Source organism: Serratia sp. MYb239 (assembly GCF_002966855.1).
Classification (GTDB): Bacteria; Pseudomonadota; Gammaproteobacteria; order Enterobacterales; family Enterobacteriaceae; genus Serratia_B; species Serratia_B rhizosphaerae.
In genome coordinates, this window is the sequence record NZ_CP023268.1 from 4,295,460 (window position 1) to 4,756,832 (window position 461,373).

Annotated in this window: 430 protein-coding genes, 3 tRNA genes, 4 rRNA genes, 1 other RNA gene, 6 pseudogenes and 2 riboswitches (2 of these 446 running past the window's edge); of the genes and pseudogenes, 178 read left to right on the plus strand and 266 right to left on the minus strand. The window is 58.1% G+C overall.

The window, feature by feature from the left end; translation table 11 throughout:
* From CLM71_RS20530 to CLM71_RS20545, 4 genes are all read left to right on the plus strand, one after another.
* Positions 1–433: the 3' portion of an NADPH-dependent oxidoreductase gene (locus tag CLM71_RS20530; RefSeq protein WP_105232647.1), read on the plus strand. It extends 308 nt beyond the left edge of the window; only the last 433 of its 741 coding nucleotides appear in the window; its start codon lies beyond the left edge, outside the window; its stop codon occupies positions 431–433.
* Positions 434–436: 3 nt separating this feature from the next.
* Positions 437–1,600, plus strand: a complete 1,164-nt coding sequence (gene yqhD, locus CLM71_RS20535) for an alcohol dehydrogenase (protein WP_105232648.1) — start codon at positions 437–439, stop codon at positions 1,598–1,600.
* A gap of 397 nt (positions 1,601–1,997) precedes the next feature.
* Positions 1,998–2,819 carry a 2,5-didehydrogluconate reductase DkgA gene (dkgA, locus tag CLM71_RS20540; RefSeq protein WP_105232649.1) on the plus strand — a complete coding sequence of 274 codons (822 nt, stop codon included), beginning with the start codon at positions 1,998–2,000 and terminating at the stop codon, positions 2,817–2,819.
* 143 nt (positions 2,820–2,962) lie between these two features.
* Positions 2,963–3,565: a transglycosylase SLT domain-containing protein gene (locus CLM71_RS20545; protein ID WP_105232650.1), complete on the plus strand. Its 603-nt coding sequence runs from the start codon at positions 2,963–2,965 to the stop codon at positions 3,563–3,565.
* Between the two features lie 64 nt (positions 3,566–3,629).
* Here the strand turns inward: CLM71_RS20545 and CLM71_RS20550 are convergent, their stop codons facing one another.
* On the minus strand, positions 3,630–5,807 hold the full coding sequence (locus CLM71_RS20550) for a YgiQ family radical SAM protein (RefSeq protein WP_105232651.1): 2,178 nt from the start codon (positions 5,805–5,807) through the stop codon (positions 3,630–3,632).
* Between the two features lie 92 nt (positions 5,808–5,899).
* Complete coding sequence (locus CLM71_RS20555; RefSeq protein WP_105232652.1) at positions 5,900–6,637, minus strand: GntR family transcriptional regulator; 738 nt, start codon at positions 6,635–6,637, stop codon at positions 5,900–5,902.
* 210 nt (positions 6,638–6,847) lie between these two features.
* Here CLM71_RS20555 and CLM71_RS20560 point away from each other — a divergent pair, with 210 nt between their 5' ends.
* From CLM71_RS20560 to CLM71_RS20570, 3 genes are read left to right on the plus strand one after another with little or no spacing between them, the layout of a single operon-like run.
* The gene (locus CLM71_RS20560; protein ID WP_105232653.1) at positions 6,848–7,864 is read left to right on the plus strand and encodes an ADP-ribosylglycohydrolase family protein; all 1,017 of its coding nucleotides are present in this window, start codon (positions 6,848–6,850) and stop codon (positions 7,862–7,864) included.
* Between the two features lie 9 nt (positions 7,865–7,873).
* The gene (locus tag CLM71_RS20565; RefSeq protein ID WP_105232654.1) at positions 7,874–9,271 is read left to right on the plus strand and encodes a cytosine permease; all 1,398 of its coding nucleotides are present in this window, start codon (positions 7,874–7,876) and stop codon (positions 9,269–9,271) included.
* Positions 9,272–10,204, plus strand: coding sequence for a PfkB family carbohydrate kinase (locus CLM71_RS20570; protein WP_105232655.1), 933 nt, complete (start codon positions 9,272–9,274; stop codon positions 10,202–10,204). It abuts the gene before it with no gap.
* A 654-nt stretch (positions 10,205–10,858) separates the two neighbouring features.
* On the opposite strand, the gene ftsP is transcribed toward CLM71_RS20570, so the two are convergent.
* From ftsP to parC, 3 genes are all read right to left on the minus strand, one after another.
* Positions 10,859–12,274: a cell division protein FtsP gene (ftsP, locus tag CLM71_RS20575; protein ID WP_105232656.1), complete on the minus strand. Its 1,416-nt coding sequence runs from the start codon at positions 12,272–12,274 to the stop codon at positions 10,859–10,861.
* Positions 12,275–12,407: 133 nt separating this feature from the next.
* Positions 12,408–13,142, minus strand: coding sequence for a 1-acylglycerol-3-phosphate O-acyltransferase (locus tag CLM71_RS20580; protein WP_105232657.1), 735 nt, complete (start codon positions 13,140–13,142; stop codon positions 12,408–12,410).
* A 238-nt stretch (positions 13,143–13,380) separates the two neighbouring features.
* Positions 13,381–15,654: a DNA topoisomerase IV subunit A gene (gene parC / locus CLM71_RS20585; protein ID WP_105232658.1), complete on the minus strand. Its 2,274-nt coding sequence runs from the start codon at positions 15,652–15,654 to the stop codon at positions 13,381–13,383.
* Between the two features lie 349 nt (positions 15,655–16,003).
* Between parC and CLM71_RS20590 the strand changes: the two genes are divergently transcribed.
* Both CLM71_RS20590 and CLM71_RS20595 read left to right on the plus strand, forming a co-directional pair.
* Positions 16,004–16,585 carry an NAD(P)H-dependent oxidoreductase gene (locus tag CLM71_RS20590; protein WP_105232659.1) on the plus strand — a complete coding sequence of 194 codons (582 nt, stop codon included), beginning with the start codon at positions 16,004–16,006 and terminating at the stop codon, positions 16,583–16,585.
* Positions 16,586–16,618: 33 nt separating this feature from the next.
* The gene (locus CLM71_RS20595) at positions 16,619–16,927 is read left to right on the plus strand and encodes a putative quinol monooxygenase (protein ID WP_105232660.1); all 309 of its coding nucleotides are present in this window, start codon (positions 16,619–16,621) and stop codon (positions 16,925–16,927) included.
* 59 nt (positions 16,928–16,986) lie between these two features.
* Here CLM71_RS20595 and CLM71_RS20600 read toward each other — a convergent pair whose 3' ends face one another.
* From CLM71_RS20600 to nudF, 7 genes are all read right to left on the minus strand, one after another.
* Positions 16,987–17,280 (minus strand): contact-dependent growth inhibition system immunity protein, encoded by a 294-nt coding sequence (locus CLM71_RS20600; protein ID WP_105232661.1) that lies wholly within the window; start codon positions 17,278–17,280, stop codon positions 16,987–16,989.
* A gap of 9 nt (positions 17,281–17,289) precedes the next feature.
* Positions 17,290–18,123, minus strand: a complete 834-nt coding sequence (locus CLM71_RS20605; RefSeq protein WP_105232662.1) for an RNase A-like domain-containing protein — start codon at positions 18,121–18,123, stop codon at positions 17,290–17,292.
* A gap of 520 nt (positions 18,124–18,643) precedes the next feature.
* On the minus strand, positions 18,644–20,539 hold the full coding sequence (parE, locus tag CLM71_RS20610; RefSeq protein ID WP_105232663.1) for a DNA topoisomerase IV subunit B: 1,896 nt from the start codon (positions 20,537–20,539) through the stop codon (positions 18,644–18,646).
* Between the two features lie 109 nt (positions 20,540–20,648).
* On the minus strand, positions 20,649–21,230 hold the full coding sequence (yqiA, locus tag CLM71_RS20615; RefSeq protein ID WP_105232664.1) for an esterase YqiA: 582 nt from the start codon (positions 21,228–21,230) through the stop codon (positions 20,649–20,651).
* The gene (cpdA, locus tag CLM71_RS20620) at positions 21,230–22,057 is read right to left on the minus strand and encodes a 3',5'-cyclic-AMP phosphodiesterase (RefSeq protein ID WP_105232665.1); all 828 of its coding nucleotides are present in this window, start codon (positions 22,055–22,057) and stop codon (positions 21,230–21,232) included. Before cpdA ends, yqiA begins: the two co-directional genes overlap by 1 nt.
* Positions 22,058–22,127: 70 nt before the next feature.
* A complete protein-coding gene (locus tag CLM71_RS20625; RefSeq protein ID WP_054306281.1) occupies positions 22,128–22,553 on the minus strand; it encodes a DUF1249 family protein in 426 nt (141 codons plus the stop codon).
* A complete protein-coding gene (nudF, locus tag CLM71_RS20630; protein WP_105232666.1) occupies positions 22,550–23,185 on the minus strand; it encodes an ADP-ribose diphosphatase in 636 nt (211 codons plus the stop codon). Before nudF ends, CLM71_RS20625 begins: the two co-directional genes overlap by 4 nt.
* 288 nt (positions 23,186–23,473) lie before the next feature.
* Between nudF and tolC the strand changes: the two genes are divergently transcribed.
* Entirely contained in the window at positions 23,474–24,997 is a 1,524-nt protein-coding gene (tolC, locus tag CLM71_RS20635; RefSeq protein ID WP_105232667.1) for an outer membrane channel protein TolC, read from the plus strand.
* Between the two features lie 60 nt (positions 24,998–25,057).
* Here the strand turns inward: tolC and dhaM are convergent, their stop codons facing one another.
* From dhaM to dhaK, 3 genes are read right to left on the minus strand one after another with little or no spacing between them, the layout of a single operon-like run.
* Complete coding sequence (gene dhaM, locus CLM71_RS20640) at positions 25,058–26,488, minus strand: dihydroxyacetone kinase phosphoryl donor subunit DhaM (protein ID WP_105232668.1); 1,431 nt, start codon at positions 26,486–26,488, stop codon at positions 25,058–25,060.
* Between the two features lie 12 nt (positions 26,489–26,500).
* Positions 26,501–27,130, minus strand: coding sequence for a dihydroxyacetone kinase subunit DhaL (gene dhaL / locus CLM71_RS20645; RefSeq protein ID WP_105232669.1), 630 nt, complete (start codon positions 27,128–27,130; stop codon positions 26,501–26,503).
* Positions 27,131–27,139: 9 nt separating this feature from the next.
* Positions 27,140–28,210: a dihydroxyacetone kinase subunit DhaK gene (gene dhaK / locus CLM71_RS20650; RefSeq protein WP_105232670.1), complete on the minus strand. Its 1,071-nt coding sequence runs from the start codon at positions 28,208–28,210 to the stop codon at positions 27,140–27,142.
* Between the two features lie 272 nt (positions 28,211–28,482).
* On the opposite strand from dhaK, the gene CLM71_RS20655 reads away from it, so the two are divergent.
* Together CLM71_RS20655 and CLM71_RS20660 are read left to right on the plus strand one after the other, a co-directional pair.
* Complete coding sequence (locus tag CLM71_RS20655; protein ID WP_105232671.1) at positions 28,483–29,145, plus strand: DUF1190 family protein; 663 nt, start codon at positions 28,483–28,485, stop codon at positions 29,143–29,145.
* Positions 29,146–29,148: 3 nt separating this feature from the next.
* Entirely contained in the window at positions 29,149–30,309 is a 1,161-nt protein-coding gene (locus CLM71_RS20660; protein ID WP_105232672.1) for a glutathionylspermidine synthase family protein, read from the plus strand.
* 68 nt (positions 30,310–30,377) lie between these two features.
* On the opposite strand, the gene ygiD is transcribed toward CLM71_RS20660, so the two are convergent.
* Positions 30,378–31,160, minus strand: coding sequence for a 4,5-DOPA dioxygenase extradiol (gene ygiD, locus CLM71_RS20665; RefSeq protein WP_105233527.1), 783 nt, complete (start codon positions 31,158–31,160; stop codon positions 30,378–30,380).
* A gap of 215 nt (positions 31,161–31,375) precedes the next feature.
* Between ygiD and zupT the strand changes: the two genes are divergently transcribed.
* Positions 31,376–32,143: a zinc transporter ZupT gene (gene zupT / locus CLM71_RS20670; protein ID WP_105232673.1), complete on the plus strand. Its 768-nt coding sequence runs from the start codon at positions 31,376–31,378 to the stop codon at positions 32,141–32,143.
* 66 nt (positions 32,144–32,209) lie between these two features.
* On the opposite strand, the gene ribB is transcribed toward zupT, so the two are convergent.
* Positions 32,210–32,863 carry a 3,4-dihydroxy-2-butanone-4-phosphate synthase gene (ribB, locus tag CLM71_RS20675; RefSeq protein ID WP_105232674.1) on the minus strand — a complete coding sequence of 218 codons (654 nt, stop codon included), beginning with the start codon at positions 32,861–32,863 and terminating at the stop codon, positions 32,210–32,212.
* Positions 32,864–32,971: 108 nt separating this feature from the next.
* Positions 32,972–33,131: riboswitch (FMN riboswitch) on the minus strand.
* A 150-nt stretch (positions 33,132–33,281) separates the two neighbouring features.
* Between ribB and ubiK the strand changes: the two genes are divergently transcribed.
* Complete coding sequence (gene ubiK, locus CLM71_RS20680) at positions 33,282–33,551, plus strand: ubiquinone biosynthesis accessory factor UbiK (protein WP_105232675.1); 270 nt, start codon at positions 33,282–33,284, stop codon at positions 33,549–33,551.
* 67 nt (positions 33,552–33,618) lie between these two features.
* Here ubiK and yjeH read toward each other — a convergent pair whose 3' ends face one another.
* The 4 genes from yjeH to CLM71_RS20700 form a co-directional block, all read right to left on the minus strand.
* Positions 33,619–34,869 carry an L-methionine/branched-chain amino acid transporter gene (gene yjeH, locus CLM71_RS20685; protein WP_105233529.1) on the minus strand — a complete coding sequence of 417 codons (1,251 nt, stop codon included), beginning with the start codon at positions 34,867–34,869 and terminating at the stop codon, positions 33,619–33,621.
* A gap of 66 nt (positions 34,870–34,935) precedes the next feature.
* Positions 34,936–36,366, minus strand: coding sequence for a bifunctional D-glycero-beta-D-manno-heptose-7-phosphate kinase/D-glycero-beta-D-manno-heptose 1-phosphate adenylyltransferase HldE (gene hldE, locus CLM71_RS20690; RefSeq protein WP_105232676.1), 1,431 nt, complete (start codon positions 36,364–36,366; stop codon positions 34,936–34,938).
* A gap of 79 nt (positions 36,367–36,445) precedes the next feature.
* Positions 36,446–39,289 (minus strand): bifunctional [glutamate--ammonia ligase]-adenylyl-L-tyrosine phosphorylase/[glutamate--ammonia-ligase] adenylyltransferase, encoded by a 2,844-nt coding sequence (glnE, locus tag CLM71_RS20695; protein ID WP_105232677.1) that lies wholly within the window; start codon positions 39,287–39,289, stop codon positions 36,446–36,448.
* 45 nt (positions 39,290–39,334) lie between these two features.
* Complete coding sequence (locus CLM71_RS20700) at positions 39,335–40,642, minus strand: inorganic triphosphatase (protein WP_105232678.1); 1,308 nt, start codon at positions 40,640–40,642, stop codon at positions 39,335–39,337.
* 279 nt (positions 40,643–40,921) lie between these two features.
* On the opposite strand from CLM71_RS20700, the gene CLM71_RS20705 reads away from it, so the two are divergent.
* Complete coding sequence (locus tag CLM71_RS20705) at positions 40,922–41,542, plus strand: TIGR04211 family SH3 domain-containing protein (protein WP_105233531.1); 621 nt, start codon at positions 40,922–40,924, stop codon at positions 41,540–41,542.
* Positions 41,543–41,653: 111 nt separating this feature from the next.
* Positions 41,654–42,886, plus strand: coding sequence for a multifunctional CCA addition/repair protein (locus CLM71_RS20710; RefSeq protein ID WP_105232679.1), 1,233 nt, complete (start codon positions 41,654–41,656; stop codon positions 42,884–42,886).
* Between the two features lie 58 nt (positions 42,887–42,944).
* Here CLM71_RS20710 and bacA read toward each other — a convergent pair whose 3' ends face one another.
* Positions 42,945–43,769: an undecaprenyl-diphosphate phosphatase gene (gene bacA, locus CLM71_RS20715; protein WP_105232680.1), complete on the minus strand. Its 825-nt coding sequence runs from the start codon at positions 43,767–43,769 to the stop codon at positions 42,945–42,947.
* A gap of 129 nt (positions 43,770–43,898) precedes the next feature.
* Positions 43,899–44,258, minus strand: coding sequence for a bifunctional dihydroneopterin aldolase/7,8-dihydroneopterin epimerase (gene folB / locus CLM71_RS20720; RefSeq protein ID WP_105232681.1), 360 nt, complete (start codon positions 44,256–44,258; stop codon positions 43,899–43,901).
* A 107-nt stretch (positions 44,259–44,365) separates the two neighbouring features.
* Here folB and plsY point away from each other — a divergent pair, with 107 nt between their 5' ends.
* Positions 44,366–45,010, plus strand: coding sequence for a glycerol-3-phosphate 1-O-acyltransferase PlsY (plsY, locus tag CLM71_RS20725; protein WP_145961088.1), 645 nt, complete (start codon positions 44,366–44,368; stop codon positions 45,008–45,010).
* A gap of 110 nt (positions 45,011–45,120) precedes the next feature.
* Here plsY and tsaD read toward each other — a convergent pair whose 3' ends face one another.
* A complete protein-coding gene (tsaD, locus tag CLM71_RS20730; RefSeq protein ID WP_105232683.1) occupies positions 45,121–46,134 on the minus strand; it encodes a tRNA (adenosine(37)-N6)-threonylcarbamoyltransferase complex transferase subunit TsaD in 1,014 nt (337 codons plus the stop codon).
* 336 nt (positions 46,135–46,470) lie between these two features.
* On the opposite strand from tsaD, the gene rpsU reads away from it, so the two are divergent.
* The 3 genes from rpsU to rpoD all read left to right on the plus strand — a co-directional run bounded on the left by rpsU (position 46,471) and on the right by rpoD (position 50,567).
* Positions 46,471–46,686 carry a 30S ribosomal protein S21 gene (gene rpsU / locus CLM71_RS20735; protein ID WP_001144069.1) on the plus strand — a complete coding sequence of 72 codons (216 nt, stop codon included), beginning with the start codon at positions 46,471–46,473 and terminating at the stop codon, positions 46,684–46,686.
* 133 nt (positions 46,687–46,819) lie between these two features.
* The gene (gene dnaG, locus CLM71_RS20740; protein ID WP_105232684.1) at positions 46,820–48,571 is read left to right on the plus strand and encodes a DNA primase; all 1,752 of its coding nucleotides are present in this window, start codon (positions 46,820–46,822) and stop codon (positions 48,569–48,571) included.
* 157 nt (positions 48,572–48,728) lie between these two features.
* The gene (gene rpoD / locus CLM71_RS20745; protein ID WP_105232685.1) at positions 48,729–50,567 is read left to right on the plus strand and encodes an RNA polymerase sigma factor RpoD; all 1,839 of its coding nucleotides are present in this window, start codon (positions 48,729–48,731) and stop codon (positions 50,565–50,567) included.
* 44 nt (positions 50,568–50,611) lie between these two features.
* Here rpoD and mug read toward each other — a convergent pair whose 3' ends face one another.
* Positions 50,612–51,070, minus strand: a complete 459-nt coding sequence (mug, locus tag CLM71_RS20750) for a G/U mismatch-specific DNA glycosylase (RefSeq protein ID WP_234008598.1) — start codon at positions 51,068–51,070, stop codon at positions 50,612–50,614.
* A 1-nt stretch (position 51,071) separates the two neighbouring features.
* A protein-coding gene (locus tag CLM71_RS20755) for an IS3 family transposase (protein ID WP_105232687.1) occupies positions 51,072–52,183 on the minus strand; the annotation gives its coding sequence in 2 pieces (ribosomal slippage) (positions 51,072–51,922 and positions 51,922–52,183; 1,113 coding nt in all).
* Positions 52,184–52,463: 280 nt separating this feature from the next.
* On the opposite strand from CLM71_RS20755, the gene CLM71_RS20760 reads away from it, so the two are divergent.
* Positions 52,464–52,539 (plus strand) — tRNA-Ile (locus CLM71_RS20760).
* Positions 52,540–52,746: 207 nt separating this feature from the next.
* Here the strand turns inward: CLM71_RS20760 and CLM71_RS20765 are convergent.
* The 12 genes and pseudogenes from CLM71_RS20765 to CLM71_RS20820 form a co-directional block, all read right to left on the minus strand.
* Positions 52,747–53,112: pseudogene (locus CLM71_RS20765) on the minus strand (RHS repeat-associated core domain-containing protein); the annotation flags it as partial.
* A gap of 114 nt (positions 53,113–53,226) precedes the next feature.
* Complete coding sequence (locus tag CLM71_RS20770; protein WP_105232688.1) at positions 53,227–53,463, minus strand: hypothetical protein; 237 nt, start codon at positions 53,461–53,463, stop codon at positions 53,227–53,229.
* Positions 53,464–53,701: 238 nt separating this feature from the next.
* On the minus strand, positions 53,702–54,013 hold the full coding sequence (locus CLM71_RS24495; RefSeq protein ID WP_370446963.1) for an RHS repeat-associated core domain-containing protein: 312 nt from the start codon (positions 54,011–54,013) through the stop codon (positions 53,702–53,704).
* A 235-nt stretch (positions 54,014–54,248) separates the two neighbouring features.
* Positions 54,249–54,653 carry a hypothetical protein gene (locus tag CLM71_RS20785; RefSeq protein ID WP_105232689.1) on the minus strand — a complete coding sequence of 135 codons (405 nt, stop codon included), beginning with the start codon at positions 54,651–54,653 and terminating at the stop codon, positions 54,249–54,251.
* 356 nt (positions 54,654–55,009) lie between these two features.
* Positions 55,010–55,143, minus strand: a pseudogene (locus CLM71_RS24500) (RHS repeat-associated core domain-containing protein); the annotation flags it as partial.
* A gap of 102 nt (positions 55,144–55,245) precedes the next feature.
* Positions 55,246–55,437, minus strand: a pseudogene (locus tag CLM71_RS24505) (RHS repeat domain-containing protein); the annotation flags it as partial.
* A 108-nt stretch (positions 55,438–55,545) separates the two neighbouring features.
* Positions 55,546–56,031: a hypothetical protein gene (locus tag CLM71_RS20800; RefSeq protein ID WP_105232692.1), complete on the minus strand. Its 486-nt coding sequence runs from the start codon at positions 56,029–56,031 to the stop codon at positions 55,546–55,548.
* 309 nt (positions 56,032–56,340) lie between these two features.
* The gene (locus tag CLM71_RS20805) at positions 56,341–56,796 is read right to left on the minus strand and encodes a hypothetical protein (RefSeq protein ID WP_105232693.1); all 456 of its coding nucleotides are present in this window, start codon (positions 56,794–56,796) and stop codon (positions 56,341–56,343) included.
* Positions 56,797–56,799: 3 nt separating this feature from the next.
* Positions 56,800–60,948, minus strand: a complete 4,149-nt coding sequence (locus CLM71_RS20810) for an RHS repeat-associated core domain-containing protein (RefSeq protein ID WP_234008600.1) — start codon at positions 60,946–60,948, stop codon at positions 56,800–56,802.
* Positions 60,949–60,974: 26 nt separating this feature from the next.
* A complete protein-coding gene (locus CLM71_RS24385) occupies positions 60,975–61,100 on the minus strand; it encodes a hypothetical protein (protein WP_255414259.1) in 126 nt (41 codons plus the stop codon).
* Entirely contained in the window at positions 61,097–62,677 is a 1,581-nt protein-coding gene (locus tag CLM71_RS20815) for a hypothetical protein (protein ID WP_105232694.1), read from the minus strand. Before CLM71_RS20815 ends, CLM71_RS24385 begins: the two co-directional genes overlap by 4 nt.
* A gap of 10 nt (positions 62,678–62,687) precedes the next feature.
* A complete protein-coding gene (locus CLM71_RS20820) occupies positions 62,688–64,907 on the minus strand; it encodes a type VI secretion system Vgr family protein (RefSeq protein ID WP_105232695.1) in 2,220 nt (739 codons plus the stop codon).
* A 249-nt stretch (positions 64,908–65,156) separates the two neighbouring features.
* Here CLM71_RS20820 and yfcF point away from each other — a divergent pair, with 249 nt between their 5' ends.
* Positions 65,157–65,789 carry a glutathione transferase gene (gene yfcF, locus CLM71_RS20825; protein ID WP_105232696.1) on the plus strand — a complete coding sequence of 211 codons (633 nt, stop codon included), beginning with the start codon at positions 65,157–65,159 and terminating at the stop codon, positions 65,787–65,789.
* Between the two features lie 67 nt (positions 65,790–65,856).
* Here the strand turns inward: yfcF and CLM71_RS20830 are convergent, their stop codons facing one another.
* From CLM71_RS20830 to CLM71_RS20840, 3 genes are read right to left on the minus strand one after another with little or no spacing between them, the layout of a single operon-like run.
* Positions 65,857–67,101, minus strand: coding sequence for an amino acid permease (locus CLM71_RS20830; protein WP_105232697.1), 1,245 nt, complete (start codon positions 67,099–67,101; stop codon positions 65,857–65,859).
* A gap of 58 nt (positions 67,102–67,159) precedes the next feature.
* The gene (locus CLM71_RS20835; protein ID WP_105232698.1) at positions 67,160–68,614 is read right to left on the minus strand and encodes an NAD-dependent succinate-semialdehyde dehydrogenase; all 1,455 of its coding nucleotides are present in this window, start codon (positions 68,612–68,614) and stop codon (positions 67,160–67,162) included.
* 13 nt (positions 68,615–68,627) lie between these two features.
* A complete protein-coding gene (locus tag CLM71_RS20840) occupies positions 68,628–69,893 on the minus strand; it encodes a 4-aminobutyrate--2-oxoglutarate transaminase (protein ID WP_105232699.1) in 1,266 nt (421 codons plus the stop codon).
* Between the two features lie 120 nt (positions 69,894–70,013).
* Here CLM71_RS20840 and CLM71_RS20845 point away from each other — a divergent pair, with 120 nt between their 5' ends.
* Together CLM71_RS20845 and CLM71_RS20850 are read left to right on the plus strand one after the other, a co-directional pair.
* Positions 70,014–71,489: a PLP-dependent aminotransferase family protein gene (locus tag CLM71_RS20845; RefSeq protein WP_105232700.1), complete on the plus strand. Its 1,476-nt coding sequence runs from the start codon at positions 70,014–70,016 to the stop codon at positions 71,487–71,489.
* 255 nt (positions 71,490–71,744) lie between these two features.
* Entirely contained in the window at positions 71,745–73,766 is a 2,022-nt protein-coding gene (locus CLM71_RS20850) for an FAD-dependent oxidoreductase (protein ID WP_105232701.1), read from the plus strand.
* Between the two features lie 37 nt (positions 73,767–73,803).
* On the opposite strand, the gene rlmG is transcribed toward CLM71_RS20850, so the two are convergent.
* Positions 73,804–74,943: a 23S rRNA (guanine(1835)-N(2))-methyltransferase RlmG gene (rlmG, locus tag CLM71_RS20855; RefSeq protein WP_105232702.1), complete on the minus strand. Its 1,140-nt coding sequence runs from the start codon at positions 74,941–74,943 to the stop codon at positions 73,804–73,806.
* 149 nt (positions 74,944–75,092) lie between these two features.
* Between rlmG and CLM71_RS20860 the strand changes: the two genes are divergently transcribed.
* From CLM71_RS20860 to sstT, 5 genes are all read left to right on the plus strand, one after another.
* Complete coding sequence (locus CLM71_RS20860; protein ID WP_105232703.1) at positions 75,093–75,605, plus strand: M48 family metallopeptidase; 513 nt, start codon at positions 75,093–75,095, stop codon at positions 75,603–75,605.
* Between the two features lie 84 nt (positions 75,606–75,689).
* Positions 75,690–76,676, plus strand: a complete 987-nt coding sequence (locus tag CLM71_RS20865; protein WP_105232704.1) for a Gfo/Idh/MocA family protein — start codon at positions 75,690–75,692, stop codon at positions 76,674–76,676.
* Entirely contained in the window at positions 76,673–77,404 is a 732-nt protein-coding gene (locus CLM71_RS20870; RefSeq protein ID WP_105232705.1) for a glutamine amidotransferase, read from the plus strand. The genes CLM71_RS20865 and CLM71_RS20870 overlap by 4 nt, the downstream gene beginning before the upstream one ends.
* Before the next feature lie 251 nt (positions 77,405–77,655).
* The gene (locus CLM71_RS20875; protein ID WP_105232706.1) at positions 77,656–78,630 is read left to right on the plus strand and encodes a TerC family protein; all 975 of its coding nucleotides are present in this window, start codon (positions 77,656–77,658) and stop codon (positions 78,628–78,630) included.
* Positions 78,631–78,910: 280 nt separating this feature from the next.
* Positions 78,911–80,146, plus strand: coding sequence for a serine/threonine transporter SstT (gene sstT / locus CLM71_RS20880; RefSeq protein ID WP_105232707.1), 1,236 nt, complete (start codon positions 78,911–78,913; stop codon positions 80,144–80,146).
* On the opposite strand, the gene CLM71_RS20885 is transcribed toward sstT, so the two are convergent.
* From CLM71_RS20885 to uxaC, 3 genes are all read right to left on the minus strand, one after another.
* A complete protein-coding gene (locus tag CLM71_RS20885; protein WP_105232708.1) occupies positions 80,143–80,718 on the minus strand; it encodes a YgjV family protein in 576 nt (191 codons plus the stop codon). The genes sstT and CLM71_RS20885 overlap by 4 nt on opposite strands.
* 70 nt (positions 80,719–80,788) lie before the next feature.
* Complete coding sequence (locus CLM71_RS20890; RefSeq protein ID WP_105232709.1) at positions 80,789–82,282, minus strand: UxaA family hydrolase; 1,494 nt, start codon at positions 82,280–82,282, stop codon at positions 80,789–80,791.
* Between the two features lie 20 nt (positions 82,283–82,302).
* Positions 82,303–83,715, minus strand: coding sequence for a glucuronate isomerase (gene uxaC, locus CLM71_RS20895; protein ID WP_105232710.1), 1,413 nt, complete (start codon positions 83,713–83,715; stop codon positions 82,303–82,305).
* Positions 83,716–84,093: 378 nt separating this feature from the next.
* Between uxaC and CLM71_RS20900 the strand changes: the two genes are divergently transcribed.
* The 11 genes from CLM71_RS20900 to CLM71_RS20950 all read left to right on the plus strand — a co-directional run bounded on the left by CLM71_RS20900 (position 84,094) and on the right by CLM71_RS20950 (position 91,493).
* Positions 84,094–85,392: an MFS transporter gene (locus tag CLM71_RS20900; RefSeq protein ID WP_105232711.1), complete on the plus strand. Its 1,299-nt coding sequence runs from the start codon at positions 84,094–84,096 to the stop codon at positions 85,390–85,392.
* 121 nt (positions 85,393–85,513) lie between these two features.
* Positions 85,514–86,290, plus strand: a complete 777-nt coding sequence (gene exuR, locus CLM71_RS20905) for a transcriptional regulator ExuR (RefSeq protein WP_105232712.1) — start codon at positions 85,514–85,516, stop codon at positions 86,288–86,290.
* Positions 86,291–86,480: 190 nt separating this feature from the next.
* Positions 86,481–86,924, plus strand: coding sequence for a hypothetical protein (locus tag CLM71_RS20910; protein ID WP_105232713.1), 444 nt, complete (start codon positions 86,481–86,483; stop codon positions 86,922–86,924).
* A gap of 114 nt (positions 86,925–87,038) precedes the next feature.
* The gene (locus CLM71_RS20915; RefSeq protein ID WP_105232714.1) at positions 87,039–87,716 is read left to right on the plus strand and encodes a DedA family protein; all 678 of its coding nucleotides are present in this window, start codon (positions 87,039–87,041) and stop codon (positions 87,714–87,716) included.
* Positions 87,713–88,090: an EnvZ/OmpR regulon moderator MzrA gene (gene mzrA / locus CLM71_RS20920; protein WP_105232715.1), complete on the plus strand. Its 378-nt coding sequence runs from the start codon at positions 87,713–87,715 to the stop codon at positions 88,088–88,090. Before CLM71_RS20915 ends, mzrA begins: the two co-directional genes overlap by 4 nt.
* 171 nt (positions 88,091–88,261) lie before the next feature.
* Positions 88,262–88,633 (plus strand): DUF1090 domain-containing protein, encoded by a 372-nt coding sequence (locus CLM71_RS20925; protein WP_105232716.1) that lies wholly within the window; start codon positions 88,262–88,264, stop codon positions 88,631–88,633.
* Between the two features lie 150 nt (positions 88,634–88,783).
* The gene (locus tag CLM71_RS20930) at positions 88,784–89,089 is read left to right on the plus strand and encodes a YqjD family protein (protein ID WP_105232717.1); all 306 of its coding nucleotides are present in this window, start codon (positions 88,784–88,786) and stop codon (positions 89,087–89,089) included.
* Positions 89,090–89,091: 2 nt separating this feature from the next.
* Positions 89,092–89,493 (plus strand): phage holin family protein, encoded by a 402-nt coding sequence (locus CLM71_RS20935; protein ID WP_105232718.1) that lies wholly within the window; start codon positions 89,092–89,094, stop codon positions 89,491–89,493.
* Positions 89,490–89,774 (plus strand): YqjK-like family protein, encoded by a 285-nt coding sequence (locus tag CLM71_RS20940; protein WP_105232719.1) that lies wholly within the window; start codon positions 89,490–89,492, stop codon positions 89,772–89,774. The genes CLM71_RS20935 and CLM71_RS20940 overlap by 4 nt, the downstream gene beginning before the upstream one ends.
* 271 nt (positions 89,775–90,045) lie before the next feature.
* On the plus strand, positions 90,046–90,441 hold the full coding sequence (locus CLM71_RS20945; protein WP_105232720.1) for a DoxX family protein: 396 nt from the start codon (positions 90,046–90,048) through the stop codon (positions 90,439–90,441).
* A gap of 65 nt (positions 90,442–90,506) precedes the next feature.
* Positions 90,507–91,493: a glutathione S-transferase family protein gene (locus tag CLM71_RS20950; RefSeq protein WP_105232721.1), complete on the plus strand. Its 987-nt coding sequence runs from the start codon at positions 90,507–90,509 to the stop codon at positions 91,491–91,493.
* Between the two features lie 32 nt (positions 91,494–91,525).
* Here the strand turns inward: CLM71_RS20950 and CLM71_RS20955 are convergent, their stop codons facing one another.
* The gene (locus CLM71_RS20955) at positions 91,526–92,422 is read right to left on the minus strand and encodes a LysR family transcriptional regulator (protein ID WP_105232722.1); all 897 of its coding nucleotides are present in this window, start codon (positions 92,420–92,422) and stop codon (positions 91,526–91,528) included.
* A 232-nt stretch (positions 92,423–92,654) separates the two neighbouring features.
* Here CLM71_RS20955 and CLM71_RS20965 point away from each other — a divergent pair, with 232 nt between their 5' ends.
* Complete coding sequence (locus tag CLM71_RS20965; RefSeq protein ID WP_105232724.1) at positions 92,655–93,356, plus strand: pirin family protein; 702 nt, start codon at positions 92,655–92,657, stop codon at positions 93,354–93,356.
* Positions 93,357–93,390: 34 nt separating this feature from the next.
* On the opposite strand, the gene CLM71_RS20970 is transcribed toward CLM71_RS20965, so the two are convergent.
* Entirely contained in the window at positions 93,391–93,954 is a 564-nt protein-coding gene (locus CLM71_RS20970; protein WP_105232725.1) for a TetR/AcrR family transcriptional regulator, read from the minus strand.
* A gap of 104 nt (positions 93,955–94,058) precedes the next feature.
* Here CLM71_RS20970 and CLM71_RS20975 point away from each other — a divergent pair, with 104 nt between their 5' ends.
* The 8 genes from CLM71_RS20975 (at position 94,059) to narI (ending at position 104,148) form a co-directional block, all read left to right on the plus strand.
* Positions 94,059–94,526 carry a nuclear transport factor 2 family protein gene (locus tag CLM71_RS20975; RefSeq protein ID WP_105232726.1) on the plus strand — a complete coding sequence of 156 codons (468 nt, stop codon included), beginning with the start codon at positions 94,059–94,061 and terminating at the stop codon, positions 94,524–94,526.
* 111 nt (positions 94,527–94,637) lie between these two features.
* Positions 94,638–95,174 carry a dihydrofolate reductase family protein gene (locus CLM71_RS20980; RefSeq protein WP_105232727.1) on the plus strand — a complete coding sequence of 179 codons (537 nt, stop codon included), beginning with the start codon at positions 94,638–94,640 and terminating at the stop codon, positions 95,172–95,174.
* Positions 95,175–95,215: 41 nt separating this feature from the next.
* Positions 95,216–95,740, plus strand: a complete 525-nt coding sequence (locus tag CLM71_RS20985; RefSeq protein ID WP_199776390.1) for a TetR/AcrR family transcriptional regulator — start codon at positions 95,216–95,218, stop codon at positions 95,738–95,740.
* Between the two features lie 283 nt (positions 95,741–96,023).
* The gene (gene narU, locus CLM71_RS20990; protein WP_105232729.1) at positions 96,024–97,412 is read left to right on the plus strand and encodes a nitrate/nitrite transporter NarU; all 1,389 of its coding nucleotides are present in this window, start codon (positions 96,024–96,026) and stop codon (positions 97,410–97,412) included.
* 82 nt (positions 97,413–97,494) lie between these two features.
* Positions 97,495–101,235, plus strand: a complete 3,741-nt coding sequence (locus CLM71_RS20995) for a nitrate reductase subunit alpha (RefSeq protein ID WP_105232730.1) — start codon at positions 97,495–97,497, stop codon at positions 101,233–101,235.
* Positions 101,232–102,776, plus strand: a complete 1,545-nt coding sequence (narH, locus tag CLM71_RS21000; protein ID WP_105232731.1) for a nitrate reductase subunit beta — start codon at positions 101,232–101,234, stop codon at positions 102,774–102,776. Before CLM71_RS20995 ends, narH begins: the two co-directional genes overlap by 4 nt.
* A complete protein-coding gene (gene narW, locus CLM71_RS21005) occupies positions 102,776–103,471 on the plus strand; it encodes a nitrate reductase molybdenum cofactor assembly chaperone (RefSeq protein WP_105232732.1) in 696 nt (231 codons plus the stop codon). The genes narH and narW overlap by 1 nt, the downstream gene beginning before the upstream one ends.
* Entirely contained in the window at positions 103,468–104,148 is a 681-nt protein-coding gene (gene narI / locus CLM71_RS21010; protein WP_105232733.1) for a respiratory nitrate reductase subunit gamma, read from the plus strand. Before narW ends, narI begins: the two co-directional genes overlap by 4 nt.
* A 62-nt stretch (positions 104,149–104,210) precedes the next feature.
* Here the strand turns inward: narI and rnpB are convergent.
* An RNA gene (rnpB, locus tag CLM71_RS21015) (RNase P RNA component class A) lies at positions 104,211–104,588 on the minus strand.
* A gap of 120 nt (positions 104,589–104,708) precedes the next feature.
* The gene (rsmI, locus tag CLM71_RS21020) at positions 104,709–105,572 is read right to left on the minus strand and encodes a 16S rRNA (cytidine(1402)-2'-O)-methyltransferase (protein WP_105232734.1); all 864 of its coding nucleotides are present in this window, start codon (positions 105,570–105,572) and stop codon (positions 104,709–104,711) included.
* A 62-nt stretch (positions 105,573–105,634) separates the two neighbouring features.
* Here rsmI and CLM71_RS21025 point away from each other — a divergent pair, with 62 nt between their 5' ends.
* From CLM71_RS21025 to dolP, 4 genes are all read left to right on the plus strand, one after another.
* Positions 105,635–107,686: a penicillin-binding protein activator gene (locus tag CLM71_RS21025; protein ID WP_105232735.1), complete on the plus strand. Its 2,052-nt coding sequence runs from the start codon at positions 105,635–105,637 to the stop codon at positions 107,684–107,686.
* Positions 107,683–108,036, plus strand: a complete 354-nt coding sequence (locus tag CLM71_RS21030; protein WP_197952332.1) for a YraN family protein — start codon at positions 107,683–107,685, stop codon at positions 108,034–108,036. Before CLM71_RS21025 ends, CLM71_RS21030 begins: the two co-directional genes overlap by 4 nt.
* 72 nt (positions 108,037–108,108) lie before the next feature.
* Positions 108,109–108,699 (plus strand): DnaA initiator-associating protein DiaA, encoded by a 591-nt coding sequence (gene diaA / locus CLM71_RS21035; RefSeq protein ID WP_015961975.1) that lies wholly within the window; start codon positions 108,109–108,111, stop codon positions 108,697–108,699.
* A gap of 13 nt (positions 108,700–108,712) precedes the next feature.
* Entirely contained in the window at positions 108,713–109,288 is a 576-nt protein-coding gene (gene dolP, locus CLM71_RS21040; RefSeq protein ID WP_105232737.1) for a division/outer membrane stress-associated lipid-binding lipoprotein, read from the plus strand.
* 45 nt (positions 109,289–109,333) lie between these two features.
* Here the strand turns inward: dolP and mtgA are convergent, their stop codons facing one another.
* From mtgA to CLM71_RS21065, 4 genes are all read right to left on the minus strand, one after another.
* The gene (gene mtgA / locus CLM71_RS21045) at positions 109,334–110,068 is read right to left on the minus strand and encodes a monofunctional biosynthetic peptidoglycan transglycosylase (RefSeq protein ID WP_105232738.1); all 735 of its coding nucleotides are present in this window, start codon (positions 110,066–110,068) and stop codon (positions 109,334–109,336) included.
* Positions 110,065–110,718 (minus strand): isoprenoid biosynthesis glyoxalase ElbB, encoded by a 654-nt coding sequence (gene elbB, locus CLM71_RS21050; RefSeq protein WP_105232739.1) that lies wholly within the window; start codon positions 110,716–110,718, stop codon positions 110,065–110,067. The genes mtgA and elbB overlap by 4 nt, the downstream gene beginning before the upstream one ends.
* A gap of 258 nt (positions 110,719–110,976) precedes the next feature.
* Positions 110,977–113,316 carry an aerobic respiration two-component sensor histidine kinase ArcB gene (arcB, locus tag CLM71_RS21060; RefSeq protein ID WP_105232740.1) on the minus strand — a complete coding sequence of 780 codons (2,340 nt, stop codon included), beginning with the start codon at positions 113,314–113,316 and terminating at the stop codon, positions 110,977–110,979.
* A gap of 99 nt (positions 113,317–113,415) precedes the next feature.
* Entirely contained in the window at positions 113,416–114,342 is a 927-nt protein-coding gene (locus CLM71_RS21065) for a TIGR01212 family radical SAM protein (RefSeq protein ID WP_105232741.1), read from the minus strand.
* A 717-nt stretch (positions 114,343–115,059) separates the two neighbouring features.
* Between CLM71_RS21065 and gltB the strand changes: the two genes are divergently transcribed.
* Together gltB and CLM71_RS21075 are read left to right on the plus strand one after the other, a co-directional pair.
* The gene (gltB, locus tag CLM71_RS21070) at positions 115,060–119,520 is read left to right on the plus strand and encodes a glutamate synthase large subunit (RefSeq protein WP_105232742.1); all 4,461 of its coding nucleotides are present in this window, start codon (positions 115,060–115,062) and stop codon (positions 119,518–119,520) included.
* 13 nt (positions 119,521–119,533) lie between these two features.
* On the plus strand, positions 119,534–120,952 hold the full coding sequence (locus tag CLM71_RS21075) for a glutamate synthase small subunit (protein WP_105232743.1): 1,419 nt from the start codon (positions 119,534–119,536) through the stop codon (positions 120,950–120,952).
* A gap of 173 nt (positions 120,953–121,125) precedes the next feature.
* Here the strand turns inward: CLM71_RS21075 and sspB are convergent, their stop codons facing one another.
* From sspB to zapE, 5 genes are all read right to left on the minus strand, one after another.
* Positions 121,126–121,620: a ClpXP protease specificity-enhancing factor gene (sspB, locus tag CLM71_RS21080; protein WP_105232744.1), complete on the minus strand. Its 495-nt coding sequence runs from the start codon at positions 121,618–121,620 to the stop codon at positions 121,126–121,128.
* A 2-nt stretch (positions 121,621–121,622) separates the two neighbouring features.
* Entirely contained in the window at positions 121,623–122,264 is a 642-nt protein-coding gene (gene sspA / locus CLM71_RS21085; RefSeq protein ID WP_054307417.1) for a stringent starvation protein SspA, read from the minus strand.
* Between the two features lie 386 nt (positions 122,265–122,650).
* Positions 122,651–123,043, minus strand: coding sequence for a 30S ribosomal protein S9 (rpsI, locus tag CLM71_RS21090; RefSeq protein ID WP_004937080.1), 393 nt, complete (start codon positions 123,041–123,043; stop codon positions 122,651–122,653).
* Between the two features lie 15 nt (positions 123,044–123,058).
* Complete coding sequence (rplM, locus tag CLM71_RS21095; RefSeq protein ID WP_015961989.1) at positions 123,059–123,487, minus strand: 50S ribosomal protein L13; 429 nt, start codon at positions 123,485–123,487, stop codon at positions 123,059–123,061.
* A gap of 266 nt (positions 123,488–123,753) precedes the next feature.
* Positions 123,754–124,884: a cell division protein ZapE gene (zapE, locus tag CLM71_RS21100; RefSeq protein ID WP_105232745.1), complete on the minus strand. Its 1,131-nt coding sequence runs from the start codon at positions 124,882–124,884 to the stop codon at positions 123,754–123,756.
* A gap of 265 nt (positions 124,885–125,149) precedes the next feature.
* Here zapE and zapG point away from each other — a divergent pair, with 265 nt between their 5' ends.
* The 4 genes from zapG (at position 125,150) to CLM71_RS21120 (ending at position 128,880) form a co-directional block, all read left to right on the plus strand.
* The gene (gene zapG / locus CLM71_RS21105) at positions 125,150–125,548 is read left to right on the plus strand and encodes a Z-ring associated protein ZapG (protein WP_015961991.1); all 399 of its coding nucleotides are present in this window, start codon (positions 125,150–125,152) and stop codon (positions 125,546–125,548) included.
* A 190-nt stretch (positions 125,549–125,738) separates the two neighbouring features.
* Positions 125,739–127,106, plus strand: coding sequence for a serine endoprotease DegQ (gene degQ / locus CLM71_RS21110; protein WP_105232746.1), 1,368 nt, complete (start codon positions 125,739–125,741; stop codon positions 127,104–127,106).
* 89 nt (positions 127,107–127,195) lie between these two features.
* Positions 127,196–128,254: an outer membrane-stress sensor serine endopeptidase DegS gene (gene degS, locus CLM71_RS21115; RefSeq protein WP_105232747.1), complete on the plus strand. Its 1,059-nt coding sequence runs from the start codon at positions 127,196–127,198 to the stop codon at positions 128,252–128,254.
* A 353-nt stretch (positions 128,255–128,607) separates the two neighbouring features.
* Positions 128,608–128,880: a bacteriocin gene (locus CLM71_RS21120; protein WP_105232748.1), complete on the plus strand. Its 273-nt coding sequence runs from the start codon at positions 128,608–128,610 to the stop codon at positions 128,878–128,880.
* 110 nt (positions 128,881–128,990) lie between these two features.
* On the opposite strand, the gene murA is transcribed toward CLM71_RS21120, so the two are convergent.
* The 7 genes from murA to mlaF form a co-directional block, all read right to left on the minus strand.
* Positions 128,991–130,250 (minus strand): UDP-N-acetylglucosamine 1-carboxyvinyltransferase, encoded by a 1,260-nt coding sequence (gene murA, locus CLM71_RS21125; protein ID WP_105232749.1) that lies wholly within the window; start codon positions 130,248–130,250, stop codon positions 128,991–128,993.
* A 145-nt stretch (positions 130,251–130,395) separates the two neighbouring features.
* Entirely contained in the window at positions 130,396–130,650 is a 255-nt protein-coding gene (ibaG, locus tag CLM71_RS21130; protein WP_015961996.1) for a BolA family iron metabolism protein IbaG, read from the minus strand.
* Positions 130,651–130,788: 138 nt separating this feature from the next.
* Complete coding sequence (mlaB, locus tag CLM71_RS21135) at positions 130,789–131,091, minus strand: lipid asymmetry maintenance protein MlaB (protein ID WP_105232750.1); 303 nt, start codon at positions 131,089–131,091, stop codon at positions 130,789–130,791.
* Positions 131,091–131,720, minus strand: coding sequence for a phospholipid-binding protein MlaC (mlaC, locus tag CLM71_RS21140; RefSeq protein WP_105232751.1), 630 nt, complete (start codon positions 131,718–131,720; stop codon positions 131,091–131,093). The genes mlaB and mlaC overlap by 1 nt, the downstream gene beginning before the upstream one ends.
* Before the next feature lie 14 nt (positions 131,721–131,734).
* Positions 131,735–132,262: an outer membrane lipid asymmetry maintenance protein MlaD gene (mlaD, locus tag CLM71_RS21145; protein WP_105232752.1), complete on the minus strand. Its 528-nt coding sequence runs from the start codon at positions 132,260–132,262 to the stop codon at positions 131,735–131,737.
* 4 nt (positions 132,263–132,266) lie between these two features.
* Positions 132,267–133,049, minus strand: a complete 783-nt coding sequence (gene mlaE / locus CLM71_RS21150) for a lipid asymmetry maintenance ABC transporter permease subunit MlaE (protein WP_105232753.1) — start codon at positions 133,047–133,049, stop codon at positions 132,267–132,269.
* Between the two features lie 16 nt (positions 133,050–133,065).
* Positions 133,066–133,869, minus strand: a complete 804-nt coding sequence (gene mlaF / locus CLM71_RS21155) for a phospholipid ABC transporter ATP-binding protein MlaF (protein ID WP_105232754.1) — start codon at positions 133,867–133,869, stop codon at positions 133,066–133,068.
* 376 nt (positions 133,870–134,245) lie between these two features.
* Between mlaF and CLM71_RS21165 the strand changes: the two genes are divergently transcribed.
* From CLM71_RS21165 to npr, 11 genes are all read left to right on the plus strand, one after another.
* The gene (locus CLM71_RS21165; protein WP_105232756.1) at positions 134,246–135,223 is read left to right on the plus strand and encodes a calcium/sodium antiporter; all 978 of its coding nucleotides are present in this window, start codon (positions 134,246–134,248) and stop codon (positions 135,221–135,223) included.
* 16 nt (positions 135,224–135,239) lie between these two features.
* Positions 135,240–136,226, plus strand: a complete 987-nt coding sequence (gene kdsD / locus CLM71_RS21170) for an arabinose-5-phosphate isomerase KdsD (protein WP_105232757.1) — start codon at positions 135,240–135,242, stop codon at positions 136,224–136,226.
* Positions 136,227–136,287: 61 nt separating this feature from the next.
* Entirely contained in the window at positions 136,288–136,842 is a 555-nt protein-coding gene (kdsC, locus tag CLM71_RS21175) for a 3-deoxy-manno-octulosonate-8-phosphatase KdsC (RefSeq protein WP_054307545.1), read from the plus strand.
* Positions 136,839–137,417: an LPS export ABC transporter periplasmic protein LptC gene (gene lptC, locus CLM71_RS21180; RefSeq protein ID WP_105232758.1), complete on the plus strand. Its 579-nt coding sequence runs from the start codon at positions 136,839–136,841 to the stop codon at positions 137,415–137,417. The genes kdsC and lptC overlap by 4 nt, the downstream gene beginning before the upstream one ends.
* Positions 137,386–137,922, plus strand: a complete 537-nt coding sequence (lptA, locus tag CLM71_RS21185; protein ID WP_105232759.1) for a lipopolysaccharide ABC transporter substrate-binding protein LptA — start codon at positions 137,386–137,388, stop codon at positions 137,920–137,922. Before lptC ends, lptA begins: the two co-directional genes overlap by 32 nt.
* Before the next feature lie 6 nt (positions 137,923–137,928).
* A complete protein-coding gene (lptB, locus tag CLM71_RS21190; protein WP_105232760.1) occupies positions 137,929–138,654 on the plus strand; it encodes an LPS export ABC transporter ATP-binding protein in 726 nt (241 codons plus the stop codon).
* Positions 138,655–138,705: 51 nt separating this feature from the next.
* Positions 138,706–140,139 carry an RNA polymerase factor sigma-54 gene (gene rpoN, locus CLM71_RS21195; RefSeq protein WP_105232761.1) on the plus strand — a complete coding sequence of 478 codons (1,434 nt, stop codon included), beginning with the start codon at positions 138,706–138,708 and terminating at the stop codon, positions 140,137–140,139.
* A 23-nt stretch (positions 140,140–140,162) separates the two neighbouring features.
* Positions 140,163–140,450 (plus strand): ribosome hibernation promoting factor, encoded by a 288-nt coding sequence (hpf, locus tag CLM71_RS21200; RefSeq protein ID WP_015962009.1) that lies wholly within the window; start codon positions 140,163–140,165, stop codon positions 140,448–140,450.
* Between the two features lie 216 nt (positions 140,451–140,666).
* Entirely contained in the window at positions 140,667–141,128 is a 462-nt protein-coding gene (gene ptsN / locus CLM71_RS21205; RefSeq protein WP_105232762.1) for a PTS IIA-like nitrogen regulatory protein PtsN, read from the plus strand.
* A 127-nt stretch (positions 141,129–141,255) separates the two neighbouring features.
* The gene (gene rapZ / locus CLM71_RS21210) at positions 141,256–142,110 is read left to right on the plus strand and encodes an RNase adapter RapZ (RefSeq protein WP_015962011.1); all 855 of its coding nucleotides are present in this window, start codon (positions 141,256–141,258) and stop codon (positions 142,108–142,110) included.
* On the plus strand, positions 142,107–142,379 hold the full coding sequence (gene npr, locus CLM71_RS21215) for a PTS phosphocarrier protein NPr (RefSeq protein WP_015962012.1): 273 nt from the start codon (positions 142,107–142,109) through the stop codon (positions 142,377–142,379). Before rapZ ends, npr begins: the two co-directional genes overlap by 4 nt.
* A gap of 32 nt (positions 142,380–142,411) precedes the next feature.
* Here the strand turns inward: npr and CLM71_RS21220 are convergent, their stop codons facing one another.
* The 12 genes from CLM71_RS21220 to CLM71_RS21275 form a co-directional block, all read right to left on the minus strand.
* The gene (locus CLM71_RS21220) at positions 142,412–142,852 is read right to left on the minus strand and encodes a hypothetical protein (protein WP_105232763.1); all 441 of its coding nucleotides are present in this window, start codon (positions 142,850–142,852) and stop codon (positions 142,412–142,414) included.
* A 16-nt stretch (positions 142,853–142,868) separates the two neighbouring features.
* A complete protein-coding gene (locus tag CLM71_RS21225; protein ID WP_105232764.1) occupies positions 142,869–143,906 on the minus strand; it encodes a hypothetical protein in 1,038 nt (345 codons plus the stop codon).
* A 108-nt stretch (positions 143,907–144,014) separates the two neighbouring features.
* On the minus strand, positions 144,015–145,931 hold the full coding sequence (locus tag CLM71_RS21230) for a transcription antiterminator (RefSeq protein ID WP_105232765.1): 1,917 nt from the start codon (positions 145,929–145,931) through the stop codon (positions 144,015–144,017).
* 63 nt (positions 145,932–145,994) lie between these two features.
* Complete coding sequence (locus tag CLM71_RS21235) at positions 145,995–147,218, minus strand: lactonase family protein (protein ID WP_105232766.1); 1,224 nt, start codon at positions 147,216–147,218, stop codon at positions 145,995–145,997.
* An 89-nt stretch (positions 147,219–147,307) separates the two neighbouring features.
* Positions 147,308–148,048 carry a KDGP aldolase family protein gene (locus tag CLM71_RS21240; protein WP_105232767.1) on the minus strand — a complete coding sequence of 247 codons (741 nt, stop codon included), beginning with the start codon at positions 148,046–148,048 and terminating at the stop codon, positions 147,308–147,310.
* On the minus strand, positions 148,045–149,160 hold the full coding sequence (locus CLM71_RS21245; protein ID WP_105232768.1) for a DgaE family pyridoxal phosphate-dependent ammonia lyase: 1,116 nt from the start codon (positions 149,158–149,160) through the stop codon (positions 148,045–148,047). Before CLM71_RS21245 ends, CLM71_RS21240 begins: the two co-directional genes overlap by 4 nt.
* Positions 149,144–150,283 (minus strand): amidohydrolase/deacetylase family metallohydrolase, encoded by a 1,140-nt coding sequence (locus CLM71_RS21250; RefSeq protein WP_105232769.1) that lies wholly within the window; start codon positions 150,281–150,283, stop codon positions 149,144–149,146. The genes CLM71_RS21245 and CLM71_RS21250 overlap by 17 nt, the downstream gene beginning before the upstream one ends.
* Positions 150,284–150,380: 97 nt before the next feature.
* Positions 150,381–151,034 carry a DUF4310 family protein gene (locus CLM71_RS21255; protein WP_172606327.1) on the minus strand — a complete coding sequence of 218 codons (654 nt, stop codon included), beginning with the start codon at positions 151,032–151,034 and terminating at the stop codon, positions 150,381–150,383.
* An 11-nt stretch (positions 151,035–151,045) separates the two neighbouring features.
* On the minus strand, positions 151,046–151,822 hold the full coding sequence (locus tag CLM71_RS21260) for a DUF4311 domain-containing protein (protein ID WP_105232771.1): 777 nt from the start codon (positions 151,820–151,822) through the stop codon (positions 151,046–151,048).
* An 88-nt stretch (positions 151,823–151,910) separates the two neighbouring features.
* A complete protein-coding gene (locus tag CLM71_RS21265) occupies positions 151,911–152,207 on the minus strand; it encodes a DUF4312 family protein (RefSeq protein ID WP_105232772.1) in 297 nt (98 codons plus the stop codon).
* Positions 152,207–152,572 carry an SFCGS family glycine-rich protein gene (locus tag CLM71_RS21270; RefSeq protein ID WP_105232773.1) on the minus strand — a complete coding sequence of 122 codons (366 nt, stop codon included), beginning with the start codon at positions 152,570–152,572 and terminating at the stop codon, positions 152,207–152,209. Before CLM71_RS21270 ends, CLM71_RS21265 begins: the two co-directional genes overlap by 1 nt.
* Positions 152,573–152,608: 36 nt before the next feature.
* A complete protein-coding gene (locus CLM71_RS21275; RefSeq protein ID WP_105232774.1) occupies positions 152,609–152,953 on the minus strand; it encodes a PRD domain-containing protein in 345 nt (114 codons plus the stop codon).
* Positions 152,954–153,406: 453 nt separating this feature from the next.
* On the opposite strand from CLM71_RS21275, the gene rnk reads away from it, so the two are divergent.
* Positions 153,407–153,817, plus strand: coding sequence for a nucleoside diphosphate kinase regulator (gene rnk / locus CLM71_RS21280; protein WP_105232775.1), 411 nt, complete (start codon positions 153,407–153,409; stop codon positions 153,815–153,817).
* 35 nt (positions 153,818–153,852) lie between these two features.
* Here the strand turns inward: rnk and CLM71_RS21285 are convergent, their stop codons facing one another.
* Positions 153,853–154,635: a sulfite exporter TauE/SafE family protein gene (locus CLM71_RS21285; protein ID WP_105232776.1), complete on the minus strand. Its 783-nt coding sequence runs from the start codon at positions 154,633–154,635 to the stop codon at positions 153,853–153,855.
* A gap of 114 nt (positions 154,636–154,749) precedes the next feature.
* On the opposite strand from CLM71_RS21285, the gene CLM71_RS21290 reads away from it, so the two are divergent.
* The gene (locus tag CLM71_RS21290) at positions 154,750–155,535 is read left to right on the plus strand and encodes a helix-turn-helix domain-containing protein (RefSeq protein ID WP_105232777.1); all 786 of its coding nucleotides are present in this window, start codon (positions 154,750–154,752) and stop codon (positions 155,533–155,535) included.
* Between the two features lie 27 nt (positions 155,536–155,562).
* On the opposite strand, the gene cybC is transcribed toward CLM71_RS21290, so the two are convergent.
* Together cybC and pmbA are read right to left on the minus strand one after the other, a co-directional pair.
* Positions 155,563–155,949: a cytochrome b562 gene (cybC, locus tag CLM71_RS21295; protein ID WP_105232778.1), complete on the minus strand. Its 387-nt coding sequence runs from the start codon at positions 155,947–155,949 to the stop codon at positions 155,563–155,565.
* 143 nt (positions 155,950–156,092) lie between these two features.
* The gene (pmbA, locus tag CLM71_RS21300) at positions 156,093–157,433 is read right to left on the minus strand and encodes a metalloprotease PmbA (RefSeq protein ID WP_105232779.1); all 1,341 of its coding nucleotides are present in this window, start codon (positions 157,431–157,433) and stop codon (positions 156,093–156,095) included.
* 177 nt (positions 157,434–157,610) lie between these two features.
* Here pmbA and yjgA point away from each other — a divergent pair, with 177 nt between their 5' ends.
* Positions 157,611–158,159 (plus strand): ribosome biogenesis factor YjgA, encoded by a 549-nt coding sequence (gene yjgA / locus CLM71_RS21305; protein WP_105232780.1) that lies wholly within the window; start codon positions 157,611–157,613, stop codon positions 158,157–158,159.
* A gap of 41 nt (positions 158,160–158,200) precedes the next feature.
* Here the strand turns inward: yjgA and CLM71_RS21310 are convergent, their stop codons facing one another.
* From CLM71_RS21310 to aaeX, 5 genes are all read right to left on the minus strand, one after another.
* On the minus strand, positions 158,201–158,503 hold the full coding sequence (locus CLM71_RS21310) for a barstar family protein (protein WP_105232781.1): 303 nt from the start codon (positions 158,501–158,503) through the stop codon (positions 158,201–158,203).
* A 5-nt stretch (positions 158,504–158,508) separates the two neighbouring features.
* Entirely contained in the window at positions 158,509–158,967 is a 459-nt protein-coding gene (locus CLM71_RS21315; protein ID WP_105232782.1) for a ribonuclease domain-containing protein, read from the minus strand.
* A 317-nt stretch (positions 158,968–159,284) separates the two neighbouring features.
* Entirely contained in the window at positions 159,285–161,252 is a 1,968-nt protein-coding gene (gene aaeB / locus CLM71_RS21320; protein WP_105232783.1) for a p-hydroxybenzoic acid efflux pump subunit AaeB, read from the minus strand.
* Complete coding sequence (aaeA, locus tag CLM71_RS21325; RefSeq protein ID WP_105232784.1) at positions 161,252–162,187, minus strand: p-hydroxybenzoic acid efflux pump subunit AaeA; 936 nt, start codon at positions 162,185–162,187, stop codon at positions 161,252–161,254. Before aaeA ends, aaeB begins: the two co-directional genes overlap by 1 nt.
* A gap of 7 nt (positions 162,188–162,194) precedes the next feature.
* The gene (gene aaeX / locus CLM71_RS21330; RefSeq protein ID WP_004958078.1) at positions 162,195–162,398 is read right to left on the minus strand and encodes a p-hydroxybenzoic acid efflux pump operon protein AaeX; all 204 of its coding nucleotides are present in this window, start codon (positions 162,396–162,398) and stop codon (positions 162,195–162,197) included.
* A 331-nt stretch (positions 162,399–162,729) separates the two neighbouring features.
* On the opposite strand from aaeX, the gene aaeR reads away from it, so the two are divergent.
* A complete protein-coding gene (gene aaeR, locus CLM71_RS21335; protein WP_105232785.1) occupies positions 162,730–163,641 on the plus strand; it encodes an HTH-type transcriptional activator AaeR in 912 nt (303 codons plus the stop codon).
* An 83-nt stretch (positions 163,642–163,724) separates the two neighbouring features.
* Here the strand turns inward: aaeR and tldD are convergent, their stop codons facing one another.
* The 9 genes from tldD to csrD all read right to left on the minus strand — a co-directional run bounded on the left by tldD (position 163,725) and on the right by csrD (position 176,926).
* Complete coding sequence (tldD, locus tag CLM71_RS21340) at positions 163,725–165,170, minus strand: metalloprotease TldD (protein ID WP_105232786.1); 1,446 nt, start codon at positions 165,168–165,170, stop codon at positions 163,725–163,727.
* Positions 165,171–165,177: 7 nt separating this feature from the next.
* Entirely contained in the window at positions 165,178–166,038 is an 861-nt protein-coding gene (gene nit1 / locus CLM71_RS21345; RefSeq protein WP_105232787.1) for a deaminated glutathione amidase, read from the minus strand.
* Complete coding sequence (yhdP, locus tag CLM71_RS21350; RefSeq protein ID WP_105232788.1) at positions 166,035–169,847, minus strand: AsmA2 domain-containing protein YhdP; 3,813 nt, start codon at positions 169,845–169,847, stop codon at positions 166,035–166,037. The genes nit1 and yhdP overlap by 4 nt, the downstream gene beginning before the upstream one ends.
* Positions 169,848–169,923: 76 nt before the next feature.
* Positions 169,924–171,393: a ribonuclease G gene (gene rng, locus CLM71_RS21355; protein ID WP_105232789.1), complete on the minus strand. Its 1,470-nt coding sequence runs from the start codon at positions 171,391–171,393 to the stop codon at positions 169,924–169,926.
* A 41-nt stretch (positions 171,394–171,434) separates the two neighbouring features.
* Positions 171,435–172,019, minus strand: coding sequence for a nucleoside triphosphate pyrophosphatase (locus CLM71_RS21360; protein WP_105232790.1), 585 nt, complete (start codon positions 172,017–172,019; stop codon positions 171,435–171,437).
* Positions 172,020–172,040: 21 nt separating this feature from the next.
* Positions 172,041–172,529 carry a rod shape-determining protein MreD gene (gene mreD, locus CLM71_RS21365; protein WP_105232791.1) on the minus strand — a complete coding sequence of 163 codons (489 nt, stop codon included), beginning with the start codon at positions 172,527–172,529 and terminating at the stop codon, positions 172,041–172,043.
* Entirely contained in the window at positions 172,529–173,542 is a 1,014-nt protein-coding gene (gene mreC, locus CLM71_RS21370) for a rod shape-determining protein MreC (RefSeq protein WP_105232792.1), read from the minus strand. The genes mreD and mreC overlap by 1 nt, the downstream gene beginning before the upstream one ends.
* An 83-nt stretch (positions 173,543–173,625) precedes the next feature.
* Positions 173,626–174,669 (minus strand): rod shape-determining protein MreB, encoded by a 1,044-nt coding sequence (gene mreB, locus CLM71_RS21375; protein WP_003855260.1) that lies wholly within the window; start codon positions 174,667–174,669, stop codon positions 173,626–173,628.
* Positions 174,670–174,991: 322 nt separating this feature from the next.
* Positions 174,992–176,926 carry an RNase E specificity factor CsrD gene (gene csrD / locus CLM71_RS21380; protein ID WP_105232793.1) on the minus strand — a complete coding sequence of 645 codons (1,935 nt, stop codon included), beginning with the start codon at positions 176,924–176,926 and terminating at the stop codon, positions 174,992–174,994.
* A gap of 362 nt (positions 176,927–177,288) precedes the next feature.
* On the opposite strand from csrD, the gene CLM71_RS21385 reads away from it, so the two are divergent.
* The 13 genes from CLM71_RS21385 (at position 177,289) to CLM71_RS21450 (ending at position 189,464) form a co-directional block, all read left to right on the plus strand.
* Positions 177,289–178,266, plus strand: a complete 978-nt coding sequence (locus tag CLM71_RS21385; RefSeq protein ID WP_105232794.1) for an MDR family oxidoreductase — start codon at positions 177,289–177,291, stop codon at positions 178,264–178,266.
* 127 nt (positions 178,267–178,393) lie between these two features.
* Positions 178,394–179,395 carry a protein-methionine-sulfoxide reductase catalytic subunit MsrP gene (gene msrP, locus CLM71_RS21390; RefSeq protein ID WP_105232795.1) on the plus strand — a complete coding sequence of 334 codons (1,002 nt, stop codon included), beginning with the start codon at positions 178,394–178,396 and terminating at the stop codon, positions 179,393–179,395.
* On the plus strand, positions 179,396–179,995 hold the full coding sequence (gene msrQ, locus CLM71_RS21395; RefSeq protein WP_105232796.1) for a protein-methionine-sulfoxide reductase heme-binding subunit MsrQ: 600 nt from the start codon (positions 179,396–179,398) through the stop codon (positions 179,993–179,995).
* A 233-nt stretch (positions 179,996–180,228) separates the two neighbouring features.
* Positions 180,229–180,681, plus strand: coding sequence for a type II 3-dehydroquinate dehydratase (aroQ, locus tag CLM71_RS21400; protein WP_105233533.1), 453 nt, complete (start codon positions 180,229–180,231; stop codon positions 180,679–180,681).
* A gap of 32 nt (positions 180,682–180,713) precedes the next feature.
* Complete coding sequence (gene accB / locus CLM71_RS21405; protein WP_015962048.1) at positions 180,714–181,178, plus strand: acetyl-CoA carboxylase biotin carboxyl carrier protein; 465 nt, start codon at positions 180,714–180,716, stop codon at positions 181,176–181,178.
* Positions 181,179–181,189: 11 nt separating this feature from the next.
* The gene (accC, locus tag CLM71_RS21410) at positions 181,190–182,533 is read left to right on the plus strand and encodes an acetyl-CoA carboxylase biotin carboxylase subunit (protein ID WP_105232797.1); all 1,344 of its coding nucleotides are present in this window, start codon (positions 181,190–181,192) and stop codon (positions 182,531–182,533) included.
* Positions 182,534–182,732: 199 nt separating this feature from the next.
* Positions 182,733–182,975 carry a YhdT family protein gene (locus CLM71_RS21415; protein ID WP_105232798.1) on the plus strand — a complete coding sequence of 81 codons (243 nt, stop codon included), beginning with the start codon at positions 182,733–182,735 and terminating at the stop codon, positions 182,973–182,975.
* Entirely contained in the window at positions 182,965–184,410 is a 1,446-nt protein-coding gene (gene panF, locus CLM71_RS21420; RefSeq protein ID WP_105232799.1) for a sodium/pantothenate symporter, read from the plus strand. Before CLM71_RS21415 ends, panF begins: the two co-directional genes overlap by 11 nt.
* Positions 184,411–184,421: 11 nt before the next feature.
* Positions 184,422–185,303: a 50S ribosomal protein L11 methyltransferase gene (gene prmA / locus CLM71_RS21425; RefSeq protein ID WP_105232800.1), complete on the plus strand. Its 882-nt coding sequence runs from the start codon at positions 184,422–184,424 to the stop codon at positions 185,301–185,303.
* 503 nt (positions 185,304–185,806) lie between these two features.
* On the plus strand, positions 185,807–186,772 hold the full coding sequence (dusB, locus tag CLM71_RS21430) for a tRNA dihydrouridine synthase DusB (RefSeq protein WP_099050014.1): 966 nt from the start codon (positions 185,807–185,809) through the stop codon (positions 186,770–186,772).
* 19 nt (positions 186,773–186,791) lie between these two features.
* Positions 186,792–187,088, plus strand: coding sequence for a DNA-binding transcriptional regulator Fis (gene fis / locus CLM71_RS21435; RefSeq protein ID WP_000462905.1), 297 nt, complete (start codon positions 186,792–186,794; stop codon positions 187,086–187,088).
* A 645-nt stretch (positions 187,089–187,733) separates the two neighbouring features.
* Complete coding sequence (gene lpxP, locus CLM71_RS21445; RefSeq protein WP_105232801.1) at positions 187,734–188,654, plus strand: kdo(2)-lipid IV(A) palmitoleoyltransferase; 921 nt, start codon at positions 187,734–187,736, stop codon at positions 188,652–188,654.
* Positions 188,655–188,771: 117 nt separating this feature from the next.
* On the plus strand, positions 188,772–189,464 hold the full coding sequence (locus CLM71_RS21450) for a CTP synthase (protein WP_105232802.1): 693 nt from the start codon (positions 188,772–188,774) through the stop codon (positions 189,462–189,464).
* 41 nt (positions 189,465–189,505) lie between these two features.
* Here the strand turns inward: CLM71_RS21450 and CLM71_RS21455 are convergent, their stop codons facing one another.
* Positions 189,506–190,195, minus strand: a complete 690-nt coding sequence (locus CLM71_RS21455; protein WP_105232803.1) for an LrgB family protein — start codon at positions 190,193–190,195, stop codon at positions 189,506–189,508.
* Entirely contained in the window at positions 190,188–190,607 is a 420-nt protein-coding gene (locus CLM71_RS21460; protein WP_105232804.1) for a CidA/LrgA family protein, read from the minus strand. The genes CLM71_RS21455 and CLM71_RS21460 overlap by 8 nt, the downstream gene beginning before the upstream one ends.
* A gap of 138 nt (positions 190,608–190,745) precedes the next feature.
* Between CLM71_RS21460 and CLM71_RS21465 the strand changes: the two genes are divergently transcribed.
* Positions 190,746–191,633 carry a LysR family transcriptional regulator gene (locus CLM71_RS21465; protein ID WP_105232805.1) on the plus strand — a complete coding sequence of 296 codons (888 nt, stop codon included), beginning with the start codon at positions 190,746–190,748 and terminating at the stop codon, positions 191,631–191,633.
* Between the two features lie 208 nt (positions 191,634–191,841).
* Here CLM71_RS21465 and CLM71_RS21470 read toward each other — a convergent pair whose 3' ends face one another.
* The 5 genes from CLM71_RS21470 to CLM71_RS21490 all read right to left on the minus strand — a co-directional run bounded on the left by CLM71_RS21470 (position 191,842) and on the right by CLM71_RS21490 (position 196,919).
* The gene (locus CLM71_RS21470; RefSeq protein WP_015962058.1) at positions 191,842–193,491 is read right to left on the minus strand and encodes a Na+/H+ antiporter; all 1,650 of its coding nucleotides are present in this window, start codon (positions 193,489–193,491) and stop codon (positions 191,842–191,844) included.
* 174 nt (positions 193,492–193,665) lie between these two features.
* Positions 193,666–195,027 (minus strand): NCS2 family permease, encoded by a 1,362-nt coding sequence (locus CLM71_RS21475; protein ID WP_105232806.1) that lies wholly within the window; start codon positions 195,025–195,027, stop codon positions 193,666–193,668.
* A 332-nt stretch (positions 195,028–195,359) separates the two neighbouring features.
* A complete protein-coding gene (locus CLM71_RS21480; RefSeq protein WP_105232807.1) occupies positions 195,360–195,764 on the minus strand; it encodes a VOC family protein in 405 nt (134 codons plus the stop codon).
* A 46-nt stretch (positions 195,765–195,810) separates the two neighbouring features.
* The gene (locus CLM71_RS21485) at positions 195,811–196,479 is read right to left on the minus strand and encodes a glutathione S-transferase family protein (RefSeq protein WP_105232808.1); all 669 of its coding nucleotides are present in this window, start codon (positions 196,477–196,479) and stop codon (positions 195,811–195,813) included.
* Positions 196,476–196,919: a lipocalin-like domain-containing protein gene (locus CLM71_RS21490; protein WP_105232809.1), complete on the minus strand. Its 444-nt coding sequence runs from the start codon at positions 196,917–196,919 to the stop codon at positions 196,476–196,478. Before CLM71_RS21490 ends, CLM71_RS21485 begins: the two co-directional genes overlap by 4 nt.
* Positions 196,920–197,121: 202 nt before the next feature.
* Here CLM71_RS21490 and CLM71_RS21495 point away from each other — a divergent pair, with 202 nt between their 5' ends.
* From CLM71_RS21495 to CLM71_RS21505, 3 genes are all read left to right on the plus strand, one after another.
* Positions 197,122–197,382 (plus strand): YdgH/BhsA/McbA-like domain containing protein, encoded by a 261-nt coding sequence (locus CLM71_RS21495; protein WP_105232810.1) that lies wholly within the window; start codon positions 197,122–197,124, stop codon positions 197,380–197,382.
* Positions 197,383–198,106: 724 nt separating this feature from the next.
* Positions 198,107–199,210 carry a hypothetical protein gene (locus CLM71_RS21500; protein ID WP_105232811.1) on the plus strand — a complete coding sequence of 368 codons (1,104 nt, stop codon included), beginning with the start codon at positions 198,107–198,109 and terminating at the stop codon, positions 199,208–199,210.
* Between the two features lie 71 nt (positions 199,211–199,281).
* On the plus strand, positions 199,282–200,652 hold the full coding sequence (locus tag CLM71_RS21505) for an MFS transporter (RefSeq protein WP_158684852.1): 1,371 nt from the start codon (positions 199,282–199,284) through the stop codon (positions 200,650–200,652).
* Between the two features lie 223 nt (positions 200,653–200,875).
* Here the strand turns inward: CLM71_RS21505 and CLM71_RS21510 are convergent, their stop codons facing one another.
* Both CLM71_RS21510 and CLM71_RS21515 read right to left on the minus strand, forming a co-directional pair.
* Entirely contained in the window at positions 200,876–201,502 is a 627-nt protein-coding gene (locus tag CLM71_RS21510) for a TetR/AcrR family transcriptional regulator (RefSeq protein WP_105232813.1), read from the minus strand.
* Positions 201,499–201,894 carry a DoxX family protein gene (locus CLM71_RS21515; RefSeq protein ID WP_105232814.1) on the minus strand — a complete coding sequence of 132 codons (396 nt, stop codon included), beginning with the start codon at positions 201,892–201,894 and terminating at the stop codon, positions 201,499–201,501. Before CLM71_RS21515 ends, CLM71_RS21510 begins: the two co-directional genes overlap by 4 nt.
* A gap of 608 nt (positions 201,895–202,502) precedes the next feature.
* Here CLM71_RS21515 and CLM71_RS24345 point away from each other — a divergent pair.
* Together CLM71_RS24345 and CLM71_RS21525 are read left to right on the plus strand one after the other, a co-directional pair.
* On the plus strand, positions 202,503–203,654 hold the full coding sequence (locus CLM71_RS24345; protein WP_105232815.1) for an HNH endonuclease signature motif containing protein: 1,152 nt from the start codon (positions 202,503–202,505) through the stop codon (positions 203,652–203,654).
* Positions 203,655–203,663: 9 nt separating this feature from the next.
* Complete coding sequence (locus CLM71_RS21525) at positions 203,664–204,128, plus strand: YrhA family protein (protein ID WP_105232816.1); 465 nt, start codon at positions 203,664–203,666, stop codon at positions 204,126–204,128.
* Positions 204,129–204,182: 54 nt separating this feature from the next.
* Here CLM71_RS21525 and CLM71_RS21530 read toward each other — a convergent pair.
* Both CLM71_RS21530 and ssb1 read right to left on the minus strand, forming a co-directional pair.
* Positions 204,183–204,485 (minus strand): annotated as a pseudogene (locus CLM71_RS21530) (Presumed portal vertex protein); the annotation flags it as partial.
* Positions 204,486–204,657: 172 nt separating this feature from the next.
* Complete coding sequence (gene ssb1 / locus CLM71_RS21535) at positions 204,658–205,197, minus strand: single-stranded DNA-binding protein SSB1 (protein WP_015962066.1); 540 nt, start codon at positions 205,195–205,197, stop codon at positions 204,658–204,660.
* 268 nt (positions 205,198–205,465) lie between these two features.
* Between ssb1 and uvrA the strand changes: the two genes are divergently transcribed.
* A complete protein-coding gene (gene uvrA / locus CLM71_RS21540) occupies positions 205,466–208,294 on the plus strand; it encodes an excinuclease ABC subunit UvrA (protein ID WP_105232817.1) in 2,829 nt (942 codons plus the stop codon).
* A 218-nt stretch (positions 208,295–208,512) separates the two neighbouring features.
* Positions 208,513–209,565 carry an NAD(P)-dependent alcohol dehydrogenase gene (locus tag CLM71_RS21545; RefSeq protein ID WP_105232818.1) on the plus strand — a complete coding sequence of 351 codons (1,053 nt, stop codon included), beginning with the start codon at positions 208,513–208,515 and terminating at the stop codon, positions 209,563–209,565.
* Between the two features lie 34 nt (positions 209,566–209,599).
* Here the strand turns inward: CLM71_RS21545 and maa are convergent, their stop codons facing one another.
* From maa to CLM71_RS21565, 4 genes are all read right to left on the minus strand, one after another.
* Positions 209,600–210,157: a maltose O-acetyltransferase gene (gene maa / locus CLM71_RS21550; RefSeq protein ID WP_105232819.1), complete on the minus strand. Its 558-nt coding sequence runs from the start codon at positions 210,155–210,157 to the stop codon at positions 209,600–209,602.
* A gap of 147 nt (positions 210,158–210,304) precedes the next feature.
* Positions 210,305–210,658: an MmcQ/YjbR family DNA-binding protein gene (locus CLM71_RS21555; protein WP_015962070.1), complete on the minus strand. Its 354-nt coding sequence runs from the start codon at positions 210,656–210,658 to the stop codon at positions 210,305–210,307.
* 153 nt (positions 210,659–210,811) lie between these two features.
* Positions 210,812–211,831 (minus strand): LacI family DNA-binding transcriptional regulator, encoded by a 1,020-nt coding sequence (locus CLM71_RS21560; RefSeq protein ID WP_105232820.1) that lies wholly within the window; start codon positions 211,829–211,831, stop codon positions 210,812–210,814.
* Between the two features lie 21 nt (positions 211,832–211,852).
* Positions 211,853–212,905: a Gfo/Idh/MocA family protein gene (locus CLM71_RS21565; RefSeq protein ID WP_105232821.1), complete on the minus strand. Its 1,053-nt coding sequence runs from the start codon at positions 212,903–212,905 to the stop codon at positions 211,853–211,855.
* Between the two features lie 290 nt (positions 212,906–213,195).
* On the opposite strand from CLM71_RS21565, the gene CLM71_RS21570 reads away from it, so the two are divergent.
* From CLM71_RS21570 to CLM71_RS21580, 3 genes are read left to right on the plus strand one after another with little or no spacing between them, the layout of a single operon-like run.
* Positions 213,196–213,912, plus strand: a complete 717-nt coding sequence (locus CLM71_RS21570) for a gluconate 2-dehydrogenase subunit 3 family protein (RefSeq protein ID WP_105232822.1) — start codon at positions 213,196–213,198, stop codon at positions 213,910–213,912.
* A 40-nt stretch (positions 213,913–213,952) separates the two neighbouring features.
* The gene (locus CLM71_RS21575; RefSeq protein WP_105232823.1) at positions 213,953–215,725 is read left to right on the plus strand and encodes a GMC family oxidoreductase; all 1,773 of its coding nucleotides are present in this window, start codon (positions 213,953–213,955) and stop codon (positions 215,723–215,725) included.
* Between the two features lies 1 nt (position 215,726).
* Positions 215,727–217,049, plus strand: a complete 1,323-nt coding sequence (locus CLM71_RS21580) for a c-type cytochrome (RefSeq protein WP_105232824.1) — start codon at positions 215,727–215,729, stop codon at positions 217,047–217,049.
* A 57-nt stretch (positions 217,050–217,106) separates the two neighbouring features.
* Here the strand turns inward: CLM71_RS21580 and CLM71_RS21585 are convergent, their stop codons facing one another.
* Both CLM71_RS21585 and CLM71_RS21590 read right to left on the minus strand, forming a co-directional pair.
* Entirely contained in the window at positions 217,107–218,300 is a 1,194-nt protein-coding gene (locus CLM71_RS21585; protein WP_105232825.1) for an amino acid aminotransferase, read from the minus strand.
* A 173-nt stretch (positions 218,301–218,473) separates the two neighbouring features.
* On the minus strand, positions 218,474–218,941 hold the full coding sequence (locus CLM71_RS21590) for an Lrp/AsnC family transcriptional regulator (protein ID WP_015962077.1): 468 nt from the start codon (positions 218,939–218,941) through the stop codon (positions 218,474–218,476).
* 215 nt (positions 218,942–219,156) lie between these two features.
* Here CLM71_RS21590 and CLM71_RS21595 point away from each other — a divergent pair, with 215 nt between their 5' ends.
* Positions 219,157–219,924 carry a transporter substrate-binding domain-containing protein gene (locus CLM71_RS21595; protein ID WP_105233535.1) on the plus strand — a complete coding sequence of 256 codons (768 nt, stop codon included), beginning with the start codon at positions 219,157–219,159 and terminating at the stop codon, positions 219,922–219,924.
* 31 nt (positions 219,925–219,955) lie between these two features.
* Here the strand turns inward: CLM71_RS21595 and CLM71_RS21600 are convergent, their stop codons facing one another.
* Both CLM71_RS21600 and CLM71_RS21605 read right to left on the minus strand, forming a co-directional pair.
* Entirely contained in the window at positions 219,956–221,572 is a 1,617-nt protein-coding gene (locus CLM71_RS21600; RefSeq protein ID WP_105232826.1) for an FGGY-family carbohydrate kinase, read from the minus strand.
* Positions 221,573–221,600: 28 nt separating this feature from the next.
* Positions 221,601–222,350 (minus strand): SDR family oxidoreductase, encoded by a 750-nt coding sequence (locus CLM71_RS21605; protein WP_172606245.1) that lies wholly within the window; start codon positions 222,348–222,350, stop codon positions 221,601–221,603.
* Positions 222,351–222,596: 246 nt separating this feature from the next.
* Here CLM71_RS21605 and CLM71_RS21610 point away from each other — a divergent pair, with 246 nt between their 5' ends.
* Positions 222,597–223,601 (plus strand): substrate-binding domain-containing protein, encoded by a 1,005-nt coding sequence (locus CLM71_RS21610; protein ID WP_105232828.1) that lies wholly within the window; start codon positions 222,597–222,599, stop codon positions 223,599–223,601.
* 44 nt (positions 223,602–223,645) lie between these two features.
* Here CLM71_RS21610 and alr read toward each other — a convergent pair whose 3' ends face one another.
* Together alr and dnaB are read right to left on the minus strand one after the other, a co-directional pair.
* A complete protein-coding gene (alr, locus tag CLM71_RS21615) occupies positions 223,646–224,725 on the minus strand; it encodes an alanine racemase (RefSeq protein WP_105232829.1) in 1,080 nt (359 codons plus the stop codon).
* 24 nt (positions 224,726–224,749) lie between these two features.
* Positions 224,750–226,165 carry a replicative DNA helicase gene (gene dnaB, locus CLM71_RS21620; protein ID WP_105232830.1) on the minus strand — a complete coding sequence of 472 codons (1,416 nt, stop codon included), beginning with the start codon at positions 226,163–226,165 and terminating at the stop codon, positions 224,750–224,752.
* Positions 226,166–226,402: 237 nt separating this feature from the next.
* Here dnaB and CLM71_RS21625 point away from each other — a divergent pair, with 237 nt between their 5' ends.
* Positions 226,403–227,389 carry a quinone oxidoreductase gene (locus tag CLM71_RS21625; RefSeq protein ID WP_105232831.1) on the plus strand — a complete coding sequence of 329 codons (987 nt, stop codon included), beginning with the start codon at positions 226,403–226,405 and terminating at the stop codon, positions 227,387–227,389.
* Positions 227,390–227,689: 300 nt separating this feature from the next.
* On the opposite strand, the gene pspG is transcribed toward CLM71_RS21625, so the two are convergent.
* Together pspG and dusA are read right to left on the minus strand one after the other, a co-directional pair.
* A complete protein-coding gene (gene pspG / locus CLM71_RS21630) occupies positions 227,690–227,908 on the minus strand; it encodes an envelope stress response protein PspG (RefSeq protein WP_105232832.1) in 219 nt (72 codons plus the stop codon).
* A 162-nt stretch (positions 227,909–228,070) separates the two neighbouring features.
* The gene (dusA, locus tag CLM71_RS21635; protein WP_232251698.1) at positions 228,071–229,024 is read right to left on the minus strand and encodes a tRNA dihydrouridine(20/20a) synthase DusA; all 954 of its coding nucleotides are present in this window, start codon (positions 229,022–229,024) and stop codon (positions 228,071–228,073) included.
* Positions 229,025–229,326: 302 nt separating this feature from the next.
* Here dusA and zur point away from each other — a divergent pair, with 302 nt between their 5' ends.
* Positions 229,327–229,836 carry a zinc uptake transcriptional repressor Zur gene (zur, locus tag CLM71_RS21640; RefSeq protein WP_105232834.1) on the plus strand — a complete coding sequence of 170 codons (510 nt, stop codon included), beginning with the start codon at positions 229,327–229,329 and terminating at the stop codon, positions 229,834–229,836.
* 28 nt (positions 229,837–229,864) lie between these two features.
* Here the strand turns inward: zur and dinF are convergent, their stop codons facing one another.
* From dinF to CLM71_RS21655, 3 genes are all read right to left on the minus strand, one after another.
* The gene (gene dinF / locus CLM71_RS21645; RefSeq protein ID WP_105232835.1) at positions 229,865–231,211 is read right to left on the minus strand and encodes an MATE family efflux transporter DinF; all 1,347 of its coding nucleotides are present in this window, start codon (positions 231,209–231,211) and stop codon (positions 229,865–229,867) included.
* A 93-nt stretch (positions 231,212–231,304) separates the two neighbouring features.
* A complete protein-coding gene (lexA, locus tag CLM71_RS21650; RefSeq protein WP_105232836.1) occupies positions 231,305–231,913 on the minus strand; it encodes a transcriptional repressor LexA in 609 nt (202 codons plus the stop codon).
* A gap of 108 nt (positions 231,914–232,021) precedes the next feature.
* Positions 232,022–232,390, minus strand: coding sequence for a diacylglycerol kinase (locus CLM71_RS21655; protein WP_105232837.1), 369 nt, complete (start codon positions 232,388–232,390; stop codon positions 232,022–232,024).
* A gap of 128 nt (positions 232,391–232,518) precedes the next feature.
* On the opposite strand from CLM71_RS21655, the gene plsB reads away from it, so the two are divergent.
* Complete coding sequence (gene plsB, locus CLM71_RS21660) at positions 232,519–234,981, plus strand: glycerol-3-phosphate 1-O-acyltransferase PlsB (protein WP_105232838.1); 2,463 nt, start codon at positions 232,519–232,521, stop codon at positions 234,979–234,981.
* Between the two features lie 74 nt (positions 234,982–235,055).
* On the opposite strand, the gene ubiA is transcribed toward plsB, so the two are convergent.
* The 5 genes from ubiA to malK form a co-directional block, all read right to left on the minus strand.
* Positions 235,056–235,922: a 4-hydroxybenzoate octaprenyltransferase gene (ubiA, locus tag CLM71_RS21665; protein ID WP_105232839.1), complete on the minus strand. Its 867-nt coding sequence runs from the start codon at positions 235,920–235,922 to the stop codon at positions 235,056–235,058.
* Positions 235,923–235,936: 14 nt separating this feature from the next.
* Complete coding sequence (ubiC, locus tag CLM71_RS21670; RefSeq protein ID WP_105232840.1) at positions 235,937–236,461, minus strand: chorismate lyase; 525 nt, start codon at positions 236,459–236,461, stop codon at positions 235,937–235,939.
* 206 nt (positions 236,462–236,667) lie between these two features.
* A complete protein-coding gene (gene malM, locus CLM71_RS21675) occupies positions 236,668–237,561 on the minus strand; it encodes a maltose operon protein MalM (RefSeq protein WP_105232841.1) in 894 nt (297 codons plus the stop codon).
* Positions 237,562–237,660: 99 nt separating this feature from the next.
* On the minus strand, positions 237,661–238,953 hold the full coding sequence (locus CLM71_RS21680; RefSeq protein ID WP_105232842.1) for a maltoporin: 1,293 nt from the start codon (positions 238,951–238,953) through the stop codon (positions 237,661–237,663).
* 82 nt (positions 238,954–239,035) lie between these two features.
* Complete coding sequence (gene malK / locus CLM71_RS21685; protein ID WP_105232843.1) at positions 239,036–240,145, minus strand: maltose/maltodextrin ABC transporter ATP-binding protein MalK; 1,110 nt, start codon at positions 240,143–240,145, stop codon at positions 239,036–239,038.
* Between the two features lie 406 nt (positions 240,146–240,551).
* Here malK and malE point away from each other — a divergent pair, with 406 nt between their 5' ends.
* The 3 genes from malE to malG all read left to right on the plus strand — a co-directional run bounded on the left by malE (position 240,552) and on the right by malG (position 244,295).
* Complete coding sequence (malE, locus tag CLM71_RS21690) at positions 240,552–241,748, plus strand: maltose/maltodextrin ABC transporter substrate-binding protein MalE (RefSeq protein WP_105232844.1); 1,197 nt, start codon at positions 240,552–240,554, stop codon at positions 241,746–241,748.
* A gap of 64 nt (positions 241,749–241,812) precedes the next feature.
* Entirely contained in the window at positions 241,813–243,393 is a 1,581-nt protein-coding gene (gene malF / locus CLM71_RS21695) for a maltose ABC transporter permease MalF (RefSeq protein ID WP_105232845.1), read from the plus strand.
* A gap of 11 nt (positions 243,394–243,404) precedes the next feature.
* Entirely contained in the window at positions 243,405–244,295 is an 891-nt protein-coding gene (malG, locus tag CLM71_RS21700; protein ID WP_105232846.1) for a maltose ABC transporter permease MalG, read from the plus strand.
* A gap of 75 nt (positions 244,296–244,370) precedes the next feature.
* Here malG and psiE read toward each other — a convergent pair whose 3' ends face one another.
* Complete coding sequence (gene psiE, locus CLM71_RS21705) at positions 244,371–244,778, minus strand: phosphate-starvation-inducible protein PsiE (protein ID WP_105232847.1); 408 nt, start codon at positions 244,776–244,778, stop codon at positions 244,371–244,373.
* A 225-nt stretch (positions 244,779–245,003) separates the two neighbouring features.
* On the opposite strand from psiE, the gene CLM71_RS21710 reads away from it, so the two are divergent.
* The gene (locus tag CLM71_RS21710; protein WP_105232848.1) at positions 245,004–246,440 is read left to right on the plus strand and encodes a capsule assembly Wzi family protein; all 1,437 of its coding nucleotides are present in this window, start codon (positions 245,004–245,006) and stop codon (positions 246,438–246,440) included.
* Positions 246,441–246,584: 144 nt separating this feature from the next.
* Positions 246,585–247,598, plus strand: a complete 1,014-nt coding sequence (adhP, locus tag CLM71_RS21715; RefSeq protein ID WP_105232849.1) for an alcohol dehydrogenase AdhP — start codon at positions 246,585–246,587, stop codon at positions 247,596–247,598.
* A 73-nt stretch (positions 247,599–247,671) separates the two neighbouring features.
* Here the strand turns inward: adhP and pgi are convergent, their stop codons facing one another.
* Positions 247,672–249,318: a glucose-6-phosphate isomerase gene (gene pgi / locus CLM71_RS21720; protein WP_105232850.1), complete on the minus strand. Its 1,647-nt coding sequence runs from the start codon at positions 249,316–249,318 to the stop codon at positions 247,672–247,674.
* A gap of 227 nt (positions 249,319–249,545) precedes the next feature.
* Here pgi and CLM71_RS21725 point away from each other — a divergent pair, with 227 nt between their 5' ends.
* The 3 genes from CLM71_RS21725 to panS all read left to right on the plus strand — a co-directional run bounded on the left by CLM71_RS21725 (position 249,546) and on the right by panS (position 254,175).
* Complete coding sequence (locus tag CLM71_RS21725; RefSeq protein ID WP_105232851.1) at positions 249,546–251,354, plus strand: sodium:proton antiporter; 1,809 nt, start codon at positions 249,546–249,548, stop codon at positions 251,352–251,354.
* 51 nt (positions 251,355–251,405) lie between these two features.
* Positions 251,406–251,601: riboswitch (Lysine riboswitch) on the plus strand.
* A gap of 108 nt (positions 251,602–251,709) precedes the next feature.
* On the plus strand, positions 251,710–253,077 hold the full coding sequence (gene lysC, locus CLM71_RS21730) for a lysine-sensitive aspartokinase 3 (RefSeq protein WP_105232852.1): 1,368 nt from the start codon (positions 251,710–251,712) through the stop codon (positions 253,075–253,077).
* Between the two features lie 174 nt (positions 253,078–253,251).
* On the plus strand, positions 253,252–254,175 hold the full coding sequence (gene panS / locus CLM71_RS21740) for a ketopantoate/pantoate/pantothenate transporter PanS (RefSeq protein WP_105232853.1): 924 nt from the start codon (positions 253,252–253,254) through the stop codon (positions 254,173–254,175).
* Positions 254,176–254,243: 68 nt separating this feature from the next.
* Here panS and CLM71_RS21745 read toward each other — a convergent pair whose 3' ends face one another.
* Positions 254,244–255,893 (minus strand): Na/Pi cotransporter family protein, encoded by a 1,650-nt coding sequence (locus tag CLM71_RS21745; protein WP_105232854.1) that lies wholly within the window; start codon positions 255,891–255,893, stop codon positions 254,244–254,246.
* A gap of 300 nt (positions 255,894–256,193) precedes the next feature.
* On the opposite strand from CLM71_RS21745, the gene CLM71_RS21750 reads away from it, so the two are divergent.
* Positions 256,194–256,940, plus strand: coding sequence for an SDR family oxidoreductase (locus CLM71_RS21750; RefSeq protein WP_105232855.1), 747 nt, complete (start codon positions 256,194–256,196; stop codon positions 256,938–256,940).
* Between the two features lie 10 nt (positions 256,941–256,950).
* On the opposite strand, the gene metH is transcribed toward CLM71_RS21750, so the two are convergent.
* A complete protein-coding gene (gene metH, locus CLM71_RS21755; RefSeq protein ID WP_105232856.1) occupies positions 256,951–260,631 on the minus strand; it encodes a methionine synthase in 3,681 nt (1,226 codons plus the stop codon).
* A 254-nt stretch (positions 260,632–260,885) separates the two neighbouring features.
* On the opposite strand from metH, the gene iclR reads away from it, so the two are divergent.
* The 5 genes from iclR (at position 260,886) to CLM71_RS21780 (ending at position 266,505) form a co-directional block, all read left to right on the plus strand.
* Positions 260,886–261,716, plus strand: coding sequence for a glyoxylate bypass operon transcriptional repressor IclR (iclR, locus tag CLM71_RS21760; RefSeq protein WP_105232857.1), 831 nt, complete (start codon positions 260,886–260,888; stop codon positions 261,714–261,716).
* A 261-nt stretch (positions 261,717–261,977) separates the two neighbouring features.
* The gene (gene gntK, locus CLM71_RS21765) at positions 261,978–262,517 is read left to right on the plus strand and encodes a gluconokinase (RefSeq protein WP_105232858.1); all 540 of its coding nucleotides are present in this window, start codon (positions 261,978–261,980) and stop codon (positions 262,515–262,517) included.
* A complete protein-coding gene (gene gntU, locus CLM71_RS21770; protein WP_105232859.1) occupies positions 262,514–263,851 on the plus strand; it encodes a gluconate transporter in 1,338 nt (445 codons plus the stop codon). The genes gntK (CLM71_RS21765) and gntU (CLM71_RS21770) overlap by 4 nt, the downstream gene beginning before the upstream one ends.
* Before the next feature lie 120 nt (positions 263,852–263,971).
* Positions 263,972–265,786 carry a phosphogluconate dehydratase gene (gene edd, locus CLM71_RS21775; RefSeq protein ID WP_105232860.1) on the plus strand — a complete coding sequence of 605 codons (1,815 nt, stop codon included), beginning with the start codon at positions 263,972–263,974 and terminating at the stop codon, positions 265,784–265,786.
* A 77-nt stretch (positions 265,787–265,863) separates the two neighbouring features.
* Positions 265,864–266,505 (plus strand): bifunctional 4-hydroxy-2-oxoglutarate aldolase/2-dehydro-3-deoxy-phosphogluconate aldolase, encoded by a 642-nt coding sequence (locus tag CLM71_RS21780; RefSeq protein ID WP_105232861.1) that lies wholly within the window; start codon positions 265,864–265,866, stop codon positions 266,503–266,505.
* A 27-nt stretch (positions 266,506–266,532) separates the two neighbouring features.
* On the opposite strand, the gene aceK is transcribed toward CLM71_RS21780, so the two are convergent.
* From aceK to CLM71_RS21835, 11 genes are all read right to left on the minus strand, one after another.
* Positions 266,533–268,278, minus strand: a complete 1,746-nt coding sequence (gene aceK, locus CLM71_RS21785; RefSeq protein WP_105232862.1) for a bifunctional isocitrate dehydrogenase kinase/phosphatase — start codon at positions 268,276–268,278, stop codon at positions 266,533–266,535.
* Between the two features lie 69 nt (positions 268,279–268,347).
* Positions 268,348–269,655 carry an isocitrate lyase gene (gene aceA / locus CLM71_RS21790; RefSeq protein ID WP_105232863.1) on the minus strand — a complete coding sequence of 436 codons (1,308 nt, stop codon included), beginning with the start codon at positions 269,653–269,655 and terminating at the stop codon, positions 268,348–268,350.
* Between the two features lie 35 nt (positions 269,656–269,690).
* Positions 269,691–271,289, minus strand: a complete 1,599-nt coding sequence (gene aceB, locus CLM71_RS21795; protein WP_105232864.1) for a malate synthase A — start codon at positions 271,287–271,289, stop codon at positions 269,691–269,693.
* Between the two features lie 386 nt (positions 271,290–271,675).
* Positions 271,676–272,605 (minus strand): homoserine O-succinyltransferase, encoded by a 930-nt coding sequence (metA, locus tag CLM71_RS21800; protein WP_105232865.1) that lies wholly within the window; start codon positions 272,603–272,605, stop codon positions 271,676–271,678.
* Positions 272,606–272,739: 134 nt separating this feature from the next.
* Positions 272,740–273,408, minus strand: coding sequence for a hypothetical protein (locus tag CLM71_RS21805; protein WP_145961085.1), 669 nt, complete (start codon positions 273,406–273,408; stop codon positions 272,740–272,742).
* A gap of 157 nt (positions 273,409–273,565) precedes the next feature.
* Positions 273,566–273,681, minus strand: a 5S ribosomal RNA gene (rrf, locus tag CLM71_RS21810).
* Between the two features lie 44 nt (positions 273,682–273,725).
* Positions 273,726–273,801 (minus strand) — tRNA-Thr (locus CLM71_RS21815).
* 13 nt (positions 273,802–273,814) lie between these two features.
* Positions 273,815–273,930: ribosomal RNA gene (rrf, locus tag CLM71_RS21820) — 5S ribosomal RNA — on the minus strand.
* A gap of 106 nt (positions 273,931–274,036) precedes the next feature.
* A 23S ribosomal RNA gene (locus tag CLM71_RS21825) occupies positions 274,037–276,944 on the minus strand.
* A gap of 221 nt (positions 276,945–277,165) precedes the next feature.
* Positions 277,166–277,241: transfer RNA gene (locus CLM71_RS21830), tRNA-Glu, on the minus strand.
* Between the two features lie 173 nt (positions 277,242–277,414).
* Positions 277,415–278,956 (minus strand): 16S ribosomal RNA (locus tag CLM71_RS21835).
* Together the 16S, 23S and 5S rRNA genes with 2 tRNA genes alongside form the textbook arrangement of a ribosomal RNA operon.
* Before the next feature lie 503 nt (positions 278,957–279,459).
* Between CLM71_RS21835 and CLM71_RS21840 the strand changes: the two genes are divergently transcribed.
* Positions 279,460–280,002, plus strand: coding sequence for a gamma carbonic anhydrase family protein (locus tag CLM71_RS21840; protein WP_105232867.1), 543 nt, complete (start codon positions 279,460–279,462; stop codon positions 280,000–280,002).
* A gap of 36 nt (positions 280,003–280,038) precedes the next feature.
* Here CLM71_RS21840 and aroE read toward each other — a convergent pair whose 3' ends face one another.
* The 5 genes from aroE to dprA form a co-directional block, all read right to left on the minus strand.
* Entirely contained in the window at positions 280,039–280,857 is an 819-nt protein-coding gene (gene aroE, locus CLM71_RS21845) for a shikimate dehydrogenase (RefSeq protein ID WP_105232868.1), read from the minus strand.
* Between the two features lie 9 nt (positions 280,858–280,866).
* Positions 280,867–281,424: an L-threonylcarbamoyladenylate synthase type 1 TsaC gene (gene tsaC / locus CLM71_RS21850; protein ID WP_105232869.1), complete on the minus strand. Its 558-nt coding sequence runs from the start codon at positions 281,422–281,424 to the stop codon at positions 280,867–280,869.
* Between the two features lie 7 nt (positions 281,425–281,431).
* Complete coding sequence (locus CLM71_RS21855; RefSeq protein WP_105232870.1) at positions 281,432–281,977, minus strand: type I DNA topoisomerase; 546 nt, start codon at positions 281,975–281,977, stop codon at positions 281,432–281,434.
* A 141-nt stretch (positions 281,978–282,118) separates the two neighbouring features.
* The gene (smg, locus tag CLM71_RS21860; protein WP_015962123.1) at positions 282,119–282,592 is read right to left on the minus strand and encodes a DUF494 family protein Smg; all 474 of its coding nucleotides are present in this window, start codon (positions 282,590–282,592) and stop codon (positions 282,119–282,121) included.
* Positions 282,564–283,685, minus strand: coding sequence for a DNA-protecting protein DprA (gene dprA, locus CLM71_RS21865; RefSeq protein WP_105232871.1), 1,122 nt, complete (start codon positions 283,683–283,685; stop codon positions 282,564–282,566). Before dprA ends, smg begins: the two co-directional genes overlap by 29 nt.
* A 133-nt stretch (positions 283,686–283,818) precedes the next feature.
* Here dprA and def point away from each other — a divergent pair, with 133 nt between their 5' ends.
* The 5 genes from def to mscL all read left to right on the plus strand — a co-directional run bounded on the left by def (position 283,819) and on the right by mscL (position 288,605).
* Positions 283,819–284,337, plus strand: a complete 519-nt coding sequence (def, locus tag CLM71_RS21870) for a peptide deformylase (RefSeq protein ID WP_105232872.1) — start codon at positions 283,819–283,821, stop codon at positions 284,335–284,337.
* Positions 284,338–284,354: 17 nt separating this feature from the next.
* Positions 284,355–285,299 carry a methionyl-tRNA formyltransferase gene (gene fmt / locus CLM71_RS21875; RefSeq protein WP_105232873.1) on the plus strand — a complete coding sequence of 315 codons (945 nt, stop codon included), beginning with the start codon at positions 284,355–284,357 and terminating at the stop codon, positions 285,297–285,299.
* A 72-nt stretch (positions 285,300–285,371) separates the two neighbouring features.
* Positions 285,372–286,643 (plus strand): 16S rRNA (cytosine(967)-C(5))-methyltransferase RsmB, encoded by a 1,272-nt coding sequence (gene rsmB / locus CLM71_RS21880; RefSeq protein WP_105232874.1) that lies wholly within the window; start codon positions 285,372–285,374, stop codon positions 286,641–286,643.
* A gap of 54 nt (positions 286,644–286,697) precedes the next feature.
* Positions 286,698–288,074 carry a Trk system potassium transporter TrkA gene (gene trkA, locus CLM71_RS21885; RefSeq protein WP_105232875.1) on the plus strand — a complete coding sequence of 459 codons (1,377 nt, stop codon included), beginning with the start codon at positions 286,698–286,700 and terminating at the stop codon, positions 288,072–288,074.
* Positions 288,075–288,191: 117 nt separating this feature from the next.
* Positions 288,192–288,605, plus strand: a complete 414-nt coding sequence (gene mscL, locus CLM71_RS21890) for a large-conductance mechanosensitive channel protein MscL (protein WP_105232876.1) — start codon at positions 288,192–288,194, stop codon at positions 288,603–288,605.
* Between the two features lie 54 nt (positions 288,606–288,659).
* On the opposite strand, the gene CLM71_RS21895 is transcribed toward mscL, so the two are convergent.
* The 42 genes from CLM71_RS21895 to fkpA form a co-directional block, all read right to left on the minus strand.
* On the minus strand, positions 288,660–288,866 hold the full coding sequence (locus CLM71_RS21895) for an alternative ribosome-rescue factor A (protein ID WP_105232877.1): 207 nt from the start codon (positions 288,864–288,866) through the stop codon (positions 288,660–288,662).
* A 74-nt stretch (positions 288,867–288,940) separates the two neighbouring features.
* Entirely contained in the window at positions 288,941–289,381 is a 441-nt protein-coding gene (gene zntR, locus CLM71_RS21900; protein WP_105232878.1) for a Zn(2+)-responsive transcriptional regulator, read from the minus strand.
* Positions 289,381–289,755 (minus strand): DUF1992 domain-containing protein, encoded by a 375-nt coding sequence (locus CLM71_RS21905; protein WP_105232879.1) that lies wholly within the window; start codon positions 289,753–289,755, stop codon positions 289,381–289,383. The genes zntR and CLM71_RS21905 overlap by 1 nt, the downstream gene beginning before the upstream one ends.
* Before the next feature lie 145 nt (positions 289,756–289,900).
* Positions 289,901–290,290, minus strand: coding sequence for a 50S ribosomal protein L17 (rplQ, locus tag CLM71_RS21910; RefSeq protein WP_015962133.1), 390 nt, complete (start codon positions 290,288–290,290; stop codon positions 289,901–289,903).
* Between the two features lie 40 nt (positions 290,291–290,330).
* Positions 290,331–291,320: a DNA-directed RNA polymerase subunit alpha gene (rpoA, locus tag CLM71_RS21915; RefSeq protein ID WP_002919219.1), complete on the minus strand. Its 990-nt coding sequence runs from the start codon at positions 291,318–291,320 to the stop codon at positions 290,331–290,333.
* Between the two features lie 25 nt (positions 291,321–291,345).
* A complete protein-coding gene (gene rpsD, locus CLM71_RS21920; RefSeq protein WP_015962134.1) occupies positions 291,346–291,966 on the minus strand; it encodes a 30S ribosomal protein S4 in 621 nt (206 codons plus the stop codon).
* A 30-nt stretch (positions 291,967–291,996) separates the two neighbouring features.
* Positions 291,997–292,386 carry a 30S ribosomal protein S11 gene (gene rpsK / locus CLM71_RS21925; RefSeq protein ID WP_004929731.1) on the minus strand — a complete coding sequence of 130 codons (390 nt, stop codon included), beginning with the start codon at positions 292,384–292,386 and terminating at the stop codon, positions 291,997–291,999.
* Positions 292,387–292,402: 16 nt separating this feature from the next.
* On the minus strand, positions 292,403–292,759 hold the full coding sequence (rpsM, locus tag CLM71_RS21930; protein ID WP_105232880.1) for a 30S ribosomal protein S13: 357 nt from the start codon (positions 292,757–292,759) through the stop codon (positions 292,403–292,405).
* A gap of 146 nt (positions 292,760–292,905) precedes the next feature.
* Positions 292,906–293,022 (minus strand): 50S ribosomal protein L36, encoded by a 117-nt coding sequence (gene rpmJ, locus CLM71_RS21935; protein ID WP_002227352.1) that lies wholly within the window; start codon positions 293,020–293,022, stop codon positions 292,906–292,908.
* Positions 293,023–293,056: 34 nt separating this feature from the next.
* Positions 293,057–294,388, minus strand: a complete 1,332-nt coding sequence (gene secY / locus CLM71_RS21940; protein WP_015962137.1) for a preprotein translocase subunit SecY — start codon at positions 294,386–294,388, stop codon at positions 293,057–293,059.
* Between the two features lie 8 nt (positions 294,389–294,396).
* The gene (gene rplO, locus CLM71_RS21945; protein ID WP_015962138.1) at positions 294,397–294,831 is read right to left on the minus strand and encodes a 50S ribosomal protein L15; all 435 of its coding nucleotides are present in this window, start codon (positions 294,829–294,831) and stop codon (positions 294,397–294,399) included.
* Between the two features lie 3 nt (positions 294,832–294,834).
* Positions 294,835–295,014, minus strand: coding sequence for a 50S ribosomal protein L30 (rpmD, locus tag CLM71_RS21950; protein WP_105232881.1), 180 nt, complete (start codon positions 295,012–295,014; stop codon positions 294,835–294,837).
* Between the two features lie 6 nt (positions 295,015–295,020).
* Positions 295,021–295,521 (minus strand): 30S ribosomal protein S5, encoded by a 501-nt coding sequence (rpsE, locus tag CLM71_RS21955; RefSeq protein WP_015962139.1) that lies wholly within the window; start codon positions 295,519–295,521, stop codon positions 295,021–295,023.
* A 14-nt stretch (positions 295,522–295,535) separates the two neighbouring features.
* Positions 295,536–295,889, minus strand: a complete 354-nt coding sequence (rplR, locus tag CLM71_RS21960; RefSeq protein ID WP_095846806.1) for a 50S ribosomal protein L18 — start codon at positions 295,887–295,889, stop codon at positions 295,536–295,538.
* Positions 295,890–295,898: 9 nt separating this feature from the next.
* Positions 295,899–296,432 (minus strand): 50S ribosomal protein L6, encoded by a 534-nt coding sequence (gene rplF / locus CLM71_RS21965; protein WP_105232882.1) that lies wholly within the window; start codon positions 296,430–296,432, stop codon positions 295,899–295,901.
* Between the two features lie 14 nt (positions 296,433–296,446).
* A complete protein-coding gene (gene rpsH / locus CLM71_RS21970) occupies positions 296,447–296,839 on the minus strand; it encodes a 30S ribosomal protein S8 (RefSeq protein WP_004929753.1) in 393 nt (130 codons plus the stop codon).
* Positions 296,840–296,872: 33 nt separating this feature from the next.
* A complete protein-coding gene (rpsN, locus tag CLM71_RS21975) occupies positions 296,873–297,178 on the minus strand; it encodes a 30S ribosomal protein S14 (protein ID WP_004956173.1) in 306 nt (101 codons plus the stop codon).
* A 14-nt stretch (positions 297,179–297,192) separates the two neighbouring features.
* Positions 297,193–297,732: a 50S ribosomal protein L5 gene (rplE, locus tag CLM71_RS21980; RefSeq protein ID WP_105232883.1), complete on the minus strand. Its 540-nt coding sequence runs from the start codon at positions 297,730–297,732 to the stop codon at positions 297,193–297,195.
* A gap of 14 nt (positions 297,733–297,746) precedes the next feature.
* Complete coding sequence (gene rplX, locus CLM71_RS21985; RefSeq protein WP_015962142.1) at positions 297,747–298,061, minus strand: 50S ribosomal protein L24; 315 nt, start codon at positions 298,059–298,061, stop codon at positions 297,747–297,749.
* Positions 298,062–298,071: 10 nt separating this feature from the next.
* Positions 298,072–298,443 (minus strand): 50S ribosomal protein L14, encoded by a 372-nt coding sequence (gene rplN / locus CLM71_RS21990; protein WP_000613954.1) that lies wholly within the window; start codon positions 298,441–298,443, stop codon positions 298,072–298,074.
* A gap of 170 nt (positions 298,444–298,613) precedes the next feature.
* Positions 298,614–298,868: a 30S ribosomal protein S17 gene (gene rpsQ, locus CLM71_RS21995; RefSeq protein WP_015962143.1), complete on the minus strand. Its 255-nt coding sequence runs from the start codon at positions 298,866–298,868 to the stop codon at positions 298,614–298,616.
* Entirely contained in the window at positions 298,868–299,059 is a 192-nt protein-coding gene (rpmC, locus tag CLM71_RS22000) for a 50S ribosomal protein L29 (RefSeq protein ID WP_015962144.1), read from the minus strand. Before rpmC ends, rpsQ begins: the two co-directional genes overlap by 1 nt.
* Complete coding sequence (gene rplP, locus CLM71_RS22005; protein WP_002438716.1) at positions 299,059–299,469, minus strand: 50S ribosomal protein L16; 411 nt, start codon at positions 299,467–299,469, stop codon at positions 299,059–299,061. The genes rpmC and rplP overlap by 1 nt, the downstream gene beginning before the upstream one ends.
* Positions 299,470–299,481: 12 nt before the next feature.
* Positions 299,482–300,180 (minus strand): 30S ribosomal protein S3, encoded by a 699-nt coding sequence (gene rpsC, locus CLM71_RS22010; protein ID WP_004956187.1) that lies wholly within the window; start codon positions 300,178–300,180, stop codon positions 299,482–299,484.
* Between the two features lie 17 nt (positions 300,181–300,197).
* Entirely contained in the window at positions 300,198–300,530 is a 333-nt protein-coding gene (gene rplV / locus CLM71_RS22015; protein WP_002223844.1) for a 50S ribosomal protein L22, read from the minus strand.
* Between the two features lie 14 nt (positions 300,531–300,544).
* Positions 300,545–300,823 (minus strand): 30S ribosomal protein S19, encoded by a 279-nt coding sequence (gene rpsS, locus CLM71_RS22020; RefSeq protein WP_004929772.1) that lies wholly within the window; start codon positions 300,821–300,823, stop codon positions 300,545–300,547.
* A 14-nt stretch (positions 300,824–300,837) separates the two neighbouring features.
* Positions 300,838–301,662 (minus strand): 50S ribosomal protein L2, encoded by an 825-nt coding sequence (gene rplB, locus CLM71_RS22025; protein ID WP_015962147.1) that lies wholly within the window; start codon positions 301,660–301,662, stop codon positions 300,838–300,840.
* A gap of 18 nt (positions 301,663–301,680) precedes the next feature.
* Positions 301,681–301,983, minus strand: coding sequence for a 50S ribosomal protein L23 (gene rplW / locus CLM71_RS22030; RefSeq protein WP_015962148.1), 303 nt, complete (start codon positions 301,981–301,983; stop codon positions 301,681–301,683).
* Entirely contained in the window at positions 301,980–302,585 is a 606-nt protein-coding gene (rplD, locus tag CLM71_RS22035; protein ID WP_004956192.1) for a 50S ribosomal protein L4, read from the minus strand. Before rplD ends, rplW begins: the two co-directional genes overlap by 4 nt.
* 10 nt (positions 302,586–302,595) lie before the next feature.
* Positions 302,596–303,225 (minus strand): 50S ribosomal protein L3, encoded by a 630-nt coding sequence (gene rplC / locus CLM71_RS22040; RefSeq protein ID WP_015962149.1) that lies wholly within the window; start codon positions 303,223–303,225, stop codon positions 302,596–302,598.
* Positions 303,226–303,257: 32 nt separating this feature from the next.
* On the minus strand, positions 303,258–303,569 hold the full coding sequence (gene rpsJ, locus CLM71_RS22045; RefSeq protein ID WP_001181005.1) for a 30S ribosomal protein S10: 312 nt from the start codon (positions 303,567–303,569) through the stop codon (positions 303,258–303,260).
* A gap of 355 nt (positions 303,570–303,924) precedes the next feature.
* Positions 303,925–304,404, minus strand: coding sequence for a bacterioferritin (gene bfr, locus CLM71_RS22050; protein ID WP_105232884.1), 480 nt, complete (start codon positions 304,402–304,404; stop codon positions 303,925–303,927).
* Positions 304,405–304,478: 74 nt separating this feature from the next.
* Positions 304,479–304,673 (minus strand): bacterioferritin-associated ferredoxin, encoded by a 195-nt coding sequence (gene bfd / locus CLM71_RS22055; RefSeq protein WP_015962151.1) that lies wholly within the window; start codon positions 304,671–304,673, stop codon positions 304,479–304,481.
* Positions 304,674–304,804: 131 nt separating this feature from the next.
* On the minus strand, positions 304,805–305,989 hold the full coding sequence (gene tuf / locus CLM71_RS22060) for an elongation factor Tu (protein WP_105229426.1): 1,185 nt from the start codon (positions 305,987–305,989) through the stop codon (positions 304,805–304,807).
* Positions 305,990–306,060: 71 nt separating this feature from the next.
* Positions 306,061–308,175 carry an elongation factor G gene (gene fusA, locus CLM71_RS22065; protein WP_105232885.1) on the minus strand — a complete coding sequence of 705 codons (2,115 nt, stop codon included), beginning with the start codon at positions 308,173–308,175 and terminating at the stop codon, positions 306,061–306,063.
* Between the two features lie 97 nt (positions 308,176–308,272).
* Positions 308,273–308,743 (minus strand): 30S ribosomal protein S7, encoded by a 471-nt coding sequence (gene rpsG, locus CLM71_RS22070; RefSeq protein WP_004956203.1) that lies wholly within the window; start codon positions 308,741–308,743, stop codon positions 308,273–308,275.
* A 96-nt stretch (positions 308,744–308,839) separates the two neighbouring features.
* Positions 308,840–309,214: a 30S ribosomal protein S12 gene (gene rpsL, locus CLM71_RS22075; protein ID WP_004930426.1), complete on the minus strand. Its 375-nt coding sequence runs from the start codon at positions 309,212–309,214 to the stop codon at positions 308,840–308,842.
* Positions 309,215–309,357: 143 nt separating this feature from the next.
* A complete protein-coding gene (tusB, locus tag CLM71_RS22080) occupies positions 309,358–309,642 on the minus strand; it encodes a sulfurtransferase complex subunit TusB (protein WP_105232886.1) in 285 nt (94 codons plus the stop codon).
* Between the two features lie 10 nt (positions 309,643–309,652).
* The gene (gene tusC / locus CLM71_RS22085; protein WP_172606321.1) at positions 309,653–310,018 is read right to left on the minus strand and encodes a sulfurtransferase complex subunit TusC; all 366 of its coding nucleotides are present in this window, start codon (positions 310,016–310,018) and stop codon (positions 309,653–309,655) included.
* A 3-nt stretch (positions 310,019–310,021) separates the two neighbouring features.
* Entirely contained in the window at positions 310,022–310,411 is a 390-nt protein-coding gene (gene tusD, locus CLM71_RS22090) for a sulfurtransferase complex subunit TusD (RefSeq protein ID WP_105232888.1), read from the minus strand.
* Complete coding sequence (locus tag CLM71_RS22095) at positions 310,411–311,133, minus strand: transcriptional regulator (protein ID WP_172606322.1); 723 nt, start codon at positions 311,131–311,133, stop codon at positions 310,411–310,413. The genes tusD and CLM71_RS22095 overlap by 1 nt, the downstream gene beginning before the upstream one ends.
* Positions 311,134–311,446: 313 nt before the next feature.
* Positions 311,447–312,268, minus strand: coding sequence for an FKBP-type peptidyl-prolyl cis-trans isomerase (gene fkpA, locus CLM71_RS22100; protein ID WP_015962157.1), 822 nt, complete (start codon positions 312,266–312,268; stop codon positions 311,447–311,449).
* A 326-nt stretch (positions 312,269–312,594) separates the two neighbouring features.
* Between fkpA and CLM71_RS22105 the strand changes: the two genes are divergently transcribed.
* Entirely contained in the window at positions 312,595–312,822 is a 228-nt protein-coding gene (locus CLM71_RS22105; RefSeq protein WP_015962158.1) for a SlyX family protein, read from the plus strand.
* Positions 312,823–312,886: 64 nt separating this feature from the next.
* Here CLM71_RS22105 and slyD read toward each other — a convergent pair whose 3' ends face one another.
* The 4 genes from slyD to kefG form a co-directional block, all read right to left on the minus strand.
* Positions 312,887–313,465 carry a peptidylprolyl isomerase gene (gene slyD, locus CLM71_RS22110; protein ID WP_105232889.1) on the minus strand — a complete coding sequence of 193 codons (579 nt, stop codon included), beginning with the start codon at positions 313,463–313,465 and terminating at the stop codon, positions 312,887–312,889.
* A gap of 125 nt (positions 313,466–313,590) precedes the next feature.
* A complete protein-coding gene (locus CLM71_RS22115; RefSeq protein ID WP_105232890.1) occupies positions 313,591–313,794 on the minus strand; it encodes a YheV family putative zinc ribbon protein in 204 nt (67 codons plus the stop codon).
* A gap of 15 nt (positions 313,795–313,809) precedes the next feature.
* A complete protein-coding gene (kefB, locus tag CLM71_RS22120) occupies positions 313,810–315,615 on the minus strand; it encodes a glutathione-regulated potassium-efflux system protein KefB (RefSeq protein WP_105232891.1) in 1,806 nt (601 codons plus the stop codon).
* A gap of 2 nt (positions 315,616–315,617) precedes the next feature.
* Positions 315,618–316,169, minus strand: coding sequence for a glutathione-regulated potassium-efflux system ancillary protein KefG (gene kefG, locus CLM71_RS22125; RefSeq protein ID WP_105232892.1), 552 nt, complete (start codon positions 316,167–316,169; stop codon positions 315,618–315,620).
* Positions 316,170–316,353: 184 nt separating this feature from the next.
* Here kefG and CLM71_RS22130 point away from each other — a divergent pair, with 184 nt between their 5' ends.
* Complete coding sequence (locus CLM71_RS22130; RefSeq protein ID WP_105232893.1) at positions 316,354–318,273, plus strand: ABC transporter ATP-binding protein; 1,920 nt, start codon at positions 316,354–316,356, stop codon at positions 318,271–318,273.
* 34 nt (positions 318,274–318,307) lie between these two features.
* On the opposite strand, the gene CLM71_RS22135 is transcribed toward CLM71_RS22130, so the two are convergent.
* A complete protein-coding gene (locus CLM71_RS22135) occupies positions 318,308–319,804 on the minus strand; it encodes a nicotinate phosphoribosyltransferase (RefSeq protein ID WP_105232894.1) in 1,497 nt (498 codons plus the stop codon).
* Positions 319,805–319,814: 10 nt separating this feature from the next.
* A complete protein-coding gene (gene prs, locus CLM71_RS22140; RefSeq protein ID WP_105232895.1) occupies positions 319,815–320,675 on the minus strand; it encodes a ribose-phosphate diphosphokinase in 861 nt (286 codons plus the stop codon).
* 206 nt (positions 320,676–320,881) lie between these two features.
* Here prs and CLM71_RS22145 point away from each other — a divergent pair, with 206 nt between their 5' ends.
* On the plus strand, positions 320,882–321,601 hold the full coding sequence (locus CLM71_RS22145; RefSeq protein ID WP_105232896.1) for an NUDIX domain-containing protein: 720 nt from the start codon (positions 320,882–320,884) through the stop codon (positions 321,599–321,601).
* Positions 321,602–321,604: 3 nt separating this feature from the next.
* Here CLM71_RS22145 and tauD read toward each other — a convergent pair whose 3' ends face one another.
* From tauD to CLM71_RS22175, 6 genes are all read right to left on the minus strand, one after another.
* Positions 321,605–322,453, minus strand: a complete 849-nt coding sequence (gene tauD, locus CLM71_RS22150; protein ID WP_105232897.1) for a taurine dioxygenase — start codon at positions 322,451–322,453, stop codon at positions 321,605–321,607.
* Positions 322,450–323,280, minus strand: a complete 831-nt coding sequence (gene tauC / locus CLM71_RS22155) for a taurine ABC transporter permease TauC (RefSeq protein WP_105232898.1) — start codon at positions 323,278–323,280, stop codon at positions 322,450–322,452. Before tauC ends, tauD begins: the two co-directional genes overlap by 4 nt.
* The gene (gene tauB, locus CLM71_RS22160; protein WP_105232899.1) at positions 323,277–324,044 is read right to left on the minus strand and encodes a taurine ABC transporter ATP-binding subunit; all 768 of its coding nucleotides are present in this window, start codon (positions 324,042–324,044) and stop codon (positions 323,277–323,279) included. Before tauB ends, tauC begins: the two co-directional genes overlap by 4 nt.
* Positions 324,045–324,053: 9 nt before the next feature.
* A complete protein-coding gene (tauA, locus tag CLM71_RS22165; RefSeq protein WP_105232900.1) occupies positions 324,054–325,049 on the minus strand; it encodes a taurine ABC transporter substrate-binding protein in 996 nt (331 codons plus the stop codon).
* Positions 325,050–325,165: 116 nt separating this feature from the next.
* Complete coding sequence (locus CLM71_RS22170) at positions 325,166–325,948, minus strand: PhzF family phenazine biosynthesis protein (RefSeq protein WP_105232901.1); 783 nt, start codon at positions 325,946–325,948, stop codon at positions 325,166–325,168.
* Positions 325,949–325,958: 10 nt separating this feature from the next.
* On the minus strand, positions 325,959–326,561 hold the full coding sequence (locus CLM71_RS22175) for a LysE family translocator (protein WP_105232902.1): 603 nt from the start codon (positions 326,559–326,561) through the stop codon (positions 325,959–325,961).
* 119 nt (positions 326,562–326,680) lie between these two features.
* Here CLM71_RS22175 and CLM71_RS22180 point away from each other — a divergent pair, with 119 nt between their 5' ends.
* From CLM71_RS22180 to CLM71_RS24390, 4 genes are all read left to right on the plus strand, one after another.
* Positions 326,681–327,655: a hydrolase gene (locus CLM71_RS22180; RefSeq protein WP_105232903.1), complete on the plus strand. Its 975-nt coding sequence runs from the start codon at positions 326,681–326,683 to the stop codon at positions 327,653–327,655.
* 1 nt (position 327,656) lies between these two features.
* Positions 327,657–327,890 carry a YheU family protein gene (locus tag CLM71_RS22185; RefSeq protein ID WP_105232904.1) on the plus strand — a complete coding sequence of 78 codons (234 nt, stop codon included), beginning with the start codon at positions 327,657–327,659 and terminating at the stop codon, positions 327,888–327,890.
* A 152-nt stretch (positions 327,891–328,042) separates the two neighbouring features.
* A complete protein-coding gene (locus CLM71_RS22190; RefSeq protein ID WP_105232905.1) occupies positions 328,043–328,912 on the plus strand; it encodes a phosphoribulokinase in 870 nt (289 codons plus the stop codon).
* Between the two features lie 154 nt (positions 328,913–329,066).
* Positions 329,067–329,201 (plus strand): hypothetical protein, encoded by a 135-nt coding sequence (locus CLM71_RS24390; protein ID WP_255414261.1) that lies wholly within the window; start codon positions 329,067–329,069, stop codon positions 329,199–329,201.
* Positions 329,202–329,203: 2 nt separating this feature from the next.
* Here the strand turns inward: CLM71_RS24390 and CLM71_RS22200 are convergent, their stop codons facing one another.
* A complete protein-coding gene (locus CLM71_RS22200; protein ID WP_105232906.1) occupies positions 329,204–329,611 on the minus strand; it encodes an OsmC family protein in 408 nt (135 codons plus the stop codon).
* A 377-nt stretch (positions 329,612–329,988) separates the two neighbouring features.
* On the opposite strand from CLM71_RS22200, the gene crp reads away from it, so the two are divergent.
* From crp to CLM71_RS22215, 3 genes are all read left to right on the plus strand, one after another.
* Positions 329,989–330,621 (plus strand): cAMP-activated global transcriptional regulator CRP, encoded by a 633-nt coding sequence (gene crp, locus CLM71_RS22205; protein ID WP_004090925.1) that lies wholly within the window; start codon positions 329,989–329,991, stop codon positions 330,619–330,621.
* Positions 330,622–330,800: 179 nt separating this feature from the next.
* Positions 330,801–331,289 (plus strand): type IV secretion protein Rhs, encoded by a 489-nt coding sequence (locus CLM71_RS22210; protein ID WP_234008601.1) that lies wholly within the window; start codon positions 330,801–330,803, stop codon positions 331,287–331,289.
* Positions 331,290–331,360: 71 nt separating this feature from the next.
* Positions 331,361–331,768: a putative T6SS immunity periplasmic lipoprotein gene (locus CLM71_RS22215; RefSeq protein ID WP_105232907.1), complete on the plus strand. Its 408-nt coding sequence runs from the start codon at positions 331,361–331,363 to the stop codon at positions 331,766–331,768.
* Between the two features lie 108 nt (positions 331,769–331,876).
* Here the strand turns inward: CLM71_RS22215 and CLM71_RS22220 are convergent, their stop codons facing one another.
* The 6 genes from CLM71_RS22220 to ppiA form a co-directional block, all read right to left on the minus strand.
* Positions 331,877–333,097: an aspartate aminotransferase family protein gene (locus CLM71_RS22220; RefSeq protein WP_105232908.1), complete on the minus strand. Its 1,221-nt coding sequence runs from the start codon at positions 333,095–333,097 to the stop codon at positions 331,877–331,879.
* A 132-nt stretch (positions 333,098–333,229) separates the two neighbouring features.
* Complete coding sequence (locus CLM71_RS22225) at positions 333,230–333,805, minus strand: aminodeoxychorismate synthase component II (protein ID WP_105232909.1); 576 nt, start codon at positions 333,803–333,805, stop codon at positions 333,230–333,232.
* 132 nt (positions 333,806–333,937) lie between these two features.
* A complete protein-coding gene (locus tag CLM71_RS22230; protein WP_105232910.1) occupies positions 333,938–335,467 on the minus strand; it encodes a helicase HerA-like domain-containing protein in 1,530 nt (509 codons plus the stop codon).
* 86 nt (positions 335,468–335,553) lie between these two features.
* Entirely contained in the window at positions 335,554–336,279 is a 726-nt protein-coding gene (gene btsR, locus CLM71_RS22235) for a two-component system response regulator BtsR (protein WP_105232911.1), read from the minus strand.
* Complete coding sequence (locus CLM71_RS22240; protein WP_105232912.1) at positions 336,279–337,964, minus strand: sensor histidine kinase; 1,686 nt, start codon at positions 337,962–337,964, stop codon at positions 336,279–336,281. The genes btsR and CLM71_RS22240 overlap by 1 nt, the downstream gene beginning before the upstream one ends.
* Positions 337,965–338,126: 162 nt before the next feature.
* A complete protein-coding gene (gene ppiA, locus CLM71_RS22245) occupies positions 338,127–338,696 on the minus strand; it encodes a peptidylprolyl isomerase A (protein WP_105232913.1) in 570 nt (189 codons plus the stop codon).
* 424 nt (positions 338,697–339,120) lie between these two features.
* On the opposite strand from ppiA, the gene CLM71_RS22250 reads away from it, so the two are divergent.
* From CLM71_RS22250 to tsgA, 6 genes are all read left to right on the plus strand, one after another.
* Positions 339,121–339,426, plus strand: coding sequence for a PTS sugar transporter subunit IIB (locus CLM71_RS22250; RefSeq protein WP_105232914.1), 306 nt, complete (start codon positions 339,121–339,123; stop codon positions 339,424–339,426).
* Between the two features lie 16 nt (positions 339,427–339,442).
* Positions 339,443–340,765 carry a PTS sugar transporter subunit IIC gene (locus tag CLM71_RS22255; RefSeq protein WP_105232915.1) on the plus strand — a complete coding sequence of 441 codons (1,323 nt, stop codon included), beginning with the start codon at positions 339,443–339,445 and terminating at the stop codon, positions 340,763–340,765.
* A gap of 50 nt (positions 340,766–340,815) precedes the next feature.
* Positions 340,816–341,118: a PTS lactose/cellobiose transporter subunit IIA gene (locus tag CLM71_RS22260; RefSeq protein WP_105233540.1), complete on the plus strand. Its 303-nt coding sequence runs from the start codon at positions 340,816–340,818 to the stop codon at positions 341,116–341,118.
* Complete coding sequence (locus CLM71_RS22265) at positions 341,115–342,425, plus strand: 6-phospho-beta-glucosidase (protein ID WP_105232916.1); 1,311 nt, start codon at positions 341,115–341,117, stop codon at positions 342,423–342,425. The genes CLM71_RS22260 and CLM71_RS22265 overlap by 4 nt, the downstream gene beginning before the upstream one ends.
* A 38-nt stretch (positions 342,426–342,463) precedes the next feature.
* Positions 342,464–343,450: a LacI family DNA-binding transcriptional regulator gene (locus tag CLM71_RS22270; protein ID WP_105233542.1), complete on the plus strand. Its 987-nt coding sequence runs from the start codon at positions 342,464–342,466 to the stop codon at positions 343,448–343,450.
* 175 nt (positions 343,451–343,625) lie between these two features.
* Positions 343,626–344,810, plus strand: a complete 1,185-nt coding sequence (gene tsgA, locus CLM71_RS22275) for an MFS transporter TsgA (protein WP_105232917.1) — start codon at positions 343,626–343,628, stop codon at positions 344,808–344,810.
* A gap of 68 nt (positions 344,811–344,878) precedes the next feature.
* On the opposite strand, the gene CLM71_RS22280 is transcribed toward tsgA, so the two are convergent.
* Positions 344,879–346,147: a cytosine deaminase gene (locus tag CLM71_RS22280; RefSeq protein WP_370447011.1), complete on the minus strand. Its 1,269-nt coding sequence runs from the start codon at positions 346,145–346,147 to the stop codon at positions 344,879–344,881.
* A gap of 302 nt (positions 346,148–346,449) precedes the next feature.
* On the opposite strand from CLM71_RS22280, the gene nirB reads away from it, so the two are divergent.
* From nirB to cysG, 4 genes are read left to right on the plus strand one after another with little or no spacing between them, the layout of a single operon-like run.
* Positions 346,450–348,999 (plus strand): nitrite reductase large subunit NirB, encoded by a 2,550-nt coding sequence (gene nirB, locus CLM71_RS22285; protein ID WP_105232919.1) that lies wholly within the window; start codon positions 346,450–346,452, stop codon positions 348,997–348,999.
* Complete coding sequence (gene nirD / locus CLM71_RS22290) at positions 348,996–349,325, plus strand: nitrite reductase small subunit NirD (RefSeq protein WP_105232920.1); 330 nt, start codon at positions 348,996–348,998, stop codon at positions 349,323–349,325. Before nirB ends, nirD begins: the two co-directional genes overlap by 4 nt.
* Before the next feature lie 28 nt (positions 349,326–349,353).
* A complete protein-coding gene (nirC, locus tag CLM71_RS22295) occupies positions 349,354–350,154 on the plus strand; it encodes a nitrite transporter NirC (RefSeq protein ID WP_105232921.1) in 801 nt (266 codons plus the stop codon).
* 60 nt (positions 350,155–350,214) lie between these two features.
* Positions 350,215–351,642: a siroheme synthase CysG gene (gene cysG / locus CLM71_RS22300; RefSeq protein WP_105232922.1), complete on the plus strand. Its 1,428-nt coding sequence runs from the start codon at positions 350,215–350,217 to the stop codon at positions 351,640–351,642.
* 65 nt (positions 351,643–351,707) lie between these two features.
* Here cysG and trpS read toward each other — a convergent pair whose 3' ends face one another.
* The 12 genes from trpS to pilM all read right to left on the minus strand — a co-directional run bounded on the left by trpS (position 351,708) and on the right by pilM (position 361,802).
* Positions 351,708–352,712 (minus strand): tryptophan--tRNA ligase, encoded by a 1,005-nt coding sequence (gene trpS / locus CLM71_RS22305; protein WP_105232923.1) that lies wholly within the window; start codon positions 352,710–352,712, stop codon positions 351,708–351,710.
* A gap of 2 nt (positions 352,713–352,714) precedes the next feature.
* Positions 352,715–353,413 carry a phosphoglycolate phosphatase gene (locus CLM71_RS22310; protein ID WP_105232924.1) on the minus strand — a complete coding sequence of 233 codons (699 nt, stop codon included), beginning with the start codon at positions 353,411–353,413 and terminating at the stop codon, positions 352,715–352,717.
* Entirely contained in the window at positions 353,406–354,083 is a 678-nt protein-coding gene (gene rpe, locus CLM71_RS22315; RefSeq protein WP_105232925.1) for a ribulose-phosphate 3-epimerase, read from the minus strand. The genes CLM71_RS22310 and rpe overlap by 8 nt, the downstream gene beginning before the upstream one ends.
* 57 nt (positions 354,084–354,140) lie before the next feature.
* A complete protein-coding gene (dam, locus tag CLM71_RS22320) occupies positions 354,141–354,953 on the minus strand; it encodes an adenine-specific DNA-methyltransferase (RefSeq protein ID WP_015962195.1) in 813 nt (270 codons plus the stop codon).
* A 175-nt stretch (positions 354,954–355,128) separates the two neighbouring features.
* Complete coding sequence (locus CLM71_RS22325; RefSeq protein ID WP_105232926.1) at positions 355,129–356,127, minus strand: SPOR domain-containing protein; 999 nt, start codon at positions 356,125–356,127, stop codon at positions 355,129–355,131.
* 253 nt (positions 356,128–356,380) lie between these two features.
* A complete protein-coding gene (gene aroB / locus CLM71_RS22330; protein ID WP_105232927.1) occupies positions 356,381–357,469 on the minus strand; it encodes a 3-dehydroquinate synthase in 1,089 nt (362 codons plus the stop codon).
* Between the two features lie 56 nt (positions 357,470–357,525).
* Positions 357,526–358,047, minus strand: a complete 522-nt coding sequence (gene aroK / locus CLM71_RS22335; protein WP_015962198.1) for a shikimate kinase AroK — start codon at positions 358,045–358,047, stop codon at positions 357,526–357,528.
* 349 nt (positions 358,048–358,396) lie between these two features.
* Positions 358,397–359,608, minus strand: a complete 1,212-nt coding sequence (hofQ, locus tag CLM71_RS22340) for a DNA uptake porin HofQ (RefSeq protein ID WP_105232928.1) — start codon at positions 359,606–359,608, stop codon at positions 358,397–358,399.
* A complete protein-coding gene (locus CLM71_RS22345; protein ID WP_105232929.1) occupies positions 359,605–359,970 on the minus strand; it encodes a HofP DNA utilization family protein in 366 nt (121 codons plus the stop codon). Before CLM71_RS22345 ends, hofQ begins: the two co-directional genes overlap by 4 nt.
* The gene (locus CLM71_RS22350; RefSeq protein ID WP_158684853.1) at positions 359,955–360,380 is read right to left on the minus strand and encodes a hypothetical protein; all 426 of its coding nucleotides are present in this window, start codon (positions 360,378–360,380) and stop codon (positions 359,955–359,957) included. Before CLM71_RS22350 ends, CLM71_RS22345 begins: the two co-directional genes overlap by 16 nt.
* A gap of 49 nt (positions 360,381–360,429) precedes the next feature.
* On the minus strand, positions 360,430–360,966 hold the full coding sequence (locus CLM71_RS22355) for a PilN domain-containing protein (RefSeq protein WP_105232931.1): 537 nt from the start codon (positions 360,964–360,966) through the stop codon (positions 360,430–360,432).
* Positions 360,966–361,802, minus strand: coding sequence for a type IV pilus biogenesis protein PilM (pilM, locus tag CLM71_RS22360; protein WP_105232932.1), 837 nt, complete (start codon positions 361,800–361,802; stop codon positions 360,966–360,968). Before pilM ends, CLM71_RS22355 begins: the two co-directional genes overlap by 1 nt.
* A gap of 122 nt (positions 361,803–361,924) precedes the next feature.
* Between pilM and mrcA the strand changes: the two genes are divergently transcribed.
* Positions 361,925–364,486: a peptidoglycan glycosyltransferase/peptidoglycan DD-transpeptidase MrcA gene (gene mrcA, locus CLM71_RS22365; RefSeq protein WP_105232933.1), complete on the plus strand. Its 2,562-nt coding sequence runs from the start codon at positions 361,925–361,927 to the stop codon at positions 364,484–364,486.
* A gap of 75 nt (positions 364,487–364,561) precedes the next feature.
* Here the strand turns inward: mrcA and nudE are convergent, their stop codons facing one another.
* Positions 364,562–365,116 carry an ADP compounds hydrolase NudE gene (gene nudE, locus CLM71_RS22370; protein ID WP_105232934.1) on the minus strand — a complete coding sequence of 185 codons (555 nt, stop codon included), beginning with the start codon at positions 365,114–365,116 and terminating at the stop codon, positions 364,562–364,564.
* A gap of 434 nt (positions 365,117–365,550) precedes the next feature.
* Here nudE and CLM71_RS22375 point away from each other — a divergent pair, with 434 nt between their 5' ends.
* The 7 genes from CLM71_RS22375 (at position 365,551) to CLM71_RS22405 (ending at position 372,507) form a co-directional block, all read left to right on the plus strand.
* Entirely contained in the window at positions 365,551–367,686 is a 2,136-nt protein-coding gene (locus CLM71_RS22375) for an intracellular growth attenuator family protein (RefSeq protein ID WP_105232935.1), read from the plus strand.
* A gap of 152 nt (positions 367,687–367,838) precedes the next feature.
* Positions 367,839–368,519, plus strand: coding sequence for a GMP/IMP nucleotidase (gene yrfG / locus CLM71_RS22380; RefSeq protein WP_105232936.1), 681 nt, complete (start codon positions 367,839–367,841; stop codon positions 368,517–368,519).
* Positions 368,516–368,923, plus strand: a complete 408-nt coding sequence (hslR, locus tag CLM71_RS22385; RefSeq protein WP_105232937.1) for a ribosome-associated heat shock protein Hsp15 — start codon at positions 368,516–368,518, stop codon at positions 368,921–368,923. The genes yrfG and hslR overlap by 4 nt, the downstream gene beginning before the upstream one ends.
* Positions 368,924–368,948: 25 nt before the next feature.
* On the plus strand, positions 368,949–369,830 hold the full coding sequence (gene hslO, locus CLM71_RS22390) for an Hsp33 family molecular chaperone HslO (protein ID WP_105232938.1): 882 nt from the start codon (positions 368,949–368,951) through the stop codon (positions 369,828–369,830).
* Between the two features lie 197 nt (positions 369,831–370,027).
* Positions 370,028–371,647 (plus strand): phosphoenolpyruvate carboxykinase (ATP), encoded by a 1,620-nt coding sequence (gene pckA, locus CLM71_RS22395; RefSeq protein WP_105232939.1) that lies wholly within the window; start codon positions 370,028–370,030, stop codon positions 371,645–371,647.
* Between the two features lie 123 nt (positions 371,648–371,770).
* A complete protein-coding gene (locus CLM71_RS22400; protein WP_105232940.1) occupies positions 371,771–372,031 on the plus strand; it encodes a plasmid stabilization protein in 261 nt (86 codons plus the stop codon).
* Entirely contained in the window at positions 372,028–372,507 is a 480-nt protein-coding gene (locus CLM71_RS22405; RefSeq protein WP_105232941.1) for a type II toxin-antitoxin system VapC family toxin, read from the plus strand. Before CLM71_RS22400 ends, CLM71_RS22405 begins: the two co-directional genes overlap by 4 nt.
* 32 nt (positions 372,508–372,539) lie before the next feature.
* On the opposite strand, the gene envZ is transcribed toward CLM71_RS22405, so the two are convergent.
* The gene (gene envZ / locus CLM71_RS22410; RefSeq protein WP_105232942.1) at positions 372,540–373,913 is read right to left on the minus strand and encodes a two-component system sensor histidine kinase EnvZ; all 1,374 of its coding nucleotides are present in this window, start codon (positions 373,911–373,913) and stop codon (positions 372,540–372,542) included.
* Positions 373,910–374,629, minus strand: coding sequence for a two-component system response regulator OmpR (gene ompR / locus CLM71_RS22415; RefSeq protein WP_004709363.1), 720 nt, complete (start codon positions 374,627–374,629; stop codon positions 373,910–373,912). The genes envZ and ompR overlap by 4 nt, the downstream gene beginning before the upstream one ends.
* Before the next feature lie 267 nt (positions 374,630–374,896).
* Here ompR and greB point away from each other — a divergent pair, with 267 nt between their 5' ends.
* From greB to CLM71_RS22440, 5 genes are all read left to right on the plus strand, one after another.
* A complete protein-coding gene (greB, locus tag CLM71_RS22420; RefSeq protein ID WP_105232943.1) occupies positions 374,897–375,370 on the plus strand; it encodes a transcription elongation factor GreB in 474 nt (157 codons plus the stop codon).
* 155 nt (positions 375,371–375,525) lie between these two features.
* Positions 375,526–377,856, plus strand: a complete 2,331-nt coding sequence (locus CLM71_RS22425) for a Tex family protein (protein WP_105232944.1) — start codon at positions 375,526–375,528, stop codon at positions 377,854–377,856.
* Between the two features lie 592 nt (positions 377,857–378,448).
* Positions 378,449–378,673 carry a ferrous iron transporter A gene (gene feoA / locus CLM71_RS22430; RefSeq protein ID WP_105232945.1) on the plus strand — a complete coding sequence of 75 codons (225 nt, stop codon included), beginning with the start codon at positions 378,449–378,451 and terminating at the stop codon, positions 378,671–378,673.
* A 44-nt stretch (positions 378,674–378,717) separates the two neighbouring features.
* A complete protein-coding gene (gene feoB / locus CLM71_RS22435) occupies positions 378,718–381,039 on the plus strand; it encodes a Fe(2+) transporter permease subunit FeoB (RefSeq protein WP_105233545.1) in 2,322 nt (773 codons plus the stop codon).
* Positions 381,039–381,278, plus strand: a complete 240-nt coding sequence (locus CLM71_RS22440) for a FeoC-like transcriptional regulator (protein WP_105232946.1) — start codon at positions 381,039–381,041, stop codon at positions 381,276–381,278. The genes feoB and CLM71_RS22440 overlap by 1 nt, the downstream gene beginning before the upstream one ends.
* A gap of 38 nt (positions 381,279–381,316) precedes the next feature.
* Here CLM71_RS22440 and CLM71_RS22445 read toward each other — a convergent pair whose 3' ends face one another.
* Together CLM71_RS22445 and bioH are read right to left on the minus strand one after the other, a co-directional pair.
* Positions 381,317–381,601: a YdgH/BhsA/McbA-like domain containing protein gene (locus tag CLM71_RS22445; RefSeq protein ID WP_015962219.1), complete on the minus strand. Its 285-nt coding sequence runs from the start codon at positions 381,599–381,601 to the stop codon at positions 381,317–381,319.
* A 256-nt stretch (positions 381,602–381,857) separates the two neighbouring features.
* Positions 381,858–382,634, minus strand: a complete 777-nt coding sequence (gene bioH, locus CLM71_RS22455; RefSeq protein WP_105232948.1) for a pimeloyl-ACP methyl ester esterase BioH — start codon at positions 382,632–382,634, stop codon at positions 381,858–381,860.
* A 38-nt stretch (positions 382,635–382,672) separates the two neighbouring features.
* On the opposite strand from bioH, the gene gntX reads away from it, so the two are divergent.
* Both gntX and nfuA read left to right on the plus strand, forming a co-directional pair.
* A complete protein-coding gene (gene gntX, locus CLM71_RS22460; RefSeq protein WP_105232949.1) occupies positions 382,673–383,356 on the plus strand; it encodes a DNA utilization protein GntX in 684 nt (227 codons plus the stop codon).
* 58 nt (positions 383,357–383,414) lie between these two features.
* Positions 383,415–383,990 (plus strand): Fe-S biogenesis protein NfuA, encoded by a 576-nt coding sequence (gene nfuA / locus CLM71_RS22465; protein ID WP_015962222.1) that lies wholly within the window; start codon positions 383,415–383,417, stop codon positions 383,988–383,990.
* A gap of 49 nt (positions 383,991–384,039) precedes the next feature.
* On the opposite strand, the gene malQ is transcribed toward nfuA, so the two are convergent.
* Positions 384,040–386,127, minus strand: a complete 2,088-nt coding sequence (malQ, locus tag CLM71_RS22470; protein ID WP_105232950.1) for a 4-alpha-glucanotransferase — start codon at positions 386,125–386,127, stop codon at positions 384,040–384,042.
* Positions 386,128–386,136: 9 nt separating this feature from the next.
* Complete coding sequence (gene malP / locus CLM71_RS22475) at positions 386,137–388,542, minus strand: maltodextrin phosphorylase (protein ID WP_105232951.1); 2,406 nt, start codon at positions 388,540–388,542, stop codon at positions 386,137–386,139.
* Positions 388,543–388,928: 386 nt separating this feature from the next.
* Between malP and malT the strand changes: the two genes are divergently transcribed.
* The 5 genes from malT to glpD all read left to right on the plus strand — a co-directional run bounded on the left by malT (position 388,929) and on the right by glpD (position 395,676).
* Positions 388,929–391,643 (plus strand): HTH-type transcriptional regulator MalT, encoded by a 2,715-nt coding sequence (gene malT, locus CLM71_RS22480; protein WP_105232952.1) that lies wholly within the window; start codon positions 388,929–388,931, stop codon positions 391,641–391,643.
* 82 nt (positions 391,644–391,725) lie between these two features.
* On the plus strand, positions 391,726–392,055 hold the full coding sequence (glpE, locus tag CLM71_RS22485) for a thiosulfate sulfurtransferase GlpE (RefSeq protein WP_105232953.1): 330 nt from the start codon (positions 391,726–391,728) through the stop codon (positions 392,053–392,055).
* A 152-nt stretch (positions 392,056–392,207) separates the two neighbouring features.
* Positions 392,208–393,044 (plus strand): rhomboid family intramembrane serine protease GlpG, encoded by an 837-nt coding sequence (gene glpG / locus CLM71_RS22490; RefSeq protein ID WP_105232954.1) that lies wholly within the window; start codon positions 392,208–392,210, stop codon positions 393,042–393,044.
* 97 nt (positions 393,045–393,141) lie between these two features.
* Positions 393,142–393,900: a DeoR/GlpR family transcriptional regulator gene (locus CLM71_RS22495; RefSeq protein ID WP_015962228.1), complete on the plus strand. Its 759-nt coding sequence runs from the start codon at positions 393,142–393,144 to the stop codon at positions 393,898–393,900.
* Positions 393,901–394,167: 267 nt separating this feature from the next.
* Positions 394,168–395,676: a glycerol-3-phosphate dehydrogenase gene (glpD, locus tag CLM71_RS22500; protein ID WP_105232955.1), complete on the plus strand. Its 1,509-nt coding sequence runs from the start codon at positions 394,168–394,170 to the stop codon at positions 395,674–395,676.
* 72 nt (positions 395,677–395,748) lie between these two features.
* Here glpD and CLM71_RS22505 read toward each other — a convergent pair whose 3' ends face one another.
* The 10 genes and pseudogenes from CLM71_RS22505 to CLM71_RS22550 form a co-directional block, all read right to left on the minus strand.
* Positions 395,749–396,186, minus strand: a complete 438-nt coding sequence (locus tag CLM71_RS22505) for a DUF943 family protein (protein WP_232251594.1) — start codon at positions 396,184–396,186, stop codon at positions 395,749–395,751.
* 69 nt (positions 396,187–396,255) lie between these two features.
* Positions 396,256–396,687, minus strand: coding sequence for a DUF943 family protein (locus tag CLM71_RS22510; protein ID WP_105233547.1), 432 nt, complete (start codon positions 396,685–396,687; stop codon positions 396,256–396,258).
* Between the two features lie 85 nt (positions 396,688–396,772).
* Positions 396,773–397,200 (minus strand): annotated as a pseudogene (locus CLM71_RS22515) (DUF943 family protein).
* Positions 397,201–397,273: 73 nt separating this feature from the next.
* Positions 397,274–397,738 (minus strand): DUF943 family protein, encoded by a 465-nt coding sequence (locus CLM71_RS22520; RefSeq protein WP_199776420.1) that lies wholly within the window; start codon positions 397,736–397,738, stop codon positions 397,274–397,276.
* Complete coding sequence (locus tag CLM71_RS22525; RefSeq protein WP_105232958.1) at positions 397,722–398,570, minus strand: YPO3983 family protein; 849 nt, start codon at positions 398,568–398,570, stop codon at positions 397,722–397,724. The genes CLM71_RS22520 and CLM71_RS22525 overlap by 17 nt, the downstream gene beginning before the upstream one ends.
* Positions 398,571–398,789: 219 nt before the next feature.
* Positions 398,790–399,896 carry an aspartate-semialdehyde dehydrogenase gene (gene asd / locus CLM71_RS22530; protein WP_105232959.1) on the minus strand — a complete coding sequence of 369 codons (1,107 nt, stop codon included), beginning with the start codon at positions 399,894–399,896 and terminating at the stop codon, positions 398,790–398,792.
* 215 nt (positions 399,897–400,111) lie between these two features.
* Complete coding sequence (gntU, locus tag CLM71_RS22535) at positions 400,112–401,449, minus strand: gluconate transporter (protein ID WP_105232960.1); 1,338 nt, start codon at positions 401,447–401,449, stop codon at positions 400,112–400,114.
* Positions 401,450–401,456: 7 nt separating this feature from the next.
* Positions 401,457–401,987 carry a gluconokinase gene (gene gntK / locus CLM71_RS22540; protein ID WP_105232961.1) on the minus strand — a complete coding sequence of 177 codons (531 nt, stop codon included), beginning with the start codon at positions 401,985–401,987 and terminating at the stop codon, positions 401,457–401,459.
* Positions 401,988–402,232: 245 nt separating this feature from the next.
* On the minus strand, positions 402,233–403,228 hold the full coding sequence (gene gntR, locus CLM71_RS22545) for a gluconate operon transcriptional repressor GntR (protein WP_105232962.1): 996 nt from the start codon (positions 403,226–403,228) through the stop codon (positions 402,233–402,235).
* A gap of 120 nt (positions 403,229–403,348) precedes the next feature.
* The gene (locus CLM71_RS22550) at positions 403,349–404,044 is read right to left on the minus strand and encodes a pirin family protein (RefSeq protein ID WP_105232963.1); all 696 of its coding nucleotides are present in this window, start codon (positions 404,042–404,044) and stop codon (positions 403,349–403,351) included.
* 383 nt (positions 404,045–404,427) lie between these two features.
* Between CLM71_RS22550 and CLM71_RS22555 the strand changes: the two genes are divergently transcribed.
* A complete protein-coding gene (locus CLM71_RS22555; protein ID WP_105232964.1) occupies positions 404,428–404,925 on the plus strand; it encodes a GNAT family N-acetyltransferase in 498 nt (165 codons plus the stop codon).
* Positions 404,926–404,983: 58 nt separating this feature from the next.
* Here the strand turns inward: CLM71_RS22555 and iolE are convergent, their stop codons facing one another.
* From iolE to iolD, 4 genes are all read right to left on the minus strand, one after another.
* Positions 404,984–405,880, minus strand: coding sequence for a myo-inosose-2 dehydratase (gene iolE, locus CLM71_RS22560; protein WP_105232965.1), 897 nt, complete (start codon positions 405,878–405,880; stop codon positions 404,984–404,986).
* A gap of 106 nt (positions 405,881–405,986) precedes the next feature.
* Positions 405,987–406,871 (minus strand): sugar phosphate isomerase/epimerase family protein, encoded by an 885-nt coding sequence (locus tag CLM71_RS22565; protein WP_105232966.1) that lies wholly within the window; start codon positions 406,869–406,871, stop codon positions 405,987–405,989.
* A gap of 131 nt (positions 406,872–407,002) precedes the next feature.
* Positions 407,003–408,016 (minus strand): Gfo/Idh/MocA family protein, encoded by a 1,014-nt coding sequence (locus tag CLM71_RS22570; RefSeq protein ID WP_105232967.1) that lies wholly within the window; start codon positions 408,014–408,016, stop codon positions 407,003–407,005.
* 44 nt (positions 408,017–408,060) lie between these two features.
* Entirely contained in the window at positions 408,061–409,995 is a 1,935-nt protein-coding gene (gene iolD, locus CLM71_RS22575; RefSeq protein WP_105232968.1) for a 3D-(3,5/4)-trihydroxycyclohexane-1,2-dione acylhydrolase (decyclizing), read from the minus strand.
* 568 nt (positions 409,996–410,563) lie between these two features.
* On the opposite strand from iolD, the gene iolC reads away from it, so the two are divergent.
* Both iolC and CLM71_RS22585 read left to right on the plus strand, forming a co-directional pair.
* A complete protein-coding gene (iolC, locus tag CLM71_RS22580) occupies positions 410,564–412,504 on the plus strand; it encodes a 5-dehydro-2-deoxygluconokinase (RefSeq protein ID WP_105232969.1) in 1,941 nt (646 codons plus the stop codon).
* Positions 412,505–412,704: 200 nt separating this feature from the next.
* Entirely contained in the window at positions 412,705–413,541 is an 837-nt protein-coding gene (locus CLM71_RS22585; RefSeq protein WP_105232970.1) for a MurR/RpiR family transcriptional regulator, read from the plus strand.
* 66 nt (positions 413,542–413,607) lie between these two features.
* On the opposite strand, the gene iolB is transcribed toward CLM71_RS22585, so the two are convergent.
* Positions 413,608–414,426: a 5-deoxy-glucuronate isomerase gene (gene iolB / locus CLM71_RS22590; protein WP_105232971.1), complete on the minus strand. Its 819-nt coding sequence runs from the start codon at positions 414,424–414,426 to the stop codon at positions 413,608–413,610.
* A 120-nt stretch (positions 414,427–414,546) separates the two neighbouring features.
* Positions 414,547–416,052, minus strand: coding sequence for a CoA-acylating methylmalonate-semialdehyde dehydrogenase (locus tag CLM71_RS22595; RefSeq protein WP_105232972.1), 1,506 nt, complete (start codon positions 416,050–416,052; stop codon positions 414,547–414,549).
* A gap of 528 nt (positions 416,053–416,580) precedes the next feature.
* Between CLM71_RS22595 and CLM71_RS22600 the strand changes: the two genes are divergently transcribed.
* Together CLM71_RS22600 and CLM71_RS22605 are read left to right on the plus strand one after the other, a co-directional pair.
* Positions 416,581–418,023 carry a sugar porter family MFS transporter gene (locus CLM71_RS22600; protein WP_105232973.1) on the plus strand — a complete coding sequence of 481 codons (1,443 nt, stop codon included), beginning with the start codon at positions 416,581–416,583 and terminating at the stop codon, positions 418,021–418,023.
* Positions 418,024–418,048: 25 nt separating this feature from the next.
* A complete protein-coding gene (locus tag CLM71_RS22605) occupies positions 418,049–418,888 on the plus strand; it encodes a TIM barrel protein (RefSeq protein ID WP_105232974.1) in 840 nt (279 codons plus the stop codon).
* Positions 418,889–418,929: 41 nt separating this feature from the next.
* Here CLM71_RS22605 and fetB read toward each other — a convergent pair whose 3' ends face one another.
* The 3 genes from fetB to CLM71_RS22620 form a co-directional block, all read right to left on the minus strand.
* Entirely contained in the window at positions 418,930–419,703 is a 774-nt protein-coding gene (fetB, locus tag CLM71_RS22610) for an iron export ABC transporter permease subunit FetB (RefSeq protein ID WP_015962249.1), read from the minus strand.
* A complete protein-coding gene (fetA, locus tag CLM71_RS22615) occupies positions 419,690–420,361 on the minus strand; it encodes an iron ABC transporter ATP-binding protein FetA (protein ID WP_105232975.1) in 672 nt (223 codons plus the stop codon). Before fetA ends, fetB begins: the two co-directional genes overlap by 14 nt.
* Before the next feature lie 173 nt (positions 420,362–420,534).
* A complete protein-coding gene (locus CLM71_RS22620) occupies positions 420,535–420,924 on the minus strand; it encodes a RidA family protein (protein ID WP_105232976.1) in 390 nt (129 codons plus the stop codon).
* A 137-nt stretch (positions 420,925–421,061) separates the two neighbouring features.
* Here CLM71_RS22620 and CLM71_RS22625 point away from each other — a divergent pair, with 137 nt between their 5' ends.
* Positions 421,062–421,994, plus strand: coding sequence for a LysR family transcriptional regulator (locus tag CLM71_RS22625; protein WP_105232977.1), 933 nt, complete (start codon positions 421,062–421,064; stop codon positions 421,992–421,994).
* A gap of 64 nt (positions 421,995–422,058) precedes the next feature.
* Here the strand turns inward: CLM71_RS22625 and CLM71_RS22630 are convergent, their stop codons facing one another.
* From CLM71_RS22630 to CLM71_RS22700, 15 genes are all read right to left on the minus strand, one after another.
* Complete coding sequence (locus tag CLM71_RS22630) at positions 422,059–422,787, minus strand: DUF1295 domain-containing protein (RefSeq protein ID WP_105232978.1); 729 nt, start codon at positions 422,785–422,787, stop codon at positions 422,059–422,061.
* A 23-nt stretch (positions 422,788–422,810) separates the two neighbouring features.
* Positions 422,811–423,878, minus strand: a complete 1,068-nt coding sequence (locus CLM71_RS22635) for a prodigiosin biosynthesis protein PigM (protein ID WP_105232979.1) — start codon at positions 423,876–423,878, stop codon at positions 422,811–422,813.
* Positions 423,868–424,506, minus strand: a complete 639-nt coding sequence (locus CLM71_RS22640) for a 4'-phosphopantetheinyl transferase superfamily protein (protein WP_105232980.1) — start codon at positions 424,504–424,506, stop codon at positions 423,868–423,870. Before CLM71_RS22640 ends, CLM71_RS22635 begins: the two co-directional genes overlap by 11 nt.
* A complete protein-coding gene (locus CLM71_RS22645; RefSeq protein WP_105232981.1) occupies positions 424,490–424,804 on the minus strand; it encodes a RedY in 315 nt (104 codons plus the stop codon). The genes CLM71_RS22640 and CLM71_RS22645 overlap by 17 nt, the downstream gene beginning before the upstream one ends.
* 9 nt (positions 424,805–424,813) lie before the next feature.
* Entirely contained in the window at positions 424,814–427,123 is a 2,310-nt protein-coding gene (locus CLM71_RS22650) for a polyketide synthase (RefSeq protein ID WP_105232982.1), read from the minus strand.
* On the minus strand, positions 427,123–428,595 hold the full coding sequence (locus CLM71_RS22655) for a D-alanine--poly(phosphoribitol) ligase (RefSeq protein WP_105232983.1): 1,473 nt from the start codon (positions 428,593–428,595) through the stop codon (positions 427,123–427,125). Before CLM71_RS22655 ends, CLM71_RS22650 begins: the two co-directional genes overlap by 1 nt.
* Positions 428,596–428,598: 3 nt before the next feature.
* Entirely contained in the window at positions 428,599–430,569 is a 1,971-nt protein-coding gene (locus CLM71_RS22660) for an aminotransferase class I/II-fold pyridoxal phosphate-dependent enzyme (protein WP_105232984.1), read from the minus strand.
* A complete protein-coding gene (locus CLM71_RS22665; RefSeq protein WP_105232985.1) occupies positions 430,566–430,829 on the minus strand; it encodes an acyl carrier protein in 264 nt (87 codons plus the stop codon). The genes CLM71_RS22660 and CLM71_RS22665 overlap by 4 nt, the downstream gene beginning before the upstream one ends.
* Before the next feature lie 12 nt (positions 430,830–430,841).
* Positions 430,842–431,870 (minus strand): methyltransferase, encoded by a 1,029-nt coding sequence (locus CLM71_RS22670; RefSeq protein WP_105232986.1) that lies wholly within the window; start codon positions 431,868–431,870, stop codon positions 430,842–430,844.
* Between the two features lie 11 nt (positions 431,871–431,881).
* Positions 431,882–434,440, minus strand: coding sequence for an aminotransferase class III-fold pyridoxal phosphate-dependent enzyme (locus CLM71_RS22675; RefSeq protein WP_105232987.1), 2,559 nt, complete (start codon positions 434,438–434,440; stop codon positions 431,882–431,884).
* Positions 434,437–437,037: a biosynthesis protein PigD gene (locus tag CLM71_RS22680; RefSeq protein ID WP_105232988.1), complete on the minus strand. Its 2,601-nt coding sequence runs from the start codon at positions 437,035–437,037 to the stop codon at positions 434,437–434,439. Before CLM71_RS22680 ends, CLM71_RS22675 begins: the two co-directional genes overlap by 4 nt.
* Before the next feature lie 172 nt (positions 437,038–437,209).
* A complete protein-coding gene (locus CLM71_RS22685; RefSeq protein ID WP_105232989.1) occupies positions 437,210–439,885 on the minus strand; it encodes a PEP/pyruvate-binding domain-containing protein in 2,676 nt (891 codons plus the stop codon).
* Positions 439,882–441,903: an FAD-dependent oxidoreductase gene (locus CLM71_RS22690; RefSeq protein WP_105232990.1), complete on the minus strand. Its 2,022-nt coding sequence runs from the start codon at positions 441,901–441,903 to the stop codon at positions 439,882–439,884. Before CLM71_RS22690 ends, CLM71_RS22685 begins: the two co-directional genes overlap by 4 nt.
* A complete protein-coding gene (locus tag CLM71_RS22695) occupies positions 441,900–443,060 on the minus strand; it encodes an acyl-CoA dehydrogenase family protein (RefSeq protein WP_105232991.1) in 1,161 nt (386 codons plus the stop codon). The genes CLM71_RS22690 and CLM71_RS22695 overlap by 4 nt, the downstream gene beginning before the upstream one ends.
* 668 nt (positions 443,061–443,728) lie before the next feature.
* Positions 443,729–444,925, minus strand: coding sequence for an NAD(P)/FAD-dependent oxidoreductase (locus tag CLM71_RS22700; RefSeq protein WP_105232992.1), 1,197 nt, complete (start codon positions 444,923–444,925; stop codon positions 443,729–443,731).
* A gap of 301 nt (positions 444,926–445,226) precedes the next feature.
* On the opposite strand from CLM71_RS22700, the gene pitA reads away from it, so the two are divergent.
* Positions 445,227–446,729, plus strand: a complete 1,503-nt coding sequence (gene pitA / locus CLM71_RS22705; protein WP_105232993.1) for an inorganic phosphate transporter PitA — start codon at positions 445,227–445,229, stop codon at positions 446,727–446,729.
* 52 nt (positions 446,730–446,781) lie between these two features.
* Here pitA and uspB read toward each other — a convergent pair whose 3' ends face one another.
* Entirely contained in the window at positions 446,782–447,117 is a 336-nt protein-coding gene (uspB, locus tag CLM71_RS22710; protein ID WP_105232994.1) for a universal stress protein UspB, read from the minus strand.
* A gap of 583 nt (positions 447,118–447,700) precedes the next feature.
* Between uspB and uspA the strand changes: the two genes are divergently transcribed.
* Positions 447,701–448,144, plus strand: coding sequence for a universal stress protein UspA (gene uspA, locus CLM71_RS22715; protein ID WP_015962256.1), 444 nt, complete (start codon positions 447,701–447,703; stop codon positions 448,142–448,144).
* 180 nt (positions 448,145–448,324) lie between these two features.
* Complete coding sequence (gdhA, locus tag CLM71_RS22720; protein ID WP_105232995.1) at positions 448,325–449,668, plus strand: NADP-specific glutamate dehydrogenase; 1,344 nt, start codon at positions 448,325–448,327, stop codon at positions 449,666–449,668.
* Between the two features lie 55 nt (positions 449,669–449,723).
* On the opposite strand, the gene CLM71_RS22725 is transcribed toward gdhA, so the two are convergent.
* The 3 genes from CLM71_RS22725 to prlC all read right to left on the minus strand — a co-directional run bounded on the left by CLM71_RS22725 (position 449,724) and on the right by prlC (position 454,575).
* Entirely contained in the window at positions 449,724–451,622 is a 1,899-nt protein-coding gene (locus CLM71_RS22725) for a bifunctional UDP-sugar hydrolase/5'-nucleotidase (protein ID WP_105232996.1), read from the minus strand.
* Positions 451,623–451,777: 155 nt separating this feature from the next.
* The gene (gene rsmJ, locus CLM71_RS22730; RefSeq protein ID WP_105232997.1) at positions 451,778–452,524 is read right to left on the minus strand and encodes a 16S rRNA (guanine(1516)-N(2))-methyltransferase RsmJ; all 747 of its coding nucleotides are present in this window, start codon (positions 452,522–452,524) and stop codon (positions 451,778–451,780) included.
* 8 nt (positions 452,525–452,532) lie between these two features.
* Entirely contained in the window at positions 452,533–454,575 is a 2,043-nt protein-coding gene (gene prlC / locus CLM71_RS22735) for an oligopeptidase A (RefSeq protein WP_105232998.1), read from the minus strand.
* Between the two features lie 540 nt (positions 454,576–455,115).
* On the opposite strand from prlC, the pseudogene CLM71_RS24510 reads away from it, so the two are divergent.
* Together CLM71_RS24510 and CLM71_RS22750 are read left to right on the plus strand one after the other, a co-directional pair.
* Positions 455,116–455,620 (plus strand): annotated as a pseudogene (locus tag CLM71_RS24510) (DUF4225 domain-containing protein).
* Positions 455,620–455,901 (plus strand): hypothetical protein, encoded by a 282-nt coding sequence (locus tag CLM71_RS22750; protein ID WP_105233001.1) that lies wholly within the window; start codon positions 455,620–455,622, stop codon positions 455,899–455,901. Before CLM71_RS24510 ends, CLM71_RS22750 begins: the two are co-directional and overlap by 1 nt.
* A 73-nt stretch (positions 455,902–455,974) precedes the next feature.
* On the opposite strand, the gene CLM71_RS22755 is transcribed toward CLM71_RS22750, so the two are convergent.
* Positions 455,975–456,394, minus strand: coding sequence for an ASCH domain-containing protein (locus CLM71_RS22755; RefSeq protein ID WP_105233002.1), 420 nt, complete (start codon positions 456,392–456,394; stop codon positions 455,975–455,977).
* A 126-nt stretch (positions 456,395–456,520) separates the two neighbouring features.
* Here CLM71_RS22755 and CLM71_RS22760 point away from each other — a divergent pair, with 126 nt between their 5' ends.
* Together CLM71_RS22760 and gorA are read left to right on the plus strand one after the other, a co-directional pair.
* A complete protein-coding gene (locus CLM71_RS22760) occupies positions 456,521–457,363 on the plus strand; it encodes a 23S rRNA (adenine(2030)-N(6))-methyltransferase RlmJ (RefSeq protein WP_105233003.1) in 843 nt (280 codons plus the stop codon).
* 132 nt (positions 457,364–457,495) lie between these two features.
* Positions 457,496–458,848: a glutathione-disulfide reductase gene (gorA, locus tag CLM71_RS22765; RefSeq protein WP_105233004.1), complete on the plus strand. Its 1,353-nt coding sequence runs from the start codon at positions 457,496–457,498 to the stop codon at positions 458,846–458,848.
* A gap of 11 nt (positions 458,849–458,859) precedes the next feature.
* On the opposite strand, the gene CLM71_RS24055 is transcribed toward gorA, so the two are convergent.
* A complete protein-coding gene (locus CLM71_RS24055) occupies positions 458,860–459,009 on the minus strand; it encodes a hypothetical protein (RefSeq protein WP_158684855.1) in 150 nt (49 codons plus the stop codon).
* Between the two features lie 260 nt (positions 459,010–459,269).
* Between CLM71_RS24055 and CLM71_RS22770 the strand changes: the two genes are divergently transcribed.
* Both CLM71_RS22770 and CLM71_RS22775 read left to right on the plus strand, forming a co-directional pair.
* Positions 459,270–459,764 (plus strand): molybdopterin-dependent oxidoreductase, encoded by a 495-nt coding sequence (locus CLM71_RS22770; RefSeq protein WP_105233005.1) that lies wholly within the window; start codon positions 459,270–459,272, stop codon positions 459,762–459,764.
* Positions 459,761–461,373: the 5' portion of an ATP-binding protein gene (locus tag CLM71_RS22775; RefSeq protein WP_105233006.1), read on the plus strand. It continues 172 nt past the right edge of the window; only the first 1,613 of its 1,785 coding nucleotides appear in the window; it begins with the start codon at positions 459,761–459,763; its stop codon lies off the right edge, out of view. The genes CLM71_RS22770 and CLM71_RS22775 overlap by 4 nt, the downstream gene beginning before the upstream one ends.

A 461,373-nucleotide genomic window follows, 5' to 3' on the forward strand; every position in this document is an offset into this window, starting at 1 on the left:
TGAGAGCCTGATCTCCGGCAGCACCGACGTCGGCATCGCGCTGGGCGCGCTGATGACCGCCGCCCGCTCGCACGGGCTGGGCATCGTGCCGATCGGCGGCATCCGCCGCGACCCTCAGGCGCTGATTGAACTGCTGCAGCTGCCGGAGCTGACCTTCCCGGTCGCCGGGCTGGTGATCGGCCATGTCGATCAGGGCACACAGCAGAAACCGCGCCTGCCGATCGACAGTTTCCGCCATGAAGAACGCTATCAGCGCGAAAATCTGCCGGACGCCATCAAGGCCTATAACCAGACGCTGAGCGACTACTGGCAGCAGACCGGTCGCGCGGACGGCGACGACTGGAGCCGCAACACCGCCAGCTATTACCAGCATATCTATTTCCCGAATGTGCTTCCCGCCATTCAGCAACAAGGCTTTAAACTGGACAAATAAACCATGCAAAACTTTATTCTCCACACCCCAACCAAAATTCTGTTCGGTAAAGATCAAATTGCCGAGCTGGGCCAGCAAATCCCGGCCGACGCCCGTATTCTGATTACCTACGGCGGCGGCAGCGTGAAGAAAAACGGCGTCCTGGATCAGGTGCACGCCGCGCTGCAGGGGCGCAGCGTCACCGAGTTCGGCGGTATTGAGCCGAACCCGACCTTTGAAACGCTGATGAAAGCGGTCGAGGTCGTGCGTGCCGAGAAGATTGATTATCTGCTGGCGGTCGGCGGCGGTTCCGTAGTGGACGGCACCAAATTTATCGCCGCTGCGGCGGACTACAGCGCCTCGTCTGACGCCTGGCACATCATGCAGACCGTCGGCAGCGAAATTACCCGCGCGGTGCCGATGGGCTGCGTGCTGACCCTGCCGGCCACCGGTTCGGAATCCAACAGCGGCGCGGTGATTACCCGTAAAAGCAGCGGCGACAAACAGCACTTCTTCTCGCCGCTGGTACAGCCGCAGTTTGCCGTGCTGGACCCGCAGGTCACCTACTCGCTGCCGCCGCGGCAGATCGCCAACGGCGTGGTTGACGCCTTTGTCCACACGCTGGAGCAGTATCTGACCTACCCGGTTGACGGCAAAGTGCAGGACCGCTTCGCCGAAGGCCTGCTGCTGACGCTGCTGGAAGACGGCCCACGCGCGCTGGCGGAACCGGAAAACTATGCGGTGCGCGCCAACGTGATGTGGAGCGCCACCATGGCGCTGAACGGCCTGATCGGCGCCGGCGTGCCGCAGGACTGGGCGACCCACATGCTCGGCCACGAGCTGACGGCGATGCACGGCCTGGATCACGCACAGACGCTGGCGATCGTCTTGCCGTCGCTGCTGCGGGAGAAAAAGGCGCAAAAACGCGACAAACTGCTGCAGTACGCCGAGCGCGTCTGGGGTCTGCGCGACGGCGATGACGACCAGCGCATCGAAGCCGCCATTGCCGCCACCGCCGAGTTCTTCGAAAAAATGGGCGTGCCGACCCGCATGGCCGACTACCAGCTCGACGGCAGCAGCATTCCCGCGCTGTTGGAAAAGCTGCGCGAACACGGCATGACCGCGCTGGGCGAGCATCAGGACATCACGCTTGACGTCAGCGAACGCATCTATCAGGCAGCGCGTTAATCGCACCCCGTCGATTTCCTGCTAGGCTTATAGGCCGGGCCGATCAATTTGCTGCGCCGTTGTCGTATGCCGTTGGCCGCCCGGTCTCACAATAACGTATTGCCTGCGCCCGGACATCCCGGGCGCTTTTCCCCGCGCCGACGGCGCCTCCGTCAGTCCCATTTTCGCCATTTGGCTTATTTACCGGAGGAGACGTATGACAACAGGTTCCGCAGGATCGCCGACGCACCGCTAACCCTCGGCCATTCTGAGAATTGCCAACGACCCCCGACGTATTGCCGTTGCGGCCAGGCCCGCACGCCGTTTACGCGCTGCAACTTCAACCGTGCAGGGTCTAAAATTAAAGCAAGCTTTCCGACGTAATGAACGTCGGCAATCAGGTCAAAAGGAGATACGCATGACAACGCAACCCATCATCAAACTCCACGATGGTAATCTGATGCCGCAGTTGGGTCTCGGCGTTTGGCAGGCGAGCATTGAAGAGACAGCCAACGCCGTGACGAAAGCGCTGGAGGTTGGTTATCGCTCCATTGATACCGCTGCCATTTACAAAAACGAGGAAGGCGTCGGCAGTGCGCTGCAGTCAGCCTCGTTGCCGCGCAGTGAACTGTTTATCACCACCAAACTGTGGAACGACGATCAGGGCGATCCGCAGGCCGCGCTGGAAACCAGCCTGAAGAAGCTGGGGCTGGACTATGTCGACCTGTACCTGATCCACTGGCCGCGGCCGTCGCAGGATCAGTATGTCGACGCCTGGCGCAGCCTCATCAAACTGCGCGAGCAGGGCCTGACGAAAAGTATCGGCGTCTGTAACTTCAATGTGCCGCACCTGCAGCGCCTGCAGGATGAAACCGGCGTCACGCCGGTGATCAACCAGATCGAACTGCATCCGCTGCTGCAACAGCGCCAGCTGCACGCCTGGAACGCCATGCACAACATCGCCACCGAATCCTGGAGCCCGCTGGCGCAAGGCGGCGAAGGCGTGTTCGATCAGACGGTGATCAAACATCTGGCGGAGAAGTATGAAAAAACCCCGGCGCAGATCGTGGTGCGCTGGCACCTGGACAACGGTCTGATCGTCATTCCGAAATCGGTCACGCCGTCGCGCATCCGCGAAAACTTTGCGGTGTTCGACTTTAAGCTGGATAAGGACGAGCTGGGCCAGATTGCCAAACTGGATATCAGCAAACGTCTGGGGCCGGATCCCGCCACTCTGTAAGACGCCCTCCCTCCTCGGCCCGCTGTATGCGGGCCTATTTTCGCCCCCGCGCACGTCATGCGGCTTTTGGTCAAAATCTTTGCCTGCCCGCCGGCGATGATGGCACTATCAATGTCTGACACTTTTCCACCGCACGGAGCACTATGAAATTTTCGATCGCCGCCTGTACGCGTCTGGCCATCCCGCTGGCGCTACTGATCCTCGCCGGCTGTTCCAGCAAGCACAAATCCGTCAGCTACGACCGCCACAGTTTTGATAGCGCCATCGCCGACGCCGCCGACGAGTACGACGTCGACGCCAAACTGATCGCCGCGATGATCCAGGTGGAGTCCGGCTTTAACCCGGAAGCGGTCAGCCGCTCCAATGCCGTCGGCCTGATGCAGCTGAAAGCCTCCACCGCCGGCTGCGACGCCTATCAGTTTAAAGGGAAAAGCGGCTGCCCGGACGATGACGACCTGCTCGACCCGGAGACCAATATCGATCTGGGCGCCGCCTACCTGGCTTCGCTGCAGCGGCAGCTGCGGGGGATTGATAACCCGGTGACGCTGCGCTACGCCACCGAAGTGGCCTACGTCAACGGCGCCGGCGCGCTGCTGCGCACCTTTTCCAGCAACCGCCGTCAGGCGGTCAGCATGATTAACAGCCTGTCTCCCGAGGCGTTCTGGTGGCACGTGCGCCAGCATCATCCGTCGGCGCAGGCGCCGCGCTATCTGGCGAAGGTGGAAGCGGCCTACGCCCGGCTGTAATCCGGCGAAAAAAATGCCGGTCAGCCTGCGCCGACCGGCATGATTAGCCCGTCCCGAACCGCGGTTACGCCTTGCCTTTGGCGCCGCCGTTACGGATCGCCTTGCGCGGCGGCCTGTTGGACGGTGAGCGCTGGCGCTGAATATCGCTGTGCCTGGTCAGCGCCGGACGCGCGCGGCGCTGCAGACGCTTGCCCTCGCGCTGTTCGTCAATGCTCGGCGCGGGCACCAGGCAGTCGCGGCGGCTGCCGATCAGGTGCTTCAGCCCCATCTCTTCCAGCGCGCTGCGGATCAGCGGCCAGTTGGCCGGATCGTGGTAGCGCAGCAGCGCCTTGTGCAAACGGCGCTGACGATCGCCGCGCGGGATAAAGACCTCTTCCGATTTATAGCCCACTTTGCCCAGCGGATTCTTGCCGCTGTAATACATGGTGGTGGAGTTCGCCATCGGCGACGGATAGAAGTTCTGTACCTGGTCGAGACGGAAGCGGTTTTTCTTCAGCCACAGCGCCAGATTGACCATGTCCTCATCCCGCGTGCCCGGATGTGAGGAGATAAAATACGGGATCAGGTACTGCTCTTTGCCGGCCTGCTTGGAGTAATGATCGAACAGCTGCTTGAAGCGGTCGTAGCTGCCCATGCCCGGCTTCATCATTTTCGACAGCGGGCCGGTTTCGGTATGTTCCGGCGCAATCTTCAGATAGCCGCCCACGTGATGGCTCGCCAGCTCTTTGATGTAGCGCGGGTCTTCCACCGCCAGATCGTAACGCACCCCGGAGGCGATCAGGATCTTCTTCACCCCTTCCAGCTCGCGCGCGCGGCGGTACAGCTTGATGGTCGGCTCATGGTTGGTATCCATATAGGTGCAGATTTCCGGATACACGCAGGAGGCGCGGCGGCAGGTCTGTTCGGCGCGCGGGTTGGTGCAGCGCAGCATATACATATTGGCGGTCGGGCCGCCCAGATCGGAAATCACGCCGGTAAAGCCGGGCACCTTGTCACGGATTTCCTCAATTTCACGGATGATCGAATCTTCGGAGCGGCTCTGGATAATCCGCCCTTCGTGCTCGGTGATCGAGCAGAACGAACAGCCGCCGTAGCAGCCGCGCATGATATTCACCGAGAAGCGAATCATGTCGTACGCCGGGATGCGCGCCTCGCCGTAGGACGGGTGCGGCACCCGCTGGTACGGCAGCGCGAACACGCTGTCCATCTCGTCGGTTTTCAGCGGAATCGCCGGCGGGTTGATCCACACGTAGCGGTCGCCGTGCTTCTGCATCAGAGCGCGGGCGCAGCCCGGGTTGGTTTCATGGTGCAAAATGCGCGAAGCATGGGCGTACAGAACTTTATCCGCCTTCACCTTTTCAAAGGACGGCAGCAGCACATAGGTTTTTTCCCACGGCTTCGGCTTAGCGGCGCGCACGGTGACCGGCTTGGCTTCCGGCTCCGGCTGAGCGCCGTCGGCACAGGGCAGATCCTCACCGTAAGGGTTGGGAATCGGTTCAATGCGCCCCGGCTTATCCAGACGGGTGGAATCCACCCCGCTCCAGCCCGGCAGCGGCGCCTTGCGCATCACCGCGGTGTTGCGAATATCGTGAATATCGGCGATCTTCTCGCCGGCGGCCAGGCGGTGCGCCACCTCCACCAGCGGACGCTCACCGTTGCCGTAGATCAGCATATCGGCCTTGGAGTCCACCAGCACCGAGCGGCGTACGGTATCCGACCAGTAATCATAATGGGCGATGCGGCGCAGGCTGGCCTCAATGCCGCCAAGTACGATCGGCACGTCCTTATAGGCCTCTTTACAACGCTGGGTATATACCAGCGTGGCGCGGTCGGGACGCTTACCGCCGACATTGCCCGGCGTGTAGGCATCGTCGTGGCGCAGTTTACGATCGGCGGTATAGCGGTTGATCATTGAATCCATATTGCCGGCGGTGATGCCGAAAAACAGGTTCGGCCTGCCGAGGCGCATAAAGTCCTCTTTATTGCCCCAGTCCGGCTGGGCGATAATCCCGACGCGAAACCCCTGCGCTTCCAGCATGCGACCGATAATCGCCATGCCGAAGCTGGGGTGGTCGACGTAAGCATCACCGCTGATAATAATCACGTCGCAGCTGTCCCAGCCCAATTGGTCCATCTCTTCACGCGACATCGGTAAAAACGGCGCGGTGCCGTAACATTCGGCCCAGTAACGCTTATAAGAAAACAGTTCACGATCCGGTTGGATCAGGCTGGTGGTGCTCATTCGACAGTGCTCTTTGCAGGTTAATTAATCGCCGGGCGGCGATTATACGCAGTATCAGCAAAAAGAGCAGGGTTATTTATTCGAACTTTCCGCTAGCTGCTGACTTCAAACTCATACACGTCGCTGCGGCACTGAACTTCACTGATCTCCAGCACTTCGCCCTGCGCATTGCGGCTGGTCTGCGTGACGAGCAACAGCGGCGCGCCGCAGGACACATTCAGCAAGCCGGCAACTTCATCGCTGCAGGCGATCGCCTTCAACAGAAAGTGCTTGCCCTCCGGCACGATGCCGCGCTCCTGCCACAGCGCGTAGAGCGAATGCTCCAGCCGCTCGGGATCGGGCAGAAAGCGTAGCGGAATATAGGTGGTTTCCAACGAAATCGGATTGCCGTCCGCCAGACGCAGGCGACGCAGCTTCACCACCGGCTCATGCTCGGACAGATTTAACGCCTGCGCGATCTCCGGCGGCGGCGTCACGCGCGTGCGCAGTAGCCACTGGTTACTGGCGGCGCTGCCGCTGCGCGTTATCTGGGCGGTAAATCCCCCCTGCTCCTGCGACAGCGAATAATCCATATACACCGCTACCCGGGTGCCCACGCCCTGTTGGCGTGAAATCAGCGCCTTCTCTTCCAGCAGCTTCAGGGCCTTGCTGACGGTGACCCGCGACACCGCCAACCGTTCGGCCAGCACGCGCTCAGGCGGCAGAAAATCACCGGCGGCCAGCCGGCGCTGTTTAATCGCCGCCTCCAGCGCTGTAGCCAACTGTATATAACGTGGTGCCGCAACGGCCTGAACCAACTGCTGGCGCAGCCACGCGCTAAAGTCATTCATCTGACTGCTCTCTTTAATTTGGGCGCCCCTCTCTGGCGTTAGCTTTTATCATATTTATACCGGTACGGGTAAGTTGTGCGGAGAATTGTGCAATGGATCTAGATTGGCATCACATTTTTGCCCTAATGGACTTTTATTGGATCCATTTTGCCACTATGGTGGTAACGTTGACGTGTTTAATTCAACATGCACCAACACCAGGGAACACCCATGACAATAAGAAAAAATCCCCACCTCGCCATCCTTGGCGCACTGTATGGTCAAGCCGCTGGCGATGCGATGGGGATGCCGTCGGAGCTGTGGCCGCTACGGCAGGTACGCGATTATTTTGGTTGGATCGATCGCTTCTTGCCTGGCCCGGACGAGAATATTGCCGCGACAGGTTTTATCGCCGGCGAATATACCGACGACACGCAGCAGGCAGTAGCGCTGATGGAGGCGCTACTCGCCGCTCACGGTAAGGTCGAACCCGAACGCATCGCCCACCACATCATGCTGTGGGCAGAACGGGTCGACGCCTTCAATAAAAACATTCTTGGCCCCACTTCCAAAGCCGCACTTAACGCCATCCGCGCCGGCCAGCCCATCTCGGAAATCAACGCCAACGGCGTAACCAACGGTGCCGCCATGCGCGTCGCGCCGCTGGGATGTCTGTTATCAACCAATGATTTAGGCTACTTTATGGATGCCGTGCGCCTGGCCTGTAGCCCGACGCATAAATCTGATATCGCCGTTGCCGGCGCCTTCGCTATTGCCTGGTCAGTCAGCCGTGCGATCGACGGCGACGACTGGAGCGCGATTAAACAGGCGCTGCCGCCATTGGTGGAACAGATGCAGCAACAGCAGATCACCACCTTCAGCCCGTCGCTGAGCCGCCGCATTCTGTGGGCGCTGGACGTGGCCGAAAGCGTACGGCCGCTGACGGACAGCGATGCGCTGGCTGAGATCTACCACACCGTCGGCGCCGGCATGGATACCATTGAGTCCATTCCCGCCGCGCTGGCGCTGGTCGAATTAGCGGACGGCGATCCGATTCGTTGCGCGCTGCTGGCCGCCAACCTTGGCGGCGACACCGACACCATCGGCGCGATGGCGACGGCAGTTTGCGGCGCGCTGCGCGGCATTGAGGCATTTCCGGCGCAATGGATTGAAACACTGAACCAGGCGAATCAGATTGATTTTCAACCATATGCAGCGGCTCTGGGGGCGCTGCGCAACCAAGGGTAAATCTGCAGCATGAGTGAAATAAACCGCAGTGAAACATGGAAAGTTGAAAGCACCGGCATCGATCTGGTGCCCGAGGCGGAGCAAACCGGTAAACCCATCGAGCTGTTCTGGGTATGGTCAGCGGCCAATATCGGCATCCTCGGCGTGGTTTACGGGGCGCTGATCGTCGGCTTCGGCCTGTCATTCCTGCAGTCTGTTCTCGCCGCGCTGGTCGGCGTCGCCAGCTTTGCGCTGGTCGGCTATACCAGCTTCGCCGGCAAACGCGGCCGCACCTCGACGCTGACCCTGTCGCGGGTCATCTTCGGTGTAAAAGGCAATATCGCCCCCACCGCCTTCAGTTGGATCAATCTGATGGGTTGGGAGGCGGTGAACGTCATCACCGGCACGCTGACGCTGGCGGCGCTGTTCCAGGCAATGGGGCTGGCGGAAAGTCCGCTGCTGACCGGCGTCAGCCTGTTGCTGTTCGGCGGCCTGACCATCGTCGTCAGCCTGCTCGGGCAAAATACCGTAGTCTGGCTGCAGACCTGGTTCAGCCGCATCTTCGGCAGCATGACGCTGGTCGTGGTGCTGTATATCGCCTTTACCACCGAATGGCAGCGCGTGCTGGCGCTGCCCGCCGGCAACTGGCTGACCGGCTTCCTGCCGGCGGTATCGATTATCGCCGCCGGCACCGGCATCGGCTGGGCGATTGCCGGCGCGGACTATAGCCGCTATCAAAGCCCGAAAAGTTCCAATAAAAGCATCTTCGCCGCGGTGATGGGCGGCGCCTGTCTGCCGCTGATGCTGCTGATGTTTACCGGTATTCTGCTGTCGGTGCAGTTGCCCGATCTGGCCTCTGCGGCCAACCCGATCGCCCTGATTGGCTCGGTGCTGCCGAGCTGGATGGCCATCCCTTATCTGCTGACCGCCACCGCCGGCATCGTCACCATTGCGGTGCTGAGCCTCTACTCCGCCAGCCTTAACCTGCTGACCATCGGCGTTAAGGTTAAGCAATCGCTGGCGGTATCGTTCGATGCGCTGCTGGTGCTGGCGATTGCCCTCTATGTGCTGTTCGTGTCCGGCGATTTTATGGGGCCGTTTATCGCCTTCCTGGTGTTCTGCGGCGTCTTCCTTGCCGCCTGGGAAGCGATATTCATCCTCGACTATCTGCGCCTGCGTCGTCATCATGGTTACGACGGCAATGCGCTGTACGGCCTGAACGGCCAAAATCGCGGCGTGCGTATGGTACCGCTGTGCTGCTGGTTCCTCGGCGCCCTCAGCGGGCTGATGGTCACCAAAAGCGGCTTTATCGACGGGCCGCTGGCCAAAGGCCTGTTCGCGGATTCCAGCCTCGGGCTGTTTGTTTCCTTCCTGGTTAGCCTTATCGCCTACGGCCTGTTTTTGGCCGCGGGCGGAGAACGTAAGTAAATGAGTGAGTTTTCTGCAGTAACGCCGGTATTAGTATTAGGCGGCGCCGTCGGCGATCTGGTCATGACGCTGCCGCGCCTGCCCGTCAGCGGCGAAGATATTGAAGCCCGGCCGCAGGGGCGGCAGATTGGCGGCTGCGCCTTTAACGTCGCCCGCGTGCTGTGCCGGCTGGACGTGCCGGTGGTCAACGGCATGCCGGTCGGCAACGGCGAGTGGGGCGTCGCCGTGGAAGCGGCGATGCAGGAACTGGGGCTGCCGGTTCTGCTGCGGCACGGACAGATGGATAACGGCTGGTGCCTGGCGCTGGCCGAGCCGAACGGCGAAAGAACCTTTATCACCGTCAGCGGCTGTGAAGCGCAGTGGAACAAGGCCCAGTTGGCAACCCTGCCGCTGACGCCGGAGACGCTGGTCTACGCCAACGGCTATGAGTTGGTGGGCGAACCGGGCGCCGCGCTGCGCGAATGGCTGACCCGTCTGCCGTTCGACCAATACCGGCTGATCGATCCCGGCCCGCGCGTCGGCCTGCTCGGCGAGGAATTTTTCGCCATGCTGAGCGACAGCCATACCCTGCTGACGCTTAACCGCGACGAAGTGGCGATCCTGTGCGGCGACGGCGACCCCGTCGACGCGGCGCAGCGCTACGCCGCCGCCCGCAATTTCACCCTGATTTGCCGCCTTGACAGCGACGGCGCCTGGATCTGCGACGGCAAACATCCGCCGCAGCATATCGCCGCCTATCCGGTTGAGGTGGTGGACACCATCGGCGCCGGCGACGCCCACTGCGCCGGCCTGCTCGCCGCCCTTTCCGCCGGCTGGCCGCTGCCGCAGGCCGTCGATCTTGCCAACCGCGTCGCCGCCTGCGTGGTAGCCAGCCGCGGCGCCGACGCCGCGCCGGACTGGGCGCAGCTACGCCAGCGCTTCCCGGAGGCATAGAAATCAGTCAGGCCTGCGGAGATATTTATAAGCAATGAGTAATAAGAATTGCCGTAAACGTACAGCATTTCTTTGTCACCACCGTGAACGGCAATTGCAGGGGCCGTAGGCGCGGCCCCTGCACCCGCGCCCGCGCTTAGACACGTTCTGCCCGCTGCGCGGGTACCCTCACGGCGTCACCGTCGCCGGGCGGGTCGGCTCTACAGGCATCCCTGCCTGTGCCGCCTCAACCGGACATCCCTGTCCGGTTGCCCCTGGCTCAGGTTCCTTGTTCGGCAGCCCGTGATGCGCGCTAAAGGTCAACACCCGAATCTGTTATCACCGGGTCTATTCAACTAATAATATTGAAATTAGTTAATCGATAATAAAAACGCTGAAAAGCTCAAGACAAAATAAAACCGCCATAATGGCGGTCCGAGGTTGATGACAAAGCCGTCTGATGGCCCGAGATACCCGGGCCTAGCATAACGAGGGGCACTCCGGCGGCTTACGCCGCTACGACCCCATCGCCACGCTCTCCCTAATAACTGACTTTATCAGCAGTCTGAACCGCCATAATGGCGGTCTTAAACGAGAAGTTACGAATCACATTCCCCATATCTCTGACTACAATACCTTTAGAGAGCCATTGACTGGTTAACGTTAACCGACAATTTACTGCGTCGGTTGCGCCACAAACTGCCCGGCGCTGCCGCGATCGGCCATCTCCAGCGTCTGGCTGTAATACAGGAACGGGAAGTGATCGTAGGACGGCTGGGTAAAGTGCACCACCAGCTCTACTTCGCCGTCGACCCAGACGGTGTCCTTCCAGCCGCGATCCTCGGCCATCGGCTGAGCGCCGTTCACGCTCTTCACCAGGAACTGTACGCCCTCGATATGGAAAGACTGCGGCGTATCGGCGCGGATCACCCAACGCTCCCAGCTGTCCTGCATGGTCTGCAGATCGATGCGGTTCACATCCCGCACCGCGCCGTTAATGCCCGCCACGTCATCACCCAGCCGGAACTCCCGCGTACGGCTGACGCTGCCGTCCAGCAGCTGATCCGAAAGCAGACGCATCGGCAGGTTGTCCGTCACCAACGGCAACAAACCGGTCGGCTTCAGCGTCAGCACCTGGGTGGACACCAGCAGGCTGGAAGGTTCAAACAGCCCGCGCAGGCGGTCCATAATGCCTGCGGCCTCCCCGGCGTTCAGCGTCACTTCTTCGCCCTTCGACATATCGATCAGCACCTCGCGCCGTTCACCGGGCGCCAGAGGAAGCTGCTGCACCGAGACCGGAGCAGGTAAAAAGCCCTGATCGCTGGCGATCACCGTCAGCGGACGGCCGTCGCTCAGCTGCAGCATATAGCGGCGCGAGTTGGAGGCGTTCAGCAAACGCAGGCGCACCCAACCACGAGAAACCTCAAGGTACGGGTTCTGCACGCCATTCACCAGCAGCGTGTCGCCGACGAAACCGCCCTGCGACGGCGGGCTGTATTCCGGCGCGCCGAAGTTATCCAGCCGCTTGTCCTGTACGATCAGCGGGAAATCATCCACGCCGTAGTGGTTAGGCAGCGGCAGCGACTTGCTGATTTCATCTTCTACCAGCCACATGCCGGCCAGGCCGTTATATACCTGCGGCGCCATGCGCTCCGGCGTGTTGGCATGATACCAGCAGGTCGCTGCTGCCTGACGAATCGGCAGCACCGGCGACCAGTCCACGCCCGGCGACATCAGCCGCGCCGCGCCGCCCGTCAGAGTGCCCGGCACCTGCAGACCGCTGACGGTCATGGATACCGGCTCCGCCAGGCGGTTGCTGTAAATCAATTTGACGTCGTCACCGCTGTGTACCCGTACCGTTGGCCCGAGGTACATGCCGTTAATGCCCCATGCGTTGGCCTTACGGTTGGCAACAAACGGCCAATGTGTGCGCTGCAGGGTTAAAAACAGCGGCTGACCGCGACGAGACTCCAGCAGTGGGGGAACCGGTAACGGGATTTGCGCTCCGCTCGCTTCAGCCCTCAGCGGCACGGCTCCCGCGCACAGCGCCAGACCCGATGCCTGAATGAACTGACGTCGACTGAGTGACATATTTTCTCCATGAAAACAAATACTAAACCGTATGCAAAAGCCCGGCGTCCGATAATGCCACTAAGCGTAGCATGAAGCCGGGCATTAACGACCCGCAGGCCGTTAAAAAGTCACCGCCGCCATTGGCAGAGAGTTATTTTCCGGCGGCCTCGCGCTGCGCCACCTCTTCGTCCAGCTGGGCAATTTTCGCCGCCATCAGCTCGCGGCAGTGGGTTGCCAGCTCACGCACCTGGTCTTTACCAAACTTCGTGGTATCGATCGGCTCCAGCATCTCTACAATCACTTCGCCGTTATTCAGGCGGTTCAGGTTGATTTTATTGCTGGTGTTCGACACGCAGATCGGCACAACCGGCACGCCGGCGGCGATCGCCGCATGAAACGCGCCGGTCTTGAACGGCATCAGGCCGCGACCGCGGCTGCGGGTTCCTTCCGGGAACATCCAGATGGAAATATCTTTTTTCTTAATCTGCTCCACCACCTGAGCGATAGTGCCGTGCGCTTTGGCCCGGTTATCCCGATCTATCAGCAGATTGCCGGTCAGCCAATACAGCTGGCCGAAAAACGGGATCCACACCAGACTTTTTTTCCCCACCGTCACGGTGCGCGGCTGCACGATATTGGACGCCGTCACCATATCGTAGTTGTTCTGGTGGTTGGCGATATAGATGCACTTGCCGTACTGCGCCGCGTCGGCCGGCTTACGGATTTCTACCTTTAAGCCGAATACCGTCGACAGGCGGCCGAACAGATGGCCAAACGTCGCCACGTGACGGGGATTGCGCGGGCTGAACAAACAGTAGATGGAACCGAAAATGCACACCAGAATACAGAACAGAGTGACGAAAACGGCACGCAAAATTAATAACATAACAACCTCATTAGCACACTGCCGACGCAGCATGATTCGCTGCGCAGATACCTTCCATCATTTTATTTGCGCGCAGGGCATCACGCCCGCTGGCGATGATACCCGGCCTGTTTGCTATTTTCCTGCCGGCCGGGCATCCGCACAATAAATTTATACGCAGAAATGTTAATTATTTGAAAATAAATACGGAAAGCGGTGAATTGCGCGGGCGTCGCCTGGGAAACGACGCCCGCCGAACTTACTCTTCGCTATCCCCGGCCGACGCGCGCGGCGGCATATCCACCTCGACGCGATCGATACGCTGCAGACCGCGCGGCAGCAGCGTACCTTTCCGCCCGCGCTCGGCACGGAATTTCTGCAAATCTTCCGGGCGCAGCGTCAGCTTGCGCTTGCCGACGTACAGCGTCAGCGACGTTTGCGGCGGCAGCACAAACAGCCAGGTCAGCTTGTCATCCCCTGCGGCCGCCTGCGCCGACGGAATAGAGACGATCTTGTTGCCCTTGCCTTTCGACAGCTGCGGCAGATCGGCCACCGGGAACATCAGCATGCGGCCCGCCTGGGTAATCGACAGCAGCATATCGTCGTCGCCGTAAATTTCCAGCGGCGGTAACGCCTTGGCGCTCTCCGGCAAGGTAATCATCGCCTTGCCGGCGCGGTTGCGCGCCACCAGGTCGTTGAAGGTGCACACGAAGCCGTAACCGGCATCGGAGGCCATCAGCAATTTCTGGTCGTCGGCGGCCATCAGCACCTGCTCAATGGTCGCGCCCGGCGGCGGTGTCAGTTTACCGGTCAGCGGCTCGCCCTGTCCGCGCGCCGACGGCAGCGTCAGCGGGTCAACCGCATAGCTGCGCCCGGTGGAGTCGATAAACACCACCGGCTGGTTGGTTTTGCCGCGGGCGGCGGCGCGGAAGCTGTCGCCGGCCTTATAGTTCATGCCGGCGGGGTCGATGTCATGGCCCTTGGCGCTGCGCACCCAGCCCATCTCCGACAGCACGATGGTCACCGGCTCGGACGGCACGAAATCGTGCTCGCTCATCGCCTTGGCTTCGCCGCGCTCGGCCAGCGGCGAACGGCGATCGTCGCCGTAAGTCTGCGCATCCGCCTGAATTTCTTTTTTGATCAGCGTATTCAGCTTGCGCTCTGACGCCAGCAGCGCCTGCAGCCGATCGCGCTCATTCGCCAGATCGTCCTGCTCGCCGCGGATCTTCATCTCTTCCAGCTTCGCCAAATGGCGCAGCTTCAGTTCAAGGATCGCTTCCGCCTGCGTCTCGCTGATGCCAAAACGCTGCATCAGCACCGGCTTCGGCTCATCTTCGCTGCGGATAATGTGGATCACTTCATCGATGTTGAGGAACGCGACCAGTAAACCTTCCAGAATGTGCAGACGCTTGAGCACTTTTTCCAGACGGTGATTCAGACGACGACGCACCGTATCACGGCGGTAGGCCAGCCATTCGGTGACGATTTCCACCAGCCCTTTCACCGCCGGGCGGTTATCCAGGCCGATCATATTCATATTGACGCGGTAGCTGCGTTCCAGGTCGGTGGTGGCGAACAGGTGATTCATCACCTGCTCCAGATCCACCCGATTAGAGCGCGGTACAACCACCAGACGCGTCGGATTCTCATGGTCCGACTCATCGCGCAGGTCTTCCACCATCGGCAGCTTTTTGGCGCGCATCTGGCTGGCGATCTGCTCCAGCACCTTGGCGCCGGAGACCTGATGCGGCAGCGCAGTGATCACCGCGCTGCCGTCTTCTTTTTTCCACACCGCACGCATCCGCACCGAACCGCGGCCGTTCTGGTAGATTTTGCGAATTTCGTCGCGCGGAGTAATGATTTCCGCTTCGGTCGGGAAGTCCGGCCCCTGCACAAACTCCAGCAGGTCATCCAGCGAGGCGCCCGGTTTTTCCAGCAGCGCCACGGCGGCGGCGGCCACTTCGCGCACGTTGTGCGGCGGGATATCGGTCGCCATGCCGACCGCGATGCCGGTGGTGCCGTTCAGCAGGATGTTCGGCAGACGCGCAGGCAGCATCTTCGGCTCCTGCAGCGTACCGTCAAAGTTAGGGATCCAGTCCACCGTCCCCTGTCCCAGCTCGGACAGCAGCACTTCGGCGTACTTCGACAGGCGGGATTCGGTATAACGCATCGCCGCAAAGGATTTCGGATCGTCCGGCGCCCCCCAGTTCCCCTGGCCGTCCACCAGCGGATAACGGTAGGAGAAAGGCTGCGCCATCAGTACCATCGCCTCATAGCAGGCGCTGTCGCCGTGCGGGTGGTATTTACCCAGCACATCGCCGACGGTACGCGCGGATTTCTTGAATTTTGCGCTGTTGTTCAGGCCCAGTTCAGACATCGCGTAGATGATGCGGCGCTGAACCGGCTTCAGGCCGTCGCCAATATACGGTAGCGCCCGATCCATGATGACGTACATGGAGTAGTTCAGATAGGCGTTTTCAGTGAATGTGTGCAGCGGTAAACGCTCTACACCGTCATGAGTCAGATCACTCATTACTCATTTATCCTCAGACCGTGGCATGGCAATCCCTAGACATTGGGGCAAAGGACTGTCGTTCACAAAAAAAAGCAGTGCCCGTGATTGCTCGTCGTTTGTTGCCCGCGATAGTACCTTATCTGGCCGTATGCTGTCACAGCATTGTCGGTATTGCGGGCGATGTTGACCGCCGCTAGCCGGCGGATTGTTGCTAAAACAGCAAAAGTCATGTGACTCAGCGCGCATTTTTCTCCCCTGCACGCGCAGGTAAACTCTTTCCCATCATGTTATCACCCCTGACCGGTTTCATGCCGCACGCTGACGCCGCTTGAACAAGATGCAGGGCCTATTCGCAAGAGGAAACCCGATGAGTAATATCCTTCTAATCAACGCCGGTAAAAAATTTGGTCACTCCAACGGTGAGCTGAACGACACCCTGACCGATGTCGCCGCTTCTTTTCTGCGCGACGCCGGCCATGAAGTCCAGCTGACCGTGGTCGATCAAGGTTACGATATCGACGCCGAAGTGCAAAAATATCTGTGGGCCGACGCGGTGATCTATCAGATGCCCGGCTGGTGGATGGGTGAGCCCTGGATCCTGAAAAAATACATCGACGAAGTATTTACCGTCGGCCACGGCTCGCTGTACGCCAGCGACGGCCGCACCCGCTCAGACGCCAGCAAAAAATACGGCTCCGGCGGCCTGCTGCAGGGCAAAAAACATATGCTGAGCCTGACCTGGAACGCGCCACTGGAAGCCTTTACCGATCCCGATCAGTTCTTCCACGGCATCGGCGTGGACGGCGTTTATCTGCATTTCCATAAGGCCAACGAGTTCCTGGGGATGGAAGCGCTGCCGACCTTTATCTGCAACGACGTGATTAAACAGCCGGATATTCAAAATGATATCGCACGATATCGCGAGCATCTGGCAAAAACTTTTGCTTAACTTATCTTTCGCACGTTTGTTAATGAGGTTGTCATGATCACCGTAATCGCAGAAATCAAAGTTAAACCGGGCCACCGTGAGACGGTACTGAAAGCCATTGAGAAACTGATCCCGTCAGTGCTGGCGGAGGACGGCTGCGGCGCCTACCAGCCGCTGGTCGATATCAAGGCTCAGGTACCATGGAAACAGTCGCTGCCGGATTCGGTGTTCATGCTGGAAAAATGGGAAAGCGTGGCGCATCTGGAAAAACACCTTGAGATGGAGCATATGCATCAGCATCGCGCCACCATCAAGGACAGCGTGCTGGATGTGAATATCCAGGTGCTGGAAGAAGCGCTGTAATCACCAAGCCCGGCCATTGCGCCGGGCTTTTTATGGTTCACGCATAAACTCAATGAACCTTAATGTTGCCCTAACGCTTCTTGGATTCGCTTCCGGAAAATATCAAAAAATTCACCTACGGGTGACATGTCCAGATCTCCGGGGTATCGCTCGCAAAACGCTTTGTCCAGATCGTCTGGATGCGCCGTTTGAAAATCATCCATTTCATTGATTAAATTTCGCAACAGATTCGCAGATGCCCCTTGTAAGTAATAATCAATCATTCCCTCTAGTTCTGTTGAACCCGTAATCAGATCGGCATCTTGATTAAAGTATCCCCCCATAAGGTTGTCTAGCAATGGGTAATCTTTCATTGTGCTCTCCTAGGGGATTGGATATGCGGTAAGTATGTAGTAAGGCTTTCCGTTAAAAGAGCCATGCTCAATGACAACCTTAAGGTTGGAGGTTTTCACAATCTCAGAAGCTCCTCGCTGTATGTAGTATCCCACGTGATTTACAGCCCTATGAGTTATGACAAGATTACGCAATGGGTATTTAGCCCAGTTTTTTATTAGTGTGTGATTGGCGCTCATAGCGCTTGAGATTGCTCTCTCAGCAATCGCAAGATTCGTAAATGAACTGATAGAACGTGGAGGAAAACGCCCGAATTTAGTCTCCTCCAATCGCTGTAGCAAAACAGCCTTGGATAGTCCTACATGGCGAACGATTGTGTGGCCACCAGGCTTTCCCCCGGTCATTGACTCGTGCTCAATCAGCCTTACCTTGCCCATACGCACAGAGGCAACACGTGCCGCACCTATCGCTGCCGCAAACACTAACGGAACAGCAATATCAACCGTAAGCCCCACATTGTAAGCCGTATCATCATCCGCACCCAAAGTTTTAGCTAGTGCGATAGCTGATTGGTAAGTATCGGTAGTGGTCGGCTGGCCGGTAATGATCTGATTAGAAGCGGCCTTGATACTGTCCAAGCTGTGAGTGCCAACAATGACACAACCGATTTTTGTTAAAAGTGTGGGATCTGGTACATAACACATCGCACCAGCACCAATAAGCTCAACAACACCACCAGCAAGCCCCAGACCTCCAAATAGGCGATTGCTTAGGGTTTCCCCTTCTGTGACACTCCTGTCTGACATGATCGCCGCCAGTTGAACCGGCGAAAGCACGACCCGTAAACCTTCCTCTTTTGCCATATAATTTCCATCCATTGGATTGGGTTAATCACATATAAACGACATGGTTGGGCATAAGATTACAACTTTGAAACATATAGACCAATTCCTGTGCACACAGTCATCGGGTATTTGCAACCATACAGACAGGAAGTCTAGTAATCAGTCATAACGATGATAATTCGCTGGGCTGATCACAAGTTCTATGCAGGAATCGGAAGCGTCTTGGCCGATTGCTGACGACAGCAATTTCTAGTTCTGACTATCTGAGCACATGACGGCTTTTTCGTAAGCAAGGGCGTGACTTTTCTGCGTTCGTGTTGGCAATTGGCGTGTGAATGCAACCAGTACGTCTACCGCAAGGTGTTATAGTTCTACTTGTTTTTTAGGGTAGGTTGGGGGGAAGAAAGCTTTCCGCCACTAGGTTAATGGCGGAACAGCAAATTACATGATTTAAAAACAGGCGAAACGTCAACCTTTCAGAACCATAAGCATCCTTGCTCAACAGATCAGCCGTTCACAATATGGCTGACATTGTTTGTTACACCGACAGTTCGGCGGTATCGCCCTTATCCTGCAGCCAGTTGCGGCGATCTTCCGAACGCTTCTTGGCCAGCAGCATATCCATCACCGCCAGCGTCTGCTGCACGTCGTTATCGTCGACCGTCAGCTGTACCAGCCGGCGGGTATTCGGATCGAGCGTGGTTTCGCGCAGCTGCAGCGGGTTCATCTCACCCAGACCTTTAAAGCGCTGGACGTTCGGCTTGCCCTTTTTACGCTTCAGCTGTTCCAGCACGCCGGCTTTCTCTTCCTCGTCCAGCGCGTAATACACTTCCTTGCCGAGGTCGATACGGTACAGCGGCGGCATGGCCACATACACGTGGCCGCCCTGCACCAGCGAGCGGAAATGGCGCACGAACAGCGCGCACAGCAGCGTGGCGATGTGCAGGCCGTCCGAGTCCGCATCCGCCAGAATACAGATTTTGCCGTAACGTAACTGGCCGAGATCTTCGCTGTCAGGATCGATGCCGATCGCCACCGAAATATCATGCACCTCCTGCGACGCCAGCACTTCGTCCGACGACACCTCCCAGGTGTTGAGGATTTTCCCCTTCAGCGGCATGATCGCCTGATACTCGCGGTCGCGCGCCTGCTTGGCTGAGCCGCCCGCCGAGTCCCCTTCCACCAGGAACAGTTCGGTCATGCTCAGGTCCTGCGAGGTGCAGTCCGCCAGTTTGCCCGGCAGCGCAGGGCCGCTGGTCAGCTTCTTGCGCACCACTTTCTTCGCCGCGCGCAGGCGGCGCTGGGCGCTGGAAATCGCCATTTCAGCCAGCTGTTCCGCCGCCTGAACGTTCTGGTTCAGCCACAGGCTGAAGGCGTCTTTCACCACGCCGGACACAAACGCCGCACACTGGCGCGATGACAGGCGCTCTTTGGTCTGGCCCGCGAACTGCGGATCCTGCATTTTCACCGACAGCACGTAGGCGCAGCGATCCCAGATATCTTCCGCCGACAGTTTGACGCCGCGCGGCAGAATATTGCGGAACTCGCAAAACTCGCGCATCGCGTCCAGCAGCCCCTGACGCAGCCCGTTGACGTGGGTGCCGCCCTGCATGGTTGGGATCAGGTTGACGTAGCTTTCGGTCAGCAGTTCGCCGCCTTCCGGCAGCCACAGCAGCGCCCAGTCCACCGCTTCGGTGTCGCCGGAGAAGGTGCCGACAAACGGCGCTTCCGGCAGGGTAATCAGCCCGTTGACCGCTTCCATCAGGTAGTCGGTCAGGCCGTCCTGGTAGCACCAGCGCTGTTCGGTATTGTTAACCTTGTCGGTAAAGTAGATTTCCACGCCCGGGCACAGCACCGCCTTGGCCTTCAGCAAATGGCTGAGGCGCGAGACGGAAAAACGCGGACTGTCGAAAAACTGTTCGTCCGGCCAGAAGTGGACGCGGGTGCCGGTATTGCGTTTGCCGCAGGTGCCGCTGACCGTCAGGTCCTGCACCTTGTCGCCGTTTTCAAACGCCATGTCGTACACGTTGCCGTCGCGTTTGACGGTCACTTCCACCCGTTTTGACAGGGCGTTGACCACCGAGATGCCCACGCCGTGCAGGCCGCCGGAGAACTGGTAGTTTTTACTGGAGAATTTGCCGCCGGCGTGCAGCCGGCACAGGATCAGCTCTACCGCCGGTACGCCCTCTTCCGGGTGGATATCCACCGGCATACCGCGGCCGTCGTCAATCACCTCCAGCGATTGATCGGCGTGCAGGATCACGTCAATGCGTTTTGCATGGCCAGCCAACGCTTCATCGACGCTGTTGTCAATCACCTCCTGGCCGAGGTGGTTCGGGCGCTGCGTGTCGGTATACATACCGGGACGACGGCGCACTGGTTCTAGGCCGCTGAGTACTTCAATGGCATCAGCGTTATAGCTGGATTGAGTCATCGTTGATTATGTTTTCGTGGTTAAAGGAAGGCGCCGAACGGCCTGCTCAGACCGCATGTTTCCCTTCGCGCCTGGAGCCATCACGTTTGTCGTCTGGCCACAACGTCTGTCATTTTGGGGCGAGTCCTAAAAAATCCACAATCTGGGGGAAGTAGTGATCGAAACCGACGAAGGCGTGGTTTCCTCCCGACTCCACCGTCTGCCGACAGGCAGTGTAATAGGCGACAGCCTGCCCGTAATCGAGAATTTCATCGCCCGTTTGCTGCAGCAGCCAGATTAAATCCGGCGACTCCAGAGGATCGATCTGCATGACTTTCAGATCGTAAACGTGACGAGACTCTAACACATATTGCTGACCGGTGTAGGGGTTCTCGTTTTGCCCGAGATAATCAATCAGCAGTTCAAACGGTTTCACCGCCGGATTGACCACCACCGTCGGCAGCGCGAAACACTGCGACAGCCAGGTGGCGTAATAACCGCCCAGTGAGGAGCCAACCACGCCCAGCGTGCTGCCGGCACGCTCCATCACCAGATTCTCCAGCAGCTCGGCCGCATCCGCCGGATAGGGCGGCAGCTGCGGCACCAGCATCTCGATCTGCGGGTGATGTTCGGCCAGCCACGTCTTGAACGACGACGCCTTGGCCGACTGCGGCGAGCTGTTAAAACCGTGCAGATAAAGCAGCGTTGACATCAGTAGCCATCCGAATCCATATCGGGGCGGAAATCATCGTTGTCCAGACGGCACACCTGGGTTTCCACCCGTCCGTCAGGCAGCAGATCAAGATAACGCCAACCCGGAGAAACATCGTCGATGGTAAAATTAGTACAGTGCGGCTTGAATTGCACGCAGGTGGACGGCGAGGCCAGCAGACGCCGCCCCTGCCAGGCCAGATCCAGCTCCTGGTGAATATGCCCGCACAGCAGCGTATTCACCTGCGGGTAGCGCAGCAGGATCGCGCCCAGCATATGCGGGTTGCGCAGGCTGTGCTGGTCGAGCCAGGTACAGCCGGAAGGCAGCGGATGATGGTGCAAAAGCAGCAGCGTGTAGCGATCCGGATGGGCCTGCAGACAGCGCTCCATCCACTCCAGCTGATACTCGCTCAGCTCGCCGTGCGGCACGCCGAACACCTGGCTGTCCAGCAGGATCACCTGCCAGTGCGCACCCAGCAGCACGTGCTTGGAAGGGGTAATGCCCGCGGCGGCCAGCGCGTCGACCATCGCCGGCTGAAAATCATGATTGCCCGGCAGCCACACGCAGGGAGCGGGCAGCTGCGAAATGCCGTCCGCAAAGTGCCGATATGCCTCAGGGGTATGATCCTGCGCCAGGTCACCGGTAGCGACAACCAGGTCAAACTCCCGCTGCTGGGCGCGCACCGCGTCCAGCACCGCATGGTAGCTGCGGTAGGTGTTAATGCCCAGCAAGGTCTCGTGCTCGCCGGCAAACAGGTGGGTATCGGTTATTTGTAAAATCCTGACCTTGGCCCCACTCGCCACGGGCAGTTTAAACAGGCTTTCCAAATGGTGTCCTTTGTTATCTCAGTCTGTCTCTACCCGTCATACTTCAAGCGCGCTTACCGTCGCTCGGGTATCACACAACAGGAACCGCCATCGCACCATGCGCTAAACAGTAGCGCAGCCAATCAGCAAGAAACTGGTTAATTTGATGCTTTTCGTCGCGTTGATGCAACTTTTTATTCGGATAATCATAACGCGCTTTAAAGCGAGAGATCTGCTGGCTGGCACACACTTCCGCAACCATCGCGTCATGGTAGAGCCGCACCGTCATCGCCGGCAGGCTCCAGTAGCTGACCGCCGGGAAGGTCTGCTCAATCGTCACCAGCGTCGTGTAACGCGTGGATTCCGCAATCGTCAGCCGATAGCGGGCGCCGTTCACCTGATAAGTCACCGTTTCCCCCGTTTCGTCATCGCGCGGCAGCAAACGCCGCAGCTGCGCGAAATTGGTTTCACACACTCTCATCATTTCAGGGAAATCAGGGGTATAGCGCTTTGTCATGGGTTGACCCACTCTTTTCTGAGCGATTCATGGTGCAACGCCAGCCACTGCAGGGCAATCACCGACGCCGCATTATCAATCGTACCGTCTTCCACCCAGCGGTAAGCCTGTTCGCGGCTCACCACATGGACTCGAATATCTTCATTTTCTTCACTCAATCCATGAATGCCTTCGGCGGTCGCGGCGTCCACTTCGCCGACCATAATCGACAGCCGCTCGCTGGTGCCGCCCGGGCTGGCCAGATAGCTCAGCACCGGTTTGCAGCGCCCGACCGCCACACCGGCCTCTTCTTCGGCCTCGCGGCGGCACACGTCTTCCACACTTTCGCCGTCCTCGATCATACCCGCCACCATTTCCAGTAACCAGGGGGAGTCTGAGGTATCGACCGCGGCGATACGCAGTTGTTCAATCAGCACCACTTCGTCGCGCAGCGGATCGTAAGGCAGCAGCACCGCCGCATGGCCGCGTTCGAAAATCTCGCGCGTAATCTCTTCGCTCACGCCGCCGTTGAACAATTTATGACGAAAACGGTATAAATTGAGTGAAAAAAAACCACGGTACAGCGTGTCCCGTGCAATAATTTCTACATCATTTTTGTCGAAAGTAACGGGCGTAGGCCGTAAGTTGCTCATAAACACGGTTCTCCTGCGTGAGTATGCCGGTGAAATAAACAGTTTTGATGACAGAATAGGCGAGACTTTCTCCCGCCGCGCGTTGTGGTAGATTATTGACCATGATAACAGGAGTCACTGACGTGAACATGACGGCCAGCGCCTCACAGGACAAGCCGGACGCGAAAATATCCGCCGGATGGCACGTTCAGCCACCTTATGGCAAGCGCGGACTCTGCTAGAATTGACAACTATTTAGACTATCGTCAGCGCTAACATACCAATATTGCTGCACAACAAGGAATGCAAATGAAGAAACTGCTCCCCCTTCTTATCGGACTGAGCCTGGGCGGCTTCAGTGCAATGAGCCAGGCAGAGAACCTGCTGCAGGTTTATAAACAGGCGAGGGAAAGTAACCCGGATCTGCGCAAATCCGCCGCTGACCGTGATGCCGCATTCGAAAAAATCAACGAGTCGCGCAGCCCGTTGCTGCCGCAATTGGGGCTGACCGCCGGTTACGAGTACAATAATGGCTACCGGGACTCCAATGGCGTCGATAGTGATGTAACAAGTGGCTCACTGGCGCTGACCCAGACCATTTTTGACATGTCCAAATGGCGCGCGCTGACGCTGCAGGAAAAAACCGCCGGCATCTCCGACGTCACTTTCCAGACCGCAGAGCAGAAGCTAATCCTCGACACCGCCACCGCCTACTTCAACGTGCTGAAGGCGATCGACACCCTGTCCTACACCCAGGCGCAGAAAGACGCGGTGTACCGCACGCTGGATCAGACCACCCAGCGCTTTAACGTCGGCCTGGTGGCGATCACCGACGTGCAGAACGCCCGTTCCAACTACGACACCGTGCTGGCGAGCGAAGTCAACGCTCGCAATGAGCTGGACAACGCGCTGGAAACGCTGCGTCAGGTGACCGGCACCTTCTACCCGGAACTGGCCTCGCTGAATACCAACCGTTTCGCCACCACGCGTCCGGAAGCGGTCAACAACCTGCTGAAAGAGGCGGAAGCGCGCAACCTGAGCCTGCTCTCGGCACGCCTGAGCCAGGATCTGGCGCGTGAGCAGATCAAATATGCACAAACCGGCTATATGCCAACGGTTGATGTGTCCGCCTCTACCGGCATTAGCAACACCAAATACAGCGGCTCGTCGACCGGCGGGGCGAATGCTGTACGTTATCGCGATTCCGATGCAGGCCAGAACAAGGTCGGTATCAGCTTTAACCTGCCAATTTACAGCGGCGGCGCCACCAATTCGCAGGTGAAGCAGGCGCAGTACAGCTTCGTCGGCGCCAGCGAACAGCTGGAAAGCTCGCACCGCACCGTGGTGCAGACCGTGCGCTCCTCGTACAACAACGTCAACGCCTCAATCAGCAGCATCAACGCCTACAAACAGGCAGTTATCTCGGCGCAGAGTTCACTGGATGCGATGGAAGCCGGCTACCAGGTGGGCACCCGCACCATCGTCGACGTGCTGGACGCCACCACTCAGCTGTATGACGCCAAACGTCAGCTGTCCGACGCGCGCTACACCTACCTGATCAACCAGCTGAATATTAAATCGGCGCTCGGCACCCTGAACCAGAATGACCTGCTGACGCTGAACGGCGCGCTGGGCCAACCGGTTTCTACCGCGCCGGACGCGGTCGCGCCGCAGAACCGCGGCCAGGATGCCTATGCCGACGGTTATCAGGATAACGCACCGATGCAGCAGGTCGCCGCACCGGCTCCGGCCAACCGCGTCAACAGCGCGACGCCGCAGCCTACCGCACCGGCGGCAACCGGTAGCCAGCCGCGCAACCCGTTCCGTAACTGACAGGTGCGGCAGTAAAATATGCACTCCGGGCGCGGCCTCTGCCGCGCCCTTTTTTATGCGCTAATGGCTCAGCTGCAATACGCCGCGCGCCGCATCCAGCATCGCCGTCTGACCGCTGCGGGTCTTTTCCAGACAATCGCTCATGCCGACCACCATTGGTATGCCCATCGCCTTGGCCAGAATAGCGCTGTGCGACAGCGCATTGCCGCCGCTCAGACAGATGCCCAGCACCATGCGCCGGTCCAGCATCACCACCTCCGACGGCATCAGCTCATCCACCACTAAAATCACCGGCTCCGACAGGGTAATCGGCGGGACCGGCTGCTGTTGCAGATAACTGAGGGTGCGCCGCAGAATGTCACGCACGTCCAGCTCGCGCGCCCGCAGGTAGTCGTCATCCAGCGCGCGATAATCGGCCGCAACGGCCTCCATCTCCTGCCGCCACGCCTGCTCGGCGCTGCAACACTGCTGGGCGATGCGCGTATACGCCGACTGCTGTAAGTCCGGATCGTCCAGCAACATGCTGTGCGCGCCGAAGATTCCCGCCTGGGGTTTGCCGATCAGCGTCGCGGTGCGCTCCGCCAGCCGGTTAAGATCGCCGAGCGTCTGCTGCAGCGCCTGACGCAGCCGCTGCTGCTCATGCAAAATATCATCGACGCCGGTATGCCGCGCCGGCAGCGTCGGCCAGACGCTACGCCATTGCAGAATCGGCCCGCTGCTGACGCTCTCCGCCACCGGCACCCCGTGCAACGACAGCGGCTGTTCACCAGAAACCGCCTCCCCGAAGTGCTGCTGCGCCAACGCATTAAACGCCGCCAGCGCCTCGTCGGCCTGCCTGCCGCTGGCGATCAGCCGGATGGTGTCGCCATGCCCCACCTGCAGCAGCGCCAGCTGATTCAGACTGCGCGGGTTGATACACTGACCGCTCTTCTCCAGCACCAGCTCGGCATCAAAATGCGCCAGCGTTTCCGCCAGGCGCGCCGCCGGACGCGCATGCAGTCCATGGACATTCTGCACCCGCCAGCTGGCGCTTTTGCCCTGCTCCAGCGGCAAATCGACCGTTTTCAGCGCCGCCGTCGCCTCCCCCAACTGCGCCCGCTTGGCCTGCAGCGCCCCCCGCGCCTCGGCCAGCACCTGTTCCAGTGCAGCGCCGGAATTGGCAGCCACCACCGCCGCCAGCGTACCTTCCACCAGCGGCGCGGCGCAGAGCGTCACTTTGGCCGCCAGTGCAGGTTCCAGCAACTCCAGCGCGGTTTCAGCGCTCAGCAACGCGCTGCCCAGATCCATCAGCACCACGATGCCGTCACCGTCGGCCACCGATTCAATCGCCGCCATCACCTTCATCGCATCGGTGCCGATCGGGTTCTGCTCATCATCAACGCCCGCCGCCAGCACCAGCCGACAACCGTCGCTGCGCATCATCTGACGCGCCAGCGCCTCAACGCCCTGCGCCAGCAGTGCGCTGTGCGAAACCACTACGATATTGATCATTTCGCCTCCCGCTTAGCCCGCCGCCGCAGACAGCGCCTGGATCATCAGCATCACCGAAGTCGCACCGGGATCCTGATGGCCGATACTGCGCTCACCCAGATAGCTGGCCCGTCCCTTGCGCGCCTGCATGGCGATGGTGCTTTCCGCCGCCTGCTTCGCCCGTTCGGCGGCCTGCCGCAGCGCCGCCCTGATATCCGGCGCCTGTGCCAGCGACTGGCTCAGGCTGTCCGCCACCGGCTGCCAGACGTCGCACATGGTTTTATCTCCCGGCTGCGCCTTGCCGCGTGCCGCCACGCCCTCCGCACCGGCCTGCACCATCTGCTGCAGTTCAGCCAGATCCAGACTCTGTTTACCGGCCGTCACCTGCGCCGCGCGGATAAAGAAGGTGCCGAACAGCGGGCCGCTGGCGCCGCCGACGCTGGACAGCAGCGTCATGCCGCTGCTTTTCAATATCGCGCCGATGTCCTGCTCCGCCACCGACGGCAGCTTGGCCGCCACCTGGTCGAAACCGCGGTTCATGTTCAGGCCGTGATCGGCATCGCCGATCGCCGTATCCAACTCGGTCAAAAAATCACGCTCGCGACGAAATACCTCGCCGCAGCGCATCAGCCAGTCGACCAACTGTTGTTTCGTCAACGCCATGCTTCCTCCTTAGCAACCCCAACGCAGCGCCGGCGTATTGACCGGCGCATCCCACAGTGACAGCGCCTCGTCATCCACCTTCAGCAGGGTGATGGAGACGCCCTGCATATCCAGCGAGGTACAGTAGGCGCCGACCAGACTCCGCTCCACAATCAGCCCGGTTTCCGCACAGCGCTCGGCCAGACGATGGTAGACGCCGTACAGCTCCGACAGCGGCGTCGCCCCCAGGTTATTCACCAGCGCAATCACCCGGTCGCCGCGCGCCAGCGGTCGCTTGGTCTGCAGCTCTTCCCGCCACTCGCCCTGCACCCGATCCCAGACGCGGATCGTTCGCTGGTAGTGGCCGTGCTCCAGCAAAGTATGAAACATCGCATCCACCGCCTGATTGAGGCCGCTGAAAGGCCGCCGCGCAATGCCCGGCTCGCCGTGAATGCCGACGCCGAACTCCATCTCGTTATCCGCCAGCGTAAACGACGGTTTGCCGGCCGCCGGCACGGTGCAGGCACCGAGCGCGATACCGATGGAGTGCCCCTGGTTGTTCAGACGGTGGCCCAGCGTCACCAGATCATCCAGCGAATCGCCGCGCGCCGCCGCCGCGCCGAGCAATTTTTCCAACAGCACGGTATTGGCGACGCCGCGGCGTCCGGCGGTGAACAGGCTGTCTTTTACCGCCACATCGTCATCCACCAGCACCGTCGCCACCGCCACGCCGCTGCCGTGCAACAGTTCGGCGGCGGTCTCAAAGTTCAGCACGTCGCCGGTGTAGTTCTTGACCAGCAGCAGCACGCCGGCGCCGCCGTCGATCGCCAGCCCGCAGGCGAACATTTTATCCGGCGTCGGCGAGGTAAAAATTTCCCCCGGACAGGCGCCGTCCAGCATCCCTGCGCCGACAAAGCCACAGTGCATCGGCTCATGGCCGCTGCCGCCGCCGGATAACAGCGCCACTTTGCCCGCCGCCGGACCGGCCGAGCGACAGACAAACAGCGGATCGCGATGCACCAACAGCTCCGGATGCGCCTCGCCCAGCCCGAGCAACTGCTCCTCCAGCACCGATTCAACCTGATTGATAAGTTTTTTCACCTTGCCCTCCTCCGAATGACGCAACTTTTGGCGTCCGCCGAGTTTTCAGTATGGAACAAGAGCGTCGGACTTTCCGCGAGCGAACCGGCACAAACGACGCGCATTTCTGCACGTTGCACCCGGTTCTTCGCCAAAGCCGGCAATTTTGTGTATAGCTGCGTAAATACCATTTTGAACCGGCGTTTCAGCTTTAATTTTGACCAGCTTTCCCCTATTCTTACGCCACTACTGGGAAAGGGCGAGACAGCCCGCACGAGATGGGATTTACCACGATGAAACGGACCAAAAACATCAACCAAGAGACGTTCCGCAAGTCCTGGCGCAGCTACCGTATGGCGCCGGTCGCGCTGGCCGTCAGCGCCGTATTTATGCTTGCCGGCTGTGAAAAGAGCGATGAGACCGTCTCGCTGTATCAAAACGCCGACGACTGCTCGCGCGCCAATCCGTCCATGAGCGAACAGTGCACCACCGCCTACAACAACGCGCTGAAAGAAGCGGAAAAAACTGCGCCGAAGTACGCCAGCCGTGAAGACTGCGTGGCCGAATTCGGCGAAGCGCAGTGTACGCAGGCGCCGGCCCAGGCCGGCATGGCGGCGGAATCGCAAAGCAGCGGCAGCTTCTGGATGCCGCTGATGGCGGGTTATATGATGGGCCGCCTGATGGGTGGTGGTTCCGGCTTCGCGCAGCAACCTCTCTTCTCCTCGAAAAACCCGGCCAGCCCGGCCAACGGTAAGTTTGTTGACGCCACCGGCAAGAGCTACGGCCCGGCCACCGCCGGCGGCCGCACCATGACGGTGCCGAAAACCGCCATGGCGCCGAAACCGGCCGTCACCAACACCATTACGCGCGGCGGCTTCGGCGAAACCGTCGCCAAACAGACCAGCATGCAGCGCAGCGCGGCATCCGGCACCTCCTCCCGCAGCATGGGTGGCTAACCGATGAAACGCATTGCCATTGAAGAGCGTCTGGACTGGCAGGCCAAGGCGGCGGAGTTCGGCTTTAATTTTCACACCATGTACGGCGAGCCCTACTGGCGTGAGGATGCCTACTACCAGTTTACGCTGGCGCAGATTGAAGAAATTGAAAGCGTCACCGAAGAGCTGCACCAGATGTGCCTGCAGGTGGTGGAAAAAGTGGTCGCCAGCGATGCGCTGATGGCCAAATTCCGCATTCCGAAGCATACCTGGGAATTTGTGCGCAGCGCCTGGCGCACCGGCGCGCCGTCGCTCTATTCGCGTCTCGATCTGGCCTATGACGGCGTGAACCCGCCCAAGCTGCTGGAAAACAACGCCGATACGCCGACCTCGCTGTACGAAGCGGCGTTCTTCCAATGGATCTGGCTGGAAGATCAGATCAACGCCGGCAAACTGGACCCGCAGGCGGATCAGTACAACAGCCTGCAGGAAAAGCTTATCGAACGCTTTGCCGAGCTGAAAGCGCACCACGGTTTCGGCCTGCTGCATATGGCCTGCTGCCAGGACAGTGAAGAAGACCGCGGCACGGTGCAGTATCTGCAGGATTGCGCGCAGGAGGCTGGCGTCCCCACCGAGTTCCTGTTTATGGAAGAGATCGGCCTGGGGGAAAAGGGCCAGTTTACCGACCTGCAAAACCAGGTGATCGGCAACCTGTTCAAGCTGTATCCGTGGGAATTTATGCTGCGCGAGATGTTCTCCACCAAACTGGAGGACGCCGGCGTGCGCTGGCTGGAGCCGGCCTGGAAGAGCATTCTTTCCAATAAGGCACTGCTGCCGATGCTGTGGGAAATGTTCCCCAATCATCCCAACCTGCTGCCGGCCTATTTTGCCGAAGATGAGCATCCGCCGCTGGAGCACTACGTGGTCAAGCCGCTGTTCTCCCGCGAAGGGGCCAATATCCGCATCGTACAAAACGGTCAGGAAGTGGCCAACGTCGACGGCCCTTACGGCGAAGAAGGCATGATCGTGCAGCAGTTCCACCCGCTGCCGCAGTTTGAGGGCAGCTACACGCTGATCGGCAGCTGGCTGATCAACGATCAGGCCGGCGGCATTGGCCTGCGCGAAGACCGCGAGTTGATCACCCAAGACCTGTCGCGCTTCTACCCGCATATTATTTTGGGCTAAATCGTACGCCGTAAACCGGCGACTCTGCTCTGAACACGCCAACGCCAGCCTAATGCTGGCGTTTTTCTTTATCCGACCTGTACCGACAGCATACTGAGCGAGCCCATCTCGATGCCGTCGACCGGTATGCTTATCGGCTCTTCGCCGTCCCAGGCGCCCAGTACATACAGCAACGGCAGGTAGTGCTCCGGCGTCGGGTTCGACAACGCGGCGCCCTCATGCTGCATAAAATTCACCAGCGGGTGGTCCTCACCCTGATAGCGCAGGTTGTCGCGCACATACTGGTTAAACGACTCGGCCCACGGATACGGGCTGCCGTCCCCCTGCCAGCGCGCCATACGCAGGTTATGCACCACGTTGCCGCTGGCGACGATCATCACCCCCTGCTCCCGCAGCGCTGCCAGCTTGCGCCCCAGCGCATAGTGGTACTGCGCCGGCTGGGTGCCGTCGATGCTCAGTTGCACCACCGGAATATCCGCCTGCGGATACATTTTGATCAACACGCCCCAACTGCCGTGATCCAATCCCCACGTCTCACGATCCGCCAGTACCGGCGTCGGCGCCAACAGCTGCTGCAGACGAGCCGCCAATTCCGGTGAACCGGGTGCCGAATACTGCGTATCAAACAGCGCCTGCGGGAAGCCGCCAAAATCATGAATGGTTTTCGGCTGTTCCATCGCTGTCACTGCGGTGCCACGGGTATACCAGTGGGCGGAGACGGCCACAATCGCCTGCGGCCGAGGCAGGCTTTCCCCCAGCCGGCGCCAGGTTTCGGTATAGCGGTTTTCTTCCAGCACGTTCATCGGGCTGCCATGGCCGAGAAACAGCGCCGGCATACGAGAAATCGTCATCATTTCCCCCTTTTCCGGAGTCATCAAAATTACTGATGACCACCTTACGCCGTTTATCTTCAAGACACAGCGGGATAAGCGTGATGATGATATTCAAGAAATTTGAACGGCTAAAAACAATGCCAACAATCAGGTAAATCCGCTCGATTTATGCTTTTACTCTGTTAGTATCAGAATATGAATAATTATCATTAGCATACAAAAGAGGACGCTTGATGTCGGTACCGCTGATTCTGACTCTGCTGGCCGGTGGCGCCACCTTTGTGGGCGCGCTGTTCGGCATTATCGGCCAGAAGCCCTCCAACCGGCTGCTGGCCTTTGCCCTCGGCTTCGCCGCCGGCATTATGCTGCTGATTTCACTGATGGAAATGCTGCCCGCCGCGCTGCATACGGCGGGTATGTCGCCGATGCTCGGCTACGGCATGTTTATGCTGGGCCTGCTGGGCTACTTTGCCCTCGATCGCATGCTGCCGCATCAGCATCCGCAGGATCTGATGCAGCACCCCATCAAACCGCACAATCTGCAGCGCACCGCCATTTTGCTGACGCTGGGCATAAGCCTGCATAACTTCCCGGAAGGCATCGCCACCTTTGTTACCGCCAGCGCCGATCTGGAGCTGGGAATGGGCATCGCCCTGGCGGTCGCCATTCACAATATTCCCGAAGGGCTGGCGGTCGCCGGGCCGGTTTATGCCGCCACCGGTTCAAAAACCAAGGCGCTGCTGTGGTCCGGGATTTCCGGCCTGGCGGAGATCCTCGGCGGGCTGCTGGCCTTTGTGCTGCTGGGGCCGCTGATTTCGCCGGTAATGATGGCCGCGATTATGGCGGCGGTGGCCGGCATTATGGTAGCGCTGTCGGTGGACGAACTGATGCCGCTGGCGAAAAAGATCGACCCCCACAACAACCCCAGCTATGGCGTGCTGTGCGGCATGGCGGTAATGGGCTTTAGCCTGACGCTGCTGCAAAGCGGCGGACTGGGTTAACCGCCGGACAACAAAAAAGGCTGAACAGAGTTCAGCCTTTTTTCATCGGTAACGCTAAAGCGCGCTTCAGCTCGCCTGCTTTTCCTGCATCTGACGGTAAGCCACCAGATCTTCAATCGTCAGCACTGCCATCTCATGCTGCTTGGCAAACTCAATCACTTCCGGCGCATGCGCCATGCTGCCGTCATCATTGGTCAGTTCACACAGCACGCCTGCAGGCTTGAAGCCGGCCAGCGTTACCATATCGATGGTCGCTTCGGTATGGCCGCGGCGGGTCAATACGCCACCCGGCTGCGCACGCAGCGGGAACACGTGGCCCGGACGGTTCAGGTCGCTCGGCTTGGCGTTGTCGGCAATCGCCGCGCGGATAGTTGTCAGGCGGTCAGCGGCGGAAACGCCGGTGGTCACGCCCTGCGCCGCTTCAATCGTTACGGTGAACGCGGTCTGGAACTGGCTGGAGTTGTTGGTCACCATCATCGGCAGATCCAGCTGCTGACGGCGTTCTTCGGTAAGACACAGGCAAACAATGCCGCTGCCGTGGCGAATGGTCAGCGCCATTTGCTCAACGGTCATGGTTTCTGCGGCGAAGATCATATCACCTTCGTTTTCACGATTTTCATCATCAAGCACCATCACACCGTGCCCGTTGCGCAGTGCGTCCAGCGCGCGTTCAACGCGTTCTACCGGCGTGCCGAAATCTGAAAGTAGCGTCTGATTCATGGTAAAAAACCTCATTAAATTTATGGATTACCAGAATCAGGGCGATCTTGAGGAGTGACTATTGCTATAGCCAAAAATAACGCAAGCGGGCGCATGCCCGGCAGATACCGTTACTCTCTCCCATCCGGACTATAACCGTCGGCCCCGGAATTACACCGGATCTGCTGACCTCTAACCGGCCTTGCAGGCTGGCTGAGCGCTCGCGGGCTTTCACCGTAACAGGTGATTTACCGCCGGTGGGGACTTTCACCCCGCCCTGAGAATAAGCAGAACGACTATAACGCTATCCCCCGCACCTTTCAAGATATGTGCAGTAGCGCTGTGAAGTGACGCAATGTAAAGATCAGGTAGTGGTTTATCCGGCGCGCAACTCGCATTACACTAAACAACAGCCATTACATTCTGAAAGGGATACGCCATGATTGACCCGAAAAAAATTGAACAGATCGCACGTCAGGTGCATGAATCCATGCCAAAAGGCGTACGCGAATTCGGGGAAGACGTAGAGAAAAAAGTGCGTCAGGTTCTGCAGGCGCAACTGGGTCGTCTGGACCTGGTGAACCGTGAAGAGTTCGACGTGCAGACCCAGGTGCTGCTGCGCACCCGCGAAAAGCTGGCGCTGCTGGAACAGCGCATCGCCGATCTGGAAGGCAAGCAGGCCGGCGCGCCGAAACAGGAAGAAGAATAAGCCCGGCGCGGCAATCATCCGCCGCCACGCTTACCTGAACACGAGCGGGCTGACCTGGCTCAGCCCCTTATTGTTTCGCTCTTACTCTGGCCCGCCGCGGCAGCAACAGCCAGATCAGCGCAAACATCGCCAGCGCATAGACGCTTTTCCAACCAATAATCACCAACAGCAGCACGCACAGCAGCGTCCCCACCAGCGCCATCAGCCGCGAACGGCCCGACAACAGCCGGCACCCTGCCAGCATGCACAACAGATAGATCAGCACAAAAATACCGTTGGCGTACACCAGCAGCGTATCCAGCGGCAGGCCCAGCATATAAATCAGCAAGGTGAATAACAGACAGCTGCCCACCACCAGCGTGAGGGCGTTTAGCGGCGTCTGTGCGGACGACAACCTGGCCAATGCGCTGTGCGGTTTGCTCTGCGCCTGCGACCACACCATTCTGGCAAAACTCTGGGTGTAAATATTCACGCTGGCGAAACAGGCCAGATAGCCGATAATACAGGCGACCCACAGCGCATGCTGCCCGAACAGCTGTACCACAATGCCCGGCAGCGAAGCCGCAGCCGCCTGATGTTCACCATAGGCATGGAAATGCAGCACCGCCACGGTGCCGCCCCAATACACCAGACCGGCCAGCAACATGCCAAGCAGCAGCGCGCGCGGGAAATCGCGCGCCGAGTTACGGAACTCGGTCGCCAGATGGGCAAAGGCCTCCAGCCCGACAAAACACCAGAACATCACCGCCAGCGCACGGAACATATTGCCCGGCGCAACGTCCTCAAGCGCCGGCCACGGGATCTCAGCCGGTTCAATGTCGCCTTTCCACCAGATAGCGGCCACCAGCGCCACCACCAGCACGGCGATCAGCGTCTGAATATTGGCGCTGGAACCGGCGCTGCGCGTGCCGAGCAACCAGATAAGCAGCAGGGTGGCGATCTCGACCAGCAGCAGGCCACCGGCGCTCCAACCCAGCGTCGACTGCCAGAAACCGGCGGCAATCTGTAAAGCGGCCGGCAGGCCGACCGGGATCACCGACAAAAACAGCCAGGCGGTAACCTTGCCCATACGGGGGCCGAACGCCATGCCGACAAAGTGAGCCGCGCCGCCGGCGCTGGGAAAGTGTCGCCCTAATGCCGCAAAGGTGATGGCAATGGGAAACACCAGCGCGATCAGCAGCGGCCAGGCCCACAGGCTGTCGCCCTGCGCCAGCTGCGCCGCCAGCGCCGGCACCGCAAACACGCCGGTACCCAATAACGAGGTGGACAGCAGCCCAACGCCCTGCACCAGCCCCAGTTCCTGCTTCAGTCCACTCACTGACAACCACCGTATTCAGCGGCGCGCGCATACGCAGCGCGCCTGAGATCGCGCTTACGCAGCGAATTAACCGCGTCCGTCTTTGATCGCTTTAATGATATTGGTGGTCGACAGGCCGTCTTCGAAATTCAGCACCTTCACCTCACCGCCGTTCGCCCACACTTCCTTGCTGCCGGCAATCTCTTCAGGCTTGTAGTCGCCGCCCTTCACCAGCAGATCCGGCAGGACGTCGGCAATCAGCCGCTGCGGCGTATCTTCTTCAAACGGCACCACCCAGTCGACCGCTTCCAGCGCACCCAGCACCACCATGCGATTTTCCAGCGCATTAACCGGCCGCGCTTCCCCTTTCAGACGTTTGGTGGAGGCGTCGCTGTTTACCGCGACGATCAGGCGGTCCCCCAGCTTGCGTGCATTGGCCAGATAGGAGACGTGACCGGCGTGCAGAATGTCGAAGATGCCGTTGGTCATCACCACTTTTTCACCGCGCTGACGCGCCTGCGCCACCGCTTTTTTCAACTGTTCTTCGTTCATCACGCCAAAGCCGGTGTCGGCCCGGCCGCGGATGGCGTTTTCCAGTTCAATCGGCGCAACGGTCGAGGTGCCCAGCTTGCCGACCACCACGCCTGCGGCGGCGTTCGCCAGGAAACAGGACTCTTCCAGCGTATTGCCGGCGGCCAGCGCAGCCGCCAGCACGCCGATCACCGTGTCGCCGGCGCCGGTGACGTCAAACACTTCCTGCGCCTGCGTCGGCAGATGCAGCGGTTCACGCCCCGGCTGCAGCAGCGTCATGCCGTGCTCGGAACGGGTGACCAGCAGCGCGGACAGCTCAAAATCCTTCACCAGCTGCATGCCGCGCTCGACCAGTTGCTCTTCGCTGCTGCAATGGCCCACCACCGCTTCAAATTCGGACAGGTTCGGCGTCAGCAGCGTAGCGCCGCGATAACGCTCAAAATCCGTACCTTTCGGGTCGATCAGCACCGGCACTTTGGCCGCCCGCGCCAGTTGGATCATCCCCTGCACCTGACTGAGCGCGCCCTTGGCGTAATCGGACAGCACCAGCGCGCCGATCTGCGGCAGCGCCTGCTGAATGCGCTCCAGCATCGGCTGCGGGTCCACATTGGAGAAGCCTTCTTCAAAATCCAGGCGAATCAGCTGCTGGTTACGCGACAGGATGCGCAGTTTAGTGATGGTCGGATGCGTCGGCACCGAGACAAAATCACAGCGCACGTTGACTTCATCCAGTTTGGCGTTCAACGCCCGCGCCGCATCATCGATGCCGGTCAGGCCCACCAGACGCGAATTGGCGCCGAGCGAGGCGATGTTCATCGCAACGTTAGCCGCACCGCCGGGACGCTCTTCAATCGTATCTACCTTGACCACCGGCACCGGGGCTTCCGGTGAAATACGGCTGGTCGGCCCATACCAATAGCGATCCAACATGACATCGCCAACCACCAGCACACCGGCGCGGCGAAAATCAGGCAGCGTAACTTTCATCCGATAACTCCAAACAGGTCATAAATTTAATGGCGCCGATATTATCACAGACCTCGCTAATACCGGCATAAAGGTAATTTTACCGCTGGCCCAGCCAGCGGTGCCAACTGGCACGCACCTGCTCCCGCTCAGCGGTGAACTGCTCACTGCTGACTTTGCCGGAGTGTTCCTGCAGCGCCAGATGGTGGATCTCATCGCGCATCGCGACATAGGCCTGCGTCAGCGCGGCGGCCTCGTCTTCGGCCATGATGTCGTAATTCGCCATCAGCTCGAAAATCCGCACGTTGTCTGACCAACGGGTCAGGCGCGCTTCATTCGCGGCATAGCGTAAGACCAGATATTGCGCGATAAATTCGATATCGGTGATGCCACCTTCATCGGTTTTGATATCAAACAGTTCGCGCCGCTTGTTGGCGAGGTGGCTGCGCATCTTCTCGCGCATTTCCCGCACTTCCTGACGCAGGGTGTCAGCCTCACGCGGCTGACAGAGAATATCGCGGCGAATGGCGTCAAAACGCTGCTGCAGCGCCGTATCGCCGTACACGATGCGCGCCCGCACCAACGCCTGATGCTCCCAGGTCCATGCTTCATGCTGCTGGTACTCGGCGAAGGCGTCGATGGTGCTGACCAGCATGCCGGCCGCGCCGGAAGGGCGCAGACGCGCATCCACCTCATACAGAATGCCGGACGAGGTGCGGGTGCTGAACAGATGCATTACCCGCTGCGCCAGCCGCAGATAAAACTGGCGGCCGTCGATGCTGCGCGCGCCGTCGGTCATCACCTCCGGCGGGCAGTCCAGCAGGAACACCAGATCGAGATCGGAACTGTAGCCCAGCTCCCAGCCGCCCAGTTTGCCATAGCCGATCACGGCAAAGCCGCGCCCTTCGCGCTCATGCAAATGCGTCGGCTGGCCATAGCGCGCCACCATATCGTTCCACGCCTGCTGCACCACCGCGTCGATAATCGCCTCCGCCAGGTAAGTTAAGTGATCGCTCACTTTCATTACCGGCAGCGCACCGGCAATATCGCCGGCGGCGATACGCAACTGCTGCGCCTGTTTAAACTGGCGCAGCGCTTCCAGCCGCTGCTCTTCATCCTCTTCCGGCACCCGCAGCAGATACTGCCGCAGCTCGCTGCGGTAGGCGTCCGGCGCCACCGGCTGATACAGCGTATTGGTATCGAGCAGCTCGTCCAGCAGCAGCGGATAACGCGCCAGCTGGCTGGCCACCATCGGCGAGGCGGCGCACAGGCGAATCAGATGGCTCAGGGCCGCCTGATACTCCACCAGCAGTTCGAGGTAGGTGGTGCGGGTCACGATGCTCAGCAGCAACTGGGTCAGCCGCGCCAGCGCGGTCGGCGCATCGCTGCGCGGGCACACTTCCGCCAACAGGCGCGGCATCAGTTGATCCAGCACCTCGCGGCCGCGCGGGCCGATGGTGCGTTTATCGACGTCCTGACGGAAATCGGCGAGGGTGCGCAGCATCATGCGGCGCTCTTCTTCGCCAAGGTGCGGCGTCAGCGGTGCGATCTCCTGTTCATCCAGCGCATCCAGCCACAGGCCGGCGAAGTGCTGGCACTGCGGATCGTCCTCCGCATCCGGGCCGTCATCGCCAATCAGGTCGTCAAACACCGCCCTTACCGCCCGCATATGCGCGTCCAGTCGGGTCAACAGCGCCGGCCAGTCGGCCAGCCCCATGCCCCAGGCCAGCCGCGTCTGATCGAGCGCATCCTGCGGCAGCGTCTGGGTTTGCTGGTCGGCGATGGCCTGCAGCAGATTTTCCAGCCGGCGTAAGAACAGATAGCCGGCGCCAAGCTCCGCGACCTGCGTTTCCGGCAGCAGCCCCAGTTCCCCTATCGCCTGCAGCGTCGGCAGCAGCGCGCGTCCCTGCAGCGATGGCTCGCGCCCGCCGCGGATCAGTTGGAAAACCTGGGTGATAAACTCGATTTCGCGAATGCCGCCGGCACCCAGTTTGATGTTGTCTTTTAACCCGCGCCGCCGCACCTCACGGGCAATCATGCTTTTCATATTGCGCAGCGACTGAATCACGCTGAAATCGATATAGCGGCGGAATACAAACGGCCGCAGCATACCGCGCAACTCCGCGCTGTAAGGATCGTCGAAACCGCCCATCAGCCGCGCCTTGACCATCGCGTAGCGTTCCCAGTCGCGCCCCTGTTCCTGATAGTAATCCTCCAGCGCGGCAAAGCTCATTACCAGCGGGCCGCTGTCGCCGAACGGGCGTAGGCGCATATCCACCCGATAGACAAAACCGTCGATGGTGTGCTGATCCAGCGCCTTGATCAGCCGCTGCCCAAGGCGGGTAAAAAACTGGGCATTATCCAGCTGGCGGCGACCGCCCACGGTCTGGCCGTTTTCCGGATAGGCGAAAATCAGGTCGATATCAGAGGAGAAATTCAGCTCGCCGCCGCCCAGCTTGCCCATGCCCAGCACCAGCAGCGGCTGCGGAACGCCGTCGGCATTGCACGGCGTGCCCCATTCACGACAGCAGGTTTGGTACAGCCAGTCGCGCGCGCTGACGATCAGCGTTTCCGCCAGCGCGCTCAGCTGCTGCAGGGTCTGTTCAGTACTGCAAAGATTCAGCGCCTGCGCCCAGGCAATACGCACCAGCGTTTCCCGCCGGAACAGACGCAGCTCGCGCATCAGCGCCGCTTCATCGCTCACCTCGTCCAGCACGTCCTGCAGCCAGGCCGCATAATGCTGGCATTCATCCGCCGCCGGAGGCTGCTGACGCAGCGTCGTCAGCCACTCCGGATGATTCAACAGCGTATCGCTGATGAAATCGCTCGACGCCAGAGCCTGTTGCTCCCGCTCGTCAAACACCCATTCGCTACCGTTAACTTCCTGAAAACGCTGCACAGCCTGCTGTGCCTGCGCCTGTAATGTGACTGAAAGTGGCGACATGCTGAATGCCCCTGATAACGGCCCGCCGGCGACAGGCCTGAATAATTAACGAACCGCGCCGTTTAGCCAAAATGGCGCATGAGATAAAGCCTGTTTGCGGCAGCTTTCGTACCAGCCCTGACGGCGCGCGGACAGCGACGCCAGCAGCTCGCGCCAGCCGTTCAGATAAGGTTCGGACACCTCATCGGCATAAGCGCCGGACAGCAGCGTCAAGGCCGCCAGCTGCCGTTTCAGGCGCGGCAGCTGCTCCTGATACTCATCGTCGCTCAGAGGACGGTTAAAGCCCTCTTTCAGATCGGCGGCGCTGCGCCCCAGCATAATGTCGCAAAAGCGTTTAAATGAACCATCCAGCTTTGCCTGCGCCTTGGCATCAATAAACGCGCGCCACGCGCCGCTGACCAGCCACGATGTGAGCGCCAACTTACACTGTAGGTAAACCGGGCTGTAGCACAGCGTCTGCGCCTCGGCCTCCGGCGCCTCCAGCAGCGGCTCCAGCTCGGACAGGCGGCTGCGCAACCCGGCGCTGGCCTTGCGAGGCACCAAACCACCGAACACCACCAGCGTCTGGCGTATCAGCACCAGCGCATCCACAATCGCCTGCCGCGCCGCTGCGTCACCGCGCAGCCACAGCTCTTCGTGATATTGCCAATGGTCGAGCGCCAGTTCAAAACCGGCGATCATGCCCTGCTCAACGCTGGCCTTGGCCGGCGCGTACAATACCGGCAAAGGACGAACCTCACGCGCCGCTGCGCCCTGTGCCAGGTAATAGCCGCGCGCCGCCTTGCTCAGGCTGCCCTGACGCAGCCCGCCCTGTTGCGCCAGCTCGGCCGCCAGCAGCAAAACGTCCTGCGTATTGCCCTGTTGCAGCTCCAGCTCGATTTCGCAAATGGCTTCAGTCAGCTCCCCCGCCCGCACTTCACCCTGATCCAGCCCTACCTCAATCTGGCTTTGGTTGTAAGTAACCACCCACTTTTCACGGACAAAATCAGTGCGGAACAGCGGTTGCAGCTGCTGCTGCAGCGCCTCGACGTCGCAGCCCTGCGGCCAAATATCCGCCGGCAGCTGTGACAATGCCAACTCCGGCGTAGCGATGGCGACGTTGTACTCCGGGCGCTGGTGCAGACCGCCGACCACCGAACCTGCGGTTTTCAGCGTCATTTCATACCGGTCGTCAAAGCCGCGAATGCGCAGCCCCATATCGTGGTGACGCAGGAAATTATCGGCGGTTTCAAAGTAAATATTGGTTAACCGCTGCGGCGCGCTGTGTTGATGCGGCCAGGCCGCCATCTGCGCGGGCAGCGCGGCAACCGCCTGCGGCGTGGCAATAAATTTCAGTTCAATTTCAACGGTCATAAGATTTTTACACCAATAAGTTAGGTATTCGCGTCGCTCTTCGCGGCGGATGCGGCGTTAAACCTGCTCCGTCCGGCGACGTGCGGTAATAATTATCTTACCGCGATTCCCCGCTTCTGAACCCTGTTGAGTACAGAAAAAACCTGTTATGTTATAGAACGATGCGCAACCCGCGGAATTTGCAGTACTCAGGACGGGCTCATTCCGGTTTTCCCGTTGCGTCAACGGACTGGAATCTCTACTATCGTTCCATAAATCCCTACAGAAACGATGAAAAAAATGCAGACATTACGCCTAATTTTCCTCGCCCTGCTGAGTCTCAGCATCACTTGGGGCGCACATGCCGAAGATAAACGCTATATCTCCGATGAACTGAACACCTACGTACACAGCGGCCCGGGCAACCAATACCGCATTGTCGGCACGCTGAATACCGGCGATGAAGTCACGCTGCTCAGTGTGAATGACAGCACCAAATACGGGCAAATCCGTGATGCCAAGGGCCGTACCGTATGGATCCCGCTTAACCAGCTCAGTAATACGCCGAGCCTGCGCACCCGCGTGCCGGAACTGGAGCAGCAGGTGCAGACCCTAACGGACAAGCTGACCAATATTGATAATAGCTGGAACCAGCGCACGGCAGACATGCAGCAGAAAGTTGCCGCCAGCGACAGCATCATCAGCGGTCTGCAGGAAGAGAATCAGGCGCTGAAAAATCAGCTGCAGGTGGCCCAGAAGAAGGTGAACGCGGTAAATCTGCAGCTTGACGACAAGCAGCGCACCATTATTCTGCAATGGTTTATGTACGGCGGCGGCGTAGCCGGCATCGGCCTGCTGCTCGGCCTGCTGTTGCCACATCTGCTGCCACGGCGTAAAAATAACAATCGCTGGATGAACTAACGCCTCATCGCAGCCTGAAAGGTCGCCACGGCGACCTTTTTTATTGGCGCGGCAGCACGCGCTCAATTCATGTAATCTGATAGTGAATGTGTTAACTGCAGGAGTACGACAGTGAAAATTTACCTGGTTGGCGGCGCGGTGCGCGACAGCCTACTGGAACTGCCGGTGGTCGACCGCGACTGGGTGGTGGTCGGCGCAACGCCGGAACAGTTGCTGGCGCAGGGCTACCAGCAGGTCGGTAAAGATTTTCCGGTCTTTCTCAACCCGCAAACCCATGAGGAATATGCGCTGGCGCGCACCGAGCGTAAATCCGGCCATGGCTATACCGGCTTTATCTGCCATGCCGCCCCCGATGTGACGCTGGAAGAGGATCTGCTGCGCCGCGATCTGACCATTAACGCCATTGCACAAACCACCGACGGCGAACTGGTCGATCCTTATCACGGCGTTGACGATCTGAAGGCCCGCGTGCTGCGCCACGTTTCGGCGGCATTTGGCGAAGATCCGCTGCGCGTCTTGCGCGTCGCGCGTTTTGCCGCCCGCTTTGCCCATCTCGGCTTCACCATTGCGCCGGAAACCGCCGCGCTGATGCGCCAGATGGCCGACAGCGGCGAGCTGGCGTCACTGACCGCCGAGCGCGTCTGGAAAGAGACGGAGAAAGCGTTACAAAGCCGCAGCCCGCAGGTCTATTTCCAGGTGCTGCGCGACTGCCATGCGCTGGGCGTGCTGTTTCCGGAAATCGACGCGCTGTTCGGCGTCCCCGCGCCGGAGAAGTGGCACCCGGAAATCGACACCGGCATCCATACGCTGATGACGCTGGCGCTCGCCGCACGACTCAGCCCGGAGATTGACGTGCGCTTTGCCGCACTGTGTCACGATCTCGGCAAGGGGCTGACGCCCAAAGAATACTGGCCGCACCATCACGGCCACGGCCCGGCCGGCGTGCGTCTGGTCGAGGCCATGTGTCAGCGCTTGAGAGTGCCGAACCCGCTGCGCGATCTGGCCAAATTGGTGGCCGAATATCACGATCTCATCCATACGGTAAATAAGCTGCGGCCGGAAACGCTGCTCAAGCTGTTTGACGCCATCGACGTCTGGCGTAAACCGCAGCGGCTGGAGCAAATCATTCTGACCAGCGAGGCCGATGCGCGCGGCCGCACCGGTTTTGAGGAGCAACCGTACCCGCAGGGTGACTACCTGCGGGAAGCCTATCGGGTTGCCAACGACGTATCGGTCAAAGAAGTGGTGGCCAGCGGCCTGCAGGGCCCGGCGATTCGCGAGGAAGTGCAGCGCCGCCGCCGGCAGGCGCTGGCAACCTGGAAAGCGGCGCAGCCCCAGCCGTAACGGCCATAAAAAAACCCCGCAGTGCGGGGTTTTTTATTACCGACTGTCGACCTGCGGTTTACATAAACACCACGTATACCGCCGCCGCAACGATAAAGCGGTAAATGGCAAACGGCACAAACGAAATACGTTTGATCAGCGTCAGGAAGGTTTTAATCGCTACCAGCGCCACCACAAAGGCGGTGACAAAGCCGACGGCAAACATCGGCAGATCCGCTAGCGTCAGGAAGTGCAGGCTCTTGTACAGGTCCAGACCGCTGGCGCCGATCATCATCGGCACGGCGAGGATAAAGGAGAACTCGGAAGCCGCATAGCGGCTGACGCCGACCAGCATGCCGCCGGAGATGGTCGCCCCGGAGCGCGAGAAACCCGGCCACAGAGCCAGACACTGGAAACAGCCGATCATAAACGCCTGACGGTGGGTGATATCGTCCAGCCCGACCGCGCGCGGTTTTTTCGGCTTCAGCCACTCCGCCGTCAGCAGCAGCACACCGCCGACCACTAACGCATACATCACGTTTTTCGGCTCGAACAGTGATTTGATCACCTCATGGAACAGCAGCCCCAGCACTACCGCCGGCGCCATTGCCAGCAGAATGTGAGTCAGCTTCAGGTGGCCCGGCGTATGCCCTTCATGCGCCACCGGCTTGCCGCCGAAGTGAATGCCGATCAGGCCGAACAGACGACGCCAGAACATCACTACCACCGCCAGGATAGAACCTAACTGGATGATAACCTCGAAGGTTTTCGCCTTATCGCCGGTAAAGCCCAGCCACTCGCCCACGATAATCATGTGCCCGGTTGAAGACACCGGCAGGAATTCCGTTAATCCCTCTACTACCCCAAGAACAAATGCCACAAACAGTGAATGCATGTCCGCCATGTGCGCGCTTACCCCACAATTCTTCCGCTATAAACATAAAAAAGCGGCAGTGCTTAAGACATTGCCGCTAAAACAATTCTGCGTTTCAGACCACGTTAGCGGCCTTTCGTTGCATCAGCATGACATTTATCACGCCGGGCGCTGGCCTCGTTCAATCACAACGCCAACCCGGCTGGCCTGCGCCACCGCGCCCGGCTTGCTGACCTTAATACGGACCCATGGGGATTTAAAGCGCTGGAGTAATATTTCGGATATTTCCTCTGCCACGCGTTCCACCAGCGCAAAACGCCCGGATTCAACGTGTTGGATCACCGCTTCGCTGATATCGGCATAGCTCAGGCAGTCGTTGACGTCATCACTGGCGGCGGCCTTGCGGTTATCCCAGCCCATTTCGATATCGAACACCAGCTTCTGGCGAATCGTTTGTTCCCAATCATAAACGCCAATGGTGGCGATTACGGTAAGTTCCTCAATAAATACGATATCCATCACGTCATTCTCTGTTTTTGGCCTTGCCGGATACCACTTCCAGCGGAATATGCGTATTATCCATAGATGTTGAGATTAAAACGACCATTATTAAACGGAACCGCGTTATGAGTGCTACCGCGCTTGGCATGATTATCTTCGCGTATCTGTGTGGCTCCATCTCCAGCGCGATCCTGGTTTGCCGGATCGCCAGGCTGCCAGATCCGCGCGAGCATGGCTCAGGAAATCCCGGGGCGACCAACGTCCTGCGTATCGGCGGCCGCGTTGCAGCGGCGGCGGTGCTGGTGTTTGACATTCTGAAAGGGATGTTGCCGGTATGGCTGGCGTATAAACTCAACGTGCCGCCGCTCTATCTGGGGCTGACGGCGATTGCCGCCTGCCTGGGTCATATCTATCCGGTATTCTTCCATTTCCGCGGCGGCAAGGGCGTCGCCACCGCCTTCGGCGCCATTGCGCCCATCGGCTGGGACCTGACCGGGCTGATGACCGGCACCTGGCTGCTGACCGTGCTGCTCAGCGGCTACTCCTCGCTGGGGGCGATCGTCAGCGCGCTGATTGCGCCCTTCTATGTCTGGTGGTTCAAACCGCAGTTTACCTTCCCGGTGGCGATGCTCTCGTGCCTTATTCTGATGCGTCATCACGACAATATCCAACGCCTGTGGCGCGGGCAGGAAGGGAAAATATGGAAGAAATTCCGCAAGAAAAAAGGCGATGACGCGGCGGACGCCGACAAGCCGGAAGATTCACAATAAACAGGGGCCGGATTATCCGGCCCCTGTTTAGGTTGATAACAAAGTCGTTGATGGCCCGAGATACCCGGGCCTAGCGTAACGAGGGGCATTATGGGACGCATCCCTGCGGCTTATACCGCCGGCAGCTCCGCCAGCGGCCAGCGCGGCCGCACCGATACGCTCAGTTCAGGATTGGCGCCGTTTTTCAGCCGCACCATGCCGGCATAGGCAATCATCGCGCCGTTGTCGGTGCAAAACTCCGGACGAGCGTAAAACACTTCGCCGCCGCGCTTTTGCATCATCTCGGCCAGTTTCGCCCGCAGGGTGCGGTTAGCGCTGACGCCGCCGGCCATCACCAGACGCTTAAAGCCGGTTTGCTCCAGCGCGCGTTTGCATTTAATCGCCAGCGTATCCACCACCGCATCCTCAAACGCGCGGGCGATATCGGCGCGGGTTTGCGCATCGTCGCCGTTGCCGCGAATGGTGTTGGCGGCAAAGGTTTTCAGGCCGGAGAAGCTGAAATCCAGTCCCGGACGATCGGTCATCGGCCGTGGGAAGGTAAAGCGCCCCGCCTGCCCCTGCTGCGCCATTTTCGACAGCATCGGCCCGCCGGGATAGTCCAGCCCCAGCAGTTTGGCGGTTTTATCAAACGCTTCACCCGCCGCATCGTCAATCGATTCGCCCAGCAGGGTATATTCGCCGATGCCGGTCACGCTGATAAGCTGGGTATGACCGCCCGATACCAGCAACGCCACAAACGGGAACGCCGGCGGGTTGTCTTCCAGCATCGGCGCCAGCAGGTGGCCTTCCATATGATGCACCGGCACCGCCGGCACGTTCCAGGCGAACGCCAGCGAACGCCCGATGGTGGCGCCGACCAGCAGCGCGCCCACCAGGCCGGGGCCGGCGGTATAGGCGACGCCATCAATATCCGCCGCGCTCAGGTTCGCTTCCTTTAACGCCGCCTGAATCAGCGGCACGGTTTTGCGCACGTGATCGCGTGACGCCAGCTCCGGCACCACGCCACCGTAATCGGCATGCAGCTTCACCTGGCTGTACAATTGATTGGCTAATAAACCGGCCCGATCGTCATACACTGCGATTCCGGTTTCATCGCAGGACGTTTCTATACCCAGTACTCGCATTACCTTTCCCATCATTCACGTGCGGCCGCTAGTTTAGCACAATCGCCGCGATTTTCTGCCAGCCGTGGGCGCTTTGCCGTCGCCGTGACGCTATGTCGCTGATTCTCTCGAAAAATGTGTCGGCAATTAAAAGCGGGCATTTTTTTCTGATTAGTCTATAATCAGCGGCCGACGCAAAATTGCGCAGCTTGATTCGGATAGCGCCCGCCGGCGGACGGCTTTCTCTTTGAGTTGATGCTTTACAAAGCAGCATCCATTGGAGTAAAATTCCGCACCATTTTGAAAAGGCTGGCGCTTGGCCAGCAGCAAACCGAATTCTATTGAGGTGAGAGGCACATGCCGGTAATTAAAGTACGTGAAAACGAGCCATTTGACGTTGCTCTGCGTCGTTTCAAGCGTTCATGCGAAAAAGCAGGCGTTTTAGCTGAAGTTCGTCGTCGTGAGTTTTATGAAAAACCAACTACCGAACGCAAACGCGCTAAAGCTTCCGCTGTGAAACGTCACGCGAAGAAACTGGCTCGCGAAAACGCACGCCGCACTCGTCTGTATTAATCCTTCGGGGGTAACCCCGCCGCGTGATTTTTTCTTTCTCAAGAACACGCAGACCGAGTAGTTGCATACGAAGGCCGTGCTTTCCGAAAGGAATGCGCGGCTTGTTCTCGTTTATAGGCACGAACCGAGGCTTATGGCTGGACGAATCCCGCGTGTATTTATCAATGACTTGCTGGCGCGCACCGACATCGTCGATCTGATCGACGCACGGGTGAAGCTGAAGAAGCAGGGCAAAAACTATCACGCGTGCTGCCCATTCCACCACGAGAAAACGCCTTCGTTCACCGTTAACGGCGAAAAACAGTTTTATCACTGTTTTGGTTGTGGTGCGCACGGTAACGCCGTCGACTTCCTGATGAATTACGACAGGCTTGAGTTTGTCGAAACCATCGAGGAACTGGCGACCATGCACGGGCTGGAAGTGCCTTATGAGGCAGGCTCCGGGCCAACCCAGATCGAACGTCATCAGCGGCAAAGTCTTTATCAACTGATGGAACAGCTCAGCACGTTCTATCAACAGTCACTGAATCAACCGAATGGCAAGCAGGCGCGTGATTACCTGCAGCAGCGCGGCTTAAGTGACGACGTTATCCGCCATTTCGCCATCGGTTTCGCCCCCGCCGGCTGGGATAACGCATTAAAACGTTTTGGTCGCGAGCGCGACGGCCGCACCGCATTGAACGATGCCGGCATGTTGGTGACTAACGATCAAGGGCGTTCTTACGACCGTTTCCGTGAACGCGTCATGTTCCCTATCCGTGATAAACGCGGACGGGTGATTGCCTTCGGCGGTCGCGTACTCGGCGACGGTATGCCGAAGTACCTGAACTCGCCGGAAACCGAAGTATTCCATAAAGGCCGACAGTTATACGGCCTGTATGAAGCACAGCAGAGCCACCCCAAGCAGCTGCAGCGCTTGCTGGTGGTGGAAGGCTATATGGACGTGGTGGCGCTGGCGCAGTTCGGCATCGATTATGCCGTCGCCTCGCTCGGCACCTCGACCACGGCGGAACACATTCAGCTGATGTTCCGCGCCACCGACAACGTGGTCTGCTGCTATGACGGCGACCGGGCCGGCCGCGAGGCAGCCTGGCGCGCGCTGGAAACCGCGCTGCCCTATCTGAATGACGGGCGCCAGCTGCGCTTTATGTTTTTACCTGACGGCGAAGACCCGGATACGCTGGTGCGTCAGGAGGGCAAGGCAGCTTTCGAACAACGGATGGAGCAGGCGCAGCCGCTTTCCACTTTCCTGTTCGAAACCCTGCTGCCGCAGGTTGACCTGAGCAGCCCGGACGGGCGCGCCAAGCTGAGCGCGCTGGCGCTGCCGCTGATTAGCCAGGTGCCCGGCGAAACGCTGCGTCTTTATCTGCGCCAGCAGCTTGGCAACAAGCTGGGGCTGCTGGATGACAGCCAGCTCGACAAATTGATGCCCAAACAGGCTGAAAACGCCAATACTTATCAGGCGCCCCAGCTAAAACGCACAACCATGCGTATACTGATAGGGTTATTGGTGCAAAATCCGCAGCTCGCCGCGCTAGTGCCGTCGCTGGACGGGCTGGAGCAGACCAAGCAGGCGGGCCTGCCGCTGTTTGTCGAACTGGTGCAAACCTGCTTGTCGCAGCCGGGATTGACCACCGGGCAGCTTCTGGAGCTGTATCGCGACAACAAATTCAGCCAGCAGCTTGAAACTCTGGCCACATGGAACCATATGATCGTTGAGGATATGGTTGAACAACATTTTATTGACACGCTAACGAATCTTTACGACTCAGTGCTGGAACAGCGGCAGGAAGAGCTGATTGCCCGTGACAGAACCCACGGCCTGAATACAGCAGAGCGTCAGGAACTGTGGTCATTACAGTTGGCGTTAGCGAAGAAAAACTGAATACCAAACGGCTTAAGTGCCGCTAAAAGCGAGGGCAAAGCCCTGCAATATGCTGCCATAGTGGGCCGCGGCAATAACAAAAACGCCCCAAATGCTATTGTTGGCGGTTTCGCCGACCGACACCAACCCAAATACTCTGAAGTGTGGATACCGTCTTATGGAGCAAAACCCGCAGTCACAGCTTAAGCTACTTGTCACCCGTGGTAAGGAGCAAGGCTATCTGACCTATGCTGAGGTCAATGACCATCTGCCGGAAGATATCGTCGACTCCGATCAGATCGAAGACATCATCCAGATGATTAACGACATGGGCATCCAGGTGATGGAAGAAGCGCCGGACGCCGATGACCTGTTGCTTGCTGAAAACTCAAACAACACCGATGAGGATGCTGAAGAAGCGGCTGCTCAGGTGCTCTCCAGCGTTGAGTCCGAGATTGGCCGCACCACTGACCCGGTACGTATGTACATGCGTGAAATGGGTACCGTTGAACTGCTGACGCGCGAAGGCGAAATCGACATCGCCAAGCGCATCGAAGACGGTATTAACCAGGTACAGTGCTCGGTGGCCGAATACCCGGAGGCCATCACCTATCTGCTCGAACAGTACGATCGCGTTGAAGCGGGCGAATCTCGCCTGTCCGATCTGATCACCGGCTTCGTCGATCCGAACGCGGAAGAGGACCTTGCGCCGACCGCCACCCATATCGGTTCTGAGCTGTCGACCGAAGAGCAGGACGATGACGACGACGATGATGACGACGACGACGATTCCGAAGACGATAACAGCATCGATCCGGAAGTCGCCCGTCAGAAGTTCTCCGAACTGCGCGAGCAGTACGAAGCGACGCGTCAGGTGATCAAGGCCAACGGCCGCAGCCATGCCAAGTCTGCAGAAGAGATTCTGAAGCTGTCTGAAGTCTTCAAACAGTTCCGCCTGGTGCCTAAGCAGTTCGACTTCCTGGTCAACAGCATGCGCACCATGATGGACCGCGTACGCACCCAGGAACGCATCATCATGAAGATGTGTGTTGAGCAGTGCAAAATGCCGAAGAAAAACTTCGTCACGCTGTTTGCCGGCAACGAAACCAGCGATTCCTGGTTTGAAGCCGCGCTGGCGATGGCCAAGCCATGGTCGGAAAAGCTGAAAGACGTCGCCGAAGACGTGCAGCGCAGCCTGCAGAAACTGCGCCAGATCGAAGAAGAAACCGGTCTGACCATCGAGCAGGTCAAGGATATCAACCGTCGCATGTCCATCGGCGAAGCCAAGGCCCGCCGCGCCAAGAAAGAGATGGTTGAGGCCAACCTGCGTCTGGTTATTTCTATCGCCAAGAAATACACCAACCGCGGTCTGCAGTTCCTCGATCTGATTCAGGAAGGCAACATCGGCCTGATGAAGGCGGTAGACAAGTTCGAATACCGTCGCGGCTATAAGTTCTCGACCTACGCCACCTGGTGGATCCGTCAGGCAATTACCCGCTCCATCGCCGACCAGGCGCGCACCATCCGTATTCCGGTGCATATGATTGAGACCATCAACAAGCTCAACCGTATTTCACGCCAGATGCTGCAGGAAATGGGCCGCGAGCCGACGCCGGAAGAGCTGGCTGAGCGCATGCTGATGCCGGAAGACAAAATCCGCAAAGTGCTGAAGATCGCCAAAGAGCCGATCTCCATGGAAACGCCGATCGGTGATGATGAAGATTCACATCTGGGCGATTTCATCGAGGACACCACCCTCGAGCTGCCGTTGGATTCCGCCACCTCGGAAAGCCTGCGTTCCGCAACGCACGACGTGCTGGCTGGCCTGACCGCGCGTGAAGCGAAAGTACTGCGTATGCGTTTCGGTATCGATATGAACACCGACCACACGCTGGAAGAAGTGGGTAAACAGTTCGACGTTACCCGCGAACGTATCCGTCAGATCGAAGCGAAGGCGCTGCGTAAGCTGCGCCATCCGAGCCGCTCTGAAGTGCTGCGCAGCTTCCTGGACGACTAATCTGTCCATGTAAATAAAAAACCCCGGCATGCCGGGGTTTTTTATTATCTGTTTTCCAACGCCGACGCCAGCTGACGATAGCTGTCCGTCAGCGACTCCAGCGTCGCACGGTTAAGCCCGCTGGGATTGGGCAGCACCCACACCTCGGTATCGCCAATCATCAGCGCCTGTCGCCCCCAGCTCACCTTGCGGATGCCGAAGGCATCGCTGAACGCCTGTTTGCCGAGAATCGCCAGTGCGCGCGGCTGACAGCGCAGAATTTTATCGCTTAACGCCTCGCCGCCGCGGCGCAGTTCCTCACGCGCCAGCTCGCTGGCCGCCACCGTCGGACGCGCAACCAGCGCCGTAATGCCGCAGCCGTATTCCTGCAGCTGCTGCCACTCCTCCGGCGCCAGCTGGCGGGCGGTAAACCCCGCCAGATGAATCACCTTCCAGAAACGGTTGCTGGCATTGGCAAACGGATAGCCGCGGTGGGCGGAAGAAAGGCCTGTAAATAGACCCACTTTAGTTCCATGCACTTTTTGAGATCTCGGCCTGGTAATGCTGTTGGCGATACTCCTCCGGTGTCATATTATTCAGCGATTCATGCGGACGTTCACAGTTATATTCTGACAACCATTTCTCCGTGAGCTCACGCACTTCATTCAGTGTTCGGAACAGATAAAAATCGAGTACTTCTGTACGGTATGTCCGATTAAAACGTTCAATAAAAGCATTCTGTGTTGGTTTCCCCGGCTTGATAAATTCCAGCTTTACTGCATGCTTTTCTGCCCATTCAGCCAGTGTCAGAGAGATAAATTCCGGGCCATTATCCATGCGAAGCATTATCGGATAGCCACGGTTTGCCGCTATCCTGTCGAGAACACGAACCACTCGCTGGGCGGGTAGATTCAGGTCTATTTCAATCGTCAGTGCCTCTCGATTAAAGTCATCGACGACATTGAACGTGCGAAAACGACGACCGCAGATCAGGGCGTCATGCATGAAGTCAACAGACCAGCTCTGGTTCAACGCTTCAGGCGTAGCGAGCGGTGATGGATTACGTACCGGCAGACGCTGCTTGCCTTTGCGACGAAAATTCAGCTTCAGCAGACAGTAAATACGGTGGACCCTTTTGTGATTCCACGGATATCCCTGCCGTCGCAGAACCTGAAACAACTTTGGAAAACCATAGCGTGGATACCGTTCGGCGGCAGCCAGTAAGGCGGAAATAACAGGCTCGTCACGCGTAGTATTCGGGCGGTAATGGTAAACCGTTCTGCTCAGGTTTAGGCTCCGGCAGGCCTGACGGATACTCAGTCCAAACGTCGTTATCAGATGTGTGACCAGCTCACGCTTAAAGGCTGGTTTCAAAGCTTTTTTTCGATAACGTCTTTCAATGCCCGGTTCTCAAGGCTGATGTCGGCAAACATCTGCTTGAGACGTCGGTTCTCGTCCTCAAGATCTTTTATTTTTTTAATATCAGAAGCTTCCATGCCACCGTATTTAGACTTCCAATTGTAGTAAGTCGCTTCAGAGATACCTGCCTCGCGGCAAACATCCTTAACAGTTCGTCCGGCTTCAACGGACTTAATCACGGCGATGATCTGATGCTCAGTAAAACGGGCTTTACGCATAGCGATCTCCTTCGTTGACAGAGTGAGTATGCCGGAAGATCTCTAAATGTGAATGGTTCGATTATGCGGGGTACTTACAGGCCGGGATTGATGCCACAAAACACCACCCGCAGATGGGGCGCCAGAAGTTCCATAATGTCGACGGTCCTTAGCAAGTCATAGCGTTGGTTATCGCAAAATCCGTCAGCAATTACAACAGGCTACAGCTGTGTATAAAAGCACCACACAACATTCTGCCTGTAGACCTGCGCTATCCCCTACCGTATAATCCTTGCCGCATGGCCCCTTAGCTCAGTGGTTAGAGCAGGCGACTCATAATCGCTTGGTCGTTGGTTCAAACCCAACAGGGGCCACCAGAATTTATATTTAGAATCATACGATTAAGCCACCTTTCACGGTGGCTTTTTTGTTGCTTACATTACAGCGGCGATAAAAACGGCGATAGTATTTTTAGCGGTTAAGCCCGGTAAGCAGAACCACATTAATGGGTCTTCCACATACTGATCCAAGCTCACTCCCCAACAACCAATCGGATCCTGACTGATATAGCTCCCGTGTAAGTACCCCGCATAATCGATCCAACCCAGCGGATTCGGCGCATAGGCATAGAGATTTATCCCACCTTCTAACCCAATCGGGTCCTGACTGATATAGCTCCCGGTCTGCGGATCGTAGTAGCGGTAGCGGTTATAGTGCAGCCCCGTTTCCGCATCAAAGTACTGCCCCTGGAAGCGCAGCGGGTTGGCAACCCGGTCTGCATGCACCGCCCCCGGCTCGCCCCAGACCCCGCATTGCTCCGAGCATACCAGCTCGCCCTGTACGTCGGTCAGCCGCACCGGCGCGCCGTTCGGATCGCAGTGGTAGTGGTAACTGCTGCGTACCCCGTCCTGCTGCGTCAACAGCGCGAACGACCGGAAGCTGCTAGGGTATTGCCATTACTGTTGAAAATAATAAACTTATTACCTAACCGCTGATTCTATTTTAATAAAAAACAAACTTGTAAAAATACGGAGTAATTAATATATCTACTCCGGCTCACAGTGTTATTTTTTAACAAAGTCAATTAAATCATCAAATTTCATCTCTACATCCGGATACTCATTATCCTCAGCATAATATTCTATTAATACACACCTAGATGAAAAATAATAGGTAATGTAAACAAGATTTAATCTAATTTCTTTACTCTCTTCCCTCAGAATATTGTTGATAATTATTTTTCTTATTTTTTCACTGTTAGATATTGATTCAGCTAACGCATCTAATGTGTTTTTTTTCATAGTTTATCCTCTAATTTCATTTCATTCATAAAGGAAATGCTGTTCTTACCCAACCTTTTGAGTCAATAAATAATTTTATTGTTTTTGTTGTCTTGCCATCAAGGTTTGTTCCTATATCTCTGGAAAATTTATAAATCAACTCTTTACCATTAGAAGATAAAGTCCCTTTTTCTAAATACTCATTGATATATTTAGTTATTTTCTTTGGACTATTTGTTAAGAACTTACTTGTACTTTCCTAGAGTGCATCTTTAGCATGCCCATTTAAAATATACTTCATAACTGACATCTCTCCCTCTTTATATTTAAATTTCTTTTGAGGGTTAAATGTAGGAGAACAACTTAGACCAAGAGGGTCGATCCAACCCAGCGGATTCGGCGCATAGGCGTAGAGGTTTATCCCACCTTCTAACCTTATCGGATCCTGACTGATATAACTCCCGGTCAGCGGATCGTAGTAGCGGTAGCGGTTATAGTGCACCCCCGGCTCGCCCCAGACCCCGCATTGCTCCGACCACACCAGCCCACCCTGCACGTCGGTCAGCCGCACCGGCGCGCCGTTCGGGTCGCAGTGGTAGTGGTAACTGCTGCGTACCCCGTCCTGCTGCGTCAGCAGCGCGAACGACCGGAAGCTACCAAGACATTGCCATTACCGTTGAAAATTACTGACATTTACTTCCTTTTCCTTACTTCATTATCGTTGAAGTTCACCCGAATATTTCTCTCCTGTTTAACAGATAAAAAATCGTAATTTACTTAAAATAACACTTCCTGAATCAAGATAATCAAATCACTCTTTTTGTTATATCTAGATAATGATTGCATGTCTCTTTACTGAGATATTTTCTAGCCAAATTATAACTATAGTCATTACCCATCCATGCTTCAAAAATGCAAGTATTTAAAACATCATTCATTTCTACCTTATACTCAATAAAAATCTTATCGACATATGAAAATATATTTTCGACCTCAGGCAGCCTTAACTCACTGGTTTTATATAATGTTTTCAAATCAGAATAAAAATAGTTTTGAGGTGAATTACAACCTGACATGTACAAGTTAATCACATCCAAGGTAAACATCCCAAAAGCCCCATATATTAGATAAACATCATCATCCCCGTCATATGTTTCATTAAAAATAGAGAACTTTTCTTTCAGTTCACAAATAGCATCATCTATTATCATGGAATAACCCCCAATGCCTGTTTTAGATCACCAAACATATAACTTGCTAAACTACAATCAGAATTACTCATGACTTACCCCTTATATTTCCCTGTACCATTCGTAAGCTTTTTCAAGGCTTCTAAATAACTTTTTCCTTTGGCTACATGGTCTGAACCTCCAACTAGCTGCCCAGTAGTTTTTGTATGAAGTATAGATGCGGCTGTTCCTCCATCAGGAATATTCGCCCCAGGTCTATATAATTCCTAGAACATACTTTTAAGTTTATTATTATCTATAGAATCAATAATTTTCTGTCTCTGAGCAGAAGATATTGCATAATCATTCTTTCGGGCATTTTTCAGAGTGTTAACAGCACAGGTAGAAAGTCCCAAGGGATCGAGCCAACCAGATGGATTCAGAACATATTGATAAATATTTACCCCACCTACTAACCCAATAGGATCCTGACTGATATAGCTCCCGGTCGCGGATCGTAGTAGCGGTAGCGGTAGCGGTAGCGGTAGCGGTAGCGGTAGCGGTAGCGGTAGCGGTAGCGGTAGCGGTAGCGGTAGCGGTAGCGGTAGCGGTAGCGGTAGCGGTAGCGGTAGCGGTTATAGTGCAGCCCCGTCTCCGCATCAAAATACTGCCCCTGGAAGCGCAACGGGTTGGCCACCCGGTCTGCATGCACCGCCTCCGGCTCACCCCAGACACCGCATTGCTCCGACCACACCAGCTCGCCCTGCACGTCGGTCAGCCGCACCAGTGCGCCGTTCGGGTCGCAGTGATAGCGGTAACTGCTGCGTCAGCTATAACCCTTGCTCTCGTTATTATAATTTACCCAAAAAACCTTTAGGCGGGTTAAACTTAATCCATTTTCTTGTTGTCGACGTCCATATTCTTATAACTTGATTTACGACATTAACCTTTTAACATCTTCAACTGTCAAACTAAAAACATCCATGGTGTTTTCTCCAATTCCAAAATTAAGATCTGAATTTATTTTCTTTAACCACAGGTAGAAATCAACAAATATCTTTTCATTCTCACAATTCAATTCCATAAAACCTATATCAGCATGAGACATCTCCAATGAACTTATGATTGATTTAAAAATATCCATATTTTCATTTAAATCATCATAGCTAACCCTCATCAGATTTTTAATTATATTAATTTCATCTGATATATCTATAATTGTAGGAAGATACGATACTTTCCTTTCTATTTCTAACAAATTAATAGTAATAACCTCAATAAGATGAGCCATCAAGAGGAATATGGGCGCCATTAGGATATGATTTAAAACTCCCCCACGTTCCATCGGTTCTGAACACTTCACCTGTTGATGAATTTTTATTAACGTCAATTCCTGTTGCAATACCCCTAGATTTTGCATCGTAGTTCATACGCTACCGCCCTACCCTGATAGTTTTATCTGCACAAAATTATTTTAAATCAAATAGTGATGTAAATACAGACTGATTGAAAAACGAGAACATACCCGATATCAAAACGGATTAGATACGTGATAACGAGGAATGTATCTGACGGAGATTGGTTGATACAGCGCAGCCTAACTAGACAACCGTTGGTGATCAACGTGATGCCTGGTAAGGTGGTGATTCAGGTTCAGTAGGGTAATATGTTGCCATAGAAATAGGTAAAAAACGGGAAGATCCAGAGAGGATCTTCCCGGATTTAAATATTATGATTTAATCCAAGTTACTTTTTTCCATATTGATGAGTCATAATCTGCAAAACTTATAACATCCTTCCCATTTGAAAAGTATGTTACAGGGCATCCTTCCTCGCCATTCAATGAATTAAATCCACTTATTGCATTGCAAAGCAATTTAAATGACAACGACTGGGCAATAAAGTCAGTTAATACAGGAAGATAATTACTTTCAATCGATGAAAGCGATGTTCCCAACTCTATTTCATATAAAAAATCAACATCACTTAAAGTGTCAATAAATCTTATGTCGTCATGAACATAATTTTCTTTGCCTTTTACATACTCTTTATATTCGTCAATATTGAAATAGTCATACTCTGAAATAGAGAAATCAATATCAAAGCAAGAGATCAATTTCTTTAAATTTTCCTCTAGCTCACTTTTACTTTTATAATCTATTAGAATGTTTGATTTAGTTATCATGATCTAAAATTTCCAGAATGGTGCCAATACAGATTGGTCTATTACATCAACCGTCACTGAAGGATTATTAGGCTTAAATCCACCGAAGAACTCTTCAAATTGACCTAATGTGTTTTTCGAGTCTGAACTTCTAATGACTTGAACAATTCCATTATCACCAACCTGTTTTACACCTTTTGTTACGTTTTTAGCTGCATTACCACCTATACCACTAAGAAGTTTAGTATCAACTTGCACTCCATTAATAGTAAAGTCAGCCATTGATACTGAACGATTAGGCGGGGTGTTAAAATGAACATGATTGCCTTTGCTTCTCATGTACTTGGCGTAAGCTATTTCTGCTTGAGCGGAAACATCACCATTTCTAGCTAAACGGATTTTTTCCCTCAGAGTTTTAATATCGCCAGTTACTTTTCCCGCGCTACATCCAGCCAGCCCCAGCGGATCTATAAAGCTGTTAGGATTATGCACATACCCATACGGGTTCATCCCCCCCACCAGCCCTATCGGGTCCTGACTGATATAGCTCCCGGTCTGCGGATCGTAGTAGCGGTAACGGTTATAGTGCAGCCCCGTTTCCGCATCAAAGTACTGCCCCTGGAAGCGCAACGGGTTGGCCACCCGGTCTGCATGCACCACCCCCGGCTCACCCCAAACCCCGCATTGTTCCGACCACACCAGCCCGCCCTGCACATCGGTCAGCCGCACCGGCGCGCCGTTCGGATCGCAGTGGTAGTGGTAACTGCTGCGTACCCCGTCCTGCTGCGTCAGCAGCGCGAACGGCCGGAAGCTGCCGGGGTAGTAAACGTATTCCCGCAGATTGTTAAAGAGCGCCGCCTGCCGCTTCTCTCGCTGCAGCCGGCCGGCCACGTCGTACAGCGCCAATGGATGCAGCGGTTCGCCGCCCGGCTCCGCCACCTCTGCCAGCAGTGCATCGCCCTGCCAGTAGAACCAGCGGCTCTCCGTCGCCGTCTGTTTGCCAATCCGCCGACCCAGCCCGTCGTAGGCATAGTGCGTGACCGACTCGCCCTGATGCACCGCCACCAGTTGCAGGCTCTCATCCCAGACAAAATCCTGCCGGCTGCCGTCAGTATAGCGCCGCTGCCGCAGGTTGCCCGCACGGTCAAACACGTAGCGCGTATCATTGTGCCAGCCCTCGCGGAACCACCCTTCCGCCGTCTCGTTCACCGCCCGCACCGTCAGCGCCAGCCGGTTGCCCGCCGCGTCATGCATAAACCGCCGCACCCGCTCCGCCGGGTCGACGTGCGCCAGCAGCCGTCCCACCGCGTCATACTGATAGCGGTCCGTGCCCCAGCCGCTGTCCTCCCGCGACGTCATGTTGCCCTGCAGGTCGTAACGATAGCCGGTCGAGAACAGCGGCAGTTCATCCTGCAGCGTGCGTTGGGCGGTCAGATGCCCCTCGCCGTCATACGTCAGCTCGCGCACCAGCCCTTCACCGAGCTGCTCCCGGCACAGCCGACCCGCCGCGTCATAGCCCAGCGCCACCGGCACATCGTCATTCAGCCCTATCGCCGCCAGCTGCCCCGTCGTGCTCCAGCTGAACGCCACCCGGTGTCCGCCGTCGCTCTCACGCAGAATACGCTGCCCGGCGTCATTGTAGTGGTGCCGCAGCGTAAAGCCGTCCTGCGACTCCGCCAGCAGCCGGCCCGCCGCGTCGTAGCGCCATGCCAGCTGCCGCCAGCGGTTCTCGCACTGCGTCAGCTGCCCGTCCGCCGCATAGCGGTAGCGCGTCAGCAGCGTGTCGCCGCTGCGTTTTTCCTGCAGCCGTCCCGCCCGGTCGTAGGCGTACGTCAGCGTGCCACCCAGCGCATCAGTGCGCTGCAGCAGGCTGCCGCCCGCATCCCACTGGTAGCCGGTCGCCTGCCCCCAGTAGTCACGCTCCTCCGTCACCCGCCCCAGGGCGTCACGCTGCAGCTGCCACGCCTGCCCCAGCGGGTTCACCACCGCCGTCAGCTGATCCTCGGTATCATACTGGTACGCCACCCGCTCGCCGTCCGCCGTCTGACACTCCGTCACCATTCCGGTGCCGTTATAGCGCAGCCGCGTCTCACGACCCGCCTCATCCCGGTAGCATACCGGCTGATCTTCGCGATCGTAGTCGATCGCCACCTGTGTGCCCGATGCGGACAGCTGCGCCGTCAGCCGATCCTTCGCATCATACTCATAGCGGGTCTGCTGCCCCAGCGCATCGGTTTTCAGCTGCAGGTTGCCGCGCACGTCAAAGCGCAGCTGCAACGTCCCGCTCTGATTACTCGTCACCCGCTGCGGGAAGCCGTAGCGATCATACTCCAGCGTCTGCCGTTCGCCGTCGGCCCCCAGATATTCCTCCGGCTGCCCCGTCGCATCATAGCGATAACGCCGGGTCACACCGGTCGGATCGCTCTGCGACAGCAGGTTGCCCCGCGCATCGTACGTCATCTGCCACTGCGCGCCGTTCTCGTCGACCAGCGTCTCCGGCTGCGCCAGTGCGTTATACTCCAGGCTCAACCGGCTGCCGTCCGGCCCGATCTCCGCCGCGATCTGCCCCTGCGGGTCGTACTCCCACTGATAGCGTCGCCCGTCCGCCTGCGTCACGCTCAGCGGCCGGCCCAGATCGTCATAGGTAAACACCGTGTTACCGCCCAGCGGGTCGATCTCGCTAATCGGTAACCCGCCGCTGTCGAAGCGGATATACGAGGTATGGCCGAGCGAGTCGGTGACCGCCACTTCATTGAGCACATCGTGATAGACAAAGCGATAATCATACAGCCCGCCGTCGCCCCAGGCGTGCACCACCCGCCAGTCGGCATCGTAGTCATAATAGAAGCGCTGGCCGTTGCGGTCCTGGTGCTGCGTCATGTGCCGGCGCTGATAGCCGAAACGCCGCGCCGCCCCCAGCGCATCAATCTGCGCCGCCAACTGCCCCTCGCCATCATACTCATAGCGGGTCAGCGGCGAGTAGGCGTCGTTGGCCGCCTCATACAGGCGCATGGCGATGATGCGCCCGCGCTCGACGGTAACATGCACCTCGCGCCCGGTCGTCGCCGCGCCGGCGTACTCCGCCAGCCGAGTCAGCTGCCCCTGCCGGCGCACAAACTGCCAGCGGTTGCCGTTGCGGTCGCCCAGCGCCGCCAGCGGCATCGCGTCACCGTCGTCGTCGTCAAAATGATGCTGCACGCCGTCGTTGTCTTCGTAGATCCAGCGTCGCTGCCGTTCCTCCTGCTGCCACCACAGCCGCCCGCCATCCGGCAGGCCCACCGCCGCGTGCTCGCGCCCCGGTAACGTCGGCAGGTCACCAAAGGCGGTCATGCCCGCCGGTCGGATCAGCAGCATCAGCCCGTCGGCATCGCGCGTCAGGCTGATATCCGCCGGCGTCGCCCAGCCGTAGCCGCAATAACCGGCCTCATCGATATCCGCCGACGAATAGCTGCGCACCCAGGAGAGCGGCATCCGCCCCGGCAGCAGGAAGTCCTGATGCTCCAACGCCACGCTACCGTCGCGGATATCCACCGGCTCGGCCCGCAGCACCTTGCACTTGAGAAAGCCGGGGTCCATGTTTTTAAACAGCTTCTGGCGCAGCGCCTGAAACTTCTTCATAAACTTGCCGTAACCGGCGCTTTTTTTGAGTTTTTTCAGCCCTTTGCCGAGGCCGAACAGGCCGGCGCGCATCAGCATTGCCGTCACGTTGATGGTAGACGGCCCGCCGACTGTCACCCGGCTGGGGATCGCCAGGTTGAGGGTCAGCGGCATCGTCAGCGACAGCGGTTTGGGCTCGGCGGCGCGCTTCGGACGGAACGGTGGCATCATACCGAGCATGTTGCAGCTCAGCACCGGCATGGTCATCCGTGCGAAAGGCTCGCCGTCCACCCGCACCGTGCGGCTGCCCATAAACAACTCGTCGTCATTCAACTGCGGGCCGCCCGGTACGCGCAGCGGCGGCAGCCACGGGCCGCCGATCGGGATATGCACCGCCATGCCGCCGGTACCGGCGCTGGCGCGCTTGATGCCGTTGACGTTCACCGTGGTGCCGATAATCGGAATATAGTCAAAGACGTCGAACACCAGGCCGATATGCGGCGTCGGCAGCGGCCCGAACGGATAGGTATGGATATCGATCCCCAGCTGGGGGTCAAAGTGTGAACTGGAATGCATCGGTTATACCCTCCCTGGTTCCGACGTTAGAACAGCGCCCGCAGCAAGGCACGCAGGAAATTGCGCGCCTCGCTGGCCAGCTCACTGTTCGACAGGCTGATAAATCCGATCACCAACAGCGTGATCGCCACAATAATCACCACCTTCCTCATGCTTTGTCCTTGCTTTCGTGTTGCTGAGTAAACTCACCGGCGGCATCTTCCGACGGCAGCGCCATGCTTTGCGGCATTTGTGACCATTCGCCGGTCGGCGCATCAAACGGATGGGCGATCTCCGGCAGGCCGTTCCAGTGCGGATGCAGATACTGGCGACCGATGGCGATCGCCTGACGAAAACCGGGGTAGCTTTCAAGGATCAGCAGCTCACGCTGATTGCGCGCCTGCTGGAAACTCTGCTCCAGCGCCTGCTGCAGGCGACTTTCCGCCAGCAGCACCGACTGTGGCGTCGCCCCCTGCTGCGCCACCTCGCCTTCCGCGCGTAAAATCAGCTGCTGCTTGCGCTGCTGATACTCTTCTGCACAGTGCTCCAGCGCCTTAGCACTTTTATCATCCTGAATGTGCAGTAAATCCTGCAGCGCCAGCGGCAAAGTGGTTTGCGCACGCTCCTCGGCGGACAGCGGCCGCGCGGCGTGGATCGCCTGCGCATAGTCCGCCATCGCCTGGCTCTCCTCGCCGCCCAGCACCAGGCAGCGCCCCGCCATCCGCATTCCTTCGATAGCCAACATGCGGTTGCCCGCCATTTGCGCCAGCCCTGCGGCCAACCGATAGACGCCGGCCGCCTTCTGATATTCGCCGGCGCTGAACCAGGCGCCGCCTTCGCCAAAGGCGCTCTGCATCTGCAGCGTGGCGCGCAGCGGCGGATCGCCGATGCCCTGCGCCACCTGCTGCGCCTGACGGTACGCCTCCACCGCTTTAGCGGCGGCATTGCCCTTTACCCAGCCGCCGCCGACGATGTTGTGCATCACCACCTGCTGCTCCAGCCAGCCTTTTTTACGCGCAATCGCTAGCGCCATGCCGGCACGCGCCTCAACCTGCTGCGCCGTGCCGTGCTCAAGCAGCAATACCGCATCGGTCATCAACTGACGGCAGCGCAGGCGGTCGCCATCACGATCGCTGAGTTGGCTGGCGGTTTGCTGCATCAGCGCCATACCGTCGATATCCGGCGTTATCAGCCGCACACGCTGGGGAAATGCCTGCTGCAGCGCCTGCCAGGTCGGCTGCTCCAGCGTATCGATCAACATCACGCGCACGCCGGTGCCAATGCGCTCGACGTTTTGCTGCAGCCAGCGCTGCAACGCCGCCTCATTGCTGATATGCTCCGGCGTCATCACCGCCACCACATAGCGCAACTGTTCGCGATGATGGCCGGCAAAATCGCCGAGCAGGGTTTGCCACTGCGCGGCGCTAAAGCACGGCAAACGGGACTCAAACTCCCAGCCCTGCGCGTCTTCGCTGGCCTCGTAACGCTCTATCAGCTCATCCGCCAGCGCCCGGCTGTAGCCGTAACCGGTGTCGAACGGCGCCATAAAGCCGATAAACAGATCCGGCGCGCTGTAGTCGCTCGGCGGCTGCTGCTGCAGCGCGATAAATGCATGCACAATACTTTCGGCATTGGCCTTGACCCGCCAGATAAATAGCCGCGCGGCCGGATCCTCACTGGCCTCCAGCCACTGCACTTCCAACTGGGCCATCAGTTGCTCGGTGGGGTTTCTTGCGTGACTCTGCATCATGGATATCTGCTCAGGCATTGAGTTCTATTTTGGTGCCGTTGACCATAACACCGCTCCCGTTGATGGTGATGCTGGCGCCGCCGGCGACAATCTCAATGTTGCCGGGCGAAATCGAGATACCGGCAGAGTCACCCACGCTGATATTGAAGCTTTGCGACGCGCTGTCGCTTACCGCACCGTCGGTATAACGCGTATCACCGCCGGCGATCACGATCTTGCGGCCCTCGCCGATACTGACATCCTGCATCTTGGTGATAGTCTTGTTCTCATTACCGCTGATCGAGGCCGTACGGTTACCGGTAACGCCCAGCGTCTGGTGGCCCTGTACATCCACGTTACGGTTCTTCACCACGCTGACCTTCTCATTGCCGTTTACGGTGCGGGTGCGATCCTGATTGACCGTCATCACCTGGTTGCCGTCCACCGTCGAGGTATGGTTGCTTTTTACCGTGGCCGAGTGATCGCCGGTGATGGTCTCATTACGGCTCTGCTGCACCGTCAGGGTTTCGCTGCCCTCCACCGTTTCAGTGCGGTTCTGCTTCACGGTGGTGGTCTCATTACCGCTGATGGTTTTGGTGCGGTTCTGGCCGATGGCGACCGTCTCATTACCGTCAACATTTTTGGTGCGGTTTTGCTTGATATGGCTGGTTTCATCGGCGCCGACGGTTTTGGTACGGTTGCTGCCGATGGAGTGGCTTTCATCGTTTTTAACGTTGGTATCCATATTGCGTTCGGCCTGGATCCACACCTGTTCCGAACCGGCCTTGTCTTCAAAACGCAGTGCGTTGGCGTTGTCCGGCGTGCCGTCTTTGGAGCGGCTCATAAAGCCCATCTGGGTAGCGGCGGCCGGCAGCGCCCACGGCGGCATGCTGGCTTCGTTATACACGCGGCCGATGACGATCGGCCGATCGGGATCGCCGTTGATGAAGTCGATCACCACCTCGTCGTTAACTCGCGGGATCTGCACGCCGCCGAAGCCTTGCCCGGCCCAGGCGCTGGACACGCGCACCCAGCAGGAACTGGTGTCGTCGCCCGCCGCCAGCCGATCCCAGTGGAATTTCACTTTGATGCGGCCATATTTATCAGTCCAGATCGACTCCCCTTTCGGCCCCACCACCTTGGCGGTCTGCGGCCCGCAGGTCTTCGGCCACTCGGCCAGCTGTTCCGGCCGGAAAGGCACATCCGCCGGCATTACGTTGAAGTCGATACGGTGCTCGCTGCTCTCTCCGCCGCTGGCGTAACGGTTCTCACGCAGGTGATATTCAGCCTGTGTCACCAGATACTGGCCGTTGTCACCGGCGTAAGGCGCATTGTGCAGGGTAAAGGTGTGTCCGGGCGCAATGCCCAATGCCGTCGCCGTGCCGCTGATTTTCTGGTGCTCCGCCTGCCAGGCCTCCTGGCGAACGCGCGCGTAAAACTCGCCGTGCTGATGATCGACAAACCGCCCCGGCCAGTCATAGACGTCAATCTGCCCCGGCTGCGGCGAAGCGGGGTTCTGCCGCGCCTGAAACAGCCAGGCGTTCGGCTTGCGGAAGTCGTAGTCGTCAATGCTGTAAATCCCCGGCGTGACGACATCGTTGACCGCCCAGCGGCTGACGCCCTCCTCGCGGGTGCTGCCGCCGGAAGGCGTAACGTGGTAGGGAATAATTTCGTAGCCTTCAAACGGCTTATGCTGCTGGGGCGCATCCATCAGCACCAGCGTCTGTTTGCCCATCTCATGACGCCAGAAGTAGTAGATGCCCTCCAGCTCCATCAGCCGGCTGATAAAGTTGTAGCTGCTCTCCTGATACTGCACGCAGTATTCCCACTGGCGATAGCTGCCGGTCAGTTGATCCTCACAGACGACGTTCTGTTCCGCCAGCAGGGTTTTGACGATGTCCGGCACCGTCTGCTGCTGGAAAATACGGAAATTTCGATCGCGCAGCATCGGCCAGATATCCGGCTCCAGCTTCAGTTGATAAACCGCATAGCGCGTGCCGTTGATTTCCTCGCTGCGCACCGCCGCCGCCGTTACCTTGCCGTTCAGATAGCGGGGCGTCAGCATATTTTGCGTGGGGATTTCCAGCGTGACGGTCTGTCCAAGCAGCGAGCGCCGGTCGATATGGAAGTTCTGGCTCAGTAGATCAACCTGGAAAACATAAGGCCGGCTGAGCTGTTCGCTGCCCTGCAGCGACCAGAACATCAGTTCATTGGGGCCAAGAGGCGTGTGTGCGCGAATTCGATCCAACATAAGCAACAACCCAAAGGAAGAAGATGACAGAATAAAAAATAACCTACCGTAACTTCTAGCGCACTTTTAGCTGGGGGTAAATCATTAATGAGGGAAATTAACCAATTCTGTGAGGCAACCTGAAATACTGAGCTGTAACAATGACATATATATAAATACAACTAATGGCTCATTAGTTTTTGTCGTTGATTTATGATGGTTTATTCGGCATTTATGTCAGTTCCGACTCACAACATCACAGGACCCACCATGAGCCAATCCAACGCCGTACTGTATACCGACGCCAACTTTTTCAGCCCTTACGCCATGTCGGTATTTATCGCGCTGCGTGAGAAAAATATTCCCTTCTCCGTCAAGCCGATCGATCTGGCCCGGGGCGAACATCAGCATGCCGACTATGCCGATATTTCACCTATCCAAAGGATACCGGCGCTGACGCATAACGGCTTTACCCTGTGCGAATCATCGGCCATTGATGAATATCTGGAAGAATTATTCCCGCAGCCGCCGCTGTATCCGGCCGACGTCAGGCTGCGCGCTCAGGCGCGCGAAGTTCAGGCCTGGCTGCGCAGCGATCTGGCGCCGCTGCGTGCAGAACGGCCGACCGAAGTAGTTTTTAACGGTGAAAAACGGCCGGCGCTGTCGGCTGACGGACAGGCCGCGGCGGAAAAACTGATCGCCGTCGCCGGCGGTTTGCTGGCGCACGGGCAGGAAAATCTGTTTGGCGATTGGTGCATTGCCGACAGCGATCTGGCGTTGATGCTGAACCGCCTCGCCATGCAGGGCGATCCGCTGCCGGAAACGCTGCAACGCTATGCCCAGCGGCAGTGGCTGCGCCCGTCGCTGCAGGCCTGGCTGGCGCTGTCTGCAAACAAATCATAAAAAAATCGGCGGCCACGACGCCGCCGTTCTCAATCCAGAGAGAAAACACACCACTTGAGGGAGTCTGTTACCAACCCGCCGGCAAATAACCCAGCAGCGAAGCAATGGCATACACCGCGCTGGCCGCATACAGCAGCACAATGCTGGCCTGCAGCAGCGGATGGGTGATCCAGTTACACTGCCAGCGCGGCATCATATCGCCGTGCTTGCGGGCGCCGCGCAGGATCAGCATCGGCATCACCGACAGCACCACGCCGCTGAATACGCCGGCGAAGTACAACGCATTCACGAACGACACAAAACCGCTGTAAGCCAGTACGAACGGCGGCAACACCACCACCAGCAGCACAGCAAAGCGGCGCAGCGGCAGTTCATCGTTGCCCAGGCGGAATTTGTCGAAAATATTGGTCAGGAAGCTGCCGCCCAGACCCCAATAGGAAGTCAGCATGGCGCACAGCGCAAAGATATTGGCAGAGAAGAACGCCCACTGCCCCAGCGCCTGCCCCCAGGAGATGGTGGCCACGTCGGAGATATTATCCAGGCCGCTGAGCGCAATCACCGACAGCGGCACCGCCGCCAGCAGCACAAAAGTGGTCGCCATGCCGACAATAATCGCCTTCGGCAGTTGCTCCGGCTTATCGGCAAAGCCGCGCGCCATTTCCGGCACGATGTACTGCGCTGAGAAGCAGAACACCACCACGTTGAATACCGGCACCATAAAGCGCCAGTCCCCCTCCAGCAGGCGCCCCATTTGGGTGGTGTCTTTCAGCAGCGTGGCGATCACCAGCACGCTGAGCATCACCACCATGCCGATACTGATAAATTTCTCCCCACGGCCGATGGCCTTCAGGCCAAGATACAGCACCCCGGCGGCCGGGATGAAAAACAGCAGGCTGCCGATCGCCGGCGAGATCCCCAGTAAAGATTGCAGCAGCTTGCCGCTGCCGGTCATATAGGCGGTCAGCGCGCCGATGCTGTTGACGCAGACCGAAGCGAACATCAGCCAGGAACCGAAGCCGCCGACATAGCGCTTCGCCAGGCCACTCAGTTGCAGATGCGCGCGGGTGCGCAGCGTGGCTTCGGCCACGTACAGCATGGTGACAGTCGTCAGACAGCCGACCAGCACCAGCCAGAACAGCAGCGGCAGGAACCCCGCCTTGCTGGAGGCATAGGCTATCGACAGCACGCCGGCACCAATATTGGTGCCGACGATCATCGCCACGCCTTCAAGGAAGCTCAGCGATTTGGCGGGTGCAGATGCTCGCTCCCCGGCGGCAAGCGCCGAAGAGAATGTGATGTTTTCAGCAGGCATAAATCATCCTCTGCAACCCGGCGAACGGCGCCGCCGGGCAGGGTTAAGTCGCCGGTGGTTAAGCGTTCACGTCGATACACAGGTATTTCAGCTCCAGATATTCCTCAATCCCATAGCGCGATCCTTCGCGTCCGAGCCCAGACTGTTTCACACCGCCGAACGGCGCCACTTCGTTGGAGATCAGGCCGGTGTTGATGCCGACCATGCCGTATTCCAGCGCTTCCGGCACCCGCCACTGACGCGCGGCGTTCTGGGTAAAGACATAGGCCGCCAGACCGAATTCGGTATCGTTGGCCATCGCGACCGCCTCCTCCTCATCCTTAAAGCGGAACAGCGGCGCCACCGGGCCGAAGGTTTCCTCGGTGGCAAAACGCATCTGCTGCGTGACGCCGGTCACCACCGTCGGCTGGAAGTAGGTGCGGCCCAGCGCATGCGGCTGGCCGCCGGTGGCGATTTGTGCCCCCTTGATCAGCGCATCGTCGATATGGCTCTGCACTTTTTCCACCGCCGCCTTATCGATCAGCGGTCCCTGCGTGGTGCCTTCCGCCGCGCCGTCGCCCACCTGCAGCCCTTCGACCGCCGTCACCAGTTTTTCCGCCAGGCGATCGTAAATACCGGCCTGCACGTAGATGCGGTTGGCACAGACGCAGGTCTGGCCGCTGTTGCGGAATTTGGAGGCCATGATGCCGGCCACTGCCGCATCCAGATCGGCATCGTCAAATACGATCACCGGCGCGTTGCCGCCCAGCTCCAGCGACAGCTTTTTAATCGTCGGCGCGCACTGCGCCATCAGAATCCGCCCCACTTCGGTCGAACCGGTGAAGCTCAGCTTGCGCACTACCGGACTGTCGCACAGCACCTTGCCGACCTGCGCCGCCTCGCCGGTGACGATCTGCAGCACGCCTGCCGGAATGCCGGCATCCTGCGCCAGTTTGCCCAGCGCCAGCGCGGTCAGCGGCGTTTGCTCCGCCGGTTTGACGATCATGCTGCAGCCGGCCGCCAGCGCCGGCGCCGCCTTACGGGTAATCATTGCCGCCGGGAAATTCCACGGGGTAATGGCCGCGCACACGCCGATCGGCTGCTTGATCACCACCAGCCGCTGGGTCGCCTGCGGCGCCTGCAATACCGCGCCGTCTACCCGCTTGGCCTCTTCGGCGAACCAGGTGATAAACGATGCCGCATAGGCCAGTTCGCCGCGCGCTTCCGCCAGCGATTTACCCTGCTCGGCGGTCATCAGCTGCGCCAGATCTTCCTGCGCCGCCATAATTTTCTCCGCCCAGGCCAGCATCAGCGCCGCACGCTGTTTGGCGGTCTGCTGCTTCCAGCTCTGCTGGGCGCGCTGGGCGGCGTCAATCGCCCGCTCGGTCTCTGCGCTGCCGATCAGCGGGATCGACGCCAGCTCCTCGCCGGTCGCCGGGTTGATCACCGCTTCACGCTTGCCGCTCTGCGCCGCGCACCACTCGCCGTCGATCAGGCACTGGCTACGCAGCAGCTCGGGATTATTCAGTTTCATCGTCATGCGCTCCTTATTCGCCCAGCGCGCGGGAGAGAATGCCCAGCGCCTCGGTGAATTGCTCTTCAGGAATGGTCAGCGGGTACAGGAAGCGGATCACGTTGCCGTGTACGCCGCAGCTCAGCAGCAGCAGGCCTTCCTGCAGGGCTTTTTGCTGTACCTGGCGGGTAAATTCCGCCGACGGCTGGCCGCTGGCAGGATCGTTAAACTCGACCGCCACCATTGATCCCTGCGCGCGGATCTCGGCGATGGCCGGGCAGGTGGCCCGCGCCTGTTGCAGCACTTCCACCAGATGATGGCCCAGACGCTGCGCGCGCTGGCACAGCTGCTCTTCGTCAATCACGTCCATCACCGCATGCGCTGCGGCCACCGCCAGCGGGTTGCCGGCGTAAGTGCCGCCCAGCCCGCCCGGCGCCGGCGCGTCCATTACATCAGCGCGCCCTGTCACCGCCGACAGCGGCATGCCGCCCGCCAGACTTTTCGCCATGGTGATCAGGTCTGGTTTGATGTCGTAATGTTCCATGGCGAACAGCTTGCCGGTGCGGGCGAAGCCGGTCTGCACTTCGTCAGCCACCAGCAGGATGCCGTGTTCATCGCACAGCGTGCGCAGCGCCTGCATAAATTCCGCCGGCGCGACGTTGAAACCGCCTTCACCCTGCACCGGTTCCAGCACGATTGCCGCCACCTGTTTCGGGTCGATATCCGCCTTGAAGATGCGCTCCAGGCTGTTCATCGCATCCTGCGTGCTGACGCCGTGCAGCGCGTTCGGGTACTGGCCGTGGAACACCGAGCCGGGGAACGGGCCAAAGCCCAGTTTGTACGGCGCCACTTTGCCGGTCAGCGCCATAGTCATATAGGTACGGCCATGGAAGCCGCCGCCAAAGGTGATAATGCCCGGACGACCGGTATGGGCGCGGGCGATCTTCACCGCATTCTCTACCGCCTCGGCGCCGGTAGTGAAGAAGGCGGTTTTACACGGCCCGTCGATCGGCGCACGCTGGTTGATGCGTTCCGCCAATGTGACATAGCTTTCATACGGCACAATCTGGTAGGCGGTATGGGTAAAGGCCTGCAGCTGTTGTTCAATGGCCGCCACCACTTTCGGATGACGGTGACCGGTATTCAGCACGGCGATGCCGGCCGCGAAATCGATAACTTGATTGCCTTCCACATCCCACAGGGTGGCGTTTTCCGCCCGCTCTGCGTAAAAACCACACATAACTCCCACCCCGCGTGGCGTGGCTTGCTGACGACGTTGGTTCAGTTCTGCGTTTTTCATGGTTGCTCTCCGGTCAATAGCCGTTCAACTGTTTGTTCACATTATTGAAACAATGACGTTTATTTACACAGGATGTGGCCCTATAATCGAGTGCCAGTTACGAATAATTGAGGGATCCAATTGCGCTCGATCAGCGGTGACCTGTTGCTGCAACGTCTCGGCGAACAGCCCGATGATAAGCTGCACAAACGCCTGTATAACGCTATCCGAACCAGTATCCTAGACGGCAGTCTGCCGCCTTCCAGCCGACTGCCGGCATCGCGCGACCTGGCGCAGGAACTTAGCCTCTCACGTAACACCGTTTTAACCGTTTACGAACAACTCCTCGCAGAAGGATATGTGCTTTCCCGTCAGGGAAGTGGAACATTCGTCGCAGAAACGGTACCGGACAGCTGTTTATCCGCTGCCAGCACGCCGATCGGCAGTGACGGCGAACAGCGCCCGGTCGAACTGTCGCAGCGTGGCAACGCGCTGCTACAGCACGCCAGCGCCAGCCCCAAACAGTGGGGCGCATTTATCCCCGGCGTGCCGGACGTCAACGCTTTCCCGCATCAGCTGTTCAGCAAGATTCAGGCGCGCATCAGCCGCCGTCCCGCGCCGCAGCGGCTGACCTACAGTAATCAGGGCGGCAGCCCGGAGCTGCAGCAGGCGCTGGTGGATTACCTGCGCGTCGCCCGCTCGGTGCGCTGCTCGCCGGAACAAATTCTGATCACCGAAGGCATTCACCAGGCGATCGATCTGGTCACCCGCATGCTGTGCAACCCGGGCGATGAGGTGTGGATTGAGGAGCCGGGCTACTGGGGCATCCGCAATATCCTGCGCATGAACAGCCTGGATATCCGGCCGCTGCCGGTGGATGAAGCCGGCATGGTGCCGCCGGAGCAGGTCAGCGGCGCACCGCGGCTGATGTTCGTCACGCCGTCGCATCAGTATCCGCTGGGATCGGTGCTGAGTCTGGCGCGTCGCCAGCGTCTGCTGGCGCTGGCGCGTCACACCGGCGGCTGGATCGTCGAGGATGACTATGACAGCGAGTTCCGCTTCTCCGGCCAGCCGATCCCCGCGCTGCAGGGGCTGGAGGCCGATGCGCCGGTGATCTATATCGGCACCTTCAGCAAAACGCTGTATCCGGCGCTGCGGCTGGGTTATGTGGTGCTGCCGAAACCGCTGACGGCAGCGCTGAAAACCGCGCACGCCGAGCTGTACCGCGGCGGCCATCTGCTGATCCAGGCCGCACTGGCGCAGTTTATTCAGGAGGGCCACTACACCGCGCACATTCGCCGTATGCGCCTGCTGTACGCCAGACGGCGCGCCTTTCTCACCGCGCTGATCGAACAGCACCTGGGCAAACAGGCGCTGAGCGAATTCAATAACAACGCCGGCCTGCATCTGATTCTCAACCTGCCGGACAGCGCTGACGACGTGGCGATCGCCGCCGCCGCCGCCGCCCGCGGCGTGCTGGTACGCCCGCTGTCGCGCTATTACATGCTGCCGAGCCGCCGTCGCGGCCTGCTGATGGGCTTTGCCTGCGTGCCGGAAGAACAGATGGCCGCCGCGTTTGAGCTGCTGCTGGCGTGCATTCTAGAGAGCCCGCACTAGCCGGCAGAGCGCCGGGTTTGACTTCCGACAGCCGGCATGGGGCTGCGTTCATGGTGGTAGGGATAAATAACGCAAAACTGCTTACCGATACGCTGTTCGCTATCCAAGATTCATGACGGCTATCACATTCAGCGCAATGCAGATTCCCAAGCGGCAAGACAGCGGCTAGATTTATCTCATCCGACCACTTGCGATCAAACAAAATAATAACAACCGAACGTGCCCAAGATTCGGGGATAAACAATGGAGAGAGCAATGAACCTATACCCACACCTGCTGGCGCCGCTGGATCTTGGCTTCACCACCCTGAAGAACCGGGTGCTGATGGGCTCGATGCATACCGGTCTGGAAGAGATGCCCGATGGGCCGCACAGAATGGCGGCGTTCTATGCCGAACGCGCGGCGGCCGGCGTCGCGCTAATCGTTACCGGCGGCATCGCGCCCAATGACCAAGGCGTGGTGTACCGCGGCGGCTCAACGCTGAGCCAACCGCAGCAGGTGGCACATCACCGCCCCATCACCGAGGCGGTGCATCAGGCCGGCGGCAAAATAGCCCTGCAGATCCTGCACGCCGGGCGTTACAGCTATCAGCCGCAGCCGGTTGCGCCTTCCGCGCTGCAGGCGCCGATTAACCCGTTCGCACCGAGCGCCCTCACGGCGCAGGAGATCGAACAGACCATCGCCGACTTTGCCCGCTGCGCCGTTCTGGCGCAACAGGCCGGCTATGACGGCGTGGAAGTGATGGGATCCGAAGGCTATCTGATCAACCAATTTCTGGTCGCGCGCACCAATCAGCGCGACGATCAATGGGGCGGCAGCTTCGCCAACCGCATGCGCTTCGCCGTGGAGATCGTGCGCGCCGTACGCCAGGCGGTGGGGCGCGAATTCATTCTGATCTACCGTCTGTCGATGCTCGATCTGGTGGAGGACGGCTCCGACTGGCAGGAGATCGAACAGTTGGCGCAGGCGATCGAACAGGCCGGCGCAACGATCATCAACACCGGGATCGGCTGGCATGAGGCGCGGATCCCGACCATCGCCACCATGGTGCCGCGCGCCGGTTTCAGCTGGGTGACGCGTAAATTAATGGGCAAGGTCGGTATTCCGCTGATCACCACCAACCGCATTAACGATCCGGCGGTGGCAGAGCAGGTGCTGGCGGACGGCTGCGCCGATATGGTGTCGATGGCGCGGCCGTTCCTGGCCGACGCCGAGTTCGTCCGCAAGGCCGCCGAAGGACGCGCCGACGAGATCAACACCTGTATCGGCTGTAATCAGGCCTGCCTCGATCAGATCTTCGAAGGCAAGCTGGCCTCCTGCCTGGTCAACCCGCGCGCCTGCCGGGAGAGCGAAATGCCGCTGACGACGGCGGCGCATCCCAAACGTCTGGCGGTGGTCGGCGCCGGTCCGGCCGGTCTGGCGTTCGCCGTCACCGCCGCCAGCCGCGGCCATCAGGTGACGCTGTTTGACGCCGCGCCGGTCATCGGCGGCCAGTTCAACATCGCCAAACAGATCCCCGGCAAAGAGGAGTTTCATGAAACCCTGCGCTATTTTCAGCGCCAGCTGGCGCTGCACGAGGTCACGCTGCGGCTCGGGCAGCAGGTTGAGGCGCAGGATCTGCGTGAGTTTGACGAAGTGATCCTAGCCTGCGGCATCGTGCCGCGCACGCCGGCGATCCCCGGCATCGATAATGCCAAAGTGCTGAGCTATCTGGACGTCCTGCGCGACAAAAAACCCGTCGGCCAGCGGGTGGCGATCATCGGCGCCGGCGGCATCGGTTTCGACACCGCCGAGTACCTGAGCCAGCACGGCGAATCCAGCAGCCTGCATCCGCAGGCGTTTACTCATGAATGGGGCATAGATACGCAGCTGCGCCAGCGCGGCGGCCTGTCGCCGTCCGGCGCCGACGTCCCCCGCTCCCCGCGCCAGATTTTCCTGCTGCAGCGTAAAACCAGCAAAGTGGGCGAAGGGCTGGGTAAAACCACCGGCTGGATCCACCGCGCCAGCCTGAGCATGCGCGGGGTGAAAATGCTCAATGGCGTGCAGTATCAGAGGATTGACGACGAGGGGTTGCATATCATGCGCGAGGAGCAGGCCAGCTGCCTGCCGGTGGATACCATCGTGATTTGCGCCGGCCAGGAACCGCGGCACGAACTGCAGCAGCCGCTGCTGGCTATGGGGAAAAGCGTCCATCTGATTGGCGGCGCGGACGTGGCCGCTGAACTGGACGCGCGCCGGGCCATTGAACAGGGCACCCGGCTGGCGATGGCGCTGTAACCTTCAAGGGGCGCAGTGCTGCGCCCCTGATTCAGCCTTAGCGCCGTGCGCCGGTTTTCACCGATTTCAGCACCAGGAACTTCTGGTTGGACGCCACGGTAACGCAGTTGCCGAACAGACGCTTCAGCTTCTGGTAATAATCCAGATGACGGTTGCCGACGATCAGCAGCTCTCCGCCTACTTTCAGACAGCGCTTGGCGTCAAGGAACATCTGCCAGGCGGTCTGGTCGGTAATCGCATGCTGCTGGTGGAACGGCGGGTTACACAGCACCGCCTGCGCGCTGCCGCCGTCCATTCCGGCCAGCGCATTGTTGACCACAAAACGACAGCGCTCCATGTCCTGCGGCAGGTTATGGCGCACGTTCAGTTCGCTCGACGCCACCGCCATATAGGATTCATCGACAAAGGTCACCTGCGCCTGCGGGTTCTGCACCAGCGCCGTCAGGCCGATTACGCCGTTGCCGCAGCCCAGGTCGATAATCTCGCCATCCAAATCGCTCGGCAGGTTTTCCAGGAACAGACGTGCGCCGATATCCAGGCCGCTGCGGGAGAACACGTTGGCATGGTTATGGATCAGCATATCGCTGCCGTCCAGCTGCCAGTCGGTGGTTTCCGCCGCCGCCGGCGGCGTGATGTCTGCCACCTGGCCGTAAATCAGACGCGCCTTTTTCCACGCCAGGCTGGTGCGGGTCGGCCCCAGCACCCGCTCAAACAGCTGCAGCGTCGAGGTATGAATATCGCGCGCCTTGGCGCCGCCGATAATCACGGTATCCGGGCCGACCACTTTGCGCAGCGCACGCAGCTGCTGTTCCAGCAGCGCCAGCGCCTTCGGGATCTTAATCAGCACCAGCGCCGGCGCTTCAGGCAGCGCGTCCAGGCTGCCGAGCAGCGTCACCTGCTGCGCATCCAGCCCGTTGAGCGCCAGATTGTGGCGCGTCGCCAGCTGGCTCATGTAGGAATCGCTGATGCTGTACGGCCGCAGCGCGTGCAGCGCACAGGCCAGCGTGCCGAAGCTGTCGTTGAAAATCAGCACCGGGCGTCCGGCAACATCCTGATTTTCCACCTGTTGCAGCAGATATTCATCCGCCGCTTCCCACGCCTGCAGCGGCGCGGCGCCTTCTTGTTGGGGATAACGCTCCAGCTCAAGTTGCTGTGTTCCCAGATCGAGTTGGCTCATTGCCCCTCCTGACTGATAAATTTGCGCTGTTTATCCCCTAAAAACGGCCGTCAGTAAAATGTTTTTTGCTATTCATCGCCCTTTGCCGGATTTGTGCGAAAAAACCGCATACAATAACCGGCTGAATAGTTACTGAAGATTATCGCGTCATGTCCGAACTGACTTATCTGCAAGGCTACCCCGCCCATCTGCAGACGCAGGTACAACAGCTGATCCAGCAACAGCGCCTGGGTGAGGTGCTGCTGCAGCGCTATCCGCAAGTGCACAGCTGCACCACCGACAAGGCGCTGTACCAATTCACCACCGAGATCAAAAACCAATATCTACGCAACGCCCAGCCGATCAGCAAGGTAGCGTATGACGGCAAAATTCACGTGATGAAACACGCGCTGGGTCTGCATACCGCCATTTCGCGCGTACAGGGCGGTAAGCTGAAGGCCAAAGCGGAAATCCGCGTAGCGACGGTGTTCAAGACCGCGCCGGAAGCCTTCCTGCGCATGATCGTCGTGCATGAGCTGGCGCACCTGAAAGAGAAAGACCACAACAAGGCTTTTTATCAGCTGTGCTGCCATATGGAACCCGACTATCACCAGCTGGAGTTTGACACCCGCCTGTATCTCACCCATCTGGCGCTGTTCGGCGGGCTGTACGCCGACCGCTGATAGTTAACGTATTTTTAACAAAAACTCGCCTTCTGCCGGCGGCGTGATACTCTGATTTATCAGTACCTGCCACCGGAGTTATCTATGATTCGTTTTGCCGTCGTCGGCACCAACTGGATCAGCGAACGCTTTGTCGATGCCGCCCATCAAAGCGGAAAAATGCGGTTGAACGCCGTCTATTCCCGCCGTCTGGAGCAGGCCAGAAGCTTCGGCGCCCCCTATCAGGTCGAGCATCTGTTTGACGATCTGACGGCGCTGGCGCAGTCCGATGTGATTGACGCCGTGTATATCGCCAGCCCGAACTCGCTGCACTGCCAGCAAGCATTGCTGTTTATGCGCCATCACAAACATGTGATCTGCGAAAAACCGCTGGCGTCCAATCTGCAGGAAGTGGAATTGTTGCTGGCCTGCGCGCGCGAGCAGCAGGTGGTGCTGTTCGAAGCCTTCAAGAGCGCCCATCTGCCCAACTTTATCACCCTGCGGCAAACGCTGCCTAAAGTGGGCAAACTGCGCAAAGCGTTCTTCAACTACTGCCAGTACTCATCCCGCTATCCACGCTATCTGGCGGGAGAAAACCCGAATACCTTCAACCCGCAGTTCTCCAACGGTTCGATCATGGACATCGGTTATTACTGTCTGGCGAGCGCGGTGGCCCTGTTCGGCGCGCCGCAATCGCTGATCGCCAGCGCCACCCTGCTGGACACCGGCGTGGATGCCCACGGCACCGTCTGCCTCAATTACGGCGATTTTGACGTGACGCTCGGCCACTCCAAAGTCAGCGACTCGGCGCTCGCCAGCGAAATTCAGGGTGAGGACGGCGCGCTGCTGATCGACAAGATTTCCGAGTGTCAGGGGGTGACGCTGCTGCCACGCGGCGGCAGCCGTCAGGATCTGAGCCAACCGCAGCACGGCAATAGCATGCAGTATGAGGCCGAGGTGTTTGCCGATCTGGTGACGCGTCATCAGGTTGAACATGCCGGCCTGGAAAACTCGCGTATCGTCGCCGCCCTGTTAAGTGAAATCCGCCGGCAAACCGGCGTCGTCTTCCCGGCAGATGGAGAAGGACAATGAAGCCGCTGTTACTGATGCAAACCGGCGATGCGCCTGAGGCCATCCGCCAGACGCACAGCAATTTCGAACAGATGTTTATGCAACAAGGCGGCATGGCCGCCGAACGCGTGCAGGTCGTCCACCTGCCCGCCGGAGAACAACCGGCGGCGCCGGCGGACTATTGCGGCGTGGTGATCACCGGCTCACCGGCGATGGTGACCGAACGGCTGCCGTGGAGCGAACAGGCGGCCGAATGGCTGCGTCAGGCGATGGCGCTCCGCCTGCCGATCTTCGGCGCGTGCTACGGCCATCAGTTGCTGGCCCATGCGCTCGGCGGCGAGGTGGGCTATCACCCGCAGGGGATGGAAGTCGGTACGCTGGAGATTGAACTGCTGCCGGCCGGCGCGAGCGACCGCCGGCTGATGATGCTGCCGCCGCGTTTCAAAGCCAACCTGATCCATTCACAAAGCGTGCTGACGCCGCCGCCGGGCGCCGACGTGCTGGCCCGCTCGGCGCAGGATGACTACCAGATCCTGCGCTATGGTGATAATGCGCTGACCACCCAGTTCCACCCGGAATTCGACGCGGCGACCATGCGCAGCTATCTGCACTGGCTGGCCGAATTAAACCCGGAGCAGCAGGCGGAATACCAGCAAAAACAACGGCAGGTGGACGATACGCCGTTCAGCAGGCTGCTGCTGCAGGGGTTTGTCGTCAGCCTCGGCGCGCAGCAGGCATTGGCCGGATGAAGATTAGACGTTGACCGCTGACACATTTTGCATTACTTTTTACGTCAGCAAAGGGGAGTAACTTCATTGCCGGTTAATCGTCATTACGATGCGCAAGCATCCGGTTACCGGGCAACCCGATGGTCAAGGTGTAACACCTTCATCGACGTTGTAAGTGAGACCTTGCCGGAAGGCGAGGTTTGCTTGCAGCGTTCACAGAGCGGCTGGCGTCCTTCCGACGTTGGCCGTTTTTGTTTTTTGAAGGATACATAATGATGAATACCGTTGGCACTCCGTGGTTATGGGGCAGCTTCGCCGCCGTTATCGTGGTGATGCTCGCCATTGATTTACTGCTGCAGGGCCGCAAAGGCTCGCACACCATGTCGATGAAGCAGGCCGCCTGCTGGTCGCTGGTGTGGGTCACCCTCTCTCTGCTGTTCAACCTGGGTTTCTGGTACTACCTGAGCGAAACCGCCGGCCGCGCCGTGGCCGATACGCAGGCGCTGGCCTTCCTGACCGGCTATCTGATTGAAAAAGCGCTGGCGGTGGACAACGTCTTCGTCTGGCTGATGCTGTTCAGCTACTTTGCCGTGCCGGCCAACCTGCAGCGCCGCGTGCTGATTTACGGCGTACTGGGCGCGATTGTGCTGCGTACCATCATGATCTTTGCCGGCAGCTGGCTGATTTCCCAGTTCTCGTGGCTGCTGTACCTGTTCGGCGCTTTCCTGCTGTTTACCGGCATCAAAATGGCGCTGGCGAAAGAGGATGACGGCGCCATCGGTGACAAGCCGCTGGTGAAGTGGCTGCGCGGCCACCTGCGTATGACCGATAACCTGGAAGGCGAGCGTTTCTTTGTGCGCCGCAACGGTCTGCTGTTCGCCACGCCGCTGGTGCTGGTGCTGATTCTGGTGGAACTGAGCGATGTGATCTTCGCGGTCGACAGTATTCCGGCCATCTTCGCCGTCACCACCGATCCGTTTATCGTCCTTACCTCTAACCTGTTCGCCATTATGGGCCTGCGCGCCATGTACTTCCTGCTGGCCAACGTGGCCGAGCGCTTCTCGATGCTGAAGTACGGGCTGTCGGTGATTCTGGTGTTTATCGGCGTCAAAATGCTGATCGTCGATTTCTACCATATTCCGATCGGCATTTCGTTAGGCGTGGTGGCCGGTATCCTGCTGCTGACGCTGGCGATTAACGCCTGGGTCAATCATCGCAATGACCGGCTGGCGCGTAAGGCGCAATAATCTGTTACCCGGGGCGGCTTTCCGCCCCATAATCGTTTGTTCATCGCGACAAACGCCAAATGTTATTGCGATCACACAAATGTAACCAGTATGTTATCAAGAGTTGATCCGCCCGCAGAATTTCACATCAGAGACTTCCCAACCCCGCGCGTTTACTGAATACTGAAATAGCAAACACACTTGGTTACAGGTGCGCATAAAATTCGCCCGGCGCCGTTCCTGCCGAGGCGCAGCACCCATTACGCAACATCATCAGGAAGCGGAAACGCACATAAGCATCATGCATAAAATACTGACACGCATTACACAGGGCAGCCTGGTTAAACAAATTCTGGTCGGTCTGGTGGCCGGCATCCTGCTGGCATTTATTTCCCCTGCCGCCGCATCGGCCGTGGGCCTGCTCGGGGCGCTGTTCGTCGGCGCGCTGAAGGCGGTCGCCCCCGTGCTGGTGCTGGTTTTGGTGATGGCGTCCATCGCCAACCATAAGCAGGGGCAGAAGACCAATATCCGTCCGATCCTGTTCCTTTATCTGCTGGGCACCTTCGCCGCTGCGCTGGTGGCGGTGCTGCTCAGCTTCGCCTTCCCGTCCAGCCTGGCGCTGGTCACCGGCAATGTCGATATCAGCCCGCCGGGCGGTATCACCGAGGTGCTGAAAGGCCTGCTGATGAACGTGGTGGCGAATCCGTTCGACGCTCTGATCAACGCCAACTACGTCGGCATTCTGGCCTGGGCCATCGGCCTGGGGCTGGCGTTGCGCCACGCCGCAGACAGCACCAAACTGCTGATCACCGATGCCTCACACGCCGTCACGCAGGTGGTACGTGCGGTGATCCGCTGCGCGCCGCTGGGCATCTTCGGGCTGGTGGCGTCCACGCTGGCGGAGACCGGCTTCGACGCGCTGTGGGGCTACGCCCAGCTGCTGATGGTGCTGATTGGCTGTATGCTGCTGGTGGCGCTGGTACTCAACCCGCTGATCGTCTACTGGAAAATTCGCCGCAACCCGTATCCGCTGGTGTTCGCCTGCCTGCGCGAAAGCGGCGTCACCGCCTTCTTTACCCGCAGTTCGGCGGCCAATATCCCGGTGAATATGGAGCTGTGCAAAAAGCTGAATCTGAATGAGGATACTTACTCGGTCTCCATTCCGCTCGGCGCCACCATCAACATGGCCGGCGCGGCGATCACCATCACCGTGCTGACGCTGGCGGCGGTGCATACGCTGGGCATTGCGGTGGATATTCCGACCGCGCTGCTGCTGAGCGTGGTGGCGGCGGTCTGCGCCTGCGGCGCGTCCGGCGTGGCCGGCGGCTCGCTGCTGCTGATCCCGCTGGCGTGCAATATGTTCGGCATCCCGAACGATATCGCCATGCAGGTGGTTGCGGTTGGCTTTATTATCGGCGTGCTGCAGGACTCCTCGGAAACCGCGCTGAACTCCTCCACCGACGTGCTGTTCACCGCCGCCGCCTGTATGGCGGAAGATCAACGGCTGGCGGACGATGACCCGCTGAAAATGCGCTAAGCGCGCGGTTCTGACATCAGGCGTCCTTCGGACGCCTTTTTTTCGGCCTGCTTTTCTGCCGCAAACGGATCGATACCGCGCCGCTGCAGGCGGCGGAAACGCAGAATATTAAAGCCGTTCATCAGCAGAAAGCTGCCCTCAATCAACGAGCCGCCGATCGACCCCAGCCAGATATTATGCGTCACCCAGCAGGCGGTGGAACACCACATCACGCAGCGGGTGGTAAGGCCGCGGGTGCGGAACAGCGCCCAGGTGCTGATCGAGGTGCCGAAAATCGGCAACAGCTCGACCCAATGCTGGTAGCGCGACAGGCCCATCACCAACGTCAGGCTGAGAAAGAGCCACATCACCCACAGGCTGCGGGTGCGCATGGACACCAGGTTGCGGCAGGCGCTGAGTAATGCGCTGCTGCCGGCGGCGTTGGCGCCCATCAGGAAGAAATGAATGCCGATAGTCAGGCTGTAGCCGGAGAGCTGCAATTTGAAACGACGATCGTCACGGTTGAAAAAGCTGGTAATGCCGACCAGAAAGGCCAGCACGCCAACCGCCTGAGCAAACCAATAAAACGTCATGGACAGATCCTGAAGCGGAAAAACGGCAAAAAATGAAATGCCGTTTTATGTTACTCGCGCCGCTGACGCTTTACAATGTGACGCCGCTCTTAAAGATCGCCAGCTCGCGGAAATCGTTCAGCTCGTTTTTCGCCGCCTTACCGTTGGCGATGGCGACAATTTCATCGATAAACTGCGTCAGCAGCTGCTCCATCGCCATGCCGTGAATCAGCCGCCCGGCGTCAAAATCAATCCAGTGCGGTTTTTTCGCCGCCAGTTCGCTGTTGGTCGCCAGCTTCACCGTCGGTACAAAGCCGCCGTACGGCGTGCCGCGTCCGGTGCTGAACAACACCATATGGCAGCCGGCGCCGGCCAGCGCGCTGGTCGCCACCGCATCATTGCCCGGCGCACTCAGCAGGTTCAGCCCCGGCTGACGCAGACGCTCGCCATATTTCAGCACGTCCACCACCTGGCTCTGCCCCGCTTTCTGGGTGCAGCCCAGCGATTTCTCCTCCAGCGTGGTGATACCGCCGGCCTTGTTGCCCGGCGACGGATTTTCATAAATCGGCTGCTGGTGGGCAATAAAGTATTTTTTGAAGTCGTTGACCATGGCGACGGTCTTGTCGAAAGTCTGCCTGTCGCGGCAGCGGCTCATCAGAATACGCTCGGCGCCGAACATCTCCGGCACTTCGGTCAGCACGCTGGTGCCGCCGTTGGCGATCACATAGTCCGAAAAGCGCCCCAGCAGCGGGTTGGCGGTAATGCCGGACAGCCCGTCAGACCCCCCGCATTCCAGGCCGAACTTCAGTTCGCTGAGCCGGCCCGGTTGGCGGCGGTCGTCAAGCATTGTCTGGTACAGCGCGTGCAGCTGCGCCAGACCGGCCTCCACTTCATCGTCCTGCTGCTGGCACACCATGAAACGTACGCGCGCGTCGTCTACGGCGCCCAGCGTGTCGCGAAACGCATCGACCTGATTGTTTTCACAGCCCAGGCCAATCACCAGTACCGCGCCGGCGTTCGGATGGCGCACCATGTTTTGCAGCATGGTGCGGGTATTTTCATGATCCTGCCCCAGCTGGGAGCAGCCGAACGGATGGCTGAACAGATGCACGCCGTCAATACCCTGGGCATCGGCGGTTTCCTGCAGGAAACGCCGCTGGATCTGCCGGGCAATGCCGTTTACGCAGCCGACAGTCGGAATGATCCACAGTTCATTGCGGATGCCGACCTCGCCATTGGCGCGGCGATAGATCTGCACCTCGCGATCCGCCGCCTGCGGCGGCACCACCGGGAAATCCGGCTGGTACTGGTAGTCGTCCAGATCGCTCAGATTGGTCTTGGCGTTCTGAGCGTGGATGTGCTCCCCCGGCGCAATCGCCGTGACCCCATGGCCGATCGGCAGACCGTATTTAACGATCGTCCCGCCGGCAGCGATCGGCGTCAGCGCGAATTTATGCCCGCGCGCCACCGGCTGCGGCAGCGTCAGGCGTGGCGCATCATCCAGCTGCAGGGTTTCACCGGCGGCCAAATCCCGCAGGGCGACCGCCACGTTGTCCTGCGCATGAATCTTAATAAAGCTCTGCATAAGGCACCTGTAGGCGACGGCTAGGCCAGTTCAATGGCGAAATAGTTTTTGGCGTTGTCGAAGCTAATGTTTTTCACCATCTCCCCCAGCAGCGCCAGGTCCGCTGGCGCTTCGCCGTCTTCAACCCAGCGTCCGATCATCTGGCACAGAATGCGCCGGAAATATTCATGACGGGTATAAGACAGGAAGCTGCGGCTGTCGGTCAGCATGCCGACAAAGCGGCTCAGCAGACCAAGCTGCGCCAGCTGGGTCATTTGCCGTTGCATACCGTCTTTTTGATCGTTAAACCACCAGCCAGAGCCAAACTGCATCTTGCCCGGCGTCCCTTCGCCCTGGAAGTTGCCCACCATGGTGCCGATCACTTCGTTATCGCGCGGGTTGAGGCAGTACAGAATGGTTTTCGGCAGCCCGCCCTGCCGCGCCTGGGCGTCCAGCAAGCGCGACAGCGGCTGCGCCAGCGGCCGGTCGTTGATCGAATCAAAGCCGATATCCGGGCCGATACGCTCAAACATCAGGCTGTTGTTATTGCGCAGCGCGCCGATGTGATACTGCTGCACCCAGCCGCGGCGCTGATATTCTGCCGCCAGGAACACCAGCACGGCGGTTTTGAACTGCGCGCTCTGCGTGTCGTCCGGCAGCGCGCCGTCAAGGCGCCGGCTCAGGATCGCATCCAGCGCCGCCTCGTCGGCGTCGGCGTACACCACCACGTCCAGCGCATGGTCCGCCACCTTGCAGCCGTGCTCGGCAAAGTGGTCCAGCCGTTTGCTCAGCGCTTGGCGCAGGTCATCAAAGCGGCGGATCGCCACATCGGACGCGGCCGTCAGCCGCTGCAGATAGTCGGTGAAGGTCGGCGCATCAATATTGAACGTCTTGTCCGGCCGCCAGCTCGGCAGCACCTTGATGTTAAAGCCGGCATCCTGCGCAATCGCGCGGTGGTGGCGCAGATCGTCAATCGGATCGTCGGTGGTGCCGACCATCTTCACGTTCATCTGCTGCATGATCCCGCGCGCGCTGAACGTATCTTGCGTCAGCAGCTCATTGGTACGTTGCCAGACGGTATCCGCCGTCGCCGGCGACAGCAAGGTGTCGGTAATACCGAACGGCCGGCGCAGTTCCAGATGCGTCCAGTGGTAGAGCGGGTTGCCGATGGTGTGCGGCACGGTTGCCGCCCAGGCGTCGAATTTTTCCCGGTCACCGGCATCACCGGTGCACAGGCGTTCCGCCACGCCGTTGGTGCGCATGGCGCGCCATTTGTAGTGATCGCCTTTCAACCAGATGTCATACAGATTCTTGAAGCGATAGTTCTCGGCGATCTGCTCCGGCGGCAGATGGCAGTGATAGTCAAAAATCGGCTGCTGCGCCGCATATTCATGGTACAAACGCCGGGCAAATTCCGTATCCAGTAAAAAATCTTCGCCTAAAAACGTGGCCATATCAGGTCCTCAGCTTGCGTAGCGGGTTTTGTCGCCTCATTTCTTTAAAAAGTTATCACACCAATTAATGGCGGCGTCCAGGTTTTTTTCGTCGTACTCACGGTGAAAATGGCGCTTAAACGGGCATTAACAGCGTAATTCATCACCCAAAAACCTAAGCATAGCCTCCATATTATTGCGTAACTGAATAATGACTTTTGTGATGTCACTCAACTTTTAAATCTGTATGACAAGTTATTGTCTCGCCTCTTCACCTCGCTGCGGGAAGCCCCGGCGAACAGAACACGCGTTACACCATTACTGACAGGGAATCACCATTATCTACGTTGCGCAGCATCCATGAGCGCGACGACTGCTAAAGACGGGGAGAGATTTCTCATGCGCAAGATCAAAGGGTTACGCTGGTACATGATCGGGCTGGTGACCATCGGCACGGTGCTGGGCTACCTGACCCGCAATGCGATTGCCGTTGCCGCACCGACGCTGGAAAACACCTTACATATCACCACCCAACAATATTCTTATATCGTCGCCGCCTACTCCGCCTGCTATACCGTGATGCAGCCGGTGGCCGGCTATGTGCTCGACGTACTCGGCACCAAAGTGGGCTATGCGATGTTCGCCGTTTTATGGGCGCTGTTCTGTATGGGCACCGCGCTGGCCAACAGCTGGGGCGGGCTGGCGCTGGCGCGCGGCGCGGTCGGCATGGCGGAGGCGGCGATGATTCCCGCTGGACTGAAGGCCAGCAGTGAATGGTTTCCGGCCAAAGAGCGCTCGATCGCCGTGGGTTATTTTAACGTCGGATCGTCAATCGGCGGCATGATCGCGCCGCCGCTGGTGGTGTGGGCGATCGTCGCCCACAGCTGGGAAATGGCCTTTATCATCACCGGCGCCCTGAGCCTGATCTGGGCCATCTGCTGGCTGATTTTCTATAAGCATCCGAAAGACCAAAAGAAGCTCAGCGCCGAGGAGCGCAGCTATATCCTCGACGGCCAGGAAGCCCAGCATCAGACCAGCAACGCCAAGAAAATGTCCGCCTGGCAGATCGTCCGCAACCGTCAGTTTTGGGGCATTGCGCTGCCGCGCTTTCTGGCAGAACCGGCCTGGGGCACCTTTAACGCCTGGATCCCGCTGTTTATGTTTAAGGCCTACGGCTTTAACCTGAAAGAGATCGCCATGTTCGCCTGGATGCCGATGCTGTTCGCCGATCTGGGCTGTATCGTCGGCGGTTATCTGCCGCCGCTGTTCCAGAAATATTTCAAGGTTAACCTGATCGTATCCCGCAAGCTGGTGGTGACGCTTGGCGCGGTGCTGATGATCGGCCCCGGCATGATCGGCCTGTTTTCCAGCCCCTATATCGCCATTGCGCTGCTGTGCGTCGGCGGCTTCGCGCATCAGGCGCTGTCCGGCGCGCTGATTACGCTCTCTTCCGACGTGTTCGGCCGCAACGAAGTGGCGACCGCCAACGGCCTGACCGGTATGGCGGCCTGGACCGCCAGCACGCTGTTCGCCCTGGTGGTCGGCGCGCTGGCGGATACGCTCGGCTTCAGCCCGCTGTTCGCCGCCCTGTCGGTATTCGATATTTTGGGCGCCATCGTGATCTGGACGGTGCTGCAAAATCGTCCGGCCGCCGCCGGGGAAAAGGAAGCGCTGCAAACCGCCGCCGCAGGCGGTTAATCCCCCGCTCAGCCCGGCGTATGTGCCGGGTTGCGCCGCCGCCATTCACTGGCGGCAAAACCGGATAAGTGGTATAACAAATCTGTTGGCAACCCGCCTTTCCTAGCGCAGAGCACTCATTATGGAATTCACCGAAAGCAGACGCTTATATCAGCAACTGGCCGCCGAACTGAAACAACGCATTGAAGGCGGCGTTTATCCGGTTGGCGACAAACTGCCGGCGGAACGCTATATCGCCGAAGAGATGAACGTCAGCCGCACCGTGGTGCGCGAGGCGATTATCATGCTGGAAGTGGAAGGCTACGTCGAAGTGCGCAAGGGTTCCGGGATCCACGTGATCTCCAACCAGCAAAAACACCTGGTGGTGCCGGGCGACAGCATCGAATTCGCCAGCGTCGGGCCGTTCGAGCTGCTGCAGGCGCGCCAGCTGATTGAGAGCAATATCGCCGAGTTCGCCGCCACGCAGGTCACCAAGCAGGACATTGTGCAGCTGATGGAGATTCAGGAAAACGCCCGCCGGGAGGATCGCTTCCGCGATTCACAGTGGGATCTGAAGTTCCACGTACAGATCGCGCTTGCGACGCAGAATACCGCAATGGCGACCATCGTCGAAAAAATGTGGAGCCAGCGGGTGCACAACCCTTACTGGATTAAACTGCACGAGCATATTGACGATCGCTCGATCGACAGCTGGTGCGATGACCATGACCAGATTCTCAAGGCGTTGATGCGCAAAGACCCCGCCGCCGCCAAGCTGGCGATGTGGCAACACCTGGAAAACACCAAGCAGATGCTGTTCAACGCCACCACCGACGATTTCGAATATAACGTTGACCGTTACCTGTTCGCCGAGAATCCGCTGCCGCATCTGGACAGCGCAGCCGGCAGCAACAAATAGTCGATGGCGGTCAAATAATCTTACCTTATGTCAGGTATTGTAAAATACGCTGAATCAATGCGGTCAGCGCCGTTTCCCGTGTAATAATTCACCGGCGGCAGTAGAGATTTCTCTGTTGCCGATCGGGCGGCTTTGCTAAAATCAGACCACTTTTTTTAGCCTTATTACTGCGGGGGCGGAACGCGAATTCATGCGCTGGTTGTTTGCCATGCTGATTGCTCTTTTGTGCTGGACCGGCGCGGTCTCCGGCCACCAGCTCTATACCATGCAACCGGCATCTTCTGCGCTGCAAAACGCCCAGCCGAACGACGCGACAGCTGCCCAGAACGACTATCTTCAGGCGCTACGCCCGCCGGCCGACCTGCGCAGCAAAACGCCGGGGAAAAAATGGCCGCTGCTGCTGTCGCGCAATCCTCCCTGCCATAGCGCCCCGCTCTCTGCCGTTTCCCCCATCCCCGCCTATGCTTTAACAGAGGCGCGGCGAGAGAGCCGCTATCCGCGCCAGGCGGCGCCGGCGTCCAACCGTCTTGACCAGGTTAACTGGATGCTCCGCACATCCCACCAGCAAAGCCGGGTCGGCGGCTGGAAAGCGAGCAACATGCTGTACCGAGGTACGCTGACTTACCATTCATGATCGGCATGGGTTACCACTCACAAGTAAAAATACCTCACCGTTCACCCGCGGCGCCAGCATACCGGCAACCAGGCCGCCAAGAGAAATCAGGCAAAGACGTTTTAGGAACACTGGATGGATATCATTAAGCAACTGTTGGATGCCTTATGGCAGCAGGACTTCGAAACGCTGGCGAACCCTTCGCTGGTGTGGACGCTGTATGTGCTGCTGTTTATGATTCTGTTTCTGGAAAACGGCCTGCTGCCCGCCGCTTTCCTGCCCGGCGACAGTCTGCTGATTCTGGTCGGCGTGCTGATCGCCAAAGGCACCATGAATTTCCCGCTCACCATCTTTATTTTGACCGTCGGCGCCAGTCTGGGGTGCTGGGTCAGTTATATACAGGGCAAATGGCTGGGCAATACCCGCACGGTGCAGAGCTGGCTGTCGCACCTGCCCGCCCACTACCACCAGCGCGCACACCAACTGTTCCACCGCCACGGCCTGTCGGCGCTGCTGGTCGGCCGTTTTCTGGCCTTTGTACGCACGCTGCTGCCTACCATCGCCGGCCTGTCTGGCCTGAGCAACGCTCGCTTCCAGTTCTTCAACTGGATGAGCGGCCTGCTGTGGGTGGTGATCCTGACCAGCCTGGGCTTTGCGCTCGGTAAAACGCCGGTGTTCCGCAAATACGAAGATCAGCTGATGTTCTGCCTGATGATGCTGCCGCTGGTGCTGCTGGTGGTCGGCCTGGTCGGGTCGTTGATCGTGCTGTGGCGCAAAAAGCGCGCCAGCCAAAATACGGGCAACGGCGCGTGACCACGCCGCGCTCCCGCTGGCAGTATGCACTGATTATCGCGCTGGCCCTGCTGGCGCTTTCGGTGTTTTTTCTGCCCGCCATGGTGCGCACTGAAACCGAACTGCGCATCCGCTCGACCCAACAAGGCCTGTCGCTGCCGGACGGTTTCTACGTTTACCAACGTCTGGATGCGCGCGGCATCCGTATTAAAAGCATTACGCCGGAAGGAGATGGCCTGGTCATCCGCCTGGACTCCCCCCAGCAACAGTTACTGGCGCGGGAAACGCTGCAGGCCATTCTGCCTCCCGGCTATACCATCGCGCTGAGCGAGCTCCCCGCCCCCAGCCACTGGATACGTAAGCTGGTCAGCAGCACGCCGCAAGATCTGGGATAGGTCGCGAAGCGCTCATTTTATAAACAGTCGTTTGGCTTTTCGGCACGGATCTTTGCTATCCGAGCGATTTAGTGACTATGCTGAATAACGGCGATGTCAGTGCGTAATTCCCCATCGCCCAGCAGGAAAACGGATACATCCCCATGCATCCCATTAACAAGGAACCGACAGATGAAGTTACGCTATACCGCCCCTTTGGCCCTCTTTTTATCCACCTTCGCCTCTTTTTCGATAGCGGCCGAGGGCGGCTGTGCCGCCAAAGAGCAGGAAATTCAACAGCAGATTGATTACGCCACCCAGCACGGCAACAGCCAACGCGTCGCCGGGCTGAAAACGGCGCTGGGTGAAGTGCAGGCCCATTGCACCGATGCGGGTCTGCAGGCCGAGCGGCAGAAAAAAATTGAAGAGAAACAGCATAAAGTGTCGGAACGCCGCCAGGAGCTGAAAGAAGCCCAGCAAACCGGCAAACTGGATAAAATCACCAAAAAGCAGCAGAAGCTGGCGGAAGCCGAAGCCGAATTGAAACAGGCACAGGCGGAATAGACGGCCAGCGGAGCACAGCGCCCGGCATTCGGAATATTCATAGGAAAATAATCGTTTCCGCAGTGATATTCGCCATCTGAGCGCTTTGCTGCCGTAAAAAAATCCGCTATGTTGGAATTCTCTTGGAGTTAACGTTAAGGAGTTAGAGAAATGGCAAAAGATGCAAATGCAGAAAACTTACGCGCTGAACTGAAGTCCTTAGCCGACACCCTGGAAGAGGTGCTGAACTCTTCCACCGATAAGCCGAAGGCCGAACTGGAAAAGCTGCGTTCCAAAGCGCAGGGCGCGCTGAAAGACACCCGCGCCCGTCTGGGCGACGCCGGCGACAAACTGGCTAACCAGACCAAACAGATCGCCGGCCAGGCTGACGACTATGTGCGCGACAATCCATGGACCGGCATCGGTATCGGCGCAGCAGTCGGCGTCGTGCTGGGCGTTCTGTTGGCGCGTCGTTAATCATGAACGAGCACGAGCAATCCCGTGCGCAGGGCCCCGCCAAAGGGGTCCTGGACATCGGCCAGCGTATTATCACCATCCTGGTCGGCATGGTGGAATCACGGCTTAAGCTGGCGGTCGTTGAACTGGAAGAGGAAAAAGCCAACCTGATTCAGCTGATGCTGCTGGTCGGCATTACTCTGCTGTTTACCGCTTTCGGCCTGATGAGCCTGCTGATCCTGCTGTTTTGGGCGATCGACCCGGCCTACCGCGTGATGGCGCTGGGCACTACGACCGGCGTGCTGCTGTTTCTGGCCGTGGTGGGCGTGATCTGGACGCTGGTGAAAGTGAAACGCACCACGCTGCTGGCCGAAACGCGCAAACAGCTGGAGCTGGACCGCGCCGCGCTGGAGGGGAAAAAATGAGCCGCCGCCGGGCGCTGGCCGTCAGAAAACAGCAGTTGATTAGCCGGATCGAGCAGCAGCGCGCCGACCTGGGCGACAATAAAGCACAGTGGCTGGACAAAACCGAACACATTGACCGCGGTTATCAAGCCCTGTTCGGCATGCGCAAGTACCTGCTGCTCGGCTCCGGCGTGGTCGCCCTGTACGGCATGCGCCACCCCAGCAAGCTGATTCGCTGGTCGCGCCGGGCCTTCAGCGCCTGGGGCACCGTGCGCCTGCTGCGCAAAACCCTCTCCCGCTAACCCTTCTCCCTCGCCCTTTTTTGCCTTATTCCGTGGCTCTGACCACGGCGTACGTCGTGCGCCGTGACTCTTTATATTTACGCCACAAATGTTAGCCAGCTAAATATTCATGATTTTTGAAAGATTATAGCAATTTTACTTGCTAACAAAGTGTACGCTTCCCGATTAACATTCATTCCATCGAAACGGACGGCACGGCAGAACAACGCTCTGCGCGCCGCCAGATGTCATAACACAGCCAGCGTGGCGCAAAAAACTTTTGGAGTGAATGATGAAAAAATTAGAAGATACCGGTTTGTTGGTGGCGCGTATTCTGATGCCAATCCTGTTTATCGTCGCCGGCTACGGCAAAATGGGCGACGCTTACGCCGGCACTCAGCAGTACATGCAATCGATGGGCGTACCGGGCTTCCTGCTGCCGTTGACCATCCTGCTGGAGTTCGGCGGCGGCCTGGCGATTCTGTTCGGCTTCCTGACGCGCACCACGGCGCTGTTTACCGCCGGCTTCACCATTCTGACCGCGCTGCTGTTCCACACTAACTTTGCAGATGGTGTTAACCAGCTGATGTTTATGAAAAACCTGACCATCGCCGGCGGTTATATCGTGCTGGCCATCGCCGGTCCGGGCGCATTCAGCATCGACCGCCTGCTGAACAAGAAGTGGTAAACTAATCTTAGGGGAGTCAGGCATGCCTGACTCCCGTTCTGTCATACAAGACGAAGGAGACACCCATGGGACAACTCGTTGACGGCGTTTGGCAAGACGTCTGGTACGACACCAAATCCACCGGTGGCCGCTTCAAGCGTTCTACCTCCCAGTTCCGCAACTGGATCACCGCCGATGGACAGCCCGGCGAGCACGGCGACGGCGGGTTTGTCGCGGAAAAAGATCGCTATCACCTGTACGTTTCCCTCGCCTGCCCGTGGGCGCACCGCACGCTGCTGATGCGTAAACTGAAAGGGCTGGAGCAGATTATTCCGGTTTCCGTGGTGCATCCGCTGATGCTGGAAAACGGCTGGACCTTCGCTGACGATTTTCCCGGCGCCAGCGGCGACCCGCTGTACCACGCCGATTTTCTTTACCAGCTCTACCTGCGCGCCGATCCGCACTACAGCGGCCGCGTGACCGTGCCGGTGCTGTGGGATAAGCAGCGGCAGACCATCGTCAGCAACGAATCCGCCGATATCCTGCGCATGTTCAACAGCGCCTTTGACGGCGTGGGCGCACGCGCCGGCGATTATTACCCGGCCGAGTTGCGCGAAAAAATTGATCGGCTGAACGGCTGGATTTATGACACGGTCAATAACGGCGTCTACAAAGCCGGTTTTGCCACCAGTCAGGAAGCGTACGATGAAGCGGTGAACGGCGTGTTCACTTCGCTGGAGCGGCTGGAGCAGATCCTCGGCCAGCACCGTTATCTGACCGGCGATCGGCTGACCGAGGCGGATTTACGCCTGTGGACCACGCTGGTGCGCTTCGATCCGGTGTATGTCACCCACTTTAAATGCGACAAGCGGCGCATCAGCGATTACCTGAATCTGTACGGTTTTCTGCGCGATATTTATCAGCTGCCGGGCGTCGACGCGACGGTCGATATGGCGCATATCCGCCATCACTACTACCGCAGTCACGCCACCATCAATCCGTACGGCATTATCTCCATCGGCCCGGCGCAGGATTTGAATGAGCCGCACGGCCGCGACCAGCGTTTCCGCTAATAAAAAAACCTCGCCATTCGGCGAGGTTTTCACTATTTCTGGGCGAATAGTCGCGGGATTTCACGCAGGAACCAGGCTTTCGCCTCGCCCATACTGTCGCGCCGCCAGGCCATGATAATGTCCGCCTCACGGCTGTATTCCGGTCCCACGACACGCAGCCGCCCCTCTTCGATATCTTTTTCCACCATGGAATACGGCATGGTCGCCACACCCAGGCCGGCCAACAGCGCCAGACGCTTGTCTTCGATGGTGCTGACGGTCAGCCGCTGCTGCTTATCCAGCAGTTGGACGGTAATTACCGGGCGTTCGCGCGCGGTGTCCGCCACCGCAATGGCGCGGTATTTCACCCGGGTGGCTTCCGACAGCGGTTCCGGCTCTTGGTGAATCGGGTGATCCGGCGCAGCCACATAGACGCTCATCACTTTATACAGTTTGCGGGTATTAATTTCCGACGAGGCGCGAAAATGCATATCCGGCGCGATCACAATATCGGCCCGCCCCTGTTCCAGACGCTCCCAGGCGCCGGCCAGCACTTCGCTCAAAATCGACACCTGGGTATTGGCCTTCAGCGCCAGCTTGTCGACCAGCGGAAACAGCAAACTGGGCGGCGACAGCGCCTCGCTGACGATGGTGATGTGCGTTTCCCAGCCGCGCGCCAGCGCTTCAGCGTCGGTGGTCAGCTTATCGGCCGCTTCCAGCAGTACCCTGCCGCGTTCCAGCAGCATACGGCCGACGTTGGTGAATTTAGTGCGGTGGCCGGAACGGTCAAACAGCACCACGTCCAGCTCTTCTTCCAGTTTTTGCATGGTGTAGCTGAGCGCCGACGGCACCCGGCCCAGCTCATCTGCCGCTGCGGCAAAACTGCCGCGGCGATCGATGGCATCCATCACCCTTAACGCTTCAAGCGTTAACGCCCGATCTCTGGCCATTGCATCTCTCTGTCAGGAAATTTGAATATGGCAACCAGATTAACTGGCTAACAATCTGCCGTCCAGATGCTTACCATTTATACCCATCATACTTCAAGCTGCAGGTGCGTTGGCTGCGCTCAGTCACCCGAATCACTGACCCGAGTCAGCTCATCGGGATTCCTTCTCTTGCCGCCTTCCTGCAACTCGAATTATTTAGGATATACAGATTGAAATTAGAGAGCCCATTGCCATGATCACATGCAGAACAGCAGAACAATGCGGGCAAGCTGACTTTGGTTGGCTGCAGGCTCGCTACACCTTTTCTTTCGGACACTACTTCGATCCCAAACTGATGGGCTACGCCTCGCTGCGGGTGCTGAACCAGGAAGTGCTGGCGCCGGGCGCTGCTCTGCAGCCGCGCGCCTACCCCAATGTCGACATCATCAACCTGATCCTGCAGGGGGAAGCAGAGTACCGTGATAACGACGGCAACAGCGTCCGCGCCGCCGCCGGCGAAGCCCTGCTACTGGCGGCGCATAATGGCGTCAGCTACGGCGAGCAAAACCTCAGTGCCGACACGCCGCTGACGCGTATGCAGCTGTGGCTGGACGCCTGCCCGGAACGCGCCAACGAGCGTATTCAGCGCCTGGCGCTGCAACCGCAGTCCCACCAGTTGCTGGCCTCGCCGGACGGCGCACAGGGCAGTCTGCATTTACGCCAGCAGGTGTGGATTCACCACCTGGATTTAGCGCCCGGGGAAGCACTGACGTTGCCGCTGCACGGCCCGCGGGCCTATCTGCAATCGATCCACGGCGCCTGTTCCGCCCACGGCGAGCACCATGCGCCGCAGCACCTGACCTGCGGCGACGGCGCTTTCGTGCATAACGAAACTCTGCTTACGCTGCGGGCTGAAACGCCGCTGCGCGCGTTGCTGATCGATCTCCCGGAGTAAACGCCTCAATGCGCAGGTCGCCGGACGCCTGCGCCTAGCGTTTCAGGCTGTCCGCCACGCATTCGCGCAGTAACGAAAGCACCTCAACCCCCTTTTCCCCACGCTGCGCCATCACGATCGCCCCGTCGACCAATAACGCCAGCTTATGCGCCTCGCGCGCCCCTTGCCGGTCATCCGGCAGGAAAGCGGCGATCTCCCGCATCATATCCTGCTTGTGCTCACGCGCCTGCACCAGCGTTTCCGGCAGACTGTCGGCCATTTCCACTGCCGTATTGATAAACGCGCAGCCGCGAAAATCCGCCGTGGCGAACCACTGTGCCAGCGTGGCGGGCAACGCCTGCGGCAGCGTGCCGCCGTTGGCCATCTCCCGCGCCAGCGTCTCGCGGAACCAGGCGATCCAGCGTTCATGCCGATAGCGTAAAAACGCCAGAATCAGATCGTTTTTGGCGGGAAAGTGGCGATAAAAGGTCACCTTGGTCACCCCCGCCTGTTTGATAATACGGTCGATACCGGTGGCACGGATGCCATCTTGGTAAAACAGACGGTGGGCGGTATCAATAATGCGCTCGCGCGCGCTGCGTGAATCGGCTGTGGTCATGAATGCCTCCTGGCAGAGATTATCGCAGCATGTAGACAAGTCTGTCTACACAAGATAACCTGCACATGTAGACAACTCTGTCTACATGCCAAGAGGAAAGTATCATGGAAACCCGTTCCCCGCTGCCGCCCTTTATGCCGGACAGCGCCCGGCAAAAAGTCCGTCTGGCCGAAGACGCCTGGAACAGTCGCGATCCACAACGTGTAGCGCAGGTCTACGCGCCGGACACCCGGTGGCGCAACCGCGCCGAGTTCGTTAACGGACGTGATGAAGTGGTGCAGTTTTTACAGCGCAAGTGGCAGAAGGAGCTGGATTACCGCCTGATCAAAGAGTTATGGGCGTTTGACGCACACAGAATCGCGGTGCGCTTCGCCTATGAGTGGCATGACGATTCCGGTAATTGGTACCGCAGCTACGGCAACGAGAACTGGGAATTTAATACGCAGGGGCTAATGACCACCCGCTTCGCCTGTATCAACGACTGTCCGATTGCCGAGGCCGAACGCCGTTTCCACTGGCCGCTGGGCAGACGCCCGGACGATCATCCGGGACTGAGCGACTGTGGTTTCTGACTTTATCCGGCGCTGAACAGGACCATCGGCGCCAATTAGAACGATAAATTTGACGTTATCACTCCATGGCACCACTATTATTTATACGCCGTATAAATAATAGGTATTGAAATGATCTCCGGACACGTTTTCATCGCTGCAAGTCTTGACGGTTTTATTGCCCGTACCGATGGCGATATAGGATGGTTGCTCGAACGCGATGATCCTCAAGAGGATCATGGTTATGATGATTTTATTGAAAATATTGACGTCATACTGATGGGACGCGCTACCTATGAGACCGTACAACATGTCCGCCCATGGCCATACACCCGCCCGGTACTCATCCTCTCCAGCACGTTGGACGAACAGCACATTCCTGCTGAACTAACAGGGAAAATTCGCTTTTCCGACAGCTCGCCCACACAGGCGATGACGATGCTGGCAGCCGAAGGACATCGGCGGGTATATGTCGATGGTGGTCGCATTATCCAGTCATTTTTGCAGGCTGGCCTGATTGCCGATCTGGTGATCACCCATATTCCATTGCTGCTAGGGCAAGGGCGTGCTCTGTTCGGTTCCCTTCCCACCGATATTCCATTGGTTCATGAGCACACCCGTACCTTCGCTTCCGGGCTGGTTCAGTCACGCTATCGAGTCGTCTCATGAACCGGCCGGTCGGGCGTCCGGCGCGCGGCAACGGAGTGATTTTGCCTGGTGCAATTCTCTCTGCAGCGTTGGAGATGCTAGATACACTAGGGCCAGAAGCCTTTACAATGCGCGCTTTGGCGACGAGATTACGCATCAATCCGATGACGATCTACTACTATTTTGGCGATCGGGACGGCTTGATCGCCGCTATGGCAGAGAGGGTATATCAAGAGGTTACCGCCCCGCCAGATGACGATCCCCTCACCCGACTGGCGGGGTTGTTGCAGGCTTACCACAGCCAGGTATTGCAGCACCCCGGACTAACGCTGCTGATTTTCAGCCGGCCCAAGGTATTCCCCAAACAGGCCAGAAGGATCACCGCTGACATTACACAACTGCTGCACCGAAGCGGGTTGTCGTCAGCAGGTGTCCGGCGATGGGTCGGTATACTTGTCGATTTCACCCATGGTGCCGCGCTGGCAATGGCGACAGAGGAACAGCCGGCTATTGAACGCAACACTGCTGCTAAAAACTACGCTGAAGCGCTGGCTGAATTGTTGAATGCTCTAAAAAATCGCCAATAACGGCCTTATCACGATGGCTCTTACTGCCGCCCCCATCATTCTACTGAGCTTTGCCAGTTCTCCCCATCCTGACAATATTCTGCATAGATATTGATGTATTTAAATATTTATGGTTACAAAAATTTACACTCATAACCCCACAGAATAAGTCGATATATCACATAAGCGGCATTCTTCATCTACGCTTCAATCTAAAACCCGTTCGACAGGTTAAAAAATAACCCGCCGGGCAATTATAATATTCAATCGTGTTTTCATTAGGTTAGCCATTTAGTGAGGGCATATGTCGCAACAAACTGAGAAAGATAATCCCTATCTTTTGCGTGACTGGCGGCCGGAGAACGAGGCCTTCTGGAACAATAAAGGTAAAGGCATCGCGCGTCGTAATCTGGTGATTTCCGTTTTTTGTCTGCTGCTGGCGTTCTGCGTCTGGATGCTGTTCAGCGCCGTGGCCGTTAACCTCAACAAGGTGGGGTTTCACTTCACCACCGACCAGCTGTTTTTACTGACCGCACTGCCCTCGCTCTCCGGCGCGCTGCTGCGCGTGCCCTACTCGTTTATGGTGCCGATGTTCGGCGGCCGCCACTGGACGGTGATCAGCACCGTGATTTTGGTGATCCCCTGCGTGGCGCTCGGCATCGCCATTCAGCACCCTGCCACGCCTTACTGGGTGTTTATCGTTATCGCCCTGCTGTGCGGCTTTGCCGGCGCCAACTTTGCCTCCAGCATGGGCAATATCAGCTTTTTCTTCCCGAAGGCCCGGCAGGGCAGCGCGCTGGGGATTAACGGCGGCCTCGGCAATCTGGGCGTCAGCGTGATGCAGATGATCGCGCCGCTGGTGATCCTGCTGCCGCTGTTTACCTTGCTCGGCGTACCGGGCGTCGCTCAGGAAGACGGCGCCACGCTGTGGCTGGCCAACGCCGCCTGGATCTGGGTGCCGCTGCTGCTGGTGGCCACTCTGGCCGCCTGGGTCGGCATGAACGATATCGCCAGCTCGAAAGCTTCGATCGCCGAACAGCTGCCAGTGCTAAAGCGCCTGCACCTATGGCTGTTAGGGCTGCTGTATCTGGCCACCTTCGGTTCGTTTATCGGTTTTTCCGCCGGCTTCGCCATGCTGGCCCAGACGCAGTTTCCCGAGGTGGATATTCTGCAGCTGGCGTTTTTCGGCCCGTTTATCGGCGCGCTGGCGCGTTCGATGGGCGGCGTGATCTCCGACAAGCTGGGCGGCGTGCGCGTCACCCTGATCAACTTCGTGTTTATGGCACTGTTTACCGCCCTGCTGTTCCTGACCCTGCCCGGCAGCGGCTCCGGCAGTTTCCTGGCGTTCTATCTGGTGTTTATGGGGCTGTTTCTCACCGCCGGGCTGGGCAGCGGCTCTACCTTCCAGATGATCGCCGTGATCTTCCGCCGCATCACCATCGACAGGGTGAAGGCGCGCGGCGGCAGCGATGAACAGGCGCAGCACGAAGCGGTGACCGATACCGCCGCCGCGCTAGGCTTTATCTCCGCCATCGGCGCCGTCGGCGGCTTCTTTATTCCCAAAGCCTTCGGCACCTCACTGGCGATGACCGGCTCGCCGGTCGGCGCGATGAAGGTCTTTCTCGTGTTTTACGTCGTTTGCGTGCTGGTGACCTGGTTGGTTTACGGTCGCCGCGCGCCTGCCAAGAAATAATCGACCCGTTGCAGCGGGCCCAATCAGCAATCTGTGAGCAGTGTAACCACAGGGTGTGAGCAGCCCTGTCAGGAGAAATGTCATGAGTAAGCTACTCGATCGCTTTCGCTACTTTAAGCAAAAAGGCGACACGTTTGCGGACGGCCACGGCCAGGTGATGGACAGCAACCGCGACTGGGAAGACAGTTACCGGCAGCGCTGGCAATTCGATAAAATCGTCCGCTCTACCCACGGGGTCAACTGCACCGGCTCCTGCAGCTGGAAGATCTATGTCAAAAACGGCCTGGTTACCTGGGAAACCCAGCAGACCGATTACCCGCGCACCCGCCCCGATATGCCCAACCACGAACCACGCGGCTGCCCGCGCGGCGCCAGTTACTCCTGGTATCTCTACAGCGCTAACCGCCTGAAGTATCCGCTGGTGCGCAAGCGCCTGATTGAACTGTGGCGTGAAGCCCTGCAGCAGCACGGCGATCCGGTCGCCGCCTGGGACGCCATCCAGAGCGATCCGCAAAAAACCGCCGGCTACAAACAGGTACGCGGCCACGGCGGTTTTGTACGTTCCAACTGGCGCGAGCTGAATCAGCTGATTGCCGCGGCCAACGTCTGGACCATCAAACACTACGGCCCGGATCGCGTGGCCGGCTTCTCGCCGATCCCGGCGATGTCGATGGTCTCCTACGCCGCCGGCACCCGCTATCTGTCGCTGATCGGCGGCACCTGCCTGAGTTTTTACGACTGGTACTGCGACCTGCCGCCGGCCTCGCCGATGACCTGGGGCGAACAGACCGACGTGCCGGAATCCGCCGACTGGTACAATTCCAGCTACCTGATCGCCTGGGGCTCGAACGTACCGCAGACCCGCACGCCGGACGCGCACTTCTTTACCGAAGTGCGTTACAAAGGCGCCAAAACCATTGCCATCACGCCCGACTACTCCGAGGTGGCGAAGCTGTGCGACCAGTGGCTGTCGCCCAAGCAGGGCACCGACAGCGCGCTCGCCATGGCGATGGGACACGTGATTTTAAAAGCCTTCCACCTGGATAACCCCAGCGACTATTTCCTCAACTACTGCCGGCGCTACACCGATATGCCGATGCTGGTGATACTGGAAGCGCGCGAAGACGGCAGCTACGTGCCGGGCCGCATGCTGCGCGCCGCCGATCTGGTCGGCAACCTGGGGGAAAGCAACAACCCGGAATGGAAAACGGTGGCGTTCAGCCAGACGGGCGAACCGGTGGCGCCCAATGGTTCCATCGGTTTCCGCTGGGGCGAAAAAGGCAAATGGAACCTGGAACCGCTGGCGGCCGGCGCAGAAACGGAGCTGCGGCTTTCCCTGCTGGGCGAGCACGATGAGGTGGCCGGCGTCGCCTTCCCTTACTTCGGCGGCAATGAGAACCCGCACTTTCGCAGCGTGCCGCAGACGCCGGTGCTGGTGCATCAGCTGCCGGTCAAACGCCTGACGCTGGCCGATGGCGGCGAAGCGCGGGTCGCCTGCGTGTACGATCTGCTGCTGGCCAACTACGGCCTGGACCGCGGACTGGACGACCCCCACTGCGCGCAGGATTTCTCAGAGATCAAAGCCTATACCCCGGCCTGGGCCGAGCAGATCACCGGCGTGCCGCAGCAGCATATTGAGCGTATCGCCCGGGAGTTCGCCGATAACGCGCATAAAACCCACGGCCGCTCGATGATTATTCTCGGCGCCGGGGTCAATCACTGGTACCACATGGACATGAACTACCGCGGCATGATCAATATGCTGGTGTTCTGCGGCTGTGTGGGACAAAGCGGCGGCGGCTGGGCGCACTATGTCGGCCAGGAGAAGCTGCGGCCGCAGACCGGCTGGCTGCCGCTGGCGTTCGCGCTGGACTGGAACCGCCCGCCGCGGCAGATGAACAGCACTTCCTTCTTCTACAACCACGCCAGCCAGTGGCGCTACGAAAAACTCACCGCCCAGGAGCTGCTCTCCCCGCTGGCCGATGCCGGCCGCTTCAGCGGCCACCTGATTGACTTTAACGTGCGCGCCGAGCGCATGGGCTGGCTGCCCTCCTCCCCGCAGCTCAACCTGAACCCGCTGCGCATCAGGGCGCAGGCCGACGCCGCAGGCATTTCCCCGATCGATTACACCGTGCAGGCGCTGAAAACCGGCGATATCCGTTTCGCCTGTGAACAACCGGACAGCGGCGGCAATCACCCGCGCAACCTGTTTGTCTGGCGCTCCAACCTGCTGGGCTCCTCCGGCAAGGGCCATGAATATATGCTGAAGTACCTGCTCGGCACCGACAGCGGCATTCAGGGCGAGGCGCTGGGTGAAACGGACGAGGTGAAGCCGGAAGAGGTCGAGTGGCAGCAGGCGGCCATTGAAGGCAAGCTGGATCTGCTGGTCACCCTCGATTTCCGCATGTCCAGCACCTGTCTGTTCTCCGATATTGTGCTGCCGACCGCCACCTGGTATGAAAAGGACGATATGAATACCTCGGATATGCATCCGTTTATTCACCCGCTGTCCGCCGCGGTCGACCCCGCCTGGGAATCAAAAAGCGACTGGGAAATTTATAAGGGCATCGCCAAGGCGTTTTCCGAGACCTGCGTCGGTCACCTGGGACAGGAAACCGATGTGGTGCTGCAGCCGCTGCAGCACGACTCGCCGGCGGAGCTGGCGCAGCCGTTCGACATCCAGGACTGGCGCCACCATGAGTGCGATTTGATCCCCGGCAAAACCGCGCCGAATATCGTAGCGGTAGAACGCGACTACCCCGCCACCTATGAGCGCTTTACCTCCCTCGGCCCGCTGATGGATAAGCTGGGCAACGGTGGCAAGGGCATCAGTTGGGAAACGCAGAACGAGGTGGCGTTCCTCGGTAAGCTCAATTACACCAAAACTACCGGGCCGGCCAAGGGGCGACCGCTGATCGACAGCGCGCTCGACGCCTCAGAGGTGATCCTGACGCTGGCGCCGGAAACCAACGGCCAGGTGGCGGTGAAAGCCTGGCAGGCGCTCGGCGAGTTTACCGGCCGCGACCACACCCACCTGGCGCGCAATAAGGAAGAGGAGAAGATCCGCTTTCGCGATATTCAGGCGCAGCCGCGCAAAATCATCTCCAGCCCGACCTGGTCAGGGCTGGAGAGCGAACACGTTTCGTATAACGCCGGCTATACCAACGTCCATGAGCTGATCCCGTGGCGCACGCTGTCCGGCCGCCAGCAGCTGTATCAGGATCATCCGTGGATGCGCGCCTTCGGCGAAAGCCTGGTGGCCTACCGTCCGCCGATCGATACCCGGAGCGTCAGCAAAATGCGCGCCGTGCCGCCCAACGGCTTCCCGGAAAAAGCGCTGAACTTCCTGACGCCGCACCAGAAATGGGGCATCCACTCCACCTACAGTGAAAACCTGCTGATGCTGACGCTGTCGCGCGGCGGGCCGATCGTCTGGCTGAGCGAAGCCGACGCCCGCGAGCTGGGCATAGAGGATAACGACTGGATCGAGGCCTTCAACGCCAACGGCGCACTGACCGCCCGCGCGGTGGTCAGCCAGCGCGTGCCGCCCGGCATGACCATGATGTACCACGCCCAGGAGCGCATCATGAATATCCCCGGCTCCGAGGTAACCGGCATGCGCGGCGGCATCCACAACTCCGTCACCCGCGTCTGCCCCAAACCCACCCATATGATCGGCGGCTACGCCCAGTTGGCCTACGGCTTTAACTACTACGGCACCGTCGGCTCGAACCGCGACGAATTCATCATGATCCGCAAGATGAAAAACGTTAACTGGCTGGATGATGAAGGTCACGATCAGGTACAGGAGCCGAAAAAATGAAAATACGTTCGCAAGTGGGCATGGTGCTCAACCTCGATAAATGCATCGGCTGCCATACCTGTTCGGTCACCTGTAAAAACGTCTGGACCGGGCGCGAAGGGATGGAGTACGCGTGGTTCAACAACGTGGAGACCAAGCCGGGCATCGGCTACCCGAAAAACTGGGAGGATCAGGACACCTGGCAAGGCGGCTGGATCCGCAAGATCAACGGCAAACTGGAGCCGCGCCTCGGCAGCCGCGTCGGCGTGCTGTCCAAGATCTTCGCCAACCCTAACCTGCCCGGCATCGACGACTATTACGAACCTTTCACCTACGACTATCAACATCTGCACAGCGCGCCGGAAAGCAAGCATCAGCCCACCGCCCGGCCGCGTTCCCTGATCAGCGGCCAGCGCATGGACAAAATCGAGTGGGGCCCCAACTGGGAGGAGCTGCTCGGCGGCGAGTTTGAGAAACGCGCCCGCGATAAAAACTTTGAAGCAATGCAGAAGGAGATGTACGGCGAGTTTGAAAACACCTTCATGATGTACCTGCCGCGCCTGTGCGAGCACTGCCTCAACCCCAGCTGCGTCGCCACCTGCCCGAGCGGCGCGATCTACAAGCGGGAAGAGGACGGTATCGTCCTGATCGACCAGGATAAGTGCCGCGGCTGGCGGCTGTGCATCAGCGGCTGTCCGTACAAGAAAATCTACTTTAACTGGAAAAGCGGCAAATCGGAGAAGTGCATCTTCTGCTATCCGCGCATTGAGTCCGGCCAGCCGACCGTCTGTTCGGAAACCTGCGTCGGCCGCATCCGCTATCTGGGCGTGCTGCTGTATGACGCGGACCGTATTGAGGAGGCCGCCAGCACCGAACATGAAACCGATCTGTATGAACGCCAGTGTGAGGTATTTCTCGATCCGCACGATCCGGCGGTGATCGAAGAAGCGCTGAAACAGGGGATCCCGCAAAACGTCATCGAGGCGGCGCAAAAGTCGCCGGTATACAAAATGGCGATGGACTGGAAACTGGCGCTGCCGCTGCACCCGGAATACCGCACGCTGCCGATGGTGTGGTACGTGCCGCCGCTGTCGCCGATTCAGTCAGTGGCCGACGCCGGTGCGCTTCCGCACAACGGCAATATTTTGCCGGCGGTGGAAAGCCTGCGCATCCCGGTACAGTATCTGGCCAACCTGCTCAGCGCCGGCGATACCGGCCCGGTGCTGCGTGCGCTGAAGCGCATGATGGCGATGCGCCACTACAAACGCTCGCAAACCGTGGAAGGCGTGACGGACACCCGCGCGCTGGAAGAGGTCGGCCTCAGCGTCGAACAGGTGGAGGAGATGTACCGCTATCTGGCGATCGCCAACTATGAGGATCGCTTTGTGATCCCCACCAGCCACCGGGAAATGGCCGAAGACGCCTTCCCGGAACGCAACGGCTGCGGCTTTACCTTCGGCGACGGCTGCCACGGCTCCGACACCAAGTTCAACCTGTTCAACAGCAGCCGCATTGACGCCATCAACATCACCGAAGTGCAGGACAAGGCGGAGGGCAAGTGATGCAAATCCTGAAAGTCATTGGCCTGCTGATCGACTACCCGGACGACGATCTGTGGGCCTGCGCCGACGAGGTGCTGCCGCTGGTCGAGCAACAGGCGCCCGAACTGCTGCCATTTACCCGCACGCTGTTTAGCGCCCCGCTGCTGGACCGGCAGGCGGAATGGTGCGAGATTTTCGACCGCGGGCGCGCCACCTCGCTGCTGCTGTTTGAGCACGTGCACGCCGAGTCCCGCGACCGCGGCCAGGCGATGGTGGAACTGATGGGGCAGTATCAGCAGCAGGGTCTGCAGCTGGCCTGCCGGGAACTGCCGGACTATCTGCCGCTCTACCTGGAATACCTCAGCATTCTGCCCCCCGCGCAGGCGCGGGAAGGGTTGCAGAACGTATCGCCGATTCTGGCGCTGCTCGGCGCCCGGCTGAAGCAGCGCGGCGCGGCGTGGCAGCCGCTGTTTGACGCGCTGCTGACCCTGGCCGACAGCCCGCTGCGCAGCGATAACGCCAGCCGACAGGCGGCAGCGGAAACGCGCGACGACACGCCGCAGGCGATGGACGCCGTGTGGGAGGAAGAACAGGTGAAATTTATCGACGACAACAGCGCCGCCTGCGACAGTTCGCCGCAGCAGAGTTACCAGCGGCGCTTTAGCCAGGACGTCGCGCCGCAGTATGTCGACGTCGGTTCAGGAGGCCCGAAATGATCCCGTTTCTGAACGTCTTCTTTTACGATATCTACCCCTACCTGTGCGGTACGGTCTTTTTGCTCGGCAGCTGGCTGCGTTACGACTACGGGCAATACACCTGGCGCGCCGGCTCCAGCCAGATGCTGGACAAACGCGGTATGCGTCTGGCCTCCAATCTGTTTCATATCGGCATTCTGGGGATTTTTTTCGGCCACCTGTTCGGCATGCTGACGCCGCACTGGATGTACGCCTGGTTCCTGCCGATCGCCGTCAAACAGCAGTTGGCGATGGTGCTGGGCGGCGTGTGTGGCGTACTGACGCTGGTCGGCGGCATGATGCTGCTGGTGCGCCGGCTGTTTAATCCGCGCATCCGCGCCACCTCCAGCACCGCCGATATTCTGATCCTCAGCATTCTGCTGATTCAGTGCCTGTTGGGGTTGTCCACCATTCCCTTCTCCGCCCAGCATATGGACGGCAGCGAGATGCTGAAGCTGGTGGGCTGGGCGCAGGCGGTGGTCACCTTCCAGGGCGGCGCCTCGGCGCATCTGGACGGCGTCGCGCCGATCTTCCGCATCCATCTGGTGCTCGGCATGACCATCTTTCTGCTGTTTCCGTTCACCCGTCTGGTGCACGTCTGGAGTGCGCCGGTGGAGTACTTCACCCGCCGCTATCAGGTGGTGCGCTCGCGCCGCTAGCGCCGGCGGCGTGACAAAAGCAAACGGGCTGACGCAATGCGCCAGCCCGTTTGTTTGAAGAGGAGTGGAGTTGACCGGTAAGCCGGGTTCTGTCGTGGACAGTCATTCCTCTAGGCCAGCAATCGCTCACTGGCTCAAGCAGCCTACCCGGGTTCAGTACGGGCCGTACCATGTGAACCCCTATTTGGCCTTGCTCCGGGTGGAGTTTACCGTGCCACGAACTGTTGCCAGCCGCGCGGTGCGCTCTTACCGCACCCTTTCACCCTTACCTGATCCCGCTTGCGCGGGCCATCGGCGGTTTGCTCTCTGTTGCACTAGTCGTAGGCTTGCGCCCCCCAGGCGTTACCTGGCACCCTGCCCTATGGAGCCCGGACTTTCCTCCCCTCCACCTGTCTCCCCAATGAGGACGGCAGTGAAGCGGCGACTGTCTGGTCAACTCCGGCGCGGAGTATACGCCTCAAGGCACAACAGTGTAAACCTTCTTATATTCGGCCCATCACAGGGCCTCGCCCCTTCGGGGCCGCTGCAAGCAGCGTTCAAATCGGTTCCTGACCGATTTGTCACCCTTCCTGTTGCTCGAGCGCGTATTTATACAACGCATTCTTCTTCACGCCGTGGATTTCCGCCGCCAGCGCCGCCGCTTTCTTCAGCGGCAGCTCCTTGTGCAGCAGCGCCAGCGTACGCAGCGCCTCCGGCGGCAGCGCATCGTCCTGCGCCTTATGCCCTTCGACGATCAGCACCATCTCACCGCGCCGGCGCACCTCGTCTTCCTGCACCCAGGCCAGCAGCTCGCCGACCGGCGCGCCGTAAATCGACTCCCAGGTTTTGGTCAGTTCACGCGCCAGCACCACGTAGCGATCCGGCCCCCACACCGTCACCATATCCTGCAGGCTGTCCAGCAGGCGGTGGGTGGATTCATAGAAAATCAGCGTGCGAGGTTCCTCTGCCAGCGCGAGCAGCGTATCCTTACGTCCCTTGGTTTTCGCCGGCAGGAAGCCTTCGTAACAGAAACGGTCTGAAGCGACGCCGGCGGCGCACAGCGCGGTCGTGGCGGCGCAGGCGCCCGGCAGCGGCACCACGCGGATGCCCGCTTCGCGGCAGCGCCGCACCAGGTGATAGCCGGGATCGTTGATCAGCGGCGTCCCGGCATCGGAAACCAGGGCTATACTTTGACCTTCCTGCAGCTTCGCCAGCAGTTGGTCAGCTTTTTGCTGTTCATTATGGTCGTGCAGGGCAAACAACCGCGCGTTAATCGCGAAGTGTTGCAGCAGCAATCCGGTATGGCGCGTGTCTTCCGCCGCGATCAGATCAACGCTTTCCAGCACCGCTAACGCGCGTTGGGTGATATCCCCCAAATTGCCGATCGGGGTGGGCACCACGTACAGCGTTGATGCAGAAATGACTGATTGTTGGTGTTGATTCATTGTTTCATCCGGATTGCCGATTTAATATTGAGCATCTTGAAAAAAACATCACTGGATACAGTATGCTTTCCTCAAAATTCGTTCGTACCAAAGCAGGGCGTTTTATGCCTGTTATCGTGGCCACCCTGCTGCTTGCAGGCTGCCCAGGCCAGGCTCCGCAGACTCCGCCCGCCAATATTCAGGACGAGGCGAGCGCCAGCTCCGATTACTATCTGCAGCAAATGCAGCAGAGCAGCGATGATAACAAGGCTGACTGGCAATTACTTGCTATTCGCGCATTGTTGCGCGAAGGGAAGCTGCCGCAGGCTAACCAACAGCTGAGCGCGCTGCCGCAGAACCTGAGCGGCGAACGGCAGACGGAGCGCCAGTTGCTGAGCGCCGAGCTGCAAATCGCGGGCAAAAACCTCAGCGCCGCACGCAACACGCTGAACGGCATCGACAACAACACGCTGTCGCCGAACCAGCGCGTACGCTTCTATCAGGCGCAGATCGCCGCCAACCAGGGCAAGGCCTCACTGCCGCTGATCCGCGCCTATATCGCGCAGGAGCCGCTGCTGAACGACAAGGCGCACCAGGATAACCTGGACCAGACCTGGAAGACTCTGCTGGGCCTGACGCCGCAGGATATGAACAGCCTGGTGATCAACGCCGACGAAAACGTGCTGCAGGGCTGGCTGGATTTGCTGCGCGTCTATCAGGAGAACCGTCAGGATCCGGAGATGCTGAAAGCCGGCATCAAGGACTGGCAGAACCGCTATCCGCAAAACCCGGCCGCCAAGTCGCTGCCGACCCAACTGAACCAGGCGCTGAACCTTACCCAGGCGTCCACCTCCAACATCGCCCTGCTGTTGCCGATGAACGGCCAGGCGAAGGTATTTGCCGACGCCATCCAGCAAGGCTTTGAAGCGGCGAAGAACGGCACCGCCGGCGCCCCGGCTCCAGCGCAGCCACAGCCGCAAGCGCAGCCGGCCGGCGGCAGCGCAGAGCAGCCGGTAACGGCGCCTGACGCGCAGTCCGGCGATCTTAACGCCAACGGCGCGGTGAGCACCTCCGCGCCGGCGGAAGAAGCCGCCGCCGCCGCGCCAATCAGCGCCGCGCAGCCAAGCGCCCCGGCCGCAACGCCGGCGCCGGCACAGCCGCAGATGAGCAACGCGCAGATTAAAGTGTATGACACCTCCAGCCAGCCGCTGTCCGCCCTGCTGACGCAGGCGCAGCAGGACGGCGCGACCCTGGTGGTCGGCCCGCTGCTGAAGAACAACGTCGATCAGTTGGCCAGCACCAGCACTTCGCTGAACGTGCTGGCGCTCAACCAGCCGGAAACGCCGCAGGACAGCCCGAACGTCTGCTACTTCGCCCTGTCGCCGGAAGATGAGGCGCGCGACGCCGCCCGCCATATCTGGACGCAGCAGAAGCGTCAGCCGCTGCTGCTGGTTCCGCACGGTTCGTTCGGCAGCCGCGTCGCCAAAGCCTTTGCCGAAGAGTGGCAGAAACAGGGCGGCGGCACCGTGCTGCAGCAGAACATCGGCTCCGTGAATGAACTGCGTCAGTCGGTGCGCTCCGGCATCCGCCTGTCCGGCACCCCGGTGGCCGCCAGCGCTCCGGCGCAGCAGTCGGTCACCGTTGCCGGCCTGACTATCCCGGCGCCGCCGAGCGATATCCCCGCAGCCACCGGCGGCCGAGTCGACGCGGTTTATATCGTCGCCAACCGCTCGCAGCTGACGCTGATCAAGCCAATGATCGATATGAATATCAGCGGTCGCGGCAAGCCGACGCTGTACGCCAGCTCACGCAGCTATCAGGCCGGTTCCGGCCCGGACTTCCGTCTGGAAATGGAAGGCCTGCAGTTCAGCGATATCCCGATGCTGGCCGGCGCCAACCCGCAGCTGATGCGACAGGCCGCCGCTAAGTTCCGCAACGACTACTCCCTGATGCGTCTGTACGCCATGGGCGTGGACGCCTGGCAACTGGCGAACCACTTCTCCGAAATGCGTCAGCTGCCGGGGTTCCAGCTGTCCGGTGCCACCGGCGCGCTGACCGCATCGTCTAACTGCGTGATCAACAGGAAGCTGCCTTGGCTGCAATATCGTCAGGGTCAGATCGTTCCGGCCTCCTGAGCCAACGCACCAAGGGGGCGGGCTATGAAGTACAGGCCCGCCGCTACCTGGAACGCGCCGGGCTCACCTTCGTCGCCGCCAACGTGGCGGTGCGCGGCGGCGAGCTCGATCTGATTATGCGCGACGGCCAGACCTGGGTGTTCGTGGAGGTCCGCTACCGGCGCAACGCCGCCTTTGGCGATGCCGCCGCCAGCGTCACCTATCGCAAACAACAGCGCCTGCTGCGCGCCGCCGCCGTCTGGCTGGCGGGGCGAGGCGCCAGTTTCGACACATCGCCTTGCCGTTTTGACGTTTTGGCCTTCACCGGCAGCCAGTTAGAATGGATACCCAATGCCTTCAATGCGGATTAAGCGTCTGCCGCAGGGCATAGCCGATGAGATAAGTTCTACGTTGCCGGTGCAGCCGGCCTGGATAATGACAACGTGTTAGAAAGAATCAAAACCTGTTTTACCGAAAGCATTCAGACCCAGATCGCGGCGGCGGAAGCGCTGCCGGACGCCATTTCCCGGGCGGCGATGACGCTGGTGCAGTCGCTGCTCAACGGCAATAAGATCCTGTGCTGCGGCAACGGCACCTCCGCCGCCAATGCCCAGCATTTTGCGGCGAGCATGATTAATCGCTTCGAAACCGAACGGCCCAGCCTGCCGGCGATCGCCCTGAACGCGGACAATGTGGTGCTGACCGCCATCACCAACGATCGGTTGCATGATGAAGTGTATGCCAAGCAGGTGCGCGCGCTCGGACAGACCGGCGACGTGCTGCTGGCTATTTCCACCCGCGGCAATAGCCGTGATATTGTGAAGGCCGTTGAAGCCGCCGTCACCCGCGATATGACCATCGTGGCGCTGACAGGGTACGACGGCGGGGAGCTGGCCGGTTTGCTGGGTCAGCAGGACGTAGAAATCCGCATTCCGTCACACCGCAGTTCACGAATTCAGGAAATGCATATGCTGACGGTAAACTGCCTATGCGACCTGATTGATAATACGCTGTTTCCCCACCAGGACGATTGATTAAGGAGTTCGAATGAAGCTTCATACTGTTTACGCCGTGCTGCTAGGCGCTCTGATGCTGCAAGGCTGCGTGCCGGCAGTGGTGGTCGGCAGCGCGGCGGTGGCGACTAAAACCGCGACCGATCCGCGCACTATCGGCACACAGGTTGACGACGGCACGCTGGAAGCGCGGGTCGAAAACGCAATGAGTAAAGACCAGCAACTGAAGAAAGACGCCCGCGTGGTGGCTACCGCCTATCAGGGCAAAGTGCTGCTGACCGGCCAGGCGCCAAATTCTGACCTGTCCGCCCGCGCCAAACAGATCGCCATGGGCGTGGAAGGCGCCACCGAGGTGTATAACGAAATCCGTCAGGGCACGCCGGTCAGCCTGAGCACCGCCTCAGCGGATACCTGGATCACCACGAAGGTTCGCTCGCAGATCCTGACCAGCGACACGGTGAAATCCTCTAACGTGAAAGTGACTACCGAGAACGGCGAAGTGTTCCTGCTCGGCCTGGTGACCGAACAGGAAGGGCAATCGGCGGCGCAGATCGCCAGCCAGGTGAGCGGCGTCAAACACGTCACCACCGCCTTTACCTATGTGAAGTAATGCTCCACGGGGTGAGGCGCCCGCCTCGCCCCGTCTTTTCTCTTTTTAATCCAGCTTATTGGCCCGCAGGAAGCTCTCGCCGCCCAGCTGTCGCATCTGGCGCAAAATCCACTGCTGACGCTGTATCACGTACGCCGACGGCGCATCGGCCTTGAAACGGTGCGGGTTCGGCAATACCGCCGCCAGCAACGCCGCTTCGGACGCGCTGAGACGCCGGGCCGGCTTATTGAAATAGCGCTGTGACGCCTCTTCAACGCCAAACACGCCGTCGCCCAACTCTACAATGTTGAGGTACACCGTCAGAATGCGTCGTTTGCTCCACACCAGCTCAATGCCGCCGGTCAGCCCGGCTTCCAACCCTTTGCGCAGCCAGCTGCGCCCGTCCCACAGGAACAGATTTTTCGCCGTCTGCTGCGACAGGGTCGATGCGCCGCGGATGCGCGCCGGACGCCGCTCGTTATGGTCCAGCGCCTTCTCAATGGCGGCGACGTCAAACCCCCAGTGCTGCGGGAATTTTTGATCCTCGGCGGCCATCACCGCCAACGCCATATTGGGCGATATCTCACTCATCGCCACCCAGTCTGAGTGCGCCACATAGCCAAAATCGCCGCGCAGCCAGGCGCTGGCCTGCCGTTCCAGCATCACGGCGGAAAACGGCACCGGCAGGAACGCAAACAGCACAATGCCGGCCAGCCACAGGCCGAGCAGCGTCAGTACCCCGCGCTTCAGCCAGCGCCAGGGAAGAGATAACAGCGATCTGCGCGCCGCCTTTCTTCTCATTCGGTCAGATCCAGTACGCGTGACACCAGCTTATCAATTCCGCTGGCCGCTTCGCCGATCGACTGCGCCAGCATATACGCCGGCGTCGTCACCACTTTGTTTTCGCCGTCGACCACAATATCGTCAACCGGACAAATCACCGGTTCTCCGCCCATGGTATCAATCACTTCCCCGAGATCGGGATCGTTACCAATGGTCAGCCTGACCTGCTGGTCGAGCAGCTTCGGCAACAGCGCGGGCGCAATACACATAAAACCAATTGGTTTATGTGCCTTATGCATTTCGCGGGTCAATATTGCCAAATCCTCATCCACCTCGCACTCGGCGCCCTGCGCCGCAAAGCTGCTCAGATTCTTGGCTGCGCCGAAACCGCCCGGCACGATCAACGCATCCAACAGCTCGGCGCGCGCGGCAGAAAGCGGTTGCACATGGCCTCTGGTTATCCGCGCCGACTCCGCCAGAACATTACGCTGCTCGCCGGTCTCTTCCCCAGATAAATGATTAATTACATGCAGTTGGGGACGATCCGGCGCAAAACATACCGCCTGCGCCCCGGCGCGATCCAGAGCCAGCAGCGTCAGCACCGCCTCATGAATCTCTGTACCGTCATAAACCCCACAGCCGCTGAGTACTACCCCAACCTGTTTCATCGCCGTTCTCCTCGCTAATATTGTCAATGACTTAGTGCGCCAAGTTGACAAACACTAATCTACATCACACATTTTAATGAATCTTCTAACAAGAGCGCTTACATTTGGTATGTTGTTGGCTGTATGATGTATAGGAATCCTCCTCGGAGGTTTCAGAATTTTCTACAACCTGCGCAAGCAGAAACTTAAAACCAATACGCAGGTTCACGTTTTCCCTGGTGTTGGCGCAATATTCGCGCACCCCGGCCTAGGTCGGGGTCATTTTTTTTCAGCATTCTCCACCCAAGCGCGCAGCATCGCGACGTCGTTCTGCCACTCCTGCTTCAGTTCATCCACCCAGTCCTGTACGTTATCCCACCACGCCGGCAGCGTTGGCGTCTGAATCTGCTGCGCCAGCTGTTGCAGATGACGCAGGCCGACCGAGCCAGCCGCACCTTTGATTTTATGCCCTTCCTCGGCGATGCCCTTCTGGTCGCGCGCCGTCATGTTGGAATCCAGCACCGCCAGGTAGCCTGGCATCATCTGCTCAAACATCTCCAGACTCTGGTGAATCAGTTGCGGCCCCACCAGCTCCATATACTGCTCCAGCATGGCGGTATCCAATAACGACTCGTTAATCTGCATCGCGTTGTGCTCCGTTTTCTTTGTGGCATGAGTAGGTTGATGATCCCAATAGTGCTGAATCATTTTGGTCAACGCCGGTACCGAGAGCGGTTTGCTCAATACATCGTCCATGCCCGCTTCAAGATACTCTTTTTTATCTTTCAGGACGTTGGCGGTCAGCGCAATCAGCGGCGGCAGCATCTGCCCGGCGTAGCGTTCGCGCAGCTCACGGGCGATATCCAGTCCGGACATATCCGGCAGTTGGATATCCAGCAGCACCAGGTCGAATTCATCCGGATCGAACATGGCCAGCGCATCATGGCCGTTCATCGCCACCTCTACGCTGTTGCCCAGTTTTTCCAGCACCGAACGCGCCACGATCACGTTCAGCTCAATATCTTCCACCAGCAAAATATGCAGCGCCGGCAGCGGCAGCGCCTCTTCGCTCTCCGCTTCCGTCACTTCTTCCTCCAGCGCCGGCGCCTTGATGGTCAGCGTAAAGCAGGAGCCATGTCCCGGCTGGCTGCTGACGGTGATGTCGCCGCCCATGCTCTGCGCCAGACGTTTGGACACCGCCAGACCAATGCCGGTACCGGTTGCCGGCCGCCCGCCGCGCTGGTCCTTGACCTGATAATACATGGCGAAGATTTTGTCCTGTTCGTCCTGCGGGATGCCCATGCCGGAATCCGCTACGTCGAACACCAGTTTTTCCTGCCCTTCCCGCCGCACCCGCACCGTGATGTTCCCCTGCTGGGTAAACTTCACCGCATTACCGATCAGATTCCACAGAATCTGACGCAGGCGCGTACCGTCGGTAATGATTTTTTGCGGCAGCGGCGCATGCGGCTCCAGCACGAAGCGCAGCCCCTTCGGCTGCGCCAGCAGGCCGGAGAGGTTTTCCAGATCCGCCAGGAAACCGGTGAAATCAACCGGCTGGTTGTCCAGCTGCACCTTGCGCCGCTCGATTTTATCCATCTCGATAATGTCGTTGAAAATGTTGCCGAGGGTAATCGCGCTGACGTGGATGGTTTTCAGGTAGTTCAGCTGTTCGTCGTTCAGTTCGGTATCCAGCAGGATACGACTGAGACCGACGATGCCGTTAAGCGGCGTACGCAGCTCGTGGCTGATGGTTGAGATAAAGGTGGTCTTATCCCTGCTGGCGTTCTCCAGCGCGTCCTGATAGCGCTTACGCTCGGTAATATCGCGTCCGAAGCCCATCAGCCCGTGGCGCTTGCCCACCCGATCGTAAAACGGCACCTTGCGCAGCTCAAAACAGGCCTTGCGGCCGTCCGGGTATACCAGCCACTGCTCATAGGTCAGCGAAACGTTGTGACGGAATACTTTCTCGTCGGTTTCAATCACTTTATCCGCAATATCCTGCTCATAGACGTCATTCGGCGTCAGACCGATCAGCTGTTTTTCGCTTTTGCCGGTCAGCAGCTCCATCGCCCGGTTGCAGCCGGAAAATTCTTTGTCTTCATTGCGGTAATACACCAAATCCGGCGAAGCATCGAGGAATGAACGCAGCAACGCGGACTGCTGGCCCAGCTCTATCTGCGCCAGTTCACGCTGTTCCATTTCCTCTTTCAGCTTATCCATCACCTGCAGACGCGCCTCTTCCGCCTTGATACGGTCGGCGATTTCCTGGTTGAGCTGGCTGATGTTGTCCTTCAACTGCTGGTTCAGCTTCAGGTCACGGTGGCGCATCTCCTCCAGTTTGTCGACCAGCCGCGCCAGCCGCTGACGCGACTCCTCCAGCTGCTCCACCACCACCGACAGGAAATAAACCGCCCACGGGGTGATCAGCAGGCCAAAGAAGATAGAGCGCACCACGTCGATGCTCTCGACCTCGCCACGCAGCAGCATGGTCACGGCCATCTGCACCACCATCGCCAGCACCACCAGTGCCGAAGCCAGCAGCAGCGAAAAGCGCACCAGCCCCAGCTTCACCATTAAATCAACGTAGTACTGGGCCAACACCCGGATTTGCTTCATGAACGGCTCCCTACAGACATATGGCTTAAATCATACCGCAAATCGTCCCGTAACAGAGATTACGTCGGCGGAAGTGTGGAAAAGGCGGCAAAACGGCGCTCAGGGGCGGTAACGGCAGGTGGGGCTCAGCGCCGAGCCCTGGCCGCCATGCTGCTGCAGATAGCCGCCGACCGCCTGCATGCCGCTCCAGCGGTTTTCGCACCATAATGGTGCCAGCAGCGTCGGGCGTCGCGCGCTGGCCGAAATACGGTGGAACACCACCTCGCGCGGCGTATGGCGGATCAGTTCACCGGCGCTGGCGGCGTACTCGTCCAGCGTCAGCGTCGTCAGCCGGCCGGCCTGCCAGGCGCGGGCCATAATACTGCCGCTGACGATATGCAGCGGATGCAGTTTGATGCCGTCCACGCCGCTGTCGACCACCGCCCGCAGCGTATCCAGATGGTCGGCCGGCGCCTCGCCCGGCAGGCCGACAATCAGGTGACAGCATACTTTCAGCCCCCGCTGCCGCGCCAGTCTGACGGTTTGCTGATAACAGCAGAAATCATGACCCCGGTTGATGCGTTTCAGCGTTTTATCGTGCGCGCTCTGCAGCCCCAGCTCCAGCCAGACTTCATAGCCGGCCTCGCGGTAGCCAGCCAGCAGATCGAGCGCCGCAGCGGGCACGCAGTCCGGCCGGGTGCCGACGCACAGCCCCACCATCTCACTCTGCGCCAGCGCCTGGCCGTAGAGCGCCTGCAGCCGCTCCACTTCGCCATAGGTGCTGGTATAGGCTTGAAAATACGCCAGATAACGCCTGGCGCGCTGCGTTTTATGCGCCTGCGCCGCCAGCTGTTCGGCAATGCTCTGCCGCTGCATCTGCTCATCGGCAAAAGACGCCACGTTGCAAAATGTGCAGCCGCCGCGCCCCAGCGAACCGTCACGGTTCGGGCAGCTGAAGCCGCCGTGCAGCGTCAGTTTATGGATCTTCTCCCCGTAGCGGCGCTGGAGGTCAGCGCCAAACATATTGACTAATTGCGGCAACTGCATATTCTGGATGGTTCTCTGTGTTCAAAGCCGCCGATGCTAATAAGAAACGGCTTTTCCCACGATGACAGAGATCAACGCTTTTTCTTAAAGGCTCGCCTTGGCATAACTATTCATTATAAACGCAAATAAAATCACCCAGCCCGCGATGAATTTTTCTAATTCCGTAGCAGTTATTTATCGCTATATGACAAGACGATGAAAAATAGTGATAAACATTGGAATACTCTTATACATCAGAACAATACTCTGATATTACCGCCCGCACTAGCATGGTGCAGAGATTCAAACCTTGCACTATAGTGAGACAGCTCACATTTCTTCCGGGGCGACGGTGCGCCTCCACGCCGGCAAATCCCCACAAAAATATAAATATTTCATATAGATAAATCACATTAACCGAATGTAAACGTGGTTTAAGCCCATATTTGACCTGCGTATTCTTTCTGGATTAAGTTGGAAGTCCGCTGGAAGCTTTCTGGACGGGCAAACGACTCGTCATATTTATGCAGTATTTAAAGACTCCCTCTTAAAACAAGTAGTCACCACTTGTGATAACCGTCACGAGAGGCCATTAACAGAGGGCGCAAAAGCAGACTGGATTATTCACCATCATGATGCTTTTCATGGGGGGATAAGCCGTCGGCGTTCGCCTGATGTTGGGAAGCCCCCTCGCAGTAGGTTGTGAGAGTCATGCAGAGCCTGGGGAGGTTCACTGATATGTTGTACGATAAATCCCAAGAGAGGGACAACTGTGGTTTCGGCCTGATCGCCCACATAGAAGGCGAACCTAGCCACAAGGTAGTGCGTACCGCGATCCACGCACTGGCCCGTATGCAACACCGTGGCGCCATCCTTGCCGACGGCAAGACCGGCGACGGCTGTGGCCTGTTATTGCAAAAGCCCGATCGCTTTTTCCGTATGGTTGCGGAAGAGCGCGGCTGGCGTTTAGCCAAAAACTATGCCGTCGGCATGATGTTCCTCAGTCAGAATGACGAGGAAGCCCGCGCCAGCCGCCGCATTGTTGAAGAAGAACTGCAAAACGAAACGCTGTCGGTCGTCGGCTGGCGCGAAGTGCCCACCAACCCGGACGTGCTGGGCGAGATCGCCCTGTCGTCGCTGCCGCGCATCGAACAGGTCTTTGTCAACGCTCCGGCCGGCTGGCGTCCGCGCGATCTGGAGCGCCGCCTGTTCGTTGCCCGTCGCCGCATTGAAAAACGCATTCAGGACGACAGCTTCTACGTCTGCAGCTTCTCTAATCTGGTGACGATCTACAAAGGCCTGTGCATGCCGGCAGATCTGCCGCGTTTTTATCTCGATCTGGCCGATCTGCGTCTGGAATCCGCCATTTGTCTGTTCCACCAACGCTTCTCCACCAATACCGTGCCGCGCTGGCCGCTGGCGCAACCGTTTCGCTACCTGGCGCACAACGGCGAGATCAACACCATTACCGGCAACCGCCAGTGGGCGCGCGCGCGAACCTATAAATTCCAGACGCCGCTGATTCCGGATCTGCACTCCGCCGCGCCGTTCATTAACGAAACCGGCTCCGATTCCAGCTCCATGGACAATATGCTGGAGCTGCTGCTGGCAGGCGGTATGGATATTATCCGCGCCATGCGCCTGCTGGTGCCGCCAGCCTGGCAGAATAACCCGGAGATGGACGGCGATCTGCGCGCCTTCTTCGACTTTAACTCCATGCATATGGAGCCGTGGGACGGCCCGGCGGGCATCGTCATGTCCGACGGCCGCTACGCTGCCTGTAACCTCGACCGTAATGGCCTGCGTCCGGCGCGCTATGTCATCACCAAGGATAAGCTGATCACCTGCGCCTCCGAAGTCGGCATCTGGGACTATCAGCCGGACGAAGTGGTGGAAAAAGGCCGCGTCGGTCCGGGCGAACTGATGGTCATCGACACCCGCAGCGGCCGCATCCTGCACTCGGCCGAGACCGATAACGATCTGAAAAGTCGCCATCCGTATAAAGAGTGGATGGAAAAGAACGTCAAGCGCCTGGTGCCGTTCGAAGACCTGCCGGAAGACCAGGTGGGCAGCCGCCAGCTGGACGACGTACAGCTGGAGACCTATCAGAAGCAATTCGGCTACAGCAGCGAAGAACTGGATCAGGTGATCCGCGTTCTGGGGGAGATAGGCCAGGAAGCGACCGGCTCCATGGGGGACGATACGCCGTTCGCCGTGCTCTCCAGCCGCCCGCGCATTATCTACGACTATTTCCGCCAGCAGTTCGCGCAGGTCACCAACCCGCCGATCGATCCGCTGCGTGAGGCTCACGTGATGTCGCTGGCCACCAACATCGGCCGCGAGATGAACGTTTTTAGCGAAGCGGAAGGTCAGGCGCACCGCCTGAGCTTCAAATCGCCGATTCTGCTGTATTCCGACTTCAAACAGCTCACCACGCTGGAAGGCGAATACTACCGCACCGATACGCTCGACCTGACCTTTGACCCGGGTGAACAGGATCTGGAGCAGAAAATCCGCACGCTGTGCGACGAAGCGGAACAGAAAGTACGCGACGGCGCCGTGCTGCTGGTTCTGTCCGACCGCGCTATCGCCCCGAACCGCCTGCCGCTACCGGCGCCGATGGCGGTCGGCGCGGTGCAGACGCGTCTGGTGGATAAAAACCTGCGCTGCGACGCCAACATCATCGTGGAAACGGCCAGCGCGCGCGATCCGCACCACTTCGCCGTACTGCTGGGCTTCGGCGCCACCGCCATCTACCCGTATCTGGCCTATGAAACCCTGGCCAAGCTGGTGGACAACCAGACCATCGACAAGAAATACCGCGATGTGATGCTGAACTACCGTAACGGCATCAACAAGGGGCTGTACAAGATCATGTCCAAAATGGGCATCTCGACCATTGCCTCTTACCGCTGCTCCAAACTGTTCGAGGCCGTCGGCCTGCACCGCGATCTGTCCGACCTCTGTTTCCAGGGCGTGGTCAGCCGCATCAACGGCGCCAGCTTCAGCGACTTCCAGCAGGATCTGCAGAACCTGTCCAAACGCGCCTGGCTGAAGCGTAAGCCGCTGGATCAGGGCGGCCTGCTGAAATTCGTCCACGGCGGCGAATACCACGCTTACAATCCGGACGTGGTTAACAGCCTGCAACAGGCGGTGCACAGCGGTGACTACACCGACTACCAGCGCTACGCCAGTCTGGTTAACGAACGCCCGGTCGCCACGCTGCGCGACCTGCTGGCGATTAAACCGCAGGGCGAGCCGATCCCGGTCGATCAGGTGGAGCCGGCCGAAGCGCTGTTTACCCGCTTCGACACCGCGGCGATGTCTATCGGCGCCCTGAGCCCGGAAGCACACGAATCGCTGGCGGTAGCCATGAACGGCCTCGGCGGCTTCTCCAACTCCGGCGAAGGCGGCGAGGATCCGGCACGTTATGGCACCAACAAGGTATCGCGCATCAAGCAGGTGGCTTCCGGGCGCTTCGGCGTTACGCCGGCCTACCTGGTGAATGCCGATGTGATTCAGATTAAAGTCGCCCAGGGCGCCAAGCCGGGTGAAGGCGGCCAGCTGCCGGGTGATAAAGTCACGCCGTACATTGCCAAGCTGCGCTATTCGGTGCCGGGAGTGACGCTGATTTCGCCGCCGCCGCATCACGATATCTATTCCATTGAAGATTTGGCGCAGCTGATTTTCGACCTGAAACAGGTGAACCCGAAAGCGGTGATCTCGGTGAAGCTGGTTTCCGAACCGGGTGTGGGCACCATCGCCACCGGCGTCGCCAAAGCCTATGCCGACCTGATCACCATCGCCGGCTACGACGGCGGCACCGGCGCCAGCCCGCTGACCTCAGTGAAATATGCCGGCTGTCCGTGGGAGCTGGGCCTGGTGGAAACGCAACAGGCGCTGGTGGCCAACGGCCTGCGCCATAAAATCCGCCTGCAGGTGGACGGCGGCCTGAAAACCGGCGTCGATATCGTCAAGGCGGCGATTCTCGGCGCGGAAAGCTTCGGCTTCGGTACCGGGCCTATGGTCGCGCTGGGCTGCAAATACCTGCGTATTTGCCACCTGAACAACTGCGCGACCGGCGTCGCCACTCAGGATGAAAAACTGCGCCGCGATCACTATCACGGCCTGCCGGAACGCGTCACCAACTACTTCCATTTCATCGCGCGTGAAACCCGCGAGATTATGGCGCAGCTGGGCGTCAGCCAACTGGTGGATCTGATTGGCCGCACCGAGTTCCTCAGCGAACTGGACGGTATTTCCGCCAAGCAGAACAAACTGGACCTGTCGCCGCTGCTGCAGACCGCCACGCCGCATCCGGGCAAGGCGCAGTACTGCACCGAAGGCAGCAACCCGCCGTTCGACCACGGATTGCTGAACAAAGAGCTGCTGGCGCAGGCGCAGCCCTACATCGAAGAAAAACGCAGCAAAGCGTTCTACTTCGATATCCGTAACACCGACCGTTCCGTCGGCGCCAGCCTGTCCGGGGCGATCGCCAGCGTGCACGGCGATCAGGGCATGGCGGCCGATCCGATCAGGGCGCACTTCTCCGGCACTGCCGGCCAGAGCTTCGGCGTCTGGAACGCCGGCGGCGTAGAGCTGACCCTGACCGGCGATGCCAACGACTATGTCGGTAAAGGCATGGCCGGCGGCAGTATCGCGGTGCGGCCGCCGCTCGGCTCCGCCTTCCGCAGCCATGAGGCCAGCATTATCGGCAACACCTGCCTGTACGGCGCCACCGGCGGCAAGCTGTTCGCCGCGGGCCGCGCCGGCGAGCGTTTCGCCGTGCGTAACTCCGGCGCCATCACCGTGGTGGAAGGCATCGGCGACAACGGGTGTGAATATATGACCGGCGGTATCGTCTGCGTACTGGGTAAAACCGGCATCAACTTCGGCGCCGGTATGACGGGCGGCTTCGCCTACGTGCTGGATGAAGACGGCGAATTCCGTAAACGCGTCAACCCGGAGCTGGTGGAAGTGCTGGAACTCGATCAGCTGGCGATTCACGAAGAACACCTGCGCGGCCTGATCACCGAGCACGTACAGGCGACCGGCTCTTCCCGTGCGGAAGAGATTCTGGCCAACTGGCCGACCTGGGTGCCGAAATTCGCGCTGGTCAAGCCAAAGTCCAGCGATGTGAAGGCGTTGTTGGGTCACCGTAGTCGTTCCGCAGCCGAGCTGCGGGTTCAGGCGCAGTAAGAGGTAGGTCATAATGAGTCAGAATGTTTATCAATTTATCGACCTGCAGCGCGTTGATCCGCCGAAGAAACCGCTGAAGATCCGTAAAATCGATTTCGTGGAAATCTACGAGCCGTTTTCGGATTCGCAGGCCGAAGCGCAGGCGGACCGCTGTCTGTCCTGCGGCAACCCGTATTGCGAGTGGAAGTGCCCGGTGCACAACTACATCCCGAACTGGCTGAAGCTGGCCAATGAGGGGCGTATCATGGAGGCGGCGGATCTGGCGCACCAGACCAACAGCCTGCCGGAAGTGTGCGGCCGCGTCTGTCCGCAGGATCGCCTGTGTGAAGGCTCCTGTACGCTGAACGATGAGTTCGGCGCGGTAACCATCGGCAATATCGAACGTTATATCAACGATAAAGCCATCGAAATGGGTTGGAAACCGGATATGTCGCACGTCCAGCCGACCGGCAAACGCGTGGCGATCGTCGGCGCCGGCCCGGCCGGTCTGGCCTGTGCCGACGTGCTGACCCGCAACGGCGTCAAAGCCGTGGTCTACGATCGTCACCCGGAGATCGGCGGCCTGCTGACCTTCGGCATTCCGGCGTTCAAGCTGGAGAAAGAGGTGATGATCAAGCGCCGTGAAATCTTCAGCGAGATGGGCATCGAATTCCAGCTCAATACTGAAATCGGCAAAGACGTCGCGCTGGACGCGCTGATTGACGAGTACGACGCGGTGTTCCTCGGCGTCGGCACCTATCAGTCGATGCGCGGCGGCCTGGAGAATGAAGGTGCGCCGGGCGTCTACGATGCCCTGCCGTTCCTGATCGCCAACACCAAGCAGCTGATGGGCTACCAGAGCAGTGAGCAGGAGCCGTATGTCAGCATGGAAGGCAAGCGCGTGGTGGTGCTGGGCGGCGGCGATACCGCGATGGACTGCGTACGCACCTCCATCCGTCAGGGCGCCACGCAGGTGACCTGCGCCTACCGTCGCGATGAGGCGAATATGCCTGGCTCCAAACGCGAAGTGACCAACGCGCGGGAGGAAGGCGTCGAGTTCCAGTTCAACCTGCAGCCGCTCAGCATCGAGCTGAACGCCGCCGGGCGCGTAGCCGGGGTGAAAATGGTGCGCACTCAGCTGGGCGAGCCGGATGCCAACGGCCGTCAGGCGGCAGAGCCGGTGCCGGGTTCCGAGCACGTGCTGGATGCCGACGCGGTGGTGATGGCCTTCGGTTTCCGTCCGCATGCGATGAACTGGCTGGCGGCGCATGACGTCCAGCTCGACAAGCAGGGGCGTATTGTGGCACCGGAAGGCAGCGACAACGCGTTCCAGACCAGCAACCCGAAAATCTTCGCCGGCGGCGATGCGGTGCGCGGCTCTGACCTGGTGGTGACGGCGATTGCCGAGGGGCGTAAAGCCGCCGACGGCATCCTGAACTATCTGGAAGTGTAACCTCGCCACGCGGCTTAAATGACCGTGCCAAACGGCTTCCCCGACGGGAGGCCGTTTTTTTATGGCGTTTTACGGCAGAGGCCTTCGGACATTAACACGGTGTTCTGTCCCGGATTCTGCCAATAAAAAAAGGTACAGCATGCTGTACCTTTTCAATCAAACGGAAGTTGCGCTTACTTAACCACGCGCAACGCCGGGCGCCCGCCGCGTGGCGGCTGTGGCGGTTCATCATCCGGATCGTTATCGTCACCGTTGTCAGGACGATCGCCGTCGATAACCGACATCAGGCTTTCAGAAGGCACCGTCTCCAGCTCGTCGAAAGCACCTTCGCCTTCATCGTAAGCGGCTTCCGGTTCGAACATGGTTCCCGCGCCGTTCTCACGGGCGTAAATCGCCAGCACCGCGGCCAGGGGCACCAGCACCTGACGCGGTACGCCGCCGAAGCGGGCGTTAAAGCTCACTTCGTTGTCGCCCAGCTGCAGGTTGCCGACCGCACGCGGCGCAATGTTCAGAACGATCTGACCATCGCGCGCGAACTCCATCGGCACCTGAACGTCCGGGCGTGTTACGTCGACCACCAGATGCGGCGTCAGCTGGTTGTCCAGCAGCCAGTCATAAAACGCCCGCAGCAGATAAGGGCGGCGCGGCGTCATCTGCGACATATCCATGATTAACCCCGAGTATGCAGGCGCATTTCGCGCTCGGCTTCGGTCAGTGAGGCCAGGAACGCATCACGTTCAAAGACGCGGGTCATATAGCCTTTCAGCTCTTTGGAACCGGCGCCGTTCAGTTCAATGCCCAGCTGCGGCAGACGCCACAGCAGCGGCGCCAGGTAGCAATCCACCAGGCTGAACTCTTCGCTCATGAAATATGGCGCCTGAGCAAAGATCGGCGCGATGGCCAGCAGTTCTTCACGCAGCTGACGGCGGGCAGATTCGGCTTCCTGACCGCTGCTCTGCTCGATCTTGTACATCAGCGAATACCAGTTCTTTTCGATGCGCAGCATCATCAGGCGGCTTTCGCCACGCGCTACCGGATAAACCGGCATCAGCGGCGGGTGCGGGAAGCGCTCGTCCAGGTATTCCATGATAATACGGGACTCATACAGCGTCAGCTCGCGATCGACCAGCGTCGGCACCGTTTGGTAAGGATTGAGGTCGATCAGATCCTGTGGCAGGTTATCCGGTTCAACCTGCTCAATCTCGACGCTGACACCTTTTTCCGCCAGTACGATACGTACTTGATGGCTAAAAATGTCGGTCGGGCCAGAAAACAGCGTCATTACCGAACGTTTGTTGGCAGCGACAGCCATGAAAACCTCCAAGTTTTATCTAGAAAATACTGCGAATAGCCAACTTAGCCCCGAAGCTTGCACCTTGCCCATGGCAAAGTGAAAACGCATGGGAATATCCGGCTGCTATCCTGAATGATCTTGACCGCAGGCCAGCAGCACGCAGGTAACCTTAGGTCTGGAAAGCGGCCTCGGAGGTAACTGGCGGCAACTGCTCGGCGAACAGGCGCAAAAGTGGATGATAGTTTACCAGATTTTGCCCGTTTTGTGGGGAGCGGGCGGCGATTTCATCACTATTTGTCTGGCGACGCGCAGATTTTTCACCGGTGGGGGGGAATTTCAGACATAAAAAAACCCGGTGCAACACCGGGTTTTTCGCATAATTCGTTCTGCCGCAGCAGAATAAATTAACGCTTGGAGAACTGCGGACGACGACGTGCTTTACGCAGGCCGACTTTCTTACGTTCAACCTGACGAGCGTCACGAGTGACGAAGCCAGCTTTACGCAGTTCAGAACGCAGAGTCTCGTCGTATTCCATCAGCGCACGGGTGATACCGTGGCGGATAGCGCCAGCTTGACCGGAGATGCCGCCACCTTTAACAGTGATGTACAGATCCAGTTTGCCAACCATGTCGACCAGTTCCAGCGGCTGACGAACTACCATGCGGGCAGTTTCGCGACCGAAGTACTGTTCCAGGCTGCGCTGGTTGATAACGATGTTACCGTTGCCCGGCTTGATAAAGACGCGAGCGGCGGAGCTTTTGCGGCGACCAGTGCCGTAGTATTGATTTTCAGCCATTGCCATTAATCCCGATTAAATGTCCAGAACTTGCGGTTGCTGTGCCGCGTGATTGTGCTCGGTGCCCGCGTAAACTTTCAGTTTACGGAACATTGCACGACCCAACGGACCCTTTGGCAGCATGCCTTTAACCGCGATTTCAATCACACGCTCAGGACGGCGGGCAATCATCTCTTCAAAGGTCGCTTCTTTGATACCACCGATGTGGCCGGTGTGGTGGTAGTACATCTTGTCGTTACGCTTGTTGCCGGTTACAGCAACTTTGTCAGCGTTCAGAACGATGATGTAATCACCGGTATCAACGTGCGGGGTGTATTCCGCTTTATGCTTGCCGCGCAGACGACGAGCCAGTTCAGTAGCGAGACGGCCTAAAGTTTTACCGTTCGCATCAACAACGTACCAGTCGCGTTTTACGGTCTCTGGTTTAGCTGTAAAAGTTTTCATTAAAAGCTTACCCAATAATTAGTTACACGTTGGTGAACACCCAAACGCTCGAAAACAGTTGAGGCTCACACGACCATCAAGTCCAGCAAACCTACCCCTTCGAATAGCCATTGCCGGCACTATAAAGTTTTTGGGAAAAAAACTTTGTTGTAACGTGGGGTCGCAAGATTATAGAGAAGTCACCCGCAAAGATCGAACAGTTTTTGCAGGAAAAATGCATTTTAGCGGCATCAGGCGGGCCTCGATGCGTGGAGGCCCGTATGATATCACGGCAGATGCGGCAGCTTCAGATATTCTTCGCTCTGCATCTCCTGCAGGCGCGACAGGCAACGCTGGTATTCAAACTTCAGCCGCTCGCCCTGGTAAATGTCGAACATCGGCGCCTCGGCGGCGATCACCAGTTTGACGTGACGCTCGTAGAACTCATCCACCAGCGCCAGGAAACGGCGCGCGGTGCTCTCCTTCAGCGGCCCCATCACCCGCACGTTATGCAGGATAACGCTGTGATACAGGCGCGACAGCGCGATGTAATCCAGCTGACTGCGCGCCTCTTCGCACAGCGTATGAAAATCCACCGCCAGCACGCCGTCCGCCGCGCGCAGCGCCTGCAGCGGCCGGTGGTTGATCTCCAGCAGCGGCGATTCGTCGCCGCCCTTGCCCGCCAGTTTGCTGAAGATATCGTCCAGCGCCTGTTGAGTCTGCGCATTCAGCGGCGTCAGGTAGAGATGCGCCTGAGTCAGGGTGCGCAAGCGATAGTCAATGCCGGCGTCCACGTTCATCACGTCGCAGTACTCGTTGATCAGATCGATGGCCGGCAGGAAGCGTGCGCGCTGCAGGCCGTTGCGATACAGCTCGTCCGGCGGGATGTTCGAGGTGGCCACCAGGGTAATGCCGCGGGCGAACAGCGCCTGCAGCAGCGTCGCCAGCAGCATGGCGTCGGTGATGTCGGAGACAAAGAACTCGTCAAAGCATAAGACGTCCGCCTGCGCCTTAAAGCCGTCGGCGACAACCTCCAACGGGTTTTCCTGCCCCTGCAGCTGCGCCAGCTCTTCGTGCACCCGCAGCATAAAGCGGTGAAAATGCAGCCGCAGTTTGCGCTCCCCCGGCAGGCTGTGGAAGAACATATCCATCAGCCAGGTTTTGCCGCGCCCGACGCCGCCCCACATATACAGCCCCTGCACCGGGCGCTGCGCCGCCGGACGGCCGCCTTTTCCCAGCCAGCGGCTGAGCTTGCCGCGCAGACCGCCGGCCTCTGGCGGCGCGTCGGGCGTTTGTTGTATCAACTGCTGATAAATGGAATCTAACTGGCTGACCGCCCGGCGCTGCACCTCATCGGCCTGATAGTCGCCGGCGTCCAGCGCCTGCTGGTAGCGTGTTAACGGTGATGGTGAATACATGTTGCCTAATGTTCCCTGCAATCGCTCCGCCCGCGCCCGCTGGCGCACAGCGCGGATAAAGAATTTATTTAGCCCATTTTAGCCGCGCGTTACCGGTCATATTTCCGGTTATCGCCACATTTCCCCGCATTGCGGCCCACTCAAAAACCCGGAAAAGCCAAGGTAACAGCGCTTCAGGATTCCACTCGGACAAGGTTAACGGTTATAGTGGATATTATTAAGTGAAAAATCCCTGCGGAACAACGAAGTCACAATAGGAGTCATCATGACCTGGGAGTATGCGCTGATTGGTTTGGTGGTCGGTATCGTCATCGGTGCGGTAGCGATGCGCTTTGGTAACCGTAAACTACGTCAACAACAGGTTTTGCAAAACGAACTGGATAAAAGCAAAACCGAGCTGGAAGAGTACCGTCAGGAACTGGTCGGCCATTTTGCCCGCAGTGCGGAACTGCTGGACAACATGGCGCGCGACTATCGCCAGCTCTATCAACATATGGCGAAAAGCTCCAATAACCTGCTGCCGGACCTGCCGATGCAGGAAAACCCGTTCCGTTATCGCCTGAGCGAATCCGAAGCGGATAACGATCAGGCGCCGGTTGAAATGCCGCGCGACTACTCCGAAGGCGCTTCCGGCCTGCTGCGTGGTGCGCCGCGTCGCGACTGACCGCCGTTTTCAGCCCGCGTAAATTTTGCGCGGGCTTTTGTACTTTCCCCCTCCCCCCGATGCGATTCCTGCGCTATCCTAAAGCCTTAAATGGATGTTGGCGGTGAACTTATGACGCAAATTCACGGTCTTAACCTTACCTTTAGTGGTTAATTAATTTCACCGGCAGGTAATGAGAGAGTTATTATCAATGAAAAAAAAGTCGTTAATTCTTAGTGCATTAGCAATGAGTATTGGCCTGACGCTTACCTCCGTACCGGTGGCCAATGCGGCCTTGCCACTCGCCGTCCAGGGGCAGCAGTTGCCAAGCCTGGCGCCGATGCTGGAAAAAGTCTTACCCGCCGTGGTCAGCGTGCATATTGAAGGGACTCAGGTGCAGCGCCAACGTTTGCCGGAAGAGTTCAAATATTTCTTCGGCCCTAATTTCCCTACACAGAAGCAAAGTTCTCGTCCGTTTGAAGGCCTCGGTTCAGGCGTGATTATTGACGCAGCCAAAGGCTATATTCTTACCAACAACCACGTCATCGCCAACGCTGACAAAATCAAAGTGCAGCTGAATGACGGCCGCGAGTTCGACGCCAAGCTGCTTGGCCGCGACGAACAGACCGACATCGCGCTGCTGCAGATCACCGCCAAGAACCTGACCGCGGTGAAAATGGCCGATTCCGATAAACTGCGCGTCGGCGACTTTGCCGTCGCCGTCGGCAACCCGTTCGGCCTGGGGCAAACCGCCACCTCCGGCATTATCTCCGCGCTGGGGCGCAGCGGCCTCAACCTGGAGGGCCTGGAGAACTTTATCCAGACCGATGCCTCAATTAACCGCGGCAACTCCGGCGGCGCGCTGGTGAATCTGAACGGCGAACTGATCGGTATCAACACCGCTATTCTGGCGCCGGGCGGCGGCAATATCGGCATCGGCTTCGCCATCCCCAGCAATATGGCGCAGAACCTGAGCCAGCAGCTGATCGAGTTCGGCGAAGTGAAGCGCGGCCTGCTGGGCATCAAAGGCAGCGAGATGACCGCCGATATCGCCAAGGCCTTTAATACCGACGCGCAGCGCGGCGCCTTTGTCAGCGAAGTGCTGCCAAAATCCGCTGCGGCCAAGGCCGGTATCAAAGCCGGCGATATTCTGGTTTCCGTCGACGGCAAGCCAATCGGCAGCTTCGCTGAACTGCGCGCCAAGGTCGGCACCACCGCGCCGGGCAAAACCATCAAGATCGGCCTGTTGCGCGACGGTAAGCAGCAAGAGGTCTCCGTCACGCTGGATAACAGCGAAACCGCCTCCACCAGCGCGGAAACCCTGTCCCCGGCCTTGCAGGGCGCTTCACTGAGCAACGGCGCGCTGCCGGGCGGCGAGAAAGGCGTGAAGATCGACAACGTCGGCAAAGGTACGCCGGCGGCGCAGATGGGCCTGCAAAAAGGCGATGTGATTATCGGCATCAACCGTCAGCGCGTTGAAAGCATCACCACGCTGCGCAAAGTCCTGGCGGCGAAACCGCCAGTGATGGCGCTGAATATCGTCCGTGGCGGCGAAACCATTTACCTGTTAATGCGTTAATTTGTACAAAAACCGGGTGCGGTAGCATACTGCACCCGGTTAACTCGTGTTATTCTCCGTTCATCCTTTATTTTATCTGTTAAAACTCCATGTTTGCTAAGCTCTTGCGTTCCACTGTTATTGGTTTAATCGTTGCCGGCCTGCTATTGGCAGCGCTTCCCGTGCTGCGTTATTCCAATCAACTGTTTGCAGAGAAAATGGAGAGTACCGCCGACGAAACCCCGGCCGGTTATAACAAAGCGGTGCGCCGCGCCGCGCCCGCAGTGGTAAATATCTACAACCGCAACATGAGCGGCGCCCCCAACGTGCTGTCGCTCGGTTCCGGCGTCATTATGAACGATCACGGCTATATCCTGACCAACCGCCACGTCATCAAGGATGCGCAGCAGATTACCGTGGTGCTGCAGGACGGCCGCCGCTACGAAGCGCTGCTGGTCGGTTCCGACAGCCTGACCGATCTGGCGGTGCTCAAGATCGATCCGGGCAATCTGCCGGTTATTCCCATCAATACCAAACGTATGGCACATATCGGCGACGTGGTTCTGGCGATCGGCAACCCCTATAACCTTGGTCAGACCGTTACCCAGGGGATTATCAGCGCCACCGGACGCATCAGTCTGAGCACCACCGGCCGCCAGACCTTCCTGCAGACCGATGCGTCAATCAACCGCGGCAACTCCGGCGGCGCGCTGGTGAACTCGCTGGGCGAGCTGATGGGGATCAATACGCTGACTTATGACAAAGTCACCAACGGCGAAACCCCGGAGGGCCTGGGCTTTGCCATTCCTACCGAGCTGGCCAGCAAGATTATGGAGAAGCTGATTCGTGATGGTCGCGTTATTCGCGGCTACTTCGGCATCCAGGGCAAAGAGATTATCCCGCTGCGCACCTCCAACAGCGGCATCGATCGCCTGCAGGGGATTATCGTGACCGAAATTACGCCGAACGGCCCGGCGGCTAACGCCAATTTCCATATCAACGATATTATCATCAACGTCAACCATAAACCGGCGATCTCCGTACTGGAAACCATGGACCAAGTTGCGGAAATCCGCCCTGGCACCACAATTCCGGTGATAGTACTGCGCGACGGCAAACGCATCACGCTGCAAATGACGGTGGGTGAGTTCCCGGAAGATAACAACTAGCGTCATACGAGACGTATCGGCGAAGGCATCTCCGTATGCGTTTGTTGATACGTCAGCCCCCCCCCTCTTTTCTTCGCCCCATATTCTACCGACAAGCCACGCCAAAATAATAATCATGCATTAAACATATAATTAAATTTAATAAATAAAATAGATATTAAAATATACACCCATTCATTTAGTTTGTAGTTATAAAAAATAAATCATCATTTCCATATTAAACTGTTTATTTAATTCTTAATCTCTTGTACTTTTAACCACGCGATTTCCAGAGCAATATTATTTTATTTCTCTTGAAAATCTGCATTCATATAAAAAATATATTTATTTTAATTTATATATAAGGACATTACATGCGTGAATTAAACAATAAAGAACTGACCACCGTTAGCGGCGGTACTTTCGATGGTATGCTTTGGGGTATCATGGATGGCATCGCCAGCGGCGCCGGCATGGCGAAATTCGCTACCGGCGGCAGCATCATGTTTGGTGCCTTTGCCCAGCTGGTTGGCGTCGTCATTGCTCCAATCATCGGCGGTTTCGTCGGTGGTGTTATTGGCCTGATGACCGATCGCGATACCGTCGCCGAATATGCTCAGCGCTATCGCGAAACGATGGGTAAATAATTCAGTTATCCATGCTGATGAATAAAAAATGCACCTAATCAGATGCATTTTTACAGAGTGATTCAATAACTATGCATTACGTCCTGCGGGGGACGTAATGCATTTTTTATTTACTCGCCTTTTACGCGCTCGATATTCGCGCCCAACGCACGCAGCTTATCTTCGATACGCTCATAGCCGCGATCGATATGATAAATACGGTCAACGATGGTCACGCCATCGGCGATACAGCCGGCCAGCACCAGGCTGGCGGAAGCGCGCAGATCGGTCGCCATCACCTGCGCACCGGACAGTTGCTCAACGCCATGGCAGATTACCGTGTTGCTTTCGATTTCCGCATGTGCGCCCATGCGGATCAGCTCCGGTACGTGCATGAAGCGGTTTTCGAAGATGGTTTCGGTGATAACGCCGGTACCTTCAGCCACCAGGTTCAACAGGCTGAACTGCGCCTGCATATCGGTCGGGAAGCCCGGGTGCGGCGCGGTGCGAATGGTAATGGCCTTTGGCCGCTGACCGTGCATATCCAGACTGATCCAGTCCTCACCGACTTCAATATCCGCACCGGCTTCACGCAGCTTGGCCAGCACCGCATCCAACGTGTCAGGACGAGTATCACGACACAGCACCTTGCCGCCGGAGATCGCCGCCGCCACCAGGAAGGTGCCGGTTTCAATACGGTCAGGCAGAACACGGTAAACGCCGCCGCCCAGACGCTCAACGCCTTCAATGGTGATCTTGTCGCTGCCGGCGCCGCTGATTTTTGCACCCAGCGTATTCAGGAATTCGGCGGTATCGACAATTTCCGGCTCGCGTGCGGCGTTTTCAATCACGGTGGTGCCCGTCGCCAGCGTCGCGGCGCTCATAATGGTGACGGTAGCGCCCACGCTCACTTTGTCCATCACGATATGCGCGCCCTTCAGACGGCCATCGACGGATGCCTTCACATAGCCTTCTTCCAGTTTGATCTCGGCACCCAGCTGTTCCAGACCGGTGATATGCAGATCGACCGGACGCGCGCCGATGGCGCAGCCGCCCGGCAGAGAAACCTGGCCATAGCCGAAACGGGCGACCAGCGGACCCAGCGCCCAGATGGAAGCGCGCATGGTTTTCACCAGATCGTAAGGCGCGCAGAGTTCGTTCACACCGCTGGCGTCCATAAACACCGAACCATTACGTTCAACTTTCGCACCCAGCTGGCTCAACAGCTTGATGGTGGTATCGATGTCTTTCAGTTTGGGAACATTCTGTAACTCGACCGGCTCTTCTGCCAACAACGCGGCAAACAGAATCGGCAGGGCGGCGTTTTTCGCCCCGGAAATAGCCACTTCCCCGCTCAGGCGGGTACGGCCCTGCACTCGAAATTTATCCATCTAATGACTCTCTGTTGTCTCGTCCACAATACCCGCCAACCCACGCCACCGCACACTGGCCGCCCGCAAGCGCGCCGCTGTGCTCCCTTGCCTGCGCCGTCGGTCAACCGGGTATCAACGCTGCCGGCCCGAAAGGCCCGCAGCCTTAAAATCCGTTGAGTTTGCGATCCCGCTTCCACTCTTCAGGGGTGTATGCCTTGATCGACAGGGCATGAATGCGGTTGTCGGCAATGTATTCCATCAGCGGCGCATAGATCGCCTGCTGCTGTTTGACGCGGCTCATGGCGCCAAACAGTTCACCGACCGCAATCACCTGAAAGTGGCTGCCGTCGCCCGTCACCTGCACTTCTTCCAGCGCCAATGCATTCATCAGCACGTCTTTAATTTCGCTATTTTCCATGGTATCCCGTTCTGCTACAAAGGATCATAATCAGCCTGATATCTTAGAGGAATACGGCGCTTTCTTAAACTAAAGAAAAAGCCCCTGCATAACAGGGGCTTTCGAGCATGTACTTACCGCCGCGCCGATAAACCGCGCCTAACTCCGTGTCTCGACAGGCATTATCTCCTGCAGATTGTACAAAGCGATCAGCGTTCTCAAACGGTCGGTGGCGCCGGAAATTTTCAATTCCACGCCGTTGCGCAGCTGTTCGGCACGCAGATGCACCAGCAGCGCCAAACCGGAAGAGTCCACGCGGCGCAGCTGCGCCACGTCAATCGCCGTTTTGCCTTTCAGCAGCTCGGCGCGCTGCCGCCACAGCGGCAGCAGCGTTTCCCGGTCTAGGTCGCCGTGCAGCACCAGCGTCTGCTGCTGGTCATCGAAACGCAGAGACTCAGCCATTACTTTTTCTGGTCCAGCGTGATCGGCTGCTTGGCCGCCGCCTGCAGTTGCTGAGTCAGGCCGTCGATGCCTTTGGTACGCAGCGTTGACGCCCACTCATTCTGCTTGGTGGTGATCATGCTGACGCCTTCGGCGATCATGTCATATGCCTGCCAGTGGCCGGTCTTGCTGTTTTTACGCCATTGGAAATCAAGACGCACCGGCGGACGGCCGTTGGTGTCGATAATGGTGACGCGAATCGCCACGATATTGGCGTCACCCAGCGGCTGCTGCGGCGCAATCTGATAGGTCTGGCCGTGATACAGCGCCAGCGCCTGGCCGTATGCCTGCTCCAGATAGGCCTGGAACGCGGTGAAGTACGCTTCACGCTGCGCCGGCGTCGCTTCTTTGTAATAACGGCCCAGCACCAGCGCGCCGGCGTATTTCACCTGAACGTACGGCATCAGCTCTTCATGCACGATGGAACGCAGCGAGTTCGGATCCTGCTTGATTTTCGGCTGCTCGGTTTTGAGGCGGGTAAAGGTCTTCTCCGCCGCTTCTTGCATCATGCTGTATGGGTTGGTTTGGTCCGCCGCGCTTGCCAGCGGTGCAACCACCAACAGGGCAACCATCAATAAACGTTTAAACATGCAGGTTTCCTCTTTTAATGACTCGGGGCGGCTGCCGGCGCTGCACCCGCAGCATCCGGCTTGGCTTCATCCTGACCGCCGCTTTTATACAGGAACTGGCCGATCAAATCTTCCAGCACCATTGCTGATTTCGTGTCCTGAATGGTGCCGCCATCCTTGAGAATAGCAGTCCCCATTTCCGGGTCTTCAAAGCCGACGTTCAGGGCAAGAAACTGTTCCCCCAGCAGGCCCGACGTGCGGATTGCCAGGGAACTGGTATCCGGGATCTGGTTGTACTTATCCTGAATATCCAGCGCAACGCGCGGCGAATACGTTTTCGGATCCAGTTCAATATCCGCCACGCGGCCGATCACCACCCCGCCAATCTTCACCGGCGAACGCGCTTTCAGGCCACCAATGTTATCGAAGGTGGCATAGATACGGTAGGTCGGTTCGTTGCCGATGGATTTCACATTGGCAACCTGCAGGCAGATAAAGATGATGGCGGCCAGCGCGATCAGCATAAATACCCCAACCCAGATTTCACTCTTCTTCGTTTGCATCGACTCAATTCCCAAACATCAGTGCTGTCAGCACAAAATCCAATCCCAACACCGCCAGAGACGAATGTACCACCGTTCTGGTCGTTGCCCGGCTAATCCCTTCAGAGGTCGGCACCGCATCATAACCGTTAAAGATAGCAATCCAGGTCACGGTTATCGCGAATACCACGCTCTTGATCACGCAGTTCAGCAGATCCTGACGCCATTCGACGGCGCCCTGCATCGCCGACCAGAAGAAGCCGCTGTCGATGCCTTTCCAATCCACGCCGACTATCGAGCCGCCCCAGATACCAACGGCAACGAAGATCAGGGTCAGCAACGGCATGCTGATCATCCCGGCCCAGAAACGCGGCGCTACGATGCGCCGCAGCGGATCGACCGCCATCATCTCCAGGCTGGAAATCTGTTCGGTGGCTTTCATCAGGCCGATTTCTGCGGTCAGTGCGGAGCCTGCACGGCCGGCAAACAGCAGCGCGGTCACCACCGGCCCTAGTTCGCGCAGCAGCGACAGCGCCACCATCATGCCCAGACTCGCCTCGGCGCTGTAGGTGGTCAGCACCAGATACCCCTGCAGCCCCAGCACCATGCCGATAAACAGCCCGGAAACCATAATAATCAACAGCGACTGTACGCCGACGCTGTGCAGCTGCTTGATCAGCAGCGGCCATTGCCTGCGCGGTTCAGGCCGCCCGATCAGCGCGCCCCACAGCATCAGACCGGCGCGCCCGAAGGCGGTGCTGATATTGATGCCACGGCGTCCAAGAGACGCTAACGCCTGTAATAACATGAGGATATCTACTCCCTTACCCTAACAATTCGGCCTGGTAATCACCGGCCGGATAACGGAACGGCACCGGCCCGTCGGCAATACCATCCAGGAACTGGCGCACGCGTGCATCAGGATTGTTCTGTAACTGCTGTGCGGTTCCTTCGGCTATCACATGGTGTTCCGCTACGATATAAGCGTAGTCGGCAATGCTCAGCACTTCCGGCACGTCGTGTGACACCACGATACAGGTGATCCCCAGCGCATGGTTCAGTTCATCAATCAATTTAACCAGTACGCCCATGGTGATCGGATCCTGACCGACAAACGGCTCATCAAACATGATCAGCTGCGGGTCGAGCGCAATGGCCCGCGCCAGCGCCGCACGCCGCGCCATGCCGCCGGACAGCTCGTTCGGCATCAGATCCGCCGCGCCGCGCAGCCCCACCGCCTCAAGCTTCATCAGCACCGTGGTGCGAATCAGCGCCTCCGGCAGTTGGCTGTGTTCGCGCAGCGGGAAAGCCACGTTCTCAAATACGGTTAAATCGGTGAACAGCGCCCCTGACTGGAACAGCATGCTCATCTTTTTGCGCGCGTCGTACAGTTTATGCCGCGACAGCGCGGGAATATTGTCCCCGTCGAACCAGATTTCACCGCTATCCGGTGCCAGTTGCCCGCCGATCAGGCGCAGCAAGGTGGTCTTGCCGATGCCGGACGGCCCCATAATCGCCGTCACTTTACCACGGGGAACCGTCAGGTTGATGTCTTCAAATATCAGCCGATCGCCGCGGGAGAACGTCATACCGCGCACTTCGACCAGATTATCTGCCTGCTGGTACATGTTTTTGGATCCTTGTACGGCTTCAGTTGGCTATATCACCCGCTGATAATAATCTACCGGGCGCAATACGGCGCATTTTTACAAAAACTTACCGCCATTTCGCTACCAATGATGCCATTAGTTTTACTTTTACGCTGCGCAGGGTCAAAATTAGTCACATCACGAAAAATAACGACACAGATGGCGATGGCGCCCATCCCCCGGCGCAAGCCGGTAATGGTGGGCAGAAAAAATAGCCGCCGGGCTATGTTTGACCAACGAATCGGGCTCCCTGTCGGTTTCACGTCATCGCCATACGCCCCGCGCGCCCAACAGCGCCGAAGGGCGGCGATCGGCAGTGGCAAATCCCAGGGAATAATGCCCGCAAAGGACACGCATGTTTCTCGCAATAGCATTATTTATCGTTGGCTTGTTTTTACTGGTATATGGCGCCGACCGCCTGGTTTATGGCGCGGCGGTGATTTCCCGTTCGCTGGGCGTGCCGCCGCTGATCATCGGCATGACGATCGTCGGCATCGGCACCTCGCTGCCGGAGCTGTTCGTGTCCGTCACCGCAGCGCTGAACGGCCAGAGCGATATGGCGGTCGGCAACGTTCTCGGCTCCAATATTACCAATATCCTGTTGATTTTAGGCGTTGCCGCGGTGATTCACCCGCTGGCGGTCCGCTCAGAGATACTGCGGCGCGAACTGCCGCTGATGTTGGCGGTCACAGTATTATGCGGCCTGGTGTTGATGAACAGCCAGCTCAGCCGGCTGGACGGTGCGCTGCTGTTGGTCGCCGCCGCTGGCTTTATCACTCTGATGCTGAAGATCGCGCGGCTGGCCCAGCGCGAAGGCAATGACAGCCTGACCAGGGAGCAGATGGCCGAGCTGCCGCAAAGCGGCAGCGCCACCGTCGCCACGCTGTGGCTGGTGCTGGCGTTTATTATCCTGCCGCTCGCTTCGCGGATGGTGGTCGATAACGCCACGGTTATCGCTCACTATTTCGGCATGAGCGAGCTGGCGGTCGGTCTGACGATGATCGCCGTCGGCACCAGCCTGCCCGAGCTCGCCACGTCGATAGCCGGCGCGCTGAAAGGCGAAGGCGATATGGCGATCGGCAATATTATCGGCTCGAATATTTTCAATATGGCGATCGTACTCGGCGTGCCCGCCCTGCTGTCGCCCAGCCGGCTCGACCCGGCCGCCTTCCAGCGCGACTACTGGGTGATGCTGGCGGCCATCATCGCGCTCAGCGCGCTGTGCATCGGGCGTAAACATCGCATCGGCCATCTGGCGGGCGCTCTGTTATTATGTGGTTTTATTGCGTATCTTGCGCTGCTGTTTTTCAACCCATTCGTTACCTTTGGCTAAGAATACGAGAAAAAGCATGTCGAATATTGAGTTGCAACCTGGCTTCGATTTTCAGCAGGCCGGTAAAGAAGTGCTCCAGATCGAACGCGACGGGCTGGCGCAGCTCGACAGTTACATCAATGACGACTTTACCCGCGCCTGCGAAAAAATCGCCGCCTGCAGCGGTAAAGTGGTGGTGATGGGGATGGGTAAATCCGGCCATATCGGCTGTAAGATTGCTGCCACCTTCGCCAGCACCGGCACCCCTTCATTCTTCGTGCATCCGGCAGAGGCCAGCCATGGCGATCTTGGCATGGTCACGCCGCAGGACATTGTGCTCGCCATTTCCAACTCCGGCGAATCCAGTGAAATTCAGGCGCTGATTCCGGTGCTGAAACGTCAGCAAATCCCGATGATCTGCATGACCAACAACCCGGAAAGTTCAATGGGCAAGGCGGCGGATATCCACCTGTGTATTAAAGTGCCGCAGGAAGCCTGTCCGCTGGGCCTGGCGCCGACCACCAGCACCACGGCAACGTTGGTGATGGGCGACGCGCTGGCGGTGGCGCTGCTGAAGGCGCGCGGTTTTACGCCGGAAGATTTCGCGCTGTCCCACCCCGGCGGCGCACTGGGGCGCCGCCTGCTGCTGCGCGTCAGCGACATCATGCACGGCGGCGACGAGATTCCGCACGTCGGCACCGACGCCACGCTGCGCGACGCGCTGCTGGAGATCACCCGCAAAAACCTGGGGATGACGGTCATCTGCGACGACCAGATGAACATTGCCGGCATTTTCACCGATGGCGACCTGCGCCGCATCTTCGATCTGGGCATCGACCTGAACAGCGCCAAAATTGCCGATGTCATGACGCGCGGCGGCGTACGCGTGCGGCCGCACACGCTGGCGGTGGACGCGCTGAACCTGATGCAGCAGCGCCATATTACCGCGCTGCTGGTTGCCGATGGCGACCGGCTGCTGGGTGTGGTACATATGCATGACATGCTGCGCGCCGGCGTTGTTTAAGTTTTTACAGGCGACGGGGCGCCTAAATGCGGCCCTATTGATAGAATAACTAGGAAAATCAATGAGTATGGTTGAAACCTGCTACGGGCCGGTAACGCAAGACGTGATGGCGCGAGCCGGGAAAATCCGTCTGCTGATCTGCGACGTCGACGGCGTCCTGTCGGACGGCCTGATTTATATGGGCAACAACGGTGAAGAACTGAAGGCGTTCAACGTGCGCGACGGTTACGGCATCCGCTGTCTGAAAACCTCAGACATCGAAGTCGGCATCATCACCGGGCGTTCTGCCAAGCTCCTGGAAGACCGGGCAAAAACGCTGGGCATCAGCTATCTGTACCAGGGGCAGTCCGATAAGCTTTTGGCCTTCCGGGAACTGTTGGATACACTGTCGCTGTCGGCGGATCAGGTAGCCTATATCGGCGACGATCTGATCGACTGGCCGGTGATGGCGCAGGTAGGCCTGGCCGTGGCGGTGGCAGACGCCCACCCGCTGCTGACGCCGCGCGCCCACTACGTCACCCGCATCGCCGGCGGACGCGGCGCGGTGCGTGAACTGTGCGACATTATTCTTTTGGCTCAGAACAAGCTGGAGGACGCCAAAGGGCTGTCGATATGAGCAAAACCAAACGCTGGATCACCATTATACTGGCGCTGATCGTTCTGGCCCTGATCGGCTGGAATATGGCGGATTACGATGACGAACCCACGGCCGGGCCGGTAAACTCGGAAGATCCGACCTACCAGAGCCAGCAAACGGTCACCGTCGTCTACAACCCGGCCGGTAAATTAAATTATAAGCTGGTGGCGGAGAGCGCCAAGTACTATACCGCCGAAGAGCTGAGCTGGTTCACCCAGCCGGTGATGACGCTGTTTGACGAAAACGCCGTCGCCACCTGGTCGGTACGCGCCGACCGCGCCAAACTGACCAAAGACCGTATGCTGTACCTGTACGGCCATGTCGAGGTGAACAGCCTGACCACCACCTCGCAGCTGGAAAAAATTAAAACGGACAATGCTCAGGTAAATCTGGTGACCCAGGATGTGTCCTCCGATGACGAAGTTACGCTTTACGGCGCGAATTTTAATTCCAATGGCATGAAAATGCGCGGAAATCTGCGGGACAAAACCGCTGAGCTGATTGATAAGGTTAAGACCAACTATGAAATTCAAACTCAAAAAACCACTCCGTAGTCTGTTGATCGGCAGCTTAGTTTTGGCCGCCAGCGCCCCTGCTCTGGCGCTGAAGTCCGACGCCAACCAGCCGGTGAGCATTGACTCGCTGAACCAGTCTCTGGATATGCAGAGCAACGTCAGCACCTTTACCGGCAACGTGGTGATCAAGCAGGGCACCATTGAGATTAAGGCCGATAAAGTGGTGGTCACCCGTCCGGGCGGCGATCAGAACAAAACCTATATCGAAGCCTTCGGCAAGCCGGTAACCTTCTACCAGATGCAGGACAACGGCAAACCGGTGAAAGGACACTCGCTGAAAGTGCGCTACGACGTGGCGCCGCAGCTGGTGACCCTGACCGGCAATGCCTATCTGGAGCAGCTCGACAGCAACGTGAAGGGCGAGCGCATCACCTATCTGGTGCAGCAGCAGCAAATGCAGGCATACGGCGACAAGGGCAAACGCGTGAAGACCGTGCTGGTGCCGTCGCAGTTGCAGGATAAAAACGGTCAGAAGAGTAACTAATCACTTATGGCAACACTCATCGCAGAAAATCTGGCGAAAGCCTACAAGGGCCGCAAAGTCGTTGAAGACGTCAGCCTGAAAGTGAACTCCGGCGAAATCGTCGGGTTGCTGGGGCCGAACGGCGCGGGTAAAACCACCACCTTTTACATGGTGGTCGGCATCGTACAGCGCGACGCCGGACGCATCATCATTGATGATGAAGACATCAGCATCCTGCCGCTGCACGCCCGTGCGCGTCGCGGCATCGGCTATCTGCCGCAGGAAGCCTCGATCTTCCGCCGCCTGAGCGTCTATGACAACCTGATGGCGGTGCTGGAAATCCGTGACGATCTGAGCAGCGAGCAGCGCGCCGATCGGGCCAACGAGCTGATGGAGGAGTTTCATATCACCCATCTGCGCGACAGCCTGGGGCAGGCGCTGTCCGGCGGTGAACGCCGCCGTGTCGAAATCGCCCGCGCGCTGGCCGCCAACCCGAAATTCATCCTGCTGGACGAACCGTTTGCCGGGGTAGACCCGATTTCCGTTATCGATATTAAAAAAATCATCGAACACCTGCGCGACAGCGGGCTGGGCGTGCTGATCACCGACCATAACGTGCGTGAGACGCTGGACGTCTGCGAACGCGCCTATATCGTCAGCCAGGGCCAGCTGATCGCCCACGGCACGCCGGAAGCGATTCTGAGCGATGAGCAGGTGAAACGCGTTTATCTGGGCGAAGAATTCCGCCTGTAATGCCTTGCGTCAGCGATACGCGACGGTTAACGGAAAAATAGAAAGAACATTATGAAGCAAGGTTTGCAACTCAGGCTCAGCCAACAATTGGCGATGACTCCCCAGCTGCAACAGGCCATTCGTCTGCTGCAGCTGTCTACGCTTGAGCTCCAGCAAGAGATCCAACTGGCGTTAGAGAGCAACCCGCTGCTTGAGCAAACCGACCCGCACGATGAGATCGACGCGGAAGAGGGCAACGACACCGAAGGTCTGGATACCCGCGAGGCGCTGGAGCAAAAGGAGATGCCGGACGAGCTGCCGCTGGACGCCACCTGGGACGAAATCTATACCGCCGGCACGCCATCGGGCACCGGCACCGATTACCGCGACGATGAGCTGCCGGTCTATCAGGGGGAAACCACCCAGACGCTGCAGGACTACCTGATGTGGCAGGTGGATCTGACCCCGTTCTCCGATACCGACGCCGCTATCGCCACCTCGATCGTCGACGCCGTCGACGATACCGGCTATCTCACCGTCTCGCTGGAAGAGATTCTGGAAAGCGTCGGCGCGGAAGACGTCACGCTTGATGAGGTGGAAGCGGTGCTCAAACGGGTGCAGCGTTTCGACCCGATCGGCGTCGCGGCGCGCGACCTGCGCGACTGTCTGCTGGTTCAGCTTTCTCAATACGCCAAAGAGACGCCTTTCCTCACCGAAGCCCGGCTGATCATCAGCGAACACCTGGATCTGCTGGCCAATCACGACTTTCGCAGCCTGATGCGATCAACCCGGCTAAAAGAAGATACACTGAAAGAAGCGATGCTGCTGATTCAGTCGCTCGACCCGCGCCCGGGGCAATCGATCAATACCGGCGAGTCGGAATATGTCATTCCCGACGTGCTGGTACGCAAGGTGCACAACCGCTGGACGGTCGAGCTGAATGCCGACAGCATTCCGCGTCTGAAGATCAACCAACACTACGCCGCACTGGGCAACAGCTCGCGTAATGAAGCCGATGGCCAGTTTATCCGCAGTAACCTGCAGGAAGCGAAATGGCTGATCAAAAGCCTGGAAAGCCGTAACGATACGCTGCTGAAGGTGACGCGCTGTATCGTCGAGCAGCAGGAGGCGTTCTTTGAACAAGGCGAGGAGTTTATGAAGCCCATGGTGCTGGCGGATATCGCCCAGGCCGTGGAGATGCATGAATCGACGATTTCACGCGTGACCACGCAGAAGTTCCTGCACAGCCCGCGCGGCATCTTCGAACTGAAATATTTCTTCTCCAGCCACGTCAACACCGACAGCGGCGGCGAGGCATCCTCCACGGCGATCCGCGCGCTGGTGAAGAAATTGATCGCGGCGGAAAACCCCGCCAAACCGCTTAGCGACAGTAAACTGGCCACCCTGCTTGCCGATCAGGGCATCATGGTGGCACGGCGCACCGTCGCCAAGTACCGAGAGTCTTTGTCCATCCCGCCGTCGAACCAACGTAAACAGTTGGTTTGACCTCAATAGAGAAGGAAGACATTATGCAGCTCAACATTACCGGACACCACATCGACATCACCGAGCCGTTACGCGAGTTCGTGAATACCAAGTTCGCCAAGCTCGAACAGTATTTCGACCGCATTAATCAGGTTTATGTCGTGCTCACCGTGGAAAAAGTGCAGCAGATTGCGGAAGCAACGGTGCACGTGAATGGAGGCGAGTTGCACGCCACCTCGGAAAAAGAAGATATGTATGCTGCAATTGACTGCCTGATTGATAAACTGGCGCGGCAATTGAACAAACATAAAGACAAATTGAAGCAACACTGACAATCTGGGCCGCTACCGTCCGCGGCAGCGGCCTGAACGTAGCCTTCGTGCTACCGGGCTGCCATCGGCGCGTTATTCAGCAGAATAACGCGCCGATAAGCCATCAGGGTTTAACAGACGAAAAATCGCCTCGTTAAGCAACGACGTCGCAGAGCGTTTGGCACCGCCAAACCAGCGCTAAGCAAGCTTAAGCGTGTGATTTTAAGTGAAGATGAGATGAACGACGAAATAATGCAATTAAGCTCGGTGCTCAACATCGAGTGCACCAGAAGCTCGGTACACTGCAACAGCAAGAAACGCGCTCTGGAAATTATCAGCGAACTGGCAGCCAAACAGCTCAACCTGTCGCCACAGGTAGTGTTTGACGCGGTTCTCACCCGTGAACGCATGGGAAGTACCGGTATCGGCAATGGTATCGCTATCCCTCATGGCAAGCTGGAAGAGGACACACTGCGGGCCGTTGGCGTGTTTATCCGTCTCGACCAACCTATCGCCTTCGACGCCATCGACAACCAGCCGGTCGATCTGCTGTTCGCCCTGCTGGTGCCGGCCGATCAGTGCAAGACCCATTTGCATACGCTGTCGCTGGTCGCCAAGCGTCTGGCCGATAAAACCGTCTGCCGCCGCCTGCGCGCCGCGCAGAGCGACGAAGAGCTTTATCAGATCATTACGGAATAACCGGTTGCCGGCGTGACTTCCGCCGGCGATAACGATACTGTTTGTCTGTCACGGATCCCGGCCGTCGCCGGGCTCATATTTCCAACGGCGGCAGAAGCGCCGCCGAGATGCCAGGGGGAGTTGCCACATGGTGCTGATGATTGTCAGCGGCCGTTCCGGTTCAGGGAAATCCGTCGCCTTGCGGGCGCTGGAAGATATGGGTTTTTACTGCGTTGATAACCTGCCCGTGGTGCTGCTGCCGGAGCTGGCCAAAACGCTGGCGGAACGCAACAGCTCCGCTGCGGTCAGCATCGACGTGCGTAATATGCCGGAGTCACCGGAAGTGTTCGAATATGCGATGACGCAACTGCCGGACAGCTTCTCCCCGCAACTGCTGTTCCTGGACGCCGACCGCAATACGCTGATCCGTCGTTACAGCGACACCCGCCGCCTGCATCCGCTGTCGAGCAAAAACCTGTCGCTGGAAAGCGCCATCGATGAAGAGAGCGATCTGCTGGAGCCGCTGCGCTCGCGCGCCGATCTGATCATCGACACCTCTGAAATGTCAGTGCATGAACTGGCGGAGATGCTGCGCACCCGCCTGCTGGGCAAACGCGAACGCGAACTGACCATGGTGTTTGAGTCCTTCGGCTTCAAACACGGCATCCCCATCGATGCCGACTACGTGTTTGACGTCCGCTTCCTGCCGAACCCGCACTGGGATCCTAAGCTGCGGCCGATGACCGGTCTGGACAAGCCGGTAGCGTCGTTCCTGGACCGCCATACCGAAGTGCATAACTTTATCTACCAGACGCGCAGCTACCTGGAACAATGGCTGCCGATGCTGGAAACCAACAACCGCAGCTATCTGACGGTCGCCATCGGCTGTACCGGCGGTAAACACCGTTCGGTGTACGTGGCCGAACAGCTGGCGGATTACTTCCGCTCGCGCGGCAAGAACGTGCAATCGCGCCACCGTACGCTGGAAAAACGCAAGCAATGACCATCAAACAAACGGTCGAAATCAAGAACCGGCTGGGCATGCATGCCCGCCCGGCGATGAAGCTGTTTGAACTGGTGCAGAGTTTTGATGCCGAGGTGATTCTGCGTAACGACAGCGGTACCGAAGCCGAAGCCAGCAGCGTGATTGCGCTGCTGATGCTGGATTCCGCCCAAGGCCGGCATATTGAGGTCGAGGCCAGCGGCCCGCAGGCGCAGCAAGCACTGGACGCGGTGATAGCGCTGTTTAATTCCGGCTTCGATGAAGATTAAGCGCCGGACGCGCCTTTTGGAGTATGGCGTATTTACCCTGAATATGCGGCATATCCGGGTACAACGGCCCCTAACAGGCGGTCTAACAAAATGAAGATAGCTCCGGGAATGATGATCGATAACTCTATGATATGCAGCATGTAATATCTCTTTATCCAGGCAATCAACTCATTCGGCAGCGTGTTGAAATAATCATATGACTCGGCGGATAGTTGGTAGTGCCTCTTACCCGTCCCAACCTTTTTCCCCCGTAATGCCTTTCTCATAAATCTCACCAGTAAAAAGCTGGTGAAAAAACCACCATGATAAAAAACGGTATAAACGTCTGGCATAGGTAAACCGCGAGACAAGTAGCCCGATACAATTCTTTCGTATTTCTTTTTCGTTACGCCAAAGTACAGCATGATAAATATAAAAAAACCCACGCCCAGAAATATCAGCACCGAGCCAGCCAGCATCAAATAAAAACTCATCACGCCCTACCCTCTGCTACTTTAAAAGCACATCTGCAACAAATGCCCCGCCTTGCCCACCGATATATTCTCCTGCGACACCACCTGCCAAGCCGCCTGCCGTACCGCCGATAATTGCACAGGCCAGCCCTGCCGTTCCTCCTGCTGGTGCGCTGATAATACCCAATGCAGTACAAACTCCAACACCGGCCAAGCTTCCCATGGTTCCGCCATATATTCCTCCGACGGTACCCGCACCAAAAGCACCATACCCTTTTAACGCCACCCGCGTACATTCCTTCTCTCGGCCAAGGGTGCAGGCATGATAAATATCATTGGTCGCGCTGGCCCCGGCGGTCGCAATACCAATCCAGCCCGCGCCTTTCATAAACTTCACCGCCTTGCCGGCGCCCTCCAGGTAGCTCGCATAGCCCTTTATCGCCCCGACGCCCGCCGTTGACCACTCATGCACAATGGAACGGCTGGAGAGGTTCAACGCTCGTTTGATGCTCTCATAAGGGTGCAGGTTAAGGATGTTGCGCGTGAGCCGGCTAAAAATCGGTTTATCCAGCAGGATTTTCAACTCATTAAATAACCGCTGCCTTTCAACAAAAAACTGCTGGCCAATCAGCGTCCCCTGAGTCCGGAACTGATTTTGGTAGCTGGCCTCAATCTGCTTAAGAATCGTGTCAATGCGCATAAAGTACTGCTTGCCGGCATCGCTGGCCATCCCCAGCCCTCGGCTGGTGCCGTTAAGTATGGTCGCAATAGTGGCATAGTGGCGCTGGAGGAAGTTCGCCTGCTCAACGTTAACCGGCTCCATAGCCCGGTTAACCGTCCGCTTCGCCTGGTATAACTGCCGTAGCAACGCATCCTGACGTGAATGTTCGGGATCGGCAACAATCACTATCTGCCCGGGCTTCAGCCACGGCGTATCCGCATTGATCTGCATAAAATAGCGGGCCGCAGTACTGCGTGGATTGGCGAACAGCGTACTTCCTTGAAAGGCTAAAGAACCCGGCGTTTCAACAACGCAGTAGCCGGGTTCTACGGGTCGGCGGGGAAACGTGGCCATCTTGTGACTCCTGTCAGCAAAGAGAGCCTTTGATTTTTAAGACCATAGGGCCGCCGGTCAATGTGCAAACGGCACGTTCGTGAAGCCGGACACTCAGAAATAACCGATTTATATCCGGCTCAGGCAATCCAGCGCCACCGCTTTAAAACTGGCAAAATCATTGCTGCCCAGCAGCCGGCTCATCGAGCGTTCACGGACAAAGGTCACAAACAGTTCGTAAATTGCCATCGCCTCTTCATAGTCGCTTTTACTGATCGCCAACAGGAAGATTACGTGCGCCATTTCGCCGTCGCCCCAGTCGATGCCCTGCGGAGCCAGCAGCGTCACCACCACGGTTTTCTTCGCCAGCAGCCCCAGCGAGTGCGGCAAGGCGATGCCTTCCCCGAGCAGGGTGGAAACGATGGCTTCGCGCTCCACCACCGAAGGATAAAAATCCTCGCCGACATAGCCTTCCTGCTCCAGCTGCGCACACACCTTGCGGAATAGCTGCTCCTGGGTCAGCGGCTCATTGACCACCATAAAGTGGTTGGCGTCGAAGAACTTTTCCAGCATATACGGCTTGGTGCGGTCCACCAGCACCAGCTTACCCAACTGCTCCAGCTGATATTCGGTCGGGAACGGTGACATCACCACCACCGGCTTGTTCTTCTCGCTGACGCGGGCGTTGGAAATCACAAAGTCTTCGTCGATATGCGTCAGCACTTCGTAATCACGCAGTGAAACGGTGCGCGTCATCACCAGCTGCGGATATTTGCGGGCGATTTGCGCCTGGATCATGCGCACCGTCGAGTTACCGGTGTCGCATACCAGCATCACCTGCGGATGGCGCTCATAGCCGATGTTGTAATGCCGCTCCAGCCCGACGCCGATATGCAGCACCAGATAGCCGATTTCGTTCTCGCTCAGCGTGTAAGGGGTATATTTGCCCCAGCTGGAAACCGCCGCCAGCGTAACGTCATAGGCCATCGGGTAGTGCTGTTTGATATTGGTCAGCAGCGGGTTGGGAATATTGATCTGGTATTTCACCCGGGTAATCATGGTCTTGATGTGGGTGAGCAGGTCGGCGCGCAGCTGTTTGTCGCCCTGCAGATTGTAGTTATAGTGGGTATTGATATAGGAAAGGATGTAATCCACCAGCGCTTCTTCATCGTCGGCGTTGATTTCGGTCGGACGCACCTCCTGCACCCGCCGTGCGGCGATATTCACCCGCAGATAGGCCTCTTCGGCCGCCGACACCTCTTTGCCGGCGGCTTTGCTCAGCTCGCCCGCCAGCCAGGTCGACGCCTTGCGCACCGCCTCGTCGCCGTCTTCCACATCAAATTCCGGCAGCGGGTAGCCGTCGCTGATGCGCTTGAGCGCCACGGCGCAGTAAAAGATCAGATACTGCTCGCCTTCATCGGTCAGACGAATATTGTATTGCGACAGTAGCGGATGCAGCAGGCCGGCAAAGGTCGTCACCTGCGGCTGCAGCAGGATATCGTTATTCAGAAGCGGATTTTCCGCATTCGCCAGGTGCAGCTGGAACAGTAAATCGGTCAGGCAGGCGCGAATCGCCATTTCGGCGCCGAACAGCTTCATGCCATAACGCGGTTTGGTTTCAATGGTCAGCTGGTAGCCCGCCAGCCGCTCCCTCACCTCAGCCATATCGTTCTGCAAGGTCCCGCGGCTGACAAACCATTCATCGGCCAGATCTTCCAGCTTCAGAGAAAACGCTGAGGTCAGAAAACGCACCAGTAAGGCGTGCACGCGCTCCTGCGCGCTGCGCGGCGTGGCATGCTTTCTGCGTTCCTGCAGCTGCAGCGCATTGAACAACTTGGCGTCATCCACCTGCAGCCGATAGCCTGCGCCACGGCTATGAACAAAGCGCGCCCCGTATTTTTCCAAAATATCATTCAGTGCGGTGATATCCGCACGCACCGTACGGGTGGAAACCGCCAGGCGTTTCGCCAGTTCATCCTGTGGCAGGGTTTCCGATTGCAACGCATCAAACAGATAAGCTAAACGAGGATAAGGAAATCTCACCATTGTCATTCCAATGTTAAGCGCCCGCCTCAGCGCGAGGCGGGCTGCGCTAAACCGACCAGAGAGTTACTGCGTCGCCGGCGCAAAGACCATCTGCGATGGGCTGCCCACCGGCGTATATCCTGCAATAAAACTGAGCTTGCCGCTGTGTGGATCCACGGCGAAACGCGTCACGTTGTCGCTGCGCTGATTGAGCGCATACAGATAGCGCCCGCTGGGATCCAGAGTGATAGTGCGCGGGTAATCACCCCGCGTCCAGGTTTCCGCCACCGGCGTCAGCTCGCCCGCCTTGCCGACGCTAAATTGTGCGATGCTGTTGTGCAACCGATTGGCGACGTACAGGTTGTTACCATCCCGGCTCAGCGCCAGCCCGGCGGCGAAGCTGGTGCCCTGATAATCCGCCGGCAGCGTCGATACCGCGTGCAGCTGGCTCAGCGTGCCCCGCTGCGTGTCAAAACGATAGCTGGTGAGCGTGGACGCCTCTTCATTCACCAGCAGCAGCGTTTTACCGTCAGGATGGAAGACGAAATGACGCGGTCCCGCGCCCGCCGACGACGCGGCGATCCACGGCGGATCGTTCGGCGTCAGTTGACCGCTGGCATCGTCAAAACGCCACTGATAGATCCGATCCAGTCCCAGATCGGTCGAGAACACGAACTTACCGCTCGGATCGCTGGCGATCATATGCGCATGCGGTCCGTTATGATCGCTGACGGCAAAGCTGCCGGCTACCGCCGCCGCCGGCCTTGCCGCGCCGGCCGGGCCTTGCTGCTGCCGCACCGAGCTGGCCGCCGCCAGTTTGCCTTCCGCATCCACCGGGAAGACAGCCACGCTGCCGCTCTGGTAGTTGGCTACCAGCAGATGGCGGCCGTTCGGCGTCAGCGAAAGATATACCGGGCCTGCGCCCTGTGAATCCACCTGATTGAGCGGCGTCAGGCTGCCGTCCTCGCCATTAATGCGCAGCGCGGCAATCGTGCCGTGCTTACCGTCATCCGCCGTGCCGACTTCGCTGGCGACGTACAGCGTTCTGCCGCGGGCATCGACCGTCAGTTGGGCAGGATTGGCCAGCGTGCTGACCAGCGTTTTATCGCTCAGTGCGCCGCTGGCGGCGTCAACGCGTAATCGGTACACGCCTTCGCCGTTGGGATTGTAGGTGCCGATGTAGGCAAAACGGGATGAGGTGGTCGTCATGGCGTCCTCAGCTTGCAGCGCCGGGCTGGCCATCGCCAGCAGCGCCAGGGATACTGCGCCCAATAACGGAGCGCTTCGCAGGGTAACCCAGTTTCGCATATTTATCCTTGATAGAGGTAGGGGCACAACCGACCACGCCCATTAAAACGGGGCGCCGCACTACGCGGCGCCGTCTTTTACGCCGGGGTTCAGCCCACCAGCTTTTTGGTCATTGCCAGCAGCGTTTTCACATCCTGCGGACGGGTATTGCCGGTGGCGGAGTCAATGATCGAACTGTAAATGTGCGGGATCACCTGCTTCACGCCGGCGCGCAGCGCAATCTCGACGATCTCTTCGAAGTTCTGCAGATCGATACCGCCGGTCGGCTCCAGCATGAAGTCATGCTCGGCACAGGCCTGCGCCACATACTGATACTCGTCCTTGCACTTCAGGCCACCCATCGGGAAATACTTGATGGAGCTGCCGCCCATGTCTTTCAGCAGCGCAATGGCGGTCTCCACCGGCACGATGCCGTCCGGTGCGTCGGCGCTCAACGGCCCGGTAGAGATCTTCACCTGGCCGACGCGGCCGGTCGGCGACACCAGGCCGTTCACCACGCTGTCATTTTGCCCCAGCAGCGCCCGGCTGGCGCCGACGCCGGTAAACACCTGGTTGACGTGCTGCGGCTGCACCTGCTGCGCAATCAGGCTGACCATCGCCGACTGTTTAGGATCGCCCGCCCCCAGCCCCACCGACAGCGCATTGTCGATCAGGCGCGCATAGCGCTGCATATCCGCCACCGCGCTGGCGACGTCCGGATAGTTCTTGGAGAGCACGCCGACCAGCACGTGACCTTCCGCCGCGTCGTAAATCTCCTGCGCGTTGTCTTTCGACCCCGCCAATACGTTGAGACAAACGCGGTCACGGTAATAGTTTGGCTTCAGCTTCATGCTTGTTTCTCCAATAAATGTTTAATACAGGTAAATACGGTCATCAGCTGCGCTTCATCAACGCTGCGCACGTCCACTTCAATCTTGCCTTCGTTGGCCTTGTAACCGCGGAAATAAATGGCGATTTCGCCGTTCTTCAGCGCCTGCACCAGTTCCGAGGTCGAGATGCCGATCGCGGTTTCGTCAAAGGTAATTTCCGCACGGGCGATATCCCGCCCGGCGCTGTCCCAGACGGTCTGCGCGCTGACGCCGTGCAGCGTATTCAGATTGGCGATAAACGCCGACATACGCTCGACCATCTGCGCACCGCTGGTTTTTTCCTGCGTCAGGTAGCTTTCAATCGCCTGCGTCAGGCCCAGGATGCCCTCTTTGCCGACCTTCATCGCGCGACCGATACCGCCGGACTGCTGTTTCACCCAGGAAACGTACTGTTTCTTGCCAAGCACCAGCCCGCTGGTCGGCCCTTCGATCGCCTTCGCGCCGCTGTAGATCACCAGGTCCGCGCCCATCTGGTAGTAACTCGTCAGATCTTCTTCGGCGGCGGCGTCGACGATCAGCGGCAGATTATGCTGACGCGCCACCTCGGCGGCCTGCTCGACCGACAGCATGCTTTTCTGCACGCAGTGGTGTGATTTGACGTACAGGATTGCCGCCGTCTGCGGCGTAATGCAGGCCGCAAGCTGCTGCGGCGAGCACTCATTGGCGTAACCGGCTTCCACCACCTTGCCGCCGCCCAGGGCGACCATGGTGTCGACCGGTGCGCCGAAATTAACGTTGTGGCCGCGCGGCAGAACGATCTCACGCGGTTCATTGACCGGCGCCGAATGCAGGTTCACCAGCAGGTTGGCGTTGTCGCGCACGATCACCGCCGCCACCGACTGGGCAATGCCCGCCGAAGCGCAGGACACCACCACCGCGTCTTCCGCATTCAGCAGCCTGGCGATGTACGCGCCGGTTTTATCCACCAGATCTTTGATTTCAAAGTAATGGTTCAGGCCGTAATCCACCGCATCAATCACCGTCTGGCTCGGCGTGGAAACGCCGAGAATCGTCATGCGGCCGGAAGTGTTAATCACCTGTTTTAAATTATATTTTTCATAGATCGAAGACATGATCGGCCTTCCCTTCATCGGTTAATAAGACTTCCCCGGCCACCACTGCGGCCAGCGGAACCAGCAGTTGCTCGCCCGTGGCCGACTGCCCTTCGGAATCGGCAAACACCTGCGGCCCCTGACGCACCTCAAACAGGGTTAAATCGGCATCGAAGCCCGGCTTGAGTTGCCCCTTGCTCGGCAGACGCAGCGCCGAGGCGGCGTTTTCCGTCACGCAATTAATCACCTGCGGCAGCGTCATGCCCAGAGTGAAGAATTTGGACATCACCGTCGCCAGACTGTGTACCGGGCCGGAGATGCGGTTGCGGCAATAGATATCCGAACTGATGGTATGCGGCAGCACGCCCAGCGCGATCGCCTGGCGCGCCACCTCAAAGCTGAAGCTGGCGGTGCCGTGGCCGACATCCAGCAGCACGCCGCGCTTCAGCGCGCGCTGAACCGACTCACGCAGCGTGCCCGCAGGCGTCAGAATGCGGTTCGGCTTGCCGTTATAACAGTGGGTAATGATGTCGCCGCGCGTCAGCAAATCGGCAATCTCATCCAGATCCGGCGGGTTGTTGCCAACGTGCACCATCAACGGCAGCTGCTGATTTTCCTGCTGAATCTCTTTCGCCAGCACCAACGGCTTAATGCCGTTTGGCCCTACCACGCTGCTGCTCATCCGCGCCTTAATGCCGATCACAAAGCCGCTGTGACGCTCGATGGCGCTCTTCACCCCTTGCTTGTTGATATCGCTCAGATCGGCCAGTTCGTTCTGCCGCAGCAGACCGATGCGCGAAATATTCAGGAAGGCGAAAACGTTGGTTTTGGTGTTACGCGTCAGCGTATAGAACTCATCAATGTCGTCGCTGCCGGTGCTGCCGGCGTCCACCACTGAGGTGACGCCGCTATGGATGCCGACGCGATCCGGTTCATCGTGATAAATAGGCGAAGAGGGGTAGCAGTGCACATGGGCGTCGATCCAGCCGGCGCTCAGACGATAGTTGCCCGCCAAATCCCACTGGCGCTTGGCGGACATTTCCGCCGACAGCTGGCCGACCGCGGCGATTTTACCGTCGGCGATCGCCACGTCCGTCAGGGTATCGTCCGCCAGTCGGGCGCGGCGGATTATCAGGTCATACATACTTCATTACTCCTTATACCCCGCCGGCTTCACGCCGCTGTACGCAGCGTGAAGCCTGGGTATACATTAGTTGTCTTGCTGCGGGAACAGCCGGACGTCAAGCAATGGCGACCGGGAAAATCGCCCCCAGCACCATGGCGCCCAGGATCGCGCCGCCGGTGATTGGTTTACCCCAGATGTAGAACAGTAAAGCGCCAAGCAGAGAACCGATGCCGATAGGAATCGACGCGGTCATGGCAGACAGAATAATCAACGGCCCGAGGAAACGGCCGGAGGAGTTGCCCGCCCCCATCATCACGTCAGCGCCGTAGGTGGAGTTGCTCTGATTGATGGTGAATTTACGCGCCAGAATGATCAGATAACCAATCGCCAGGCCAATCACCAGGCCGGTCGCCAGCGATGCGGCGAAGTTGGCCACCGGGAAGACGAACCCGGCCCCCAGCAGCAGCGCCGGCACGCCCAGCCCCACCCCGGTCTGAATGGCGCCGCCGATATCGAGGATCCCCACCAGAGAGCCTTCGATAATGCGCGCAAACAGGAAGCTGGCGCCGAACGCCGCCACCGCGCCATAGACGCCGGTATCCATGCCGGCGCGCAGCATTGAGACAAACGCCACTTCGTTAAACGCGCCGATGCCGTACAGGTAATACATATGCGTCCCGGCAAACACGCCGGCGGACAGCAGGCCGACAAAAATCGGGAACGACCAGTCGGCATACCAGAAGCCTTTTTGTTGGACTTGTTCTTCCATCATCGCTCTCCTTATTTACCGCTCAGGCCGTTGTGAATCGCATCCAGCCAGCCGGGTACGCCCAGGCTGAAAGATTTGAGCAGTTCCATATCGAAACCGCGGAAGAAGCCGCTCAGCACGAACAGCAGCACGATGGTCGCCATCATGATTTTGGTGACTTTGTTCCAACCGCTCTCTTCCACGCCCTTGCCGATCAGGATCCCCAGCACCAGGCCCGGTACGGCGTTGCCCATGATCAGCTGCGCCAAGCCGCCGAAAATGGTGCCCCAGAAGCCGGAACGTTTACCCGCGTCGATCGCCGCCAGCCAGAAGATCACCGGCATCACGGTGTTGACCAGCAGGTTGGCCGCCGGCACCAGCACCTTGATCGCCGTCACCTGCAGTGCCGCCGGCACCGCAGAGGCGGTAGAGTTAAGGAAGGCCACCACGATCATGCCGATGATGCCGCAGGCGATCGCCATTTTCTTCGGATCGTGCAGCGTTTGCGCCACGTTGCGGTTTTTGATCATCAGCGCCGCAGCGCCCCAGTTGGGAATAATGCGGTGGTCTACATCCTGCGTGAAGGCGCCGGCCGCTACGGAGGAAGCCCAGGCGTTAAAGAAGAAGCCCAGACCAAATGAGAAGTGCGAAGCCGGGTCGCCCTCGCAAGAGTTCAGCTCGCCTAACGTACGGAAAGCCCCCATTCCCTGAGTCGTCGGGGCATGGAACATACGCGCGGCGCCAGCACCGACGCCAACGCCTACCAGCCCGCCGATAATAATCGACTTAAATAAGATTATGAGAAACATCTGTTTATCTCTCCACGTATACCCGATTAATTGCAAATTAAAGCCAACAACGCCGTAACATGAATAATTCCGGGTATCTGTCAGTTTTTTATCTTGTAGTGAAGACCACCTTTTCAGTGTTGATGACCGTCACATTTATGGTTACTTCCAATGAAACTGCATAGCTTTTTCTTTCCCGCGGCAGGAAGAAAAAGAGAAACCTTTCTTTTGTTATTTTTTCTTCCGCACTTAATACGCTGACGTCCTGCGGTTCGATACGCAGCAGAATATTACTGGTGGACTTTAATACCGCGCCCTGTACGCTTGCCAATGCGGAGGCAAAGGCTTTAGCCTTCGTATCGCCTTTGCCCGCAACGGTGACTGAGGTGGTATATTGTTCCTTCATTATGCCGCGCCGTGTTTTTTGATATAGGCTTCCACCAATTTCTGACCCAGTTCTTCTTTATCCATAAAGCCGAAGCCTAATACGTTGCAGCCTTCATTAATCGCCGTAACGCCTTCGTCAATGGAACGCATGCCGTATTTCGCTTTATAACCATGCTTGGTCTGCGCCGTAATTGCACCGGCGCCGCCGCTGCCGCAAAACGAGATGCCCAGCTGTGCATTTTCCGCCTTCATCACATCGCCAAGCTTCATATCCGCCGCAACGCCGGGGATGACCACTGCTTTTCCGCCGGCATTTTCAACGCCCTGGCCCACTTTCTGCCCTTTTCCCAGACGATCGCCGATAACTACGGTAATTTGGCTCATGAAATATTCTCCTGATTTATAATAATTGATAATTAATTATTGGTTATTATCTTTTGCCACTTCGAAATGCACGGAAAGCAAATAGGCTTCCTCGATGGGCAAGGTTTTTAATTGATCGACCACCCGCTGCGCCAGCTGCATCGAGTGCTGCGAAATTTCATCAAACAGAGATTTATCCACTTCCGGCAGCGGTTCGCCGGTAATAGAGCGTAATACCATCGCGCGTACGTGTGATTCCAGCATTTGCTGTTGCACCTCGTTGGTATAAATGCTCTCTGCGTTTAACATTTCAGTAATATCCGCCAGCAGCTGGGTGGTTATTTCCGCCGCCTGCGCAATATCAGCCTGTTCAGTTTTTACCGAAGTTGCTCCTGCATTCACTTTTCAGTCACCCCATGGATACAGACGTTAATTATTGAGTGACAAAGCGGCGCTGAATAAACCGCTTTATCTGATGGCTTTACCCTAACCCCGACGACATGGCTTGTGTAGCGCGTTTTTTTCCAGTTCAAAGTGGAAATTAGGTGACGGATGGGGATCGGTTTCTCAAAATGCATTATTTAGCGATAAGTTAATGGAAATACAATGGGATAACGCACCGCTCGCGCACGCCTGGGCGAAAATGCGGAAGAAAAGTTCGTGATCGAGATCTCTTTCTTTTCTGCGGCCAAGCGCCTACTATCGGCAAGACACATCGACATTGCCAACACCCCGCACCTTCAGGCGCGGGGTGTTGCTTTATGCCGCCTTTTTACTATTTGGAAAAAACGCCCCCACGGCGTGTTTTGATGTAGCTCCGGCGCTTGCAGGCACCGGGGACAACGGGAGAGTGGAATGACCAAACCAATCATTACGATTAATGAGCTGGATGCGGAACGCCTGGATGCGTTATTGGAACAGCCGGCTTTCGCCCATACCGACATTGCCGCCGCACTCAACGATGAGCTGGATCGCGCCGAGATCTTGCCGCCGGCGCAAATCCCGGCCAATGTGGTGACGATGAACAGCATCGTTCGTTTTCGCGATCTGCACACCAACGAGGAGCACGTGCGCACCCTGGTGTACCCCGCCTCGCTCAAGGACAGCAACGAACAGCTGTCCGTGATGGCGCCGCTGGGTGCGGCACTGCTGGGTATGCACGTCGGCAAGCAGATTACCTGGACGCTGCCGAACGGCGAGCAGGCGGATATTGAAGTGTTGGAACTGCTGTACCAACCGGAAGCCGCTGGCGAATATCACCGCTAAGCGGCACGACGGGCGGCCCTCCGCCGCCCGTACAGTTACAACAGCATCGATACCAGCACCAGAACCAGCAGCCATACATATACCCGCGCATGCAGCCCATCGTGCATTTTCGGCAGCGCATAACGGGCAAATACCATCCCCAGCATGCCGGACAGCGCCAGCCAGGCCAGCATCCCCAGATTGACATAGCCCAGATAGCCCACGCCGGCGACCTTGCCGTATCCCAGCCAGCCGTACATGCCGGCGCCCATCACCGCGATGGCGATAGACAGCGGATTGGCCGCGCTGACGCAGTATTTCATCTCATAACCATGCCGCCGCAGCAGCGGTACCGTCATCACGCTGCCGCCAACGCCGAGCATGGCGGCAATCACGCCGATAGCCGGCCCGCCCAGCCATAACGTCGCGGCGGACAACGGACGTCGCGCGGTTTTCTGCAGGAAACCTTTACGCCATACGCAATCGATGATGGTCACCAGCATATAAAGGATAAACAGCAGGCGGATCAGGCCGTCCGTCAGCCGCGTGGCGATCAACGCGCCGATCAGCGCACCGCCCGCCAGCGCGTAAAACAGCGGTATTACCGTTTCCCGCCGTAAAGCCCCGCGACGCCATTGGCTATAGCTGGCGTAGCCGGCGTTGAGAATCATCAGCGTGGTCGAAGTCGCGACGGCGATATGCATCGCCAGTGCGTGCTGCTCGCCGGCGATCAGATGGTAGACCAGCGGTACCACCACAAATCCACCGCCGAAGCCAAACAAAATGGTGCTGATGCCGGTCAGAAAACCGGCGGCCAGCAGAATAACAGCGTCCGTCATAACCCATGTCCTGCCCAGAAAAGAATGCGACAGGATAAAAGCGATCGTCTCTGGCTTGCATACGCCGTTATGCCATCTATCATTGCATTTCGGTCAACTTTCCCGGCAACTCCGATGCACAATGTCCCGATCGACGAAGTCGATCACCTGGCGCGTCCGGTTATCGCCCTCGCCAGAAATTATCCGTCCGGCTATCTGCTGCCGATGCACAGCCACCGCCGCGCCCAGCTGCTGTACGGCGCCACCGGCGTCATGCACGTCACGACGCGGCAGGGCAACTGGCTGGTGCCGCCGCAGCGGGCGGTATGGCTGCCGCCGGGCATGCCGCATCAGGTGACGATGATCGGCGTGACGACCCACAGTCTGTATCTCGAGCCGGCAGCCCTGCCGGAGACGGTGCGTACGGCGCCCTGCCGTGTGGTCAGCATCTCACCACTGATGCGCCAGTTGCTGATGGCCGCCGTGGAGATGCCGCTCGAATACGCGCAGCACGGCCGCGACGGCGCGCTGATCGTCCTGCTGCTGCATGAAATCGCGCGCATGCCGGCATTGCCGCTGCACATTCCGCTACCGGCCGATGCGCGGCTGCATGCGCTGTGCCACGCGTTTTTACAACGGCCGGATATTCATCTGCCGCCGCAGCAGTGGGCCGAACGGCTGTATATGAGCCTGCGCAGCTTCAGCCGTTTCTTTCAGCGGCAAACCGGCATGTCATTTTCACAATGGCGGCAGCGGGCGGCGGTGGTGCTGGCACTGGCGCGGCTGGCCGCCGGCGACAGCGTGACGCAGATAGCGCTGGATCTGGGTTATGAGAATAGCGCGGCGTTTTCCGCCATGTTCCGCCGGGTGCTGGGGCAGACGCCCTCCAGCTTTCTGCACGGCGGCACGGCGGAGCGATAAGCGGCGGGAAGACCGCCGCCACGGCGCTTAGCGATATTTTTGGTGATAGGTGTCGCGGGTGGTTTTAAAGGCTTCCGCCTGCTTTTTCGCCTCGGCCAATTTGCCCTGATTCGCCAGCGCCAGCGAGGCGTCAATCTGGCCGATCAGCGTATCCAGACCGTGACGGAAGCCCTTCATTTCCGGGCCGTCCGGCGCTTTATCCTCCAGCTTGGGCGGCGTACCCTGCTTGGCGTCCTGCGCGGCCGCGCGCATATTTTGCAGGCTTTGTTTGAAACTGTCGGCGGAATCGGTTTTTAACGCGGTTTTATAGTTGCCGGCGATGATATCCATATTTTCATCAAGATCGGCCGCCGTTGCCAGAGAACTGACGCCCAGCAGTGCCAACGCCGCCAGCGCTTTCAGTGTATTGTTCATGCTCACCTTCCGTTATTGTTTTAATTAACCGCTGGTTAACATAGGCGGCATACGGAAAAAGCGAAACCAGAGATTTGTAAGGAAGGTTAAAGGCTGGGGAGAGAGGAATTCTGGCCGGCGCAGCGCCGGCCATCGCGCCGTGATTACTGACCGGCGATTTTCATTTCCGGCAGCAGCACCGAGCCGCACTGGATATTGCTGCGGGTTTCGATATCACTGCCGACGCTGACGATATTACGCAGCATATCTTTCAGGTTGCCGGCAATGGTGATCTCGCTGACCGGATACTGGATTTCGCCGTTCTCCACCCAGAAGCCCGCCGCGCCGCGCGAATAGTCGCCGGTCACGCCGCTGACGCCCTGGCCCATCAGTTCGGTTACCACCAGGCCGGTGCCCAGTTGCTTGAGCATGCCGGCAAAGTCATTACCCTGGCCGGCAATACGCCAGTTATGGATGCCGCCCGCGTGGCCCGTGCTGTGCAGACCCAGCTTGCGCGCCGCGTAGCTGGTCAGCAGCCAGGTTTGCAGCACGCCATCCTTCACGATATCGCGACGCTGGGTGCGCACGCCTTCGCTGTCGAACGGCGTCGAGGCCAGCCCCTTCAGCAGATGCGGATGCTCTTCAATGGTCAGCCACTCCGGCAGAATTTGCGTGCCGAGCGCGTCCAGCAGGAAGGTGGATTTACGGTAGACGCTGCTGCCGCTGATGGCGCCGACCAGATGGCCGAACAGCCCGGTCGCCACTTCCGAGGCAAACAGCACCGGCGCCTTCATGGTTGCCAGCTTGCGCGGCGCCAGACGCGACAGGGTGCGGCGTGCGCACTCCTCGCCCACCCACTCCGGGCTGGCCAGATCGTTCAGATCGCGGCCGATGGTATAAGCGTAATCCCGCTCCATATCGCCCTGATGCTCGGCGATCACGCAGCTGGACAGCGAATGGCGGCTGGAACAGTAGCTTTGCAGCATGCCGTGGCTGTTGCCGAACACCTTAATGCCGTAGTGGCTGTTAAAGCTGCCGCCTTCGGTATTGGTGATGCGCGAATCGGCACCAAGCGACGCCTGTTCGGCACGCGCCGCCAGTTCAATGCCGCGTTCCGCATCCAGTTCCGCCGGGTGGAAGAGATCGAGATCCGGCGCCTCAAACGCCAGCAGATCCTTTTCCGCCGGGCCGGCATAAGGATCTGGTGAGGTGTAGCGGGCAATATCCAGCGCTGCCTGGACGGTGCGCGCAATAGCGTCCGGGCTGAGATCCGTCGACGACGCGCTGCCTTTGCGCTGCTGATAATAGACGGTAATACCCAGCGCGCCGTCGCTGTTGAACTCGACGTTTTCAACCTCGCCAAAGCGGGTGCTGACGCTGATGCCGGTGGTTTTCGTCACGGCGACCTCTGCCGCATCGCAACCGACCGCCGCCAGATCCAGCGCCTGGGAAACCGCGTTTTCCAGCGTCTTGCGCTGCTGTGCAACCTGAGTGACTACTTTCATCAATCTGCCATAATTTAGAAATCCATAGCCTTGAGTCTAACAGGAAGCGCGTAGAATTTCGCATCTCCGGCGGCAGTATTTCGCACGCTAATCTGCGCGCGATCGCCGCCATGCCAATTATTTTGGGGTTCGCCGCGGCAACCTGTTAGGATTAGCCTCTTTTTAACGGAGCCTACCATGAAAAAACAACCTGAAGACTGGCTCGACGATGTCCCGGACAATGAAAACGAGGACGATGACGAGATTATCTGGGTCAGCAAAAGTGAAATTAAACGTGACGCCGAAGCGTTAAAAGACCTGGGCAGCGAGCTGGTTGATTTAGGGAAAAACGCGCTGGAACGCATCCCGCTGGATGACGATCTGCGCGCCGCCGTCGAACTGGCGCAGAAGATCAAGAAAGAAGGCCGCCGCCGCCAGATCCAGCTGATCGGCAAACTGCTGCGCGCCCGTGACGTCGAGCCGATTCAGACCGCGCTGGACAAGCTGAAAAACCGCCATAACCAGCAGGTTTCACTGTTCCATAAGCTGGAGTCGCTGCGCGATCGTCTGGTAGAGGAAGGGGATGAGGCGATCCCGGCGGTGCTGGAGCTGTATCCGCAAGCCGATCGCCAGCAGCTGCGCTCGCTGGTGCGCAACGCGCAGAAAGAGAAAGCCGCCAACAAAACGCCCAAGGCTGCCCGTCAGATCTTTCAGTATCTGCGCGACCTGGCTGAAGCCGCCGAGTAATGCATTACGGCGTCGCCGGCATCATGGGATGAATCACACGTTCATCCCCGATGATGCGCGGCGGCGACGCCGTCGGCTTCACGCATATTGAAATACAGACTGCCTTCCAGCTCTTCTTCCGCCTCCTCAAACAGCAGAATGATCGCGCCAAAACGACGTTTGCGACGGTTATCAAGATTGGTGAACTCAATCTCGACCGGCAGACCGATCTCCCCGGTCACCACGTCCCACAACGCATCCAGATTGGCGCCGAAACCGTCCCCCAGCGCAAACTTATCGGCAAAATCGCGATAAAACGCCGGCAGGTCAGGGATCTGGCTGAAATCAAACTCTACTTTCCCCATCAAACTCACTCCACCCGAATGAAGTTTTTGTAGTGATCGCGCGTAACGAATATCAGGCCGTCGCTGGAATACAACAGCCGATCGGCGCCGCGGCGACCGCAGCGGTAATTGATATCCGCTTCACGCCATACCCGTTTGTGGGCGCTCGGCAGCCGTCCTTCCCGGTTCGAGAAGCGATCGCCGCCAATCGCCTTGCCCGGCAGCACGCTGCACAGATTGCCGCTGCGTGCGTCCCAGCCCTGCTCCCGCGCCTGTCTCTTGCTGATGTAATAGTCCGGCAAACGCTGATGCCGCTGCAAATAACTGACTACCCGCTGCTGCTGCGTCAGCTGGTCGATACTTGCCGACGCCTTCTCGGCCACCGCCGGTACGTTGGAAATCGCCCGATCGCCGGTATCGCGCAGCATGTTAAACCCGGCCACCGCCACGGCGATCGCTATCGCCACGAGAATCCGCTTGTTCATGACTTTCCCTGACATCCGGGCCTGTACGCCCCTGTGTTATATAAATGAATATTATGAATGAAAGATGAACGTCGCGTAACCTTTCCCATCGGGAGTCATTACGCGCCGAACCGGCGCCTGATGCAGCACAACCACCGCGCCGCAACGCCCGACGCCGCCTGTTATCATGCCATTTTACGGCGTCGCTGACACGCGTAACCGCCCCGCCAGCGGCGGCCACGACAGAAAAACGCATCTTTTTTCAGTATAGTCTTAGAGGAACGGCAAGACAGCACGCCCCAGCCCGATTACCGCCGGCGGCGTGCTAAAGCGCAGGATTAATCAATTAACGCGTGGCGATAACGGTGCAGCATATCCGCCAGACGACGTACCGGACCGGTAACGCTGAGCGGCGCATGGTTATCCACCAGCTTCTGCTGATATTCATTCATTTCGCTGAGCAGACGATCGTAGTAATACGCCCGCTTCACCTCGTTTTTGGCGCTCACCACGCGGTCGGCGGTGCGGCGAATCTGGCGGTGGAACACCGACAGCTCTTCGCTGGCGGGGATCTCGGCGCGCTGCATCCGCTGGTGCGCAATAATCAGGTTCAGCGCCAGACGGTATTTGGCAATATCGTTGGGGAACATCATCAACAGCTGGTTCAGCTGCTGATACAGCGCCGGCAGGTGGTTCTCCCGCCGCTTGGCCGCCTTGGTGGTCAGGGCCGATACCGCGCTGCTGACGAAGCTGTTCAGCAACGTACGGCCGGTGCGCTCACGCGAGTTATCGCGAATCAGCAGCAGCACCATCAAACCGACGCAGCTGCCGAGGAACTGGCCGATAGAGGCATCAAGGAACTGCGTAACGTTGAACTCCATCGGGTTGCTGAGCACCAGAATATTGATGGTGCCGGCCAGCGTCCCCAGAGAGCCAAGCCGCCGCTTCTGTACCTCAATGCCGATAATAAACGCCAGTAATCCCAGGCTGAGACAGAGCAGCAGAATGCTTTGCTGCGTCGCCGGGATGATCACCATAAAGTACAGCGCCCCCAGCGGTATCGCCACCAGCATGCCCAGTACAAAGTCCATCGCCACCATGCGCGGGTTCGGCGTGCGCATCGCCAGCGAGGTGATAACGGCGATAATCACCATAAAGCCGCTGCCGGAGGTCCAGCCGGTCCACAGCCACAGCAGGCAGCCCAGCGCGGTGGCGGTAAAGGTGCGCAGGCCGTTAATCATCGCGTGGTGTCCCTCTGCTGAAGCCGGTTTGATTTCGACTTCCGCGCTGAGGATATCCTCCTCCACGCCGCTGATGCTGCTGTTGGTGTGCACGCCTTTTGCCAACAGCAGGTAACGGGTCGCCGCGCCGACCCAGCTGGATACCGTCAACAGCGTGTCATCGGTGCGATGCACCGTCAGCACCTGACGCATCACTTTCATGCGGCGGTGAATATCCTGCGGCGTCTCCGCCGGCTCCATCAGCAGTTCGCGCAGATTTTCGCTCAGCGCGTCCGGATGGTTGAGCAGAATCAGGTAGGTTTCGCAGGCCTGGGTAATCAGCGTCAGCGACAGCGTATGCAACGCACGCGCGCGGCGGTTGACCTTCTGCCAGTGCGAGGACTCCATCATCAGGTTGGCGCGCATGCCGTTCAGCGCAGTGGTGCCTTTCACCAGGTTGCCCCAGGCGCGGTCGATCTCTTCCTTGTCCGCATTACTGATACACATCTGCAGCAGTTTATACTGCTGCACCAGCAGGTTATCCACCGCCCGGTCGATATCCTGTTTGATCGAGCGCGGGGAGAACAAGAGATCCGCCAGCACCGCGCTGACGATCCCCAGCACGATCTCGCTGCAGCGCTCCACGGCGAACTGCGGCGCCTCCAGCAGGTGCGACTCGCTGGTGGCCACCGTCACGATAATGATCAGCGCGGTATAGCCTGCCAGCCCCCAGGCGTAAGAGTTTTCCACCTTGATCAGCGATGAGATCCAGGTGCAGACGCCGGCCCAGATGCAGCACAGCAGCAGCATCACCACCGGCGCACGCGCGGTGGTGACGATAATCAACAGGCCGACAAAGCAGCCGATAAACGTACCGATAATACGCAGCCAGCCGCGGTAGCGGATAGCGCCGGAAAACGGCTCGCCGCCGGCGGCAAAGGCCGGTCCGGCGGCGACGATGGCGGCGGTCATTGCCGACCAGCGCGGCGTTTCCAGGTTGAGATGAAAGCCGACAAACAGTGCGAAGACGATCGCAAAACTCAGTTTGAATGCAAATCTCAAGCGGATAAAGGTTGGGTTATTCATTAACCGAACTCACGCAGCCGGTGCATCAGCTTGACGAACGGCGACTCACGGTCGCTATCGCGGTCGTTCTGGCCGGTGATCACCACGGTGGCCGTCGTGCCGGCAGGGTATGGATGCTGCTGGTCTTTCGCATCCAGCATGATTTTTACCGGCACGCGCTGCGCCAGACGCACCCACTCCAGGTTGCTGTCGATGGCAGCCAGGCCTTTGCTGTCATTGCTGCTGCTGCTGTTGTTCACCGCCGCCGCCACGCTGTCCACCGTACCGTGCATAATACGGTTGCTGCCGAGCGGAGTAATCTCTGCGCGATCGCCGCGGTTCAGGCCGTGCAGCTTGGTCTCTTCCATATAGGCCAGAATATAGAAGGTGTTCTTTTTCACCAGCGCCACCGCGGTGGAACCGCGGGTGATAAAATCGCCGGCGTGCACGGTCAGGTTGGTTATCCAACCGTCCGCCGGCGCACGCACCGTGGTACGCTCCAGATCGAGCTTGGCCTGATCGCGCACCGCGATCGCCTTCGCCAGCTGGTGCTGTACGGTTTCCAGCGCGTTGCTGGCCTGTTCAATCTCTTCGCGCGACATGGCGTCAACGCCCAGACGCACGCGGCGGCTCGCCTCACGCTTTTTCTCTGCGGCCAGCGCCTGGTAATACGCCACGTCGGCGCCGGCTTCCGCCAACGCCTGCTGATAGCGCGGCTGATCGACCACAAACAGCACCTGGCCCTTTTTCACCAGTTGGTTATCTGTCACCAACACATCGCTCAGCAGACCGCTGACGTCCGGCGCGATCGCCACCACATCGGCGGTAAATTTGGCGTCACGCGTCCACGGCGATTCGGTATAAAACACCCAGGCCTTGAAGACGGCGATAATCCCCAGCAGGACAAGGATCAGAGTGATCGCGATTCTGGCTATTTTTATTGAAAATGTTTTCACAGCGACCTCAAACAAAAAGACACGAAATCAGATAAAACAGGCAGCAATACAGCGCAGTATTGAACAGCGCCGGATGCCAGACAAAATCATAAATACCGGTCGGCTGTAGCAGTCGACGCAGCACAAAAAACAGCGCCAGCGACACGATCAGCTCGAAAAATACCGGGGGAAACGACAGTCCGAAGATAACCATCACCGGAAGCAAACTCATCATTTTTTCCTTATTGTTTACTACGCCGGGGAAGACACGTCTTACTCATATTAATTCACATTATATTTACATTTTAGCGAATGCGCGCCACACCTTATGCCCAGACAGGTTGTCCAGGCTATAAACCTGAAAAAAGGTTAAACTCAAGGCATACATCCGCGATAAGAAAGTGCGAGGGCAACCGGGTCGCGCTGCAACGGGCACATCGCGCAGCATCTGAATACCGCGCTTCTGCGCACAAGTTTTACACCCGGCACTGGTTATATTAGCCTGCTTACTATCAAGTCATCAACAATCTGTGATCTAAATCACTTTTAAGCCAGAGTGAATAATGGAAAGACTAAAACGGATGTCGGTATACGCCAAAGTGGTTGAGTGCGGTTCATTTACCGCCGCCGCGCGCCAGTTAGGCATGAGCGTATCCTCCATCAGCCAGACCGTGTCCAAACTGGAAAATGATTTGCAGGTCAAGCTGCTCAACCGCAGCACGCGCAGCATCGGCCTGACAGAAGCGGGTAAAATCTATTATCAGGGCTGCCGCCGCATGCTGCTGGAAGCCAACGAAGTCCACGAACAGCTGTACGCCTTTAATAATACCCCGACCGGCAACTTACGCATCGGCAGCTCTTCAACCATGGCGCAAAACGTACTGGCCACCATGACCGCTGATATGCTGAAGGAGTATCCCGGCCTGAAGGTGAATCTGGTCACCGGCATTCCGGCGCCCGATCTGATCGCCGACGGGCTGGACGTGGTGATCCGCGTCGGCGCGCTGCAGGATTCCAGCCTGTTCTCCAAGCGGCTGGGCTCGATGCCGATGGTGGTATGCGCCGCCAAAAGTTACCTGGCCGCGCACGGCACGCCGCGCACTCCCAGCGATATGGTGAATTTTTCCTGGCTGGAGTACAGCGTGCGGCCGGACAGCGAGTTTGAACTGATTGCCCCGGAGGGCATCAGCACGCGCATTTCGCCGCAGGGGCGCTTTGTCACCAACGATTCACAAACCATGATCCGCTGGCTGAAAGCCGGCGCCGGCATCGCCTATGCGCCGTTGATGTGGGTGATCGACGAAATCAAACGCGGCGAAGTGGAGATTCTGTTCAAACGCTACCATTCCGATCCGCGCCCGGTGTATGCGCTGTATACCGAAAAGGACAAACTGCCGCTGAAAGTGCAGGTCTGTATCAACTACCTGACTGAATACTTCCAAAAGGTCGGCGAGCTTTATCAGGGCTACCGCTGACACGCCGGTAATAAAAGACAAAAAAATACCGGTCGGGGTGAGCCGACCGGCATATCTGACGGACCAAACGGCGGTCTGAGCGCTTACGCCGTGCCGCCCACCGTCAGGTTATCCAGCTTCAGCGTCGGCTGGCCGACGCCCACCGGCACGCTCTGCCCCTCTTTACCGCAGACGCCGACGCCTTTATCCAGCGCCAGATCGTTGCCAACCATCGAGATCTGCTGCATCGCCTCAATGCCGGAGCCGATCAGCGTCGCGCCTTTCACCGGTTTGGTGATGCGCCCTTTCTCGATCAGGTAGGCCTCGGAGGTGGAGAAGACGAACTTGCCGGAGGTGATGTCCACCTGTCCGCCGCCAAAGTTCGGCGCATACAGGCCGTACTCTACGCTGGCGATAATCTCTTCCGGCGTCGACTGGCCCGCCAGCATGTAGGTGTTGGTCATGCGCGGCATCGGCAGGTGCGCATAAGATTCGCGGCGGCCGTTGCCGGTCGGCGCTACGCCCATCAGGCGCGCATTTAGTTTGTCCTGCATATAGCCCTTCAGCACGCCGTTTTCGATCAGCACGTTATACTGGCCGGGCACGCCTTCGTCATCGATAGCCAGCGAACCGCGACGTCCCTGCATGGTGCCGTCATCCACCACGGTGCAAAGTTCCGACGCCACCAACTGCCCCATCTGTCCGCTGAAGACCGACGAGCCGCGGCGGTTGAAGTCCCCCTCCAGGCCGTGGCCGACCGCTTCATGCAGCAGCACGCCTGGCCAGCCTGCGCCCAGCACCACCGGCATACCGCCCGCCGGCGCGGCAACCGCCGACAGGTTAACCAGCGCCATGCGCACCGCCTCTTTGGCGAAAGCGTCGGCGCGTACTTCGCCGTCCACCGTTTCCAGGAAATAGTCATAGCCGAAACGGCCGCCACCGCCGCTGGAACCCCGCTCACGCTTGCCGTCTTCTTCCACCAGCACGCTGACGGAAAGACGCACCAGCGGACGCACATCCGCCGCCAGCGTGCCGTCGGTGGCCGCCACCAGTACCTGCTCATAAACGCCGGTCACGCTGGCCGTCACTTCCTGCACGCGCTTATCGGCGGCGCGGGCAACCTTGTCCACCCGGTGCAGCAGGGCGATTTTCTCTTCACGCGGCAGGCTTTGCAGCGGATCGAGCAGCGGATACAGCGCCTGGTGACGAATTTCGCCCAGCGTATGCGCCTTGCCGTCTCCCTGTTCGCGCACGATGCTGCGCGCGGCCTGGGCGCTCTGGTTCAGCGCGTTAAGGGTAATCTGGTCGGCATAGGCGAAACCGGTTTTCTCGCCGCTGACGGCGCGCACGCCGACGCCCTGATCGATATTGTAAGAGCCGTCTTTAATGATGCCGTCTTCAATCACCCAGGCTTCGTGGTAGCTGGACTGGAAATAGAGATCGGCATAGTCGAGTCGGCGTTCGGACAGTTGCCCCAATACCGAATGCAGGTCTTGATGACTCAGCTTATTGGCAGTAAGTAACTGCTCACTGACAAGCGTCAGGCTCATAATTTTTTCACTCTTGATTGGAGGATTTATGTTCAGACGGCGCCTGCAGCGACGTCTGGAATCTGTTGTGCTGCCGCACCGGCATCTGGGCGCGCATGGTCTTCAGCACCTCGGTGTCGACGCGCACTTTAATGGCGGACACGGCGTCGGGGTTCTCTTTCATAATATTCCCCCAGCCGTCCACCGCCATGGTATGTCCCCAGGTACGGCGCGTCTGGCCATGGCGGCCAACCTGCGCGGGCGCCAGGATCACGCACTGGTTCTCAATCGCCCGGGCGCGCAGCAGAATCTCCCAGTGCGCCTCGCCGGTAACGCGGGTAAAGGCGGAAGGTACGGAAATCAGCTCTGCCCCCTGATCGCGCAGCGCCTGATACAGCCCGGGAAAACGCAGATCATAACAGATAGTCATCCCGAGGCGGCCGACCGGCGTATCCACCACCGTCAGTTGCCGGCCATGCTGATAGGTATCTGATTCGCGATAGTGCGCATGTACGTCGTTGATATCGACATCGAACATATGCAGCTTATCGTAACGCCCGCGCAGCTCGCCCTGTTCGTCGAACAGCAGGCTGCTGGTAGTGATGCGCTGCGGATCTTCACGGCTGATTAACGGCATCGAGCCGATCAGCAGCCAGACGCCGTAGCGGCGCGCCAGATCGCGCACCGCCTGCTGCAGCGGACCGTCGCCTTCCTGCTCGGCATGCTGACGATACGCCTCGGCGTCGGCGAACAGCAAGGCATTTTCCGGCGTCATCACCAGTTTCACACCGGTATTGAGCTGCTTGATCTGCTGCTCAATCTGCGCCAGGTTATCCCGGACGCGATCGCCGCTGCACAGTTGTAACAACGCAATATTGGCATTTTTCATGACGCCTTATCCTCTTTTGGCTTACGCAACACCTCATTGATGGTCGGCTGATCCAGGCTGCCGCCGATATGGTAGCGAATCAGCGAAATCTTGTTCCACAGCGGCCCCAGCGCCTTCGACGCGGCGAATACCGCGGCGCCGACGATTGGGTTGATGACAAACGCTGTCGCCACCCCGACCGTCGCTGAAATCTCCGGCGCCACCACCGCCTGCATATCAAGCCGGCGCTGCACCAGATCGACCTGGCCGCTCATGGCGATATCCGCCGCCAGCCCGTCAACCAGCAGGTTGTCGGTATGCATTATGCCATCTTTCATCCAGATGGTGCTGCGGATGGAATCAAAGTAGAACCCGTTGCCGAACGTGTCGCTGAAATCAAACTGTAGCTTACGCAGCAGCGCATCGAAACTTACCAGGCGCAATAGCTGCCCGGCCCGGCCGCCGCCGATGCTGTCGATCTCCCCCTTGCCCATCGCCAGCTTCATGGTGCCGTTGAAGGTGTTCAGCTTCGGCTTCCACGGCTGCCCGCGCCAGTGCAGGTCGAAGTCCACATCATAGGGCGCGTCTTTCAGCGGCGTGGTGATGCCGAGGAAACTGGCGGTATCGTCAATTTTGCGCCCCAGCAGTTTCCCCTTCAGCGCGGTGCGCTCTTCCTGCGCATTCTGCTTCCACAGGCCGGTGGCGCTGACCCGTCCCTTACCGGTATCGATCAGCCCGTGCTCCAGCGTCAGCGTATCGCCGGCGTTTTTCACATCGGCCTCGACCTTGCCCAGCTTCTGTCCGAGGAGCCAACAGCTCTGGCAGCGCAGCATCACGGACGGCCAGCCGCGGAAGGAGATGCGCTGCGCCGGCGCTGACGACTGCGCCGCGAGCGGTGCCGGCTTGTCGTCGGCAAACTGCGGGTTGTAATACAGGTAATTAATATCGGCGCGCCACGGGCCTTTATCGGCGATCAATACGCTGCCGTCGATCTCCTTACCTTTGGCACTGACGCTGACGCCGCCAAACTGCTGGCGCGCCGCCAGCTCCAGCTGATGCCAGGCCTGGCCGCCCAGCAGCAGCTGCGGGGTGCTCAACGCCACCGTGGTCGGGAAGCGGAAGCTGCCGACCTTGCCCTGAGCGCCGCCGGACTGCTTCAGCGCAGGCGACAGCAGCGCCAGCCATTTTTCACCGTCCAGTGGCGGCAGGTTAAGCGTCAGCGACGGGCTTTGCGGCAGCGGCGGCACACCGCCGCCGGTGCGCCACGCGGCGCGGTCCAGCGAAACCTGCTGCCGGCCGAAGGACCAGGCGCTGTTGAAGTAGTTTTGTTTACCGGCGCTGCCGTTCAGTTTGAAACCGTTAAGGCCGCCCTGTACCTTGACGTTCACCGGCAACGGTTCACCCGCCGGTTTATCTAGCGGTGGAGGTAAGTGACTGCTCACACTCTTCAGGTCAGCGTTAAGACCGATATCGTAGCTGGCCGCCCCGCCGTGCGGCAGGGTAATCGCCACCTTGCCGTTCCACGGCGCGCTGCCGGACAGCGCTTTCGCCACCTCCGGCGGCACCTCCGGGATCTTGCCCGGCTGCCAGTCGCCCTTCAGGCCGACATTGACCTTATAATCCTTTGCCCCTTCTTCGGTGGTGAAGTTCACCGCCATCGGCTGACCAAACCAGTTCGCCGTCAGGGTGTTACTGGCCAGGTTGCCGTTATCGAAGGTAAATTTGCCGCTGACCTTTTCCAACGTGCTATCCAGCGGTTTCACCAACAGCGAGTTATTGTTCAGCGTGACCTCACCTTTAGCCGCCACCAGCTTGCCGTTCAACGGGATATCAAGATGTAAGCGCCCACTGACATCCCCACCGACCTGCAGCTGTTCCAGCGCGCCGCCGATGGAATCATGCAGCGGCGTTTGCATAAAGTAGTCCCGCACATCCGGCCCGGCGCCCGCCACGTCGGCGTCAATCAGCAGACGCTGTTTACTGTAGTCCGGGATGACCGCGCGGACGTTTTTGCCGTCCACCTTGCCCAGCCTGGTGGCCGGCGCCTGCATCCACAGGCCGTCGTTGCGGAAATCCAGATCGATGGCCAGATCTCTCAGCGCCGGCCAGCCCGGCTGGAACTGGAAGGTTGAGTGGCGCAGCGGCACATACACCTCAAAGTGCCCCTCATTATGCTTATAGGGGAACTGATGCGGGTTGCCGGCATAGATCAGCGAGGCGTTATCCACCTGCCCGCCCTGAATGGCGCCGCTCAGGTAATCGACCAGGTGAGTGCCCATCAGCGGCTCCGGGAAGTAGCGCCAGGCGTCGGCGCCGTCGGACAGACGAATGCCCGCCAGAATACTCAGCCAAGGCTCGCCCTTGGCCGGCTGCCGATAGCGGAAGTCACCATTCGCCCACAGCGATTTGGCTTTCACATCCAGGTTCTGGCTGGAAAGCTCCCAGCCCTGCGCGCCATAGCGCCAGTTCAGCGCCCCGCTGGCGCTGCTGATTTCCAGCGGCGCCCGGAACATATCGCCATACGGCAACGTGCTGTTTTTCAGGTCGAGATCCAGCCTGCCGTTTTCCACCCCGCCGCTGAGCGCGCCGCTGAAGTGGTTTACCCCCGGCAACAGCTGCCAGTGCTGCCAGCTCAGGTCGCGCCAGCGCGCCTGAAACCGGCTTCTCTCCGGCTGTTTCAGCGGAATATCCAGCGCCAGCGCGTCCACCCGCCCCTGCGGCCGGATATCTTGCCAGCGCTCCAGCATATCCGGGCTGAGGAACGAGAACGTCGGCAGCAGCGACGACAGCCGCTCCAGCTGGATGTCGGTAGCGCGGATACGCAGCTCTTCCTGCTGTTCCGGCCCGATAAACCGGCTGTTTTCCGGTAGCCACAGCCCGGACAACATCCCCTGCGGCCAGGCCTGACCGTCGGTTTTAATATTCAGCTGCGGCACATCCAGCTGCCAGCCGCCGCCCTGACGTTTTACCGCCAGCGCTAAATTATCGACCTCTAGCCGGTGCGCGTCGCCGCCGACCGTCCAGCGGGCTGCGCCCTGTTTCAGCAAAGCGTTGCCGCCATAAATTTCACCCTGCTGCACCTGCAGCCAGGCGGCCAGGCTGAAGTCAGCGCTTTCCAGACCGGTATTGGACTTGAGCCAGCGGCTGAACCACGGCTTCATATCGATATCATCGGCCTGCAGGTACACCGTGCCGGTATTCAGCAGCCCTTTGTTATCATGCAGATCCATCCGCACCTGCACCGCACCGTGCTGGCCGTTAAACGTCGACAGGCTGATTTGCCCCTCGGCACGGTGACGCTGATCGCTGTTCAGCCAGGTCAGCTGCGGAATGGCAACCTCGGCGCGCGGGCCGGACGGCGTCAGGAAAGAGACGCGGCTGTCGCGCAGGTCGAAGTGGTCAAACTGATACAGCAGCAGATCGCTGACGGTGCCGGGCTGAACGGTGCTGCCCTTGTTTTTATCGCCGCCCAGCGTGGTATTGATATCCAGCTGCAGCTGATAAAAGGTGAGATCGCGGAATTGCCAGCGCCAGTGTAATAGCGACTGCCAGACGTCGAGCGCCAGCGTAACCCGATCGATATGCAGGTCACTTTTGGTCATCGCGGCGCGCAGATTGCGCACCTCCAGCCGCGGGCCGAAGCTCTCCCAACTGCCCTGAATAAAATCGGCCTGCACCGGCACGCCGGAGAGCGCCGAAATTTTCGCCAGCAACTGTGGGCGATAGCTGTTCAGTTCCGGCAGCGCCAGGCGCAGCCCACTGACCAGCAACGCCACGGCGACAATTAACGTGGCGCCTGTTGCCAACAAAATCCCAGGCAGTCGCTTCACTCTATCTCCTTGCTTCCGCTGCCCGGCAACGGGAATGAATGGGTTCCGCATGCGGACCCTGCCAATCACAGCTGACTTACATCATAACGACGTCAAACTGCTCCTGGCTGTATAACGGTTCAATCTGTACTTTAACCTGCTTGCCGACGAAGATTTCCACCTCCGCCAGCGCGTGCGACTCCTCGCTTTTCAGCGCTTCGCCTACCGCGGCCGAGGCGTAAACCAGAAAACGGTCGGTATCATAAGCATGGTGCACGCGGACGATTTCGCGCAAGATTTCATAGCATACCGTCTCAACCGTCTTGACCGTGCCGCGCCCGTTACAGGTAGGACAGTCGTTGCACAGCACATGTTCAATACTTTCACGCGTGCGTTTACGCGTCATTTCCACCAGCCCAAGCTGTGAAAAACCGTTGATGGTGGTTTTGACCCGATCCTTGCTCAGCGCCTGCTCCAGCGAGTGCAGCACCCGCCGGCGGTGTTCATCATTATTCATATCAATAAAATCGATGATAATAATGCCGCCAAGATTACGCAGCCGCAGCTGGCGGGCGATAGCCTGCGTCGCTTCAATATTGGTATTGAAAATGGTTTCGTCGAGGTTACGGTGGCCAACAAAGGCGCCGGTGTTGATATCGATGGTGGTCATCGCCTCGGTCTGATCGATGATCAGATAACCGCCGGACTTCAGCTCCACCTTACGCTCCAGCGCACGCTGGATTTCGTTCTCCACGTCGTACAGATCGAAGATCGGCTGGCTGCCGGTATATAACTCCAGCTTGCCGCTGATGTCCGGGATATATTCGCCGGTGAACTCCACCAGCAAATCGTGCGTCAGGCGCGAGTCCACGCGGATGCGATCGAGCGCCGCGCCGGCGAAATCACGCAGGATACGCTGCGCCAGCGCCAGTTCGCCGTACAGCATATATTTGGTCTGGTTGCGCTTTTTACGCTCCATCACTTTGGTCCACAGGCGCTTGAGGAACGCGGCGTCCTGCGCCAGTTCCTCATCACCAATGCCTTCTGCCGCGGTGCGGATGATAAAGCCGCCCAGCTCGTCGCAGTAATCGGCGACGATTTTTTTCAGCCGTTCGCGCTCGGCCTCGCTTTCAATACGCTGCGAAACGCCGACGTGCGCCGCGCCCGGCATAAATACCAGATAGCGGGAAGGCAGCGTGATGTCGGTGGTCAGGCGCGCACCTTTGGTGCCCAGCGGATCTTTTACCACCTGCACCACCAGATCCTGCCCCTGGCGCACCAGTTCGGCGATATCGCGCACGTGGAAGTTTTTCCGTTCATCGCCCGCCACGCACTCGGTGTGCGGCATAATATCGGAGGCGTGCAGAAACGCCGCCTTCTCCAGGCCGATATCGACAAAGGCCGCCTGCATGCCCGGCAGCACCCGGCTCACCCGGCCTTTGTAGATATTGCCGACGATGCCGCGCTTGGATTCGCGTTCGATGTGGATCTCTTGCAGGATGCCGCCGTCAATATAGGCAACCCGCGTTTCAGACGGTGTGATATTTACCAGTAGCTCAGCTGTCATGTCTTCTCCTCAGAGCCGGTCGCGAGCGCATGCCGCCGCCCTCAACCGGTTCTTACATCACGTAATGCGACAAAATTACTGAGCAGCTCATGTGTTTCGACCAGCGGTAATCCCATCACGGCGTGATAACTGCCGGTGAGGGTTCTGACGAAACAACCACCCTTTCCCTGAATCCCATAGGCGCCCGCTTTATCCATCGGTTCGCCCGTTGCAATATAATCGGCGATATCCTGCTGCGACAGCGTGCGGAAGGTCACATCGGTGACCACCTGCTGACACAGCAGGTCCTGGCGGTCGGCAATCGCCACCGCGGTGATCACCTGATGCTGTTTACCGGACAGCAGGCTCAGCATCTCTGCGGCATGCGCCGCGTCGCGCGGCTTTTCCAGCACTCTTCCGTTCAGCACCACGATGGTGTCGGCGCCGAGCACCGGCCGATCTTCCTCAGCCAATGCCACGCCCGCCCGCGCTTTATCCTGCGCCAGCCGGCGTACATAGGCCTCCGCGCTTTCCCCCGGCTGCCGCAGTTCTTCGGTATGGGTCAGAATAATGTCGAACTGTACGCCAAGCAGCGTCAGCAATTCACGCCGACGGGGGGAACCTGAAGCCAAATAGAGCGAAGTCATTAAACTCCCCTTGTTACGTCGTTATTGTACGGCGAACTGACGGCGAATCTTACGCATCAGCAGGAATAGCCACGGCCATAAAATACCGTTAACCACACTACTCCAGAACACTTCCGGGCGGAAAGAGACGTTGATCACTAAAAACTCCACCCAGAACACCACCACATCCATCGCCAGCGACAGCAGCATCACGATCAACGCCTGCTGCCACAGCGCCATATTACGGAACAGCTGGAATTTGAACGCCACCAGATAGGCGATAATCCCCAACGCCAGCGCGCGCACGCCCAGGGTCGAGCCCAGGATCAGATCCACGATCAACCCCAGCACAAAGCCGGTGCCGACGTTGACCCGATGCGGCAGCGCCATCACCCAATAGATCAGAATCAGCGCGACCCACGAAGGGCGGAACATATAAATCTGCTCCGGCCACGGCATAATCTGCAGCACCAGCGCAATCAGGAAAGAGAGCCAGATGATCCAGCGTCCGTGGCTACGGTAACGGTTCATCAGCGCGCTCCTGCCGCGGCGGGCGGCGTGGCGGCGGCCGACGGCTGCGTCACGGCGCCGGTAGCGGGCGCAGGCAACGGCGCCGGCGGCCCCATCGAGTCAGCCGACGGCAACACCTGCGGCATCATCTGCATCAGACGTTCGTTGGCAACGCGGTGCACTTCCTCCGGCTGACGCGGCATATCGCCGTTGCGGTCAGCACCCCACAGCAACAGCAGGTAACGCAGACGCTGCAGGCCGGCGGTCGGACGCGCCTGAATCACCGTATAGGCGCGCTGATTATCCACTTTCACCGAGGAGACCACCGCCACCGGATAGCCTTCCGGGAAACGCCCGCCCAGGCCCGAGGTCACCAGCACGTCGCCCACGCGGATATCGGTGTTGCCCGGCAGATGCTCCAGCTGCAGATCGTCGGCGCAGCCGCTGCCGGCGGCGATCACGCGAATATCGTTGCGCAGTACCTGAATCGGCAGCGCGTGGGAGGCATCGCAAATCAGCAGCACGCGGCTGGTGTATTTGGCCACCGCCACCACCTGACCGACCACCCCTTTATCGCTGATCACCGGCTGGCCCTCGTAGACGCCGTTATCGGAGCCTTTGTCGATCACCACCTGATCGCTGTACGGATCGGAGCCGGCCGAGATCACCTGCGTGACCATTTTTTGTTCGTCTTGGCGCAGCGGCGAGCCGAGCAGTTCACGCAAGCGGGCATTTTCCTGCTTGAATTGGCCGAGAAGAAGGGTATCGCTGCCTTTCAGCAGCAGTTCCTGCCGCAAAGCGCGATTTTCGAGTTCCAACTGTTGGCGAGTAGCCAGCGTATCCGAGACGCTGTCCAAAACCTTACGCGGCCCGTTGGCCAAAAAGTAGAAAGGGCTGACTGCGGTATCCATGTAGTTTCGTATTTTTACGAACGTACCGAGCCGGCTGTCGGCAACGATCAGGCCAATCGCCACGATCACCGCCAAAAAAAGTCGCAGTTGCAGGGAAGGTCCCCTGCTAAAAATCGGCTTCATAAATTATGCGAGTTCCTCGACAACAGAAGGAGGCAACGTACAAGATGCATTGATCTTAGACGATACCTCCTTCTTGGGGCTGACTATTCTTCGCTGAACAAATCGCCGCCGTGCATGTCGATCATTTCCAACGCTTTGCCGCCGCCACGCGCCACGCAGGTCAGCGGATCTTCAGCCACAACGACCGGAATCCCGGTTTCTTCCATCAGCAGGCGGTCCAGATTGCGCAGCAACGCGCCGCCGCCGGTCAGCACCATGCCGCGTTCCGAAATATCGGAAGCCAGCTCCGGCGGACACTGCTCCAGCGCCACCATCACCGCGCTGACGATGCCGGTCAGAGGCTCTTGCAGGGCTTCGAGGATTTCATTGGAGTTCAGGGTAAAGCCGCGCGGTACGCCTTCGGCCAAGTTACGGCCACGTACTTCGATCTCACGCACTTCATCACCCGGATAGGCCGAGCCGATCTCATGCTTGATGCGTTCTGCGGTAGCTTCACCGATCAGCGAGCCGTAGTTGCGGCGCACGTAGTTAATGATCGCTTCATCGAAGCGGTCGCCGCCGATGCGTACCGACGAGGAGTACACCACGCCGTTCAGTGAGATCACCGCCACTTCCGTGGTGCCGCCGCCGATATCCACCACCATGGAACCGGTTGCTTCGGAAACCGGCAGGCCGGCGCCGATGGCGGCCGCCATCGGCTCTTCAATCAGGAACACTTCACGCGCGCCGGCGCCCTGCGCCGATTCGCGGATGGCGCGACGTTCAACCTGCGTGGCGCCGACCGGCACACACACCAGCACGCGCGGGCTTGGGCGCATAAAGCTGTTGCTGTGCACCTGCTTGATAAAGTGTTGCAGCATTTTCTCGGTCACGAAGAAGTCGGCGATAACGCCGTCCTTCATCGGACGAATAGCTGCGATATTGCCGGGAGTACGTCCCAGCATCTGTTTAGCGTCATGGCCCACAGCCGCTACGCTCTTGGGTGAGCCGGCACGATCCTGGCGAATGGCAACCACCGACGGTTCATTCAGTACAATGCCTTGCCCTTTAACATAAATAAGGGTATTGGCGGTACCCAAATCGATGGACAAGTCATTGGAAAACATGCCACGAAATTTCTTAAACATAACTAAAGGATAATCCTGCAAGCTGGGGGCGAAAAATAAAATCCGCCTACTTTACCAACCACACGAAGCAGCGACAAGGCGCAAAAACGTTCTACTTCGGTGAAAATAATCTGCATTATTACTGCTCGAATGCACGGAAATTGGATGAGGCCTGAATTCCCTGAACCAAGGTTCAGTTTACCACCCCTGTCAACGCGCAAATCGGCGTAACACAGCTCATAAAAACTAACATTTTCCCTGATTATCACTGGTGGTAAGCACCTACCAACGTCCGACGGGAAAAGACGGGTTATTCTACGTGAAAAATGCGCAAATATTCAGGTTAAACGCGATAACGATGCGAATATTTTTTGCGCCCGACGTCAATAGGCTCCGGCGGGGCAAAAAAGTCGCCCTGCCCGCCGTGGATCCCACGCTCTTTTAACGTCTGCCATTCGCCGCGCGTGCGTACGCTGGCAGCAAACAGCTGCGCGCTGGTGCCTTCGCACGCGCTGGACAGGCTCTGAACAAACAGCTGATTCTCGTCGCGTTTATCAATACTGCGCACCAAACCGGGATGCAGTTTAACGATCTCCACCTGCAGCGATTTGATATACGCGGTACTGACCACGGTTAACCCCGCCTGCGACACCGCCAGGCGGCAGCCCAGCCCGGCAATCAGACGCAGCACCGGACGTAAACGGTCGATATGTTGACACACATCCGCCTCTGCAAGTTCAATCAGAATACGTCGCCGGTGACTTTTTTCACACTGTAATAACGTATCGCGCAGCCAGTATTGAAACGAGCGCTGTAATAATGAGTCAACGCACAGCGGAAACGCCAGCGTCTCCTCCGGCCACAGCGCCAGCAGCGGTATGATTCGGCTCACCTGCAGACGGTCGTAGCGCTCCGCCAGCCCGAACTGTTTTACCAGCGGAATATATTCAGCTGGAAGCAGCTCTTGAGAGCCATCATAAACACGACTCATTATTTCCCGATGGTGTACCTCGCCTTTCACCGTCACCGCCGGCTTCTGATACAGCCGCGGGCCACCGCGCTCCAGCATTTGTTCCAGCAAGGTACGCCATTTCACGCTGCCGCGCCCCTTCTCCGGTACCTGACTGTCGTACACATACCAGCCGTTTTCGCCCTGCAGCGTGGCGTGACGCGTCGCCTGTTCGGCACGATCGATCACCTGCTCGGTCGTCTGGCCGCTGCGGTAGGCGACAATGCCGATATGCAAAAAGGCTTCCCGTTCAATCATCGGCGTCGCAGGCAACGCATCGATAGCATTCACTAACTGCGCGGCGATGCCATCCGCCTCTTTCAGCGTGCGGTGCGGCAGCAGCACGGTAAAATCGCTGTGGAAATAGCGCGCCAGCAGCGCCGAAGGATAGCGCAGCACAAAAGTAGACAGCAGATTGACCAGCGAATACATCAGCTCCTGCACCATCGCGGCGCCATGGGTTTCACGCAGCGTTTCAAAATCCGGCAGGCGCACCATCATCACAATGCCGTGCGACCCTTCTTCTTCCAGTTGCGTGGTCAGCTGGTTGTCGAAAAACAGGCGGTTATTCAGACCAGTTTTCGCATCCTGGGCGGCAAAAGCGCGGATCAGCGTATCCACCCGCGTCCGCTCCTCACGCGCCTCGGCCAGATCCGCCAGCAGGCGATCCAGCGCGCTGCTGACGCTCGGCGGCCACTCCCGCATATCACCCTGCATCACCTCTTCACGCTCGCCGTTTAGAATGCGTCGCGCCCGCCAGGCCAGACGATCCTCGCCGGCGGCCTGCTCACGCAGCCAGCGCAGGCTGAACAGCAGCACCACCAGCATGACGACAATCGCCAGCGTGACGGCCAGGGTCGAACGCAGCGAATAGCCATCGCTGGCGAATGGATCGAGATAGGTGATATTCAGCGTACTGCCGGGGTGTTGCATCAGCGGCAAAGAGGTATAGCGATGGCTGCTGGGCGCGGCTCTTGGCTCGCCCGTTAACACGGGCAGTTCATAGTTGAACAGAATGCCGCTGGCGCTTTCAACGCGCAGTTCCACAATGCCGAGCGGCCTCATCACCAGCGGCAGCCACTGCGTCTGCGCCTGCAGCGAGCTATGCAGCATCGACTGGTCAAGCGAAGTGACCAGCGCATCGAAGCGGCGCTCCATGCGCTCCTGAGTGACATAAAAAAAACTGTATGAGCACCCCATCAGCATAAAAAACATGGCCAGCGCAACGAGCAGGGTGATCAGTGCAGAGAGTTTGGTGGTAAATCGCATCCCTGTGCCTTGTCCGCTATGGTTAAGTGAGTATGCACCCATTGAAATAAAAAGGTGCCAGCCAACTGATAAAGGTGCAACAGCATAACCCGACTTTATGGTTAACTGTCTGTTTTTTCAGAATACCGCCAGGAACATTACGACCGGGTTCAAGCGCATCCAAGCTAACAAGCCTCGCCGCGGAAAGGAACCTTTAAACGGTAATTTTTTGTTCTTTATCAGAGCATCACTTACCTATTATGCATATAGTCAAATGAGTTGGATTAAAGCATCATTTTAATGAATTATTCTCGCGATCTTTATGACTGAGGTCATGACTCGGCAACATGCCAGCAAACCGAGATAAACAAGAGGACAGTGACATGCGCGCATTATTACTGGAACAACACGGCGAGCAAATCATCAGCCAGGTGCAGGATATCGACGACGACCGCTTGCCGGAAGGCGACGTAACGGTCGATGTGAACTGGTCCAGCCTCAATTATAAAGATGCGCTGGCCATCACCGGCAAAGGCAAAATCGTCCGCCACTTTCCGATGGTGCCGGGGATTGATTTCGCCGGTACGGTACGCAGCAGCAAAGATCCGCGCTTTAGCGAGGGAGACAGCGTGGTGCTGACCGGCTGGGGCGTCGGGGAAAACCATTGGGGCGGCCTGGCAGAGCAGGCGCGCGTCGCCGGCGAATGGCTGGTGCCCCTGCCGAAAGGGCTGGATGAACGCCAGGCGATGATTATCGGCACCGCCGGCCTGACCGCCATGCTGTGCGTGATGGCGCTGGAGGACGGCGGCGTGCGCCCGGATGACGGCGAGGTGCTGGTGACCGGCGCCAGCGGCGGCGTCGGCAGCACCGCCATCGCCGTGCTGTCGGCGCTCGGTTACCGGGTGACCGCCATCAGTGGCCGCGACAGCAATACCGACTACCTGAAGGCGCTGGGCGCCAAAGAGGTGCTGCCGCGCAGCGACTACATCGAAGCACCGCGTCCGCTGGAGAAACAGCGCTGGGCCGGCGCCGTCGATACCGTCGGCGATAAATTGCTGGCCAGCGTGCTGGCGCAGATGAACTATAACGGCACCGTCGCCGCCTGCGGGCTGGCCGGCGGTTACCAGCTGCCGACCACCGTAATGCCGTTTATCCTGCGCAACGTACGCCTGCAGGGGATAGACTCCGTACATACGCCGCTGCATCAGCGCCAGACCGCCTGGGAACGCCTGGCCGGCATCCTGCCGGACAGCTTTTACCAGCAGGCCACGCAGGAGATCGCCCTGGAGCAGGCGCCCGCCGCCGCCCGCGACCTGCTCGACAATAAAGTCACCGGGCGCACGCTGGTAAAAATCCGCTGATGCCGTCTGCGGGTGCGGGCTGACGTCCCCGCACCCTGCTTCTACGAAATTTCATATTTTCCCGCCGCATCTCGCCTCCGGCCTGCTTTCGCGCCATGCTTAAGGCATCACCGTGGAGGACGGGCTAATGAAAAAGGTACATCAATTAACCGAAGCTGACGTCACGCCGGAAAGCGTGTTCCATCAGCGCAGAAAAGTGCTGCAGGCATTGGGGATCGGCGCCGCGTCGCTGGCGCTGCCGCTCAGCGCCCAGGCCGATCTGCTGTCCTGGTTTAAAGGTAACGATCGCCCCAAAGCGCCGCCGGGCAAAACGCTGGCGTTCAGCCGGCCGCCGCAATGGCAGGACAAGCTGGCAATGACGCCGGAAGATAAAGTCACCGGTTACAACAATTTCTACGAGTTCGGGCTGGATAAAGCCGACCCGGCCGCCAACGCCGGCGGCTTGAAGACCGAAGGCTGGAAAGTGCGTATCGACGGCGAGGTGGCCAAACCGCTGACGCTCGATATCGACGATCTGATGAAACGCTTCCCGCTGGAGCAACGGATCTACCGGATGCGCTGTGTGGAAGCCTGGTCGATGGTGGTGCCGTGGATCGGCTTTGAACTGGGCAAACTGCTGAAGCTGGCCGAGCCGAACAGCAACGCGCGCTTCGTCGCCTTTCAGACGCTCTACGATCCGGAGCAGATGCCGGGGCAGAAAGACCGCTTTATCGGCGGCGGCCTGCAGTATCCGTACGTGGAAGGTCTGCGGCTGGACGAAGCCATGCACCCGCTGGCGCTGCTGACGGTGGGCGTGTACGGCAAAACGCTGCCGCCGCAGAACGGCGCGCCGCTGCGGCTGATTACCCCCTGGAAATACGGCTTCAAGGGCATCAAGTCCATCGTGCATATCCGTCTGACCCGCGACCAGCCACCGACCACCTGGAACCTGTCGGCGCCGAATGAGTACGGTTTTTACGCCAACGTCAATCCTCAGGTCAGTCACCCGCGCTGGTCGCAGGCCAGCGAGCGCTTTATCGGCGCTGGCGGCATTCTGGATGTGAAACGTCAGCCTACGCTGCTGTTTAACGGCTATGGCGATCGGGTCGCTTCGCTGTATCGCGGCATGAACCTGCGGGAGAATTTTTGAGTGCGTTTAAAACCTGTGCATATCAAATGGCTGAAAGCCGCGATTCATCTGGCCGCCTTCCTGCCGCTGGCGTGGCTGGTGCTGGCGGTCGATCAGGGCTGGCTGAGCGCCGATCCGGCCAAGGACATCCAGCATTTTACCGGGCGTATGGCGCTGAAACTGCTGCTGGTCACCCTGCTGGTCGCCCCGCTGGCGCGCTACAGCCGCCAGGCGATGCTGATGCGCTGCCGCCGGCTGCTGGGGCTGTGGTGTTTTGCCTGGGCGACGCTGCACCTGTTAAGCTACGCCACGCTGGAACTGGGGCTGAATAATATTGCGCTGCTCGGACAGGAGCTGATAGAACGCCCCTACCTGACGCTCGGCATCGTCAGCTGGCTGCTGTTGCTGGCGCTGGCGGCGACCTCGACCCAACGGGCGATGCGCAGCCTGGGCAAAAACTGGCAGCGGCTGCACAATTTCGTCTATCTGGTGGCGATTCTGACGCCGATACACTACCTTTGGTCGGTAAAAATCATTTCCCCTCAGCCGCTGATCTACGCGCTGCTGGCATTGCTGTTGTTAGCGTGGCGTTACCCGAAATTCCGCGCCTGGTGGCGTTAGAAAGCGTCATCTTCCGCGACGCGCGATCTCACATAACCGGGTAACCCCGGCCAATTAGGGGTTGAATATCTTCGCTGATAAGACCAGTATTTAGCTGCGAATTGCTACGATATCGTTATAATGCCCGACCTTGTCCAGAAGGACAGCGTGATTTTCCCCCGAAAAAGGTGACAAATCGGTAACATCGGGTTATGTTGAACGATGATGGTTTTATTGCCGGAGATACCAGCACAATGGCGGACAAGTCTCACATTTTGCTTCTGAATGGCCCTAATCTGAACCTGCTGGGCACCCGTGAGCCGGAAAAGTACGGCAGCACGACGCTGGCAGAGATCGTTAACGGATTAGAGAATCAGGCCTCCGCACTGGGCGTTGCCCTAAGCCATCTGCAGTCCAATGCCGAACACGCGCTGATCGACCGCATTCATCAGGCGCGCGGCAATACAGATTTCATTCTGATTAACCCGGCGGCGTTCACCCACACCAGCGTGGCGCTGCGCGATGCGCTGTTGGCGGTGCAAATCCCGTTTATTGAGATCCACCTGTCCAACGTGCATGCCCGCGAGCCTTTCCGCCATCACTCCTACCTGTCTGATATAGCCGTGGGCGTGATTTGCGGGCTCGGCGCGGAAGGTTACACATTTGCTTTACAGGCAGCGGTTAACCGTCTGTCAAAAACCCACTAATTGCTCCACAAAAAGAGTACGGAATCACACTCATGGATATTCGTAAAATCAAGAAACTGATCGAACTGGTTGAAGAATCAGGTATTTCTGAACTGGAAATCGCTGAGGGCGAAGAGTCAGTTCGCATCAGTCGCGCCGCGCCGGCGCAGGCTTACCCAGTCATGCAGCAGGCCTATGCCGCACCGGCACAGCCGGCTCCAGCGCTGGCCACCGCCGTCGCTGCCGCCGAAGCCGAAGCGCCTGCCGCTGCCGCAGCCGTGAGTGGCCATGTCGTTCGTTCCCCAATGGTAGGCACCTTCTACCGCACCCCAAGCCCGGACGCGAAAGCCTTCGTGGAAGTGGGCCAGAAAGTCAACGCCGGCGACACGCTGTGCATCGTTGAAGCGATGAAAATGATGAACCAGATCGAAGCCGACAAATCTGGCGTGGTGAAAGCCATTCTGGTGGAAAACGGTCAACCGGTTGAATATGACGAGCCACTGGTCGTCATCGAATAACGAGGCGCACCATGCTTGATAAAATTGTTATCGCCAACCGCGGCGAGATCGCGCTTCGTATCCTGCGAGCCTGTAAAGAACTGGGCATCAAGACCGTCGCCGTACACTCGGCGGCGGATCGCGATCTGAAACACGTACTGCTGGCCGACGAGACCGTGTGCATCGGTCCTGCGCCATCAGTCAAAAGCTACCTGAACATCCCGGCGATCGTCTCTGCGGCGGAAATCACCGGCGCGGTAGCCATCCACCCTGGTTACGGCTTCCTGTCGGAAAACGCCGACTTCGCCGAGCAGGTTGAGCGCTCCGGCTTTATCTTCATCGGCCCGAAAGCAGACACCATTCGCCTGATGGGCGACAAAGTCTCCGCCATCAACGCCATGAAGAAAGCCGGCGTACCTTGCGTACCCGGCTCTGACGGCCCGCTGACCGACGATATGGATAAGAACCGCGCCTTTGCCAAACGCATCGGCTACCCGGTTATTATCAAGGCGTCCGGCGGCGGCGGCGGTCGCGGCATGCGCGTTGTGCGCAGCGACAAAGAGCTCGAACAGTCCATCAACATGACGAAAGCGGAAGCCAAAGCGGCTTTCAACAACGACATGGTGTACATGGAAAAATACCTGGAAAATCCACGCCATATCGAGATCCAGGTATTGGCCGACGGCCAGGGCAACGCCATCTATCTGGCGGAACGCGACTGCTCCATGCAGCGCCGTCACCAGAAAGTAGTGGAAGAAGCGCCGGCACCGGGCATCACGCCGGAACTGCGTCGCTATATCGGCGAACGCTGCTCCAAAGCCTGTGTGGATATCGGCTACCGCGGCGCAGGTACGTTCGAGTTCCTGTTCGAAAACGGCGAGTTCTATTTCATTGAAATGAACACCCGTATTCAGGTGGAACACCCGGTTACCGAAATGATCACCGGTGTGGATCTGATCAAAGAGCAGCTGCGCATCGCTGCCGGTCAGCCGCTGTCGATCAAACAGGAAGAGGTGAAGGTCCAGGGCCACGCGGTGGAATGCCGTATCAACGCCGAAGATCCAAACACCTTCCTGCCAAGCCCGGGCAAGATCACCCGTTTCCACGCGCCGGGCGGTTTCGGCGTACGTTGGGAGTCACACATTTACGCCGGCTATACCGTGCCGCCGTACTATGACTCCATGATTGGCAAACTGATCACCTACGGTGAAAACCGTGACGTGGCGATTGCCCGCATGAAAAATGCGCTGGCTGAACTGATCATCGACGGGATTAAAACCAACGTTGAACTGCAGCAAAAAATCATGAATGACGAAAACTTCCAGCACGGTGGCACCAACATCCACTATCTGGAGAAGAAGCTCGGCCTGCAGTAACGCACGCTGTAGCCTCTTGCGTCACCTGACCAGGGCCGGTGTTCCACCGGCCCTTTTCTTTACGACTGAAGCGCTTGGCAAACGCCGTGCTTGTCGTACAATCCCCTCCTCTGGTAAATCCATAGCCATAAGCCTCTGCCCGATGCATTTCACGCCGGCGTTACACGCTGCAATTCATGGGTAAGAGGGGGAGAAACGGATGGAAAAACGCTTTATTCAGGCTCACCGCGAAGCGCGCTGGGCGCTGGGTCTGACCCTCTTCTACGTGCTGGCCTGGGCGCTGGCCGCCTATCTGCCGGACAGCCAAATCGGCGTCACCGGCCTGCCGCACTGGTTCGAAATGGCCTGTCTGCTGGTTCCGCTGCTGTTCATTATCCTGTGCTGGCTGATGGTGCGCGTCATCTTCCGCGATATTCCGCTGGAGGACCGCGATGAAAACTGAAGTGATCGTGCCGCTGGTCGCCTACCTGCTGCTGGTATTCGGCCTGTCGATATACGCCTATCGCCGCCGGCAGAGCGGTAACTTCCTCAGCGAATATTTTCTCGGCAACCGTTCGATGGGCGGCTTTGTGCTGGCGATGACCCTGACCGCCACCTACATCAGCGCCAGCTCGTTTATCGGTGGCCCCGGCGCCGCCTACAAATACGGCCTCGGCTGGGTGCTGCTGGCGATGATCCAGCTGCCGGCGGTATGGCTGTCGCTCGGCGTGCTCGGTAAAAAATTCGCCATTCTGGCGCGGCGCTACAACGCCATCACCCTCAACGATATGCTGTTCGCCCGCTACCAAAGCCGCCTGCTGGTGTGGCTGGCCAGCCTGAGCCTGCTGGTCGCCTTCCTCGGCGCCATGACGGTACAGTTTATCGGCGGCGCCCGCCTGCTGGAAACCGCGGCGGGTATTCCGTACGACAGCGGACTGCTGATCTTCGGCGTCAGCATCGCGCTGTATACCGCCTTCGGCGGTTTCCGCGCCAGCGTGCTGAATGACGCCATGCAAGGGCTGGTGATGCTGCTGGGCACCGCGCTGCTGCTGGTCGGCGTGATCCATGCCGCCGGTGGCCTGCACGGCGCCGTCGATACGCTGCAGCGAATCGATCCGGCACTGGTATCGCCGCAGGGCGGCGAGCAGATCCTCAGCCTGCCCTTTATGGCCTCGTTCTGGATCCTCGTCTGCTTCGGCGTCATCGGCCTGCCGCACACCGCCGTGCGCTGCATCTCCTATAAGGACAGCAAAGCGGTGCATCGCGGCATCGTGCTCGGCACCATCGTCGTGGCGCTGCTGATGTTCGGCATGCACCTGGCCGGTGCGCTGGGGCGCGCCGTGCTGCCGGATCTCCAGGTGCCCGATCAGGTGATCCCGACGCTGATGGTTACCGTCTTGCCGCCGTACGCCGCCGGCATCTTCCTGGCCGCGCCGATGGCGGCCATTATGTCGACCATCAACGCGCAGCTGTTGCAGTCGTCCGCCACCATCATCAAGGACCTGTATCTTGGCGTCCGCCCGCAACAGCAGCAGAACGAGAAGCTGATCAAGCGCTTCTCCAGCCTGACCACGCTGGTGCTTGGGCTGCTGGTGCTGCTGGCCGCCTGGCGGCCGCCGGAAATGATCATCTGGCTGAACCTGCTGGCCTTTGGCGGTCTGGAGGCGGTATTCCTGTGGCCGCTGGTGCTGGGCCTCTACTGGCAGCGCGCTAATGCGCAGGGCGCCCTTAGCTCAATGGCGGCAGGTGCGGTATGCTATACGCTATTAGCCAGCTTCAATCTGCAGCTCGCGGGGCTGCATCCTATCGTGCCCGCGCTGCTGGTCAGCCTGCTGGCGTTTTACATCGGTAACCTGGTCGGCGAAAAACGCCGCCCGGCGTCATCTTTATCTTCTTAAAGAGAATTGTTATGCCTTGGATCCAACTAAAACTGAACACCACCGGCAACCAGGCGGAAGCGCTGAGCGATGCGCTGGTTGAAAGCGGTGCGGTCTCGGTGACCTTTCAGGACACCCACGACAACCCGGTGTTCGAGCCGCTGCCCGGTGAAACCCTGCTGTGGGGCGATACCGACGTTATCGGCCTGTACGATGCGGAAACCGATATGGCCGAGGTAGTGGCCATGCTGGAACAGCATCCGCTGCTGGGCGCCGGTTTTCGTCACAAAATCGAACAGTTGGAAGATAAAGACTGGGAACGCGAATGGATGGATAACTTCCACCCGATGCGTTTCGGCGAGCGCCTGTGGATCTGCCCAAGCTGGCGCGACGTGCCCGACCCGGACGCGGTCAACGTGATGCTGGACCCGGGCCTGGCCTTCGGTACCGGCACGCACCCGACCACTTCACTGTGTCTACAATGGCTCGACGGCCTCGATCTGGCCGGCAAAACCGTGATTGATTTCGGCTGCGGCTCCGGCATTCTGGCGATTGCCGCATTAAAACTCGGCGCGGCGCGCGCCATCGGCATCGATATCGACCCGCAGGCGATCCAGGCCAGCCGCGACAACGCGGAGCGCAACGGCGTCTCTGAGCGTCTGGAACTGTATCTGCCGCAGGACCAGCCGGCCGGGCTGCAGGCCGACGTGGTGGTCGCCAATATTCTGGCCGGCCCGCTGCGCGAACTGGCGCCGTTGATTAGCTGCCTGCCGAAATCCGGCGGTGACCTCGGCCTGTCCGGCGTGCTGGCAACCCAGGCGGAGAGCGTGGCGGAAGCCTATCAGGAGCTCTTCGTGCTGGATCCGGTCGCCGAACGGGAAGAGTGGTGCCGCATTACCGGCCGCCGCCGCTAGCCCTCTCTGAAAGCCCGCCGGCCACCGGCGGGTTTTTTATTGCCACCGGGCATCGGCACGACGCTGTCGCTATCAGCGCCTCACACCGCCGTCAGCGAGCGCTAAAGCGTTTGGGCAGCATCCCCTTAACATTCTCCTTATCGGCGCAAAATAAGCCGCGCAGGCGCGTTATACACGCCCGTGCATCCTATTGGTCTGCTGATGATTTTTCAGCCGAAAATCGCGATAATGCGCGTACAGGGCGCGGTAACGCCAGCCGATCGCGGTAAAAATACGTCTCATTTAGAGATAATATCCTGTCACCCGCTGATTATTTGCCTGAACACAAAAGCAGCACAATCAGTCAAGTTATTGTTAATTATATATAATATTTTCATCCGTCGTCGGGGTGCGCATTTTCAGCTATCGATTGCCGCAAATTGGTCAAAGTTTGGCCTTTCATCTCGGCGAAAAAATGCGTAATATACGCGCCCTTGCGGACACAGTACGGTCATTCTTTGTCTATGCGCATTGGACACCACCAGTTAACAAATTGCCTGATTGCGGCCCCGATGGCCGGCATTACAGATCGCCCATTCAGAACCTTGTGTCATGCAATGGGGGCTGGGATGGCTGTATCCGAAATGCTTTCCTCCAATCCGGAGGTGTGGCGGACGGATAAGTCGCGTCTGCGCATGGTTCATAGCGATGAACCTGGGATTCGCTCCGTGCAAATCGCCGGCAGCGTTCCGGATGATATGGCTGCCGCCGCGCAGATTAACGTCGCCGGCGGTGCACAGATCATCGACATCAATATGGGTTGCCCGGCTAAAAAGGTGAACCGGAAACTTGCAGGGTCTGCCTTGTTGCAGCACCCGGATCTGGTGAAACAGATCCTCCTGGCGGTGGTCAACGCCGTGGATGTGCCGGTAACGCTGAAAATCCGTACCGGCTGGGCGCCGGAACACCGTAACTGTGTAGAGATTGCCCAATTGGCCGAAGACTGTGGTATTCAGGCCCTGACGATTCATGGCCGAACCCGCGCCTGCCTGTTTAACGGCGACGCGGAATACGACAGCATTCGGGCAGTTAAGCAGAACGTTTCCATTCCGATTATTGCGAATGGGGATATTACTGACCCGCATAAAGCCAGAGCAGTGCTTGACTACACCGGGGCCGACGCCCTGATGATAGGCCGCGCTGCTCAGGGGAGACCCTGGATCTTCCGGGAAATCCAGCATTATCTGGACACAGGGGAGCTGCTGCCGCCGTTGCCGCTTGGCGAGGTGAAGCGCTTGTTGATCGGGCATATTCGGGAATTGCACGGCTTTTACGGCCAAGGCAAGGGATTCCGGATTGCTCGTAAGCACGTATCCTGGTATCTCCAGGAGCATGCCCCGAATGACCAGTTTCGGCGCACATTCAACGCCATAGAGGATGCCAGCGAACAGCTGGAGGCGTTGGAGGCATATTTCGAAAATCTAGCGTAAAAAAAGAGCTGACAGAACTATGTTCGAACAACGCGTAAATTCTGACGTACTGACCGTTTCTACCGTAAACTCACAGGATCAAGTGACTCAAAAGCCTCTGCGTGACTCGGTTAAACAAGCACTGAAGAACTATTTTGCTCAACTGAACGGTCAAGATGTGAATGACCTGTATGAGCTGGTACTGGCTGAAGTTGAACAGCCACTGTTGGACATGGTGATGCAATACACCCGTGGCAACCAGACCCGCGCAGCCCTGATGATGGGCATCAACCGCGGTACGCTGCGCAAGAAACTGAAAAAATACGGCATGAACTGATACTAGTCAGTTAACGTGTTGAAAAAAGGCGCTTTATCTCATTTGATAAGCGCCTTTTTCTTTTCTGGCGATACGCGGATCAATGATTCGACCTCCTGCCTCAGATGGTTTGTCGCTAATAGCCCGGTCTGCGCCAAAAAATCCTTTGTTGGCGTTCCCCATTCTTCCAACGTAATGTCATCCCCCCGACGAGCGCCAAATTCCGCATTGAGCGTATCCGGATAATCCGCTTCCAACTCAACGATATCTGCGGTCGGGTTATCTATCTGCGATCAAGGGTTGTCTGGAAAGTTGCCCCTCATTTTCATGGTTCCGCCTCTAAAATGCGGGTGGCTAGCGGGGATATAATCTCGGTCAAGATGCGCACGCAGAACGCCGGCTAAATAAGATTTTTCGCATCCTCCTTCTCTGTTTACTGTCGTAGGGTATGGTACAATAAACGTTCCTAGAGCCCCTCAGATTGCCGCGGTCGCGCCTTTCCCGACCGATGCGCAGCGCGATTTGCCCTTCGAATGTAAAGTTTTAGTCAATTTCACGATCCGACTAAACGATAACCACGACCCAGTGTCTGAGTCATTGTATCGCTATTGAGTGGCTTCTTTATGCGTTACAGGTTTTTTACCCTTAATGCATAAATGAGTGACTATGAAACGTCCGCAAGAATTCCAACGTGCCCTGCTGCACCCCCGCTACTGGCTGACCTGGTTTGGCCTGGCAGTGCTGTTTCTGCTGGTACAGCTGCCCTACCCGCTGCTGCATAAGCTCGGCGTGTGGATGGGCCGCACCTCGATGCGCTTTTTGAAGCGCCGCGTCACCATCACCCGCCGCAACCTGGAACTGTGCTTCCCGGATATGGATGCCGCTCAACGCGAGCGCAAGGTGGTCAGCAATTTTGAATCCCTCGGTATGGGGCTGCTGGAAACCGGCATCGCCTGGTTCTGGTCGGATAAACGCGTCAAGCGCTGGTTTAACGTCTCCGGCATCAATCACTTGAAGATGGCGCAGCAGAACGGCCGCGGCGTGCTGGTGATTGGCGTGCACTTTATGTCGCTGGAACTGGGCGGCCGGGCGATGGGCCTGTGCCAGCCGATGATGGCGATGTACCGCCCGCACAACAACAAGGCGATGGAGTGGGCGCAGACCAAAGGCCGTATGCGCTCCAATAAGGCGATGCTCGACCGTAAGAACCTGCGCGGCATGGTGCAGGCGCTGAAAGGCGGCGAAGCGGTGTGGTTCGCGCCCGATCAGGATTACGGCCCGCGCGGCAGCGTGTTTGCGCCGCTGTTCGCCGTCGATCAGGCGGCAACCACCAGCGGCACCTTTATGCTGGCGCGTATGGCACAGCCGGCGTTGGTGCCGGTGGTGCTGATTCGCCGTGAAAACGGCGCCGGTTACGATCTGCTGATCCAGCCGGCGCTGGAAAACTACCCGCTTACCGACGAAATGGCCGCTGCCGCCTATATGAACAAGGTGGTGGAAAAAGAGATTATGCGCGCGCCGGAGCAGTATATGTGGCTGCACCGCCGCTTTAAGACCCGGCCGGCCGGCGCGCCTTCGCTGTACTAACATGCTGTATCAGGGGGCAAATGCCCCCGCCGGCAAAACGTGCGCATCTCCTTTAACGCAGCAGACGAATTGTTAACTTTGCTCTAACATCTCTTTTTACCCACGCAGGAGAAAGTGATGAAATCTCAGGTTCGCATTGCACTGGTCGGCGACTATCGCCCCGAAGCCGTCGCCCACCAGGCGATTCCCACCGCGCTCACGCTTGCCGCTTCCCACCTTGATATTGACGTTCAGTCCCGCTGGATCCCCACCGAGACCATTACCGACAGCGCCGTGTTGCAAGACTATGATGCGATCTGGGTGGTGCCCGGCAGCCCGTACCGTCATGATGCCGGAGCGTTTACCGCCATCCGCTACGCCCGTGAGCATGATGTTCCTTTCCTCGGCTCCTGCGGCGGTTTTCAGTACGCGGTGGTGGAGTATGCCCGCAACGTTATGGGCTGGCATGATGCGACCCACGCAGAGACCGACAGCACGGGGCGGTTGGTTATCACCCCGCTGAGCTGCTCACTGGTGGAAAAAACCGGCACCGTGCTGCTGCAGCCGAACACCCGCATTGCGCAAGCGTACGGCGCTCTTGAGACCCATGAAGGCTATCACTGCAACTTCGGCGTCAACCCGGACTTTGTCGGCCAGCTGCAACAGTTCCCGCTGATCGTCAGCGCACACGACAGCGAAGGCGACGTGCGCGCCATCGAGCTGCCGACGCACCGCTTTTACGTTGCCACGCTGTTCCAGTCTGAACGCGCTGCCCTGCGTGGTGCGCACTCGCCGTTGGTGGTCGAGCTGATCGATACAGCCCGCCGCTAAACGTTCAACGCCGGATTATCCCGGCGTTTATCTGATGCGTATTACCACATCCACAGGCCGATCAGCGGCGCGGCCAGCACGGTGATAATGCCGGCCAGCATCATCACCAGACTGGACACCACGCCCTCTTCCTGCCCCATTTCATAGGCGCGCGCGGTGCCAGCGCCGTGCGACGACGCCCCCAGGCCGGCCCCCTTCGCCAGACGGCTGCGCACCGACAGCCGCAAAAACAGAATATCCCCCACCGCCATGCCGAACACCCCGGTGATCACCACAAACAGCGCCACCAGATCCGGCTGGCCGCCCATCTGCTTCGCCGCCTCCAGCGCGAATGGCGTGGTGATCGAACGCACCGCCAGGCTGCGCTGTACCTCTTCCGGCAGCGTCAGCAGCCGCGCCAGCCAGACCGAGCTGTACACCGCCACACATACTGCAGTGGCCACTCCGGCGCTGAGCGACAGCCAGTGACGGCGGATAATATGCAGGTTCTCATACACCGGCACCGCAAAGGCAATGGTCGCCGGCCCGAGCAGCCACAGCAGCCAGTGGGTCTCCCCCATATAGTCCCGATAGGAGATATGCGTCACCACCAGCAACAGCACCAGAATCATCGGTGTCAGCACCAGCGGCATCAGCAGCAGACTGCGACGGCGGCGATAGAGCCGCTTATTGGCAAAATAGAGCGCCAGCGTAGCGGCCAGACAGAGCAGGCTGAGGATAAAATCATTCATGACGTTTGCGCCGCTGCAGCCAGAGTTCGAAGCGATAGACGCGGTCCACCACCAGCCCGGTGGCCCCCAGCGTCAGCATAGTGCTGACGGCGATCACCAGAAAAATCTTCCAGCCTTCCACCATCAGCAGTTGCGCGTAGTTAACCACTGCCACCACCGCCGGGACGAAAAACAGCAGCATCTCCGCCAGCAGCCAGCGCGCGCCGGCCTGTACCCAACGCAGCGGCAGCACGCGCAGCACGATCAACGCCAGCAGCATCAGCATGCCGACAATATTGGCAGGCAACGGTAGATGGAAATGCGCCACCAACTGCTCGGCAAGCAAAAACAGCAGCGCATACAAAACAACCTGAACGGGAACCTGCAGGCGAGCCAGCAGGGATGGCGCAGCACGACGTAACGCCAGGGACATGGAGAGCGGCCTCAAGCAAAAAAATGACGGATTACAGTATACGCAGCCGGGAAACCCGTACTGAAATGAATTAAAATTATCCACTTCATGCCTTAAGGGAATAGTTTCCCGCCGGTATTGCCCATCGGAGAACGAATTGTGGATGTTCGTACCCTACGCTACTTTGTCGAAGTCGTGCGTCAGCAAAGCTTTACCCGCGCGGCGGAAAAACTGTTCGTCACCCAGCCGACCATCAGCAAGATGCTGCGCCATCTGGAGGATGAACTGGAGTGCACCCTGCTGATCCGCGAGGGGCGCAAGCTGCACCTGACGGACAGCGGCCAGGCGGTCTATCAGCGCGGCGTGGCGATCCTCGACGAATTCCGCCAGTTGGAGGCCGAGCTGGAAGACATCAGCGCGGTAAGAAAAGGCGTGCTGCGGCTGGGCATCCCGCCGATGGTCGGCCGGCAAATCGCCGATCTCATCCGCCACTTTCGCCACGCCTATCCCGGCATTGAACTGCGCATCTCCGAGCTGGGCGGCCTGTCCGGTGAACAGCGGGTGCTGGCGGGCGAACTGGACTTGGCAATGACGGTCTACTCGCCCGATACCGACCGGCAGCTGACCTTTCTGCCGCTGCTGACCCACCCGATGTCCGTTGTGGTGCCGCGCAATACGCACTGGCAACAGCGGAGCCACATCAGCATTCATGAGCTGGCCGAATGGCCGATACTGATTTATAACGAAGATTTTGCGCTGTATAAGATGCTGATGGCGGCCTTTCGTCGCGCCGAACTGGAGCCGCGCATCGCGGTGCGCAGCGGCCAGTGGGATTTTCTGGCCTCAATGGTGCAGGCCGGCGTCGGTATCGCCGCCCTGCCGGAGCCGGTCTGTCAGTGGCTGGATGAGGAAAGCCTGATCTGGCTGCCGCTGGAACCGCTGATGGAGTGGAAGGTCGGGCTGATCTGGCGTCAGGACAGTTACCTGTCCCACAGCGCCCAGGCGTGGATCGCCTGCTGCCGCGACCACCTGTCGATGATGAAATAAAAAAGGGCTGAATATCTTCAGCCCCTTGAGGTTGATGACAAAGTCGTCTGATGGCCCGAGATACCCGGGCCTAGCGTAACGAGGGGCGCTCCGGCGGCTTACGCCGCTACGACCCCATCGCCACGCTCTCCCTAATAACTAACTTTGTCAGCACTCTGAAGGGGCTGAATCTCTTCAGCCCCTTCTGCTTAGTCCGGCACGCGCCGGTTTACCCCTCGCGCTCCACCAGCAGCGCCTCCAGCAGGTCGAGATCGTGCAGCAGCTTTTGCAGCGTCTCATTGCTGATTTTCTGCGTCGCGCGCAGATGGTACAGCTCACCGCGTTCGGCGCGCAGCGCGGTCAGGCGGAAGCGTCGCTCCAGGTTTTCCAGCTCCAGCGCGTTTTCAATATCGTCTTTGCTGGCAACCCGGCGGCGCAGCATGCCGACCACGCGCGAGCTGACCTCTTTCAGCACCTGCGGATCGATATTTTCCTCGGTATCCGCCGTCAGCCGCTCTTCCATTTTGTTGATGCTCTCGATCGCCACTTCCGCCGCCATCGCAATCGCCATCCGCTCTTCGCCCTTACTGACGCTCGGGTCCGCCACCTGTACGCCGCGCAGCAACAGCGGCAGGGCAATAACGCCGACAATCAACGACAACAGGATCACCCCGGCGGCGATAAACACCAACTGATAACGCGCCGGGAAGGCGCTGCCGTCGCTGAGCAGCAGCGGAATCGACAGCACACCGGCCAGCGTAATTGCCCCGCGCACCCCGGCGAACGACGCCACCCACAGCTCACGCGTGGTGTAGTTGCCAAACTGCAGCGGACGCTTTTTCAGCAGCCGTTTGCTGGCGCCCTTCATCAGCCACAGCCAGGTAAAGCGCAGCAGCAGCAGCGCGGCATAGATAATCGCCACGTCGGCGAACAGGTACCAGGTCTGAATCGTCGGATCCAGCTCCGCCTGCAGAATCGAGGTTTCCAGAATTCCCGGCAGTTGCAGACCCAACATGATAAACACCATGCCGTTAAACACGAATTCCAACATCGCCCAGACGCTGTTGGCGCGCAGACGCATCGCCAGCGGCGCATTGCGGATCACGCCGGACTGACTGATGGTCATCCCCGCGGCTACCGCCGCCAGAATCCCCGATACGCCGATATGTTCGGCAATCAGATAGGAGGCGAACGGCAGCAGCAGTAAAAAGACGATTTGCGTCGCTGGGTCGTCGCCGCTCCAGCGGCTCATCACGCGCAGCGACTTACTGTAGGTCCAGGTGACCGCCACGCCGGCCAGCAGGCCGCCGATCGCCACTTTGAGGAACTCCAGCGTCGCGCCGCCTACGGTGAACACCATGGTGCCCATCGCCACCGCGATGGCAAACTTAAGCGACACCAGGCCTGAGGCGTCGTTCATCAGCGCCTCGCCCTCCAGCACGCCCATAATCGGTTTAGGGATGCGCCCTTTGCCGACGATGCCGGACAGCGCCACGGCATCGGTCGGCGACAGCACCGCCGCCAGCGCGAACGCCGCCACCAGCGGAATACCCGGCACCATCAGGTAGATCAGATAGCCGACGCCGACCACGGTGATCAGCACCAGCACCAGCGCCAGCCCGAGCACCTCGCGGCCGTGGTGAATAAACTCGCGCATCGGCGTTTTCCAGCCGTCGGCAAACAGCAGCGGCGGGATAAACAACACTAAAAACAGTTCCGGATCGAAGTCCACGTGCAGCCCGAAATGCGGCCAGGCCAACAGCGCACCGATGGCGATTTGCATTAAGGGGAGCGGCACCTGGAACGGCAACATACGCGTCACCACCCCGGACAGGGAGACCACCAGGATCAAAATGAGGATTGTAAAAAAGATTTCCATGCTTTCCTTAGACTCTACGGTTTCGACCTCAAAGGCGTATTGCCAGAGTATGTGCCAAATAGTAGATCACTTTTTTTACGTCGGTGAAAGCTTGTTGTGCCTTTCAAAACGGCGAAATAGATTAAGGAGAGTAATCTGAAACCGGGGCGCGCCAACCGCGCCCCGGCTGAGGATTTAGATGGCCCAGCCACCGGCGTAAAACACCACCAGCGCTACGGCAATGACGACGGTGCCGATATTCAGCTTACGCCATTCACCGGAGAAAACGCGGCCGATAACCAGCGCGCTGAAACCCAGCATAATGCCGGTAACGATGTTGCAGGTCAGCACGATAAACACCGCGCACAGCAGGCCGGACATCGCGTCGACAAAGTCGTCAAAATCCAGCTTGGTGACGTTGCTGAGCATCAGCAGGCCGACGTACATCAGCGCCGGCGCCGTCGCATACACCGGCACCAGATAGGAGAGCGGCGACAGGAACAGAATCAGCAGGAACAGCAGGCCCACCACGGTAGCGGTCAGGCCGGTTTTACCGCCGGCTGCGGTGCCCGCCGCCGATTCGATATACACCGCCGCCGGCGCCGCGCCCACCAGCGCCGAGAAAATGCTGCTGACCGAGTCAGAGGTCAGCGCCTTGCCGCCGTTGACGATCTGGCCGTCTTTATCCAGCAGGTTCGCCTGCCCGGCCACCGCGCGGATGGTGCCGGTAGCGTCAAATACCGCAGTCATTACCAACGCCAACACGCTCGGCAGCACCACCGGCTGCAGCGCCCCCATGATATCCAGGCTGAAAATCAGCGAGTTGCCCTGATCGTCGGCCAGACTCGGCATGGCGAACAGCCCCTGATACTTCACCGCCGGGTCGAAAATCAGGCCGATAACGGAGATGGCGATAATCACCAGCAGAATGCCGCCCGGCACCCGCAACTTCTCCAGACCGAAAATCACCGCCAGCCCGAGCAGCGTCATTACCACCGGGAAGGAGGTAAAGGCACCCAGCGCCACCGGCAGCCCGTCCAGCGGATTTTTCACCACCAGGCCGACGCCGTTGGCGGCGATCAGCAGCAGGAACAGGCCGATACCGATGCCGGTGCCGTGCGCCACGCCCATCGGCAGGTTACGCAGGATCCATGAGCGGATGCCGGTCACCGAGATCACGGTAAACAGCAGCCCCATCAGACATACCGCTCCCAATGCCACCGGAATGCTGATCTGCTGGCCCAGCACCAGGCTGAAGGCGGTAAACGCCGTCAAAGAGATAGCGCAGCCGATCGCCATCGGCAGGTTAGCCCACAGCCCCATCAGCAGCGACCCGAAGCCAGCAACCAGACAGGTGGCGACGAACACCGCGGTCGGCGGGAAACCGGCCTTGCCCAGCATGCTCGGCACCACAATCACCGAATAGACCATCGCCAAAAAGGTGGTCAGGCCCGCCACCACTTCCTGCCGCACGCTGCTGCCGCGCTGCGAAATTTTAAAATAACCATCAAGCCCGCCTTTTGCTGTTGCGGCGTTATTCGCTTGAGAATTCGACATGTTGCTGTCCCCTGTAATCACTGCTCGTCTGTTGCAGAAGGTGTTTTTAACGTCCGCAGCCGACAGGACGGAATCGTTTCCGTCACGTTTGCTCCCAATTCCTTGCACCGCGCGGCAGATAGCGGCCGCGCACAAGGCAAACGATTAACTCTCGGCATGAGGTACGGGTGAATTTATAGTGTTTTTACTGAAGCAAACGATTATCCAGCCTTCTATACCGTCCGATCAACTAAAGATCGCGACGAGCAAAGCAGAAAGTCGTCGATCCGGCGATTTTAACGTCTGGCGCAGAGCGCGGCGGACTCGGCCGCCGCATGATGAGACTCCCGTGTTCAGGACGGCATGGCCTGCGGATCCATAAACATCAGCTCCCAAATATGGCCGTCCAGATCCTGAAAGCCGTGGCCGTACATAAAACCATGGTCCTGCGGCTGGTTATAGGTGTTGCCGCCGGCGGCGATTGCCTTGCGAACCAGATCGTCCACCGCCGCACGGCTGGGCCGCGACAGACAAAGCAGCACCTCCGTGGCCCGTTTGGCATCGCCGATCGGGTTGGGGGTAAACATTTTGAATTTATCGTGGGTTAACAGCATCACATAAATGGTGTCGCTCACCACCATGCAGGCGGCGCTGTCGTCGGTGAACTGCTGATTGAATGCAAAACCCAGCTGACCAAAGAAATCCATCGAGGCGGGCAAATCGCTGACCGGCAAATTCACAAAGATTTGAGTCGTCATGGGCCATCTCCGAGAAGCAGTGACCTATCGAGTATAGTCCAGACGGTTAAAGCAGCAGATGATAAGGGCCGCCCTGCTCCAGCGCCCGCTGATAAGCCGGGCGCTGATGAATGCGCCGCAGAAAATCACGCAGCTGTGGACAGCCGTCCAACCCGCCGCGCGCGGCCATTGCCTCCAGCGGAAAACTCATTTTGATATCAGCGGCGCTGAAGTCATGGCCGGCAAACCAGGTGTTAGCGCGCAGGTGCCGTTCCAGATAGTCGCGGTGCACGGCGATCTGCCTATCGAGATAGTTGCGCTGCACCCCTTTACCGATGGCACCGGCCAGCTTGCGCAGCAGCAGCGGCACCGGCGGCTGACCGAGGCGGCCAAACACCAGTTTCATCACCAGCAGCGGCATCAGCGACCCTTCCGCATAGTGCAGCCAATAGCGGTACTGCTGACGCGCATGAAAATCGGTGGGCATAAACTGCCCCTGCGCATCGTAGGCTTCCTGCAGATATTCGATAATTGCGCCGGACTCGGCCAGCGTCAAATCGCCGTCGACAATCACCGGCGACTTACCCAGCGGATGGATTTTCTTTAACGCCGGCGGCGCCAGCAGGCTTCCCGCCTCACGCTGATAACGCTGCACCTGATAGGGCTGCGCCAGCTCTTCTAAAAACCACAAAATAGGCTGCGAGCGCGAGTTATTCAGGTGGTGAACGGTAATCATCCGGCGTCCCCGATGCGTTGCCAGACCAGCTCGCCAATCTGCACGCCATTACCGATCTGCAGCGGCGCGGTGCGCAGCGTCAGCTTATCGCCGGCAAAGGTATAAAAGCGCACCTGACGGCTGCCCACCCAGTTGGGAAACGAACAACCTTCGACCTGGTGGATCACCCGCTGATCCGGCTCATCAATCTGGTAGCGGCCAAAGTAGCAAATCATATTGATAAACGCCGCCCGCAGCTCCTGGTCGCTGCCCTGCGCCAGATCTTCCGAGGCAAAACGCGGACGCACCGCGCTATACAGCTGCGCCGCCATGGCGCCGTTGGCTTCGTAGTTGATGCGGCCCACCACCTGCGCGCCGAGCGGATAGCTTAGCGTGCCTGCTTCACTCTTAAATACCGAAGACACCAGTGACCAACTGCCAACAAATGCATTTGTCGTCATCACTCACCCTCCACCAACCCACTTTATTTAAAGGTAGTGGTGAATGATTTGCTCCGCCAGCCAGCCTCCTCGTATAGAAATCAATTTTTTTGACAGAGATACTCAAAACTCTCTGATTTTAACTTCGCCACCACCTGGTTAATATTTAACACATCGAGACGCAACGGCGACTCACATAAAAAAATACTCTGAGGATTGCATCATGAAAAACATCAAAAAATTTGCTACTGCTTTACTGCTGACCGGCGCAGCCTTTACCGCAACGGCTGCCGAACAACCTGCTGCACAGCCTGCCGCTAACGCGCAGAAAATGGGCGTGATTTCCGTCAGCGGCGCCGCCAGCCTGAGCGCGCTGGAAGACGCACTGGCCAGTAAAGCCGCCGCGGCAGGCGCCAGCAGCTATCGCATCACCTCCGCCGGCGGTCAGAATAAATTGCACGGCACCGCAGAGATCTTTAACTAAGCCGTCTGCACAGCGACAAGAAGCCAGAAGCCCCTGCCGGGGCTTTTGTGATTTTAGAGGCTATGCAACGTGTGGCGATAACAATTCTTTTAGAACATTAATATGCACGCCTAAAACTTCCTATTGAGGATTCAGTACGCCACCAGACAGAACAATCAACATAACATACTAAAAAATATAAATATTAATTAAAAAACTGCCCACCGAAACCTATATCAAAACGTTTCAAAAATTGTGAAAGTGCGAACCAAAAGACATCAATACAATAGTTTTTTACTGCTATAGAGATATGACGAGTAAAAAATCAGAATAAAAAAGAATTTTCCGACAGAACCACGGCCATACCTGCATTTTGATTTTTCTCAGAATAAAATAAGCAAAAAAAATAGGTTATCCATCCGTAACCGTAATAATATTTTACTAAAAGCCTATAAAACAATATGGCAGTATAAAGCCCTCAATACGTCATCATTATCAACCGTTCATCCTAGATAAGCAGCCATCATTGATTGAAACATCTAATAGATATTTCAACCTGTGATTATTAATCATATATCCATCCAGGCACAAACATGAGATTAATTCAAGTTCGCAATGAATTAATGTCAATGCTCGACCATAAATAAACAAAAATTTATTTACACATTGGAAGGGCGGAAAAATAAAAACACAACTAAAAAATATGTGCCGTTCTCAAATCACATAAATATAAGGGATGTATGTTATGAGTAATATTGAATATGAGATTTTAAAGCCGACCTTCACCCGCCGTGTCATTACTCAATCCAGCGTGGTGATTTCCCCTTCAATACTCTCGCAGGCCGTTGATGTAAGTTCGCATGTAGATAAAAATGCACAAAAACCAGCAAAAGGCCTCCCGGGATATTTCACGTATGGCTGGAAGAGAGCAGCAGAGGAAATTATAAAAACACATGCTATGGGGGTGAAAAACATTTCACTTCGCTTTGTCTCTAACGCATCAAAACATGATGATATTAATGCCGGGTTATCGGAGTTCGAAACGCTGATTTCTCTTATTCTACGCGAACTGGTGGGGTTGGACATAAACCTGATCGTTGATCCTTTTGGTCTTGCGTTAACGCAGGACGGCCAATGGGGCGTTCAAAATTCACAGGGAGAGTTTGATAAAGAGAGAACGTATGAGCTTCTGGAAAAAGTCGGATACATCCTTTCCATCAATAAGATTCATGGTGTCGTTACACTTGGACGGATTCCTGAAGAAGTCAAGATGACAAAAAAAGGAATTGTTTCAGGAGGCGGAAACACGAAAATTTACTCATTCTCACAAAATAGTGAGACGAGTACAGCCTATGTATACCTTGATAGCGTCGGTCATAATACGGGACAAAAGATTCTACCTGGAAACATCATCGAAATGGACTTATGGGCCCTGATGGATATATGGCATGGTGCTGATGTTTCGGTCATAAAACCCATGGAGAGCTATCACTTGATGAGTTCATTAAAGCACTTCATCAGTGATGAAACGGCACGCTCACTTTTCCTTAATTCTGAACAAGTTAGCGCCATCGCATCTCGCCATCGGTTCATTCAAGAAACGATAAAAGAAATGACAGCCAACCCTGCCATATTATCTGAAAAATGTGAACGATTGCAGCTTGCCGGATACACAGTTTCAGGAACAACATATATGCTGTCATTACTGGCACATGAAAAAGGCCCTGATATGGCAAGAGCCAGACTGGAGGAGATGTGGTTGACGGCATTAGGCGTAATGGGGGATCGTTGCGCCTGTCTGATTGACAGAAATGTCTCTCGCTTCCTTGATGGCAGTATTCTTTGCTGATTACCGGCTAAACGCCATGAGCAAAGAGAGCCTCTTTGCTCTTTATTGTTATGCATAATAAAGAAGGTCGCATGTTACGAAAAAAGGAAGATCTATTTTTTTTATCCGTCATGATTGTGACATTCATGATCGGTTTCGATACCACCGGTTTAGGCGTCGCCATTCCTGACATTGCCGTCAGATTAGGTTTTGGCATAAAGGAAGGCACCTGGTTAAGCATTTCATATACGGCAGGTTTTGCCGCCTTTCTATTGCCAGCAGGAATTATTACCGATAAAACTGGCTACCGTTTAACCTTGTTATCTTCATTATCTGTTTTTGTGCTTTCATCCGTTTATTCAACGTATTGTGAAACCCTCACGGAATTCACCACCATAAGATTGATTCAAGGAATTTCTGCAGCATTCCTGAATACTTCAGCAATGGCACTACTTAACGTACTGTATCCCGTTGGCGGCCCCCGTAACCGGGCAGGTGCATTTAAAAAATGGTCAATGTTTCTTGGCTTAAGTTTTGCTCTTGGGCCTATTTTAGGCAGCCTGATTGTCTCCTACCTTTCATGGGGATGGATTATGCTTATCAACATCCCGCTGAGCTTGGTAGTACTGTTCCCATTTGTTGGCAGTACTGCCATGGAGACGTTAAAAAAAGGGGCTCTTGGTCAGGTATCGTTAACGAGCACGCTTCCTGCGACAATTATCCTTCTGTCCATCACCATGAATCCGTATTTCAATCAGACATTCTCCGGCCTTGGCCGGCATCTTTTTTACACTATAATCATAGCTTGCCTTATTGCACTTGGATCATTACATCTATTTTCTTCAAAGAGTTTTACTCGACTACCTGAACTGAAGAACGGAAATTTCCTTATTTCTTTATTGCTCCCTATTTTCTTTTCTATCTCTTACTGGAGTCTTTTCGTGACTCTCCCCGGATACATCACGGTGAAATTTAATTATTCCCCGATGATGGTCATGACGTCTATGCTATGTCTTTCCATTCCTTTAACACTCATCCCTGTTTTTACACTGCAAGATAAACTAAATGCCATGAGTGGATTTGTTTTCATCGCTCTCGGTTTGCTGGCATTGGCATACCTTTTCAATACCAATGTGAAACACCAGGGGTTACTATTGGATATCACTCTTTTCATTATGGGGTGTGGGGCAGCCATATTGAATCCGATTATGGCACGAGTAGTGATGGATAATGTCGCGCCAGAGAACTCAGGCCTTGCTGCCGCGATAACAAGTACATTACGCCAAATGGGTTTTGCTGCCGGGGTGGCATTTTATTCTTTAATGACCGATTCTAGTATTTCGAACGGCCTGAACATTAGCGAATCGCATGCATTTATTGCATCATCCATCCTACCTCTGATTGCTCTTTCTATCTGTATTTACTTAAACAAACGCAGTCAATTATTATCAAAAGCACATTGAGAACCACCCAAAATCGATAGTGCAACACATAAAAAACCCTGCCGAAGCAGGGTTTCACTTTCTTCACCATCTAAAAAGTGATGCAATTAGCATACTTCAGACCACCTGCCAGCGCTCATACGGCATGCAAACCTTTTAACTTAGTCAGCTCGAAAGAATTGGATACTTTTCGTAATCAAGCATGGCTATTCGCCGGCTTTCAACACATAGCCGCTCGTAAGCGCTATTTGACTGAATAAAAGCGCATAAAAACACCGAGCGCATGCGACACCCGACGCTTAATCTCCTCATCAGACAGTGTCTTTCTCGCGCCGAGCTTTATCTCCAGACTCGTCATGCCCAACCATAATCCGGCTAAATCATCAGCGGCTTCGCGCGGGTTACATGATATCAGCACGCCTTCGTCAACGGCTTCAGCAATAATAGATTCCAACATCTGCTGCGCCCTGCCGGGGCCTGCGACGTAAAATCGCCGTGGTAAATCCGGATGACGAATGGCAGCAGAGGCAATCAGCCGATCCCATCCGGTCAGCTCACGCTGATTTATAAAACGGACGAATCGGTTTCCAAATGCAATCAGCGTATCCGTCAGTGAATGGTTATGCCGTTTTGAAAAATCTTCATCACTGATTGTTAAATCTGACTCCTGCCGTAATACCGCTTCAATGAGGATGTCTTTGTCGGCAAAGTTTGCGTACAGGGTGGCCTTTGCCACGCCAGCGACACGGGCAATTTCCTCCGTGGTGACGTCCAGTCCTTTTTCCAGAAATAATTTTCGTGCAGCCTGAAGTATCGCGCGTTCTTTGAGCGGATCTTTAGGGCGACCTTTTTGGCGGTTTTTTTCGTTCATCGTTTATGGCCTGAAAGGAGGGCGCTCATGATTAACCCCCCGATAACGGTAATGTGTTCAAGAGCAATATGGAACTCCTGCGTTCGTTCTGGCTCACTGAATGTCCAGAATGGATGTCCCACCGGGATAGTCAGCAGTGTAAACACAATCAGCATTACCGATCCAATCCAGCCATAGCCTGCACAATTAAAAATTATCAGTGCGGAACCACAGAGCTGGCACAGGATGGTGGCAACCGCGAAGAGAACCGGCCAGGGAAGACCCACCGTCGCCATTTCCTGGACGATCACCCCAAAATTGAATACGCCAAAAACACCGGCCATCCAGAAGAAAAAAGTCAATAAAACACGGGATAAGCAGAGCGTTAGCAAAAAGGACTTCGAGTTAGTCATCAGGGTTTCCACAACAGCCATTAAGTAGACTAATGAGTCTACTAATATTTATCAGACTTTCAAGTCTATTAATTAAGGGTGACCAAACTTCATGCTGTCTATGAGGCTAAAACGCGCCTTGCCCTCTGCTTCTGGCACAAAACCGCCATAAGCGGCTGAACTGCAGGTCTGACGGTTAAAGCAGCCACGACTTTTTACCTTCTCCGACGTAACCGATAACCCAAAAGTACTGACCCTATCCCAAAATCCTGCTCCATTCAGAAACAGAATTCCGGCATGATAAACACGCCCCTGCAGGAGGAGCATTAATCCAACTCAAAGCAGAGCTGAAGCTTACAGGAGCGGAATTGCCGCTGATATTTTATCCATGCTTCAAAAAGAGGCGGGGATAGCATTGCGCACAAGCGGTGTTATCAATACCTTTTTCTAAGAGCACAGCGCCCCTGAGGGCGCTTTTTGTTAGTGGGATATCGTTGCGATCTGTGGGGTTAAAACGCCGTAGTGGGCGTCTAAGGCGCTTAGGGTTGCTGGTCGTAGATTGAAACTGCTATAAGGGTTAGCTATGTCACGGAAATGACGTTTTTTACCGCAAGGGAGTTGCTCATATCATGAAGAAATTACCCGGCAATCTGTATCACCTGTTTTATGACGAGTTACCGCCCGAACGCTATGACAGCATCATCACCCCCCGTGAAGCATGGCGCGAGGTATGCCGACATTATGTGTTGGATTCTGGCAGCTCCGGCGGGTTTAACATGTTCGGGGATGACATACAGCCCCGCTCCCCGTGGGACACCCAGACAGTGATTGAAACCGGTAGATACGCCAGTAAGTTAAAGGGCGATATAGAGTGCGGCAATATTGTTTACATTGATGATAAAGAAATGTGGAGCAGCACCCGTTTTGCTTTTTATATCAATGATAATGGTCGTTTGGTAGGTTGTGGTGGGGCTAATTCATTCATGTTGGGCGGTGGTAACCGCATCACTGACTACTACGAACAGGCGATAAGGCACAGGGGAGAACGCTCGCGACCTTTGCCAACGGTAAAGCCTGCGGAATATTACACGCCCCCCCAGTACGCTCAAGCAGCAAAAAAGCAGCTTAGCACGTTGAACAGTAAAGCCGTTGGGCGGTTGCTGGCTGCCGGGGGGATATACAATCAGAACGTGGAAGGTTTCGCACAGACGGCTAAGCAGCTTGGCGGCGATGCGGCCGAAGGTTTTACCCAGGTGGCTAACCCTCAGTCGATAGGGTCGCTGGTTGCTTTATCTTCGATAGCTGCTGTTACTCGTATGCCCGGCGGCAACATTGCTAACATAAAGTCGTTAGAAGAACTTCAGCATTTTCTAGGGACTTACAAGGGCGATAAAAAATTACTCAACAATATTGATGTTATTAAAATGGATTATATTCAGAGGCCGAGAGGTGAGTTAGTGGCATTACGCTCTGAATTTAAAAATAAAGTTAGAACTGATTTTATAAAAAATATTTCCGACAATCCAGATATTGTTGCTAGGTTTGATAATAACACTAGAGCTAACATGCTAAAAGGGGTTGCTCCAATAGATTATCAGGTTCATCATAAATTACCGTTAGATGACAGTGGGACAAATAGCTTTGATAATCTTGTGTTGATTAACAAGGCGCATGAACATGCAGTATTTACGACTGCGCAAAAAAGAGTAACAAAGACTCTTAGTACATCTGAAAGTAAATCGATTTTATGGCCTATTCCAAAGGGTATAGTCTATCCTTAAGGGGGACGTATGACAGAAATTAATAAAGCAGTAAGTTTGTTTAATGATATTTGCCAGCGATTGGGGGGCGCGCTTAACCCACCCTACCGAGGCGAAATCAATAATTATCACTTTAGTCGGGGTATTGAAGACGAACAGCCGGATTTTTGGAGGCAATACGGCGAGTTTTCCCGTATCAGTGATGGAATTAATTTTGATGGGATAATATTTCATCCTTTGGATGAAAATGATAAAAATAACATTTTCTTGAATAATGATATTTTATCTAAAGAGAAAGGGTTTTATGATGAATCCCTAGATGGTTTTATTGTTATTGGCTCGGATGATACTGATATTTTTGTTTTTAATACTGAAAATAAAAAGTGGGAAGCCAGAGACCGTATAGCGAGCGATTATGTTTATGATTCTTGCGATACGTTAAGCGATTTGATTATGGTTAAAACAAAAGAACTAAAAGAGCGTCATGGGTTGTAGTGGTGGTTGAAAAATATTGCATATGAAAATAAAGCCGCCGAGAGGCGGCTCCTGTCATTCAGAGGGCAACTCATAATCTTTGAAGTTGATCACCTCTTCCCCTAACCAGTCGTTCACCTCTTTGATGCGTTCCTGCAGTGGGATTAACTCGTTACGAAAAAATGCCTGAGCGGCTTTCTTGACGTCGCCAAAACCGCCGGTATTGCTGGGGATAATCCTCATCATTTGCGGCGGCACGCGGTGTGCGCTCAATAGGTCATCGCGGCTGACGTTTTTGATGTTGAAAAAATCGTCCTTGGTGGCGACCTCGGACAGCGGCACGATCTTGATACCGTCCAGTTTACCATTCAGCGCGTACAATCGGCTGAACTGCAGGTCTGACGGCTAAACCGGTCACGGTTTTTTACCTTCTCCGACCTAACCGATAACCCAAAAGCACCCAGTCAAATTCTTCCTTTGCAGACATAAAAAAAGCCCCGTGTATCGGGGCTTCTGGCGCGGACATTGGCAGAAATGTCTGAGGTATTTTTTAGAACGGGATATCGTCGTCAAAATCCATTGGCGGTTCGTTGCTGCTGGCCGCCGGCGCGCTGCTTGGCGCTGGGCGCGACTGCTGTTGCTGGCCGCCGCTGAACTGGTTGCCGCCCTGCGGCTGCTGAGGCTGACCCCAACCGCCCTGGCCGCCCTGACCACCGCCTGCCGGTGCACCGCCGCCGCCCTGACGGCCGCCCAGCATCTGCATGGAACCGCCGACGTTTACCACCACTTCGGTGGTGTAACGGTCCTGACCGCTCTGATCGGTCCATTTGCGGGTCTGCAGGGAACCTTCGATATACACCTGCGAGCCTTTACGCAGATATTCGCCGGCCACTTCCGCCAGCTTGCCGAACAGCACAACGCGGTGCCACTCGGTCTTTTCTTTCTGCTCGCCGGTCGCTTTATCGCGCCAGCTTTCGGAGGTAGCCAGGGTCATGTTGGCGACCGCGCCACCATTCGGCATGTAACGGACTTCGGGGTCTTGGCCCAGATTCCCGACCAGAATTACTTTGTTTACGCCTCTGCTGGCCATGAACTCTCTCCTGAAGAATGATTTTTACACAGTATAAACGAGTCAGTTTACCACGCGAAAGCTGAAACCACACCCGCCTTGATAACTGCGCATTGTATTCCAAAATTGTCACCACGATCGACAACGTTTCATACGAACACTGGATATTCATTCAGGCTTTTTTGTGTCATAATTATGCGTTTCGTACTGGCTGTGGCGTTTTTTTGCGCACCTGGTCACAAAACCAACCGTAAAGCCGCACGGCGTATCACCAAGACGGGAAGTGTAAATGGACAATATCGAAGTTCGTGGTGCTCGAACCCATAATCTCAAAAACATCAACCTGATCATCCCGCGCGACAAACTGATTGTGGTCACCGGGCTGTCCGGCTCCGGCAAGTCCTCGCTGGCCTTTGATACGCTGTATGCCGAGGGGCAGCGCCGCTACGTCGAATCGCTCTCCGCCTATGCCCGCCAGTTCCTGTCGCTGATGGAAAAACCGGACGTCGACCATATTGAAGGGCTGTCGCCGGCGATCTCCATCGAACAGAAATCGACCTCGCACAACCCGCGTTCCACCGTCGGCACCATCACCGAAATTCATGACTATCTGCGCCTGCTGTTCGCCCGCGTCGGCGAGCCGCGCTGCCCGGACCACCACGTGCCGCTGGCGGCGCAGACCGTCAGCCAGATGGTCGACAACGTGCTCACCCAGCCGGAAGGCAAACGCCTGATGCTGCTGGCGCCGATCGTCAAAGATCGCAAAGGCGAACACACCAAAACGCTGGAGAACCTGGCGACGCAGGGCTATATCCGCGCGCGCATCGACGGCGAAGTGTGCGATCTGTCCGATCCGCCGAAGCTGGAGCTGCAGAAGAAGCACACCATCGAGGTGGTGGTCGACCGCTTTAAAGTACGCGAAGACCTGGCGCAGCGGCTGGCGGAGTCGTTTGAAACCGCGCTGGAACTGTCCGGCGGCACCGCGGTGGTGGCCGATATGGACGATGACAAAGCGGAAGAGCTGCTGTTCTCCGCCAACTTCGCCTGTCCGATCTGTGGTTACAGCATGCGCGAGCTGGAGCCGCGCCTGTTCTCGTTCAACAACCCGGCCGGCGCCTGCCCGACCTGCGACGGCCTGGGCGTGCAGCAGTTCTTCGACCCGGATCGCGTAGTGCAGAACCCGGAGCTGTCGCTGGCCGGCGGCGCCATCCGCGGCTGGGATCGCCGTAATTTCTACTATTTCCAGATGCTGCGCTCGCTGGCGGAGCATTATCAGTTCGACGTCGAAGCGCCGTTCAACAGCCTGAGCGCCAGCGTGCAAAAAGCAGTGCTGAACGGTTCCGGCAAAGAGTCGATCGAGTTTAAATACATCAACGATCGCGGCGACACCACCGTGCGCCGCCATCCGTTTGAAGGCGTGCTGCACAATATGGAGCGCCGCTATAAAGAGACCGAATCCAGTGCGGTGCGCGAGGATCTGGCCAAATTTATCAGCAACCGTCCGTGCACCTCCTGCCACGGCACCCGCCTGCGTGAAGAAGCGCGCAACGTGTTTGTCGAAGACACCACGCTGCCGGAGATTTCGGATCTCAGCATCGGCCACGCGATGACCTTCTTCCAGAACATCAAGCTGAGTGGCCAACGCGCCAAAATCGCCGAGAAAGTGCTGAAAGAGATCGGCGACCGCCTGAAGTTTCTGGTTAACGTCGGCCTAAACTACCTGTCGCTGTCGCGCTCGGCGGAAACCCTGTCCGGCGGCGAGGCCCAGCGCATCCGCCTGGCGAGCCAGATCGGCGCCGGCCTGGTGGGCGTGATGTACGTACTGGACGAGCCGTCCATCGGCCTGCACCAGCGCGACAACGAACGCCTGCTGGAAACGCTGATCCACCTGCGCAACCTGGGCAACACGGTGATCGTGGTGGAGCATGACGAAGACGCCATCCGCGCCGCCGACCACGTGATCGATATCGGCCCCGGCGCCGGCGTACACGGCGGCCAGATCGTCGCCGAAGGCAGCGTGGAAGACATCATGGCCAAGCCGGACTCGCTGACCGGCCAGTTCCTCAGCGGCAAGCGCGAAATCGCCATTCCGCAGGAGCGCGTGGCGGCAGACCCGAACAAGGTGCTGAAACTGAGCGGCGCGCGCGGCAACAACCTGAAGGACGTGACGCTGACGCTGCCGGTGGGGCTGTTCACCTGCATCACCGGGGTGTCCGGCTCCGGCAAATCGACGCTGATCAACGATACGCTGTTCCCGATCGCCCAGCGCCAGCTGAACGGCGCCACCCTCGCCGAACCGGCGCCGTTCCGCGAGGTTGCCGGCCTTGAACACTTCGACAAGGTGATCGACATCGATCAAAGCCCGATCGGCCGTACGCCGCGTTCCAACCCGGCTACCTACACCGGCATTTTCACCCCGGTGCGCGAACTGTTCGCCGGCGTGCCGGAATCACGCAGCCGCGGTTATACCCCGGGCCGCTTCAGCTTTAACGTGAAAGGCGGCCGCTGCGAAGCCTGCCAGGGCGACGGCGTAATCAAGGTGGAAATGCACTTCCTGCCGGACATTTATGTGCCCTGCGACCAGTGCAAAGGCAAGCGCTACAACCGTGAAACGCTGGAGATCAAATACAAGGGCAAAAGCATTCACGAAGTGCTGGAGATGACCATCGAAGAAGCCCGCGGGTTCTTCGACGCGGTGCCGGCGCTGGCGCGCAAGCTGCAAACCCTGATGGATGTCGGCCTGTCCTATATCCGTCTTGGCCAGTCGGCGACCACGCTGTCCGGCGGTGAAGCACAGCGCGTCAAACTGGCGCGCGAGCTGTCCAAGCGCGGCACCGGCCAGACGCTGTATATCCTGGATGAGCCGACCACCGGCCTGCACTTTGCCGACATCCAGCAGTTGCTGGCGGTGCTGCATCAGCTGCGCGATCAGGGCAATACCATCGTGGTGATTGAGCACAATCTCGACGTGATCAAAACCGCCGACTGGATTGTCGATCTGGGGCCGGAAGGCGGCAGCGGCGGCGGCGAGATCCTGGTGTCCGGCACGCCGGAAACCGTGGCGGAATGCCGGGAATCACACACCGCGCGCTTCCTCAAGCCGCTGCTGAAACGCTGACGCCTGATGCGCACGGCGGGTGGTCACGCAGACCGCCCGCCGTACGAACATTGAACAGAAACAGGCAAGATTCCAACACTATCAGGCATTTCCCTCCCCCGGCGCAGCACTTATTATCAACCTTCCCTCAGCGGCCGCCTCATCACTCAGGCCGCACCTCACCGGCATTCTGCTGCCGGAAAAAACACCTTTTGCACTGATTGATAACTGGAGTAACCATGAATATTACGCATGCCTATGCCGCGCATGACGCGCAGTCTGCGCTCGTGCCTTTCGATTACTCACCGCGCACGCTGCGCGAACACGATGTCCAAATCAAGGTGCTGTTTTGCGGCGTCTGCCATTCCGATCTGCACCAGGCGCGCAACGAATGGAATAACACCCTCTATCCGGTGGTGCCGGGCCATGAGGTCGTCGGCCGCGTCAGCGCCGTCGGCAGCGGCGTGACCACCTATCAGGTCGGCGATCTGGTCGGCGTCGGCTGCATGGTCGACTCCTGCCGCAGCTGTCCAAGCTGCGAGGAAGGGCTGGAGCAGTATTGCGAAAATGGTTTTACCGGCACCTATAACGGCCAGGATCGCCAGACCGGCGCCGTCACCTACGGCGGCTACTCCACCGATATGGTGGTGGATCAGGACTTTGTGCTGCGGGTGCCGGACAACCTCGATCCGGCCGGCGTCGCGCCGCTGCTATGCGCCGGTATCACCACCTATTCGCCGCTGCGCCAGTGGGGCGTCGGCCCGGGTAAAAAGGTCGGCATCGTCGGTCTCGGCGGGCTGGGGCATATGGGGGTGAAACTGGCGCGGGCCATGGGCGCGCATGTGGTGCTGTTCACCACCTCGCCGTCGAAAATCGAAGACGCCAAACGCCTGGGCGCTCATGAAGTGGTGATTTCCCGCAACCCGGAGGAGATGGCGCAGCATACCAACAGCTTCGACTTTATCCTCAATACGGTGGCGGCTCAGCACGACCTGAACCCGTTCCTCGACCTGCTGCGCCGCGACGGCACGCTGACGCTGGTCGGCGCGCCGGAACACGATCATCCGTCACCGCAGGTGTTTAACCTCATTCTGAAGCGCCGCCGCATCGCCGGCTCGCTGATCGGCGGCATTGCGGAAACTCAGGAGATGCTGGATTTCTGCGGTCAGCACGGCATCACCTCGGATATCGAGCTGATTCCGATGCAGCAGATCAACCAAGCCTATGAGCGCATGCTGAAAAGCGATGTGAAATACCGCTTTGTGGTGGACATCGACTCGCTGCGCGCCTAAGCGCACCACGGGCGCCCGCTGCGGCGCCCGACTTTTACAGCCGCTTCAGGATACGCGCCGGATTACCGCCCACCACGCAGTTGGCCGGCACGTCTTTGGTCACCACCGCGCCTGAGGCAATCACCGCATTATCGCCGATGGCCACACCGGGGTTGATCACCGCCCGTCCGCCGATCCACACGTTATCACCGATGGTCACCGGTTTGCCGTACTCGGCGCCGCCGACGCGGCTTGCCGCATCCAGCGGGTGCGTCGCGGTATAGATGTGCACGCCCGGCGCCAACATGCAGTTATCGCCGATGCGCACCTCGCAGACGTCCAGCATCACGCAGTCGAAGTTGGCGTAAAAATTTTTTCCCAGATAGATGTTGTAACCATAGTCGCAGCGGAAGCTGGGTTCGATGGTGCCGCCCTGATACTGCCCCAGCAGCTGCGTCAGCCACTGCCTGCGCTGCTCGCCCTCCTGCGGTGCGCAATGGTTGTACTGATGCAGCAGTTGGCGCGCCCGCAGGCGTTCACTGCGCAGCAGCTCATCGCCGGCGTCATACAGTTCACCGGCGATCATCTTGCATTTTTCTTCACTTGTAGCCATCAGACGCTCCCTTTTGCGATTCGCTCTACGGCCATCAGCCTAGACGCTTGCGTCAATGATGAGAAAGGGAACGTTCCCAATGTGTGTTAACGATCACACCTTCGCCTGAAGGCCGTTGAAGAGGCGTACATGGGAAAATGGCCGTAGTCAGGCCTGCAGCCCCTGGCGCACCTGCTCTGGCAGCCCCGACAGCACCAGCTGGTACGAACCGTCAATCAGGGTATAAAACTGCGAGTCCGGCAGGCCGCCGTCCAGATAGACCGCATTCCAGTGCGCCTTGTTCAGATGCTCGCAGGGGACAATTTCCGGATGCAGCTCACGCAGATTTTCCGCCTGCTCCGGGCTGGATTTCACCGCCAGCGCCGGGCGGCCCTCAATCTCCCACACCATGGCGAACATCACCTCGCCGACCTTCACCTGGCTGGCCTGCCACTGATTCTGGTCGCTCTGCTGCGCGCCCGGTTTCGCCATGCAATATTGCAATAATGCTGAAGAATTCATGGAGTTAGTCCCTCGATAAATGTCCGTCGTCCGGCGTGCTGCGCCGCGCGTCCGTGGCGAAGCGGCGCAGCCGCCGTCAAGAATACTGGCTACATTTTGAGCATAGAAGGAATTGAGGGAGATACCACGCTTTTCACGCCGGGGACGTACGCCCTACTCGCAATTTTCTGCGGTGAAGATTTTAAAATCTACCTTCCCGCTCTGGTACATGTCGACGGCGTCGCCGCCTCCCAGCTGGCCCAGCATCAGGTCGATCGCCAGCTGCGCATGCTGGCGGGCATCCTGGTCGATCACATAAGACAGGCTGTCGTTATCCAACAGCCGGCGCGTCAGGCTGTACAGCTCATGGGTGATATAGACGCACTCTCCCAGCAGCCGGTGCTTCGCCAGCTCGGCGCTGATTTCAGTGTTGCCGGAACCGGTGTTATACAGCCCGACGATATGGCCGTTTTTGTTCAGCGTTTCCGCCAGCAGACGCCGGATGGTATGGCGTTCGTCACGCCCCACCAGCACCTCTTTCAGGTCAATCTGCGGGAAGCGCTGGCGCAGCACCGCCCGGAAGCCCTCAATGCGCTGACGGTGCGCGCTGTAGTCGCTGCGGCCGCTGACCATCACCACCTCGCCCGGCGCCTTCAGGGTGCGACCCATCAGCAATCCGGCGGTGCGGCCCGCCTGCAGCTGATTGACGCCGACGTGGCACAGGCGCTCGGCATGCGGCAGATCGGTCACGATGGTGATCACCGGAATATCCCGCGCCCGGCAGTCGGCCAGCGCCGCATAGACCGCAGGGTGATCGTGCGCAAACACGATAATGCCGTCCCGTTGACGACTGCACGCCATGATATGCTCGGCCAGCCTGACCGGGTGGGATTCAGAGATAAACGTCCGGTGCAGCGTCACCCGGCGGTAGCCGAGCGCGCCGGCCAGTTCGCTGAAACTGTTATCGAGCTTTTTGAAAAAAAATGAGCCGTTGCCGCTCAGAATCACCTCGATGCGCCAGGGGTGCTGGTACGCCTCGGGCAATACCCGGTTAAAACCGTGCTCGCGCGCGGCCAGCAATACCTTGCGCGCCGTCTCCGGCGCTACGCCGCCGCGTTCATTCAGCACCCGATCCACCGTCGCCACGCCGACGCCGGCCAGCTGCGCCAGCCTGCCGATGGTTAACTTCTTCATCTCTGCTCCCCGCGCGGCGGGCTAAGCCAGCCGTGCCGCCGCGCGCTCTTCGTTAAAGACGATACCCAGCTGGCGGCGCACTTCATCCATCGTGCGCAGCGTCATCAGCGAGGTATCCAGCGGGCGCACCGGCGACTCCGTCAGCCCCTGTCCGATGCACCATGCCGCGTGCTCAATTTCATAACTCAGTTGTACATAGCGTCCGCCCCGGTCCTGCCAATGCAGCCGTCGGTTGCCCTGGCTGGACTGCAGCGTGAAGTCGCCGGGTGCGTAAAACTGCCCGTCCAGATACAGCGTGGCGTCGCGCCCGGCGATCGTCGCCGCACCGGAGGTATGGCTGAACAGCGTGGTATTCAGCACCGCCTGCATGCCGTTGCCGTAGTTAAACAGCATCGACGCCTGGCCGTTTACCCCGCCCGGCGCGGGCTGCCCGTACGCGACGATCGCCTCCGGCACATCGCCGGCAATGCCGATGCTGAATGATATCAGGTAACTGCCCAGATCCAGCATCGGACCACCGGCCAGGTCGGCATTAAAAATACGGTGTTCCGGGGTGAAGAACTCGCCGTGATCGGCAATCAGGGTGTGCAGATCCCCCAGATCGCCGTTGGCCAGCAGCTGGCGCAGCACATCATATTTCGGCGTAAAGTCGCACCACATCCCCTCCAGACAGAAAAGGCCACGCGCCCGCGCTTCATCCCGCAGCGCCCGCCCCTCACGGGCGTTAAGCGCCAGCGGCTTTTCAATCAGCGCGTGTTTACCGGCCTGCAGCACCCGCATGGCGTCGGGAAAGTGGTGGTTGTGCGGCGTGGCGACGTAAACCACATCCAGCTGGTTCAGCGCCAGCATCTCGCCAAGGCTCTGACAGGTCTGGGGAATATCCCAGCGCGCGGCGAACGCCGCCGTTTTCTCGGCGCTGCGTCCCGCCACGGCCACCAGCTGCTGCCGGGTCTGGCCGCGCAGCGCCGCAGCGAAATGGTCGGCAATCCAGCCGGGGCCGATAATCCCCCAGCGCAGAACGGGAATGCTTTCAGGCGCCAGCCGCTTCGGCTGAGGTAAGGCGGTGGGAAACATAAGGCTCTCCTCGTGTGTTTGATGAGCGGGACGGCGTACTGTCAGGACAACGTGAACTCACTATAGGAAGCCAAAAGCGGGAAAGAAACCGGGCCGATGATGGAAAACCATCAACGAAAACCTTCCCTGCCGACACGGAAGAAATTATTCTCGCCGCGTTGTTAACACTTTATTAATTTCTTTATTCGCATGTAAAAAACAGCGCTGGGCGCGTCCCCCGTTCATGGCGCGGACGTGAAACGTGAAAAAATAAAAAAATAGTTTTTGAGCAATTAATCGGCAGGGAATTTATGAAACGCAGAGAATTTCTCACCTCAGTGGTCGCGCTGGGGGTGGCTTCGTCGTTGCCTACGGCACAGGCCGACGTCATCAACGGCGGGCAACCCTGGAACCCCGGCGACATCAACACGCCACCAGCGCCGCCGCGCCAAGGCGGCCTGCAGTACTTCACGCAGCATGAATTCGATACCGTCGCCATCATCGCCGAGCGCTTTATTCCGGCCGATGAACTGAGCCTCGGCGGCAAAGAGGCCGGCTGCGCCACCTTTATCGACCGTCAGCTGGCGGGCGACTACGGCAACGCCGTCGCTCTCTACCGGCTGGGACGTTTTGTCAAAGGCACCCCGCAGCAGGGGCCGCAGTCGCCGCTGACGCCGGCGCAGCGTTACCGCCAGGGCCTGGCGGCGCTGGATAGCGCCACCAGGGCGCAGTTCGGTAAGGACTTTATCGCCCTCGACCAACAGCAGCAGGAGCGCATCCTGCACGCCATGGAGACCGACCGCTACGATCTCGGCCCGCAGGTGGAAACCAAGGTGCTGTTTGAGCTGCTGCTGCAAAACGTACGCGAAGGCTTCCTGGCCGATCCGATTTACGGCGGCAATAAAGACATGACCAGCTGGAAAATGATTGGTTTCCCGGGCGCGCGCTATGACTTCCGCGATCTGCTCGGTAAGAAAGGGCAAAAGCTGAACATCATCCCCACCAGTTTAATCGATAACACGCTTTGATCCCGCGCCGCTGTCGCGCCGAGCAATTGTGAGTCCAACTATGAAAAATGTACGTCCAAAAGCCGATGTGGTTATCGTCGGCCTGGGATGGTGCGGTTCTTTGATCGCCGAAGAGCTGACCCGCGCCGGATTAAACGTCGTCGCCATCGAACGCGGCCCCTGGTTTGAAACCGCCACCGATTTTCCACCCTCCATCGATACCGATGAACTGCGTTGGGATACCCGCCGCAGCATGCTGCTGCCGCCTGCGGTGGAAACCACCACCTTCCGCAACCACCGCAGCGAAAAAGCGCTGCCGACCCGCGACTGGAACCTGAACGAGCTGGGGTATAACGTGGGCGGTTCAGGCACCCACTGGGCGGGCATGGCCTGGCGCTTTACGCCGTTCGACCTGCAGCCGTACACCCAGACCGTCGAGCGCTACGGCAAACAGCAGATCGCCGACGGTCTGATTCTGCAGGACTGGGGCGTTACCTATGACGAGCTGGAGCCATTCTACGACCGCTTCGAGAAGATCGCCGGCGTCTCCGGCAAGGCCGGCAAGCTGAACGGCGAAATTATCCCGGGCGGCAACCCGTTTGAAGGCAACCGCAGCAGCGAATACCCGCTGCCGCCGCTGGAAGGACTGCGCCTGACCGACCTGTTCCGCGATGCGGCCACGTCGCTGGGGCTGAACCCGTTTATGGTGCCGGCGGGCCAGACCTCCCGCGCCTACGTCAACCCGCTGGGGGTACGCATGGGTCCCTGCACCTACTGCGGCTACTGCCTGTACTACGGCTGCGGCAACTTCTCCAAATCCAGCCCCAACGCCTGCGTGGTGCCGGCCCTGATGCAGCGCGAGAACTTTACCGTGCTTACCGACTCGGCGGTGGTGCGGGTCAACAAGGCCGCTGACGGCAAAACCGCCACCGGCGTCACCTATCTGGACCGCAATAAAAAAGAGTGGGAACAGCCAGCCGATATCGTAGTGCTGTCGGCGTTCCAGATGCAGAACGTGCGCCTGCTGCTGCTGTCGAAAATCGGCCAGCCTTACGATCCCGTCAGTAAAACCGGCGTGGTCGGCCGCGCCTACAGCTTCCAGACGGTGGCCGGTGCCAATTTGTTCTTCGAAGACGAAAACCTTAACCCGTTTATCGGCGCCGGCGCGCTGTCGCAGCAGGTGGATGACTATAACGGCGATAATTTCGACCACAGCGGACTGGGCTTTATCGGCGGCGCCGGCCTGTTGGTGGTCGCCCGCGGCGCACGCCCGATCGGCAATGCCGACGCGCTGCCGCCCGGCACGCCACGCTGGGGCAAGGCATGGAAAAAAGCTTACACCCACGCCTTCCAGAACGGCTCCTTTATCTTCGGCCAGGGCACCAGCTACTCGCACGAAGATTACTACCTCGATCTGGATCCGGAATACACGGACGATAACGGCAACCCGCTGCTGCGCGTCACCTTTGACTACAACGAAAACGACCGCCGCACAGCACGCTTTATCGAAGAGAAAAGCGTAGAGCTGGGCAAGGCGATGGGCGCCAAGATCGTCATCGGCACCAACTCCGCCTCCGGCCGTTACTCGCCGTACAACCTCGCCAGCGATCACACCATCGGCGGCGCGGTAATGGGCAACGATCCGAAAACCAGCGTGCTGAACCGCTATCAGCAGTGCTGGGACATGCATAACCTGTTCGTGCTGGGCGCTTCCTCCTTCCCTAACAACGCCGGTTACAACCCGACGGGCACCATCGGCGCGCTGAGCCTGTGGACGGCGAAAGCGATTATCGAACAGTACGTCAAAAACCCCGGCCCGCTGGTAAAGGTGTGAGATGAAAAAAATCAAAATTGCAGGCGGGATCGCCGTGGTCGCCGCCGCCGTGGTGGTTGGGCTACTGTGGAAAAACGGCGATGCCAGCGCCGATAACGTGGCGGACGACCGGACGCTGACCAGCCAGCCGCCGTCCGCGGCGGACGCGCAGGCGGTGATACGCGGCAAATACGTGGCAATTGCCGGCGACTGCGTGGCCTGCCATACCGCGCCGGGCAGCAAGCAGCCGTTCTCCGGCGGCTATCGGATCGACACGCCTTTCGGCGGTATTTACGCCAGCAACATCACCCCGGACGTTGAAGACGGTATCGGCAGTTGGAGCGAACGCGACTTTTTCCGCGCGGTGCGCCACGGCAAGGGCAAACAGGGGGAAAACCTCTACCCGGCGATGCCGTACAACGCCTATATCAAAGTCAGCGACGCCGATATGCACGACCTGTGGCTGTATATGCGTTCGGTCAAGCCGGTGAAAAACAAGGTGCCGGAAACCCGGCTGCCGTTCCCGTACAACATTCGTCTGGCGATGATGGGCTGGAACCTGTTGTTCTTCGACAACAGCGGCTTTACGCCGGATGCCGGCCAGTCGGCACAGTGGAACCGCGGCGCCTATCTGGTGCAGGGACTGGAGCACTGCGCGGCCTGCCACACGCCGAAGAACCTCATCGGCGGGGATACCTCCGCCTATCTGCAGGGCGGCAATCTGGGCGAGTGGTACGCGCCGGAAATCACCGGCAACCGCTACACCGGCATCGGCGAGTGGACGGAAGATCAGGTGGTGGACTACCTCAGGCTGGGCAGCAACCACGTCGCCGTCGCCTCCGGCCCAATGGCGGAGGCGGTCAGCAACTCTACCCAGCACCTGACGGAGCAGGACCTGCGCGCCATCGCCGTGTATCTTAAATCCCAGCCGGGATCGGATCGGCAAAAACCGGCACCGCTGGCCGCAGACAGCGCACAAATGAAGATGGGCGCCAACGTCTATGCCGCTAACTGTACCGCCTGCCATAACAGCGACGGCAAAGGCATCCCGAACCTGGCCACCAGCCTGGCCGGCAACCCGGCGATTATGGCGCCGGACGCCGCATCGCTGGTGACCACCGTTCTGCAGGGCGGCCGTGGCGCGGTGACCGTGGGCAATCCCACCAGCGGCGCGATGCCGAGCTTTGCCTGGAAGCTGTCGGACGAACAGGTGGCGGCGGTGACGACTTACATCCGCAATAGCTGGGGCAATGCGGCGCCGGCCATAACGAAGGATGAGGTCGCGGAGAAACGCAGCCTGCTGCAGCTGCCGCCGCAGATGGCGCAAGGCAGCGCCGACAAATAGCGGCGCGGCTGACGGGACGGGGGCGATAGCGATATCGCCCCCGTTCTATTTTATGACTTACTGCACGGCGGCGATTGCTTCCGCCACCTGATGCACGTTGCGGTGGTTCAGACCGGCGACGCACATGCGACCGCTGTGGATCAGGTACACACCGAACTCTTCACGCAGGCGGTCGACCTGCTGCGCGTTTAAGCCGGTGTAGCTGAACATGCCGCGCTGTTGCAGCAGGTAATCGAAGTTACGCTGCGGCAGCGCGCTCTTCAGCGCATTCACCAGCGTCTGTCGCATCTCCAGAATGCGGGCGCGCATGCTTTCTACTTCATCCAGCCACTGCTGCTTCAGCTGCGCGTCGTTCAGCACCTTGGCCACCACCTGCGCGCCGAAGTTCGGCGGGCTGGAGTAGTTGCGGCGTACGGTCGCCTTCAGCTGGCCCAGCACGCGGCCGGCGGCTTCGCTGCTCTCACACACCACGGACAGCCCGCCCACGCGCTCGCCGTACAGCGAGAAGATTTTCGAGAACGAGTTGCTCACCAGGCACGGCAGCCCCGCAGCGGCAATGGCGCGGATGGCGTAGGCGTCCTGCTCCATGCCGGCGCCGAAGCCCTGATAGGCGATGTCGAGGAATGGGATCAGCTCGCGCTCGGCCAGCACCTTCACCACCTCGTCCCACTGCGCCGGCGTCAGATCGGAGCCGGTCGGGTTATGGCAGCACGGGTGCAGCAGCACGATGCCCTGCGCCGGCAGCGTTTTCAGCGTGCTCAGCATAGCGTCGAAACGTACGCCCAGGCTTTCGCTGTCGAAGTACGGGTAGGTATTCACCTTGAAGCCGGCGCCGCTGAAGATCGCCACGTGGTTTTCCCAGGTCGGATCGCTGACCCACACCTGCGAATTCGGGAAATAGTAATGCAGGAAATCGGCCCCCACCTTCAGCGCGCCGGAGCCGCCGACGGTCTGCACCGTTGCAATGCGCTCCTGCTGCAGCATCGGGTGATCGGCGCCGAACAGCAGCTGCTGGATAGCGCTGCGGTAAGGCTGCAGGCCTTCCATCGGCAGATACAGCGAGGCGCCGTGATCGGCGCTGCTCAGCTGCGCCTCGGCGGCGGCGACCGCCTGCAACTGCGGGATAATCGCCTGCTCGTTGTAATACAGGCCGATGCTCAGGTTTACCTTATGCTCGCGCGGATCCTGTTTGAACTTCTCCATCAGCGACAGTATCGGGTCGCCGGCATAGGCATCAACGTTCTGGAACACGGTGTTGTTCTCCTTGCTTTAGTTATTTTTAAGGTACAGAGACCGGCGCGCCGACAGCATACGCACACGCCAATGCACCTAATATAGACGCTATCCGCGGGGAAATATCCACCATAAAAAGTGTGGTTAGCTTGCCAGGCCGCCGCGGTAAAAAATGCTCAGCAACAGGGGGCTTAACGCGCCACCGGCAGCAGGCCGTTTTCTTTAATGCGGTTCAGCACCACCGCCGTCTTGACGTGCGCCACGCTGTGGTGGGTCAGCAGCGTCTGGCTGATAAACTCGCTCAGCGCGGCCAGATCGGCGACGGCCACTTTCAGCAGATAGTCGGCGTCGCCGGTGGTCTTATAGGCGTCGAGCACCGCTTCCGTATGCTCCAGCATGTAATGAAAACTGTCCACCTGTTCCGGTCCGTGGTTGGTCAGGCTCACCTCAATCAGCCCGACCATGCCCAACCCCACCGCCTCGGGGGCCAGCCGCGCATGGTAGCCGCGGATCAGCTGCGCCTGCTCCAGGCTGATGCGCCGCCGGGAACACTGCGACGCGGACAGCCCCACCAGCTCACTCAGTTCCTGGTTGGTCAGTCGGCCGTTGGCTTGTAGCAGCGTCAGGATTTTCATATCAAAATCGTCAATGTTGTACATAGCCACCTGTAAACTGTGTTAAGAAATATTGACGTTCAGACTATCAGTTTTTTTCGTGTTGTTATCGTTCCGCGTCAGAGAATGCGCGTTGCGTAGCAGCAAATCAGACTGACGCCGTTTATCGGCGGCATAAAAAACGGATAATTCACGCAAACCAACCACAACCCACGGCTAACCGACGCATAAAGCCACGAATGTATAAGAAAGGGAAAATGATGAAAAAATTAGCGCCTCTCGCCTTACTGCTCGCCGCCGGCGGCGCCAGCGCCCAGTCGCACCTGGATAAGGTGACACAGCAAAAGCAGCTGGAAGTGTGCACCACCGGCGATTACAAGCCCTACACCTTTCTGCCGGAAAAAGGCGGCTATGAAGGCATCGATATCGAGATGGCCCAGTCGCTGGCCAAAAGCCTCGGTGCCGAGGTGAAGTGGGTCAAAACCAGTTGGAAAACCCTGATGCAGGACTTTAACGCCGGCAAGTGCGATATCGCGATGGGTGGTATCTCCGTTACGCTGGAACGGCAAAAACAGGCCTTCTTCGCGGAAAAACTGGATACCGACGGCAAGATCCCGCTGGTGCGCTGCAGCGACGTGAAGAAATACCGCACCATCGCCCAGATCAACAAACCGTCGGTGCGGGTGATCGAGCCGGCCGGCGGCACCAATGAGGCCTTCGCCCGCGCGCACCTGCCGAAAGCGAAGCTGACGCTGTCGCACGACAATATGGGGATCTTCCAGCAGCTGGTCGATCGCAAGGCCGACGTGATGATCACCGACGCCTCCGAAGCGCTGTATCAGCAAAAGCGCTACCCGAAGCTGTGCGCCGTTAACCCGAAAAAGCCCATGCAGTACGGCGAGAAGGCCTACATGCTGCCGCGTGACGACTTAAGCTGGAAGCTGTACGTCGACCAGTGGCTGCACCTGACCAAAGCCAGCGGCGAGTACCAGAAAATTATTGATAAGTGGCTGGCGGTGAAGAAATAACGTCCCCACCGCCCATGTGCAAGACGGCGTATTAGTAGCGATCTTCGCGGATATTTTTCGCCGTCTGCTGCAGCAGCTGGAACGCCTGATAGCGGCGGCGATGCAGCGCCGCATACGCCGCGTTGGGTGAATATTCGCACTCGCGGGCGGTCATCGCCTGCATGGCGTCGCTCACCGAGGCACGCAGCCCGCCGGCAACCGCGGCCAGAATGGCGGAGCCCAGCAGCACCGGCTCCTCCGATTTGGTCGCCAGCACCGAGCAGCCGCAGGCGTCGGCAATCAGCTGACGCACCAGCGGATGCTGGCCGGCGCCGCCGCTGATAACGATATCACGCGTTGCAATGCCGTTCTCACGCTGTGCATCGATGATCTGCCGCAGCCCGTAGCCCAGGCTGCACACGCCGGCGATATACAGCGCAATCAAACTGTCCAGATCGCGATCCATATCCAGGCCGTAGATCAGCGCGCGAGCATAAGGATCCGCCAGCGGCGCCCGGTTGCCGGCAAACTCCGGCACCACGTGCATCTCACGGGCGCACTGCACCGCGTCGGACAGCGCATCGAACCTGTTCATCGCCAGATCCGCCAGATAAACCGGCAGCGGCAACCCTTCCGCCTCGGCCTGCCCCTTCACCTGCGCCGACGCCGGATGCAGCTCCAGCAGGCGATCAATCGCCGCGCCCGCCGCGCTCTGCCCGCCCTCGCTCAACCAGAAGCCCGGCACCATCGCCGCATAATACGGCCCCCAGACGCCCGGCACGAAGGCCGGCGTGCGGGTGGAGGTCATGGTGCAGGAGGAGGTGCCGAACACATAGGCCAGCTTCTCTTCCGGCGAGCCGTCCACCCCCAGCGTGCCGATGCCGCCGGCGTGCGCGTCGATCATACCGGCCGCCACCGGCGTATGTTGCGGCAGCCCCATATCCTCGGCCGCCTGGGCCGACAGCCCCTGCCCGCACGGCGTTCCCGGCTCCACGATGAGCTGGCCGATGCGGCCGAACGACGCCTCCGCCAGTTCGGGCAGGCCGACGGTATGGAAATAGTCGGCATCCCAGCGGTTTTCATGAGCCAGATAGTTCCACTTGCAGGTGACCGTACACTGCGAACGCGCCAGATCGCCGGTAGAGCGCCAGGTCAGATAGTCCGTCAGATCGAAGAACTGCCAGGCCTGCGTGAAGGTTTCCGGGTGATGCTGCTTCAGCCACAGCAGCTTGGGTATTTCCATTTCCGGCGAGATGCGCCCGCCGACGTATTTCAGCACCGGATGCGCCGTAGCGTTGATGGCGTCCGCCTGTTGTGCGGCGCGGTGATCCATCCAGACGATGATATTGCGCTCCGCCTCACCGCCCGGGCTGACCGCCAGCGGCGCGCCCTCCTCACCGACCACCACCAGCGAACAGGTGGCGTCAAAGCCGATGCCCGCCACCGCGGCCGGCTCAATGCCGGACTGCGTCACCGCGCGCCTGACACAGTGGCACACCGCGCGCCAGATATCATTGCCGGACTGTTCAACCCGGTGGCCGCTGGCGTGAAAGGTGGCAATGTTCTTTTTGGCGGAGGCGAGCAGATTACCGTCTGCATCAAACACTCCCGCCCGCGCGCTGGCGGAACCGACGTCAACGCCAATCAGGTATCTGGCTTTACTGCTCATATCTGGTTACCTTTCGCTAAATAGTGGCTCAGAGATCGACGCTGTTCGGCAGAATGACCAGGTCGCGCACCGTCACGTTCGGCGAGCGCGTCACCATAAACAGCACCGACTCGGCGACCTCAATCGGCTGCATCAGGCTGCCGTTCGCCAGCGCTTCTTCCATTTTCTCTTTGGGCCAGTCATCCAGCAGCGAGGTCACCACCGGGCCGGGCAGCACCGCGCCGACGCGCACGCCGTGCTGCGCCACCTGCCGGCGGGTCGAGTGGACGAACGCCTGCACGGCGAATTTAGAAGCAGTATAGATGGGTTCCCACACCACCGGCACCACGCCGGCGATGGAACTGGTAAAAATAATGTCGCCGGACTTCTGCGCGATCAGGTGCGGCAGCACGGCGCGCACGCTGCGAAACGCCGCGCTGGTGTTGAGCTTCAGCACCCGCTCCCACACGTCCGGGTCGCCTTCTTCCACCGCGCCGCCGATATAGGCGCCGGCGTTGGCGTGGAAAATGTCCAGCCGGCCGGCCAGTTTGAGGATCTGCGCCAGAATGCCGTCCACCTGGGCGCCGTCCATCAGGTCAACCTGCAGCGGCAGCGCCTGCTCGCCCAGCTCGCCGACCACCTCGTGCAGTTTGTCCGCATCGCGATCGATCAGCACCACTTTGGCGCCGGCCTGCAGCATGATTTTGGCGCACTCCAGCCCGATACCGGACGCAGCGCCTGTGACGGCGGCGACTTTGCCCGCCAGGGAAGTATTCATAGAGAAGACAGAAGCGTTCATCTTATAATCCTTATACCGTTGTCAGGTCGCAGAGCGCGCGACATCTGCGCGCAGGACGTATTTAACACAGTGAAAATATTGATGTTTACTGTTGAGCCGGTAACGATTTACCCTGATGTGCCGCCGCAATACCACCGTGGCGGACTATCTGGCGCACGATGCGCAACACATTGCTCAATCGATGAAGCTTAATTATCATCATCGGCGGCAATCAGCAAAAGAAATGTGATTAGAGGATTGGGATCTGTGAGCGAGATCGGCAAAAACAAGAAAACCACCATCTACGATCTGGCTGCGCTCAGCGGCGTATCCGCCAGCGCGGTCAGCGCGATCCTGAACGGCAGCTGGAAAAAACGCCGTATCAGCGCCAACCTGGCGGAAAAGGTGACGCGGATTGCCGAGGAGCAAGGCTATGCGGTCAACCGACAGGCCAGCCTGCTGCGCAGCGCGCGCTCCAAAACCATCGGCATGATCGTACCGAAGTACGATAACCGCTATTTCGGCTCGATTGTCGAGAAATTCGAGGAGATGGCGCGCGAACGCGGCCTGTTCCCGGTGATTACCTGCACCCGGCGCGATCCGGCGCTGGAGGCGGAAGCCGCCAAAACCATGCTCTCCTGGCAGGTTGACTGCATGATCGTCACCGGCGCCACCGATCCGGACAGAATCGCCGAGATCTGCGCCAATGCCGGCGTGCCCACGCTGAATCTGGATCTGCCCGGCAGCCGCGCGCCGTCGGTGATTTCCGCCAACTTCGACGGTGCCCGCGCGCTGACCCGCCGGCTGCTGCAACACAGTCCGGCAAATGCCCCGCTGCTGTTTATCGGCGGCCGCGGCGGCGATCACAATACCCGGGAACGCCTGCGAGGCTTTCTGGCCGCGCATCAGGAAGCCGGCCTGACGGTGCCCGAGACGCATATTTTGCTGTGCGGCTATCGGGCGGAAAAAGCGGAAGCGGCGCTGGAGAACTATTTTCACGGCCACCGCGACGCCCAGAGCGGGTTTTTCGTTAACTCCACCATTTCGCTGGAAGGCGTGGTTCGCTTTCTCAGCGGCCAGGGCATGCTGCGCGGCGAGCCGCGGCGGGCAATGGGCTGTTTTGACTGGGATCCGTTCGTCGCCATGCTGGGGGACGATATCATGATGGTGAAACAGGACGTCGGCGCGATGATGACGGAAGTGTTCCGTCAGGTGGAAAGCGGCATCAGCGGCACGGCGCTGACAGAGATCCCGGTGGAGCTGATGGTATGACCCCATCCCGCTCAGTTCCCCTGAGCGGGACAGCATAGGCAGGCTCAGTCGCCGATATACTCCATCGCCACGCGCTGGGTCAGTTTAGTGATCAGCTCATAGGCGCTGATGCCGGTCGCGGCGGCGACGCGCTCCACCGGCAGTGCGGCGCCCCACAGTATCGCCTCATCACCCACTTTATCCCCGGCGTTCGGCCCCAGATCGACGGAGATCATATCCATCGACACCCGGCCGACGATCGGCACTTCGCGGCCGTTCAGCCAGATCGGCGTGCCGCTCGGCGCGCTGCGCGGGTAGCCGTCGCCGTACCCTATCGCCACCACGCCCAGGCGGGTATCACGCTCGCTGACCCAACTGCCGCCGTAGCCGACCGGCTCGCCGGCCCGATGCTCGCGCACTGCGATCAGGCTGGATTTCAGCGTCATTGCCGGCTGCAGGTCGAAGGCGCTGCCGTCGCCGCTTTCCAGCGGCGAGACGCCGTACAAAATAATTCCCGGCCGCACCCATTCGTTATGTGCATCCGGCCACAGCAGCGTGCCGCCGGAGGCGGCGATGGAGCGCTGCCCCGGCTTGCCGCGGGCAAACTGTTCAAAACAGGCGATTTGCCGCAGCGTCGCGTCAGATTCCGGCTCATCCGCCCGGCTGAAATGGCTCATGATATTCACCGGCTGCGCCACGTTACGGCAGGCGCACAGGCGCTGATAAAACGCTTCCGCCTGCTCCGGGCGCACACCCAGCCGGTGCATGCCGGTATCCAGCTTCATCCATACCGTCACCGGGTGCGGCAGGGTTGCCTGCTCCAGCGCCTCAAGCTGTTCGATGCTGTGTACCGCGGTTTCGATATGATTTGCCGCCAGAACGGGCAAATCGTCCGCGCAGAAGAAACCTTCCAGCAGCAGGATCGGTTTGACGATGCCGCCGGAGCGCAACATCAGCGCTTCGCCGATGCGCGCGACGCCGTAGCTGTCGGCGTCTTGCAGGGTGTGGGCCGTTTCCAGCAGGCCATGTCCATAAGCGTTTGCTTTCACAACCGCGATCAGGCGGCTGTTCGGCGCCTGACGGCGTACCTGTTGCAGGTTGTGTCGCAGAGCGCGGCGGTCGATTACAGCGGTTGCCGCTTTCATTTCCGTTCCTTAGCTGAGGATTAATTATTCATCGTCATATTGCGGGCCGGCATAGTTGTCAAAGCGCGACCACTGGCCGTTAAAGGTCAGACGTACGGTGCCAATCGGGCCGTTACGCTGCTTACCAATAATGATTTCGGCGATCCCTTTCAGATCGCTGTTCTCGTGATACACCTCATCACGGTAGATGAACATGATAAGGTCGGCATCCTGCTCGATGGAGCCGGATTCACGCAGGTCGGAGTTGACCGGGCGTTTGTCGGCACGCTGCTCCAGGGAGCGGTTCAGCTGCGACAGCGCCACCACCGGCACCTGCAGCTCCTTCGCCAGCGCCTTCAGCGAGCGCGAGATTTCGGCGATTTCCAGCGTTCGGTTGTCCGACAGCGACGGTACGCGCATCAGCTGCAGGTAGTCGATCATGATCAGGCTCAGGCCGTCGTTTTCACGGAAAATACGGCGGGCGCGCGAGCGCACCTCGGTCGGCGTCAGGCCGGAGGAGTCGTCGATATACATATTGCGCTTCTCCAGCAGGATGCCCATGGTGCTGGAAATGCGCGCCCAGTCCTCATCGTCCAACTGGCCGGTACGGATACGGGTCTGATCGACGCGCGACAGCGAGGCCAGCATACGCATCATGATCTGCTCGCCGGGCATCTCCAGGCTGAAGATCAGCACCGGCTTGTCCTGCAGCATTGCGGCGTTTTCGCACAGGTTCATCGCAAAGGTGGTTTTACCCATCGACGGACGCGCCGCCACGATGATCAGATCCGAACGCTGCAGGCCGGCGGTTTTCTTATTCAGATCCTGATAGCCGGTATCCACCCCGGTGACGCCGTCATGCGGCGTCTGGTACAGCGATTCGATACGGGAAACGGTGGCTTCCAGGATCTGATCGACGCTTTTCGGCCCTTCGTCCTTACTGGCGCGGTTTTCCGCAATCTGGAATACCCGCGATTCAGCCAGATCGAGTAGATCTTCGCTGGTGCGCCCCTGCGGATCGTAGCCGGCGTCGGCGATCTCATTGGCCACCGCGATCATCTCGCGCACCACCGCGCGCTCGCGCACGATATCGGCATAGGCGCCGATGTTGGCGGCGCTCGGGGTGTTTTTCGCCAGCTCGGCCAGATAGGCGAAGCCGCCGACGGAATCCAGATCGCCCCGCTGTTCCAGCGATTCGGACAGGGTGATAAGGTCAATCGGCTTGCTCATTTCAAGCAGGCGCTGCATCTCGGTAAAGATCAGGCGGTGCGGACGGCTGAAGAAGTCGTTGGCGACCACGCGTTCCGCCACGTTGTCCCAGCGTTCGTTATCCAGCATTAAACCGCCCAACACGGACTGTTCCGCCTCCAGCGAATGCGGCGGCATCTTCAGCCCTTCCATTTGGCGATCGCGCGGTGCCTGAGCCTCGTTAGATTTGTTGGTGGGTTTCTTTCCTGCCATAGTGGGGACGCATTACCTGTTATGAAGTGACAACGCGGCAGTATATACCCTAAATAATTCCAGTTACAGGCAAGCGGCAAGGGAAGCAATCCCGATGCGCTGACTCAGATCGGTGATTCGGGGACTGAGCGCAGCCGACACCGCTGTAACTTGCAGTATGACGGGTATACATTAATGACCCATCGCTATGTCCTAACATTAGGATCTAACGGCGACAGCGCACACTGAGGAGGAGCCATGGCCAAGCGCATTCAGTTTTCCGCCACCGGCGGACCGGAAGTCTTGCAATACGTTGATTTTACACCGCTCGATCCGGTCGCCGGCGAGGTACAGATTGAAAACCGGGCCATAGGTATCAACTACATCGATACCTATGTGCGCAGCGGTTTATACGCGCCGCCATCGCTGCCGAGCGGTCTGGGCACCGAAGCGGCCGGCGTGGTGACCAAAGTGGGCGCCGGCGTCAGCGCGCTGAAGCCGGGTGACCGTGTGGTGTATGCGCAGGCGGCGCTGGGGGCCTACAGCGACGTACACAACGTGCCGGAAGAAAAAGTGGCGCTGCTGCCCGACAACATCAGTTTTGAACAGGGCGCGGCCTCCTTCCTCAAGGGCCTGACCGTGCACTATCTGCTGCGGCAGACCTATAACCTGCAACCGGGGGAAACTTTCCTGTTCCACGCGGCCGCCGGCGGCGTCGGGCTGATCGCCTGTCAGTGGGCGAAGGCGCTGGGCGCCAGGCTGATCGGCAGCGTCGGTTCGGCGGAAAAAGCGGCGCTGGCGCAGCAGGCCGGCGCCTGGGCTACCATCAACTATCAGCAGGAAGATATTGCCGAACGCGTGGCGGCACTAACCAACGGCGAAAAAGTCGGCGTAGTGTATGATTCGGTCGGCAAAAGCACCTGGCAGGCTTCGCTCAACAGCCTGAAGCGCCGTGGCCTGATGGTCAGCTTCGGCAACGCCTCCGGGCCGGTAACCGGCGTCGATCTGGCGCTGCTGAATCAGAAAGGTTCGCTGTACGTCACCCGCCCTTCCCTTAACGGTTACATCACCAACCGTGCGGAACTGGAATATGCCAGCAATGAGCTGTTTGCGCTGATTGGCAGCGGCGCCATCAAGGTTGAAGTGAACGACGAGCAAGAATTCGCTTTGGGCGACGCGCAGCGCGCGCACCAGCTGCTGGAAAGCCGTCAGACCAGCGGCTCCAGCCTGCTGATTCCAGGCTGATAACAGAAAAGGGCTCCCTCAGGAGCCCTTTCTGATACTGCGTTTTGTAGGGTAGAGCAGAGTCCGCATGAGACAGAGGTTGCTGTTGCAACACGATTATTATTAGGGCTGCCTCGCACGGTGATGAAATTGTCAGCATCACTTCACTGCTATGGCGCACATCCTAACAGCCGCTAAACGCAAAAAGAACGTTAAACGCATCGCAACGGCGTTTTATCCCTTAAGGTGTGATCTCTGCCGCATTCCCTCTCTGACTTATTACGTTGTTTTCATCATGACTGACTGATAAATCAGCAAAAATCAATAGCGCCGTATCTGCGGCTTTTGCAACGAGCGATAAATCCACACGCCAACCACCGCCAGAATCAGCCACGGCAACAGCTTAATCACCATCGCAAACAGGCCGCCCAGCAGCATAAAGGCCGAGGCCACCAGCAGCGCGGCCAACACACCCAGCAGCGAAACGCCGGTGACCAGCAGCATCAGCACGAAGCCGATAAAAAAGAAAATTTCTAGCATGATAAGGAAGCTCCTTGGCAAAACTGGCATCTGCCAACGTTATTACAAGAAGCGTGCCAACCCTGATGCTATCGGCAACCCGTTGAAATGCAATGAAAGCTGCGCCGCAGGACGCGACGCAGCTGGTGAAAATAACCAACAGTTAGCGTAATAAGCGGCGAATTACGCCACCTCACTGCGCGGCTGACGCACCAGACTGAGCGCCTGCTCCACCACGCGCACGTCGGCCCCCGCCTTATGGGCATTCTCACTCAGGTGGCGCCGCCACTGGCGCGCCCCCGGAATCCCTTGGAACAGGCCCAGAATATGGCGGGTGATATGGCCCAGATAGGTGCCGTTCGCCAGTTCGCGCTCGATGTACGGATACAGCGCCTCCACCACCTCTACGCTGTCGCGCACCGCCGCCTGCGAGCCAAACAGTTCGCGATCCACCTGCGCCAGAATGCCCGGGTTCTGGTAGGCTTCGCGCCCCATCATCACGCCATCGACGTGCTGCAGGTGCTGCTGCGCCTCGGCCAGCGACTTGACGCCGCCGTTAATGGCGATGGTCAGCGCCGGGAAGTCGCGCTTGAGCTGATAAACGCGCGGATAGTCCAGCGGCGGCACTTCGCGGTTCTCTTTCGGGCTCAGGCCCGACAACCAGGCTTTACGCGCATGGATGATAAACGTCTCGCACTCGCCGCGGCCGGAGACGGTGTCGATAAAATCGCACAGGAAGGCGTAGCTATCCTGATCGTCAATGCCGATACGGGTTTTCACCGTTACCGGAATCGACACCACGTCGCGCATCGCTTTAACGCAGTCCGCCACCAGCGCGGCCTGCCCCATCAGGCAGGCGCCGAACATACCGTTCTGCACCCGGTCGGACGGGCAGCCGACGTTCAGGTTGATCTCATCATAGCCGCGCTGTTCCGCCAGTCTGGCGCAGTGCGCCAGCGCCGCCGGATCGCTGCCGCCCAATTGCAGCGCCAGCGGGTGTTCCTCGTCGCTGTACGCCAGATAATCCCCTTTGCCGTGAATGATCGCGCCGGTGGTCACCATTTCGGTATACAACAGCGTCTCTTTGCTCAGCAGGCGGTGGAAATAACGGCAATGACGGTCGGTCCAATCGAGCATAGGCGCGATGGAAAAGCGGCTCGCGCTAAACGGCCGTTCAGTGCCGTTTGAGTCGGCAAGCGGAGAGTGTTCTGGTGTTAACGAATCGGTCATTACGGTATCTATTCAGCATCAGGCGGACAAAAAAGTAATCGCTGATTATAACGTAAACCGCCGCCGAGGCGAAACCGGCGCGGCGCGCGGCATTATCCTGCTGAAAATTGGTTATTTTTGTGGTCGAAGCGACAAGAAAAACCACCGGCTATCGGTGATTTGCCGCAGGCATGGTAAAATCGCATTTTTAACGTACCGGGATATTCGCCATGACCCCAACCAACCAGGAAAAGCTGCTCGCGCAGGCAGAACGACTCTGCCAGCAACGCAATGTGCGCCTGACGCCACAACGGCTGGAAGTGTTACGCCTGATGGCGCAGCAGCCCGGTGCGATCAGCGCCTACGATCTGCTCGACCTGCTGCGCGTCGTGGAACCGCAGGCCAAGCCGCCGACGGTATACCGCGCGCTGGATTTTCTGCTGGAACAGGGATTTATCCACCGCGTCGAGTCGGCCAACAGCTACGTGCTGTGCCACCACTTCGAAGAACCGATGCATACCTCGGCGCTGTTTATCTGCGACCGCTGCGGCCAGGTCACCGAGCGCCCGACGGAGGGCGTGGAAGAGACGCTGCAAAAGCTGGCGCAGGAATCCGGCTTTGTGCTGCGTCACAGCGTGGTGGAAGCTCACGGCCTGTGCGCCGGCTGCGTTGAGGTGGAAGCCTGCGACAGCCAGCATGACTGCGATCACGACCACAGCATCGTGGTGAAGAAGAAGTAACCCGCCAAGCGGCTTACTGCGCGTAACGCTAAGCCGCCTTCCCCTGCGCAAACCAGGTGCCGTTGACGCGGTGCCGGTGCCAAATCCAACCGAGCGCCGCGCCGCGCAGCCCCAGAAAGACGCACAGTGCCAGCCACAGCCCGTGGTTGCCCAACAGCGGCAAACTCAGCAGCGTCAGGCCATAGCCCGCCGCCGCCACCGCCATGCTGTTGCGCATCTCTGCGCCGCGCGTCGCGCCGATAAACATGCCGTCCAACAGATAACACCATACCCCAATCAGCGGCAGCACCATCTGCCACGGCAGATAGTGGGCCGCCAGTGCGCGCAGCTCCGGCAGCGACGTCAGCATATTGACGATCTGCTGCCCCGCGCAGGCGTACACCAGCGCAAAGCCCAGCGCCACCAGGCAGGACTGACGACAGGCGGCGCACCAGACCAGACGCAGCTGGCTGTCGTCACGCGCGCCGTAGGCGTGCCCGGAGTGCGCCTCAACCGCATAGGCGAAGCCGTCCAGCGCGTAGGCGGTAAAGGTCAGCAGGTTCATCAGCACCGCGTTGACCGCCACCACCTCGCTGCCCAGGCGGGCGGCAAAAATGGTCAGCGAAGCGAAGCACAGCTGCAGCAGCAGGGAACGCAGCATGATATCGCGGTTGAGCGCCAGCAAACGGCGCACGTTGCCGCGCCAGGCGTGCCGCAGCATCGACGGCGAAATGCCGCGCATGCGCATCACGCGCCAGCTGAGCCACAGCCCGAGCAGCAGGGTGGCGTATTCAGATACCGCGGTGGCCGTGGCCGCACCCTGCACGTTCCAGCCCAGCCCCATCACCAGCCACAGGTCCAGCACGATATTCAGCAGGTTGCCGACAATCAGCAGGATCACCGGCGCGCGCACGTACTGGACGCCCAGCAGCCAGCCCAGCAGCACCATGTTCGCCAGCGCCGCCGGCGCACTGAGCCAGCGGATCTCCAGGAACGCGCGCGCCTGCGTCAGCACCTCGCCGTCACCGCCGACGATCTGCAGTGCGAGATCGATCAGCGGGTGGCGCAGCAGCACAATCGCCAGCCCGGCCAGCAGCGCCAGCAGCAGCGGCTGCATAAAAGCGCGCGCCAGCGCCTGCGGGTTTTGCGCCCCCAGCGCCTGCGCCGTCAGTCCAGTGGTGCTCATGCGCAAAAACAGCAGCAGCATAAACAGGAAGCTGGTGACCATCGCCCCCACCGCCACGCCGCCCAGATAGACCGGGCTGTCGAGGTGGCCGATCACCGCGGTATCCACCAGCCCCAGCAGCGGCACGGTAATGTTGGAGAAGATCATCGGCAGCGCCAAACGCCACAGGGCTTTGTCCGTGTCGCTGGTCAAGGAGGCAAGCAGGCGCATAGTCACATGTTCCCGTAGCAGAAAGGATGGGTCAGATAAGAAATAACATCGCCCCGGACGTGGCCGGGGCGATTAAACGCGGGGGGATGCGCTTTAGATCCAGTCACCGTTGCGGATGACGCCGACGGCCAGACCTTCGATGGTGAAATTCTGTTCGCGCAGGTCAACCTTGATCGGCGTGAATTCGCTGTTTTCCGGCAGCAGCTCGACCAGATTGCCGCTGCGTTTTAAGCGCTTCACCGTCACTTCGTCTTCGATGCGCGCCACCACCACCTGGCCGTTGCGTACGTCCTGCGTTTTATGCACCGCCAGCAGGTCGCCGTCCAGAATGCCGATATCACGCATCGACATGCCGTTAACCCGCAGCAGGAAATCCGCGTTCGGCTTGAACAGCGACGGATCCACCTTGTAGTGCCCTTCGATATGCTGTTGCGCCAGCAGAGGTTCGCCGGCGGCGACACGGCCGATCAGCGGCAGGCCGTCTTCATCTTCCATCAGCAGGCGGATGCCGCGCGAGGCACCGGAAACGATCTCGATCACGCCCTTGCGGGCCAGCGCCTTCAGGTGCTCTTCGGCGGCATTAGGCGAGCGGAACCCCAGACGCAGCGCGATCTCGGCACGCGTTGGCGGCATGCCGGTTTGCGAGATATGCTCGCGAATCAGATCGTAGACCTCTTGCTGCCTGGTAGTTAGTGCTTTCATTCCGCCCCCTGTTTGTTTATACAGTCTTGCTGTGAGTATATACAGGTGAACGCGGATTGGGAACCGGAGAATGAATAAAAATCAGGGATTAGCGCACCGCTTCGCAAATCAGGCGAAATGCCGCCACAGCAGCGTTACCCAGACGAACAGCGCCAGGATAATACTCAGCGACACCGCCGCCGATCCCATATCCTTGGCGCGGCCGGACAGCTCATGGTAGTCGGTGCCGACGCGGTCGACGATCGCCTCAATAGCGCTGTTGAGCACCTCTACGATCAGCACCAGCAGCACCGAGCCGATCAGCAGAATACGCGCCACGGCGTCGATATCCAGCCACAGCGCCACAATCACGGCGATAACCACCGCCACCGCCTCCTGGCGAAACGCCGCCTCATTGCGCCAGGCCGCCGTTAATCCTTGATACGAGTAACCCGCTGCTTTAATGATACGGGTCAAGCCGGTTGTTTGATTTGCCATTTTGCTGTGTGCCTTTTACAAGAGGTCAGTCATAATTTTAACGGTTCGGGGTTCTTTAACACCACAGATCTGTTACCCGCTTTCTGGTATGCTTGCGGCGCATTGCTAACAAGAGGCTTCACATAGTTATGTCAGGTTGGCGTAAAATTTATTATAAATTATTGAATCTACCACTCAAACTGCTGGTAAGAAGCAAAGTTATCCCTGCGGATCCGGTCACGGAGCTGGGGCTCGATCCCTCACGACCGATTCTGTACGTTTTACCTTACCACTCCAAGGCTGATCTGCTGACGCTGCGCGCCCAGTGCCTGGCGCAGGATCTGCCCGATCCGCTCGAACCGCTGGAGATCGACGGCGCGGTGCTGCCCAGCTACGTGTTTATCCACGACGGCCCGCGCGTCTTCCGCTACTACACGCCGAAGGAAGAGTCGGTAAAACTGTTCCACGACTATCTGGACCTGCACCGCAACAACCCGGGGCTGGATATTCAGATGCTGCCGGCATCGGTGATGTTCGGCCGCTCTCCGGGGCGCGAAGGCCAGGGCACCCCGCATCTGCGCCTGCTGAACGGCGTGCAGAAATTCTTCGCCATTTTATGGCTGGGCCGCGACAGCTTCGTGCGCTTCTCCAATACCGTGTCACTGCGCAAGATGGCGACCGAACACGGCACCGATAAAATTATCGCGCAGAAGCTGGCGCGCGTCGCGCGTATGCACTTCTCACGTCAGCGTCTGGCGGCGGTAGGGCCGAGCCTGCCGGCGCGGCAGGATCTGTTCAACAAGCTGCTGGCCTCCAAGGCGATTGAAAAAGCGGTGGAAGACGAAGCGCGCAGCAAAAAGATCTCCCATGAGAAGGCGCAGCAAAACGCCATCGCGCTGATGGAGGAGATCGCCGCCGACTTCTCCTATGAAACCGTACGTCTGTCGGACCGCGTGCTGAGCTGGACCTGGAACCGGCTGTATCAGGGCATCAACGTCACCAACGCCGAGCGCGTGCGTCAGCTGGCGCAGGACGGCCACGAAATCGTCTACGTGCCCTGCCACCGCAGCCATATGGACTATCTGCTGCTGTCCTACGTGCTGTATCACCAGGGGCTGGTGCCGCCGCATATCGCCGCCGGCATCAACCTGAACTTCTGGCCGGCCGGGCCGATTTTCCGCCGGCTGGGGGCGTTCTTTATCCGCCGCACCTTCAAAGGCAACAAGCTCTATTCGACGGTGTTCCGCGAATACCTCGGCGAGCTGTTTACCCGCGGCTACTCGGTGGAATACTTCGTCGAAGGCGGCCGTTCCCGCACCGGCCGTCTGCTGGAGCCGAAGACCGGCACCCTGTCGATGACCATTCAGGCGATGCTGCGCGGCGGCACCCGGCCGATCACCCTGGTGCCGATCTACATCGGCTACGAGCACGTGATGGAAGTGGGCACCTACGCCAAGGAGCTGCGCGGCGCAACCAAAGAGAAAGAGAGCCTGCTGCAGATGCTGCGCGGCCTGCGTAAACTGCGCAATCTGGGCCAGGGCTACGTCAACTTCGGCGAACCGCTGCCGCTGACCCCCTACCTGAACCAGAACGTGCCGCAGTGGCGCGACTCCATCGACCCGATCGAAGCGCAGCGCCCGAGCTGGCTGACGCCGACGGTGAACGATCTGGCGGCGAAAATCATGGTGCGTATCAACAACGCCGCCGCCGCCAACGCCATGAACCTGTGTTCGACCGCGCTGCTGGCCTCGCGCCAGCGTTCACTGACCCGTGAACAGCTGATCGAGCAGTTGGACTGCTATCTGCAGCTGATGCGCAATGCGCCGTACGCCGACGACGTGACGGTGCCGGACCATTCGCCGGCCGAGCTGCTGGACCACGCGCTCAACATGAACAAGTTCGAGGTGGAGCAGGACAATATCGGCGATATCATCATCCTGCCGCGTGAGCAGGCGGTGTTGATGACCTATTACCGTAATAATATTCACCACCTGCTGGTGCTGCCGTCGCTGATCGCCAGCATTGTGATGCATCACCGCCACGTCTCGCGCGCCGAACTGCTGCGCCAGATCAGCCTGATTTATCCGATGCTGAAGGCCGAACTGTTCCTGCATTACGATAAGGAACAACTGCCGGAAGTGCTGCAAACGCTGACCGACGAAATGGCGCGTCAGTCGCTGATTTGCGTCAACGGCGACGAGCTGTCGCTCAACGCCGCGCGCATCCGTCCACTGCAGCTGCTGGCGGCCGGCGTGCGTGAAACGCTGCAGCGCTACGCCATCACCATGTCGATCCTCAGCGCCAACCCGAGCATCAACCGCGGCGCGCTGGAAAAAGAGAGCCGCATTATGGCTCAGCGTCTGTCGGTGCTGCACGGCATCAACGCGCCGGAGTTCTTCGATAAGGCGGTGTTCTCCACCCTGGTGGCGACGCTGCGCGAAGAAGGCTACATCAACGATATCGGCGATGCGATCCGTGAGCACACCATGGAGGTTTACACCATGCTGAGCGACCTGATCACCCCGGAGATCAAACTGACGATTGAAAGCGTCAGCACGCCACCGGAACCTGAAACGCTGCCGGCCGAAACGGACGCCAAAAGCGCCGAATAAACCGACGCGGCCATAACGAAAAAGGCACCCATCAATCGGGTGCCTTTTTTTATCAGCGCATGGCGTCAGTATCGTCAGATAAAGCTCAGCACCACGCCGATAAACACCACCAGCCCGACGTAGTTGTTGTGCAGGAAAGCGCGGAAACAGGCGTCGCGGTCGCGGCCGGCGATCTGCTGTTGCTGATGAATAAACAGCGCGCCCGCCAGCAGCAGCGACCAGTAAAACGCTCCGCCCAGCTGCGACAGGTAACCAATCCACAACAGCAGCAGCAGCGTAGCGAACTGCAGCAGGCCGACAATCAGTTTGTCGAAACGGCCGAACAGCACCGCGGTGGATTTCACGCCGATCTTCAGATCGTCGTCGCGGTCCACCATCGCGTACAGCGTATCGTAAGCCACCGTCCAGCAGATATTCGCCAGCAGCAACAGCCAGCAGCTCAGCGGCAGCGATTCGCTCACCGCAGCATAGGCCATCGGGATGCCCCAGCCGAAGGCTGCGCCCAGCACCAGCTGCGGCAGATTGGTCACCCGCTTCATAAACGGATAGATCCACGCCAGCGCCAACCCGGCCAGCGACAGGGCGATAGTCATGGTATTGAGCGTCAGCACCAGCGCGAAGGAGATCAGCACCAGCACCACAAACAAAATTTTCGCTTCTTTCTCCGTAACCCGGCCGCTGGGCAGCGGACGGTTGGCAGTGCGTTTCACGTGTCCGTCAAAGGCGCGATCGGCAAAATCATTTACCACGCAGCCCGCCGCGCGCATTAAAAATACGCCCAGTACAAATACCAGCAAAATGGGGAACGACGGTACACCCTCGCCCGCCAGCCACAGCGCCCACAGCGTCGGCCAAAGCAGCAGCAGCGTGCCGATCGGTTTATCAATGCGCATCAGGTGGCAATAGGCCCGCCATTTACTTTGGCTAATGCTTCCTTCCAAGATCTCGTTCCCCCTTAGGCCAGTTCGCTGCCGTCCGCTTCATACAGCGGTGCGTCAGGTAAAAACAGTTCGGTCAGCAACAGCGGTTTGCCCGCCAGTCGCAGGCGGGAACGCCGCGCCCACAACCGATCCTGCCTGCCGACCAAAATATAGTCGCGGGTCAGCGCATCGCTGCTGAACAGGTAACGCCCCAGCGGCACGGTGCCCAAATCAACCAGCGCCTGATCGGGGCCGGTCAGCGTTTCCAGCGGGATCACCGTTCTGCCAAGCAGCCAGGGCCGGTCGTCACCCAGCAGGACGATTTCGCGCAGCCAGTAACGCGGGCTGTCCGGCAGATGTTCCGCCTCTTCTCCCAGCTCCTCGCGGCTGACAAAGCCCTCGCGCTGCGGCTCAACCCGCACGCAGCGACAGTGTTTCTCGAAGCGCTGCGTCATCGATCCCAGCTCCATCAGCCAGTCATTGATCGCGGCGGGCACGGGAGAATGCTGCTCGGTGAGCCATTCCAGCGGGGGCAAAATGGATTCGCTATTGCCTGGCATTGTTCTACTCCAACGGTCGGCAACATACGTCAACAACGTACATCATCGACACTACAAACGGTTAACAGGCGGCCATTGTAACGCAGAAAATTAAAAGCGGCAGAATGATTCGTGGTATCCCGCCGGCAGGAAAAAGCACGGCCGCCAAACGAAAAAAGGTGCGCCATAGCGCACCAATCATCGAGCCAGCATCGGCAGCGTGGGGATTACCCCTTGCCTTTCACACTGCTGATAAAGGTGTTACGCGCAGTGGTGGAACCCAATTTTTCCGCTTCATTCATCAGCTTCAGCGCTTTGTCGATATCTCCCGCCTTCACCGCCTGTCTGATGCCGTTATTGAAGTAACTTTCGGTGTCATTCAGCATCGGTTCCGCCGGTGCGGACGCCGTTGCCCTGGCCGGCTGCGCCGTGGCACCGACCGTGACCGGCGGCGTGCTCGACGCCGCAGGCAGCATGCCGATCATGATATTGCCGCTGCCCTGCTCGGCGCTGACCTTCAGCTTCAGCAGACCGCCGCCGGCGTGGCGGGCAATGGGATCGGGAATATCCGGCACCGCGTTGCCGACGCCGCGCGCATAGGCTTTCGCCGGATTGGTCAGCCGTGTGGTTTTAGCCAGATCCTGCCGCGTGGTGTACACCAGCAGGTAAATCTGCTTTTGCCCCAGCGCCGGCGTCAGCTTCATGGTGCCCTCCAGCCGGTCTGCCGACATCACGCCCGGCGGCTGGTACGGAAAATAGCTGCTGGGATAGTAGGCCGCCGGGCGCCGCTGCTCATCCAGCACCAGTACGCTCGGCGCATACAGCGCATTATCCCTGGCGATGCTGCTCAGGGTGATCTCCAGTGAGCCACGGTCGGCCGGCAGCGTATACGCCGCTACCGCGCCCTGAATATCGCCCTGACGGATCTGCGGGCTGGCGTCGTTCAGCGTCACGTCCTGTTTCACCGGCGGCACCAGCGGCTGCCAGGGCAGGTTTTGCAGCGCGGCGGCGCTGATGGCCGGCGCAACGGCGACATCGGCTGGCGTCGCGGCATTGGCGGCCGGCGACAGACTGACGGCCAGCGCTGCGGACAGATAAAACGACAACAGAGTTTTGTTCATTGTTATATCCCCATACCTTCCGGCGGTCGGCAGGCAAGCGCCGCGCCGCCGGTAATCAGAGAGGGGAAGAGGCACCGGCCCCTTCCCTGCGTGCGGTCGTTACCACCAGATTTCCATCTGCGCGCCGAAGGTGACTTCATCATCGTCGCCACGGCTGAAGGTGTGCGCGCTGCTGTCGCGATAGGCAGTACCGGAAGCGTAGGCCGAGCCGGAATCGTCGGTGGCGTAGCCCCATTTTTCATCCCACTTGGCGTAGGTGGCGAACAGACGGATCGCCGGACGCGACCAGATGCTGTCGCCTGCCTGCCACTGCTGCGCCAGGGTGATTTTGTACTGGCTGTTGCGGTCACCGGTGCGCTGGGATTTCACGTTGTCGTAGCCCGCTTCCAGCAGGGTGCTCATAATCGGCGTCCATTTGTACATCGGGCGTACACCCACGGTGTACCAGGTGCTGCCGTTGTCATTATCGCGGTCGACATCCTGATACATCGCCACATACATCAGTGCCCACTTGTCATTAAAGTCGATGGCGCCGTGATCCAGCACGCGGAACATATTGCCGTTATTGTTGACCGAGGAGCCTTCGTTGCGGCCGTTGTTCTGCGAGCTCATGGCGTCCGACGCGTACTGCATGACGAACTTGTTGTAGCCGTTCAGGATGCTCTGGGTATGCTCGGCGGTAAACATCCAGCCGTCCTTCGACGCGCCGTCCGCCAGGTGGTAACCGTCCTGCACGTTGGCGCGGCCGTAGTCCACCCCTAACTCCAGCGTACCGCCGGGGTTGGTTTCCAGCCCGGCCAGCCGCACGTCAAACACATCGTTGACCGTCGGACGCTCGTCCCACTCGTTGTACAGATAGCCGTAAGAGCCGCCAGATTCGCCGTTGCGGGTCACCGCCATCGACAGTTTGCCAAAGCCCAGATCGACATTTTCCAGACCGGCGCCCGGGCCGGAGATATCCCAGTAGTAGAAGTCGATCATATGAACATCGTGACGCTGATAGAAACGCTTACCGGCCCACAGGGTGGAGCCAGGCAGCCATTCGATCAGGTTTTTACCCTGCACGTTCACTTCACGAAAGCCCGGCGTGGTGTCTTCCCAGTCGCTGCGCTGCGATACCGAGTAGGCCAGATTGGTGTCGAAGTAGAAGCTTTTATCACCGTCTTTCCACACTTCCTGGCCCAGCTTCAGCTCGGCGTAGGTTTCACACTCGTTGCCGAGACGGTATTTACTGCCGGCGCCGGTGGCCTGGAAGCATTGCTGCTCCCCGCCGCTGCCGCTCCAGCCGATGCCGGAACGGGCATAGCCTTTAAAATCGACCGCCATTGCCTGCGTGGTCAGCACGCCGGCGGCGACTGCCAACGCCAGAGGAAGTTTGCGCAGAGTTGTCATCATTATTCTCCTGTTATACAGACCGTTCCCCACGGCGCGCCCGCAGCGACCACGCGCGGGACAGGCCGGGGTGCGTGGCGCTTTAAACGCCCGGCTCGCGATAGTGGCGCTGGCAGGCGGTTCCGTCTTCACGGAACAGGTGGCAGCGCTGTAACGGCAAGCCGATGGCGAATGTGGCGCCTTCTTCTACCAGCACCACGTCGTTCTGGCGGTAAACCAGGTTCTGACGAATTGCCGGGATTTGGATATGAATCTGCGTTTCGTGGCCAAGCTGCTCCACCACCTGTACCTCGCCGCTGAGCTGCACATCGCTCTCGCCGCTCGGCAGCAGGTGTTCCGGGCGAATGCCGAGCGACATATTGGCGCCGGCCTCCACCCGCTCGCCGTCCACCGGCAGCCAGACCCACTGCCGGTTGGGCAGTTCAACCTGCACCTGCTGCGGCTCTACCGCCGTTACCTTCACCGGCAGAAAATTCATCTTCGGCGAACCGATAAAACCGGCGACGAAGCGGTTGGCCGGGTAGTGATATAGCTCCAGCGGCCTGCCGACCTGCGCCACGCGCCCGGCATCCAGCACCACGATTTTGTCCGCCAGCGTCATCGCCTCGACCTGATCGTGGGTGACGTAAATCATGGTGCGCCGCAGGCGCTTGTGCAGACGGGAGATCTCAATGCGCATCTGCACCCGCAGCGCGGCGTCGAGGTTGGACAGCGGCTCATCAAGCAGGAATACCTCCGGCTCCGCCACCAGCGTGCGGCCAATCGCCACCCGCTGACGCTGCCCCCCGGACAGCGCCTTCGGCCGCCGGTCCAGCAGATGCGCCAGCTGCAGCACTTCTGATACCTGGTTTACTCGCTGGCCAATCTGCGCTTTGCTGGCGCCGGCCAGCTTCAGGCCGAACGACATGTTGTCGGCCACCGACAGGTGCGGATACAGCGCGTAAGACTGAAACACCATGCCGATGCCGCGCTCCGACGGCGGCACCTCGTTCATCAGCCGCTCGCCGATCAGCAGATCGCCGGAGGTAATGTCCTCCAGCCCGGCAATCATGCGCAGCAGCGTCGATTTGCCGCAGCCCGACGGCCCGACAAACACCACAAATTCGCCGTCGTCGATGGTCAGGTTGACGTCCCTGGAAATCACGGCCTCGCCAAAGGCCTTATAAACGCTGCGCAGTGTGACGCTAGCCATGCGTAACTCCCCTGCTTTCGCAGTTACAGTGCCGGGTGAAAGGGACGAAGCGCGCTCCGTCCAACCCCGCGCTCTGCGGGATGCTCCCGGGTAATCAAAGTCATGGGCCGATGGTGGGCGAATCGCCGCCGCGGGTAATCATCCGCAGCCGGATTTTTCATGGGGGAGGAGACGGGAGGATGAGGAAAGCAGCGCGGGGAGGAGCGGCGACGCACGTCAGACAAATCTGTGATCCGTTTGGCAAAAATGGCCGGCATTTTTTGTGCCGAAGGCCACAGAATGGAACGGAGTGTTAACTGGATCACATAACTCAGCGATGGGGCGTAGAGCACAGGAGGATGAGCGGCACGCCGGTTGTGGCCCACTATTTGCCAACTTACCGCAGTGCCCACAGAAGGATTGGACTATGACTCGTACTATGACTACCGCCGCCCGCACGCTGGTGCTGTCGGCGCTGACGACGTTGGCGCTTTCATCCTCGGCCTTTGCCAAAATCGAAGAAGGCAAGCTGGTCATCTGGATCAACGGCGATAAAGGCTATAACGGCCTGGCCGAGGTCGGCAAAAAATTTGAGCAGGACACCGGCATCAAGGTGACCGTCGAGCACCCCGATAAACTGGAAGAGAAATATCCGCAGGTAGCCGCAACCGGCGACGGCCCGGACATTATCTTCTGGGCGCACGACCGCTTCGGCGGCTACGCGCAGTCCGGCCTGCTGGCGGAGATCCACCCGTCCAAAGCGCTGCAGGACAAGATTTTCCCGTTCACCTGGGATGCGGTGCGCTACGACGGCAAACTGATCGGCTACCCGATTGCCGTAGAGGCGCTGTCGCTGATTTATAACAAGGATCTGATCAAACAGCCGCCGAAAACCTGGGAAGAGATCCCGGCGCTGGATAAGCAGCTGCGCGCCAAAGGCAAAAGCGCCATCATGTGGAACCTGCAGGAGCCCTACTTCACCTGGCCAATCATCGCCGCCGACGGCGGCTACGCCTTTAAGCAGGCCAACGGCAGCTACGACGTGAAAGACGTCGGCGTCGATAACGCCGGTTCACGCGCCGGCCTGCAGTTTATCGTCGATCTGGTGAAAAATAAGCATATCAACGCCGACACCGATTATTCGATCGCCGAAGCCGCCTTTAACAAAGGGCAGACCGCGATGACCATCAACGGGCCATGGGCCTGGGGCAATATCGACCAGAGCAAAATCAACTACGGCGTCGCAGTGCTGCCAACCTTCAAAGGCAAGCCGTCGAAAGCGTTCGTCGGCGTACTGACCGCCGGTATTAACGCCGCCAGCCCGAATAAAGAACTGGCGACCGAGTTCCTGGAAAACTACCTGCTGACCGACCAAGGGCTGGCGGATGTCAACAAAGACAAGCCGCTGGGCGCGGTAGCGCTGAAGTCCTTCCAGCAGCAGCTGGCGCAGGATGAAAAGATCGCTGCCACTATGCAGAACTCGCAACACGGCGAAATCATGCCGAATATTCCGCAGATGAGCGCGTTCTGGTATGCGATGCGCAGCGCCGTACTCAACACCATCAGCGGCCGCCAGACGGTGGACGCCGCGCTGAAAGACGCCCAGACCCGCATCAATAAATAAGCCCGGCCCTCCCCCTTCCCGCACGGGAGGGGGGAGCGGGTTACGTAGACAGAGGGAACACCCTATGCAATTCGCCCACGCCGGCTTGCCGACGCGCCAAAAATCGAAGTGGTGGCAGCATGACGGACTGAAATGGCTGACGATTGGCCTGTTCAGTCTGGTTACCTGTTATCTGATTGTGTTGATGTATGCACGGGGGGAATATCTTTTCGCCATCATGACGCTGATCCTGGTCAGCGCCGGCCTGTATATTTTCGCCAACCGCCGCGCTTATGCCTGGCGCTACGTCTACCCCGGCGTGGCCGGCATGGGGCTGTTCGTCCTGTTCCCGCTGATTTGCACCATCGCCATCGCCTTTACCAACTACAGCAGCAGCAACCAGCTCACCTTCGAGCGTGCGCAGTCGGTGCTGATGCAGCGTCAGTTGCAAACCGGCAAGACCTTTACCTTCGGCCTCTACCCGACGGCCGATCGGCAGTGGCAGCTGCTGCTGACGCACCCCGACAGCGGTGAATCGCTGCTTTCCACACCGTTCAGCCTGAATAACGCCAATGCGCCGCAGCAGGTGACGCTGACCGTCTCCGACGCCGCGCCCGCCGGCGAACGCGCCACCTTGCGCGTGATTACCCAGCACCGTCAGGCGTTGGGTCAGCTGTCTGCCCAACTGCCGGACGGCGGCGTGCTGCGGATGAGCTCGCTGCGCCAGTTCTCCGGCACCGGCCCGCTGTACACGCTGGCCGACGACGGCAAAACGCTGACCAATAACCAGACTCAGGTGCAGTACCGGCCAAACGACGACACCGGCTTCTACCAGGCGGTGAATGCCGACGGGCAGTGGGGACAGGAAACCCTCAGCCCTGGCTATACCGTCGTCAGCGGCTGGAAGAACTTCCTGCGGGTGGCGCAGGATGAGGGCATCAAGCAGCCGTTTATTTCGATCTTTATCTGGACGCTGGTGTTTTCACTGCTGTCGGTGGTGCTGACCGTCGCGGTAGGCATGGTGCTGGCCTGCGTGGTGCAGTGGGAAGCGCTGAAGGGCAAAGCCGCCTACCGCGTGCTGCTGATCCTGCCCTACGCCGTGCCGTCGTTTATTTCCATCCTGATCTTCAAAGGGCTGTTCAACCAAAGCTTCGGCGAAATCAATATGATGCTCAGCGCGCTGTTCGGCATTAAGCCGGCATGGTTCAGCGAGCCGCTGACCGCCAAGAGCATGATCCTGATCGTCAATACCTGGCTGGGCTACCCCTACATGATGATCCTGTGCATGGGCCTGCTCAAAGCGATCCCGGAGGATCTGTATGAAGCCTCGGCCCTCGACGGCGCCGGGCCCCTGCAGAACTTCTTCCGCATCACTTTCCCGCTGCTGATCAAGCCGCTGACGCCGCTGATGATCGCCAGTTTTGCCTTTAACTTTAATAACTTCGTGCTGATCCAACTGCTGACCAACGGCGGTCCGGACATGATCGGCACCACCACGCCGGCCGGCTATACCGATCTGCTGGTCAGCTACACCTACCGCATCGCCTTTGAGGGCGGCGGCGGACAGGACTTCGGGCTGGCGGCCGCCATCGCCACGCTGATTTTCCTGCTGGTCGGCGCGCTGGCGATTCTGAATCTGAAAGCCAGCAAAATGAACTTTGATTAGGGAGAACACCCATGGCTATGGTCCAACCAAAATCCCAGCGCCTGCGTCTGTGGCTGACCCATCTGGCAATGCTGAGCTTTATCGCCCTGATCATGTTTCCGCTGCTGATGGTGGTGGCGATTTCGCTGCGCGCCGGCAACTTCGCCACCGGCAGTCTGATCCCGGATCAGGTCTCCTTCGACCACTGGCGGCTGGCGCTGGGCCTGAGCGTTACCCACGCCGACGGCAGCGTAACGCCGCCGCCCTTCCCGGTGCTGCTGTGGCTGTGGAATTCGGTGAAAGTAGCGGCGATCACCGCCATCGGCATCGTCACGCTGTCGACCACCTGCGCCTATGCCTTTGCGCGCCTGCGCTTTCGCGGTAAAAGCACCCTGCTGAAAAGCATGCTGATTTTTCAGATGTTCCCGGCGGTGCTGTCACTGGTCGCCCTGTACGCGCTGTTTGATCGTCTGGGCCAATACCTGCCGTTTATCGGCCTCAATACCCACGGCGGGGTGATTTTCGCCTATATGGGCGGCATTGCCCTGCACGTCTGGACCATCAAGGGCTACTTCGAAACCATCGACAATTCGCTGGAGGAAGCGGCGGCGCTGGACGGCGCCACGCCGTGGCAGGCCTTCCGCCTGGTGCTGCTGCCGCTGTCGGTGCCGATCCTGGCGGTGGTGTTTATTCTGTCGTTTATCGCCGCCATCACCGAGGTGCCGGTCGCCTCACTGTTGTTACGCGACGTGAACAGTTACACGCTGGCGGTGGGGATGCAGCAATACCTGAATCCGCAGAACTATCTGTGGGGAGACTTCGCCGCCGCAGCGGTGCTGTCGGCCATTCCGATCACCGCCGTCTTCCTGCTGGCGCAGCGCTGGCTGGTGGGCGGCCTGACCGCCGGCGGGGTTAAAGGGTAATGTAAGAAAATCACGAGGGGTTTCACACTGTGCCTGTGTCTTTGGCGTCCCGGGCGGGACGCCTTTTTTAGGCCGCTATTCGCGCTTGAGCCGATCGGTATTGGCCAGATACAGCGTCGCCACCAGCAGCATGATCGCCCCGGCGTAAATCAGCGTATCAAAGGGATTCTTATGATCGACGATGATCAGCCGGATAATCGCGGTAATGCCGATATAGATAAAGTAGCGCAGCGGAAAGTGGTAACCCGACTCAAAGTACTTAACAATCAAAGCAATAAACTCAAAGTACAGGAAGTAGATCACGATGCCTTCAATCAGCAGATACGATGAAGACTCCTCGTTATTGATAAATAACACCTTCGCCAGATGGATGGTTTCCTTCACCAGGAATACCACCAGGATCGCCGCCAGCAGCAGCAGCCCGACGTTCAGTACCCGCTGTAAGCCTTTAGCAATTGCTATCGACCGCGACGTCTTTGCCATATTTCTCTCCAATCCGAACCTCAAAAGAATGAACCGCATCTAACTATAGGTATTATCTTAAAAATTACGTCAACGCTACCACACAATATAATCACCATAATAACAATAACTTATAGAAAGCATTCATCATTGGATATATTTGTAGCAAATTGAAATGTCATCTATTATGGGGCACAGAACTTTACATAAAATCTACAATTCCCTGACTCAGGAAAGGAAATTTTTATGCGCGCTAAACTCAATGGACTGGTCGCCGCAGGCTTGTTTACCTGTGCCTTGACCAGCCACGCCAGCGGTCTGGTCACTCCTGATAACGATCTGCGCAACGATCTGGCCTGGCTGTCCGATCGCGGCGTGATCAACGTCAGTCTGTCCACCTGGCCGCTCAGCCAGGAAGAGATTAACTCCGTACTGTCGCAGGCCAAACCGGTCACCAATACCGAAAAGAACGTGATTGACCGCGTTCAGCGCCGCGTTGGCGAACTGAAATCCAATATCCGCATCAGCGGCTATGCCTCCACCGATAAACCCGGCACCCCGCAAGGCTTCGGCCAAAATGAGTATGCTGACGATCGTCTGACCGTCGGCGTCGGCGGCAGCGGCGAATACTGGGATGTGCGCCTGCAAGGTTCAGTGGAAGGCGACCAGCGCGTCAGCGACGGTTCCAAGTTTAATATGCAAGGTTCCTACGGCGCGCTAAAAGTCTGGAACCAGTGGATCTCCTTCGGTGAAGTCTCTCAGTGGTGGGGCCCGGGCTATGATGGCAGCCTGATCCGCTCTGACGCCGCGCGTCCGGTTACCGGCTTTATGATGCAGCGCGCCGACCAGTCGCCGTTTGAAACCCCATGGCTCTCCTGGATCGGCCGCTGGCAGTACCAGATTACCGCCGGCCAGCTCTCCCAATATACCTCCATACCGCACACCAAGCTGATTGGCGGCCGTTTCACCATGATGCCGACCGACTTTGTCGAACTGGGCGCATCCCGCATCATGCAATGGGGCGGGCAAGGTCGTCCGGAATCCTGGAGCTCGTTCTGGGACGGCTTTACCGGCAAAGATAATGATGATTCCGCCAGCGGCAACGATCCGGGCAACCAGCTGGCTGGCTTTGACTTCAAACTGAAGATGCAGCCGCTAATCGGCTTGCCGGTCAGCCTGTACGGTCAGTTGATCGGTGAGGATGAAGCCGGCCTGCTGCCATCGCAGAATACCTACCTGCTGGGTCTGGAAGGCCACCCGGAATGGGGTCCGAACACCATCAACTGGTATATCGAAGGCGCCGATACACGTGCCAACATGAAACGTAAAAGCTATGTGTATAGCCACTATACTTACCGTGGCGGCTATTACCAGCAAGGTTACCCGCTGGGCCACGCGATGGGCGGCGACGGCCAGATGCTGTCCGGTCGGGTTGAACTGGTGCTGGACGACGGTCAGCGTTGGAGCACCCGCGTGGTATATGCCAAAGTTAACCCGCAGAATCAGTCAATTAACCAGGCCTTCCCGCGCTCGGATACGCTGAAAGGCATTCAGTTGGGTTGGGGCTACGACTTCGATTCGCAGGTGAAATTCGATACCAGCCTGTGGTACACCGATAACAACAACAGCACCGCAGACGACGTTGGCGCCGGCATCAGCCTGGAAGTGCCAATCAATCTGTAATCGCGGATCCTATCCTCGTTACCATGCCGGCCGGTGCCTCACCGACCGGCATTTTTCTTTGCCCCGCTTTCTTTTGCCCAGCCCCCCATCGCCACGCCGATTCTGCGCTATCTTTTAAGTTTGCGATCGTTCAGGAGACTCATAATGAAAGCTGCAGTTGTTAATCAGGATCACTCGGTCGGCATCGTGGATAAACAGCTGCGCCCGCTGGAACACGGCGAAGCGCTGCTCAGTATGGAGTGCTGCGGCGTCTGCCATACCGATCTGCACGTCAAAAACGGTGATTTCGGTGATAAGACAGGCGTCATCCTCGGCCATGAAGGCATCGGCGTGGTGAAGGCGATCGGCCCCGGCGTCAGCTCGCTGAAAGTTGGCGACCGCGCCAGCGTCGCTTGGTTCTACCAGGGCTGCGGACACTGCGAATACTGTAACAGCGGCAACGAAACCCTGTGCCGCGAGGTGAAGAACGCTGGCTACAGCGTGGACGGCGGGATGGCGGAAGAGTGCATCGTGGTGGCCGACTACGCGGTAAAAGTGCCGGACGGGCTGGATTCGGCGGCCGCCAGCAGCATCACCTGCGCCGGCGTCACCACCTACAAGGCGGTGAAAATATCGGGCATTGCCCCCGGCCAGTGGATTGCCATTTACGGCCTGGGCGGCCTCGGCAACCTGGCGCTGCAGTATGCGAAAAACGTCTTTAACGCCAAGGTGATCGCCATCGACGTCAATGACGCACAGCTGAAATTCGCCAGCGAAATGGGCGCCGATTTGGTGATTAACTCCCGTACGGAAGACGCGGCACAGATCATCCAGGATAAAGTCCAGGGCGCGCACGCCGCGGTAGTGACTGCGGTAGCCAAGGCGGCATTCAACTCGGCGGTGGACGCCATGCGTGCCGGCGGCCGCATCGTTGCCGTCGGCCTGCCGCCGGAGTCGATGAGCCTGAATATCCCGCGGCTGGTGCTGGACGGCATTCAGGTGGTCGGTTCGCTGGTCGGCACCCGTGAAGATTTAAAAGAGGCGTTTCAGTTCGCCGCCGAAGGCAAGGTGGTGCCCACCGTTACCAAACGTCCGGTGGAGGATATCAACGCCATTTTCCAGGAAATGGAACAGGGCAAGATCAAAGGCCGCATGGTGATTGACTTCCTGTCCCGCTGAATTCCGGCAGCCAACCGGCAATAAAAAACCCGCCGCGGCGGGTTTTTTGTTATTCACGGACGCGGTTCAAGCCTTAGCGCCACGCTTTAAAGCGGTTGATCAGGCCGTTGGTGGAGCTGTCGTGGCTGCCGATCTGCTCACCGCCCGCCAGTTCCGGCAGGATGCGGTTAGCCAGCTGTTTGCCCAGCTCCACGCCCCACTGGTCGAAGGTGAAGATATTCAGGATCGCGCCCTGGGTGAAGATCTTGTGCTCATACAGCGCAATCAGGCTGCCCAGGCTGAACGGCGTGATCTCACGCAGCAGGATGGAGTTGGTCGGACGGTTGCCCTCGAACACTTTGAACGGCGCCACATGCTGCACCTCTTCCGGCTTTTTGCCCTGCGCGGCAAATTCCGCCTCAACGGTCTCCAGCGATTTGCCGAACGCCAGCGCTTCGGTCTGGGCGAAGAAGTTGGACAGCAGCTTGGCGTGATGGTCGCTCAGCGGGTTATGGCTGACCGCCGGCGCGATAAAGTCGCAAGGAACCAGTTTGGTGCCCTGGTGAATCAGCTGGTAGAACGCATGCTGACCGTTGGTGCCCGGCTCGCCCCAGATGATTGGGCCGGTCTGGTAGTCCACCGGGTTGCCGTTGCGATCGACATACTTGCCGTTGGATTCCATATTGCCCTGCTGGAAGTACGCGGCAAAACGGTGCATATACTGGTCATACGGCAGAATGGCTTCGGTTTCAGCGCCGAAGAAGTTGTTGTACCAGATGCCGATCAGCGCCAGCAGTACCGGCAGGTTCTGCTCCGCCGGCGTCTGCGCGAAGTGTTTATCCATCGCATGCGCGCCGCTCAGCAGCTGTTCGAAGTTGTCAAAGCCGATGGACAGCGCAATCGACAGGCCGATGGCGGACCACAGGGAATAACGGCCGCCGACCCAGTCCCAGAATTCGAACATGTTGTCGGTATCGATGCCGAACTCGCCGACCGCTTTGGCGTTGGTCGACAGCGCGGCGAAGTGTTTGGCCACGTGCTGCCGATCGCCCGCCGTCTGCAGGAACCAATCGCGCGCGCTGTGGGCGTTGGTCATGGTTTCCTGAGTGGTGAAGGTTTTGGAGGCCACCAGGAACAGGGTCGTTTCCGGGTTCAGCGGCTTCAGCGTTTCGGCGATATGGGTGCCGTCAACGTTGGAGACAAAGTGCATGTTCAGGTGGTTTTTATACGGGCGCAGCGCCTCGGTCACCATGTAAGGGCCCAGGTCGGAGCCGCCGATACCGATGTTGACCACGTCGGTGATCGCTTTACCGGTATAGCCGGTCCACGCGCCGCCGATCACCCGTTCGCAGAACTGCTTCATCTTCGCCAGCACCGCGTTCACTTCCGGCATCACGTCTTTGCCGTCAACGATAATCGGCGTGTTGCTGCGGTTGCGCAGCGCCACGTGCAGCACCGCGCGGTCTTCGGTGCGGTTGATTTTTTCGCCGGAGAACATGGCTTTGATCGCGCCCTGCAAATCCGTCTCTTGCGCCAGCGCCTGCAGCTTGGTCAGCGTCTCCGCGGTAATGCGGTTTTTGGAGTAATCCACCAGCATCTGGTCGTCGAAGGTGGCGGAGAACTTGGAGAAACGCTCGCTATCCTGGGCAAACAGATCGCCGATCTGTACGTCTTTCATTTGTTCAAAATGTTGCTGCAGGGCTTGCCAAGCAGCGGTTTGACTAGGATTGATATTTTTCATAGCAACGCTCTTATGCTTGAGAATGAATATGACGTGATTGTCCGATTGTAGCCTGTTAGAGCGTGATTATGATCTCTTTTCTTGCGATAGGCGCTAACTGTCAATGCGTAGCCGCATCGTTTCAGCTTTTTCCCTATAATTGAGCTAACGGCCTGTTATCAGGCCGATCTGGTTGTCATCAAATTGTGTCATTGTTGACCATATCGTTGTTGAAAGGGATCGCTCTCATGGAACTCTCCGCCCCGTTGATGTTGGTGGTTATCGGCTTAAGCTCGCTGCTGGCGCAGTGGCTCGCCTGGTTATTACGCCTGCCGGCAATACTGCCGCTGTTGCTGTTCGGCATTATTTTAGGCCCGGTGGTGCATCTGGTGCAGCCGGACGGGCTATTCGGCGATCTGCTGTTTCCGCTGGTGTCGCTGTCGGTGGCGATCATCCTGTTTGAAGGCGCGCTGACGCTGCGGGTGGAGGAGATCCGCGGGCTGGGCGGCGTGGTGCGCAATCTGGTCACCGTCGGCATGCTGGCGACCTTTATGACCATCGGCGTCGCCTGCTGGTGGCTGCTGGACTTTCCGCCGGAACTGGCAGCGCTGATCGGCGCGGTGACGGTGGTTACCGGCCCGACGGTGATCGCCCCGCTGATGCGCGTGGTGCGGCCGAACGCCAGGATTAACCAGGTGCTGCGCTGGGAAGGGATTGTGATCGATCCGGTCGGCGCCATCTTCACCCTGCTGGTGTTTGAATTTATCGTGCTGCAGCAGAACGCCGAATCCTATACCCATCTGTTCTGGACGCTCGGCGTCACCGCCGCCGTCGGGCTGATTGCCGGCGCGCTGTTCGGCTACCTGCTGGGCATTGCGCTGCGCCGCGTCTGGCTGCCGCGCTATCTGCAGAACCTGGCGGTGCTGGCGATTATGCTCACCGCCTTTGGCCTGTCCAACGCGCTGGCTGACGAATCCGGCCTGCTGACCGTGACGGTGATGGGCATTTGGCTGGCCAATATGCGCGACGTGGACACCAGCGATATTCTGGCCTTTAAGGAAGAGCTGTCGGCGATTCTGATTTCGGCGCTGTTTATTATTCTGGCCGCCCGGCTGGATATCAACGCGCTGTGGCAGATGGGCTGGCCGCTGTTGGTTTTGCTGCTGGTGGTGCAGTTTATCGCCCGCCCGCTGTGCATTGCGCTGTCAACCTGGCGCTCCAGCCTGCACTGGCGCGACCGCCTGCTGCTGTGCTGGATCGCGCCGCGCGGCATCGTGGCGGCGGCGGTCAGTTCGCTGTTTGCCCTGACCCTGCAGCGCAACGGTTATGCAGGCGCAGACCGGCTGGTGACGGTGGTGTTCGCCATTATTATCGGCACCGTGGTGCTGCAAAGCCTGACCAGCGGCATTATCGCCCGCTGGCTACGGGTACAGCAGCAGAAACCGCGCGGCGTGCTGATCGTCGGCGCCAACGGCGTGGCGCGCACGCTGGCGCAGGCGCTGATGAAAATGAACGTGCCGGTGATGGTCACCGACAGTAGCTGGGAGTATTACCGCCAGGCGCGGATGGAGGGCATTCCCGCCTATTACGGCCATGCCTACTCGGAACACGCCGACAACACCCTCGATCTGAGCGACACCGCCCAGGTGCTGGCGTTGTCGCCCAACCGCCACCAAAACGCGCTGGCGGTGTACCACTTCGGCCATATTTTCGGCGACGATCACGTGTTCGCCATCCGCTCCGGCGCGCCGCTGAAGGGACGCGCCAACAGCACGGAAAGTTCCCGCTTCCGCCGCCATGAGATCCTGTTCAATCACGAGGCGACCTACGCCCGCCTGAGCAGCCTGATCGCCAAAGGCGCCGTCATCAAGGTGACCCGCCTCAACGACAACTTTGGCTGGCCGGAATATCTGGAGAAAAACCGCGGCGTCATCCCGCTTTTTTATCAGCGAGAAGACGGCAGTTTGCAACCGATCGGCGCGGGTTCAACGCCAACTATGCCCTGCACGCTGATTGCGCTGGTGCAAGATGAAAAACCCTCAACGCCCGGCCGTTGACAGCAGCGGTTAAACCGGCTATTCCTATCAGCCTACTTGCGCACCCGTGCGCAAGCCAGAAGAGGCGCGTCGCCCAGGTACAGTGTCGGAGGAGCCGTTATCCCATGACGGCACTGGAGGGGGAGCGACGCCGAGGTACGCCGCCCATTCGGCTAAGCGGCGTGTCGGCTACAGGGGCTGAATCCCCTGGGTTGTCACCAGGACTGTCCATGGCGGACGGTCGGCAAGGTGGGGCGCTTCTGGGTGTATCGTAGCAACCCCTACGTCTGCTCCCTGTTTACCGCTCTCCCCCGTGCCAAGGCTTATTAGCGATAGAGTCGTCAGATACGATATCCCTGACACGAGGTTTTTTTACATGAATCAAGCAGCACCCCAATCTTCCCCCGTGGTGGCCAAGTTCGGCGGCACCAGCGTCGCCGATTTTGAGGCCATGAACCGCAGCGCCGACGTGGTTCTGGGTAATCCTGACGTACGACTGGTGGTGCTTTCCGCCTCCGCGGGCGTCACCAATCTGCTGGTGGCGCTGGCCGCCGGCAGCGAAAGCGAGCAGCGCAGCTATCAGCTCGACGAAATCCGCCGTATCCAATACGCCATTCTCGATCGCCTGGACAACCCCGCCGTCGTCCGCGAGGAGATCGACCGCATGCTGGAAAATATCGCCATGCTGTCGGACGCGGCCGCGCTGGCCACCTCCAGCGCACTGACCGATGAGCTGGTCAGCCACGGCGAGCTGATGTCCACCCTGCTGTTTGTAGAGATTCTGCGCCAGCGCCAGGCGCAGGCCGAATGGTTCGACGTGCGCAAGGTGATGCATACCGATGACCACTTCGGCCGGGCGACGCCGGACGGCGCGGTGCTGAAAGAGCTGGCGCAGACGCTGCTGCAGCCGCGCCTGCAAACGTCGCTGGTGGTCACCCAGGGCTTTATCGGCAGCGAAGCGAAAGGCCGCACCACCACGCTGGGCCGTGGCGGCAGCGACTATACCGCCGCGCTGCTGGGCGAAGCGCTGAACCTCAGCCGGGTGGATATCTGGACCGACGTACCCGGCATTTACACCACCGACCCACGCGTGGTGCCGGCCGCCAAACGTATCGATAAAATCGCCTTTGAAGAGGCGGCGGAGATGGCCACCTTCGGCGCCAAAGTGCTGCATCCGGCCACCCTGCTGCCGGCGGTGCGCAGCGATATTCCGGTATTTGTCGGCTCCAGCAAGGATCCGGCCGCCGGCGGCACGCTGGTGTGCAACACCACCGAAAACCCGCCGCTGTTCCGCGCGCTGGCGCTGCGCCGCAAACAAACGCTGCTGACGCTGCACAGCCTGAATATGCTGCACGCCCGCGGCTTCCTGGCGGAAGTGTTCAGCATTCTGGCACGCCACAATATCTCGGTGGATCTGATCACCACCTCTGAAGTCAGCATCGCGCTGACCATGGACACCACCGGCTCCACCTCCAGCGGCAGCAGCCTGCTGACCACCGCGCTGCTGACCGAACTCTCCTCGCTGTGCCGGGTGGAAGTGGAAGAAGACCTGGCGCTGATCGCGCTGATCGGCAATAAGCTGTCGCGCGCCTGCGGCGTCGGCAAAGAGGTGTTCGGCGTGATGGATCCGTTCAATATCCGCATGATTTGCTACGGCGCCAGCAACTACAACCTGTGCTTCCTGGTGCCGGGCAGCGATGCCGAGCAGGTGGTACGCACCCTGCACCATAATCTGTTCGAATAAGCCATACTGACAGGCGGTGGGCACGGCAGGCTGCGCCCACCGCCTGATAACCCTGCCTGCCGCATTCTGACTAAAAAAAACACAACACAACACAACACAACACAACACAACACAACACAACACAACACAACACAACAACCATCCGCGTTATTTGGCCCAAGGAAAACCCGAATCATGTTGGCAACCTTCACCCGATTATTCCCGCTGTGGGCGGTGCTGCTCTCCGTCGCCGCCTACTACACGCCCGCCACCTTTACCGGCATCAGTCCTTACGTCAGCCCGCTGCTGATGCTGATTATGTTCGCCATGGGCGTCACGCTGCGGCTGGACGATTTTAAACGCGTGCTGGCGCGCCCCGGCCCGGTGGCGGCCGGCATCTTTCTGCACTATCTGATTATGCCGCTGGCGGCCTGGCTGTTGGCGATGCTGTTTCATATGCCGCCGGACCTGTCCGCCGGGATGGTGCTGGTCGGCAGCGTCGCCAGCGGCACCGCCTCCAACGTGATGATCTATCTGGCCAAGGGGGACGTGGCGCTGTCGGTAACCATCTCCGCCGTTTCCACCCTGGTTGGCGTGTTCGCCACGCCGCTGCTGACGCGCCTGTACGTCGACGCCGACATCAGCGTCGATATCGTCGGCATGCTGCTGAGCATTCTGCAGATCGTGGTGATCCCGATCGGCCTCGGCCTGATTGTCCATCATCTGTTCGGCAAAGCGGTCAAACGGCTTGAGCCGCTGCTGCCGCCGCTGTCGATGGTGTGTATTCTGGCGATCATCAGCGCCGTGGTGGCCGGCAGCCAAAGCCATATCGCCTCCGTCGGTCTGGTGGTGATTATCGCGGTGATTCTGCATAACGCCATCGGCCTGCTAAGCGGCTACTGGGGCGGCAAGCTGTTCGGCTTTGACGAGTCCACCTGCCGCACGCTGGCGATTGAGGTCGGCATGCAGAACTCAGGGCTGGCGGCGACGCTGGGCAAAATCTACTTTACGCCGCTGGCCGCCCTGCCGGGCGCGCTGTTCTCGGTATGGCACAACCTCTCCGGCTCGCTGCTGGCGGGTTATTGGTCCGGGCGGCCGATTAAGCCGGCGAAAAAATAATGCCGGCGCAAACGCCGGCATCACGTTGATAACAAGCAGGGGCGCCAGTGCGCCCCGTTTTTTTGCCGCTACAGCGTTCTCGGCGTATCTTCCCAGTCGCGCTCATCATCACGCTCATCCTGATCCAGCACGTTGTACGCCACCGCGCAGAACAGCGAGTTCAGACGCTTCATATCCCCCAGCAACCCCAGATGCAGCGAACTGGTCTCGATACTCTGCACGTTCTGCTGGTGCAGACGATCAACGTGCGCGTGAGCATAACGCCGGTCCAGAATGCGGAAGCGGTGTTTGGAACGGCGCAGGCGTTTGGCGCTGGTGAGATCCGCCGACAGGAACACCGACAGGCTCAGGCGCAGGTTGGCCACCAGCCGCTCATGCAGCGCGTCCAGCTCCGCCAGCCCCTCCGGCGAGAACCCACGCCGCGCCGCGTGGGACTTGGCCGCGACATCGCCCGTCATCCGTTCGATGATGTCCCCGGCCTGCTCCAGGTTCAGCGCCATCTCGATAATCTCCGCCCAGCGGCGCGAGTCTTCCTCGCCCAGATCCTCTTTCTGAATTTGCGCCAGGTAGAGTTTTATCGCGGTGTACAGCACGTCGACATCGTCATCCAGCCGGCGCACCTCTTTGTCCTGCCCCAGTTTGCCATGCAGCACTTCGTGCTGCAGGATCAGCATATGCTCCACCACGTCGCCCATGCGCAGCGTTTCGCGCGCCGCATTGGCCAGCGCCAGCGACGGCGTATCCAGCGCGCTGCTGTCGAGGTGGCGCGGACGCAGGCGCGGGTCTTCTTCCGGCGCATCGGCGATCAACATGCGGCACAGTCGCGCCATCGGGTCGGCCAGCGGAATAAACAGCAGGCAGCGGATCAGGTTGTAGAACACGTGGAAATAGATCACCAGCTCTTCGCCCTGCACCGGCAGCCTGGCCATCCAGTCCGCGAGATAGGAGACAAACGGCAGCAACAGCGCGCTGCCCAGCAGCTTGAACAGCAGACTGCCCAGCGCCACGCGCCGTCCGGCCGCGTTCTGCCCGCTGCTGTTGATGCTCGCCAGCAGGCCGCTGCCGAGGTTGGCGCCGATCACCAGACACAGCGCCACCTTCAGCGAAATCACGCCGGAGGCGGTCAGCGTCGCGGTCAGCAGCACCGCCGCCAGGCTCGAATAGCTGATGATGGCAAACAGCGCGCCGGTCAGCGCGTCCAGCATCACATCGCCGGTCAGGGAGGAAAACAGCACTTTGACGCCGGCCGCCTGGGTGATCGGCGTCGCCGCCGCCACAATCAGCTCCAGCGCCAGCACGATCAGGCCAAGGCCGATAAATACCCGCCCCACCTGCCCCACGCGCGTCTGTTTGCGGCTGAGGAATAAAATGACGCCGACGAAAATCAGCAGCGGCGACAGCCAGGAGAGATCGAAGGTCAGCACCCGCGCCATCAGTGCGGTGCCGACGTCGGCGCCCAGCATGATCACCAGCGCAGGCGCCAGCCCCACCAGCCCCTGGGCGACAAAGGAAGTGACCAGCAGCGCGGTGGCGTTGCTGCTCTGCACCAGCGCGGTGACGCCGATGCCGGAAGCGAACGCCAGCGGTTTTTTCTCCACGCTGTCGCTCAAGATGCGGCGCAGATTGGCGCCGTAAACCCGCATAATTCCGGTGCGCACGATGTGGGTGCCCCACACCAGCAGCGCCACGGCGGAAAGCAGGTGAAGAAGGGTCAACACGGAAGGAACGCTCCCTTAACGTCCGGCAAGCTGGGCCATCCTGCCTGCCGGGCGTGAAAAAGGCAGGACAGCAAAACGGCGACGGGCCACATCCGCCAGGCGCTCAGCGCCGGCTTCCCTGGCCCGGAAAAAATGCTGCAACTTACCGTAATGTAACAGATTCGACGTGCAGATCAATTAACCGCCCTTCAACGGCAGGCGGCACGATTGCGCTGGCGCAGCCGGCGGCAAGCCCTTACTATCGGGCAGGATAAAGACGCGCTCATGAAGAGCAACGGCTACGAAAAACAAGGATGAAAGATGAGCAGACTGGAGAATAAAACCGCGCTGATCACCGGCGGCGCATCGGGCATCGGCCTGGCTATCGCCCAACGCTTTCTGGAAGAGCAGGCGCAGGTGATCATCACCGATATCGCCCCGCGTCGCGGGCAGCAGGCGCTGACGCAGCTTGCCGCCTACGGCGGGAAAATCCGCTATCTGCCCCACGACGTCACCAGCGAGAAGGAGTGGCAGACGGTATTCGAACAGCTGCGCCACTGGGCGCCGCGCCTGGATATTCTGGTCAATAACGCCGGCATCAGCCTGTACAAAAATATCGAGCAGACCTCCTACCGGGAGTGGAAAAAGATGCTGGCGGTCAATCTGGACGGCGTGTTCCTCGGCACCCGACAGGGCATTATGGCGATGAAGGTGCACGGCGGCAGCATTATCAATATCAGCTCGATTGAGGGACTGGTGGGCGACCCGAACCTGCCGGCCTACAACGCCGCCAAAGGCGGCGTGCGCCTGCTGACCAAGTCCGCTGCGCTGCATGCCGCCCGCAGCCGCTACGGCATCCGCATTAACAGCATTCACCCCGGTTATATTCATACGCCGATGATTGGCAATGACCCGGAAATGCTGCGGCAGTTAACGGCGCTGCACCCGATCGGCCATCTGGGCGAGGCGCGGGATATCGCCAACGCGGCGTTGTTTCTGGCCAGCGACGAATCGGCATTCGCCACCGGCACAGAACTGGTGATTGACGGCGGCTACACCGCGCAATAGCCCGGCACGCTTAGTCAGCGTCGTACCCCAGGTTCGGCGCCAGCCAGCGCTCTACCTCGCTGATGCTCATGCCTTTACGCGCCGCGTAGTCTTCCACCTGATCGCGCTGGATTTGCGCCACCGCGAAATACTTGCTCTGCGGATGGCTGAAGTACCAGCCGGAGACCGATGCCCCCGGCCACATGGCGAACGATTCGGTCAGTTGCATGCCGGTATGGCGCTCCACGTCCAGCAACTGCCAGATCTGCGCTTTCTCGGTATGTTCCGGGCAGGCCGGGTAGCCCGGCGCCGGGCGAATCCCCTGATAGTTCTCGCGAATCAGCTCTTCGTTGCTCAGGCTTTCATCCGCAGCGTAGCCCCAGTGCAGCTTGCGCACCTGTTCGTGCAGGTATTCGGCGAACGCCTCCGCCAGGCGGTCCGACAGCGCCTTCACCATGATTTTATTGTAATCATCGTGCTGTGCGTCGTAGGCCGCCGCCAGCGCGTCCTCCTCCAGCCCGCCGGTGACGGCAAACGCGCCGAAGTAGTCCGCCTTGCCGCTGCTTTTCGGCGCGATAAAGTCCGCCAGGCAATAGTTGGCAAAGTCGCTTTTCTCGGTCTGCTGACGCAGATGACGGCTGACCGCCAGCAGCGTATCACGCTGCTCGTCGCGGTAGATTTCGATGTCGTCACCGACGCGGTTGGCCGGGAACAGGCCGTACACACCGCGCGGATTGAGACTGCCGGAAGCCGCCAGCACGTCGAGCATCTGGTTGGCGTCATGGAACAGTCGTTTGGCCTCGTCCCCCACCACCTCATCTTGCAGAATGCGCGGGTATTTGCCCGCCAGCGACCAGGTCATAAAGAACGGCGTCCAGTCGATATAAGGGCGTAGGGTGGCGATATCCGCCTGCACCGGGAAAACGCCCAGTTGCTGCGGCACCGGCGGCGTGTAGCTTTCCCACTCCAGCCGGGTAGCGTTGTCGCGTGCCTGCTGCAGGCTGACCGGCGGCGTGCGCGGTTTTTTACGCGCGTGCTGAATACGCACGGTTTCATACTCTTTGCGCGTGCGGGCGACGAATTCGTCGCGCTGCGTCGCCGACAGCAGCGCCGCCACCACCCCGACGGTACGCGAGGCGTTCTGCACATAGGTGGTCGGCCCGCTGTAGTTCTGCTCAATCTTCACCGCGGTATGCGCTTTGGAGGTGGTGGCGCCGCCGATCAGCAGCGGCAGGGTAAAGCCCTGGCGCTCCATCTCTTTAGCCACGTTGACCATCTCATCCAGCGACGGGGTGATCAGGCCGGAGAGACCAATAATATCGACGTTCTCTTCGCGCGCGGTTTTCAGGATCTTGTCGGTCGGCACCATCACGCCGAGGTCGATAATCTCGTAGTTGTTGCACTGCAGCACCACGCCGACGATATTTTTGCCGATGTCATGCACATCGCCCTTCACCGTCGCCAGCAGCACTTTGCCCGCAGTGGTGCCCTGCTGCTTGCTGGCCTGAATATAAGGTTCAAGATAGGCGACCGCCTGTTTCATCACGCGCGCCGACTTCACCACCTGCGGCAGGAACATTTTGCCCTCGCCAAACAGATCGCCCACCACGTTCATACCGGCCATCAGCGGCCCTTCAATCACTTCGATTGGCCGCTCCGCCTGTTGGCGCGCCTCTTCGGTATCCTGCTCGATAAATTCGGTAATGCCCTTCACCAGCGCATATTCCAGCCGCTTCACCACCGGCCAACCGCGCCACTCCGCCTGCTGAATATCGGCCTCTTTATCTTTGCTGCCGCGGTATTTTTCCGCCAGCGCCAGCAGCCGCTCGGTGCCGTCGTCGCGCCGGTTGAGGATCACATCCTCAACCGCCTCGCGCAGTTCGTCGGAGAGATCGTCATAAATCGCCAGCTGTCCGGCGTTGACGATGCCCATATCCATGCCGTTGCGGATCGCATGGTAGAGAAACACCGCGTGGATCGCTTCGCGCACCGGATCGTTGCCGCGGAAGGAGAATGAAACGTTGGAAACGCCACCGGAGATCATCGCGTGCGGCAGATGGGTTTTGATGTCGCCGCAGGCTTCGATAAAGTCGACGGCATAGTTGTTATGCTCGTCGATGCCGGTCGCCACAGCGAAGATATTCGGGTCGAAAATGATGTCTTCCGGCGGGAAACCGACCTTTTCGGTCAGGATCTGGTAGGCACGGCGGCAGATGTCAAATTTGCGCTCGCGGGTGTCCGCCTGGCCGACTTCGTCGAATGCCATCACCACCACCGCCGCGCCGTAACGGCGCACCAGTTTGGCGTGGTGAATAAAGGCCTCTTCCCCTTCTTTCATCGAGATTGAGTTAACGATGCCCTTGCCCTGGATACACTGCAGCCCTTTCTCGATCACCTCCCATTTCGAGGAGTCGATCATGATCGGCACGCGGGCGATATCCGGTTCGCCGGCGATCAGGTTAAGGAAGCGCACCATCGCCGCTTCCGCGTCGAGCATCCCCTCATCCATATTGATATCGATAATCTGCGCGCCGCTTTCCACCTGCTGCAGCGCCACCTCCAGCGCCTCGGCGTATTTATCCTCTTTGATCAGCCGCTTGAAACGGGCCGAACCGGTGACGTTGGTGCGCTCGCCCACGTTGACGAACAGCGTGTCGGCGTCGATATTCAGCGGCTCCAGACCAGACAGGCGGCAGGCCACCGGCAGCTGCGGCAGCTGACGCGGCGGCACGCCCTCAACCGCTTTGGCCATCGCGGCAATATGTTCCGGCGTGGTGCCGCAGCAGCCGCCGATAATGTTCAGAAAACCAGACTGCGCCCACTCGCCCACCTGGCTCGCCATCTCTTGCGCATCGAGATCGTATTCGCCGAAGGCGTTGGGCAGGCCGGCGTTCGGGTGTGCGGTGACGTAGCCTTCACAGATGCGCGACAGCTCCGCCACATACTGGCGCAGCTCATCCGGCCCCAGCGCGCAGTTAAGGCCGAAGGTCAGCGGCCTGACGTGGCGCAGCGAGTTGTAAAACGCTTCGGTGGTCTGCCCGGACAGGGTGCGGCCAGAGGCATCGGTAATGGTGCCGGAGATCATGATCGGCAGCGTGACGCCCAGCGCCTCAAACTCGCTTTCCACCGCAAACGCGGCGGCTTTGGCGTTCAGCGTATCGAAGATAGTTTCGATCATAATCAGATCGACGCCTCCCTCCACCAGCGCGCGGGTCGATTCGCGGTACGCTTCCACCAGCTGGTTGAAGGAGATATTGCGGAACGCCGGGTCGTTAACATCCGGCGAAATCGAGGCGGTGCGGTTGGTCGGGCCGAGTACGCCGGCCACGTAGCGCGGCTTGTCCGGCGTGCGCGCCGTCCATTCATCGGCGCAGCGGCGCGCCAGACGGGCGGCCTCACGGTTGATCTCGGCCGACAGCGATTCCATATGGTAGTCGGCCATCGCGATGGGGGTGGCGTTAAAGGTGTTGGTTTCGAGGATATCCGCGCCCGCTTCCAGGTAGCCGTGGTGGATCGCGCTGATAATTTCCGGCTGGGTCAGCACCAGCAGATCGTTATTGCCTTTCAGATCGCTCTGCCAGTCGGCAAAGCGCGCGCCGCGGTAATCCTGTTCTTCCAGCTTATAGCTCTGGATCATGGTGCCCATACCGCCGTCCAACACCAAAATACGCTGTTCAAGCTGCCGGCGCAGTTGTTCCACTCGATTCGTCACTGTAACCCCTTAATTCCCCGACCTTCTCCGGCGACAAACAGCAGCCTGCCAGCAGGTGTCGGGCAGATATTGCCATCACCCAATCGCTCGAAAATCGATTCATCCTAGCACAGTAAACCACCGCAGAGCGCCGGGCGCTGGTTGAGAGTTTTTCAGGTTGCGCGCTAACACATCCGATGAGCGCAAACGCCGCTTGCAATCCATACTTAAAAAACGAAAATAAATTCCATGATACGGAAAAAGGAAGCGTAACCATGGCGACACCCGTTCCCGCCAAACGCGGCAAGAAGCCCCGCAGCGCCGCACCCGCCACCGGCAGCACCACCGGCCAGGTGCAGTCGCTGACCCGCGGCCTGAAACTGCTGGAATATATTGCCGAAGCACAAGGCAATGTAGCGCTGACCGATCTGGCGCAGCAGGCCGGCCTGCCCAATTCCACCACTCACCGTTTACTGACCACCATGCAGCAGCAGGGCTTTGTCCGTCAGGTCGGCGATCTCGGCCTGTGGACCATCGGTTCCCACGCCTTTGTGGTCGGCAGCAGTTTTCTGCAGAGCCGCAACCTGCTGGCCATGGTGCATCCGACACTGCGCCGGCTGATGGAAGAGTCCGGCGAAACCGTCAATCTGGCGGTGATGGACAAGGCCGAATATCAGGCGATTATTATCGATCAGGTGCAGTGCAACGCGCTGATGCGCATGTCGGCGCCAATCGGCGGCAAGCTGCCGATGCACGCATCCGGCGCCGGCAAAGCATTTCTGGCCGCGCTGGCCGATGAGCAGGTCACCAAATTGCTGCATCAGAAGGGTATGCATACTTACACGCCGCGCACCCTGACGCCGCATAACCTGAAGGAAGGGCTGGCGCAGATCCGCAAACAGGGCTTTTCTTTTGATGATGAAGAGCACGCGCTGGGGCTGCGCTGCGTTGCGGCCTGTATTTTCGACGAGCACCGCGAAGCCTTTGCCGCCATCTCCATTTCCGGCCCGGTGTCGCGCATTACCGACGACCGGGTGATCGAACTGGGCGCGCTGGTGATCCATGCCGCCAAAGAGATCAGCCTGGCTTACGGCGGCGTCCGCTGATTCCCCCAACCCTCTCTGCCGGGAGAGGGTTTCCGCGCTTTTCTGCTGATTCCCCGTCTGGGCGTACACATGTTAACCATGTGTAAAATTAAGCTGCCAAATTGTTTCCCTGCTAAGTAAAAGCTTGAAGCCGATCACAGTTAACGATCGTCAAAGGTAAAGCCGTTTGCCTCCTATACAGCTTGCCTCGAAAATGTTACCGATAACATGTTACCGGTAACAGAAGGCGGTAACGCCAATTTCAGGTTTGGGAGCTACACCATGACCAATAATCAAAACCGTATTTACGTCATCATGGGCGTTTCCGGCAGCGGGAAATCCGCCGTTGCCGCCGCGGCAGCCCGCCAATTGTCTGCCGGTTTCCTCGACGGGGATTTCCTGCATCCCCGCAGCAACATTACGAAAATGGCCGAAGGCGTTGCGCTGAATGATGACGACCGCGCCCCCTGGCTGGCCGCGCTCAACGACGCCGCCTTCGCCATGCAGCGCACCAACAACGTCTCCATCATCGTCTGTTCGGCGCTGAAAAAGCATTATCGTGACCGCCTGCGCGCCGGCAACGCCAACCTGTCGTTTATCTATCTGCATGGCGATTTCCCGGTGATCGAAGCGCGCATGGCCGCGCGTAAAGGCCACTTCTTCAAGCCGCAGATGCTGGTCTCACAGTTTGACGCGCTGGAGCAACCCGGCGCCGACGAAAGCGACGTGATGGCCGTGGACATCAACCAGCCGCTTGAGGCGGTGATCGCCGATACGCTGCAGCATATCCGCAGCTTTATGCCGCAGGAGGCGTGCGCGTGAGTACCCTGACATTAGTGGGTACCGCCGTCGGCTCGGTTCTGTTGCTGCTGTTTCTGGTGATGAAGGCGCGCATGCACGCCTTCGTCGCCCTGATGTTGGTTTCCATTGCCGCCGGTATTTTCTCCGGCATGCCGCTGACCACCATCGCCGATACCATGCAAAAAGGCATGGGCGATACGCTGGGCTTTCTGGCGATCGTTGTGGCGCTGGGGGCGATGTTCGGCAAAATCCTGCATGAGGTCGGGGCGCTGGATCAGATTGCCTCCTACCTGCTGAAACGCTTTGGTGAAAACAAGGCGCATTATGCGCTGGGCATCGCCGGTCTGGTGTGTGCGTTGCCGCTGTTCTTCGACGTCGCCATCGTGCTGCTGATCGGCATTGTGTTCGCCGTGGCGCGCCGCACCGACGGCAATATCGTCAAACTGGCTATCCCGCTGTTTGCCGGCGTGGCCGCCGCCGCATCCTTCCTGCTGCCAGGGCCGGTGCCGATGCTGCTGGCCGCCCAGATGAAAGCCGACTTCGGCTGGATGATCGCCATCGGTCTGGTGGCGGCGGTGCTCGGTATGCTGATCGCCGGGCCGCTGTACGGCAGCTTTATCAGCCGCTTTGTGAACTGGCAGATGCCGGCTGACGAAGCCGAACCGGTCAAACTGAAGGGCACCATGCCCTCCTTCGGCTTCAGCCTGGCGCTGGTGCTGTGCCCGCTGGTGCTGGTCGGGATGAAAACCATCGGCGCCCGTCTGGTGACGCCGGGCACGCCGCTGCACGACTGGCTGGAGTTTATCGGCCACCCGTTCACCGCCATCCTGATCGCCTGCCTGATCGTGATTTACGGCCTGGCGAAACCGCGCGGCATGACCAATGAACAGACGCTGGCCATCTGCTCCGCCGCGGTACAGCCGGCCGGGATTATTTTGCTGATGACCGGCGCCGGCGGCGTCTTCAAGCAGATTCTGGTGGATTCCGGCGTAGGCCCGGCGCTGGGCGACGCCATGATCGGCGCGGGCCTGCCCATTGCCGTCGCCTGCTTCGCCCTTTCCGCGCTGGTGCGCGTGCTGCAGGGTTCGGCAACGGTCGCCTGTCTGACCACCGTCGGCCTGGTGCTGCCAATCACCAGCCAGTTGGGACTCGGCGGCGGCCAGCTGGCGGCACTGGCCATCTGTATCGCCGGCGGCTCTATCGTGTTGAGCCACGTTAATGACGCCGGTTTCTGGCTGTTCGGCAAGTTTACCGGCGCCAACGAGATGCAAACGCTGAAAACCTGGACGGTAATGGAAACCATCCTCGGCACCACCGGCGGGGTGGTCGGCATGATCGCCTTCACCCTGTTCTGATTTGACACACCGATAACAACACCAGTAACGGCCCTCGGCATGCCGCCCCCTCTGGGACACCAGCCGCATCCGAGGGCCCCGCCATCCGGCGGGCCTATAACGAAAAAATGTGAGGAAGGTATGATTAACTCAACCCTATCCCGTGTAACGCAACGCATTATTGAACGCTCCAAACCGACCCGCACCGCCTATCTGGCGCGCATTGAGGCAGCCCGCTGTAAAACTGTGCACCGCTCCCAACTGGCCTGCGGCAACCTGGCGCACGGCTTCGCCGCCTGCCAGCCGGATGATAAAACCGCGCTGAAGAATATGGTGCGCAGCGATATCGCCATTATCACCGCCTACAACGATATGCTGTCCGCCCACCAGCCCTATGAAGACTACCCGCAGCGGCTGAAGCAGGCACTGAACGCCGTGGGCGCGGTCGGCCAGGTGGCCGGCGGCGTACCCGCAATGTGCGACGGCGTTACCCAGGGCCAGGACGGTATGGAGCTGTCGCTGATGAGCCGCGATGTGATTGCCATGTCCGCAGCGGTCGGCCTGTCGCATAACATGTTCGACGGCGCGCTGTTCCTCGGCATCTGCGACAAGATCGTGCCGGGGCTGGTGATGTCGGCCCTCTCTTTCGGCCATCTGCCGGCGCTGTTCGTCCCCGCCGGGCCGATGACCAGCGGACTGCCGAATAAAGAAAAAGTGCGCGTGCGCCAGCTGTATGCCGAAGGCAAGGCCGATCGTCAGGCGCTGCTGGAAGCCGAAGCGGCCTCTTATCACAGCATCGGCACCTGCACCTTTTACGGCACCGCCAACACCAACCAGATGATCATGGAAGTGATGGGCCTGCACCTGCCGGGCGCCTCTTTCGTGCATCCGAACACCCCGCTGCGCGACGCGCTGAACGATGCGGCGGCGCGTCAGGTGACGCGTCTGACCGAAACCGCCGGCAACTATCTGCCCATCGGGCGCCTGGTGGATGAGAAGGTGGTGGTTAACGGCATCGTCTCGCTGCTGGCGACCGGCGGCTCCACCAACCTGACCATGCATATGGTGGCAATGGCCCGTGCGGCAGGCATTATCATCAACTGGGATGACTTCTCCGAACTGTCGGAAGCGGTGCCGCTGCTGTGCCGGATTTACCCGAACGGCCCGGCGGACATCAACCAGTTCCAGGCCGCCGGCGGCGTACAGCTGGTGGTACGGGAACTGCTGCAGCATGGCCTGCTGCATCAGGATGTGCATACCGTCGCCGGCTTCGGCCTGGAGCGCTATACCCAAGAGCCGTGGCTGGACAACGGCCAGTTGGCCTGGCGCGACGGCGCAGACAGCTCGCTCGACGCCGGCGTGATTGCCAGCATCGCCCAGCCGTTTGAACACCACGGCGGTACCAAGGTGATGTCCGGCAACCTTGGCCGTGCGGTGATGAAAACCTCCGCCGTACCGGCGGACAACCAGATTATCGAGGCGCCGGCGGTGGTGTTTGAAAGCCAGCACGATATCGTACCGGCGTTTGAAGCCGGCCAGCTGGACAAAGATTGCGTGGTCGTGGTGCGCTTCCAGGGACCACAGGCCAACGGCATGCCGGAACTGCACAAACTGATGCCGCCGCTGGGCGTGCTGATGGACCGCGGCTTCAAGGTAGCGCTGGTTACCGACGGCCGCCTGTCCGGCGCCTCCGGCAAGGTGCCTTCCGCCATCCACGTGACGCCGGAAGCCTACGCCGGCGGCGCGCTGGCGAAAGTGCGCAACGGCGATATGATCCGCGTTAACGGCCGCAGCGGCGAGCTGACGCTGCTGGTCGATGAGGCCGAACTGGCGGCGCGCGAGGCTTATCAACCCGATCTGAGCGCAGAACACGTCGGCTGCGGCCGCGAGCTGTTCGGCGCATTACGCAGCCAGCTGTCCGGTGCCGAACAGGGCGCCTGCTGCATTACATTTTAACCGCAAGCGGCGTGCGGCTGGGGGCGTCAACCATCAGCCGCCTGCCGCCTGAGGTCTATTCTGGAGAGGAACCGTCTATGAATAACTGGAAAACAAGCGCTGAGCAGATCCTGACGTCCGGCCCGGTCGTCCCGGTCATCGTCATCAATAAACTGGAGCATGCGGTGCCGCTGGCAAAAGCATTGGTTGCCGGCGGCGTGCGCGTGCTGGAAGTGACGCTGCGCACCGACTGCGCGCTGGACGCCATCCGCGCCATCGCCAATGAGGTGCCTGAAGCCATTATCGGCGCGGGCACCGTGATTAACGCCCAGCAGTTGCAGGCAGTCACCGACGCCGGCGCGCAGTTCGCCATCAGCCCCGGCCTGACCGACTCCCTGCTGCAGGCCGCTACCGCCGGCAGCATTCCGCTGATTCCGGGCATCAGCAGCGTCTCAGAACTGATGCTGGGTATGGATTACGGCCTGCGCGAGTTTAAATTCTTCCCGGCCGAAGCCAACGGCGGCGTGAAGGCCCTGCAGGCGATCGGCGGCCCGTTCCCGCAGGTGCGTTTCTGCCCGACCGGCGGCATTTCGCCGAACAACTATCGCGACTATCTGGCGCTGAAAAGCGTGCTGTGCATTGGCGGCTCCTGGCTGGTGCCAGCGGACGCGCTGGAAAGCGGCGACTACGGGCGCATTACCGAGCTGGCGCGTGCGGCCGTGGCCGGCGCCAACGCATAATCGTAGCGGGCGCAGCCAGGCTGCGCCCTACGCCGTGGCCGACAGCGGCGCTGCGCCGCGCTGGCTAAAGCGCCGCCTTTTGCGGTAGGCGAAGACGTCTTCTACATGCCCCTGGCGGATACGCTGCTGCAGGCCCCGCCAATACTCCGCCTCAAACAGATCGCCGTGCAACGCCTCGAAAACCTGGCGGATACGCGGATCGCTGCACAGAAAATGGCGAAACTCCTCGGGGAACACGTCGTTGGGCGCGATGCTGTACCACGGCTCGCTGGCCAATTCGTCTTCCGGATAGCGCGGCGGCGGAATATCGCGGAAGTTCACCTCGGTCATATAGCAGATTTCATCGTAATCGTAGAACACCACCCGCCCGTGGCGCGTCACGCCAAAGTTTTTAAACAGCATATCCCCCGGGAAAATATTCGCCGCCGCCAGCTGTTTGATGGCGTTGCCGTACTCTTCAATCGCGTCATGCGTCTGCTGCTCGTCGGCCTGCTCCAGGTACAGATTCAGTGGCGTCATGCGACGCTCCATATACAGGTGGCGGATAATGATGCGGTCGCCCAGATCCTCCAGCTTTTCCGGCACCTCACGCTGCAATTCCGCCAGCAGTTCCGGGCTGATGCGCGCCTTGTCGATGACAAAGTTCTCATACTCCTGAGTATCGGCCATCCGCCCGACCCGGTCATGCTCCTTTACCAGTTGGTAGCAGGCCATCACCTGCGCCGGCGTCACCTCTTTCTGCGGCGCAAAACGGTCCTTAATCACTTTGAAGACCCGATCGAACGACGGCAGGGTAAACACCAGCATCACCATGCCCTTCACCCCCGGCGCAATAATAAATTGCTCCTGCGAGCGGGCCATAAACGTCAGGTATTCGCGATAGCATTCGGTTTTACCGTGCTTCTGGCAGCCAATCGCCATATACAATTCGGCGGTGGTTTTACCCGGTAAGATTTCCCGCAGCCATTCGACCATCGCCGCCGGCAGCGGTGCATACACCATAAAATAAGAGCGGGCGAAGCCAAAGACGATGCTGGCCTCCTCTTTGCTGGTCAGGCAGGTATCGATAAACAGCGCGCCGGATTCGCTGTGGTGAATCGGCAACAGAAAAGGGAATACGCCACCCGTGGTGCGCAGCTTGCCTACCAGCCAGGCGGCCTTATTGCGATAAAACAGTTCGTTGGCGATTTGAAAGGTGCCGTCGGCCAGCTGCGCCGGTGCAAATGCCTGCCGCAGCGCCGCCGTGACATAGCGGATATCACGCGCCAGATCCTCCCAGGGCAGGCGCAGCGGCAAATCGGTCAGCAGGGTGTGCAGCATGGCGGACAGATCGCCGTTTGGCACCACGTCGCGCGCCAGCGGACGGGGAATGTCGCGAAAGCGCCGTTCCGGCTGCGAGCTGAAGACAAACAGCTTTTCCGGCGTTAAATCACGATGCTTAAACAGCCGGCAGTAGACCGAGTTAAAAAAACTCTCGGCGATCTCAAAGCGCGGATACTCCGGTAGCAGTTCGGTGTATACCGCTTTGACCCGACAGGGAAAATCCGCATCAAAATCTTGCTTGCCGGTAATACATTTCAGCTGTTCCACCACCAGACCAACGTGGTGATCATACAGGTGGATACGCTTTTTCATCGCCTGCTGCACCGCAGGCCAGTCCGCACGTTCAAAACGCTGCTGCGCCCCGGCGGTGACCTCCAGAAAGCGCCCGTACTGCGCATCAAAGCCCTGCAGGATAGTCTGCGCGATCAACAACTCCATTTTTGCTGCCATCGAGATCCTCCCACCATGCCTGTCGGGCCGGGCTGACGCCCGGCCCTGCGCAAGCCAACGTCGAAACGGCTAGAACTGCTGCTCTTCGGTGGAGCCGGTCAGCGCGGTTACCGAGGAGGCACCGCCCTGAATCACCGTGGTTACCCGATCGAAATAGCCGGTTCCCACCTCCTGCTGGTGCGACGCGAAGGTATAGCCGCGGCTGCTGGCGTCAAACTCCGGCTGCTGCACTTTCTCCACGTAGTGTTTCATGCCCTCGCCCTGCGCGTACGCATGGGCCAGGTCGAACATGTTGAACCACATGCTGTGGATGCCGGCCAGGGTAATAAACTGGTATTTGTAGCCCATCGCCGACAGTTCCTCCTGGAAGCGGGCAATGGTCTGGTCGTCGAGGTTCTTTTTCCAGTTGAACGACGGCGAGCAGTTATAGGCCAGCAGCTTGCCGGGGAACTTAGCGTGGATCGCTTCGGCAAAGCGTCTGGCGGCCGCCAGATCCGGCGTAGAGGTTTCACACCACACCAGGTCGGCATAAGGCGCATAGGCCAGCCCGCGGCTGATCGCCTGTTCAATCCCAGCCTGAGTGCGGAAGAAACCTTCCACGGTGCGATCGCCGGTCACGAACTCGCGGTCGTAAGGGTCACAGTCTGAAGTCAGCAGGTCGGCCGCATCGGCATCGGTGCGGGCAATCAGCAGCGTCGGCACGCCCAGCACGTCAGCCGCCAACCGCGCCGCTACCAGCTTCTGAATCGCTTCCTGCGTCGGCACCAGCACTTTCCCCCCCATATGACCGCACTTCTTCACCGCCGCCAGCTGGTCTTCAAAGTGCACGCCGGCGGCGCCGGCCTCTATCATCGCCTTCATCAGCTCAAAGGCGTTCAGCACCCCGCCAAAGCCCGCTTCCGCATCGGCGACGATCGGCAGGAAGTAATCGACATAGCCCTGGCTGCCCGGCTCAATGTTATTCGCCCACTGGATCTGATCGGCGCGTCGGAACGTATTGTTAATCCGTTCCACTACCGCCGGCACGGAATCAACCGGGTACAGCGACTGGTCCGGATACATGGCGGAGGCGGTGTTGGCATCCGCCGCCACCTGCCAGCCCGACAGATATACGGCTTCCACGCCGGCTTTGGCCTGCTGCAGCGCCTGCCCGCCGGTCAGCGCCCCCAGACAGTTGACATAGCCTTTACGCGCGCCGCCGTGCAGCAGCTCCCACAGTTTGGCGGCGCCGTTTTGCGCCAGCGTGCAGACCGGGTTAACCGAACCGCGCAGGTTGATCACATCTTCCGCGCTGTACGGGCGGGTGATGCCTTCCCAACGTGCGGATTTCCATTCCTGTTCCAGCTGTTGGATCTGTTGGCTACGAGAAGTCGTCATAATTGTTATCCTTGCGTTGTAGGGTGAGGAATGGTTCAGGCCAAGAGCTCATAACCCGGCAGGGTCAGAAAATCGATCAGTTCATCTTGCGTGGTGATGCGTTCCATCAGGCGCGCCGCCTCGTCGAACCGGCCGGCGTTAAAGCGCGCTTCTCCCACTTCCTGACGAATGACCAACATCTCTTCGTTCAGCATTTGACGAAACAGCGCCTTGGTGACCAGTTGTCCGTCGCTGAGAGATTTTTCATGATGGATCCACTGCCAGATGGAAGTACGTGAGATTTCCGCCGTGGCGGCATCTTCCATCAGTCCGTAGATCGGTACGCAGCCGTTGCCCGAAATCCACGCTTCGATGTACTGCACCGCCACCCGGATGTTGGCGCGCATACCGGCTTCGGTACGTTCGCCCTCGCATGGCTCCAGCAGTTGCTCGGCAGTAATCGGCGCATCCTGTTCCCGCATCACCTCCAACTGGTTACGACGCTCGCCCAGCACTTGGTCAAACACCGCCATCACGGTATCGGCCAGCCCCGGATGCGCCACCCAGGTGCCATCATGGCCGTTGTCCGCCTCCAACTGTTTGTCTGCCCGCACCTTGTCCAGCACCCAGGCATTTTTTTCCGCATCTTTACTCGGTATAAACGCCGCCATGCCGCCCATGGCAAAGGCACCGCGCCGGTGACAGGTTTTAATCAGCAGGCGGGAGTAGGCGCTCAGGAAGGGTTTATCCATGGTGACCGACTGGCGATCCGGCAATACGCGATCGGCGTGATTCTTCAGCGTTTTGATATAGCTGAAAATATAATCCCAGCGGCCGCAGTTCAGGCCGACGATATGGTCGCGCAGGTGATACAGGATCTCATCCATCTGGAACACCGCCGGCAACGTTTCAATCAGCAGGGTCGCTTTGATGGTGCCCCGCGGCAGGTCGAAACGATCTTCGGTAAAGCTGAACACCTCGCCCCACCAGGCCGCCTCCTGCCACGACTGAGTTTTCGGCAGATAGAAATAGGGGCCGCTGCCATTTTCCAGCAGTTGGCGGTAGTTATGGAAAAAATACAACGCAAAATCGAACAGGCCGCCCGGAATAGCTTCGCCCCGCCACTGCACATGTTTTTCCGGCAGGTGCAGGCCACGCACGCGGGCAATCAATACCGCCGGATCCGGCTTCAACTGGTAAATTTTACCGGCTTCGTTGGTATGGGAGATGGTGCCGTTCACCGCATCGCGCAGGTTGATTTGGCCGTCGATCACCTTGTCCCAGCTGGGCGCCAGCGAGTCTTCAAAGTCCGCCATAAATACTTTCACATTGGCGTTCAGCGCATTGATCACCATCTTGCGTTCAACCGGCCCGGTGATCTCCACGCGGCGATCGCGCAGGTCCTCAGGGATACCGCGTATTTTCCAGTCACTTTCACGAATGGAAGCCGTTTCCGAAATAAAACCAGGCAGCCCACCGCGATCGATCGCTGCCTGTACGTCAACGCGCGCAGCCAGCAATTCATTACGCTGCGGTGTGAACTTGCTGACCAGTTCGGCCAGAAACTCGACCGCACCATCGGTCAGTATCAGTCGGTCTGCCGCACTCAATCCCTGAGTAAACGTTAACTCCGTCCCTACTGTCTGTTGCGTCATTGTCATGCTCCTTCCCATCTTGCCCGCCCATGGCCGCTAGCCGGGGCGCTCTGCTCATCAAATATTGCGCGGGTTCAGGAGGGATAAAACGACCGTAAACTGGTCAGATCTCACCCTGCATGCTTTAAGAATAACCAACAAATAATAAAAATCAAAAACCATTTCCATTTTTAATTTAATTTATATTTTAATCTTTTGTTATCAGTTAATTACGGAAATTTAACAAATAATAGCTACAGGAAAGTAATTCCAATAATTAAAAAACGGAAGGATAACTGACTGTAAATAAAGGAGTTACAGGGCGTTGCATAGAAAGAAAGGAGAAATAAAAAGAGAGAGGGGATGACGGCGGCCTCGATTCAGCCGCCAGGAAAAAATGAAAATGACTATTCGAGAGTAGGATTCATGTGGCGCAGATCAAACGGTGTGATCTGGTAGACGTAATAGTTCAGCCAATTGGAGAACAGCAGGTGTCCATGACTGCGCCAGGAGGCTTTAGGGGGTAAATCTGGGTTGTCATCGGGGAAGTAATTGAGCGGTACGGTGGGGTTGAGGCCGGCATCGTAATCACGACAATACTCTCCCGCTAACGTCAGCGCATCGTACTCCGGGTGGCCCGTAACAAAGGCCAAACGCTTGTCCTTGCTGGCAAACAGGTAGGCGCCTGCCTGCTCAGATTCAGCCAGGATATCAAGGTCAGTATACCGACGGATTATCTCCGTCGGGAAATCCGCATAGCGTGAATGCGGTGCCAGAAAGGTTTCATCAAAGCCGCGGGTCAGCAACGCATGCTGCTGCAGCGTCTGGTGTTGATAAACCCCTGACAGCTTCTCTTCAAGCGTCATCTTCGGGATGCCATACAGGATATTCAACGCCGCCTGCACCGCCCAGCAGACAAATAGCGTGGAGGTTACGTGCTCCTTAGCCCAATCGATAACGCGTTCGATCTGCGGCCAATAGGCAACATCACAAAAGTCGACTAATCCCAGCGGGGCACCGGTGACGATCAGACCATCGTAATTGTCATGCTGAATATCTTCAAAGTTACAGTAGAAGTTATTCAGGTGTTCGGCCGGCGTGTTCTTAGATTCACGGCTGTCGATACGCAGCAGTTGAATATCAATCTGCAGCGGTGAGTTGGACAGTAAACGCAGGAACTGATTTTCCGTCTCTATTTTTTTTGGCATCAGGTTAAGGATCAGCACCTTTAACGGCCTGATTTCCTGCGTTTTTGCCCGTGAGGATGTCATCACGAAGACATTCTCATTACGCAAGAAACAGACCGCAGGTAACTCATCAGGAACACGAATCGGCATTACTTAATCCTCACACATCCGTTTATACGTTTAGACTTCTAGATGCCCGACGATAGCGTTTTTTAAATCCAATGTCGAGCATTCAGCCGGAAGGTGAAAATGTTTCATTTCTGGCCGCGTTCCTGCGGTAACAATCAGCGTTTACGCAGTACGCCATCCGGGTTGGCGTTCATCAGACCGCAGCTCTCGCCGTTAGTGATGATTAAGTATTCTCCTAAACGATGCAGCTTCAGTTCACAGGGCGCATCTGTCGGCTGCGGCGCAATCAACTGCGCATCTTGTTGATTCACCGGCATGGTAAACGGGAACACCGTGCTGATACGGCCAGGATCGCTGCCGCCTCCAATAAACTGATACACCGCCTGCCGACTTGTTATCTTCAGTTGGCGGTGGCTGTCACTGCTCACCCAGACGCCGCGCCAATCGGCCGGGGTGACATCGGGCAGTACCCGCAGCGTATCCGCTTTTAACCAGTTAGCTGTTTGGGTACCTTTGCCATTAATGTAATAACCGCAACGGTAACCTCTCTGTTCCGGCCCAACCACCAGGCGATCGCCGGCAATCAGATAGCTACGCCCTTGCTGCAGATGGCCGTTTTCCAGTTTTGGATTCTCGTTCCAGTCATCCGGATAGCGGTAGTCGAAGAAATAACTCTTGGCAGTAATTTCAGCCAGTTGCGCACGATCTTGCGGCTGCTCATCTTGCATGCCGTGGCAAAACAGCCCGGACTCAGCGGCAGCGGACGGCACGTAAATCGTGGCAGAGAGAAGCATGCAGATAGTGAAGAGAGGACGTATTTTCATGGGTTCACTCCTGTGAACATAGGCAGATTGGCTAATTTTAATTAACCATCATCCTTTTAGGAACGCAAAGAGGTAGATTTGACAGGAAACGTACTTTGAATAATGGGCAAAACAAAAAGCCCTGTGCTGATGCACAGGGCTTTTTGTTTTATTTGATGCTTGGCAGTGTCCTACTCTCGCATGGGGAGACCCCACACTACCATCGGCGCTACGGCGTTTCACTTCTGAGTTCGGCATGGGGTCAGGTGGGACCACCGCGCTATTGCCGCCAAGCAAATTCTTTTTCTGCCGAACTTCTCAACCCACTTTGAATAAAGTGGTGCTGATACCCAGAGTCGAACTGGGGACCTCACCCTTACCAAGGGTGCGCTCTACCAACTGAGCCATATCAGCACACAAATTTGATGCCTGGCAGTGTCCTACTCTCGCATGGGGAGACCCCACACTACCATCGGCGCTACGGCGTTTCACTTCTGAGTTCGGCATGGGGTCAGGTGGGACCACCGCGCTATTGCCGCCAGGCAAATTCTGTTTTAATCAACCCGCAACGTTTCCACGCCGCCAGTCAATCCAATCTCGGAACTTCACTGAAAATCAAATCGCGTCTCTAAAACACCTTCGGTGTTGTAAGGTTAAGCCTCACGGTTCATTAGTACTGGTTAGCTCAATGCATCGCTGCACTTACACACCCAGCCTATCAACGTCTTAGTCTTAAACGTTCCTTCAGGGGCCTTAAAGGCCCAGGGAAGACTCATCTTGAGGCAAGCTTCGCGCTTAGATGCTTTCAGCGCTTATCTTTTCCGCACTTAGCTACCGGGCAATGCCATTGGCATGACAACCCGAACACCAGTGGTGCGTTCACTCCGGTCCTCTCGTACTAGGAGCAACCCCTCTCAATCTTCCAACGCCCACGGCAGATAGGGACCGAACTGTCTCACGACGTTCTAAACCCAGCTCGCGTACCACTTTAAATGGCGAACAGCCATACCCTTGGGACCTACTTCAGCCCCAGGATGTGATGAGCCGACATCGAGGTGCCAAACACCGCCGTCGATATGAACTCTTGGGCGGTATCAGCCTGTTATCCCCGGAGTACCTTTTATCCGTTGAGCGATGGCCCTTCCATTCAGAACCACCGGATCACTAAGACCTGCTTTCGCACCTGCTCGAGCCGTCACTCTCGCAGTCAAGCTAGCTTATGCCTTTGCACTAACCTCACGATGTCCGACCGTGATTAGCTAACCTTCGTGCTCCTCCGTTACTCTTTGGGAGGAGACCGCCCCAGTCAAACTACCCACCAGACACTGTCCTCACCCCCGATTAGGGGGCCGAGTTAGAACATCAAACATTAAAGGGTGGTATTTCAAGGTTGGCTCCATGCAGACTGGCGTCCACACTTCAAAGCCTCCCACCTATCCTACACATCAAGGCTCAATGTTCAGTGTCAAGCTATAGTAAAGGTTCACGGGGTCTTTCCGTCTTGCCGCGGGTACACTGCATCTTCACAGCGAGTTCAATTTCACTGAGTCTCGGGTGGAGACAGCCTGGCCATCATTACGCCATTCGTGCAGGTCGGAACTTACCCGACAAGGAATTTCGCTACCTTAGGACCGTTATAGTTACGGCCGCCGTTTACCGGGGCTTCGATCAAGAGCTTCTGGTTACCCATAACCCCATCAATTAACCTTCCGGCACCGGGCAGGCGTCACACCGTATACGTCCACTTTCGTGTTTGCACAGTGCTGTGTTTTTATTAAACAGTTGCAGCCAGCTGGTATCTGCGACTGGCTTCAGCTCCATCCGCAAGGGACTTCACCTACGCGCCAGCGTGCCTTCTCCCGAAGTTACGGCACCATTTTGCCTAGTTCCTTCACCCGAGTTCTCTCAAGCGCCTGGGTATTCTCTACCTGACCACCTGTGTCGGTTTGGGGTACGATTTCGTGTTACCTGGAGCTTAGAGGCTTTTCCTGGAAGCTTGGCATCAACTACTTCTGCACCGTAGTGCATCGTCATCACGCCTCAGGGTTAACAAGCAACCGGATTTACCAGGTCACTCCCCCTACACGCTTAAACCGAGACAACCGTCGCTCGGCTAGCCTAGCCTTCTCCGTCCCCCCTTCGCAGTAACACCAAGTACAGGAATATTAACCTGTTTCCCATCGACTACGCTTTTCAGCCTCGCCTTAGGGGTCGACTCACCCTGCCCCGATTAACGTTGGACAGGAACCCTTGGTCTTCCGGCGTGCGGGTTTTTCACCCGCATTATCGTTACTTATGTCAGCATTCGCACTTCTGATACCTCCAGCATGCCTCGCAGCACACCTTCAACGGCTTACAGAACGCTCCCCTACCCAACAACGCATAAGCGTCGCTGCCGCAGCTTCGGTGCATGGTTTAGCCCCGTTACATCTTCCGCGCAGGCCGACTCGACCAGTGAGCTATTACGCTTTCTTTAAATGATGGCTGCTTCTAAGCCAACATCCTGGCTGTCTGTGCCTTCCCACATCGTTTCCCACTTAACCATGACTTTGGGACCTTAGCTGGCGGTCTGGGTTGTTTCCCTCTTCACGACGGACGTTAGCACCCGCCGTGTGTCTCCCGTGATAACATTCTTCGGTATTCGGAGTTTGCATCGGTTTGGTAAGCCGGGATGGCCCCCTAGCCGAAACAGTGCTCTACCCCCGAAGATGAGTTCACGAGGCGCTACCTAAATAGCTTTCGGGGAGAACCAGCTATCTCCCGGTTTGATTGGCCTTTCACCCCCAGCCACAAGTCATCCGCTAATTTTTCAACATTAGTCGGTTCGGTCCTCCAGTTAGTGTTACCCAACCTTCAACCTGCCCATGGCTAGATCACCGGGTTTCGGGTCTATACCTTGCAACTAGACGCCCAGTTAAGACTCGGTTTCCCTACGGCTCCCCTATTCGGTTAACCTTGCTACAAAATATAAGTCGCTGACCCATTATACAAAAGGTACGCAGTCACACCACGAAGGTGCTCCCACTGCTTGTACGTACACGGTTTCAGGTTCTATTTCACTCCCCTCGCCGGGGTTCTTTTCGCCTTTCCCTCACGGTACTGGTTCACTATCGGTCAGTCAGGAGTATTTAGCCTTGGAGGATGGTCCCCCCATATTCAGACAGGATAACACGTGCCCCGCCCTACTCATCGAACTCACGACCTGTGCATCTTCGTGTACGGGACTATCACCCTTTACTGTGCGACTTTCCAGACGCTTCCACTGACACACAAGCCGATTCAGGTTCTGGGCTCTTCCCCGTTCGCTCGCCGCTACTGGGGGAATCTCGGTTGATTTCTTTTCCTCGGGGTACTTAGATGTTTCAGTTCCCCCGGTTCGCCTCATGCCACTATGTATTCATGACATGATAGTGTGTCGAAACACACTGGGTTTCCCCATTCGGGTATCGTCGGTTATAACGGTTCATATCACCTTACCGACGCTTTTCGCAGATTAGCACGCCCTTCATCGCCTCTGACTGCCTAGGCATCCACCGTGTACGCTTAGTCACTTAACCTCACAACCCGAAGGTGTCTTCCGACATCATCGTGTTGCTACATTTGAGAGACTCTATGACAGGTTACTCCTCATCCCGAACGTCTACGGGGGACAAGTTTCAGCTGCCATGTTTCAATTTTCAGCTTGTTCCAGATTGTTAAAGAGCAAATATCTCAAACATGACTCGCAAGCCAGTTTTGAGATATCGTTTGATACCGTCTTTCACCCGATATCAGCAAGTGGCGTCCCCTAGGGGATTCGAACCCCTGTTACCGCCGTGAAAGGGCGGTGTCCTAGGCCTCTAGACGAAGGGGACACGAAATTTGCTTAGCGAATCACTGATTCGCTAATTTCGTGTAAGGGCGAGATTTTCCCAGGAAAATCGAGCGACAGTGTTATTTGTCACCGTACCCCCAACGCATCGACGCTTTGCTCGTTCTTTTCATCAGACAATCTGTGTGGACACTGCACAGTCAGGATATCTTTAGGTAAGGAGGTGATCCAACCGCAGGTTCCCCTACGGTTACCTTGTTACGACTTCACCCCAGTCATGAATCACAAAGTGGTAAGCGCCCTCCCGAAGGTTAAGCTACCTACTTCTTTTGCAACCCACTCCCATGGTGTGACGGGCGGTGTGTACAAGGCCCGGGAACGTATTCACCGTAGCATTCTGATCTACGATTACTAGCGATTCCGACTTCATGGAGTCGAGTTGCAGACTCCAATCCGGACTACGACGTACTTTATGAGGTCCGCTTGCCTTCGCAGGTTCGCTTCTCTTTGTATACGCCATTGTAGCACGTGTGTAGCCCTACTCGTAAGGGCCATGATGACTTGACGTCATCCCCACCTTCCTCCAGTTTATCACTGGCAGTCTCCTTTGAGTTCCCGGCCGAACCGCTGGCAACAAAGGATAAGGGTTGCGCTCGTTGCGGGACTTAACCCAACATTTCACAACACGAGCTGACGACAGCCATGCAGCACCTGTCTCAGAGTTCCCGAAGGCACCAATCCATCTCTGGAAAGTTCTCTGGATGTCAAGAGTAGGTAAGGTTCTTCGCGTTGCATCGAATTAAACCACATGCTCCACCGCTTGTGCGGGCCCCCGTCAATTCATTTGAGTTTTAACCTTGCGGCCGTACTCCCCAGGCGGTCGATTTAACGCGTTAGCTCCGGAAGCCACGCCTCAAGGGCACAGCCTCCAAATCGACATCGTTTACGGCGTGGACTACCAGGGTATCTAATCCTGTTTGCTCCCCACGCTTTCGCACCTGAGCGTCAGTCTTCGTCCAGGGGGCCGCCTTCGCCACCGGTATTCCTCCAGATCTCTACGCATTTCACCGCTACACCTGGAATTCTACCCCCCTCTACGAGACTCTAGTCTGCCAGTTTCAAATGCAGTTCCCAAGTTAAGCTCGGGGATTTCACATCTGACTTAACAAACCGCCTGCGTGCGCTTTACGCCCAGTAATTCCGATTAACGCTTGCACCCTCCGTATTACCGCGGCTGCTGGCACGGAGTTAGCCGGTGCTTCTTCTGCGAGTAACGTCAATGTAATGCCGTATTAAGACACTACCCTTCCTCCTCGCTGAAAGTGCTTTACAACCCGAAGGCCTTCTTCACACACGCGGCATGGCTGCATCAGGCTTGCGCCCATTGTGCAATATTCCCCACTGCTGCCTCCCGTAGGAGTCTGGACCGTGTCTCAGTTCCAGTGTGGCTGGTCATCCTCTCAGACCAGCTAGGGATCGTCGCCTAGGTGAGCCATTACCCCACCTACTAGCTAATCCCATCTGGGCACATCCGATGGTGTGAGGCCCGAAGGTCCCCCACTTTGGTCCGAAGACATTATGCGGTATTAGCCACCGTTTCCAGTGGTTATCCCCCTCCATCGGGCAGTTTCCCAGACATTACTCACCCGTCCGCCGCTCGCCGGCAAAGTAGCAAGCTACTTTCCGCTGCCGCTCGACTTGCATGTGTTAGGCCTGCCGCCAGCGTTCAATCTGAGCCATGATCAAACTCTTCAATTAAAAGCTTGATTCGCTAAGTTAATAGCTGTTGCTCAAAGATTTACTGCATGAATTTTACTTCAGTTAGTCACTCTTCAAGACTTGATATTTTTTTGCATCCGAGGATGCTGGATATCGTCTTGTGAGTGCCCACACAGATTGTCTGATAAATTGTTAAAGAGCAGTGAGTTACGCGCTTTCGCTTGCTAACTCGAGGTGGCGTATATTACGCTTTCCTCTTTCAGAGTCAACCCGTTTTTTCAGGATTTTTTCTCTTTCGTCTCGGTCGCTGTGTGAAGTGAATCACTTGCGCCGTGTCGATGGAGGCGCATTATAGGGATCCGAGTTTTTTGCACAACCCCTTTTTTGATCTTTTCTTATCGTTTGCGCACTTTTCCGCCCTTTCGTGTGGATCTTATGCGATCGGGGCCGTTTTTAGCAGGATCGCCGCGTGGGATTGGTTGTAATTCCATCGCCAGCGTCTAGTATTGCCGGTAAATATGATCCCGGCGTGAGGCTTTACCATGTCTGAAGCAGTTCGTTCTTATCTTCATTACACTCCGCAAATCGGTCAACGCGTGATGATCGATCCTTCCAGCGTGGTGATCGGCAATGTTGAACTGGCCGATGATGTCAGTATCTGGCCGCTGGTCGCCATTCGCGGTGATGTGAATGCGGTGAAGATTGGCGCCCGCAGCAATATACAGGATGGCAGTGTGCTGCACGTCACCCATAAATCCGCTCATAACCCCGAAGGCTACCCGCTGCTGATCGGCGAAGACGTTACCGTCGGACATAAGGCGATGTTGCATGGCTGTGCCATCGGCAACCGCGTATTAGTCGGGATGGGTTCGATCCTGCTGGATGGCGCCATTATAGAAGATGACGTGATGATCGGTGCCGGCAGTTTGGTGGCACCTGGCAAGCGTTTAGCCAGCGGCTACTTATATATGGGCAGCCCGGCTCGCCAGGTACGCCCATTGACGCCCGCTGAATTAGAAGGGTTGCGTTACTCGTCAAATAACTACGTTGACTGGAAAAACGACTATCTGTCGGAAGATATTTGAAATAACCCCCGCTCTCTAACGGGAACGGGGGCTGGATTACAGGGCAGCTTCCTGGCGAAGCTGCTGCAGCACCGGCTCAATCTCCGGCATCACACCATGCCATAGCAAAAACGCATGGGCCGCCTGACCCACCAGCATGCCTAAACCATCGGCATATCGCGTGACGCCTTGTTGGCTCGTCCAGTCGAGGAAAGGCGTCAGACCGCGTTGATAAAACATGTCATAGCAACGGGTTTGCGCTCCAAGCACCTTCACCGGCAGAGCCGGCACTTCACCACCCAGGCCGGAAGCCGTTGCATTGATCACCAGCTCATACTCGGCCCGATCGCATTGATCCAACGACAACGCCGCGATCTCGCCCAAATGCCGGAACGCCTGTGCCAGTTCTTGTGCCCGGCTGAACGTACGGTTGGTAATCACCACCGAGCAGCCAAAAGACAGGAGTGGCAGAATCGCCCCGCGCGCAGCGCCGCCGGCGCCCACCAGCAAAATACGATCGCCGGGTTTGATCAAGCGCTGGCGCTCCAGATCGCTCAGCAGGCCGATACCATCGGTATTGTCGCCCAGCAGCTGACCACCTGACTGAATCTTAAGCGTATTAACCGCCCCGGCCATCTGCGCGCGTTCCGTCAACTCATTAGCCAGCCGGTAAGCCTGCTCTTTAAAAGGAACTGTAACGTTCGCACCTCTGCCGCCTGCATCGATAAATGTCTGCAGACTATCCGCAAAACCATCCAACGGCGCTAAAACGGTACCGTAGGGATGCTCTATGCCGGTTTGTTCCGCAAACAGGGCATGAATGCGTGGTGACTTGCTGTGCGCGATGGGATTACCAAAAACCGCAAACGGCTCCATTGCTTCCCCTTAGCCCTGCCGGATCTGTTCACCGGTCAACGCATCTCTGATTTCCGACGGGTTCTGACGTCCCCCCACGTTACCCGGCAGCACCGGGAAACCTTCGCCAAACTGCTGCAGAACCTCTGCAGCCTGACGGCACGGCGGCTGACCACTGAGATTGGCGCTGGTTGATACCAGCGGTTTACCAAACTCGCGGCATAGCTGCTGCACCAGCGGATGGTCGCTGACGCGCACCGCCAGTGAGTCGAAACGCCCGGTAAGCAGACGCGGCGTAGTCGGTTTGGCCGGGATAACCCACGTTACCGGGCCTGGCCAACTGGCAAACATCGTTTCGCGTTGCGATGGCGTAAGCCGACTGTCGTCGATATAAGGCAACAGCTGCTGGTAATCGGCGGCAATCAGGATCAGTCCCTTTTCCCACGGGCGCTGTTTTAAGTCCAACAGCTTATGCAGCGCCTGTTCGCTATCGGGATCGCAACCTAAGCCAAACACGGCCTCGGTCGGATAGGCGATGACCTGTTGATTGTTCAGTGCATTAATAATGGCGGTGAATTCTGAGCTCATAGTGTTGTTATTCTGTGATTGCGACGGGCTTCCCACACAGTTTGCTGGCACAGCAAAGGAGCGGGCCTTTTGCAGTACGTTTTTCCATCAGTAGCGGGTAATGACAGTAGGCGCATTCCCCGGCGACAGGCTTGTTGTTAAGAGCAAACTGGCATTCTGGATAGCGATCGCAAGAGTGAAAAACTTTGCCATAGCGTGATTTACGCTGCAGCAATTTGCCCTGCCCGCATTGTGGACAGGTAATAGAGGTTTCGTCCGGTTTATCGATCACCTCGGTGTGATCGCATTCAGGATAGTGGCTACAGCCAATAAACATGCCGTAGCGCCCCTGTCGTAATACCAGGGTCGCCTGGCACTTCGGGCACTCTTGCCCCTCTAGTACCTTCACGATATGTCCATCAGCCTGCGCCTTCAGCGGACGAATATACTGGCAGTCTGGATATTGGGAACAGCCAAGGAAAGGACCGTGGCGACCGCTGCGGATCACCAGTTCAGCCCCGCATTCCGGACAGGGTTCATTTTGCCTGGCGGCAAAAATCGCTGCTTTTGTCATAACTTCTTTTATGCCCTAAATAATTCACGTTGCAGGAAGACGGCCACAAGCGAATCCCAGGCCACATACGGAGCGTATATGACCAAGGAAAGCCGATAAGCCTGCAGCTTGAAGTATAACGGGCATACGCGTGGCATCGGCTCAGTGCAGATAACCTTCGTTGACTTCAAACAGCAGTTCTTCCATCTGCTGGTAGGCGCTTTCATATCCGGGGATATTAAACAGCACCATCAGCACGACCCATTTCAGATCTTCGAGATCGAATTCCGTATTATCCAAAGCCATAACACGGTCGATAACCATTTCTCGGGTTTCGAGGTTCAATACCTGAATCTGTTCAAGGAAAAGGAGAAAACCACGGCAACCGGCGTCAAGACGCATACTTTCTTCTTCCGTGTAGAACCGCATGGCGAGCGGATCGGCACTCATAAAGTACGGCGCATTTTCACCTTCTTGCAGATCTGCAAGTTTTTCAAGCCAATTCAAAGCGTTGTAGATATCCTCACGATGAAATCCCGCCTCAGCGAGATCGTTCGTCAGTTTATCCTGATCGACGCGCATCTCTGGTTCATTGTGGATATAAGTTTCAAATAAGTACATGAGTACGTCGAACATGGCTTGCCCTCCTTATTCGGACATAGCCGCCGGGTACAGCTGCGATCCATCCTGCTAACTCCAGTTCGAGTAATTGCATTACCACCTCTGGCACAGGTTGGCCGGCACGTTCAGCGACGACGTCAACAGGTGTCACCTCATCTCCTACGTTAGCCAACACATCAGCAAATGGCAATTCAACTTCGACGTCTGATGAAGAAATAGTTGTTTTTTCATCCATGGGCAGCCAGTTCAGCCCGCTTCCCAACAATTGTGCAATCTCCTGCGGCTGTGTCACCAAGTGGGCACCTTGCTGGATCAGCCAGTGTGGGCCAGCGCTCATCGGGTTGCCTAATGCGCCGGGCAAGGCAAAAACGTCACGCCCTTGATCCAACGCCAGGCGTGCGGTAATCAACGAACCGCTGCGTACCGCCGCTTCTACCACCAACACCCCCAGGCTCAGGCCGCTGATGATACGGTTCCGGCGAGGGAAATGCGCCGGCAACGGTACTGCCGTCACCAGGTATTCGGAGATCAGCGCCCCGCCCTGCGCCACGATCTGCGCAGCCAACTTACGGTGGCGGCTCGGGTAGATGTTCGCCAACCCGCTGCCCAGCACCGCCAGCGTTGTACCCTGCGCGGCCAACGCGCCGCGATGGCAAATACCATCCACACCCAGGGCCAGTCCGCTGATCACGGCATAGCCCTGCTGAGCCAAGCCCACGGCGAATTCATGCCCCCAACGAGCGCCGTAATGGCTGGCGTTCCGGCTGCCGACCATGGCGATCTGTGGCTGTTGTAGCGCCTCAAGACAGCCTTCAACCAGCAGCAGGAATGGCGCATCGACTAATGCATGTAAATGCGGGGGATAATGCGGTGAACCGTAGGTCAGCATATGGCGGCCCGGCGCCTCCAGCCAGGCCAAGGTCGCAGCCAGCGCCGCCGGATCGGCCTGATTGAACTGCCGACATTGCCTGGCGTTCAGCCCCAAGGAGCGTAAATGGTGAGACGGCTCACCGCCGGCGTCAATCAACTGCTGCTGCAGTTCGCTGGCCAGCGATGCGCCCAGCCCACTCACCCAAGATAATCTCAACCCTATTTCTTCAGGCGTCATCGCGCATTCCCTCGCTGTTCCTGGCGGTATCGCCAATCCGTGCAATTGGTAGAGGATGCTGTCAATCGGAGCTGGAAATGTCTAGAATAGAAGCTATACCCCCTTTATTACTCGGATACAGATCTAAAGATATATGTCAGTCTTGCAGGTATTACATTTCCCAGACGAGCGGCTGCGCAAAGTTGCGGCCCCGGTAAAAGAAGTCAATGCAGATATCCAGCGCATCGTGGATGATATGTTTGAAACCATGTACGCAGAGGAAGGCATTGGTCTGGCTGCGACTCAGGTGGACATCCATCAACGTATTATCGTCATTGACGTTTCCGAAACCCGCGATCAGCGCCTGGTGCTGATCAACCCGGAGCTGTTGGAAAAGAGCGGTGAAACCGGTATCGAAGAAGGTTGTCTGTCCATCCCTGAGCAACGCGCTCTGGTGCCGCGTGCCGAGAAGGTGAAAATCCGCGCGTTGGATTACAACGGCAAAGCATTCGAATTGGAAGCCGACGATCTGCTGGCCATCTGCATTCAGCACGAGATGGACCACCTGATCGGCAAACTGTTTGTCGATTATCTGTCGCCGCTGAAGCGTCAGCGTATCCGTCAGAAAGTGGAAAAACTGGATAAGCTGGCCAAACAGCAAGCGCGCGCCTAACCAAGCAGGGAAACATCGTGTCTGATTCTTTACGGATTATCTTTGCCGGCACACCAGACTTCGCAGCGCGTCACCTCGACGCGCTGTTGTCTTCTGGGCATCAGGTCGTCGGCGTCTTCACCCAACCCGATCGACCGGCTGGCCGTGGCAACAAGCTGACGCCAAGCCCGGTGAAAGTGCTGGCGCAGCAGCATCAGCTGCCCGTGTTTCAGCCCAAATCACTGCGTCCGGAAGAGAACCAGCATCTGGTCGCCGATCTTAATGCAGACGTGATGGTCGTGGTGGCTTATGGCCTGATCCTGCCAAAGGCGGTGCTGGATATGCCGCGCCTTGGCTGTATCAACGTACATGGCTCACTGCTGCCGCGCTGGCGTGGCGCCGCTCCAATTCAACGTGCGCTGTGGGCGGGCGATCGGGAAACCGGCGTGACCATCATGCAGATGGATGTCGGTCTGGATACCGGTGATATGATGCACAAAATTGCCTGTCCGATAGAAGCAACAGATACCAGCGCCAGCCTGTATGACAAATTGGCCGAGCTTGGCCCGCAAGGGCTGCTGACCACGCTGCAGCAGCTGGCGGACGGTACGGCGCAATGCGAAGTTCAGGACGAAGCACTGGTGACCTATGCCGAGAAACTGAGCAAGGAAGAAGCACGTTTGGACTGGCGCCTTTCCGCCGTGCAGCTGGAGCGCTGCGTACGCGCCTTCAACCCGTGGCCGATCAGCTATTTCACCGTTGATGAACAGCCGGTGAAAGTATGGCAAGCCCAGGCGCTGGCTGGTAACAGCGATGCGGAACCCGGTACTATCCTGCAGGCGGACAAGCACGGTATCCAGGTCGCCACCGCCGAAGGTATTTTATGCCTGACGCAGCTGCAGCCTGCGGGCAAGAAACCGATGTCGGCTCAAGATTTGTTAAATTCACGCCGCGAATGGTTTGCGCCAGGTAACCGTCTGTAACCACCTTCACAGCCCGGCAGACAGCGCCGGGCCGTTTATTTTCCTCAAGCCGATGTCATCCAGCTTTAGCCTATGAAAAATAACTACAACCTCCGCAGCATCGCTGCTCAAACCATCGGCCAGGTGTTGGATCAGGGGCAATCGCTCAGCACCCTACTGCCGGCACTGAATAACAAAATTTCCGATAAGGACCGCGCCCTGCTGCAGGAACTGTGCTTCGGCACGCTGCGCGTGCTGCCGCAGCTTGAATGGTGTATCCAACAACTGATGGCAAAACCGATGGTGGGCAAGCAGCGTACGTTGCACTATCTGCTGATGGTCGGCATGTACCAATTGCTGTATACCCGCATCCCGGCCCATGCCGCCCTGGCGGAAACGGTTAATGGCGCAGTCGCGCTAAAGCGCCCGCAGCTTAAAGGATTGGTCAATGGCGTACTGCGTCAGTTCCAGCGCCAACAGGAAGCGTTGATGCAACGCGCGGCGAATCATGACAGCCGCTACCTGCACCCAAGCTGGCTGCTGAAGCGTATCCAACAGGCTTATCCTGAACAGTGGCAGCAGATCGTCGACGCCAATAATCAAAAGCCACCCATGTGGCTGCGGGTTAACCGCCGCCATCACAGCCGTGATGACTATCTGCACCTGCTCACGCAGGCCGGCATTGATGCCGTCGCGCACGAAGAATACCCCGACGCAGTGCGCTTACTCACGCCGTGCGCGGTAAACAACTTACCGGGATTCGCCGACGGCTGGGCCACGGTGCAGGATGCATCCGCACAAGGCTGCGTCGATCTGCTGGATCCGCAAGACGGCGAGCAGATCCTCGATCTGTGCGCCGCTCCCGGCGGCAAAACCACCCATATCCTTGAAGCGGCCCCACAGGCTCATGTTATGGCCGTGGATATTGATGAGCAACGTCTGAGCCGGGTAAAAGAAAACCTGCAACGTTTACATTGCCACGCCGAGGTGAAACAGGGCGATGGCCGCACGCCACAACAGTGGTGCGGCGACAAACAGTTTGACCGCATTCTGCTGGACGCGCCTTGTTCCGCCACCGGCGTGATTCGTCGTCATCCGGATATCAAATGGCTGCGCCGCGATAGCGACATTGCCGAACTGGCCGGCCTGCAGGCGGAAATTCTCGATGCCATCTGGCCACACCTTAAAGCAGGCGGCGTAATGGTTTATGCAACCTGTTCGATTTTACCACAAGAGAATAGCCAACAGTTGCAGGCCTTCCTGCAGCGCCATAGCGACGCCCGGCTGGCCGGCACCGAACGGCAAAACCTTCCTCACCCTGAAGATGGCGATGGCTTCTTTTACGCTAAGCTGATTAAAATGTAACTCTCCGGGCGTAGCATTACGCCCTCAGCCTTGCTGTGTGAAGCAGAGAACACGATGAAAATAATTATTCTTGGCGCAGGCCAGGTTGGCGGGACACTGGCGGAAAACCTGGTCGGTGAAAATAACGATATCACCGTGGTGGATACCGATACGAACCGCCTGCGCCAGCTGCAGGACAAATTCGATCTGCGCGTCGTGCAGGGACACGGTTCCTACCCGCGCGTGCTACGTGAAGCCGGCGCGGAAGACGCCGACATGCTGGTTGCCGTCACCAATTCGGATGAAACCAATATGGTGGCCTGCCAGATCGCCTATTCGCTGTTTAATACGCCGAACCGCATCGCCCGTATCCGCGCTTCGGAATATATCCGTGAGTCGGAGAAGCTCTTCCTGCCGGAAGCGGTACCGATCGATCATTTGATCTCGCCGGAACAGCTGGTTATCGATTATATCTACAAGCTGATTGAGTACCCCGGCGCGCTGCAGGTGGTCAATTTTGCCGAGGGCAAGGTCAGCATTGCTGCGGTAAAAGCCTATTACGGTGGCCCGTTGGTGGGCAATGCGCTGTCCTCCATGCGCGAGCATATGCCGCATATCGATACACGCGTCGCCGCTATTTTTCGTCAGGACCGCCCTATCCGTCCGCAAGGCTCGACAATTATCGAAGCCGGTGACGAGGTGTTCTTCGTCGCAGCATCGCAGCATATTCGTGCGGTAATGAGTGAGCTACAGCGGCTGGAGAAACCTTACAAGCGTATTATGATCGTCGGCGGCGGCAACGTCGGCGCGGGCCTGGCAGCCAAGTTGGAAAAGGATTACAACGTCAAGCTGATCGAACGTAACCAACAGCGGGCGGCGGAATTGGCAGAGCAACTGCACGATACCATCGTCTTTTATGGCGACGCATCGGACCAAGAACTGCTGGCAGAAGAGCATGTCGATCAGGTCGACGTATTTATCGCCATTACCAACGACGACGAAGCGAATATTATGTCCGCTATGTTGGCCAAGCGTCTGGGGGCCAAAAAGGTCATGGTGCTGATACAGCGTCGCGCCTATGTCGACCTGGTACAAGGCAGCGTGATCGATATTGCCATTTCACCGCAGCAGGCCACCATTTCCGCCTTGCTGGGCCACGTGCGTAAAGCGGATATCGTCAGCGTTTCCTCGCTGCGCCGCGGCGTTGCGGAGGCTATTGAAGCCATTGCACACGGAGATGAAAGCACCTCCAAGGTGGTCGGTCGCAGCGTAGAAGAGATTAAATTGCCGCCGGGAACCACCATTGGCGCCATCGTGCGTGGTGACGATGTCATTATCGCCAGCGGTAATAGTAAAATTGAACAGGGTGACCACGTCATTATGTTTATCACCGATAAGAAATTTGTACCGGACGTCGAGCGTTTATTCCAGCCAAGTCCATTCTTCCTGTAGGCTTTTTTAAGCCGTTTAAGAAACGTAAGAGACAAGATACAAACTTTTCTCTGCGATTTGTGGCAAAGGGAAGTTGCTTTGTTAAACTTGAGTTATTAATTTTGCGAGGGGTGTTCTATGAGTATGTTGAAAGAGTTCCGCGAGTTTGCCATGCGTGGCAATGTTGTTGACTTGGCTGTTGGTGTCATTATTGGTGCGGCGTTCGGTAAGATCGTATCGTCATTCGTTGCCGATATCATCATGCCACCGCTGGGTTTACTGATCGGCGGTGTCGATTTCAAACAGTTCCACTTGGTATTACGTGAAGCGCAGGGTGAAATCCCGGCGGTCATCATGAACTACGGTAACTTTATTCAAACGGTCTTTGACTTTGTGATTGTGGCATTCGCTATTTTCCTGGCAATTAAGCTGATGAACAAAGCGCGCCGTAAACAAGAAGAAAAACCAGCGGCTCCGCCGGCGCCAAGCGCAGAAGAGAAACTGTTGACGGAAATTCGCGATCTGTTAGCTAAAGATCAGCCAAAAGCCTAAGCTCACGTCTGTTATAGATCAAAAAGCCCTCGCTGATGAGGGCTTTTTTACGTCTTAAAACCAGAAGGCCAGTGGTAAATAATCGTTTGATTGCTTACCACTGGCCTCCCAGTTTGTCCCTTTGCCATGTTTTTCTTTACGCCGATAGCTGCCTTTCCCTTTGCTGTTCTTCTCCACCCGCTGACGGAATAAAGGATCGTGCAATAACGCTTCAATAGCGTTGTCTTGTATCTTACCTTTCGTGTGACGGTACTTCGTCATGGTATTTCTCCTGATATTACTATGGATATAAATCGGGCAGATAATAGCGCCGAATCGGGAAAAATAACAGATGCTCAGCAGTGATGATCTGTTTTTTTATCTCTGCCGTCGTTGGCCCCCTGTTCTAATGCCTCAAGAATCGAACAGTAGGTGCTGGTATGCGCACTGCCGCAGCAGGCATCGCTCAAACGCCGTAAGGATTCGCGCATACGCGTCAGCTCCAGCAGTTTTTGTTCCACTTCCTGCAAACGCGCATCAACAATGGATTTTGACTCCTGGCAGGTGTGATGTTCTGGATCGACGCGGATCGACAACAGCTCGGCAATGGTTTCCAGGGTAAAACCCAGTTGCTTGGCATAGCGAATAAAGCGCAGCCGCTGTAAATCCTGCTCGCTATACAGGCGGTAACCCCCTTCGGTCCGCACATTGTGCTCCATCATGCCCTGCTTTTCATAATAACGCACGGTATCCGGCGTTACTCCTGCAAGCTTGGCAAGCTGACCAATTTTAAACATTAGCGCTCCTCCGGCCCTAATTTGCCATTAATCACCTGATGATATTCACCGTGCAGGAAATCGGTACTCATTCCAGCTTGCTGCAGACGGTATTCCAGCAGCGCCATGCGTTTATTCAAAGCGATATAGTCAGGGTGCTCACTGTTAATTTCCTGTAGCAAGGCGGCTATGGTCAACGCTTCTTTACGCACCTCCAATTCCGGTGGCAGATAGCCGGCATTTTTTAACAGACGGAAGCCTGAGCGCAATTCGGCCGGCACCGCACTGTCGTCATCGAGCTCCAGCGGCTTACCTTGGCCCGGCAAGTTCTCAAACTCACCACTATCCTGTGCGTTACGAATATGGCGTTCGGCCCATTCATCGAGTAACCACATTGTATGATTCCTCAGCATGCAATCTCTGTCGCTAGCATAGCGGATAGGGCGGGGGATCTTAAGGCATATGACAGGGGAAAGCACAATTGGCTGCAGATAGACGTAAAAAAACCGGGCAAGCCCGGTTTTTTTACGCTTCTACAGATTACTCTGCAGTTGCTGCTTCTGCTTGAGACTCAGCACGATCAACCAGCTCGATGTATGCCATCGGCGCGTTGTCGCCTGCGCGGAAGCCACACTTCAGAATGCGAGTGTAACCACCGGCACGGCTCGCGAAACGCGGGCCCAGCTCGTTAAACAGTTTTGCCACGATCTCGTTATCACGAGTACGGGCGAATGCCAGACGACGATTAGCTACGCTGTCGGTCTTGGCAAGAGTAATCAGCGGCTCAACAACGCGACGCAGCTCTTTCGCTTTTGGCAGGGTCGTCTTGATGATCTCATGACGAACCAAAGAGCCGGCCATGTTACGGAACATAGCCTGGCGGTGGCTGCTGTTACGGTTCAGTTGACGACCACTCTTACGATGGCGCATGACCTTATCCTTCTCAGTAAAACCTTAACCTGTGATCCGGTTACTCGTCAGCAATGCTTGCCGGCGGCCAGTTTTCCAGGCGCATGCCCAGAGACAGACCACGTGAGGCCAGCACGTCTTTAATCTCAGTAAGAGATTTTTTACCCAGGTTCGGCGTTTTCAGCAACTCAACCTCGGTACGCTGTACCAGATCACCGATGTAGTGGATAGCTTCTGCCTTGAGGCAGTTAGCAGAGCGGACAGTCAATTCCAGATCGTCAACAGGGCGCAGCAAGATCGGATCGAATTCTGGTTTCTCTTCTTTCACTTCCGGCTGACGTACATCACGTAAGTCAACGAAAGCTTCCAGTTGTTCAGCCAGAATGGTTGCCGCACGGCGGATCGCCTCTTCAGGATCGATCGTGCCATTGGTTTCCATTTCGATGACCAGCTTATCCAAGTCAGTACGCTGTTCTACACGCGCAGCTTCAACATTGTAGGCAATACGCTCTACAGGGCTGTAGCAGGCGTCGACCAACAGACGACCGATTGGGCGCTCATCTTCTTCCGAATGAATTCGGGCAGAAGCCGGCACATAACCACGACCGCGCTGAACTTTGATACGCATGCTGATAGCCGCGTTCTCATCGGTCAGGTGGCAGATAACGTGCTGCGGCTTGACGATTTCGACATCACCATCATGGGTAATGTCGGCAGCGGTCACAGGGCCAATGCCAGATTTATTCAGGGTAAGAATAACTTCATCTTTGCCTTGAACTCTCACCGCCAGCCCTTTCAGGTTGAGCAGGATCTCCAGGATGTCTTCCTGTACGCCTTCTTTGGTGCTGTACTCATGCAGTACACCATCAATCTCAACCTCGGTCACCGCGCAACCCGGCATAGATGAAAGCAGAATACGGCGCAGTGCGTTGCCAAGAGTATGGCCAAAGCCACGCTCTAAAGGCTCAAGGGTCACCTTGGCGTGCGTCGAACTGACTTGCTCGATATCTACCAGGCGCGGTTTTAGAAACTCTGTCACAGAACCCTGCATTGTGTCCTCTCTTTGGTACTAAGCTTTACTTGGAGTAAAGCTCGACGATCAGGTGTTCGTTAATGTCCGCAGACAGATCGGTACGTTCAGGCATACGCTTGAACACGCCTTCCATCTTGGCAGCATCAACTTCCAGCCAAGTCGGCTTTTCACGCTGCTCAGCCAGCTCCAAAGCGGCCTTAACACGAGACTGCTTTTTCGCTTTCTCGCGGATGCTGACTACGTCATTCGGAGATACCTGATAAGAAGCGATGTTAACAACGCGACCATTTACCATGATAGCTTTGTGGCTAACCAGCTGACGTGCTTCTGCACGCGTGGCGCCGAAGCCCATGCGGTAAACGACGTTGTCCAGACGACCTTCCAGCAGTTGCAACAGGTTTTCACCGGTGTTGCCTTTCAGACGTGCTGCTTCTTTGTAATAGTTGCGGAATTGACGCTCCAGAACACCGTAGATACGGCGAACTTTCTGCTTCTCACGCAACTGCACACCGTAATCAGACAGACGCGGTTTACGCGCACCGTGCTGACCAGGCGGTTGTTCAATTTTGCATTTTGAATCGATCGCGCGAACGCCAGACTTAAGGAACAGGTCTGTGCCCTCACGACGGCTCAGCTTGAGCTTAGGACCCAAATATCTTGCCATTTTCTTTCTCCAACAAACCTAAAAGCTGCGTTATACGCGGCGCTTTTTCGGCGGACGACAACCGTTATGAGGGATCGGAGTCACATCAGTAATGTTAGTGATGCGGAAACCAGCCGCGTTCAGAGCGCGGATAGTAGACTCACGACCAGGACCAGGTCCTTTAACCATAACTTCCAGGTTCTTGATACCGTATTCTTTTACTGCGTCTGCACAACGTTCAGCGGCAACCTGTGCTGCGAACGGAGTGGACTTACGAGAACCACGGAAACCGGAACCACCGGCAGTTGCCCAACCCAAAGCATTACCCTGACGATCAGTAATGGTAACGATGGTGTTGTTGAAAGAAGCATGGATATGAGCCACGCCGTCAGAGACTTGTTTTCTTACACGCTTACGTGTACGAACAGGTGCCTTTGCCATTATTCAATCACCCCGATTATTTCTTGATCGGTTTACGCGGACCCTTACGGGTACGTGCGTTGGTCTTAGTACGCTGACCGCGAACTGGCAGACCACGACGATGGCGCAAACCACGATATGTACCAAGATCCATCAGACGCTTGATGCTCAGGGTAACTTCACGGCGCAGATCACCTTCAACAGTGTATTTGGCGACAGCTTCACGCAGCTGTTCAATCTGCTCTTCAGACAGCTCACTGATCTTAACATTTTCAGCAATACCAGTCGCAGCACAGATAGCCTGTGAGCGGGTTTTGCCGATACCGAAGATCGACGTTAAGGCGATTACGGTATGTTTATGATCAGGAATGTTAATGCCTGCTATACGGGCCACTATGCACTCCTACTTATTTTTACGGCAACACCATTCTGAAAAGCCCGTTTTCAGGATACTCAAATAATGTTGCAGTTACATACAAAAGATTGGCTGGCTAATCTAGCCAGCTCAACCCAACTTTGCAAGAAAAATATGCGAGATAATCAGCCTTGACGCTGTTTATGCTTCGGCTCGGCGCTGCAAATCACACGAACGACACCGTTACGCTTAACGATTTTGCAGTTACGACATAATTTCTTGACGGAAGCACGAACTTTCATTTTTACTCTCCGTAACTTCTCAAACAAAACCCGACTAGCGGTTATAGCCTTTCAGGTTTGCTTTCTTCAATGCAGACTCGTACTGACTTGACATCATCAGAGTTTGCACTTGAGCCATAAAGTCCATGATGACGACAACCACGATCAGTAGCGAGGTACCACCAAAGTAGAATGGTACTTTCATTGCATCACGCATGAACTCCGGGATCAGGCAGATGAAAGTAATGTACATCGCGCCCACCAGGGTTAAACGCGTCATTACTTTATCGATGTACTTCGCCGTTTGCTCTCCCGGACGAATTCCTGGTACGAAGGCACCGGACTTCTTCAGGTTATCTGCTGTTTCACGCGGGTTGAAAACCAACGCCGTGTAGAAGAAACAGAAGAAGATGATTGCAGACGCATAGAGTAACACATAAAGCGGCTGTCCAGGCTGCAAATACATCGAAATTGTTGTCAGCCAGTTCCAACCGGTACCACCCCCGAACCAGGATGCAATCGTGGCCGGGAACAGGATAATGCTGGAAGCGAAGATCGCCGGGATAACACCCGCCATGTTCACTTTCAACGGTAAGTGTGTACTCTGTGCTGCATAAACGCGACGACCCTGTTGACGCTTCGCATAGTTAACGACGATACGACGTTGACCACGCTCCATGAAGACGACAAAGAAGGTCACTGCAAACACCAATACTGCAACCAGCAGCAACAGGAGGAAGTGCAGGTCGCCTTGCCGGGCTTGCTCGATAGTATGACCAATTGCCGGCGGTAAGCCCGCTACAATACCCGCGAAGATAATGATCGAGATACCGTTGCCGATACCGCGTTCAGTAATCTGCTCACCCAGCCACATCAGGAACATCGTCCCGGTCACCAGGCTCACAACCGCAGTAAAGTAGAACGCAAAGCCTGGATTAATCACCAGGCCTTGCATACCAGGCATATTCGGTAGACCGGTAGCAATACCGATCGACTGGAATATGGCCAATACCAGCGTGCCGTAGCGGGTATACTGGCTAATCTTGCGACGGCCAGCCTCCCCTTCTTTCTTTATTTCTGCCAACGCCGGATGAACCACCGTCAACAGCTGGATAATGATCGACGCCGAAATATACGGCATGATCCCCAGCGCAAAGATAGAAGCACGGCTGAGGGCACCACCAGAGAACATGTTAAACATTTCAATGATAGTGCCTCTCTGCTGTTCGAGCAATTTGGCAAGCACAGTGGCATCGATACCAGGAATCGGAATGAAAGAGCCGATACGGAAGACAATCAGCGCGCCGATAACAAACAAAAGTCTGCGCTTCAGCTCGCCGAGCCCACCTTTAGCACTTTGAAAATCTAATCCTGGTTGCTTAGCCATCAGCTCACTTATTCCTCAATTTTACCGCCAGCAGCCTCGATAGCAGCACGAGCGCCTTTGGTGACACGCAGACCACGCAGGGTAACCGGACGAGCGATTTCGCCAGAAAGCATAACTTTCACGAATTCGATCTGGGTACCAACAACGTTAGCGGCTTTCAGCGTGTTCAGGTCGATGACATCGCCTTCAATCAGAGCCAGTTCAGACAGACGTACTTCTGCCGTGATCATCGCTTTGCGTGAAGTGAAGCCGAATTTCGGCAAACGACGGTACAGAGGCATCTGACCACCTTCGAAACCACGACGTACGCCACCGCCAGAACGAGACTTCTGACCTTTGTGACCACGGCCGCCGGTTTTACCCAGGCCAGAACCAATACCACGACCTACACGCTTCGGCGCATGCTTGGCACCTTCAGCCGGAGACAGAGTATTTAAACGCATCTGTTACTCCTCAACTTTAACCATGTAGGAAACCAGGTTGATCATACCGCGTACAGCAGGAGTATCCTCGCGCTCTACGGTGTGACCAATACGACGCAGACCCAAGCCCAGCAGAGTAGCTTTATGCTTCGGCAGACGGCCAATGGCGCTGCGAATTTGTGTAACTTTAATAGTCTTAGCCATGGTCAATTACCCCAGAATGTCTGCAACGGATTTACCACGCTTGGCAGCGACCATTTCAGGAGACTTCATATTTGCCAGAGCATCAATAGTTGCACGAACCACGTTGATCGGGTTGGTGGAACCATAAGCTTTAGCCAATACGTTGTGTACCCCTGCGACTTCCAGAACGGCGCGCATTGCACCACCGGCGATGATACCGGTACCTTCTGAAGCCGGCTGCATGAACACACGAGAACCCGTGTGAACACCTTTAACAGGGTGCTGCAGGGTGCCGCTGTTCAGCGCGACATTCATCATGTTGCGACGGGCTTTTTCCATCGCTTTCTGGATCGCTGCCGGAACTTCGCGTGCTTTGCCGTAGCCAAAACCAACGCGACCGTTACCATCACCAACGACAGTCAGTGCGGTAAAGCTGAAAATACGGCCACCTTTTACGGTTTTAGATACGCGGTTTACCGCGATCAGCTTTTCCTGCAGTTCGCCAGCTTGTTTTTCGATGTGAGCCATCTTAAACCTCTTCCTTAGAACTGAAGGCCAGCTTCACGGGCAGCATCTGCCAGTGCCTGGACTCGACCATGATATTGGAAACCGGAACGGTCAAAGGAAACATCTTTGATGCCTTTTTCCAACGCGCGCTCAGCGATAGCTTTACCTACTGCTGCTGCTGCGTCTTTGTTACCGGAATACTTCAGTTGCTCAGTGATAGCTTTTTCTACAGTAGAAGCGGCTACCAGAACTTCAGAACCGTTTGATGCAATGACCTGTGCGTAAATGTGACGCGGGGTACGATGTACCACCAGGCGAGTTGCACCCAGTTCTTTGAGCTTGCGGCGTGCGCGGGTCGCACGACGGATACGAGCAGATTTCTTATCCATAGTGTTACCTTACTTCTTCTTAGCCTCTTTGGTACGCACGACTTCGTCGGCGTAACGGACACCCTTGCCTTTGTAAGGCTCAGGACGACGGTAGGCACGCAGCTCTGCAGCAACCTGGCCAATTACCTGCTTATCAGCGCCTTTCAGCACGATTTCAGTTTGGCTTGGGCATTCAGCAGTAATACCTGCTGGCAGCTGATGGTCAACCGGATGTGAGAAACCTAATGACAGGTTAATAACATTGCCTTTAACCGCTGCGCGATAACCAACACCTACCAGTTGAAGCTTCTTGGTGAAGCCTTCGGTAACACCGATAACCATTGCGTTCAGCAGAGCGCGCGTGGTGCCCGCCTGGGCCCAAGCGTTCGCAAAACCTTCGCGCGGAGCGAAAGTCAGTGCGTTTTCTTCTTGCTTAACGATAACGGCATCGTGGACTGTACGAGTCAGCTCGCCGTTTTTACCCTTAATCGAAATAACCTGACCGTTGAGTTTTACCTCTACGCCGGCAGGAATGACGACGGGTGCTTTTGCAACACGAGACATTCTTTCCTCCCGAATTAAGCTACGTAGCAGATAATCTCGCCACCCAGACCAGCCTGGCGAGCTGCACGATCGGTCATAACACCTTTAGAGGTAGAAACGACAGCGATACCCAAACCGGCCATAACTTTTGGCAGCTCATCTTTTTTCTTATAGATGCGCAGACCTGGACGGCTGATACGCTGAATGCTTTCTACCACAGCTTTGCCCTGGAAGTACTTCAGTACCAGTTCCAGAACAGGCTTGGCGTCGCCTTCGATTTTGAAATCTTCAATAAAACCTTCTTCCTTCAGCACGTTGGCAATTGCCACTTTCAGCTTGGAGGAAGGCATGGTGACCGCAACTTTGTTCGCGGCTTGACCGTTACGGATACGGGTCAGCATATCCGCGATCGGATCTTGCATGCTCATCTGTCTTTACTCCCGTGATTCAATTGGTGACAATTACCAGCTAGCCTTTTTCAAGCCTGGTACTTCACCGCGCATGGCGGCTTCACGCAGCTTAATACGGCTCAACCCGAATTTGCCCACATAACCATGTGGACGGCCAGTTTGGCGGCAGCGGTTACGCTGACGAGACGGGCTGGAATCACGCGGCAGAGTTTGCAGCTTGAGAACAGCGTTCCAACGATCTTCATCGGACGCGTTCACATCAGAGATGATAGCTTTCAGTTCAGCGCGTTTAGCAAAGAACTTGTCAGCTAATTTCACGCGCTTTACTTCGCGTGCTTTCATTGATTGCTTAGCCATAAGTCAACCCTGCCTTACTTGCGGAACGGGAAGTTAAAAGCAGCCAACAGTGCGCGGCCTTCATCATCAGAGTTCGCAGTCGTGGTGATGGTAATATCCAGACCACGTACGCGATCGACTTTATCGTAGTCGATCTCTGGGAAGATGATTTGCTCACGCACACCCATGCTGTAGTTGCCACGGCCATCGAATGACTTGGCGGACAGGCCACGGAAGTCACGGATACGTGGAACAGCAATGGAAATCAGACGCTCAAAGAACTCCCACATGCGTTCGCCACGCAGAGTTACTTTGCAGCCGATTGGATAGCCCTGACGGATTTTGAAGCCTGCAACAGATTTGCGAGCTTTGGTGATCAACGGCTTTTGGCCGGAGATTGCTGTCAGGTCAGCTGCTGCGTTGTCCAGCAGTTTCTTGTCAGCGATCGCTTCACCAACACCCATGTTCAGGGTGATCTTCTCGACCCGAGGGACTTGCATGACAGAATTGTAGTTAAACTGAGACATCAGTTGTTTAACTACCTCGTCTTTGTAGTAATCATGCAGTTTCGCCATCGTATTACTCCAAATTACTTGATAGTTTCGCTGTTAGACTTGAAGAAACGGACTTTTTTGCCGTCTTCGAATCTAAAGCCTACACGGTCAGCCTTACCGGTTGCCGCGTTGAAGATAGCAACGTTAGAAACCTGAATTGCAGCTTCTTTTTCAACGATGCCGCCTGGTTGGTTCAGAGCCGGAACCGGCTTCTGGTGTTTCTTAACCAGGTTGATACCTTCAACAATGACCTTACCAGCAGACAGGACATTTTTTACTTTACCGCGTTTACCTTTGTCTTTCCCGGTAAGCACGATAACTTCGTCATCACGACGGATTTTCGCTGCCATGGTTCGCTCCTTAGAGTACTTCTGGTGCCAGAGAGATAATTTTCATGAACTTCTCATTACGCAGTTCACGAGTTACCGGCCCAAAAATACGCGTACCGATAGGTTGCTCGCTGTTATTGTTCAAAATAACGCATGCATTTCCATCGAAGCGAATGACAGAACCGTCCGGGCGACGTACACCCTTCTTGGTGCGCACCACTACCGCCTTCAGCACATCGCCTTTCTTCACCTTACCACGTGGAATTGCTTCCTTGATGGTAATCTTGATGATATCGCCGACGCCTGCGTAGCGACGGTGCGAGCCACCTAGAACCTTGATACACATTACGCGACGAGCACCGGAGTTATCGGCGACGTTCAGCATAGTCTGTTCTTGGATCATTTTAGTGCTCCGCTAATGTCAACTACTACTTTAAAGACCTAAGAAATTTAGGTCGTTGAAAAGCCCCATAACTGAGGGCGCAGCATTATAACACCGCTTCCTTAGGATGGGTAGAAAAAATAAACGGCTCATTTTCTGAGCCGTTTATCAAGTGAGAGCCAGCTACTCTATTACAGAATCGCTTTCTCTACAACGCGAACCAACGTCCAGGACTTAGTCTTAGACAGTGGGCGGCATTCGCGGATTTCTACCACGTCGCCGGCGCCACATTCGTTGTTCTCGTCATGTACGTGCAATTTAGTCGTACGCTTGATGAATTTCCCGTAGATTGGGTGCTTCACGAAACGTTCGATAGCAACAACGATGGATTTCTCCATTTTATCGCTAACAACACGACCCTGCAGAGTACGGATTTTATCGGTCATTACGCACCCGCCTTCTCAGTCAGTAAAGTCTTAACGCGTGCGACATCACGACGCACTTGTTTCAACAGGTGAGTTTGTTGCAGCTGGCCACTCGCCGCTTGCATGCGCAAGTTGAATTGCTCACGCAGCAGGTTGAGCAGCTCAGTGTTCAGCTCTTCAACGCTTTTTTCACGCAGCTCTTGTGCTTTCATTACATCACCGTCTTGGTTACAAAGGTGGTTTTGATCGGCAGTTTCGCTGCTGCCAGCTTGAATGCCTCACGGGCCAGCTCTTCAGGCACACCGTCCATTTCGTACAGGACTTTACCAGGTTGGATCAGAGCAACCCAGTACTCTACGTTACCCTTACCTTTACCCATACGGACTTCCAGCGGCTTCTCGGTAATTGGTTTGTCCGGGAATACACGGATCCAGATTTTACCTTGACGCTTAACTGCACGAGTCATTGCACGACGTGCTGCTTCGATTTGACGAGCAGTCAGACGGCCACGGCCAACAGCTTTCAGACCGAAAGTGCCGAAGCTAACATCCGTACCTTGCGCCAGACCACGGTTGCGGCCCTTGTGCACCTTACGGAATTTTGTACGCTTTGGTTGTAACATCAGCGACTCTCCTTACTTGCGGCCTTTACGCTGCTGCTTTTTAGGTTGAGCAGCCGGTTCCGGTTGTTCAACTGCAGCCATACCACCCAGGATCTCACCTTTGAAGATCCATACCTTAACGCCAATTACACCGTAAGTGGTGTGCGCTTCGGACGTGTTGTAGTCGATGTCCGCACGCAGAGTGTGCAATGGAACACGACCTTCGCGGTACCATTCGGTACGTGCGATTTCAGCACCGCCAAGACGGCCGCTTACTTCAACTTTGATGCCTTTAGCGCCCAGACGCATTGCGTTCTGTACAGCACGCTTCATAGCACGACGGAACATCACGCGACGTTCCAGCTGAGAAGTGATGCTGTCAGCAACCAATTTAGCGTCCAGTTCCGGTTTACGGACTTCGGCGATGTTGATCTGTGCAGGAACGCCAGCGATGTCCGCTACGACCTTGCGCAGTTTTTCTACGTCTTCACCTTTCTTACCGATAACGATACCCGGGCGAGCAGTGTGAATGGTTACACGAATGCTTTTAGCCGGACGCTCGATAACGATACGAGATACGGACGCTTTAGCCAGTTCCTTAGTCAGGAATTGGCGAACTTTAAAGTCGCTGTCCAGGTTGTCAGCGAATTCTTTGGTATTCGCATACCAGGTAGAGTTCCAAGGTTTGACAATACCCAGGCGAATACCATTAGGATGTACTTTCTGACCCATTGCTAGTCTCCAGAGTCTCAGCGATCGGACACAACCACAGTAATGTGGCTGGTGCGCTTCAGGATGCGATCTGCACGACCTTTCGCACGCGGCATAATGCGCTTCATGCTTGGGCCTTCATCTACGAAGATTTTCGTAACTTTCAGATCATCGATGTCAGCGCCATCGTTGTGTTCTGCGTTAGCAATGGCAGACTCCAGTACTTTTTTAACCAGACCAGCAGCTTTCTTGTTGGTGTAGGTCAAAGTTTCCAGAGCTTGCGACACTTTCTTACCGCGGATCAGGTCAGCAACAAGGCGAACCTTCTGAGCAGAAGAACGAGCGTGGCGATGTTTAGCGATAGTTTCCATCTCTTCCTCCTACCTTAGCGCTTTTTAGCTTTTTTATCAGCCGCATGGCCGCGATAAGTACGAGTCGGCGCGAATTCACCCAGTTTGTGACCGACCATTTCATCGGAAACGAATACTGGTACGTGCTGACGACCATTATGGACAGCGATGGTCAAACCGATCATGTTAGGAAAGATCGTTGAACGACGGGACCAAGTGCGCAAAGGCTTCTTGTCACCGCTTTCCACCGCTTTCTCTACCTTCTTCAGCAAGTGCAGGTCAATAAAAGGACCTTTCTTGAGAGAACGTGGCATGGCTTATCCTCTAATTATTTTTTGCTACGGCGACGTACGATGAACTTATCAGTACGCTTGTTGCTACGGGTCTTCTTACCTTTGGTCTGAACGCCCCACGGGGAAACCGGGTGCTTACCAAAGTTACGACCTTCACCACCACCGTGCGGGTGATCTACCGGGTTCATCGCCGTACCGCGAACGGTAGGACGAACACCACGCCAACGTGCAGCACCTGCTTTACCCAGGACGCGCAGCATGTGTTCTGAGTTACCGACTTCACCCAGGGTGGCGCGGCAATCTGCAGGAACTTTACGCATTTCGCCAGAGCGCAGACGCAGAGTTACGTAGGAACCATCACGAGCAACGATCTGAACGTAGGCACCGGCAGAACGCGCCATCTGGCCGCCTTTACCTGGTTTCATTTCTACGTTGTGAACCGTTGAACCAACTGGGATGTTGCGCATTGGCAGGGCGTTGCCCACTTTGATCGCAGCATCAACACCAGATTGGATCTGGTCACCAGCTTTCAGGCCTTTCGGCGCCAGGATGTAACGGCGTTCGCCGTCTTTGTACAGAACCAGCGCGATGTTCGCGGAACGGTTCGGATCGTACTCCAGACGCTCAACCACTGCAGACACGCCGTCTTTGTTGCGTTTGAAGTCAACCAGACGATAGTGTTGCTTGTGGCCACCACCGATATGACGGGTGGTGATACGGCCATTGTTGTTACGACCACCGCTTTTGCTCAGTTTTTCCAGCAGCGGGGCATAAGGTTTACCCTTGTGCAGCTCAGGGTTAACCACTTTAACAACGTGGCGACGACCCGGAGATGTAGGTTTACATTTAACAATTGCCATTGTTCTTACTCCTCCGACTTACTCTGCGCCGCTGATGAAGTCCAGATTCTGGCCTTCTTTCAGGGTGACGTAAGCTTTTTTCCAGTCGCTACGACGACCGATACGCTGACCGTGACGCTTCACTTTCCCTTTAACTACCAGGGTGCTCACGTCTTTGACTTCGACTTCAAACAGTTTCTGCACTGCAGCTTTGATTTCTGCTTTGGTCGCGTCTTTGGCAACTTTGAGTACGATGGTGTTTGATTTTTCCATCGCTGCAGATGCTTTCTCAGATACGTGCGGTGCACGCAGCACTTTCAGCAAACGTTCTTCACGGATCATGCCAGCATCTCCTCAACTTGCTTCACAGCATCAGCAGTCATAACCACTTTGTCGAAGGCGATCAGGCTAACTGGATCGATACCTGCTACATCGCGCACGTCAACCTTGTACAGGTTACGAGCAGCCAGGAACAGATTCTCATCGACTTCGCCGGTTACAATCAGCACGTCTTCCAGGGCCATATCTTTCAGTTTCTGTGCCAGCAGCTTAGTTTTAGGCGCTTCAACAGAGAACTTTTCGACAACGATCAGACGATCTTGACGTACCAGTTCGGACAGGATGCTTTTCAGCGCGCCGCGGTACATCTTTTTGTTAACTTTCTGACTGTGGTCTTGTGGCTTCGCAGCGAAGGTCACACCACCGGAACGCCAGATCGGGCTCTTAACAGAACCTGAACGCGCACGGCCAGTACCTTTCTGGCGCCACGGTTTCTTACCGGAACCGGTCACTTCAGCACGGGTCTTCTGAGCACGGGTACCTTGACGGGCACCTGCTGCATAAGCAACAACAACCTGGTGTACCAGCGCTTCGTTGAAATCACGACCGAAGGTAGTTTCGGAAACAGTCAGCGCGCTTTGCGCGTCTTTCAATACTAATTCCATTGCTATCCCCTTACGCCTTCACAGCTGGTTTAACGATCAGGTTGCCACCGGTTGCACCCGGAACAGCACCTTTTACCAGCAGCAGGTTGCGCTCAGCGTCAACACGTACTACGTCCAGGCTCTGAACGGTTACGCGTTCGTCACCCAGGTGGCCTGCCATTTTCTTGCCTTTGAACACTTTGCCCGGAGTCTGGTTCTGACCGATAGAACCCGGAACGCGGTGAGACAAGGAGTTGCCGTGGGTAGCGTCTTGGGTACGGAAGTTCCAGCGCTTAACAGTGCCAGCAAAACCTTTACCTTTAGAAGTACCGGTTACGTCAACTTTTTTAACATCAGCGAAGATTTCTACGCTAATTTCCTGACCTGCAGTGTATTCCTGACCTTCTTCCAGGCGGAATTCCCACAGACCACGGCCAGCTTCAACGCCAGCTTTAGCGAAATGGCCAGCTTCAGGCTTGGTCACACGGTTCGCTTTTTTGCTACCGGTGGTGACCTGAATGGCACTGTATCCGTCGTTATCCAGGCTCTTAACCTGAGTTACGCGGTTCGCTTCAATTTCGATTACGGTTACTGGGATGGAAACGCCTTCTTCAGTGAAGATGCGAGTCATGCCCACTTTTTTACCGACTAAACCAATCATTGTTTCAACCTCTCAATCGCTCAATGACCTGATTAACCCAGGCTGATCTGCACGTCTACACCGGCAGCCAGATCCAGACGCATCAGAGCATCAACGGTTTTCTCGGTTGGCTCAACGATGTCAACCAGACGCTTGTGAGTACGGATTTCGTACTGATCGCGCGCATCTTTGTTGACGTGCGGAGAGATCAGAACGGTAAAACGCTCTTTGCGGGTCGGCAGCGGGATCGGACCACGGACTTGCGCACCAGTGCGCTTAGCAGTCTCGACGATTTCCGCGGTTGATTGATCGATCAGACGATGATCAAACGCTTTCAGGCGGATACGGATTCTTTGGTTCTGCATGAGACCAGAGCTCCAATTATTTTATAAACGTAAATAATTACTCCTCACACCCATTTCGATTGATGGGGGAGTGTAATCGTCAACATATAACTCCCATATCGGGAGTATTGTTCGAAAGGCACAAAAGGCTGCCGATCGACTGATTCGCTAAAATCAGGCTACCAAGATTAGGTAAGCCCGCGCATTATACGCAAAATGGGCGCTAAAGCAAGATGCAGATGAAAATATGCGCAGAATATCGGCGCTTTCATATCATGAGGCAGGGATTGATATAAGCGGAAACAACGTGGCGAGGACTCCCCTGCCCTGCCGGCAACCAGGCTGCCGGCGGTTCAGTAAGAAGCGGTGAATCACGTCAGTCTTTACGCTCCAGCACCTGAGCCTGCGCGTAATTCTGAATGCCCAGACGCTGGATAAGGTCCAGCTCGGTTTCCAGCCAGTCGATATGTTCTTCTTCATCCGCCAAAATCTCGATCATCAGATCGCGACTGACGTAGTCATGGATGGAGTCGGCGTAAGCGATACCCTCACGCAAATTCTTGGCGCCATCCAGTTCCAAGGCCAAGTCCGATCGCAGCATCTCCTCAATATCTTCGCCGATATTGAGCTTGCCGAGATCTTGTAAATTCGGGATGCCTTCCAGAAACAGAATACGCTCGATATAGCGATCGGCGTGCTTCATTTCATCGATGGACTCGTGATATTCCTTGTCATTGAGGCGCATTAAACCCCAATTCTTGAACATGCGGGCGTGTAGGAAGTATTGATTGATGGCAACCAACTCGTTGCCGAGCAGTTTATTGAGATGCGCAATGATCTTTTTATCGCCTTTCATAAGGTATTCCTCCTGACCAGTTCTAAAAGTGTAGAACCTGTGCGTCAAGAGTCAAAAAATGACCTTACCTTCTGTTAGGCAACTTCATGCATATGAATAATGGCTGCGCGTTCCTCCACCATAATCTGGCGTGCCTGACGAATGCATTTCCCGCAATCACTACCAATCGGCACAAGGTCTCGCAGCTGCTTCATGGTATGGGGGTTGTGCTGACGTACCGCTTTACGAATCGCTTTGTCAGTCACGGCATTACACAGACATACGTACATAGGAGACTCACTTCTTAACCTTTGAGTAAGTCTAAATAAGAATGCTTTTTATTTCAATTAAGATTTGCACAAATTGTATAAAAAAAGGGCACCGAAGTGCCCTCTTTATTGTGTTGATAAATTATCAGCGATTAAGCGATAACTTTAGCAACAACACCCGCGCCTACGGTACGGCCGCCTTCACGGATTGCGAAACGCAGACCGTCGTCCATCGCGATTGGGTGAATCAGGGTTACTACCATGTTCACGTTGTCGCCTGGCATTACCATCTCTACGCCTTCTGGCAGTTCGATGGTACCGGTCACGTCAGTTGTACGGAAGTAGAACTGTGGACGGTAGCCTTTGAAGAACGGAGTATGACGGCCGCCTTCGTCTTTGGACAGAATGTACACTTCAGATTCGAACTGGGTGTGCGGCTTGATTGAACCTGGCTTCGCCAGTACCTGACCACGTTCGATTTCTTCACGCTTGATACCACGCAGCAGAACACCTACGTTCTCACCAGCACGGCCTTCGTCCAGCAGTTTGCGGAACATTTCTACGCCAGTACAGGTAGACTTAACGGTGTCTTTGATACCAACGATTTCAACTTCTTCACCGACTTTGATGATACCGCGCTCTACACGACCGGTAACAACGGTACCACGACCTGAGATGGAGAAGACGTCTTCGATTGGCAGCAGGAACGGCTTGTCTACAGCACGCTCTGGCTCTGGGATGTAGCTGTCCAGCGCTTCTGCCAGCTCAACAATCTTCGCTTCCCACTCGGCTTCGCCTTCCAGCGCTTTCAGCGCGGAACCACGGATTACCGGCAGGTCGTCGCCAGGGAAATCGTAAGCAGACAGCAGTTCGCGAACTTCCATCTCTACCAGTTCCAGCAGCTCTTCATCATCTACCATGTCGCATTTGTTCATGAATACGATGATGTAAGGTACGCCTACCTGGCGGCCCAGCAGGATGTGCTCACGGGTCTGAGGCATTGGGCCGTCAGTCGCTGCTACTACCAGGATTGCGCCGTCCATCTGCGCTGCACCGGTGATCATGTTTTTCACGTAGTCGGCGTGCCCTGGGCAGTCAACGTGCGCGTAGTGACGAGTCGGGGTGTCATACTCAACGTGAGAAGTGTTGATGGTGATACCACGAGCTTTTTCTTCTGGCGCGTTATCGATCTGGTCGAAAGCGCGAGCAGCACCGCCGTAGGTTTTAGACAGTACGGTAGTGATTGCAGCAGTCAGGGTAGTTTTACCGTGGTCAACGTGGCCGATAGTACCAACGTTAACGTGCGGTTTTGTACGTTCAAATTTTTCTTTAGACACGGCTATATTCCTTACTATAGCGCTCTCCCCCATCAGGAGAGAGCACGGGACTTTGGTTTTAACCCTAAGGCTTATTTACCACGGGCTTCAATAACGGCCTGAGCAACGTTGTTCGGCGCATCATCATACTTCAGGAATTCCATGCTGTATGATGCACGACCTTTGGTCAGAGAACGCAGCTGAGTTGCATATCCGAACATTTCGGACAGCGGTACTTCAGCGTGGATCTTAACGCCAGTTGCTTCAGATTCCTGACCGCGCAGCATACCACGACGACGGCTCAGGTCACCGATGACGTCACCAGTGTTCTCTTCAGGCGTTTCCACTTCAACCTTCATGATAGGCTCAAGCAGAACTGGGCTTGCTTTCTTAAAGCCATCTTTAAAGGCAATGGAAGCGGCCAGTTTAAACGCCAGTTCAGAGGAGTCAACGTCGTGGTAAGAACCGAAGTGCAGACGCACGCCGAGATCTACTACTGGGTAACCAGCCAGCGGACCAGCTTTCAGCTGCTCCTGGATGCCTTTATCAACGGCAGGGATGTATTCGGTCGGAATTACACCACCTTTGATGTCGTTGATGAACTCGTAACCTTTCGGGTTAGAGCCCGGCTCCAGCGGGTACATGTCGAACACAACGTGACCGTACTGACCACGACCACCAGACTGCTTGGCGTGCTTACCTTCGATATCGGTAACTTTGGCGCGAATCGCTTCACGATAAGCAACCTGTGGTTTACCGACGTTCGCTTCAACGTTGAACTCACGCTTCATACGGTCAACGATGATGTCGAGGTGCAGCTCGCCCATACCAGCGATGATGGTCTGGTTAGATTCTTCATCAGTCCATACGCGGAATGACGGGTCTTCTTTAGCCAGACGGCCCAGAGCCAGACCCATTTTTTCCTGGTCAGACTTGGTTTTCGGTTCAACGGCGATGGAGATTACCGGCTCAGGGAATTCCATACGCTCCAGAATGATCGGCGCATCTGGATCACACAGGGTATCACCAGTAGTTACGTCTTTCAGACCGATAGCCGCGGCGATGTCGCCCGCGCGAACTTCTTTGATCTCTTCACGTTTGTTGGAGTGCATCTGTACGATACGGCCGAAACGCTCACGTGCAGCTTTCACGGAGTTCAGCACGGTATCGCCGGAGTTAACCACACCGGAGTAAACGCGGAAGAATGTCAGGTTACCCACGAACGGGTCGGTAGCGATTTTGAACGCCAGAGCAGCAAACGGCTCGTTGTCATCAGCGTGACGCTCAGCCGGGGTATCTTTACCGTCGTCCAGCATACCGTTGATCGCAGGAACATCGATTGGAGACGGCAGGTAATCGACCACCGCATCCAGCATCGCCTGAACACCTTTGTTCTTAAATGCAGAACCACAGGTTACCAGGATGATTTCGTTGTTCAGCACGCGCTGACGCAGTGCAGACTTGATCTCTTCCTCGGTCAGCTCGTCGCCGCCCAGGTATTTTTCCATCAGCTCTTCAGATGCTTCAGCTGCGGATTCGATCAGGTTCTGGTGCCATTCGTTAGCCAGTTCGACCATATCGGCAGGGATATCTTCGTATTCGAAGGTTACGCCCGCGTCAGCGTCGCTCCAGTTGATGGCTTTCATTTTCACCAGGTCAACAACGCCGGTGAATGCTTCTTCAGCACCGATAGCCAGCTGCAGTGGAACTGGAGTTGCGCCCAGACGAGTTTTGATCTGGTCAACAACTTTCAGGAAGTTCGCACCCATACGGTCCATTTTGTTAACGAACGCGATACGTGGAACTTTATATTTGTTAGCCTGACGCCATACGGTTTCAGACTGTGGCTGAACACCACCAACAGCACAGTAAACCATCACTGCGCCATCCAACACACGCATGGAACGTTCTACTTCGATGGTGAAGTCAACGTGCCCTGGGGTATCGATGATGTTTACGCGGTGCGGTTCGTACTGCTTGGCCATACCAGACCAGAAAGCAGTGGTCGCTGCAGAAGTGATGGTAATACCACGCTCCTGCTCCTGTTCCATCCAGTCCATGGTGGCAGCGCCGTCATGAACTTCACCGAGTTTATGGTTTACACCGGTGTAGAACAGGATACGTTCGGTAGTGGTGGTTTTACCGGCGTCGATGTGTGCACTGATACCGATGTTGCGGTAGCGTGCAATAGGTGTTGTACGAGCCATTTGATTCCTCTATTGCCTTAGGCGTTCAAGTTCAGTTAACCCAAGCGGGTGAGCCTCTTGAAGCGCCCGCTTGGTTAGCATAACTACAGCGTGGTGATTACCAGCGGTAGTGCGCGAACGCCTTGTTGGCTTCGGCCATGCGGTGAACGTCTTCACGCTTCTTAACAGCAGAACCTTTGTTCTCTGCTGCGTCAGACAGTTCATTCGCCAGGCGCAGAGCCATGGATTTATCACCGCGTTTACGAGCAGCATCAACGATCCAGCGCATTGCCAGAGCATTGCGACGAACCGGACGAACTTCAACTGGTACTTGGTAAGTAGAACCACCAACGCGGCGCGACTTAACTTCGACAGTCGGGCGAACGTTGTCCAGAGCTACTTCAAAAGCTTCCAGGTGATCTTTACCAGAACGCTGAGCCAGGGTCTCCAGCGCGGTATAGACGATTGCTTCTGCGGTAGATTTTTTACCGTCTACCATCAGGATATTTACAAATTTGGCCAGCAGCTCAGATCCGAACTTAGGATCTGGCAGAATTTTACGTTGGCCGATTACGCGACGACGTGGCATGGAAATACTCCGTTGTTAATTCAGGATTGTCCAAAACTCTACGAGTTTATTTTGACATTAAAGTTAAAACGTTTGGCCTTACTTAACGGAGAACCATTAAGCCTTTGGCTTCTTCACGCCGTACTTGGAACGAGCTTGCTTACGGTCTTTAACACCGGAGCAGTCAAGTGCGCCGCGAACGGTGTGGTAACGCACACCTGGCAAGTCTTTAACACGACCGCCGCGGATCAGGATCACGGAGTGCTCCTGCAGGTTGTGACCTTCACCACCGATGTAGGAAGTCACTTCGAAACCGTTGGTCAAACGCACACGGCATACTTTACGCAGTGCGGAGTTTGGTTTTTTAGGTGTGGTGGTATATACGCGGGTACATACGCCACGTTTTTGCGGGCAGGCTTCCAGCGCTGGAACGTTGCTTTTAGCAGCCTTCACAGAGCGTGGTTTGCGAACCAGCTGGTTAATTGTTGCCATTAAAAAAGCTCCTGGTTTTTGCTTCGTACTAGCTTCGTAAACATGTGATAAATCCCCTCGTATGCACTATTGGCAAAGTACGAGGACGCAGAATTTTATTGCCGACCCGAAGAGGTGTCAAGAAATATACAGCATCGTCGTCATTACCACGCCATTTGGCTGCGATGCATTGTGGTTAATTCAACGAAGTGATTATAGTCAATGACGGTGACTTTGTGTGAAATATGACCACCCAGCCCCCGCGCCTCCAGATCATTGCGCAGCGCATAAAGAGAGATGGGGGCGGCAAGCAGTAAATCAAGGTGAGCGCCGGCCAGCGCGGCCAGCACGCCGTCCTGCAGCAGCAGCAGCGCATCGCCGGGCGACGCCTGACGCAGCAGCGTCGGCAGATCGCACTGCGCAGGGGAACGGCTCAGGGTAAACAGCATCGGGACATTCCTAAAAAGTCATCACCACGTCGAAGGCGGCCAGTTTTTGTCGCAGGGCTTCAGGCGCCAGCACTTCGGCCTCCAGCACCCAATTTTCCACCTGTGCCAGACCGCGCGCCTGCAGCGACGCCTCACACAGATAACATTGCTCAACGTCATACAACGGCAAAACGCCGAACGTTGCGATGTAGTTGCGCCCCAGCACCGTTTCCGGCTGCTGGCCCGGCAGCAGCTGCAGCACGCCGTCGCCGATAAAAAACACGCCCAGATCTTCGCTCAGCGCCGACGTGGCGAGCAAGGCATCAAGCCCTTCCCGCCCGGAGGCGCTACCGTGCGGGGCCTGGGTAAAAACAAAGGCCACTCGTTTCATCGTCATCTCTTAAAACTGTACCATGCGGTCGCAGCCAAGCGCGGCTTCCGCCAGCGCGCCCAGCCCGCTGAGCGTAAAGCCAGGCTGCAGATTCGCCGCCGCCAGTCCCTGCTCACGCGCCTCATGTTCGTCGGTAACGCCACGGCGCAACGCCGCCGCAACGCAGACGTTCAGCACGACGTTATGCTGCTGCGCCAGCTCGGCCCAGGCGCGCACCAGATCGAACTCATCACTGGCCGGCGACGTCAGCCGGTTGGCATTCAGCACCCCTTCGCGGTAGAAAAACACGCTGTTCAGCCGGTGTCCGGCCTCAATCAGCGCCAGCGCGAACTGATAGGCGCTGCTGGCCTGCTGCGTACCGTAGGCCGGCCCGGTGACTAACAGGCAGTAATTCAGCATCACCGTTCATTACCCAGCAGGTCGCCGCTTTTAAACTGGCGGATATACAAATACACGGTGTGTTTGGAGATATTCAGCCGGTCAGCCACCTGGTTGATGGCGTCCTTGATATCAAAAATCCCCTTCTCGTACAGGTTCAATACCACCTGCCGGTTTTTGACGTTGTTTGACACGTTGCGGTCGGCGTTCACCTCTTCAATGGTGAACTCCAGCGTCTGCGCCACCAGATCGTCCACCGACGAGGCGAAGTTCACCGACGAGGCGATTTCCTGGGTTTCCGGCGGCATAAAGCTTTGCATCACCTGAGAGAACGGCACGTCAAGGTTCATATTGATGCACAGCAGGCCGATCACGCGCTGCTCGCGATTGCGAATGGCGATGGTGACGGATTTCATCAGCACGCCGCTTTTGGCGCGGGTGAAATAGGCCTTGGACACGCTGCTGTCGTCGCCGGCCATATCGTGCAGCATACGCAGCGCCAAATCAGTAATCGGCGAACCAATCTGCCGGCCGGTATGCTCACCGTTGGCGATACGCACCGCAGAGCATTTCAAATCTTCCAGCGAGTGCAGCACGATCTCGCAGTGCGAGCCGATCAGCATCGCCAGACCATCGACCACCGCCTCATAAGATTTCAGGATTTCATAATCCGTCTGGTTAAACGGACGCTCATTGAGCAAATCAAGCTCGCCGGCTTCGCTGGATAAAAGCGAATTAGACATCGAAGATACCACCCTCATAAATCGTCTGTGCCAGGGGGCGCAGCTAAAACAGCTCGTATTGATCGAAAACAGTTTTAGATACACGCCCTAAGGGGCAGACGCATGACATAATTGTCTGAATCCGATCCCGGTCGGCACGACCGAAACCAAACCCTTTCATTTTCGCGTGGTATTGACGTTAAGCTCATGCCCGGCAGGCGTCAAGTGATCAGGCCGAGGAGGAAGATAAAGTTGTGGCAAGATTGGCAAGGATGGCGGGGAAGTAAACGAAAACCGCCGCGACATCATCGCGGCGGTGGCGCACAGGATTCGCTTATTTAGCTTTCGCTTTAGCGTCCGCAGCGGCAGGTTTTTCTGCTTTGGCGTCAGCTTTCGGCGTGGCTTTCACGTCCAGCAGCTCAACGTCGAACACCAGGGTGGAGTTAGCCGGGATGCCAGGAACGCCGGTTTTACCGTAAGCCAGCGCCGGTGGGATAACCAGCTTGATTTTACCGCCCTTCTTGATGTGCTTCAGACCTTCGGTCCAGCCAGGGATAACGCCGTCCAGACGGAACGACAGCGGCTCGCCGCGGGTGTAAGAGTTATCAAACTCTTTACCGTCGATCAGGGTGCCCTTGTAGTTCACCACCACGGTGTCGCTGTCTTTTGGCGCATTGCCGGTACCTGGTTTCTCTACCTGATACAGCAGGCCGGATTCCGTTTTCTTCACGCCTTTTTCTTTGGCGAAGGTGTCACGGTATTTCGCGCCTTTCTCTTCGTTTTCTTTCGCGTCCTGCTCCATCTTCGCCTGAGCGGAAGACTTCACGCGCGCTTCAAAGCCCTGCAGGGTTTTCTCAATATCCGCGTCATTCAGCTTGCTCTTGTTGGCGAAAGCGTCCTGAACGCCGGCGATCAGCTGGTCTTTATCCAGTTTGATACCCAGTTTCTCTTGCTCTTTGAGAGAGTTGTCCATGTAACGGCCCAGGGACGCGCCCAGCGCGTAAGCCGCTTGTTCGTCATCGTTCTTGAATTTGCCGGTGCTTGGCGCCGCGGCGGCATCAGCAGGTTTTGCCGCATCGGCGGCCATAGCCTGAGTCGCATTCAAAGCAAAAGCCATGGTGGTTGCCAGAAGCGTGACTTTAAACAAAGATTTCATCCATTTCTCCAGTGTCTGAAGCGGTGCCCCAAACAATCATTAAGTAAGATAACCGGGCTACTATAGCGGGCTGCAAGAAAACAAGACAGTCGCACAGGTAACCAATCGAGTCAAAGTGTGACTTCGTATTCAAAGAGAAGTTTCCTCTCATTTTTACCCGCATGATAAATCAGACTTTTCTTGACCCGCTGCGGCGCCATGGCATAAAGCCGCCCCGCCATGTACGCTTTTACCCCCCGCCTCAGGTAAATAGCACAGCGCAAAACGCGCTGCAGCTGTTACCATAACGCCAGCAATCAAGATTTAACAGTGTCAGAGGTCACGCCATGCACAACGCCGGCAATGAAAGCCTGTTACAACGGCTGGAAGAGTTGGAAAGCCGTCAGGCTTTTCAGGAAGTCACCATCGAAGAATTGAACCAGACGGTTGTTCAACAGCAGTTGGAGCTGCTGAAAATGCGTGAGCACCTGCATCTGCTCACCGATAAACTGCGCGCCGCGCAGCCTTCCATGATCGCCTCGCAATCGGAAGAAACGCCGCCTCCCCACTATTAACCGCTGCGCCGCAGGAGCATAAAAAAAGGCCGCCGAAGCGACCTTTTCCTGCAGCGTGCTGCGCTTAGTGGCAGCCGCAACCGCCGTTGCCACAGCCGCCTTTTTTCTCTTCAGCGTGATCGTGACCATGGTCGTGACCGCCGCAGCAGCCGTCGCCGTGCTCGTGGTGATGATCGTGCTCACCGTGAACGTGGCCGTGAGCCAGTTCTTCCGGCGTTGCTTCACGGATAGCCACCACTTCAACGTTGAAGTTCAGGTTCTGGCCCGCCAGCATGTGGTTGCCGTCAACCACCACGTGGTCGCCGTCCACTTCGGTAATTTCAACCGGAACCGGGCCCTGATCGGTATCAGCCAGGAAACGCATGCCAACCTGCAGTTCGTCAACGCCCATGAAAACGTCTTTTGGTACGCGCTGCACCAGGTTTTCATCATAGTTGCCGTAGGCTTCGTTAGCGCCAACGTGAACGTCGAAACGATCGCCCACCGCATGGCCTTCGAGCGCTTTTTCCAGACCTGCAATCAGAGAACCATGCCCGTGCAGATAGTCCAGCGGTGCACTCACCGGAGACTCATCAACCAAAACACCGTCTTCTGTACGTACTTGGTAAGCCAGGCTGACTACCGAGTCTTTTGCTACTTTCATGATATCTCCTACCGTTGGATACTTTCAGCTGCGCCAGCCTGGGCCGACAGCAACTCTAACGGGTAGATTGTAACGGAAATCTACTCCGCTGTACCCTCCAGCATAAAAAATCGCGGCAAACAACGCTATTCCGGATGGAAAATACCGATCACCTGCTCCTGGGGACGCACGTGTTTTTCCACCTGTTGTTCCGTCTGACGCTGATGATGGCCGCACTTCACGCACTCCACCACCTCAACCTGATCTTCGCGCCAGACGGCCAGCGTATCCATCGCATTACAGCTCGGGCAAACCGCACCGGCGATAAAACGCTTACGTGTTACAGACATGCTTATTGCTCCCACTTATTCATATTCATCCCAGCCGTCAAACTGGCGGCTCTCTTTTTGCATCTCGCGGTGGAACAGCTCTTCCAGCTCGCGCCGCGCCTCTTTCATGCGGGAAATCTGCGTCACATCCCCCTGATGCGGCGGCATCAATTCGCGCAGCATACGCATATCCAGCCGGCGGAAGTGCTGCTGGGCGCGAAACGCCTGATGCGGGTGCATCCCCAGCGTCATCAGCGTTTTTCGCCCCAGTTCCAGGGCGCTGGAGAAGGTCTCGCGGCTGAAATACTGCACGCCGGCCTGCAGCAGCTCATGCGCCTCCACGCGGCCACGGGCGCGTGCCAGTATCGACAGGTTAGGAAAGTGCTGCTGGCAAAGGTGCACAATCGCCAAGGTATCTTCCGGATCGCTGCAGGCGATGACGATCGATTTCGCCTTCTCCGCGCCGGCGGCGCGCAGCAGCTCCAGCTCGGTGGCGTCACCGAAATACACTTTGTAGCCATAGCGGCGCAGCATGCTAACGGCGCTGACATCACGCTCCAGCACGGTAATCCGCATTTTATTGGCCATCAGCAAGCGGCCGATTACCTGCCCAAAGCGTCCGAATCCGGCGATAATCACCTGCGGTTCATCATCTTCGACGTACGGCGTCTCCTCAACGTCGTCACGGGCGTTATAGCGGCGGGCCAAAATGCGGTCGATAGCCTGCATCAGCAGCGGCGTAGTCATCATCGACAGCGTGACGATCACCAGCAGCAGCGCCAGCTGGTCGCTCTGCAGCACCTTTTGCGTCGCCGCCGCCGAAAACAGCACGAACGCAAATTCGCCGCCCTGGCTCAGCACGCCGGAAAATTGCAGCCGCACCGAACGGCGCAGGCCAAAGATGCGCGCCAGCGCGTACAGCACGCCGTATTTCACCGCCACCAGCAGCAGCACGCCGACAATCACCTCAACCAGATGGGTATAGAGTACGCCGATATTCAACGCCATGCCGACGGAAATAAAGAACAGCCCCAGCAGCAGCCCTTTAAACGGCTCGATGGCGATCTCCAGCTCATGGCGATATTCACTTTCCGCCAGCAGCACGCCGGCGATAAAGGTGCCGAGCGCCATCGACAGCCCCAGCGCATCCATGAACAGCGCCGCCCCCAACACCACCAGCAGGGCGGCGGCGGTAAATATTTCCCGCACGCCGGAGGCCGCAATATAGCGGAACAGCGGCCGCAGCAGGTAACGACCGCCCAGCAGCATCCCGCCGAACGCCGCCACCTTGATAGCGATTCTGGCCCAGTCGTCGCTGCCGCTGCCGCCTGCCAGAATAGGGATCAGCGCCAGCGCCGGGATCACCGCCATATCCTGGAACAGCAGCACCGAAAACCCCAGCTGGCCGCCTTCATGGCGATTCATGCCCTTTTCACGCATCAGCTGCAGCGCCATCGCCGTTGAAGACATCGCCAGGCCGATGCCGCCGATCACCGCCGCCTGCCAGGCGAAGTGGCTGAAGTACAGCAGCGCTCCCAAAATGGCGGCGCTGATCGCCACCTGGCCGGCGCCCACGCCGAAAATCGAGCGCCGCAGCGCCCACAGTTTGGACGGGTTCAGTTCCAGACCGATGATAAACATCAGGAATACCACGCCCAGCTCAGAGAAGTGCAGAATCTCGTCGACGTCGCGGATAAAGCCCAGCCCCCAGGGGCCGATGGCGATACCGGCAATCAGATAGCCCAGCACCGCGCCAATCCCCAGACGGCGGGCGATCGGCACCGTTACCACCGCGGCGAACAGAAACAGCAGCCCGGCAGTCAGTAATGCGGAACCTTCCATGATCAGGGCCTCCGTTGCGGCAAAGGGTTACGCAGCCACTCACCGTAGGCGGCAGCATGGCTGGCCAGCACCTCCGGCTTTTGCCGGCGCGCCCAGTAAACGACGATCGGCGTCAGCCAGTGCATATGACACATCGCAGCGGTCAGCTCGAAGGGACGTAAAATATCTTCGATCGGGTAACGGTTGTAGCCGCCCAGACGATACGCCCCTTCCGGTTCACCGGTGGTGATCACCGAGCGCCAGTACTTACCCGCCAGCGCGTTGCCTCCCACGCCGCTGGCGAAGCCGCGAGACAGCACCCGATCCAGCCACTCCTTCAGCAACGCCGGGCAACTGTAGGTGTATAAAGGGTGTTGGAAAACAATGATCTGGTGTTCACGCAGCAGTTGCTGCTCATGATGAATATCAATAAAGAAGTCGGGGTAGTGCGCGTACAAATCATGTACGGTGACGTTATCCATCTGCTGCGCCGGCCTGAGCAAAACCCGGTTAGCCACCGAGTCATGAGATTCCGGATGGGCATACAGCAGCAAAACCTTGGCCGGCTGCAACATCGTTCCCCTCCAATAGCGTCGTCAGAGCAACGGTTTTCCGTTACCATGCTGCGCATAGTTTAAAACAGCACGCTCGCTGCGGTCTGTTACCCTGATGATAATTTAACATATCTCCTACATTATTCGAGTCGCATCGACGCGGCAATCATTCGAAGTAAAGGGACTACACAGAGAACGGCGCTTTATGATTGTATTCTCATCGTTACAAATCCGACGCGGCACCCGCGTCTTGCTGGACAACGCGACGGCAACGGTTAACCCCGGGCAGAAAGTGGGCCTGGTGGGCAAAAACGGCTGCGGCAAGTCCACCCTGTTGTCGCTGCTGAAGGGCGAACTCTCCGCCGACGGCGGCAGCTACACTTTCCCCGGCAGTTGGGCGCTGGCCTGGGTGAACCAGGAAACGCCGGCGCTGGATACGCCGGCGCTGGAGTATGTGATCGACGGCGACCGCGAATTCCGCCAGTTGGAAGCAGACTTGCAGCTGGCCAACGAGCGTAACGACGGCAACGCCATCGCCACGCTGCACGGCAAGCTGGACGCCATCGACGCCTGGACCATCCGCGCCCGCGCCGCCAGCCTGCTGCACGGCCTCGGCTTTTCCAACGAGCAACTGCAAAGCCCGGTGCGCGCTTTCTCCGGCGGCTGGCGCATGCGCCTCAACCTGGCGCAGGCGCTGCTGTGCCGTTCCGACCTGCTGCTGCTCGATGAACCAACCAACCACCTGGATCTGGACGCGGTCATCTGGCTGGAGCGCTGGCTGAAAAGCTACCCCGGCACGCTGGTGCTGATTTCTCACGACCGCGACTTCCTCGATCCGATCGTCGATAAAATCCTGCACATCGAACAGCAGACCATCAACGAATACACCGGCAACTACTCCTCGTTCGAACGTCAGCGCGCCACCAAGCTGGCGCAGCAGCAGTCGCTGTACCAGACGCAGCAGGAAAAGGTGGCGCATCTGCAGAGCTATATCGAACGGTTCCGCGCCAAGGCCACCAAAGCCAAGCAGGCGCAGAGCCGTATCAAGATGCTCGAACGCATGGAGCTGATCGCGCCGGCGCACGTCGACAACCCGTTCAGCTTCAGCTTCCGCCAGCCGGAAAGCCTGCCCAACCCGCTGCTGCGGATGGAAAAAGTCAGCGCCGGCTATGGCGATAAGGTGATCCTGCAGTCGATCAAACTCAATCTGGTGCCCGGTTCGCGCATCGGCCTGCTGGGGCGCAACGGCGCCGGGAAATCCACCCTGATTAAACTGCTGGCCGACGAACTGGCACCGCTCAGCGGCGAAATCGGCCTGGCGAAAGGCATCAAGCTGGGCTACTTCGCCCAGCATCAGCTGGAATTCCTGCGTGCCGACGAATCGCCGCTGCAGCACCTGAGCCGCATTGCGCCACGCGTACTGGAACAGCAGCTGCGCGACTACCTCGGCGGCTTCGGCTTCCAGGGCGACAAGGTGAGCGAGGCAACCGGCCGCTTCTCCGGCGGGGAGAAAGCCCGCCTGGTACTGGCGCTGATTGTCTGGCAGCGCCCTAACCTGCTGCTGCTCGATGAACCGACCAACCACCTGGATCTGGATATGCGCCAGGCGCTGACCGAAGCGCTGATCGACTTCGAAGGCGCATTGGTGGTGGTATCGCACGACCGTCACCTGCTGCGCTCAACCACCGACGATCTGTATCTGGTGCACGACGGCCAGGTTGAACCGTTCGCCGGCGATCTGGAGGATTACCAGCAGTGGCTCAGCGACCTGCAAAAACAGCAGGCGCAGCAGGACGCCGCACCGAAGCAGGACAGCGGCAACAGCGCGCAGGCGCGTAAGGATCAGAAACGCCGCGCCGCCGAATTCCGCACGCAAACCCAGCCGCTGCGCAAGCAGATCGCCAAACTGGAACAGCTGATGGAAACGCTGGGCGCCGAGCTGGCGCAGGTGGAAGAACAACTGGCGGATTCCGCGCTGTATGACATCAGCCGCAAGGCCGAACTGACCGACTGCCTGCAACGGCAAAGCCAGGCCAAATCCGCGTTGGAAGAGACGGAGATGACCTGGCTGGAGGCGCAGGAACAGCTGGAGCAGCTGACCCAGGCGTTCGACACCGAAAGTTAAGCGCTGCCCCGCCCGGGCGGGGAGCGCCGTGATATCACTCCGCCAGCGTCGCACTCAGCCGCTGGCGGATCTGCTCCAACGACTCCTGGTGGAACAGCTTACCGTCCAGGAAACGGGTTTTCAGTTCCCCCTGCTGCTCCTGCTGCCAGCTTTGGTTATCCCGCAGTTGGTAGTCGCCATGCTCATCCCTGATCACCCGCAGCAGGCCGCGCGCCGACTGCTTCAAACCGCCGTCGGTTTTCGGCTGCTTGAAAATCGGCCGACCGACGCCCTGCACCTCGCCATAGGTCGCCTTCATCGCAAAGCCGAAGGTGTCGCGGGTATGGTATTGATAGGTAAAAGAACCCACGCCAAACACCACGTTGGAACTGGCGAACCCTTTCGCCTCCAGACGACGCAGAATTTCTTGCGCGCGATCCAGCGTAATGGAGTCGCCGTAAATCAGCCCGACGTGAGGATCCAGCACCTTGTAACCCTTACTGTTTACCGTACCGCCAAAAATCTCCCACAGCACTTCCACCGAGCCTTTTTCTTCCGCGCTGCGCGTCGGGCGGCGATCGTCATCCGCACCGCTGCCGCACAGGATGGCGACCGGGTCGCCGCTGTCCGGACGAAACACCACCCGGCCGTCGCGCGCCATGATTTTTGCTTTCAGCTCGCGGGTGAATTCGGTCAGCACCCGCCAGTAATCCCAGGTATCCGACACGATGGACACCAGCCCCTGCGGATACAGATCCTCAATCAGGCGGCGGAAGGTTTCAATTTCCGCATCCTGCTCCCCCATGCACATCACGCTGTGCTCGGTCGCCGGGATGCTACCGGCCACAAAGTAGTCGGCAGCGGTCGGATAGTAGCGCTGCGCGTACAGAATGGACGGGATATTATCGGTGCCTTTAAAACTGAGCAGATGGCCGGCGCCGGCCTGCGCCACATCATGCATGCCCGACATACCGCGGAATGAGAAGTCGTGGCACTGGAAATCCAGGTGCGCCGTATCGTCACAGGTGCGCGCCGCCCACATCTGGCAAATTTTGCGGTAGTGATGGGCGATGGTGGCGTTGGTGGAGGACTTCCACAGCTCTGCGGAAATGACCGTCTCCAGGTAGTTCACCAGCCAGAAGAACTCATCCCGCGTGTTGGTGATGGTCAGCACCGGCACCTTCATATTGACCTTGCTGCCTTCATCCAGCCCTTTGATATGCAGCGGCAGATAGCCCAACCGATGCAGCGCACGGATATGCTCGACGGACACCCGATCCTGGCCGATGTAACTGTCCATCAGCGCTTTATATTCCCCGATCACCTGCTCTTCCGGCTGGGCGAAAAACTGCTGGTTGAACAAATCCACCATAAACCACTGCAGGAATCCCTGCAGGCCAAAGAATACCAGTTGCCCGTCAGGCAGCGGCGAACTGAAGAAGCGATCGCTGCGCGGCGTAAAGTTGGAATAGACCCGCGTCGTCCCCTGCGGGTACTGCTCACGGTGGGAGACTTTATACCCGTCAATCGCCAGAATAGGGTTAGTCAGCATGATGCTCTCCTTAATGGGCGTAGATACGCGCAATATCAATCAGTTCAACGCGGGCTCCGGCGATATCCGCCGGCGCATATGAGGTGGTGGTATAAATGTTGTTGATGCCCTGAGCCAGCAGATGCTCAACGCCTTTGGAAAAGATGCCGTGCGTGACGTACAGGCTGACGCTGCGCGCGCCGTGCTGGCGCAGCACCTGCGCCGCGCCGATGAAGGTGCCGCCGGCATCGCACAAATCGTCCACGATCAGCACGTCTCTGCCGCGCACGTCACCGGCCAGCAGCGCAAACCCGGTCAGTTGGCCGCTCTGCACGTCACGGTGTTTGGTCATGATGCCGTACTCGTTAAGCGCAAAATGTTCTGCAACGGCGTGGATTTTTTTCAGCGCCCCGGCGTCCGGCGCGATAGGCAGTAAAGCCTGCTGCGACAGCAGCTGCGTCAGCCTGGCGCTGTGCTGCATACAGTGCTGCTGAGCAACCGCGTGGAAACGGTCAATCGCCGCCGCCGCCACGTCGCTGTGCGGGTCCAGCACCGTCACCCGATCAAACTTCAGCGTATTCAGCAGTTGGCCGAACACCTTCAGCGCAAAGCTGTCGCCGGCGCCCATATGGCGATCCTGACGGGCGAACGGCAGATAAGGCAGCTCAAGCAGGCTCTCGCGGATGGGGTAGTGGTGACGCACCGCATCCACCAACTGCGCCAGCGCCATAAAATCATCCATGCTGCGCATCGCGGCGGCCCGGATACGCATTTGCGCGACGCCCGCCGCCGCCGGCACAGCGAAGCGGGCATACACGGCGCCATCAGGAAACTGACCGCTGATGACCTGAACTTCCTCTCCATCCAGAAATAACTGCAGTGTTGTATGCATGCCCGCCTCCCGTGATTCAATAATTAGTGTCTGTAAGACATTTATATAATTGTCTAAGGGACACTAATTGGCAAGTAAAAAATCCGCCTACGCAGAGATAAAAATATAACCAACTGATAATAAAAAGAAATGAAACAACCCCGCTTGCTGAACACCGGCGCGCTCGCTATAGTGTCCCAAAGACCCTTTCAGCGAGACCCCGCGCAATGTCCACGGAAACCGACTATCTGCAACACTACGACGCCAGCCGTTTCCCCTCCCCGATTGTTACAGTGGACAGCGTGCTGTTTACCGTTCATCAGGGAGAGCTGTGCGTCCTGATGGTCAAACGCGCCAACCACCCGTATCAGGGATTATGGGGATTGCCGGGCGGTTTTATCGATCTGCAGCGCGATGCTTCCACCGGCGCCACCGCCCAGCGCAAACTGATGGAGAAAACCGGCGTCGCCCCGCCGTATCTGGCGCAGTTGGAGAGCTTTTCCGGCCCTGGGCGCGACCCGCGCGGCTGGAGCCTGACCACGGTCTATTTTGCCCTGATCGCCCACGCCGACTGCCAGGCCCATATTGCCGACGTGGATGACGCCGCCTGGCTGCCGCTGACAACGCTGCGTAAACAGACGCTGGCGTTCGACCATCTGGCGATTATCGATGCGGCGCTGCAGCGCCTGCGCCAGAAAACCGCCTACTCCATGCTGCCGGTCTACTGCCTGCCGGCGGAGTTTACGCTGTCGCAATTACAGGAAGTGATGGAAATCATTTTGGCGCAGCCGGTACAGCGCAAGAGCCTGATGCGGCGCTTTGACGCCGCGGAGATGTTTGAGGATACCGGCAAGATGATGGCGACAGGCGCGCGCAAGGCGCGCCTGTATCGTAAAAAGGCGGGGGTCGATATGCACAATTTTTCCCGCAATCTGATGGTGGATTAACCGTCAGGCGCGGTAAAACGGCTTATCACCCAACATCGTCGCCCGGTGCATAATACGGCGCTGCGGCAAATAATCCGCGTTGGCGTAATGCTGCGTCACGCGGTTGTCCCAGATGGCAATATCATTTTCCTGCCAGCGCCAGCGCACCTGGAACTCCGGTTTGGTGATATGAGCAAACAGGAAGCCCAGCAGCGCCTCGCTCTCTTTCGGCGACACATCGACAATCCGCGTGGTAAAGCCTTCATTGACGAACAGCGCCTGCCGGCCGCTTACCGGGTGGGTACGGATCACCGGATGCAGCAGCGGCGGATTTTTCTGCACCGCCTGTCGCCAGCGCTGGTGTTCCTCCTCGCTGCCGCGATGTTTATATTCCGGGAATGACTTGGTGAAGTCGTGCTCCGCCTGCAGACCGCTCAGCAGTTGCTTGAACGGTGCCGACAGCGCCTCATAGGCGGCAATGCCGCTGGCCCACAGGGTATCGCCGCCGGTGGCCGGCAGCGTTTTCGCCGCCAGGATCGCTCCCAGCGGCGGATTTTCGATAAAGGTGACATCGGTGTGCCAGTTATCGTTGTCCGGCGGATTATTATCGTGGGTATCCAGCACGATAATTTCCTCCACGTCGCTGGCGTGCGGATACACCGGGTGAATATGCAGGTCGCCGAAGCGTCCCGCCAGATCGCGCTGCTGCAGCGGCGTAATCGGCTGATTGCGGAAAAACAGCACCTGATGTTTCAGCAGCGCGTGATACAGCTGCTCAAACTGTCCGTCACCCAGCGGCCGCGCCAGCTGCACATTTTCCACCAGCGCGCCGATATACGGCCCTAACGGGGTAATCACCAGACGTTCGTTCATTGTTGTACTCCATGCCACGGGGTCAGACGGCGCTGCAGGGCACGCAGTCCCAGCTCTAAGCCGAATGCAATTATCGCAATCACGCCGATGCCGGCCAGCACCACATCGGTCGCCAGAAATTCACCGGCGGATTGCACCATAAAACCTAAACCGCGCGTTGCGGCGATCAGCTCCGCCGCCACCAGCGTCGACCAGCCTACGCCCAGCCCGATGCGGATGCCGGTCAGAATTTCCGGCAACGCGCTCGGCAGCACCACAAAACGCAGCACCTGCCAACGGTTGGCGCCCAGTGCGCGAGCCGCCCGCACCCGCACCTGCGCCACGCTGCGCACGCCGGCCACGGTCGATAGCGCGACCGGGGCGAAAATCGCCAGGTAAATCAGCAGGATTTTCGACGTTTCGCCAATGCCGAACCAAATCACCATCAGCGGCAAATAGGCCAGCGGCGGCACCGGACGGTAGATTTCAATCAACGGGTCGAGAATACCGCGCACCGTATCGTTCAGCCCCATCGCAATACCGACCGGAACACCGATCAGCACCGCCGCCAACAGCGCCAGCAGAATGCGCCCCAGACTGGCGGCCAGATGCTGCCACAGCGTGGCGTCCATAAACCCTTGCGGGCTGGCGATGGTGATCAACTGGCGCAGCACCTGCTGCGGCACCGGCAGAAACAGCGGGCTGATAAGCCCCAGCGCCGTCACCGCCCACCACAGCGCCAGTAGTGCCAGCAGCGTTGAAGCGCTGAGCCAGACGCGGCGCGGCAGTGTAAAACGGCGCGGCGATGCCGACGTCGCGGTGGCTTTTAAGGTGGAGTGCAGGCTCATAGCAATGCCTCGCGCTGTTGGAAGACCTTGCCGAGCACATATTCGCGCCGGGCGATAAACGCCGGGTCCGATTTGATCGAACGGCACGCCTCGCCGGCGGCATAGCGGCGGCCGAAATCCAGCGACAGGCGTTCAACCACCTGTCCCGGCCCCGGCGACAGCAGCAACAGCTCGCTGGCTAAAAAAACCGCTTCTTCAATATCGTGCGTAATCAGCAACACCTGTTTGCCGGTATCGCGCCAGATGGTCAGCAGCAGTTCCTGCATCTGTTCGCGGGTAAAGGCATCCAGCGCGCCGAACGGCTCATCCAGCAGCAGCAGGCGCGGGTCCGCCGCCAGGGCGCGGGCGATGCCTACACGCTGACGCATCCCGCCGGACAACTGCCAGATAAAATGTTGCTCATAGCCGGCCAGACCGACACGCCGCAGCATATCTTGCGCCACCGCCCGGCGCTGCGCCTTGCCGACGCCCGCCAGTTGCAGACCAAACTCGACGTTATCCGCCACGTTGCGCCACGGCAGCAGGCCCTCATGCTGGAACACCACGCCGCGCTCGGCGCCGGGGCCGCGGACCGGCTGCCCGTCCAGCGTAATGCTGCCCGCCGCCGGCGTCATAAAGCCGGCAATCAGATTCAGTAAGGTCGTTTTGCCGCAGCCCGACGGGCCCAGCACCACCACCAGCTCGCCGCTGTCGATCTGGAACGACACATCGCGCAGCGCCGGGCGCCCCTGATACTCCGCCGACAAATGGCTGACGTTTAACATGTCTCCCCCTTACGGCTGTGGCGCAGCCTGCAGCTGCTTGACGAAACGGTCGGTGACATAGGCGCTGTAATCCGCATCAACCTGCGGAATTTTGCCCTGCTGTTTCAGGAACTCCGCGGTATCGTGAATCGCCTTGCTGACCGGCTGGCCCAGTTGGCTCACCTGCTCCGCCGCCGGCAGATAGCGGTTGCCCTGCACCAATGCCGGCACCTGCGCTTCCGGCACCCCGCTCAGCCGCGCCAGCGTAGCGAGGTGATTGTTATCTCCCAGCCAGGCGGCAGGATCGTTCAGGTAGGCCTTTTGCGCCGCCAGCGAACTGGCGGCAAACGCGGTCACCACCTCCGGATGCTGCTGGGCGAAATCCTTACGCACCACCCAGACGTCCAGCGTCGGCGCGCCCCACTCGCCCACCTGCGCCGAATCGGCCAGCACCTTGCCTTCTTTCGCCAGCTCGTTCACCACCGGCGCCCAGACGTATGCGCCGTCGATATCACCGCGCTGCCAGGCGGCGGCAATGGCCGGCGGCTGCAGATTGAGGATTTTTACCTGTTCGGGCTTGATGCCCCAGTGCTTCAGCGAGGCCAGCAGGCTGTAATGGGTGGTTGAGATAAACGGCACCGCAATGCGTTTGCCGATCAGATCTTTAGGCGACGTGATGGTGTTCTTCACCACCAGCGCTTCCGAGCTGCCCAGCTGCGAGGCGATCAGAAACACCTCAATCGGCAGTTTTTGGCTGGCGGCCACCGCCAGCGGGCTGGAGCCGATATTACCGATTTGCACATCGCCGGAGGCCAGCGCGCGCAGCACGCCGGAACCGCTGTCAAACTTACGCCAGTCGACCTTGGCGCCGGACTGTTTGGCAAAACTGTTTTCCGCCTGCGCTATTTTGGCGGGCTCCGCTGAGGTTTGGTAGGCGACGGTCACGTCGACCGCCTGTGCGCTGGCCGCCGTCAGCGACAACGCCAGCAACGCCGCGCCGCGTAGAGAAAAGAGTTTGCCCGCCATGATCTGCTCCGTTGATAACCATCTGTTCAGTTACCAACAGTTTTATCCGAGCACTGGCGAGCAATGAAAGAATAAAAAAAACTTCTTTATTACTTATGGCGATATAAGGTGCATAATCAACCGGTAATTTCCCCGCGTAAAAAAATCCGGGCGTAGCCGCCGAGCAGGGTGCGTTCACCCTGCTGCCGGCAAAACAGCTCACCGCCGCGGGCGGAAATCTGCCGGGCCTGCAGCGTATGACGGCCCAGACGCGCGACCCAATACGGCATCAGCGTACAGTGGGCGGAGCCGGTCACCGGGTCTTCTCCGCCATCCAGCGTGAAGTAACGGGAAACAAAATCCACCTCCTCACCCGGCGCGGTGACGATCACCGCCCGGCCGGCGGCGGCAATCAGCGCCGGGATATCCGGCTGCAACGCCCTCACCTGCGCCTCATTCTCCAGCACCATCAGCAGCGCCGTAGCCTGCCAGCTCTCCTGTGGCGTAACGCCCAGCAACTGCGCCACCGCTTCCACCGGCGCAATGCGCTGCGGCGCCCGGCTGGGAAAATCCAGAATCAGTCGTTCGCCGTCTTCACTGTCGCGTCTGACGTACAGTTCACCGCTGGCGGAGCGGAAACGCACATCGTTCAGCCCCGGATTCACCACGTTAAACATCACGTGCGCCGCCGCCAACGTGCCGTGACCGCACAAGTCCACCTCGCGCTGCGGCGTAAACCAGCGGATGCTCAGCACATCGCCGTCGTCCCAGACAAAGCTGGTCTCCGGCAGATTCAGCTCATTGGCGATCGCCTGCAGCTGCGCCGTCTCCAATGGCTGTTTCAACAGATACACCCCCGCCGGGTTACCGCGCAGCCCGGCGCCGGTAAAGGCGTCAACGTGAAAATAGTTTTCGCTCATCGCTTATTCCTTAATGCCAGATCAGCAGCGCACAGGCCGCCGTCAGTAACCCCATGGAAACGTTGAAGATCACCCAGGCTTTCTTACTGCGCAGCAGGCGACCGATAACGGTGCCGAATCCGAGCCAGATGACGCCGGCAATGATATTCACCACAAAAATACCCACCGCAATGGCCAGAATCGACGCGTTATAGCGCTCTCCTTCCAGGCTGAAGCTGGCCACCGCGCCCAGCGCCATCAGCCAGGCTTTAGGGTTGAGAAACTGCAGCAGCCAGCCCTGGTACAGCCGCACCGGCTTGGGCGGCGCGATATCGGTCTCCAGCTTTTCATAAGCGGCGGTCGCCACTTTCCACGCCAGCCACAGCAGGTAGACGGTGCCGAGTATTTTCAGGATAAGGTGTAATGAAGGGTAGACCAGGATCAGGCTGCCGACGCCGAACGCCACCAGCAGCAAAATGCTCTGCATGCCGAGCATGATGCCAATCATCAGCCACAGCGAGCGCATAAAGCCAAAATTGGCGCCGGAGGTGGTGAGCAGCATGTTATTCGGGCCAGGGGTGATCGCGGCCACCCACAGGAAACCCAGCAGCGAAAGAAACAAACTTAATTCCATGAAACGGGCGCTCCTCACCCATGCGCGATTTTTGCAGTATGATGGTTAACAGATGACATTGAAGCTAACAGTGCGCTATTGATCACACAATAGTCGCCAACAAGATTTTTATTCACCTTATGCATGAAACCTTTCGTCCCCTGAGCGGTGCCGGCAACCCGCATCTGCAAACCTTATTGCCGCGGCTGGTGCGCCGCCGCGTACTGCTGCAGCCGCACTGGCAGCGGCTGGAATTGCCCGACGGCGATTTCGTCGATCTGGCCTGGAGCGAAGACCCCGCTAGCGCAGGCGATAAGCCCCGGGTGGTGCTGTTCCACGGCCTGGAAGGCAGCTTCTACAGCCCCTACGCCCACGGCCTGCTGCACGCCTGGCGGGAAAAAGGCTGGCTGGGCGTGGTGATGCACTTTCGCGGCTGCAGCGGCGTGCCCAACCGCAAACAGCGCATTTATCACTCCGGCGAAACGGAAGACGCGCGCTTTTTCCTGCGCTGGCTGCGGGATACCCATGGCGCAGCGCCTACCGCTGCGGTCGGCATTTCCCTCGGCGGCAATATGCTGGCCTGCTATCTGGCGCAGCAGCGGCGGGAGAGCCTGCTGGACGCCGCCGTGGTGGTCAGCGCGCCGCTGATGCTGGAGCCTTGCTCGTTACGCATGGAACAGGGGTTCTCGCGCGTTTATCAGCATTACCTGCTCGGCCAGCTCAAGCAGAACGCCACCCGCAAGCTGCTGCGCGACCCGGCGTCACTGCCGCTGAAGCTGCCGCAGCTCAAAGGGCTGCGCCGCATGCGCGACTTTGACGACGCCATTACCGCACGCATTCACGGCTTCCGCGACGCCACCGACTACTATCGGCGCTGCAGCGCGCTGCCGCTGCTGCCCGAGATTCAAACGCCGCTGCTGATCATCCACGCCAAAGACGATCCGTTTATGACCGACGCGGTGATCCCCGATCTGAGCGCTCTGCCGCCCAACATCGAGTATCAACTGACCGAGCGCGGCGGCCACGTCGGCTTTGTCGGCGGCACGCTGCACAAACCGCAAATGTGGCTGGAACAGCGGATTCCCGCCTGGCTTACCCCTTATCTGGATAAATAACGTGATTATTCCCTGGAAAGAACTGGATGGCGACACGCTGAATAACCTGATTGAAGCCTTCGTACTGCGCGAAGGCACCGACTACGGCGAACATGAACGTTCGCTGGAGCAGAAAGTGGCCGACGTGCGCCGCCAGCTGCAAAGCGGCGAGGTGGTGCTGGTGTGGTCTGAGCTGCACGAGACCGTCAATATCATGCCGCGCGGGCAGCTGCGTGCCGGTTATCAGGAGAGGTAATCGCGTCTGCGCCCTATGACTGACGGCAAAAATCAGGTAACAATGGACATCTTGCAAACCAACTCGCGCAGCTTGCCGCTGGCAAAAACGTATCAACCACACTAAAAATTATTCTCTGATACGCGCGCTTTTTACTACGGAGTAACCCAAGTATGTCCGCCAAACATCCCGTTATCGCGGTGACCGGCTCCAGCGGCGCCGGCACCACCACCACCAGCGTGGCGTTCCGCAAAATATTCCAGCAGTTGGATATCCGCGCCGCGCAGCTGGAAGGCGACAGCTTCCACCGCTACACCCGGCCGGAAATGGACGCCGCTATCCGCAAAGCGCGCGATCTCGGCCGCCATATCAGCTACTTCGGTCCGGAGGCCAACGACTTCGGCCTGTTGGAACAAAGCTTTACCGAATACGGTAAAAACGGCAGCGGCCGCTCGCGCAAATACCTGCATACCTATGACGAAGCGGTGCCCTACAATCAGGTGCCCGGCACCTTCACCCCGTGGGAACCGCTGCCGTCGCCGACCGACGTGCTGTTCTATGAAGGCCTGCACGGCGGCGTAGTGACCGATCAGCATGACGTGGCGCGTCATGTCGATCTGCTGGTCGGGGTGGTGCCCATCGTTAACCTGGAGTGGATCCAAAAATTAATCCGCGATACCGGCGAGCGCGGCCATTCGCGCGAAGCGGTGATGGATTCGGTGGTGCGCTCGATGGAAGACTATATCAACTACATCACGCCGCAGTTTTCCCGCACCCATATCAACTTCCAACGGGTACCGACGGTCGACACCTCCAACCCGTTCGCCGCCAAAGCTATTCCTTCGCTGGATGAAAGTTTTGTAGTCATTCATTTCCGTGGGTTGGATCAGATCGACTTCCCTTATCTGCTGGCGATGCTGCAGGGTTCATTTATCTCGCATATCAATACGTTGGTGGTACCAGGCGGCAAAATGGGGCTGGCGATGGAGCTGATTATGGCGCCGCTGGTGCAGCGCCTGCTGGAAGGGAAAAAGATCGAATAACGGCGCCTATGCCATCAGCAAGCGCCGGATAAAGCCGACATGCAGCTTCACACCGATCTGCAATACTTCCTCATCCAGTTTAAAGCGCGGGTTATGCACCCCATAGGTCGCGCCGATCTTGTCGTTGCCGCTGCCGATAAACAGAAAACAGCCCGTGCAGGAACAGCGGGTCAGGCAGCCGATTGATACCCTGCCGCAGGTGCTCTATTCGCAGAGATCGCCGCTAACCGTAACGGCGCGGCGTTTGCTGGATTTGCTGCACGGCCAGTGTCAGCGCTACGCCTGGTAAACTTATTCCACCGCGCGGATTTCGAAACTGTGGGTCACCGTTGCCGCCTGGCTCAACATCAGCGATACCGAGCAGTACTTTTCAGCGGACAGGTTGACCGCACGCTCCACCACCTTGTCACTCAACCCTTTACCGCTGACGATAAAGTGCAGATTGATCGCGGTAAAAGTGCGCGGCGGCTCATCCCGCCGCTGCGAGCTGAGTTTCACCTCACAGTCGCGCACGTCATTGCGGCCCTTTTGCAGAATCGACACCACATCGATCGCGCTGCAACCGCCCACCGACATCAGCACCATCTCCATCGGACTCGGCGCCTTTTCTCCGGCGCTACCGTCCATTAACACCTGATGGCCTGACGCGGACTCACCGAGGAAGGTCAATCCTTCCACCCATTTCACTCTTGCCTGCATACTGCTCACTCCGGTTAATTTCTTAAAATCAGACTACGCTTTCGCGCTGAAACTGGCAACGGAACCTGATGCCGGTCATGCTGAAGCGAGACAACAGAAGACACTCGCCTCACTCTATGCTACAAACAAACCGCAATAATTCTTTTTGGACACCGACTTTCAGGGATCTGCCCAAGGAAAGCATCTTAAATGAGATGTTAACAGAATGTAGCTTGCAGCACTGACGGCAAGTTAATATGCTAGGGCAATAGCGTATTTTACGGCACGCCTCAAAACCTGTTTATAGCCCGCATGCATTACCGGTTATCAACGCGTTTAACAGGGAGCTCCGATCCCTATGTTACAAAGGCAGCGATTACAACAGAGGATAATAGCGAATGGTTCTCGGCAAACCGCAAACAGACCCGACTCTCGAATGGTTCCTGTCTCATTGCCATATCCACAAATATCCATCCAAAAGTACGCTGATTCACCAAGGTGAAAAGGCTGAAACGCTCTACTACATCGTGAAAGGCTCCGTTGCGGTGCTGATTAAAGATGAAGAAGGCAAAGAGATGATCCTGTCCTATCTCAACCAGGGGGATTTCATCGGCGAGCTTGGATTATTTGAAGAAGGCCAGGAGCGCAGCGCCTGGGTGAGAGCGAAAACCGCCTGTGAAGTAGCTGAAATTTCCTATAAGAAATTCCGTCAGCTGATCCAGGTCAACCCGGATATTCTGATGCGCCTTTCCGCGCAAATGGCCAGCCGCCTGCAGGTCACCTCAGAGAAAGTGGGGAACCTCGCCTTCCTTGACGTTACCGGCCGCATTGCGCAAACCCTGCTGAACCTGGCGAAACAGCCGGACGCCATGACCCACCCTGACGGTATGCAAATTAAAATCACGCGTCAGGAAATTGGTCAAATCGTCGGTTGTTCACGCGAAACGGTCGGCCGTATCCTGAAAATGCTGGAAGATCAAAACCTGATCTCCGCGCACGGCAAAACCATTGTTGTTTATGGCACGCGTTAATTAACCAGAAAACGGCGCATTCGCGCCGTTTTCTATGCCCTATTCCCTACATGCCACCGTTCTTATCACTCCAATAACCATCCCAGCTTCCCGTTACCGCCCCCTCGGTCGAACAATAATTGACCGCAAAGAAAAAAAGTGCTTATTTATCCCTTGGTTGGATAAAAAGGACGCATCCTATGAAAGGACTTCAGGAAGTCAGAGAGAAACGAGAAGGTACGCTCCGTCTGCTGACCCAAGGGGAGATTACCCTCGCTCATGAAATGTTCGGCGGAGCTATCGCTTATAACAGGGTATGGGTTCATTGCGATAGCTACCTCCCCTTCGGTTTACAGGCGCAAAATTACGGTATGGCCCCTAACGGTGAACTGTATTTTAGAAAAAATCTTTATGAAGAAGACTTCTCAGAAATCGCCGTGCCAACAGAATCAAAACATCTCTATATCCATGAAATGGTTCATGTCTGGCAGCATCAACGGGGGATGTGGGTCAGAACAAGAGGGTTATTTAGCTGGGCCAGCGACTACACATACACTCTGCACGCCAATAAGAAACTCAAAGATTATGCAATGGAACAACAGGCCTGCATCATTGCGGACTATTGGCTTTGGCGTAAGGCTATACCAGCGTCAGGCTGTACCGGGCCGTATCGTGAACTATCGTGGTAAGGACAACAGCAGAAATATTTTCCTTGTATATCAAAAGATGGTTTCTCGTGCGCTTGCCGGAAGGGGATAATATGAAATATCGATTTTTGCTCGCTCCAGCCATGCTGCTGACGGGATGTACGCTCGGCGATCCGGGGCCTAAAATTTCACCGATGGCGGAAATAAAGGTTGTGAATAACAACATTTGTTTACTCGCTCCGGTGGCAGATGGCGAATCCATGTCAGCGTTAGAAATTCGCACCGTGGAGCCCGAAAAAAACCTGCGCAAACACTTCACGCCCCCGATATTCCTCTCATCAACCGCATGTACCCCCCTGTTTGGATATCGCTTTCAGGCCGGGCACAATTATGGCGTCTTCGTGAACACAGAGCGGCGGAATGCTCAGGGAAAAGTCGTCGATGCGCGCATAATCAGAGCATCTTTCCGTCTCGGGCAAGATAAAAACAGCAAGCTGCAAGTCATAACATCAACCGAATGATGGGCAACTTCACGCATATCCCCTTCCGGTTATCAGCCCCGGTCATCGACCGGGGCCATACGTAGTTCCCACAACAGGTAATACAACGCCTACTGAGCAATAGCCCGCTTATACCGCATTCACCACATCCTGCACCGCACGTTCAAAACGCGCCATCCCCTCTTCAATATCCTGCAGCTCTACCACCAATGACGGCGCAAAGCGGATAACGTTAGGCCCGGCGTTCAGAATCATCACGCCATGCGCGGCGGCGGCGGCCAGGAAATCCCGCGCCTTATTCTGGTAAGCCGCACTCAGCTCAGCGCCGATCAACAGCCCCATACCGCGAATATCGCTGAAAATACCGTACTTGTCGGCCAGTTGCTGCAATTTCGCCACGTAGAGCGCATGACGCTGCGCGATACCGTCCAGTACCTGCGGCGTGTTGATCACGTCCAGCGCCGCCTCGGCCACCGCGCAGGCCAGCGGGTTGCCGCCGTAGGTGGTGCCGTGCGTGCCGACCTGCATGGCAGAGGCAATCTCCTCGCTGGTCAGCATCGCGCTGACCGGGAAGCCGCCGCCCAGCGCTTTAGCGGTGGTCAGAATATCCGGCGTCACGCCGTAATGCATATAGGCGAACAGCTTGCCGGTACGCCCCATGCCGCTCTGCACCTCATCAAACACCAGCAGCGCCTGGTGCTTATCGCACAGCGCGCGCACGCCCTGTAGGAACTCGGCGTCCACCGGCGTAATGCCGCCTTCGCCCTGAATCGGCTCCATCACTACCGCGCAAGTGCTGTCATCCATCACCGCCTTGACCGCCGCCAGATCGTTGTACGGCACATGCACGATATCGGCCGGTTTTGGCCCGAAGCCGTCAGAATACTTTGCCTGCCCGCCGACCGAGACGGTAAACAGCGTCCGCCCGTGGAAGGCGTTATAGAAGGCGATAATTTTGGTTTTGTACGGGCTGTGACGGGTAATGGCATAGTGGCGTGCCAGTTTGAAGGCCGCTTCGTTGGCCTCCGCGCCGGAGTTGGCGAAAAAGACCCGATCGGCAAAGGTGGCGTCAATCAGTTTGCTGGCCAGACGCAGCGCCGGCTCATTGGCGAACACATTGCTGGTATGCCACAGGGTTTCACTCTGCTGCTGCAGCGCCGCCACCAACACCGGGTGGCAGTGGCCCAACGCGGTCACGGCGATGCCGCCGGAGAAGTCGATATACTCCTTCCCTTCGCTGTCCCACACACGGCTACCCAATCCTTTGACCGGTACAAACTGCGCCGGTGCATAAACCGGCAAAATCACCTTATCGAACGTGCTGCGGTTCACCGCGTATTTTTCCGTCATTATTGGGTTCCACCTCAAGAGATTGGTTTTTTAATAGCGCCAGCAAAGTGACAATATAATCACAAAATATGCATAAAAAACCAATTGGGGGCAAACCAAAATCGCCAATCATGACGAAAAATTTATAACCGATTAACTTTTAAGGAAATTACTCAGCAGCACGTGCCCCTGTTCGCTAAGGATGCTCTCCGGATGGAACTGCACCCCTTCCAGCGCCAGCGTGCGGTGGCGAATCCCCATAATCTCATCGCGTACGCCGTCACGCTCGCTCCAGGCGGTAACCTCAAAACAGTCCGGCAGCGTTGCTGCGTCCAGCACCAGCGAATGGTAGCGCGTTACCGTCAGCGGATTATTCAGCCCGCGAAAAACGCCGCGGTCCGTATGGCGAATTGCCGAGGTTTTGCCGTGCATCACTTCGCGCGCGCGCACCACATCGGCGCCGAATGCCTGCCCCAATGCCTGATGCCCCAGACAGACGCCGAGAATCGGCAGCTTACCGGCAAAATGCGTAATGGCCGCCAGCGAAATACCGGCCTCGTTCGGCGTGCAGGGGCCGGGGGAGATCACCAGATGCTGCGGCGCCAGCCTGTCAATATCGGCCAGTTGCAGTTCATCATTGCGCTTTACCAGCACCTCGGCGCCAAGCTCGCAAAAGTATTGATAAAGGTTGTAGGTAAAAGAGTCGTAGTTATCGATCAGCAGCAGCATGGCGGTTCAACGGCCTATGATTTGGGGAGTAATTTCCTGGTACAACAAGACGGCAACCGCCTCAGCCCGGGAGCTTACCGCAGTAAGCCGCCGGGGTGAAGGCGGTTGCCGATGCATTACGCGAAGAAAAGATTACTTTTTACGGCCGCCCATAATCGAACCCAGCACGCCGCGCAGGATCTGCTTGCTCAAATCACGTGCCATGCTCTTGGCGGCGGTTTGTACAATGCCGTCGCGCTTGCCGCCGCGCGGGCCGGTGGAACCGAACAGCAGCTCATTCAGGCTGCCCATCAGGCCGCCGCCGCTTTGTTGCTGGCCGGCCTGCGGCGTGGCTTTATCCACCGCTTGCGCATCCTCGCCCACGGTGGCGAAGCCTTCGGACGACAGCTTCTCATAGGCCGATTCGCGGTCCACCATCTCTTCATAGCGGCCGTACAGCGGCGATTTGTTGATGGCGCTGTTCAGCCCTTCCGCCCCCAGCATGCCCATTTTGGACTCCGGCGCGATCACCATCGCGCGCTCCACCACGTTGGGCCGTCCTTTCTCATCGAGGAACGACACCAGCGCCTCCCCGACGCCCAGCTCGCCAATCACCGTTTCCGCATCAAAATCCGGGTTGGCGCGCATGGTCTGCGCCGCGGCCTTCACCGCCTTCTGGTCGCGCGGCGTAAAGGCGCGCAGCGCATGCTGAACGCGGTTGCCCAGCTGGCCAAGCACGCTGTCCGGAATATCCAGCGGGTTTTGCGTCACAAAATAGACGCCGACGCCTTTGGAACGGATCAGGCGCACCACCTGCTCAATTTTGGTCAGCAGCGCCGGCGGCGCATCGTTGAACAACAGGTGCGCCTCGTCAAAGAAGAACACCAGTTTCGGCTGTTCCGGGTCGCCTACTTCCGGCAGTTGCTCAAACAGCTCCGCCAGCAGCCACAGCAGAAATACCGAATAGAGTTTCGGCTGGTTAATCAGCTTATCGGCCGCCAGCAGATTGATCATGCCATGGCCGTTGGCATCGGTCTTCATCAGATCGTTGATGTCGAGCATCGGCTCGCCGAAAAACAGGTTGGCGCCCTGCTCCTCCAGCGTCAGCAGGCCGCGCTGGATGGCGCCGACCGACGCACTGGAGATATTGCCGTACTGGGTTTTGAACTGTTTGGCGTTGTCGCCGACGTACTGCACCATCGCGCGCAGATCTTTCATATCCAGCAGCAGCAGCGCATTGTCGTCAGCAATTTTAAACACCAGCTGCAGCACGCCGCTTTGCACCTCGTTCAGATCCAGCAGGCGCGCCAGCAGCAGCGGGCCGAGATCGGACACCGTGGCGCGGATCGGATGCCCCTTCTCGCCGTAAATATCCCACGGGATAATGGTGCTGGCCTGCGGCTGCCAGTCGGTCACGCCAATCGCCGTCAGCCGTGCCTGCAGTTTTTCATTCGGCACCGCCTCGGTGCCAATCCCCGACAGGTCGCCCTTCACGTCCGATAAAAACACCGGCACGCCGATGCGTGAGAACTGTTCGGCCATTTTTTGCAACGTCACGGTCTTACCGGTACCGGTCGCACCGGTAATCAGGCCGTGGCGGTTGGCCAGGGCGGGCAGAATCGCCAGATCCTGAACGGGTTTACCGTCTTTCATCGCCTTGGCGATAATCCGTGCTTCACTCATTTGCTGTTCCTTTGATGACGCTAACGCGGCGCAGATGCGCCTGTGATGCCATAAAGCTATAAGCGCGACGGAAGCCCGTCAAGCGCTTAGCCGCGCAGCCCCAGCTGTTCTTTCAGCGATTTCAGGTAGCGGCGGCTGACCGGCACCGCATCGCCGACCGGCATAATCATCTCCGCAGCACCGCCTTCTTCAAAACGAATTTCCCGCACCTGCTCCAGATTCACCAGATACTGGCGGTGGCAGCGCACCAGCGGCGTGCGGCTCTCCAGCGTACGCAGCGTCAGTTCGGTAAAGCACTCCATGCCGTCGTTACGCACCACATACACGCCGCTGGCGCGCGAGCGGATGGCGATCACCTCGTCAAAACGCAGCAGATAAATCCGGCTGTGGCCGGCGCAGGGGATATATTTCAAATAGCCGGCGCTTTCCGGCAGCGCGGCAACATCCTGCGCCGTATGACGCTGCTGCAGACGCTGCAGGGTCTTCTGCAGCCGCTGCGGCTCCGCTGGCTTCAGCAGGTAGTCAAAGGCGTGCTCCTCAAACGCCTGCAGCGCATACTCATCGTACGCGGTGAGGAATACAATATGCGGCATCCGGTTGGGATCGAGCATGCCGACCATCTCCAGGCCGCTGATGCGCGGCATCTGGATATCCAAAAACACCACGTCCGGCTGCAGCCGATGGATCTGGCTGATGGCCTCAATCGCATTTGCACATTCGCCGATAATGCACACCTCCGGCTCGGCGGCCAGCAGATGACGCAGGTTGTCGCGTGCCGACGGCTCATCATCAACAATTAATATATTCAGCATCAGGCGGCGCCCTCCAGTGGAACATGCAGTGTAATGCGGGTGAACGCCTCCGGTTCACAGCTGACCCGCACGCCATACTCTTCGCCGTAGCGCACGCGGATACGCCGGTCCACCAGGCTCATGCCCAGCCCGTCGCCCGGCGTTTTTTCCTGATACAGGCCGGCATTGTCCGTGACCTGCAGCAACAGGCGCCCGCCCTCGCTACGGGCGTCAATGGTGATGCGCCCGGTACCCAGCAGCTGCGAGGTGCCGTGCTTGATGGCGTTTTCCACAATCGGCTGCAGGGAAAACGCCGGCAGACGCACCGCCAGCAGGCTGTCCGGCAACGACACCACGATCTCCAGCCGATCGGCAAAGCGCGCCTGTTCAATTTGCAGATAGGCGTTAACGTGTTCGATCTCGTCCGCCAGGCTGACTTCGTCATCCGAACGCTTGAGATTCTTACGGAAGAAGGTCGACAGATACTGCACCAGTTCGCAGGCGCGCTCACCGTCGCGGCGAATCACCGCCACCAGCGTATTTAGCGCGTTAAACAGGAAATGCGGGTTTACCTGCGCATGCAGCAGCTTGATTTCCGACTGTGCCAGCAGTTGTTTGTGCCGTTCATACTGGCCGGCCATAATCTGCGCCGACAGCAGGCTGGCGATGCCTTCGCCCAGGGTGCGGTTGATGGTGCTGAACAGCTTGCTTTTCGGCTCATACAGCTTGATGGTGCCGATCACCCGCTGATTTTCGCCACGCAGCGGAATGACCAGCGTCGACCCCAGCTTGCAGTTGCCGCTGATCGAACAGCTGTAGGAGAGTTCATTGCCGTCGGCATACACCACTTCGTTATTATCGATGGCGCAGCGGGTATGGGCCGACGAGATCGGCGTGCCCGGCAGATGATGATCGTCGCCGATGCCGATAAACGCCAGCAGTTTGTCGCGATCGGTGATCGCCACCGCGCCGATACCCAGCTCCTGATAAATCACCCGCGCCGCCTTCATGCTGTTTTCCCGGTCGAACCCCTGACGCAAAATGCCTTCGGTGCGCTCGGCCAGCTTCAGGGCTTTGGAGGAAAACGCGCTGGTGTACTTTTCAAACATCGCCCGCCGGTCGCGCAGGATCTGCATAAACATCGCCGCGCCCACGGTGTTGGCAACCAGCATCGGCAACACGATATAGCCCACCAGACGCAGCGCCTCGTCAAACGGACGGGCGATGGCGAGAATAATGCCCATCTGCAGGATTTCGGCAACCAGAGTGACGCCGGCGACAAACAGCGGATTAAACAGCAGGTCGAGACGGCCGCGCCGCAGCGCCAGGCTGTGCACCAGCCCGCCGACCAGGCCTTCTGCCACGGTGGACACCGCGCAGGCCACGTCGGTCATGCCGCCGAGGGTATAGCGATGCATCCCCCCGGTCAGCCCGACCAGAAACCCGACCGATGGCCCGCCCAGCAGGCCGCCCAGCACCGCGCCGATAGCGCGCGTGTTGGCGATCGAGTCCTGAATATGCAGGCCGAAATAGGTGCCCATAATGCAGAATACCGAAAAAATCACGTAACACAGTAGCTTGTGCGGCAAGCGGATGGTGACCTGCATCAGCGGAATAAACAGCGGGGTTTTACTCAACAGATAGGCGATCACCAGATAGACGCACATCTGCTGCAACAGCAACAGCACCTGATCAAATTCGTACATCACAACAACGCACCCTGAACGAGAGGAACATCAAAACGCCGGCTATCCGGTCTGATTATCTGCGTTGATTACACCATGAGCAGGGCAGGAAAACAGTGATGCAGGCGAGGCTTCAGAGGGCGACAAACAGAAACTGGCCCCGTGCGGGGCCGGCCGGGGCGATTAAGGCATCACCTTCGCCGACAGAATCACAATCGGCTTGCTTGGTACATTTTGATAAGGACCGACGTTGCCGGTCGGTACCTGAGAAATCTTGTCGACCACTTCCATGCCCTTCACCACTTTACCGAACACCGCATAGCCAAAGTCGCGCTGGCCGTGGTCCAGGAAGGCGTTGTCCGCTACGTTCAGGAAGAACTGGCTGGTGGCGCTGTCCTTATCGGCAGTACGCGCCATGGAAATGGTGCCCCGCAGGTTGCGCAGGCCGTTATCCGCCTCATTCTTGATCGGCGCTTTGGTGCTCTTTTGCTGCATATCCGCCGTGAAGCCGCCGCCCTGAACCATAAAACCGGGGATCACGCGGTGGAACACGGTGTTGTCATAGAAACCGCTGTTCACGTAGTCAACAAAGTTTTTCGTTGATACCGGCGCTTTTTGACCATCCAGCGCCAGCTCGATATTCCCGGCGGAGGTGGTCAGCATGACGTGGGTTTCGCCTGCGGCCAGTGCGGCCGGCGCCATTGCCGTCAGGGAACACAGGGCGACAAGGGTGGTTAAGGTACGTTTGAACATGAGCGGGTCCTTTCTCTGGGAGACAAACAACGGAAAGCGCCTTGATTCTAAAGAGCCATTCTGGTGAGCGCCAGCCATTTACTTATATTTACGCTATTGCGGGAAAGTTCTCAAAACAACGCCGCCTCATCCGGGCAACCCCCGTTTTTTGCAGACGAACTCCCGAATTTTCCTGACAAGAGTATGATCGCCATGCAGATTTTTGCAAAGCCGATCACGCATTATTTGTACCAATCGGCCATTTGGCATTTTTTGCGACCTGCCTCCCGTTTTGTTTCTGTGCTCCCGTTAGGCTAGCAAATGAGAGCGCTCTCATTTGAGCGTTAAAAAAAAAAACCGACGGCAATCCCACGCTGCACCCCGGAAAACCACCGGCCGGCAGCGACGCGGCGCGCCAGATACGGGAAACCACAGGAGAGCAATGATGAAAAAGATCGTACTGTGCTGCGCCGCCGGCATGTCCACCAGCATGCTGGTCAAACGGATGCAGGCTGAAACGGAAAAACGGGCGCTGACGCTGGAGATTGTCGCCGTACCCGCCGCTGAATTTGAAAGCGCGCTGGCCGATGCCGACGTCGTGCTGCTGGGGCCGCAGGTGAAATATGAACTGGCGCGCTTTAGCCGCATCGCCGCGCCGCTCGGCAAGCCCGTCGCGGTCATCGACATGATGGATTACGGCACGCTGCGCGGCGATAAGGTGCTGGATCACGCCCTCGCCCTGATGGCCTGAACCGGCGGAGATGCCCATGAGCCTGTACGCTTCTCTGATGCGCGTCGTGGAAAACCACATCGCGCCGCTGGCCGGTCGTATCGGCAGCCAACGCCACATTATTGCCATCCGCGACGGCTTTATCTGCGCCATGCCGTTTTTAATCGTCGGCAGTATCATGCTGATCGTCGCCAATCCGCCGTTCGATGCCGACACCACCTCCGGCTTTGGCCGCGCCTGGCTGAGCTTCGCCAAAACGCACTGGAACACCATCACCATGCCGTTCTTTATGACCATGGGGCTGATGAGCGTGTTCGTGGCTATCGGCACCGCCTACAGCCTGGCCAAGCACTATGGTCTGGACGCGCTGACCGCCGGACTGCTGTCGCTGATGGCATTTCTGCTGGCGGCCGCGCCGCAGGCCGATAACAAAATGTCGCTCGATTTTCTCGGGGGTCAGGGGGTGTTCACCGCGCTGATCTGCGCCATCTGGTCGGTGGAGCTGATCCGCCTGCTGAAAAAGTACAACATCACGCTGCGTCTGCCCGAGCAGGTGCCGCCCGCTATCGCCCGCTCATTTGAGCTGCTGTATCCGGTCATCGGCATTTTACTGACGGTCTATCCGCTCAGCATTCTGCTGCAGAGCGAGTTTCACCTGCTGCTGCCGGCCGCCATTATGCACCTGTTCCAGCCGCTGATCGGCGTCGGCGATACCCTGCCCGCCATTCTGCTGATGGTGCTGATCGCCAACCTGCTGTGGTTTGCCGGTATTCACGGCGACAATATCGTTACCGGCCTGCTCAACCCGATTTTTATGACCAATCTGGCGGCCAACGCCGCGCTGGTGGCGCAGGGCGCGGCCACGACCCAGACGCTGACCGCGCCGTTCTGGTCGTTCTATGTCTGCATCGGCGGCTCCGGCTCCACGCTGGTGCTGGCGCTGTTATACCTGCGCAGCCGCTCGGTCCATCTGCGCACCATCGGCAGGCTGAGCGTGGTGCCCTCGGTGTTCAACATCAACGAACCACTGTTGTTCGGCTCGCCTGTAGTGATGAACCCAACGCTGTTTATCCCGCTGCTGCTGGTGCCGATGGTCAATGCCGTACTGGCCTATTTCGCCCTGCACTGGGATTTTGTGGAAAAGATGGTCGCCATGGCGCCCTGGACCGCACCGGCCCCGCTCGGCGCGCTGATCTCCGCTTCCTGGGATATTCGCGCCGCGGTACTGGTCTTGCTGCTGATGGCGCTTGATTTCGCCATCTGGCTGCCGTTCTTCAAAGTGTATGAAAAACAATTAATCACGCAGGAAATGCAGCAGGCCGACGCCGAACGCGCTGCATCTGCGGCGACAGGAGCGTAACCGTGAGTGAATTAGCCACTGACGTCAGTCAGGATTTCGAAAGCACCATTATGGAACTGCTGGTGTTCGCCGGCAGCGCCCGCAGCAGCGCGCTGATGGCGTTGCAGCAGGCGCGGGCGGGCGACTTTGATGCCTCCGCCACCCATATGGCCGAATCAAAGCAGGCCGTGACGCAGGCGCACCAGATTCAAACCCGGCTGATCGGCCTGGACGAAGGCTGCGGCAAGCTGGCCATCAACCTGATCACTGTCCACGCCCAGGACCACCTGATGAACGCGATGGTGATTCAGGATCTGGCAGACGACATGATTGAACTTTATCGCCGGCAAGCACAAACGGAGGCGCGCGGATGAATACCCTGAAAATCGCCATTATCGGCGGCGGCAGCAGCTATACGCCGGAACTGGTCGAAGGCCTGATTGAACGCATTGAGGAGCTGCCGGTCAGCGAACTGGCATTGGTCGACGTCGAGGCCGGCCGCGAGAAAGTCGAGATTATCGCCGCGCTGACCCAACGTATGTTGGCGCGACACGGGCTGGAACGGGTCACGGTCAGCGTGCATTTTGCACTGGACGACGCCATCCGCGGCGCACAGTTTGTCCTGACGCAGCTGCGGGTCGGGCAACTGCCGGCCCGCGCCGCCGACGAACGTCTGGGGCTGAAGTATCGCCTGATTGGCCAGGAGACCACCGGCGTCGGCGGTTTTGCCAAGGCGCTGCGCACCATTCCGGTGATGCTGGATATCGCGCGCAAGGTCGAACGGCTGGCGCCGGACGCCTGGATCATCAACTTCACCAACCCGGCCGGCATCGTGACCGAAGCGATCTCCCGCTACACCAAGGCGAAAATTATCGGCCTGTGCAATGTGCCGATCAGCATGCACCATATGATCGCCAACATGCTGGAAGCGCCGTTTGACGCTGTCCGGCTGCGCTTCGCCGGGCTCAACCATATGGTCTGGGTGCACCAGGTGCTGCACAGCGGCCGGGACGTCACCGCCGAGGTGATCGACAGGCTGTGCGACGGCGCGATGCTGACCATGAACAATATCAAGGAAGAGCCGTGGCCGCCGGCGTTCCTGCGCGCCGTCGGCGCCATCCCCTGCCCTTATCACCGTTACTTCTACCAGACGCAGGAGATGCTGGCGGAAGAGATGGCCGCCGCCGCCGAACGCGGCACCCGCGCCGAACAGGTGATGCAGGTGGAAAAAGAGCTGTTCGAGCTGTATGCCGACCCGCATCTGGACAGCAAACCGCAGCAGCTCAGCTTCCGCGGCGGCTCGTTCTATTCGCAGGTGGCGCTGGAGCTGATCCGGGCAATTCACAACGATCTCGGCACGCAATTAGTGGTAAACACCGCAAACCGCGGCGCTATTCATGGCCTCGCCGACGATGCTGTGATAGAAACCAACTGTATCGTCGATGCGCAGGGCGCCCATCCGCTGGCTTTCGGCCGGTTGCCGGAATCCATGCATGCGCTGACCCAGCAGGTGAAGGCCTATGAGCGCCTGACCATCGAGGCCGCCGTACACGGCGATCGCCGCAGCGCGCTGCTGGCGCTGGTTACCAACCCGCTGGTCGCCAGCGCGAAAATTGCCGGGCCGCTGCTGGAAGACGTACTGCAGGCCAATAGCGCATACTTACCGCAGTTTACGCTCTGATAATCACGAAACGGCAATGAGGCAGGTCGAAGGACATGATGGTGACACTGGAAGATGTAGCCGCTGAAGCGGGCGTATCGCGCGCCACGGTGTCGCGCGTGGTGAACGGCGACAGCAATGTCAAAGCGCCCACCCGCGAGAAAGTGGAGCGGGCCATCGCCCTGCTGGGCTATACCCCCAATCCGGCGGCGCGCGCGCTGGCCTCCAGCCAAAGCAACACGCTGGGCCTGGTGACCACCTCATACCGCGGCGGTTTTTTCGGCGCGTTGATGGATTTTGTGCAGACCGAGGCGGAGTCGCACGGCAAACAGCTGCTGGTCACCCAGGGGCGTAACAGCGCCGACAATGAACTGGCGGCGATCCAGCGGCTGTTCAACCTGCGCTGCGACGGGGTGATCCTGCACGTCCGCTACTTGAGCGACGATCGGCTGCGTCAACTGGCGGCGGAACAGCGCCGCTTTGTGCTGCTCGATCGTCTGGTGCCGGGGCTGGAGGATCGCTGTGTCACCTTCGATCATCCGCAGGCCAGCCGCCTGGCAACCCAACAGTTGATCGACGCCGGCCACCGCCGCATCGCCTGCATCAGCGGGCCGCGCCAGCGCGCCTCCAGCCGGCTGCGCATCCGGGGCTTTGAGGACGCCATGCGTGCAGCGCGTCTGGAACCGTTGGGCTGCCTGGAAGGGGCTTACGACCTGGAAAGCGGCTATCAGTGTGCCGAACGCCTGCTGCAGCGCCCTATGCTGCCCAGCGCCATCTATTGTTGTAACGAAGAGATGGCGATCGGCGCTCTGCTGGCGATCAACGAACGCCGCCTGCGCGTCCCGCAGGATATTTCGCTGGTCTGTTACGACAGCGGCGAACGCGCGCCGTTTGTCCGTCCGGCGCTGACCAGCGTGCACTTCCCGATCGTGGAGATGGCCCAGCAGGCCGCACGCCTGCTGATCGATCCTGCAACGCCGCCCGTGACCTTCGCGCCGCAGATCATCAGGCGCGATTCGATCGCCAAACTAGACACGGATCACTAATTGATTAATTAGTTTTCATTGATTGCATCAAAAATTAGTCAGCAATCATAAAATATCCCGATAGCTATGCTAGGATCCGCCCCCAGGTGGTCAGCGGACCGTTTTCTTTTTTGGCAAGCGACGTCAGATCCCGCCACCGGCATCTCAAATCCAACAGACCAATCGGGCTTATTCAATGAATAACAACAACCGCATCCGGCTTACATGGATCAGCTTCTTTTCCTATGCGCTGACCGGTGCCTTAGTGATCGTCACAGGGATGGTGATGGGAAACATTGCAGAGTACTTTAATCTGCCGGTTTCCAGCATGAGCAACACCTTTACCTTCCTGAACGCCGGCATTCTGATTTCGATCTTCCTCAATGCCTGGCTGATGGAAATTATCCCGCTGAAACGCCAACTGGTGTTCGGTTTTCTGCTGATGGTGCTGGCGGTGGTTGGCCTGATGGTCGGCAAAACCCTGACGCTGTTCTCCATCTGCATGTTTATCCTCGGGATAGTAAGCGGCATTACCATGTCGATCGGCACTTTCCTGATCACCCATATGTATTCCGGTCGCCAGCGCGGTTCACGCCTGCTGTTTACCGATTCGTTCTTCAGCATGGCCGGGATGATCTTCCCGATCGTCGCCGCCACGCTGCTGGCGCGCCATATCGGTTGGTACTGGGTTTACGCCTGCATCGGCGTACTGTATCTGGCGATTTTCGTGCTGGCCCTGTGTTCCGAGTTCCCGGTACTGGGCAATAAAGGCAATGCCGACGGCGAAGCGGTCGCCAAAGAAAAATGGGGTATCGGCGTGCTGTTCCTGTCGATCGCCGCGCTGTGCTACATCCTCGGCCAGTTGGGCTTCATCCAGTGGGTGCCGGAGTATGCCACCAAATCTCTGGGGATGAACATTAGCCAGGCCGGTAAACTGGTCAGCGATTTCTGGACCTCCTACATGGTGGGGATGTGGGTATTCAGCTTTGTGCTGCGCTTCTTCGACCTGCAGCGCATCGTCACCGTGCTGGCGGCGCTGGCGACCGGCGCGATGTATATGTTCGTCAGCAGCGACGAGCCGCAGCTGCTGGGCTACTACATTATGGCCCTGGGCTTTGTTTCCAGCGCCATCTACACCACGCTGATTACCCTCGGTTCGCTGCAGACCAAGGTCTCTTCGCCGAAGCTGGTGAACTTCATCCTGACCTGCGGCACCATCGGCACCATGCTGACCTTCGTAGTCACCGGCCCGATTGTCGCCAAAGGCGGCGCGCACGCGGCGCTGACCACCGCCAACGGCCTGTACCTGGCGGTATTCGTGATGTGTCTGCTGCTGGGCTTTGTCACCAAGCACCGCAGCCACGGCCACGTGACCCACTAACCGTCGCTGCCTCCCATAAAAAAAGCACCGTTCGCCACCGGCGACGGTGCTTTTTTTATCCCTGCATCCTAGCGGCGAAAATCGACCAGCTCCTCATCATCCAGGTAAATCGTCGTTTCCGCCGGCCGGGTGGCGGCGATCACGTCTCCCTGACGAATGGAGTAGCGCACCGGCGTCTGGCGCCGCACCGCGTCAAAGCCGCTTTCCGCCGGCAGAATCACCAGGTTGGCGCTGTTGCCTGCCGCCAGCCCGTAATCCTGCAGCTGCAGCGTGCGGGCGCTGCGCGTGGTGATCAGTTCCAGGCCGTCGTTAATCTGGCCGTAGCCCATCAGCTGACAGACGTGCAGACCCATATGCAATACCTGCAGCATATTGGCGGTGCCGAGCGGATACCACGGGTCGAAGACGTCGTCGTGGCCGAAACAGACGTTGAGATCCGCCGCCAGCATCTCTTTCACCCGCGTGATGCCGCGCCGCTTCGGATAGTCGTCAAAGCGCCCTTGCAGATGAATATTCACCAGCGGGTTGGCGACAAAGTTGATGCCGGACAGTTTCAACAGGCGGAACAGCCGCGAGGTATAAGCGCCGTTGTAGGAATGCATCGCCGTAGTATGGCTGGCGGTCACCCGCGCGCCCATCTCCAGCTTGAGCGCCAGCGCTGCGACGGTTTCGACAAAGCGCGACTGCTCGTCATCAATCTCATCGCAGTGCACATCCACCAGCCGGTCATATTTTTGCGCCAGCGCGAAAGCCTTGTGCAGCGACTCTACGCCGTACTCGCGGGTAAATTCAAAGTGCGGAATTGCACCCACCACATCGGCCCCCAGGCGCAGCGCCTCCTCCAGCAGGGCTTCACCATTGGGATAAGAGAGGATGCCCTCCTGCGGAAATGCAACGATCTGCAGCGTCACCCAGGGCGCCGCCTCCTGCTTCACCTCCAGCATGGCGCGCAGCGCGGTCAGCGACGGATCCGACACGTCCACATGGGTACGCACGTACTGAATGCCATTGGCGATCTGCCACTTCAGCGTTTGCCAGGCGCGCTGCTTCACATCCTCGTGGCTCAGCAGCGCCTTACGCTCCGCCCAGCGTTCAATCCCCTCAAACAGCGTGCCCGACTGGTTCCAGGCCGGCTGACCGGCGGTCTGGGTGGTATCCAGATGAATATGCGGCTCGACAAACGCCGGCAGCGCCAGGCCGCCCTCGGCATCCAGCGCGTCGCTACGCCACGCCTGGCCGGCCGGCTGCGGGATCAGATGGGCTATACGCCCCTGTTCGATGCTCAACTGCCACAGTCCTTCATGCCCGCTGAGACGCAGATTGTCGATAAACTTCAACCTTTGCTTTGCCACACTTCCCCTCCCGTTGACCGGCTGATTTTTTCATCATACTGGCACGCGCGCAGGCTGACAAAAACAGTCATCAGCCAAAATGGCGTAAATGGCGAAAAATAGTGCGACAACCATCAAACTGGCTCGATTCAGCTAAAGTTGAATGAAAACCGCAACTTATCAAATAACGATAAAAATCAGGAATATAACACCTTAGAGGTATATGGGAGTAGACTTGATTTACATCAATAAGCCGTACGGCGGGAGGAATAAGGTAAGCGCAGGAAACCAGAATTTTTGAGGCAATCATGAGCAGAGTCAAACTCGCTGTCATCGGTAACGGCATGGTCGGCCACCGCTTTATCGAAGATCTGCTGGAAAAGGCAGACCCCGACCAGTTCGACATCACCGTTTTTTGCGAAGAACCGCGTATCGCTTACGACCGCGTACACCTTTCTTCCTACTTTTCCCACCATACCGCCGAAGAGCTGTCGCTGGTACGCGAAGGTTTTTACGAGAAATCCGGCGTCAAGGTGCTGGTCGGCGAACGCGCCATTACCATCAACCGCAGCGAGAAGGTGATTCACTCCAACACCGGCCGCACGGTGTTTTACGACAAACTGATCATGGCCACCGGCTCCTACCCGTGGATCCCCCCCATCAAGGGCGCGGAAAGCCAGGATTGCTTCGTTTACCGCACCATCGAAGACCTCAACGCGATTGAAGCCTGCGCCCGCCGCAGCAAGCGCGGCGCGGTAGTCGGCGGCGGTCTGCTGGGGCTGGAAGCCGCCGGCGCGCTGAAAAGCCTGGGCATCGAAACCCATGTGATCGAATTCGCGCCGGTGCTGATGGCCGAACAGCTCGATCCGATGGGCGGCGATCAACTGCGCCGCAAGATCGAACGCATGGGTGTACAGGTGCACACCGGCAAAAACACCCGCGAGATCGTCAACGGCGGTCAGCAGGCGCGTAAAACCATGCAGTTTGCCGACGGCAGCGAGCTGGAAGTCGACTTTATCGTCTTCTCCACCGGCATCCGCGCACAGGACAAGCTGGCGCACCAGTGCGGGCTGGCTACCGCGCGCCGCGGCGGCATCGTGATCAACGATCAATGCCAGACGTCCGACCCGGATGTCTACGCCATCGGCGAATGCGCCTCCTGGCAGGAGCGCACCTTTGGCCTGGTGGCGCCGGGCTACAAAATGGCACAGGTAACCGCCGACCATCTGCTGGGGCGCGACAACACCTTCCTCGGCGCGGATATGAGCGCCAAGCTGAAACTGCTGGGGGTGGACGTGGGCGGCATCGGCGATGCACACGCCCGCACAGAAGGCGCCCGCAGCTACGTATATCTGGACGAAAGCAAAGAGGTGTATAAACGCCTGGTGGTCAGCGCCGATAATAAAACCCTGCTGGGCGCAGTACTGGTCGGCGACACCAGCGATTACGGCAATCTGCTGCAGCTGGCGCTGAACGGCATCGAACTGCCGGAGAACCCGGACAGCCTGATCCTGCCGGCGCACGCCGGCAGCAAACCGGCCATCGGCGTGGACGCCCTGCCGGAAAGCGCACAAATCTGCTCCTGCTTTGACGTCAGCAAAGGCGATATCATCAAAGCAGTAAGCATGGGATGCCATACCGTCGCCGCCATCAAGGCGGAAACCAAGGCCGGCACCGGCTGCGGCGGCTGTATTCCGCTGATTACCCAGGTGCTGAACGCCGAGCTCAGCAAACAGGGCATCGAGGTTAACCACCACCTGTGCGAACACTTCGCCTACTCGCGCCAGGAGCTGTACCACCTGATCCGCGTTGAAGGCATCAAATCCTTTGATGAGCTGCTGGCGAAATACGGCAAAGGCTACGGCTGCGAAGTGTGCAAGCCGACCGTCGGTTCGCTGCTGGCCTCCTGCTGGAATGAGTACGTCCTCAAACCGCAACACACCCCGCTGCAGGATACCAACGACAACTTCCTCGGCAACATCCAGAAAGACGGCACCTACTCGGTGATCCCGCGCTCCGCCGGTGGCGAGATTACGCCGGAAGGCCTGCGGGCCATCGGTGAGATCGCCGGCGAGTACAACCTCTACACCAAGATCACCGGTTCGCAGCGTATCGGCATGTTCGGCGCGCAGAAAAACGATCTGCCGGCCATCTGGGAGAAACTGATCGCCGCCGGCTTCGAAACCGGTCACGCCTACGCCAAGGCGCTGCGCATGGCGAAAACCTGCGTCGGCAGCACCTGGTGCCGCTACGGCGTCGGCGACAGCGTCGGCTTCGGCGTCGAGCTGGAAAACCGCTACAAAGGCATCCGCACGCCGCACAAAATGAAGTTCGGCGTCTCCGGCTGTACCCGCGAATGCGCCGAAGCGCAGGGTAAGGACGTCGGCATTATCGCCACCGAAAACGGCTGGAACCTGTATGTCTGCGGCAACGGCGGCATGAAGCCGCGCCACGCCGACCTGCTGGCGGCCGACCTCGACCGCGATACGCTGGTGCGCTATCTGGACCGCTTTATGATGTTCTACATCCGCACCGCCGACAAACTGCAGCGTACCTCGCTGTGGCTGGAAAGCCTGGAAGGCGGCATCGACTACCTGCGCCAGGTGATTATCGACGACAAACTGGGCATCAACGCGCAGCTGGAAGCGGAAATTCTGCGCCTGCGCGACGCGGTGATCTGCGAATGGAGCGAAACCGTTGCGCATCCGGAGCTGCAGGTGCGCTTCGCCCACTTTATCAACAGCAGCCTGCGCGACCCGAACGTTCAGATGGTCGCCGAACGTGACCAGCACCGCCCGGCCCGTCCGGACGAGCGCATCCCCGTCACCGTACTGGAAACCGAGGAGAACAACGCATGAGCCCGTGGATCACCGTCTGTCCCGTCGCCGATATCCTGCCCGGCACCGGCGTCTGCGCCCTGATTGGCGAACAGCAGGTGGCGGTCTTCCGCCCCTACGCCGATGAACAGGTGTTCGCCATCAGCAATATCGACCCCTTCGCCCAGGCCAGCGTGCTGTCGCGCGGCCTGATCGCCGAACATCAGGGCGAGCTGTGGGTCGCCAGTCCGCTGAAAAAACAGCGTTTCCGCCTGCACGACGGCCGCTGTATGGAGGATGAGGCACATTCAGTGGCGCACTTCGCCAGCCGGGTGGTCGACGGCGTGGTGCAGGTGGCGGCGGCATAACAATATTCTAACCTTCTGGGAACAGCCTATGTTTACCGACACCATCAACAAATGCGCCGCCAACGCGGCGCGCATCGTCAAACTGGCGAAGGAGAGCCCGCTCGGCTTTTGGATCGCCTCCGCCATGGCCGGCGCCTATGTGGGCCTTGGCATCATCCTGATTTTCACCCTCGGCAATCTGGTGGATCCGTCCGTGCGCCCGCTGGTGATGGGCGCCACCTTCGGCATCGCGCTGACGCTGGTGATTATCGCCGGTTCCGAACTGTTTACCGGCCACACCATGTTCCTGACGCTCGGCGTCAAAGCCGGCGCCATCTCACAGGGGCAGATGTGGACGGTGCTGCCGCAGACCTGGCTCGGTAACCTGCTGGGGTCGGTGCTGGTCGCCTTGATGTACTATTATGGCGGCGGCAGCCTGCTGCCGGTAGACACCAGTCTGGTGCACAGCGTGGCGCTGGCGAAAACCACCGCGCCGGCGGACGTGCTGTTCTTCAAGGGTATCCTGTGCAACTGGCTGGTCTGCCTGGCGATCTGGATGGCGCTGCGCGTTGAGGGCGCGGCGAAATTTATCGCCATCTGGTGGTGTCTGCTGGCGTTTATCGCTTCCGGCTACGAACACTCGGTCGCCAATATGACGCTGTTCGCGCTCTCCTGGTTCGGCCAGCACGGCGAAGCCTATACGCTCGGCGGCATCGGCCATAACCTGCTGTGGGTCACGCTGGGCAATATGGTTTCCGGCATGATTCTGATGGGGCTTGGCTACTGGTACGCCACCCCACGCGCGCAGCGCCCGCAGGGGGATAGCAAGCGCGCACGTCAGACCGCATAATTACCGACTTATCCCGGGCGCCGTACGCGGCGCCCCTGGCCCCGCCCAGAGGAATTGCTGATGGATTACCTACCCATTTTCTGCCAACTGCAACATAAAGCCTGCCTGCTGGTCGGCGGCGGTGACGTCGCCGAGCGCAAGGCGCGGTTGCTGCTGGATGCCGGCGCACAGCTGACGGTCAACGCACCGACGTTCAACGAACAGTTTCAGCGCTGGGCCGAACAGGGACAGGTCACGCTGATCGGCGGCGACTTCCGTGCCGAACTGCTGGCGGAACAGTGGCTGGTGATTGCCGCCACCGACCGGATGGAGGTCAACGCGCTGGTGTATCAGTGCGCCAATCAGCAACGGGTGTTTTGCAACGTGGTGGACGATCCTAAACGCGCCAGCTTTATCATGCCGTCGATTATCGACCGCTCGCCAATCATGGTCGCCGTTTCGTCCGGCGGGAAAGCGCCGGTGCTGGCGCGTCTGCTGCGTGAAAAACTGGAGGCCACGCTGCCGCAGCACCTCGGCCGTCTGGCGCAGTGGGGCGGTACGCTGCGCCAGCGCGTAAAACAGCGCTTTGCACGGCCTGAAGACCGCCGTCGTTTCTGGGAGCGGCTGTTTGCCCACGACCGGCTGGCGCAGTCGCTGGCCAATAACGATGACGCCATGATCACCAGCCAGACCGAAGCGCTGTTCGCCAGCCAGACCGAAGCGCTGTTCGCCAGCCAGACTCACGCCGGCGGTGAAGTGGTGCTGGTGGGCGCCGGGCCGGGCGATGCCGGTCTGCTGACGCTGAAAGGCCTGCAGCAGATACAGCAAGCCGATGTGGTGGTTTACGACCGTCTGGTTTCTGATGACGTGATGGCGCTGGTGCGCCGCGACGCCGAACGCATTTTTGTCGGCAAACGCGCCGGCGATCACTGCGTGCCGCAGGCGCAGATTAACCAGATTCTGCTGGAGCAGGCGCAAAGCGGTAAACGCGTGGTGCGTCTGAAAGGCGGCGACCCGTTTATCTTCGGCCGCGGCGGCGAAGAGCTGGAGACGCTGGCGGCGGGCGGCATTCCGTTTTCCGTGGTGCCGGGCATCACCGCCGCCTCCGGCTGCTCAGCTTACAGCGGTATTCCCCTGACCCACCGCGACCATGCGCAAAGCATCCGTCTGGTCACCGGCCATGCCAAAAGCGACGGCGATCTCGACTGGGCCACGCTGGCCGCCGGCCAGCAGACGCTGGTGTTCTATATGGGTCTGTCGCAGGCGGGAGAGATTCAGAGGCAGCTGATCGCGCACGGTATGGCCGCCGATACGCCGGTAGCACTGGTGGAGAACGGCACCAGCCGTCGTCAGCGAGTGCTTGAAGGCGAACTGCGGCAGTTGCCGGCGCTGGCGCAGCAGGCGGCCAGCCCGAGCCTGATTATTGTCGGCAGCGTCGTCAGCCTGCGCAGTCAACTGAACTGGTTCGCCAGCCGCGAAGCCGCGCCGGAGCTGGCGAAAATGGCCTGACAACGGGTTAAAAATGACAAAGGCCGGGCAAATGCCCGGCCTTTTTGCTGTCTGACGCCCTGAGTTTACGGGTGCGCCACAAAGCCGATCGCTTCATAGACTTTATTCAGCGTTTCCTGTGCACGTGCGCGCGCTTTGGCTGCGCCGTCACGCATCACCTGCTGCAGATAGGCCTCATCGTTGCGGAAACGGTGGTAACGCTCCTGCAGCTCGCCCAACATGCCGGACACCGCCTCGGCAACCGCGCCTTTCAGGTGGCCGTACATCTGGCCTTCGAACTCGGCTTCCAGCTCGGCAATTGACTTGCCGGTCACGCCGGACAGGATATCCAACAGATTGGAGACCCCTGCCTTATTGGCCACGTCGTAACGAATGACCGGCGGCTCATCGGAGTCGGTCATCGCCCGTTTGATTTTTTTGGTGACCGCTTTCGGATCTTCCAGCAGACCGATAACGTTGTTGCGGTTATCGTCCGACTTGGACATCTTCTTGGTCGGCTCCTGCAGCGACATCACGCGCGCGCCGGATTTTGGAATAAACGGCTCCGGCACCTTGAAGATATCGCCGTACAGCGCGTTAAAGCGCGAAGCTACATCGCGGCTCAGCTCCAGGTGCTGTTTCTGGTCTTCGCCTACCGGCACCTGGTTGGTCTGATACAGCAGAATGTCTGCCGCCATCAGCACCGGATAGTCGAACAGGCCGGCGTTGATGTTTTCCGCATAGCGGCTGGATTTATCCTTGAACTGGGTCATGCGGCTCAGTTCGCCGAAATAGGTGTAGCAGTTCAGCGCCCAGCTCAGCTGCGTATGCTCCGGTACGTGCGACTGAACAAAGATGGTGCTTTTGTTCGGATCGATGCCGCAGGCCAGATACAGCGCCAGCGTATTCAGCGTCGCTTCACGCAGCTTTGCCGCGTCCTGACGTACGGTAATCGCATGCAGATCGACGATGCAGTAGATGCAGTCGTAATCATCCTGCATATGAACCCACTGACGCAGCGCACCCATGTAGTTGCCAATGGTCAATTCGCCGGACGGCTGCGCGCCGCTAAATACGATGGGCTTACTCATGTTTAAATTTCCTGATTCTCTAAAGATGACCGCCCAAGAACGGGCAACAGATCGGCGAAGCGTTCCAACACGCGGTCGGGATGGCTCAGGGCTATCGCTTCACCGTAGTTATAACCATACGTCAGACCGACGCTCAGGCACCCCGCCGCCTGCGCCGCCTGAATATCATTGCGCGAGTCGCCGACGAACAACAGCTCGCCGGCCCGCAGCCCCAGCTTGCCGAGCACCAGGTACAGCGGCGCCGGATGCGGCTTTTTCTCAATCACGTCATCGCCGCCGATAATCAGCGAAAAGTAGTCGGCAATCCCCAGCGAACGCAGCAGCGGCGCGACAAACGGCGTCGGCTTGTTGGTCACCAGCGCCATCGGCATGCCGTACTCCGCCAGCTGCGCCAGCGTCTGCCGCACCTGCGGGAACAGGCGGCTGCCGTCGGCAACCGTGTCGGCATAGCAGCGGTCGAAACGTTCACGCAGTTGTCGGCACTGTTCCGGCGTCTCTTCGACCTCGGCCCAGCGCAGCGCCCGCTGCACCAGCACGTCGGCGCCGTTGCCGATCCAGGTGCTGACCCGTTCAATACCCGGCTGCGGCAGGTTCATCTCCGCCAGCGCCTGGTCCATCGCCGCGGCCAGGCCCGGCGCACTGTCAACCAGCGTGCCGTCCAGGTCAAATGCCAGAGCGCGGATGGCGTTGAAATCAGCCATGGGTGACTTTCGCCAGTTCGCTACGCATGGCGTCGATCACCGTGCGATAGTCCGGCTGGCCGAAGATGGCGGAACCGGCGACGAACATATCGGCACCCGCAGCGGCGATTTCGGCAATATTATCGACCTTCACCCCGCCGTCCACTTCCAGACGGATATCGTAGCCGCTGTCATCGATCAGCTTGCGCACCTGACGCAGCTTATCCAGCGTACCGTGGATAAATGACTGGCCGCCAAAGCCCGGGTTGACCGACATCAGCAAAATCACGTCAAGCTTATCCATCACGTAGTCGAGATAGCTCAGCGGCGTAGCCGGGTTGAACACCAGCCCGGCCTTACAGCCGTGCTCTTTGATCAGTTGGATGGTGCGATCGACATGCTCGGAAGCTTCAGGATGGAAAGAGATATAGCTGGCGCCGGCCTTGGCGAAGTCCGGAATAAGACGATCGACCGGCTTCACCATCAGATGAACGTCAATCGGCGCGGTGATACCGTAGTTGCGCAGCGCCTGGCACACCATCGGGCCGATGGTCAGGTTCGGTACGTAATGGTTATCCATCACGTCAAAATGCACCACATCGGCACCGGCGGCCAAGACATTCGCCGTGTCCTCGCCTAGGCGGGCAAAATCTGCCGACAGAATGGACGGGGCAATCAAACTCTTTTTCATCCGCTTCTCCAAACGTAGGGGTAGTTATGATACGCCGGGCGCCTGCATCTTTCCGGCTTAGCGATACAGCGCCAAAAGCTCGTTCACCTTGCTGCGGCCCAGAATATTACGGCTGATGGTGCGGCGGGCTTTCACCACATACAGCGCAGCATGCTGGTACCAGTCGCGCGTCAGTTCGGTATCGTGGTTAGAGATCAATACCGGCACCTGATGCTCAACCGACAGCTGATGCGCAATCTGCGCCAGCCCCTGTTGATCGTCCAGGCTGAAGCTGTTGGTGTGATAGGCGGTAAAATTCGCCGTCGCCGACAGCGGCGCATACGGCGGATCGCAATACACCACCGCACCGGCGGTCGCCTTCAGCATGGTATCGCGGTAATGCTCACAGACAAAGGTGGCATTGCGCGATTTTTCCGCAAACCAGTACAGCTCTTCCTCAGGGAAGTAAGGCTTTTTGTAACGGCCAAACGGCACGTTGAATTCGCCGCGCAGGTTATAACGGCACAGGCCGTTGTAACAATGGCGGTTCAGATACAGGAACAATAACGCCCGGCGGTACGCGTCCTGACTAGTATTAAACTCTTCGCGCAGCAGGTAAAACTGATCCGAGTTATTGAATTCATCGGCGAACAGAATGCGGGCATCGCGCACGAAATCATCCGTACGCAGCTTCACAATGTTATACAGGTTGATAAGATCGCTGTTGATATCGGCGAGAATATAGGCATCGTAATCGGTATTCAAGAACACCGACCCCGCACCTACGAAGGGCTCGATTAAGCAGTCCCCTTCCGGCAGATGACGACGAATCTCATCTACCAGCGGGTATTTTCCACCAGCCCATTTTAAAAAAGCGCGGTTTTTCTTCATGCCGTCAGTTAGCTACTTATACAATTCAGAGCGGCGGATTGTACTCTGTTTCAGACAGCACATCAGCGCACAAATTAAAATGATTGATACCCTTCATCCTGCAGGCCGCCGCCTGGCCATGGCTCGGACCTGAGGTCGTCGCATGGCGCAGGAGGGCGGCCTGAAAGCTGTCAGATTACTTTTTCTGGTCCTGCTGTACCTGACGTACAGAACGAACCCACGGTTTTTTCGCCTGCACATCCGCCGGCAACGACGCAATGGCGCGCTTCGCTTCACCGGAAGAGGCGTAAACGCCGCTCACCAGTACGAACCACGGTTTGCCGTTGCGCGTGGTTTGATACACGGAATAGTTCGGCAGCTTCTGCTGTTTGGCAAAAGCGTTCAAGGTATCGGAGCGGGACGCGCTGCTCAGCTGCAGCGTGAAGCGGCTGGCCGGGGCAGACTGGATAGCGCCGCCGCTGCCGCTGACCGCAGCGGATTTCCCGGAGGAGGCTGAGGCTTTGCTGCTGCTTGATTTATGCGTCGAGGCGGTCGGTTTGCTGGCGCTCTTCGCCGGCGTTTTATGCGGCTGCGCGGTATGGCTCTGCACCGGGCGCGTGGTTTCACGCGGCGTATTCGAACCGCCCATCACCGTCGCCGGCGCCGTCGGCAGCGTTGAATTGCCGCCCGTCATGCCTTGCGTAGCGGCATCGACCTGCCCTTGCTGCGCAGAGAGTGCATCGTTCATATTGCCCGGCAGATCCACGCGTTGCTGCGCGCCGCCCTGTTGCGGCTGTGGCTGCGCCTCGGTCGGCGTGCCGGAAATCGGCGGTACGCTGATCTCTTGCGGCTGCTGCGGCTGGGTCGTATTCACGCCGTTGGCGTCATTGGCATCGGTGGTGCCGCCCGGAACGCCATTATTCGTCGTGGTCAACGATGAGGAGCCGGACAGATTGATGTCGCGCGCCGAACCGGACTGATTGCCCTGCTGCTGCGCGGATTCGTGTTTGGTCGGCGCTTTCAGCGCAGAGCCGATCCCGATAATCAGCAGCAACAGCACCAGGATGCCGATGCCGATCATCAGATGCTGACGTGAAACGGCTAAACGCGGGCCGGGGGCCGCTTTACGCGACCGTGAGGAAGGACGATCGCTGCTATCGGGTCGGAGATCGTCTTCCGGTTTAAATTCATCCATCTAAAACCCTCCAACTGAGAGGTAAAGGCTGTTACCCCGCAGGCTGGCCGCCTTGCGTAGCACCAGCCACCTGGGGCGTATCACGGTAAAGCGACGGCGATACAGCCGATTAACCCAAATCATGATAATCGGGCAAAACCCATTCGCATGATTAATAATATAGATGCAAACCGCGGCTAAGCCACTGTTATTGCCCTCTTCTTTTGACAACACCGCCAAAACACGACGATTTATCAGAGAGCGCGCAAGTCATTTACTGCGGCAGGCAATCTTCAATCGACGCCAATACCGTATCATGCGCTACGCCGCTGCGAACCTCCGCTGCGCCGATCGCCGTCGGCAGCACCAGGCGCAGTTCACCGGCCAGCACCTTCTTGTCGCGCATCATATGCGGCAGGTACGCCGCCGGCGCCATTTCCTGCGGCCCGGTCACCGGCAGGCCCGCACGCTGCAGCAAGTTGCTGACGCGCGCAATATCCTGCTCGGAAAACTGTCCCAGCCGACGTGCAGTGTGCGCCGCCATCATCATGCCGGCCGCCACGGCTTCGCCGTGCAGCCAGACGCCGTAACCCAGCTCCGCCTCAATCGCGTGGCCGTAGGTATGGCCCAGATTCAGCAGGGCGCGCAGGCCGCTTTCACGCTCATCGGCGGCAACCACCTGCGCTTTCAGTTCGCAGCAGCGACGAATGCAGTATGCCAGCGCCTGCATATCCAGCGCGACCAACGCATCGATATTATTTTCCAGCCAACGGAAGAAATCGGCATCAAGAATAATCCCATACTTGATCACTTCCGCCAGACCGGATGAAAGCTCGCGCGCCGGTAACGTCTTCAGGCAGTCCAGATCAACCACGACCGAAGCCGGCTGATAGAACGCGCCGATCATGTTTTTACCGAGCGGATGATTGACGGCGGTTTTCCCGCCAACGGAGGAGTCCACCTGCGACAGCAGTGTGGTCGGCACCTGAATAAAACGGACGCCGCGCTGGTAGCACGCCGCGGCAAACCCGGTCAGGTCGCCGATAACGCCGCCGCCAAGGGCGACCAGGGTGGTGTCGCGGCCATGGGGCTTGGCCAGCAACGCCGAGAACACCTGTTCCAGCACCGCAAGGGATTTATACTGTTCGCCATCCGGCAGAATCACCTGATCAACCACCACGCCGCTCTGTTCAAGCACCTTACGCACCTGTTCCAGATACAGCGGCGCCAGCGTCTGGTTAGTGACCAGCATCACCTGATCGCCCGCCTGCAGCGGCATAAAAGAAGCCGGATCGTTAAACAATCCGGCAGCAATGGTAATCGGGTAGCTACGCTCCCCAAGCGTTACGGTAACTCTTTCCATATCGCGCCCAGTTCCCCAATGTGGTTACTCCCCGCATCGCGGCGCGGGGAACGCAATCAGTTGTTTTCCAGCATATTGATAATCTGGTTGGCAACTACCTTAGCGCTTTGATCGTCGGTACGGATAGTGACATCGGCGATTTCTTCGTACAACGGATTGCGTTCCTTTGCCAGCGCCTCCAACACCTCACGCGGCGGCTCATCAACCTGCAGCAGCGGACGCTTTTTATCACGCTGGGTACGAGCCAACTGTTTTTCGATGGTGGTTTCTAAATAAACAACGACACCTCGCGCCGACAGACGGTTACGCGTCTCACGCGATTTCACCGAACCACCGCCGGTCGCCAGCACAATCCCTTGCTTTTCCGTCAGTTCATTAATGACTTTTTCTTCACGATCGCGGAAACCTTCTTCGCCTTCCACGTCGAATACCCAGCCCACGTCAGCTCCGGTACGTCGCTCAATTTCTTGATCGGAGTCGAAGAACTCCATATTGAGTTGCTGAGCTAACTGACGGCCAATAGTGCTTTTGCCGGCACCCATAGGCCCAACCAGAAAGATATTGCGTTTCTCTGCCATGTTTTTCGGTATTACTAAGACAATTCGTTAATGATAACCCGCCCCGCCAATCAAATCAGCGGCGGGACCTAAACTGAAACCTCATGAGCGATAGTGCGAGATCAGACGAAAAATTATCTCAACACTCTTGGTAGTTTGGCAACCGAATAAATCGCTATCCACGCCGCGGGAGGGAAACCATATGTTTTTAACGGCGTCTGAGCGTTAACAAAAAAACCTCGGAGCTCAATTCGGTAACCCTTGTAAGCTAAATCGGCCGCAGCGTCAAACTCAGATGTCTCTGTGGCGAGAAAAAAGTGCATCTGCACATCAACTTCTGCAGATTTTCGTCGGCGAGGCCGCTGAGTGCTCAACCTTTGACCAGGGTTGGCGTGATGAAAATCACCAGTTCCCGCTTTTTATACTGTGTGCCGCTGCGTTTAAACAGCGAACCCAGCAGCGGTACATCGCCCAATCCCGGCACCTTATCGGCGCTGCGGCTGCTTTGCCGCTGGAATATGCCGCCCAAAACGATGGTTTCGCCGTTTTTTACCGTGACCTGCGTTTTTATCTCCTGCTTGTCGATCGCCAGGGCTTCGCCCTCCCCCTGCTTGATCGCGCGGCCGGGCATGTTTTGGCTGATCTGCAACTGCAACGCAATACGACCGTTAGGTAAAATCTTCGGCGTGACCTCCATCCCCAGCACCGCCTCTTTAAATTCAACCGACGTCGCACCGCTGGCGCCGCTGGACACTTCATACGGAATTTCCGTCCCTTGCTTGATACTGGCGGTCTGCTGGTTAGCGGTGACCAGACGCGGGCTGGCGATAATCTCCAGCGCATTTTCCTGTTCCAGCGCCGTCAGTTCCAGATCCAGGATGCGTCCGCTGATGCGCGCCAAGTGAAACCCCGCGCTTATCGCACTGCGCTCCAGGGGCAAACCAACGCTAAAGTTGTCGAGCCGCAGCGCTTTCGCCAGCAGTTCTTCGTCCGCCAGCCCCCAACTGACGCCCAGCTCGCGTAAATCCTCACTGCCGATAGTAACGATATGCGCCGCCAGCTGCACCTGCTCCAGTGGCCGATCCATCTGCTGCAGCCAGTCTGCCAGCACCTTCAGCGCCGGTGCCTCGTCGCGAATCATCAGGGTGTTGGTACGCTGATCCACCACGACACTGCCGCGCTCGCTCAACAGCGCGCCGCGCTGCGCCTGTAAGCTCTGCGAGATCGCCGCCGCCTCTGCGTGATGCAGCCGCTGCGTCAGCGTCTGCAGCGGCGGCGGCATCTTCTCGGCCGGAAAGACCGTCATCACCTTGCCGTCGAGCGTCATGTTCAGCTTCCCCATCCGCAAAATCACCGCCAGCGCCTGCCGCCACGGCACCTCTTCCAGCCGCAGCGTCAGGGTGCCGCTCACCGTCTCCGCCGTCACCAGATTCAGCTGCTGATAATCTGCCAGCGCCTGCAGCACCAGAACGATCGGCGCATCATGAAACGTCAGAGAAACCGGCGCATCATCCTGTTGTGCCGCCATAACGGCGAACGATAACGCGCACAGCAGCCCCGCCAAACTTTTGCATCCTTTCATATTGCTTCCTTATTACTCCCCAAAACCAGCGTGACATCGCCGGCTGTCGGCGGACAGAGCGCATCGGTCACCACGGCCTGCAGCCTCAGCGTCTGTACGCCAATATGCGTCACCTGCCAGCGCCCGTTCAGCACCTCTTGCCGGAGCTGCAGCCGCAACCAGCGCTTTTCCGGCGTGATGACCCAGCCCATACGGCGATCCGCCTGCCCGATGATGCCCGTCAGCCGCCATCGTTCGGGCGACACGCCGGTGCCGGGACAGGATACGGCAGGCGGTTGGAAAGGATCGCGCGGCTGCGCCGCCCACAGCGCAGGCACCAACGCCAGCGCCAACCAGCCGCAATGCCTTATTGCAACAGCCATTCCGCACTCAATCCTTCCGGCTGCATCTCCAGGGATAACTGACTGATGCGCACCGTGCCCGGCAAACTTTCCAGCAGCTGCAGCAAAGAGAAGTAGTCGCTGCGTAACCGCAGCCGTTGCTGCGCCGGCTGTTCCTGCCGCTGCCAACGCAACAGCCTGACGCCGGTCCGCTGCAGCACCTCCGCCAGTTCCGGTTCGGCCGGCCGCCGTTCCCGCTGCTGCGCTATCTGTTGCTCCAACGTCGCCAGCGACGGCAGCGATGCCAACTGCAGCTGCAACTGCTCCACGCGTTGCGCCTGCTGTCGGACGTCATCACTTAAGCGAGCCGACTGCCGCCACTCGCCACGGATCAGCAACATGCCGGGTAGCGCCAGCAAGACGCCAAGCAGCAGCCACTGCCAGGCCAACACTTGCCACCCTGGTCGTTGCAGCCAAAGGATAAGCCCATCAGGCAACGGCCTACTCATCATGCCTCCAGGGCGCCGTCAGGGTAAAAGAGAACAGGCCGTCCGAACGTTGCGCGACGTCCGTCAACCGATGACCGGGCAACAACGCCTGCGTCGTCAAACGGTGCGTCAGCCGGGCCAATGCCGGATACCCCTGACTCAGCCCACGCACCCGCAGGGTATGCGCCTGTGTATCCAGCGAGAGCAGCCATACGCTGGCCGGCAGCGCCGCCGCCAACTGCGGCAAAAACCGCGCATACTGCAGATTATGGGCCTGATTGCGGCGATGCTGCGCCTGGCGTTCACTCAGCCGCGTTAGTTCCCCCGTCGCCGCTTGAATCAGCCGATACTGCTGCTGCAACGCCTCGTTCTGCTGCGTGTATTGCTGCAGCAGGCTGCGCTGTTGCTGCTGCCGATGGCGCACGCCTGCCAACATCACGGCGGCGATCGTCAGCGCCAATGCCAGCTGCAGCGTCAGCAAACGTAGCCAGAAGTGTGCGCGTCGACGCTGCGCCCGCTGGCGCCAGGGCAATAAATTCACCTGATACATCAGCAGTCCTCCTGACGCAGCGCCAACCCGCCGGCCAGCACAAAGGCCCCCGGCTTTGCCGGCAGCGGCGCCTGCCGGTAAGGGAAAGCGTCAAGCGGCGACCATAGCCGTGCCCCCTCCGGTGCGGGTTCGTCCAGTACGCTGCTGTAATACAGCGTCTCCGCTCCGGCGTTGGCGGCCAACACCGCCGCTAACGCCCGATCGGCACCGTCCGTCTCCGACTCGCGCAGCACGCCGCAGGCAAAAGCAGCACTGCGCGGCGCCGCCCACAGCCAGTGATCGTCCAGCCGATGCAGCAAAACGGCATCGGCCGGCAGCCCGGCCGCCTCCCCCATGGCCAACAACGCGCAGGGCGTGATATCCACCACCTGCGGTGAGAGATCGGCCTGCTGCAGGCAGCGCAGCCACATCTGCAGTTCCTGCTGGCGGGCGGCGGTGAGCAACAGTTGCGCCGCCCGTTCCTGCGGCGGACGGTAGTCCAGCGCCAGCGTCTGGCTGTCGAGCGGGAACTGCTTCGCCCCCTGCGCGGTGATATAGCGATCGCGCGCCGGCTCCTGCAGCCGAGCATCCGGCGCCGGTATGACATGTTGTAAAACCCGTTGCACAGGTAAGGCAATGCGTAAGGAAATATGTCTCGGCAAGCGGATTCGCCATTGCCGCAACAGCGGAATTAAACTTTCGGATTGATCCAGATAACCGTCGCGCAATACGGCATACGGCAAGTTTTGTTGCCACCAGTGCCGCAGCTGCCAACCGCCGCGACGCTGTTGTGCCGCGATTGCACGCAGGCTGTTGCTCTGTATGTCGAGCCCCACATTCCATGTGTTCGGGAACATATTTTGACCCGCCTCCTTAAGATGAGATGATAAAAGAACATATCCATGGCGAAGCCTTACCTTTATACTACCGCGCGGTTGTTTATAAACTGCCCAAATGACATGAAAATGGGAAATCTCAGGTGAAGTTCGTAAAGTATTTTCTAATCCTTGCAGTATGTTGCATCGTGCTGGGAGCAGCCTCGGTTTTTGGCTTGTACAAATATGTCGAGCCACAGCTGCCCGACGTCGCAACGCTGAAAGATGTCCGACTGCAAATCCCGATGCAGGTTTACAGTGCCGATGGCGAACTGATCGCCCAATACGGCGAAAAACGCCGTATTCCGCTCAAACTGGATCAAATTCCGCCGGTGATGGTGCGCGCCTTTATCGCCACCGAGGACAGCCGGTTCTATGAGCACCACGGCGTTGACCCGATCGGTATCTTCCGCGCCGCGTCGGTGGCGATGGTCTCCGGCCACGCGTCCCAGGGGGCAAGTACCATCACCCAACAGCTCGCCAGAAACTTCTTCCTGAGTCCGGAACGCACGCTGATGCGTAAGATTAAGGAAGCGTTTTTGGCGGTGCGTATTGAGCAGATGCTGACGAAAGATGAAATTCTTGAGCTGTATCTGAACAAAATTTATCTGGGTTACCGCTCCTACGGCGTCGGCGCCGCGGCGCAGGTCTATTTCGGCAAAGACGTCAGTCAGCTGACCCTGAGCGAAATCGCCACCATCGCCGGCCTGCCGAAGGCGCCGTCCACCTTTAACCCGCTCTATTCGCACGATCGCGCCGTGGCGCGCCGTAACGTGGTGCTGGCCCGTATGCTGGGTGAACACTACATCAACCAGGCACAATACGACGAAGCGCGTAACGAGCCGCTGGTAGCCAACTACCACGCGCCGCAGATCAGCTTCTCCGCCCCCTATCTCGCCGAGATGGTGCGCCAGGAAATGATCAAGCGTTACGGTGAAAACGCCTACACCGACGGCTACAAGGTCTATACCACCGTCACCAAGAAGCTGCAGCTGGCGGCACAGCAGTCGGTACGCGACAACGTGCTGGCGTACGATATGCGCCACGGCTACCGCGGCCCGTCCAATGTGCTGTGGAAAGTCGGCGAAGCTGCCTGGGATCAGAAGCAAATCACCACCTCGCTCAAAGGCCTGCCAAACTACGGCCCGCTGGCGCCGGCGGTGATCACCGCCGCCAATGCCGAGCAGGCAACCGCCATGCTGGCGGACGGCAGCAGCATCGCTCTGCCGATGGCGGGCATGCGCTGGGCGCGCCCTTACAAATCCGACACGCTGCAAGGCCCGACGCCGAAGCGCGTGACCGATGTGGTGCAGGTTGGCCAGCAGGTCTGGGTGCGTAAGGTTAACGATGCCTGGTGGCTGTCGCAGGTGCCGGACGTCAACTCCGCGCTGATATCGCTGAATCCGCATGACGGCGCCGTGAAAGCGCTGGTCGGCGGTTTCGACTTCAACCAGAGCAAGTTCAACCGCGTCACCCAGGCGCTGCGTCAGGTCGGCTCCAATATCAAGCCGTTCCTGTATACCGCAGCGATGGATAAAGGCTTAACGCTGGCCACGATCCTGAACGACCTGCCGGTCACCCGCTGGGATGCCGGCTCCGGCACCGAATGGCGTCCGAAGAACTCGCCGCCTACCTACGTCGGTCCAATCCGTCTGCGTCAGGGTCTGGGGCAGTCGAAGAACGTGGTGATGGTGCGCGCCATGCGTGCGATGGGCGTCGACTACGCGGCTGAATACCTGCAGCGTTTCGGCTTCCCGGCGCAAAACATCGTGCATTCAGAGTCGCTGGCGCTGGGTTCCGCCTCCTTCACCCCGATGCAGCTGGTGCGCGGCTACGCCGTGCTGGCGAACGGCGGTTATCTGGTGGATCCGTACTTCATCACACATATCGAAGATGAAACCGGCAACACCATTTTTGAAGCCAAGCCGAAAGTGGTCTGCAACAGCTGTAACCTGCCGGTGATTTACGGCGACACCCACCGTTCGGCGGTGCTGTCGGACGATAACGTGGAAAACGTGGCGGTCTCACAGGAAGACAACAACAACGCCGGCGTGCCAATGCCAAAGCTGGAGCAGGTTACCCCGGCCCAGGTGCTGCAGGACGGCGATCAGCAGTATGCGCCGCACGTGATCAACACGCCGCTGTCATTCCTGATCCACGATGCGCTGAACAGCAACATCTACGGCGAGCCGGGCTGGATGGGTACCGGCTGGCGCGCCGGCCGCGATCTGAAACGTCGTGATATCGGCGGCAAAACCGGCACCACCAACAGCTCGAAAGACGCCTGGTTCTCCGGCTATGGCCCGGATACGGTCACCACCGTCTGGATCGGCTTTGATGACCACCGCCGCACCCTGGGTCGCTCAACGGCCTCCGGCGCCATTCCGGACCAGATTTCCGGCGGCGAAGGCGGTGCGAAGAGCGCGCAGCCGGCGTGGGATGAGTTTATGAAGATTGCGCTGGAAGGCATTCCGGAGCAGAAAGCCACGCCGCCGCAGGGCATTATCAGCGTTATTATCGACAAGAGCACCGGCAAGCTGTCGAAAGGCGGCGCCGGCAGCCGTTCCGAGTACTTTATCGAAGGCACTCAGCCAACGGAGTACCCGACCTATGATGCTGGCACCACCCTGATGGATTCCGGCGGCGAAAGCCACGAACTGTTCTAACCATAAACAAGGGCCAGAGAAATCTGGCCCTTTTTATTTGCGCTGTGTCAGGCGATAAACATCGCGTGCGGCCGTTTAACGGCCGCCGCGCAGGAAGGCCTCGGCCAGGAACAACGCGCTGACGTTACGCGCTTCGCGAAAATCCGGTTCCGCCAACAGCGCCATCATATTGGCAATGGGCCAGCGCACCTGCGGCAGCGGCTCCGGCTCGTCCCCTTCCAGCTTTTGCGGGTACAGATCGTGTGCCAGCACGATATTCATCTTGCTGGAGAAATAGGACGGTGCCATGGTTAACTTGCTGAGGAAATCAAAGCGCTCCGCTCCGAAACCCACCTCTTCCATCAATTCGCGGTTGGCGGCTTCCAGCACCTCTTCACCCGGGTCGATCAGCCCCTTCGGGAACCCCAGCTCATAGGATTCCGTGCCGACCGCATACTCGCGAATCAACAGCAGGTCGTCGCCAATTACCGGCACAATCATCACCGCTTCACGGTCGGAAGGCCGCATACGTTCGTATACTCGCCGCACACCGTTGCTGAACTCCAGATCGACAGATTCAACGTTAAACAAGCGCGAACGTGCGATGGTTTCTACCTTCAGGATTTTAGGTTTTTGCAGGTGTTTATCCATGATTGCCTCAAAATGCGTTACCGCCCTGCGCCTCCCAAGTATGGTGCCGAGGATAGGGTAACCGGAATAATGATTGGCGCAGCATGCCGTTAACGGCATGATGAGACGCTGACCATTGTCGATCTTGATCACATTGTGCGTTAATGGGAACCTTGGTCGCAACGCATACAGCCTCTAATTTACTTTTTTTTAACAACTCCGGCCAGCAGATGCCTTTTTTCTCCGCTAATTCAGCAAATAAATCGTGTTAAAATAGGACAATGCCGATATTAGCAGTGGTCGCCGCTTGTTATCATCGTGCAGGATTGGGGTTTGTTTAACCGTGCGTTTTTTCATTTTTACCGGCGCCGCAGCTGCCTCATTCTGATTTACTGCATATAATAGGCAACTTTATCATCAGGTTGACGGGAGTCATGGCGTAATATGGGGATAGCATGAGCACAATAGTGTTGATATTAGCCTTAGTGCTTGCCTGTCTGATAATTGCTGGCCTGTATTTTTGGTTTAAAGCTCGCAACCGGCCGGTATTGGCCCGTTCATTGCCCTTTCTCAAGCCGACGCACCGCAAGCTGACGTCGGAAGAGCGAGCGGCAGTCGAGCACTACCTCGGTCAGCAAAACCGGCTGGGCAATAAACTGCTGCCCAGCAGCTCGCCCCTGTCCGCCAGTAAGCTGGCGCTGACCCCGCAAAGCGACAACGTCTACCCGGTTACCCACGCGATTACCCGTTACGGCCTCGCCAGCGATGAGCCGAACAAATGGCGCTACTATCTGGACTCCGAAGAGGTGCATCTGCCGCCGTTCTGGGAACAGTACATCAGCGCCGACAACCACGTGGAAATCATCAAAACGCAAACGCTGCCGCTGGTGATCTCCCTCAACGGCCACTCGCTCACCGACCATATCAACGATCGCCCGCTGCCGCCGGTCGTCAGCGCCGAACCGGCGCGCAACGCTTCCATCCGCAAGGAAGAAAGCGAACATGTCGAGCTGCTGAATATCCGTAAGGAAACGCCGGAAGAACATATGCTCAGCAGGCCCAGCGGCCTGAAGGAAGCCGGCATTATTTCCGCCGCCCTGCTGCTGCTGTTCTTCAGCCTGATCAGCCCCGTTCTGGTGGTGCCGTGGATGATTTTCGTCGCGGTGCTGATGATCGCCTGGGGGTGCTGGAACCTGTTCCGCCGCCCGGCCGATCATGAACTGAAAGAGATTCATTGCCTGCGTGGCACGCCGAAGCGCTGGGGGCTGTTCGGCGAGTCCGGTCAGGGGCAGATCAGCAACATCTCGCTCGGCACCGTCGACCTGGCGTATCCCACGCACTGGCAGTCGTTCGTCAGCGCAGATCTGGGCAAGCCTACCGACGTCGATATCTATCTCAACCGCCAGGTGGTGCGCCAGGGGCGTTACCTGTCGCTGCATGATGAAATGAAGCACTTCCCGCTGCAGCACTGGGGGAAGAACGCCGCGCTGATCGCCAGCTCGCTGCTGGTGCTGATTTTACTGCTGAGTTACATCCCGCTGGGCCTGCCGCTGAAACTGAGCGTCGCCTGGCTGCAGGGTGCACAGCGCACCGAAGTCAGCAGCGTACAGGCGCTGGAAACCATCCCTCTGCACGTCGGCGACAGCCTGAAAATTCAGGGCAGCGGCATGTGCTATGTACCGTCGACGCCGGTCAATGCCTCGGCGGCCGGCTTTATGCCGTTCGACTGCTCGGGCATTTACTGGAACACCGCCGCGCCGCTGCCACAGCCGGAGTCGGACATTATCGATAAGGCCTCGGCGCTGCTCACCACGGTCAACAGCCAGCTGCATCCCAGCGGCAGCGACCAGAAAATCAACCCGCAGCTGGCCAGCGCCATCGAAAAATCCGGCATGATTCTGCTGGATGATTTTTCTGATATTGTGCTGAAGACCCGTGACCTGTGCGGGGAAAGCAACGACTGCGTGCGGCTGAAAAACGCTCTGGTGAACCTTGGCAACGCCAAAGACTGGAACAGCCTGGTAAAACGCGCACGTTCCGGCTCGCTGGACGGCGTCAACGTCCTGCTGCGGCCGGTCAGTGCCGAATCTCTGGAGCGGCTGACCAAATCGGCCACCTCCTCCTTCGTGTATCAGGAAACCCGTCAGGCGGCAGCGGCGCTGAACAGCCCGCCGCCGGGCGGTTTCCTGATCTCCAGCGATGAAGGCAAACAGCTGGTGAACCATACGCTGCAGCCGGCCGCATCACCGAATGAAGACAATGCGCTGGAGCAGTGGAATGCGCTGAAGCGAATGACCAGCGTTCTGCTGCATACGCCGTTTGAAGCGCAGGGCGTTATCACCAGCCTCAGCACCGACGCCAACGGAACCCGCCATATCGCGCTGCACAGCGAGCCGGATATCATCACGCTGTGGCGCTACCTCGGCACCAGCCTGTTGCTGATCGGAGTGACGTTCGGCCTCGGTTACAATACGTTCCGCTTGATCCAGCGTCAGCGGATGAACCGCCGCCGGCTGGCTGACATTCAGAGCTATTATGAAAGCTGCTTTAACCCGCAGCTGACGCCTGTCTCACTGCATTCCAGGGACTAAGTCCTGACGGGCCGGCGGCGCCGGCCCGTTCTCACGTATTGTCATCTGCTTATGCTACCCTAACCCTATATTCTCCGCCCTTCCCGCCGGTACGACGACGGGCGGAAACACCGTTTTCACAATGGGCGACCAGGCCTGCCGCTGGAGTATTCATGGTTCCTGAATTTGATTGGCGCAATATAGATACCGTTTTGCTGGACATGGACGGCACCCTGCTCGATCTGGAGTTCGACAGCCACTTTTGGCTGCAGCGGGTGCCGCAGGCGCTGAGCGCCCAGCGCGACATCTCGTTTGAGCAGGCCCGTCAAATGATTGACGCCGAGTATGCCGCAGTACAGCACACCATGAACTGGTACTGCTTTGATTACTGGAGCTCGCGACTGGATCTGGATATTTACGCCATGACCAGCGAAGCCGGCTCCCGCGCCCGCCTGCGCGATGATACCGCGCCGTTTCTGCAGGCGCTGCGCGACTCCGGCCGCCAGGCCATTTTGCTGACCAATGCGCACCCGCACAGTCTGGCGGTAAAAATTGCGCATACCGGCCTCGATCGGCACCTTGATTTATTACTTTCCACCCACACATTTGGATATCCGAAGGAAGATCAGCGCCTGTGGCAGGCGGTGCAGCAACGCATCGGCTTCGACCCGCAGCGCACGCTGTTCGTGGATGACGGCGAACCGATTCTGGACGCCGCGCACCGGTTTGGCATTCGCTATTGTCTCGGCGTACAAAATCCGGATTCCAGCATGGCGGAAAAAACTTTCCAGCGTCATCCGTCCATGCGCGATTACCGTCAGTTGATACCGGCGCTGGCACGGGAGCCAAAATGAAAGCAAAAACGACGAGCGATGACGCCGTCCGTTTAGACAAGTGGCTGTGGGCCGCACGGTTTTATAAAACCCGTTCGCTGGCGCGCGAGATGATCGACGGCGGCAAAGTGCACTATAACGGCCAGCGCAGCAAGCCCAGCAAGAACGTCGAGCTGAACGCGGAGATCAAGCTGCGTCAGGGAAATGAGGAACGCACGGTAATCGTGCTGGCGCTCAACGGCCAGCGGCGCGGCGCCGGCGAAGCGCAGCTGATGTATGAGGAAACCGCAGCCAGCATCGCCAACCGGGAAAAGATGGCGCAGGCACGCAAGCTGAACGCCCTGAGCATGCCGCATCCGGACCGCCGTCCGGACAAGAAGGAACGGCGCACCCTGATTAAATTTAAATTTGGCGAGTCGGAATAATCCCTCGCCTCACAGAGAGAAAACTATGTCTAATCATGACCAATTACACCGTTACCTGTTCGAGAACTACGCGGTGCGCGGTGAGCTGGTTACCCTCAGCGACACCTATCGGCACATTCTGGAAAACCACGACTACCCTGCCCCGGTGCAGGCGCTGCTGGGTGAAATGCTGGTGGCAACCAGCCTGCTGACGGCAACCCTGAAATTCGACGGCGATATTACCGTACAGCTGCAGGGCGACGGCCCGCTGAAGCTGGCGGTGATCAATGGCAACAACCAGCAGGAAATGCGCGGTGTGGCGCGCCTGCAGGGCGATATCGCCGACGGCAGCACGCTGCAGCAGATGATCGGCAACGGCGTGATGGTCATTACCATTACCCCGGCCGAGGGCGAGCGCTATCAGGGCGTAGTGGCGCTGGAAGGCGAAACCCTGGCCGAGTGCCTGGAGAACTATTTCCGCCAGTCGGAACAGCTGCCGACCCGTCTGTTTATTCGCACCGGCGAGGCTGACGGCCAGCCGGCCGCCGGCGGCATGCTGCTGCAGGTTCTGCCGGCGCAGGACGAACAAAACGCTGACGACTTCGATCACCTGGTGCAGCTGACCGCCACCATCAAGAACGAAGAGCTGTTCACTCTGCCGGCCAATGAGGTGCTGTACCGCCTGTACCACCAGGAAGAGGTGACGCTGTATGAACCGCAGCCGGTCATATTCCGCTGCACCTGCTCGCGCCAGCGCTGCGCCGACGCGCTGCTGACGCTGCCCACCGATGAGGTGGCCGATATGCTGGAGCAGGACGGCAACATCGATATGCACTGCGACTATTGCGGCAACCATTACGTGTTTGATGCGATGGACGTCGCCGCGCTATACGCAGGTAACACCGGCGAAAGCGACCAGTTACACTAAGTTGCACCCCATACTGACGGGGCCGAAGCGCGCCCCGTCAGCCCTTTCCGTTTGCACGTTTGCTTTTTTCCGTGTGCTATCTCTCACTTCGTAACTAAATTTAGTTTAAAACGTTAAATATTTGATACCTATCGCGGTTACGCACTATTAAATACCTACAATTGGCCGCAGAAATTCTGTGACCAAGGAGTAGTGACATGTGTGCTAAAGGTATAACCCCCCAGGATCTTGCCGCCTACGGGATCCACAACGCCGGCGAGATCGTCTACAACCCAAGCTATGACCTCCTGTTTAAAGAAGAAACCGACCCTTCCTTAACGGGCTACGAGCGCGGCGTGGTGACCAACCTGGGTGCGGTAGCCGTCGATACCGGGATCTTTACCGGCCGTTCCCCGAAGGACAAATACATTGTCCGCGATGACGTGACCCGCGATACCGTGTGGTGGGCCGATCAGGGGAAAGGCAAAAATGACAACAAACCGCTCAGCCCGGAAGTCTGGGGCGAGCTGAAGCAGCTGGTGACTCAGCAACTCTCCGGTAAACGCCTGTTCGTGGTTGATACCTTTTGCGGCGCCAATGCCGACTCCCGCCTGAAAGTACGCTTTATCACCGAGGTCGCCTGGCAGGCGCACTTCGTGAAAAACATGTTCATCCGCCCGAGCGACGAAGAGCTGGCAGACTTTGAGCCGGACTTCGTGGTGATGAACGGCGCCAAATGCACCAATCCAAACTGGCAGCAGCAGGGGCTGAACTCGGAAAACTTCGTCGCCTTCAACCTGACGGAGCGCATGCAGCTGATCGGCGGTACCTGGTACGGCGGCGAAATGAAAAAGGGTATGTTCTCCATGATGAACTACCTGCTGCCGCTGAAGGGCATCGCTTCCATGCACTGCTCGGCCAACGTCGGCGAACAGGGTGACGTGGCGGTGTTCTTCGGCCTGTCCGGCACCGGTAAGACCACGCTGTCCACCGATCCGAAGCGCCAACTGATCGGCGACGATGAGCACGGCTGGGACGACGACGGCGTGTTCAACTTCGAAGGCGGCTGCTACGCCAAAACCATCAAGCTCTCCGAAGAAGCCGAACCGGATATTTACCACGCCATCAAGCGCGATGCGCTGCTGGAAAACGTCACCGTACTGGCCGACGGCAGCATCGATTTCAATGACGGTTCGAAAACCGAGAACACCCGCGTTTCCTACCCGATTTACCATATCCAGAACATCGTCAAACCGGTTTCCAAGGCCGGCCACGCCACCAAGGTGATCTTCCTGACCGCTGACGCTTTTGGCGTGCTGCCGCCGGTTTCGCGCCTGACCGCTGACCAGACTCAGTACCACTTCCTGTCCGGCTTTACCGCCAAACTGGCAGGCACCGAGCGCGGTATTACCGAACCAACGCCGACCTTCTCTTCCTGCTTCGGCGCCGCCTTCCTGTCGCTGCACCCGACGCAATACGCTGAAGTGCTGGTTAAACGCATGCAGGCCGCCGGTGCGCAAGCCTACCTGGTGAACACCGGCTGGAACGGTACCGGCAAACGTATCTCAATCAAAGATACGCGCGGAATTATCGACGCCATTCTCAGCGGCGAAATCGACCAGGCGGAAACCATCACCCTGCCGATCTTCGATCTGGCGGTGCCGACGGCGCTGCCTGGCGTCGACCCCGCGATCCTTGACCCGCGCGCCACCTACCAGAGCGAAGCGCAGTGGGAAGAGAAAGCGCAGGATCTGGCACAACGCTTTATCACCAACTTCGATAAATACACCGATACGCCGGCCGGGGCAGCCCTGGTCAGCGCCGGTCCAAAGTTGTAACCCTCTCTCAGCTCTTCACTCAAGGCGCGGCTTCCGCGCCTTTTTTACGCCCCCGCATTGTTTAATAAACAACCGGGTGAGATAATGACGGCATTGCAATCATTGACATCAATGGAGGGTTCAATGGCTACCATAACCGTCAGAAATCTCGATGATGAGATCAAAGAGCTGCTGCGCATTTCAGCCGCCAAAAATGGTCACTCCATGGAGGAAGAAGCGCGTATGATTTTAAAACAGGCGCTGACGAAAAAGCCGGCGCGTTACGGGCTGGGTACCTGGATGCATCAGCATTTTGCCGAATTCGGCGGCGTAGAGCTGGCGATCCCGCCGCGCGATGCCGTGCCGCCGCGCCGCGCAACCTTCGATGATGATGAGCAAGCATGATTATTCTCGACACCAGCGTGATCGCAGAAACGCTGCGCCCCAATCCGCATTACAACGTGATCAGCTGGCTGAACGAAAAAGATAATAGTGAGCTGTATTTAAGCGCCATCGTTGTCGCCGAGCTATTCAGCAGCGTGACCGGCATGCCGGACGGCAAACGCCAACGGGCGCTCAGGCTCCGGCTGGCGGAGGCGATTCAGATTAAATTTGATGAGCAGATTTTGCCGTTTGATGCCCTATGCGCCATGCAGTATGCGGAGCTGATGGACAGTAACCAAAGGCAGGGCACGCCGATGAGCATGCCCGATGCGCAGATCGCCGCCACCTGCCTGCAGCATGGCGCTACGCTTGCCACGCGCAACAGCAAAAGTTTTCTCCACTGCGGCATCGAGCTGATCGACCCCTGGCAGGTGCCGGCGGGGCAGCGCCTGCATGAAGACGCCGCCGAATACTATGTGATGAGCCGTAAATCCTGAAGGGCGCCTGGCGGCGCCCTTCAGCAGGAGGGTCAGGCCTTCTCTTTCGGCTGGCCGTTATTACCGTTGAGCGCATCGCGGGTAGCCATCGGTAACGGAATATAGGCGCGCATCCGCAAACCGCCGCGTTCGCTGACGCCAAACTCCAGCGCGCCGGCGTGGCCATCGATAATACGCTGCACAATCGCCAGGCCCAGACCGGTGCCGCTGGTGCTGCGCGCGCTGTCGCCGCGTACAAACGGCTGCAGCAGGTGCTTCAGCTCTTCCGGTTTGATGCCCGGGCCGTCATCTTCCACCTGGAACCAGCCGCGCTGCAGCTCGCTGCCGCTGCTGACCTTGATCCAACCGTTGCCGTAACGCGCCGCGTTGACCACCATGTTGACCACCGCTCGCTTGATCGACAGCGGATGCACATTCATCATCAGCTCGCCTGGCGCCAGGCTGGCGTCAATTTCCCGCTCGTAGCCGCTTTCCGCCGCGATCACCTCACCCAAAATAGCGTTGAGATCGCACAGCTCCGTCTGCATCTCCTGACCGGTGCGCAGGTAGTCGATAAACTGTTCGATAATGTCGTTACATTCTTCGATATCTTTATTGATCGACTCCGCCAGATAACCGTCCTCGGCGCCCATCATTTCCGTCGCCAGGCGGATACGCGTCAGCGGGGTGCGCAGATCGTGGCTGACGCCGGCCATCAGCAGGGTGCGGTCGTCCGACAGTTGCTTCACGCCGGAGGTCATCTGGTTAAACGCGCGCGTTACCGAACGCACTTCCGACGCGCCATATTCACGCAGCGGCGGCGGAATATTGCCTTTGCCGACCTGCAGCGCCGCGTGTTCCAACTCCACCAGCGGTCGGTTCTGAATACGGATAAACAGCCAGGCGCCGCCGATCGCCAGCAGCATAATCGCCAGCGTATAGCGGAACAGCGGTGAGAAGTCGCCCTGATGAATCTCGGTCAGCGGCACGCGCACCCAGATATCCGGCGACAGCCAGGTTTTCAGCCAGACCACCGGCGTATTTTTGTTGACCTCGACGCGCACATCGGTCGGGCCGCCAAGCTGGCGCGCCATCTGCTGGCTGAGGAACTCATAGTGCTGCGCCCAACGCAGACCGCTCTCTTCTGCAGCGGCATTGGTATACAGCGAGATCCCCAGCTCACGATAGATTTCCCGACGGAACGCCGGCGGCACCTCCAGCAACGTGCCGTCTTCCAGCTGCAGCCGATCGGTCATCAGCATACGCACTTCGTACGCCAGGACCTTATTAAACTGCTGCAGGCTGGGAAGGATGGCGAAGTTCAGCACCACCAGATAGGTCGTCACCAGGCTGACGAACAGCAAAGTGACGATCAACAACAGGGTTCGGGCAAACGAGCTACGCGGTGAAAAGCGCAATCGCCTCATGCCTTACTGCCGTCCGGTACAAAGACATAGCCCAGGCCCCAAACGGTCTGAATATAGCGAGGATGGGCGGGATCTTCCTCCACCATACGGCGCAGGCGAGAGATCTGCACGTCGATCGAGCGCTCCATGGCGCTGTATTCGCGGCCGCGCGCCAGGTTCATCAGCTTATCGCGCGACAGCGGCTCGCGCGGGTGGCTCACCAGCGCTTTCAGCACCGCAAACTCGCCGCTGGTCAGCGGCATCGGCTCGTCTTCGCGGAACATTTCACGGGTGCCGAGGTTCAGCTTGAATTTGCCGAAGGCGATCACCGCCTCTTCCTGCGATGGTGCGCCCGGCAGCTCATTGGCCTGGCGGCGCAGTACCGCGCGGATACGCGCCAGCAGTTCGCGCGGGTTGAACGGTTTCGGAATGTAATCATCGGCGCCGATTTCCAGCCCGACGATACGATCCACTTCTTCACCCTTGGCGGTGACCATGATGATCGGCATCGGGTTGCTCTGACTACGCAGGCGGCGGCAGATAGACAAACCGTCTTCCCCCGGCAGCATCAGGTCCAGCACCATCAGGTGGAACGATTCCCGCGTCAGCAGGCGGTCCATTTGTTCGGCGTTCGCCACGCTGCGCACCTGAAAACCCTGCTCGGTTAAATAGCGTTCCAATAGCGCACGCAGACGCATGTCGTCATCAACGACCAGAATCTTATGATTCTCTTGCATTGTATTACTCCCAAAGGCTGTATTGCCTGATGCGAATATTGTTAAAAAACCCTGTCATATCGGACAGCGATTAATGGTATATATTCTAGCCGAAATTGTTACAAAGCTTATTTATCAACTGTTTTCGTCACCCGGACGGAGGGTTCCCCGTCATTATTCACGCTGCTGCGCAGCATATCACATTGCGATAAAATGCCCGTCATACACCAGGTTATGCGAAAATCTGCGTGATAAAATCCCATGGCCGTTCCATTAAGGTGGGTAACGATGAGAACTCAATTAATAACCCGCGAAGGTTATAACAAACTTAAACAAGAGCTGGATTACCTGTGGCGCGAAGAACGGCCGGAGGTGACGAAAAAGGTCACCTGGGCGGCCAGCCTCGGCGATCGCAGCGAAAACGCCGACTACCAGTACAACAAAAAGCGCCTGCGGGAGATCGACCGCCGGGTGCGCTATCTGACCAAATGCCTGGAACAGCTGAAAATCGTCGACTACTCGCCGCAGCAGGAAGGCAAAGTCTTCTTCGGCGCCTGGGTTGAGGTGGAAAACGACGACGGCGACCTAAAACGCTTTCGCATCGTCGGCTACGACGAGATTTTCGGCCGCAAAGATTACATCTCCATCGACGCGCCGATGGCGCGTGCCCTGCTGAAAAAAGAGGTCGGCGACGCCGTTACCGTCAACACGCCGCTCGGCGAAGCGCTGTGGTACGTCAATCAGATTGAATACGTTAAATAAATTTCAGCCTATTCCGAACCTTGCCTCACGCCAGCACCGCCCTGCGCTGCCGGCGCAGCGGCCGTGCGGCGCCGGCCAGGCACGCTGGCATTTTTCACCGGCAGTACGTATAACTGTCCCCTGTTTATTCACCGTTCTTAACAGATACCAGACTTATGAATGAGCCACTGAGCCGCATTATTGCAACAGAGCTGCAGGCGCGTCCGGAGCAAGTCGACTCCGCAATCCGCCTGCTGGATGAAGGTAATACCGTGCCGTTTATCGCACGCTATCGTAAGGAAGTCACCGGGGGCCTGGACGACACCCAACTGCGCCAGCTGGAAACCCGCCTGGGTTATCTGCGTGAACTGGAAGATCGCCGCCAGACCATCCTCAAATCCATTGACGATCAGGGCAAGCTGAGCGACGAACTGGCGGGCGCGATTAACGCCACGCTGAGCAAAACCGAACTCGAAGACCTGTACCTGCCCTACAAACCGAAACGCCGCACCCGCGGCCAGATCGCCATTGAGGCCGGTCTGGAGCCGCTGGCCGATACGCTGTGGCAGGATCCGCAACAGCAGCCGGAACAGTTGGCGGAACGGTTTGTCGACGCCGACAAAGGCGTGGCGGATGTGAAAGCGGCGCTGGACGGCGCACGCTATATCCTGATGGAACGCTTCGCTGAAGACGCCGCGCTGCTGGCCAAAGTGCGTAACTACCTGTGGAAGAACGCCCATCTGGTCGCCAAGGTAGTGGAAGGTAAAGAAGAGGAAGGCGCGAAATTCCGCGACTACTTCGACCATCACGAACCAATCGCCCAGGTGCCTTCGCACCGCGCGCTGGCAATGTTCCGCGGCCGCAACGAAGGCATTCTGCAGCTGTCGCTGAATGCCGACCCGCAGTTCGACGAAGCGCCGCGTGAAAGCCAGGCGGAGCAGATCATCATCAGCCATCTGGATCTGCGGCTGAACAACGCGCCGGCGGACGCCTGGCGCAAGGCGGTAATCAACTGGACCTGGCGCATCAAGGTGCTGCTGCACCTGGAAACCGAACTGATGGGCACGGTGCGCGAGCGCGCCGAAGATGAAGCCATCAACGTCTTTGCCCGCAACCTGCATGACCTGCTGATGGCGGCGCCGGCCGGCATGCGCGCCACCATGGGTCTCGATCCGGGCCTGCGCACCGGGGTCAAAGTGGCGGTGGTCGACGCCACCGGCAAACTGGTGGCGACCGATACCGTTTATCCACACACCGGCCAGGCCGCCAAAGCCGCTGCCGCGGTCGCCGCGCTGTGCACCAAACATAACGTCGAACTGGTGGCAATCGGCAACGGCACCGCCTCTCGTGAAACCGAGCGCTTCTTTGCCGAGCTGCAAAAGCAGTTCCCGGCGGTCAAGGCGCAGAAAGTGATCGTCAGCGAAGCCGGCGCTTCGGTCTACTCCGCCTCGGAGCTGGCGGCGCTGGAATTCCCGAACCTCGATGTGTCGCTGCGCGGCGCGGTGTCCATCGCCCGCCGTCTGCAGGATCCGCTGGCGGAGCTGGTGAAAATCGAGCCGAAATCCATCGGCGTCGGTCAATATCAGCACGACGTCAGCCAAAGCCAGCTGGCGAAAAAGCTGGACTCCGTCGTTGAGGACTGCGTAAACGCCGTCGGCGTCGACCTGAACACCGCGTCGGTGCCGCTGCTGACCCGCGTTGCCGGTCTGACGCGCATCATGGCGCAGAACATCGTCAGCTGGCGCGACGAGAACGGCCGCTTCAACAACCGCGCACAGTTGCTGAAAGTCAGCCGCCTGGGGCCGAAGGCCTTTGAACAGTGCGCCGGCTTCCTGCGTATTAACCACGGCGACAACCCGCTGGACGCCTCGACCGTGCACCCGGAAACCTACCCGGTGGTGGAGCGTATTCTGGCCGCCACCCAGCAGGCGCTGCAGGATCTGATGGGCAACCCGAGCACGGTGCGCGGCCTGAAGGCCAGCGACTTCACCGACGAGCAGTTCGGCGTGCCGACCGTGACCGATATCCTGAAGGAGCTGGAAAAACCGGGCCGCGACCCGCGCCCTGAGTTCAAAACCGCTACCTTTGCCGACGGTGTGGAAACGCTGAACGACCTGCAGCCGGGCATGATCCTGGAAGGGTCGGTGACCAACGTGACCAACTTCGGCGCTTTCGTCGATATCGGCGTCCATCAGGATGGTTTGGTGCACATCTCTTCACTGGCCGACAAGTTCGTCGAAGATCCGCACACCGTGGTGAAAGCCGGCGACATCGTCAAGGTGAAGGTGATGGAAGTGGATCTGCAGCGTAAGCGCATCGCGCTGAGCATGCGCCTGGACGAGCAGCCGGGCGAAGGTTCGCCGCGACGCGGCGGTTCCGCGCCGGCGCGCGATCGCGATAGCGCATCGCGCCAGCAGGCCCAGCGGCCAAAAGCGCGCAACAACGCCCCGGCCGGCAACAGCGCCATGGGCGATGCGCTGGCGGCTGCGTTCGGCAAAAAGCGTTAACCGCCGCAGCGTCTCAGGCGGGGCCGTCCGGCTCCGCCTGTTTTAGATAAAACCCGCATTTTTTTGACCTGCCGCAACTCCGGCGCTATTTTTTCACCGCCCGTTACCGGTCTCTCTCTTCACCCTATGCGCACGGTCAAACACGTTCTCATTCACATTTTCATTAACATTCCGCTTTCATGGCGCTTATTTCTGCCATAACACAATGCGTTAACGCCATTGGCAGCACCAGGCCCTGTTAATGATAATTTCACCGATGTAGCAAGGCAGCATCATATCCTCACGCCAAGTTCACACCACGCTCAAATAAGAAAAAGTGGATGTGAATTTTTAATAAATTTAACGCATTTACCTCATTTGCCGCGCCGTCAGCCAGGTGATACAAGTAACGGCATACCGCATGCAGTCGATAACGAATCGTTACCAATAGCCACACTATCCGTATTGAATTGGATAATCGTTCTCACTATTATTCTTGTACGTGTTTATCTCTTATCGGCAGCGACCTGAAGCGGTGTCGGCGGCCGCCGTATTCAATGCCCGACGCGTTGGCGTAAACGCTCAGCGCGCCCAGAAAAATCAAGCAGGTCATATGCATCTACAGCCCAAACGCTCTTATAAGATCGCCGGTTTTTCGCCTGAAATCAGCCCGGCCTATCGACAAAAACTTTTATCGCTCGGCATGTTGCCCGGTTCATTATTCGACGTGATTCGCGTTGCCCCGCTCGGTGACCCGATAGAAATAAAAACCCGACGCGTCAGCCTGGTATTACGTAAAAAAGATCTCGCCCTGCTGGCGCTTGAAGCGCAACCGTAACGCCGGGCCGTCGTCGACACTCTCATGCGGCATGAAAAATAATGATGAAAACACTCACCATTGGTTTAATCGGCAATCCGAATTCAGGGAAAACCACGCTGTTCAACCAGCTCACCGGCGCCCGTCAACGGGTCGGCAACTGGGCAGGGGTGACGGTAGAACGCAAAGAGGGTCAGTTCACTACGCCACAATCGCGGGTCACGCTGGTTGATCTGCCCGGCACCTATTCACTGACCACCATCTCCGAACAAACCTCGCTGGATGAGCAAATTGCCTGCCATTACATCCTCAGCGGCGACGCCGACTTACTGATCAACGTGGTCGACGCCTCCAACCTTGAACGCAATCTTTATCTGACGCTGCAGCTGCTGGAGCTGGGTATCCCCTGCATTCTGGCGCTGAACATGCTGGATATCGCCCGCAGCCAGCATATCCATATTGATGTCGCCGCCCTGTCGGCACGGCTCGGCTGCCCGGTGGTGCCGATGATTTCCACCAAGGCCGACGGCATCGGCGTGCTCAAACAGATCATCGATAACCACCAGTTCAACCAGCTCACCGCGCTGGTCAGCTACCCGCCGCTGCTGTTGCAGGAAGTCGACGCCCTCAGCGCCGCCATGCCCGAGACGCTGCCGAACGGGCAGCGCCGCTGGCTGGCATTGCAGATGCTCGAAGGCGATATTTACAGTCACCAGTTGGCGGGCGACGCCGCCGCGCTGCTGCCGGCGGCCCGACAGTCGCTGGAGCAACAGCAACAGGAGGATCCGGCGCTGGTGATTGCCGATGCGCGCTACCAGTCCATCGCCGCCATCTGCGACAGCGTCAGCGATGCACAGCAGGCGCGGCCGAACCGGCTGACCGACATGCTGGATAGCGTGATCCTCAACCGCTGGCTGGGCGTACCGATCTTCCTACTGGTGATGTACCTGATGTTCCTGCTGGCCATCAATATCGGCGGCGCGTTGCAGCCGATTTTCGATCTTGGCTCGGCCGCCCTGTTTATTCAGGGGATTCAATGGCTCGGTTATACCCTGCATGCCCCGGAATGGCTGACGATCTTCCTGGCGCAGGGCGTCGGCGGCGGCATCAACACCGTGCTGCCGCTGGTGCCGCAAATCGGCATGATGTACCTATTCCTGTCATTCCTTGAGGATTCAGGCTACATGGCGCGCGCCGCGTTCGTGATGGACCGGCTGATGCAGGCGCTGGGCCTGCCGGGCAAATCCTTTGTGCCGCTGATTGTCGGCTTTGGCTGCAACGTGCCGTCAATTATGGGCACCCGCACGTTGGATGCGCAGCGCGAACGGCTGATCACCATCATGATGGCGCCGTTTATGTCCTGCGGCGCCCGACTGGCGATTTTCGCCGTGTTCGCCGCAGCCTTTTTCGGCCAGCACGGCGCCGGCGTGGTGTTCTCGCTGTATCTGCTGGGCATTCTGGTGGCGATCCTGACCGGTCTGGTGCTGAAATACACCATTATGCGCGGCGAAGCCTCGCCGTTTGTGATGGAACTGCCGGTGTATCACGTGCCGCACCTGAAAAGCCTGCTGCTGCAAACCTGGCAACGGCTGAAAGGCTTCGTGCTGCGCGCCGGCAAGGTGATCGTCATCGCCAGCATTTTTATCGGCGGCCTGAACAGCTTCTCCTTCAGCGGCAAGCCGGTGGACAGCATCAATGATTCCGCGCTGGCCTCGGTCTCCAAAGTGCTGACACCGCTGCTGCAGCCAATGGGCGTGCACGGCGATAACTGGCAGGCTACCGTCGGGTTGGTGACCGGCGCGATGGCGAAAGAAGTGGTGGTGGGCACGCTGAACACGCTGTACACCGCTGAACACATCACTCACGAAGCGTTTGATGCCGAAAACTTCAACCTGCTGGATGAGCTGCACGCGGCGCTGCAGGAAACCTGGCAGGGGCTGAAAGACACTTTCAGCCTCAGCGTCCTGTCCAACCCGATCGAAGCCAGTAAAGGCGACGGCGAAATGGGCGTCAGTTCGATGGGCACCATGAGCAGCAAATTCGGCACGCCGGTTTCCGCCTACAGCTACCTGATCTTCGTGCTGCTGTACGTGCCGTGCGTCTCGGTTATGGGGGCCATCGCCCGCGAATCCAGCCGCGGCTGGATGACCTTCTCCATTCTGTGGGGGCTGAACATCGCCTATTCGCTGGCGACGCTGTTTTACCAGATTGCCACCTTCAGCCAGCATCCTCAGTACAGCCTGCTCTGTCTGGCTGCGGTGGTGGTGGTCAACCTGCTGGTGCTGTTCGGCCTGCGTAAAGCCCGCAGCCGCGTCACCGTCAGGCTGCGCAGCGTCGCCACAACGGGCGGCGACTGCTGCCAATCCTCACAGAAGGCGTGTCACTGATGGCCAGCCTGCTGCAGGTGCGCGATGCGCTGGCGATCTGCGGCAGCGCTCAGGCACAGCAGCTCAGCCGGCAGTTGAACGCGCCGTTGCCGCTGGTGCAGGCCATGCTCGATCGCTTAATTGCGTTGGGTAAAGCAGAATGCCGCGTTATGGATGACGGCGGCTGTCTGAGCGGCGCCTGCAAACATTGTCCGGAAGGGAAAGCCTGTACGACGCGGGTCTATCGGCTGAAGGCGTGAGCCAGGGGCGCGGCCATGCGCCCCCGGTTAATCAGCAATTACTGTTTGTCTTTATACACATCGGCGATGGCGCTGAATTTGCCGTGCTCGCGGCCCGCGATCACCACGTAATACTGCCCGCCCTTCTCATCGGCCAGTTTGGACAGCTTCTCTTTCGCGTCCATCGGCGAAGTGGTTTCCGCCGTGGTGCTCACCGTACCGATCTTCTCGTATTTTCCCGGATTCTTATCCAGATCTTCTTGCGTCAGCAGCGTGGCCGCCATGGTGCTGAAAGACACGGAACCCACAACCAGAGCAGCAACGATCATCTTCAATGATTTCATAACTCTACCTCTCAATGGATAATTTATACGTTATTCAGGTCGTCAAAAATAAACACCTTGTGACAACAGGCTGCCGCGACGCCCGGAGGTTCGCCATTTCCCTGACGTTCCCCCTCACCCAGAGACTGAGCGCCGATATAAAAGAGCGGCTACAGAGCGCTTTCATTTGCAGCCAACACATTGACTTATTCAGTATCGGACAGCTTGGTTTTTTAGCCAGTTATCGCCGATATTTTTAGTCGGGCGTTGCGCTGGATCAAAGTGCGCCGTCGCCGACAAAGCGCAGGATCAGGTCGGCAAACTCATCGGGATGCGAGATAAACGGCGCATGCGCCGCCTTGGCGACCACCACCGAGCGGGAGTCCGGTGCCAGTTCATCCACCAGCGCCGCCACTTTGCGCGGCACCAAACCGTCCAGATAGCCGTAAATACGCAGCAGCGGGCAGCGCACATCGGCCAACTGACGGCGCAAATCAGCGGTGCGCAGAATATCCAGCCCGCCGTTCAATACCTCCACGCTCGGCATCGGCTGATTCAGCACCACCGATTTCAGCGTACGGGCGTCCTGGCGGGCGCTCTCGGTACCCAGCGTCTGCAGCGCCAGGAAGCGCTCCACCGTGCGCTGAAAATCCTCGCTCAGCTGATGCTGGAAACCACTTAATATTTCGGGACGAATCCCCGGCCAGTCGTCGCGGGCGGAGAAACACGGCGACGACGCCACGGTAATCAGACCGTTGACCCGCTGCGGCTGCGTCAGGGCGACCTGGCTGGCAACCAGCCCGCCGAGCGACCAGCCCAGCCACCAGGCCTGCTGCGGCGCCTGCGCCAGCACAACGTCCGCCATCTGCGCCAGCGTCAACGCCCCAAAGCCCTGACTGCGCCCATAGCCGGGCAGATCCACCAGGTGCAGCCGGAAATGCGGCGCCAGTCGCGTCAGCGCGCAACCCCAGACCTCGGCGTTCAGCCCCCAGCCGTGCAACAGCACAAGATCGCGATCGCCTTCACCCATTGTTTGCCAGTACAGCGCTGTCATCAGTTATTGTCCTTGTTTGACTCGTCACGGAGGACGCTATGCTAACAATCCGCAGCCGCTGTTGGCTATGCCGGCAGCCTTTGCGCCTGGCGCAACACGGTATCTGCAGCTACTGCCTGCGCCAGCTGCCCATACCGCCGCCCTGCTGTCCGTGCTGTGGCCTGCCTGCCGGCGACACCCGTTACCCCTGCGGCCGCTGCCTGCAAAAAACGCCGCCCTGGCAGCGGCTGGTGTTCGTCGCCGACTATGTCAGCCCGCTGAGCCGACTGATTAAGCAGCTCAAGTTTCAACGCCGTCCGGAGCTGGCGCCGCTGCTGGCCAGGCTGTTGCTACTGCGCTGGCTGCACCTGCGCCGAGAGCAATATCTGAACAGACCCGAGATGATTTTAACGGTACCCTTACAGAAAATGCGCCGCTGGCGACGCGGCTATAATCAGAGCGAACTGTTGGCGGCGCCGCTGGCCCGCTGGCTGGGCTGTGAATATCGCCCGCAGGCGCTGCGGCGCATACGCGCCACCGCCGCACAGCAGCGCCTGACGGCACGACAGCGCAAACGCAATCTGCGCGGCGCCTTTCGCTGTGAGGATAATCTGGCCGGGCGGCACGTCGTCCTGCTGGATGATGTGGTAACCACCGGCAGTACGGCGGCGGAAATCGCCGCGCTGCTGCAGGCGCAGGGCGTCGCCTCATTACAGATATGGTGTATTTGCCGCACATTGTAGTGCCGGAATAATGGGCGTATTATAACCTACTATAGAAGTCAACTATTGAGCTAATGCTATGATTCGTATAACAGATGCTGCACAGGAACATTTTACCAAACTGCTGGCAAATCAAGAGGAAGGCACCCAGATCCGCGTGTTCGTGATCAATCCGGGTACGCCGACGGCCGAGTGCGGCGTGTCTTATTGCCCGCCTGACGCGGTAGAAGCGACGGACACCGAACTGAAGTTCGACAAACTGTCGGCCTACGTTGATGAGATCAGCGCGCCGTTTCTGGAAGACGCCGAAATCGACTTCGTTACTGACCAGTTGGGCTCGCAGTTAACGCTGAAGGCGCCGAACGCCAAAATGCGTAAAGTAGACGACGATGCGCCGCTGCTGGAGCGCGTCGAGTACGTCCTGCAATCGCAAATCAACCCGCAGCTGGCCGGCCACGGCGGCCGCGTGACGCTGATGGAGATCACCGATGAAGGCTTCGCCATTCTGCAGTTCGGCGGCGGCTGCAACGGTTGCTCCATGGTCGACGTTACGCTGAAAGAAGGGATCGAAAAAGAGCTGCTGCAGAAGTTCCCGGAACTGAAGGGCGTGCGCGATCTGACCGAACACCAGCGCGGCGAGCACTCTTACTACTAAGCGTGCCGCCACGGACACCATGCCGTCACGGCGGCATGGTGCCGACTGCCTACCCCACCGAACCGTTGCGCCGCCGGCGGTCTACATCTTTCAGCAGCAACGCAATCCGCCGATCGGCAAACATCGTTTCCAGCGTCTGCGACAGCTTACGCCGCCAGTTAGGATACTCCGTACTGGTGCCCGGCACATTCACCGGCGCCGCCATATCCAGCCAGTCTTCCGGCTGCAGCCCGAGCAACGCGCTGGCGCTGTCCGCCACATAGCGCTGCAGCCCCCGGTTCAGCAACGGGCTCATCGCCAGCCGCGTCGCCTTGCCGCCCACCTTCTGCGGCACGCAGCCATAGTGGTGCAAGCCGTCCAGCAATCCTTGTTTGGCCCGTTCGCGGTCGGCGTACAGCCCCGCCAGCACCCCAGCGTCCGGGTACAGGCCGAGCGAAGCGCCCAGCCGCAGGTCATCGCCCTGCCAGTAGCCGCGCAGCGTCGGTAAATCATGGGTGGTGACAGTCGCCATCGCCTGCACCGGATAGGCCTGCGGCGCGCGGAAGCGGTTTTCGTCGTCCCGCTCGAAATACAGCACCTTGTAGGAATAGACGCCGCTGTCGCGCAGCTTGCTGACAATTTCCACCGGCACCGTCCCCAAATCTTCACCGATCACCATACAGCGCTGACGCTGGCTCTCCAACGCCAACACCGCCAGTAAATCGTCCAGCGGATATTTGACATAGGCGCCCTGGTCGGCGGTGGCGCCAGCGGGTATCCACCACAGGCGCAGCAGCGTCATGACGTGGTCGATGCGCAACGCGCCGCAGTCGGCCATGTTGGCGCGCAGCAGGTCGATAAACGGCTGATAGCCGCGCGCCGCCATCACGTGCGGATCCATCGGCGGCAGACCCCAGTTTTGCCCCAGCGGGCCGAGAATATCCGGCGGCGCCCCCACCGACGCCTGCAGGCAATACAGCTCGCGGTCGCACCAGGTTTCCGCTCCGCCCTGCGCCACGCCGACCGCCAGGTCGCGATACAGGCCGATCGGCATCTGCTGCTGCCGGCAGCAGGCGAAACAGTCGGCAAACTGCGCCGCGGCCAGCCACTGCAGCCACAGGTAGAACGCCACCTCCTCCTGATTGTCGCGGCAAAACGCCGCCGTCGCCTCGCCGTTGCTCTGACGGTACGCCGACGGCCACACCGGCCAGCCCCACAGCGTCGGATCCTGTGCGCACAGGTGGGCATGCAGGGCATCGAACACCGCCTGCTGATAAAGGCTGTCGCCGCCCTCGGCGACAAACAGACGCAGCGCCTGGCGCTGTGGGTCATCGGCCGCCCGCGTCTGGAACTGGCTGAAGGCCAGCCGCAGCGCCGTCAGCTTCAGAGTGGTCACCGCCGCATAGTCGACCCATTCGCTGTCACGCGCCGCCGCCAGCTGTTTACGAGTCGCCGCCTGACGCCACCAGCGTTGCGCCGCAGCGCTGAGCTGGAAGTCCTCCACCGCGTTGACGTCGATATACACCACGTTCAGCCAACGCCGCGATGACGGACTGTACGGGCTGGCGCTGTTTGGATCTGCCGGATAGAGGGCATGAATCGGGTTCAGCCCGACGAACGCGCCGCCGCGCTCGCCCACCTCCGTCACCATCCGCCGCAGATCGCCGAAATCGCCGATACCCCAGTTGCTGTCGGAACGCAGCGTATACAGCTGCACACAGGCGCCCCACAGTTTTTTACCGGTCAGCAGCGCGTCCGGTTCATAACAGCGTCTGGGGGCGATAATCAACCGGCACTGCCAGCTCTGCTGTTGCTGCGTTAAACGCAGCTGATGATAGCCGAGCGGCAGTTCCCCGGCAGGCAGGGTAAACGTCTTGCCAGCGCCGGCGCGCCCCTGCAGCCGGACGCCGTCTTCGCGGATCAGCTCCCAGCCATATTCGCCGCTGCCCGCCAGCGGCAGCACGATCGGCTGACGCTGGAAAAACACTTTTACCGGCGGCAGCGGCGCTTCGCCGGCCGACGCCGCCTTGCTGTTCATCGCCGCCAGCAAAGCGCGCTTGCTTTCCGGCGTGATGGCCTGCTGCTGGCCGTGGGCATTGACATAGTCGGCCATAATGCCCGCCTGCGCCGCCGCCCGGTCGATGCTGTTACGATCCATTCACTCTCCTTAACGCCGGGTTTGCCAGATGCGCTGCTGATAATCGCGAATCGACCGATCCGAACTGAACATACCGACGCGCGCCGTATTGAGAATGGCGCTGCGCGTCCACGCCTGCGTATCGCGATACAGCCGGTCGGCCCGCTGCTGCGCCTGGCAATAGTCGGCAAAGTCCGCCAGCACCAGATAAGGATCGCCGCCGGCCTGCAGGCTGTGCAGCATCATTTCAAACGCCTGCTTATCACCGTGACTCAATGCGCCGCTTTCCAGCTCGGTGAGAATCGCATCCAGCTGCGCATCTTGCTGCCGGTAACGCAGCGGATCGTAACCGCCGGCCTGCAACGCCTTCACCTGTTCCACGGTGTTACCGAAGATAAAGATATTGTCCGCGCCAACCTGCTCGGCAATCTCCACGTTGGCGCCGTCCAGCGTGCCGATGGTCAGCGCGCCATTCAGCGCCAGCTTCATATTGCCGGTGCCGGAGGCCTCTTTGCCCGCGGTGGAGATCTGTTCGGACAGATCCGCCGCCGGGATCATCAGCTCCGCCACGGAGACGCGATAGTCCGGGATAAACGCCACTTTCAAACGATCCTTCACCTGCGGATCGTTATTGATCTTCTCCGCCGCCTGATTGATCGCATAGATGATGTTCTTCGCCAGGTAGTAGCCCGGCGCGGCCTTGGCGCCGAACAGGAACACCCGCGGCGCCATTTCCAGGTTCGGGTTATCGCGCAGCTGGCGATACAGCGACAGAATATGCAGCAGGTTCAGATGCTGGCGCTTATATTCATGCAGGCGCTTGATCTGTACGTCGAAAATCGCGTCCGGATCCAGTTTCAGCCCCATCACGCCGTGCACATAGTTGGCCAGCGCCACCTTGTTGTCGCGCTTTATCTGCCGGTACTGCTGGCGGAAGGAGGCATCGTCGGCGTACTGCTCCAGCCCCTGCAGCGCGTCGAGATCGCTCGCCCACTCTTTCTGCAGCCGGCTGTCGATCAGCGCCGACAGCGCCGGATTACACTGCTTCAGCCAGCGGCGCGGCGTAATGCCGTTGGTGACGTTATGGAATTTCTGCGGCCACAGCTGGTGATACTCCGGGAACAGATCCTTGACTACCAGATCCGAATGCAGCTGCGCCACGCCGTTGACCGCAAAGCCGCTGACCACGCACAGGTTGGCCATGCGCACCTGCTTGTCATAGTGCACCGCCAGTTTGGCCCATACCGCCTCGTTCTGCGGCCACTGCTGCTCCACCCGTTGGCGGAAGTTGGCGTTAATCTGTTTGATTATCGAGAAGTGGCGCGGCAGCAGGCTGCGCACCAGCTCTTCATCCCAGCACTCCAGCGCCTCCGGCATCAGCGTATGGTTGGTATAGGCGAAAGTGCGGCTGGTGATGCGCCAGGCGTCATCCCAGGCCAGCTGGTGTTCATCCAGCAGAATGCGCAGCATTTCCGGGATGGCGATGGTCGGGTGGGTGTCATTGAGCTGAATCACTTCATAGTCCGCCAGCTCTTCAATGCGTCGCCCGGCCTGATGGTGTTTACGCAGAATATCCGCCACCGAGCAGGCGCACTGGAAGTACTGCTGCATCAGGCGCAGGCGTTTGCCCGCCTGATGGTTATCATTCGGGTACAGCACCTTGGTCAGGCTGGCGGCGTCAACGCCCTGTTGCTCCGCCAGCAGGAAGTCACCGTCGTTAAACGCGCCCAGATCAAACGGCTGCGCATGCGTGGCCTGCCACAGGCGCAGCGGCTGGCTGACGCCGTTGCGGTAGCCCACCACCGGCAGATCCCAGGCTTCGCCGCGCAGCACCTGCGCCGGCCGCCACAGTTCGCGGCCGTCCGCCAGGGTTTCCAGCTCACCGCCGATGCCGACATCCACCGCCAGCGCGGCATTGTGACGGAACCACGGGTAACTCTCGCGCTGCCAGTCGTCCGGCGCTTCCTGCTGTTGCCCGCCGCTGAACGACTGGCGGAACAGCCCGTACTGGTAGTTCAGCCCGTAGCCGGTCGCCGGCTGCCCTACCGTCGCCATCGAATCGAGGAAACAGGCGGCCAGCCGCCCCAGCCCGCCGTTGCCCAGCGCCGGATCGGTTTCCTGCTCCAGCACGTCCGCCAGTTGAATCCCCTGCTCCTCCAGCGCCGCCGCCACCGTGTCATACCAGCCCAGATTGATCAGGTTATTGGCCGTCAGGCGGCCAATCAGAAATTCCATCGAAATATAGTTCACATGGCGCTGCGCGCTGTCCTGCCGCACGGGGGCAGGCTGCGCCGCCAGCTGTTCGGCCAGCGCGCCGCTGACCGCCTGCCACCACTGGTGCGGCGTCATCTGCTGGGCGGAACGCAGTCCGAGGTGCTGCCACTGGCGGGTCAGTGCCGCCAGAAAAACGTCCTTTTTAAGCGTAGGCTGTGACATAGGAGGCTCTCTATCCGATAAGTAAGTCAATGTCGGCTATCCTGCCGGGCGGAGAAAAACGGAACATCCTCCCGCCCGGGGATTAGCTGGGGAGGAGGATTGGGGCGTAGCTGAAAGTGTGATCTGCGGCACTGTGCCAGCCACCGGGCGCGATGAAAAACGCTGACGCCGAGATGTAAAAAAGTGTGATCAACTGCAACTTCCCGCCAAGCCAAAACGGAAGCTTGTTGCATTACGCTTAACGTTGGCAGAAGTTAAACAAGGTGATTAATTACGCGCTATAAAATAATTAATCGTCTCTCCAATCCCGGCGGGCAAAAACGCGTTTCAACGACCCCTGCGGGCAGATTTCGGCGGCAGGAACCGCGCTTTATATCTGGACGACTATGCTGATCCCATCAAAACTGAGCCGCCCGGTACGGCTGCAAAATACCGTGGTACGCGATCGCCTGCTGGCGAAACTGGCCGGCGCGGCCAACTATCGCCTGACGCTGGTCAACAGCCCGGCCGGCTACGGGAAAACCACCCTGATCGCCCAGTGGGCGGCGGCCAAGGGCGAGCTGGGCTGGTATTCGCTGGATGAGAGCGATAACCAGCCGGAGCGCTTCGCCAGCTACCTGATCGCCGCGCTGCAGCAGGCGACCGGCGGGCAATGCGTCAAAAGTGAGGCCCTCAGCCAAAAGCATCAGTACGCCAGCCTGTCCGCGCTGTTTGGCCAGCTGTTTATCGAACTGGCGGACTGGCATCAGCCGCTGTATCTGGTGATTGATGATTACCACCTGATCACCAACGACGTCATTCATGAAGCCATGCGCTTTTTCCTGCGCCATCAGCCTGAAAATCTGACCCTGATTCTGCTGTCCCGCACGCTGCCGCCGCTGGGGATCGCCAACCTGCGGGTGCGCGATCAGCTGCTGGAGCTGGGCTGTCAGCAACTGGCGTTTAACCATCTGGAAGCCAAACAGTTTTTCGACTGCCGGCTGCCCGCGCCGCTGGCGCAGCAGGACAGCAGCCGCCTGTGCGATGAGGTCGCCGGCTGGGCCACCGCGCTGCAGCTGATTGCCCTGTCGGCCCGGCAGTCCAGCGCCTCGGCGCAGCAGTCGGCGAAACGACTGGCCGGGCTGAACGCCAGCCATCTGGCCGATTATCTGGTGGATGAGGTGCTGGATCACGTCGACGCCAGCGCGCGCGCCTTCCTGCTGCGCTGCTCGGTGCTGCGTTCGATGAACGACGCGCTGATTGTGCGCCTGACCGGCGAGGACAACGGTCAGCAGCGGCTGGAGGAGCTGGAGCGGCAGGGCATGTTTATCCACCGCATGGACGATACCGGCGAATGGTTTAACTTCCACCCGCTGTTTGCCTCCTTCCTGCGCCAACGCTGCCAGTGGGAGCTGGCACTGGAGCTGCCGGGGCTGCACCGCGCCGCCGCCGAAGGCTGGCTGGCGCTCGGCTACCCGGCCGAAGCCATTCACCATGCGCTGGCGGCCAACGACATCAGCATGCTGCGCGATATTCTGCTGCAGCACGCCTGGTCGCTGTTCCACCACAGCGAACTGGCGCTGCTGGAGGAGTGCCTGAACGCCCTGCCTTACGAGCGCCTGATCCAGAACCCCAAACTGGCGCTGCTGCAGGCCTGGCTGGCGCAGAGCCAGCACCGCTATATTGAGGTCAACACCCAGTTGGAGCGGGCCGAGCAGGCAATGCGCGAGCAGCAGATCGCCGTCGACGCGACGCTGCGTGCCGAATTCGACGCGCTGCGGGCGCAGGTGGCGATCAACGCCGGCAAGCCGGAAGAAGCGGAACGGTTAGCGACGCAGGCGCTGAAGCACCTGCCGCTATCCAGTTACTACAGCCGCATCGTCGCCACTTCGGTCACCGGCGAGATTCACCACTGCAAAGGCGAGCTGACGCGCGCCCTGCCGATGATGCAGCAGACCGAGCAGATGGCCCGCCGCCATCAGACCTATCACTACGCGCTGTGGGCGCTGCTGCAGCAGAGCGAAATTCTTATCGCCCAGGGGTTCCTGCAGGCGGCATACGAAACTCAGGATAAAGCGTTCGAACTGATCCGCGAGCAGCATCTGGAACAACTGCCGATGCATGAATTTCTGCTGCGCATCCGCGCGCAGATCCTGTGGTCATGGTCGCGGCTGGATGAGGCGGAGGACACCGCCCGGCTGGGCCTGACGGTGCTGGCCAACTACCAGCCCCAGCAACAGCTGCAGTGCCTTGCCATGCTGGCGAAATGCTCGCTGGCGCGCGGCGATCTGGATAACGCCCATGCCTATCTGCAGCGCTGCGAAACCCTGCAGCACGGTGCGCAGTATCACCGCGACTGGCTGACCAATGCCGATAAACCGCGCATCATCCACTGGCAGATGACCGGCGACACCGCCGCCGCCGCGCGCTGGCTGAGCCAGTGCGAAAAGCCCGCCATGGCGGACAACCATTTCACCCAGGGACAGTGGCGCAATATCGCCCGGGTGCAGATTCTGCTTGGCCGCTATCAGGAGGCCGAAGTGGTGCTGGACGAGCTGAACGATAACGCCCGTCGGCTGCGGCTGATCAGCGATCTCAACCGTAACCTGCTGCTGAGCAACCAGCTTTACTGGCAGACCGAGCGTAAAAGCGACGCCCAGCGCGCCCTGATCGAAGCGCTGACGCTGGCCAACCGCACCGGCTTTATCAGCCACTTTGTGATTGAGGGCGAAGCCATGGCGCAGCAGCTGCGCCAGCTGATCCAGCTCAATACGCTGCCGGAGCTGGAACAGCACCGCGCCCAGCGCATTCTGCGCGATATCAACCAGCATCACCGGCATAAATTCGCGCATTTTGACGAGAATTTCGTCGATAAGCTGCTGACGCACCCACAGGTGCCTGAGCTTATCCGCACCAGCCCGCTCACCCAGCGCGAATGGCAGGTGCTCGGGCTGATTTATTCCGGTTACAGCAACGACCAAATCGCCGGCGAGCTGGCGGTGGCGGCCACCACCATCAAAACGCATATCCGCAATCTGTATCAGAAACTGGGGGTCGCCCACCGGCAGGAAGCGGTGCAGCAGGCGCAGCGGCTGCTGCAGATGATGGGATACGGCGCATAAAGGCGCAGTGTTAGTCTGGTCTTTATGCGCGCGGAATTGGTTACAATGCCGGCGTCCCCTAATTACGAGGCAATTGGAAGTCATGGAACAGTTTGAAGCGATCAATGTTGAGCAGGCGCACGGCCGCTGGCAAGACGGCAGCGCGGCGTTGGTCGATATCCGCGATCCGCAGAGTTTCGCCACCGGGCATACGCCGGGCGCATTTCATCTCACCAACGCCACGCTGCAAACCTTTATGCAGCAAAACGATTTCGATCGTCCGGTGATGGTGATGTGCTACCACGGCAACAGCAGCCGCGGCGCTGCGCAGTATCTGCTGAATCAGGGTTTTGATGCGGTGTACAGCATCGACGGCGGCTTTGAGGCCTGGCTGCGTCAATACCCGCAGGATGTGGAAACCTCCGCCGAATAATCATCAGGGCGCGCCAGCGCCCTGTTCTTCCCCCTGCCTGCACGATTTTCCACAGGTCGGTGCTGCGACATCGGGTTTCAACGTTATAATCAGCCATCGCCGGTATCTGCAACGGCCACAACGCATCGACGCAAGACGGAAACTCCCTACTTATGATTAGAGTGATCGCCGTATCCAATCCCCGCCTGGCACTGGCGTTTGTCGACTATATGGCGACGCAGGGCATTACGCTGGAACTGCGCCACGGCCAGGACAGCGCAGAGATCTGGCTGGCGGATGAACCGCGGCTGGAACAGGTACAACACGAACTGCAGCAGTTTATGCGCGACCCGCTCAACCGCCGCTATCAGGCCGCCAGCTGGCAAACCGGCGGCACCGCCGCCGAGCTGCACTATCCGCACGACTCCTACCTGCAGATTATCCGCAGCAAGGCCGGCCCGCTGACCCTAAGCGTGATGGCGCTGTGTATTCTGGTGTATGTGCTGATGCAGGTAGTGGGCGACGACAGCGTGATGTACTGGCTCTCCTGGCCGCAGAACAGCGAGCAATATACGCAGCTGTGGCGCTGGATCAGCCATGCGTTTCTTCACTTCTCACTGCTGCACATCGCCTTTAACCTGCTCTGGTGGTGGTACCTCGGCGGGCCGATGGAAAAACGCCTCGGCGCCGGTAAACTGTTTGTGCTGGCCGTGGTGTCGGCCTTCTTCAGCGGCTGGGCGCAATCGCTGTTCAGCGGGGCGCTGTTTGGCGGCCTGTCCGGCGTAGTCTATGCGCTGATGGGCTACAGCTGGCTCAGCGGCGAACGGGCGCCGGAGCGCGGGCTGATGCTGCCGCGCGGCCTGATGATATTTTCCGTACTGTGGCTGGTCGCCGGCTACTTCGATATTTTAGGAATGTCGATCGCCAACGCGGCACACGTGGCCGGTTTAGTGTTAGGGTTGCTGATGGCATTTTGGGACACGCGTCATCGCGCGCACAACGAACAATAACGCTCAATAACACTATACCTTTACCTATCAAAAGATTACGGGTAAAAAATTCGGCAAACTTCACCCGACGGGTATATCGGCGTATTAGGGGATTACCGTGAAACAAACACAGCGTCACGACGCAATTATCGAGCTGGTCCGTCTGCAAGGTTACGTCAGCACTGAAGAACTGGTGGAGCATTTTGACGTCAGTCCGCAGACGATTCGCCGCGATCTGAACGACCTGGCCGATCAAAATAAAATTCAGCGCCACCACGGCGGCGCCGCACTGCCGTCCAGCTCCGTGAACACCGCCTACCATGACCGTAAGGTGATGTGGTCAGAGGAAAAAGACCGCATCGCCCAGCGCGTCGCCAGCCAGATCCCGGACGGCGCCACTCTGTTTATCGATATCGGCACCACGCCGGAAGCCGTGGCGCACGCGCTGATGAACCATAAGAACCTGCGCGTCGTCACCAACAACCTGAACGTCGCCACCCTGCTCACCGCCAAAGAGGATTTTCGCCTGATCCTGGCCGGCGGCGAAGTGCGTACCCGCGACGGCGGCATTATGGGTGAAGCGACGCTGGACTTTATCTCACAGTTCCGCCTCGATTACGGCATCCTCGGCATCAGCGGCATTGATATGGACGGCTCACTGCTCGAATTCGACTACCATGAAGTGCGCACCAAGCGCGCCATTATTGAAAACTCGCGCTGCGTCATGCTGGTTACCGACCACTCCAAGTTCGGCCGCAACGCGATGGTCAACCTGGGCAATATGAATCTGATCGACTATCTGTTTACCGACCAGCTGCCGCCGCCCGGCGTCATGAAAATCATCGAGCAGTACGACGTACAGCTGGAACTGTGCTGAGTCTCCTCACTCAGCTCTGATTCCCCCTTCCGCCCGGAAGGGGGCTGAACAACGCCCTCCCGTTATCCTCCCGTCGCCCGTTTGCCGGCGCCTTATTCTGTGGGAAAAGCCACTCACTTTGTGTGTCTATAGTCGCTAAACTGTTATCTTTATCACGCGTGAATGTTTTTGTTTGGTTAACTCTTGGCTTGTTTGTTGGTTTTTGATTACAATGATGAGCGAAAACGAACATAAAAGAGCTATTTCGAACATCTGGAGGAAGATGACGTGGAAACCAAAGACTTGATCGTTATCGGTGGCGGCATCAACGGTGCCGGCATCGCGGCGGATGCTGCCGGGCGCGGCCTGTCCGTACTGCTACTGGAAGCGCAAGACTTGGCCTGTGCTACGTCTTCCGCCAGTTCCAAACTGATCCACGGCGGCCTGCGCTACCTGGAACACTATGAATTCCGTCTGGTGAGCGAAGCGCTGGCTGAACGTGAGGTGCTGCTGAAACTGGCGCCGCATATCGCCTTCCCAATGCGCTTCCGCCTGCCGCACCAGCCACACCTGCGTCCGGCCTGGATGATCCGTACCGGCCTGTTCCTGTACGATCACCTGGGTAAACGCACCAGCCTGCCGGGCAGCAAGAGTTTGCGTTTTGGCCCAGAATCCGTACTGAAGCCGGAACTGAAGCGCGGTTTCGAATATTCCGACTGCTGGGTCGACGATGCGCGTCTGGTGGTATTGAACGCGCAGGAAGTGGTGGAACGCGGCGGCGAAGTGCGCACCCGCACCAAAGTGACCCGCGCATGGCGTGAGAACGGCATGTGGATGGTGGAAGCGACCGATATCGACAGCGGTAAAACCTTCACCTGGCGCGCCAAAGGCCTGGTTAACGCTACCGGCCCGTGGGTGAAAAACTTCTTCGATGACGGCCTCAAGCTGAAATCACCCTATGGCATCCGCCTGATCAAAGGCAGCCATATCGTGGTGCCGAAGGCGCATAACCAGCCGCAGTCCTACATTCTGCAGAACGAAGACAACCGTATCGTCTTTGTGATCCCGTGGATGGATGAGTTCTCGATTATCGGCACCACCGATGTGGAATATCACGGCGATCCGAAAGACGTGAAGATTGACGATAACGAAATCAACTACCTGCTGAAAGTGTATAACGACCACTTTAAGAAACAGTACGGCCGTGACGATATCGTCTGGACCTACTCCGGCGTACGTCCGCTGTGCGACGATGAGTCCGATTCACCGCAGGCCATCACCCGTGATTACACGTTGGACGTGCATGACGATAACGGCCAGGCGCCGCTGCTGTCGGTCTTCGGCGGTAAGCTGACCACCTATCGCAAGCTGGCAGAACACGCGATGGAAAAACTGGCGCACTATTATCCGGAAGCCGGCCCGGCCTGGACCAAGAACGGCACCCTGCCGGGTGGCGACATCGGCGGCGACCGCGACAGCTACGCAGCCAAACTGCGCCGTGAACACGGCTGGTTGCCGGAAGCGCTGGCGCGCCGCTATGCCCGTACCTACGGCAGCCACAGCGAACTGATTCTGTCCGGCGCCAACAGCCTGGCGGATCTGGGCGAAGACTTCGGCCACGGCCTGTACGAAGCGGAGCTGCGCTACCTGGTGGAGAAAGAGTGGGTGGTGGAGCTGAAAGACGCCATCTGGCGCCGCACCAAACTCGGCATGTGGCTGGACGAAGCGCAACAGGCGCGCGTCAGCGAGTGGCTGGCGGAACGCGCAAAAGCCAAAGCGCTGTCGCTGGCTTCCTAAGCCGGTAAAGGCCGGGGGCAAGATTGGCTGTGATACGCGGCCAATAGCCGTCTCGCTGATATCAACGGTGAATTAATCCGACTCGCGTTTGAGTTTGGTTATTTCACCGTTTTTGTTTAGGCGATAGCGGGCATCGCTAAAGGCAAACATAATATCGCCATTCCTATCATTTCTTACTGTGAATAATTTGTTTTTATCTATACATTTTTCTTTCTCTCTGACGTCGTCAAAGCACATTCTGTCATATTTATCAGATTCTTTATAACCACTACCAAAGTCCCAAAAGATAATCGTAAAAAAACCATAGGATGCAGGTTGTGGAATATCATAATTCTTTTTAATTTTTTCTTTGTTTTTCAGCCACCAATTTATTTTTCCTTTATCTGTAAAAGGAAAATTATTCACTAAAACATCACTGTAATTACCTCTCTGATGAACGGCAACAATTTCTACCGGACGCAGACACCACCCAAAAGCGAATATTGGCAGCACCACGAACAGTAACATCATTAGTAGAATCAATCGACTCACCGGCATAATTACTCTCTTATCATTCCTCTAACACCCTTTCATTAATTTTCAATCTCGCCTAAGCTTAATGAGTTCACCATTTTTTTTCATAAGGTACCTTCCACCATCTGCGACAAATAACATATCCTTATCCCTATCGTTTTCAGCAATGAAAAAAACATTCTTCTCAATACAGTTTTCTTTCTCTTTCATATCATCAAAACACATTCGGTCATACTTCCCCGCCTCTTTATAACCATCACCAAAATCCCAGAATATAACAGTAAAGAATCCATCTGAATCTGGTTTAGGGATGCCATATTTTTCTTTTAGGTTATTTTTATTATCTAACCACCACTTTATTTTCCCTTTATCTGTAAAAGGAAAGTTTTTCACCAACACATCGCTATAGTTCTCCCTCTGGTGAATAGCAATAATCTCTACCGGTTGCAGCGAGCACCAAAGGAAAAAGCCAAAAAGTGCCATGGCGGCATATATCATAACGCGTATAAAATGACTACCCCGCCCGCAATAAACCTTATCGCGAATATAAAGCCAATCAATAAAAATATTTTTCATTACTTTATCAATCAATTCCGATTTTTATAATGTCACCATTACTCTTCATGTGATACTCATCACCATTAGTTATAAATGATATATCACCATTTCTTTCATTTGACACAATAAATCCCTTGTTTTTTCTATACATTTTTTCTTGGTTGGCATATCATCAAAGCAACGCCGATCATACTTTCCAGCTTCTTCATAGCCATCACCAAAATCCCAAAAGGTAATAGAAAAGAAACCATCTGATGCAGGGTTAGGTATCTTATACTCATTCTTTAATCTATCTTTATTTTTTATCCACCAGTCTATTTTACCTTTATCCGTAATGGGGAAATGGTTAACCAGAACAGCACTAAACTCATTTTTATGATGAACAGCAATAATTTCTACCGAACGTAGGCTCCACCAAAAAGCTAACATTGACAGTAAAGCAATCAATAACATCAGTGGTAGAGATAATCTATTCACCCTCATAATTATTTCCCTATCTCTTCTCAGATGAGCCGTTCATTAATTTTCATTCACGCCTAATCTTAACGATTTCACCATCTTTTCCCATACGGTAGGTTCCATTATCTCCAACAAAGAACATATCATCATCTTTGTCATTAGAAATGATGAACAACACATTTTTATCAATACAATTTCTCTTTTCTTTCATATCTTCAAAACACATCCGGTCATACTTCCCCGCATATTTATAGCCCTCGCCAAATTTCCAGATAACAATAGTAAAAAGTCCATAGGAAGCAGGTTTAGGGATATCATATTTTTCTTTTAATTTGTCTTTATTATCCAACCACCAATTAACCTTTCCTTTATCCGTAAAGGGGAAATTATTCACCAGCACATCGCTGAAGTTGTTCCTTTGATGAACGGCAACGATCTCCACCGGTTGTAGAGAACGCCAGAAAAAATAGCCTAGTAGTACTAAGCCTGCTAATGCCAAAATACATATGATCTTTTTACTTTTTCTCATTATGTCTCCCGGATATCTCTACTGTAGCTTCCATATTAGTCATAAACGGCTTAAAACCAAGCTGATTGTAGCGCTGAAGTACAAACCAGATACGGAAGAAACGAAACTGGTTAAACCTAACCTTTCTGATATCGTCATCATCCAATCCAAAGTGGTCCTGCACCCGATAGTGCACCAACGCACGATAGCTTGCGTTATCAACCTGCAGTGATTTTACCGTGATATGCGTAGCCCAGGTATCATGTACGGTAATCCCCATACCGTTAAAATTATCCTGAAACCGGTCAAACTTAGGCAGTTTTCCAAGCATGATGACTTCCCTAAGCTCATCTTTAAGTTTTTCCGGATAATATTTATTCACCCAATCTATGTTTTTATTAAAAAACAGCTCTAATAGTAAACGCGTACTATTTTTCTCATCTTTATCCCCCAAAATCTGCTCCTTTAACGCGGCATTCAGATGTGGGCTGCTAAACGGCGTGCCGTTGCCGTACTGCATATGGCTGATCATCTGTTCAATCAGGTGTTTATAGGGGCCATAAAGCGCAAAGAGGCGGGATAACTGGCGGAATTCATCAAAGAGAATTCTGGCGCACTCCTGCCGGGTGAGCGTAGTCCCCTGCCCGCGTATGCCATAAAAGCGCGAATGCGGCTGGTTAAACGGCGTGAGCTGCGTCAGGGTATAGGGATTAACCCGCGTGGAGACATCGCCTAAATGAAAGTGTGTTTTTAATTGCGCTGCGGATAAATCTCCGCAGCGCATATCATATGCACCATAATCATCCATTATATTTTTGGTTTTAAATATAGTGCAGGGGAATTGTAATGCCGACATAGTGATACATTCCTTGTGCGATCGTCCATTATGATCTTTCCGCCGGCATAATAATCCCGTAGCGAATAAAATGTAAACACTGGCGTAGTATTATTTCCTATAAAAAATAACGACTTATTTATTTGAATAACATGAGTGATTAATATAAACAGCTAAAATAAAAAAGCCCGCTAATTAGCGGGCTTAAATAATTACGCCATGAAATAGGGCGCTAACGTATTACAGCAGAATCCGCAGCATACGGCGCAGCGGCTCTGCGGCGCCCCACAGCAGCTGATCGCCGACGGTAAACGCGGACAGGTATTCCGGCCCCATGTTCAGCTTGCGCAAACGCCCGACCGGCGTATTCAGCGTGCCGGTCACCGCCGCCGGCGTCAGCTCGCGCATGGTCAGCTCGCGGTCGTTCGGGATCACCCGCACCCAGTCGTTGTGCGTCGCCAGCATCTGTTCGATCTCCGGCAGCGACACGTCTTTTTTCAGCTTCAGGGTAAACGCCTGGCTGTGGCAACGCAGCGCGCCAACGCGCACGCACAGGCCGTCGACCGGAATCAGGCTGGAGCTGGCCAGAATCTTGTTGGTTTCCGCCTGGCCTTTCCACTCTTCACGGCTCTGGCCGTTATCAAGCTGCTTGTCAATCCACGGAATCAGGCTGCCGGCCAGCGGTACGCCAAAGTTATCGGTCGGCAGTTTGCCGGAGCGGGTCGCCTCGGTCACCTTGCGTTCAATATCCAGAATGGCGGACGCCGGGTCCTGCAGCTCTTTCGCCACATCGGCGTGCAGCATGCCCATCTGCGTCAGCAGTTCGCGCATATGCCGCGCGCCGCCACCGGAAGCAGCCTGATAGGTAGCCACAGACGCCCACTCCACCAGATCGTTGGCGAACAGGCCGCCCAGCGACATCAGCATCAGGCTGACGGTGCAGTTACCGCCGACAAAGGTTTTGATGCCTTTATCCAGACCCTGCTGAATGACCGCGCGGTTAACCGGATCCAGAATGATGATCGCCTCATCGTCCATCCGCAGGGAGGACGCGGCATCAATCCAGTAGCCCTGCCAGCCGCTGGCACGCAGCTTCGGGTAAACCTCATTGGTATAATCGCCGCCCTGACAGGTGATAATGATATCCAGCGCGCTCAGCGCGTCAATATCGTAGGCGTCCTGCAGCGTCCCCTGCTGCTGACCGCCGATAGCCGGCGCAGGCGCACCGTGCTGTGAGGTGGAGAAGAATACCGGACGAATGGCGTCGAAATCGCGCTCTTCCGTCATGCGTTGCATGAGCACCGAGCCGACCATACCGCGCCAACCGACTAAACCAACGTTTTTCATAAAACTGTCCTGCCTTGGAGGATACGACTTATTGAGTCATTGATGAGCAATTATCCTCACACCTTACAAAATGTCAGCGCGGGCGAAAAGTGAATTTATTCGATGCCAGCGCAATTGTTAGCAATCCTGCTTATAAAGGCGGATCACGCGGCGCTTGCTGCTGCCGGACGCGATAAAAAAAGGCGCCCGTAGGCGCCTTAATAAGCTCAGAATGATTACAGCAGCGTAAAGGCGATCATCCCCACCACCGCACCGGTGGTGCCGAGGATGGTTTCCATTATCGACCAGGTTTTCAGCGTCTGCGCTTCGGTGGCGCCGGTAAATTTACCGAACAGCCAGAAGCCGGAGTCGTTGACGTGGCTCAGTACGATGGAACCGCCGGCAATACATACCGACAGCGCCGCCATCTGCGCGCCGGAGTAGCCCAGCTCGCCAATCACCGGCATCACCAGGCCGACAGCGGTCAGACAGGCCACGGTCGCCGAACCCTGAATCACCCGCACCGCCGCCGACAGCACAAAACAGGCGACAGCAATCGGCAGGCCGGCGCCGATCAGCGCGTTACCCAACGCCGGGCCAACGCCGGAATCGACCAGCACCTGCTTGAAGACGCCGCCTGCGCCGGTTACCAGCAAGATAATCCCCGCCGGCTGGATCGCCGCCGAACAGACTTCCATCACCTTGTCTTTACTCATCCCACGGCGGATAGCCAGACCATAAATCGCCACCAGGCAGGCAATCAGAATCGCGGTGAACGGATGGCCGATAAACTGCAGCCACTGATACAGCGAGCTGCCTTCCTCGGTAAAGCGCGCGCCGATGGTTTTCAGCCCCACCAGCACTAACGGGAACAGCACCAGCGCCAGGCTAAAGCCGAACGAAGGCAGCTTGCTCTTATCGATGCTTGGCTCTTCGATATCTTTCGGCAGTTCCAGCGTGACGTGCTTGCTGATAAACGAACCGAACAGCGGGCCGGCCAGCAGCATGCCCGGAATCGCCGCCGCCAGGCCGATCAGGATCATCCAGCCAAAATCTGCATTCATCTGCGACGCCAGCAGCATCGGGGTCGGCCCCGGCAGCAGGAAGGCCGCCGCCGCGGCTACGCCGGCAAACAGCGGGATCACCTGCTTCACCAGATTACCGCCGGTGCGACGCGCCACGGCGAAGGCCACGCCAATCAGCAGCACGATCGCCACATCGAAGAACAGCGGCAAGGCGCAAACCAGGCCGGCAATCCCCAGCGCGTAGTGCGCGCGCTTTTCGCCAAAGCCTTTCAACATTTTGACGGCGATCTGATCCAGCGCGCCCGTTTCATGCAGAATTTTGCCGAACATCGCGCCCAGCGCCACCACGATCGCCAGGAAGCCCAGCGTGCCGCCCATGCCTTTTTGCATGGTATCGGTGATCTTCTCCAGCGACATACCGGAGAACAGGCCGGCGCCCATCGACACCAGCATCAGGGCGATAAACGCGTGCATCCGCGCTTTCATCACCAGGAACAACAGCAGCAGTACCGAACCTACGGCGGTCAATACCAGCGTTAATGTATCCATTATCGTTTTACCCTTGGTTCGTTACGGATTGAATATAGGAGACGACGTCGGCCACCACGTTATCCAGCGGCTGGTCGATGTCAATCGCCTGCACGTCGGACTCATCCGCCTGCGGCACTTCCAACGCTTCAAATTGGGAAACCAGCATCTGAGGCTTGAAGAAATGCCCTTTACGCTGCTTCAGACGCGCTTCAATCACGTCTTTTTCACCTTCCAGATAGATAAAGTGCAGGTTGTTGTTGCCTGCGCGCAGGCGATCGCGATAGCGCTTTTTCAGCGCGGAACACACCAGCAGCGCAACGTCATTGGTACGCTGCATGGCAAAAATCGCGTCGTTCAGTGCCGCCAGCCACGGCGCCCGATCGTCATCGTTCAGCGCATCACCGCCGGCCATTTTATTGATGTTGCTGCGGGGGTGCAGATAATCGCCATCCAGCATGGCGGCATTGAGTTCATGCGCTACGGCGCTTGCTACGGCAGATTTCCCGCTGCCGGAGACGCCCATCAGGATGAAAACGTGGTGTTGTGAATTATTCATAATTTTTGTGCTCTCAAGGGTCCCAGGTGCCAAATGTTACTGGTAACAGGTTATCGGTAACATTGTCTTTGTCGCGCTGGAATTAAGCAACAAACCGGCGAAATGACATCCCGTAACTGTGAAGGCGGTCAAACTAACTGCGGTCAAATCTCAACCAGCAAGCAATTATAGTCAGCGTTTGAACCCAAAGGAGGAAAAAGGAGAGGATCGGTACGGCATCAAAAAACGGCACGACGCAATACCGCTTAAATACTACCGCCAGGAATAATAGTGAAACCAACGTCAACCATCGACGGGCTGACGGTTTCGCCACGCAGGCGCGCCAGTAACCGCTCCGCGCCGATCTGCCCCATGGTTTCACGCGGCGTCAGCACGCTGGCCAGTTTTGGCATCATCACCTGGCCAATATCATGGCCGTGGAAACCGGCAATTGCCATATCTTGCGGAATGGATAGCCCCTGACGCTGGCACTCAAAGGCAGCGCCGATCGCCAGGTCATCGTTGGTGCAAAATACGCTGTCGATTTGCGGGTAGTCACGCTGCGCCTGGCGCAGCATTTCACCACCGCCGGAGTAAGACGACGCACGGTTGGTCATAATGCTGCATGGCTGTAACCCGGCCTCGCGCATCGCCTGCTCATAGCCTTGCTGCTTAATCAGCGTACGCTCATCAAGACGCGCACCAAGGTACACCACATGACGATAACCCTGGGCGATAATCCGCTGCGTCATCTGGCGGGCAGCCTGATGGTTATCAAACCCTACTGCCATATCAATACAGGGCGATACGCAGTCCATCAGTTCCACCACCGGAATGCCGGCAACCTCAATCATTTTACGGGTACGGGCGGTGTGGGTGCGTTCGGACAGGATCAGGCCGTCAATATTGTACGAGAGCAACGAGGTCAGGCGCTCTTCTTCACGTTCCGGCAGATAACCATAGTGCGCCAGCATGGTTTGATAATTGTGCGCGTCGGTCACGCTTTCAATACCGCGCAACACTTCGGCAAACACCTGGTTGGTCAGCGATGGCAACAGTACGCCGATAGCGCGGCTGGTAGAGTTGGAAAGGATATCCGGCGCGCGGTTAGGAATGTAGCCCAGTTCATCCAGCGCGACCGCGATTTTCTGCCGCAGGGCGGCGGAAACCTGATCAGGATTGCGCAAATAGCGGCTCACCGTCATCTTGGTGACGCCAACCCTATCTGCAACATCTTGAAGTACCGGCCGCTTTTTCTTCATTATCAATGAGCTGACAAACCGTGAATGGGCGGTTATTTTAGCAAAAAAAACGGCAGGCTGATATCAAACGGGCGTAAAAAGGGCCCAATCGTCAGATTGAGCCCGATAACGCTAAGCAAATTAAACCGGTGGCAAATCAAACAGCAGAATTTCACTGTCTTCATCGGCGTGGAGTGACAGCGCCGTTTCATCCCAGATAGCGAGCGCATCGCTGGCGCCTGCCCGGTTGTCATTAATGGTAATGGAACCGCGCACCACCTGTACCCAGACGCGACGACCGGCTTCGACCGTATACTCCGCCTGTTCGCCTTTATTCAGCGCCCAGCGCGACAGCGTCATATCCTGGAATACCTTCAGCGAACCTTCGCGGGCATCCGGCGACAACACCAGCTGACGCCCCTGCGGTGCATCAAACATACGCTGCTCATAACGCGGCGGCAGGCCGTTGGTATCCGGAATAATCCAGATCTGGTACAGATGCAGCAGCTTGTCGCTGTTAGCATTGTACTCGGAGTGGCGTACCCCGGTGCCGGCGCTCATAATCTGAAATTCCCCAGCCTGGATCTGCTCTTTATTACCCATGCTGTCCTGATGCTCTACGGTACCGTCCAGCACGTAGGTCAGAATTTCCATATCTTTATGCGGATGGGTACCGAACCCTTGCCCGCCGTCAATCCGGTCTTCATTGATGACCCGCAGCGCGGAGAACCCCATAAAGTTCGGATCGTAATAATTGGCAAAGGAGAAGGTATGCCAGCTGTCCAGCCAGCCATGGTTAGCGTGGCCGCGGTCTTTCGCTTTACGTAAATAAATCATGTTCAACTCTCCTCAATGTTTTTTACAGTCTAGACCTGACAGCAGAATAAGAAAGCGTAAAAAACTCACCCCTCTGTTCAAAAATTTCGATGAAATAAACAGAGGAGCCGCAGAAGATTTGTTGAGCGCAAAGGTAGATGATTGAGGGCAAAAAAAAAGCCAGCACCCGAGCTGGCTAAATAAACACTGGAAGCAATGTGAGCAATGTCGTGCCTTCAAGTCAGAGCGGTGAGGCCACCGTCTGCCGAGAACGCATGGCAATAATAATCATTATCATTCGCATCTGTAAAGCGTTTTTTTGACCAATCTTAAATATTGTTGACTAAAGAAGCAGACCCGATAACTTACAGAGTAATATTGCTAATAATCATAGGGATAAGAGAATGGGTGAAATCATCGTCCGCCACGTTGAAACCTCCGATGCACCAGCGCTGCAACGGCTGTATGCCCACCCAGAAGTCTACCGCGATACGCTGCAACTTCCGCTGCCCTCACTCACGCACTGGCAACAGCGCCTGGCTGATGCCAAGCCAGGGTTGCACAATCTGGTCGCCTGCATAGACGAACAAGTTGTTGGTCAGATTGTGATCAAACTTAATCAGTCGTTACGTCGGCGTCACGTCGCTACCTTTGGTATCGGCGTCGATCCTGCACAACAGGGAAAAGGCATCGGCGGAGCGCTGATGAGCGCCATGATGGAACTTTGCGATAACTGGGCGGCAATTCAGCGTATTGAATTGACGGTGTTCACCGACAATCAGGGCGCCATTGCGTTATACAAGAAGTTTGGTTTCGAGATAGAAGGCACCAGCCAACACTTTGCCATGCGCGACGGTAAGCTGGTCGATGCCTATCATATGGCGCGATTTCATGGCGTCTGAAAGCGCTGACGAAAAAAATTAACACTTCCCGCGGCACAGCCACGGGAAGTGATAGCCATTAAATACCGGCCGTCTCTTTGATATAGCGGCGCGCCTTAACCGCGTATTCGAAGGGGTTGGCAATGGCCGGATCCTGCTCAGCCTCTACCACCATCCATCCTTTGTAGCCATGCTCGTCCAGCAGTTTGAAGACCGGACGAAAATCAATGACGCCATCTCCCGGCACGGTAAACGTCCCCTTTTTCACCCCATCCAGGAAGCTTAAGCGGTTAGCCCGCACCTCGGCGACCACGTCATCGCGCACGTCTTTCAGATGGACATGATTAATGCGCGGCAAATATTTTTCCAAAATAGCCAGCATCGCCTGTTGGCTGCCTTCAGAGTAGTAGGCATGGCCGGTATCAAACAGCAGGTATACATCATCGTTTACCATGCTCATATAGCGGTCGATCTCCGCCGTGGTTTGAATCCCCGTCCCCATATGGTGATGGAGGCAAACCTGCATGCCTTTGCCAGCGGCGATTTTCGCCAGTTCGTTATAGCCGTCGGCGACGCGCTGCCACTCTTCATCGGTAAAGTAGGGTTTTTCTTCCAATACCGCCTTGTCGGTACCCTGAATGCTTTTGCTCTGCTCTGAGCAGCCAATCACCTTGGCGCCCATATCATGCAGAAAGTTCATATGGTTAACGAACTCATCGATGGTTTTTTCTTTCTGCCCGTCGGCAAAAAAGGTGCTGAACCAGGCGTTGCAGATCTGAATGCCGCGAATATCCAGCATGGGCTTTAAAACCTGCGGATCGCGCGGGTACTTACTGCCCACTTCGCTGCCGCTGAATCCCGCCAGCGCCATTTCGCTGACGCACTGTTGGAAGGTGTTCTCTTTGCCAAGTTCCGGCATGTCGTCATTGGTCCAGCCAATCGGGGCGATCGCCAGCTTCACATAGTCTTTATTCATTTTTTGGGCCTCAGTCATTAGATCGGCGCTTCACCCTGTTCCCATCCCGCATCACGCAACCCGCGCAGAAACGCGACAAGCCATGTCAGGGGCATCGCCGGCGGCGTTATTTACCTAACAGTTCTCTTTCGATGCGTTCCCGGGTTTCAACCGCCTGGGTCTTCATCTTTTCCGGATAACCGAACAGGGAGGTGCAAATAATCGATTCACCGCCAACCTTAAAGTTGCGGTTGGCGAATTCCATATCGCGCAGGGCCTGGAACAGCGCATCGAAGTCGATCTCTCCTTCGCCGATGCCGACGTGCTGATGCACCGCGGCGTCAACGCCGGGCGGGTTGACGATATAACGACAGTGGCGGGTATGATTCATGGTATCGGCGATCAGCACGTGGGAAAGGTCATCCCCGGCATATTTCAGCATATTCGCCACGTCGCCCTTGCCTTTGTCGTAGTAGAACGAGTGCGGCACGCTGTACAGATACTTCACATGATCGCTGCGCAGCGACTTCACCATATCGACGGTTTCATTATTCAGCTCGCAGAAGTCCCAAGGGTGGGACTGAATTTCCATGCGTATGCCTTCACGCTCAATGATAGGCAGCAGTTCTTCCATGGATTTGTACCACAGCTCTTCACAGATCTCCGGTTCATTGGGATCGCCCGCCAGCTCGGTATTGATCACCTGCACGCCCATCTCCACCGCAATCTCGATCATCCGGCGCCAATTTTTCACCGCCGCCTGACGACGATCCTCACCCGGGCCGGACCAGCGATAAACCACGATAAACGAGGAGATCTCCACCCCGGTGGCCTTCAGCGCATTTTTGTATTCCGCCATGATTTCACGGCCGGCCTTCGGATGTTTATAGAATGGGTTAATCTGCGGATGCGGCGACTGTTCGATATATTTATATCCCCAGTCGGCCACCTGCTGCACCATCTGGGTGACGCCTAAATCTTTAATGACATCCACATCAAACGCGATCTTCATCGTTGTTCCCCGTTAAGCAGCTATACCCGGGCCGCCAGACCCACGGCCTCCTTGCCGACATGTTAACCGTCCTTTTTCACGCGTTGAGCAGACGCCGACGGCCCCGGATATATAAAAAGTGAATCAGGCGATCATTTGCCGTAGAAAGAAGGACGCGGCGGCAGTGATACCGGCACGACTTCACCGCTCAGCTGCGCGGCGACACAGGCATCAGCCGTAACCGCAGCGGCATAACCATCCCAGGCCGACGGCCCTTGCAGCTGCCCGGCCTGCACGTCATTGATAAATCCTTGCAGTTCAACATCATAAGCGTCAATGAAACGTTCTTTCCAATCCATCAGGATCTCGTTGGACAGCTTGGCGTTGCTGCGCATCTGCACAGACGACGGCTCCGGCAGCTTGGCGATGCCGGTTTCCCCGACGACTTCGCACTGAATGTCATAGCCGTACTGACAGTTAACGAAGATCTCCACGTCAATGCGCGTGCCCTTCGCCGTTTCAAACAGCACGATTTGCGGATCGCGCAGGTGAGAAAGCGCCTTGCTGCTCTTGCGCGGGAACACCACCTGCACCGACACATAATCGTCATCCAGCAGCCAGCGCAGCACGTCGATTTCATGAATCAGGGTGTCGGTAATCGCCATATCCGTGGTGTAGGCCTCGCCCACCGTCGGGTTACGGTGCGCGCAGTGCAGCATCAGCGGCTCGCCGATCTGGCCGCTGGTCAGCACCTGTTTCAGCGCGCGGTAGCCCTGGTCGTACGGACGCATAAAGCCAACCTGCACCAGGCGTTTGCCGTGTTTCGCCTCCGCCTCGACGATGTTTTTACAGCCCTGCGCGGTCACCGCCAGCGGCTTTTCACAAAATACCGGCTTGCCGGCGGCAACCGCAGCCAGCACAAATTCCTCGTGGCTTGGCCCCCAGGAGGTCACCAGCACCGCCTGCACGTCCGACGCCTTAATCAGCTCGTGCCCATCGTCATAAACGCGTGCATCCAGACGCAGCTGCTCCACTATGCCTGTCGCGTTATCGCGGTTGATATCGTTGACGGCAACCACCCTGGCCCCCTGCAACACCTGGCTGCAACGACGAATATGATCGCGACCAATCGCACCGGCACCGATAACCCCAATGTTTAATGTCATTTTCGCTATCCTCTGGATTTAAAACTGGATAAAAGCCGTAATCATCAGTAATCACGGGCCTTGTCGATGTTTTCCTGCAGCTGACGGGCCACCGCAACGATCTTGTCGCTGTCCGCCACCTGGGCTCCGCCCACGCGCCACCAGCTGAGATACTTATGCACCATGGTTTTCGGCAGCACCTTGATATCCAGCAGCGTGGAAACCGTCTGCTGGCGCGCATCGGCCAGCGCTTCAATCAGTTGCTGTTCGGTGGTAATGCTGTAGGTCTTGCAGCCGTAAGCCGCCGCCAGCATGGCGAAATTCACCGGCACCAGCCCGCCGTTAAGTTCCCCGTCCTGACGGAAACGGAACTCCGTGGTGTAGCTGTCCATGCCGTGCTCCATCTGCAGGTTGTTGATGCAGCCATTGGTCATGTTGTCGAACAGCACCACGTTGATTTTGCACCCTTCCTGAATGGAGGTGACCAGTTCGGAATGCAGCATCATAAATGCGCCGTCGCCCACCATGACGTACACTTCCCGCTGCGGCTCGGCCAGTTTGACGCCCAGCGCGGCGTTCACTTCATACCCCATGCAGGAGTAGCCATACTCCACGTGGTAGCCATGCTCACCGCGATTGCGCCACACCCGCTGCAAATCCCCCGGCAGGCTGCCGGCCGCCGCCACAATCACGCTGTCCTGCGGCAACTGCTGATTCAGCACCCCCAGCACGCGGCTTTGAGTCAGCGAGGAGCCCGTCTGGGCAATAAACTCGGCAAAGACCTGCTCACGGTTGAGATGATCGTCGATTTCCGGCACGAAATCGGCGCCGGTATAAGCAACGGAGTAAACCCGCTCGGTTTCTTTCTGCTGCGCCGCCTTGGCCTGTTCAACGGCATCGCCCCAATCGGCGCGATAATCCTGCTGCGTTGCCAGTTCGCCTAACGCCTGCAAAGCTTCACGCGCGTCGGCCAGCAGTTGCACGCCGTCCAGTTTGCCGGCATCAAACGCGCTGACGTTAATGTTCAGGAATTCGACGTCCGGGTTTTGGAACAGCCATTTGGAGGAGGTGGTGAAATCGGTATAACGGGTGCCAACGCCAATCACCAGATCGGCCTGCTTCGCCAGCGTATTGGCGGCCAGGCAGCCGGTCTCGCCGATACCGCCGACGTTATAAGGATGGTCGGAAACGACCGCCCCTTTACCGGCCTGAGTTTCCGCAAAGGGAATGCGAAAACGCTCGGCAAACTGCTGCAGCGCCTTGCCCGCCTGGGAATACTTCACCCCGCCGCCGCATACCAGCAACGGCTTTTTCTTGCCGGCCAGCAGCGCCAGCGCATCGCCGAGCGCTCCGGCCGTCGCCGGCCGACGTTCCAGCCGATGCAGCCGTTTCTGAAAGAAGTACTCTGGATAGTCGTAAGCTTCGCCCTGCACATCCTGCGGCAGGCACAGCGTTACCGCACCGGTTTCCGCCGGATCGGTCAGTACGCGCATGGCGTTGATGCAGGCGCTCATCAGCTGCTCCGGACGCGTGATGCGATCCCAGTATTTGCTGACTGCGCGAAACGCGTCATTGGTGCTGATGCTCAGGTCATAGGATTGTTCGATCTGCTGCAGCACCGGGTCCGGCTGGCGCGAGGCGAAGACGTCGCCGGGCAGCAACAATAAAGGAATGCGGTTGGCGCTCGCCGTAGCGGCGGCGGTCACCATGTTGGCCGCGCCGGGGCCGACGGAAGAGGTGCAGGCGTAAATCTGCTGGCGCAGTTTCTGCTTGGCAAAGCCGGTCGCTGCATGGGCCATCCCCTGCTCATTGCGCCCCTGAAGCACGGTTAACTGCCCGCGATCCTGCTCCAGCGCCTGCCCAAGGCCCAGCACATTGCCATGGCCGAAAATCGCAAATATGCCCTTCACAAATTTGATTTCGACGCCATCCACCAGCAGATACTGGTTATCGAGGAACTTGACGAGCGCCTGCGCCATGGTCAATCTGATCTTACTCATTCTCTCCCCCTAATGATGGCCTGATGCCCGACTTAGCCCTGGTCGGCATCACCGCTGAGATTACGGAACGGTTTTCCTGCCCTGAATTCGCTGATATCTTGGGCCGGGTTCAGACAGATTGCGCACACCTTCAGCAACCTGAAACATGCAGCGATTATAAACAAATATATTTTTCATAAAATCACGCATCAGAAAAAACATTTCATTTTGCGATAAAGATCGCATTCTAATGAAAACCTTATTTCAACGCCGGCTCAAAGCGCATCTTCCCCATGCCGTCAACGCTTTCAGACTGATTAGCGCAACCTGTCGCCGCCTTCACCAAGCGCAGCCCACGGCGATGAAAAGCCAACATTAATACGGCAAAACCTACGCGCAAGCCCGCAATGCCGCCGCCTGATAGCGGCAGACGCGCGCCTCGACGTCACAGCGTGTTGCGACTTGGGTGGTAAATTTCATTTAATATTGAAATTGGAATTTTTATTCCTCATACTCAACGCAATGATTCCTGCTAACCTCCGCTTATCGGGTCGCAGTCGGCTTTTGCTTAATACAGAAGGAAAGGGCTATGGTTTCACAACAAAAACAGCTTGATGTCATCTGTCTCGGCCGCATCGCCGTCGATTTCTACGCGCAGCAAATCGGCGCACGCCTGGAAGACGCCAGCACGTTTGCCAAATACCTCGGCGGATCTTCCGGCAACGTTGCCTACGGCACGGCGATTCAGGGGCTGAAGTCCGGCATGCTGGCCCGCGTCGGCGATGAACATATGGGGCGTTTCCTACGTGAAGAGCTTCAGCGTGTGGGGGCGGACACCCGCTGCCTGATCACCGACAAGCAGCGGCTGACCGGGCTGGTGATCCTCGGCATCAAGGATCAGGAAACCTTCCCGCTGATTTTCTACCGTGATAACTGCGCCGATATGGCGTTAACGCCTGACGACATTGATGAGTCCTACATCGCCTCGTCACGTGCGCTGGCAATTACCGGCACCCATCTGTCCCACCCCAACACGCGCGCCGCCGTGCTGCAGGCGCTGGAGTACGCGCATCGCCACGGGCTGCGCAAGGCGCTGGACATTGACTACCGTCCGGTGCTGTGGGGCCTGACGTCGCTGGGCGACGGCGAAACGCGCTTTGTCGAATCGGACAAGGTCACGCGCGAACTGCAGGAGGTATTGCACCACTTTGACCTGATCGTCGGCACGGAAGAGGAATTTCATATTGCCGGCGGCAGCACCGATACGCTGACCGCGCTGGCCAACGTACGCAAAGTCAGCCAGGCGACGCTGGTATGTAAACGCGGCGCACAAGGGTGCTCGGTATTTGAAGGGGCTATCCCGAGCGATTGGCAGGCGGTAAAACTGCACTGCGGCGTGCGGGTTGAAGTGCTTAACGTGCTCGGCGCCGGCGACGCCTTTATGTCCGGCCTGCTGCGCGGCTATTTGAATGACGAGGGCTGGGATCAGGCGTGCCGCTACGCCAACGCCTGCGGTGCGCTGGTGGTATCGCGCCATGGCTGCGCCCCGGCGATGCCGACCAGGCGCGAACTGGACGATTACCTGGCACGCGAGCAGCAGGTGCCGCGCCCAGATCGCGATGCGCGCCTGAACCACCTGCACCGCGTCACCACGCGCAAGCAACAGTGGCCGGAACTGTGCGTCTTCGCCTTTGACCACCGCAAACAGCTGGCAGATATGGCGCGCGAAGCCGGCGTAGGTGAAGAACGCATTCCACAGTTGAAATCCCTGCTGCTGACCGCCGCCAAAGAGGCGGCAGACGAGGCGGGCCTGCAGGGCAACAGCGGTATTCTGGCCGACACCACTTACGGCCAGGCCGCGCTGAATGAAATCACCGGTGAGGGATGGTGGATTGGCCGTCCGATCGAGCAGCCCAGCTCACGTCCGCTGCGTCTGGAACATGGCAACATCGGCTCTCAGCTGGTCGACTGGCCGCTGGAACACGTGGTGAAATGCCTGGTGTTTTATCATCCCCACGATCCCGTCGAACTGCGCAACGAGCAGGATGCGCTGATTAATGACGTCTATCAGGGATGTTGCAAAACCGGCCATGAACTGCTGCTTGAAGTGATTTTACCCGAGGACAGCAGCGATAAAGATGAAAGTTACTACCTGGAAATCATGGCGCACTTCTATCAGTTAGGGATAAAACCCGACTGGTGGAAACTGCCGCCGCTGAGCGCAGCAAGCTGGCGCCAGGTCGGCGAGCTGATCGAAGCCGCCGATCCCGACTGCCGCGGCGTGGTCATTCTGGGCCTGGACGCGCCGGAAGACGCGCTGAAGGCCGGCTTTGCCGCCGCCGCCGATGAGCGCTGGGTGAAAGGGTTTGCGGTAGGCCGTACCATTTTCGGCCAGCCGTCACGCCTCTGGCTGCAGGGTGAGCTAGATGATTCTTCTTTAATTGCGCAGGTTAAACAGAAATATCTTACGCTGATCGGTTTCTGGCGGTTATATCGTCCACAACGCGATGGTGTAACCCACCACCCTTAAAACGATATCCTCCGGCCCCTTAAAGCATGTTTACGACTTTAGGGGGCTTTTTTTGCCCATTTTCTGTGAACTAACGCAACCTGCGTTGAAATAAATCGCTTTTTGATGAAATGAAACTTCCGCTCCGTCTGTTAGAATGACGAATAAATACTCCAGGCGCAGGCCTCTTAGCGCTTTAGCCAATATTGTGAGCCGAATGGATGAATAACCCAACTCAACTTTCGCTATTACAAGACGAAATCCGCCACCGTTACGAAACGCTCAGCAAACGTCTGAAACAGGTCGCGCGTTATATTCTGGATAACAGCAACAGCATTGCGTTCGACACCGTGGCCTCCATCGCCGCACAGGCCAGCGTTCCGCCGTCAACCCTGATCCGCTTTGCCAACGCCTTTGGCTTCAGCGGCTTCAATGAAATGAAACAGGTTTTTCGTCAGCACCTGATGGAAGAGACGGTTAACTATACCGAGCGCGCCCGCCTGTTCCGCCAGACCTCTACAGACGACAACGCCGCGCCGGAAAACCCGGCTGAAATTCTCAACGTGTTCACCATGGTGAATGCGCAGGCGTTGCAGCAACTGCCGGCGCAAATCGACGGCGCGCAGCTGGAGAAGGCGGTAGAACTGCTGAAAAATGCAGAGAATATTTACGTGATTGGCCTGCGCCGCTCGTTCAGCGTCGCCTCCTACCTGACCTATGCCCTGCGCCACCTGGAGCGCCGCGCCTTCCTGATTGACGGCCTGGGCGGCATGTTTACCGAGCAGCTCGGCATGGTGAAGCCAAAAGACGTGGTGATCGCCATCAGCTATTCGCCCTACGCCAGAGAAGCGCTGGAATTGGTGGAGCTGGGCGCCAAACAGGGCGCGCAGCAAATCGCCATTACCGACAGCCAGGTAAGCCCGCTGGCGGCCTTTAGCGACGTGTGTTTTGTGGTCCGGGAAGCGCAGGTGGATGGTTTCCGTTCGCAGGTCGCGTCAATGTGTCTGGCGCAGACGCTGGCCGTTTCGCTGGCGCTGAATAACGCTAAAGACGCATAAATGCGTAAAGGGCGAACACCTGGTTCGCCCCCTTTTGCCATCGTCGTCACCTTTGTGGCGATGCGGCTATTTCTGCGGGTAGTCATCACCGTTAATCCAGGCGTGATCTTTTTCCCAGGTAAATTTCCACAGGCGCTTTGGACCGGCCATCACGTTAAGGTAGTAGTTATCGTAACCGGCCAGGGTCGCCACCGGATGATAACCACGCGGCACCTTCACCACATCGCGGTTATACACCGGCATACACTCGTCCAGTGAGCGGTCGTCCGTGTACACGCGCTGCATGCAGAACCCCTGTTCCGGCTCAATGCGGTGGTAATAAGTCTCTTCCAGATAGGTTTCATCCGCAGAGTCTTCCTGATCGTGCTTATGGCTGGGGTAGGAGCTGGTATTGCCCTCGTCGGTGTATACCTCCACCACCAGCAGGCTGTCCGCCGGCTTATCGTCCGGCAAGATATTGTGCACCAGCCGCTGGTTGCGCCCTTTGCCACGCCGTTCAACACCCACGTCCGCCGGCGTAATCAGGCGCGAAGGCAAATGCCCGCTTCCCGGCGCGCTGCATACTGCCAGTTCCAGCTCGCTTTCGGCCCGCACGATAACCTGGTCGTGATGCGGCACATAAACCGCATAGGGCGGCGTCCGCTCAAACGGACTCATACGTTTGCCGATATGGGGATATTCGGCATGCTGCGTCGCAACGGAGGCAATGCCGGCCACCAATACCAGGCACAGCTCTTTATCGTCGCTGCTCAGCGTCAGCGTTTTCCCCGCCTCAAGGCGATAGACGTCAAAACCGACAAAACGCCAGTCGGCGTTTTCCGGCGTAACATGCTGAATACGCCCCTGGCTATCGGGCGGCTGGCATTTCGCAAGCAATGAAGACATGAAACCCTCCTGTTACCGTCAAGACAACCCGCCAGGTGCAATACCGTCGGCGCGTATGTCCGTTGCTTATCGCAACAGGCGCGGCTTTACTCTGCTTGAGCCGCGCCTGCATATGGTTGATCAGCCTAAGGTCGGCATACTGTATTCAGACACCGTCTGCTGGCCGGAAGGCCAGCGCGCCGTCGCCGTCTTCATACGCGTATAGAAACGCACGCCGTCGGCACCGTGTACGTTGAGCGCGCCGAACACCGAACGCTTCCAGCCGCCAAAGCTATGGAATGCCATCGGCACCGGCACCGGTACGTTGACCCCGACCATACCGGCCTGCACCTCATGCACGAACTGGCGCGCATAGTGGCCGTTGCTGGTAAAGATGGCGCTGCCGTTGCCGAACTCATGGCCGTTCACCGTGTCGATCGCTTCCTGATAGCTGGCGACGCGCACAATCCCCAGCACCGGCCCGAAGATCTCTTCACGGTAGATGCGCATCTGCGGCGTAACGTGATCAAACAACGTGCCTCCCACGTAATAACCGTCCGGATGCCCCGGCACGCTGTAGTTGCGGCCGTCCGCCACCAGCGTCGCGCCTTCCTCGACGCCCACATCAATATAGCCCAGAACTTTCTGCTGGTGCGCAGAAGAGACCAACGGCCCCATTTCGTTTTCTTCGCCGCCCTGCTGCAGGCCAGGCCCGACGCGCAGCTGAGCGATCAGCGGTTTCAATTTGGCAATCAGCTTATCCGCAGTGTCGTCACCGACCACCACCGCAATCGGCAGCGCCATACAGCGTTCGCCGGCGGAACCAAATGCCCCGCCCATCAGGGCATTCACCGTGGCGTCCAGATCGGCATCCGGCATGATAATCGCCTGATTTTTCGCGGCGCCGAAGGCCTGCACGCGCTTGCCGTGGGCGCTGGCGGTGGTGTAGATATGCTCGGCGACGGTGGAAGAGCCAACAAAGCTTACTGCCTGGATCTGCGGATCTGTGCACAGCTGCGCGGCATTTTCATTGCCGCAGTGCACCACGTTAAAGACGCCGTCCGGCAGGCCGGCCTCTTTCAGTAGCTCCGCCATACGCACCGATGCCGACGGCGCCAACGCCGGCGGCTTTAGCACGAAGGTGTTGCCGCAGGCCAGCGCAATCGGGAACATCCACATCGGCACCATCGCCGGGAAGTTGAACGGGGTAATGCCGGCCACCACGCCCAGCGGCTGCATCAGGGAAAAACTGTCGACGCCGGTGCCAACGTCGGCGGAATATTCCCCTTTCATCAGGTGCGGAATGCCGCAGGCGAACTCCACGACTTCCATGCCGCGCGTCAGTTCGCCCAGCGCGTCCGAATATACTTTGCCGTGCTCGCTGACGATCAGCTGCGCCAGCTCTTCCCGATGCTGTTCCAACAGCGCTTTGAAATTGAACATGATGCGTGCGCGGCGCAGCGGGGTGGTTCGCGACCAGCCGGCAAACGCCCGGTGCGCGACATCGATCGCCTGTTTAACCTCGGCGGCGGTGCTTTGCGTTACCTGACACTCAACCTGCCCGGTCGCCGGGTTATGCACGTCCACGCTTTGATTGCTGCTGCTCGGACAAACCTGCCCGTCGATAAAGTTACCCACGATTTTCATGTTCCACCCTCTTTTCAACATGCCGCGATGACCAGGAGAGCCTCCAGATAGCGCGATGTCTTACGGCACCCGCAGACAGGCTAAGCCCTGGTCGAATGAAGTAAACCTTATTCCATTGAAAAAAAAGTTTCAAATAAAACGTTTTGGAAATTTTATTTTTAGCGTGGCCGATCGCAATTTTTCAGGTAACGCTACGCCGCGATGTGCAACCGATGGGAAAGCGCCCTGTCCCGCCAGACGGCATGAAAACCCTTAACATCACCCGCTAATGCCCGCTGGAGCAGTCGGTTTTCTTGCCTTTCGCTTCGCAATAAATGGGTATGCGATTTTTCTTTTCTAACGATTTTTTTGAACTGCGTCTAAAAATCAATATTTCATTATTCCACAAATATGAAATAAATGTTCTTCTCAGACCTGAATTACCCGAATAAACACGCCTTGATGACAGGCACGGTTCACACCTTCCGCCCGCCTTCCCCCTACAACACGCATTGCGAGCGGAAATATGGATAAAAATCGGAGCAACATATGTCACATCAGCGAAAACATAATACAGGGTACGTACTGCGTATATGCGGCATTGCGGCGCTCGGCGGTATTTTGTTCGGCTATGACACCGCCGTGATCTCCGGCGCCATCGAGGCGCTGAAAGCCTATTTCCACCTCACCCCGGCAGAAACCGGCTGGGCGGTGTCCAACGTGGTACTCGGCTGCGTGCTGGGCGCATTCGGCGCCGGTCCGCTGGCCGGCCGCTACGGACGCAAGAAAGCGCTGGTGCTGGCGGCGCTGTTGTTCACTATTTCCGCCATCGGCGCCGCGCTGGCCGAGACTTTCACCTGGTTTGTCATCTACCGCATGATCGGCGGTCTGGCGGTAGGCATCGCCGCCACCGTCTCCCCAATGTATATGTCGGAGGTCTCCCCAAAAGACATGCGCGGGCGGGCGCTGAGCATGCAGCAGTTTGCCATCGTGTTTGGCCAGATCCTGATCTTTTACGTCAACTTTAAAATCGCCAGTTATGCCTCGGAAGCCTGGCTGATCGATATGGGCTGGCGTTGGATGATTGGTTCGGAAGTGGTGCCCTGCATCCTGTTCTGCATTCTGGTGTTTATCATCCCTGAATCACCGCGCTGGAACGTGATGGCAGGCCAGGAAGACAAGGCACTGGCGACGCTGACTCTCGTCTCCAATGAAGCCCACGCGCGCAACGTGCTGAAAGAAATCAAGGAATCCCTGCGGCAAGACCTGCAACAGGCCAAGCAAAAGCTGAGTTACCGGGACAAACGCGTGCGTTTCATCCTGTTCGTCGGCTGCATGGTCGCCATGCTGCAGCAGGTCACCGGCGTCAACGTAATGATGTACTACGCCCCCGTAGTGCTGAAAACCGTCACCAGCAACGCGCAGGAAGCCCTGTTCCAGACCATCTGGATCGGCGTGCTGCAACTGGTCGGCTCGGCGATCGGCGCGCTGCTGATGGACCGCATCGGCCGCCTGCCGCTGATGCGCTTCGGCACTCTGGGCGCCATTATTGGTCTGTTGATCACCTCCTACGCACTCTATAGTGAAACCACCGGTTACTTCGCCCTGTTCGGCATGCTGTTCTTTATGCTGTTCTACGCGCTCTCCTGGGGTGTCGGCTGTTGGGTGCTGATCTCCGAAATATTCCCGAACCGGATGCGTTCAGAGGGCATGAGCATCGCCGTCGGCTGTATGTGGGTCGCCAACTTCGCCGTCTCGCAAACCTTCCCGATGATCAACGACAACCCTTACCTGTTCTCCACCTTCCACGGCGCCTTCCCGATGTGGGTATTCGCCGCCTGCTGTATGTTCAGCTACTGGTTTATCTGCCGTTTCGTACCGGAAACCAAAGGCGTATCGCTGGAAAAAATGGAGCAGGTGGTGATGGCCAAACGCTACCGCCAGCCTGTAGCCACGGCCGAATCCTTATCGTTACCCAATGAAAAACCCTAACCTTCACTTTTGGGAGTCAGACACCATGGCCATTGCGCTGGATCGCTTCTGTATCAATCGAAAAATAGCCCCGAATCTCGATCTGGAGCGTTTTTTCCAACTGGTAAAAAAATGCGGCCTTAACAAGGTTGAGTTGCGCAACGATATGCCCAGCGGCAAAGTGACCGATGATTTAAGCAATGAGCAGCTCAATGCGCTGGCGGCGAAATACGGCATTGAAATTATCACCATCAATGCGCTCGGCATGTTTAACCTGCTGGATGACCAAGAGATGCTGCTTGGCAATGCGCAAGCGCTGCTGGCGCAGGCGCAGGCCATTCACAGCAAGGCGCTGGTACTTTGTCCGCACTGCAGCAAAGACGATCGCCGCAGCGATGAGCAAAAGCAGCAGGATACGCTGGCTGCGCTGCAACTACTGGCGCCGCTGTTCCAGCGCTACGGCGTTGAGGGCTATGTGGAGCCGCTCGGCTTCGGCATCAGTTCCCTGCGTTCGTCCCTGCTGAGCCAGGCGATTATCCGCGATGCCGGCGCACCCTATAAGATCGTACTGGACACTTTCCACCATTACCTGAGCGCGCCTGCTCAGCAAGAATTCGATGCGCAGATCCAAATCGATCGGATCGGTCTGGTGCACCTTTCCGGCGTCGAGGATCCTCGCGCCAAAGAGACGCTGGGCGATGAGGAGCGCATTATGCTGAGCGAACGGGATCGTCTGGAGAGTAAAAAACAGGTGCAGAATCTGGAGCGCCTGGGCTACCGGGGCATTTACGCCTTCGAGCCATTCTCTTCGCAGCTGAACGGCTGGACGGAAGCGGATATCGAACGGGAAATTCGCCAAAGCATCGCGCTGCTGCAGGCGCCGTAGCCGATAAAATAACGGCCTCTTGCCAGAGGCCGTACGCGGTTTTACTTCAGCGTGGTCACCACCAGCTGGTGGCGCTGGTTATAAAACTTACGATATGCCAGATAGCAGGCGATAATGGTCGACAGACTGGCGGTAGACAGCAGCATAAACGTCACCATAATCTGGTATTTGATCGCCTTCACCGGATCGATACCGGCAAAGATCAAACCGGACATCATGCCCGGCAGGCTGACCAGCCCCACCGTTTTTGCCGAATCAATGGTCGGGATCAGCGATGCGCGAATGCTGTCGCGAATCAGCGCAGCGGACGCAAACTTCGGCGAGGCGCCCAGGCTGAGCATTTCCTGGATCTTCTGCTGCTCGCTTTTGAAACGCTGCCCCAGATTGTTGTAACACAGCCCGACAGCCACCATGGCATTGCCGGCGATCATGCCGGAAATCGGAATCACCTGCATCGGCGTAAATTCTATCGAGCCGGTCAACACCAGCACGATCAGCGTCAGCGCCGCGCCGGTGGTTATGGCGATAAACGAAGTGACAAAAGCATGCTCAATATACTTGCTGCGTTTTTTGGCGTTGTAAGCCGCATTGAAGCAGATAAACAGCACCATCAGCACCGTCAGTGCTTCGTTATTCAAGGCGAAAATATACTTCAGCACGTAGCCGACAATAATCAGCTGCACCACCGCCCGGCAGATGCTCCAGATAATATCCTTTTCCAACGCCAGCTTTTCTTTATGGCTGATTAAAATCGCCACCAGCACCAGAATCATCGACAACCCCAGTGATTCATTCGTGATGTTATGCTGGTTCATTGGCCGTCTCCCGTGCCCGATGCGCCTGTAGCTCGATAATATCGTCGGCATGCGCAATTTCATCCCGGTCGTGTGTTACCCACAGCACGGCCATATCCTGCTGCTCGACCAGCTGGCGGATTATTTCGTTAACGTTATGCTTATTTTCTTCATCCAGCGCGCTGGTGATTTCATCCAACAGCAGGACTTTAGGCACAAACTGCAGGTTGCGGATCAGCGAAATCCGCTGTTTCTCACCGCCGGACAGTTCGTTAATGCTCTTTTGCAGCAGGCTCTCCGGCAGCATAAAGCGCCGCAGATCCTGCTTCATTTTTTCCTCATCCGGTTTGACGCGGCGAATCTGGTAAGGCAGTGCCAGGTTGTCAAACACCGAGCTGCCAAACAGCGCCGGCGTTTGGAAGCAGTAGGAAACCTGCTGACGATAATGTTCGGGCGACAGTTCGTTAATATTCTTGCCGTCAAAGATAATAGCGCCGCGGGTTGGGCTAATCAGTGAAGAAACTATTTTCAACAGCGTACTTTTCCCGCAGCCGGAGGGGCCGGTGATCAGCTTGAACTCACCGGATTTGAGCGTCAAAGAGACCGAATCCAGAATGACCGAGTCATCTATTTGATAATAGATATCATCCAATATCAGTACGTTATTACCTTCCTTCATTATGACTCCATTCATTGCGCACGATGAATGGTCAGTATAGGGTGCCGGAAATCCGCCAGGCAAATCGCGATCAACAAACACAATGAGAGTTTGCGCCGAACGATAACCTGCACCAGCCGATGCTTCCTCCGGCGCAGGCGCAGTAACGGCTCGCCCCGTCAGCCTCCCCCGTTCTACGGCAGTTTGGCAATCACCTTGATTTCAAACTGGAAACCATAAAGCCAGGTAACGCCGACGGCGGTCAGGGTCGGGTGCGGCGCGCTGCCCCAATACTGCGGCACCACGTCCCACACGGTGCGAAAGGTGGATTCCGGATCCACCATAAAGACGGTGACGTCGATAACATCATCAAAAGAGCAACCGGCGGCCTGCAGCACCGCATTCAGATTGCCGAAAGCACGATGCACCTGCGCCGTCAGGTCAGGTTCCGGTGAGCCGTCCTCGCGGCTGCCAACCTGGCCTGATACAAACAGCAGGCCATTGGCGCGAATCGCCGGGGAATAATGGTTACGTTCATACAGTGCCTGACGCCCTGCGGGGAATACCACATCTCGCTTCGCCATGATCGATCTCCTGTGCGGGTTTATTCACCAAAAGTTGAGTGAACAAAAACTTTAAAGTCCGCCGCCCGGCGAATAAACTGGCAAAATCCGCCATCACTGTTTGCAAAGCGCAAACAATCCGGAGGTCCTCAGGCAATATGGATCGATTCGATGCAATGCAGGCCTTTGTCCGCGTGGTGGACAGCGGCAGCTTTACCAAAGCCGCTGAAACCCTCCATATCAGCAGAACAACGGTGACCCAGCTGGTTCAGCAACTGGAAGCGCGGCTGCGCGTCAAATTGCTCAACCGCACCACCCGTCGGGTGCATCTCACCGCCGACGGCGCCGCCTATTATGAACGTGCGGTACGGCTGCTGGCCGACCTGGATGATGCAGAAACCAGCCTGTCCGGCGCAGCCGCCGCGCCGCGCGGACGGCTGCGGATCGATGTGCCCAGCCCGCTGGCGCGGATGATTTTGGTGCCGGCGCTTCCCGACTTTCACGCGCAATACCCGGATATTCAGATTGATATGGGCGTCAGCGATCGCATCGTGGATTTAATTGGCGAACAGGTAGACTGCGTAGTGCGCGGCGGAGAAATCAGCGACCAGTCCATGGTGGCCCGTCACGTGGCGGATCTGCAGCTTGGCGCCTATGCCACACCATCCTATCTGGCGCAGGCCGGCGTGCCCGCGCATCCGCGCGAACTGGAAGATAGCCATCACCGCATCGTGGGGTTTCTCTGGGCGCGCAGCGGCAAGCCGCTGCCCTACGCCATGCGCCGCGGTGAGGAACAGGTGAAGGTTCACGGGCGCTATATCCTCGCCGTTGATGACGGCAATGCCTATCTGACCGCCGGCCTGGCGGGGCTGGGCATCCTGTGGCTGCCCGATTATATGGCCGCCCCCTCGCTGGCCCGTGGCGAACTGACCCCGCTGTTTACCGACTGGCGGTTTGAACCGATGCCGCTCTATATCGCCTTTCGCCCCAACCGGCACGTCAGCGCCAAACTGCGCGTATTTATTGATTGGGTAGTGGCGCTGATGGCTCAACAGGCGTCGCCGGGACGCGCTTTGGCCGCACCGTGCTGAACGCCAATCAAAAATGGAGCCTGGTGGCTCCATCGTAAAGCGTGTTCTGACCTGCAGAGCGCGGCTAAAAAATAAATGGAATAAAGCACTTCACTTTACGCTTATAGTCCAGCCAGGCTTCTCCATAGCGTTTCTCAGCCATTTTCTCGCTCTTGGGAATTGCATCGGCAAAGTATTGCACCAGGTTAGTCAGCGGCGCGATGATGCCAAACCAGTTGCCAGCCAGCAGCCCAAAACTGACGAAAATTAAAAAGTCACCAAAATAATTGGGATGGCGCGCTATCGACCAGAAGCCGACGTCGAGAATACGCCCTTTGTTCTTGGGATCCTGTTTGAAGCGCCGTTTTTGGTAGTCGCTGCCAAAGTGAAAACAGGTGCCGACCAGATAAAAACCAATGACCAGCCACTGCTGCAGCCCCCAAGGCCCCTGCAACTGGCTGCCCCAGTAAAAGGGCAGGCAATACAACCAGCCGAAAATATTAACCATCATCACCGCCAGCCAGGGCAGCTGCTGCGTTGGCATCACCTCTTTGAGTTTGGACGCGGCGGTATTGCCGTACCAACGCGTCAGCACAATGTTCATGCGCAGCAGATACAAACCAACCAGGATCAGAATCAATGCCTTGTGGGACACATCGCCCGCGCCGAAATAGCAATACACCAAAGCAACCGGTCCCATGGCATTGAATCCCCATAAAAACATCGGCCGGGTGTCCTGAGCGTTGCGGCTGGAGACAAAAGCCAGTACGGAGAGAATCAGTAATACAATCGCCAATGCAATCCAAACGTTCATTGCGTACTCCTTTCTGAGATAAGTTATAAAGTGTCGATCCCTGTCGGCGGTGCCGAACGTGACGCGGTTAAAATGTTTTGCCAACTGCGTCTTGGCGTCGCGCTGCCCGGCTGCTGCAGATGGCCGAAACGCGCAAAAAAGACCGGCTGTTCGTCAAGCGCCAATGCGGCGGCCAGCTCACGGCGCGGTGCAGCATGCTGCACCAGGACACTGAGCGGGTGCAGTCCCCATCCCCAGTCTTGCAGCACCAGCCACAGCCGGCCGAGGCGCATCCCGGTCATAAACAGCGCTTCGTTGCATTCCTCTTTCAGACCGATCGCCAGATATTGCGGTCCCTGCGCCACGAGATCGGCCAGCCCCTTCGCCATCCGCTCGGGCAGACGCAAACCGGTGGTGAAGCGATGCAGGCGCGGATGAAACGCCAGCCGAAAGGCGTATTTGAACGAGCCGGACACCGGCCCGAACAGATGATGCAGACAGAAACCGTCGTCGGCAGGACGCCGCTCATCAAACCGAATAAACTGGTAAGTTTCTTGCCAGGCGCGCCGGTCGGCAAAGTCGAGAGCGGCATGACGGGCGATCAACTGGGCGATATCAGCACGCAGCGACGCGTCTTGCTCAATGCTGAGGGTGGCCGCCGTACCGGCAAATAGCTCCTTCAACCGTATGTACTGTTCATCGTTGATGCGCGTTGGCTGATAGCACGAACGGGCCGTATGCCGCTGCGCTATCGCCTGCGTCAGCAGGCGATGCGCATCCGCGTCCGCCCTCCGTTCCGCCGCAGGGGAAAAAGCGATCAACACGTCCGAGGCGGTGCCGTGCCCATCCCCGACCCAGCGCCACTCGATCGGCCGACCGGCATAGCCCAGCAACGCACTGAGGTATTCAAAGAAAATCCCGCAGCTCATCAGCATTTCACGTTCCAGCGACGGCAGCCCGCACAACGCACGCCGCCGGTCAATTGCCAGCGTTCCGCAGCGCGTTACAACATCGTAATGAACCGACCAGGGCTGGCAGTTATGTGACGACGGCGCCAGGCGCGCAATATCCAGCGCGTGCTGCAGCGCCAGAACAAACGATTCATGCATCATCACGCACCTCCACCTCTACCCACGGCGTCAAAGCCGGCATTCCTGAGTAGCACAGCGCACAGACCCACTCTAGGCTGTACCACAGCCAAAAATGTCGGCGCGCCAGGCCACCGTCGACGCTCAACACCCGCTGATTGCGCCAGTCGATACGAATGTCGTTCAGCCGATGGGGTAAACCGCGGCCGTGGCTTTTTAAAAAAGCCTCGCGAATCGCCCAGGCGGCGCAGGACTGAACCAGCCCCAACCGGCGTTCGCCGGCAGTAAAAGCCTGACGACGCGCAGAGGCACCAAAGGAACGGTAGTGCTGCAGGTCGATGCCGATAGCGCCGTCGCCGGTGGTGCCGGCATACCACGACTGCGAATGGCTGAGCGATACGGCCCGCTGTCCCTGCTGCGGATGCTCGCCCACCGGCTGACCGCCGGGTCGCGAACGCAGCGTGAAACCACCGGCATAAACCGACGTCTTATCGCCGCACCACACCCGGTTCAGTAAAGCCACGGCCTGTTCACGCGCGCGGTTCCTCACCCGCTGCCGGTGCTGCAGTGCCGACTCGGCGGCGCGGCGCCCGGCGTTGCCAACCGTTACGACAATCCGCGTTTGCGCACGGTGATTATTGCTGGTAGCCATCGGCAATCCGTTCTCCTGCAATCTCTGCCACCACTTCCGCCATTTGATCGAAGCGAGCGACCAGGCTCTGAAACAGCGGAGTCTGCATCTCACGCTCAAAGGCATCCATCGCGCTTAAATGAATAATTTCAATAAAGTGAAACGGCGCATCCGCCTCCTGGCTGACCTCAACCACTTCAAAGGCGCGTACCGCATCCAGACGGCTGCAGGCCGGATAGTCGACGGTTTCCACCCACTCGCGAAATGCGGCGCGATGGGCAATATCTTTCAAACGAATTTTATGGATGATGGTATGCATGAAATCCTCTTACACCGATTGATTGAGCAGCAAATGGTAGTTAATACCGCCGGTGCCGAAGGCATTGATCGCCGCCCTGCGTCCTCCTTCCTCCGGCAGTGGCCAAGGGAGCGTGCATTGGGGAATTTCTGCGGGAATGGTTGCCAGCGGCAGCTCAAGATTTAACGCAGACACCGGCGTGGGCGGAATTTTCCCCTGCTCGAAGGCGCTTAACACTTTGCACAGGCTAAGCGCGGCCGCCCCGGCGAAACAGTGGCCGAAGTTATATTTCACCGAGCCGAGATACAGCGGAGTGTGCCCTGCCCGGGCATAGCTGTGCTGCAGCGATGACACCTCGGCCCGATCGCCAAGCACCGTCCCCGTACCGTGCGCTTCGATATACTGCACGCGCCGCGGGTCGATCGCCTGCAGGCCCAGCGTTTTTTCAATCGCCAACGCCTGTCCCGCAGGATCCGGTGCGGTCATGGAATAGCTATCGCAAGAGCCGGAAATTGCCTCAATGGAGGCCAGCGCCTGTTCGCTCGGATGACGACTCAGCATAAAAAATCCGCCGCCGTCGCCTGGTGTGAAGCCGTCCGCATTCTCGGCAAAGGGGCGAATACGCGTGGCGGAAAGCATCATCTGCGCGCTGCATAGCACAATATCGCGCTCCAGCGTCGCCGTCTCGATACCGCCGACGATCGCCGCATCATAACGCCCCGCCTGCAAGGCCCTGACCGCGTTATGCAGCGCGGCGAGCGAGCTGGCGCAGGCGGCCTCCACCGCATAGCAGTCCGCATCGATACCAAGATGCTCGGCCAGCAGTTGCGCGGTGCCAATGCCGCTGGCGCCGTACCAGCTCCAACGGTTGATCTCTGGCTGAGGCGGCTGCGGAACCGGCCCTGCCGTCTGAGGCAAGGCAGACCACAGCGCCGTCATCGCCTGCAACCGGTCAGCGCTCAGGGACAGGTTACTGGCGACGACGATCGCCACCCGTTTAAACGGACGCAGCTTTTCAGCCCATTCACCGCAAGCATTAAGCGCATAAAGCTGCGTCACATCCAGCCGCTTCTTTTTGGCCGGCATCATCGCTTTATTCAGGGGGATCTGTGCGGAATCGTGCGTAGGAAACCCCATCGCCCGACGGGTGTATGCGCTGAGCTTCTGCGGGGCTGGCCGGACAAACGCCCCCGGATGCAGCTGATCCACGCCGTGATCGCGTAATGCATCGTCTCCCTGAGACAGCGTCTGCCAAAAGCGCGCTTTGTCGCCTCCCTGGGCGGTAACCGGCTGATAGTCAACAATCGCGATGCGCTGCGCCGTCGGCTGATCACACCGCGTCGGCGCAGTGTCAATGTTCCAACGACGGCCGGTAAAAGAGTCGCCGCCGCACTCCCGGCGCTGGTGCAGCAGCATCTCGAGGAGTTGACAAAAAACCTGATTGGCACCGGAAAAATAAGCCGGACGCCGACCGGTGGCCTGCTGCTGACGTTCGAGTTTGTCACTGGTCAATGCGCCAAGCCGGGCCAGGATCGGCCAACCATGCTGCCGGGCTAGCGACGGCGGACACACCACCAGACTGATCGCTCCCTCCAGCCAGCAATGCGTTGCGCAGACGCTCTGCGCCAGCAGCATGGCCGCCTGCGGCCAATGGTGAAAACACTGCACGCTGGTCAGCACCGCCAGCTGGCTGTCCTGATGGCGGAAGCAGTCCTGAGCCAATTGCAGTAAACGAAAACCGCCCAAATCGGCGCCGTCAAGGGTCTGGCACTTGCCGCGCGTTTGTGCAAAATGCGCGATGCGCGCCGGAATGCTCGACGCCATTTCCCCCACCCGGTCGTGTGAGGTGCTCCCTAACGCCTGAGCCAGCGGCTGTTTATATTCATCAATCCGCCTCTGTACCTCCGCTGGCGCGTATCCCTGCTCACTGAGCCGCTCGGCCAGCGCCCGCAGCGCGCTCACTTTGGTCGCATTGCGATAGGCCGCATCGCTGCCCAAGTGCGTGGCACAGAATTGATCGCAGCGATCGCGCAGCGCCGCAGGCAGCGCCAAATCGCGCATGGCATCTTCGGCCGCCAACAGCGCCAGACGGGTTTCCCGGCTGACCGCCGTTTTGAACAACGGCGGAATAGAAAACTTCTTGAAATCAAACTCCGCATCGTCCACCCGCCGGCCACGAATCGCCACCGCCTCCTCATCATGCGTCATCAGCACCGGCGGCGCATCAAGCAACGCCTGCCAGTCCGCCGGGCTGTTCAGCCGGCTGAAACGTTCAATACCGGGCAGCACGCAACCAATGCCGACCACCGCCAGCGACTGTGTCTCTTGTTCCTGACTCATTAAACATTTACCTCGGCCAGTCGCTGCCGATCCACCTTGCCATTGGCATTCACCGGCAGGGTGTCGGCGATAATCAACCGGTTAGGGATCATGTAGGCAGGGAGCCTGGACTGTAAAAACTGTTTGAGTTCCAGCAAGGTCGGCGGCGTCACACCAGAGCGGAGGCTGATGACCGCCACCAGCTTCTGTTTGAGATCGCCCAATTCAGCGTACAGCGCAGCCTGATTCACCGCCGGATGGTGATGGATCGCCGATTCAATTTCCCCCAGCTCAACCCGGTAGCCATTAATCTTGACCATATCATCGAGACGGCCGCGGAAAACCAGACCGTCCGCCGTCATTTCCACCCAGTCGCCCGTTGCATGGAATTGTCGGGGATGCCATTCGCTCTGTCGGGAAACCGCCACGTTGCTATAGCCGGGCGTAACGCATGGCCCGCCGATCAGCAATTCGCCGCGTACTCCCAACGCCTGCTCCAGCGGGTGGCGTCGGCCCTGCTCATCAATCAGTTGCGCATCCACGCCCGTCAGCGGATAGCCGATCGGCACGTGCTCCAGTCGCTCCAGGCTTGCCCGCGCTACCGGATAAGCAGTGCACACGTTGGTTTCCGTCGGGCCATACCAGTTGCTGATGCGGCACTGCGCGGGCAGATGCGGCAACAGGCGCCGCAACGCGGCAACGGGGTACGGTTCGCCGGCGAAAATGACCTGGCGCAACGCTGCACAGCCGGGAGCGGTTAACTGCCCGCTTTTTTCCAGCATCGCCAGGATGGAGGGCACGCTGTACCACACGCTGACGCCGTGGGTTTGCAGCCCCTGCGCAATAGCGCGGCAGTCCTTCTGCTCGTCTTCACGGATAATCCATATCACGGCGCCAACGCTGACGCCGGCAAACAGATCGAACGTGCTCAGATCGAACGCAAAACTTGCGTGGTTCGCCAGGGTATCCTGCGCCGTCAGCTGCGTGTCGCCTATCGCCCAGCGAATAAAAAAGGCCAGCATGCCGTGGCTGATTTGCACCCCTTTCGGGGTGCCCGTCGAGCCGGAGGTATAGAGAATTGCAGCGATAGGATCGGTGAGAATGACCGGCTCCGCCGGCCATTCCGGGACGCCGTCCGCACGTTCGGCGAAACTGTGCAGCCAATCCTCATCAATAATCAGCGCCGGCTCGGCCGCAGCGATAATACGTTCCAGCCGCGCGGCCGGCTGGCTGTAATCGATAGGGATATAATGATTGCCGCTCAGCCAGGTGGCATAGATGGCGGCCACCGCCTCCGGGCTTTTCGGCAAATTGATTAGTACCGACTGATCGGCAACGCCGGCCTGCCGCAACGCGGCGGCCATCGCGCCGGCATGTTCAGCCAGCTGGCGGAAGCTCCACCGCCGTTCGCCGCACAGCAGCGCCGTTTTGTCCGGCGTCTGGCGCGCATGCCTGAACAGGCCGTCCAGAATAAACGAAGATAAGATCGCCATACGCTAGGCCTCCGCGACGTGCGGGCGCGCATCCCGAACAGACGAGGCGTTGACGGGAACGCCGACCTCCTGAGCCGCCGCCACCAGAATGGCGTAGGCCTCGTCCAAATCTTCCCGGGTATGTTCGCTGGTGATGCTGATCCGCAGGCGCGCATCCCCCACGCTGACGCCGGGGAACACCACAGTCTGGCAAAACAGGCCGCGCGCACGCACCGCACGCCCGAAAAGCAGCGTTTTCGCGTCATCCCCCACCACGATCGGCACGATGGCCGATGCCGAATGCTCAAGGTCAAAACCGGCGTTCAGCAACAGCGTTCGGAAGTAATAGATATTGTCCCAGAGCATCGTCAGGCGCTCCGGTTCCCGCAGCATGACGTCGATGGAGGCAATCACGCCGGCGGCGACCGGCGCGGGGATCGTGGCGGCGAATACATAGGAGTTGGAATAAAAACGAAGAAACTCAACCACTTCCCCGTCGGCGCAGACAAAGCCGCCCAGCCCTGACAGGGCTTTGCTCATGGTGCCCAGCTCCAGATCCACCCGGCCCTTCATATTAAAGTGCTCCGCCGTCCCCGAACCGGTCTTGCCCAATACGCCGGTCGAGTGCGCATCATCCACCAGCACCCGTGCGCCATAACGCTCCGCCAGATTCATCAGGCGTGGCAGGTCGACGATGTCACCGTGCATGCTAAAGACGCCGTCGGTCACAATCAGTTTACCGCCGGGATGGTCAGCGTATTTGGCCAGCGACTTTTCCAGGCTGGTCAGCGAATGGTCGTAAATTTTGCGCTGCGCGCCCGCCAGCTTACAGCCATCCTGGATACTCATATGGTTGATGGCGTCGGTGAATACCAGGTCATGGCGGCTGGTCAGGGCGGAGATACAGCCCAGGTTGGCCGAATAGCCGGAAGGATACACGATGCAGTCCTCGCGCCCTTTAAGTTTGGCCAGCTTACGCTCCAACTCCAGGTGGAGCACGTTGCTGCCGGCGATGATGCGGCAGCCGGTATTGGTCGCGCCGTATAACCCCGCCGCATCCTGAATGGCCTGGATCACTTCCGGATGATTCGACAGTCCCAGATAGCTGTTGGAGCCAAACATCAGGAATTCGCGGCTTTTACCGGTGATATCGTCAAACATAACCGCCCGGTTTTTACACGGAGTTTCCAGAGGCATACCGTACCAATAAAGCTGGCGGTCTTTTTTGTCGCGATAAAAATCTCTGAACTCACGCGCCTTGTGGAACAAATCCGGGTGCTCAATGCCGACAAAGTCGCGCATGGTGCGCGCATCGCCAATCTCCGCAAGCCGGGATTCTGCACCGGCTGCCGCTGCGGTGGTCAGCGTCTCCGCATCATCAGACATCTCATCAGACGACGCGCCGGCCTCCTTCGTCGCCAGCTGACGGAACCAGTCCTCGCCTTTTTCCTGCGTCAGGCGCGCTGTCAGGCATGCCTGCAGCTCCGCCAGCGTCGCGCAACGTTGCAGGGCGACGTCATCGCTGAGGCGCAGCGCCTTTAAGATCTCGCTTTGCGCGGTCACCACCGCGACCGAATCGATGCCCAGATCGCCTTCAATGGCGGCGTCCGGCGTCAGCGCTTCGGCGTCATAGCCGCTATGGGCGGCAAATACGCGGCGCAATAAAGCGCCCAGCCACTGCTGCGGCGTCGCTGCATCTGGCGCTGCCTTCTGCGCTTCGGGCAGCGTAGGCTCGCGCTGTAAAATACCGTCCAGCGCGTCCTGAATGGTTTTGATTTCCTGCACCTGCAGCGGGGTGTTCAGCTGAAACTGGCGATTCAGCGTCGCGGCAATCTCCGCCAGCGCAATGGAATCAACGCCCAAGTCATGCTCCAGATGGCTGTTCATCGCCAGCGCCGCGGGTTCATACTCGGTCAGCCGGGCAAAAGTCTGTACGACGGACTGGCGGATAAACGCCTGCCGTTCAGCGGCGGTCTCAACACCTTGCATGCTCATGCTTCACCTCCCAATGTCGACGGCGTCTGCAGCCGCTGCACCAATGCCACCATCGCCTGTACGGAGGCAAAATTAACCGGATGGATCTCTTGCATGCCGATCGTCACATCAGACTCCTGGCGTAAAAAATCCACCAGGTCGAAAATCGCGGCTGAGTCGACGACGTTTAGCTCAAACAACGGCGTTTGCGCGTTCAGACCATCCCGTTCGCCATCCAGGAATTGATCGGCAATATGATTTATCAGTTTGCTTTCTAGCATGATGAGCTCCCGTTACTCGCCAGCACGTTTTTCGCCGACGATCAGTGTGCGAGGACCGGATATCGTCACAATGCGGGCATTGCTGAATCCGGCGCGGTGAAATCTTTCCAGATACTCTTGCGGGCTGCTTTCAATACCGCCGTCGGTGGAAACCAACATGTTCAGCGACAGCAAGGCGGTAAACTCCGGCCCTGACTTGTCCGCATTCAACGGCGTTTCAGAAGCGATAAAGCGGCCGCCGACCGGCATCGCCTGATAGATATGGCGCAAAATGGCCAGTTGGGTTTCCGGCGCATAATCGTGCAGCATCCATCCCAGATGGATCAGATCGTAATCCTCAAGCGGCAGATCGCCGGCGATCACATCGCCCTCCACCACGTCGATCCTTTCGCCGTAGCCTTGCAGCGCCAGACGATCGCGCAAAAATGCCGACGCCTGCGGCAGTTCGCAGATCGCCAGCCGAACCTGCGGATACGCGTCAGCGACGGCCATCGGCAAACTGCCGATCCCGCTGCCGATATCGAGAAAGGCGCGATGCTGTGCAAAGTCATAGTCGCGGACAAAGCCTTCGATAAAGGGCATGGCGAATTTGCCCAAAAATTCCTGAAAATCAGCCACGTCGTTCGGGTTCTGGTACAAAATGTCGAACCAGCTGCGATCGTCGCCGAACACGGCGCGACGCTGATGGGTATCGGTTTGCACCGCGTGTTTCAAATCGCCCCACAGCGGATACAGGAAGGTATCGATATGGCGCCCCAGCCAGCCCAGCCACTGCGGCTCATCGCTCACCAGAAATTCACGGTGCTCAGGGGGTAAGTGATAGCGGCCGCCCCGCTTTTCGAGGTAACCCATCGCCTGCAGCGCAATCAGCAGCTGTTCGGTCGAGCGGCTGGGGCATTCAAGCCGCTCCGCCAGCTGCGCCGCGTCAAGATCTTCATCACGCAGGTAATCAAACAGATTCAGCGCCAGCGCGGCGGTCAGCGCCTTGGCCTGAAAAAAACCCATCATCTGATTGACTGCGTCTTGCTTGGTTAAAGACATCGCACAGGTTCCTATTTCAAAAAGGTGGATAATTCATCGCAAACCGCGGCGAAGGCGGTGACGAAGCGATCGATCTCCGCTTTGCTGATGATGAGCGGCGGCTGAATACGAATTACCGTCGAGCTGTTGGCGGTAATAAAGGTCAGGATTTTGTGGTCCTGGCACAGTTTGGTGACGAATTTCATGCAGAACATTTCGCCGAGCGACTGCTCCATGCGATCCATGGCGGCGCGCAGGTGGGCCTGCACCGGATCGGGCAGGAACTTCCAGGTCGTGTGCCAGTCGCCGGGCAAACGGGTGGCGAACTCACGGGCGGACGCGCTGACGGCGCCGGCAAAAGTTTGATCGAACTGGATCCCCAGCATCAGGCCGCAACCGCGGATCTCCGCCACAAAGGGATAGCGGGCGGCGATCTCGCTCAGCGCCTGTTTGAAATAGGCCCCCATCCTCTCGGCGTGCCCCGCGAGATCCTGAGCCAGGATCTCGCGTAACGCGCTGAGCGCCACGACCGACGCCACATTGCCGCCGCCATAGGTGGAGCTGTGCACCAGGAAACGATCCGCGGTGCCGTAGGCCTGCTGCCAGATATCGGCACGGCACAGCGTGGCGCCGATCGGGATCAGACCGCCGGACAGCGATTTCGACAGCATCAGTACATCCGGCTCGATCCCTTCCCATTCGCAGGCGAACAGTTTGCCGGTACGTCCGAGACCGGTCTGCACCTCGTCAACCATCAGCAGCACGTCATGCTGCCGGCAGAGTTGCTGCACCGCCTGCAGATAACCTTCAGGAGGAATATGCACCCCGCCTTCCCCTTGAATCGGTTCGATCATGACCGCCCCGATATCATCGCGCGTCAGCGCCTGCCGCAGCGCATCCAGATCGCCGAACGGCGCTTCAACCATGGATTCCAACAGGGGTTTGAAATAACGGCGGTGCTTGTCGCGTCCGGTAATCGACAACGCACCCAGCGTTTTGCCGTGGTAACTGTTTTGCAGATAGACGATGCCCGGTTTTCCAGTCGCCGCCTTGGCGATCTTCATCGCGGCTTCGACCGCTTCAGTCCCCGAGTTGCTGAAGAACACCCTGCCCATCTTGCCGGGCGCCAGACGGCAGAGCACCTCGGCCAGTTTAGCGGTCTGTTCGGGCACCGAAATATATTGGATAAAGTTGGGGCCCTGGGTATCGAGGTAATTTTTCAGCGCGTCGACGACCGGCTGCGGATTGTGGCCAAGGTTGAGGCAGCCGTAGCCGGCCACCATATCCAGGAAGGCTTCCCCTTCGCCAGTGAATAGTTGAGTGCCCGCCGCATGACGAAACACGTTGTCGCAATGCTGCAGTTTTAAAAAGTCCACCATCATCGGGTTGACGAACTGGTGGTAACGGTCGAGCGTATCTTCCCGCGCCGGCTCCTGGGCGATAATGGCGTCGACAAACGCCAGTCGGGATGAAGTCTGGGACATTTCGCCGCGTTCGCCGGCATAAATCTCATGGTGATAGTAGCGTTTAAGGTGGCTGACGCTCTGCCGGTCGATACGCTCGCCATACGAGGCCAGCGGATAGGCAAAGAAGCCATGCCGCTCGGCAATCTCGCCGATTTCCAACACTTTTTCCGGCGCCAGATAGCGCCCGAGCGAGAAATTCTCCCGGCGGTTTTCCAACGCCAGCACGATGGTTTCCGCCATGCAGCCGTTCATTTGCTGTTTGATGGTGACGTTCAGCGACTCTCCGCCCAGTTTGACCGCATCGCTCGCCGTGACGCAGCCGCCATCGATAATCAGAATATCGTCCCGCTCGGGACGGGTATCCGCCTGAATATCTCTGGGCAGCGCGACATCAATAAAAATAGAGCCGGCCTGCAGTCTGGCGGGGTCGATCACGCCCCCGGCCGATGTGGCGGCAATAAACAGTTTGCAGCGTGCATAGAGTTCGCTGGCGTCGCCGGTCAGCGTCACCTGCGAGTGATACTGCTCCGGTAGATGGCTGAGCAGCTCGTCGCGCTCATGCCCGGGCCGGTGTAACAGGTGGAGTGAAAACCCCTGGGCCAGCAGAAGGCGGCTGAGCGCCAGGCAGATCGAGCCCGGATAGCCGACGATAGCGACAGGCTCCCTATCGGCCTGAATATCCAGCCAAGACTGGATCTGCAGCACCGCTTTATAGCCGGCATAGGTGGTCAGCGAGTTACCGGAGGTGACGGGAACCGGCGATTTTTCGGCGGTGGCTTCGCCGCGGCGGCCGACGATAGAAGTAAAGCCGCCCAGGCCCACCAGTTCGGCGCCATCGGCCACCAATTCGTCAATGCCCTGCAGCACCCGCCCGGCGATCGTGCGGGCATCGGCCAGCATTTCGTCCGCCACCAACGGCATGTATTTAATCACCCCTTCGCAGGTGGCGCCGGTAGCCGAGGTAATTTTGGCGAAGTTCATAAACGGCACCAGGTTCTCCCGCTGCCACAGCTCGCGTGTGTAGCCGCTGTGCAGCTCGGTCGAGTTGCGCTGCAGCAGGTCTAGCATTTTAACGTAGCGTTTCAGCCCTACCGAGGTGGGATGTGCGATGAATCCGAACTTCATGATGTGGTTTCCTGTGTCTGATCTTGGTCAAAAGCAGTGCTGGTTGATTCAGGCTGCAACGCCGCCCAGGCTTTACGCTCTTGCAGTTCTTCCCAGTCGCAGGGATCGCGCTGCCATCCCTTGGCGGTGGCTAATGAGATGCCATCGCCTTCGTTGTTGTGTCCCAGCACCACGGAAAACAGATTGAGCCGCCGCCGCGCCGTAAGCGCCTGGCGGATCGCCTCTTCGTCAAAGTGCGTCAGCGTCTTACTCTGGATCTGGAAGTTATTGACCGTTTGCGTAAATTCGGGCTGATCCACATTCACCAGCCGCATCTGCCGCGAGGTGCGGTTAAAGAGAATGCGTTCCTGATAGGTATTGATGACGGACAGGCCGCCATTGCAGAAATAGAAGACCGAGATGCTTTTATCGAGTAACTGCGGATGCGTAAGGATGTTGTCGATAAAGGCGGGCAAAATATCCGGCACGATCCCTCTGGCGCCGTCGCCGATAAACGCCACCACGTGCCCCGGGCTGGTATACGCCAGATAGCCGGTGGCCAGCAGCGCATCGCCCATCAACGCGCGGCCGTACCAGCCGGAAAATCCCCGCCGCGTTTTCGCGACATTGCGCGCGGCGGAAATACCGCAGCGCCCCACATCGTAAATGCCGGTAAAATCGAAATTTTCCGTTTCTATCAGCTGTTCAATCACCCGGTTCAACTGACAAAAGAAGTAGTTGGCCGACATCGGCAAACTGGGCAATTGGCTGACCACATCAGACGGCGAGTCCAGATAGGCGGCGATCAGCGCCTTACGTTTGTCCCGCAGCGCCGGGTCGACATTAAGGTTGGCTTTAACGGCGCGTAAAAAGGCCAGGCAGTCCATATGCAGGTGGAGATCGGCATAAGGTGAGAGATGACGCTCATCGTGCGTGAGCTGCACCAAATGCACCTTACGCTCCAGCCGTCCATCGGAGAACGGCGTTGTAATCTGGGCAACCCGACTCTTAATCATGAACAGGCTCTGTTCACTCATCGGGTTCAGCTTGTCGTTGGTATGCAAGAAGTTGTAGACCCGTGGGCTGTAGCCGTAAATCGCCAACGTGCCTAAATAGTGGGGGTTGCGCCGGCCCTGATAATATTTCGGCGCCGAACCGGGATGCGCCAACGAGTCCACCAGCGCAATGCCGGCAGCATCGGCGATTTCATGGATCAGGGCGTATTCGTCGTCGCTGACCGGGCCAAGCTGCCACACCAGCTTTTCCGGGCCGTGGTTAATCAACGCCAGCGCCTGCGTCAGGCTGTCGCTCATCGGCGGCAGATCGTCCGCATCCAGCGCCGGCATCGGCGCTGGATCATCAATCTCATGCTCCAGCGCCAAAGTCGACTCCAGCACGTTTTGCGTCGCCAGAATGACCACCGGCCCCTGTTCCTGATGATAATAGCGGAACGCTTCCGCCAGACCGTCGGCAATGCCCTCGACCTCATCAATATAGACATAGGGGATACGGCGGGCGGCCAGCACTTCACGCATATCCTCCGTCGGCGTTTGCGTGCCCTGGAAGCTGTACCACTGTGCGTTGCGGTTCTCTGCGGCGATGATGATTCCCTGGGCCGCCGTTTCCTTCAGGTTAGCCAGCGTGCCTTTGAATTCGTCCATCATGCCGGACGTCACTACCCCTAAAAACGGCATACGGTACAGCTGCCAGTTCGCCATGGCGCCGCAGGCGATGGCATGCTCATTGGGACCGCGCAGAATCAGCGCGCCGCGCGCTTCCGCATGCCGATCCAGATAGCCGACCAGGTTGGAAATGATGGAGCCGGTATAGTAAGACACCAGCCAGCGGCTCGCGGTGGTGCGTTCGAAAAACCGGATCAGCTGTTCGCCCAGCGTATTATGCAGCGCCTGTGCCCCAATGGGTTTAACCCGGCGGTTGGTGTAGTTCATCTCAAAGAAGTCCATCCACAAACACAGCAGTTCGGTTTGGAAGATGGCGGGATCGTCGCTGCGGACGATCTCCCGGTATTGCTGGGGGAGATAGCGGATCGGCGAACGCAGTTCGCGGATAAAGGCAACGGTAGAAAACGTAGTGTAAAACGCCGGGATCCCGCTGCGCTGCAACGCGCTGTAAAAGGCGTCCAGATCGCGGTCGATCTGTTCAATACTGTCGTCGGTGCCGGCCGGCGAGCTCTGATCGTAAAACAGCATCCCCAGATGAAACTCGGGCCACTGCTCCAACGCATGGGTATAGATAATTTTGCCTGTCGCCTCGGCGAGGCTGGCGCACTGGATAATGCGGACATTGATGGTTTTATTCTGACGCTTCAGAAAATGCAGGGCTTTTTCACGCGCTTCCTGATAAAGCGGCGCATTCGCCAACCCAAGCAACTGCAGCGGTAATTCCGACTGGATATGGACGCGGTTGAACACATAATCGCGAATATCATTCAGCACGCTGAGTCCGGTCTGGAAAAACGTCGGGTTGCGCGTCACCACCACCACGCCGACCGTGATGGTGTCCGGTGCCTTTGACGCGTCAGCGTGCTGTTCTGCCTGCCACACCTGTTCATAGGAAGCACAGCTGGCGGGTCTTGCTTGTCCTGTCATGAGTGTCATGCTCGAATTCCTTAATGCGACAAAAGGGAGTTGCGGCGACGAGCCGTAGGCCAAACGCGGCGCGAGAGAACCCGCAACGGTTTACCTGCGGCCTTGGCCGTGTGCATCACCATCGTTAAGTCAGTTTTTGGTTGCCGCTCTACTACGTCAGCCGGATCCGGCCCAGAGCGTCTTACGCAGCAGCATCGGGAGGCTCCCCGGGCTGAATGATGACCGTCCCGCTGTCACCGTCGAGGATCAGAGTGTCACCGCTGTTGATCACCTGAGTCGCAACCTTCAGATTGACGACGGCGGGAATGCCAAACTCGCGGGCGACAATACAGCTGTGAGACAGGGTTGAGCCGATATCGGTGACAATCCCGGCCGCCTGAGCGAACAACGGCGTCCAGCTGGCATCGGTAAAGCGCGCCACCAGGATCTCATTGGGTTGCACCTCTGCCACCTGGGCCTGCAAATCGGTGATCACCCGCGCTTTGGCCACCACTTTTCCCGGGCTGGCCGCCAGCCCGCTCAGGACGTCGGTCGCTGCATCACCCGACGCATGCGCCTTCATTTTCGGCGTGTAGGCGCCGATGATCGCCATCGGCGGCTCTTCCGCGTGCAGGTTCAGCAGATGTTGGTGACGATTACTGTCGATCAACGACGGCGAAAACGCCTCTTGCGCAGACATTTCCCCCGCCATAAAGGCGCGAAAACGCTCAAAATCCAGGTAAGGCAAATCGGCAGCGCTGGCCAGTCCCTGCCCCTCAAGACGCCGCAGAACCTCCACGATGATGCAGCGGTAGAACCAGGTTTCCGTAATAAAGGTCGGCCTGGTGGCCTCACGTCGTTCTGCCATCACGCCGTACAGTTTGGTCAGGGTTTTCAGTTTAAGCCGCCCCGCCCAAGGCATACCCCGCAACAGTTTTTCACTGTCCTGTTGGCGGAGCTGCTCCGTTTCCCGCAGCTTCTTCTGCAGATCGACCGGATGCTGGAGGTACATTTTTATCACCTGCAGCAGGTAACTGGGATCGTCTCGCCAGCGCGGAATGCTGAGTTCAAACTCCTGGCGGCCGCGGGCGCCGAACTCCAGCAGGAAGGCGCTAAAATCCTGCTGCCAAAAATCGCGTGCCAGCGTATGTTCCGGCAGAAGCGTCACCAGTTCAGCGGCGCTGTGACGTTCGAATAACGTTTTCAGCGCTGGCTGACGCTCAATCTTGTCCACCAGCCTGATAATGCCCAGCGTGACCTCAATGGTGCGCAGATTATTCATTGAGGCCTTGATGCGGTTCTGCAGTCCCTGTCCTTCGCCTTTGAGATAGCGCTCGCAGGTCAGCGCCAGCGCATCGTAGAGGGCGAATGACTGTAGAAAGAAGGGCATATAGGCCGCGCAACTTTCCAGGAAATACCCGTCGATGCGCTGTAGTTCGTCGTTCAGCTCCTGCAGCGACATTGCCGCTAAATCAAGATTCAGAAAGCGCCGGGTTTCGCGCTGACGCAGCGCGATCATCTGTTCGACAATGCTGGCGGCGTTACGCAAGTTATGCACCTGCTGCTTCAGCCAGTACCAGCTGCTCTTGATATATCCCCAGCCCTGAACGCCGGTACCATAAGGGTTACGGTACTGGCTAAAGTCGATATCATCGGTGGCGTAGCGGGTGGTGAACTTCATTTCATCCCGGGTCGGCGGACACTGCCGAAGCATATAAGCCGAACCGGAAATATTCAGGTAAACGTAACCCTGGATATACCCCATATAGATTTGCCAGTCGCTGATATCGGCCAGCCCCATAGTCTTGATCGCCGGGCCGTGAATGTGCTTTTGGTAGAACTGACAAAACGACAGCCCCAGCGGCGTCATCAGTCCGGTCACAATTTCGCCGGTATCCATCCGTGAGAAAAAGGCACGATCCCTGACCGCCTGACTGTCTTCCCAAGGATTGGCGTAGACGCCCTGTGCCGGTTTGGCCAGCACCGTGACCGGGCGCGCCTGCAGCAACCATACCTGGCCGTCTTTAACCGCCCACTCAATATCCAGCTCGGTGCCGTAAATCAGCCGTGCCTGTCTGCCGAGGGTGACCAAACGCTGCAGTTGCTCCGCGTTCAGGCTGGGCGCGTCGCGTTGCGCTTCCGGGGTATGCAGCAGCACAATCTGCCCCTGCTCGTTACGCTGACAATAATGGGATTTATGACGGACCTGCTGTTCACGGAGCGCGCCGCTCGCCTTATCCAGAATAAAGCTGTCGGTGGTGACCTGACCGGACACTACGCCTTCGCCCAGACCCCAACAGCTGTCGATCACCACGCAATCCGTGTCGCCGGTTAACGGGTCCTGGGTAAACATCACGCCAGCCGCGTCGGCGTCGACCATCACCTGTAATACAACGGCGATGTCGCTTTGCGCGGCGTGCACCCGGCTGTATTGCGCCGCCCTCTCAGCCCACAGCGACGCCCAGCAGGAACGCACTTTGCGCAATACCTCGTCGGCGCCGTTAACGTGCAGATAGGTATCATATTGGCCGGCGAAGGATTGGCTCAGGCCGTCTTCTTCCAGCGCCGAGGAACGGACCGCGAGTGACACATCGCCGCCGAGCCGCCGGCAGGCATCCCGGATCGCCTGGCTGAGTGGTTCAGACATGCTGGCGTTTAAAATCATATCGCGCACGTTGCCTGATTCACCGGCGTTCAGCAGCGTTGCGGGCACCGCATCGTCGATAAATTGCCGGTAAGCCTGCGCGGTGACGCAGAAGGCGGGCGGTACCGGCAGACCGGCCTGAATCAGATGATTTAACGAGTAGGCCTTACCACCTAGGCGATGCTGTTCCAGCGCCTGATCGCCAGACAGTTCAACCACTAACGCGTTGCTCATCGCGCCACCTCCATTACAACATCCGTCAGCCGCTGAGCGGCGCCCAAACGCGCTTTCGCCGCTCCGGCCGCCAGTACGCCGGCCTGCACCGCGCTCTCGATATTGCCGATGCCGATGCTGTCCTGATTGGCGAAATGAATATTTTCAACCGGCTGGCTGGCGTCGCTGAACACGCCCTGCGCCTGTTGCCCAATCACGGAGGTCACCAAACCTGCCGGCCAGTACCAGATTTTGATGTCTTCAATCACGTCGGCCTCAATCCCCATATTGCGCAGCACACCGGCAATTTCGATATAGGTTTGCTGCTGCAGCCCCAGAAAGTCATGTTGCGCGCTGCGCCCTTGCCGCTCCCGCCGGGTGGTCGGCTTCAGCAGGGTCAGTACGCCCTTTTCCGCGCCGCTCTCGCTGTCCATCCAGTTAGCGACCAGGCACGTGCCGGCCTTACACCAGGCGTAGGGGGCGCGCGGGTTATCCGGCTCGATCAGATAGCCGCCGAACGAATGGCTGAGAATCGGCGCGGCCAGTTGCACATTCGCCAGGTAATAATCTTCGTGGCGGATGGCGTCCAGCGCGCTACGCTGCGCAGCCGGCAGGTTCGGTAAAAACTGCGTCAGATGCGTTTTGGGCGCCGCCCAGATCACCTGGCGCGCATTCACCTGGCGGATCTCACCGTTGATATTCACCTGAAGCCGCGTTGTCTCGCCCTGCGGCGTGACAGCCTCAACGCGGGCGCAGTTTTGCAGCCGCATGCCGCTTTGTCTGCTGAGGTAATCGCACAGCCCGGCGCCGATACTGCCGTTGCCGCCCGGTAACGTCACCAGCGTGCCGCGCAGGTAACCCACCAGAAAATGCAGCCCGACGTAGGCGGAAACCTCACGCACGTCCAAACATTCAACCCGCAACGTGGTGCTGACCGCATTTTCCACCAATTTGCCGAGCTTCTTCGGCGGCTGCAGATGCGCCGGCAACGCGTCCGCAGCGCCCGGAGAGAACAGATAGTCATGCAGCGACATCGTATCGAGCTGCGTCATCTCCTCCCGGCTCCAGCCGCTCTCCGGCGACCAGGGAACATAAGGATAGCGATCGCCGTCCGGAGAAAAGCGGTCAAGAAAGGTGTACAGCTCGGCGAAAATCGGATCGCCCAACTGTTTGGCGGCGATGACATAAGGCTTGCCTATCAACGCATGCAGGAAGAGCTGACCGGTCAATCCCCAAACCGCAGGCTTGAGCAGGTAGGACGGATATTTGAGGAAGCCGACGGTGACTTCCCCCAGACATCTGAGCAATAGAAAAGTGTCAAAAAACACCAGAGTGTCGTGCTCATTAGAGCGGTAGGCGTCCTCCAGCCCGATTTTTTCCAACACGCGCATCATGGTCGAGTTCGGCTGCGGCTGCTGAAAACAGACGCCGGCGATAGGAAATTTCAGCGTATCCAAGGTATTGAAACGGGCATTACCGCCAAAGGTGGCACTTTTTTCCAGCACCAAAACCCGGCGGCCGCTCAGTTCACTGGCGGCTGTCAGGCCGGACACGCCGCCGCCGATAATCACCACGTCGTAGTCATCCTCCAGCGGCGACGTTGTCTGGGGAACCGTGGCGGCGGGCGATGAGAATGAACGGGTAGGGAACGTGCGTGTCTGAGGCTTGCGCCGGTGCTGTACGCGCAGCATATACAGCGCAGCCAGCGCGAACAGCGCGTCCAGATAGATCACCTGCGGCTGTGCACGGTGCAGCAGGGTGACAAAGACCGCCATCATCAACAGCTGACCGTAAATCACCCGCACCGTCCAGCGCGGGTTAAGCACCAGCACCAAACCAGAGCCGAACAACAAGACGCCGACCAACAGATTGACCGCTGCGCCATGATCCGCCAGCCACTGCGTCGCGCCGGCATACCAGGCGCCCTGGTTGGCGATCGCCGCCTGATGCAAGATAGCAGGAACATTCTCTAGTGCGGGAAAAGCCTTGGCCAGGCCGGCAAGCATATACAGCAGGCCAAAGAGTCGTTGAATAATCACCCTCTTCCTCCTCGTAACCCCAGCTTGCGGGCCATGATTTCTTTTTGGATATCGTTGGTACCGGAAAAAATCCGGCTGGGGATAACGTTCAGCAGCTCGCGCACCAGCCCGAGCTCTTGATCCATCGCCGCGCCGCCGAAAGTTTGAATGGCGTCCAGCGCCGACTGCACGGCATATTCGGAAATCAGCAGTTTGCTCATGGCGATATCCAGCTCCGCATCCTGTCCCTGGTCGTGACGCCAGCAGCCCCGATAGAGCATCAGCCGGCACTGCTCCAGCCGCAGCTTCATCTCAATAATGCGGTTGGAAACGGACTGGAACTGGCCGATCGGTTTGCCGAACTGCTGGCGCTGTTTCGCATAGGTCAGGGAGGTGTCCAGCAGCCTTTCCATCACGCCGATGAACAGCGCCGACAGGCAGCCTTTTTCCCAAATCATCGAATCGTGAAAAATCGCCCCGCCGGCGCCGGGCATGCCGATGCGCTGCGTTTCCGGCACGAAGAGATCGTGAAACGTCAATTCGCCCCAAGGGCAGTTGGACAGACAGTCCTTCGGGATGGTCTCACTGACGCTCAGCCCTGGCGCGCCTTTCTCGATCAGAAAGGCTGAAACCCCCATAAAGCCATGGTCGGGATTGGTTTTGGCGTAGACGACAAACAGATCGGCGATTGGCGCATTGGTGATAAACACCTTTTTGCCATTGAGACGATAGCCGCCGTCGCAGGGCTGCGCCGTTGAGCGCATAGCGTATATATCCGAACCGGCCTCAGGTTCGGTGGCTGCATTGGCTGCGATCAGTTTGCCCGTAACCAGCGGTTCCAGATATTGCGCTTTCAGCGTATCGGAACCAAAACGGGACAGCGGGATCACACAGGCGCAAAGATGTGCACAGAGTGAAAACGACAGGCCCAGATCGCGGCTGCCTTTTCCTAGGGCCTCAATCATCAGCGCCGTATCCAACGCCCCCATCTCCTCACCGCCAAACTGGTCTGACAGCGGGCCCAGTGTAAAACCATGGGCGGCGGCTTGCCGCCATAGCTCGAGGTTTAGCCCCCGTTGCGTGATACGCGCCTGCGCATCCTGATCCAATACGTCCAGTGCAAAGCGATAGGCTGACTCATACCGCCGTTCCTGGGCATTCGAGAAATTGAAATTCATGAACACTCCGTTAACCGGGGTCATTAATTAGACCAGCTAATACTTCTAGTTTTCGACCGGAGATAATTCAATCAAGTCATGGCGCAGCAAATGTAAACAAATGTTTATTTGTGTAGTTTATTGTTGCATTTTTATGAAACTTAGTTGTTATTATATTGTTTTTCATGAATTTTATTCATGCTCTGTGGGGAAATAAAAAATTACAAATAGAAAAAATACTAATGTGTGCCAGATCTAATAAATTAAAATTTCTATTGTTAGCTGACTTTTTTCCACAGAACGGAGGTTTGGATAGGAAGAGCACCCATGCTGAAACAACACCGGCAGGAGAGTGGTCATCGCAGCACTCTGCGAGGATGCCAAAGCGGCAAGAATATTAACTTTTTGATAAAATTTAAATATTTCGCAGGCGAATGGTTTACTGAATAAGATTAGACCGCATCACAGGCGGGTTACTCCGACTTAATATGGCACCTTAATAAGCGGTGCAACGGCCCGTGTCAATGCTCGCCACCCGGCGATAAAACGTACGCTCCCTTCCTAAAGGCGGCCGGGCGATCGGCGAGGAAAGCACGCCGAGAAGAAAATACAACACAATGATAAAAAAGGTGAAAAAGAGCATATAAGGCAATTTTTCACCGTTTATCACAGGTTAGTCCTCATACCAGTCATTTATCCCGTGCCAGCGCTTGCGCACAGGCCCAGGCGGAGCTCCATGCCCACTGGAAATTGTAACCGCCCAGCCACCCGGTCACGTCCACCACTTCGCCGATAAAGTACAGCCCTGGCACCTTACGCGCCTCCATGGTCTTGGACGACAGCTCGCGGGTATCGACACCGCCCAGCGTCACTTCTGCCGTGCGGTAACCTTCCGTGCCATTGGGTTGCACCCGCCATTGCTGCAGGCTATCCACCAGCTCGGCCTGCTGAGCCGGGGTCAGTTGCTTCAGGGTCGCTTCCGGCAACTGTCCCAGCGTTTGCAAAAACTCAACCAGACGTTTCGGCAGCTGCAGCGCCAGCGTATTTTTCAGGCTCTGGTTAGGGTGAGCCTGGCGCTGCTGATCCAGGAAGCCCGCCAGATCGAGGTCAGGAAGTAAGTTAACACTCACATACTCACCAGGCTGCCAATAGCTGGAAATCTGCAGCACCGCCGGGCCGGACAGGCCGCGATGGGTAAACAGGATGGCTTCCCGGAACAGCGTACCGTCTGCCGCCGTTACGCTGGCCGGCACCGAGACGCCGGACAACGTTTGTGATTGCTCCAGCAGCGGTTTATGCAGGGTAAAAGGCACCAGCCCGGCGCGGGTAGGCAACACATTAAGACCAAACTGTTCAGCCAGCTTATAGCCGAACGGTGACGCGCCCAGCCCCGGCATGGAAAGTCCGCCGCTGGCCACCACAAGTGAGCGTGCGCTTACTTTCTCGCCATTCAGCGTCAGTTCAAAGCCGTCGTCGTGTTTTTCCACCTGCAGCACTTCACTGCGCAGGCGTAGCGTGACCTGGCCCAGCTCACACTCTTTCACCAGCAGATCGACCAGCTGCTGCGCCGAGTCGTCGCAAAACAGCTGACCCAGAGTTTTCTCATGGTAAGCCACACCGTAGCGGTTAATCAGGTCGATAAAGTCCCACTGGGTGTAGCGCGCCAGCGCGGATTTGCAGAAATGGGGATTATTGGACAGGTAGGCCGCCGGTTCGGCGTACATATTGGTGAAGTTACAGCGTCCGCCGCCCGACATCAGAATTTTACGCCCTGGCTTTTTGCCGTTGTCGAGCAGCAGCACCCGGCAACCCTGCTGCCCTGCCTGCGCCGCACAAAACATTCCCGCCGCGCCCGCGCCGATAACGACTACATCAAACTGTTCCACCTGAGCCTCTCTGAGTTAAACCACAATCACGACAAAAGCGCGCCATTTTACGCTATTTCGCCGCCACTCACCGCTAAATTCATCGCAGTTATGTGTAAATTACGACCTGCGACAGCGCCGTCGTAAGGAAATGTTATAATCGGTAAATCCATGTAACATCATGATATTTATTTGATTTGCACAGAGATAGTGCCTGTTCGGGCACAATGAAATCAAAAAAACGTCATATTTTTCTTTTCCCCGCCCCCTGTTGTCACGGATAATGCGCGGCGTTCATGTCCACAAACCTGGCGTAACGCTTATGTTGCATTTGTTCGCTGGCCTGGATTTCCATACCGGCCTGATGTTAATACTCGCACTGCTGTTCGTATTGATGTACGAAGCCATCAACGGCTTTCATGATACGGCCAATGCGGTTGCTACCGTGATCTATACCCGTGCTATGCGCTCGCAACTTGCGGTCGTAATGGCGGGCGTGTTTAACTTCCTTGGCGTAATACTCGGCGGTTTGAGTGTTGCCTACGCCATTGTCCACCTGCTGCCAACCGATCTGTTGCTGAACGTCAGTTCCGCGCACGGATTAGCCATGGTGTTCTCCATGCTATTGGCGGCAATCGTCTGGAACCTCGGCACCTGGTATTTCGGTCTGCCGGCCTCCAGCTCCCATACGTTGATTGGCGCCATTATCGGTGTCGGCCTGACCAACGCTCTGGTTACCAACACCTCCATGGTGGATGCGCTTAACGTCCCGAAAATGATCAGTATTTTCCTGTCATTGATCTTCTCCCCGCTGGTGGGGATGATGGTCGCCGGGCTGATGGTGTTTATGCTGCGCCGTTACTGGAGCGGAACCAAAAAACGCAAGCGTATTCATATGACGCCGGCCGAACGCGAAAAAGTTGACGGTAAGCGCAAGCCGCCGTTCTGGACGCGTATCGCGCTGATTCTGTCCGCCGTCGGCGTAAGCTTCTCACACGGCGCCAATGACGGTCAGAAAGGCATCGGTTTGATCATGCTGGTGCTGATCGGCGTAGCGCCGGCCGGCTTTGTGCTCAATATGAATGCAACCGGCTATGACATCACCCGTACCCGTGATGCCGTCAGCCATCTGCAGCAGTATTACCAGCAGCATCAGGCGTCGCTGGCGCATGTCGTCGCCATCACGCCGCTGGTGCCGACGCCGGAAGAAACGCCGGCCAGCAACGCGCCGCAAGAGTTCCACTGCGACACGTCACGCGCCATGCCGGCCATCAACCATGCGTCCGGCCTGCTGAAAGACCTGCAAAGTTATGACCAGCTGAACGTGGAGCAACGCAGCCAGCTGCGTCGCCTGCTGATGTGCGTGACGGATACCGCAGATAAGGTCGCCAAGCTGCCGGAAACCTCAGCGGAAGACAAACGCTTCCTGAACAACCTGCGTCAGGATCTGCTGCAGACCGTGGAATATGCGCCGCTGTGGATCATTGTCGCCGTTGCGCTGGCGCTGTCTCTCGGCACCATGGTGGGCTGGAAACGCGTCGCGACCACCATCGGCGAGAAAATCGGTAAGAAGGGCATGACCTACGCGCAAGGCGTATCGGCTCAGATGACCGCCGCGCTGTCGATCGGCGTCGCCAGCTACACCGGCATGCCGGTTTCCACCACCCACGTGCTCTCCTCGGCGGTAGCCGGGACCATGATCGTGGATGGCGGCGGCGTGCAGAGCAAAACCGTGAAGAGCATCGCTCTGGCCTGGGTGTTAACCCTGCCGATTTCGATTCTGCTGTCCGGTTCTCTGTACTGGCTGGCGCTGAAGCTGATCTGAGTCAGCGAACCCAGAATACAAGGCGGCCTCAGGGCCGCCTTTTTTATTGGCATCAGTACCAGATAGCCATGGCGATCAGGCTGATCACCACCAGCCCGCACAGGGCGGAGGTCAGCATAAACTGCCGGCGCACCCGCTCGCAGCGGCGGATAAACTCCGGGTCGTGATGATCGCTATAGCGCTGCGCATAGATATAGCGCACCAGGCGCAGCTGCTTGCTCGGCTGGCCATGGGCGGTAAAGAAACCGCCGCCGTCAACATACTGGTACAACAAGGGGTCGCAACCGCGCAGCACCACCAGCAGCGCGCGCAGGGAAGAGTAATAGCGCACCATGTTTACCACACATACCACACACAAAGCCCAGAACAGCGCGACGGTACTGATCATGATTCCCCCTCAAGGCGTTGCGATCCACGGCAACCCGCCGGAGCCAACGACCCTACTTCATATCCAATACGACTGATGACCGATAGTGATACCGCTCAGGCATCGCCCTCCATCGGCGACGCCCCATCGATACGCAAACGCATATTGAGACAAGGTACGGCGCACAGAGGAAGGGTGAGGCCTATAACATTATTGTAGGATAACGAAACGTAAACGTAGCCGGACAGACAGGGAAAATTTAGCGCGGCCGGCGCGTTACCCGCCACCGCCGGCCATGCTCGCCGACGCTCAAAACGCCATTCGGGACTATACTTGCTCTAAGAACGCTTATAATTCAAACGCTCAAGGGCGAAATACCCCCTGAATAAATAGGATTTTTAGCCCGATAGGTGTAAAACTAACAGGGTGAAAATAGCAAGACTGAGTGAAGCATTGCGCTGTGATCGGCCCGACATATCATTGCGTTAGCGTAATGATATGATGCAGGCAGACGCCAAACCATGGCGGAGAAAACAACGGCGCCAGGCTGGCGCGCGGAATGCCTGCTACCCTTTAATCGGCATTATATGGAAGGAGTATTCTCATGGCTTACAAACACATTCTTATCGCGGTAGACCTCTCCCCGGAAAGTAAAATTCTGGTCGAAAAAGCAGTTTCCATGGCGCGGCCGTACAATGCCAAAGTCTCCTTGATCCACGTCGATGTTAACTATTCCGATCTGTATACCGGCCTGATCGACGTTAATCTGGGCGATATGCAAAAGCGCATCTCCGAAGAAACCCACAATGCGCTGACCGAGCTGTCACAAAACGCCGGCTACCCCATCACCGAAACCCTGAGCGGCAGCGGCGATCTGGCGCAGGTGCTGGTGGACGCCATCAAGAAATACGATATGGATCTGGTGCTGTGCGGCCACCATCAGGACTTCTGGAGCAAGCTGATGTCTTCCGCCCGCCAGCTGATCAATACCGTACATATCGATATGCTGATTGTGCCGTTGCGCGATGAAGAGGATGAAGACGCCTAAGCTCAACGCCTCACACCGGTCAAAAAGCCCACATATTGTGGGCTTTTTCGTTTCTGCAGGAATTAATCGCTTGATAAACAAGCGCCACCCGGTGATATAGTCAAGTCAGACACAACATCTTCCCCCATGACGTTAAATCAATAGCAATAACCGGGGGCATTAATTTAGAAGGAGCTATCTATGGAACAGGGCGCATCGCTCGAATCCTTTCTTGCCGCATTACAGCAGCAAAACCCTTATCAGGACGAATATCTGCAGGCGGTACGCGAAGTGTTTACTTCGCTGTGGCCGTTTATCGAACGCAACCCGCGTTATCGGGAATATGCACTGCTGGAACGCCTGGTCGAACCGGAACGCGTGATTCAGTTCCGCGTCAGCTGGATGGACGACGCCGGCCGCGTGCAGGTCAACCGCGCCTGGCGCGTGCAGTTCAACTCGGCCATCGGGCCGTACAAGGGCGGCATGCGTTTTCATCCGTCGGTGAACCTGTCGATTCTGAAGTTCCTCGGCTTTGAACAGACCTTCAAGAACGCACTGACCACGCTGCCGATGGGCGGCGGCAAAGGGGGATCGGACTTCGACCCCAAAGGCAAAAGTCAGGGCGAGATCATGCGTTTCTGCCAGGCGCTGATGAGCGAGCTATACCGTCATCTGGGGCCGGATACCGACGTACCGGCTGGTGACATTGGCGTTGGCGGACGCGAAGTCGGCTTTATGACCGGCATGATGAAAAAGCTGTCCAACAACACCGCCTGCGTGTTTACCGGCAAGGGGCTTTCCTTCGGCGGCAGCCTGATCCGGCCGGAGGCCACCGGTTACGGTCTGGTGTACTTCACCGATGCAATGCTGAAACGCCACGGGCTGAGCTTTGAGGGGATGCGCGTTGCGGTATCCGGCTCCGGCAACGTGGCGCAGTACACCATCGAGAAGGCGCTGGCCTTCGGCGCCCGTGTAGTCACCGCCTCCGACTCCGGCGGCACCGTGGTGGACGACGCCGGCTTTACCACCGAGAAGCTGGCGCTTCTGGCGGAAATCAAGAACCAGCGTTACGGCCGGGTGGAGGACTACGCCCGCGAACGCGGCCTGACCTATCTGCCCGGCGAGCAGCCGTGGAGCGTCCCGGTAGATATCGCGCTGCCGTGCGCCACCCAGAACGAACTGGACCTGAGCGCCGCCAAGATGCTGATCCATAACGGTGTGAAAGCGGTCGCCGAGGGCGCCAATATGCCGACCACCATTCAGGCCACCGACGCCTTCCTGGACGCCGGCGTGCTGTTCGCGCCGGGCAAGGCGGCCAATGCCGGCGGCGTCGCCACCTCCGGGCTGGAGATGGCGCAAAACGCCGCACGCCTCGGCTGGCGGGCGGAAAAAGTCGACATACGCCTGCAGCACATCATGGCGGATATTCATCACGCCTGCGTGGAGTATGGTGGCGAAGGCAAACAGACCCATTACGTGCGCGGCGCGAATATCGCCGGCTTTGTCAAAGTGGCGGAGGCGATGCTGGCGCAAGGGGTGCTGTAACGTAACATCCCGCTCATTGATGCCGGCGCTACCGCCGGCATTTTTTTACCCCGCGTCAGGCCTGATTCAGCGCGGCAATAATCACCAGCTGGTCCTGCAGCTGTTTTTGCAGCGCCGGATCGCCGGCCGTCTTCAGTTGCACTTTCAGCTCGGCCTCTTTGCGTAAACGCGCCTGCGGGTCGCTGAACGTCAGCCCTTTCACGTTAATCGACGCCACATTGCTGTAACGCCCGTCCGCCGTGGTCGGCACGCTGATCCTGCCGTCATTCAGCAATTTTTCGACGATTTTACGCTGCTTTTCGTAGCCATTCAGCCCAAGAAGCTGCCAGCGTTGCACCGCTTGCCCCTGATACCGCCCTTTTTTCACTTCGGTCAGATAGCGGATGGTGAGATTACGGATCGTCCCCGCCTCCTCGCCGTACTCCTGCTTGCTGTCCGACAGCACCGGGAAGCGCATACCCTCCAGCGCACCGCCCTGCTGCGTCAGGTGCCCCATGCGGTAGCTGTTCATCCCCAGACGAATCGGCGTACTGTCGGTCACCGGCGTGCCGTCGGCCATTTTCAGGTCGACAATGCGCTGCCCCGCCGGCTGACGCAGATCTATCTTGTAGGTCACGCCGTCAAAGAAATCATTGGTGGAATACTTGGACGCCCGGCGCTGCGGGTTAAAGCTGTAGGTGACATCGCCGTCGTGCAGCTGGTTGAAATAGCCGGCGGACCATTCCATATATTTCTTCAGCTCTTTGCCGGTCATCTGGTAGACGGTGATTTCACCGCCGGCATATTGATAGTTGAAGGCGATATCTTTGGCGGCGATGGTGCCGACGTTCAGTTTCGGCCGGTCGTTATCAATCTGCAGCGCAATCACCTCAGCCTGCGGCGCATAGTAACGGCTGGCCTCCTGATACAGCTTGCTGATGCCGGTATCCTGCACGTGCACCTGCGGAATGCCCTTGACCGCGTCCGGCGGCACCAGATCCTGCCCCGTCAGCTGAGCTATCGGCCGGTTGGCGTTGGCGCGCAGGATCTTGTGGTACGGCTGATAGATATCTTCCAGCTGTTCGTCTGACGCCGTGCCCTGAATAGGATAGGTGTAGCTGTCTTTATTGATCAGCACAAACTTGCCGTTATGCCGTTCAAACTGCAGATCGATCCGCGACAGCGCGCGGCCATATTTATCCGGTTCGGTCACGATCACGCCGTTGATCACCGCCTTATCGACCTTCACATGCATATGCCCGGCGACGATCGCCGCCAGTTCCGGATTGGCGCGCGCAATATCACCCACGCCGGTGCCCGGCCGCTGGTTTTCATTATCGATGCCCATGTGCGCCACCAACACCATGGCGTCAACCTCACCCTGGATCTGTTGGATCACCTGTTTTACCGCCTGTACCGGATCGGTAAAATTCACCCCCTTAAGGCGATCGGTACCCTTAGCAAACTCGGCGGTCATCGGCGTATCCATGCCGATAATGCCGATCTTCACCCCCTGCCGCTCAACGATCTTGTAGGCCGGTAAATAGGGCTTGCCGCTGTCCCACAGGATATTGCCCGCCAGCGCCGTGCCTTTGAACTGGTTAAGCGAGGTGGACAGCGGCTGCAGGCCGAAATCAAATTCATGGTTGCCCATTACCCAGACGTCATAGTCCAGAGCGTTAAAACCCAGGATCATCGGGCTGGTTTTGTCGTTCTTAAACGTTTCGACAAAATTGCCCTGAATGGTGTCGCCTGCATCCACCAGAATCACGTTCGGCTGCTGCGCACGCACGTTGCGCACCTGGGTGGCGATTTGGCTCAGGCTGCCGGCCAGGTTTTCGCTGTCGGTGGCGTAGTCCCAGGGCACAAAGGTGCCGTGCAGATCGGAGGTGCCCAGAATGGTGATATTGACCGGCTCGGCGGCCATCGCGGTGCTGCCCAGGCAAAGCAACAGGGAAAGGAGCGTCTTTTTCATAATTCCATTTACTGCAAGTGGGATGACATTAGCTGGCAGCATGCGATCGGGTTTGTGCTTTTTCCAGCAGGTTTTCAGATTGATGCAAAGAAATGAGAGGTAGATCGAGTAGGAAAGGCCCGGTTCACCGGGCCGTTTACTGACGGCAAAAACCGCTACAGCGGCATATAGATATCGAAACGGTGGTTTTTAGTTACCGTCGCAGCATGCGCCGGCACCGCCGCCAGCGGCGGCGCGTAGTCGGGGCGTTTCACCACAATGCGTTTGGTCGCCAGACGCCGCGCCGGCTCCAGCAGGCCGTCAGCGTCATCATCGCTGCCCACCAGCGACTGAAACACCCGCATCTCTTTTTTCACCAACGCGCTCTTCTGCTTGTGCGGGTACATCGGATCGAGATACACCACTTCCGGCCGCGGGCTGAGATCGGACAACGCCGTCAGGCTGGAGGCATGCAGCAGCGTCAGCCGCTCCCGCAGCCACGGGCCGATTTCCGCATCCTGATAGCCGCGCTGCAGGCCGTCATCCAGCAGTGCCGCCACCACCGGATTGCGCTCCAGCATCCGCACCCGGCAGCCGAGCGCCGCCAGTACAAAGGCGTCGCGCCCCAGCCCGGCGGTGGCGTCCACCACGCTCGGCAGGTAGCTGCCCTTGATGCCGACCGCCTTGGCCACCGCCTCGCCGCGCCCGCCGCCGAAGCGGCGACGGTGCGCCATCGGGCCGGAGACAAAGTCCACGTAGATCGCCCCCAGTTTCGGCTCGTCGCGCTTGCGCAACTCCAGCCGTTCCGGAGTCAGCACCAGCGCCATCTGCGCCTCGTCGTCCGAGGTCAGCTGCCAACGCTCGGCCAAAACAGACAAGGCGCCGGGATCGGCGCCTGCTTCACACAATAAACACACGCTCACGTGTCTGGTTATCCTTTAATGCCGTAATGGCGCAGCATAGCATCCAGCTGCGGCTCGCGGCCACGGAAGCGTTTGAACAGTTCCATCGGCTCTTCCGAACCGCCGCGCGACAGGATGTTATCCAGGAAGGCGCTGCCGGTTTCGGCGTTGAAGATCCCCTCTTCCTCGAAGCGCGAATAGGCATCCGCCGACAGCACTTCCGCCCACAGATAGCTGTAGTAGCCCGCCGCATAGCCGCCGGCAAAGATATGGCTGAAGGCATGTGGGAAGCGGCCCCAGCTCGGCGACGGCACCACGGCGACCATTTTCTTCACTTCGGCCAGCAGCGGCAGGATCTGCGCGCCGGTTGCCGGGTCATATTCGTAGTGCATACGGAAGTCGAACAGGCCGAACTCCAGCTGGCGCAGGATAAACAGCGCCGCCTGGTAGTTTTTGGCTTCCAGCAGCTTGTCGAGCAGCGCTTTCGGCAGCGGCTCGCCGGTTTCATAGTGGCCGGAGATAAACGCCAGCGCTTCCGGCTCCCAGCACCAGTTTTCCATAAACTGGCTCGGCAGCTCGACCGCATCCCACGGCACCCCGTTGATGCCGGCGACGCCGGCGGTGTCGATCTCCGTCAGCATATGGTGCAGGCCGTGGCCGAACTCATGGAACAGCGTGGTCACTTCGTTATGGGTAAACAGCGCCGGCTTGTCGCCCAGCGGACGGTTGAAGTTACAGGTCAGGTAGGCGACCGGCTTTTGCAGCTCGCCGTCCGCCTTACGCAGTTTGCCGACGCAGTCATCCATCCAGGCGCCGCCGCGCTTGTGCTCGCGCGCATACAGATCCAGATAGAAGCTGCCGCGCAGCGAGCCGGCGGCGTCAAACAGGTCAAAGAAACGCACTTCCGGATGCCAGGTATCAACGCCCTGACGCTCTTTGGCGGTGATGCCGTAGATACGCTTCACCACCTCGAACAGCCCGTCCACCACGCGTTGCTCCGGGAAGTAAGGACGCAGCTGCTCATCACTGATGGAGAACAGGTGTTGTTTCTGTTTTTCGCCGTAGTAGGTGATGTCCCAGGCCTGCAGTTCATCGACGCCATAGTGCTGCTTGGCGAAGGCGCGCAGCTGCGCCAGCTCCTGCTCCGCCTGCGGGCGGGCGCGCTTGGCAAGATCGCTCAGGAAGTCGATCACCTGCTGCGGGTTTTCCGCCATTTTGGTCGCCAGCGATTTATCGGCGTAGGTGTCAAAGCCCAGCAGCTGCGCCAGCTCATGGCGCAGCGCCAGCGTTTCCGCCATCACCGCGCTGTTGTCCCATTTACCGGCGTTCGGCCCCTGATCGGAGGCGCGGGTGGTAAAGGCGCGGTACATCTCTTCACGCAGCGCCTGGCTGTCGGCATAGGTCATTACCGGCAGGTAGCTCGGCATGTCCAGCGTCAGCAGCCAGCCCTGCTGCTCTTTGGCCTGCGCCATCGCCTGCGCCTGCGCCAGCGCGCTTTCCGGCAGGCCGCTTAATTCGGTTTCATCGGTAATCAGCTTGCTCCAGCCCATGGTGGCGTCGAGCACGTTGTTGCTGTAGGTCGAGCCCAGCTCGGACAGGCGCGCGACGATTTCACCGTAGCGCTGCTGTTTTTCCGCCGGCAGGCCGATGCCTGACAGCTCAAAGTCGCGCAGCGCGTTTTCCACCGCTTTACGCTGCGGTACGCTCAGCTGCGCAAAGCCGTCGCCCTCTTTCAGGTTGCGATAGGCCTGATACAGCCCTTCGTGCTGGCCAACCCAGGTGCCGTACTCAGACAGCAGCGGCAGCGCCTGTTCGTAAGCTTCACGCAGCTCCGGACTGTTTTTCACCGAGTTCAGATGGCCGATCGGCGACCAGATGCGCGACAGGCGATCGTCCACTTCCGCCAGCGGTTGCACCAGGTTGTCCCAGGTGAACGGCCCCGGCTGCGCCACCACCCGCTCAACTTCAGCGCGGCAATCGGCCAGTGCGGATTGCACCGCCGGCACAATATCTTCCGGACGGATAGCGGAGAACGGCGGCAGGGAAAACGGTGTCAGCAACGGATTTGTCATAGGGCAGTCCTGATTATCGTTGGGGCCGGCCACGCCTGGCCGGCCTGAAAATGCGTGTGTAAGGATTAACATGGTGCCAGACGGCAGGAAAATCAATGGCAGGGCCAATAGTGAGACGATTTATTCACCCATTTTTTAACTTTCATATGCCAATATCCTCTGCCACAGCTTGGTTTCCCCCTAACCGAGACTTCATCAGGTATTTTATACATTGCTCACCATGTTATGATTAGTTATGTTGCTCACAATGTTATAGAGGACCACTTAGGGAAAATTATGGATAATCCACTAGGTTTTAATCAAAGGCTCAATAGTTATTCACAAGTAATGGCACGCCAACACGGCCGTTCATTACTCGAATTATCTAATAGGGTGAGTCGTGACTTCATAAAAGATAATACGTTAGCAAATAAATTCAGACACGAAATATTATGCTTTGTGAATAATAAAATTGAAAAGTGTCAAGAATCAGGTAAAGCTTCAACTCTTGCCATACAAGAGTTGAAGCAAGAGTATCACGCGTTACAACAACAGGAAAACATGCTTAGGGCTAATAAAGTTACGCCCTACGCTGTGATGAAAAAGAAATTTGATGGCAATTCATCAAAATATGTCTTAGCAGGGATTGGTCTTCTATCAGGTATAGGGCAGATAATTCTAGGAATAGGACTAGATTGGACCGGCGTCGCCGTTGTTCCTGGCACATTATTGATGGTCAATGGTATCAACAATGTTTATGAAAATGCTCACATATTGAAAAAATGTCATAGGTCCTGCCCGAATAGCTTACCGGGCTTCCGCATCTTTCTTTGGGTATGATGAGGATAAAGCAGATATTGTATATGGTGGAGTAGATTTGCTCCTTTCTGGGTATGGAGCATTGAGAATGTCTCTGAAGCCGGAAGCTTGGCGTTTATTTAACTATATAAATACAGATTATGTTAGAGCATGGCGAAACATGGGAAAAGGTGCCATGGGTTTAGAAATCGCAGCTGATGGCGCCACAATAGAAACAATTTATCATAAAGGCTCAGGGGGTCATTAATGTGGTTTTACTACATTCTTTCAGCATTAGTCGCCTTGTTTTTTCTTAGCATAAAGCTGAAATACAGGCCCACGGACAACAAATTACCCGCGACAATACTCATGATAGTGGGCTGGGTATTGGCCACCTGGCAATTCATAATATTTGCCAATGGCAGAGCTTTATTTATTACAGATTCAACTCAATGGATCAGTGATAACTGGCTTCTGCGCTACTCCGCATTAGCATTTGCGATCATACATATCATCGCCACGTTTGAGTTTAAAGCGAAAAAACGCTAATACATTTGCCGTCGATAAGGCTGGCGACACATGTCAGCCTCGCGATGCACACGCCGCCCGAGTACAGCCTTGTTCATTCCCCCTCAAGAACCGCCACCCGATCAAACTCCTCAAACACCAGCCACATATCCGGCGCAAAGGTGCCCTCGCGGGTGAAAAACGCCTGATGACCCTCGCGCCAAAAAGCCAGGCTTTTATCGCCCTCTCCCTCTTTCGCCGCCAGCTCGGCGCTGACGTCGCAGAAGCGGATAAGCAGCAGTGCACGCGTGCGGATCACGCAGCGCGCCTCGCCCCTGCCGTCCAGAATCACGCTGTAGTCGCCGACCAGCGGCGCTTTCTCCTGCCGGTAGGCAACGTAAGAGCTGCAGGCTGCCGTTTTCTCTCCCGCGATTACCAGCTGCAGTAGTTCATCCGCCAGCTGCGGGCTGTCGCCGAACGCCCAGCGCAGTGCGTCGGGATATTGCTCCAACAATATGTTCTGTTTACTCGTCATTCCTGGCTTCCCTCATTGGCTGACAATGCATTTCACTTTTTCCCCTACGAACAGTTTATACTGTTTGCAGATGACTGCCTTATCGAGCACGCTCCGCAGACGGAGCACAAGGAATTACCAAACGCCATGCTAAGTTACCGCCACAGTTTTCACGCCGGCAACCACGCCGACGTGCTGAAGCACACCGTTCAGAGCCTGATCATTGAGTCGCTGAAAGAAAAAGAGAAACCGTTCCTGTATCTGGATACCCACTCCGGCGCGGGGCGCTATCAGCTGAGCGGCGAACACGCCGAACGCACCGGTGAATATCTGGAAGGCATCGGCCTGCTGTGGCAACGCGACGACCTGCCGGCAGAGCTGGAGGCCTATATGGGCGTGGTGCAGCACCTGAACCGCAGCGGATCGCTGCGTTATTATCCGGGATCGCCGCTGATCGCCCGTCAGCTGCTGCGTCCGCAGGACAAGATCCACCTGACCGAGCTGCACCCGAGCGATTTCCCGCTGCTGCGCGGCGAATTCCAGAAAGACGAACGCGCCAAGGTGCAGCGCGCAGACGGCTATCAGCAGCTGAAATCGCAGCTGCCGCCGCCGTCGCGCCGTGGTCTGATCCTGATGGACCCACCGTATGAAATGAAAACCGACTATCAGGACGTGGTGAAAGGCATCCAGGAAGGCTATAAACGCTTCGCTACCGGCACCTATGCGCTGTGGTATCCGGTGGTGCTGCGCCAGCAGATCAAACGCCTGCTGAAAGAGTTGGAGGCCACCGGCATCCGCCGCATTCTGCAAATCGAGCTGGCGGTGAAACCGGACAGCGATCAGCGCGGCATGACCGCCTCCGGCATGATTGTGATCAACCCGCCGTGGAAGCTGGAGCAGCAGATGCAGAACGTACTGCCGTGGCTGCACAAAACGCTGGTGCCGTCCGGCATCGGCCACCATCTGGTCAACTGGGTGGTGCCGGAGTAACCGGTCGCCGCAGGCGCGCACGCCGCGCCTGCGTCCACGCCTATCACAGCCATCGACGCAATCTTTGCGACAAACCCACCTCAGGCGTTAAACTCTATCCTCTTCAATTTACACAACTCATGGAAAACCCAGATGACGAAACATTACGATTATCTAGCAATTGGCGGCGGCAGCGGCGGTATCGCATCGATCAACCGGGCAGCCATGTATGGCCAGAAATGTGCGCTGATTGAGGCCAAAGAACTTGGCGGCACCTGCGTCAACGTGGGTTGTGTACCGAAAAAAGTGATGTGGCATGCGGCGCAGATCGCCGAGGCGATTCACCAGTACGGCCCGGACTACGGCTTTGACACCACGGTCAACGCGTTTGACTGGAAAAAGCTGGTCGCCAACCGTACCGCCTATATCGACCGCATCCACAACTCGTACGACAACGTGCTGGGCAAAAACAAGGTTGACGTGATCAAGGGCTTCGCCCGCTTTATCGACGCGCATACCGTGGAAGTCAACGGCGAGCAAATCACCGCCGACCATATTCTGATCGCTACCGGCGGCCGCCCGAGCCACCCTGACATTCCGGGCGCGGAATACGGTATCGACTCCGACGGCTTCTTCGAACTCGACGAGATGCCAAAACGCGTTGCCGTGGTGGGTGCCGGCTATATCGCCGTTGAGATCGCCGGCGTGATGAACGCGCTGGGCGCGGAAACTCACCTGTTCGTGCGTAAGCACGCGCCGCTGCGCAGCTTCGATCCGCTGATCGTCGAGACGCTGGTGGAAGTGATGAACACCGAAGGGCCAAGCCTGCACACCGAATCGGTGCCAAAAGCGGTAGTGAAAAATGCCGACGGCAGCCTGACCCTGCAGCTGGAAAACGGCAGCGAATTTACCGTCGACAGCCTGGTCTGGGCGATCGGCCGCGAACCGGCGACCGATAACCTGAACCTGGCAGTGACCGGCGTGCAGACCAATGACCGGGGCTACATCAACGTCGACCAGTTCCAGAACACCAACGTACCGGGCATCTACGCCGTCGGCGACAACACCGGCGCGGTTGAACTGACGCCGGTCGCCGTGGCCGCCGGCCGCCGCCTGTCCGAGCGCCTGTTCAACAACAAGCCGAACGAGCACCTGGACTACAGCAATATCCCGACCGTGGTGTTCAGCCACCCGCCGATCGGCACCATCGGCCTGAGCGAGCCGGAAGCGAAGGAAAAATATGGCGAAGACAGCGTGAAGGTGTACAAATCCTCCTTTACCGCCATGTACAGCGCCGTGACCCAGCACCGCCAGCCTTGCCGTATGAAGCTGGTCTGCGTGGGCGAGAATGAGAAAATCGTCGGCGTGCACGGCATCGGCTTCGGTATGGACGAGATCCTGCAGGGCTTTGCGGTCGCCGTGAAGATGGGCGCCACCAAGCAGGACTTCGACAATACGGTGGCCATCCACCCAACGGCGGCGGAAGAGTTCGTCACCATGCGCTAAGCCCCTGCGGTTTAGCCCTGCATCAAGGCCGGTTGCCCATCGCAACCGGCTTTTTTTGTCCCGGCCGCCTGCCCGCCCGCGTGCGATACTTTCCAATGCGTAAAGTTTTCATACCGCGCAAACCGGCGGTAGCACAGCGATTCCGCCAGCGCTGCCGTCATTACAGCCGCCCGTCGTACCGCTGGCCTGCCAGACGTTCTGCGGCGTAATCCGCGCTAAACACCACGACTACGCATCGAAATGCCGGGAACATGTGATATTCTTGTCTCAATCGCCACGTGCTATTCCCGGTTAACGGGAAGATTTGCCGGCCCGGGCTGCCTCTGCATCAGCCGCCTGAATAATTCGCGGTTTTCTGTCACTGTTTAGCCTGCTAAATTTATCTCTTGGCCCCTTGCCTTTCATTGCGGAGAAATTCCCGATGCTGTCGACCCTGATCAGAACCCTTACCCTGGCGCTCTTCGCCCTGATCGCCACCCAAACCTCCGCGTTAAGTTTTACTCTGGAAGTTTCTGGCAATATCAGCCATTTCACCGATACGGCCAACAAACGCTATGTGTTTAGCGACCAGGATCTGTTCGCCATGCCGGTCAACTCGATTTCCACCTCCACCTCGTGGACGCCGCGGCGTAAATTCGACGGCGTAGCGGTTGCGGACATCCTGAAAAAAGTGGGCGCCAAGGGGCAGACGCTGTCGATGCATGCGCTGAACGACTATTACATCGATATTCCGCTGTCCGACGTGGAGAAATACAACATTATCCTGGCCTATAAAATGGACGGGGAAATGTTGAAGATCCGCAACTTCGGCCCGCTGTTTCTGGTTTATCCACGCGATGAAAGCGGCCCGGAGTTAAATTCGCCGCTGTATAACTCGCGCTTTATCTGGCAGGTCAACAGGATCGTGATTAAATGAAGCTGACCCAGTTCAAGAACGGCAGCCGGCTGGCGATTCCGGCCATTTTCGCCGCCCTGTTCATTGTGGCTTCCACCATCACCCTGTATTACTACAGCGCCACGCTGTCGAAAAAGGGGTTGTACGCCATCGCCGGTACGCAGGAAAACTACTCGTGGTCGATCGCGAAGTTCTCCATCAAGCTGGCGGAGTTCGAAACCTATGTGGAACAGCTGAAGAATGCGCCCAAGGTGGATATCGACGCGTTAAGGCTCAGGTTCGAAATTCTCTATTCGCGCTTTTACGTGCTGGAGACCGTATCGGAATCCACCCAGCCGCTGTACCGCGAAGCCGGCTATCCCGAGGTGATTAAGCAGATGGTGGCGCAAATGAATCAGCTCGACCATCTGATCAGCGCCTCTCCGCCGAACCTGCAGGAAATTACCCAGTCCATGCAGCAAATGAAGCCGTTTGCGGTCGAGATGGCCAACCTGGCCGACCATGCGGAAGTGAAGCAGCGCACCGTCGCCTACAACGACTATATTGAGAAGCGCCATATTATTTTCTACGGCCTGGTGATCATCATGTTCTCGGTGATTGCGCTGGTCGCCATTACGCTGATAGTCCTGCGCCAGCAGCGCATTACCATTCAGCAGCAGGCCAAGGCCATCGAGGCGGAAAAAGCCACGCACTCGAAAAACGCCTTCCTCGGCGCTATCGGCCATGAACTGCGTACCTCGCTGCAGAGCATTATGTCCGCCATTGACGTATTGATGAATACCAATGTGTCCACCGAGCACGTTGATACCTTCCAGCGGCTGGAAACCGCCGCACAGCAGATTGAAACCCAGATGAAGGATTTGACCGACTACGCGCATCTGGACAGCGGTATGATGGAACTGCGCATTATGCCGTTCAATGCTGAGCAACTGATTCAGCAAACCACCGATGAAGTCGGCATGCTGATGAGCAAAGAGCAGATCACATTGTTGTGCGAGGTCGACTTCAGCCACGCGCAAATGTATTCCGATCCGCTGCGCATCCGCCAGATTCTGGTCAATCTGCTGACCAACGCCTTCAAATACACCGAAAGCGGCACCATCACCGTGCACGGCTGCCTACGTCGCCAAACCGGCGGCAATGCGCTGATGTTGGAAGTGACCGATACCGGTATCGGGATGGAAGAGGAAAAGCTGGGGCAGATATTCCAGCCGTTTACCCAGTTGGATCAGTCGAATACCAAACAGTACGGCGGCGTCGGCATGGGGCTGGCGATCGTACGCGGCCTGGTCGCGCTGCTGCAGGGCACCGTTACCGTTTACAGCGAACAGGGAAAAGGCAGCACCTTTATCGTCAGCATTCCGGTGGAAGTCAGCGAAGATCAGACGGAAGAAGAGGCGCAGCCGCAGGCGCTGTCCGATATGGCGATGAAAGAACAGCAGGTGCTGGTAGTGGACGACAACAGATCGGTGGGAGAAGCCTTCGCCGCCCTGCTGGATAAACTGGGCTATCAGCACGAGCTGTGCGATTCATCAGAGCGCGCGCTGCAAAAGCTGCTGCGCCGGCCTTACGATGTGCTGTTGCTGGATTTACAAATGCCGGGTATCGACGGCGCGGCGCTGGCGAAAAA

Bases quoted from the DNA above. Each gene is read 5' to 3' on its own strand.
- CLM71_RS22345 (WP_105232929.1), bottom strand. From the start codon at position 359,970: ATGGCTGTTGCAATAAGGCATTGCGGCTGGTTGGCGCTGGCGTTGGTG.
- CLM71_RS21225 (WP_105232764.1), bottom strand. From the start codon at position 143,906: ATGGCCACGTTTCCCCGCCGACCCGTAGAACCCGGCTACTGCGTTGTT.
- CLM71_RS21360 (WP_105232790.1), bottom strand. From the start codon at position 172,019: ATGACTTCGCTCTATTTGGCTTCAGGTTCCCCCCGTCGGCGTGAATTG.
- pilM (WP_105232932.1), bottom strand. From the start codon at position 361,802: ATGTTCCCGAACACATGGAATGTGGGGCTCGACATACAGAGCAACAGC.
- CLM71_RS22680 (WP_105232988.1), bottom strand. From the start codon at position 437,037: ATGACACTCATGACAGGACAAGCAAGACCCGCCAGCTGTGCTTCCTAT.
- csrD (WP_105232793.1), bottom strand. From the start codon at position 176,926: ATGCGATTTACCACCAAACTCTCTGCACTGATCACCCTGCTCGTTGCG.
- CLM71_RS20815 (WP_105232694.1), bottom strand. From the start codon at position 62,677: ATGATGCAGAGTCACGCAAGAAACCCCACCGAGCAACTGATGGCCCAG.
- CLM71_RS20605 (WP_105232662.1), bottom strand. From the start codon at position 18,123: ATGGCAAAAGAGGAAGGTTTACGGGTCGTGCTTTCGCCGGTTCAACTG.
- ssb1 (WP_015962066.1), bottom strand. From the start codon at position 205,197: ATGGCCAGCAGAGGCGTAAACAAAGTAATTCTGGTCGGGAATCTGGGC.
- gntX (WP_105232949.1), top strand. From the start codon at position 382,673: ATGCTAACAATCCGCAGCCGCTGTTGGCTATGCCGGCAGCCTTTGCGC.
- maa (WP_105232819.1), bottom strand. From the start codon at position 210,157: ATGGCTACAAGTGAAGAAAAATGCAAGATGATCGCCGGTGAACTGTAT.
- rplN (WP_000613954.1), bottom strand. From the start codon at position 298,443: ATGATCCAAGAACAGACTATGCTGAACGTCGCCGATAACTCCGGTGCT.
- fusA (WP_105232885.1), bottom strand. From the start codon at position 308,175: ATGGCTCGTACAACACCTATTGCACGCTACCGCAACATCGGTATCAGT.
- CLM71_RS21255 (WP_172606327.1), bottom strand. From the start codon at position 151,034: ATGGAAGAACAAGTCCAACAAAAAGGCTTCTGGTATGCCGACTGGTCG.
- CLM71_RS20830 (WP_105232697.1), bottom strand. From the start codon at position 67,101: ATGCCTGCTGAAAACATCACATTCTCTTCGGCGCTTGCCGCCGGGGAG.
- CLM71_RS22255 (WP_105232915.1), top strand. From the start codon at position 339,443: ATGAGCCTGTACGCTTCTCTGATGCGCGTCGTGGAAAACCACATCGCG.
- rplV (WP_002223844.1), bottom strand. From the start codon at position 300,530: ATGGAAACTATCGCTAAACATCGCCACGCTCGTTCTTCTGCTCAGAAG.
- tauB (WP_105232899.1), bottom strand. From the start codon at position 324,044: ATGTTAAACGTCAGCCATTTGTCGGCGGAGTATCAGGGGCGCCCGGCG.
- aroK (WP_015962198.1), bottom strand. From the start codon at position 358,047: ATGGCAGAGAAACGCAATATCTTTCTGGTTGGGCCTATGGGTGCCGGC.
- CLM71_RS21470 (WP_015962058.1), bottom strand. From the start codon at position 193,491: ATGGAAATCTTTTTTACAATCCTCATTTTGATCCTGGTGGTCTCCCTG.
- CLM71_RS20555 (WP_105232652.1), bottom strand. From the start codon at position 6,637: ATGAATGACTTTAGCGCGTGGCTGCGCCAGCAGTTGGTTCAGGCCGTT.
- CLM71_RS22250 (WP_105232914.1), top strand. From the start codon at position 339,121: ATGAAAAAGATCGTACTGTGCTGCGCCGCCGGCATGTCCACCAGCATG.
- dhaL (WP_105232669.1), bottom strand. From the start codon at position 27,130: ATGGCGTTGACGAAACAACAGTTGGTCGACTGGCTGATGCGCTGCGGC.
- malT (WP_105232952.1), top strand. From the start codon at position 388,929: ATGCTGATCCCATCAAAACTGAGCCGCCCGGTACGGCTGCAAAATACC.
- aceK (WP_105232862.1), bottom strand. From the start codon at position 268,278: ATGGCAGCAAAAATGGAGTTGTTGATCGCGCAGACTATCCTGCAGGGC.
- CLM71_RS21725 (WP_105232851.1), top strand. From the start codon at position 249,546: ATGGAACTCTCCGCCCCGTTGATGTTGGTGGTTATCGGCTTAAGCTCG.
- ptsN (WP_105232762.1), top strand. From the start codon at position 140,667: ATGAACGACGAAATAATGCAATTAAGCTCGGTGCTCAACATCGAGTGC.
- yqhD (WP_105232648.1), top strand. From the start codon at position 437: ATGCAAAACTTTATTCTCCACACCCCAACCAAAATTCTGTTCGGTAAA.
- rpsE (WP_015962139.1), bottom strand. From the start codon at position 295,521: ATGGCTCACATCGAAAAACAAGCTGGCGAACTGCAGGAAAAGCTGATC.
- narU (WP_105232729.1), top strand. From the start codon at position 96,024: ATGTCGCAACAAACTGAGAAAGATAATCCCTATCTTTTGCGTGACTGG.
- CLM71_RS20995 (WP_105232730.1), top strand. From the start codon at position 97,495: ATGAGTAAGCTACTCGATCGCTTTCGCTACTTTAAGCAAAAAGGCGAC.
- hldE (WP_105232676.1), bottom strand. From the start codon at position 36,366: ATGAAAGTTACGCTGCCTGATTTTCGCCGCGCCGGTGTGCTGGTGGTT.
- rpe (WP_105232925.1), bottom strand. From the start codon at position 354,083: ATGAAAAAGAGTTTGATTGCCCCGTCCATTCTGTCGGCAGATTTTGCC.
- rplB (WP_015962147.1), bottom strand. From the start codon at position 301,662: ATGGCAATTGTTAAATGTAAACCTACATCTCCGGGTCGTCGCCACGTT.
- rpmJ (WP_002227352.1), bottom strand. From the start codon at position 293,022: ATGAAAGTTCGTGCTTCCGTCAAGAAATTATGTCGTAACTGCAAAATC.
- CLM71_RS21655 (WP_105232837.1), bottom strand. From the start codon at position 232,390: ATGGCAAATCAAACAACCGGCTTGACCCGTATCATTAAAGCAGCGGGT.
- rpoA (WP_002919219.1), bottom strand. From the start codon at position 291,320: ATGCAGGGTTCTGTGACAGAGTTTCTAAAACCGCGCCTGGTAGATATC.
- dnaG (WP_105232684.1), top strand. From the start codon at position 46,820: ATGGCTGGACGAATCCCGCGTGTATTTATCAATGACTTGCTGGCGCGC.
- CLM71_RS22270 (WP_105233542.1), top strand. From the start codon at position 342,464: ATGGTGACACTGGAAGATGTAGCCGCTGAAGCGGGCGTATCGCGCGCC.
- CLM71_RS22225 (WP_105232909.1), bottom strand. From the start codon at position 333,805: ATGCTGCTGCTGATCGATAACTACGACTCTTTTACCTACAACCTTTAT.
- CLM71_RS21600 (WP_105232826.1), bottom strand. From the start codon at position 221,572: ATGAGCAGTAAAGCCAGATACCTGATTGGCGTTGACGTCGGTTCCGCC.
- ubiC (WP_105232840.1), bottom strand. From the start codon at position 236,461: ATGCCAGGCAATAGCGAATCCATTTTGCCCCCGCTGGAATGGCTCACC.
- CLM71_RS22655 (WP_105232983.1), bottom strand. From the start codon at position 428,595: ATGGCGATCTTATCTTCGTTTATTCTGGACGGCCTGTTCAGGCATGCG.
- CLM71_RS21485 (WP_105232808.1), bottom strand. From the start codon at position 196,479: ATGATTACCGTTCACCACCTGAATAACTCGCGCTCGCAGCCTATTTTG.
- CLM71_RS20705 (WP_105233531.1), top strand. From the start codon at position 40,922: ATGCAGACATTACGCCTAATTTTCCTCGCCCTGCTGAGTCTCAGCATC.
- tsgA (WP_105232917.1), top strand. From the start codon at position 343,626: ATGAATAACAACAACCGCATCCGGCTTACATGGATCAGCTTCTTTTCC.
- CLM71_RS21415 (WP_105232798.1), top strand. From the start codon at position 182,733: ATGGAAAAACGCTTTATTCAGGCTCACCGCGAAGCGCGCTGGGCGCTG.
- CLM71_RS21515 (WP_105232814.1), bottom strand. From the start codon at position 201,894: ATGACTAACTCGAAGTCCTTTTTGCTAACGCTCTGCTTATCCCGTGTT.
- CLM71_RS20910 (WP_105232713.1), top strand. From the start codon at position 86,481: ATGCGCTGGTTGTTTGCCATGCTGATTGCTCTTTTGTGCTGGACCGGC.
- degS (WP_105232747.1), top strand. From the start codon at position 127,196: ATGTTTGCTAAGCTCTTGCGTTCCACTGTTATTGGTTTAATCGTTGCC.
- exuR (WP_105232712.1), top strand. From the start codon at position 85,514: ATGGAATTCACCGAAAGCAGACGCTTATATCAGCAACTGGCCGCCGAA.
- CLM71_RS22670 (WP_105232986.1), bottom strand. From the start codon at position 431,870: ATGTCTTTAACCAAGCAAGACGCAGTCAATCAGATGATGGGTTTTTTT.
- pgi (WP_105232850.1), bottom strand. From the start codon at position 249,318: ATGAAAAATATCAATCCTAGTCAAACCGCTGCTTGGCAAGCCCTGCAG.
- uspA (WP_015962256.1), top strand. From the start codon at position 447,701: ATGGCTTACAAACACATTCTTATCGCGGTAGACCTCTCCCCGGAAAGT.
- CLM71_RS22095 (WP_172606322.1), bottom strand. From the start codon at position 311,133: ATGTCTAATTCGCTTTTATCCAGCGAAGCCGGCGAGCTTGATTTGCTC.
- nirC (WP_105232921.1), top strand. From the start codon at position 349,354: ATGTTTACCGACACCATCAACAAATGCGCCGCCAACGCGGCGCGCATC.
- rpsG (WP_004956203.1), bottom strand. From the start codon at position 308,743: ATGCCACGTCGTCGCGTAATCGGCCAACGTAAAATTCTGCCAGATCCT.
- CLM71_RS21235 (WP_105232766.1), bottom strand. From the start codon at position 147,218: ATGCGAAACTGGGTTACCCTGCGAAGCGCTCCGTTATTGGGCGCAGTA.
- rplD (WP_004956192.1), bottom strand. From the start codon at position 302,585: ATGGAATTAGTATTGAAAGACGCGCAAAGCGCGCTGACTGTTTCCGAA.
- CLM71_RS20545 (WP_105232650.1), top strand. From the start codon at position 2,963: ATGAAATTTTCGATCGCCGCCTGTACGCGTCTGGCCATCCCGCTGGCG.
- CLM71_RS20915 (WP_105232714.1), top strand. From the start codon at position 87,039: ATGGATATCATTAAGCAACTGTTGGATGCCTTATGGCAGCAGGACTTC.
- CLM71_RS20625 (WP_054306281.1), bottom strand. From the start codon at position 22,553: ATGACAAAGCGCTATACCCCTGATTTCCCTGAAATGATGAGAGTGTGT.
- kefB (WP_105232891.1), bottom strand. From the start codon at position 315,615: ATGGAAGGTTCCGCATTACTGACTGCCGGGCTGCTGTTTCTGTTCGCC.
- zur (WP_105232834.1), top strand. From the start codon at position 229,327: ATGACCCCAACCAACCAGGAAAAGCTGCTCGCGCAGGCAGAACGACTC.
- alr (WP_105232829.1), bottom strand. From the start codon at position 224,725: ATGAAAGCGGCAACCGCTGTAATCGACCGCCGCGCTCTGCGACACAAC.
- CLM71_RS21525 (WP_105232816.1), top strand. From the start codon at position 203,664: ATGACAGAAATTAATAAAGCAGTAAGTTTGTTTAATGATATTTGCCAG.
- CLM71_RS22635 (WP_105232979.1), bottom strand. From the start codon at position 423,878: ATGATGCATGAATCGTTTGTTCTGGCGCTGCAGCACGCGCTGGATATT.
- tolC (WP_105232667.1), top strand. From the start codon at position 23,474: ATGAAGAAACTGCTCCCCCTTCTTATCGGACTGAGCCTGGGCGGCTTC.
- CLM71_RS22510 (WP_105233547.1), bottom strand. From the start codon at position 396,687: ATGATATATGCCGCCATGGCACTTTTTGGCTTTTTCCTTTGGTGCTCG.
- CLM71_RS22750 (WP_105233001.1), top strand. From the start codon at position 455,620: ATGTGGTTTTACTACATTCTTTCAGCATTAGTCGCCTTGTTTTTTCTT.
- CLM71_RS22665 (WP_105232985.1), bottom strand. From the start codon at position 430,829: ATGCTAGAAAGCAAACTGATAAATCATATTGCCGATCAATTCCTGGAT.
- ygiD (WP_105233527.1), bottom strand. From the start codon at position 31,160: ATGACGATTTCTCGTATGCCGGCGCTGTTTCTCGGCCATGGCAGCCCG.
- parC (WP_105232658.1), bottom strand. From the start codon at position 15,654: ATGAGTGATCTGACTCATGACGGTGTAGAGCGTTTACCGCTGCACACA.
- bfr (WP_105232884.1), bottom strand. From the start codon at position 304,404: ATGAAAGGCGATAAAAAGATCATTGCGCATCTCAATAAACTGCTCGGC.
- iclR (WP_105232857.1), top strand. From the start codon at position 260,886: ATGGCGACACCCGTTCCCGCCAAACGCGGCAAGAAGCCCCGCAGCGCC.
- prmA (WP_105232800.1), top strand. From the start codon at position 184,422: ATGCCTTGGATCCAACTAAAACTGAACACCACCGGCAACCAGGCGGAA.
- rplR (WP_095846806.1), bottom strand. From the start codon at position 295,889: ATGGATAAGAAATCTGCTCGTATCCGTCGTGCGACCCGCGCACGCCGC.
- panS (WP_105232853.1), top strand. From the start codon at position 253,252: ATGTTGGCAACCTTCACCCGATTATTCCCGCTGTGGGCGGTGCTGCTC.
- rplM (WP_015961989.1), bottom strand. From the start codon at position 123,487: ATGAAAACTTTTACAGCTAAACCAGAGACCGTAAAACGCGACTGGTAC.
- CLM71_RS21310 (WP_105232781.1), bottom strand. From the start codon at position 158,503: ATGGGGAAAGTAGAGTTTGATTTCAGCCAGATCCCTGACCTGCCGGCG.
- CLM71_RS21595 (WP_105233535.1), top strand. From the start codon at position 219,157: ATGAAAAAATTAGCGCCTCTCGCCTTACTGCTCGCCGCCGGCGGCGCC.
- CLM71_RS21625 (WP_105232831.1), top strand. From the start codon at position 226,403: ATGGCCAAGCGCATTCAGTTTTCCGCCACCGGCGGACCGGAAGTCTTG.
- CLM71_RS21855 (WP_105232870.1), bottom strand. From the start codon at position 281,977: ATGACAAAAGCAGCGATTTTTGCCGCCAGGCAAAATGAACCCTGTCCG.
- plsB (WP_105232838.1), top strand. From the start codon at position 232,519: ATGTCAGGTTGGCGTAAAATTTATTATAAATTATTGAATCTACCACTC.
- CLM71_RS22660 (WP_105232984.1), bottom strand. From the start codon at position 430,569: ATGAGCATGCAAGGTGTTGAGACCGCCGCTGAACGGCAGGCGTTTATC.
- kdsD (WP_105232757.1), top strand. From the start codon at position 135,240: ATGTCGAATATTGAGTTGCAACCTGGCTTCGATTTTCAGCAGGCCGGT.
- CLM71_RS21285 (WP_105232776.1), bottom strand. From the start codon at position 154,635: ATGACGGACGCTGTTATTCTGCTGGCCGCCGGTTTTCTGACCGGCATC.
- prlC (WP_105232998.1), bottom strand. From the start codon at position 454,575: ATGACAAATCCGTTGCTGACACCGTTTTCCCTGCCGCCGTTCTCCGCT.
- ribB (WP_105232674.1), bottom strand. From the start codon at position 32,863: ATGAATCAGACGCTACTTTCAGATTTCGGCACGCCGGTAGAACGCGTT.
- gntU (WP_105232960.1), bottom strand. From the start codon at position 401,449: ATGGATACATTAACGCTGGTATTGACCGCCGTAGGTTCGGTACTGCTG.
- mtgA (WP_105232738.1), bottom strand. From the start codon at position 110,068: ATGAGAAGAAAGGCGGCGCGCAGATCGCTGTTATCTCTTCCCTGGCGC.
- CLM71_RS20565 (WP_105232654.1), top strand. From the start codon at position 7,874: ATGAGTGAAATAAACCGCAGTGAAACATGGAAAGTTGAAAGCACCGGC.
- secY (WP_015962137.1), bottom strand. From the start codon at position 294,388: ATGGCTAAGCAACCAGGATTAGATTTTCAAAGTGCTAAAGGTGGGCTC.
- CLM71_RS22770 (WP_105233005.1), top strand. From the start codon at position 459,270: ATGCTGTCGACCCTGATCAGAACCCTTACCCTGGCGCTCTTCGCCCTG.
- CLM71_RS21750 (WP_105232855.1), top strand. From the start codon at position 256,194: ATGAGCAGACTGGAGAATAAAACCGCGCTGATCACCGGCGGCGCATCG.
- malM (WP_105232841.1), bottom strand. From the start codon at position 237,561: ATGAACAAAACTCTGTTGTCGTTTTATCTGTCCGCAGCGCTGGCCGTC.
- lysC (WP_105232852.1), top strand. From the start codon at position 251,710: ATGAATCAAGCAGCACCCCAATCTTCCCCCGTGGTGGCCAAGTTCGGC.
- malF (WP_105232845.1), top strand. From the start codon at position 241,813: ATGCAATTCGCCCACGCCGGCTTGCCGACGCGCCAAAAATCGAAGTGG.
- pitA (WP_105232993.1), top strand. From the start codon at position 445,227: ATGTTGCATTTGTTCGCTGGCCTGGATTTCCATACCGGCCTGATGTTA.
- CLM71_RS22675 (WP_105232987.1), bottom strand. From the start codon at position 434,440: ATGAAGTTCGGATTCATCGCACATCCCACCTCGGTAGGGCTGAAACGC.
- dkgA (WP_105232649.1), top strand. From the start codon at position 1,998: ATGACAACGCAACCCATCATCAAACTCCACGATGGTAATCTGATGCCG.
- CLM71_RS21565 (WP_105232821.1), bottom strand. From the start codon at position 212,905: ATGTTTCCCACCGCCTTACCTCAGCCGAAGCGGCTGGCGCCTGAAAGC.
- CLM71_RS21265 (WP_105232772.1), bottom strand. From the start codon at position 152,207: ATGAAGGAACAATATACCACCTCAGTCACCGTTGCGGGCAAAGGCGAT.
- CLM71_RS21250 (WP_105232769.1), bottom strand. From the start codon at position 150,283: ATGTATGACCTGATAATCCGCCGCGCCCGACTGGCGGACGATACCCTG.
- CLM71_RS21575 (WP_105232823.1), top strand. From the start codon at position 213,953: ATGAAAAATGTACGTCCAAAAGCCGATGTGGTTATCGTCGGCCTGGGA.
- CLM71_RS21495 (WP_105232810.1), top strand. From the start codon at position 197,122: ATGAAAAACATCAAAAAATTTGCTACTGCTTTACTGCTGACCGGCGCA.
- zupT (WP_105232673.1), top strand. From the start codon at position 31,376: ATGTCGGTACCGCTGATTCTGACTCTGCTGGCCGGTGGCGCCACCTTT.
- CLM71_RS22135 (WP_105232894.1), bottom strand. From the start codon at position 319,804: ATGCTGACTAACCCTATTCTGGCGATTGACGGGTATAAAGTCTCCCAC.
- tldD (WP_105232786.1), bottom strand. From the start codon at position 165,170: ATGAGCCTGACGCTTGTCAGTGAGCAGTTACTTACTGCCAATAAGCTG.
- dolP (WP_105232737.1), top strand. From the start codon at position 108,713: ATGAAGCTTCATACTGTTTACGCCGTGCTGCTAGGCGCTCTGATGCTG.
- CLM71_RS22555 (WP_105232964.1), top strand. From the start codon at position 404,428: ATGGGTGAAATCATCGTCCGCCACGTTGAAACCTCCGATGCACCAGCG.
- mlaD (WP_105232752.1), bottom strand. From the start codon at position 132,262: ATGCAAACGAAGAAGAGTGAAATCTGGGTTGGGGTATTTATGCTGATC.
- CLM71_RS22650 (WP_105232982.1), bottom strand. From the start codon at position 427,123: ATGAGTCAGGAACAAGAGACACAGTCGCTGGCGGTGGTCGGCATTGGT.
- CLM71_RS22105 (WP_015962158.1), top strand. From the start codon at position 312,595: ATGCACAACGCCGGCAATGAAAGCCTGTTACAACGGCTGGAAGAGTTG.
- iolD (WP_105232968.1), bottom strand. From the start codon at position 409,995: ATGAGTAAGATCAGATTGACCATGGCGCAGGCGCTCGTCAAGTTCCTC.
- tusB (WP_105232886.1), bottom strand. From the start codon at position 309,642: ATGCTGTTTACCCTGAGCCGTTCCCCTGCGCAGTGCGATCTGCCGACG.
- narH (WP_105232731.1), top strand. From the start codon at position 101,232: ATGAAAATACGTTCGCAAGTGGGCATGGTGCTCAACCTCGATAAATGC.
- CLM71_RS22265 (WP_105232916.1), top strand. From the start codon at position 341,115: ATGAATACCCTGAAAATCGCCATTATCGGCGGCGGCAGCAGCTATACG.
- plsY (WP_145961088.1), top strand. From the start codon at position 44,366: ATGAGTGCTACCGCGCTTGGCATGATTATCTTCGCGTATCTGTGTGGC.
- CLM71_RS20940 (WP_105232719.1), top strand. From the start codon at position 89,490: ATGAGCCGCCGCCGGGCGCTGGCCGTCAGAAAACAGCAGTTGATTAGC.
- yjgA (WP_105232780.1), top strand. From the start codon at position 157,611: ATGAAAAAACAACCTGAAGACTGGCTCGACGATGTCCCGGACAATGAA.
- CLM71_RS22605 (WP_105232974.1), top strand. From the start codon at position 418,049: ATGGCCATTGCGCTGGATCGCTTCTGTATCAATCGAAAAATAGCCCCG.
- sstT (WP_105232707.1), top strand. From the start codon at position 78,911: ATGCATAAAATACTGACACGCATTACACAGGGCAGCCTGGTTAAACAA.
- rpoN (WP_105232761.1), top strand. From the start codon at position 138,706: ATGAAGCAAGGTTTGCAACTCAGGCTCAGCCAACAATTGGCGATGACT.
- aaeX (WP_004958078.1), bottom strand. From the start codon at position 162,398: ATGAGTTTGCTTCCGGTGATGGTTATCTTCGGACTGTCGTTTCCCCCG.
- feoB (WP_105233545.1), top strand. From the start codon at position 378,718: ATGAAAACACTCACCATTGGTTTAATCGGCAATCCGAATTCAGGGAAA.
- CLM71_RS21240 (WP_105232767.1), bottom strand. From the start codon at position 148,048: ATGAAGCTGAAGCCAAACTATTACCGTGACCGCGTTTGTCTCAACGTA.
- CLM71_RS22595 (WP_105232972.1), bottom strand. From the start codon at position 416,052: ATGAAAATCGTGGGTAACTTTATCGACGGGCAGGTTTGTCCGAGCAGC.
- rsmI (WP_105232734.1), bottom strand. From the start codon at position 105,572: ATGAATCAACACCAACAATCAGTCATTTCTGCATCAACGCTGTACGTG.
- rpsJ (WP_001181005.1), bottom strand. From the start codon at position 303,569: ATGCAGAACCAAAGAATCCGTATCCGCCTGAAAGCGTTTGATCATCGT.
- uxaC (WP_105232710.1), bottom strand. From the start codon at position 83,715: ATGGCCACGTTTTTAGGCGAAGATTTTTTACTGGATACGGAATTTGCC.
- fis (WP_000462905.1), top strand. From the start codon at position 186,792: ATGTTCGAACAACGCGTAAATTCTGACGTACTGACCGTTTCTACCGTA.
- rplO (WP_015962138.1), bottom strand. From the start codon at position 294,831: ATGCGTTTAAATACTCTGTCTCCGGCTGAAGGTGCCAAGCATGCGCCG.
- rpsU (WP_001144069.1), top strand. From the start codon at position 46,471: ATGCCGGTAATTAAAGTACGTGAAAACGAGCCATTTGACGTTGCTCTG.
- CLM71_RS21505 (WP_158684852.1), top strand. From the start codon at position 199,282: ATGTTACGAAAAAAGGAAGATCTATTTTTTTTATCCGTCATGATTGTG.
- gntK (WP_105232961.1), bottom strand. From the start codon at position 401,987: ATGAATAATTCACAACACCACGTTTTCATCCTGATGGGCGTCTCCGGC.
- lpxP (WP_105232801.1), top strand. From the start codon at position 187,734: ATGAAACGTCCGCAAGAATTCCAACGTGCCCTGCTGCACCCCCGCTAC.
- iolC (WP_105232969.1), top strand. From the start codon at position 410,564: ATGGTTTCACAACAAAAACAGCTTGATGTCATCTGTCTCGGCCGCATC.
- CLM71_RS22115 (WP_105232890.1), bottom strand. From the start codon at position 313,794: ATGTCTGTAACACGTAAGCGTTTTATCGCCGGTGCGGTTTGCCCGAGC.
- ompR (WP_004709363.1), bottom strand. From the start codon at position 374,629: ATGCAAGAGAATCATAAGATTCTGGTCGTTGATGACGACATGCGTCTG.
- rplP (WP_002438716.1), bottom strand. From the start codon at position 299,469: ATGTTACAACCAAAGCGTACAAAATTCCGTAAGGTGCACAAGGGCCGC.
- narI (WP_105232733.1), top strand. From the start codon at position 103,468: ATGATCCCGTTTCTGAACGTCTTCTTTTACGATATCTACCCCTACCTG.
- malE (WP_105232844.1), top strand. From the start codon at position 240,552: ATGACTCGTACTATGACTACCGCCGCCCGCACGCTGGTGCTGTCGGCG.
- gorA (WP_105233004.1), top strand. From the start codon at position 457,496: ATGACGAAACATTACGATTATCTAGCAATTGGCGGCGGCAGCGGCGGT.
- CLM71_RS22505 (WP_232251594.1), bottom strand. From the start codon at position 396,186: ATGATGTTACTGTTCGTGGTGCTGCCAATATTCGCTTTTGGGTGGTGT.
- CLM71_RS20900 (WP_105232711.1), top strand. From the start codon at position 84,094: ATGCGCAAGATCAAAGGGTTACGCTGGTACATGATCGGGCTGGTGACC.
- CLM71_RS20570 (WP_105232655.1), top strand. From the start codon at position 9,272: ATGAGTGAGTTTTCTGCAGTAACGCCGGTATTAGTATTAGGCGGCGCC.
- zapG (WP_015961991.1), top strand. From the start codon at position 125,150: ATGACCTGGGAGTATGCGCTGATTGGTTTGGTGGTCGGTATCGTCATC.
- aaeR (WP_105232785.1), top strand. From the start codon at position 162,730: ATGGAAAGACTAAAACGGATGTCGGTATACGCCAAAGTGGTTGAGTGC.
- malG (WP_105232846.1), top strand. From the start codon at position 243,405: ATGGCTATGGTCCAACCAAAATCCCAGCGCCTGCGTCTGTGGCTGACC.
- CLM71_RS20860 (WP_105232703.1), top strand. From the start codon at position 75,093: ATGTCCGAACTGACTTATCTGCAAGGCTACCCCGCCCATCTGCAGACG.
- CLM71_RS20850 (WP_105232701.1), top strand. From the start codon at position 71,745: ATGAACCTATACCCACACCTGCTGGCGCCGCTGGATCTTGGCTTCACC.
- CLM71_RS22325 (WP_105232926.1), bottom strand. From the start codon at position 356,127: ATGGATGAATTTAAACCGGAAGACGATCTCCGACCCGATAGCAGCGAT.
- CLM71_RS21075 (WP_105232743.1), top strand. From the start codon at position 119,534: ATGAGTCAGAATGTTTATCAATTTATCGACCTGCAGCGCGTTGATCCG.
- tusC (WP_172606321.1), bottom strand. From the start codon at position 310,018: ATGACGATGAAACGAGTGGCCTTTGTTTTTACCCAGGCCCCGCACGGT.
- lptC (WP_105232758.1), top strand. From the start codon at position 136,839: ATGAGCAAAACCAAACGCTGGATCACCATTATACTGGCGCTGATCGTT.
- CLM71_RS21510 (WP_105232813.1), bottom strand. From the start codon at position 201,502: ATGAACGAAAAAAACCGCCAAAAAGGTCGCCCTAAAGATCCGCTCAAA.
- kdsC (WP_054307545.1), top strand. From the start codon at position 136,288: ATGAGTATGGTTGAAACCTGCTACGGGCCGGTAACGCAAGACGTGATG.
- CLM71_RS22760 (WP_105233003.1), top strand. From the start codon at position 456,521: ATGCTAAGTTACCGCCACAGTTTTCACGCCGGCAACCACGCCGACGTG.
- CLM71_RS21490 (WP_105232809.1), bottom strand. From the start codon at position 196,919: ATGACGACAAATGCATTTGTTGGCAGTTGGTCACTGGTGTCTTCGGTA.
- gntK (WP_105232858.1), top strand. From the start codon at position 261,978: ATGACCAATAATCAAAACCGTATTTACGTCATCATGGGCGTTTCCGGC.
- CLM71_RS21165 (WP_105232756.1), top strand. From the start codon at position 134,246: ATGTTTCTCGCAATAGCATTATTTATCGTTGGCTTGTTTTTACTGGTA.
- CLM71_RS22565 (WP_105232966.1), bottom strand. From the start codon at position 406,871: ATGAAGATCGCGTTTGATGTGGATGTCATTAAAGATTTAGGCGTCACC.
- yqiA (WP_105232664.1), bottom strand. From the start codon at position 21,230: ATGTCAACGCTGCTTTATCTGCACGGTTTTAACAGCTCGCCGCAGTCG.
- CLM71_RS21805 (WP_145961085.1), bottom strand. From the start codon at position 273,408: ATGAAAATACGTCCTCTCTTCACTATCTGCATGCTTCTCTCTGCCACG.
- CLM71_RS22210 (WP_234008601.1), top strand. From the start codon at position 330,801: ATGAAAGGACTTCAGGAAGTCAGAGAGAAACGAGAAGGTACGCTCCGT.
- CLM71_RS20870 (WP_105232705.1), top strand. From the start codon at position 76,673: ATGAAGCCGCTGTTACTGATGCAAACCGGCGATGCGCCTGAGGCCATC.
- metA (WP_105232865.1), bottom strand. From the start codon at position 272,605: ATGCCGATTCGTGTTCCTGATGAGTTACCTGCGGTCTGTTTCTTGCGT.
- bfd (WP_015962151.1), bottom strand. From the start codon at position 304,673: ATGTACGTATGTCTGTGTAATGCCGTGACTGACAAAGCGATTCGTAAA.
- malP (WP_105232951.1), bottom strand. From the start codon at position 388,542: ATGTCACAGCCTACGCTTAAAAAGGACGTTTTTCTGGCGGCACTGACC.
- CLM71_RS21680 (WP_105232842.1), bottom strand. From the start codon at position 238,953: ATGACAACTCTGCGCAAACTTCCTCTGGCGTTGGCAGTCGCCGCCGGC.
- CLM71_RS24345 (WP_105232815.1), top strand. From the start codon at position 202,503: ATGAAGAAATTACCCGGCAATCTGTATCACCTGTTTTATGACGAGTTA.
- CLM71_RS22180 (WP_105232903.1), top strand. From the start codon at position 326,681: ATGCATGAAACCTTTCGTCCCCTGAGCGGTGCCGGCAACCCGCATCTG.
- folB (WP_105232681.1), bottom strand. From the start codon at position 44,258: ATGGATATCGTATTTATTGAGGAACTTACCGTAATCGCCACCATTGGC.
- CLM71_RS20890 (WP_105232709.1), bottom strand. From the start codon at position 82,282: ATGCAGAGCTTTATTAAGATTCATGCGCAGGACAACGTGGCGGTCGCC.
- pspG (WP_105232832.1), bottom strand. From the start codon at position 227,908: ATGCTAGAAATTTTCTTTTTTATCGGCTTCGTGCTGATGCTGCTGGTC.
- malQ (WP_105232950.1), bottom strand. From the start codon at position 386,127: ATGGATCGTAACAGCATCGACCGGGCGGCGGCGCAGGCGGGCATTATG.
- tauD (WP_105232897.1), bottom strand. From the start codon at position 322,453: ATGAACGAACGTCTGGTGATTACCCCGTTAGGGCCGTATATCGGCGCG.
- nirB (WP_105232919.1), top strand. From the start codon at position 346,450: ATGAGCAGAGTCAAACTCGCTGTCATCGGTAACGGCATGGTCGGCCAC.
- CLM71_RS21220 (WP_105232763.1), bottom strand. From the start codon at position 142,852: ATGAGTTTTTATTTGATGCTGGCTGGCTCGGTGCTGATATTTCTGGGC.
- lptA (WP_105232759.1), top strand. From the start codon at position 137,386: ATGAAATTCAAACTCAAAAAACCACTCCGTAGTCTGTTGATCGGCAGC.
- rplF (WP_105232882.1), bottom strand. From the start codon at position 296,432: ATGTCTCGTGTTGCAAAAGCACCCGTCGTCATTCCTGCCGGCGTAGAG.
- CLM71_RS20980 (WP_105232727.1), top strand. From the start codon at position 94,638: ATGATCTCCGGACACGTTTTCATCGCTGCAAGTCTTGACGGTTTTATT.
- trpS (WP_105232923.1), bottom strand. From the start codon at position 352,712: ATGAGTAAGCCCATCGTATTTAGCGGCGCGCAGCCGTCCGGCGAATTG.
- kefG (WP_105232892.1), bottom strand. From the start codon at position 316,169: ATGTTGCAGCCGGCCAAGGTTTTGCTGCTGTATGCCCATCCGGAATCT.
- pmbA (WP_105232779.1), bottom strand. From the start codon at position 157,433: ATGAAAGTAGTCACTCAGGTTGCACAGCAGCGCAAGACGCTGGAAAAC.
- rpsK (WP_004929731.1), bottom strand. From the start codon at position 292,386: ATGGCAAAGGCACCTGTTCGTACACGTAAGCGTGTAAGAAAACAAGTC.
- CLM71_RS21605 (WP_172606245.1), bottom strand. From the start codon at position 222,350: ATGAACGCTTCTGTCTTCTCTATGAATACTTCCCTGGCGGGCAAAGTC.
- rlmG (WP_105232702.1), bottom strand. From the start codon at position 74,943: ATGAGCCAACTCGATCTGGGAACACAGCAACTTGAGCTGGAGCGTTAT.
- CLM71_RS22215 (WP_105232907.1), top strand. From the start codon at position 331,361: ATGAAATATCGATTTTTGCTCGCTCCAGCCATGCTGCTGACGGGATGT.
- CLM71_RS21895 (WP_105232877.1), bottom strand. From the start codon at position 288,866: ATGACGAAGTACCGTCACACGAAAGGTAAGATACAAGACAACGCTATT.
- mlaF (WP_105232754.1), bottom strand. From the start codon at position 133,869: ATGTACCAGCAGGCAGATAATCTGGTCGAAGTGCGCGGTATGACGTTC.
- rplE (WP_105232883.1), bottom strand. From the start codon at position 297,732: ATGGCGAAACTGCATGATTACTACAAAGACGAGGTAGTTAAACAACTG.
- CLM71_RS21385 (WP_105232794.1), top strand. From the start codon at position 177,289: ATGCGCGCATTATTACTGGAACAACACGGCGAGCAAATCATCAGCCAG.
- rpsQ (WP_015962143.1), bottom strand. From the start codon at position 298,868: ATGACCGATAAAATCCGTACTCTGCAGGGTCGTGTTGTTAGCGATAAA.
- narW (WP_105232732.1), top strand. From the start codon at position 102,776: ATGCAAATCCTGAAAGTCATTGGCCTGCTGATCGACTACCCGGACGAC.
- hslR (WP_105232937.1), top strand. From the start codon at position 368,516: ATGAAAGCAAAAACGACGAGCGATGACGCCGTCCGTTTAGACAAGTGG.
- CLM71_RS22570 (WP_105232967.1), bottom strand. From the start codon at position 408,016: ATGACATTAAACATTGGGGTTATCGGTGCCGGTGCGATTGGTCGCGAT.
- zapE (WP_105232745.1), bottom strand. From the start codon at position 124,884: ATGTATTCACCATCACCGTTAACACGCTACCAGCAGGCGCTGGACGCC.
- prs (WP_105232895.1), bottom strand. From the start codon at position 320,675: ATGCATACAACACTGCAGTTATTTCTGGATGGAGAGGAAGTTCAGGTC.
- btsR (WP_105232911.1), bottom strand. From the start codon at position 336,279: ATGCTGAATATATTAATTGTTGATGATGAGCCGTCGGCACGCGACAAC.
- CLM71_RS22445 (WP_015962219.1), bottom strand. From the start codon at position 381,601: ATGAAATCATTGAAGATGATCGTTGCTGCTCTGGTTGTGGGTTCCGTG.
- mlaB (WP_105232750.1), bottom strand. From the start codon at position 131,091: ATGGCTGAGTCTCTGCGTTTCGATGACCAGCAGCAGACGCTGGTGCTG.
- CLM71_RS21480 (WP_105232807.1), bottom strand. From the start codon at position 195,764: ATGACGACTCAAATCTTTGTGAATTTGCCGGTCAGCGATTTGCCCGCC.
- elbB (WP_105232739.1), bottom strand. From the start codon at position 110,718: ATGAAACAGGTTGGGGTAGTACTCAGCGGCTGTGGGGTTTATGACGGT.
- def (WP_105232872.1), top strand. From the start codon at position 283,819: ATGTCAGTCTTGCAGGTATTACATTTCCCAGACGAGCGGCTGCGCAAA.
- pckA (WP_105232939.1), top strand. From the start codon at position 370,028: ATGTGTGCTAAAGGTATAACCCCCCAGGATCTTGCCGCCTACGGGATC.
- gltB (WP_105232742.1), top strand. From the start codon at position 115,060: ATGTTGTACGATAAATCCCAAGAGAGGGACAACTGTGGTTTCGGCCTG.
- aroE (WP_105232868.1), bottom strand. From the start codon at position 280,857: ATGGAGCCGTTTGCGGTTTTTGGTAATCCCATCGCGCACAGCAAGTCA.
- dhaM (WP_105232668.1), bottom strand. From the start codon at position 26,488: ATGATCAATATCGTAGTGGTTTCGCACAGCGCACTGCTGGCGCAGGGC.
- dam (WP_015962195.1), bottom strand. From the start codon at position 354,953: ATGAAGAAAAACCGCGCTTTTTTAAAATGGGCTGGTGGAAAATACCCG.
- CLM71_RS20595 (WP_105232660.1), top strand. From the start codon at position 16,619: ATGATCACCGTAATCGCAGAAATCAAAGTTAAACCGGGCCACCGTGAG.
- hslO (WP_105232938.1), top strand. From the start codon at position 368,949: ATGTCTAATCATGACCAATTACACCGTTACCTGTTCGAGAACTACGCG.
- dinF (WP_105232835.1), bottom strand. From the start codon at position 231,211: ATGCGCCTGCTTGCCTCCTTGACCAGCGACACGGACAAAGCCCTGTGG.
- CLM71_RS20930 (WP_105232717.1), top strand. From the start codon at position 88,784: ATGGCAAAAGATGCAAATGCAGAAAACTTACGCGCTGAACTGAAGTCC.
- CLM71_RS22375 (WP_105232935.1), top strand. From the start codon at position 365,551: ATGAGCACAATAGTGTTGATATTAGCCTTAGTGCTTGCCTGTCTGATA.
- nirD (WP_105232920.1), top strand. From the start codon at position 348,996: ATGAGCCCGTGGATCACCGTCTGTCCCGTCGCCGATATCCTGCCCGGC.
- rpsC (WP_004956187.1), bottom strand. From the start codon at position 300,180: ATGGGTCAGAAAGTACATCCTAATGGTATTCGCCTGGGTATTGTCAAA.
- CLM71_RS20785 (WP_105232689.1), bottom strand. From the start codon at position 54,653: ATGATAATAGATGATGCTATTTGTGAACTGAAAGAAAAGTTCTCTATT.
- rpmC (WP_015962144.1), bottom strand. From the start codon at position 299,059: ATGAAAGCACAAGAGCTGCGTGAAAAAAGCGTTGAAGAGCTGAACACT.
- nudE (WP_105232934.1), bottom strand. From the start codon at position 365,116: ATGGATAAACACCTGCAAAAACCTAAAATCCTGAAGGTAGAAACCATC.
- mreD (WP_105232791.1), bottom strand. From the start codon at position 172,529: ATGAACCGTTACCGTAGCCACGGACGCTGGATCATCTGGCTCTCTTTC.
- tsaD (WP_105232683.1), bottom strand. From the start codon at position 46,134: ATGCGAGTACTGGGTATAGAAACGTCCTGCGATGAAACCGGAATCGCA.
- asd (WP_105232959.1), bottom strand. From the start codon at position 399,896: ATGAAAAACGTTGGTTTAGTCGGTTGGCGCGGTATGGTCGGCTCGGTG.
- CLM71_RS22630 (WP_105232978.1), bottom strand. From the start codon at position 422,787: ATGAACGTTTGGATTGCATTGGCGATTGTATTACTGATTCTCTCCGTA.
- rapZ (WP_015962011.1), top strand. From the start codon at position 141,256: ATGGTGCTGATGATTGTCAGCGGCCGTTCCGGTTCAGGGAAATCCGTC.
- CLM71_RS20655 (WP_105232671.1), top strand. From the start codon at position 28,483: ATGAAACGGACCAAAAACATCAACCAAGAGACGTTCCGCAAGTCCTGG.
- CLM71_RS21460 (WP_105232804.1), bottom strand. From the start codon at position 190,607: ATGTCCCTGGCGTTACGTCGTGCTGCGCCATCCCTGCTGGCTCGCCTG.
- rnk (WP_105232775.1), top strand. From the start codon at position 153,407: ATGACCAAACCAATCATTACGATTAATGAGCTGGATGCGGAACGCCTG.
- dusB (WP_099050014.1), top strand. From the start codon at position 185,807: ATGCGCATTGGACACCACCAGTTAACAAATTGCCTGATTGCGGCCCCG.
- cysG (WP_105232922.1), top strand. From the start codon at position 350,215: ATGGATTACCTACCCATTTTCTGCCAACTGCAACATAAAGCCTGCCTG.
- CLM71_RS22220 (WP_105232908.1), bottom strand. From the start codon at position 333,097: ATGACGGAAAAATACGCGGTGAACCGCAGCACGTTCGATAAGGTGATT.
- CLM71_RS20875 (WP_105232706.1), top strand. From the start codon at position 77,656: ATGATGAATACCGTTGGCACTCCGTGGTTATGGGGCAGCTTCGCCGCC.
- iolE (WP_105232965.1), bottom strand. From the start codon at position 405,880: ATGAATAAAGACTATGTGAAGCTGGCGATCGCCCCGATTGGCTGGACC.
- CLM71_RS21450 (WP_105232802.1), top strand. From the start codon at position 188,772: ATGAAATCTCAGGTTCGCATTGCACTGGTCGGCGACTATCGCCCCGAA.
- CLM71_RS20660 (WP_105232672.1), top strand. From the start codon at position 29,149: ATGAAACGCATTGCCATTGAAGAGCGTCTGGACTGGCAGGCCAAGGCG.
- CLM71_RS22640 (WP_105232980.1), bottom strand. From the start codon at position 424,506: ATGGCTACCAGCAATAATCACCGTGCGCAAACGCGGATTGTCGTAACG.
- CLM71_RS20700 (WP_105232678.1), bottom strand. From the start codon at position 40,642: ATGACCGTTGAAATTGAACTGAAATTTATTGCCACGCCGCAGGCGGTT.
- lptB (WP_105232760.1), top strand. From the start codon at position 137,929: ATGGCAACACTCATCGCAGAAAATCTGGCGAAAGCCTACAAGGGCCGC.
- CLM71_RS22425 (WP_105232944.1), top strand. From the start codon at position 375,526: ATGAATGAGCCACTGAGCCGCATTATTGCAACAGAGCTGCAGGCGCGT.
- CLM71_RS20865 (WP_105232704.1), top strand. From the start codon at position 75,690: ATGATTCGTTTTGCCGTCGTCGGCACCAACTGGATCAGCGAACGCTTT.
- aaeB (WP_105232783.1), bottom strand. From the start codon at position 161,252: ATGAATAACCCAACCTTTATCCGCTTGAGATTTGCATTCAAACTGAGT.
- CLM71_RS24385 (WP_255414259.1), bottom strand. From the start codon at position 61,100: ATGAGGAAGGTGGTGATTATTGTGGCGATCACGCTGTTGGTGATCGGA.
- sspB (WP_105232744.1), bottom strand. From the start codon at position 121,620: ATGGATATGTCGCAGATGACGCCGCGCCGCCCTTATCTGCTGCGGGCG.
- CLM71_RS20955 (WP_105232722.1), bottom strand. From the start codon at position 92,422: ATGGCCAGAGATCGGGCGTTAACGCTTGAAGCGTTAAGGGTGATGGAT.
- CLM71_RS22440 (WP_105232946.1), top strand. From the start codon at position 381,039: ATGGCCAGCCTGCTGCAGGTGCGCGATGCGCTGGCGATCTGCGGCAGC.
- glpE (WP_105232953.1), top strand. From the start codon at position 391,726: ATGGAACAGTTTGAAGCGATCAATGTTGAGCAGGCGCACGGCCGCTGG.
- CLM71_RS22755 (WP_105233002.1), bottom strand. From the start codon at position 456,394: ATGACGAGTAAACAGAACATATTGTTGGAGCAATATCCCGACGCACTG.
- CLM71_RS20975 (WP_105232726.1), top strand. From the start codon at position 94,059: ATGGAAACCCGTTCCCCGCTGCCGCCCTTTATGCCGGACAGCGCCCGG.
- CLM71_RS22685 (WP_105232989.1), bottom strand. From the start codon at position 439,885: ATGAGCAACGCGTTAGTGGTTGAACTGTCTGGCGATCAGGCGCTGGAA.
- rpoD (WP_105232685.1), top strand. From the start codon at position 48,729: ATGGAGCAAAACCCGCAGTCACAGCTTAAGCTACTTGTCACCCGTGGT.
- bacA (WP_105232680.1), bottom strand. From the start codon at position 43,769: ATGGCGGACATGCATTCACTGTTTGTGGCATTTGTTCTTGGGGTAGTA.
- rpsN (WP_004956173.1), bottom strand. From the start codon at position 297,178: ATGGCTAAGCAATCAATGAAAGCACGCGAAGTAAAGCGCGTGAAATTA.
- CLM71_RS22725 (WP_105232996.1), bottom strand. From the start codon at position 451,622: ATGAAAAAGACGCTCCTTTCCCTGTTGCTTTGCCTGGGCAGCACCGCG.
- lexA (WP_105232836.1), bottom strand. From the start codon at position 231,913: ATGAAAGCACTAACTACCAGGCAGCAAGAGGTCTACGATCTGATTCGC.
- CLM71_RS22230 (WP_105232910.1), bottom strand. From the start codon at position 335,467: ATGAGTGAAGCACGGATTATCGCCAAGGCGATGAAAGACGGTAAACCC.
- CLM71_RS20885 (WP_105232708.1), bottom strand. From the start codon at position 80,718: ATGACGTTTTATTGGTTTGCTCAGGCGGTTGGCGTGCTGGCCTTTCTG.
- mreC (WP_105232792.1), bottom strand. From the start codon at position 173,542: ATGAAGCCGATTTTTAGCAGGGGACCTTCCCTGCAACTGCGACTTTTT.
- ppiA (WP_105232913.1), bottom strand. From the start codon at position 338,696: ATGTTCAAACGTACCTTAACCACCCTTGTCGCCCTGTGTTCCCTGACG.
- CLM71_RS22645 (WP_105232981.1), bottom strand. From the start codon at position 424,804: ATGCATACCATCATCCATAAAATTCGTTTGAAAGATATTGCCCATCGC.
- CLM71_RS20840 (WP_105232699.1), bottom strand. From the start codon at position 69,893: ATGAAAAACGCAGAACTGAACCAACGTCGTCAGCAAGCCACGCCACGC.
- CLM71_RS22175 (WP_105232902.1), bottom strand. From the start codon at position 326,561: ATGGAATTAAGTTTGTTTCTTTCGCTGCTGGGTTTCCTGTGGGTGGCC.
- CLM71_RS20770 (WP_105232688.1), bottom strand. From the start codon at position 53,463: ATGAAAAAAAACACATTAGATGCGTTAGCTGAATCAATATCTAACAGT.
- CLM71_RS22170 (WP_105232901.1), bottom strand. From the start codon at position 325,948: ATGAGCGAAAACTATTTTCACGTTGACGCCTTTACCGGCGCCGGGCTG.
- CLM71_RS21555 (WP_015962070.1), bottom strand. From the start codon at position 210,658: ATGAATTCTTCAGCATTATTGCAATATTGCATGGCGAAACCGGGCGCG.
- CLM71_RS20970 (WP_105232725.1), bottom strand. From the start codon at position 93,954: ATGACCACAGCCGATTCACGCAGCGCGCGCGAGCGCATTATTGATACC.
- rpsH (WP_004929753.1), bottom strand. From the start codon at position 296,839: ATGAGCATGCAAGATCCGATCGCGGATATGCTGACCCGTATCCGTAAC.
- ubiK (WP_105232675.1), top strand. From the start codon at position 33,282: ATGATTGACCCGAAAAAAATTGAACAGATCGCACGTCAGGTGCATGAA.
- mlaE (WP_105232753.1), bottom strand. From the start codon at position 133,049: ATGTTATTACAGGCGTTAGCGTCTCTTGGACGCCGTGGCATCAATATC.
- CLM71_RS22130 (WP_105232893.1), top strand. From the start codon at position 316,354: ATGATTGTATTCTCATCGTTACAAATCCGACGCGGCACCCGCGTCTTG.
- adhP (WP_105232849.1), top strand. From the start codon at position 246,585: ATGAAAGCTGCAGTTGTTAATCAGGATCACTCGGTCGGCATCGTGGAT.
- bioH (WP_105232948.1), bottom strand. From the start codon at position 382,634: ATGACAGCGCTGTACTGGCAAACAATGGGTGAAGGCGATCGCGATCTT.
- uvrA (WP_105232817.1), top strand. From the start codon at position 205,466: ATGGACAATATCGAAGTTCGTGGTGCTCGAACCCATAATCTCAAAAAC.
- CLM71_RS21780 (WP_105232861.1), top strand. From the start codon at position 265,864: ATGAATAACTGGAAAACAAGCGCTGAGCAGATCCTGACGTCCGGCCCG.
- CLM71_RS20835 (WP_105232698.1), bottom strand. From the start codon at position 68,614: ATGAAACTGAATAATCCCGAGCTGCTGCGTAGCCAGTGCCTGATCGAC.
- cybC (WP_105232778.1), bottom strand. From the start codon at position 155,949: ATGAACAATACACTGAAAGCGCTGGCGGCGTTGGCACTGCTGGGCGTC.
- CLM71_RS22405 (WP_105232941.1), top strand. From the start codon at position 372,028: ATGATTATTCTCGACACCAGCGTGATCGCAGAAACGCTGCGCCCCAAT.
- CLM71_RS22355 (WP_105232931.1), bottom strand. From the start codon at position 360,966: ATGTATCAGGTGAATTTATTGCCCTGGCGCCAGCGGGCGCAGCGTCGA.
- CLM71_RS21270 (WP_105232773.1), bottom strand. From the start codon at position 152,572: ATGAGCCAAATTACCGTAGTTATCGGCGATCGTCTGGGAAAAGGGCAG.
- sspA (WP_054307417.1), bottom strand. From the start codon at position 122,264: ATGGCTGTCGCTGCCAACAAACGTTCGGTAATGACGCTGTTTTCTGGC.
- nudF (WP_105232666.1), bottom strand. From the start codon at position 23,185: ATGAGCAACTTACGGCCTACGCCCGTTACTTTCGACAAAAATGATGTA.
- tusD (WP_105232888.1), bottom strand. From the start codon at position 310,411: ATGCTGAATTACTGCCTGTTAGTCACCGGGCCGGCCTACGGTACGCAG.
- CLM71_RS20800 (WP_105232692.1), bottom strand. From the start codon at position 56,031: ATGCAAAATCTAGGGGTATTGCAACAGGAATTGACGTTAATAAAAATT.
- CLM71_RS24055 (WP_158684855.1), bottom strand. From the start codon at position 459,009: ATGACGGCAGCGCTGGCGGAATCGCTGTGCTACCGCCGGTTTGCGCGG.
- CLM71_RS21560 (WP_105232820.1), bottom strand. From the start codon at position 211,831: ATGAAGAAGTTAACCATCGGCAGGCTGGCGCAGCTGGCCGGCGTCGGC.
- tsaC (WP_105232869.1), bottom strand. From the start codon at position 281,424: ATGAGCTCAGAATTCACCGCCATTATTAATGCACTGAACAATCAACAG.
- CLM71_RS22400 (WP_105232940.1), top strand. From the start codon at position 371,771: ATGGCTACCATAACCGTCAGAAATCTCGATGATGAGATCAAAGAGCTG.
- rpsI (WP_004937080.1), bottom strand. From the start codon at position 123,043: ATGGCTGAAAATCAATACTACGGCACTGGTCGCCGCAAAAGCTCCGCC.
- gdhA (WP_105232995.1), top strand. From the start codon at position 448,325: ATGGAACAGGGCGCATCGCTCGAATCCTTTCTTGCCGCATTACAGCAG.
- murA (WP_105232749.1), bottom strand. From the start codon at position 130,250: ATGGATAAATTTCGAGTGCAGGGCCGTACCCGCCTGAGCGGGGAAGTG.
- CLM71_RS22145 (WP_105232896.1), top strand. From the start codon at position 320,882: ATGTCCACGGAAACCGACTATCTGCAACACTACGACGCCAGCCGTTTC.
- psiE (WP_105232847.1), bottom strand. From the start codon at position 244,778: ATGGCAAAGACGTCGCGGTCGATAGCAATTGCTAAAGGCTTACAGCGG.
- accB (WP_015962048.1), top strand. From the start codon at position 180,714: ATGGATATTCGTAAAATCAAGAAACTGATCGAACTGGTTGAAGAATCA.
- crp (WP_004090925.1), top strand. From the start codon at position 329,989: ATGGTTCTCGGCAAACCGCAAACAGACCCGACTCTCGAATGGTTCCTG.
- panF (WP_105232799.1), top strand. From the start codon at position 182,965: ATGAAAACTGAAGTGATCGTGCCGCTGGTCGCCTACCTGCTGCTGGTA.
- CLM71_RS21290 (WP_105232777.1), top strand. From the start codon at position 154,750: ATGCACAATGTCCCGATCGACGAAGTCGATCACCTGGCGCGTCCGGTT.
- rpsS (WP_004929772.1), bottom strand. From the start codon at position 300,823: ATGCCACGTTCTCTCAAGAAAGGTCCTTTTATTGACCTGCACTTGCTG.
- CLM71_RS20600 (WP_105232661.1), bottom strand. From the start codon at position 17,280: ATGAAAGATTACCCATTGCTAGACAACCTTATGGGGGGATACTTTAAT.
- CLM71_RS21230 (WP_105232765.1), bottom strand. From the start codon at position 145,931: ATGGTGAGATTTCCTTATCCTCGTTTAGCTTATCTGTTTGATGCGTTG.
- rplX (WP_015962142.1), bottom strand. From the start codon at position 298,061: ATGGCAGCGAAAATCCGTCGTGATGACGAAGTTATCGTGCTTACCGGG.
- CLM71_RS21905 (WP_105232879.1), bottom strand. From the start codon at position 289,755: ATGTGGTTACTCGATGAATGGGCCGAACGCCATATTCGTAACGCACAG.
- CLM71_RS20590 (WP_105232659.1), top strand. From the start codon at position 16,004: ATGAGTAATATCCTTCTAATCAACGCCGGTAAAAAATTTGGTCACTCC.
- zntR (WP_105232878.1), bottom strand. From the start codon at position 289,381: ATGTTTAAAATTGGTCAGCTTGCCAAGCTTGCAGGAGTAACGCCGGAT.
- hpf (WP_015962009.1), top strand. From the start codon at position 140,163: ATGCAGCTCAACATTACCGGACACCACATCGACATCACCGAGCCGTTA.
- smg (WP_015962123.1), bottom strand. From the start codon at position 282,592: ATGTTCGACGTACTCATGTACTTATTTGAAACTTATATCCACAATGAA.
- CLM71_RS21025 (WP_105232735.1), top strand. From the start codon at position 105,635: ATGCTTTCCTCAAAATTCGTTCGTACCAAAGCAGGGCGTTTTATGCCT.
- arcB (WP_105232740.1), bottom strand. From the start codon at position 113,316: ATGAAGCAAATCCGGGTGTTGGCCCAGTACTACGTTGATTTAATGGTG.
- CLM71_RS20550 (WP_105232651.1), bottom strand. From the start codon at position 5,807: ATGAGCACCACCAGCCTGATCCAACCGGATCGTGAACTGTTTTCTTAT.
- mreB (WP_003855260.1), bottom strand. From the start codon at position 174,669: ATGTTTAAGAAATTTCGTGGCATGTTTTCCAATGACTTGTCCATCGAT.
- rng (WP_105232789.1), bottom strand. From the start codon at position 171,393: ATGACAGCTGAGCTACTGGTAAATATCACACCGTCTGAAACGCGGGTT.
- trkA (WP_105232875.1), top strand. From the start codon at position 286,698: ATGAAAATAATTATTCTTGGCGCAGGCCAGGTTGGCGGGACACTGGCG.
- CLM71_RS20935 (WP_105232718.1), top strand. From the start codon at position 89,092: ATGAACGAGCACGAGCAATCCCGTGCGCAGGGCCCCGCCAAAGGGGTC.
- glpG (WP_105232954.1), top strand. From the start codon at position 392,208: ATGATTAGAGTGATCGCCGTATCCAATCCCCGCCTGGCACTGGCGTTT.
- malK (WP_105232843.1), bottom strand. From the start codon at position 240,145: ATGGCTAGCGTCACACTGCGCAGCGTTTATAAGGCCTTTGGCGAGGCC.
- CLM71_RS21545 (WP_105232818.1), top strand. From the start codon at position 208,513: ATGAATATTACGCATGCCTATGCCGCGCATGACGCGCAGTCTGCGCTC.
- CLM71_RS22190 (WP_105232905.1), top strand. From the start codon at position 328,043: ATGTCCGCCAAACATCCCGTTATCGCGGTGACCGGCTCCAGCGGCGCC.
- CLM71_RS20925 (WP_105232716.1), top strand. From the start codon at position 88,262: ATGAAGTTACGCTATACCGCCCCTTTGGCCCTCTTTTTATCCACCTTC.
- aroB (WP_105232927.1), bottom strand. From the start codon at position 357,469: ATGGAAAGAGTTACCGTAACGCTTGGGGAGCGTAGCTACCCGATTACC.
- CLM71_RS21455 (WP_105232803.1), bottom strand. From the start codon at position 190,195: ATGAATGATTTTATCCTCAGCCTGCTCTGTCTGGCCGCTACGCTGGCG.
- mlaC (WP_105232751.1), bottom strand. From the start codon at position 131,720: ATGTTTAAACGTTTATTGATGGTTGCCCTGTTGGTGGTTGCACCGCTG.
- CLM71_RS22525 (WP_105232958.1), bottom strand. From the start codon at position 398,570: ATGTCGGCATTACAATTCCCCTGCACTATATTTAAAACCAAAAATATA.
- CLM71_RS20965 (WP_105232724.1), top strand. From the start codon at position 92,655: ATGATCACATGCAGAACAGCAGAACAATGCGGGCAAGCTGACTTTGGT.
- CLM71_RS21500 (WP_105232811.1), top strand. From the start codon at position 198,107: ATGAGTAATATTGAATATGAGATTTTAAAGCCGACCTTCACCCGCCGT.
- accC (WP_105232797.1), top strand. From the start codon at position 181,190: ATGCTTGATAAAATTGTTATCGCCAACCGCGGCGAGATCGCGCTTCGT.
- CLM71_RS21840 (WP_105232867.1), top strand. From the start codon at position 279,460: ATGTCTGAAGCAGTTCGTTCTTATCTTCATTACACTCCGCAAATCGGT.
- rplQ (WP_015962133.1), bottom strand. From the start codon at position 290,290: ATGCGCCATCGTAAGAGTGGTCGTCAACTGAACCGTAACAGCAGCCAC.
- rpsD (WP_015962134.1), bottom strand. From the start codon at position 291,966: ATGGCAAGATATTTGGGTCCTAAGCTCAAGCTGAGCCGTCGTGAGGGC.
- CLM71_RS20580 (WP_105232657.1), bottom strand. From the start codon at position 13,142: ATGTTATTAATTTTGCGTGCCGTTTTCGTCACTCTGTTCTGTATTCTG.
- feoA (WP_105232945.1), top strand. From the start codon at position 378,449: ATGCATCTACAGCCCAAACGCTCTTATAAGATCGCCGGTTTTTCGCCT.
- CLM71_RS21580 (WP_105232824.1), top strand. From the start codon at position 215,727: ATGAAAAAAATCAAAATTGCAGGCGGGATCGCCGTGGTCGCCGCCGCC.
- rplW (WP_015962148.1), bottom strand. From the start codon at position 301,983: ATGATCCGTGAAGAACGTTTGCTGAAAGTGCTGCGTGCACCGCACGTA.
- msrP (WP_105232795.1), top strand. From the start codon at position 178,394: ATGAAAAAGGTACATCAATTAACCGAAGCTGACGTCACGCCGGAAAGC.
- envZ (WP_105232942.1), bottom strand. From the start codon at position 373,913: ATGAGGCGATTGCGCTTTTCACCGCGTAGCTCGTTTGCCCGAACCCTG.
- aceA (WP_105232863.1), bottom strand. From the start codon at position 269,655: ATGACGACTTCTCGTAGCCAACAGATCCAACAGCTGGAACAGGAATGG.
- degQ (WP_105232746.1), top strand. From the start codon at position 125,739: ATGAAAAAAAAGTCGTTAATTCTTAGTGCATTAGCAATGAGTATTGGC.
- CLM71_RS21260 (WP_105232771.1), bottom strand. From the start codon at position 151,822: ATGTTTCTCATAATCTTATTTAAGTCGATTATTATCGGCGGGCTGGTA.
- ibaG (WP_015961996.1), bottom strand. From the start codon at position 130,650: ATGGAAAATAGCGAAATTAAAGACGTGCTGATGAATGCATTGGCGCTG.
- CLM71_RS22585 (WP_105232970.1), top strand. From the start codon at position 412,705: ATGAATAACCCAACTCAACTTTCGCTATTACAAGACGAAATCCGCCAC.
- iolB (WP_105232971.1), bottom strand. From the start codon at position 414,426: ATGTCTTCATTGCTTGCGAAATGCCAGCCGCCCGATAGCCAGGGGCGT.
- CLM71_RS20560 (WP_105232653.1), top strand. From the start codon at position 6,848: ATGACAATAAGAAAAAATCCCCACCTCGCCATCCTTGGCGCACTGTAT.
- CLM71_RS22600 (WP_105232973.1), top strand. From the start codon at position 416,581: ATGTCACATCAGCGAAAACATAATACAGGGTACGTACTGCGTATATGC.
- dnaB (WP_105232830.1), bottom strand. From the start codon at position 226,165: ATGGCAGGAAAGAAACCCACCAACAAATCTAACGAGGCTCAGGCACCG.
- ftsP (WP_105232656.1), bottom strand. From the start codon at position 12,274: ATGTCACTCAGTCGACGTCAGTTCATTCAGGCATCGGGTCTGGCGCTG.
- CLM71_RS22695 (WP_105232991.1), bottom strand. From the start codon at position 443,060: ATGAATTTCAATTTCTCGAATGCCCAGGAACGGCGGTATGAGTCAGCC.
- CLM71_RS21710 (WP_105232848.1), top strand. From the start codon at position 245,004: ATGCGCGCTAAACTCAATGGACTGGTCGCCGCAGGCTTGTTTACCTGT.
- rplC (WP_015962149.1), bottom strand. From the start codon at position 303,225: ATGATTGGTTTAGTCGGTAAAAAAGTGGGCATGACTCGCATCTTCACT.
- CLM71_RS21475 (WP_105232806.1), bottom strand. From the start codon at position 195,027: ATGTCGAATTCTCAAGCGAATAACGCCGCAACAGCAAAAGGCGGGCTT.
- npr (WP_015962012.1), top strand. From the start codon at position 142,107: ATGACCATCAAACAAACGGTCGAAATCAAGAACCGGCTGGGCATGCAT.
- dusA (WP_232251698.1), bottom strand. From the start codon at position 229,024: ATGCTCGATTGGACCGACCGTCATTGCCGTTATTTCCACCGCCTGCTG.
- fetA (WP_105232975.1), bottom strand. From the start codon at position 420,361: ATGAAGGAAGGTAATAACGTACTGATATTGGATGATATCTATTATCAA.
- greB (WP_105232943.1), top strand. From the start codon at position 374,897: ATGAGAACTCAATTAATAACCCGCGAAGGTTATAACAAACTTAAACAA.
- tauA (WP_105232900.1), bottom strand. From the start codon at position 325,049: ATGGCGGGCAAACTCTTTTCTCTACGCGGCGCGGCGTTGCTGGCGTTG.
- CLM71_RS20950 (WP_105232721.1), top strand. From the start codon at position 90,507: ATGGGACAACTCGTTGACGGCGTTTGGCAAGACGTCTGGTACGACACC.
- CLM71_RS22240 (WP_105232912.1), bottom strand. From the start codon at position 337,964: ATGTACGAATTTGATCAGGTGCTGTTGCTGTTGCAGCAGATGTGCGTC.
- CLM71_RS22200 (WP_105232906.1), bottom strand. From the start codon at position 329,611: ATGCAGGCAAGAGTGAAATGGGTGGAAGGATTGACCTTCCTCGGTGAG.
- aroQ (WP_105233533.1), top strand. From the start codon at position 180,229: ATGGCGGACAAGTCTCACATTTTGCTTCTGAATGGCCCTAATCTGAAC.
- CLM71_RS20820 (WP_105232695.1), bottom strand. From the start codon at position 64,907: ATGTTGGATCGAATTCGCGCACACACGCCTCTTGGCCCCAATGAACTG.
- fkpA (WP_015962157.1), bottom strand. From the start codon at position 312,268: ATGAAATCTTTGTTTAAAGTCACGCTTCTGGCAACCACCATGGCTTTT.
- rpsL (WP_004930426.1), bottom strand. From the start codon at position 309,214: ATGGCAACAATTAACCAGCTGGTTCGCAAACCACGCTCTGTGAAGGCT.
- hofQ (WP_105232928.1), bottom strand. From the start codon at position 359,608: ATGAAAGGATGCAAAAGTTTGGCGGGGCTGCTGTGCGCGTTATCGTTC.
- CLM71_RS21065 (WP_105232741.1), bottom strand. From the start codon at position 114,342: ATGCAGTTGCCGCAATTAGTCAATATGTTTGGCGCTGACCTCCAGCGC.
- CLM71_RS22260 (WP_105233540.1), top strand. From the start codon at position 340,816: ATGGAACTGCTGGTGTTCGCCGGCAGCGCCCGCAGCAGCGCGCTGATG.
- tauC (WP_105232898.1), bottom strand. From the start codon at position 323,280: ATGAGCCTGCACTCCACCTTAAAAGCCACCGCGACGTCGGCATCGCCG.
- CLM71_RS21570 (WP_105232822.1), top strand. From the start codon at position 213,196: ATGAAACGCAGAGAATTTCTCACCTCAGTGGTCGCGCTGGGGGTGGCT.
- CLM71_RS20810 (WP_234008600.1), bottom strand. From the start codon at position 60,948: ATGCATTCCAGTTCACACTTTGACCCCCAGCTGGGGATCGATATCCAT.
- CLM71_RS22620 (WP_105232976.1), bottom strand. From the start codon at position 420,924: ATGGCGAAGCGAGATGTGGTATTCCCCGCAGGGCGTCAGGCACTGTAT.
- rsmB (WP_105232874.1), top strand. From the start codon at position 285,372: ATGAAAAATAACTACAACCTCCGCAGCATCGCTGCTCAAACCATCGGC.
- nfuA (WP_015962222.1), top strand. From the start codon at position 383,415: ATGATTCGTATAACAGATGCTGCACAGGAACATTTTACCAAACTGCTG.
- CLM71_RS22550 (WP_105232963.1), bottom strand. From the start codon at position 404,044: ATGATTTATTTACGTAAAGCGAAAGACCGCGGCCACGCTAACCATGGC.
- rpmD (WP_105232881.1), bottom strand. From the start codon at position 295,014: ATGGCTAAGACTATTAAAGTTACACAAATTCGCAGCGCCATTGGCCGT.
- yrfG (WP_105232936.1), top strand. From the start codon at position 367,839: ATGGTTCCTGAATTTGATTGGCGCAATATAGATACCGTTTTGCTGGAC.
- CLM71_RS22310 (WP_105232924.1), bottom strand. From the start codon at position 353,413: ATGGCTGATTTCAACGCCATCCGCGCTCTGGCATTTGACCTGGACGGC.
- CLM71_RS21245 (WP_105232768.1), bottom strand. From the start codon at position 149,160: ATGTCTTCGATCTATGAAAAATATAATTTAAAACAGGTGATTAACACT.
- CLM71_RS20805 (WP_105232693.1), bottom strand. From the start codon at position 56,796: ATGATAACTAAATCAAACATTCTAATAGATTATAAAAGTAAAAGTGAG.
- dprA (WP_105232871.1), bottom strand. From the start codon at position 283,685: ATGACGCCTGAAGAAATAGGGTTGAGATTATCTTGGGTGAGTGGGCTG.
- slyD (WP_105232889.1), bottom strand. From the start codon at position 313,465: ATGAAAGTAGCAAAAGACTCGGTAGTCAGCCTGGCTTACCAAGTACGT.
- gntR (WP_105232962.1), bottom strand. From the start codon at position 403,228: ATGAAGAAAAAGCGGCCGGTACTTCAAGATGTTGCAGATAGGGTTGGC.
- yfcF (WP_105232696.1), top strand. From the start codon at position 65,157: ATGAGCCAATCCAACGCCGTACTGTATACCGACGCCAACTTTTTCAGC.
- glnE (WP_105232677.1), bottom strand. From the start codon at position 39,289: ATGTCGCCACTTTCAGTCACATTACAGGCGCAGGCACAGCAGGCTGTG.
- fetB (WP_015962249.1), bottom strand. From the start codon at position 419,703: ATGAACCAGCATAACATCACGAATGAATCACTGGGGTTGTCGATGATT.
- uspB (WP_105232994.1), bottom strand. From the start codon at position 447,117: ATGATCAGTACCGTCGCGCTGTTCTGGGCTTTGTGTGTGGTATGTGTG.
- CLM71_RS21315 (WP_105232782.1), bottom strand. From the start codon at position 158,967: ATGAACAAGCGGATTCTCGTGGCGATAGCGATCGCCGTGGCGGTGGCC.
- CLM71_RS21120 (WP_105232748.1), top strand. From the start codon at position 128,608: ATGCGTGAATTAAACAATAAAGAACTGACCACCGTTAGCGGCGGTACT.
- edd (WP_105232860.1), top strand. From the start codon at position 263,972: ATGATTAACTCAACCCTATCCCGTGTAACGCAACGCATTATTGAACGC.
- nit1 (WP_105232787.1), bottom strand. From the start codon at position 166,038: ATGAAAAATGCCAATATTGCGTTGTTACAACTGTGCAGCGGCGATCGC.
- mscL (WP_105232876.1), top strand. From the start codon at position 288,192: ATGAGTATGTTGAAAGAGTTCCGCGAGTTTGCCATGCGTGGCAATGTT.
- CLM71_RS22625 (WP_105232977.1), top strand. From the start codon at position 421,062: ATGGATCGATTCGATGCAATGCAGGCCTTTGTCCGCGTGGTGGACAGC.
- parE (WP_105232663.1), bottom strand. From the start codon at position 20,539: ATGACTCAATCCAGCTATAACGCTGATGCCATTGAAGTACTCAGCGGC.
- CLM71_RS21590 (WP_015962077.1), bottom strand. From the start codon at position 218,941: ATGTACAACATTGACGATTTTGATATGAAAATCCTGACGCTGCTACAA.
- aceB (WP_105232864.1), bottom strand. From the start codon at position 271,289: ATGACGCAACAGACAGTAGGGACGGAGTTAACGTTTACTCAGGGATTG.
- CLM71_RS20945 (WP_105232720.1), top strand. From the start codon at position 90,046: ATGAAAAAATTAGAAGATACCGGTTTGTTGGTGGCGCGTATTCTGATG.